This is a genomic window from Pseudomonas sp. COR18, assembly GCF_048568395.1.
GTDB lineage: Bacteria > Pseudomonadota > Gammaproteobacteria > Pseudomonadales > Pseudomonadaceae > Aquipseudomonas > Aquipseudomonas fuscovaginae_B.
Map to the genome: position 1 here is coordinate 1,928,470 of NZ_CP183808.1, position 461,373 is coordinate 2,389,842.

The 461,373-nt window shown below is 63.5% G+C and carries 390 protein-coding genes, 5 tRNA genes, 12 pseudogenes and 1 riboswitch (2 of these 408 cut by a window edge); of the genes and pseudogenes, 171 read left to right on the forward strand and 236 right to left on the reverse strand.

What is annotated here, in order from left to right; translation table 11 throughout:
• The 8 genes from ACM62G_RS08960 to ACM62G_RS08995 form a co-directional block, all read right to left on the reverse strand.
• Positions 1-450, reverse strand: partial view of an SDR family oxidoreductase gene (locus ACM62G_RS08960; RefSeq protein WP_054059818.1) — the 5' portion only. It extends 315 nt beyond the left edge of the window; only the first 450 of its 765 coding nucleotides appear in the window; its start codon is at positions 448-450; its stop codon lies beyond the left edge, outside the window.
• Positions 451-1,186: 736 nt separating this feature from the next.
• Entirely contained in the window at positions 1,187-1,903 is a 717-nt protein-coding gene (locus ACM62G_RS08965) for an ABC transporter ATP-binding protein (protein ID WP_273822133.1), read from the reverse strand.
• Entirely contained in the window at positions 1,900-2,775 is an 876-nt protein-coding gene (locus tag ACM62G_RS08970) for an ABC transporter ATP-binding protein (protein ID WP_273822132.1), read from the reverse strand. Before ACM62G_RS08970 ends, ACM62G_RS08965 begins: the two co-directional genes overlap by 4 nt.
• Positions 2,772-4,070, reverse strand: a complete 1,299-nt coding sequence (gene livM, locus ACM62G_RS08975) for a high-affinity branched-chain amino acid ABC transporter permease LivM (RefSeq protein WP_054059815.1) — start codon at positions 4,068-4,070, stop codon at positions 2,772-2,774. Before livM ends, ACM62G_RS08970 begins: the two co-directional genes overlap by 4 nt.
• Before the next feature lie 3 nt (positions 4,071-4,073).
• The gene (locus ACM62G_RS08980; RefSeq protein WP_054059814.1) at positions 4,074-4,988 is read right to left on the reverse strand and encodes an ABC transporter permease subunit; all 915 of its coding nucleotides are present in this window, start codon (positions 4,986-4,988) and stop codon (positions 4,074-4,076) included.
• 169 nt (positions 4,989-5,157) lie between these two features.
• The gene (locus tag ACM62G_RS08985; protein ID WP_054062150.1) at positions 5,158-6,291 is read right to left on the reverse strand and encodes a branched-chain amino acid ABC transporter substrate-binding protein; all 1,134 of its coding nucleotides are present in this window, start codon (positions 6,289-6,291) and stop codon (positions 5,158-5,160) included.
• 361 nt (positions 6,292-6,652) lie between these two features.
• Positions 6,653-7,936 carry an NAD(P)/FAD-dependent oxidoreductase gene (locus ACM62G_RS08990; protein ID WP_419737026.1) on the reverse strand — a complete coding sequence of 428 codons (1,284 nt, stop codon included), beginning with the start codon at positions 7,934-7,936 and terminating at the stop codon, positions 6,653-6,655.
• A 90-nt stretch (positions 7,937-8,026) separates the two neighbouring features.
• Positions 8,027-9,517: an aldehyde dehydrogenase family protein gene (locus tag ACM62G_RS08995; RefSeq protein WP_419737027.1), complete on the reverse strand. Its 1,491-nt coding sequence runs from the start codon at positions 9,515-9,517 to the stop codon at positions 8,027-8,029.
• 140 nt (positions 9,518-9,657) lie between these two features.
• Between ACM62G_RS08995 and ACM62G_RS09000 the strand changes: the two genes are divergently transcribed.
• The 4 genes from ACM62G_RS09000 (at position 9,658) to ACM62G_RS09015 (ending at position 13,775) form a co-directional block, all read left to right on the forward strand.
• The gene (locus tag ACM62G_RS09000; protein WP_419737028.1) at positions 9,658-10,563 is read left to right on the forward strand and encodes a LysR family transcriptional regulator; all 906 of its coding nucleotides are present in this window, start codon (positions 9,658-9,660) and stop codon (positions 10,561-10,563) included.
• Positions 10,564-10,808: 245 nt separating this feature from the next.
• On the forward strand, positions 10,809-12,008 hold the full coding sequence (gene pncB / locus ACM62G_RS09005; protein WP_054058670.1) for a nicotinate phosphoribosyltransferase: 1,200 nt from the start codon (positions 10,809-10,811) through the stop codon (positions 12,006-12,008).
• Between the two features lie 36 nt (positions 12,009-12,044).
• Positions 12,045-12,872 (forward strand): ammonia-dependent NAD(+) synthetase, encoded by an 828-nt coding sequence (gene nadE / locus ACM62G_RS09010; RefSeq protein WP_054058669.1) that lies wholly within the window; start codon positions 12,045-12,047, stop codon positions 12,870-12,872.
• 207 nt (positions 12,873-13,079) lie between these two features.
• The gene (locus ACM62G_RS09015; protein WP_054058668.1) at positions 13,080-13,775 is read left to right on the forward strand and encodes a hypothetical protein; all 696 of its coding nucleotides are present in this window, start codon (positions 13,080-13,082) and stop codon (positions 13,773-13,775) included.
• A gap of 31 nt (positions 13,776-13,806) precedes the next feature.
• On the opposite strand, the gene azu is transcribed toward ACM62G_RS09015, so the two are convergent.
• The 11 genes from azu to rnr all read right to left on the reverse strand — a co-directional run bounded on the left by azu (position 13,807) and on the right by rnr (position 25,670).
• Entirely contained in the window at positions 13,807-14,253 is a 447-nt protein-coding gene (azu, locus tag ACM62G_RS09020) for an azurin (RefSeq protein WP_054058667.1), read from the reverse strand.
• Positions 14,254-14,529: 276 nt separating this feature from the next.
• A complete protein-coding gene (locus tag ACM62G_RS09025) occupies positions 14,530-14,982 on the reverse strand; it encodes a hypothetical protein (RefSeq protein ID WP_273822120.1) in 453 nt (150 codons plus the stop codon).
• Positions 14,979-15,899 (reverse strand): NAD synthetase, encoded by a 921-nt coding sequence (locus ACM62G_RS09030; RefSeq protein ID WP_419737029.1) that lies wholly within the window; start codon positions 15,897-15,899, stop codon positions 14,979-14,981. The genes ACM62G_RS09025 and ACM62G_RS09030 overlap by 4 nt, the downstream gene beginning before the upstream one ends.
• Before the next feature lie 122 nt (positions 15,900-16,021).
• The gene (locus ACM62G_RS09035) at positions 16,022-18,322 is read right to left on the reverse strand and encodes a YgiQ family radical SAM protein (RefSeq protein ID WP_054062145.1); all 2,301 of its coding nucleotides are present in this window, start codon (positions 18,320-18,322) and stop codon (positions 16,022-16,024) included.
• Positions 18,323-18,465: 143 nt separating this feature from the next.
• Positions 18,466-19,863: a replicative DNA helicase gene (gene dnaB, locus ACM62G_RS09040; protein ID WP_017901624.1), complete on the reverse strand. Its 1,398-nt coding sequence runs from the start codon at positions 19,861-19,863 to the stop codon at positions 18,466-18,468.
• Positions 19,864-19,978: 115 nt separating this feature from the next.
• Positions 19,979-20,425, reverse strand: coding sequence for a 50S ribosomal protein L9 (gene rplI, locus ACM62G_RS09045; protein WP_017901623.1), 447 nt, complete (start codon positions 20,423-20,425; stop codon positions 19,979-19,981).
• 21 nt (positions 20,426-20,446) lie between these two features.
• Positions 20,447-21,343: a hypothetical protein gene (locus tag ACM62G_RS09050; RefSeq protein WP_273822113.1), complete on the reverse strand. Its 897-nt coding sequence runs from the start codon at positions 21,341-21,343 to the stop codon at positions 20,447-20,449.
• A 36-nt stretch (positions 21,344-21,379) separates the two neighbouring features.
• On the reverse strand, positions 21,380-21,610 hold the full coding sequence (rpsR, locus tag ACM62G_RS09055; RefSeq protein WP_002551829.1) for a 30S ribosomal protein S18: 231 nt from the start codon (positions 21,608-21,610) through the stop codon (positions 21,380-21,382).
• 28 nt (positions 21,611-21,638) lie between these two features.
• A complete protein-coding gene (rpsF, locus tag ACM62G_RS09060; protein WP_017901621.1) occupies positions 21,639-22,061 on the reverse strand; it encodes a 30S ribosomal protein S6 in 423 nt (140 codons plus the stop codon).
• A 259-nt stretch (positions 22,062-22,320) separates the two neighbouring features.
• Positions 22,321-23,082 (reverse strand): 23S rRNA (guanosine(2251)-2'-O)-methyltransferase RlmB, encoded by a 762-nt coding sequence (gene rlmB, locus ACM62G_RS09065; protein ID WP_017901620.1) that lies wholly within the window; start codon positions 23,080-23,082, stop codon positions 22,321-22,323.
• Entirely contained in the window at positions 23,079-25,670 is a 2,592-nt protein-coding gene (gene rnr, locus ACM62G_RS09070; RefSeq protein ID WP_054062143.1) for a ribonuclease R, read from the reverse strand. The genes rlmB and rnr overlap by 4 nt, the downstream gene beginning before the upstream one ends.
• Positions 25,671-25,895: 225 nt before the next feature.
• On the opposite strand from rnr, the gene ACM62G_RS09075 reads away from it, so the two are divergent.
• Together ACM62G_RS09075 and ACM62G_RS09080 are read left to right on the forward strand one after the other, a co-directional pair.
• Positions 25,896-25,982: transfer RNA gene (locus ACM62G_RS09075), tRNA-Leu, on the forward strand.
• 281 nt (positions 25,983-26,263) lie between these two features.
• Positions 26,264-26,350: transfer RNA gene (locus ACM62G_RS09080), tRNA-Leu, on the forward strand.
• Between the two features lie 186 nt (positions 26,351-26,536).
• Here ACM62G_RS09080 and ACM62G_RS09085 read toward each other — a convergent pair.
• From ACM62G_RS09085 to ACM62G_RS09140, 12 genes are all read right to left on the reverse strand, one after another.
• Positions 26,537-28,471 (reverse strand): methyl-accepting chemotaxis protein, encoded by a 1,935-nt coding sequence (locus ACM62G_RS09085; RefSeq protein ID WP_054062142.1) that lies wholly within the window; start codon positions 28,469-28,471, stop codon positions 26,537-26,539.
• 141 nt (positions 28,472-28,612) lie between these two features.
• Entirely contained in the window at positions 28,613-29,905 is a 1,293-nt protein-coding gene (locus tag ACM62G_RS09090) for an adenylosuccinate synthase (RefSeq protein WP_054059955.1), read from the reverse strand.
• A 54-nt stretch (positions 29,906-29,959) separates the two neighbouring features.
• On the reverse strand, positions 29,960-31,147 hold the full coding sequence (locus tag ACM62G_RS09095) for an ATP phosphoribosyltransferase regulatory subunit (RefSeq protein ID WP_419737030.1): 1,188 nt from the start codon (positions 31,145-31,147) through the stop codon (positions 29,960-29,962).
• 300 nt (positions 31,148-31,447) lie between these two features.
• On the reverse strand, positions 31,448-32,317 hold the full coding sequence (gene hflC / locus ACM62G_RS09100; RefSeq protein ID WP_017902074.1) for a protease modulator HflC: 870 nt from the start codon (positions 32,315-32,317) through the stop codon (positions 31,448-31,450).
• On the reverse strand, positions 32,317-33,486 hold the full coding sequence (gene hflK, locus ACM62G_RS09105) for an FtsH protease activity modulator HflK (RefSeq protein ID WP_054059425.1): 1,170 nt from the start codon (positions 33,484-33,486) through the stop codon (positions 32,317-32,319). Before hflK ends, hflC begins: the two co-directional genes overlap by 1 nt.
• 96 nt (positions 33,487-33,582) lie before the next feature.
• Entirely contained in the window at positions 33,583-34,884 is a 1,302-nt protein-coding gene (gene hflX / locus ACM62G_RS09110) for a ribosome rescue GTPase HflX (RefSeq protein ID WP_054059424.1), read from the reverse strand.
• A 12-nt stretch (positions 34,885-34,896) separates the two neighbouring features.
• Entirely contained in the window at positions 34,897-35,157 is a 261-nt protein-coding gene (gene hfq / locus ACM62G_RS09115) for an RNA chaperone Hfq (RefSeq protein ID WP_054059423.1), read from the reverse strand.
• 91 nt (positions 35,158-35,248) lie between these two features.
• A complete protein-coding gene (gene miaA / locus ACM62G_RS09120) occupies positions 35,249-36,229 on the reverse strand; it encodes a tRNA (adenosine(37)-N6)-dimethylallyltransferase MiaA (protein WP_054059422.1) in 981 nt (326 codons plus the stop codon).
• Positions 36,229-38,133: a DNA mismatch repair endonuclease MutL gene (gene mutL / locus ACM62G_RS09125; RefSeq protein WP_162491333.1), complete on the reverse strand. Its 1,905-nt coding sequence runs from the start codon at positions 38,131-38,133 to the stop codon at positions 36,229-36,231. Before mutL ends, miaA begins: the two co-directional genes overlap by 1 nt.
• Before the next feature lie 11 nt (positions 38,134-38,144).
• Positions 38,145-39,584 (reverse strand): N-acetylmuramoyl-L-alanine amidase, encoded by a 1,440-nt coding sequence (locus tag ACM62G_RS09130; protein WP_206542421.1) that lies wholly within the window; start codon positions 39,582-39,584, stop codon positions 38,145-38,147.
• Between the two features lie 3 nt (positions 39,585-39,587).
• The gene (tsaE, locus tag ACM62G_RS09135; protein WP_054059419.1) at positions 39,588-40,058 is read right to left on the reverse strand and encodes a tRNA (adenosine(37)-N6)-threonylcarbamoyltransferase complex ATPase subunit type 1 TsaE; all 471 of its coding nucleotides are present in this window, start codon (positions 40,056-40,058) and stop codon (positions 39,588-39,590) included.
• Positions 40,046-40,906: an NAD(P)H-hydrate dehydratase gene (locus ACM62G_RS09140; RefSeq protein ID WP_419737031.1), complete on the reverse strand. Its 861-nt coding sequence runs from the start codon at positions 40,904-40,906 to the stop codon at positions 40,046-40,048. The genes tsaE and ACM62G_RS09140 overlap by 13 nt, the downstream gene beginning before the upstream one ends.
• A 63-nt stretch (positions 40,907-40,969) precedes the next feature.
• Here ACM62G_RS09140 and queG point away from each other — a divergent pair, with 63 nt between their 5' ends.
• Positions 40,970-42,055 (forward strand): tRNA epoxyqueuosine(34) reductase QueG, encoded by a 1,086-nt coding sequence (queG, locus tag ACM62G_RS09145; protein WP_419737032.1) that lies wholly within the window; start codon positions 40,970-40,972, stop codon positions 42,053-42,055.
• Here the strand turns inward: queG and ACM62G_RS09150 are convergent.
• Together ACM62G_RS09150 and orn are read right to left on the reverse strand one after the other, a co-directional pair.
• Positions 42,037-42,651 (reverse strand): trimeric intracellular cation channel family protein, encoded by a 615-nt coding sequence (locus ACM62G_RS09150; protein ID WP_419737504.1) that lies wholly within the window; start codon positions 42,649-42,651, stop codon positions 42,037-42,039. The genes queG and ACM62G_RS09150 overlap by 19 nt on opposite strands.
• A 122-nt stretch (positions 42,652-42,773) precedes the next feature.
• A complete protein-coding gene (gene orn / locus ACM62G_RS09155; protein WP_054059415.1) occupies positions 42,774-43,316 on the reverse strand; it encodes an oligoribonuclease in 543 nt (180 codons plus the stop codon).
• Between the two features lie 110 nt (positions 43,317-43,426).
• On the opposite strand from orn, the gene rsgA reads away from it, so the two are divergent.
• On the forward strand, positions 43,427-44,458 hold the full coding sequence (gene rsgA, locus ACM62G_RS09160; protein WP_054059414.1) for a small ribosomal subunit biogenesis GTPase RsgA: 1,032 nt from the start codon (positions 43,427-43,429) through the stop codon (positions 44,456-44,458).
• Between the two features lie 48 nt (positions 44,459-44,506).
• Here the strand turns inward: rsgA and motB are convergent, their stop codons facing one another.
• The gene (motB, locus tag ACM62G_RS09165; protein WP_054059413.1) at positions 44,507-45,553 is read right to left on the reverse strand and encodes a flagellar motor protein MotB; all 1,047 of its coding nucleotides are present in this window, start codon (positions 45,551-45,553) and stop codon (positions 44,507-44,509) included.
• A gap of 3 nt (positions 45,554-45,556) precedes the next feature.
• The gene (gene motA / locus ACM62G_RS09170) at positions 45,557-46,408 is read right to left on the reverse strand and encodes a flagellar motor stator protein MotA (RefSeq protein ID WP_054059412.1); all 852 of its coding nucleotides are present in this window, start codon (positions 46,406-46,408) and stop codon (positions 45,557-45,559) included.
• A 207-nt stretch (positions 46,409-46,615) separates the two neighbouring features.
• Between motA and ACM62G_RS09175 the strand changes: the two genes are divergently transcribed.
• The 4 genes from ACM62G_RS09175 (at position 46,616) to ACM62G_RS09190 (ending at position 51,902) form a co-directional block, all read left to right on the forward strand.
• A complete protein-coding gene (locus ACM62G_RS09175; protein ID WP_419737033.1) occupies positions 46,616-48,157 on the forward strand; it encodes an HDOD domain-containing protein in 1,542 nt (513 codons plus the stop codon).
• 43 nt (positions 48,158-48,200) lie between these two features.
• A complete protein-coding gene (locus tag ACM62G_RS09180) occupies positions 48,201-49,016 on the forward strand; it encodes a rhodanese-like domain-containing protein (RefSeq protein ID WP_419737034.1) in 816 nt (271 codons plus the stop codon).
• A gap of 18 nt (positions 49,017-49,034) precedes the next feature.
• Complete coding sequence (gene asd, locus ACM62G_RS09185) at positions 49,035-49,898, forward strand: archaetidylserine decarboxylase (RefSeq protein WP_054059409.1); 864 nt, start codon at positions 49,035-49,037, stop codon at positions 49,896-49,898.
• 198 nt (positions 49,899-50,096) lie between these two features.
• Complete coding sequence (locus ACM62G_RS09190) at positions 50,097-51,902, forward strand: molecular chaperone (RefSeq protein WP_419737035.1); 1,806 nt, start codon at positions 50,097-50,099, stop codon at positions 51,900-51,902.
• Positions 51,903-52,071: 169 nt separating this feature from the next.
• Here the strand turns inward: ACM62G_RS09190 and serB are convergent, their stop codons facing one another.
• A complete protein-coding gene (gene serB, locus ACM62G_RS09195) occupies positions 52,072-53,283 on the reverse strand; it encodes a phosphoserine phosphatase SerB (RefSeq protein ID WP_419737036.1) in 1,212 nt (403 codons plus the stop codon).
• 132 nt (positions 53,284-53,415) lie between these two features.
• On the opposite strand from serB, the gene ACM62G_RS09200 reads away from it, so the two are divergent.
• Positions 53,416-54,942: an AhpA/YtjB family protein gene (locus ACM62G_RS09200; protein ID WP_054062131.1), complete on the forward strand. Its 1,527-nt coding sequence runs from the start codon at positions 53,416-53,418 to the stop codon at positions 54,940-54,942.
• 57 nt (positions 54,943-54,999) lie between these two features.
• Here the strand turns inward: ACM62G_RS09200 and ACM62G_RS09205 are convergent, their stop codons facing one another.
• The 9 genes and pseudogenes from ACM62G_RS09205 to ACM62G_RS09245 all read right to left on the reverse strand — a co-directional run bounded on the left by ACM62G_RS09205 (position 55,000) and on the right by ACM62G_RS09245 (position 63,878).
• Positions 55,000-55,713 (reverse strand): PqiC family protein, encoded by a 714-nt coding sequence (locus ACM62G_RS09205; protein WP_193394189.1) that lies wholly within the window; start codon positions 55,711-55,713, stop codon positions 55,000-55,002.
• 176 nt (positions 55,714-55,889) lie between these two features.
• A complete protein-coding gene (gene parC, locus ACM62G_RS09210; RefSeq protein WP_054059404.1) occupies positions 55,890-58,148 on the reverse strand; it encodes a DNA topoisomerase IV subunit A in 2,259 nt (752 codons plus the stop codon).
• Positions 58,149-58,158: 10 nt separating this feature from the next.
• Positions 58,159-58,230 (reverse strand): annotated as a pseudogene (locus tag ACM62G_RS09215) (TIGR02281 family clan AA aspartic protease); the annotation flags it as partial.
• Entirely contained in the window at positions 58,227-59,210 is a 984-nt protein-coding gene (locus ACM62G_RS09220; protein ID WP_419737037.1) for an esterase-like activity of phytase family protein, read from the reverse strand. The pseudogene ACM62G_RS09215 and the gene ACM62G_RS09220, both read right to left, overlap by 4 nt.
• Entirely contained in the window at positions 59,210-61,114 is a 1,905-nt protein-coding gene (gene parE / locus ACM62G_RS09225) for a DNA topoisomerase IV subunit B (RefSeq protein WP_273823139.1), read from the reverse strand. The genes ACM62G_RS09220 and parE overlap by 1 nt, the downstream gene beginning before the upstream one ends.
• A 39-nt stretch (positions 61,115-61,153) precedes the next feature.
• The gene (locus ACM62G_RS09230; protein ID WP_054059402.1) at positions 61,154-61,762 is read right to left on the reverse strand and encodes a YqiA/YcfP family alpha/beta fold hydrolase; all 609 of its coding nucleotides are present in this window, start codon (positions 61,760-61,762) and stop codon (positions 61,154-61,156) included.
• A gap of 93 nt (positions 61,763-61,855) precedes the next feature.
• Entirely contained in the window at positions 61,856-62,674 is an 819-nt protein-coding gene (cpdA, locus tag ACM62G_RS09235; protein ID WP_419737038.1) for a 3',5'-cyclic-AMP phosphodiesterase, read from the reverse strand.
• A 143-nt stretch (positions 62,675-62,817) separates the two neighbouring features.
• On the reverse strand, positions 62,818-63,270 hold the full coding sequence (locus tag ACM62G_RS09240) for a DUF1249 domain-containing protein (RefSeq protein ID WP_273823143.1): 453 nt from the start codon (positions 63,268-63,270) through the stop codon (positions 62,818-62,820).
• Positions 63,261-63,878 (reverse strand): NUDIX domain-containing protein, encoded by a 618-nt coding sequence (locus ACM62G_RS09245; protein WP_054059399.1) that lies wholly within the window; start codon positions 63,876-63,878, stop codon positions 63,261-63,263. The genes ACM62G_RS09240 and ACM62G_RS09245 overlap by 10 nt, the downstream gene beginning before the upstream one ends.
• Before the next feature lie 209 nt (positions 63,879-64,087).
• Here ACM62G_RS09245 and ACM62G_RS09250 point away from each other — a divergent pair, with 209 nt between their 5' ends.
• Positions 64,088-64,819 carry an RsiV family protein gene (locus ACM62G_RS09250; RefSeq protein WP_416771500.1) on the forward strand — a complete coding sequence of 244 codons (732 nt, stop codon included), beginning with the start codon at positions 64,088-64,090 and terminating at the stop codon, positions 64,817-64,819.
• Here the strand turns inward: ACM62G_RS09250 and cytX are convergent.
• A complete protein-coding gene (gene cytX, locus ACM62G_RS09255; protein WP_419737039.1) occupies positions 64,788-66,080 on the reverse strand; it encodes a putative hydroxymethylpyrimidine transporter CytX in 1,293 nt (430 codons plus the stop codon). The two genes, ACM62G_RS09250 and cytX, sit on opposite strands and share 32 nt — an antisense overlap.
• A 181-nt stretch (positions 66,081-66,261) precedes the next feature.
• Positions 66,262-68,151 (reverse strand): phosphomethylpyrimidine synthase ThiC, encoded by a 1,890-nt coding sequence (gene thiC / locus ACM62G_RS09260; protein WP_054062126.1) that lies wholly within the window; start codon positions 68,149-68,151, stop codon positions 66,262-66,264.
• 147 nt (positions 68,152-68,298) lie between these two features.
• Positions 68,299-68,404: riboswitch (TPP riboswitch) on the reverse strand.
• Positions 68,405-68,591: 187 nt separating this feature from the next.
• On the opposite strand from thiC, the gene ACM62G_RS09265 reads away from it, so the two are divergent.
• Complete coding sequence (locus tag ACM62G_RS09265) at positions 68,592-70,031, forward strand: TolC family outer membrane protein (RefSeq protein ID WP_054062125.1); 1,440 nt, start codon at positions 68,592-68,594, stop codon at positions 70,029-70,031.
• A gap of 44 nt (positions 70,032-70,075) precedes the next feature.
• Here the strand turns inward: ACM62G_RS09265 and waaA are convergent, their stop codons facing one another.
• Both waaA and ACM62G_RS09275 read right to left on the reverse strand, forming a co-directional pair.
• The gene (gene waaA, locus ACM62G_RS09270; RefSeq protein WP_419737040.1) at positions 70,076-71,371 is read right to left on the reverse strand and encodes a lipid IV(A) 3-deoxy-D-manno-octulosonic acid transferase; all 1,296 of its coding nucleotides are present in this window, start codon (positions 71,369-71,371) and stop codon (positions 70,076-70,078) included.
• A 22-nt stretch (positions 71,372-71,393) separates the two neighbouring features.
• Positions 71,394-72,278: a LysR family transcriptional regulator gene (locus ACM62G_RS09275; RefSeq protein WP_273823148.1), complete on the reverse strand. Its 885-nt coding sequence runs from the start codon at positions 72,276-72,278 to the stop codon at positions 71,394-71,396.
• A gap of 110 nt (positions 72,279-72,388) precedes the next feature.
• Here ACM62G_RS09275 and ACM62G_RS09280 point away from each other — a divergent pair, with 110 nt between their 5' ends.
• The 4 genes from ACM62G_RS09280 to ACM62G_RS09295 all read left to right on the forward strand — a co-directional run bounded on the left by ACM62G_RS09280 (position 72,389) and on the right by ACM62G_RS09295 (position 75,782).
• Positions 72,389-72,721 (forward strand): DMT family transporter, encoded by a 333-nt coding sequence (locus ACM62G_RS09280; RefSeq protein WP_054059392.1) that lies wholly within the window; start codon positions 72,389-72,391, stop codon positions 72,719-72,721.
• A gap of 69 nt (positions 72,722-72,790) precedes the next feature.
• Positions 72,791-73,966, forward strand: a complete 1,176-nt coding sequence (locus ACM62G_RS09285) for an NAD(P)/FAD-dependent oxidoreductase (RefSeq protein ID WP_273823149.1) — start codon at positions 72,791-72,793, stop codon at positions 73,964-73,966.
• Positions 73,963-74,775, forward strand: coding sequence for an aldo/keto reductase (locus ACM62G_RS09290; RefSeq protein ID WP_419737041.1), 813 nt, complete (start codon positions 73,963-73,965; stop codon positions 74,773-74,775). Before ACM62G_RS09285 ends, ACM62G_RS09290 begins: the two co-directional genes overlap by 4 nt.
• A gap of 41 nt (positions 74,776-74,816) precedes the next feature.
• Positions 74,817-75,782, forward strand: coding sequence for a hypothetical protein (locus tag ACM62G_RS09295; RefSeq protein ID WP_054056548.1), 966 nt, complete (start codon positions 74,817-74,819; stop codon positions 75,780-75,782).
• A 117-nt stretch (positions 75,783-75,899) separates the two neighbouring features.
• On the opposite strand, the gene hldE is transcribed toward ACM62G_RS09295, so the two are convergent.
• The 4 genes from hldE to msbA form a co-directional block, all read right to left on the reverse strand.
• Positions 75,900-77,321, reverse strand: a complete 1,422-nt coding sequence (gene hldE / locus ACM62G_RS09300; protein ID WP_419737042.1) for a bifunctional D-glycero-beta-D-manno-heptose-7-phosphate kinase/D-glycero-beta-D-manno-heptose 1-phosphate adenylyltransferase HldE — start codon at positions 77,319-77,321, stop codon at positions 75,900-75,902.
• A gap of 63 nt (positions 77,322-77,384) precedes the next feature.
• The gene (gene cysC, locus ACM62G_RS09305) at positions 77,385-78,035 is read right to left on the reverse strand and encodes an adenylyl-sulfate kinase (protein ID WP_419737043.1); all 651 of its coding nucleotides are present in this window, start codon (positions 78,033-78,035) and stop codon (positions 77,385-77,387) included.
• Positions 78,028-78,732, reverse strand: a complete 705-nt coding sequence (locus ACM62G_RS09310) for a sulfotransferase family 2 domain-containing protein (protein WP_273823151.1) — start codon at positions 78,730-78,732, stop codon at positions 78,028-78,030. The genes cysC and ACM62G_RS09310 overlap by 8 nt, the downstream gene beginning before the upstream one ends.
• Positions 78,733-78,918: 186 nt before the next feature.
• A complete protein-coding gene (msbA, locus tag ACM62G_RS09315; protein WP_054056544.1) occupies positions 78,919-80,724 on the reverse strand; it encodes a lipid A export permease/ATP-binding protein MsbA in 1,806 nt (601 codons plus the stop codon).
• Positions 80,725-80,880: 156 nt separating this feature from the next.
• Here msbA and ACM62G_RS09320 point away from each other — a divergent pair, with 156 nt between their 5' ends.
• Complete coding sequence (locus ACM62G_RS09320) at positions 80,881-82,740, forward strand: O-antigen ligase family protein (RefSeq protein ID WP_419737044.1); 1,860 nt, start codon at positions 80,881-80,883, stop codon at positions 82,738-82,740.
• 49 nt (positions 82,741-82,789) lie between these two features.
• On the opposite strand, the gene ACM62G_RS09325 is transcribed toward ACM62G_RS09320, so the two are convergent.
• The 16 genes from ACM62G_RS09325 to glnE form a co-directional block, all read right to left on the reverse strand.
• The gene (locus tag ACM62G_RS09325; protein WP_054056542.1) at positions 82,790-83,410 is read right to left on the reverse strand and encodes a CatB-related O-acetyltransferase; all 621 of its coding nucleotides are present in this window, start codon (positions 83,408-83,410) and stop codon (positions 82,790-82,792) included.
• A 14-nt stretch (positions 83,411-83,424) separates the two neighbouring features.
• Complete coding sequence (locus ACM62G_RS09330) at positions 83,425-84,309, reverse strand: glycosyltransferase (RefSeq protein WP_273823155.1); 885 nt, start codon at positions 84,307-84,309, stop codon at positions 83,425-83,427.
• On the reverse strand, positions 84,306-85,460 hold the full coding sequence (locus ACM62G_RS09335; RefSeq protein ID WP_054056540.1) for a glycosyltransferase family 4 protein: 1,155 nt from the start codon (positions 85,458-85,460) through the stop codon (positions 84,306-84,308). Before ACM62G_RS09335 ends, ACM62G_RS09330 begins: the two co-directional genes overlap by 4 nt.
• Positions 85,457-86,341: a DUF6625 family protein gene (locus ACM62G_RS09340; protein ID WP_054062117.1), complete on the reverse strand. Its 885-nt coding sequence runs from the start codon at positions 86,339-86,341 to the stop codon at positions 85,457-85,459. The genes ACM62G_RS09335 and ACM62G_RS09340 overlap by 4 nt, the downstream gene beginning before the upstream one ends.
• 55 nt (positions 86,342-86,396) lie before the next feature.
• Positions 86,397-87,809, reverse strand: a complete 1,413-nt coding sequence (locus ACM62G_RS09345) for a PIG-L deacetylase family protein (protein WP_273823157.1) — start codon at positions 87,807-87,809, stop codon at positions 86,397-86,399.
• Positions 87,806-88,702 carry a GNAT family N-acetyltransferase gene (locus tag ACM62G_RS09350; RefSeq protein ID WP_273823158.1) on the reverse strand — a complete coding sequence of 299 codons (897 nt, stop codon included), beginning with the start codon at positions 88,700-88,702 and terminating at the stop codon, positions 87,806-87,808. Before ACM62G_RS09350 ends, ACM62G_RS09345 begins: the two co-directional genes overlap by 4 nt.
• A complete protein-coding gene (locus ACM62G_RS09355; protein ID WP_273823159.1) occupies positions 88,702-89,832 on the reverse strand; it encodes a glycosyltransferase in 1,131 nt (376 codons plus the stop codon). Before ACM62G_RS09355 ends, ACM62G_RS09350 begins: the two co-directional genes overlap by 1 nt.
• Positions 89,816-91,573, reverse strand: coding sequence for a carbamoyltransferase (locus ACM62G_RS09360; protein ID WP_054062113.1), 1,758 nt, complete (start codon positions 91,571-91,573; stop codon positions 89,816-89,818). The genes ACM62G_RS09355 and ACM62G_RS09360 overlap by 17 nt, the downstream gene beginning before the upstream one ends.
• A gap of 180 nt (positions 91,574-91,753) precedes the next feature.
• Positions 91,754-93,205, reverse strand: a complete 1,452-nt coding sequence (locus ACM62G_RS09365) for a lipopolysaccharide kinase InaA family protein (protein WP_054056534.1) — start codon at positions 93,203-93,205, stop codon at positions 91,754-91,756.
• Entirely contained in the window at positions 93,205-93,957 is a 753-nt protein-coding gene (locus tag ACM62G_RS09370) for a lipopolysaccharide kinase InaA family protein (protein ID WP_273823161.1), read from the reverse strand. Before ACM62G_RS09370 ends, ACM62G_RS09365 begins: the two co-directional genes overlap by 1 nt.
• Positions 93,954-94,688 (reverse strand): lipopolysaccharide kinase InaA family protein, encoded by a 735-nt coding sequence (locus tag ACM62G_RS09375; protein WP_054056532.1) that lies wholly within the window; start codon positions 94,686-94,688, stop codon positions 93,954-93,956. The genes ACM62G_RS09370 and ACM62G_RS09375 overlap by 4 nt, the downstream gene beginning before the upstream one ends.
• A complete protein-coding gene (rfaP, locus tag ACM62G_RS09380) occupies positions 94,688-95,494 on the reverse strand; it encodes a lipopolysaccharide core heptose(I) kinase RfaP (RefSeq protein WP_419737045.1) in 807 nt (268 codons plus the stop codon). Before rfaP ends, ACM62G_RS09375 begins: the two co-directional genes overlap by 1 nt.
• Positions 95,491-96,615, reverse strand: coding sequence for a glycosyltransferase family 4 protein (locus ACM62G_RS09385; protein WP_419737046.1), 1,125 nt, complete (start codon positions 96,613-96,615; stop codon positions 95,491-95,493). The genes rfaP and ACM62G_RS09385 overlap by 4 nt, the downstream gene beginning before the upstream one ends.
• Complete coding sequence (waaC, locus tag ACM62G_RS09390) at positions 96,615-97,679, reverse strand: lipopolysaccharide heptosyltransferase I (RefSeq protein ID WP_054056529.1); 1,065 nt, start codon at positions 97,677-97,679, stop codon at positions 96,615-96,617. Before waaC ends, ACM62G_RS09385 begins: the two co-directional genes overlap by 1 nt.
• A 1-nt stretch (position 97,680) precedes the next feature.
• Positions 97,681-98,715 carry a lipopolysaccharide heptosyltransferase II gene (gene waaF, locus ACM62G_RS09395; RefSeq protein WP_054062110.1) on the reverse strand — a complete coding sequence of 345 codons (1,035 nt, stop codon included), beginning with the start codon at positions 98,713-98,715 and terminating at the stop codon, positions 97,681-97,683.
• 107 nt (positions 98,716-98,822) lie between these two features.
• Complete coding sequence (gene glnE, locus ACM62G_RS09400; protein ID WP_273823163.1) at positions 98,823-101,762, reverse strand: bifunctional [glutamate--ammonia ligase]-adenylyl-L-tyrosine phosphorylase/[glutamate--ammonia-ligase] adenylyltransferase; 2,940 nt, start codon at positions 101,760-101,762, stop codon at positions 98,823-98,825.
• 9 nt (positions 101,763-101,771) lie between these two features.
• Between glnE and ACM62G_RS09405 the strand changes: the two genes are divergently transcribed.
• The 5 genes from ACM62G_RS09405 (at position 101,772) to msrA (ending at position 110,506) form a co-directional block, all read left to right on the forward strand.
• Complete coding sequence (locus ACM62G_RS09405; protein ID WP_152972970.1) at positions 101,772-101,966, forward strand: hypothetical protein; 195 nt, start codon at positions 101,772-101,774, stop codon at positions 101,964-101,966.
• Between the two features lie 179 nt (positions 101,967-102,145).
• Positions 102,146-104,791 (forward strand): pyruvate dehydrogenase (acetyl-transferring), homodimeric type, encoded by a 2,646-nt coding sequence (gene aceE, locus ACM62G_RS09410; protein WP_054056526.1) that lies wholly within the window; start codon positions 102,146-102,148, stop codon positions 104,789-104,791.
• 11 nt (positions 104,792-104,802) lie between these two features.
• Positions 104,803-106,755 carry a dihydrolipoyllysine-residue acetyltransferase gene (aceF, locus tag ACM62G_RS09415; protein ID WP_419737047.1) on the forward strand — a complete coding sequence of 651 codons (1,953 nt, stop codon included), beginning with the start codon at positions 104,803-104,805 and terminating at the stop codon, positions 106,753-106,755.
• 329 nt (positions 106,756-107,084) lie between these two features.
• A complete protein-coding gene (locus ACM62G_RS09420) occupies positions 107,085-109,778 on the forward strand; it encodes a putative bifunctional diguanylate cyclase/phosphodiesterase (protein ID WP_054060248.1) in 2,694 nt (897 codons plus the stop codon).
• 80 nt (positions 109,779-109,858) lie between these two features.
• Entirely contained in the window at positions 109,859-110,506 is a 648-nt protein-coding gene (gene msrA, locus ACM62G_RS09425; RefSeq protein WP_054062107.1) for a peptide-methionine (S)-S-oxide reductase MsrA, read from the forward strand.
• 105 nt (positions 110,507-110,611) lie between these two features.
• Here msrA and ACM62G_RS09430 read toward each other — a convergent pair whose 3' ends face one another.
• A complete protein-coding gene (locus ACM62G_RS09430) occupies positions 110,612-111,448 on the reverse strand; it encodes a 23S rRNA (adenine(2030)-N(6))-methyltransferase RlmJ (RefSeq protein WP_054060246.1) in 837 nt (278 codons plus the stop codon).
• A 145-nt stretch (positions 111,449-111,593) separates the two neighbouring features.
• Between ACM62G_RS09430 and ACM62G_RS09435 the strand changes: the two genes are divergently transcribed.
• Both ACM62G_RS09435 and ACM62G_RS09440 read left to right on the forward strand, forming a co-directional pair.
• Positions 111,594-112,088 carry a DUF2165 family protein gene (locus ACM62G_RS09435; protein WP_273823170.1) on the forward strand — a complete coding sequence of 165 codons (495 nt, stop codon included), beginning with the start codon at positions 111,594-111,596 and terminating at the stop codon, positions 112,086-112,088.
• A 170-nt stretch (positions 112,089-112,258) separates the two neighbouring features.
• Positions 112,259-113,527 (forward strand): O-acetylhomoserine aminocarboxypropyltransferase/cysteine synthase family protein, encoded by a 1,269-nt coding sequence (locus tag ACM62G_RS09440; protein ID WP_419737048.1) that lies wholly within the window; start codon positions 112,259-112,261, stop codon positions 113,525-113,527.
• Positions 113,528-113,597: 70 nt separating this feature from the next.
• Here ACM62G_RS09440 and putP read toward each other — a convergent pair whose 3' ends face one another.
• A complete protein-coding gene (putP, locus tag ACM62G_RS09445; protein WP_419737049.1) occupies positions 113,598-115,082 on the reverse strand; it encodes a sodium/proline symporter PutP in 1,485 nt (494 codons plus the stop codon).
• 455 nt (positions 115,083-115,537) lie between these two features.
• On the opposite strand from putP, the gene putA reads away from it, so the two are divergent.
• From putA to selO, 5 genes and pseudogenes are all read left to right on the forward strand, one after another.
• Positions 115,538-119,491 carry a trifunctional transcriptional regulator/proline dehydrogenase/L-glutamate gamma-semialdehyde dehydrogenase gene (gene putA / locus ACM62G_RS09450; protein WP_419737050.1) on the forward strand — a complete coding sequence of 1,318 codons (3,954 nt, stop codon included), beginning with the start codon at positions 115,538-115,540 and terminating at the stop codon, positions 119,489-119,491.
• A gap of 188 nt (positions 119,492-119,679) precedes the next feature.
• On the forward strand, positions 119,680-121,482 hold the full coding sequence (locus ACM62G_RS09455) for an acyl-CoA dehydrogenase (RefSeq protein WP_419737051.1): 1,803 nt from the start codon (positions 119,680-119,682) through the stop codon (positions 121,480-121,482).
• A gap of 102 nt (positions 121,483-121,584) precedes the next feature.
• Positions 121,585-123,326, forward strand: a pseudogene (locus tag ACM62G_RS09460) (potassium/proton antiporter).
• A 39-nt stretch (positions 123,327-123,365) separates the two neighbouring features.
• Positions 123,366-126,707 (forward strand): mechanosensitive channel MscK, encoded by a 3,342-nt coding sequence (gene mscK / locus ACM62G_RS09465; protein WP_419737052.1) that lies wholly within the window; start codon positions 123,366-123,368, stop codon positions 126,705-126,707.
• A 53-nt stretch (positions 126,708-126,760) separates the two neighbouring features.
• Entirely contained in the window at positions 126,761-128,224 is a 1,464-nt protein-coding gene (gene selO, locus ACM62G_RS09470) for a protein adenylyltransferase SelO (protein WP_419737053.1), read from the forward strand.
• 22 nt (positions 128,225-128,246) lie between these two features.
• Here the strand turns inward: selO and ACM62G_RS09475 are convergent, their stop codons facing one another.
• Together ACM62G_RS09475 and ACM62G_RS09480 are read right to left on the reverse strand one after the other, a co-directional pair.
• Positions 128,247-128,648 (reverse strand): helix-turn-helix domain-containing protein, encoded by a 402-nt coding sequence (locus tag ACM62G_RS09475; RefSeq protein ID WP_273823181.1) that lies wholly within the window; start codon positions 128,646-128,648, stop codon positions 128,247-128,249.
• Positions 128,645-128,941 carry a type II toxin-antitoxin system HigB family toxin gene (locus tag ACM62G_RS09480; RefSeq protein WP_419737054.1) on the reverse strand — a complete coding sequence of 99 codons (297 nt, stop codon included), beginning with the start codon at positions 128,939-128,941 and terminating at the stop codon, positions 128,645-128,647. The genes ACM62G_RS09475 and ACM62G_RS09480 overlap by 4 nt, the downstream gene beginning before the upstream one ends.
• Positions 128,942-129,166: 225 nt before the next feature.
• Here ACM62G_RS09480 and trxC point away from each other — a divergent pair, with 225 nt between their 5' ends.
• Positions 129,167-129,607 carry a thioredoxin TrxC gene (gene trxC, locus ACM62G_RS09485; protein WP_419737055.1) on the forward strand — a complete coding sequence of 147 codons (441 nt, stop codon included), beginning with the start codon at positions 129,167-129,169 and terminating at the stop codon, positions 129,605-129,607.
• A 5-nt stretch (positions 129,608-129,612) separates the two neighbouring features.
• On the opposite strand, the gene ACM62G_RS09490 is transcribed toward trxC, so the two are convergent.
• Positions 129,613-130,389, reverse strand: coding sequence for a ParA family protein (locus ACM62G_RS09490; RefSeq protein ID WP_054060676.1), 777 nt, complete (start codon positions 130,387-130,389; stop codon positions 129,613-129,615).
• Positions 130,390-130,753: 364 nt separating this feature from the next.
• On the opposite strand from ACM62G_RS09490, the gene ACM62G_RS09495 reads away from it, so the two are divergent.
• From ACM62G_RS09495 to ACM62G_RS09600, 22 genes are read left to right on the forward strand one after another with little or no spacing between them, the layout of a single operon-like run.
• Entirely contained in the window at positions 130,754-131,473 is a 720-nt protein-coding gene (locus tag ACM62G_RS09495; RefSeq protein WP_419737056.1) for a beta-ketoacyl synthase chain length factor, read from the forward strand.
• A complete protein-coding gene (locus ACM62G_RS09500; protein WP_054060674.1) occupies positions 131,449-132,267 on the forward strand; it encodes a lysophospholipid acyltransferase family protein in 819 nt (272 codons plus the stop codon). The genes ACM62G_RS09495 and ACM62G_RS09500 overlap by 25 nt, the downstream gene beginning before the upstream one ends.
• Complete coding sequence (locus ACM62G_RS09505) at positions 132,236-132,508, forward strand: phosphopantetheine-binding protein (protein ID WP_017903727.1); 273 nt, start codon at positions 132,236-132,238, stop codon at positions 132,506-132,508. The genes ACM62G_RS09500 and ACM62G_RS09505 overlap by 32 nt, the downstream gene beginning before the upstream one ends.
• Before the next feature lie 9 nt (positions 132,509-132,517).
• Positions 132,518-132,772: an acyl carrier protein gene (locus ACM62G_RS09510; RefSeq protein WP_054060673.1), complete on the forward strand. Its 255-nt coding sequence runs from the start codon at positions 132,518-132,520 to the stop codon at positions 132,770-132,772.
• The gene (locus tag ACM62G_RS09515; RefSeq protein ID WP_054060672.1) at positions 132,769-133,314 is read left to right on the forward strand and encodes a hypothetical protein; all 546 of its coding nucleotides are present in this window, start codon (positions 132,769-132,771) and stop codon (positions 133,312-133,314) included. Before ACM62G_RS09510 ends, ACM62G_RS09515 begins: the two co-directional genes overlap by 4 nt.
• Positions 133,311-134,981, forward strand: coding sequence for an AMP-binding protein (locus ACM62G_RS09520; protein ID WP_419737057.1), 1,671 nt, complete (start codon positions 133,311-133,313; stop codon positions 134,979-134,981). Before ACM62G_RS09515 ends, ACM62G_RS09520 begins: the two co-directional genes overlap by 4 nt.
• Positions 134,974-135,708, forward strand: coding sequence for a glycosyltransferase family 2 protein (locus ACM62G_RS09525; RefSeq protein ID WP_273823187.1), 735 nt, complete (start codon positions 134,974-134,976; stop codon positions 135,706-135,708). Before ACM62G_RS09520 ends, ACM62G_RS09525 begins: the two co-directional genes overlap by 8 nt.
• Entirely contained in the window at positions 135,705-136,643 is a 939-nt protein-coding gene (locus tag ACM62G_RS09530; RefSeq protein ID WP_419737058.1) for a glycosyl transferase, read from the forward strand. The genes ACM62G_RS09525 and ACM62G_RS09530 overlap by 4 nt, the downstream gene beginning before the upstream one ends.
• A complete protein-coding gene (locus ACM62G_RS09535; protein WP_419737059.1) occupies positions 136,624-138,168 on the forward strand; it encodes an HAL/PAL/TAL family ammonia-lyase in 1,545 nt (514 codons plus the stop codon). Before ACM62G_RS09530 ends, ACM62G_RS09535 begins: the two co-directional genes overlap by 20 nt.
• Positions 138,161-138,586: an acyl-CoA thioesterase gene (locus ACM62G_RS09540; protein ID WP_054060931.1), complete on the forward strand. Its 426-nt coding sequence runs from the start codon at positions 138,161-138,163 to the stop codon at positions 138,584-138,586. Before ACM62G_RS09535 ends, ACM62G_RS09540 begins: the two co-directional genes overlap by 8 nt.
• A complete protein-coding gene (locus ACM62G_RS09545; RefSeq protein WP_054060930.1) occupies positions 138,583-139,206 on the forward strand; it encodes an outer membrane lipoprotein carrier protein LolA in 624 nt (207 codons plus the stop codon). Before ACM62G_RS09540 ends, ACM62G_RS09545 begins: the two co-directional genes overlap by 4 nt.
• Positions 139,190-141,532, forward strand: coding sequence for an MMPL family transporter (locus tag ACM62G_RS09550; RefSeq protein WP_419737060.1), 2,343 nt, complete (start codon positions 139,190-139,192; stop codon positions 141,530-141,532). The genes ACM62G_RS09545 and ACM62G_RS09550 overlap by 17 nt, the downstream gene beginning before the upstream one ends.
• On the forward strand, positions 141,526-142,683 hold the full coding sequence (locus tag ACM62G_RS09555; protein WP_419737061.1) for a sodium:proton antiporter: 1,158 nt from the start codon (positions 141,526-141,528) through the stop codon (positions 142,681-142,683). The genes ACM62G_RS09550 and ACM62G_RS09555 overlap by 7 nt, the downstream gene beginning before the upstream one ends.
• On the forward strand, positions 142,680-143,921 hold the full coding sequence (locus ACM62G_RS09560) for an NAD(P)/FAD-dependent oxidoreductase (RefSeq protein WP_054060927.1): 1,242 nt from the start codon (positions 142,680-142,682) through the stop codon (positions 143,919-143,921). Before ACM62G_RS09555 ends, ACM62G_RS09560 begins: the two co-directional genes overlap by 4 nt.
• Positions 143,918-144,652 (forward strand): class I SAM-dependent methyltransferase, encoded by a 735-nt coding sequence (locus ACM62G_RS09565; protein WP_054062092.1) that lies wholly within the window; start codon positions 143,918-143,920, stop codon positions 144,650-144,652. Before ACM62G_RS09560 ends, ACM62G_RS09565 begins: the two co-directional genes overlap by 4 nt.
• Positions 144,649-145,131 carry a hypothetical protein gene (locus ACM62G_RS09570; RefSeq protein ID WP_273823199.1) on the forward strand — a complete coding sequence of 161 codons (483 nt, stop codon included), beginning with the start codon at positions 144,649-144,651 and terminating at the stop codon, positions 145,129-145,131. The genes ACM62G_RS09565 and ACM62G_RS09570 overlap by 4 nt, the downstream gene beginning before the upstream one ends.
• Complete coding sequence (locus ACM62G_RS09575; protein WP_419737062.1) at positions 145,128-146,324, forward strand: beta-ketoacyl-[acyl-carrier-protein] synthase family protein; 1,197 nt, start codon at positions 145,128-145,130, stop codon at positions 146,322-146,324. Before ACM62G_RS09570 ends, ACM62G_RS09575 begins: the two co-directional genes overlap by 4 nt.
• On the forward strand, positions 146,321-146,785 hold the full coding sequence (locus ACM62G_RS09580) for a hotdog family protein (protein ID WP_273823202.1): 465 nt from the start codon (positions 146,321-146,323) through the stop codon (positions 146,783-146,785). The genes ACM62G_RS09575 and ACM62G_RS09580 overlap by 4 nt, the downstream gene beginning before the upstream one ends.
• Positions 146,778-147,506, forward strand: coding sequence for a 3-oxoacyl-ACP reductase FabG (gene fabG / locus ACM62G_RS09585; RefSeq protein ID WP_419737063.1), 729 nt, complete (start codon positions 146,778-146,780; stop codon positions 147,504-147,506). The genes ACM62G_RS09580 and fabG overlap by 8 nt, the downstream gene beginning before the upstream one ends.
• A complete protein-coding gene (locus ACM62G_RS09590; RefSeq protein ID WP_419737064.1) occupies positions 147,506-148,732 on the forward strand; it encodes a beta-ketoacyl-ACP synthase in 1,227 nt (408 codons plus the stop codon). Before fabG ends, ACM62G_RS09590 begins: the two co-directional genes overlap by 1 nt.
• A 24-nt stretch (positions 148,733-148,756) precedes the next feature.
• The gene (locus tag ACM62G_RS09595; protein ID WP_054060921.1) at positions 148,757-149,197 is read left to right on the forward strand and encodes a hypothetical protein; all 441 of its coding nucleotides are present in this window, start codon (positions 148,757-148,759) and stop codon (positions 149,195-149,197) included.
• 39 nt (positions 149,198-149,236) lie between these two features.
• Positions 149,237-149,683: a hypothetical protein gene (locus ACM62G_RS09600; protein WP_054060920.1), complete on the forward strand. Its 447-nt coding sequence runs from the start codon at positions 149,237-149,239 to the stop codon at positions 149,681-149,683.
• A gap of 108 nt (positions 149,684-149,791) precedes the next feature.
• Here ACM62G_RS09600 and ACM62G_RS09605 read toward each other — a convergent pair whose 3' ends face one another.
• The 3 genes from ACM62G_RS09605 to ACM62G_RS09615 form a co-directional block, all read right to left on the reverse strand.
• Complete coding sequence (locus ACM62G_RS09605) at positions 149,792-150,079, reverse strand: addiction module antidote protein (protein ID WP_419737065.1); 288 nt, start codon at positions 150,077-150,079, stop codon at positions 149,792-149,794.
• Positions 150,076-150,381 (reverse strand): type II toxin-antitoxin system RelE/ParE family toxin, encoded by a 306-nt coding sequence (locus ACM62G_RS09610; RefSeq protein WP_081006091.1) that lies wholly within the window; start codon positions 150,379-150,381, stop codon positions 150,076-150,078. Before ACM62G_RS09610 ends, ACM62G_RS09605 begins: the two co-directional genes overlap by 4 nt.
• An 84-nt stretch (positions 150,382-150,465) precedes the next feature.
• Positions 150,466-151,365 carry a LysR family transcriptional regulator gene (locus ACM62G_RS09615; RefSeq protein WP_054060918.1) on the reverse strand — a complete coding sequence of 300 codons (900 nt, stop codon included), beginning with the start codon at positions 151,363-151,365 and terminating at the stop codon, positions 150,466-150,468.
• A 118-nt stretch (positions 151,366-151,483) separates the two neighbouring features.
• On the opposite strand from ACM62G_RS09615, the gene ACM62G_RS09620 reads away from it, so the two are divergent.
• The 3 genes from ACM62G_RS09620 (at position 151,484) to ACM62G_RS09630 (ending at position 154,722) form a co-directional block, all read left to right on the forward strand.
• A complete protein-coding gene (locus ACM62G_RS09620) occupies positions 151,484-152,761 on the forward strand; it encodes an MFS transporter (RefSeq protein WP_273823205.1) in 1,278 nt (425 codons plus the stop codon).
• Positions 152,762-152,839: 78 nt separating this feature from the next.
• On the forward strand, positions 152,840-154,081 hold the full coding sequence (locus tag ACM62G_RS09625; protein ID WP_419737066.1) for an AAA family ATPase: 1,242 nt from the start codon (positions 152,840-152,842) through the stop codon (positions 154,079-154,081).
• Positions 154,078-154,722 (forward strand): retron system putative HNH endonuclease, encoded by a 645-nt coding sequence (locus ACM62G_RS09630; protein ID WP_273823207.1) that lies wholly within the window; start codon positions 154,078-154,080, stop codon positions 154,720-154,722. The genes ACM62G_RS09625 and ACM62G_RS09630 overlap by 4 nt, the downstream gene beginning before the upstream one ends.
• Here ACM62G_RS09630 and gspM read toward each other — a convergent pair.
• The 23 genes and pseudogenes from gspM to ACM62G_RS09745 form a co-directional block, all read right to left on the reverse strand.
• Positions 154,719-155,183 (reverse strand): type II secretion system protein GspM, encoded by a 465-nt coding sequence (gspM, locus tag ACM62G_RS09635; RefSeq protein WP_419737067.1) that lies wholly within the window; start codon positions 155,181-155,183, stop codon positions 154,719-154,721. The genes ACM62G_RS09630 and gspM overlap by 4 nt on opposite strands.
• Complete coding sequence (gspL, locus tag ACM62G_RS09640; protein ID WP_419737068.1) at positions 155,180-156,277, reverse strand: type II secretion system protein GspL; 1,098 nt, start codon at positions 156,275-156,277, stop codon at positions 155,180-155,182. The genes gspM and gspL overlap by 4 nt, the downstream gene beginning before the upstream one ends.
• Positions 156,274-157,134, reverse strand: a complete 861-nt coding sequence (locus ACM62G_RS09645; protein WP_273823210.1) for a type II secretion system protein GspK — start codon at positions 157,132-157,134, stop codon at positions 156,274-156,276. The genes gspL and ACM62G_RS09645 overlap by 4 nt, the downstream gene beginning before the upstream one ends.
• On the reverse strand, positions 157,131-157,676 hold the full coding sequence (gspJ, locus tag ACM62G_RS09650) for a type II secretion system minor pseudopilin GspJ (RefSeq protein WP_419737069.1): 546 nt from the start codon (positions 157,674-157,676) through the stop codon (positions 157,131-157,133). The genes ACM62G_RS09645 and gspJ overlap by 4 nt, the downstream gene beginning before the upstream one ends.
• Positions 157,673-158,050, reverse strand: a complete 378-nt coding sequence (gene gspI, locus ACM62G_RS09655; protein WP_419737505.1) for a type II secretion system minor pseudopilin GspI — start codon at positions 158,048-158,050, stop codon at positions 157,673-157,675. The genes gspJ and gspI overlap by 4 nt, the downstream gene beginning before the upstream one ends.
• Positions 158,040-158,510: a type II secretion system minor pseudopilin GspH gene (gspH, locus tag ACM62G_RS09660; RefSeq protein ID WP_054060911.1), complete on the reverse strand. Its 471-nt coding sequence runs from the start codon at positions 158,508-158,510 to the stop codon at positions 158,040-158,042. Before gspH ends, gspI begins: the two co-directional genes overlap by 11 nt.
• Before the next feature lie 3 nt (positions 158,511-158,513).
• Positions 158,514-158,954, reverse strand: a complete 441-nt coding sequence (gspG, locus tag ACM62G_RS09665; protein ID WP_054062085.1) for a type II secretion system major pseudopilin GspG — start codon at positions 158,952-158,954, stop codon at positions 158,514-158,516.
• 3 nt (positions 158,955-158,957) lie between these two features.
• Complete coding sequence (gspF, locus tag ACM62G_RS09670) at positions 158,958-160,169, reverse strand: type II secretion system inner membrane protein GspF (protein WP_419737070.1); 1,212 nt, start codon at positions 160,167-160,169, stop codon at positions 158,958-158,960.
• 2 nt (positions 160,170-160,171) lie between these two features.
• On the reverse strand, positions 160,172-161,635 hold the full coding sequence (gene gspE, locus ACM62G_RS09675; RefSeq protein WP_419737071.1) for a type II secretion system ATPase GspE: 1,464 nt from the start codon (positions 161,633-161,635) through the stop codon (positions 160,172-160,174).
• Positions 161,632-163,530, reverse strand: coding sequence for a type II secretion system secretin GspD (gspD, locus tag ACM62G_RS09680; protein WP_054059805.1), 1,899 nt, complete (start codon positions 163,528-163,530; stop codon positions 161,632-161,634). Before gspD ends, gspE begins: the two co-directional genes overlap by 4 nt.
• Positions 163,527-164,027, reverse strand: coding sequence for a type II secretion system protein N (locus ACM62G_RS09685; protein WP_419737072.1), 501 nt, complete (start codon positions 164,025-164,027; stop codon positions 163,527-163,529). The genes gspD and ACM62G_RS09685 overlap by 4 nt, the downstream gene beginning before the upstream one ends.
• Before the next feature lie 343 nt (positions 164,028-164,370).
• On the reverse strand, positions 164,371-165,819 hold the full coding sequence (locus ACM62G_RS09690; protein ID WP_419737073.1) for a lytic polysaccharide monooxygenase: 1,449 nt from the start codon (positions 165,817-165,819) through the stop codon (positions 164,371-164,373).
• A gap of 440 nt (positions 165,820-166,259) precedes the next feature.
• Positions 166,260-167,327: a uroporphyrinogen decarboxylase gene (gene hemE, locus ACM62G_RS09695; protein ID WP_054059808.1), complete on the reverse strand. Its 1,068-nt coding sequence runs from the start codon at positions 167,325-167,327 to the stop codon at positions 166,260-166,262.
• A 105-nt stretch (positions 167,328-167,432) separates the two neighbouring features.
• Entirely contained in the window at positions 167,433-168,851 is a 1,419-nt protein-coding gene (locus ACM62G_RS09700; protein ID WP_054059809.1) for an FAD-dependent oxidoreductase, read from the reverse strand.
• A gap of 31 nt (positions 168,852-168,882) precedes the next feature.
• Positions 168,883-173,331 carry a glutamate synthase large subunit gene (gene gltB, locus ACM62G_RS09705; RefSeq protein WP_419737074.1) on the reverse strand — a complete coding sequence of 1,483 codons (4,449 nt, stop codon included), beginning with the start codon at positions 173,329-173,331 and terminating at the stop codon, positions 168,883-168,885.
• 348 nt (positions 173,332-173,679) lie between these two features.
• Entirely contained in the window at positions 173,680-175,281 is a 1,602-nt protein-coding gene (locus tag ACM62G_RS09710) for an AAA family ATPase (protein ID WP_416771426.1), read from the reverse strand.
• 10 nt (positions 175,282-175,291) lie between these two features.
• Positions 175,292-176,392, reverse strand: coding sequence for a 3-dehydroquinate synthase (gene aroB / locus ACM62G_RS09715; RefSeq protein ID WP_419737075.1), 1,101 nt, complete (start codon positions 176,390-176,392; stop codon positions 175,292-175,294).
• A gap of 149 nt (positions 176,393-176,541) precedes the next feature.
• The gene (aroK, locus tag ACM62G_RS09720) at positions 176,542-177,060 is read right to left on the reverse strand and encodes a shikimate kinase AroK (protein WP_026145113.1); all 519 of its coding nucleotides are present in this window, start codon (positions 177,058-177,060) and stop codon (positions 176,542-176,544) included.
• A 4-nt stretch (positions 177,061-177,064) separates the two neighbouring features.
• Positions 177,065-179,139, reverse strand: a pseudogene (gene pilQ, locus ACM62G_RS09725) (type IV pilus secretin PilQ).
• An 11-nt stretch (positions 179,140-179,150) separates the two neighbouring features.
• Positions 179,151-179,678, reverse strand: coding sequence for a type 4a pilus biogenesis lipoprotein PilP (gene pilP, locus ACM62G_RS09730; RefSeq protein ID WP_054059114.1), 528 nt, complete (start codon positions 179,676-179,678; stop codon positions 179,151-179,153).
• Positions 179,675-180,298 carry a type 4a pilus biogenesis protein PilO gene (pilO, locus tag ACM62G_RS09735; RefSeq protein ID WP_054059113.1) on the reverse strand — a complete coding sequence of 208 codons (624 nt, stop codon included), beginning with the start codon at positions 180,296-180,298 and terminating at the stop codon, positions 179,675-179,677. Before pilO ends, pilP begins: the two co-directional genes overlap by 4 nt.
• Entirely contained in the window at positions 180,295-180,861 is a 567-nt protein-coding gene (locus ACM62G_RS09740; protein ID WP_419737076.1) for a PilN domain-containing protein, read from the reverse strand. The genes pilO and ACM62G_RS09740 overlap by 4 nt, the downstream gene beginning before the upstream one ends.
• A complete protein-coding gene (locus ACM62G_RS09745) occupies positions 180,861-181,925 on the reverse strand; it encodes a pilus assembly protein PilM (RefSeq protein WP_054059111.1) in 1,065 nt (354 codons plus the stop codon). Before ACM62G_RS09745 ends, ACM62G_RS09740 begins: the two co-directional genes overlap by 1 nt.
• 206 nt (positions 181,926-182,131) lie before the next feature.
• Here ACM62G_RS09745 and ACM62G_RS09750 point away from each other — a divergent pair, with 206 nt between their 5' ends.
• A complete protein-coding gene (locus ACM62G_RS09750) occupies positions 182,132-184,564 on the forward strand; it encodes a penicillin-binding protein 1A (protein ID WP_419737506.1) in 2,433 nt (810 codons plus the stop codon).
• 203 nt (positions 184,565-184,767) lie between these two features.
• On the opposite strand, the gene ACM62G_RS09755 is transcribed toward ACM62G_RS09750, so the two are convergent.
• Together ACM62G_RS09755 and rpmE are read right to left on the reverse strand one after the other, a co-directional pair.
• On the reverse strand, positions 184,768-186,036 hold the full coding sequence (locus ACM62G_RS09755; protein WP_186687223.1) for a malic enzyme-like NAD(P)-binding protein: 1,269 nt from the start codon (positions 186,034-186,036) through the stop codon (positions 184,768-184,770).
• Between the two features lie 342 nt (positions 186,037-186,378).
• Entirely contained in the window at positions 186,379-186,597 is a 219-nt protein-coding gene (rpmE, locus tag ACM62G_RS09760; RefSeq protein ID WP_054059108.1) for a 50S ribosomal protein L31, read from the reverse strand.
• Positions 186,598-186,761: 164 nt separating this feature from the next.
• On the opposite strand from rpmE, the gene ACM62G_RS09765 reads away from it, so the two are divergent.
• From ACM62G_RS09765 to ACM62G_RS09810, 10 genes are all read left to right on the forward strand, one after another.
• Positions 186,762-188,981 (forward strand): primosomal protein N', encoded by a 2,220-nt coding sequence (locus ACM62G_RS09765; protein WP_419737077.1) that lies wholly within the window; start codon positions 186,762-186,764, stop codon positions 188,979-188,981.
• A 224-nt stretch (positions 188,982-189,205) separates the two neighbouring features.
• Complete coding sequence (gene argS, locus ACM62G_RS09770) at positions 189,206-190,942, forward strand: arginine--tRNA ligase (protein WP_419737078.1); 1,737 nt, start codon at positions 189,206-189,208, stop codon at positions 190,940-190,942.
• A 1-nt stretch (position 190,943) separates the two neighbouring features.
• Positions 190,944-191,654 (forward strand): SPOR domain-containing protein, encoded by a 711-nt coding sequence (locus tag ACM62G_RS09775; protein WP_054062074.1) that lies wholly within the window; start codon positions 190,944-190,946, stop codon positions 191,652-191,654.
• A 329-nt stretch (positions 191,655-191,983) separates the two neighbouring features.
• Positions 191,984-192,514, forward strand: coding sequence for an ATP-dependent protease subunit HslV (gene hslV / locus ACM62G_RS09780; protein ID WP_017901757.1), 531 nt, complete (start codon positions 191,984-191,986; stop codon positions 192,512-192,514).
• A 53-nt stretch (positions 192,515-192,567) separates the two neighbouring features.
• Complete coding sequence (hslU, locus tag ACM62G_RS09785) at positions 192,568-193,905, forward strand: ATP-dependent protease ATPase subunit HslU (RefSeq protein ID WP_054060056.1); 1,338 nt, start codon at positions 192,568-192,570, stop codon at positions 193,903-193,905.
• Between the two features lie 140 nt (positions 193,906-194,045).
• Entirely contained in the window at positions 194,046-194,426 is a 381-nt protein-coding gene (locus ACM62G_RS09790; RefSeq protein WP_054060055.1) for a gamma-butyrobetaine hydroxylase-like domain-containing protein, read from the forward strand.
• Between the two features lie 244 nt (positions 194,427-194,670).
• Entirely contained in the window at positions 194,671-196,350 is a 1,680-nt protein-coding gene (phaC, locus tag ACM62G_RS09795; protein WP_054062073.1) for a class II poly(R)-hydroxyalkanoic acid synthase, read from the forward strand.
• 109 nt (positions 196,351-196,459) lie between these two features.
• Complete coding sequence (phaZ, locus tag ACM62G_RS09800; RefSeq protein WP_054060053.1) at positions 196,460-197,317, forward strand: poly(3-hydroxyalkanoate) depolymerase; 858 nt, start codon at positions 196,460-196,462, stop codon at positions 197,315-197,317.
• Positions 197,318-197,445: 128 nt separating this feature from the next.
• Positions 197,446-199,128: a class II poly(R)-hydroxyalkanoic acid synthase gene (gene phaC, locus ACM62G_RS09805; RefSeq protein ID WP_419737079.1), complete on the forward strand. Its 1,683-nt coding sequence runs from the start codon at positions 197,446-197,448 to the stop codon at positions 199,126-199,128.
• A gap of 54 nt (positions 199,129-199,182) precedes the next feature.
• On the forward strand, positions 199,183-199,800 hold the full coding sequence (locus ACM62G_RS09810; RefSeq protein ID WP_054060051.1) for a TetR/AcrR family transcriptional regulator: 618 nt from the start codon (positions 199,183-199,185) through the stop codon (positions 199,798-199,800).
• A gap of 98 nt (positions 199,801-199,898) precedes the next feature.
• On the opposite strand, the gene ACM62G_RS09815 is transcribed toward ACM62G_RS09810, so the two are convergent.
• From ACM62G_RS09815 to ACM62G_RS09825, 3 genes are all read right to left on the reverse strand, one after another.
• The gene (locus ACM62G_RS09815) at positions 199,899-200,786 is read right to left on the reverse strand and encodes a phasin family protein (RefSeq protein ID WP_054062071.1); all 888 of its coding nucleotides are present in this window, start codon (positions 200,784-200,786) and stop codon (positions 199,899-199,901) included.
• 10 nt (positions 200,787-200,796) lie between these two features.
• Positions 200,797-201,219: a phasin family protein gene (locus ACM62G_RS09820; RefSeq protein WP_054060524.1), complete on the reverse strand. Its 423-nt coding sequence runs from the start codon at positions 201,217-201,219 to the stop codon at positions 200,797-200,799.
• 186 nt (positions 201,220-201,405) lie between these two features.
• Positions 201,406-201,681 (reverse strand): polyhydroxyalkanoic acid system family protein, encoded by a 276-nt coding sequence (locus ACM62G_RS09825; protein ID WP_054060523.1) that lies wholly within the window; start codon positions 201,679-201,681, stop codon positions 201,406-201,408.
• A gap of 157 nt (positions 201,682-201,838) precedes the next feature.
• Here ACM62G_RS09825 and ubiE point away from each other — a divergent pair, with 157 nt between their 5' ends.
• The 11 genes and pseudogenes from ubiE to ACM62G_RS09880 all read left to right on the forward strand — a co-directional run bounded on the left by ubiE (position 201,839) and on the right by ACM62G_RS09880 (position 210,024).
• Positions 201,839-202,609, forward strand: coding sequence for a bifunctional demethylmenaquinone methyltransferase/2-methoxy-6-polyprenyl-1,4-benzoquinol methylase UbiE (gene ubiE / locus ACM62G_RS09830; RefSeq protein ID WP_054060522.1), 771 nt, complete (start codon positions 201,839-201,841; stop codon positions 202,607-202,609).
• Complete coding sequence (locus ACM62G_RS09835) at positions 202,609-203,226, forward strand: ubiquinone biosynthesis accessory factor UbiJ (protein ID WP_419737080.1); 618 nt, start codon at positions 202,609-202,611, stop codon at positions 203,224-203,226. Before ubiE ends, ACM62G_RS09835 begins: the two co-directional genes overlap by 1 nt.
• A complete protein-coding gene (ubiB, locus tag ACM62G_RS09840; protein ID WP_416771414.1) occupies positions 203,223-204,827 on the forward strand; it encodes a ubiquinone biosynthesis regulatory protein kinase UbiB in 1,605 nt (534 codons plus the stop codon). Before ACM62G_RS09835 ends, ubiB begins: the two co-directional genes overlap by 4 nt.
• Before the next feature lie 80 nt (positions 204,828-204,907).
• Positions 204,908-205,300, forward strand: a complete 393-nt coding sequence (gene hisI / locus ACM62G_RS09845; protein WP_054060519.1) for a phosphoribosyl-AMP cyclohydrolase — start codon at positions 204,908-204,910, stop codon at positions 205,298-205,300.
• 2 nt (positions 205,301-205,302) lie between these two features.
• Positions 205,303-205,635: a phosphoribosyl-ATP diphosphatase gene (locus tag ACM62G_RS09850; RefSeq protein ID WP_419737081.1), complete on the forward strand. Its 333-nt coding sequence runs from the start codon at positions 205,303-205,305 to the stop codon at positions 205,633-205,635.
• Positions 205,636-205,660: 25 nt separating this feature from the next.
• Entirely contained in the window at positions 205,661-205,930 is a 270-nt protein-coding gene (locus ACM62G_RS09855; protein ID WP_017903199.1) for a twin-arginine translocase TatA/TatE family subunit, read from the forward strand.
• Between the two features lie 10 nt (positions 205,931-205,940).
• Positions 205,941-206,429 carry a Sec-independent protein translocase protein TatB gene (gene tatB / locus ACM62G_RS09860; protein WP_054062068.1) on the forward strand — a complete coding sequence of 163 codons (489 nt, stop codon included), beginning with the start codon at positions 205,941-205,943 and terminating at the stop codon, positions 206,427-206,429.
• Positions 206,426-207,217 carry a twin-arginine translocase subunit TatC gene (tatC, locus tag ACM62G_RS09865; RefSeq protein ID WP_054060874.1) on the forward strand — a complete coding sequence of 264 codons (792 nt, stop codon included), beginning with the start codon at positions 206,426-206,428 and terminating at the stop codon, positions 207,215-207,217. Before tatB ends, tatC begins: the two co-directional genes overlap by 4 nt.
• Positions 207,214-207,921 carry a 16S rRNA (uracil(1498)-N(3))-methyltransferase gene (locus tag ACM62G_RS09870; RefSeq protein WP_273822609.1) on the forward strand — a complete coding sequence of 236 codons (708 nt, stop codon included), beginning with the start codon at positions 207,214-207,216 and terminating at the stop codon, positions 207,919-207,921. Before tatC ends, ACM62G_RS09870 begins: the two co-directional genes overlap by 4 nt.
• Before the next feature lie 273 nt (positions 207,922-208,194).
• Positions 208,195-209,118 (forward strand): annotated as a pseudogene (locus ACM62G_RS09875) (methyl-accepting chemotaxis protein); the annotation flags it as partial.
• Between the two features lie 201 nt (positions 209,119-209,319).
• Complete coding sequence (locus ACM62G_RS09880; protein WP_419737507.1) at positions 209,320-210,024, forward strand: methyl-accepting chemotaxis protein; 705 nt, start codon at positions 209,320-209,322, stop codon at positions 210,022-210,024.
• A 12-nt stretch (positions 210,025-210,036) separates the two neighbouring features.
• On the opposite strand, the gene ACM62G_RS09885 is transcribed toward ACM62G_RS09880, so the two are convergent.
• The 5 genes from ACM62G_RS09885 to pip all read right to left on the reverse strand — a co-directional run bounded on the left by ACM62G_RS09885 (position 210,037) and on the right by pip (position 217,109).
• The gene (locus tag ACM62G_RS09885; RefSeq protein ID WP_419737082.1) at positions 210,037-210,834 is read right to left on the reverse strand and encodes a transporter substrate-binding domain-containing protein; all 798 of its coding nucleotides are present in this window, start codon (positions 210,832-210,834) and stop codon (positions 210,037-210,039) included.
• 216 nt (positions 210,835-211,050) lie between these two features.
• On the reverse strand, positions 211,051-213,621 hold the full coding sequence (gene mdoH / locus ACM62G_RS09890; protein WP_054060878.1) for a glucans biosynthesis glucosyltransferase MdoH: 2,571 nt from the start codon (positions 213,619-213,621) through the stop codon (positions 211,051-211,053).
• Positions 213,614-215,437, reverse strand: a complete 1,824-nt coding sequence (locus ACM62G_RS09895; protein ID WP_054060885.1) for a glucan biosynthesis protein G — start codon at positions 215,435-215,437, stop codon at positions 213,614-213,616. The genes mdoH and ACM62G_RS09895 overlap by 8 nt, the downstream gene beginning before the upstream one ends.
• A gap of 266 nt (positions 215,438-215,703) precedes the next feature.
• Complete coding sequence (dtd, locus tag ACM62G_RS09900; protein ID WP_054060879.1) at positions 215,704-216,141, reverse strand: D-aminoacyl-tRNA deacylase; 438 nt, start codon at positions 216,139-216,141, stop codon at positions 215,704-215,706.
• Positions 216,138-217,109: a prolyl aminopeptidase gene (gene pip, locus ACM62G_RS09905; protein ID WP_054060880.1), complete on the reverse strand. Its 972-nt coding sequence runs from the start codon at positions 217,107-217,109 to the stop codon at positions 216,138-216,140. The genes dtd and pip overlap by 4 nt, the downstream gene beginning before the upstream one ends.
• Before the next feature lie 242 nt (positions 217,110-217,351).
• Between pip and ACM62G_RS09910 the strand changes: the two genes are divergently transcribed.
• A complete protein-coding gene (locus tag ACM62G_RS09910) occupies positions 217,352-218,272 on the forward strand; it encodes a hypothetical protein (protein ID WP_054060881.1) in 921 nt (306 codons plus the stop codon).
• Between the two features lie 56 nt (positions 218,273-218,328).
• On the opposite strand, the gene hutG is transcribed toward ACM62G_RS09910, so the two are convergent.
• The 12 genes from hutG to hutC all read right to left on the reverse strand — a co-directional run bounded on the left by hutG (position 218,329) and on the right by hutC (position 233,143).
• Positions 218,329-219,132, reverse strand: coding sequence for an N-formylglutamate deformylase (gene hutG / locus ACM62G_RS09915; protein ID WP_273822616.1), 804 nt, complete (start codon positions 219,130-219,132; stop codon positions 218,329-218,331).
• A 10-nt stretch (positions 219,133-219,142) separates the two neighbouring features.
• Complete coding sequence (hutI, locus tag ACM62G_RS09920; protein ID WP_054060883.1) at positions 219,143-220,348, reverse strand: imidazolonepropionase; 1,206 nt, start codon at positions 220,346-220,348, stop codon at positions 219,143-219,145.
• A 16-nt stretch (positions 220,349-220,364) separates the two neighbouring features.
• The gene (locus ACM62G_RS09925) at positions 220,365-221,774 is read right to left on the reverse strand and encodes an amino acid permease (RefSeq protein WP_273822617.1); all 1,410 of its coding nucleotides are present in this window, start codon (positions 221,772-221,774) and stop codon (positions 220,365-220,367) included.
• Positions 221,775-222,075: 301 nt separating this feature from the next.
• Positions 222,076-223,614 carry a histidine ammonia-lyase gene (gene hutH / locus ACM62G_RS09930; RefSeq protein ID WP_273822619.1) on the reverse strand — a complete coding sequence of 513 codons (1,539 nt, stop codon included), beginning with the start codon at positions 223,612-223,614 and terminating at the stop codon, positions 222,076-222,078.
• A gap of 112 nt (positions 223,615-223,726) precedes the next feature.
• The gene (locus ACM62G_RS09935) at positions 223,727-225,250 is read right to left on the reverse strand and encodes an HAL/PAL/TAL family ammonia-lyase (protein WP_273822620.1); all 1,524 of its coding nucleotides are present in this window, start codon (positions 225,248-225,250) and stop codon (positions 223,727-223,729) included.
• Positions 225,251-225,261: 11 nt separating this feature from the next.
• A complete protein-coding gene (locus tag ACM62G_RS09940; RefSeq protein WP_054057911.1) occupies positions 225,262-226,092 on the reverse strand; it encodes a quaternary amine ABC transporter ATP-binding protein in 831 nt (276 codons plus the stop codon).
• Entirely contained in the window at positions 226,089-226,940 is an 852-nt protein-coding gene (locus ACM62G_RS09945; protein WP_054057912.1) for an ABC transporter permease, read from the reverse strand. The genes ACM62G_RS09940 and ACM62G_RS09945 overlap by 4 nt, the downstream gene beginning before the upstream one ends.
• 66 nt (positions 226,941-227,006) lie before the next feature.
• Positions 227,007-227,975, reverse strand: coding sequence for an ABC transporter substrate-binding protein (locus ACM62G_RS09950; protein ID WP_054057913.1), 969 nt, complete (start codon positions 227,973-227,975; stop codon positions 227,007-227,009).
• A gap of 101 nt (positions 227,976-228,076) precedes the next feature.
• Positions 228,077-229,549 carry a purine-cytosine permease family protein gene (locus ACM62G_RS09955; RefSeq protein WP_419737083.1) on the reverse strand — a complete coding sequence of 491 codons (1,473 nt, stop codon included), beginning with the start codon at positions 229,547-229,549 and terminating at the stop codon, positions 228,077-228,079.
• 111 nt (positions 229,550-229,660) lie between these two features.
• Positions 229,661-231,361, reverse strand: coding sequence for a urocanate hydratase (hutU, locus tag ACM62G_RS09960; protein ID WP_419737084.1), 1,701 nt, complete (start codon positions 231,359-231,361; stop codon positions 229,661-229,663).
• A gap of 496 nt (positions 231,362-231,857) precedes the next feature.
• Complete coding sequence (locus tag ACM62G_RS09965; protein WP_273822626.1) at positions 231,858-232,436, reverse strand: HutD family protein; 579 nt, start codon at positions 232,434-232,436, stop codon at positions 231,858-231,860.
• Positions 232,433-233,143, reverse strand: coding sequence for a histidine utilization repressor (gene hutC, locus ACM62G_RS09970; protein ID WP_192842689.1), 711 nt, complete (start codon positions 233,141-233,143; stop codon positions 232,433-232,435). The genes ACM62G_RS09965 and hutC overlap by 4 nt, the downstream gene beginning before the upstream one ends.
• 182 nt (positions 233,144-233,325) lie before the next feature.
• Here hutC and ACM62G_RS09975 point away from each other — a divergent pair, with 182 nt between their 5' ends.
• Positions 233,326-234,690, forward strand: a complete 1,365-nt coding sequence (locus ACM62G_RS09975) for a formimidoylglutamate deiminase (RefSeq protein WP_054062064.1) — start codon at positions 233,326-233,328, stop codon at positions 234,688-234,690.
• 68 nt (positions 234,691-234,758) lie between these two features.
• On the opposite strand, the gene ACM62G_RS09980 is transcribed toward ACM62G_RS09975, so the two are convergent.
• Both ACM62G_RS09980 and ACM62G_RS09985 read right to left on the reverse strand, forming a co-directional pair.
• Complete coding sequence (locus ACM62G_RS09980; RefSeq protein WP_054057919.1) at positions 234,759-235,316, reverse strand: lipocalin family protein; 558 nt, start codon at positions 235,314-235,316, stop codon at positions 234,759-234,761.
• 31 nt (positions 235,317-235,347) lie between these two features.
• Positions 235,348-235,602, reverse strand: coding sequence for a hypothetical protein (locus tag ACM62G_RS09985; protein ID WP_273822632.1), 255 nt, complete (start codon positions 235,600-235,602; stop codon positions 235,348-235,350).
• 272 nt (positions 235,603-235,874) lie between these two features.
• On the opposite strand from ACM62G_RS09985, the pseudogene ACM62G_RS09990 reads away from it, so the two are divergent.
• Positions 235,875-236,909: pseudogene (locus ACM62G_RS09990) on the forward strand (cache and HAMP domain-containing protein); the annotation flags it as partial.
• A 93-nt stretch (positions 236,910-237,002) separates the two neighbouring features.
• Entirely contained in the window at positions 237,003-237,767 is a 765-nt protein-coding gene (locus tag ACM62G_RS09995; RefSeq protein WP_419737508.1) for a methyl-accepting chemotaxis protein, read from the forward strand.
• 185 nt (positions 237,768-237,952) lie between these two features.
• Here ACM62G_RS09995 and ACM62G_RS10000 read toward each other — a convergent pair whose 3' ends face one another.
• The 5 genes and pseudogenes from ACM62G_RS10000 to ACM62G_RS10020 all read right to left on the reverse strand — a co-directional run bounded on the left by ACM62G_RS10000 (position 237,953) and on the right by ACM62G_RS10020 (position 247,471).
• Complete coding sequence (locus ACM62G_RS10000) at positions 237,953-238,555, reverse strand: DUF924 family protein (RefSeq protein WP_273822636.1); 603 nt, start codon at positions 238,553-238,555, stop codon at positions 237,953-237,955.
• Positions 238,556-238,559: 4 nt separating this feature from the next.
• Positions 238,560-239,570: a class 1 fructose-bisphosphatase gene (locus tag ACM62G_RS10005; RefSeq protein ID WP_054057922.1), complete on the reverse strand. Its 1,011-nt coding sequence runs from the start codon at positions 239,568-239,570 to the stop codon at positions 238,560-238,562.
• Positions 239,571-239,794: 224 nt separating this feature from the next.
• Positions 239,795-241,155: pseudogene (locus ACM62G_RS10010) on the reverse strand (DUF3999 domain-containing protein).
• Positions 241,152-244,775 carry a DUF2339 domain-containing protein gene (locus tag ACM62G_RS10015; RefSeq protein ID WP_419737085.1) on the reverse strand — a complete coding sequence of 1,208 codons (3,624 nt, stop codon included), beginning with the start codon at positions 244,773-244,775 and terminating at the stop codon, positions 241,152-241,154. Before ACM62G_RS10015 ends, ACM62G_RS10010 begins: the two are co-directional and overlap by 4 nt.
• Before the next feature lie 245 nt (positions 244,776-245,020).
• Positions 245,021-247,471: a glycogen/starch/alpha-glucan phosphorylase gene (locus ACM62G_RS10020; RefSeq protein ID WP_054057990.1), complete on the reverse strand. Its 2,451-nt coding sequence runs from the start codon at positions 247,469-247,471 to the stop codon at positions 245,021-245,023.
• Positions 247,472-247,734: 263 nt separating this feature from the next.
• Here ACM62G_RS10020 and ACM62G_RS10025 point away from each other — a divergent pair, with 263 nt between their 5' ends.
• Entirely contained in the window at positions 247,735-248,169 is a 435-nt protein-coding gene (locus ACM62G_RS10025) for a YkgJ family cysteine cluster protein (protein WP_419737086.1), read from the forward strand.
• A gap of 141 nt (positions 248,170-248,310) precedes the next feature.
• Here ACM62G_RS10025 and typA read toward each other — a convergent pair whose 3' ends face one another.
• Both typA and thiI read right to left on the reverse strand, forming a co-directional pair.
• Positions 248,311-250,131: a translational GTPase TypA gene (gene typA / locus ACM62G_RS10030; protein ID WP_273822640.1), complete on the reverse strand. Its 1,821-nt coding sequence runs from the start codon at positions 250,129-250,131 to the stop codon at positions 248,311-248,313.
• A gap of 139 nt (positions 250,132-250,270) precedes the next feature.
• Positions 250,271-251,725: a tRNA uracil 4-sulfurtransferase ThiI gene (gene thiI, locus ACM62G_RS10035; RefSeq protein ID WP_419737087.1), complete on the reverse strand. Its 1,455-nt coding sequence runs from the start codon at positions 251,723-251,725 to the stop codon at positions 250,271-250,273.
• Between the two features lie 332 nt (positions 251,726-252,057).
• Between thiI and glnA the strand changes: the two genes are divergently transcribed.
• From glnA to ntrC, 6 genes are all read left to right on the forward strand, one after another.
• Positions 252,058-253,464, forward strand: coding sequence for a glutamate--ammonia ligase (glnA, locus tag ACM62G_RS10040; RefSeq protein WP_054057993.1), 1,407 nt, complete (start codon positions 252,058-252,060; stop codon positions 253,462-253,464).
• A 195-nt stretch (positions 253,465-253,659) separates the two neighbouring features.
• The gene (locus tag ACM62G_RS10045) at positions 253,660-254,220 is read left to right on the forward strand and encodes a chorismate mutase (protein ID WP_273822643.1); all 561 of its coding nucleotides are present in this window, start codon (positions 253,660-253,662) and stop codon (positions 254,218-254,220) included.
• A gap of 65 nt (positions 254,221-254,285) precedes the next feature.
• On the forward strand, positions 254,286-254,813 hold the full coding sequence (locus ACM62G_RS10050) for a DUF4124 domain-containing protein (RefSeq protein ID WP_054062059.1): 528 nt from the start codon (positions 254,286-254,288) through the stop codon (positions 254,811-254,813).
• Positions 254,814-254,820: 7 nt separating this feature from the next.
• The gene (locus tag ACM62G_RS10055; RefSeq protein ID WP_416771392.1) at positions 254,821-255,459 is read left to right on the forward strand and encodes a DUF4124 domain-containing protein; all 639 of its coding nucleotides are present in this window, start codon (positions 254,821-254,823) and stop codon (positions 255,457-255,459) included.
• A 247-nt stretch (positions 255,460-255,706) separates the two neighbouring features.
• Positions 255,707-256,792: a nitrogen regulation protein NR(II) gene (gene glnL, locus ACM62G_RS10060; RefSeq protein WP_054057997.1), complete on the forward strand. Its 1,086-nt coding sequence runs from the start codon at positions 255,707-255,709 to the stop codon at positions 256,790-256,792.
• Positions 256,789-258,225 (forward strand): nitrogen regulation protein NR(I), encoded by a 1,437-nt coding sequence (ntrC, locus tag ACM62G_RS10065; RefSeq protein ID WP_054057998.1) that lies wholly within the window; start codon positions 256,789-256,791, stop codon positions 258,223-258,225. Before glnL ends, ntrC begins: the two co-directional genes overlap by 4 nt.
• Positions 258,226-258,943: 718 nt before the next feature.
• On the opposite strand, the gene ACM62G_RS10070 is transcribed toward ntrC, so the two are convergent.
• Positions 258,944-259,384, reverse strand: coding sequence for a DUF2283 domain-containing protein (locus ACM62G_RS10070; protein ID WP_054062057.1), 441 nt, complete (start codon positions 259,382-259,384; stop codon positions 258,944-258,946).
• Here ACM62G_RS10070 and ACM62G_RS10075 point away from each other — a divergent pair.
• Positions 259,383-259,847 (forward strand): tRNA (cytidine(34)-2'-O)-methyltransferase, encoded by a 465-nt coding sequence (locus tag ACM62G_RS10075; RefSeq protein ID WP_054058000.1) that lies wholly within the window; start codon positions 259,383-259,385, stop codon positions 259,845-259,847. The two genes, ACM62G_RS10070 and ACM62G_RS10075, sit on opposite strands and share 2 nt — an antisense overlap.
• Positions 259,848-259,925: 78 nt before the next feature.
• On the opposite strand, the gene secB is transcribed toward ACM62G_RS10075, so the two are convergent.
• From secB to ACM62G_RS10090, 3 genes are read right to left on the reverse strand one after another with little or no spacing between them, the layout of a single operon-like run.
• Complete coding sequence (gene secB, locus ACM62G_RS10080) at positions 259,926-260,405, reverse strand: protein-export chaperone SecB (protein ID WP_419737088.1); 480 nt, start codon at positions 260,403-260,405, stop codon at positions 259,926-259,928.
• A gap of 42 nt (positions 260,406-260,447) precedes the next feature.
• Positions 260,448-260,702 (reverse strand): glutaredoxin 3, encoded by a 255-nt coding sequence (gene grxC / locus ACM62G_RS10085; protein ID WP_054058002.1) that lies wholly within the window; start codon positions 260,700-260,702, stop codon positions 260,448-260,450.
• 1 nt (position 260,703) lies between these two features.
• The gene (locus tag ACM62G_RS10090) at positions 260,704-261,117 is read right to left on the reverse strand and encodes a rhodanese-like domain-containing protein (protein ID WP_419737089.1); all 414 of its coding nucleotides are present in this window, start codon (positions 261,115-261,117) and stop codon (positions 260,704-260,706) included.
• Positions 261,118-261,265: 148 nt separating this feature from the next.
• Between ACM62G_RS10090 and gpmI the strand changes: the two genes are divergently transcribed.
• The 4 genes from gpmI (at position 261,266) to ACM62G_RS10110 (ending at position 266,371) form a co-directional block, all read left to right on the forward strand.
• Positions 261,266-262,801, forward strand: a complete 1,536-nt coding sequence (gpmI, locus tag ACM62G_RS10095) for a 2,3-bisphosphoglycerate-independent phosphoglycerate mutase (protein WP_054058004.1) — start codon at positions 261,266-261,268, stop codon at positions 262,799-262,801.
• Positions 262,802-262,940: 139 nt separating this feature from the next.
• Positions 262,941-264,236 (forward strand): murein hydrolase activator EnvC family protein, encoded by a 1,296-nt coding sequence (locus ACM62G_RS10100; RefSeq protein ID WP_054058005.1) that lies wholly within the window; start codon positions 262,941-262,943, stop codon positions 264,234-264,236.
• A 31-nt stretch (positions 264,237-264,267) separates the two neighbouring features.
• On the forward strand, positions 264,268-265,590 hold the full coding sequence (locus tag ACM62G_RS10105; protein WP_054058006.1) for a S41 family peptidase: 1,323 nt from the start codon (positions 264,268-264,270) through the stop codon (positions 265,588-265,590).
• A 1-nt stretch (position 265,591) separates the two neighbouring features.
• Entirely contained in the window at positions 265,592-266,371 is a 780-nt protein-coding gene (locus ACM62G_RS10110; protein ID WP_419737090.1) for a divergent polysaccharide deacetylase family protein, read from the forward strand.
• Positions 266,372-266,551: 180 nt separating this feature from the next.
• Here the strand turns inward: ACM62G_RS10110 and ACM62G_RS10115 are convergent, their stop codons facing one another.
• The 7 genes from ACM62G_RS10115 to ACM62G_RS10145 all read right to left on the reverse strand — a co-directional run bounded on the left by ACM62G_RS10115 (position 266,552) and on the right by ACM62G_RS10145 (position 272,227).
• Entirely contained in the window at positions 266,552-267,307 is a 756-nt protein-coding gene (locus ACM62G_RS10115; RefSeq protein WP_273822654.1) for a substrate-binding periplasmic protein, read from the reverse strand.
• 72 nt (positions 267,308-267,379) lie between these two features.
• The gene (hisF, locus tag ACM62G_RS10120; RefSeq protein WP_054058009.1) at positions 267,380-268,150 is read right to left on the reverse strand and encodes an imidazole glycerol phosphate synthase subunit HisF; all 771 of its coding nucleotides are present in this window, start codon (positions 268,148-268,150) and stop codon (positions 267,380-267,382) included.
• A gap of 9 nt (positions 268,151-268,159) precedes the next feature.
• A complete protein-coding gene (gene hisA / locus ACM62G_RS10125) occupies positions 268,160-268,897 on the reverse strand; it encodes a 1-(5-phosphoribosyl)-5-[(5-phosphoribosylamino)methylideneamino]imidazole-4-carboxamide isomerase (RefSeq protein ID WP_054058010.1) in 738 nt (245 codons plus the stop codon).
• Positions 268,898-268,938: 41 nt separating this feature from the next.
• On the reverse strand, positions 268,939-269,199 hold the full coding sequence (locus ACM62G_RS10130) for a DUF2164 domain-containing protein (RefSeq protein ID WP_054058011.1): 261 nt from the start codon (positions 269,197-269,199) through the stop codon (positions 268,939-268,941).
• Positions 269,199-269,837 (reverse strand): imidazole glycerol phosphate synthase subunit HisH, encoded by a 639-nt coding sequence (gene hisH / locus ACM62G_RS10135; protein ID WP_054058012.1) that lies wholly within the window; start codon positions 269,835-269,837, stop codon positions 269,199-269,201. The genes ACM62G_RS10130 and hisH overlap by 1 nt, the downstream gene beginning before the upstream one ends.
• Complete coding sequence (hisB, locus tag ACM62G_RS10140) at positions 269,837-270,430, reverse strand: imidazoleglycerol-phosphate dehydratase HisB (protein ID WP_017903926.1); 594 nt, start codon at positions 270,428-270,430, stop codon at positions 269,837-269,839. The genes hisH and hisB overlap by 1 nt, the downstream gene beginning before the upstream one ends.
• A gap of 135 nt (positions 270,431-270,565) precedes the next feature.
• Positions 270,566-272,227, reverse strand: a complete 1,662-nt coding sequence (locus tag ACM62G_RS10145; protein WP_054058013.1) for an OFA family MFS transporter — start codon at positions 272,225-272,227, stop codon at positions 270,566-270,568.
• 389 nt (positions 272,228-272,616) lie between these two features.
• Between ACM62G_RS10145 and ACM62G_RS10150 the strand changes: the two genes are divergently transcribed.
• From ACM62G_RS10150 to ACM62G_RS10175, 6 genes and pseudogenes are all read left to right on the forward strand, one after another.
• Entirely contained in the window at positions 272,617-274,839 is a 2,223-nt protein-coding gene (locus tag ACM62G_RS10150) for an AsmA family protein (RefSeq protein ID WP_419737091.1), read from the forward strand.
• On the forward strand, positions 274,836-275,903 hold the full coding sequence (gene mutY / locus ACM62G_RS10155; RefSeq protein ID WP_054058015.1) for an A/G-specific adenine glycosylase: 1,068 nt from the start codon (positions 274,836-274,838) through the stop codon (positions 275,901-275,903). The genes ACM62G_RS10150 and mutY overlap by 4 nt, the downstream gene beginning before the upstream one ends.
• Positions 275,900-276,172 (forward strand): oxidative damage protection protein, encoded by a 273-nt coding sequence (locus tag ACM62G_RS10160; RefSeq protein WP_054058016.1) that lies wholly within the window; start codon positions 275,900-275,902, stop codon positions 276,170-276,172. The genes mutY and ACM62G_RS10160 overlap by 4 nt, the downstream gene beginning before the upstream one ends.
• A 103-nt stretch (positions 276,173-276,275) precedes the next feature.
• Positions 276,276-276,351 (forward strand) — tRNA-Phe (locus tag ACM62G_RS10165).
• A gap of 284 nt (positions 276,352-276,635) precedes the next feature.
• Positions 276,636-276,827: pseudogene (locus tag ACM62G_RS10170) on the forward strand (DUF1016 domain-containing protein); the annotation flags it as partial.
• A 101-nt stretch (positions 276,828-276,928) separates the two neighbouring features.
• A complete protein-coding gene (locus ACM62G_RS10175; protein WP_054058017.1) occupies positions 276,929-277,324 on the forward strand; it encodes a hypothetical protein in 396 nt (131 codons plus the stop codon).
• A 106-nt stretch (positions 277,325-277,430) separates the two neighbouring features.
• Here ACM62G_RS10175 and gabP read toward each other — a convergent pair whose 3' ends face one another.
• On the reverse strand, positions 277,431-278,822 hold the full coding sequence (gene gabP / locus ACM62G_RS10180; protein ID WP_054062055.1) for a GABA permease: 1,392 nt from the start codon (positions 278,820-278,822) through the stop codon (positions 277,431-277,433).
• 532 nt (positions 278,823-279,354) lie between these two features.
• On the opposite strand from gabP, the gene ACM62G_RS10185 reads away from it, so the two are divergent.
• The 5 genes from ACM62G_RS10185 (at position 279,355) to ACM62G_RS10205 (ending at position 283,796) form a co-directional block, all read left to right on the forward strand.
• Positions 279,355-280,128 carry an ABC transporter ATP-binding protein gene (locus ACM62G_RS10185; RefSeq protein WP_017901599.1) on the forward strand — a complete coding sequence of 258 codons (774 nt, stop codon included), beginning with the start codon at positions 279,355-279,357 and terminating at the stop codon, positions 280,126-280,128.
• 13 nt (positions 280,129-280,141) lie between these two features.
• Entirely contained in the window at positions 280,142-280,897 is a 756-nt protein-coding gene (locus tag ACM62G_RS10190; protein WP_054058019.1) for an ABC transporter substrate-binding protein, read from the forward strand.
• An 80-nt stretch (positions 280,898-280,977) separates the two neighbouring features.
• The gene (locus ACM62G_RS10195; RefSeq protein WP_054058020.1) at positions 280,978-281,670 is read left to right on the forward strand and encodes an ABC transporter permease; all 693 of its coding nucleotides are present in this window, start codon (positions 280,978-280,980) and stop codon (positions 281,668-281,670) included.
• Positions 281,670-282,359, forward strand: coding sequence for an ABC transporter permease (locus ACM62G_RS10200; protein ID WP_054058021.1), 690 nt, complete (start codon positions 281,670-281,672; stop codon positions 282,357-282,359). Before ACM62G_RS10195 ends, ACM62G_RS10200 begins: the two co-directional genes overlap by 1 nt.
• Before the next feature lie 168 nt (positions 282,360-282,527).
• Positions 282,528-283,796 carry a methyltransferase gene (locus ACM62G_RS10205; protein ID WP_419737092.1) on the forward strand — a complete coding sequence of 423 codons (1,269 nt, stop codon included), beginning with the start codon at positions 282,528-282,530 and terminating at the stop codon, positions 283,794-283,796.
• 247 nt (positions 283,797-284,043) lie between these two features.
• Here ACM62G_RS10205 and ACM62G_RS10210 read toward each other — a convergent pair whose 3' ends face one another.
• From ACM62G_RS10210 to ACM62G_RS10220, 3 genes are read right to left on the reverse strand one after another with little or no spacing between them, the layout of a single operon-like run.
• Positions 284,044-284,646: an FMN-dependent NADH-azoreductase gene (locus ACM62G_RS10210; protein WP_054058023.1), complete on the reverse strand. Its 603-nt coding sequence runs from the start codon at positions 284,644-284,646 to the stop codon at positions 284,044-284,046.
• Positions 284,643-285,089, reverse strand: coding sequence for a GNAT family N-acetyltransferase (locus tag ACM62G_RS10215; RefSeq protein ID WP_419737093.1), 447 nt, complete (start codon positions 285,087-285,089; stop codon positions 284,643-284,645). The genes ACM62G_RS10210 and ACM62G_RS10215 overlap by 4 nt, the downstream gene beginning before the upstream one ends.
• Positions 285,079-285,555 carry a carboxymuconolactone decarboxylase family protein gene (locus ACM62G_RS10220; RefSeq protein ID WP_054058025.1) on the reverse strand — a complete coding sequence of 159 codons (477 nt, stop codon included), beginning with the start codon at positions 285,553-285,555 and terminating at the stop codon, positions 285,079-285,081. Before ACM62G_RS10220 ends, ACM62G_RS10215 begins: the two co-directional genes overlap by 11 nt.
• Before the next feature lie 156 nt (positions 285,556-285,711).
• Here ACM62G_RS10220 and ACM62G_RS10225 point away from each other — a divergent pair, with 156 nt between their 5' ends.
• The 5 genes and pseudogenes from ACM62G_RS10225 to ACM62G_RS10245 all read left to right on the forward strand — a co-directional run bounded on the left by ACM62G_RS10225 (position 285,712) and on the right by ACM62G_RS10245 (position 290,717).
• A complete protein-coding gene (locus ACM62G_RS10225; RefSeq protein WP_419737094.1) occupies positions 285,712-287,112 on the forward strand; it encodes a PLP-dependent aminotransferase family protein in 1,401 nt (466 codons plus the stop codon).
• Positions 287,113-287,206: 94 nt separating this feature from the next.
• Positions 287,207-287,282: transfer RNA gene (locus ACM62G_RS10230), tRNA-Thr, on the forward strand.
• A gap of 472 nt (positions 287,283-287,754) precedes the next feature.
• A pseudogene (locus ACM62G_RS10235) lies at positions 287,755-288,101 on the forward strand (SOS response-associated peptidase family protein); the annotation flags it as partial.
• Positions 288,102-288,282: 181 nt separating this feature from the next.
• Positions 288,283-288,681 carry a type II toxin-antitoxin system PemK/MazF family toxin gene (locus tag ACM62G_RS10240; protein ID WP_273822738.1) on the forward strand — a complete coding sequence of 133 codons (399 nt, stop codon included), beginning with the start codon at positions 288,283-288,285 and terminating at the stop codon, positions 288,679-288,681.
• 527 nt (positions 288,682-289,208) lie between these two features.
• Positions 289,209-290,717: a hypothetical protein gene (locus ACM62G_RS10245; RefSeq protein WP_419737095.1), complete on the forward strand. Its 1,509-nt coding sequence runs from the start codon at positions 289,209-289,211 to the stop codon at positions 290,715-290,717.
• A 194-nt stretch (positions 290,718-290,911) separates the two neighbouring features.
• Here ACM62G_RS10245 and ACM62G_RS10250 read toward each other — a convergent pair.
• From ACM62G_RS10250 to ACM62G_RS10270, 5 genes and pseudogenes are all read right to left on the reverse strand, one after another.
• Positions 290,912-291,791: pseudogene (locus tag ACM62G_RS10250) on the reverse strand (DUF3800 domain-containing protein).
• A 234-nt stretch (positions 291,792-292,025) separates the two neighbouring features.
• Positions 292,026-294,107, reverse strand: a complete 2,082-nt coding sequence (locus ACM62G_RS10255; protein ID WP_419737096.1) for a multicopper oxidase family protein — start codon at positions 294,105-294,107, stop codon at positions 292,026-292,028.
• Between the two features lie 141 nt (positions 294,108-294,248).
• Positions 294,249-295,184, reverse strand: coding sequence for an alpha/beta hydrolase (locus ACM62G_RS10260; RefSeq protein WP_419737097.1), 936 nt, complete (start codon positions 295,182-295,184; stop codon positions 294,249-294,251).
• 141 nt (positions 295,185-295,325) lie between these two features.
• A complete protein-coding gene (locus ACM62G_RS10265; protein WP_054060170.1) occupies positions 295,326-296,612 on the reverse strand; it encodes an OprD family porin in 1,287 nt (428 codons plus the stop codon).
• Positions 296,613-296,901: 289 nt separating this feature from the next.
• Positions 296,902-297,594 carry a DsbA family protein gene (locus ACM62G_RS10270; RefSeq protein ID WP_273822742.1) on the reverse strand — a complete coding sequence of 231 codons (693 nt, stop codon included), beginning with the start codon at positions 297,592-297,594 and terminating at the stop codon, positions 296,902-296,904.
• Between the two features lie 250 nt (positions 297,595-297,844).
• Here ACM62G_RS10270 and ACM62G_RS10275 point away from each other — a divergent pair, with 250 nt between their 5' ends.
• Positions 297,845-299,935, forward strand: coding sequence for a TonB-dependent receptor (locus tag ACM62G_RS10275; RefSeq protein WP_419737098.1), 2,091 nt, complete (start codon positions 297,845-297,847; stop codon positions 299,933-299,935).
• A 62-nt stretch (positions 299,936-299,997) separates the two neighbouring features.
• On the opposite strand, the gene ACM62G_RS10280 is transcribed toward ACM62G_RS10275, so the two are convergent.
• From ACM62G_RS10280 to ACM62G_RS10290, 3 genes are all read right to left on the reverse strand, one after another.
• Positions 299,998-300,198: a hypothetical protein gene (locus tag ACM62G_RS10280; RefSeq protein WP_054060176.1), complete on the reverse strand. Its 201-nt coding sequence runs from the start codon at positions 300,196-300,198 to the stop codon at positions 299,998-300,000.
• Between the two features lie 246 nt (positions 300,199-300,444).
• Positions 300,445-301,551, reverse strand: coding sequence for an agmatine deiminase (aguA, locus tag ACM62G_RS10285; protein ID WP_273822745.1), 1,107 nt, complete (start codon positions 301,549-301,551; stop codon positions 300,445-300,447).
• Between the two features lie 144 nt (positions 301,552-301,695).
• The gene (locus ACM62G_RS10290) at positions 301,696-304,608 is read right to left on the reverse strand and encodes an aminotransferase (protein WP_419737099.1); all 2,913 of its coding nucleotides are present in this window, start codon (positions 304,606-304,608) and stop codon (positions 301,696-301,698) included.
• Between the two features lie 185 nt (positions 304,609-304,793).
• On the opposite strand from ACM62G_RS10290, the gene rfbB reads away from it, so the two are divergent.
• From rfbB to ACM62G_RS10325, 7 genes are all read left to right on the forward strand, one after another.
• Positions 304,794-305,876, forward strand: coding sequence for a dTDP-glucose 4,6-dehydratase (gene rfbB / locus ACM62G_RS10295; RefSeq protein ID WP_054056349.1), 1,083 nt, complete (start codon positions 304,794-304,796; stop codon positions 305,874-305,876).
• On the forward strand, positions 305,873-306,751 hold the full coding sequence (gene rfbA / locus ACM62G_RS10300) for a glucose-1-phosphate thymidylyltransferase RfbA (RefSeq protein WP_273822747.1): 879 nt from the start codon (positions 305,873-305,875) through the stop codon (positions 306,749-306,751). Before rfbB ends, rfbA begins: the two co-directional genes overlap by 4 nt.
• Positions 306,748-307,293, forward strand: coding sequence for a dTDP-4-dehydrorhamnose 3,5-epimerase (gene rfbC, locus ACM62G_RS10305; protein WP_419737100.1), 546 nt, complete (start codon positions 306,748-306,750; stop codon positions 307,291-307,293). Before rfbA ends, rfbC begins: the two co-directional genes overlap by 4 nt.
• The gene (gene rfbD, locus ACM62G_RS10310; RefSeq protein ID WP_054056352.1) at positions 307,290-308,174 is read left to right on the forward strand and encodes a dTDP-4-dehydrorhamnose reductase; all 885 of its coding nucleotides are present in this window, start codon (positions 307,290-307,292) and stop codon (positions 308,172-308,174) included. Before rfbC ends, rfbD begins: the two co-directional genes overlap by 4 nt.
• 72 nt (positions 308,175-308,246) lie before the next feature.
• Positions 308,247-310,061 carry a sensor histidine kinase gene (locus ACM62G_RS10315; RefSeq protein WP_054062037.1) on the forward strand — a complete coding sequence of 605 codons (1,815 nt, stop codon included), beginning with the start codon at positions 308,247-308,249 and terminating at the stop codon, positions 310,059-310,061.
• Positions 310,058-311,452, forward strand: a complete 1,395-nt coding sequence (locus tag ACM62G_RS10320; RefSeq protein WP_273822752.1) for a sigma-54-dependent transcriptional regulator — start codon at positions 310,058-310,060, stop codon at positions 311,450-311,452. The genes ACM62G_RS10315 and ACM62G_RS10320 overlap by 4 nt, the downstream gene beginning before the upstream one ends.
• A 22-nt stretch (positions 311,453-311,474) precedes the next feature.
• The gene (locus ACM62G_RS10325; protein ID WP_054062035.1) at positions 311,475-311,930 is read left to right on the forward strand and encodes a YiiD C-terminal domain-containing protein; all 456 of its coding nucleotides are present in this window, start codon (positions 311,475-311,477) and stop codon (positions 311,928-311,930) included.
• Between the two features lie 158 nt (positions 311,931-312,088).
• Here the strand turns inward: ACM62G_RS10325 and cysQ are convergent.
• Both cysQ and nudE read right to left on the reverse strand, forming a co-directional pair.
• A pseudogene (gene cysQ / locus ACM62G_RS10330) lies at positions 312,089-312,930 on the reverse strand (3'(2'),5'-bisphosphate nucleotidase CysQ).
• Complete coding sequence (gene nudE / locus ACM62G_RS10335) at positions 312,927-313,493, reverse strand: ADP compounds hydrolase NudE (protein WP_054060339.1); 567 nt, start codon at positions 313,491-313,493, stop codon at positions 312,927-312,929. Before nudE ends, cysQ begins: the two are co-directional and overlap by 4 nt.
• An 89-nt stretch (positions 313,494-313,582) precedes the next feature.
• Here nudE and yrfG point away from each other — a divergent pair, with 89 nt between their 5' ends.
• A complete protein-coding gene (gene yrfG / locus ACM62G_RS10340) occupies positions 313,583-314,245 on the forward strand; it encodes a GMP/IMP nucleotidase (protein ID WP_054060340.1) in 663 nt (220 codons plus the stop codon).
• A gap of 235 nt (positions 314,246-314,480) precedes the next feature.
• Here yrfG and lysM read toward each other — a convergent pair whose 3' ends face one another.
• Positions 314,481-314,921 carry a peptidoglycan-binding protein LysM gene (gene lysM / locus ACM62G_RS10345; RefSeq protein ID WP_416771348.1) on the reverse strand — a complete coding sequence of 147 codons (441 nt, stop codon included), beginning with the start codon at positions 314,919-314,921 and terminating at the stop codon, positions 314,481-314,483.
• Positions 314,922-315,059: 138 nt separating this feature from the next.
• On the opposite strand from lysM, the gene ACM62G_RS10350 reads away from it, so the two are divergent.
• The 17 genes from ACM62G_RS10350 (at position 315,060) to ACM62G_RS10430 (ending at position 333,940) form a co-directional block, all read left to right on the forward strand.
• Complete coding sequence (locus ACM62G_RS10350) at positions 315,060-315,947, forward strand: LysR family transcriptional regulator (protein WP_054060342.1); 888 nt, start codon at positions 315,060-315,062, stop codon at positions 315,945-315,947.
• 94 nt (positions 315,948-316,041) lie between these two features.
• Positions 316,042-316,881 (forward strand): formate dehydrogenase accessory sulfurtransferase FdhD, encoded by an 840-nt coding sequence (gene fdhD / locus ACM62G_RS10355; protein WP_054062031.1) that lies wholly within the window; start codon positions 316,042-316,044, stop codon positions 316,879-316,881.
• Positions 316,878-319,226 (forward strand): FdhF/YdeP family oxidoreductase, encoded by a 2,349-nt coding sequence (locus ACM62G_RS10360; protein WP_419737101.1) that lies wholly within the window; start codon positions 316,878-316,880, stop codon positions 319,224-319,226. Before fdhD ends, ACM62G_RS10360 begins: the two co-directional genes overlap by 4 nt.
• Positions 319,227-319,435: 209 nt before the next feature.
• Positions 319,436-321,442 (forward strand): LodA/GoxA family CTQ-dependent oxidase, encoded by a 2,007-nt coding sequence (locus ACM62G_RS10365; protein ID WP_419737102.1) that lies wholly within the window; start codon positions 319,436-319,438, stop codon positions 321,440-321,442.
• Positions 321,443-322,558, forward strand: coding sequence for a tryptophan 7-halogenase (locus tag ACM62G_RS10370; protein ID WP_419737103.1), 1,116 nt, complete (start codon positions 321,443-321,445; stop codon positions 322,556-322,558). It abuts the gene before it with no gap.
• Between the two features lie 164 nt (positions 322,559-322,722).
• Positions 322,723-323,169: a glycine zipper domain-containing protein gene (locus tag ACM62G_RS10375; RefSeq protein WP_054062028.1), complete on the forward strand. Its 447-nt coding sequence runs from the start codon at positions 322,723-322,725 to the stop codon at positions 323,167-323,169.
• Between the two features lie 229 nt (positions 323,170-323,398).
• On the forward strand, positions 323,399-324,301 hold the full coding sequence (locus ACM62G_RS10380) for a hypothetical protein (RefSeq protein WP_419737104.1): 903 nt from the start codon (positions 323,399-323,401) through the stop codon (positions 324,299-324,301).
• Positions 324,302-324,782: 481 nt separating this feature from the next.
• Positions 324,783-325,871, forward strand: coding sequence for a methyl-accepting chemotaxis protein (locus ACM62G_RS10385; RefSeq protein WP_419737105.1), 1,089 nt, complete (start codon positions 324,783-324,785; stop codon positions 325,869-325,871).
• Between the two features lie 36 nt (positions 325,872-325,907).
• Positions 325,908-326,273: a response regulator gene (locus ACM62G_RS10390; RefSeq protein WP_054060801.1), complete on the forward strand. Its 366-nt coding sequence runs from the start codon at positions 325,908-325,910 to the stop codon at positions 326,271-326,273.
• Positions 326,274-326,279: 6 nt separating this feature from the next.
• Positions 326,280-326,588 (forward strand): STAS domain-containing protein, encoded by a 309-nt coding sequence (locus ACM62G_RS10395; protein WP_054060802.1) that lies wholly within the window; start codon positions 326,280-326,282, stop codon positions 326,586-326,588.
• A 4-nt stretch (positions 326,589-326,592) separates the two neighbouring features.
• On the forward strand, positions 326,593-328,623 hold the full coding sequence (locus ACM62G_RS10400) for a chemotaxis protein CheA (protein WP_419737106.1): 2,031 nt from the start codon (positions 326,593-326,595) through the stop codon (positions 328,621-328,623).
• A 2-nt stretch (positions 328,624-328,625) separates the two neighbouring features.
• Positions 328,626-330,263 (forward strand): methyl-accepting chemotaxis protein, encoded by a 1,638-nt coding sequence (locus tag ACM62G_RS10405; protein WP_054059127.1) that lies wholly within the window; start codon positions 328,626-328,628, stop codon positions 330,261-330,263.
• Between the two features lie 10 nt (positions 330,264-330,273).
• Positions 330,274-330,801, forward strand: coding sequence for a chemotaxis protein CheW (locus ACM62G_RS10410; protein ID WP_273826034.1), 528 nt, complete (start codon positions 330,274-330,276; stop codon positions 330,799-330,801).
• Between the two features lies 1 nt (position 330,802).
• The gene (locus ACM62G_RS10415; RefSeq protein WP_419737107.1) at positions 330,803-331,615 is read left to right on the forward strand and encodes a CheR family methyltransferase; all 813 of its coding nucleotides are present in this window, start codon (positions 330,803-330,805) and stop codon (positions 331,613-331,615) included.
• Complete coding sequence (locus tag ACM62G_RS10420) at positions 331,612-332,103, forward strand: chemotaxis protein CheD (RefSeq protein ID WP_054059130.1); 492 nt, start codon at positions 331,612-331,614, stop codon at positions 332,101-332,103. The genes ACM62G_RS10415 and ACM62G_RS10420 overlap by 4 nt, the downstream gene beginning before the upstream one ends.
• Positions 332,100-333,155: a protein-glutamate methylesterase/protein-glutamine glutaminase gene (locus tag ACM62G_RS10425; RefSeq protein WP_054059131.1), complete on the forward strand. Its 1,056-nt coding sequence runs from the start codon at positions 332,100-332,102 to the stop codon at positions 333,153-333,155. Before ACM62G_RS10420 ends, ACM62G_RS10425 begins: the two co-directional genes overlap by 4 nt.
• Before the next feature lie 128 nt (positions 333,156-333,283).
• Positions 333,284-333,940, forward strand: a complete 657-nt coding sequence (locus ACM62G_RS10430) for a response regulator transcription factor (RefSeq protein ID WP_054062023.1) — start codon at positions 333,284-333,286, stop codon at positions 333,938-333,940.
• Here the strand turns inward: ACM62G_RS10430 and ACM62G_RS10435 are convergent.
• A complete protein-coding gene (locus tag ACM62G_RS10435; protein ID WP_054062022.1) occupies positions 333,925-334,353 on the reverse strand; it encodes an acyl-CoA thioesterase in 429 nt (142 codons plus the stop codon). The two genes, ACM62G_RS10430 and ACM62G_RS10435, sit on opposite strands and share 16 nt — an antisense overlap.
• A gap of 11 nt (positions 334,354-334,364) precedes the next feature.
• On the reverse strand, positions 334,365-335,303 hold the full coding sequence (locus ACM62G_RS10440; RefSeq protein WP_419737108.1) for an alpha/beta hydrolase: 939 nt from the start codon (positions 335,301-335,303) through the stop codon (positions 334,365-334,367).
• Positions 335,304-335,378: 75 nt separating this feature from the next.
• Here ACM62G_RS10440 and ACM62G_RS10445 point away from each other — a divergent pair, with 75 nt between their 5' ends.
• On the forward strand, positions 335,379-335,993 hold the full coding sequence (locus tag ACM62G_RS10445) for a DUF6436 domain-containing protein (protein WP_273826036.1): 615 nt from the start codon (positions 335,379-335,381) through the stop codon (positions 335,991-335,993).
• 118 nt (positions 335,994-336,111) lie between these two features.
• On the forward strand, positions 336,112-338,478 hold the full coding sequence (locus ACM62G_RS10450) for a penicillin acylase family protein (RefSeq protein WP_419737109.1): 2,367 nt from the start codon (positions 336,112-336,114) through the stop codon (positions 338,476-338,478).
• A 12-nt stretch (positions 338,479-338,490) separates the two neighbouring features.
• Here ACM62G_RS10450 and ACM62G_RS10455 read toward each other — a convergent pair whose 3' ends face one another.
• Positions 338,491-339,399 (reverse strand): AraC family transcriptional regulator, encoded by a 909-nt coding sequence (locus ACM62G_RS10455; protein ID WP_419737110.1) that lies wholly within the window; start codon positions 339,397-339,399, stop codon positions 338,491-338,493.
• A 114-nt stretch (positions 339,400-339,513) separates the two neighbouring features.
• On the opposite strand from ACM62G_RS10455, the gene ACM62G_RS10460 reads away from it, so the two are divergent.
• Positions 339,514-339,855 (forward strand): carboxymuconolactone decarboxylase family protein, encoded by a 342-nt coding sequence (locus tag ACM62G_RS10460; RefSeq protein ID WP_017904402.1) that lies wholly within the window; start codon positions 339,514-339,516, stop codon positions 339,853-339,855.
• 209 nt (positions 339,856-340,064) lie between these two features.
• Here the strand turns inward: ACM62G_RS10460 and ACM62G_RS10465 are convergent, their stop codons facing one another.
• Positions 340,065-341,030, reverse strand: coding sequence for a GlxA family transcriptional regulator (locus ACM62G_RS10465; RefSeq protein WP_419737111.1), 966 nt, complete (start codon positions 341,028-341,030; stop codon positions 340,065-340,067).
• 224 nt (positions 341,031-341,254) lie between these two features.
• On the opposite strand from ACM62G_RS10465, the gene ACM62G_RS10470 reads away from it, so the two are divergent.
• Positions 341,255-341,896, forward strand: coding sequence for an HD domain-containing protein (locus ACM62G_RS10470; RefSeq protein WP_419737112.1), 642 nt, complete (start codon positions 341,255-341,257; stop codon positions 341,894-341,896).
• A gap of 100 nt (positions 341,897-341,996) precedes the next feature.
• Here the strand turns inward: ACM62G_RS10470 and ACM62G_RS10475 are convergent, their stop codons facing one another.
• The 8 genes from ACM62G_RS10475 to ACM62G_RS10510 all read right to left on the reverse strand — a co-directional run bounded on the left by ACM62G_RS10475 (position 341,997) and on the right by ACM62G_RS10510 (position 351,213).
• Complete coding sequence (locus ACM62G_RS10475; protein ID WP_054058706.1) at positions 341,997-342,893, reverse strand: ABC transporter permease subunit; 897 nt, start codon at positions 342,891-342,893, stop codon at positions 341,997-341,999.
• Entirely contained in the window at positions 342,890-343,810 is a 921-nt protein-coding gene (locus ACM62G_RS10480) for an ABC transporter permease subunit (protein WP_054058707.1), read from the reverse strand. The genes ACM62G_RS10475 and ACM62G_RS10480 overlap by 4 nt, the downstream gene beginning before the upstream one ends.
• Positions 343,807-344,949: an ABC transporter ATP-binding protein gene (locus ACM62G_RS10485; protein WP_054058708.1), complete on the reverse strand. Its 1,143-nt coding sequence runs from the start codon at positions 344,947-344,949 to the stop codon at positions 343,807-343,809. The genes ACM62G_RS10480 and ACM62G_RS10485 overlap by 4 nt, the downstream gene beginning before the upstream one ends.
• A gap of 78 nt (positions 344,950-345,027) precedes the next feature.
• Positions 345,028-346,122, reverse strand: coding sequence for a polyamine ABC transporter substrate-binding protein (locus ACM62G_RS10490; RefSeq protein WP_054058709.1), 1,095 nt, complete (start codon positions 346,120-346,122; stop codon positions 345,028-345,030).
• 198 nt (positions 346,123-346,320) lie between these two features.
• Entirely contained in the window at positions 346,321-347,415 is a 1,095-nt protein-coding gene (locus ACM62G_RS10495) for a polyamine ABC transporter substrate-binding protein (protein WP_054062016.1), read from the reverse strand.
• A 188-nt stretch (positions 347,416-347,603) separates the two neighbouring features.
• Entirely contained in the window at positions 347,604-348,968 is a 1,365-nt protein-coding gene (locus ACM62G_RS10500; RefSeq protein WP_054058711.1) for an aspartate aminotransferase family protein, read from the reverse strand.
• A gap of 56 nt (positions 348,969-349,024) precedes the next feature.
• Positions 349,025-350,383 carry a glutamine synthetase family protein gene (locus ACM62G_RS10505; RefSeq protein ID WP_054058712.1) on the reverse strand — a complete coding sequence of 453 codons (1,359 nt, stop codon included), beginning with the start codon at positions 350,381-350,383 and terminating at the stop codon, positions 349,025-349,027.
• Positions 350,384-350,424: 41 nt separating this feature from the next.
• Positions 350,425-351,213 carry a gamma-glutamyl-gamma-aminobutyrate hydrolase family protein gene (locus ACM62G_RS10510; protein ID WP_419737113.1) on the reverse strand — a complete coding sequence of 263 codons (789 nt, stop codon included), beginning with the start codon at positions 351,211-351,213 and terminating at the stop codon, positions 350,425-350,427.
• 278 nt (positions 351,214-351,491) lie between these two features.
• On the opposite strand from ACM62G_RS10510, the gene ACM62G_RS10515 reads away from it, so the two are divergent.
• Positions 351,492-352,868 carry a glutamine synthetase family protein gene (locus tag ACM62G_RS10515; protein WP_054058714.1) on the forward strand — a complete coding sequence of 459 codons (1,377 nt, stop codon included), beginning with the start codon at positions 351,492-351,494 and terminating at the stop codon, positions 352,866-352,868.
• 239 nt (positions 352,869-353,107) lie between these two features.
• A complete protein-coding gene (locus ACM62G_RS10520) occupies positions 353,108-353,746 on the forward strand; it encodes a TetR/AcrR family transcriptional regulator (protein WP_419737114.1) in 639 nt (212 codons plus the stop codon).
• A gap of 153 nt (positions 353,747-353,899) precedes the next feature.
• Here ACM62G_RS10520 and tauD read toward each other — a convergent pair whose 3' ends face one another.
• Genes tauD through tauA form a run of 4 tightly spaced genes read right to left on the reverse strand, consistent with a single transcriptional unit; the run spans position 353,900 to position 357,430 of the window.
• Positions 353,900-354,733 (reverse strand): taurine dioxygenase, encoded by an 834-nt coding sequence (gene tauD / locus ACM62G_RS10525; RefSeq protein ID WP_273826042.1) that lies wholly within the window; start codon positions 354,731-354,733, stop codon positions 353,900-353,902.
• Positions 354,734-354,783: 50 nt separating this feature from the next.
• On the reverse strand, positions 354,784-355,614 hold the full coding sequence (tauC, locus tag ACM62G_RS10530) for a taurine ABC transporter permease TauC (RefSeq protein ID WP_054062013.1): 831 nt from the start codon (positions 355,612-355,614) through the stop codon (positions 354,784-354,786).
• Positions 355,611-356,405 carry a taurine ABC transporter ATP-binding subunit gene (tauB, locus tag ACM62G_RS10535; RefSeq protein WP_273826043.1) on the reverse strand — a complete coding sequence of 265 codons (795 nt, stop codon included), beginning with the start codon at positions 356,403-356,405 and terminating at the stop codon, positions 355,611-355,613. The genes tauC and tauB overlap by 4 nt, the downstream gene beginning before the upstream one ends.
• Positions 356,406-356,452: 47 nt before the next feature.
• Entirely contained in the window at positions 356,453-357,430 is a 978-nt protein-coding gene (gene tauA, locus ACM62G_RS10540; protein ID WP_054058719.1) for a taurine ABC transporter substrate-binding protein, read from the reverse strand.
• Between the two features lie 684 nt (positions 357,431-358,114).
• Between tauA and ACM62G_RS10545 the strand changes: the two genes are divergently transcribed.
• From ACM62G_RS10545 to ACM62G_RS10580, 8 genes are all read left to right on the forward strand, one after another.
• Positions 358,115-359,479: an OprD family porin gene (locus tag ACM62G_RS10545; protein WP_054058720.1), complete on the forward strand. Its 1,365-nt coding sequence runs from the start codon at positions 358,115-358,117 to the stop codon at positions 359,477-359,479.
• A 323-nt stretch (positions 359,480-359,802) separates the two neighbouring features.
• Positions 359,803-360,441, forward strand: a complete 639-nt coding sequence (locus tag ACM62G_RS10550) for a peroxiredoxin (RefSeq protein WP_054058721.1) — start codon at positions 359,803-359,805, stop codon at positions 360,439-360,441.
• A gap of 402 nt (positions 360,442-360,843) precedes the next feature.
• A complete protein-coding gene (gene ssuE, locus ACM62G_RS10555) occupies positions 360,844-361,437 on the forward strand; it encodes an NADPH-dependent FMN reductase (protein ID WP_273826044.1) in 594 nt (197 codons plus the stop codon).
• A gap of 93 nt (positions 361,438-361,530) precedes the next feature.
• Entirely contained in the window at positions 361,531-362,496 is a 966-nt protein-coding gene (locus tag ACM62G_RS10560) for a sulfonate ABC transporter substrate-binding protein (RefSeq protein WP_054058724.1), read from the forward strand.
• Positions 362,497-362,521: 25 nt separating this feature from the next.
• The gene (ssuD, locus tag ACM62G_RS10565; RefSeq protein WP_054062009.1) at positions 362,522-363,670 is read left to right on the forward strand and encodes an FMNH2-dependent alkanesulfonate monooxygenase; all 1,149 of its coding nucleotides are present in this window, start codon (positions 362,522-362,524) and stop codon (positions 363,668-363,670) included.
• A 9-nt stretch (positions 363,671-363,679) separates the two neighbouring features.
• Positions 363,680-364,468: an aliphatic sulfonate ABC transporter permease SsuC gene (gene ssuC / locus ACM62G_RS10570; RefSeq protein WP_419737115.1), complete on the forward strand. Its 789-nt coding sequence runs from the start codon at positions 363,680-363,682 to the stop codon at positions 364,466-364,468.
• The gene (ssuB, locus tag ACM62G_RS10575; RefSeq protein WP_054062007.1) at positions 364,465-365,271 is read left to right on the forward strand and encodes an aliphatic sulfonates ABC transporter ATP-binding protein; all 807 of its coding nucleotides are present in this window, start codon (positions 364,465-364,467) and stop codon (positions 365,269-365,271) included. The genes ssuC and ssuB overlap by 4 nt, the downstream gene beginning before the upstream one ends.
• A 40-nt stretch (positions 365,272-365,311) precedes the next feature.
• Positions 365,312-365,527 (forward strand): TOBE domain-containing protein, encoded by a 216-nt coding sequence (locus ACM62G_RS10580; RefSeq protein WP_017901475.1) that lies wholly within the window; start codon positions 365,312-365,314, stop codon positions 365,525-365,527.
• Positions 365,528-365,589: 62 nt separating this feature from the next.
• Here ACM62G_RS10580 and ACM62G_RS10585 read toward each other — a convergent pair whose 3' ends face one another.
• A complete protein-coding gene (locus tag ACM62G_RS10585) occupies positions 365,590-366,279 on the reverse strand; it encodes an NYN domain-containing protein (RefSeq protein ID WP_419737509.1) in 690 nt (229 codons plus the stop codon).
• A 498-nt stretch (positions 366,280-366,777) separates the two neighbouring features.
• Here ACM62G_RS10585 and ACM62G_RS10590 point away from each other — a divergent pair, with 498 nt between their 5' ends.
• Positions 366,778-367,062 carry a DUF6124 family protein gene (locus ACM62G_RS10590; protein ID WP_416771310.1) on the forward strand — a complete coding sequence of 95 codons (285 nt, stop codon included), beginning with the start codon at positions 366,778-366,780 and terminating at the stop codon, positions 367,060-367,062.
• 157 nt (positions 367,063-367,219) lie between these two features.
• Here ACM62G_RS10590 and ycaC read toward each other — a convergent pair whose 3' ends face one another.
• The 13 genes and pseudogenes from ycaC to ACM62G_RS10655 all read right to left on the reverse strand — a co-directional run bounded on the left by ycaC (position 367,220) and on the right by ACM62G_RS10655 (position 380,330).
• Positions 367,220-367,846, reverse strand: a complete 627-nt coding sequence (gene ycaC / locus ACM62G_RS10595) for an isochorismate family cysteine hydrolase YcaC (RefSeq protein WP_054060163.1) — start codon at positions 367,844-367,846, stop codon at positions 367,220-367,222.
• 148 nt (positions 367,847-367,994) lie between these two features.
• A complete protein-coding gene (locus ACM62G_RS10600) occupies positions 367,995-368,624 on the reverse strand; it encodes a class I SAM-dependent methyltransferase (RefSeq protein ID WP_054060957.1) in 630 nt (209 codons plus the stop codon).
• A 129-nt stretch (positions 368,625-368,753) separates the two neighbouring features.
• Positions 368,754-369,398 carry a methionine ABC transporter permease gene (locus tag ACM62G_RS10605; RefSeq protein WP_054060956.1) on the reverse strand — a complete coding sequence of 215 codons (645 nt, stop codon included), beginning with the start codon at positions 369,396-369,398 and terminating at the stop codon, positions 368,754-368,756.
• Positions 369,388-370,509: a methionine ABC transporter ATP-binding protein gene (locus ACM62G_RS10610; protein WP_419737116.1), complete on the reverse strand. Its 1,122-nt coding sequence runs from the start codon at positions 370,507-370,509 to the stop codon at positions 369,388-369,390. The genes ACM62G_RS10605 and ACM62G_RS10610 overlap by 11 nt, the downstream gene beginning before the upstream one ends.
• Position 370,510: 1 nt before the next feature.
• Positions 370,511-371,320, reverse strand: a complete 810-nt coding sequence (locus ACM62G_RS10615) for a MetQ/NlpA family ABC transporter substrate-binding protein (RefSeq protein ID WP_419737117.1) — start codon at positions 371,318-371,320, stop codon at positions 370,511-370,513.
• 318 nt (positions 371,321-371,638) lie between these two features.
• Positions 371,639-373,003 (reverse strand): annotated as a pseudogene (locus ACM62G_RS10620) (LLM class flavin-dependent oxidoreductase); the annotation flags it as partial.
• Positions 373,003-374,199: an SfnB family sulfur acquisition oxidoreductase gene (locus tag ACM62G_RS10625; protein WP_419737118.1), complete on the reverse strand. Its 1,197-nt coding sequence runs from the start codon at positions 374,197-374,199 to the stop codon at positions 373,003-373,005. The pseudogene ACM62G_RS10620 and the gene ACM62G_RS10625, both read right to left, overlap by 1 nt.
• A gap of 20 nt (positions 374,200-374,219) precedes the next feature.
• A complete protein-coding gene (locus ACM62G_RS10630; RefSeq protein ID WP_273826359.1) occupies positions 374,220-375,461 on the reverse strand; it encodes an SfnB family sulfur acquisition oxidoreductase in 1,242 nt (413 codons plus the stop codon).
• A gap of 209 nt (positions 375,462-375,670) precedes the next feature.
• Positions 375,671-376,426 carry a hypothetical protein gene (locus ACM62G_RS10635; RefSeq protein ID WP_054062000.1) on the reverse strand — a complete coding sequence of 252 codons (756 nt, stop codon included), beginning with the start codon at positions 376,424-376,426 and terminating at the stop codon, positions 375,671-375,673.
• Between the two features lie 429 nt (positions 376,427-376,855).
• A complete protein-coding gene (gene tcyN / locus ACM62G_RS10640; RefSeq protein ID WP_419737119.1) occupies positions 376,856-377,605 on the reverse strand; it encodes an L-cystine ABC transporter ATP-binding protein TcyN in 750 nt (249 codons plus the stop codon).
• Positions 377,606-377,609: 4 nt separating this feature from the next.
• Complete coding sequence (gene tcyL / locus ACM62G_RS10645; protein WP_054061468.1) at positions 377,610-378,278, reverse strand: cystine ABC transporter permease; 669 nt, start codon at positions 378,276-378,278, stop codon at positions 377,610-377,612.
• Positions 378,275-379,072, reverse strand: coding sequence for a cystine ABC transporter substrate-binding protein (gene tcyJ, locus ACM62G_RS10650; RefSeq protein ID WP_054061999.1), 798 nt, complete (start codon positions 379,070-379,072; stop codon positions 378,275-378,277). Before tcyJ ends, tcyL begins: the two co-directional genes overlap by 4 nt.
• A gap of 262 nt (positions 379,073-379,334) precedes the next feature.
• Positions 379,335-380,330: a D-cysteine desulfhydrase gene (locus ACM62G_RS10655; RefSeq protein WP_273826357.1), complete on the reverse strand. Its 996-nt coding sequence runs from the start codon at positions 380,328-380,330 to the stop codon at positions 379,335-379,337.
• A gap of 190 nt (positions 380,331-380,520) precedes the next feature.
• Between ACM62G_RS10655 and epsC the strand changes: the two genes are divergently transcribed.
• Both epsC and betT read left to right on the forward strand, forming a co-directional pair.
• Positions 380,521-381,450 carry a serine O-acetyltransferase EpsC gene (epsC, locus tag ACM62G_RS10660; RefSeq protein WP_419737120.1) on the forward strand — a complete coding sequence of 310 codons (930 nt, stop codon included), beginning with the start codon at positions 380,521-380,523 and terminating at the stop codon, positions 381,448-381,450.
• A gap of 427 nt (positions 381,451-381,877) precedes the next feature.
• Positions 381,878-383,839 (forward strand): choline transporter BetT, encoded by a 1,962-nt coding sequence (gene betT / locus ACM62G_RS10665; protein WP_193394191.1) that lies wholly within the window; start codon positions 381,878-381,880, stop codon positions 383,837-383,839.
• A 133-nt stretch (positions 383,840-383,972) separates the two neighbouring features.
• Here betT and ACM62G_RS10670 read toward each other — a convergent pair whose 3' ends face one another.
• A complete protein-coding gene (locus ACM62G_RS10670) occupies positions 383,973-384,422 on the reverse strand; it encodes a DoxX family protein (RefSeq protein ID WP_419737121.1) in 450 nt (149 codons plus the stop codon).
• 98 nt (positions 384,423-384,520) lie between these two features.
• Positions 384,521-385,261 (reverse strand): SDR family oxidoreductase, encoded by a 741-nt coding sequence (locus ACM62G_RS10675; RefSeq protein WP_419737122.1) that lies wholly within the window; start codon positions 385,259-385,261, stop codon positions 384,521-384,523.
• Between the two features lie 124 nt (positions 385,262-385,385).
• Between ACM62G_RS10675 and ACM62G_RS10680 the strand changes: the two genes are divergently transcribed.
• Positions 385,386-386,276, forward strand: a complete 891-nt coding sequence (locus ACM62G_RS10680; RefSeq protein WP_419737123.1) for a LysR substrate-binding domain-containing protein — start codon at positions 385,386-385,388, stop codon at positions 386,274-386,276.
• A gap of 9 nt (positions 386,277-386,285) precedes the next feature.
• On the opposite strand, the gene ACM62G_RS10685 is transcribed toward ACM62G_RS10680, so the two are convergent.
• A complete protein-coding gene (locus tag ACM62G_RS10685; RefSeq protein WP_054060580.1) occupies positions 386,286-387,329 on the reverse strand; it encodes a LacI family DNA-binding transcriptional regulator in 1,044 nt (347 codons plus the stop codon).
• Between the two features lie 210 nt (positions 387,330-387,539).
• Between ACM62G_RS10685 and ACM62G_RS10690 the strand changes: the two genes are divergently transcribed.
• The 3 genes from ACM62G_RS10690 to mgrA all read left to right on the forward strand — a co-directional run bounded on the left by ACM62G_RS10690 (position 387,540) and on the right by mgrA (position 392,660).
• Positions 387,540-389,789 (forward strand): TonB-dependent receptor, encoded by a 2,250-nt coding sequence (locus ACM62G_RS10690; RefSeq protein WP_419737124.1) that lies wholly within the window; start codon positions 387,540-387,542, stop codon positions 389,787-389,789.
• Positions 389,790-389,833: 44 nt separating this feature from the next.
• On the forward strand, positions 389,834-391,171 hold the full coding sequence (locus tag ACM62G_RS10695) for an LLM class flavin-dependent oxidoreductase (RefSeq protein ID WP_419737125.1): 1,338 nt from the start codon (positions 389,834-389,836) through the stop codon (positions 391,169-391,171).
• Positions 391,172-391,622: 451 nt separating this feature from the next.
• Positions 391,623-392,660: an L-glyceraldehyde 3-phosphate reductase gene (gene mgrA, locus ACM62G_RS10700; RefSeq protein WP_419737126.1), complete on the forward strand. Its 1,038-nt coding sequence runs from the start codon at positions 391,623-391,625 to the stop codon at positions 392,658-392,660.
• Positions 392,661-392,848: 188 nt separating this feature from the next.
• On the opposite strand, the gene ACM62G_RS10705 is transcribed toward mgrA, so the two are convergent.
• Genes ACM62G_RS10705 through ACM62G_RS10715 form a run of 3 tightly spaced genes read right to left on the reverse strand, consistent with a single transcriptional unit; the run spans position 392,849 to position 398,066 of the window.
• Positions 392,849-395,902 carry an efflux RND transporter permease subunit gene (locus tag ACM62G_RS10705; protein ID WP_054060584.1) on the reverse strand — a complete coding sequence of 1,018 codons (3,054 nt, stop codon included), beginning with the start codon at positions 395,900-395,902 and terminating at the stop codon, positions 392,849-392,851.
• Positions 395,899-396,969: an efflux RND transporter periplasmic adaptor subunit gene (locus tag ACM62G_RS10710; protein ID WP_054060585.1), complete on the reverse strand. Its 1,071-nt coding sequence runs from the start codon at positions 396,967-396,969 to the stop codon at positions 395,899-395,901. The genes ACM62G_RS10705 and ACM62G_RS10710 overlap by 4 nt, the downstream gene beginning before the upstream one ends.
• Positions 396,966-398,066, reverse strand: coding sequence for an efflux RND transporter periplasmic adaptor subunit (locus tag ACM62G_RS10715; protein ID WP_419737127.1), 1,101 nt, complete (start codon positions 398,064-398,066; stop codon positions 396,966-396,968). The genes ACM62G_RS10710 and ACM62G_RS10715 overlap by 4 nt, the downstream gene beginning before the upstream one ends.
• 170 nt (positions 398,067-398,236) lie before the next feature.
• On the opposite strand from ACM62G_RS10715, the gene ACM62G_RS10720 reads away from it, so the two are divergent.
• Complete coding sequence (locus ACM62G_RS10720) at positions 398,237-399,397, forward strand: AAA family ATPase (RefSeq protein WP_419737128.1); 1,161 nt, start codon at positions 398,237-398,239, stop codon at positions 399,395-399,397.
• 290 nt (positions 399,398-399,687) lie between these two features.
• Here ACM62G_RS10720 and ACM62G_RS10725 read toward each other — a convergent pair whose 3' ends face one another.
• The 8 genes from ACM62G_RS10725 to ACM62G_RS10760 all read right to left on the reverse strand — a co-directional run bounded on the left by ACM62G_RS10725 (position 399,688) and on the right by ACM62G_RS10760 (position 408,068).
• Positions 399,688-400,470, reverse strand: a complete 783-nt coding sequence (locus ACM62G_RS10725; RefSeq protein WP_054058288.1) for a MetQ/NlpA family ABC transporter substrate-binding protein — start codon at positions 400,468-400,470, stop codon at positions 399,688-399,690.
• Positions 400,471-400,819: 349 nt separating this feature from the next.
• On the reverse strand, positions 400,820-401,716 hold the full coding sequence (locus ACM62G_RS10730) for a sigma 54-interacting transcriptional regulator (RefSeq protein WP_054058287.1): 897 nt from the start codon (positions 401,714-401,716) through the stop codon (positions 400,820-400,822).
• 56 nt (positions 401,717-401,772) lie between these two features.
• On the reverse strand, positions 401,773-402,354 hold the full coding sequence (locus tag ACM62G_RS10735) for an alpha/beta hydrolase (RefSeq protein WP_054061987.1): 582 nt from the start codon (positions 402,352-402,354) through the stop codon (positions 401,773-401,775).
• Between the two features lie 320 nt (positions 402,355-402,674).
• Positions 402,675-403,076, reverse strand: a complete 402-nt coding sequence (locus tag ACM62G_RS10740) for an ExbD/TolR family protein (protein ID WP_054061986.1) — start codon at positions 403,074-403,076, stop codon at positions 402,675-402,677.
• Position 403,077: 1 nt separating this feature from the next.
• Positions 403,078-403,803, reverse strand: a complete 726-nt coding sequence (locus tag ACM62G_RS10745; protein ID WP_054061567.1) for a MotA/TolQ/ExbB proton channel family protein — start codon at positions 403,801-403,803, stop codon at positions 403,078-403,080.
• Positions 403,804-403,844: 41 nt separating this feature from the next.
• On the reverse strand, positions 403,845-404,675 hold the full coding sequence (locus ACM62G_RS10750; RefSeq protein ID WP_419737129.1) for an energy transducer TonB: 831 nt from the start codon (positions 404,673-404,675) through the stop codon (positions 403,845-403,847).
• A gap of 487 nt (positions 404,676-405,162) precedes the next feature.
• Complete coding sequence (locus ACM62G_RS10755) at positions 405,163-405,486, reverse strand: hypothetical protein (RefSeq protein ID WP_419737130.1); 324 nt, start codon at positions 405,484-405,486, stop codon at positions 405,163-405,165.
• A 209-nt stretch (positions 405,487-405,695) separates the two neighbouring features.
• The gene (locus ACM62G_RS10760; RefSeq protein ID WP_416771280.1) at positions 405,696-408,068 is read right to left on the reverse strand and encodes a TonB-dependent receptor; all 2,373 of its coding nucleotides are present in this window, start codon (positions 408,066-408,068) and stop codon (positions 405,696-405,698) included.
• Between the two features lie 153 nt (positions 408,069-408,221).
• Between ACM62G_RS10760 and ACM62G_RS10765 the strand changes: the two genes are divergently transcribed.
• Entirely contained in the window at positions 408,222-409,169 is a 948-nt protein-coding gene (locus tag ACM62G_RS10765; RefSeq protein ID WP_273825396.1) for a LysR family transcriptional regulator, read from the forward strand.
• A gap of 195 nt (positions 409,170-409,364) precedes the next feature.
• Positions 409,365-410,969 (forward strand): alkaline phosphatase family protein, encoded by a 1,605-nt coding sequence (locus tag ACM62G_RS10770; RefSeq protein ID WP_419737131.1) that lies wholly within the window; start codon positions 409,365-409,367, stop codon positions 410,967-410,969.
• Between the two features lie 58 nt (positions 410,970-411,027).
• Here the strand turns inward: ACM62G_RS10770 and ACM62G_RS10775 are convergent, their stop codons facing one another.
• Positions 411,028-411,936 carry a TauD/TfdA dioxygenase family protein gene (locus ACM62G_RS10775; protein WP_273825395.1) on the reverse strand — a complete coding sequence of 303 codons (909 nt, stop codon included), beginning with the start codon at positions 411,934-411,936 and terminating at the stop codon, positions 411,028-411,030.
• A gap of 182 nt (positions 411,937-412,118) precedes the next feature.
• Between ACM62G_RS10775 and ACM62G_RS10780 the strand changes: the two genes are divergently transcribed.
• On the forward strand, positions 412,119-413,039 hold the full coding sequence (locus ACM62G_RS10780; protein ID WP_054060965.1) for a LysR family transcriptional regulator: 921 nt from the start codon (positions 412,119-412,121) through the stop codon (positions 413,037-413,039).
• A 54-nt stretch (positions 413,040-413,093) separates the two neighbouring features.
• Here the strand turns inward: ACM62G_RS10780 and ACM62G_RS10785 are convergent, their stop codons facing one another.
• Positions 413,094-414,119 carry an ABC transporter substrate-binding protein gene (locus ACM62G_RS10785; protein WP_419737132.1) on the reverse strand — a complete coding sequence of 342 codons (1,026 nt, stop codon included), beginning with the start codon at positions 414,117-414,119 and terminating at the stop codon, positions 413,094-413,096.
• Between the two features lie 306 nt (positions 414,120-414,425).
• Between ACM62G_RS10785 and ACM62G_RS10790 the strand changes: the two genes are divergently transcribed.
• From ACM62G_RS10790 to ACM62G_RS10800, 3 genes are read left to right on the forward strand one after another with little or no spacing between them, the layout of a single operon-like run.
• Positions 414,426-416,024 (forward strand): ABC transporter permease, encoded by a 1,599-nt coding sequence (locus ACM62G_RS10790; RefSeq protein WP_273825390.1) that lies wholly within the window; start codon positions 414,426-414,428, stop codon positions 416,022-416,024.
• Entirely contained in the window at positions 416,021-416,836 is an 816-nt protein-coding gene (locus ACM62G_RS10795) for an ABC transporter ATP-binding protein (protein ID WP_054061978.1), read from the forward strand. Before ACM62G_RS10790 ends, ACM62G_RS10795 begins: the two co-directional genes overlap by 4 nt.
• 13 nt (positions 416,837-416,849) lie before the next feature.
• Entirely contained in the window at positions 416,850-418,460 is a 1,611-nt protein-coding gene (locus ACM62G_RS10800; RefSeq protein WP_273825388.1) for an arylsulfatase, read from the forward strand.
• A gap of 122 nt (positions 418,461-418,582) precedes the next feature.
• Here ACM62G_RS10800 and ACM62G_RS10805 read toward each other — a convergent pair whose 3' ends face one another.
• Positions 418,583-419,671, reverse strand: coding sequence for a fatty acid desaturase (locus tag ACM62G_RS10805; RefSeq protein WP_419737133.1), 1,089 nt, complete (start codon positions 419,669-419,671; stop codon positions 418,583-418,585).
• 96 nt (positions 419,672-419,767) lie between these two features.
• Here ACM62G_RS10805 and ACM62G_RS10810 point away from each other — a divergent pair, with 96 nt between their 5' ends.
• Positions 419,768-420,772 carry an AraC family transcriptional regulator gene (locus ACM62G_RS10810; protein ID WP_273825384.1) on the forward strand — a complete coding sequence of 335 codons (1,005 nt, stop codon included), beginning with the start codon at positions 419,768-419,770 and terminating at the stop codon, positions 420,770-420,772.
• A 160-nt stretch (positions 420,773-420,932) separates the two neighbouring features.
• On the opposite strand, the gene ACM62G_RS10815 is transcribed toward ACM62G_RS10810, so the two are convergent.
• Positions 420,933-421,619, reverse strand: coding sequence for a Crp/Fnr family transcriptional regulator (locus ACM62G_RS10815; protein WP_419737134.1), 687 nt, complete (start codon positions 421,617-421,619; stop codon positions 420,933-420,935).
• 86 nt (positions 421,620-421,705) lie between these two features.
• On the opposite strand from ACM62G_RS10815, the gene ACM62G_RS10820 reads away from it, so the two are divergent.
• Complete coding sequence (locus tag ACM62G_RS10820; RefSeq protein WP_054058216.1) at positions 421,706-422,230, forward strand: DUF962 domain-containing protein; 525 nt, start codon at positions 421,706-421,708, stop codon at positions 422,228-422,230.
• Positions 422,231-422,376: 146 nt separating this feature from the next.
• Here ACM62G_RS10820 and ACM62G_RS10825 read toward each other — a convergent pair whose 3' ends face one another.
• The 6 genes from ACM62G_RS10825 to dibA form a co-directional block, all read right to left on the reverse strand.
• Positions 422,377-423,366 carry a sulfate/molybdate ABC transporter ATP-binding protein gene (locus tag ACM62G_RS10825; RefSeq protein WP_054058215.1) on the reverse strand — a complete coding sequence of 330 codons (990 nt, stop codon included), beginning with the start codon at positions 423,364-423,366 and terminating at the stop codon, positions 422,377-422,379.
• Between the two features lie 3 nt (positions 423,367-423,369).
• Complete coding sequence (gene cysW / locus ACM62G_RS10830) at positions 423,370-424,242, reverse strand: sulfate ABC transporter permease subunit CysW (RefSeq protein ID WP_054058214.1); 873 nt, start codon at positions 424,240-424,242, stop codon at positions 423,370-423,372.
• 12 nt (positions 424,243-424,254) lie between these two features.
• Positions 424,255-425,073 (reverse strand): sulfate ABC transporter permease subunit CysT, encoded by an 819-nt coding sequence (cysT, locus tag ACM62G_RS10835; RefSeq protein ID WP_054058213.1) that lies wholly within the window; start codon positions 425,071-425,073, stop codon positions 424,255-424,257.
• Between the two features lie 83 nt (positions 425,074-425,156).
• Complete coding sequence (locus ACM62G_RS10840; protein WP_419737135.1) at positions 425,157-426,167, reverse strand: sulfate ABC transporter substrate-binding protein; 1,011 nt, start codon at positions 426,165-426,167, stop codon at positions 425,157-425,159.
• Between the two features lie 163 nt (positions 426,168-426,330).
• Complete coding sequence (gene oscA, locus ACM62G_RS10845) at positions 426,331-426,513, reverse strand: sulfur starvation response protein OscA (RefSeq protein WP_007941032.1); 183 nt, start codon at positions 426,511-426,513, stop codon at positions 426,331-426,333.
• Positions 426,514-426,855: 342 nt separating this feature from the next.
• On the reverse strand, positions 426,856-428,790 hold the full coding sequence (gene dibA, locus ACM62G_RS10850) for a phosphodiesterase DibA (RefSeq protein ID WP_054058212.1): 1,935 nt from the start codon (positions 428,788-428,790) through the stop codon (positions 426,856-426,858).
• 167 nt (positions 428,791-428,957) lie between these two features.
• Here dibA and desA point away from each other — a divergent pair, with 167 nt between their 5' ends.
• Both desA and ACM62G_RS10860 read left to right on the forward strand, forming a co-directional pair.
• Positions 428,958-430,142 (forward strand): delta-9 fatty acid desaturase DesA, encoded by a 1,185-nt coding sequence (desA, locus tag ACM62G_RS10855; protein ID WP_054058211.1) that lies wholly within the window; start codon positions 428,958-428,960, stop codon positions 430,140-430,142.
• Positions 430,143-430,290: 148 nt separating this feature from the next.
• Positions 430,291-431,280 carry a GGDEF domain-containing protein gene (locus ACM62G_RS10860; RefSeq protein WP_419737136.1) on the forward strand — a complete coding sequence of 330 codons (990 nt, stop codon included), beginning with the start codon at positions 430,291-430,293 and terminating at the stop codon, positions 431,278-431,280.
• A gap of 40 nt (positions 431,281-431,320) precedes the next feature.
• Here ACM62G_RS10860 and ACM62G_RS10865 read toward each other — a convergent pair whose 3' ends face one another.
• From ACM62G_RS10865 to ACM62G_RS10890, 6 genes are all read right to left on the reverse strand, one after another.
• Positions 431,321-432,532 carry a response regulator gene (locus tag ACM62G_RS10865; RefSeq protein WP_273825334.1) on the reverse strand — a complete coding sequence of 404 codons (1,212 nt, stop codon included), beginning with the start codon at positions 432,530-432,532 and terminating at the stop codon, positions 431,321-431,323.
• A gap of 136 nt (positions 432,533-432,668) precedes the next feature.
• Positions 432,669-433,946: a 4-aminobutyrate--2-oxoglutarate transaminase gene (gabT, locus tag ACM62G_RS10870; protein ID WP_419737137.1), complete on the reverse strand. Its 1,278-nt coding sequence runs from the start codon at positions 433,944-433,946 to the stop codon at positions 432,669-432,671.
• Positions 433,947-434,121: 175 nt separating this feature from the next.
• Entirely contained in the window at positions 434,122-435,564 is a 1,443-nt protein-coding gene (gabD, locus tag ACM62G_RS10875; protein ID WP_054058207.1) for an NADP-dependent succinate-semialdehyde dehydrogenase, read from the reverse strand.
• Between the two features lie 310 nt (positions 435,565-435,874).
• Positions 435,875-436,192 carry a RebB family R body protein gene (locus tag ACM62G_RS10880; protein WP_273825327.1) on the reverse strand — a complete coding sequence of 106 codons (318 nt, stop codon included), beginning with the start codon at positions 436,190-436,192 and terminating at the stop codon, positions 435,875-435,877.
• A 46-nt stretch (positions 436,193-436,238) separates the two neighbouring features.
• Positions 436,239-436,775, reverse strand: coding sequence for a hypothetical protein (locus tag ACM62G_RS10885; RefSeq protein WP_419737138.1), 537 nt, complete (start codon positions 436,773-436,775; stop codon positions 436,239-436,241).
• Complete coding sequence (locus tag ACM62G_RS10890; RefSeq protein WP_054058204.1) at positions 436,772-436,999, reverse strand: RebB family R body protein; 228 nt, start codon at positions 436,997-436,999, stop codon at positions 436,772-436,774. Before ACM62G_RS10890 ends, ACM62G_RS10885 begins: the two co-directional genes overlap by 4 nt.
• Positions 437,000-437,216: 217 nt before the next feature.
• On the opposite strand from ACM62G_RS10890, the gene ACM62G_RS10895 reads away from it, so the two are divergent.
• Positions 437,217-437,293, forward strand: a tRNA-Arg gene (locus tag ACM62G_RS10895).
• Between the two features lie 70 nt (positions 437,294-437,363).
• Here the strand turns inward: ACM62G_RS10895 and ACM62G_RS10900 are convergent.
• The 19 genes and pseudogenes from ACM62G_RS10900 to pgaC all read right to left on the reverse strand — a co-directional run.
• Complete coding sequence (locus ACM62G_RS10900) at positions 437,364-442,571, reverse strand: dermonecrotic toxin domain-containing protein (protein ID WP_419737139.1); 5,208 nt, start codon at positions 442,569-442,571, stop codon at positions 437,364-437,366.
• Between the two features lie 137 nt (positions 442,572-442,708).
• Entirely contained in the window at positions 442,709-443,788 is a 1,080-nt protein-coding gene (locus ACM62G_RS10905; RefSeq protein ID WP_419737140.1) for a glycosyltransferase family 2 protein, read from the reverse strand.
• On the reverse strand, positions 443,778-444,734 hold the full coding sequence (locus ACM62G_RS10910) for an NAD-dependent epimerase/dehydratase family protein (protein ID WP_419737141.1): 957 nt from the start codon (positions 444,732-444,734) through the stop codon (positions 443,778-443,780). Before ACM62G_RS10910 ends, ACM62G_RS10905 begins: the two co-directional genes overlap by 11 nt.
• The gene (locus tag ACM62G_RS10915; RefSeq protein ID WP_419737142.1) at positions 444,731-445,597 is read right to left on the reverse strand and encodes an alpha-1,2-fucosyltransferase; all 867 of its coding nucleotides are present in this window, start codon (positions 445,595-445,597) and stop codon (positions 444,731-444,733) included. The genes ACM62G_RS10910 and ACM62G_RS10915 overlap by 4 nt, the downstream gene beginning before the upstream one ends.
• 243 nt (positions 445,598-445,840) lie before the next feature.
• Positions 445,841-446,527, reverse strand: a complete 687-nt coding sequence (locus ACM62G_RS10920) for an FkbM family methyltransferase (protein WP_419737143.1) — start codon at positions 446,525-446,527, stop codon at positions 445,841-445,843.
• Positions 446,528-446,537: 10 nt separating this feature from the next.
• Entirely contained in the window at positions 446,538-447,707 is a 1,170-nt protein-coding gene (locus tag ACM62G_RS10925; RefSeq protein ID WP_419737144.1) for a DegT/DnrJ/EryC1/StrS family aminotransferase, read from the reverse strand.
• Positions 447,704-448,633 (reverse strand): GDP-L-fucose synthase family protein, encoded by a 930-nt coding sequence (locus ACM62G_RS10930; RefSeq protein ID WP_419737145.1) that lies wholly within the window; start codon positions 448,631-448,633, stop codon positions 447,704-447,706. The genes ACM62G_RS10925 and ACM62G_RS10930 overlap by 4 nt, the downstream gene beginning before the upstream one ends.
• A gap of 17 nt (positions 448,634-448,650) precedes the next feature.
• Positions 448,651-449,736, reverse strand: coding sequence for a GDP-mannose 4,6-dehydratase (gmd, locus tag ACM62G_RS10935; protein ID WP_419737146.1), 1,086 nt, complete (start codon positions 449,734-449,736; stop codon positions 448,651-448,653).
• Positions 449,729-451,159, reverse strand: coding sequence for a mannose-1-phosphate guanylyltransferase/mannose-6-phosphate isomerase (locus ACM62G_RS10940; RefSeq protein WP_419737147.1), 1,431 nt, complete (start codon positions 451,157-451,159; stop codon positions 449,729-449,731). Before ACM62G_RS10940 ends, gmd begins: the two co-directional genes overlap by 8 nt.
• Positions 451,160-451,279: 120 nt before the next feature.
• Positions 451,280-452,239, reverse strand: a complete 960-nt coding sequence (locus tag ACM62G_RS10945; RefSeq protein WP_419737148.1) for a UDP-glucose 4-epimerase family protein — start codon at positions 452,237-452,239, stop codon at positions 451,280-451,282.
• Position 452,240: 1 nt separating this feature from the next.
• A complete protein-coding gene (gene wecB / locus ACM62G_RS10950) occupies positions 452,241-453,368 on the reverse strand; it encodes a non-hydrolyzing UDP-N-acetylglucosamine 2-epimerase (RefSeq protein WP_419737149.1) in 1,128 nt (375 codons plus the stop codon).
• On the reverse strand, positions 453,361-454,371 hold the full coding sequence (locus ACM62G_RS10955) for a polysaccharide biosynthesis protein (protein WP_419737150.1): 1,011 nt from the start codon (positions 454,369-454,371) through the stop codon (positions 453,361-453,363). The genes wecB and ACM62G_RS10955 overlap by 8 nt, the downstream gene beginning before the upstream one ends.
• 64 nt (positions 454,372-454,435) lie before the next feature.
• The gene (locus ACM62G_RS10960; protein WP_419737151.1) at positions 454,436-455,302 is read right to left on the reverse strand and encodes a dTDP-4-dehydrorhamnose reductase family protein; all 867 of its coding nucleotides are present in this window, start codon (positions 455,300-455,302) and stop codon (positions 454,436-454,438) included.
• A gap of 1 nt (position 455,303) precedes the next feature.
• Positions 455,304-456,533, reverse strand: coding sequence for a glycosyltransferase family 4 protein (locus ACM62G_RS10965; protein WP_419737152.1), 1,230 nt, complete (start codon positions 456,531-456,533; stop codon positions 455,304-455,306).
• Positions 456,534-456,535: 2 nt separating this feature from the next.
• Positions 456,536-457,639, reverse strand: a complete 1,104-nt coding sequence (locus tag ACM62G_RS10970; protein ID WP_419737153.1) for a glycosyltransferase family 4 protein — start codon at positions 457,637-457,639, stop codon at positions 456,536-456,538.
• 174 nt (positions 457,640-457,813) lie between these two features.
• Entirely contained in the window at positions 457,814-459,274 is a 1,461-nt protein-coding gene (locus ACM62G_RS10975; RefSeq protein WP_419737154.1) for an oligosaccharide flippase family protein, read from the reverse strand.
• A complete protein-coding gene (locus ACM62G_RS10980; RefSeq protein ID WP_419737155.1) occupies positions 459,264-460,274 on the reverse strand; it encodes a glycosyltransferase family 10 domain-containing protein in 1,011 nt (336 codons plus the stop codon). Before ACM62G_RS10980 ends, ACM62G_RS10975 begins: the two co-directional genes overlap by 11 nt.
• Before the next feature lie 463 nt (positions 460,275-460,737).
• Positions 460,738-461,253 (reverse strand): poly-beta-1,6-N-acetyl-D-glucosamine biosynthesis protein PgaD, encoded by a 516-nt coding sequence (gene pgaD, locus ACM62G_RS10985; protein ID WP_419737156.1) that lies wholly within the window; start codon positions 461,251-461,253, stop codon positions 460,738-460,740.
• Between the two features lie 2 nt (positions 461,254-461,255).
• Positions 461,256-461,373: pseudogene (pgaC, locus tag ACM62G_RS10990) on the reverse strand (poly-beta-1,6-N-acetyl-D-glucosamine synthase); it runs 1,231 nt beyond the window's last position.

A 461,373-nucleotide genomic window follows, 5' to 3' on the forward strand; every position in this document is an offset into this window, starting at 1 on the left:
GTGGCTGCCCGGGTACGGGTACTTGCCGGCGATCGAACCGAGGTTGACGATGCTGGCGCCACGGCCATGAGCGATCAGCCGCGGCAGCAGCAGGCGGGTGCTGTACATCAGGCCCTTGATGTTGGTGTCGACCATGGTGTCCCAGTCGTCCAGGTCGCACTTGGGCGCGGGGTCGACGCCCAGGGCCAGGCCGGCGTTGTTGATCAGCCCACGTAGTTTGGCGAAGCTCGGTGGCAGGTTGGCGATGGCCTCTTCCATGGCCTTGCGGTCACGCACGTCGAGCACCAGGCCATGCACTTCGGTCTGCTGGGAAAGCTCGGCGCACAGGGCATTCAGACGCTCTTCGCGACGCCCGGTCAGCACCAGTTTCCAGCCGGCCTCGGCAAAACGACGGGCACACGCCTCGCCAAAACCGGAAGTGGCGCCCGTGATAAACAGCGTGGATGTCATCGTGTTCTCCTAGCTAAACGCGGTTACAGCCTGAAATAAGGTCGTTCGCCGCCCAGCATGCCCGGCCCGGCGGAGGCCAGCAACTGTGCCGCGTGTTCAACGCAAGGCTGTACAAAAAACGCTCAAAGCTCTACAGCCCAAGCCAGCCGTGGCCTGGCGCCGGATGTACGCATCTTATCCACAGTCCCTTCCACAATCTCTGGGGGCAAGTCGAACAGCGCCAGGCCGCTATCCACAAGGCCTGCAGCACTGTTTTAAAAGTTTTTCGCTTGACCCCGGGCAAGCCCATGTGCAGCCATCGGCCATCGCGACCCACCGATGGGTTTCCGCAGACTGGCGCCAAGCCAGTAGCTACGCCGCCCACGGCGGTCTTTCCAGAGTTTGCCCACAGAGTTATCCACAGGCTTCCCCGAGCACTTGCCGGGCGAACGCGACACCCATAAACCTGTTGACAAATGTCTTTCGAGCTTACCGAAAAACGGCTGATCAAAAAACAGACAAACCTCTACAGGCCACGGCCCACAAGGCCTCCAGCCAGCTACTCCCACGTTACCCACAGCCGATTCCACAGCAAACGGGGACAAGTCAAAACGGTGACAAAACAACTGTTTGCAGCGGTTTCATGTCGCACCCCACGAAGTTTTGCCCGGCGTTTTCCACAATTCGCCCCTGGCGCTGTGGATATGAAAAAAGCCCCGGACCGGTCAAGGTCACGGGGCGTTCCTGTGGACCCGGATCAGTGCCCGCCCAGATACGCGTTGCGCACCTCCTCGTTGGCCAGCAGTTCCTTGCCGGTACCGCTGAGACGGATCTGCCCGTTGACCATCACGTAGGCCCGGTCCGAGAGCCTGAGCGCATGGTTGGCGTTCTGCTCGACCAGGAAGATGGTCATCCCCGAGGCAGCCAGTTCGCGCAGGGTGGCGAAGATCTGCTTCACCACGATCGGCGCCAGGCCCAGGCTCGGCTCATCGAGCAGCAGCAGCTTGGGTCGGCTCATCAGCGCCCGGGCGATGGCGAGCATCTGCTGCTCGCCGCCGGACATGGTCATGGCCCGCTGGTTACGCCGCTCCCTGAGCCGCGGAAACAGCTCGAACATGCGCTGCATGTCCTCGCTGGCGAACTGGTCGCCAATGGGGATGGTGCCCATCAGCAGGTTCTCTTCCACAGTCATGTCGGGGAACACCCGGCGCCCTTCCGGCGACTGGGCGATACCGTTGGAGGCGATGTAGTGGGAGGACTTGTGGGTGATGTCGACGCCCCGGTAGAGGATCTGCCCGGATGCCGCCCGCGGCTGGCCGAAGATCGACATCAGCAGCGTCGACTTGCCGGCCCCGTTGGAGCCGATCAGGCTGACGGTTTCGCCTTCGTCGATGTGCAACGAGACCTTCTTCAGGGCCTGGATCGGCCCGTAATAGACGTCCAGATTCTTCAGTTCGAGGATAGCCTGACTCATACCAGTTCCTCTTCATCCGCACCCAGGTAGGCGGCAATCACTTTCGGGTCGTTGCGGATCGCCTCGGGCCCGCCCTGGGCGATCACGTTGCCGTGGTCCAGTACCACGATGTGGTCGGAAATACTCATCACCATGCCCATGTCGTGTTCGATCAGCACCACGGTCAGATCGTGCTCGTCGCGCAGCAGCCGGATCATCGCGCTCAGCGCTTCGGTTTCCTGAGGGTTGAGGCCCGCCGCCGGCTCGTCGAGGCAGATCACCTGCGGCCGCGTGCACATGGCCCGGGCGATCTCCAGGCGGCGTTGCTGGCCGTAGGAGAGCTCGCCGGCCAGGCGGTTGGCGCAGTCCACCAGGTCGACTACCTCCAGCCAGTAGAACGCCGTGTCCAGCGCGTCGCTCTCGGCCTTGCGGTAGCCCCGGGTATTGAGGATGCCGGCCAGCAGGTTGCGGTTGACCCACATGTGCTGGGCCACCAGCAGGTTCTCCAGCACCGACATTTCCTTGAACAGGCGGATGTTCTGGAAGGTCCGTGCCAGCCCCGCACGGTTGACCAGGTGGGTACCGCCGAACATCTTGTAGTACAGCCGGCTGGCGAAGTTCTTCGGCGAGACGAAGTCGCTGACCCGGAAGGACTCGCCCAGCAGTTGGATAACGTTGGTCTCTCGGCCGCGGGTATTGAGCACGATGCTGCCGCCGGTGGCCTTGTAGAAACCGGTGAGGCAGTTGAACACGGTGGTCTTGCCGGCACCGTTGGGGCCGATCAGGGCGAAGATCGAGTTGCGCTTGACCTGCAGGCTGACGTCGCTGAGGGCCTTGATGCCCCCGAAGTGCATCATCAGTTTCTCGACCGAGAGAATGATTTCATCGTTCATTGCGCAGCTCCCTCGTGCAAGACACCCTTACGCGGGGCAACCCCGGTACGACTGATACGGATCAGGCCGCGAGGCCGCCAGATCATCATCAACACCATCAACACGCCGAACAGCAGCACCCGGTACTCGGCGAAGCTGCGCAGCAACTCCGGCGCAACGGTCAGCACGAAGGCGGCGATGACCACGCCGATGGTCGAGCCCATGCCACCGAGCACGACGATGGCGAGGATCAGCGCCGACTCGAAGAAGGTGAACGAGGTCGGGTTGACGAAGCCCTGGTAGGTGGCGAAGAACACCCCGGCCAGGCCTGCCGTCGAGGCCCCGAGGGTGAATGCCGAGAGCTTGACCAGCACATGGTTCAGGCCCATGGCGCGGCAGGCGATCTCGTCTTCACGCAGGGCCTCCCAGGCCCTGCCGACCGGCATCCGGGTCAACCGGTGCTTGATATAGAGCACCGCCAGCACCACCAGGAACAGCACGGTGTAGATGAAGTAGAACTTCACGTCCGGGTTGTAGGCGATACCGAAGAACTCGTGGAACGGCACCCCGCCATCCTTCGCCCGCTTGCCGAACTCCAGGCCGAAGAAGGTCGGCAGCGGCGCCGGCATGCCGTTCGGGCCGCCGGTCAGCGACAGCCAGTTGTTGAGCACCAGGCGGATGATCTCGCCAAAACCCAGGGTCACGATCGCCAGGTAGTCGCCATGCAGGCGCAATACCGGGAAACCCAGCACGCAGCCGGCCATGGCCGCACAGATGGCCGCCAGAGGCAGTACGGTCCAGAAGCCCAGGCCGAGATACTGGTAACCCAGGGCCAGGCCATAGGCACCGATGGCGTAGAACGCCACGTAGCCGAGGTCGAGCAGGCCCGCGAGGCCGACCACGATGTTCAGGCCGAGGCCGAGCAGCACGTAGATCAGGCCGAGGATCACCACGCCCAGCAGGTAGGAGTTGGAGAACACCGGGAAGACCACCGCGATGGCGATCATGATCGGGATGATCCAGCGCAGGCGCGACTTGTAGTCCGGCGCCAGTACGTGCACCCCCGAACCGCCGCCCTCGAAGCTGTCGAGCAGCCGCTTGCCCTTGGCGGTCTGCAGGTAGAGGCTCAGGGCCAGGCGGCCGAGCATGACGATCGCCACCAGCCAGGCGACACGGGTCGGTTCCAGGTTGAAACTGTAGCCCTCGAGGACGACCCCGACGATCGGGCCGAAGACAATGAGGGCGAGCAGGCCGGCAAGAATGGCATCCACCAGGCTTTTTTTGATATCGAGCTTTTTTTCAGTGGCAGTGGACATGGCTTACACCTTCGACACAAGAGGACGGCCGAGCAGGCCTTGCGGCCGAAAGACCAGGACCAGGACCAGCAGCGAGAAGCTGAACACGTCCTTGTAGTCCGAGTTGACCAACCCGGAGAACAGCGACTCGGAGATCCCGAGGATGATCCCGCCCAGCATCGCTCCCGGCAGTGAGCCGATGCCACCGAGCACCGCTGCGGTGAAGGCCTTGATGCCGATGACGAAGCCCGCGTAGAAGTCGAACGTGCCGTAGTTCATGGTGATCAGCACACCGGCCAGGGCCGCCATGGCCGCACCGATGACGAACACATAGGAAATGATCCGGTCGGTATTGATCCCGAGGATCGAGGCCATCTTGCGGTCCTGCTGGGTGGCCCGGCACATGCGCCCCAGCCTGGTGTACTTGATGATGTAGGTCAGCACGCCCATGCCGAGGAACGCGGCCACCAGGATGAAGACCTTGGTGTAGGTGAGCTGGACGAAGCCACTGCCGACCTCGATGCGCCAGGCACCGGTGAGCAGTGTGGGAACGCCCTGCTGCCTGGCGCCCTGGCTGATCTGCGCGTAGTTCTGCAGGATCAGCGAAATGCCGATGGCACTGATCAGCGGCGCCAGCCGGGTAGAGTTGCGCAGGGGTTTGTAGGCGATACGCTCGATGGTCCAGCCATACACCCCGGTCACGACGATGGTGAACAGCAGCGTGCCGAGCATCAGCAGCGGGAAGGATTCGATACCGAAGTAGGCCAGCAGGGCCAGACTGATTGCCGAGAGGTAGGCGGAAATCATGTAAACCTCGCCGTGGGCGAAGTTGATCATGCCGATGATGCCATAGACCATTGTGTAGCCGATGGCGATCAGGCCATAGACCGACCCGAGGGTCAGGCCATTGACCAGTTGCTGCAGGAAAATACCATCCATAACGCAATCTCACGCACGTTGAGAGACTGCACAGAAGCCCACCGCGACGGACCGGGGTTCAACCGCCGTCGCAGCACAGCCATGTGCAGTTCTACGAGAAAAGACAGGTAACTGCACGGACACGCGTGGCGACCGGCCGACCCGCGCGGGGCCGGCCGATCGGCTCATGTCACTTCTGTTTTTCCAGTTGGTGGTATTTGCCGCTCGCGTCCCACTGGTAGACCACGTAGTCGGAGACTTTCAGGTCGCCCTTGGTGTCCCAGGCCTTTTCGCCCATCACGGTCTTGACCGGATGCGACTTGAGCCATTTGGCGGCGTCTTCGCCCTTGTTGGACTTGGCGCCGTTGAAGCCGGCGGCCAGGGCCTGGATCGAGGCGTAGGCGTACAGGGTGTAGCCTTCAGGCTCGGTGCCGTTCTTGCGGAACTGCTCGACGACCGCCTTGCTGTCGGGCAGCAGGCGTGGGTCGGCGCCGAAGGTCATGTAGACGCCGTCGACGTATTGCGGGCCGCCGGCGGTGGTCACCAGCTCATCGGTCACCACACCGTCGTCGGACATGAACTTGACGTCCTTCAGGCCTTCGGTGCGCAGTTGCTTGACCAGGGGACCGGCTTCCGGATGCAGGCCACCGAAGTAGACCACGTCGGCGCCGGCGGCACGGATCTTGGTCACCAGGGCGCTGAAGTCCTTCTCGCCACGGGTCAGGCCCTCGTAGATCACCGGGGTCACGCCGCGCTTGATCAGTTGCGCCTTGGTGGCGTCGGCCAGGCCCTGGCCATAGGTGTCCTTGTCGTGGATCACCGCGACCTTCTTGCCCTTGAGCACGTCGACGATGTAGTCGCCAGCGACGATGCCCTGCTGGTCGTCACGACCGCACATGCGGAACATCGCGGACAGACCGCGCTCGGTCACCTGCGGGTTGGTGGAACCGGGCGTGATCGCGATGATGCCGGCTTCGTCATAGACTTCCGAGGCCGGGATGGTCGAGGAGGAGCAGAAGTGCCCGACGACACCGGCGACCTGCTTGTTGGTCAGGTCCTTGGCCACCGTTACCGCCTGCTTCGGCTCGCACGCGTCGTCGCCCTTGATCAGGACGATCTTCTCGCCGTTGACCCCGCCTTCCGCGTTGATCACGTCCGCCGCCGCCTGAGCCCCCTTCATGTACTGCTCGCCAAACGCCGCATTGGCACCGGTCATGGGACCGGCCACACCGATTTTCAGATCAGCCTGAGCAAACGCAGAAACACCCAGCGCAGCAGCCACTGCGAGGGCGACACAGCCTTTTTTGTAAAACTTCTGGGACATGAGGTGGTGCTCCAAGTTTTTTTAGTTTGGCACTGCGACTTCACTGAATGCTCAGAGCAAGGGGCGTGCCATCGGTTTTTTGTTCTGAAAAAAGTCACTGTCTTATGGTTTTCTGGACTGTTTCGGGCCCTTTTCAACTGGGCGTGCAACCGTCTAACTCGGCGAAGGTAGAACCTTTTTCAGAAAAAGGTGCAACCCTCAAGTGCCACTACTGCAACCTCGACACACATACGCGTGCAACCACCATGTAACAACATGCGTCACCGAAGTGCACACTCACAGTGCACGACTGCTACATCGCGCACCATATAGGCTAGCCGTAGCCGGTAAAAGCGCCGTCCGGATTGGCGCTTTTGTTGTATCAAATGACGATCCGCAGGCACTGGCCCGCGTGATACAGCGAGAACCCGACCTCGTACAGACAACTGCGCAGGCCCACCGCCGGTACCGGCCGCATCGGTGCAAAGGGAATCGGCAGGGCCTGAGGATTTCCGTTACACAGGTAGTCGGCGAAGGCCTTGCCGACCACGGTGCCGGTGGTGACGCCCCGTCCGTTGTAGCCGGTGACGGCCACCAGGCCGGGCGCCGGCTCGAACAGCCGCATCAGGTGATCGGGAGTGAAGGCGATGCAGCCGGTCCAGGTACATTCCCAGTCGACCTTTTTCAGGTAGGGGAAATAGTGCTGCTGGATCCGGTCGGCCCAGGCCCGCAGGAACCAGGCGGGTTTCTGGTTGCCATTGCCGAGGCTGCCCAGCAGCAGCCGGCCGTCGGCATCGCGGCGGATGCTGCTGAGCACCTGGCGGGTGTCCCAGGAGCCCTGCCCACCCGGCAGGATCCGTTTCGCCGCGTCATCGTCCAGCGGGACGGAAGCGACCTGATAGTAGTAACCGGGGAAGAAATTGCGCCGCAGCTCGGTCCACTCGCCTTCGGTGTAGGCATTGGAGGCCATCACCACCTGTTCGGCACTGACCGCGCCGTCGGCTGTCTGCACCGACCAGCGCTGGCCCTGGCGCTCCAGCCGGGTGACCGGCGACTGGTCGAACAATCGGGCACCCAGCCCGACGGCGGCCTTGGCCAGGCCCGAGGTGTAGGCCATCGGATTGAGGGTGCCGGCCCGCCGGTCGAGCAGGGCGGCGGCAATCTTGCGCGTACCGGTGGCGGCTTCGCAGGCGCTGCCGGTCAGCAGTTCCACCGGGGCGCCGCGACGCTTCCACTGTTGCTCGCGACTGCGCAGGTCAGCCTCGCCACGGGCATTGTGGGCCATATGCAAGGTGCCTTCGCGGCGCAGTTGGCAATCGATGCCGTACTTGTCGACCAGGCTGAACACCAGCGCCGGGGCGCCGCCGAGCATGCGATTGAGCTGGCTGCCGACGGCCTCGCCGAAACCGGCCTCGATATCGTCCGGAGGAATCCACAACCCGGCGTTGACCAGGCCGACATTGCGCCCGGAGCCACCATGCCCGGTGCGATGAGCCTCCAGCACGCAGACGCTCTTGCCCTGCTCACGCAGGTGAATCGCGGCCGACAGCCCGGTAATGCCGGCGCCGATGACACAGACGTCGACGCTCAACTCCCCCTTGAAGCGCGGCGCCTCGGGCCGCTGGGGCGTGAGCTTTTCCCATAGACATTCTTCACGTAACGCCATTGCCAGACTCCGAAAATGAAACCCAACAGCCACACCGCCGGCTCCTACAGGGACAAACCCGACCCAAGAGGGCCTGGGCGCTACACCGACTCAGTCAAAGACGATGCCCTGAGCCAACGGCAGTTCCAGCGAGTAGTTGACGGTGTTGGTCTGGCGCCGCATGTAGCCGCGCCAGGCATCGGAACCCGACTCACGACCACCGCCGGTCTCCTTCTCGCCACCGAACGCGCCGCCGATCTCCGCACCGCTGGGGCCGATGTTGACGTTGGCAATGCCACAGTCGCTGCCCACCGCCGACATGAATAGCTCGGCCTCGCGCACGTCGGTGGTGAAGATGCACGAGGACAGCCCCTGGGGCACCGCATTGTTCAGGCGCAGGGCCTCGGCGAAGTCGCTGTAGCCGATCACGTAGAGGATCGGGGCGAAGGTCTCGTGCCGGACCACATCGCTCTGCTCGGGCATCTCGACGATGGCCGGCGAGACGTAATAGGCATCGGGGAACTGCTCCTGCAGTTGGCGCTGGCCGCCGAACACCCGACCGCCCTCGCTCAGGGCCTGTTCGAGGGCGTCCTGCATGGCATCGAAACCGTGCCTGTCGATCAGTGGGCCGACCAGATTGCCCTCCAGCGGGTGGCCGATGCGCACCTTGGCATAGGCGGCCTTGAGCCGGCTGACGATCTCGTCCTTGACCGACTCGTGGGCGATCAGCCGGCGCAGGGTGGTGCAACGCTGGCCGGCGGTGCCGACGGCGCTGAACAGGATGGCCCGCACCGCCATGTCCAGGTCGGCGCTGGGGCCGAGGATCATCGCGTTGTTGCCGCCCAGCTCGAGGATGCTGCGGGCGAAACGGGCGGCCACCTTGGGCGCCACCTCGCGTCCCATGCGGGTGCTGCCGGTGGCGCTGACCAGGGCCACGCGCGGGTCGTCGACCAGGGCTTCGCCGGCGTCGCGGCCACCGATGACGACCTGGCTGAGGTACGGCGGCGCATCGCTGAAATTCTTCAGCACGCGCTCGAACAGGGACTGGCAGGCCAGTGCGGTCAGCGGCGTCTTTTCCGACGGTTTCCAGATCACCGGATTGCCGCAGACCAGCGCCAGCGCCGTGTTCCAGGCCCAGACCGCGACCGGGAAGTTGAAGGCGCTGATCACCCCGACCACGCCCAGCGGATGCCAGGTCTCACGCATATGATGGCCAGGACGCTCCGAAGCGATGGTCAAGCCGTACAACTGGCGCGACAGGCCGACCGCGAAGTCGCAGATATCGATCATTTCCTGCACTTCTCCCAGGCCTTCCTGGGTGATCTTGCCGGCTTCCCAGGACACCAGTTCGCCGAGGTCGGCCTTGTACTGGCGCAGCAATTCGCCGAACTGGCGCACCAGCTCGCCACGGCGCGGCGCCGGCACCTGGCGCCAAGCCTCGAAGGCCCGCTCGGCGCGCCCGACCTGCTGCTCGACCTCGGCCGGTCCCTGCCAGTTCACGGCGCCGATGCGGCTGCCATCGATCGGCGAATGCACGGGCTGCCTGCCCTGTTGAGACAGCGCCGGGTCAACACCAAGACGATCGAGCAATGCGGCAACCATGGGATCATTCCTCCAGACGAAAATCGGAAAACTTCAGGTTGTAGTTGTAGCGACCTTCGGACTTGCCAACAAACGACGATTAGGCGAGATATCATTCCGTTTATTCATGCTGCGCAAGAAACAGAAGAAAAGGCCCGTTCATGCTGAATAAAAGACACCTGCCCTCGATCACCGCCCTGCAGTGTTTCGAGGCCGTTACCCGGCACTTGAGCTTCACCCGCGCGGCAGAGGAGCTGAACCTGACCCAGAGCGCGGTCAGCAAGCAGGTCGCGCAGCTTGAAGAACTGCTCCAGCACCTGCTGTTCCGCCGGGTGCGCCGACGCCTGCAACTGACGCCGGCGGGAAACCTGTACCTGGTGGAAGTCCGAAAAATCCTGACCCAGATGGAGATGTCGACCCACTACCTGCGCTCCTACGGTGGCGAAACCGAAGTCCTGCGGGTTTCCACGCCGCCGACGTTCGGCGCCCGCTGGCTGGTACCACGCCTCAAGGGCTGGCGCCTGCGTCATCCGCATATCCACCTGGACCTGTGCAGCGAACAGGACGCCGACGACCTGCTGCAGGGACGCAGCGACCTGGCATTCTTTTTCGGCCAGGGTTCGCGGCCGGGCACCGAGTGCCTGAAGCTGTTCAGCGAAGAGCTGGTGCCGGTCTGTGCCGCCTCCAGCCTGCCCGGACAGCCATTCGAGGACCCGACGCAACTGAGCGAACTGGTCCTGCTGCAGAACGCCTCTCGGCCCCAGGCCTGGCATGACTGGTTCGAGCACCAGGGCTATCACACCGAACACAGCTACCACGGGCCACGCTTCGAGACCTTCTACATGTGCATTCGCGCGGCGCAGGTCGGCTGTGGGGTGGCCCTGCTGCCGCGCTTTCTGGTGGAGGAGGAACTGGCCGACGGCAAGCTGGTGATCCCCTGGCCGCATGCGATGCCCAGCCGTGACGCCTATTACCTGGCGTACCCGGAGCACTCGGCGGAAGTACCGAAGGTGAAGAATTTCGTGCAGTGGATGCAGGAGCAGATCGACGATCCTTCGCAGGCCTGAGGAGTCTGGAGGTCATCGAGATTGGCGGTGGTCTTGAGAACGCTTTCGCGGGCAAGCCCTGCTCCTACAGGAGAGATGTCGAGCACGACATTGATGTACGACATCGTTCTGTAGGAGCGTGGCTTGCCCGCGAATAGGCCCGCAATGCCAGCAAAAATCGCTGGTAAAACCACCCCCTGATATGCGCCACTAGCGCCATTCACCCAAAAGCTGCCGCAACGCCGACCGGCATGGAGACACCCGTTATGAGCGATAAGGCCTTTGGCGATCGCATCGTGCAGAACCTGCTCGACACCGACTTCTACAAACTGACCATGATGCAGGCGGTACTGCACAACTATCCCAACGTCGAAGTCGAATGGGATTTCCGCTGCCGCAACAGCGAGGACCTGCAACCCTACCTGGCGGAGATCCGCTATCAGATCGAGCGCCTCGCCGAACTGAGCCTGAGCATGGACCAGTTGGGCTTCCTCGAACGCATCAGCTTTCTCAAGCCGGACTTCCTGCGCTTCCTCGGCCTGTTCCGCTTCAACCTGCGCTACGTACACACCGGCATCGAGAACGGCGAACTGTTCATCCGCCTGCGCGGCCCCTGGCTGCATGTGATCCTGTTCGAGGTGCCGCTGCTGGCGATCGTCAGCGAGGTGCGCAACCGCTATCGCTACCAGGAGACCGAACTGAAACAGGCCCGCGAACAGCTGTACCGCAAGTTCGACTGGCTGACCGCCAACGCCAGTGCCGACGAGCTGGCGCACCTGCAAGTCGCCGACTTCGGCACCCGTCGGCGGTTTTCCTACCGCGTCCAGGAAGAAGTGGTGAGCGTGCTCAAGCATGACTTCCCCGGACGCTTCGTCGGCACCAGCAACGTGCACCTGGCCCGTGAATTCGACATGAAGCCGCTCGGCACCATGGCCCACGAGTGGATCATGGCCCACCAGCAACTCGGCCCGCGGCTGATCGACAGCCAGATCGCCGCACTCGATTGCTGGGTCCGCGAGTACCGCGGCCTGCTGGGGATCGCGCTGACCGACTGCATCACCACCGACGCCTTCCTGAAGGATTTCGACCTGTACTTCGCCAAGCTGTTCGACGGCTTGCGCCATGATTCGGGCGACCCGGTACAGTGGGGCGAAAAATGCATAGCCCGTTATCACCAGTTGGGCATCGACCCGATGAGCAAGACCCTGGTGTTCTCCGACAGCCTCAACCTGCCCAAGGCCCTGGAGATATTCCGGGCGCTGCGCGGTCGGATCAATGTCAGCTTCGGCATCGGCACCAACCTCACCTGCGACATTCCCGGGGTGGAACCGATGAGCATCGTGCTTAAAATGACCGCCTGCAACGGCCAGCCCGTGGCGAAGATCTCCGATGAACCGGGCAAGGCTCAGTGCAAGGACCCGAATTTCGTCTCCTACCTGCGCCATGTGTTCCAGGTGGCCGATTAATCCGTTTTCGATCGAATCCTACGCAAGGAGTGAATCATGCAAGCCGTACAGCGCCAGATTGCTGAACAGCTCAAGGTCCAGCCGCCGTTCGCCGACCAGGCCGCCCTCGAGGCCGAGGTCGCCCGGCGCATCACCTTCATCCAGAACTGCTTGCAGAACTCGGGCCTCAAGAGCCTGGTGCTGGGCATCAGCGGCGGCGTCGACTCGCTGACCGCCGGTTTGCTGGCGCAGCGCGCCGTGCGTGAACTGCGGGAGCGCACCGGTGATGAGCAGTATCGCTTCATCGCGGTGCGCCTGCCCTACGAAGTCCAGTTCGACGAACACGACGCCACGGCGTCGGTGGACTTCATCAACCCCGACGAGCGCCATACCGTGAACATCGGTCCGGCGGTCAAGGCGCTGGCCGCGGAAGTGGCGGCGTTCGAAGGCAAGGCCGCCGTCTCGCGGGACTTCGTGCTCGGCAACACCAAGGCGCGCATGCGCATGGTCGCCCAGTACACCATCGCCGGAGCCGCCAACGGCCTGGTGATCGGCACCGACCACGCGGCGGAAGCGGTGATGGGCTTCTTCACCAAGTTCGGTGACGGCGCCTGCGACCTGGCGCCGCTGAGCGGGCTGGTGAAGAACCAGGTCCGGGCCATTGCCCGCAGCTTCGGCGCCCCCGAGTCGCTGGTGGAGAAAGTCCCGACCGCCGACCTGGAAGACCTGGCACCCGGCAAGCCGGACGAGGCTTCCCATGGCGTGACCTATGCCGAGATCGACGCGTTCCTGCACGGCCAGCCCGTGCGCCAGGAAGCCTTCGACATCATCTGCCGGACCTACGAAAAGACCCGGCACAAGCGCGAGCTGCCGTTCGCACCGTGAGGAGACGCAACGTGGCGGGCTTGCCGACTCGCCACGACGCCTGGACCGCGGCAGCCGCAACGCCCGGGCCAGCCTCGGAATGACAGTTTCAAAGGCCTGATGCCGGCCAGTTTGCCGTAGGATTTTTCTGTTTTTTTCGGCAACTATTGAGGCAGTCCCCCCTGCGGAGCAGTCTTCGCCATCCTCTGTTGGCCAGGACTGCTGCGTATGTTGTTCAAGCAAAAGCCTCCCCATATCCGAGCCACTCCGCTCTTCCAGCGCCCGTGGATCATTCCGCTGTCCGGCCTGATCGGCGCCCTGTGCTGGATTTTCGTCGCCACCCAGCCGTCCGCTCGCCCGGCCAGCGGCCGCCCGAGCAAGGAACACTTCATCCTCAGCGGCAGCATGCCGATCCAGACGGCCCTGCGCGCCAGCGCCCGCTACACCCCCGGCAACCAGCAGAGCGGTTGCCCGTACCAGCATCCGACCCTGCACTTCGATACCGTCCCACTGGATAGCCCGCGCACGTTCGACTTCACGGTGCCCACCGGCTATGAACTGCCCGGCTGCAAACTCTATCTGAGCGAAGTCAGCTTCGAGACCGAGGCCTTCTATGGCCAGGACAACCATCAACGCAGCATCACCAGCAGCGGCGCGATCACCCTGCGCGACGACCTGCGTCCAGGCGTGTCGGGGTTCCCGTCATCGGGGGAAAAACACTATCGCGGCCTTTGCGACTGGCAGCCGCACAGCACGCCTGCGGGGCTGGAACCGCAGCAGAGCCTCAATTGCTACAGCGTCGACGAGCAGTGGCAGGCACTGGGCAACGACTACAAGCGCAAACAGTTGGGCGGGGTATTCAGCCGACAGGAAGTGGAGGGAAAAACGATTCGGCTGGAATTGCGGAAAAACGAACAGTCCTGATCCCGCACGGGGCGGGACCAGGTGAGGGCCATCACTTGAGGGTGACGGTGCCCTTCATCATCGAGATGTGGCCCGGGAACGAGCAGAAGAAGCCGTACTTCTCGGCCGGGTTCAGCTTCGACACGTCGAAGGTGACCGAGTCCTTCTCGCCGGCACCGATGATCTTGGTGTGGGCGATGACGCGAGTGTCGCCGTCTTTCAGGTAGTTCTTGTCGATGCCGGCGGAAATGCCGTCCGATGCGATCGGCTGCATGTCGGCTTCCTTGCTCAGCACCCAGTTGTGGCCCATGACGTTCTTCGGCAGGCTGCCGCCGTGAGTCAGTTCCACGGTGAAGGTCTTGCAGCTCTTGTCGATCTCGATGGCCTTGGTGTTGAAGGACATCTGATCGGTCGAATCGACAGTGGTCTTGCATTCGGCAGCGAACACCTGGCCGCTGGCGAGGGCCAGCAGGGATACCGCGACAACTTTGGCAAACATCGTGAATCTCCAAGGCAGGGTATGAAAAGCGGCGGATCAATGCAGGAAGACTACCTGAGGACAGACAGGGTTCCCATGATCTGAATCAAGAAATTGTATACAATCCTAAGCTATCGCCTCGATGGATACAATCAACCAGCCAGACGAATCCGCGCGACTTAACATTAGCCCATCGTCATCCATCGGAGTCTGCGCCATGTCCATCGACAGCCTGCTGTACAGTTTACTCGCCGCCTATGCCTGCGGTGCCAGCGGTACCTGCGAAGCCACCCGGCGCTAGCGCCGCCTCACCAGCGTACGGCGAAGACTCTCCCGCTGCTTGCGGATCTCCACCAGGCGCTCGCGCATTTCGCGGTGGCGCCGGCTGTTGAGCAACAGCAGGCCCAACAACGGGGCAAAGAGGGCCAGCGCGTAGACGATCCGATGCGGGTGCGAGGTGATGGTCGGCAGCACACCCAGGAAACACAGCACGAACACCAGCACCAGGCCGCGAACCCACTGCGGCCGGCCGCGCACGATCATGAAGTTGCAGTGGGCAACCACCAAGCCCAGCAACATCAATGCGACGAACGTACCAGTCGCCTGCTCCTCCAGTGAAGCCGCGGGGAAATAGTGGTCCCCCGCCAACGGCAGACCACAGGCGATAGCCACCAGCGCGGCGAAGATCGCCCCGATGAAGGTCGGGAAATAACGCGCCAGAAAGCGCCGCAGGCTCAGCGTCTCCATCATTCGTCGATTTCCTCGTAAAGCCCGACGGCAATGGTCTTCACGTTGCCGGACAGGGCGCTGCCGGTGAGCCCGATCGCCGCGCCCAGGGAATCCTTGATCTGGGTGATGGTGGCATGGCGGATCTCGGTCGGCGTGAAGCGTTTGGGCAACTCGCCGGCCAACTGTTTCAGCTTGAGCATTTTCGGGGTAAGGCGCGGGTCGTTGATGCTCAGCAATTCCTTGGTCAGCTTGGCACGCTCCTGGCGATTGAGCCCGCGCAACACGTCCCGGATGCTCTTGCCGGTGGTGGCCTTGGTGATGCGCACCAGCTTGATGGAGGTCAGCGCGGAGGCGCCGACACCCAGCAGCGAAGCCGCATCCAGGGCGATCGAGGTGTACTGGTACCAGGCCTCGCTGTCGAGGTAGTCGTTGCGCGCCGGGTTGGTCACTTCGTTGACCGTCCGATAACCGCCAACCAGACACTGCGCGGTACTGGCGGCCGCAGCGGTATAGCCGATGGCGACCAGCACCGAACTGGCCCCGGCCGAAAACGGCACCGCCACCGAGCCGCTGAGCACCACGACCCAGCCGATCACCGCGCCGGCACACGACAGGCTGGTATTGATGGCCTCGCTGACCAGCCGCGACTCCCGGGGATTGTCCTGTACCTGCTGGGCGAACTGCTTCGGCGCGATGTACTTCTGCGCCTCGCGCAGGATCACCCGCTTGGGCTTGATGCTGCAGATCGGCTGGAACTCGCGCAGGGTCACCACGTTGAATTCGGCGTCGATGTACACGACACCGGCACCGACGATACCGGGATCGGCATCGATCGCGGCGAACAACCGCGGCATGTCGACCTGGCTGGCGATGCGCTGACGGGCGAAAAACTGGGAGGGACTGGAGTCCATGCCGATGCCGGGTAGCGAAGAGCTCACGCGGGATTCATCCTTGAGTCGAACGGTGGAAAATTCGCCGCAACCTTAACAAACCCGCCCGTTCTTCGATAGAAAGCAAAACGCCAGCACTGGGCTGGCGTCTTGTCGGGTGCAACGCTGTATCAGCGCGGTACCACCGGCTTGCGGGCTGGCTTCTTGCCCTTGCCCTTGGCCGCATCGGCGCGTTCCTTGGCCGCCTGCCTGTTGCGTGCGGCGGCTGCGGCCTTGGCTTCCTCGCGTTTGTCCCAGGGCTTGCTGCCGTCGCTGCCACGCGGTGGCAGGCCGGTGTGCTGGGTGAGGATGCGCGTGCTGTCCTTGCCGACCTTGTGGCTGCCGGCCGGCGTCGAGTTCTTGCGCCGGGCGCTCTGGTAGCTGTCGGTCTGCGGCTGGTGCAGCGGGATCAACTGGTGCTTGCCCGGCCCAATCAGGTCGCCACGCCCCATGCGCAGCAGAGCCTCGCGCAGCATCGGCCAGCCCTTCGGATCGTGGTAGCGCAGGAACGCCTTGTGCAGCCGGCGCTGCTCCTCGCTCTTGACGATGGTCACCGCGTCGCTCTTGTAGGTGACCTTGCGCAGCGGGTTCTTGCCCGAATGGTACATCGCGGTGGCACTGGCCATCGGCGACGGGTAGAACGCCTGCACCTGGTCGGCACGGAAACCGTTGGCCTTGAGCCATAGCGCCAGGTTCATCATGTCTTCGTCGGTGGTGCCCGGGTGGGCGGCGATGAAGTACGGGATCAGGTACTGTTCCTTGCCAGCTTCTTTCGAGAACTTCTCGAACATCCGCTTGAAGCGGTCGTAGGTGCCGATGCCCGGTTTCATCATCTGGTTGAGCGGACCTTCCTCGGTATGCTCCGGGGCGATCTTCAGGTAGCCGCCGACGTGGTGGGTCACCAGTTCCTTGACGTATTCGGGTGACTCGACCGCCAGGTCGTAGCGCAGGCCGGAAGCGATCAGAATCTTCTTCACCCCGGGCAACGCACGGGCGCTGCGGTAGAGCTGAATCAGCGACGAGTGGTCGGTGTTCAGGTTCGGGCAGATACCGGGGAACACGCACGACGGCTTGCGGCACGCCGACTCGATCGCCGGGCTCTTGCAGGCGATGCGGTACATGTTCGCGGTCGGCCCGCCGAGGTCGGAGATGACACCGGTGAAGCCCGGTACCTTGTCGCGGATCTCCTCGATCTCGCGAATGATCGACTCTTCGGAACGGTTCTGGATGATCCGCCCTTCGTGCTCGGTGATCGAGCAGAAGGTGCAGCCACCGAAGCAGCCACGCATGATGTTCACCGAGAAGCGGATCATCTCGTAGGCCGGGATCTTTTCCTTGCCATAGGCCGGGTGCGGGATGCGCTGGTAGGGCATGCCGAACACATAGTCCATTTCCTCGGTGGTCATCGGAATGGGCGGCGGGTTGAACCACACATCCACCTCGCCATGCTTCTGCACCAGCGCACGGGCGTTGCCCGGGTTGGTTTCCAGGTGCAGCACGCGGTTGGCGTGGGCATAGAGCACCGGGTCGTTACGCACCTTCTCCATCGAAGGCAGGCGGATCACGGTCTTGTCGCGTGTCATTTTGGGACTGGCGAGGATCTGCACCACCTTGGCTTCCTGCGGATCCTCAACCGGCCCCTTTTCCTGCTCGATGGCGCACGCCGCGGTGTCCTGGGTGTTCACATAGGGGTTGATGATCTTGTCGATCTTGCCCGGCCGATCGATACGCGTGGAATCGACTTCATACCAGCCCTGTGGGGTATCGCGACGGATGAACGCGGTGCCGCGCACGTCGGTGATGTCTTCGATCTTCTGACCGTAGGACAGGCGCTGGGCGACCTCGACGATCGCCCGCTCGGCGTTGCCGTAGAGCAGGATGTCGGCGCTGGCGTCGATCAGGATCGAGTTGCGCACACGGTCCTGCCAGTAGTCGTAGTGGGCGATCCGGCGCAGCGAGGCCTCGATGCCGCCGAGTACGATCGGCACGTGCCTGTAGGCCTCCTTGCAGCGCTGGCTGTAGACCAGGCTGGCACGGTCCGGCCGCTTGCCGGCCACGCCGCCAGGGGTATAGGCGTCGTCCGAGCGGATTTTCTTGTCGGCGGTGTAGCGGTTGATCATCGAGTCCATGTTGCCGGCCGCGACGCCGAAGAACAGGTTCGGCTCGCCAAGCTTCATGAAGTCGTCTTTCGACTGCCAGTTCGGCTGGGCGATGATCCCGACGCGGAAGCCCTGGGCTTCCAGCAGCCGGCCGATGATCGCCATGCCGAAGGACGGATGGTCGACGTAGGCATCGCCGGTGACGATGATCACGTCGCAGGAGTCCCAGCCGAGCTGATCCATCTCTTCCCGGCTCATGGGCAGGAAGGGCGCTGGCCCGAAACATTCGGCCCAGTACTTGGGATAGTCAAATAACGGCTTGGCTGCTTGCATGGCGGTGACCGATGTCGAGATGAAAGGTGTCGAGATGAAAAATCGCGGGCGCGGAATATAGCACAAAAAATGATCAAACCCGACGATAATCGTCGGGTTTATCCGTATCGCGTCTGCCCTGTCGCACGCCTGGCGACTGGGCGTTACTCGTCGTCGTCGAAGTTGTAGCTGCCCGGCGCGAGATTCTCGAAGCGGGTGTACTTGCCGATGAAGGCCAGGCGGATGAAGCCGATCGGACCGTTCCGCTGCTTGCCGATGATGATTTCGGCAATGCCCTTGTGCTCGGTCTCCGGGTGATAGACCTCGTCGCGGTACACGAACATGATCACGTCGGCGTCCTGCTCGATCGCTCCGGATTCCCGCAAGTCGGAGTTCACCGGACGCTTGTTCGGCCGTTGTTCCAGGGAGCGGTTGAGCTGGGACAGGGCCACCACCGGGCAGTTGAATTCCTTGGCCAGGGCCTTGAGGGAACGGGAGATCTCGGAAATCTCGTTGGTCCGGTTGTCGCCGCTGGAGCCCGGGATCTGCATGAGCTGCAGGTAGTCGATCATGATCAGCGCGATATCGCCGTGCTCACGCACCAGGCGGCGGGTCCGCGCACGCATTTCCGACGGGCTGATGCCTGCGGTATCGTCGATGAACAGCTTGCGGTCGTTGAGCAGGTTGACCGCCGAGGTCAGGCGCGGCCAGTCGTCGTCTTCCAACTGGCCGGAACGCACCTTGGTCTGGTCGATGCGGCCGAGGGACGACAGCATACGCATGATCAGCGATTCGCCTGGCATCTCGAGGGAGTACACCAGCACCGCCTTGTCGCTGCGCAACACGGCGTTCTCCACCAGGTTCATGGCGAAGGTGGTCTTACCCATCGACGGACGGCCGGCGACGATGATCAGGTCGGCCGGCTGCAGGCCGCTGGTCTTCTCGTCGAGGTCGGTGTAGCCGGTGGACAGGCCGGTGATCGCGTCGGAGGTGTTGAACAGGGTGTCGATACGGTCGATGGCCTTGGTCAGCAGCTCATTGACGCCCACCGGTCCGCCGGTCTTGGGACGTGCCTCGGCGATCTGGAAGATCTGCCGCTCGGCCTCGTCGAGGATTTCCTCGGCGGTACGGCCTTCGGGGTTGAAGGCACTGTCGGCGATGTCGTTGGTGATGCCGATCAGTTGCCGCAGGGTGGCCCGCTCGCGGACGATCGAGGCATAGGCCTTGATGTTGGCCACCGATGGGGTGTTTTTTGCCAACTCGCCGAGGTAGCCGAGGCCGCCGACCTGGGCCGTCTGCCCTTCCTTGTCCAGCTGTTCGGCCAGGGTCACCACGTCGATCGGCAGGTTCTGGTCGGCCAGACGGGCGATCGCACGGAAAATCAGGCGGTGGTCATGTCGATAGAAGTCACCGTCCGAGACCAGGTCCAGCACGCGCTCCCAGGCGTTGTTGTCCAGCATCAGGCCACCGAGTACGGCCTGTTCGGCCTCGATGGAATGCGGCGGCACCTTCAGGGCAGCGGTTTGCAGATCGTATTGCTCGGGAGCGGAGATTTCGTTCATAGCCACTTGGAATCAGTTGGTTGGAGCCAAAAAACAAAGGGCACGACCTGAATGAACAGAGTCGTGCCCGATGTTAACCGGCTGGCGGGCAAGCCGCCAGACGATCGAGTGCTGCTTAGGCAGCCACCACAACAACGCGTACGGTTGCTTCAACTTCGGCGTGCAGGTGCACGGCGACGTCGAATTCACCCACGTTGCGGATGGTGCCGTTCGGCAGACGCACTTCGCTCTTGGCCACTTCGACGCCGGAGGCGGTCAGGGCATCAGCGATGTCGTGGGTGCCGATCGAACCGAACAGCTTGCCTTCGTCACCAGCGGTGGCAGTGATGGTCACTTCCAGCTCAGCCAGTTGGGCGGCGCGCGATTCAGCCGAAGCTTTCTTCTCGGCTGCTGCTTTTTCCAGCTCGGCACGACGCTCTTCGAAAGCGGCCAGGTTGGCAGCGGTCGCAGCGGTGGCTTTGCCGAAAGGCAGCAGGTAGTTACGACCGTAACCGGCCTTCACTTTTACTTTGTCGCCCAGGTTGCCCAGGTTGGCGATTTTTTCCAGCAGGATCAGTTCCATTTGGTAATAACCTCTTAACTTTTAACCTTCACCGTTCGCGGAACCGTTACCGGGGTCCTTCGACGCCAGGCGTCCGCGAAAATCAATCAGGCTGTCGACAATGGCCAATACCACGAGCAACGGACCGAGCAGGTGCATGAACGGCAAGAACGTCACGTATATCCCCACCAGCCAGAAAGAGGCCAGTCGTTTCTGCGCCACCAGCCCGTGAATCAGGGCCAGGCCGGCGAAGACCAGCGGTACGCTGCACAGCGGCAACAGGATCAGTGCATGCAACCCGAAAAACGGGGCGATACACATGACGGCCAGCAGTGACAGCGTCACGTTCTTCGGCAGTCGGATGGCGCGAAACTCGCGACCGAAACCACCAGGGTTATACAACGACGCTTGCCAATAGCGCCCAAGAATCAGGCACAGCACACTGAAGACCTGCAACGAAATCGCCGTCGAAATGATCATCAGCGGGACTGTCAGGGAGATGAGAAACGCCTTCTGGTCGGCCGAGAACTTCTCGTAGACCTCACCCATCGCCAGCGGCATGACGTGTTCGAACGTCTTCGCCAGCGACTCGATGAAGGAACCGAACACGGTTCCCAGGCTCATCGCACACAACAATCCCACGACCATGCTGCACAGCAGCACGCGGTTCCAGGTATGCCCGGCGCGCAAGACCAACGCCAGGCTGCAACTGCCGAGCAGCACCAGAAGGGCTGTCGGGTCGCCGAAAAAGTGCCAGCTCAACAACACCGACAACAATCCGATACCCAGGACGCTCGAAGCGTCCGAACCGCGCCGCAGGAGCACGAGGCTCCCGGCGGCGGCACTCAACCAGAACAACAGCGGCAATGCCGCAGCTCCGGCCACGACCAGCGTGGCCTGCACACGTCCCCGCATGATGAAGTCAGCTAAGGCACGCATGCACTCAATCCTTTACTACCTGTCGACGACCCGGTCTCAGCGGCCGTGGCTGTCGGTGTAGGCCAGCAGGGCCAGGAAGCGGGCGCGCTTGATAGCGGTAGCCAGCTGACGCTGATAACGAGCCTTGGTACCGGTGATACGGCTTGGAACGATTTTGCCGGTTTCGGATACGTAGGCTTTCAGAGTGTTGAGATCTTTGTAATCGATCTCTTTCACGTCTTCAGCGGTGAAGCGGCAGAATTTACGACGACGGAAGAAACGTGCCATGTAATAGGCTCCTCAAAAGATCCGTGGATTACTCGTCAGCGTTATCGCTGTTGTCGCTGTCATCACCCTCAACGCCTTCAGCGTCGGAGTGCTCAGGACGGTCGCGACGCTCACGGCGCTCACTGCGGTTTTCTTCAGCCTTGAGCATCTCGGACTGGCCAGTGATGGCTTCGTCACGACGGATGACCAGGTTACGGATCACAGCATCGTTGTAGCGGAAGTTGTCTTCCAGCTCGGCCAGGGCCTTGCCGGTGCACTCAACGTTCAGCATCACGTAGTGAGCCTTGTGAACATTGTTGATTGCGTAGGCCAGTTGACGACGGCCCCAGTCTTCCAGGCGGTGGATTTTGCCGCCGTCTTCTTCGATCAGCTTGGTGTAACGCTCAACCATGCCGCCGACTTGCTCGCTTTGATCCGGGTGGACCAAGAAGATAATTTCGTAATGACGCATGAATGCTCCTTACGGGTTGTAGCCTGCCACTCAAAAGCGGTCAGACAAGGAGTGAATGACACTGGTGTGTCTTGCCTTGGAGTAGGCACAAATGCGCCAGCCATCACGGCAAGGGGCGCAATTGTAGAGAAGGGGCGCGTGGGGCGCAAGGCAATTGGTGATTATTTGAACAGATTCAGCAGTGGGAGCCGGCTTGCTGGCGATGGTGTCGACGCGGTATTGGCCGATCGTTCATCGCCAGCCAGTCGGCTGCCCCGGGTCAGGCCTTCTTGGCGGCGGCCTTGACGCTACGCTGGCGCATCGCCTCGAACAGGCACACCCCGGTGGCCACGGAGACGTTGAGACTGCTGACGCTGCCCGCCATCGGCAACTTCACCAGGAAATCGCAATGTTCGCGGGTCAGGCGGCGCATGCCCTTGCCTTCGGCGCCCATGACCAGGATGGTCGGGCCGGTCAGGTCCTGCTGGTACAGTTCCTGCTCGGCTTCGCCCGCCGTACCGACAACCCACAGACCGCGCTGCTGAAGCTTTTCCAGGGTGCGCGCGAGGTTGGTCACGGCCACCAGCGGAATCACTTCCGCGGCGCCACAGGCCACCTTGCGCACCGCCGGCGTCAGGGTTGCCGACTTGTCCTTGGGCACCACCACCGCCAGCGCACCGGCCGCATCGGCGGTGCGCAGGCAGGCGCCGAGGTTGTGCGGGTCGGTCACGCCATCGAGCACCAGGATCAGCGGCGCGCCTTCGGTGCGATCGAGCAGCTCGTCGAGCATCGCCTCACCCCAGACCTGGCTCGGACTGACCTCCGCCACTACACCCTGGTGCACGCCCTCGACCCAGGCATCCATCTCGCGGCGCTCGGCCTGGCCGACCGCTACGCGGTTCTCGCCCGCCAACTGCAACAGGGGCTGAACCCGCGGATCGCTGCGGCCTTCCGCCAGCCAGATCTGCTTGACGCGCTTGGGGTGATGACGCAGCAGCGCCTCCACGGCATGCACGCCGTAGATCTTTTCCAGCTGACTCATGACTTGCCCTTGGATTTACGTGCCGGACCGTTCTTCGACGGCCCCTTGCGGTGTTTGCTCGGCTTTTCCGAAGAGCCACCCCGACCGGCCTTGCTCTCAACCTTGGGCTTGCCGCCAGTCTTCGCCTCGGCCAGCAACGCCTTCTTCATCTCGCGACTCTTGCGCACCTCGGCGTTCTTCGCCGCGGCATCGCTGGAGCGGTAGGCGTCGCCGGACTTCTTCTCGGCACTGCGACGGGAAGCCCGGGCCGGCTCGGCAGCCTGCTCGACCACCGGCGCCGGGGCGGCTTCGGCCCCACGCTTCTTGCCAGTGCTGCGCCCAACCGGAGCCGACAGGGTTTTCTCGGCCATCTCGAAGTCGATCTTGCGCTCGTCGAGGTCGACGCGCATGACCTTGACCTCGACCGTATCACCGAGGCGGAAGCTGCGACCGGTGCGCTCGCCCGACAGGCGATGGTGCACCGGATCGAAGTGGTAGTAGTCGCCCGGCAAGGCGGTGACGTGCACCAGCCCCTCGACGTAGATGTCGGTCAGCTCGACGAACAGGCCGAAACCGGTCACCGCGGTGACCACGCCCGGGAACGATTCGCCCACGCGGTCCTTCATGAACTCGCACTTGAGCCAGTTCACCACGTCGCGGGTGGCTTCGTCGGCACGGCGCTCGCTCATCGAGCACTGCTCGCCCAACTGCTCCAGCGCCGCTTCGTCGTACGGATAGATGCGCGCCTTCGGAATGCTCATCGCCCCGGCACGACGTACATGCGGGGTGTTCTGCTTCGAATGGATCACGCTGCGGATCGCCCGGTGCGTCAGCAGGTCCGGATAGCGACGGATCGGCGACGTGAAGTGGGTGTAGGCCTCGTAATTCAGGCCGAAGTGGCCATCGTTCTCGGCGCTGTACACCGCCTGGCTCAGGGAGCGCAGCATCACGGTCTGGATCAGGTGGAAATCCGGGCGGTTCTGGATACTGGCCAGCAGGGCCTGGTAGTCCTTCGGCGTCGGCCCTTCCTTGCCCTTGTGCAGCGACAGGCCCAGTTCGCCGAGGAATGCCCGCAACTTCTCCAGGCGCTCCGGCGGCGGACCATCGTGCACCCGGTACAGGGCCGGAATCTCGTGCTTCTGGAGGAACTCGGCGGTGGCGACGTTGGCCGCCAGCATGCATTCCTCGATCAGCTTGTGCGCATCATTGCGGGTGGTCGGACGGATCTCGGCAATCTTGCGCTCGGAGCCGAAGATGATCCGGGTCTCCTGGGTTTCGAAATCGATCGCGCCACGGGTATGACGGGCCGCCAGCAGGACCTTGTACAGCGCGTAGAGCTGCTTGAGGTCTGGCACCACTTCTCCGTACTGGGCACGCAGACGCTTGGCCTCGGCGGTCTTCGGCTGCTCCAGGATGGTGCTGACCTTGTTGTAGGTCAGGCGCGCATGGGAGTGGATCACCGCCTCGTAGAACACGTAGTCGGTCATCTCGCCCTTTTTCGAGATGGTCATTTCGCAGACCATCGCCAGGCGATCGACATGCGGGTTCAACGAGCACAGGCCGTTGGAGAGCTCTTCCGGCAGCATCGGCACCACGCGCTCGGGGAAGTACACCGAGTTGCCGCGCACCTGGGCCTCGGCGTCCAGCGCCGAGCCGACTTTCACGTAGCTGGAAACGTCGGCGATCGCCACGTACAGCTTCCAGCCACCGGAGAACAACCGCAGCTTGCCCGGAATCGCCTCGCAGTAGACCGCGTCATCGAAGTCGCGGGCGTCCTCGCCGTCGATGGTGACGAACGGCAGGTCGCGCAGGTCGACACGCTTCTCCTTGTCCTTCTCCTCGACTTCCGGCTTGAGCTTGCGCGCTTCCTTGACCACCGCCTCGGGCCAGACATGGGGAATATCGTAAGTGCGCAGGGCAACGTCGATTTCCATGCCGGGAGCCATGTAGTTACCGACCACTTCGACCACATCGCCCTGGGGCTGGAAGCGCGGCGTTGGCCAGTGGGTGATCTTCACCGCGACGAACTGCCCGATCTGCGCGTTGGCGTTACGGCCCGGGGTGACCAGCACTTCCTGCTGGATCTTCGGGTTGTCGGCCACCACGAAGCCGATGCCGCCCTCCTCGAAGTAGCGACCGACGATGGTCTCGTGGGCACGGGACACCACCTCGACGATCACGCCTTCTCGACGGCCACGCCGGTCCACGCCGGACACCCGCGCCAGGGCACGGTCGCCGTCGAATACCAGGCGCATCTGCGCGGGACTCATGAACAGGTCTTCGCTGCCGTCGTCGGGGATCAGGAAGCCGAAACCGTCCCGATGGCCGGCGATGCGGCCGAGGATCAGGTCCAGCTTGTCCACCGGGGCGTAGGTGCCACGACGGGTATAAATCAGTTGAGCATCGCGCTCCATGGCGCGCAGGCGGCGGCGCAGAGCCTCCACCTGGTCTTCGGTATTCAGACCGAACTCTTCCACCAGTTGCTCGCGACTGGCCGGCGACCCGCGCTCGGACAGATGCGCCAGGATCAACTCACGGCTGGGAATAGGGTTTTCGTATTTTTCCGCTTCACGAGCGGCCTCGGGATCGAGGGACTGCCAATCGGCCATTAGATAAATTTCACCTTGTCTATATGCCCGGTTAGTTTGGCATACGCGTATTGAAACGGGAAATTTCAGGCGCGGATGGCGCCAGAAAATCCCTTTGCCAGCAGCGCCAGACGTTATTGCAGAGCGCTTGAGAGATTTTTTGCATTTTTTTGCCTGCAGGGGTTTACAGCCCCTGAGAGGCTCCGTATAGTGCGCGCCATCGACAACGCAGACGTTGAAGATACTGCCCAGGTGGTGAAATTGGTAGACACGCCAGCTTCAGGTGCTGGTGACCGAAAGGTCGTGGAAGTTCGAGTCTTCTCCTGGGCACCAATTTCAAACTTCAGAAATTCTGAAGTTCTCCAGAAACCCGCGAAAGCGGGTTTTTGCGTTTCTGGTCCAGCAAAAATATCCTTCCCCGAAACACGCCTCCGTGGAAGCCGGCCTGCCGGTGGTAACTGCAGGACAGTCGATATTTCGCGACACCCCCAAGATAGAAAAGCCCCCACCCACCCCTGTCGAGAAAAAATGATTTATTAAAAGCAAAACAGGGGTTTACAGATCAAAACAGTGTCCGTATAGTGCGCGACATCAACAGCGACAACGCTGAAGATGCCCAGGTGGTGAAATTGGTAGACACGCCAGCTTCAGGTGCTGGTGACCGAAAGGTCGTGGAAGTTCGAGTCTTCTCCTGGGCACCAATTTCAAAGCTTCAGAACTTCTGAAGCTCTCCAGAAACCCGCGAAAGCGGGTTTTTGCGTTTCCGGCTTTCGGAAAATGACTGCCTCCCTCTGGAGTGGCGACGCCCGGGCCAGCCTCTTCGTGGATAAACCGGGGGAGCCGGCGCCCCGGTTTATCCACGAAGAGGCCAGCAGGGCCCCATCCCATCAGGCCCGGAACTGCCCCAGGCTCGCCTTCAGTTGCGCCGCCAGACCGTCGAGCACCTTGCCGCTGGCCGTGGTCTCCACCACCGCCTGCGCCGCGCGCTCGGCCTGGGCATGAATCACCTCGACCCGCCCACGCACGGCATGCGCTCCTTCAGCCTGCTGCGCCGCCGCCTGGGTCGCCAGGCCGATCGCCGCATGCACCTGCTCGACCGCGGTCTGCACCGTCTGCTGCAGCTTGACGCTGTTACGCAGCACCGCCAGGCCCTCGTTCGCCTGACGGCCGGCCTGGCCGATCGCAGCCACCGCCTCGCGCGCACCTTGCTGCAGGGCACCGATATGCGCCTGAATGTCCCCCGTGGAACTCTGGGTCTTGCTCGCCAGCGCCCGCACTTCATCGGCCACCACCGCGAAGCCGCGTCCGGTCTCGCCGGCCCGCGCGGCCTCGATCGCGGCATTCAGGGCCAGCAGATTGGTCTGCTCGGCAATGCCATGGATCACCGTGAGCACCACCTCGATCTGCTCACTCTGCTGGGCCAGGCGCTCGATCACCTTGGAGCCGGTGTCGACCTGCACCGCCAGGGCCTCGATCAGACCGCCAACCTGAGCCGAAGTCCGGGTGTTCTCGTCGGTAGCCTGACGAATATCGACCACCTGCTGGAGCGCCGCCTGCATCGCCTGGCTTTCCGATTGCGCCTCGTCCGCCATGCGCTCCAGGGCCCGCAGGCTCTGCTCCACCTCATCACGCTGCAATTCGGCCGCCTTGTCGGCACCGGCATTGCGCAAGCTCATCGCGCCGATCTCGACACCGGTGCGCTGGGCCACATCCCCCGCCTCGCGCACGATCGGCTGGAGTTTGTCGACGAAGCGGTTGACCGCCGAAGCCATGTGACCGATCTCGTCATTGCTGTCGAGCGGTACACGCTTGGTCAGATCGCCCTCGCCCGCCGCCAGGTCATTGAGCGCCGCGATCAGCAGATGCAGCTTGCTGACCACCCGGCGCCCCAGCACCACGGCCAACAGCAGCAACACGCCCAGGCCAACCAGCGCCAGCCCCAGACCAATCCGCCAGCGCAAGGCCTGTGCCGCATCCTGGACCGCACCGGCGGTATTGGCCTGCATCTGCGTAGCCGTCGCCTGCGCCGACTGCAGACGCGCCCGCATCGCCGTCGAGCTGTCGGCGGCGGCGCCCTTGAGGCTGTCGCCGACCAACTGGTCGCTGCTGGCGATCAGGGCAGAGAAACGCTGGTCCAGAGCCTTCAGGTCGGCATCCACCGATGCGGTCGACACCCCCATCAAGACCTTGCCGATTTCCACGCCATTGGGGCTGATCGAGGCCTCGAGGTAGTAGACCGAAGGGTCGTTCTTCGCCGCATTGAGCAGCTTGTCCATCGCCCGCTCACCCTGCCCCTTCTCCAGCAGCGCCTTGTTGATCGGATTCTCCCGATTCAGATAACGGGTCAGATGCTCGCCATTGGCGTCGTCGTACACCACGAACAGCACGTTCGGATTGCGCTGGGCGCGCCGGGCGAATTCGGAAAGCGTGGGCACATCGCTGTCCCACATGGCTCGCGGGGCGACCGAGGCGAGCAATTGCGCCATGTCGTTGGCCGAATCCTTCAGATCCTTCTCCAGAGTCGCCCGCAGTTGCCCCTGCTCATCCTTCAAGCGTGCAGAAAGGCCGGCCGTCAGCCGCTGACGCGTACTGGCAGAAAGACTATCGAGGCTCGATGTCACTTCCCTGCCGGCCTGCTCCAGCTCAGCGGAGAGTTTCTGACTGTCGACACCCAGACGACTGCCGAGATCGGCCTCGAGCGCCGTGACCGTGCTTCGGGTCAGGGCGACCGCCACCAGCACCTGCACCAAAAGGGCGATACCCAGGGTAATGAACACAGGCCGCAGCAAACGACTCTGTAACAGCGAGAGAATGGCCGACACCGAAGACTCCTCCACGTGGGCGCCATTAATCTGATGGCACACTTTTTTAGAAGATAATCCCAGCAAGGGTCGTGCCGCACAACCGACAGAAACGACAAAGGGCCCCAGAAGGGGCCCTTATTGATTTACATCAACGACTTATCAGGCGAATGGATGACGCAGGACGATGGTTTCGTTGCGGTCCGGACCTGTCGAAATAATGTCGATCGGCGCGCCGACCAGCTCTTCGATACGCTTGATGTAGGCACGGGCAGCCGCCGGCAACTCTTCCAGGGTCTTGGCGCCCAGGGTCGATTCGCTCCAACCTGGCATCTGCTCGTAGACCGGCTCCAGGCCGATGTAGCTGTCAGCATCGGTTGGCGCGTCGATGACCGCACCGTTTTCGTTCTTGTAGCCCACGCAGATATTGATGGTCTCCAGGCCGTCCAGAACGTCCAGCTTGGTCAGGCACAGGCCCGAAATGCTGTTGACGTCGATGGCACGACGCAGGATGACGGCGTCGAACCAGCCACAACGACGGGCACGACCGGTGGTAGCGCCAAATTCGTGACCACGCTTGGCCAGGAAGGCACCGACGTCATCGAACAGTTCGGTCGGGAACGGACCGGAACCGACGCGGGTGGTGTAGGCCTTGGTGATACCCAGGATGTAGTCGAGGTACATCGGGCCCACGCCGGAACCGGTGGCGATGCCGCCAGCAGTGGTGTTGGAGCTGGTGACGTACGGGTAGGTACCGTGGTCGATGTCCAGCAGCGAACCCTGGGCGCCTTCGAACATGATGTCCTTGCCCTCGCGACGCAGGCTGTGCAGCTCGGCGGTGACGTCGAGCATCATCGGCTTGAGCAGCTCGGCGTACTCCATGCACTCGTCCAGAGTCTTCTGGAAGTCGATGGCCGGTTCCTTGTAGTAATTGACCAGCACGAAGTTGTGGTAGTCCAGCAATTCGCCCAGTTTCGCGGCAAAACGCTCGCGATGGAACAGATCGCCGATACGCAGGCCACGACGGGCAACCTTGTCTTCGTAGGCCGGGCCGATACCACGACCGGTCGTACCGATCTTCTGTTCGCCACGGGCTTTCTCGCGAGCCTGGTCCAGGGCGACGTGGTAGGACAGGATCAGCGGGCAGGACGGGCTGATACGCAGGCGATCGCGCACCGGCACGCCTTTCTCTTCCAGCTTGGTGATTTCCCGCAGCAGGGCGTCCGGTGCAACCACCACGCCGTTGCCGATCAGGCACTGCACGCCTTCGCGCAGCACGCCAGACGGGATCAGGTGCAAGACGGTTTTCTCGCCGTCGATCACCAGGGTGTGACCCGCATTGTGGCCACCCTGATAGCGCACTACGGCGGCAGCATGTTCGGTCAGCAGATCGACGATCTTGCCTTTGCCCTCATCACCCCACTGGGTGCCCAGGACTACGACATTCTTACCCATAACACTTGTCCTCATTCGCGCAAACTTGGTGCCGGCAGCCGCCGGCGGGAAAACTCAAGAAACCAGCGGCAATACTTGCCAAAGCCCGTTCTGCAGCATCAATTGCCGGTCGCAGTCCGCTTCGCGGGCAGCGGCCAAAGGTTGTCCAGGCAATGCCTGAACGACACGCTGACCCTCGCCGCGCAATTGGCAGACCTTCTGCCAGAGAGCCGCATCCGCACTGTCAGGCATCCAGATACCGCCAGACGGTAGCTCGACATCAGCACGCCCCAGGGTCACCAGGGTTTTCAAATCGGTGGAGAAGCCGGTTGCCGGACGGGCCCGACCGAAGTCCGCGCCGATATCGTCGTAACGACCGCCCTGGGCAATGGCTTGCCCGACACCCGGAACGAACACGGCGAACACCACACCGGTGTGGTAGTGGTAGCCACGCAGCTCGCCCAGGTCGAAGTACAGCGGCAGGTCCGGGAAACGCACGGACAGGCGCTCGGCGATCGCCAGCAGGTCGTCCAGCGCCGCCATGACCGGAGCCGGAGCCCCTGCCAGGCGCACCCGCGCCGCCGCCAGCACTTCGCGACCGCCACACAGGTCGACCAGTGAACGCAGCATAGCCGCCAGGTCCGGCTGCAGGCCGTCGGTAAGGTCGATCACCTCGTCGATGGCCTTGCGCTGCAGGGCATCGAACAACTGCTGCTCGACCTCCCCGGACAGGCCGGCTGCACGGGCCAGGCCGCGGTAGATACCGACATGCCCGAGGTCCATGTGCACATCCGGCACATCGGCCAGTTGCAGCATCGCCAGCATCAGGCTGATGACCTCGACGTCGCTGCTCGGGCTGGCATCGCCGTAAAGCTCGGCGCCCAGCTGGATCGGGCTGCGCGAAGTCGACAGCGCCCGCGGCTGCGCATGCAGCACGCTGCCGGCGTAGCACAGCCGGCTCGGGCCGGCACGGCGCAGGGTGTGGGCGTCGATACGCGCCACCTGCGGCGTGATATCGGCACGGAAGCCCATCTGCCGCCCGGACTGCGGGTCGACGACCTTGAAGGTACGCAGGTCCAGATCCTGGCCGGCGCCGGTCAGCAAGGACTCCAGGTACTCGATATGTGGGGTGACAACGAACTCATAGCCCCAGCTCTGGAACAGATCCAACACCTGGCGACGCGCCACTTCGATGCGCGCCGCTTCAGGTGGCAGTACTTCTTCGATGCCATCTGGCAAGAGCCAGCGGTCTACCGTTGCCATTACGCCTTTCCCCCATGATCCGGGCGGCCAGCCCACAGGCAAGCCTTGAGTGAAGCAGAAAATGGTTAACGCACGCGCAAGCAAGGCGCGACGAAACAGCCGAAACCGGCTTCGCCTACCACTTTCCTCGAAAAACCTGTCGGGTCGATCAACCCGTTTTCCACCCATCTGCCGTTAATCAAACATGCAGACGCAAAAAAGCCGGGAATTTCCCGGCTGCCGCATCATACACCCGTTTTCCGAAAGGATCACCCCGCCAGGCGTTTTAGCCGCCCGGCGGGTGTGTAGATGCGCGACGGATCAGGGCTTGGCTTTTTCCAGATAATGGAAAAAGTCGCTGCTCGGATCCAGCACCATCACGTCACTCTTGTTCGCAAAGCTCTCACGGTAGGCGCGCAGGCTGCGATAGAACGCATAGAACTCCTGGTCCTGGCCGTAGGCCTTGGAATAGATGGCAGCGGCCTGGGCATCACCGTCACCGCGAGTCTCCTCGGACTGACGATAGGCCTCGGCCAGCAGCACGCGACGCTGACGATCGGCGTCGGCACGAATACCTTCAGCCAGCTCGTTACCCTTGGCACGGTGTTCACGAGCCTCGCGTTCACGCTCGGTGCTCATGCGCTCGAACACACTGCGGTTCACTTCCTTCGGCAGGTCGATGGCCTTGACCCGGACATCGATCACCTCGATACCCAGTTCCTTCTCGGCCATCTTGTTCAGCGAAGCGGTAATGTCCGCCATCAGCGCGTCGCGCTCGCCGGAGACCACCTCATGCAGGGTACGCTTACCGAACTGGTCACGCAGCCCGGACTCCAGGCGGCGCGACAGACGCTCGTCGGCGATCTGCTTGAGGCCGGAAGTCGCGGTGTAGAAGCGCTCGGCGTCCTTGACCCGCCACTTGGCGTAGGCATCGACCATCACGGCCTTCTTCTCCAGCGTCAGGAAACGCTGGGTCGGGGCATCCAGGGTCATCAGGCGGGCATCGAACTTGCGCACCTGGTTGACATAGGGAACCTTCACGTGAAGACCGGGCTGGACATCCGTCTGCACCACGCGACCGAACTGCAGCAGTACGGCACGTTCGGTCTGCAGCACGATGTAGAAGCAGTTCCAGCCAGCCAGCACCACAATGACGCCAACAATCAGGGCGATCAGCGATTTATTGCTCATCAGCGGCTCTCCCTAGTGCGCGTTTGCGGCAGCTCTGTGATATGCGGCACGGCGTCCGTATTGCTGCTGGCAGCGGCCGAACCGGTGACCGGCGAACTGCTGGCCGGGCTGTTCTGGATCATCTTGTCCAACGGCAGGTAAAGCAGGTTGTTCTGGCCATTCTTGTTGCCGGTCACGAGCACCTTGCTGGTGTTGCTGAAGACTTCCTGCATGGTGTCCAGGTACAGGCGCTGGCGAGTGACTTCCGGTGCCTTGCGGTACTCGGCGACCAGCTTGGTGAAGCGGTCGGCCTCACCCTTGGCGCGGGAGATCACCTCGTCGCGGTAACCATTGGCATCCTCGATGATGCGCTGGGCCTGACCACGGGCCTCTGGCACCACGCCATTGGCGTAGCCTTCGGCCTGGTTGCGCGAACGTTGCTCGTCCTCACGGGCACGGATCACGTCATCGAAGGCTTCCTGGACTTCACGCGGCGCCGCGGCGCTCTGCACGTTGACCTGAGTCACGGTGATACCGGTGCGATAGGTATCGAGGAAACGCTGCAGGCGCTCCTTGATCTCGCTGGCCATCTGCTCACGACCTTCGGTCAGCACCTGATCCATGGCGGTAGAACCCACCACATGGCGCAGGGCACTGTCGGTAGCCTGCTGCAGGCTGATTTCCGGCTGATCGACGTTCAGCACGAAATCCTGCAGGTTGGTGATCTTGTATTGCACGGTCAGCGGCACCTCGACGATGTTCTCGTCTTCGGTCAGCATCTGCCCCTGCTTGGTGTAGGCACGCTCACGCGTGACGTTCTCCATGTACTTCTTGTCGATCGGCGGGAAATAGATGTTCAGGCCCGGACCGACCGTCTCGTAGTACTTGCCGAAACGCAGCACCACGGCCTGCTCCTGCTCGTCGACGACATACACGGCGCTGTACAGCCAGACAGCCGCCAGCACGACGAGACCGAGGCCCAGCAGGCCGAAACCACCGCCATTGCCGCCCGATCCACCCCCGTCGTCACCGCGTTTCTTTCCGCCACCGAACAACCCATTCAGGCTTTCCTGCAGCTTGCGGAAGGCCTCGTCGAGATCCGGAGGCCCCTTGCGGTCGCCGTTGTTACGACGCTTGCCACCCCAGGGATCCTGATTGTTCGAGTTGCCACCCGGCTCATTCCAAGCCATAGCGCTCTCCATCTGATAAAGCAAAGACGCACCCACGGCGCGCCGACCAATGCTACAGAATGCCTGCGACAGCAGCACAACCGCTTTGTCAGGCTTTTATTGCAAAGTGTGTTGTTCGATAAACTCAGGCGGCTTCATGCCTTCGCGCGAGACCACCCGATTGAACTCGGCCATGGGCAGGCGAATCGACAGGAGACAGGCACCCTCTTCGTCGTGCTCTTCCTTCTGAACCGCCCCCAACTCGAAGAACTGTGCACGCAGTCGAGCAAAACGCTGTGGCAAGCGCAAGGTGCCGACGAACAAATCGTTGCCCAGCAACTCGGCAATCGCCTGCTCGAGCAGTTCCAGGCCCACGCCGTCGCGGGCCGAAAGCCAGACCCGCTGCGGCTTGCCATCCTCGCCACGCTGGATCTGCGGCTCGACCCCCTCGAGCAGATCGAGTTTGTTATAGACCTCGAGGATCGGCAAGTCCTGGGCACCGATCTCGCCCAGCACCACCATCACCTGCTCGATCTGCAGCATCCGGTCCGGCTCCGCGGCGTCGATCACGTGCAGCAGCAGATCGGAGTTGCTCGATTCCTCGAGCGTAGCGCGAAATGCCTCGACCAGGTTGTGTGGCAGGTGGCGGATGAAGCCCACGGTGTCGGCCAGCACGATCGGCCCCAGGTCATCCAGGTCGAGACGGCGCAAGGTCGGGTCGAGGGTGGCGAACAACTGGTCGGCGGCATACACCTCGGAAGCGGTGACCGCGTTGAACAGCGTGGATTTGCCGGCGTTGGTGTAGCCGACCAGCGAGACGGTCGGGATGTCGGCGCGCTTGCGCCCGCGACGGGACTGCTCGCGCTGGCTGCGCACCTTTTCCAGGCGACCCTTGATCTGCCGCAGACGGACGCGCAACAGGCGCCGGTCGGTTTCCAGCTGGGTTTCACCAGGACCGCGCAGGCCGATACCACCCTTCTGCCGCTCAAGGTGGGTCCAGCCGCGCACCAGCCGCGTGCTCATGTGCTCGAGCTGGGCCAGTTCGACCTGGAGCTTGCCTTCATGGGTACGTGCGCGCTGGGCGAAAATATCGAGAATCAGGCCCGTGCGATCAAGCACGCGACACTCGAAAGCTCGTTCGAGGTTACGTTCCTGACTGGGCGTGAGGACGTGATTGAATATCACGATATCGATCTGCTCGGCCTTGACCAGGTCGCGAAGTTCCTCGACCTTGCCAGTGCCAATCAGATACTTGGCGGTTGGCCGATGACGCGGCACGCTGAACAGCGCGACGGTCTCGGCGCCAGCCGATGATGCCAACTCCTGAAACTCCTGCGGATCTTCGCGCGCCTCAGGGTCCTGACCTTCCAAGTGAACGAGAATGGTCCGCTCACCACCACCGTGGCGCTCAAAGAACAAAGGAGACTCCTATCAGGCGTTACCTGGCTCAGCGCCGCCATTTTCGGAATCGCTGGCGTTAGGCAGGCGAATGGGACGACTCGGCACCACTGTCGAGATAGCGTGTTTGTAGACCATCTGGCTGACGGTGTTCTTCAACAGAATCACGAACTGGTCGAAGGACTCGACCGTACCCTGCAGCTTGATCCCGTTGACCAGATAGATGGAAACCGGGACTCTCTCTTTACGCAAGGTATTCAAGTAAGGGTCTTGTAGCGTATGCCCTTTTGACATGTGCCGCACTCCTTTAAGGATCAATAATAAAAAATGAGCAAACAGTGACTTTTACCGTCCTCCCCCAAGGATAGACGGCATTTACAGGGACTCAGCTCAATATGGAGATGGTCCCGAGGTATTTCAAGGCGCGCGCCAGATTGTCGCAGTCCAGGCTGTCCAGCCAGTGCAGATCAGCCCAACTGCGCAACCAGGTAAACTGGCGTTTGGCCAATTGGCGAGTGGCGATGATACCGCGCTCGCGCATGTCGGCCGCCGTCAGCTTGCCATCCAGGTAATCCCAGACTTGTCTGTAGCCTACAGCACGTATAGACGGCAACCCAACATGCAGGTCACTTCTATTACGCAGGGCTACGACCTCGTCAACGAATCCCTGTTCCAACATTTGTGTGAATCTTTGTGCAATCCGGTCGTGCAATACCTGGCGATTCGCTGGAGCGATGGCCAGATTGGCGACAGTATAGGGTAATTGCGGGCGTCCCGAAGCGGCTGCGTCAGTACTTTGCGCAGATTGTCGCTGTCGGTGGGCCGTCATGCTCAAACCGCTGACCCGATAAACCTCCAGCGCGCGACTCAGACGTTGCGGGTCATTGGGGTGAATCCGCGCCGCCGACTCCGGATCGATGCCTGCCAATTGATCGTGCAGGGCCTGCCAACCCAGGCGTGCAGCTTCTTGCTCGATCTCGGCGCGCACCTGCGGATCGGCCGCGGGCATGTCCGCCAACCCTTCGAGCAAAGCCTTGTAGTAGAGCATTGTACCACCGACCAGCAGGGGGATTTTGCCCCGTGCGGTGATGTCGGCCATGGCCGCCAGGGCATCCTGGCGGAATTCGGCGGCCGAATAGCTCTGGGCCGGGTCGAGAATGTCGATCAGGCGATGCGGGAACTGCGCCAGCAGCTCCTTCGAAGGCTTGGCGGTGCCGATGTCCATGTCCCGGTAAACCAGGGCAGAATCGACACTGATCAGCTCGCAGGGGAGCACCTTGGTCAGTTCGATGGCCAGGTCGGTCTTGCCGGCCGCCGTAGGGCCCATGAGGAAGATCGCCGGCGGAAGGGGTTTTGAAGCTGTCATCAACGTCCGCGCAGGAAAAGTTTGTCCAGGTCATCGAGACCCAGTTGAGTCCAGGTCGGACGACCATGGTTGCATTGGCCGCTCCGCTCGGTATTTTCCATGTCCCGCAGCAGCGCGTTCATTTCCGCCAGTGCGAGCCGCCGGTTGGCCCGCACGGCGCCGTGACAGGCCATGGTCCCGAGCAGTTCGTTCAGGTGCGCCTGGATCCGGTCGCTGGTGCCGTATTCCATCAGGTCCGCCAGCACGTCCTGCACCAACCGGTTCGCCTCGGCCTGCTTGAGCAGGGCCGGGATCTGCCGGATGGCCAGGCTTTCCGGCCCCAGGCGCTGCAGCTCAAAGCCCAGGCGCTGGAACCAGCCCGCGTGCTCTTCGGCACAGTCGGCCTCGCGCTGGCTGAGCGCCAGGGACTCGGGCACCAGCAACGGCTGGCCACTCAGGCCTTCACTGGCCATGGCGATCTTCAGCCGCTCGTACATGATCCGCTCGTGGGCCGCGTGCATATCCACCAGCACCAGGCCCTGGGCATTCTCCGACAGGATGTAGATCCCCTTGAGCTGCGCCAGCGCGTAGCCCAGCGGCGGAACGTCGCCCTGGCCTTCCGGCAGGGCCGGCGCGGCAGCCTCGGGCAAGGGCGCGTAGAACTCGCGATAGACGCTTTGCGCTTCCGCAACGGGCGGCATCTGCGTCGACTGCGGGCGATATTGATACGGATAGCCGGCCCCCGAACCCGCTCCGGCAGGGGCCGCGGAAGGCGAAAACGGCTGGGACTGTGGCTGCTCCAGCAGGTTGGCCGACAGGCGCATCTCGCCCTGGGGGCCGAATTCGCCGGCCTCAAGACCCGTAGGCCGGACGATGCCGGCGACCGCCGCCGGTGCCGCCAGTTGATCTTCCGGCCGCACATCGCCGAGGGCGCGGTGCAGGGTGCCATAGAGGAAGTCGTGAACCATGCGCCCATCACGGAAGCGCACCTCATGTTTGGTCGGGTGCACGTTGACGTCGACCGCCGCGGGGTCGACCTCGAGGAACAGCACGAAGGTCGGGTGCCGCCCATTGAACAGCACATCGCGATAGGCCTGGCGCACCGCGTGGGCCACCAGCTTGTCACGTACGGCCCGACCGTTGACATAGAAGTACTGCAGGTCAGCCTGGCTGCGGGAGAACGTCGGCAGGCCAACCCAACCCCAGAGATGCAGGCCGTTGCGCTCGACATCGATCGGCAGCGCCTGTTCGAGAAAGCCCGAACCGCAGACCGCCGCCACGCGCCGGGCGCGGGACGCATCGTCATTGGCCTCGTGCAGGGCCAGAATGCCCTTGCCGTTGTGGCGCAAGTGAAAGGCCACATCGAAGCGGGCCAGCGCCAGGCGCTTGATCACTTCCTGCAGGTGATCGAATTCGGTCTTCTCGGCCTTGAGAAACTTGCGGCGGGCCGGAGTATTGAAGAACAGGTCGCGCACTTCCACCGAGGTGCCGACCGGATGGGCCGCCGGCTGGACCCGGGCCTCCATCTCCCGCCCTTCGGTTTCGACCTGCCAGGCCTGATCAGCGTCACGGGTCCGCGAAGTCAGGGTCAGGCGGGCCACGGAACTGATGGACGCCAGGGCCTCGCCACGGAAGCCCAGGCTCATCACCTGTTCGAGGTCTTCCAGGTTGCGGATCTTGCTGGTCGCGTGACGCGCCAGGGCCAGCGGCAACTCATCGGCGGAAATGCCGCTGCCGTCATCACGTACCCGCAGCAGCTTGACCCCGGCCTGTTCGACATCCACGTCGATACGCCGGGCGCCGGAGTCGAGGCTGTTTTCCAGCAGCTCCTTGATTACCGAAGCCGGGCGCTCGACCACTTCACCCGCGGCAATCTGGTTGGCCAGGCGCGGGCTGAGCAGCTCGATACGGGCGCGTTCCTTCAAGGCCGACTCACTCATTGCTTGGCCGCCAGTTCGGTGCCGGGAATCGTCAGGGTCTGTCCGACCTTGAGCTCATCGCTGCTGAGGCTGTTGACGCTGCGCAGAGTCGCCACCGACACCTGATAGCGCACAGCGATCATTGCCAGCGTCTCGCCCGGCGCGACGCGATGATCACGCGGCCCCTGGGCGATCTTGCCGGAGTCACGCAACCAGGCGATGTAGGTGCCCGGCGGCGGATTCTGCTGGAAGAACTGACGGATACCGCTGCTGATGGACCGCGCCAGCGCCTGCTGGTGGCTGGTCGAAGCCAGCTTGGAGGCCTCGTTGGAGTTGGAGATGAAGCCGGTTTCCACCAGGATCGAGGGGATATCCGGCGACTTGAGCACCATGAAGCCCGCCTGCTCGACGCGCTGCTTGTGCAGCGGGGTGACCCGGCCGATGTTGTTCAGGACCTTCTGCCCGACGTTCAGGCTGGAGGTCATCGAGGCCGTCATCGACAGGTCGAGCAGCACTCCGGCGAGCATCTTGTCCTTGTCGTCGAGGCTGACATTGCCGGCACCGCCGATCAGGTCGGAACGGTTCTCGCTGTCGGCCAGCCAACGCGCGGTCTCGGAGGTCGCGCCACGATCGGACAGGGCGAACACCGAAGCACCGAACGCAGCCGCCGAAGGCGCGGCGTCGGCGTGGATCGAGACGAACAGGTCAGCGCCTTTCTTGCGGGCGATCTCGGTACGTCCGCGCAGCGGAATGAAGTAATCGCCGGTACGGGTCAGTTCGGCGCGGTAGCCCTTCTGGCCATTGACCTGGCGTTGCAGCTCCCGGGCGATCGACAACACCACGTCCTTCTCGTGCTGGCCGCGGGAACCCGAGGCCCCCGGGTCTTCCCCGCCGTGCCCGGCGTCGATCACCACGATGATGTCGCGCTTGCCGGCCGGTGCCGGCGGCAGCTTGATCGCAGGCTCCGCCGGCGTCACCGGAACGGCCGGCAGGGTCGCCACGCTCGGCGCCGGGTTGGAGCTCGGCGTCGGTGTCGGCGCCGCATCGGCCGGGTTGTCGAACAGGTCGACCACCAGGCGGTTGCCGTACTGCGCATTCGGCGCCAGGGTGAAGCTCTTGGGGGTGACCGGTTTCTTCAGGTCGACTACCACCCGCAGGTCGGTCGGGGTACGCTGGGCCGCTCGCACGCTGGTGATCGGCGTATTGGCCGTCGGCACGTTCAGCGGGCTGGCCAGGGTCGCACCATTGATGTCGATCACCAGGCGATCGGGCGCCGTCAGCGTGAAAACGCTGTGCTGGACCGCGCCAGACAGGTCGAATACCAGTCGCGTGTTATCCGGGGCTCGCCACAGTCGAACACTCTTGACCTGTGTCGCCGCCACGGCGTCGACGGTCAGTGCCGCAAGCAACAATCCTGCGACTGCAAGCAACGCGCGAATGCGCATACCAAACCCCATCCTCTATTTGAACTCCAATGCCAAGGCGGCACACCAGGCATCGCCTCGCGATCCCCGGGACAACAGATGCAGCGAACGCCCGCCGCCATGCGGGCTAATGGTAATGGTCAGGTCGGGCTTTGGCAAAAAGCCTGCACCCTTGTCGGGCCACTCGATCAGGCACAGGGCATCGCCTTCGAAATAGTCGCGAATCCCCAGGAACTCGAGCTCTTCCGGATCCACCAGGCGATACAGGTCAAAATGGTAGGCACGAACTTCAGCAAATTCGTACGGTTCGACAAGAGTAAACGTCGGGCTCTTGACCGCACCGGCATGCCCCAGACCGCGAATGATGCCTCGCGACAGCGTGGTCTTGCCGGCGCCCAGATCGCCTTCAAGGAAGATCACCCCGACACCGGCGGTGACTTCGGCAATCTTTCGGCCAAATGCCACCATGCTCTCTTCATCAGGCAATTGAAGGGTTAATTCAGACACGGCGATTGTTCCTCCAACAACTGACGAATAGCTGGAATCAGATCACTGGCCGCCAGCCCACGGCCCTTTTCACCTTGCAACTCGCCGGCGCGGGCATGCAGCCAGACCGCCAGGCAGGCGGCCTCGAAGCCTGCCATGGCCTGGGCACGCAGCGCACCGATCAGGCCGGCGAGCACGTCTCCCAACCCGGCCGTGGCCATTGCCGGATGCCCGCGCTCGCAGAGCGACACCCGTCCATCAGGCGCGGCGACCAGGCTGCCGGCCCCCTTGAGTACGCAGACCGCCTGGTATTTCATCGCCAACGCCCGCGCCGCGCCAGGCCGATCGGCCTGCACCTGGGCGGTCGTCAGCCCGAGCAACCGTGCCGCCTCCCCCGGATGCGGAGTGATCACACTGTCGGCAGGCAGGCGTGCCTCGCCATTGGCCAGCAGGTTCAGCGCATCGGCATCCCAGACCTGGGCCACCGCGGCATTCGCTGCGACCGACAACAGGCTGCGGCTCCAGGCGAACTGCCCCAGGCCCGGGCCGACCACCAGCACACTGGCCTGGCGAAGAACGTCCATCAACTGATTGGCCGACTCGATACCCAGCACCATCACCTCGGGCAGGCGCGCCAGCGAGGCGGCCACATGCTCCGCACGTGTGGCCAGGGAGACCAGCCCGGCACCGCTGCGCAGGGCCGTCTCGGCACTGAGCAGGATCGCGCCGCCAAAACGCCGGTCGCCGCCGATCAGCAGCACGTGCCCGAATTGCCCCTTGTGGGCGTCCGGTTGACGCGCGGGAAGTCTCGGCAAGGTCGCCGGTGTTAGCGACTGAATATCGGGAAAAGGCGGTTTGGTCTGCGGCATGCGTCGTTCGGCCCTGATGTCTGGCAGAATTATACGCACCAAAGCCTAGGTTTCTCCTGTCTCATGCCTGTAAATAGCGTCGACCTCACCGCCCTCGCCCAATCCATCAAACAATGGGCTCGCGAACTGGGCTTCCAGCAGGTGGGCATCGCAGGCCTGGAACTGGGCGAACACGAGCAGCATCTGCAACGCTGGCTCGATGCCGGCTATCACGGCGACATGGACTACATGGGTGCCCACGGCAGCAAACGCTCGCACCCGGACGAACTGGTGCCGGGCACGCTGCGGGTGGTCTCGCTGCGCATGGACTACCTGCCGGGCGACACCCGGATGGTCCAGCGCCTGGCCGAACCGGAAAAGGCCTACGTCTCGCGCTATGCCCTGGGACGCGATTACCACAAGCTGATCCGCAAACGCCTGCAACAGTTGGCCGAACGCATCCAGCAGGTGATCGGCCCCTTCGGCTACCGCGCCTTCGTCGACAGCGCCCCGGTGCTGGAAAAGGCCATCGCCGAGCAGGCCGGGCTGGGCTGGATCGGCAAGAACACCCTGGTGCTCAATCGCAAGGCGGGCAGCTACTTCTTTCTCGGCGAGCTGTTCGTCGACCTGCCGCTACCGGTGGACGAGCCCCATGCCACGGAACATTGCGGGCGCTGTTCGGCCTGCCTGGACATCTGCCCCACGGCAGCGTTCGTCGGACCTTACGTGCTGGACGCCCGGCGCTGCATTTCCTACCTGACCATCGAGCTGAAGACCGCCATTCCGGAGGACCTGCGCCCGATGATCGGCAACCGGGTGTTCGGTTGCGACGACTGCCAGGTCGTCTGCCCATGGAATCGCTTCGCCCGCCCTACCGTCGAGAGCGACTTCCAACCCCGGCACAACCTGGATAACGCCGGATTGGCGGAGCTGTTTCGCTGGGACGAGGAGACCTTCCTGAAAAACACCGAGGGTTCGCCACTGCGCCGCGCCGGCTACGAACGCTGGCTGCGCAACCTCGCCGTCGGCCTGGGCAATGCGCCGTCGACCATCACCGTGCTGGAAGCCCTCAACAGCCGACGTGACTACCCTTCCGAGCTGGTCCGGGAACACGTGCAGTGGGCCCTGCGCCAGCACGCCGAACGGGCTGATCAGGCGGCGTCGTTGTAGATGAACTTGGGCATTTCCCAGTGAAAGCGGATCGCCAGAAGACGCAGCAGGAAACCGCCGAACAACGTGATCAGAATCGCCTGCTCGCTGGATAGCTGCCAGTAGGTGCAGCCCAGGAAACACCAGGCTGCGGCGAAGGAGACGCTGGCATAGAGTTCACGACGGAACACCAGCGGGATGTCGTTGCAGAAGATATCCCGCAAGACACCGCCGAACACGCCGGTAATCACCCCGCTGACCGAGGCCACCATCATGCCCTGCCCCATATCCAGGGCTGTCATGCAGCCGATCAGGGTGAAGGCCACCAGCCCCAGGGCATCGAGCACCAGGAACAGCGAACGCAGATGGCGCATCAGCGGCGCGATGAACACCGTCACCAACGCCGCGACCGAAGTCAGCACCAGGTACTCCGGATGCTTGACCCACGTCAGCGGATAATGCCCCAGCAACACATCGCGCACCGAACCGCCGCCGAGGGCGGTGACGCAGGCGATCAGCACCACGCCGAACCAGTCCATGCCGCGCCGTCCGGCCGACAGCGCGCCCGTCATGGCTTCAGCGGTAATGGCGACGAGGTAGAGCATCAGCAGCATGATGGCGGTCCGGGCAGGAGAAGGCGCGCAGTCTACTCATTTGAGCGGCGCACCAAAAGAGCGCAACCACTGGAGTGCATGCGCCCATGGGGAACACAGCCTGCCATCCAGGCTACGGCAACCGGTCAGAACTTGATGAAGTGCTTGCGGTAGTGCTGCAGCTCGGCGATCGATTCGCGGATGTCGTCCAGCGCCAGGTGGGTACTGCCCTTCTGGAAGCTGTCACGCACTTGCGGCGCCCAACGCGCCGCCAGCTCCTTCAGGGTGGAGACATCCAGATTGCGGTAGTGGAAATAGCTTTCCAGGGACTTCATGTGACGGGCCAGGAAGCGGCGGTCCTGGCAGATGCTGTTGCCACAGATCGGCGACTTGCCCTTGGGCACCCACTGCTCCAGGAAAGCAATGGTCTGCGCCTCGGCCTCGGCCATGCTGATGCGGCTCTCGCGCACGCGCTGGGTCAGGCCCGAACCGCCATGCTGGCGAGTGTTCCACTCATCCATGCCGGCCAGGATCTCGTCGCTCTGGTGAATGGCGATCACCGGGCCTTCGGCCAGGGTATTGAGATCGCTGTCGGTAACGATGGTGGCCATTTCGATGATGACATCGGTGTCCGGGTTGAGACCGGTCATCTCCAGGTCGATCCAGATCAGGTTCTGTGGATTTTGCATAGCTTGACTCCTCGGCATAGCCGCACAGTTTAGCGCAGGCTGCGCTTGCCGGGCGTGCTAAACTCGCGACCGCTTGACCCTCCCCGACGATTCGACCACACGGAACACCCATGGCCAAACGCCAGCTCAACCGCCGCCAGAACTGGCGCATCGAAAAGATCCAGGGCGAACGCGCCGCACGCGCCGCCAAACGCGAGTCACAGGCCGTGGAAGCCCTGGAGGGCGGTGACCTGGGCCCTGAACAGACAGGCCTGGTGATCGCGCACTTCGGCGTGCAGGTCGAAGTCGAGGCCCTGGAAGGAGAGTTCAAGGGCCAGGTGTTCCGCTGCCACCTGCGGGCCAACCTGCCAGCTCTGGTGACCGGCGACCAGGTGGTCTGGCGCCCGGGCAACCAGGGCATCGGCGTGATCGTCGCGCAACTGCCACGCACCACCGAGCTCAAGCGCCCGGACAGCCGCGGCCAGCTCAAGCCGGTGGCCGCCAACGTCGACATGATCGTGATCGTCTTCGCCCCGTTGCCCGAACCCCACGCCAACCTGATCGACCGCTATCTGGTGGCCGCCGAGCACGCCGGCATCCGCCCGCTGCTGCTGCTGAACAAGTTCGACCTGATCGACGAGCACAACGCCCCGGCCCTGAATGCGCTGCTGGCGGTCTACCGGCAACTGGGTTATCCGCTGCTGGAAGTGTCGGCCCACCACGGCAACGGCATGGAGCAGTTGCAACGGCAACTGGACGGACGCATCAGCGTGTTCGTCGGCCAGTCCGGGGTCGGCAAGTCCTCGCTGGTCAACAGCCTGCTGCCCGAGGTGGAAACCCGCGTCGGCCCGCTGTCCGAGCTGTCCGGCCAGGGCACCCACACCACCACCACCGCGCGCCTGTTCCACTTCCCCGGCGGCGGCGAACTGATCGACTCCCCGGGTATTCGCGAATTCGGCCTGGGCCACGTCAGCCGCGCCGATGTCGAGGCCGGCTTCATCGAGTTCAACGACCTGCTCGGTACCTGCCGCTTCCGCGACTGCAAGCACGATCGCGAGCCCGGCTGCGCCCTGCTCAAGGCCCTGGAAGACGGGCGTATCCAGCAGCAGCGGATGAACAGCTACCGCTCGATCATCGCCAGCCTGCCGCAAGACAGCTATTGAAATGACAGAAACGACAAGGCCGCGATCATCGCGGCCTTGTCGTCTGGCTCAGGAGCCGGTTCTGGGCTTGCCCGTCTCGTCCATCTTCAATACACCATCCTCGAAGATGTTCAAGCGTTGCCGCACCTCGTGGGCGGGCAGCGGCTGCTTGTCCGCCGGCAGCGCATTCGGGTCGGCCGGGGCCGCATTCGAGGCGCCAGGCGCGCCGGGAACCGGTGCCGCGCCATCCGGCTTGGCCTCGTCCGCGCCCTGCTCGCCCTCAATGGCTTTCTGGGCCTTCTTGGTCAGCACCACGATGTCGATGCGGCGGTTGACCGGGTTGAACGGATCGGCCTTGTCGAACAGCGCCGACGAGGCATAACCCACCACCCGCGCCACTTGCGAGTCCGGATAACGGCCAGCCACCAGTGCACGGCGCGCGGCGTTGGCGCGGTTGGCCGACAGCTCCCAGTTGCCGAAGTCGCCAGTGCCGGCGTACGGCTTGGCATCGGTATGGCCGCTGATGCTGATCTTGTTCGGCACCGCCTTGATGGTGTCGGCCATCGCCAGCAGGATGTCCTCGAAGTAAGGCTTCAGGCGCGCACTGCCGGAGTCGAACATCGGCCGGTTTTCCGCGTCCATGATCTGGATGCGCAAGCCGTCCGGGGTGATTTCGAACAGGATCTGGTCCTTGAACTTCTGCAACTGCGGGCTTTCGTCGACCTTGTTCTGCAACTCCTGCAGCAGCAGCTCCAGGCGCTCCTTCTCGACCTGTTCGGCCATGCCCTCCACCTGCTCGGTGTCGACCGTGACCTTGTCCGGTTGCGGCTGGGACTTCACTTCCGGGTTGAGTGTCTTGTCCGGCGCCAGCGTCGGGGAACCGCCCAGGTCGATGATGTAGGGCGTACCGCTCTCGGAAAAACCGATCGGGTCCTTGAAGTAGCCGGCGATGGCGATCTTCTGCTCCGGGGTCGCGGTGGACAGCAGCCACAACACCAGGAAGAAGGCCATCATCGCCGTCGCGAAGTCGGCAAAGGCGATTTTCCAGGCACCGCCATGGTGCCCGCCGCCAAAGCGCTTGACGCGCTTGATGATGATCGGCTGATTGTTCTCCATGACTCAGCGACCGCGAACCGCTTGTTCCAGCTCGGCGAAGCTCGGCCGATGCTTCGGATAGAGCACCTTGCGCCCGAATTCCACTGCCAGCGAAGGCGGCATGCCGGAGGCCGAGGCCACCAGGGAGGCCTTGATCGCCTCGTAGACGTTCAGTTCTTCCTTGGCATCGTGGGCCAGGGATTGCGCCAGCGGACCGAAGAAGCCATAGGCGGCGAGAATACCGAAGAAGGTCCCCACCAGTGCCGCACCCACGTGCAGACCGATGGACTTCTGGTCGCCATCGCCCAGGGAGGCCATGGTCACCACGATGCCCAGTACCGCCGCGACGATACCGAAGCCGGGCATGCCGTCGGCCACGCCGGTAACGGCATGGGATGGATGCTCGAGTTCTTCCTTCATGCTCAGCAGTTCCATGTCGAACAGGCCTTCCAGCTCATGGGGAGCCATGTTGCCCGAGGACATGATGCGCAGGTAGTCGCAGATGAACGCGGTCATGCGCTCATCCTTCAGAACGGCGGGGTACTTGGCGAAGATCGGGCTGGCCGCGGCATCCTCGATGTCACCCTCGATCGCCATCATGCCTTCACGACGGCTCTTGTTGAGGATCTCGTAGATCAGGCCGAGCACTTCCATATAGAAGGTGTGGCTGAAGCGCGAGCCGAACATGCTCAGGGATTTCTTGACCACGTGCATGGTCATGTAGCCGGGGTTGGACTGCAGGAAAGCACCCAGCGCCGCACCACCGATGATCAAGACCTCGAAGGGCTGGATCAGCGCCGCAATCTTGCCGTGGGAGAGCACGTACCCGCCGAGCACGCTCGCGAATACGACAATGATGCCGATGATTTTAGCCATAGAATGAGAGTACTTGTTGAGTCGGGTTCAAGGTCATATTCGGAAGTTAGTAAATCTCTTCTTCTACTTATCGGCGAAACTGCGCCAGACTATAGCCAGTTCAGGCGAAAAGCCAGAAAACCGGCAGTGCATGGCCTCGGCGGCAGGACCAGCGCAGCGCCGTCAGGCCCGTTCCGGGCGCATTAATGGTGATGATCGCGCTTAATCATGACGAATCAAACGGCTGTGTCCAGTGCAAGACCGAACACCCTGCAAGGCTGGACCAGGCTGTTGCAGGGCGTTCGCCTGCCCGTCCCGCAGGACAGCCACGACCGCGTCTGCCGGGCCATCCGCGACAGCCGCAGCTCGCTGCGCGACATCGCCGAGCTGATGCAGGATAGCCCGGCCCTGGCGCTGAGCGTGATCTGCGAAGCCAACCATCACACCCACGGCAGCATGACCGAGCCGGCCGAAAACCTCGAGATCGCGATCAATCGCCTCGGTCTGAAACGTACCGAGGAGTTGCTTGAGCGCCTGCCCGCACGACTGCCCGAAGACATTCCGATCGCCCTGCGCCAGTTGCAACTGATCAGCCAGCATGCCAGCCAGCAGGCCAACGGCCTGTTTGCCGCCCGCCTGGCCCGGCTCTGGCAGGACATCCACTGGGGCAGCCTGCTGTTCCTGGCCCCCCTGTGGCCACTGGCACTGACCCACCCCAGGCTGCTCGAAACCTGGGAACTGCGGGTGCTGCACAAGCACGAGCCCGCCGCCAGGGTCGAACGGGAGCTGTTCGGCGTGCGCCTGCTGGAGCTATGCCAGGCCATGGCCGAGTTCTGGCGCCTGCCAGTGTGGGTGACCCAGGGTTATCAAACGCTGCTCAACGAACGCAAGACCCTCGCCCAGGCACTGCATATCGCCCGCGACAATGAGAGCCCCCTGCACCAGCAACAGCAACTGGATGCCGACCCCGAACTGCGCCGCTGGCTGAACCAGCCCGCCAACACCGTATTGCTGGCCAACGGCCTGGCCGTGGCGGCACAACAGGCCTGGGACAGCCCGCACTGCCTGCGCTGGCAGTACCTGTCGAGCCTGTACCTGCAGCAGCCGATGAACGAGTTGCAGCAACAGATCCACCAGCAGGCGGCCCAGAGCGCCAACCAGCATTCGATGCAGGACCTGTGGCACCCGGCCGAGGCTCTGATCTGGCCGTGGCATGTGCGCCGCGTGCATGCCGACCTGTTGCCGGCCGCTGCCCCTGACGCCGCGGCGATGGGGCTCTGGCGCAGGCACTGCGCACAACTGCTGGCCGAACCCAGCCGTTTCACCAACGCCATGCACCTGACCACCGTGGCCCGCGAAGCCCTGGCGGCCTGCGGCCTGCGCCGGGTGATGATCCTGATGACCGACCGCAGCCGCAGCGCACTGCGGGTGCACCAGACCGCCGGCCTTCCCGCCGAGGCGAGCAATCTGATCCTGCAGGTGGCCCAGAGCACGCTGCTGCAACGACTGATGAAGCAGCCCGCGCAGATTCGCCTGTCGCCAGAAAACGCTCGCCAGTTCCAGGCACTGCTGCCCAACAGCCTGCGGGCGCAATTCCTTCCCGGCGAACACCTGCTGTTGCGCTCGCTGAGCAACAACGGTCGGGTGGTGATGGTGATCCTGGCCGACCAGGCGGGCGTGCCGTTTTCGGAGATCACCGTGCAAGCCTTCGGCAAAACCATGCAATGTATCGAAAAGGCGCTGCACGCCTTTACCAACCGCAGCGCCTGAAGCTTGCGCTACAATCCTCCCCTTTGCGTCCAGGAGAACCCACATGCCTGACTTCTCTGGCTTGCCGCTGGTGATCGAGCCCAGCGACCTGCTGCCGCGTCTCGACACCCCCGGGCTGATCCTGGTGGACCTGACCAGCAGCGCCCGCTACGGCACGGGGCATATCCCCGGCGCACGTTTCGTCGACCCCAAGCGTACCCAGTTGGGCCAGCCACCGGCTCCGGGGCTGATGCCACCGCAAGAGGCGCTCGAAGCCCTGTTCGGCGAACTGGGCCACAACCCGGACGCGGTCTACTTGGTCTACGACGATGAAGGCGGCGGCTGGGCCGGCCGTTTCATCTGGCTGCTGGATGTCATCGGCCACACCCGCTACCACTACCTCGACGGCGGCCTGCTGGCGTGGCTGGACGAAGGCCTGCCGGTGTCCGAGGACATCCCGGCGGTTGCCGGCGGCCCGGTTGCCCTGACCCTGCACGACGAACCGACCGCCACCCGCGATTACCTGCAGTCGCGCCTGGGCGCGCCCGACCTGGCGATCTGGGACGCCCGTGGCCCATTGGAGTATTCCGGCGAGAAGGTGCTGGCCGCCAAGGGCGGACACATTCCAGGCGCAGTCAACTTCGAATGGACCGCCGGCATGGACAAGGCGCGCAGCCTGCGCATCCGCAAGGATATGCCGGCAATCCTCGACAGCCTGGGCATCACTCCCGACAAGGAAGTGATCACCCATTGCCAGACCCACCACCGCTCCGGCTTCACCTATCTGGTGGCCAAGGCGCTCGGTTATCCGCGCGTCAAGGGTTATGCCGGCTCCTGGGGCGAATGGGGCAACCACCCCGACACCCCTGTAGAGATTTGAGATTCCCAAGGATCCTTGATGAAAAAGAGTTTGTTCATCCTCAGCCAGTATCTGCTGCCTCACCACCTGCTGTCGCGCCTGGCCGGTTGCATCGCCGAATGCCGGGTGCGCTGGTTCAAGAACGCCTTCACCGCCTGGTTCGCCAAGCGCTACCAAGTGGACATGTCCCAGGCGCTGGTTGAAGACCTGACCGCCTACGAGCATTTCAATGCCTTCTTCACCCGCGCCCTGAAAGACGGCGCGCGACCGCTCGACCCGACCCCGGGGGCGATCCTCTGCCCGGCCGACGGCGCCGTCAGCCAGCTCGGCCCGATCGAACACGGCCGGATCTTCCAGGCCAAGGGCCACAGCTTCAGCGCCCTCGAATTGCTGGGCGGCGATGCCGCACTGGCCGCGCCGTTCATGGGCGGCGAGTTCGCCACGATCTACCTGTCGCCCAAGGACTATCATCGGGTCCACATGCCGCTGGCCGGCACCCTGCGCGAAATGGTCTACGTGCCAGGCCGTCTGTTCTCGGTCAACCAGACCACCGCCGAGAACGTACCGGAACTGTTCGCCCGCAACGAGCGCGTCGTCTGCCTGTTCGACACCGAGCGCGGGCCGATGGCCGTGGTGCTGGTCGGCGCGATGATCGTCGCCTCGGTCGAAACCGTCTGGGCCGGCCTGGTCACGCCCCCCAAGCGCGAACTCAAGACGTTCCGCTACGATGAAGCGGCCCGTGCGCCGATCCATCTGGAAAAGGGCGCCGAGCTCGGGCGCTTCAAGCTGGGTTCGACCGCCATCGTTCTGTTCGGTCCGGATCAGGTGAAATGGGCCGAAGGTCTGGCAGCCGGTTCGACGGTGGCCATGGGCCAGGGCCTGGGCTTGCCCAAGGACGCCTGATAGGCTGGTGGCCTCGCGGTCCGACGCCGCTCGAACCCGCGAGGTCATGCCACGGACAATCGGTCGCAATCTGAGCCGACCACCAACGATGCACCTGTACCGTATTGCTGTTAGAGTCGTGGCATTATATTGCCACCAATTTTTTGTCACCTTGCCGATGGATGATGCACGTTTTCCTTGCTGGAGCTGGCCCGTTAGATGAGCAATCCAAGCCCCCATCTGTTGTTGCGCGCGCCAACACCCACGCAGTCGAGCCTGTCATTCTGCGATGGCACACCGCGTGACCTGAGACGCTGGATCGCCGAACTGCCAAAAGCCAACCTCGGTGAAACCGCGCGCCTGCTGTATCAGGGGCTGGCCGAACTCAACCAGTTGCTCACCCCCAGCGAAAACCGCCTGCAGTTGCTCGAACTGATACGACCCGAGGTGTATTACGTCTGCAAGCACCTGGAGCGGCATTTCCTCAACCAGTCCGTCGTACTCGATGAGCGTCCACGCAAGGTCGCCAACCTCTGCCAGGCTTTGCAGAATCACCTGGCCATCGGCTACAAGCAGATCGCGATGCGTGTCGCGTCCAGGTTCAGCAAGGAACGCGCCGGGCTGCTGACCATGGCCTTGCAGCGTGCCCTGCACTGCCTCAATGGCCCGCTGGTCCGGGCCAGCCAGTTGTACTGCCCGGTGCCGGATGGCCTGTGGCTCGAAGTGCACCAGTTGTACCAGGTCGCCATTGCCCATCAACTGCAGCACAACCCGGTCCGTGACGAACTGGCCAGCCAGACCCCGTCACTGACCATTGAGCAGACCTACATTGTCGCGCTGCTGCTGGGTTGCTCACGCTGCAACCAGATGCGCCAGAACAATATCGCCCGGCTGGCGGAAGTCCTCGAACCCTGGAGCACGCTGGTCAAGCTGCAGGATGCCGGCCTGGCATCGAGCCTGTTCGCCGTTGCCCCACAGGCCGATGCACCGCCACGCTACACCTCGCTGTTCGCCGCCGAGCAACAGCCCGGTCTGATGGGCATCAACACCCTGAGCCTGGTCGAGGCCATGAAGGAATACCTCGACCTGCCCGTCGAGCAGCGCAGCCACTCGCGCCTGCTGGTGCCCAGTGGCCTGAGCCTGGACACCCTGCAGCACCTCTGCGCGGCCTGGGGCGAATCAGCCGAACGGAGTTTCCAGCGCACACCGGGACAGGGCTCCCTCACCCTGTGCATCGGCATGAGTGCCCTGCATTTCTACCTGGGCGGGCAACGTTCCTTCAGCGAGCTTCTCAAGAGCCCGACCGCCAGTCGCGCCGCGCATTTCACCGCGCAGCTGGCCAACAGCAGCCAGAAGGACAGCTGGACCCTGGCTTTCGATGCCGAACGCCAGGGCAGCGCCGACACATTGCTGCCCTACGAGGAAATCCAGTATCACCCGACGGAAGCCGAAATCAGCCAGGCGGCGGCCAACAGCGCCGAGGATTTCCCGACCTTCAGCCTGCAGATCATCAACCACAGCCCTGGCGGTTACTGCCTGGCCTGGCCGCGGGAAGTCCCCAGCCAACTGCAGGCGGGCGAGCTGGTGGGCATTCAGGATGCGACGTCCCAGGGCTGGAGCGTCGCAGTGGTACGCTGGATTCGCCAGGTGCGCAGCGGCGGTACGCAGATGGGCATCGAACTGATCGCCCCCCATGCCGAGCCATGCGGCCTGCAACTGGTACGCAACAGCGAGGAAAACAGCCAGTACCTGCGCGCCCTGCTGCTGCCGGAAATCAGCGCCATCGGCGTGCCCGCCACCTTGCTGGCACCGCGCCTGCCGTTCCAGGAAGGTCACAAGGTGATGATCAACACCCATGGCGAGGAGCGTCGCGCCGGGCTGAATAACCGAAAGGCCAGTACCGGCAGTTTCAACCAGTTCGAATATCGACTGTTCGAACAACCGGCAACGGTCAGGAACGAAACCTCGGGAGCCGGCGTAGCGGGCTCAGAGGAAGATTTCGGCTCACTGTGGAAAACGCTCTAGAAGAGCACCGCCTGCAGCAACGGCGGTTCGGCGATCCGACGTTCCGACGTTCCGACGTTCCCGCGAAGGCGCCCTCACGGGCGCTGAAAGCTTCGCGGGCAAGCCCTGCGCCTGCAAGCCCGGTATCAGGTGCCTGGGCACATGAACCCGCCCGGGCAAGGACAGGCCATCAGTTGCGGCCGTGACGGTCCTGCATGCCCAGCAGATACAGCACCCCATCCAGGCCAAGGGTCGAAATGGCCTGCCTGGCCGATTGCTTGACCAGCGGCTTGGCCCGGAACGCCACACCCAGGCCGGCGATCGCCAGCATCGGCAGGTCGTTGGCACCATCCCCCACCGCAATGGTCTGCTCCAGGCTCAGGCCTTCCTTGCCGGCCAGTTCACGCAGCAGGTCGGCCTTGCGCTGGGCATCGACGATCGGCTCGATCGCGACACCGGTGCACTGGCCGTCGACCACTTCCAGCTCGTTGGCGAAGACGTAGTCGATCCCCAGCCTGGCCTGCAACTGCCGGGCGAAGTAGGTGAAACCGCCGGACAGGATCGCGGTCTTGTAGCCCAGGCGCTTGAGTTCGGCAAACAGGACTTCGGCGCCTTCGGTCAGACGCAGCGAGGCGCCGATCGAGTCCAGCACGCTGACATCCAACCCCTTGAGCAGCGCCAGGCGCTCCTTGAAACTGGCGCGAAAATCCAGCTCGCCGGCCATCGCCCGCTCGGTGATCGCCGACACCTGCTCGCCCACGCCGGCGGCCTTGGCCAGTTCGTCGATGACTTCGGCCTCGATCAGCGTTGAGTCCATGTCGAATACCGCCAGGCGCCGGTTGCGACGGAACAGCGAATCCTCCTGGAAGGCCACGTCGATGTTCAGCTCCTGGGCCAGGCCCAGGAATTCGGCGCGCAAGGCCTGCGGGTCGGCCGCCGCACCCTGTACCGAGAACTCGATACAGGCCTTGCTCAATGCACTCGGAACGTCCAGCGGCAGACGCGCCGACAGGCGGTCGATACGTTCGATGTTCAGGCCGTGGCGCGCAGTGATCGCACTGACCCGCTGCACCTGCTCGGCAGTGACCTTGCGGCTCAGCAGGGTGACGATATGCCGATCCTGGCCCTCGCTGGCGACCCAGCGCCGGTAGTCGTCTTCCGAGACCGCCGTGAAGCGCACCTGCTGTTCCAGGCCATCGGCCGTGGACCGCACCTGCTGCAGCACCGGCGACTGCTCGCCGCCGGGTACCTCGACCAGGATGCCGAACGACAGGGTGTCGTGGATAACCGCCTGACCGATGTCGAGAATGTTCACACCACCTTGCGCCAGCACGCCGGTAATGGCTGCGGTGAGACCCGGACGGTCGCCACCGGTGATGTTAATCAGGACGATTTCGCGCAAAGCGCACCCCCGTTCGTTAAAAAAGTCGCATTCTACCCACTTTCAGTGACCATCGGCACCGCCAGCGCTTTGCCGGTCTAGGGCCTCTCGCTATACTGCGCGTCAACTTCACGGACAAAAGAGCCGCGCTCAGTGAACCGGCCCACGCCAGTCAAAACCGATAACTTCTTCCTGCTGATCTTCCGGGCATTGCGTCACCGCCGGGTACCGATTGCACTGCGTATTGCCAGCCACAACGTGATTCTCGTCGCGCTGGCGCTGGTGATCTACGCCTGCGTGATGGGGCTGCAGTTCAAGGAAGCCATGCACCAGCAGGCCGACGCCCTTGGCCAGAGCCTGACCACCCAGACCGCCACCTCGGCGACCGAGCTGCTGGTGTCCAACGACATCCTCAGCCTCAACGTGCTGCTCAACAACCTGACGAAGAACCCGCTGGTGGCCCATGCGGCGATCTACAGCGTCGACAACCGGATCCTCGCCGAAGCCGGCCAGCGCCCGAAAAGCGGCCTGCTGGGCGAGACCGAAGGCGTCTACCAGACCAAGATCACCTTCCAGGACGTGACTGCCGGCAACCTGCGGATCAGCCTGGACATGGCCCAGTTCCAGCAGCCGATGACCATCAGCCTGCAAAGCATGGGCATCCTCAGCGCCATCCTGCTGGCCCTGGCCCTGGCCCTGAGCCTGCGTCTGGGTCGGCATATCTCGACGCCGCTGCTGCAATTGCGGGTCTGGTTGCGGGACATGGACGAACACACCCCGGCCACCCGGCGTCAGGATGAGATCGGCGACCTCGCCCGCCAGTTGCATTCGCGCTTTGCCCCGGTGAAACCGGAGCCCGAGCCGGAGCCGGAAATCGACTACGACGACTACGAGGAAGAAGCGCCGGCCGGGCAGAGTTTCCAGGTGCGCAACCTGCGTGATCCGAGCTTCGACAGCGGCGCAGCCGCGCCCGCCAGACCGACGGCCCGCCCTGCGCCACGCAACAGCGTGGATGACGAACTGGACGACGAGGAAGACCCGTTCGCCGATCTGCGCGAGGGCCCGCAGGGCACCGCCGCGGCGAAACCGGTGGTTCCCGCACAGCCCCAGCACAGCGCGGTACTTGCCGTGCAACTGGGTGCCCAGGACCAATTGCGCCGCCTGCCAAAGGCTCGCCTGACCGAACTGCTGGAGCGCTATCGCGACTGCCTGGACCAGGCCGCCTCGCTGTACCAGAGCGAACTGCACACCCTCAACGATGGCAGCACGCTGATGCTGTTCCACACCGAGGACAGCGGCGATGACTACCTGACCAACGCCATCTGCTGCGGCGAACTGCTCAGGGCCCTGGGCCACCAGTTGCAGATCGAAGTCGCCGACAGCGGCATCACCCTGCAACTGCAGTTGGGCCTGACCCTTGGCGAAGAACTGTTCGGCGTCAGCCAGATCGACCTGCTGCTGACCGAAACCGCCCAGGACGCCCTGGCGCTGTCGCAACACAGCCGCAACCTGCTGCTGGTGGAGCGGCAGATCAGCGACGATCCGCTGATTCGCCAGCGTGCCCGTATCCGCCCGATCGCCAGCCCCGAAGGCGCCTGCTGCGTCGAGCGACTGATGGAGCCCTATCCATCGATGCTGGAACGCCAGCTGGCCCGGATGCACGAGAGCAGCGGCAAGTAATCGCCACCCACAAAAAAGCCCGCAACGAGTGCGGGCTTTTTGTTATCCGGCGTGGCCTCAGAAGCGGAACACTTCCATATCCGTGCGGATCGGCGTGGCCATCGGGATCTTCGGCTTCTGCGGTTCGGCCTGCTTGGTCGGGGCCGGTGCGGCTGGCGGCTTGCTCCGCACTTCGGCAACCGGCGGCTGGTTGGCCAGTGGCTTGAGGGCCACGCTCAACTGCTCGGCCAGACGCTGCAGCAACTCTCCCTGGGCCTGGACCTGGGCCGCCGAAGAACCGGCATGCTGCTGCTCCAGGTGCACGATACGGTTGTCCCGCACCTGGCCACGCCGATCCAGCAGGCGCCATTGGGCATCGAGGATCGCCGGCTGCTTGGTGCCGGAGTCCAGGCGGGTGATCGACAGCAACACCTGCACATCCGGTGTCGCGCCAGCCGTCGCCGGCGACAGCACGACCCGCTGGCTGTCCAGCCGCCAGGCCAGTTGCCGGACCAGCAACTGGTTGATGTCCGAAGACAGGCTGCCCGCCCAGCGGCCATCGGTTGCCGCCGTCAGGCTGCCGTCGGGCTGACGTTGCAGCAGGGTTTCGCGTTGCAGGTAGTCGGCCAGGGTGACAGGGCCCAGTACCACGAACATGCCCGCGCTTTGTTGAGGTTGGCCCGGCGTGCCACTGTCCAGCTGATATAAGGAAACCGGCTTGTTAACGCTGCAGCCGGCCAAACCGAGCACGCCGGTGAGCAGCAACATTAAAGGAAGGCGCAGAACAGTCATCATCCCATCCAGGTGGCCACCGTGAGGCACGCCACAGTCTGATCCAGAAAATTCGTCCGGGCGCTCCGCCATGCGGCCGCCCAAGAGGCGCATATCATCCGTGAATATGCGCCGTTACTCCAGTGTTGCGGCGTCTATCCTGCGCTAAAAAAACAGGACAGACGCGCTGGACCGGACTAATTGCCAGTCTCTACCAACAACGCATCGACGCGCTGGAAGCCACGCGGCAACTTGTTGCCCCGACGACCGCGCTCGCCCTTGTAATGCTCCAGGTCATCAGCCTTGAGCGACAAGGTGCGTTTGCCGGCCTGCAGCACCAGCGTCGCGCCTTCCGGCAGCACCGCCAGGTCACTGACGTACTCCTCGCGGCTGGCCACCCGCTCACCGGGAACGCCGATGATCTTGTTGCCCTTGCCCTTGCCCAGTTGCGGCAGGTCGCTGATCTTGAAGATCAGCAGGCGGCCTTCGGTGGTCACCGCCGCCAGCCAATTCTGCTCGCGATCGGTCACCGGCCGCGGCGCCATCACCTTCGAACCGTTGGGCAGGCTCAACAGCGTCTTGCCCGCCTTGTTCTTGGCCTGCAGGTCCTCACCCTTGACCACGAAGCCGTAGCCCGCGTCAGACGCAATGACATACAGCGCTTCGTCCTCCGGCAGCAGCACGCACTCGAAGCTCGCGCCCGGCGGTGGCGTCAGACGACCGGTCAGCGGTTCGCCCTGACCACGCGCCGATGGCAGCGTGTGAGCCGCCACCGAGTAGCTGCGGCCGGTGGAGTCGATGAACACCGCAAACTGGTTGGAACGTCCGGCCGCCGCAGTCTTGAAGCCATCGCCAGCCTTATAGGACAAGCCGGTGGCGTCAATATCATGACCTTTTGCACAGCGAACCCAACCTTTTTCCGACAGAACGACCGTTACCGGCTCAGTGGGCATCAGTTCGTTTTCCGACAGCGCCTTGGCTTCGGCACGCGCAACGATCGGCGAACGGCGGTCATCGCCATAGGTCTGCGCATCGGCAAGCAGCTCGCTGCGCACCAGTTTCTTCAGCTTGGCTTCGCTGGCCAGCAGCGCCAGCAGCTTGGCCTGTTCCTTGAGCAGTTCGTCCTGCTCGCCGCGCAACTTCATCTCTTCCAGGCGCGCCAACTGACGCAGACGGGTGTCGAGAATGTAGTCGGCCTGGATATCGTCGAGGGTGAACCGCTCGATCAGCTTGGCGCGGGGATGCTCCTCGGTACGGATGATGTGGATCACTTCATCCAGGTTGAGGTAGGCAATCAACAAGCCGTCCAACAGGTGCAGGCGTTTCTCGACCTTGTCCAGACGGAACTTCAGGCGACGACGAACGGTGTTGATCCGGAACTCCAGCCACTCCACCAGCAGCGAACGCAGGTTCTTCAACTGCGGCTTGCCGTCCAGGCCGATGATATTGACGTTGACCCGGTAGCTGGACTCCAGGTCAGTGGTGGCAAACAGATGCTGCATCAGCTCTTCGGGATCGACCCGATTGGAGCGCGGGATGATCACGATACGGCACGGATGCTCGTGATCGGACTCATCACGCAGGTCGGCGACCATCGGCAGCTTCTTGGCCTGCATCTGCGCGGCGATCTGCTCCAGCACCTTGGCCCCGGAGACCTGGTGCGGCAAGGCATGCACCACGATGTCGCCATCCTCGACGCGGTAGACCGCCCGCATGCGCACCGAGCCACGTCCGGTTTCGTAGATTTTCAGCAGATCGGCCTGGGGCGTGATGATTTCCGCTTCGGTCGGATAGTCAGGCCCGGGGACGAACTTGCACAGATCCTCCACCGTGGCCTTGGGCTCATCGAGCAGGTGCACGCAGGCATTGGCGACTTCCCGCAGGTTGTGCGGCGGTACGTCGGTGGCCATGCCCACGGCGATACCGGTGGTGCCATTGAGCAGGATGTTCGGCAAACGTGCCGGCAATACAGCAGGCTCTTCCAGGGTGCCATCGAAGTTCGGCACCCAGTCCGCGGTGCCCTGGCCCAATTCGCTGAGCAGCACTTCGGAGTAGCGCGACAGCCGCGACTCGGTGTAGCGCATGGCGGCGAAGGACTTCGGATCATCCGGCGCCCCCCAGTTGCCCTGGCCGTCCACCAGCGTGTAACGGTAGCTGAACGGCTGCGCCATCAGCACCATCGCTTCATAGCAGGCCGAGTCGCCGTGGGGGTGGAACTTGCCGAGCACGTCACCGACGGTCCTGGCGGACTTCTTGTGCTTGGCATCGGCGTCCAGCCCCAGCTCACTCATGGCGTAGACGATCCGCCGTTGCACCGGCTTGAGGCCGTCGCCGATATGCGGCAGTGCACGGTCCATGATCACGTACATGGAGTAGTTGAGGTAGGCCTGTTCGGTGAAGTCAGCCAATGACCGGCGTTCCACGCCATCCAGGCTGAGATCAAGGGATTCGCTCATGCGGGCCTCATCAGTTCGTAGTCTGGCGCAGCAGCAAGGTGCCACCACGCTGGGTGAATTCAAGTTGTTTCAAAGCACTCATGGCCGGGCACTCCAGCCGCCTGCCGGCGCGGCAAAGCGCCAGACGATCGGCCGGACCTCGCCATCGGCGCGGGCCCCGTCGTTGTTGTCCAGGCCGATCCAGGCCCCGTCAGCGTCGACCACCAGGGCTTCGGCCAGACCGTAGTTCTGTGGATAACGCCGTGCCTCGGTCAGCGCCTCGGCGGCAAACGACCAGCAACGCTCGACCTCGCCAGTTTGCGCATCACGGCGACAGATCCGATAGGCGTTGCGCTCCAGGGTAAACAGCTTGCCCTCGAACAGCGACAGGTCGGCGAAGTCGCGGGTCACCGCCCTGGCGTTCGGGAACTGCGCTGGCTGCATCTGGTTGCCATCTTCGCTCATCAGCACGCAGGAGCCCTTGCAGTCCCATTGTGTCGATTGCCGCTCGAGCAGCAACAGGCCACGCCGCTCGCGTTCGGCCGCCAGCCACAGGCGATCGCCCTGCGGGCTGACAGCCAGGCCTTCGAACAGGGCATTGAAGTGCAGCAACATCCCATTGTCCCGTGCCTCGCTGACGAGCTTCGGGGCAATCGCCAGCCACTGCGGTGCCCCACTCGGCGGCACCTTCAGCACCGCCGCATGAGCCTCGCTGACGATATAGCGGTTACCCGCGTCGTCGCAGCTCAGCCCTTCGAAATCCAGCTCGCCACCGCGAATGAACGACGCCGCCCAGGTCTTCAGCCGCAGCCCCCAGGGCAGACTGCTGTCGGGTACCGACGGTACCTCCAGGTGCGTGCCCTCGGCCTTCCAGACCCGGCTAGAGGTGTCCAGCCGATACAGCAGGTCGTCGTCGCGATCCGAAATCGTCCACAATTCCCTGCCACACAGCGCCAACCCGGAGAGGTTGCCACCACGCATGCCCTCGACCGGATGCTCGGACAACAGCTTGAGTTCCGGTACCGAGTCGGCGAGCGCCGGCCATGCGACCAGCAGCAACAGCGCCGCGAGGGCTCTGCGCATCAGACCAGCACCTCCGCCAGGTCGCCCTTGGACTCCAGCCAGGTCTTGCGATCGCCGGCGCGTTTTTTCGCCAGCAGCATGTCCATGATTTCCGCGGTCGCGGCGAAATCGTCCAGGGTCAGTTGCACCAGGCGCCGGGTGTTGGGGTCCATGGTGGTTTCGCGCAGTTGCGGCGGGTTCATTTCACCCAGCCCCTTGAATCGGGTGACCTGCGGCTTGCCACGTTTCTTCTCGGCCACCAGGCGGTCGAGAATGCCGTCGCGCTCGGCTTCATCCAGCGCGTAGAAGATCTCCTTGCCGAGGTCGATCCGGTACAGCGGCGGCATCGCCACGTAGACGTGACCGGCATCCACCAGCGGGCGGAAATGCTGGACGAACAGCGCGCACAGCAGCGTGGCGATGTGCAGGCCGTCGGAGTCGGCGTCGGCAAGGATGCAGATCTTGCCGTAGCGCAGTTGGCTCATGTCCTCGGCGCCCGGATCGACGCCGATGGCCACGGCGATGTTGTGCACTTCCTGGCTGGCGAGCACTTCACCGCCGTCGACTTCCCAGGTGTTGAGGATCTTCCCGCGCAGCGGCAGGATCGCCTGGAACTCCTTGTCCCGCGCCTGCTTGGCCGAACCGCCGGCGGAATCACCCTCGACCAGGAACAGTTCGGAACGCAGCGGGTCCTGACCGACGCAATCGGCCAGCTTGCCCGGCAGCGCCGGCCCCTGGGTGATGCGCTTGCGCTCGACCTTCTTGCTCGCCTTCAGGCGGCGCCCGGCGTTGCTGATCGCCAGTTCGGCCAGTTGCATGCCCAGCTCGGGGTTGGCGTTGAGCCACAGGCTGAAGGCATCCTTGACCACTCCGGAAACGAACGCGGCGGCCTCGCGGGACGACAGGCGTTCCTTGGTCTGCCCGGAGAACTGCGGTTCCTGCATCTTCATCGAAAGCACGAAGGCAATCCGCTCCCAGACGTCTTCCGGCGCCAGCTTGACGCCACGCGGCAGCAGGCTGCGGAACTCGCAGAACTCGCGCATGGCATCGAGCAGGCCCTGGCGCAGGCCGTTGACGTGGGTACCGCCCTGGGCGGTCGGAATGAGGTTGACGTAGCTTTCCTGGAGGCTGTCGCCGCCTTCGGGCAACCACAGCAGGGCCCAGTCGACCGCCTCCTTGTTACCGGCCAGGCTGCCGCAGAACGGCTCGTCCGGCAGGCGTTCGAAACCGCTGACCGAATCCACCAGGTAGGAGCGCAGGCCGTCCTCGTAATGCCATTCGACCTTCTCGCCGGTGCCCTTGTCCTCGAAGCTGACCAGCAGCCCCGGGCACAGCACCGCCTTGGCCTTGAGCACATGCTTGAGGCGGCTGACGGAGAACTTCGGCGAGTCGAAGTACTTGGGGTCCGGCGAGAAATACACGCTGGTGCCGGTATTGCGCTTGCCGACGCTGCCGACCACTTCCAGCTCGGTGGCCTTGAAGCCGTCGGCGAAGGTCATCTGGTACTCGTTGCCGTCGCGCTTGACCTTGACCCGGACCTGGGTCGACAGCGCGTTGACCACGGAGATCCCCACGCCGTGCAGGCCGCCGGAGAACTGGTAGTTCTTGTTGGAGAACTTGCCGCCGGCATGCAGCTTGGTGAGGATCAGTTCGACACCGGATACGCCCTCTTCCGGGTGGATGTCCACCGGCATGCCGCGACCGTCGTCGCAGACCTCCAGGGAGTGGTCGGCGTGCAGGATGACCTGCACCGACTTGGCATGCCCGGCCAGGGCCTCGTCGACACTGTTGTCGATGACTTCCTGGGCGAGGTGGTTCGGCCGACTGGTGTCGGTGTACATGCCCGGACGTTTACGCACCGGGTCGAGGCCCGAGAGGACTTCGATGGCGTCTGCGTTATAGGAGCTAGCGCTGGGAGTGGCCATGGGGTCTCTTCATCAGTCGTCTATGAATAGGGGTCATTCTCAAAGTGCAGAGAAATCGATCGCTTGGTACTTATCGGCAGCGATGCCGGCAAAACTGAGCAACGCCGGCAATTGTCGGGCAAAGCCCTGGAAACCGTGGTCGCCGCCGGCCTGGATACGCAAGGCGCACGCCCGGTAATACTGTTGCGCGGCGCGATAATCAAGGGTTTCGTCGGCCGTTTGCAACCATACCTGAAACCGTTGCGGGTCCTGCGGCGCTGGCACTTCCAGGGCGGCCAGGGCCGTCACGTGGTCAAGGGTCAGCTCCCAGGTTTCACCGCTGTAGAGGTTCTGCTGCGGGCCGAGAAAGCCGTCGAACAGCCGGTGCGGGCTGACCGCCGGGTTGACCAGCAGGGCCTTCAGGCCATGGCGCTCGGCCAGGTGAGTCGCATAGTAGCCGCCGAGCGAGCTGCCGACCAGCAGCGGACGTCCGAGTTCGGCGATCGCCGCCTCGAGCTGGGCCATCGCCTGGCGTGGATGATGGTGCAGGGCCGGGACCCGCAATTGTGCGCCAAGCCCCAGAATCGCCATCACGTCTGTCAGTTGGGTGGCCTTCTTCGACTCGGGCGAACTGTTGAAGCCGTGGATATACAGGATCGAACCGGACATGTCATCGCTCGCTGGCGGGCAAAGACGCGCAGTTTAGCCTGAGTCCGGGGCCATGACTCGCCCTGAGATACTTCCTACCTATATTGGGGAAGTTCAGTAACCCGTACCGCCGTGATCGACGGTGAACTCGAAGTCCTGAACACGCGATACCCCGGTCTCCAGTTGGCCATCCGGATGCAGGCGCAGCCAACGGTAGCCGGGAGCCTTGTCGTCGAGCTTGAAATCTTCGCTACCCGGCGCGAACTGGATACAGGTCGAGGGCGAGGCCAGCAGGCGCAGGCCCTGGTGCTCGCGGTCGAACTCCTGGTGGATATGCCCCCAGAGCAGGGCCCGCGCCTGGGGAAAGCGCTCCAGCACGGCGAACAGCGCCTGCGGATTGCGCAAGCCGATCGGCTCCATCCAGGCGCACTGGATCGATACCGGATGGTGGTGGAAACAGATCAGGTGATGACGCTCCGGCGCCTCACCGAGAGCGCGCTCCAGCAACTGCAACTGTTCATCCTGCAGAAACCCCGGCACCGAGCCCGGCACGGCGGAATCCAGCAGTGTCACGCGCCAGTTGCCGATATCCACCACCGGTTCCAGCAGGTCGCTGCCGGCGGCGGCCGCGGTCATTTCGCGCAGTTCGTCGTGGTTGCCGGGAAACCAGCGGGCCGGAGCCGGAATACGTCCGCTCATCCGGCGAAAGCACTGGTAGGACTCCAGCGTGCCGTCCTGGGACAGGTCGCCGCTGGCCAGCAGCAGGTCGATCCGCGACTGTTCGGCCAGGACGCAATCGATCACCCGCTGCAGGCTGTCGCGGGTATTCATGCCCAGCAGTGTACCGTCCGCCTCGGCAAACAGATGGCTGTCGGACAGCTGGACCAACAGCACCGAGTCCATGGTGGTCGATTGAGTGGCTACGCTCGACAAGGCGCTCTCCCCCGCAATTGCTGGCTGGACAGGTTTTAACCGATTCGTTCAAAACCGCATTGCGCGCAATTATGGTCAGGGAACCTGCAAAGAGGAAATGGCTGAAAACGGGCACAGTTCACATTTAGCCGGATACAACCCGATTAACGTACCGCTTCGAATTCATGACCACAGGCCAGGCAGTGGCTCAACCACTCGCCGAGGAAGATGTTGAGCTGGGCCTTCTCATCCGGCTGGTGCATGGCCGCATTCGGATAGGGGTAGATACTGCGAAAGCGTCGTGCATGCTCGGCGCTGATGACCTCGGCCATGCGCGCATCGTGGTAGACCTGTACCTGCAACTGCGGCACCGGCAACCATGGCAGGCTGTGTTCCTGACGCACCAGCAGGGTGGTGGTGTAGGGACAGTCCTGCAGCACCTCCAGGGCCAGTACGCCAAGCATCTGGTCGCCCTGGGTCACGGCAATCCGGCGGGCGCGTTGCTGGGCGCGCATCTCGGGCAGCAGGCGCATGAGGCGGGCATAGTTCGCCTCGCAGGCAGCCTGCAGCCCGATCAGATCGACCCGATAACGCTCGCGCAGCAGACTTACGACCATAAGCCCCTCACTTCGGCACGATTCAACGCCAGCCACTGCAAGGCAATGATCGACGCCGCATTGATGATCCGCCCATCGCGCACGGCCTGCAGGGCATCATCGAAGGCCCAGACCGTCGCCCGGATGTCCTCGCTCTCCTCCACCAGCCCATACAGGCCGCCGGCCCCCTCGGTCTGGCAACGCCCCAGGTACAGATGAACGAACTCATTGCTGCCGCCAGGCGACGGGAAGTAGCGGGTGATCGGCCACAGCGCCTGCAGCGCCAGATCAGCTTCCTCCTGCGCCTCGCGATGGGCAACCTCTTCCGGCTGCTCGTCCTTGTCAATCAGGCCGGCCACCAGCTCGACCATCCATGGGTTGTCGGTCTTGTCCATGGCGCCGACCCGGAACTGCTCCAGCAATACCACTTCATCGCGCCGGGCATCGTAGGGCAGCACACATACCGCATCATGGCGCACGAACACCTCGCGATTGATCTCCTTGCCCATGCCACCGGCGAACAGCTCATGGCGCAGGTGCAGGCGATCAAGCCGGTAGAAGCCCTTGAAGCAGTTCTCCCGGCGAATGATCTCGACTTTCGTCGGACTGGACTTGCTGATGTCGGTCATGCTGATCCTCTTTGCTGTAGCGGCGAGGCTCCCCCTCGACTTCGCGCCATCCTAACGCGCCGACACCTGCTGATGCAGCCACTTTCCCATTGTCGGGATAGACGGCTGCCACCGAAACCTACTCTAATTAGCGTAGTGGCGAACCGAGTCCGCCGCTGACAGTCAAAGCACGCTCTCCCTGACCTATCTTTCGCCGACGAAGGACGTACATGTCGTTTCTAAAAATCGCCTCGCTGACCTGCATCGCCCTGACCCTCGGGGCGTGCCAGAGTCTGTTCCAACCCGCCACGCAGAAGCCGCTGGAGTTCAAGCGCGACGCCTGGGAACAGGTCAAGCCGGGCTGCAACGATCCGGACTGCCCGCTGGTGAACATCGACACGGTGCACTTTCCGAGCGAACCGCAACTGGACAGCCTGATCGAGCGCCGCCTGCTGCAGATGACCCAAGCCACGCCGTTGCCGACGTCGCTCAAGGCCTACCAGGATCAGTTCCTCGCCACCTCCGCCAGCCGCCAGGGCAGCTATCTGCAAGCCAAGGTACTCGAACAGCATGACGGCCTGGTGATCATCGAGCTGATCAGCTACCTGGACAACGGTACCCCCCAGGGCACGCCGAGTCGCAGCTTCATCAACTGGTCACGCGAGGAACACAAGGCCCTGACCCTGCAGGACATACTGCTGCCGGGCCAGGAAGAAGCCTTCTGGAAGTTGGTCAAGGTCGCCCACAACAGTTGGCAGATCAACAATCGCGTAGACCAGGACTTCGTTCGTACCTGGCCCTTCCAGACCACCCCGAACGTCGCCCTGACCAGCGACGGGGTACTGCTCAAGTACAACGTGACGACCATCGCGCCCTACGCCATGGGCCTGATCGACCTGAAGGTCGACTACTCGCGCCTCAACGGCATCCTCAAGCCCGAGCGGTTTCCCGCCCGGCAGTGAAGACCTTGCCCAACAGCAGTTGCAGCAGCCCTGCCAGCAGCAGCGACGGCAGGGTCGCACCGAGTTCCGGATGGAAACTGGCCAGCAGGTGGTAGGTGCCGATACCACCCAACCAGGCCAGCAGCGCCGACCAGCGCAAGGCTGGCGACACCACGACGGAACCACGCCGGCGCAGGATGAAGTGATCGACCAGCACCACGCCGAACAGCGGCGCGAACACCGAGCCGATCAGCAGCAGGAAGTTCTGGTACTGCGCCAGGGGTGCCAGGCAGGCGATCAAGGTGCAGAGCACGCCGATGGCAAGGGCCAGTTGCTCGACCTTCAATGGCAGCAGGGTCCCGCTGGAGACCGCCGCCGAATGGATGTCGGCGAAAGCGTTTTCCGATTCATCGAGCAGGATCAGCAGCAGCGGAATTCCCATCCCGGCACCCGCCAGGGCCAGCAGCAGGGCATTGACCTCGCCGCTCGGAGCAAAGGCCAGGGTGTAGGCCACGCCCAGGCTCATCAGCCACAGGTTGCCGATGAAGAAACCCAGCGCGGTGCCGCCGAACACACCTTGCGCACGCTTGCCGAACCGGGAGTAGTCGGCGATCAGCGGCAGCCAGGACAGCGGCATGGCAATCGCGATGTCGAAACCCACGGCGAACGCCATCGAACCATCGCCGGCCTGGGCCCACAGCGCCAACAGGTCGGCCTTGGCGAACAGGTTCCAGGTCAGCCACAGGCACGCCGCCAGCAACAGCCAGATACCCCACTTGCGCAGGATCTTGCGCACGAACGTCAGCGGACCGCTGACCGCCAGCAAGGTGGCCAGCGCGCCGAACAGCAGGGTCCAGAGCAACGGATTGGCAAGCAGGCTGCCTTCGCCGAAGGCCCGGCCACCGAGCAGGCTGGCGGCATCACGCATGACAATGATCTCGAATGCGCCCCACCCCACCAGTTGCAGCAGGTTGAGGATCGCCGGCAGGCTCGCGCCATAATGGCCGAGGCTGAGTTTCAAAGCAGCCATGGAAGCCAGTCCGGTATCGCTGCCGATCACACCGACGGCCGCCAGCAGCAGTACGCCGACCGCCGTACCAACCAGGATCGCCAGCAACGAGCCGGCCAGCCCCAACCCCGGCGCCAGCAGGGCACCGGTCTGCAGCACCATCAGGCCAATGCCGAGGGAGAACCACAGGGAAAACAGGTCGCGCGCGCCGAACACGCGCTTGTCGAGCGGGACGGCGAGATCGGGGGAATAGGTGCTGGCGGGTGTATTCACGGCTGCTCTCGAAAATAGGTGTATGGATTGCAAGGGCGATGGCGCGCTTGAGGGTCTATTCGCGGGCAAGCCACGCTCCTACAGTGCAGCGTCGTACGTGGGGCCTGCATACGACATGACACTGTAGGAGCGTGGCTTGCCCGCGAAGGCGCCCTCACGGACGCCCCGATAACGGCCCGGATCAGACCTTCCGGTACAGCTGGCTACCCTCGCGCTTGAAGCGCTCGGCCTGCTCGGCCATACCCTGCACCGCATCCGCATCGACCGCCTCGATCCGCTGGTTGGCCGCATAGTCGCGGACCTCCTGGGTGATCTTCATCGAGCAGAACTTCGGCCCGCACATGGAACAGAAATGCGCGACCTTGGCCGAATCCTTGGGCAGCGTCTCGTCGTGGAACGCACGGGCGGTGTCCGGGTCCAGGCCGAGGTTGAACTGATCTTCCCAGCGGAATTCGAAGCGCGCCTTGCTCAGCGCATTGTCGCGGATCTGCGCCCCCGGATGCCCCTTGGCGAGGTCGGCGGCGTGGGCGGCGATCTTGTAGGTGATGATCCCGGTCTTCACGTCATCCTTGTTCGGCAGGCCCAGGTGCTCCTTGGGCGTGACGTAGCAGAGCATGGCGCAGCCGAACCAGCCGATCATCGCCGCACCGATGCCGGAGGTGATGTGGTCGTAGCCCGGCGCGATGTCGGTGGTCAGCGGGCCGAGGGTGTAGAACGGTGCCTCGTCGCAGCACTCCAGTTGCTTGTCCATGTTCTCCTTGATCAACTGCATCGGCACGTGGCCAGGGCCTTCGATCATGCACTGCACATCATGCTTCCAGGCGATCTTGGTCAGCTCGCCGAGGGTTTCCAGCTCGCCGAACTGCGCTTCGTCGTTGGCATCGGCAATCGAGCCCGGACGCAGGCCATCGCCCAGCGAGAAGCTGACGTCGTAGGCCTTCATGATTTCGCAAATTTCCTCGAAATGGGTGTAGAGGAAGTTTTCCTTGTGGTGCGCCAGGCACCACTTGGCCATGATCGAACCGCCACGGGAGACGATCCCGGTGACCCGCTTGGCGGTCAGCGGCACATAGCGCAGCAACACGCCGGCGTGAATGGTGAAATAATCGACGCCCTGCTCGGCCTGTTCGATCAGGGTGTCGCGGAACAGCTCCCAGGTCAGGTCTTCGGCAACGCCGTTGACCTTCTCCAGGGCCTGGTAGATCGGCACGGTGCCGATCGGTACCGGCGAGTTGCGAATGATCCACTCGCGGGTTTCATGGATGTGCTTGCCGGTGGACAGGTCCATGACCGTGTCCGAGCCCCAGCGGATACCCCAGGTCAGCTTGGCCACTTCTTCCTCAATGGAAGAGCCCAGGGCACTGTTGCCGATGTTGCCGTTGATCTTCACCAGGAAGTTGCGGCCGATGATCATCGGCTCCAGCTCCACGTGGTTGATGTTCGCCGGGATGATCGCCCGGCCGCGGGCGATTTCCTCGCGAACGAACTCGGGCGTGATCTCTTTCGGGATGCTCGCGCCAAAGCTGTGGCCGGCGTGCTGCTGGTCGAGCAGGCCGGCGGCGCGGGCTTCCTGCAGCTTGAGGTTCTCGCGGATGGCGACGTATTCCATCTCGGCGGTAATGATGCCCTGTCGGGCGTAGTGCATCTGGGTGACGTTGGCCCCGGCCTTGGCCCGGCGCGGGTTGTTGACGTGGGCGAAGCGCAGCTTGGTCAGTTCCGGATCGGCCAGGCGCTGCTGGCCGAAATTAGAACTCAGCCCCGCCAGGCGCTCGGTGTCGCCACGGCTGTCGATCCACGGCGAGCGGACATCGGCCAGGCCCTTGCGCACATCGATGGTCACGTTCGGGTCGGTGTACGGACCGGAAGTATCGTAGACCAGCACCGGCGCATTGATCTCGCCGCCGAAATCGGTCGGGGTCACATCGAGGCTGATTTCACGCATCGGCACGCGGATATCCGGGCGCGAACCCTGGACGTAGATTTTTTGCGAGCGGGGAAAGGGTTGAACCGACTGCTCGTCGACCTTGGCCGAATCGCTGAGGTTCGCGGCGTCTTTTAATCTTGTACTCATCACGGGCTCTCCAGACTGCATCCAGGTGGATTGTCGGGACGAACCTGAAATGCACGGACGCACCATGACTGGCGCTGTGCCTTGCCCGGACCTGCGCTGTTCGATTGTCGAACAACATCCCGGACGCGGCACAAGAGGACTCGCCGGGAGACGAGCAATCTTGTTCCCTACGCAGGCGCTAACCTGATCAGGTTCAACGGGATCCGGAATTATCCGATCTCAGCCTCACAGCAAGGCACCCCGACAAGAACGCGGCGAGTGTAGACCAAGACCGCGACATAACGCCACCACCCTCGTATCCGTCTGGATAAATGGCCGATATGCAGGATTGTTGCGAGCCCCGACGACAACTACACTCGCCTACGGCTTGACGCTACGCCCGGCGCACATTAGCCTCGGCCCCGAATTACAACCGTAATATTTACTCCAAGGATCGCCTCATGCTGCGCAAACTATCACTGGCCCTGGCCGTGTCTTGTGCGACCAACGGACTGGTCTGGGCAGCTGAAGCGCCCTTGTCGACCAAGACCGACCTGGTCAGCGTCTACCAGGAAGCCCTGGACAACAACGCCGACCTGGCCGCCGCCCGCGCCGATTACGACGCGCGCAAGGAAGTCGTGCCCCAGGCCCGGGCCGGGTTGCTGCCGAACCTGTCGGCCGGCGCCAGCAGCAATAACGTTCACACCTCGATCGACCGGCCCTCGGTCACCACCAACCGCAGCGCCAACGTCTACCAGGCCACCCTGAGCCAGCCGATCTTCCGCGCCGACCGCTGGTTCCAGCTCCAGGCGGCCAAGGACGTCAACGAACAGGCCGCGCTGCAGCTCTCGGCCACTGAACAGAACCTGATCCTGCAGAGCGCCGAACGCTATTTCGCGGTGCTGCGCGCCCAGGACACCCTGGCCTCGACCAAGGCCGAGGAAGCGGCGTTCAAGCGCCAGCTGGACCAGTCCAACGAACGCTTCGACGTCGGCCTGTCGGACAAGACCGACGTCCTGCAGTCCCAGGCCAGCTACGACACCTCGCGAGCCAACCGCATCGTCGCCCAGCGCCAGGTCGAGGATGCGTTCGAAGCCCTGATCACCCTGACCAACCGTCAGTACAACTCGATCCAGGGGATTGTCCATACCCTGCCGGTGCTGGCCCCGACGCCGAACGACGCCAAGGCCTGGGTCGATACCGCGGCCAAACAGAACCTGAACCTGCTGGCGAGCAACTACGCGGTCAGCGCAGCGGAGGAAACCCTCAAGCAGCGCAAGGCCGGCCACGCCCCGACCCTCGATGCCGTCGCCCAGTATCAGGCCGGCGACAACGACGGTTTCGGCCTGACCAACCCCAATACCCTGGGCCAGAACTATGGCGGGCCGGTGAAGCAGACCACCGTCGGCCTGCAACTGAACATCCCGCTGTACAGCGGCGGCCTGACCAGTTCCCAGGTGCGCGAGTCCTATTCGCGCCTGAGCCAGACCGAACAGCAGCGTGAAGCCCTGCGCCGCCAGGTGGTGGAGAACACCCGCAACCTGCATCGTGCGGTCAACACCGACGTGGAGCAGGTACAGGCCCGCAAGCAGTCGATCATCTCCAACCAGAGTGCACTGGAAGCGACCGAGATCGGCTACCAGGTGGGTACGCGCAATATCGTCGACGTGCTCGATGCCCAGCGCCAGCTGTACACCTCGGTGCGCGACTACAACAACACCCGCTACGACTACATTCTCGACAACCTGCGCCTGAAGCAGGCGGCGGGCACCTTGAGCCCGGACGACCTGAGTGCCCTGTCGCGCTACCTGAAGGCCGACTACAACCCGGACAAGGACTTCCTGCCGCCGGACCTGGCGAAAGCCGCATCGGCCAACCTCAAGGCGCCATCGCAGCGCTGACGCAGCCGGATTTATCCGCGAAGCCTTGGGCGGCCTTAAAAGGATTACTCGCGGATGGATCCTGCTCCCGCAAGCAGGCGCGCAAGCCCATCCAGCAGGCGCTGCAACGCGCCCTGGTTGGCCTGCATCACCTTCAGCCCCGCCTCGCCCATCCGGCGGGCGTCCTGTGGCAGCTCGAACAGACTCCGCACGGCCACTGCCAACCCCTCGGCATCATCGACTTCCTGCAGCGCACCCGCCTCGCGCATCAACGCGGCGATCTCGAGGAAGTTGAACAGGTGCGGCCCGCTCAGGACCGGCTTGCACAGGGCCGCCGGCTCCAGCAGGTTGTGGCCGCCATTGGGCACCAGGCTGCCGCCGACGAAGGCACTGTCGGCCAGGGCATAGAGAAACAGCAGTTCGCCCATGGTGTCACCGAGCAGCACCGAATCCTGCGCCCCCACCGGTTCCGCGGTTGAACGCCGGACCGTCGTGAAACCCTGCTGGCGACAGAGTTCAAAGACGCTGTGGAAACGCTCGGGGTGGCGCGGCACCAGAATCAGCAAGGCATCCGGGTAACTGCCCAGCAATTGCCGATGTGCCGCCAGGATCACCTCGTCCTCGCCTTCGTGGGTGCTCGCGGCAATCCACACCGGACGCTGTTGCGCCTGCCACTGCTCGCGCAACTCGGCGGCCCGCACCAGCAGTTGCGGATCGACGCTCAGGTCGAATTTGATCGAACCGGTGACCTCGACGGACTCGGCCCGCGCCCCCAACTGCCGGAAACGCTCGGCCTCGGCTTCGGTCTGCACCGCGATCAGACTCATTTCCTCGAGCATCGGCCGGGTCAACCGGGCAAAGCGGGCATAGCCCCTGGCCGAGCGCGCCGACAGCCGCGCATTGGCCAGGGCCACCGGAATCCCGCGCCGGGCGCATTGGTGGATGTGATTGGGCCACAGCTCGGTTTCCATGATCACCGCCAGCCGGGGGCGTACCATGTCGAGGAAACGCGCCGCCGCCCAGGGCAAGTCGTAGGGCAGGTAGCAATGCTGGATACGCGGCTCATTGGCGAACAGCGCCTGGATTCGCTCCGAGCCGGTAGGCGTCATGCAGGTCACGGTGATCGGCAAATCCGGGTAGCGTGCCAGCAGCGCCCGGATCATCGGTGCGGCGGCAATGCTCTCGCCCACCGAGACCGCATGCACCCAGATCCCGCCCGGGCGCATCGGCGGCAGGCCCCGGGCGAAACGTTCGCAGATCCGTCGGGCATAGGCCGGCGCCTTGCGCGCCCGCAGCCACAGACGCACGGCCACCAGCGGCAGCCCCAGATGAAACAGCAAGGTGTAGAGAGTTCTATTCATGGCCGCGGAGTTTACTGTGTTTTCAGCCGATCGCCTGCAAGTGTTCGGCAAAACGCTCGGCCAACCAGCGTCCTGCCGGCCCCAGGGGCTCGTCGCGACGCCAGACCAGTTCGACGACCAGCGCCGGCGGCGTCCACTCACTGGCCAGCTCGACCATCTGCCCCTGGTACGTCGGATACTGCACCACGTGACGCGGCAGCCAGGCCCAGCCCAGGCCGCGGATCAACCATTCAGCCATCACGTAGAAACTGTCGGCCCGCCAGACCTGTGGGCTGGCCGCCTCGCTGCCGGGGTAGACACTCGACTGCGTCGACATCAGCAACTGCCGGTGCTGGGCCAGTTGCTGACAATTGACCCGTGCCAACCCCGCCATCGGGTGGCCGACGCCGCATACCGTGACCATCTCGATACTGCCCAGCACCCGTCGCTCCAGGGCTTCGGGAATCTGGTCGTGGTAGAACAGCAGGCCCAGGTCGGCACGCCGCTCCACCAGCTTGCGCGCCACATCGCCCTGGGCCGCGCTGGTCAATTGCACCTCGAGATTGGGAAAGCGGTTGGCCAGGGCTTCCAGGCTGTCGACCACCGACTGGTAGGGCATCGCCTCATCCTGTGCCAGACGCAGACAGGCTTCCTGACCCCGCATCAGCGACAGGGCCCGCCCATTGAGACGCTCGCACTGACGCAGCACCTCGCGCGCTTCCTCCAGCAGCGACTCCCCCGCCGCCGTCAGCCGCGGCTGGCGGCCGCTGCTGCGCTCGAACAGCAGCACACCGAGGTCATCCTCAAGCAGGGCAATCGCCGAACTGACAGCCGATTGGGCCTTGCGCTGATGACGGGCCACTGCAGAAAAAGAACGCCGCTCGGCGACCTCGACGAACAGCCGCATCTGCTCCAGATTCCATTGCATGGGTGGACCAACCTATCTTCTATACAGATAGGTAATGACTTTACCCCATCTGGGCGACCGCTAAAATGCCGACCTCATCAGCAGGCCCAAAAGATAGGGGAGATCACTTCATGAATGCCTACTACTACCTCGCCATCGCCATTTGCGCCGAAGTCATCGCCACTGTCTCCATGAAAGCGGTCAAGGGCCTGAGCACACCACTGCCCCTGGCCCTGATCATCGTCGGCTATGCCACCGCCTTCTGGATGCTCACCCTGGTGGTGCGCACGGTGCCGGTAGGTGTGGCCTACGCGGTCTGGGCCGGCATGGGCATCGTGATGGTCAGCGTCGCCGCGCTGTTCCTCTACGGCCAGAAGCTGGATGTGCCGGCCATGCTCGGCATGGCGCTGATCGTGCTCGGCGTGGTGGTGATCCAGCTGTTCTCGAAAACCGCCGGGCATTGATGGCAGGCCGTCGACGCCTCTTGCGAACCTGTATACTGCGGCCTTAGTCAGAACAACCGAGGTCGCTGCATGCCATCCGCTATATCCACCGATGTCCTGATTGTCGGCGCCGGCGTCGCCGGCCTCTGGCTGAATGCGCGCCTGCGCCGCCAGGGCTTTTCGACGGTGCTGGTGGAAAGCGCCAGCCTAGGCGGTGGCCAGAGCGTGAAGTCCCAGGGCATCATCCATGGCGGCGCCAAGTACGCGCTGCATGGCGCACTGACCGGCGCTTCGGAAGCCATCGCCGACATGCCGCGCCGCTGGCGCGAGGCCCTGGCCGGCAGCGGTGAACTCGACCTCACCGGCGTACGCCTGCTGTCGGACGCCCATTACCTCTGGTCCCCCGGCACCCTGGCCGGCAACCTCACCAGCTTCTTCGCCAGCAAGGCCGTGCGCGGCCGGGTCGACCAGGTCAAGGGCGACCAGTTGCCACCGGCCCTGCAGAGCCCGCGCTTCAAGGGCAAGGTCTATCGCCTGGCCGAACTGGTGGTCGACGTCCCCAGCCTCATTGCACGCCTGGCCGAACTGGCGGGCGATGGCCTGCTCGCGGGGCAGAAAATCGAACCGCTGCGCGAAGACGGGCAACTGGTCGGCCTGCGCGTCGATGACCGCGAAATCCGCGCCCAGCGCATCGTACTCAGTGCCGGTGCCGGCAACGCCGAGCTGCTGGGCGCGCTGGGCCTGAGCCAGCCGGCGATGCAGAAACGCCCGCTGCACATGGTGCTGGTCAAGGGCCCGAGCCTCAAGCCGCTGTACGCCCATTGCCTGGGCGGCGGTCCCAAGCCAAGGATCACCGTGACCAGCCACCCGTCGGCCGATGGCCAGTGGGTCTGGTACCTGGGCGGCGATATCGCCGAGGCCGAGGGCGTGGCACGCGACAGCGCCGGACAGATTGCCGCCGCGCGCAAGGAGCTCGACAACCTGCTGCCCTGGATCGACCAGAGCCAGAGCCGCTGGGCCACCCTGCGGGTCGACCGCGCCGAACCCCAGCAATCGGGCCTGACCCGCCCGGACAATGCCTTTCTCGCCGAAGACGGGCGCCTGCTGGTCGGTTGGCCGACGAAGCTGGCGCTGGCGCCGGACTTCGCCGACCGGGTCATCGCCAGCCTGCAGCGCGACGCTATCCAGCCGAGCCATCCGCCGGCACTGCCGGAGCTGCCACGCCCGCCCCTCACGCAAACCGCCTGGGAGCAACTGCTGCCATGAGCCAGCCAACCCTGCACGACCTGCACCGGCCCCTGGGCAGCACCGGCCTGAGCGTCTCGCCACTGGGCCTGGGCACCGTGAAACTGGGCCGCGACCAGGGCGTCAAATACCCTAGCGGCTTCCAGATCCCCGACGACCAGGACGCTCGCCAACTGCTCAAGCTGACCCGCGACCTGGGCATCAACCTGATCGACACCGCCCCGGCCTACGGCCGTAGCGAGGAACGCCTCGGCCCGCTGCTGCGCGGGCAGCGCCATGAATGGGTGATCGTCAGCAAGGTCGGCGAGGAATTCGAGGCTGGCCAGTCGCGCCACGACTTCAGCGCCGGGCATACCCGTCTTTCCGTGGAACGCAGCCTGCAACGCCTGGAAAGCGACTTCATCGACCTGGTGCTGGTCCACTCCGACGGCAACGACCTGGCGATCCTCGAACAGAGCGATGTCTACCAGACCCTGGCCGACCTCAAGCGCGAAGGCAAGATCCGCGCCTTCGGCTTTTCCGGAAAAACCGTCGAGGGTGGCCTGAAGTCTCTTGAGCAGGGCGATTGCGCGATGGTCACCTACAATCTGAACGAACAGGCCGAAAGAGCGGTCATTGACTATGCAGCTGCCCACGGCAAGGCGATTCTGGTAAAAAAGGCCCTGGCCAGCGGTCATGCCTGCCTGAGCCCAGGTGTCGATCCGGTACGCGCCAGCTTCGAGTTGCTGTTCGGGCAGCCCGGCGTTGCCAGTGCTATCGTCGGTACCATCAATCCGCTGCACTTGGCCCATAATGTGGCAACCGTAGCCCGGGTCATTCGCCAGAACTGATGCCGCCCACGCGGCCGACCCCGACGCAAGAAGGAGCCGACATGCCGCGAACACTGATCAGAAAGAACCCCAGCAACTTCAAGACCCTGCCCCTGTTCGTCGAAGCGACTCCCGAAGGCCTGAGCTACCAGAGCGTCGGGATGCCGCTGAACTTTGCGCAGATCCTGCACAGGCGCAAGCCGGTGAACGTCGCCGATGCCGGACGTTTTGCCGTGGAACTGGCCAACCTCGGGGTTTCGGTGCGGCTCACCCTGCACTGGCAGAACCGCGACTACTGGGTACTGGTCCGCCAGCGCCGGCAGGACCGCGGCGACGTGGTACTCAAACTGATTTCCGGCTATGTTCCGGCCCAGGAACTGAACCTGCCGCTGCACACCGCCATCCAGGAGATCGCCGAGGAATGCCTGCTGGAAACACCGGAAGGCTGGCTCAGCGGGCGGTTCAATGACACCTGGCTGCCGACGCCCTATTCCGCCGCGCTGCACTACCGCGAGGCGCTGCCGTTTCGCCTGACGCCGCTGTCCGGCTCGGCCTTGCCGGTACGCTGTGGCGCCCAACAGCTGCTGGAGCGGCCGCGGGCCTATGTGCACCTGCCGACCGCATCGCTGCAGTTGATCTACGACCTGCGCCTGGACGTACCTCGGGAGGCCAAGCCCCTGAGCCTGTTCCATGTCGACGAGCGGTTGGAAAACGATGAACTGGTGGCGCGCCTGAACCGCTCCCGGCCCGACCTCTACCTGATGCCATTGAAGGACGGCCAGCCCTGTGCCGAGCTGTATACCCTGAAGAAGGATCAGTTGATTGCCGCCAGCACGCGCGGCCTGTATCTGGCGGAAAGCTTTGCCCGCCAGGATGGCTGGCTGGTGCGCGATGAGCGGGTGCGCTGGAAGGATTGGGTCCGCCAGCAGGGGCTGACGGAACCGGAAAAGGACTCGAGGTTCAGGCGCCTGACCGGCAAGGCCCGGCAGCTTCTGCGCAAGATGGTACCGGCCAAGGCCGGGCGCTGACAGCGGTGCAACCGCGCGGGTCGGGTAACGGACGGTGAATCCATTATGCCGCTGTTCGCGGATAAACCCGGCTCCTGCAGGGTAAGCCCCTGCAACCCCTGCAGGAGCCGGTCACCCTCAGTTGCTGCGGATCTTCTCGACGATCGCCGTGGTCGAGCTGTTTTCCACCAGCCCCAACACCTTCACCGTACCGCCGTAGGCCTTGACGATGTCGGCACCGACCACCTGATCGATACCGTAGTCCCCACCCTTGACCAGAACATCGGGCTTGATCTGGGTCAGCAGGTTTTCCGGAGTGCCTTCCGGGAAGCTGATCACCCAATCCACCGCACCCAGGCCGGCCAGGACCGCCATGCGCCGATCGACGCTGTTGATCGGCCGCCCCGGGCCTTTCAGACGACTGACCGAGGCATCGTCGTTGATCGCAACGATCAGCCGATCGCCCTGGGCCCGCGCCTGCTCCAGATAGGTCACATGGCCGGCGTGGAGGATGTCGAAACAACCGTTGGTGAACACGATCTTCTCGTTGTGCGCCCGCGCGTCATCCACTGCCAGCAGCAACTGTTCGAGCCCCAGCACACCGCGCTCGGAACCTTCCTCGCGCTGGATGGCACGACGCAGCTCCGGCGCACTGATGGCCGCCGTACCCAACTTGCCGACCACGATACCTGCCGCCAGGTTGGCCAGGGCCACGGCATGGGGCAGGTCCTCGCCAGCGGCGATCGCCGCTGCCAGGGTGGAAATCACCGTATCGCCGGCACCGGTCACATCGAACACCTCACGTGCCCGGGCCGGCAGGTGCAGGGCCGGATGATCGGGGCGCAACAGGGTCATGCCGTGCTCGCCACGGGTGACCAGCAGGGCTCCCAGATCGAGGTCCTGCATGAGCTGCGCGCCCTTGGAAACCAGGTCGTGCTCATCGGCACAACCGCCGACGATGGTTTCGAATTCGCTGAGATTCGGCGTGATCAGGCTGGCTCCGCGATAGATCGAGAAGTCCTTGCCCTTGGGATCGGCCAGCACGGGAATACCCCGCGACCGCGCAGCCTGGATCAGCGCCTGATGGTTTTTCAGCGCGCCCTTGCCGTAGTCGGACAGCACCAATACCTTGATGCCTTCGAGCAGGCCATCCACTTCTGCACCCAACGCCAGGGCATCGGTGGCGAACGGTTCTTCGAAATCGATCCGCAACAGCTGCTGGTGACGACTCATGACCCGCAGCTTGACAATGGTCGGCTGGTGCGCAATACGCTGGAAAAGCGCGCGTACGCCCGCGCCCTTGAGGCTGTTGCTCAGGCTGTCGGCGGCCTCGTCGTCACCGGTGACACCCACCAGGGACGCCGGCGCACCCAGCGCGGCAATGTTCAGGGCAACGTTGGCAGCACCGCCCGGACGGTCCTCGATCTGCTCGACCTTGACCACCGGTACCGGCGCCTCAGGGGAAATCCGTGAGGTACCACCATGCCAGTAACGGTCGAGCATGACATCGCCGACCACCAAGACAGGGGCTTGATCGAATCGCGGCATGGACAACTTCATGGAGCAACCCACATACAAAATGAACAGGGGCGCGATATTAACACAGGGTGGCCCCAGGCTAGCCTATGGCTTCAAGTGAGTGGCTTCGCCATTGGAAATTGCACCTTTATTGATCAGAAAATCCAGCAGGCGCCGGGTCGAGGCCTCCAGCGTCAGCGAGGTCGTGTCGATTTCGCAATCGGCATCGAGGGGCACCTCGTAAGGGCTGTCGAGCCCGGTGAAGTCCTTGATCCGCCCGGCCAGGGCCGCCTTGTAGAGCCCCTTGGGGTCGCGCCGGGAACAGACGTCGAAGGGTGTGCTGACATAGACGCAGGAGAACGCCTGCGGCGTGAACAGCGAGCGGGCCTGATCACGCTCGGCACAAAACGGTGAAATCGCCGAGACGATCACGATCAACCCGGCATCGACCATCAGCCGTGCCACCTCGGACACCCGCCGGATGTTTTCCTTGCGGGCCTTCGCAGACATGCCAAGGTCGCTGCACAGGCCGTTGCGCACGTTGTCGCCATCGAGCAGGAAGGTATGCAGGCCGCGCTGATTGAGTTGCACTTCGAGGGCATTGGCCAGGGTCGACTTGCCCGCTCCCGACAAGCCGGTCAGCCAGATGCAGCAGGGCCGCTGGTGCTTGATCGCCGCCCGCTGCGCCGTGGAAAGCGCCAGGGTGTAGGGGCGGATCTGCGGTTTTTCCAGGGGGATCGTTGCCAGTCTATTCATAGCCCAGTAACTCATAGTCTCGTTGGTAGACGCGACGAACCAGTCGGCGGGCTCTCACCGAACAGAACTCCTTCACCGGCTCCACGCGTCGTTGGCGTGAGTGATTGAGGTGAGGCAGGGTCGAGGCGATGCCAATCCGCTCGCAGACGGAGCGGAAATCCTGCTCCAGATGCTCCTGGCGACCGATGAAGTCCAGCTCCAGATGACCGAGCGAACCGACCAGAAAGTCCGTCTGGGGGGCGAAATGCAATTGCTTCCTGACATTCTCGGGATGCAGCCAGCGATAGACGAAATCGTCGAAGTCGCGGTATGAACTCACCAGGTTGTGCGCGGACATATCCCGCCGGCATGGCTCGTTGCCCCTGAGAAAGGCGAAAGCCGAATAGGCCCGCTCCAACGGCTCACGCACGAAAGCGAACTTGAAGCTCCTGGCGTATTGCTCGGGGAACTGATGCTCATACCAGTGCAAAGGCAGATGCCCGGGGTGCCAACCGCCGAACAAGGCACCACACACACTGCTGCCGGCGCACTTGGGAACATGGATGAACAGACAGGCACGCTCGGTGAACGGCTGGGGAAACTGCACATTGCCGGACATGACCTTGTTGATGACCTGCCGGTCGACAACCGGGAGACGCCCCAGCAGAAATTCTCGCTGAGCCTTGGGCATCAGCTTCCATAGGTAGCGCTGCAACATTCCAGTACCTGCGCGGAAGGGATAGCCCCTCCGTTGATATCGATGATTCGTTGCCGAACCATAACAATGTCAGGTAGCAGAAAATATTTAGCGATGGTCAAGCTGGGTAAGTATCCGGATACAAACTCGCGGCGCATTGCGCACCGCAACTGCCCGGAAGCGACACTGCGCTCCCGGGCTATTGACTCACGCGGTCCCGGCGGGGGCCGACTCATCCAGCCCCATGGCATGCAGCCGTGCGTAATAGCCATTTTTTTCCAGCAACTGGGCATGAGTACCACGCTCGACTATACGCCCCTGATCCATCACCAGGATCAGGTCGGCCTTCTCGATGGTCGACAGCCGGTGGGCGATCACCAGGGTGGTACGACCCTTCATGACCTTATCCAGAGCAGCCTGGATATGCCGCTCGGACTCGGTATCGAGTGCCGAGGTGGCCTCATCGAGAATCAGCAGTGGCGCGTTCTTGAGCAACGCCCGGGCAATCGCCAAACGCTGGCGCTGGCCGCCGGAGAGCAGGACGCCGTTCTCGCCGACCTGGGTATCGAGGCCCTTGGGCAACTGATCGATGAAGTCCTTGGCGTAGGCGTCGCGCACAGCCTGCTCGACGTCTTCGCGAGGGGCACCCGCCAGATCGCCATAGGCGATGTTGTTGGTGACCGTATCGCTGAACAGCGTGACATGCTGGGTCACCTGGGCTATATGCCGGCGCAGGTTCAGCAACCGATAGTCTTCGACCTCGATGCCGTCGAGCAGGATCTCGCCCTGTTCATGGTGATAGAACCGCGGAATCAGGCTGGCCAAGGTCGATTTGCCACTGCCGGAGCGCCCCACCAACGCCACCATCTGGCCCGGTTCGACACTGAACGAAATGTCGTCCAGCACCAGACGGTCGGTGCCCGGATAGGTAAAGCTCAGGTTACGCACATCCAGGCGGCCCTCGACCTTGTCCCGCTCGAGGGTGCCATGGTCCACTTCCGGTGCGACGTCCAGTTGCTCGAATATGCTCTCGGCACCCGCCACGCCTTTCTGGATGGTCGAACTGACCTCCGACAACTGACGAATCGGCTTTGGCAACAGACCCGCCAGGGTGATGTAGGCCACCATGTCGCCCGCCGACGCATCGCCGCGCAAGTAGAGCACCAGGAACATCAGCACCGCCATGGCAATGTAGATTACCAACTGCAGCATCGGCGTATAGATCGCACCGGTGCGAGTCATGCGCAGTTGCTTGTCGGTGTTGCTCTGGCTGGCCTTCAGGAAGCGTTTCTGCTCATAGGTTTCGCCACCGAAGCTGCGCACGACACGGTAGCCCTGGATGGTCTCGGACGCCACATGGGTCACATCGCCCATCGCCACCTGGATCTTCTTGCTCTGCTTGCGAAACTTCTTGCTCGCCGTGCGTACCATCAGCGCGATCAGCGGCAGGATGGCGACCATGACCAGAGTCAGACGCCAGTTCATGAAGAGCAGGGAAACGAACAGGAAAATCACCGTCATGCCTTCACGAACCACGACCTTGATCGCGTCGGTGGCGGCCCCGGTCACCATGGTGACGTTGAAGGTGATACGTGAAATCAGATGGCCGGAGTTGTGCTGGTCGAAGTAGCGGTTCGGCAGGGTCAGCAGGTTGTTGAACAGCTGGACCCGCAGGTCGTGAACCAGTCCGAGAGAGACCTTGGCCAGCAGGTAGTTCCCCAGGTACGAACCCAGCCCCTGCCAGGCGGCGATCAGGATGATCAGCAGCGGCACGGCCTGCAGCAACTGCAGGTCGCGCAGATAGGGCACGTTGGGAAACAGCGCGGCTTCGGGATTGGACAGGCCATCGACAAAATACTTGAGGATGTAACCCAGCATTGGCTGCGTCGAAGCGAAAATCAGGAAACCGACGATGCTGAGCATGAACAGTCCTATGTAGGGACGTACATAGCTCAGCAGACGGAAGTAGACTTTCAAGCTCGACGGGCTTGCGGAGAGACTGGAGTCGGTCATGTCACGCGGCGGTAATTGAAAAAGGAGGCTGACTTTAGCACAGCTTCTCTGTTGTACTGACTGCCACTTGGCTCAAGCCCACCGCCCACCTGGCGGACGACATTAAATAGCCAGTGCGTTAGTATGGCCTTTCATCTTTCGGAATGACTTTTCAGCATGCAATTCAGTGGCTTGAATAACGCCTCCAACCGAGTTTTCGATTTCATCTGTCTCTGGCTGCTGCCCCTGGGCTACCTGCTGCTGTTGAGCGACATGTTCTTTCTCCCGGGCCGTAGCGCGCATCACAAGATCTACTACGCCCTGTTCAGTGCACCCGCCCTGATCGCCCTGCTGCTGCGCCCACGGGAACTCAAGGAACTGGTCCGCGAGCCGCTGTTCATCGCCATCGTGACCTTCGCCCTGTGGACCATCCTCAGCCTGCTGTGGAGCCCACCCGTACCGGATGCCCTGAGCGACACAAAGCCGCCACTGCACACCCTGATGCTCTTCATCGGCTGCAGCCTGCTGGTGCGCTACCGCCCGGACAGTCTGCAACCGCTGATCTTCAGCGCCGCCATCATCGGCCTGTGCGCTACCCTGTACAACCTCTACATATTCTGGCGGACCCATACACCGGACCTGCGCATGGTGGGCGCCGGGGCCTTCGACAACCCACTGCTCAGCTCCCATGTCTTCGGCTTCTTCTGCGTCTACTGGATGAGCCTGAGCATGCTCTGCAAACGCCCGCAGACACTGCTGCTGAGCCTGCCGGCACTGCTGATCATGTTCTGCGCCGTGCTCGCCACCGGTTCGCGAACTCCCCTGGTCGCACTGACCCTGGCAGCCCTGTGGCTGAGCTTCATCTGCTGGAACCGGCGCTCGCTGATGGTGCTGGGAGCGATGCTGGCCAGTGCCATCGTGGTCTTCACCTTCTTCTCCGGGATGCTTTTCGAACGTGGCAACTCGTTCCGCTTCGAACTGTGGCGCATGACCCTGGAGCAGATCGCCTTCCATCCCTGGATCGGACATGGCTACAACGCCGAACTGAGTATCGATCCCGGGGTCGGTTACAATCTGAGCGAGCCTCACAACTTCGCCCTCGGCGTACTCTTCTATGCCGGGATCATCGGTTTCCTGCCCTGGATATTCATGCTTGGCTGGGGCCTGCTGAGCAGTTGGCGGCAACGTGTCCAACCACTGTTCATCCTGGCCTCCAGCTGGCTGGTATTCGGAATCGGCGCCGGACTCACCGAAGGTGGCGGCACACTGTCCCGCCCCAAGGAGCACTGGTACCTGCTCTGGGTCCCCCTGGCCCTGATCCTCGCCCTGACCGTCGCGCGGCGCACCCGACGCCTGCTGGACAGGCCAGTACGGTACCTGGATGCAAACTCCTTCGCCGGACTGACCCGGGATGCCCGGGTCATTGAGGAGGACGGACTGGGTCCCAAGGTGCTGTGCCTGCAGAATGGAGACTACCTGAAGCTCTTCCGCTCCCGCCGTTTCTACAGTTCCGGCGGTTTCAATCCACAGTCGGAACGTTTTGCGATAAACAGCGACCGTCTGCGTGCCATGGGTATCCAGACCCCGGAGATCATCGGTCTTTATCACCTCAAGAATGGCAGCACGGCGGTGCACTACCGGCCATTGCCAGGCCAGACGCTCCGCCAGGTTCTGCAGTCGATGGGCTCGGCGGCGGTGCGCGAAGCACTGGTCGAGCGCTTCGGCAGGTTCCTGGGGCAATTGCATGAGCGCGGTGTCTATTTCCGCTCACTGCACCTGGGCAACGTGCTGCTGCTGGAAGATGGCGAGTTCGGCCTGATCGACCTGGCGGACATGCGGGTCTACCCCTCGCCTCTCCGACAAGCCCTACGCCAGCGCAACCTGCGCCATATGCAGCGCTATCGGGAAGACCGTGGCTGGCTTTTCGAAGAGCAGTTGCCGGCACTGCTCAAGGGCTATGCCTCGACGGCTTCCGACAGGTCGGTCACCTCGCTGCGCAAGGAAGCACAACTGCTGAACCAGACCGCCAAGGCCTGAGAAGTGTCGGTCGCCGCCCCGTAAAGGTGCCGCGACCGATTGCAGGAGGTCAGCCCCGGCGCTGCCGGGCGTACTCCAGGAAGCTCTCGATGTCATCGCTGCACAGCTTGTCCGCCAGACCGTGCAGCTCCTCTTCCGGCCAATCCCACCAGGCACTGGCCAGCAGGGCATGACGTTGTTCCTCGGGAAAACGCCAGCGCAGGAAACGAGCCGGATTCCCGCCCACTACCGCGTAAGGCTCGACATCCCGGGTCACCAGGGCACCCGCCGCGACAATCGCCCCGGTTCCTACCGTAACCCCTGACAACAGCGTGCAGTTGGAGCACAACCATACATCGTTGCCAATCGTCACGTCGCCATGCGTCCCACTGTACCCGCTGATATGTGCGGCCTGCGAAACCATGGCGGGGAATGGAAAGGTGGTCACCCAGTCGGCCCGGTGATGACCACCCAGGAATATCTGTACCCCTTCTGCAATCGAGCAGTAGGCGCCGATGTTCAGGGTCGAGCCTTCCTGCCAGTCATGGACCTGTGGCAGACCATAACTTCCCCGGCCAAAACCATAATCGGGATAACGCTGCCTGAAACGCGCGGCGCCACGCTCTATCTTTGGGAGCTTGCGGATGGCCCGCTTAGCCCTTTTTTCGAGAAACCGCTGAATCCAGCCCATGCCTCAAGCTCCGTTCAACTCTTTTCCAGCGGCGAAAAGTACAACCGCGCCAGAGCCTTCCAGGTTTTACCCGTCCAGGCCTTGAACGGAATCTGCGCCAACAGTTCGCGAGCCAGCTTGCGATCACGATTGGAGGTTTTCAGGAACATCGAGTTGAGGAACTTGTAACGCACCTGATCGTACAAGGGGTGATCGCTGAACAGCGCATAGGTGCGCAGGATGCTGTCGATCATGAACCGGTGGTTCTTGTAGGAGTTGGTGGCGTGCTTGCGATAACGGGCCATCAGCACACCCAGGCCATCGATGAAGTAGCCGGCGCGGGTGATCTTCAACTCGATCAGCAGGTCCTCGAGACGGATCTGCGGATCGAACCCGCCAACCTTTTCCAGCGCCTCGCGACGGATGAGCAAGGTGGGAGCCGGCGGATAGGGCTTGCGCTCGAGGAACATGTCATCGAAATCCAGACGCCGGAACGGTACGTCACGGCGCTGGCGCTTCTCTGGAAACAGGTTGCCCTCGGAGTCGATCAGCTCGATATTGCCTGCGCAGATTCCCACCTCAGGCTTGCCGTCCATATGGGCGACCTGCACGGCAATACGCTCAGGCAGCATGATGTCATCGGAACCGAACGGCGCAATCAGGCTGCCACGGGAGCGTGCGATGGCACCGTTGAGCGTATTGGTCAGGCCCTGGTTCTGCTGGACCTGGAAATCGAAACCATGCTCTGCCTGCAGGCGGCGAATACGCTCGACACTGTCATCGGTGGAGCCGTCATCGACCACCAGCAACTCGATGTTCGGGTAGGTCTGGTTGAGCACGCTGAGAATGCTCTGCTCAATGTAGGGACCGTGGTTGTACGAAGCGATGATCACCGTCACCAGAGGCTGGGCGTCTGTCATGGATGTTCCTTACCAGCCTGAGCCAGGCCTGATTCAATCAACTCCAGGTATTGCCGACGGAATACCTCGATATCGTGTTGGTCCTGCAGATAGCGGTAGCTCTGCTCACCCTTGGCGCGCAACGCCTCGTCCGACAGACCAAGGTAGCTGTCCAGGGCCGCCGTCAGGGCCGGCACATTCGCCGGTTCCACCGCCAGGCCACCCGCACCCTGGATCAGCGGCAGCATGGCCGGTACGCTGGATGCGATGACCGGCAGGTGCCCGCTCATGCCCTCCAGCAGCGCCAGGCCCAGCCCTTCGGCGAGGGAAGGCATGGTCCAGATATCGAACGCTCGGACGTACTGCAAGGCGTTCTCGCGGAAACCGAGCAAGTGGGCACGACCATCCAGGCCGAGGCGCTCGATCTCCTGGCGCAGGCGAGCCTCCTCGCGTCCGGCACCGATAATCACCAGCTGGGCTTCGGCATACTTGTCCTTGAGCGCGGCAAAGGCCTGGAGCAGATAGGTATGCCCCTTGACCGGCACCAGCCGTCCCAGCGCACCGACCAGGCGTGCCGAGGGCGACAGTCCCAGCAGTTCCCGGGCCCGCTCACGGGAATGCTGCAGACCCTCGGCCTGCTGGATATCGATCGCATTGGTGATCGCGTAGGTATTGGCATCGGTGAAACCGCAACGGCAGTCCAGCAGATACTGCTTCACCGCAGGCGAGACGCCTACGAAGCGCCAGCTCCGGTCGATCAGGCCCTGGGTCTGCCGCCGCCGATAGAAACGGTCGTACTCGCCAAAACCGTGGGAAATGCCGATACACAAGGGAATCTTCAGCCAACGATTGAGTTGCAGCAGCATGTTCACCGGCTTGAAGCGGTTGCACACCACGACATCGAATTTCTCCCTGCGGCAGAACTTGTACAGCTGCCACATCGCCCTGAGACGCATGCCCTTGAGAGCGCTGTCGGAGAATTCGAAATACACCGAGCGATCAGCCCGGCTGACAGGCTCGCCCGGCCCGGGACGCCCACGCAGGAATGCCGCCGTGACCTCGAAACGCTCGACAGGCAGGGCCTTGACGATCTGCTCGGCCAGGTCGGCGAAATCGTGCGACTTGACGTTGTAGTCCGGCTGCAGTTGCAGGACCTTGAAACGTTGACTCATAAATCTCCCCGCTGAAACCCTGTCGCATCGATGGTCCACGCCGGTTCCCGGGCCAGCAGCCGGAGTTGCCCGGGGTCGGCTTCAGGTAGCCTGGACCACTCATTACGCTTCCAGCACACAAAGTGAAAATATGGAAAAGAGCGCTCGCCATCGCGATCATTGGTCAGGCGCCCGTTGCGCCAGTACCAGCGGCTCGGAAAGTTACAGGTTCCATCATGCCACTTGATCACGCCGCCCGGCGTGCTGAAACATTCGGTGAATTCACTACGCCGCCGCCAGGGGTTGAACTTGCCCACCAGATCGAACAACGGTTTCGGGAAGTTCTTGCGCCACAGGAAAATACGACTGAATGCCCCCTCATCCAGTGCATGATGCTCATGGTCGGTAAAGCGTTCGCGCCAGTTCCTGATCTGCATGAACACCTCGCGTTTGCGCGCGGTGTTGCGCATCAGGCACAAATGGCCGGCTACCCGGCGCTCATGAGTGGAGAACAGATCGTAACCGGCCAGGCGCTCGGCGGTGAAATACTCGCGCAGGTTGCCATACACCAGGTCGATATCACCGAATGCCCAGAAGTCATAGCCTTCCAGACGATCGGCATGGATATATCCCAGGGCCGGTTTGATATCACAGAGTTTGTAGGCGGCCTTCGGGGCAAAATCGATCTCCAGTCGGCGGGAGACCAACTGGCAGTAATTGTCGAAACTCATGCTCTCGATAGTGACATTGGGCGGCGTATCCTCCGGCACCCCACAATCGCTGAACAGCAGCCAGTCAATATCCGGGTTGTATCGGCAGCTTTCCAGAAAGAACGGCATCCAGAACGGCCAGCGCCCGAAATAGGGAATGATGAACAGAATACGCGGGTCTGGACGGGTCATTGGCAACTCACTGCAGGCTTCTGGAACTCAAGGGAACACTATGTCCCAAGGGGCATTACCGACGCTCGAGCAACCAGAGCAATTCATGCCTTCTGACCGCCTTTCGAAAGAACTCGTTCTCGCCGTAGGGGGATTGTACCCTACTAGCCAGAAGCCACTGTATCGAACGTCGCAGTCGCCGCTTGAACGGAGCACGTGGTTGCAGATCATGCATCATGCCCAATGCCATGGCCTTGTTGCGCTGCTGCTCCAGCGACAGCGACAGACTATAGGGTTGCAGCACCAGCGCCGGATCGAAGACCGGCGGCAAGGCGACTCCCGCGCCTGAATCGCCCATGGGCCAGCGATCATTGTCATGCAGGTGGTTGGCATAGCCCAGCAGCGTGGTCGGCTGCCACTCCAATCCCTGCAACGCTTGCATCACCGCCGCCTGGGCGCAGATGTGATCCGGATGCGGATCAAGTGAAAAATGCGGTAACACAATTACCTGCGGCCGGGCCCGGCTCAGCAGCTCGCGCAGGTCGGCCAGCAGGTTGTTCCAACTGGGCACACCATCGCGATCACCGGGGAGGGTGAACGGATTGAGCTGGCGGAACAGGCGGATATCGTCGAGCTCGGCTTCGCGGGACGCCACCGGCTGGTCCGGTGCGGCCTGCATGGCCGGCAGTTGCAGGCAGAAATAGCCGAGCTGCACGCAATGCTCCTGCGGTACACCGGCCCAACGCGGCACCGCGATACTGTCCCAGGCCCGCAGCCGCCCCTTCAGGCGAGCCGCCTCGGCACGGGGCAAGCCCATCGCCTGGTAATGCTCGGCTTCGATTTCGCCCGCGGTCAGGGTCACGATCCAGGTTTCATCAGCCTGGCTGTACAGACCGTAGGCCGCCAACTCGGCATCGTCGGCATGGGGAGCGATCACCATGACCCGCTGCCGCCGCAGGTCCGGCTGGCGGAAAACCCACAGCACCGGCTCACCGAGCAAACGACAGAAACGCCCGCGCAAACGCAACGAGCCCGTGGTCAGCGCCGGGGCAAAGCCACCCAGGTTGAGATAGCGCAAACCATTGACGCCGCGCTCGAATGCCTGGCGATCGGAGGATTGCGCGCTCTCGATTTCGACTGCCGGATCGAGGAAGCGCCCCAGCCAGCGGCTCTTGAGCCTGACCGCCAGGATCAGGGTTTCCTCGCCGTCCAGTGCAAGGGCATCGTCCAGTTTCAACAGCCCACCGTCGAGACGGCCGGCGACCTGCTCGCTGCCCTCGGGAAAGGCATATTGATAATCGTCGCCCGGGGAATAGAACAGGTGATCGGCAAACCAGGCTTCATGGGCAACCCAGGCCAGCAGTGCCAGGACCAGCGGCAGCCACCAGGCCACCAGCAGGCCGACCGCGACCAACAGCACCAGGCCGATCAACAGCGTCAGTCGCTTGTTACGGCGATGACGCTTGAGCAACTGCTGTTTACGGCTCATACCCTGAACACCGGCACGGGGTTGCACCAGCGATCCTTGTACTCACGGTCCGCACGCCCGAACGAAAAGCGCAGCGCCTTGCCCAGCGCGCGGGCATCTTCCCAGGCACTCTGGGTGTTGAGGAAGCTCAGCACGCTGCCCGGGCTGAATGCCCGGGTCTCGGGATCGACGCCGCCGTTGATGTACTCGACGCTGATCCACTCGGGCGCCTCGACGCGGTAGATCAGTTGCACCGCGATCGGCGCATCGTTGAGAAAGATCACCGAACCGATCAGCAGTTCGCGCAGCAACTCGATGACCTCGGCCATGCGTGCCGCGCCGGTCGCCGCGAAACCCCAGCGCCGCTGGAACAGGTCGCAATAGATCGCCGCCAGTTCGGCACTGGAAAACTCGCTGACCGGGCGCACCACGCCGCCCGCCTCTTCGAGCAGGCGCAGTTCACGACGCTGGTTGTAGCGAAACTTCTTCGACAGGTCCTCCGGCGTGCGGGCCATCGCCAACTGTTCGGTCTGCGCCTGCAGGCCGCTGAACCGGTCGGCATTCAACTCGGACAGATAACGGCCACGGTGCCGCAACGGCGCCAGCGCACCGGCAGCCGCCGGCAGGATCAGTTCGGCGTTGCCGAGATCGAACAGACCCTTCTTGCCCTGGCGCTTGAGCACGTCCTTGGACAACGCCAGGTCACGGCCCCAGGTCGCAATCGCCGCCTTCAGCTCGCCACCCTGCTCGAAAGCCAGGTAACGCACCGGAATCCCGGCCAGATGCGCCAGGCGGTCGACCACCAGCGGGTGCGTCGCGACGCTGCCACCAAAACGCTGCCAGGCTGCACTGTAGGTCGCGGCATCCACCACCGACCAGCCGCGCTCGCGCCAACCCTGGAATAGGTTGAGCATCAGGCCTCCGCCGTCAGGTCGGTGACTTGTGGCAGGTGCCAGAAAGCCTCACGGACCGCCTGGTCCGAGAACCTCTCGTGCAACCGCGCCAGCATCCGTTCGGCACAGGCCTGGCGCTGCTCGTCATCCAGCGCAGCCAGGTGCTGCAGCCCCTGGGCCAGGTGCTCGGCATCGCCGAGGGGGAAAAGAATCCCGACACCTTCGACCACTTCCCTGGCCCCCCCACAGGCAGTGGCCAGCAGCGGCACACCGGCAGCCATGGCTTCCAGCAGGACCATGCCGAACGGCTCGTGATCGGAACTCAGGGCGAAAACGTCAAACCCACGAAAGTAACGGCGAGCCTGCGGGACCTGGCCGAGAAACAGCACACGCTCGGCGACCCCGAGCTCGGCGGCCAACGCCTTCAGTTTCTGCTCCAGGCGTCCGGTACCGAGTATCGCCAGCCGACTGTTGACCGGCAGACGCTCCACAGCCTGGGCAAACCCGCGAATCAGCGTCGCCTGATCCTTGTCCGGATGCAGCCGGCCGACATTGCCGACGATCCAGGCATCAGCCGGCAGCCCCAGGGCGGCACGCGCCTCGGCGGCCGGAAGCTGCGAAGCCTGCAATGCCTCGATGTCGATGCGGTTGTAAAGCGTACGAATCCGCCCGGTCGGCCACTTCGGCAGGCACTGGCGCATATCGTCGCGTACGGCATCGGAAACGCCGAGCAGGCTCAGGCGCTTGCGAAACAGGTGGGCAAACAGCTTGCGGCTGCCCCGCACATAGTCGCCGAACGCATGGTGTACGCCGATAACCGGCAACGCCGTGCCAAGCAGGGCGATGTAGATCGGCTTGAAGCGATGGGCGATGCAGAAGCTGAAGTCGCGCGAGGCGGCGATCTTGCGCAGGTCGCCGATAGCGCTGAGCTTGAGTCCCCGGATGGCCTTGGAGCTGTACTCCATGAACAGCACTTCGTCCGACGCACAGTCCGCGGCCACCTCGGCATCGGCGACACCGGTGAGAAACACCGTGGTCACCCGATAGCCGGTCCCGCTGAACAGGCTGGCGTACTGACGGGCGCAATCGAGGAACGGCCCGTCATATCCGTGGCAGAACTGCAGCACATGGCGCTCAGCCGAGCGAGTCATAAGCATCCGCGCCGTCTTTGACCACCAGGATGTCTTCCATGATCAGGTACTGCAGGTCGGAACCGAAGAACATGTTCAGGGCATCGGTCGGCGAGCAGATCATCGGTTCGCCACGACGGTTCAGCGAGGTGTTCAGCGACACGCCGTTGCCGGTCAGCACTTCCAGGGCCTTCATCATGTCGTAGTAGCGCGGGTTGTACTCGCGCTTGAGCACCTGGGCCCGAGAAGTACCGTCCTCGTGGACCACTTCCGGCACGCGGGTCTTCCACTCCTCGGCCACTTCGAAGGTGAAGGTCATGAACGGCGCCGGGTGATCGATCTTGATCATCTGTGGCGCAACGGTGTCGAGCATCGACGGGCAGAAAGGCCTCCAGCGCTCGCGGAACTTGATCTGGTGGTTGATCCGGTCGGCCACGCCGGCGACGCTCGGGCAACCGATGATCGAGCGGCCGCCCAGGGCACGCGGACCGAATTCCATGCGGCCCTGGAACCAGGCCACCGGGTTGCCGTCGACCATGATTTTGGCGATCTGCTCCGGCATGTTGTCCAGCTTGCGCCACTTCGGCGCATTCGGGTGACGGGCGCAGGCCGCGATCACGTCTTCGTTGCTGTAGGACGGGCCGAGGTAGACGTGCTCCATCTTCTCCACCGGCACACCGCGGGCGTGAGAAACGTAAGCGGCCGCCCCGACGGCGGTACCGGCGTCGCCGGAAGCCGGCTGGACGAACAGTTCCTTGATGTCATCGCGGGCGATGATCCGCTGGTTCAGCTTGACGTTCAGCGCACAGCCGCCAGCGAAGGCCAGCTTGCCGGTTTCCTTGAGAACGTCGCCCAGGTAGTGGTCGATCATCTGCAGCGCCAGCTTCTCGAACAGTGCCTGCATGCTGGCCGCGTAATGGATGTAGGGCTCGTCGGCAATGTCGCCTTCGCGCTTGGGCCCCAGCCACTCGATCAGCTTCGGCGAGAAGTAGAAGCCCTTGCCCTTTTCCTTGTAACGACGCAGGCCGATGACGTTGGCGTACTCGGTGTTGATCACCAGCTCGCCATTCTCGAAAGAGGCCAAGCGCGAGAAGTCGTACTTGCTGGCATCGCCGTAAGGGGCCATGCCCATCACCTTGAATTCGCCATCGAGCATTTCGAAGCCGAGGAATTCGGTGATCGCGCCATACAGGCCGCCCAGGGAGTCCGGATCGAAGAACTCCTTGATCTTGTGGATCCTGCCGTTTTCACCGTAGCCGAAGAAGGTGGTGGCGTACTCGCCCTTGCCGTCGATCCCGAGGATCGCGGTCTTCTCCTTGAAGCCGGAGCAGTGATAGGCGCTGGAAGCGTGGGCCAGGTGGTGCTCGACCGGTTCGATCCTGATCTTCTTCGGATCGAAGCCCAACTGCTCCAGGCACCAGACGATCTTCTTGCGATAGCGCTTGTAGCGACGGTTACCCATCAGGATCGCATCGAGGGCGCGATCCGGGGCGTACCAGTAACGCTTGGCGTAATGCCAGCGCGCCTTGCCGAACAGGCTGATCGGGGCGAATGGAATCGCGACCACGTCTACGTCCGAGGGCTTGATGCCGGCCTGCTCCAGGCAGAATTTCGCCGATTCGTAGGGCATGCGGTTCTTTGCATGTTTGTCGCGTACGAAGCGTTCTTCCTCGGCGGCCGCGATCAGCTTGCCGTCGATGTACAAGGCTGCGGAAGGATCATGGCTAAGGGCGCCGGACAGGCCAAGAATCGTCAATGCCACAGGGGTCTAGCCTCTTTAAGTCTGCATGCAGGCGGCGATGCGCCTGGAGAAAATGTGTCCTCGCAAGGGGCGAGAAACAGCTAAAGGGCGGGATTATAGCGTAAAAGCGGCGACAAGCCTCTAGGGGCAAGCCGTGAGCGGCAGATCGCCGCGGCGCAAGGGGCCGCGGCGATCACCCGGTCAACTGACCGGCTCGATGGTTTTCGGCAGCCGGGCATCGATGATCTGATACAAGGCACTGCTCTCGGGCCAGTTGCGCATGAACCGCGCCCGGTCGCGGGCATAGGCCGGGGCAAAGCGGCTGGCCGAAGAATGCTGGTGCACCGCATCCAGGTCGATCAGGGTCCAGCGCCCCTCGTGCCAGAACAGATTGTGCCCCTTGAAGTCGCCATGGCTGATGCGCTCGCGGATCAGGTCGGCAAACAGCTGTTCCAACGCCTGCAACTCGGCCTCGGGCACCGCACCGCTTTCAACATGGGGTGCAAAGCGCTGGATGATATCCGGGCCCGGCAGATACTCGGTCACCAGATAGGCCTGGCGACGCAACCAGAGAAAGCGTTTTTCCAGTACGGCCAGCGGCCTGGGCGTGGCGATGCCGAGAAACGCCAGGCGATTGCCCTCGCGCCATGAATGCCAGGCGCGGCTGGGGCGCCAGAAACGCTTGAGCCAGTGGGCAAAACCCTTGATGTTGTAGCGCTTGAGCAACAACGTGCGGCCATCGGCTTCGATTCGGCCGACGCTGGCCGCTCCGCCGGTCTTGTACAGGTGCCCCTGGTCGAGCAGATGATCGGCCTGGGCCAGCACCGGCAGCATGGCCGATTCTTCCTCGCGCCGAAGGGCGCGCAAGGCGAACGGCCCGCGCTGCACGCTGAACAGCGTGCACTCACGCCCGACCTTGCCGATGAAGTCCTTCAGGCGCCAGCCGCGGATTCGGTCGACCTGCTTGAGCAGGGCCTCCAACGGCAAGGCGTGCTCGGCATTGCTCAGCAGATAATGCACCAGCAATTCTTCGATGAACGGCTCGAAATGCCTGGGCAACTGGGCGAAAAACACCCCGAGATTTTCCAGCACCTTCTGCCGCGACAGCGGCTTGCCCGCCTCTTCGGCACAAATCCCGGCACCATCGATCAGGTGCAACTTGCCGCCATGGCGCAACAGGTTGTCCAGGTGCAGGTCTTCCTGCCACAAGCCCTTGGCATGCATCTGCGCGATTGCCGCCAGGGCCTCGCCCAGCACCCGTTGCTGCTCGTCAGCCAGGACCGGCAGCCTCTCCACCTGTTTCCAGGCGTCGGCCAGGCTTTCGGCCCCCTCCAGGAACTCGAAAAGCAACCAGCCGCCCTCGCCTTCCTTCAGACCGTCGGCCAGCAACAGTGGCGTAGTCAGCCCCTGCTCGGCGAGCAGGCGCACACCCTGCAGTTCGCGCTGGAAGTGTCGAGCGGCCTTGCCGCCCACCAGCAACTTGGCCAGCACCGCACGACCGCGCCAGACCCCGGCACCGACATAACGCTGTCCAGGCAGCACCCGCAGCAGACTGAGCAGTTGCAACTGCCCCGGACCGGCAGCATCGGCCAGTTCGATGCTCAAGGGCAGAACCGGCGTACGCCCGGCGGATTTCAGTTCGGACAGGCGCATCAGCGAACCCCCTTCCTGCTGCGCCGTGCCCCCAGGCGCTGAAGCCAGGCATCCACCCGCGAAGCATCCACCGGCTGATCGAGGTAGGCCGCCAGCAACGTCCGCACATCGGCTTCGCTCCAGACCGGCGCCCGACGCAGCAAGGGTTCCAGATCCTTGACCCGGTCACGCCGGCCGAACAGCAGCGGTCGGGTTTTCTCCAGGTCGATCAACCGCGCCTGGTAACCACCCGCCGTCTCCTGCAGGAAAATATGCTTGGGATAGAAACAACCGTGGATCTGCCGCACCCCGTGCAGTTGCCGGGCCAGCAGCCCACAGCATCGCAGGATCGCCTGGCGCTGCGTCGGCGCCAGTTGCGACCATTGCTCCAGCAGCGAGTCCAGGTCGCTCCAGCCATCCAGCGCCCGGGTCAACAATACGGCCCGGCGCTCGCCCTTCACCGCACGCTCGCCAAAGAACGCCGCCTGCAGGGCCGGGATACCCAAGCGCTGATAACGGCTGATATTGCGGAACTCACGGGCAAAGGTCGGTTCGCCCAGTGGGCTGTGCAGGGTGCGCGTCAGGTAATTGCTCTGGCGCTTGAGGTAATAGCCCTGACCTTCCAGCTCCAGCCGATACACGCTGCTCCAGCCACCGCCACTGGTGTTGGGCTCATCCACCGCGTCCAGCGCCTTGTTCCACAGCGCATCGAAGTTGCCGAGTCCGTTGCGTTCCAGCAACGCGCGGTCGGCAGCCGCCAGGAAGTCGGTCATTCCCGTCCCTCGAAAAATCTCAACACATGCCGAATGCGCTTCTTGTCCGCCGCATTCAGCCGACTACGTTGGCGGTACTGCAGGTAGAACCGCAGCCGCTGGGTGGCCGACAAGTGATACTTGGCGACCTTGTCCAGGCAGGCCAGGTCCTTGGTGATCCGATAGCGCAGCCAGAAGCCGCGCCAGAACTCGCCGTTGGGACAATCGATCAGGAACAGCCGGTGCTGGTCATCGACCAGCAGGTTGCGCCACTTCAGATCGTTATGAGTGAAGCGCTGGTCATGCATGATCCGCGTGTAGCGGGCCAACTGCCGACTGATGCCATCGACCCAGGCGCGATCGCGCAACAGCGGATCGTTGCGATTGGCCAGCGCCGAAAGGTCCTCGGTCCTGGGCAGTTCGCGAGTGATCATGGCCCCCCGATGATAGGCCGCGCCACGGCGCTCCAGGCCCCAGGCGATGACTTCGGCGGTCGGAATGCCCCACTTGGCGAAACGCTTGAGATTCTGCCATTCGGAACGGACCCGGGGCCGGCCGAAATACTGCCGCAACCCCTTGCCCGCGCCGGAGTAACGCTTGACGTAATAGTTCACACCGTCGCGGTTGACCCGGATGACCTCGGACAACGGGTCACGGGTCAGGTGCTCGCCCTCGAGGGCGAATACCGCTTCCAGGCTGCCAAAGTCATCCGCCAGCGCCGCGTATTCAGGCTCCAGTTTCCAACCCGACATCAGAGCGCATCCCCGTAGCGCTGCTTGCGCTTGTAGAGCTTGTCGGCCTTGCGTTCCAACCACGCCAGCAGCGCAGCCTCGTCACGCAGGACCTCACGCAGCGGCCGGCGGAAATAGCCCTGCAGAAAACGCAACTTGTCGCGCCGGGTGAGGCCGATATCCAGCACCGAGAAATACAGGCCCGCCAGGTCCTTGTTGCGCCAGCGGCGCGGAATGCTCGGGCGAACCTGCGCACGATGCAGGTCGATGACCGAAAGCTTGAGGTCATCGGCCGTCACCGGCTTGTCGGTATGCAGCAGGAAATGGGCGATATAACAGTCGCGATGGTTGAGCCCGGCCCGATGCATGCCACCGGTCATGCGCGCCACTTCGGCAATCAGCGCACGCTTGAGCCCGGGCTGCGGCGGCTGCACGGGCCATTGCAGGGTGTAATCCTCGAGGCTGACGGTCGGCGCCAACTCCTCGGTGACGATAAACGAATCCTGGCCGGCCGGATTGCTGCCACGCTCGCCATAGGCCACGCCGGTCATGGTGGGCACACCGGCCTTGTGCAGGCACTCGATAGCACGCCACTCCTGACCGGCACCCAGCACCGGCATTTTCGCGGTCAACAGGTTCTTGAAGATTTCGCGCCAGCCAATGCCATGATGGATCTTCACGAAGTAGCCACGCCCGGCGACTTCCGTGCGCAACGTCCGACGAGCCTCCAGCTCGCGATAAACCTTGCCCTGCAAGCGCTCGACCTCGGCGAACGCATCGCGTCCGGCCCACAGGGTCTTGAAGGGTTCGGCAAGGATCAACTTCATCGATGCTGCTCCGCCAGAATCACATCCGCAGCGTGCTGCGGCATGCTGTAGAGGTCGGCCGTCTCGGCGAAGGCCAGACCGTTGCGGCTCCATGCCGTGCGTGCCGCCCCATCGGACAGCATCCGGTTCAGGTATTGATTGAGCTGGTTCTGCTCGAAGGGCTCGTCCAGCACCAGGCCGCCATCGGCCTCGGCAATGTAATGGGCATAACCGCAGACCGCACTGACCAGCACCGGCAAGCCGGACACCAGCGCCTCCAGCAGCACGGTACCGGTGTTCTCGTTGTAGGCCGGGTGAATCAGCAGGTCGGCGCCCAGCAGGAAACGCGGGATATCGCTGCGCCCCTTGAGAAACTGCACATGCTCGCCCAGCCCCAGTGCCGCGCTCTGCACCTGGAAGACCTTGGGATCGTCCTGACCAATTACAAACAACCGGGTGCGCTTCCTAAGCTCCGCCGGCAATGCCGCCAGGGCCTTGAGACTGCGATCGACGCCCTTGGTCTTGAAGCCGGAGCCGATCTGTACCAACAGGCAGTCGTCGTCCGCCAGCTTGAATTCACGGCGGAACTCGGCGCGGATTTCAGCGGCATTGGCCGGCGCCCGACGGTCCTGGGCAATCCCCGGCGGCAACAGGTGAAAGCGCTCCAGCGGCGTGTCGTAATGCTTGATGAACAGCGGCTGCTGGACTTCGGAGATCATCAGGATCTCGGTCTTCGCGTCGCGGGCGAACACCGCCCGCTCGTACTCGGCGAAGTGCTTGTAGCGCCCCCAGAAACGGTACAGCGAATGACGCAGGTTCTGCGCCTTGTCCTCGAAGCAGCCATCGGCGGCGTAGTACACATCCAGTCCCGGCATCTTGTTGAAACCGATCAGCCGGTCGACCGGACGCCTGGCCAGGTCGGCTTCCATCCAGGCACTGAGCTTCTCGTTACGCCGATGATTGGAAAACGCCTTGATCGGCACCACCAGCACCTCGAAGCCTGGCGGAATATCGCCTTCCCAGATCAGCGTGTAGACGCGGATCTGGTGCCCGCGCCGCTGGCACTCCAGGGCGATGCGCATGAAATCGCGCTGCAGGCCACCAAAGGGAAAGTACTTGTACAGGACAAAAGCCAGTTGCATCAGTGCCGCTCCTCGGCCAGTAACAACGCGGTCAGCCGGCTGGCAACACGTTCGGGATTGAGCCGCGTGAAGCACAGCGGCAACTCGCGCCTGAGATCGAAGCGCTTCTGGTCTTCGGGGGTGGGCACGTAGGTGCACTTCTTCTGCAGGCAGGGCGCACAGGGGAAGTCGCTCGCCAGGTGGACCTGCGACTTTCCATAGGCCCCGGTCAGCCCCGGATTGGTCGGGCCGAACAGCGACAGGGTCGGCACATCCAGCGCCGCGGCCAGGTGACCGAGGCCGGTATCCACGGCAACGCAGGCGCTGGCATCGGCCAGAACCTTGCCCACACCGGCCAGATTCAGCTTCGGCAACACCACCGCATGCCTCAGCCCCCGGGCGATACGCTCGGCACGCGCCTTCTCGACAGCGTTACCCCAAGGCAACTTCACCTCGACGCCCAGGTGCCCCATCCGCTCGGCCAGCTCACGCCAGTAGGCTTCGGGCCAATGCTTGGTGTCCCAGGTGGTGCCATGAAGGAACAGCACGAACGGCGTCTTGCTGCGTGGCAACACCACCAGCTTCTCGACATCCAGGCCGTAATCGCCCAGCCCACCGGGCAAGTCATAGCCCAGCGCCACGGCGAACAACTGCCGCACCCGCTCGACCGCATGCTGCCCCCGCGCCACAGCCAGGCGCCGGGAATAGAAACGGCTGGCCAGCGGCTCACGGGCCGACTGTTTGTCCAGCCCGGCAACCGGGGCCTTCACATAGCGGGTCAGGAACGCACTTTTCACCAGCCCCTGGGCATCGATCACCAGATCGTATTTCGTCGCCCGCACATTCTGCTTGAAGCGCTTCCACTCACCGCTTTTGAACGTCTGCCAGAGGTTCTTGCGCCAGCGGCGAATCGCCACCGGAATCACCTTGTCCACCGCCGGATGCCAACTCGGGATCTCGGCGAAACCTTCCTCGACCACCCAGTCGAAGCGGATGCCGGGAATGGCCCGGGCCGCATCGGTCAGCGCCGGCAGGGCATGAATCACGTCCCCCAGGGAAGAGGTCTTGACCAGCAATACGCGCAAGTTACCGCACCTCGACCGGGGAGCCCTGCAGACGCTGCAGGGCCTCATTCACCGGCGCAGGCAACAGCTGGCGCAGGCAATTGTAGTGCCCGAAGCGGCAGGTACGCTCGAAGCAGGGGCTGCACTCCAGGCCCAGGCGGACGATTTCCACCTGGTCCGCCAACGGCGGCGTGAAGCCTGGCGAGGTCGAGCCGTACACCGCCACCAGCGGACGATTCAGCGCAGCCGCCACGTGCATCAGGCCCGAGTCGTTGGAGACCACCGAGTCGGCACAGGACAGCAGGTCGATCGCCTCGGCCAGCGATGTGGCGCCACTGAGATTCACCGCCTCTTCGCGCAAACCGGGAATCAGCCGCTGGCGAATATCCTCGCCGACCGCATGGTCGTTCTTCGAACCGAACAGCCAGACCTGCCAGCCTTCACGGATCTTCGTCTCGGCGACTTTCGCATAGTGCTCCGAGGGCCAGCGCTTGGACTCGCCGAACTCGGCGCCCGGGCACAGGGCCAGTACCGGCCGGTCGAGCACCAGCTCGAACTTGCCCAGCGCCGCCGCGCGGCTGGCCGGATCGATCTGCAGCAAAGGGCGTGGATAAGGCGTCGGCAATTCGGCGCCCGGCTCGTAGGCCAGGGCCATGAACCGCTCGATCATCAGCGGATAGCGCTCCTTGTCCAGCTTGCGCACATCATTGAGCAGGCCATAGCGGAATTCGCCACGCCAGCCGGTGCGCTTCGGAATACCGGCAAAAAACGGCACCAGCGCCGACTTCAGCGAGTTGGGCAGGAGAATGGCCTGGTCGTACTGGCCCGCCAGGGACTTGCCGATCTTGCGCCGGGTGGCCAGGTCGAGCACACCGTGGCCGAGCGGAAAGCTCAAGGCCGCACGAACTTCGGGCATGCGTTCGAGGATCGGGCGACTCCACTCGGGAGCCAGCACATCGATCTCGCACTGCGGGTGGCGTTGCTTCAGGCACTGGAACAGTGTCTGAGCCATCACCATGTCACCGACCCAGCTGGGCCCAACGATGAGAATTTTCATAAATATTCCGGAAACGATCAGGGAGGCCTGTAGCCTCCCCGGTCTTTGCCCATGGCCGTCCCAGGCCCTGTACGAAACCGCCTGCGCGACGAGTTTCCATGCAGGCCCTAGCTTAGTCCCAGTTCAGCCCAGATCCGCATCACATCGCGCCGTTCGACCGTGAACTGGTCGCCGCCGATGACGCCGGCCTCCTTCTGCAGGGCCTGGCGGTGGGCGGCGGAACGGTAGGCCTTGTAGGCCTCGCGCAGCAGGGCGGCATCGGCGGCGGGGATCAACCCGGCCTGCTCCAGCCCTTCCAGAATGCGGATGTTATCCGTGTAACGCAGTAATGCCGGGTGCTCTTTCGACCAGGCCAAAGTCGCGTATTGCACCATAAATTCGATATCGACGATACCTCCGGCGTCCTGCTTGAGGTCGAACGGCGCCGTCGCCTCGAAGGCATTGGCCGCGGTGCCGGCCGCGGTCGCCTTGCTGCCGAGGTTGTCGCGCATCTTGGCGCGCATCTCGCTGACCTCCTGGCGCAGGGTCGGCAGGTCCCGCTCACGCCCCAGCACCGCCGCGCGGACTTTCTCGAAGGCCGCCCCGACGTCCGGGCAACCCACCAGCACCCGGGCACGGATCAACGCCTGGTGTTCCCAGGTCCAGGCCTCGTTCTGCTGATAGCGCTCGAACGCCCCGAGGGAACTGACCAGCAGCCCGGAAGCCCCCGACGGACGCAGGCGCATGTCCACCTCATAGAGCTGGCCGGAGTTGGTCTGGGTGGTCAACAGGTGAATGATCCGCTGCCCCAGGCGGGTGAAGAACTGTGCCGTATCGATCGGCTTGGCGCCGTCGGTCTCGGCATTCGGATCGCCATCATGGATGAACACCAGGTCCAGGTCGGAACCGTGCCCAAGCTCGATCCCGCCCACCTTGCCATAGCCGACAATGATGAAGCCGGGATCGCACAGGCTGCCATCGGCACGCCGCGGCGAACCGTACTTGCTCACGGTCTGCCGCCAGGCCAGGGCCAGCACCTGCTCCAGGATCGCCTCGGCCAGCCAGGTCAGGTAGTCGCTGACCTTCATCAGCGGCAGGCTGCCGGAGATTTCCGAAGCGGCGACACGCAGCCGATGCGCCAGCTTGAAGTGGCGCAGGGCCTCCATCTGCTGTTCGAGGTCATCCTCGGGAATCCGTGTCAGGCGCTCACGCAGCTCGGCCGCCAGCTCCGGTGCCAGCGGCGGCTTGAACAGCCGCCCCTCGTTGAGCAACTCGTCGAGCAGCATCGGGAAACGGGTGATCTGCTCGGCAATCCACGGGCTGGCGGCACATAGGGTCAGCAACTGGCGCAAGGCCCCGGGGTTTTCCGTGAGCAGCACAAGGTAGGCAGAACGCCGGGCGACCGCCTCGACCAGCGGCAACACCCGCTCCAGCACCAGGTCCGGGTCGGCATGTTCGACCGCCTGGGCCAGCAACCGCGGGATAAAGGCATCCAGGCGCTCGCGACCGAGACGCTGCATGGCCCGCAACTGCGCACTGGCACGCAATGATGCAAGCTGCCTCAACGCCTTGGGCGCATCCTTGAAACCGGCTTCCTGCAACTGACGGCTGGCAGCCTCTTCATCCTGGGCCTCTTCCCACAAGGGCAACCATTCGCCACCGACGGCCACCTGGCATTCTTCGCTCTCATCTTCGTCCGGGTCGGCGATGACCTGGCGAAAATGCCAGTCGATCCGGCCACGCCAGTGCATCAACTGCTCATGAAAGGCCGACCAACTGTCGAAACCGAGCATGAAGGCGATACGTGCCCGCTCCTTTTCGTCATCGGGCAGCATCTGGGTCTGACGATCGGCAATCGCCTGGATCGCATGCTCGGTATAACGCAGGAACTCATAGCCGGCGCGCAGTTCGGCGACCACCGCCGACGGCAGGTAGCCCTGGCCCTCGAGGGTGCCCAGGACCTTCAGCAAGGGCCGCTGCTGCAGGCTCAGGTCACGCCCGCCGTGAATCAGCTGGAACGCCTGGGCGATGAACTCGACCTCGCGAATGCCGCCTGAGCCCAGCTTGATGTTCTCGGCCATGCCCTTGCGGCGCACTTCCTGCTGAATCAGCTGTTTCATGGTGCGCAGCGCTTCGATCGCCGAGAAGTCCAAGTAGCGCCGATAGACGAACGGACGGAGCATTTCCAGCAGGTGCGCGCCCGCCGCCTGGTCGCCGGCCACCACCCGCGCCTTGATCATCGCGTAGCGTTCCCAGTCGCGCCCCTGGTCCTGGTAATACTGTTCCAGGGCGTTGAAGCTCAGCACCAGCGCCCCGGCCGAGCCATAGGGACGCAGGCGCATGTCGACGCGGAAGACGAAACCGTCGACGGTGATCGGGTCCAGCGCCTTGATCAGCCGCTGGCCCAGGCGGATGAAGAACTCCTGGTTGTCCAGCGGGCGTTTGACCCCGACGGTCTCGCCGCCTTCCGGGTAGGCGAAGATCAGGTCGATGTCGGAGGACAGGTTCAATTCCACGGCACCGAGCTTGCCCATGCCGAGGATGACCATCTGCTGCGGCTCGCCGCTGCGCCGACCGGTCGGCGTACCGAACTGCTGGCAATGGCGCAGGTACAGCCATTGATAGGCCTGATCGATACAGGCGTCGGCCATGTCCGAGAGGTCGCGACAGGTCTGCACCAGGTCGGCCTGGCGCGTCAGATCGCGCCAGATGATCCGCACCTGCTGGCGATTGCGCTGACGACGCAGGACCCGCCCCAGCTCATCCTCGGTTTCGGCCTGCTGGACGGCGGCGGCGATCTGACCGCACAGTTCGCCGGGAGCGAAGACCCGGTCCAGGTCGCCGAACTGCACCAGTTCCAGCAACATCAAAGGGTCACGAACCACCTGTTCAATAAAGAAGTCGCTGGCGGCACTGACCCGGGCGAAATCGGCCCAGCGCCCGGGCGGCCATCCGGCCAGGCCGTGATCGTCGCCCAGTGCGGAGACGGCGGCACGGAAGGACTGTTCGGCCCGGCTGACAAAAGGCTGGAGAACGGCCGGCAAAACGGCCAGTGCAGGTAGGCTCATGGTCTATCCTTGATCGGCGAACAAGCAGCCGCGAACGGTGAGGGCGAGAAGCATGCCCCGGAAAGTAGTGTCGAACAAAAGTTGGAAATAGCTGATAATCGGTTTTTTTTGGCAGCCAACATCAAGCAAACACCTGACAAGGTTTATTTTCAACCAACAATATCGATTATTCTCACAACGCAGCAGGAAGTTTTCGTACGTTGATCTGTAGTTTTACTACTCGTCTATACATTCGAAAGGCTGAAATGGTTGGCGATTTGTAGTAAAACTACAGAACCCCGGATCAACCTCCGGATAATCCAAGAATTTATGTCGTCTGCCCACAAGGCCAGTCGCAAACTCAGGCAACCGATTCTGGAAGCCTTTCCGCCCTGGAGCAAGCCATGCAAGACCTCGATCCCGTCGAAACCCAGGAATGGCTGGACGCCCTGGAATCGGTTCTCGACAAAGAAGGCGAAGACCGTGCTCACTATCTGATGACCCGTATGGGTGAACTCGCGACCCGCAGCGGTTCGCAACTGCCCTACGCCATCACTACGCCGTACCGCAACACGATTCCCGTCACCCACGAAGCACGCATGCCTGGCGACCTGTTCATGGAACGCCGCATTCGCTCGCTGGTACGCTGGAACGCGTTGGCCATGGTCATGCGCACGAACCTGAAAGATTCGGACCTGGGCGGTCACATCTCCAGCTTCGCCTCCAGCGCCACCCTGTACGACATCGGTTTCAACTATTTCTTCCAGGCCCCGACCGACGAGCACGGCGGCGACCTGATCTACTTCCAGGGCCACGCCTCGCCAGGCGTCTACGCGCGCGCCTTCATGGAAGGCCGCATCAGCGAAGACCAGATGAACAACTTCCGCCAGGAAGTCGATGGCAACGGTCTGTCGTCCTACCCGCACCCATGGCTGATGCCTGACTTCTGGCAGTTCCCGACCGTATCCATGGGTCTGGGGCCGATCCAGGCGATCTACCAGGCACGTTTCATGAAGTACCTGGAAGCCCGCGGCTTCATCCAGCCAGGCAAGCAGAAGGTCTGGTGCTTCATGGGCGACGGCGAGTGCGACGAGCCGGAATCCCTGGGCGCCATCGCCCTGGCCGGCCGCGAGAAGCTGGACAACCTGATCTTCGTCATCAACTGCAACCTGCAGCGCCTCGACGGCCCGGTTCGCGGCAACGGCAAGATCATCCAGGAACTCGAAGGCGTGTTCCGTGGTGCCCAGTGGAACGTCAACAAGGTCATCTGGGGCCGTTTCTGGGACCCACTGCTGGCCAAGGACACCGACGGTATCCTGCAGCGCCGCATGGACGAAGTCATCGACGGCGAATACCAGAACTACAAGGCCAAGGACGGTGCGTTCGTCCGTGAGCACTTCTTCAACTCGCCTGAACTCAAGGCGATGGTTGCCGACCTGTCCGACGACGAGATCTGGAAACTCAACCGTGGCGGCCACGACCCTTACAAGGTCTATGCAGCCTACCACCAGGCGGTCAACCACAAGGAACAGCCTACCGTCATCCTGGCCAAGACCATCAAGGGTTACGGCACCGGTGCGGGCGAAGCGAAAAACACCGCCCACAACACCAAGAAGGTCGACGTCGACAGCCTGCGTTCGTTCCGCGATCGTTTCGACATCCCGGTCAAGGACGAAGAGCTGGAAAACCTGCCGTTCTTCAAGCCGGAAGAAGGCAGCGCCGAAGCCCGCTACCTGAGCGAGCGTCGTGCCGCCCTGGGTGGTTTCGTACCCCAGCGTCGCGCCAAGAGCTTCAGCGTTCCGACTCCGCCACTGGATACCCTCAAGGCGATCCTGGACGGCTCGGGCGACCGTGAAATTTCCACCACCATGGCCTTCGTGCGGATCCTCGCGCAACTGGTCAAGGACAAGGAAATCGGTTCGCGCATCGTACCGATCATCCCGGACGAGGCCCGTACCTTCGGTATGGAAGGCATGTTCCGCCAACTGGGCATCTACTCGTCCGTCGGCCAGCTCTACGAGCCCGTCGACAAGGACCAGGTGATGTTCTACCGCGAGGACAAGAAGGGCCAGATCCTCGAGGAAGGCATCAACGAAGCGGGCGCCATGAGTTCCTTCATCGCGGCCGGTACTTCGTACTCCAGCCACAACCAGCCGATGCTGCCGTTCTACATCTTCTATTCGATGTTCGGCTTCCAGCGTATCGGCGACCTGGCCTGGGCGGCCGGCGACAGCCGTACCCGTGGCTTCCTGATCGGCGGTACCGCCGGCCGGACCACCCTGAACGGCGAAGGCCTGCAGCACGAAGATGGTCACAGCCACATGCTGGCCGGCACCATCCCGAACTGCCGCACCTATGATCCGACCTACGGCTACGAGCTGGCGGTGATCATCCAGGACGGCATGAAGAAGATGACCGAAGAGCAGCAGGACGTCTTCTACTACATCACCGTGATGAACGAGTCCTACCAGCAGCCTGCCATTCCGGCCGGTGTCGAGGAAGGCATCATCAAGGGCATGTACCTGCTCGAGGAAGATACCAAGGAAGCCGCCCACCACGTGCAACTGATGGGCTCCGGCACCATCCTGCGCGAAGTGCGTGAAGCCGCGAAGATCCTGCGCGAGCAGTTCAACATCGGTGCCGATGTGTGGAGCGTCACCAGCTTCAACGAACTGCGCCGCGACGGCCTGGCCGTGGAACGCAGCAACCGCCTGCACCCTGGCCAGAAGCCGAAGAAGAGCTATGTCGAGGAATGCCTCTCCGGTCGCAAGGGCCCGGTGATCGCGTCCACCGACTACATGAAGCTGTTTGCTGAACAGATCCGCCAGTGGGTCCCATCCAAGGAATTCAAAGTCCTGGGTACCGACGGCTTCGGCCGCAGTGACAGCCGCAAGAAGCTGCGTCACTTCTTCGAGGTCGACCGTCATTTCGTGGTGTTGGCAGCCCTGGAAGCCTTGGCTGACCGTGGCGACATCGAACCGAAAGTGGTGGCCGAGGCCATCGCCAAGTTCGGTATCGATCCGGAAAAACGCAACCCACTGGACTGCTGAGGAGACCCCCTGTGAGCGAACTCATTCGCGTACCTGACATCGGCAGCGGTGAAGGTGAAGTAATCGAACTGTTTGTGAAGGTCGGCGACCGTATCGAAGCCGACCAGAGCATCCTGACCCTGGAGTCGGACAAGGCGAGCATGGAAGTGCCCGCACCGAAAGCCGGTGTCATCAAGAGCCTGAAGGTGAAGCTGGGCGACCGCCTGAAAGAAGGCGACGAGCTGCTGGAACTGGAAGTCGAGGGCGCCGCTGCCGCAGCCCCAGCGGCTGCTCCGGCACCTGCCGCAGCCCCGGCCGCACCGGCTGCTGCATCTGCACCGGCGGCCGCGCCGAGCGCCGCCCCCGCTGCCGCTTCGGCGCAGCAGGTGCATGTGCCGGACATCGGCTCGTCGGGCAAGGCCCAGATCATCGAGATCTCGGTCAAGGTCGGCGACACCATCGAGGCCGATCAGTCGCTGATCACCCTCGAGTCCGACAAGGCCAGCATGGAAATCCCGTCGCCGGCTGCCGGCGTGGTGGAAAGCATCAACGTCAAGCTGAACGACGAAGTCGGTACCGGCGACCTGATCCTGGTCCTGAAGGTCGCAGGCGCTGCGCCTGCCGCTGCCCCGGCACCGGCTCAAGCCGCCGCGCCGGCTGCCGCTCCAGCGCCAGCAGCGGCCCCGGCCGCTCCGGTGGCCGACAGCGTGCAGGACATCCACGTGCCGGACATCGGCTCGTCGGGCAAGGCCAAGATCATCGAAGTCTCGGTCAAGGCCGGTGACACCGTCGAAGTCGACCAGTCGCTGATCACCCTGGAATCCGACAAGGCCAGCATGGAAATCCCATCGCCAGCCGCCGGCGTGGTGGAAAGCGTTTCCATCAAGCTGGACGACGAAGTCGGCACCGGCGACCTGATCCTGAAACTCAAGGTCAAGGGCGCTGCACCTGCCGCGGCTGCGGCACCCGCTGCCGCTCCTGCTGCACCGACCCAGGCCGCTGCTCCGGCTGCAGCCGCACCGGCACCGGTCGCTGCCCCGGCAGCCGCTCCAGCCGCCGCTGGCGCCAAGGTCCATGCCGGCCCGGCGGTACGCCAACTGGCCCGTGAATTCGGCGTCGACCTGAGCGCGGTCAGCCCGAGCGGTCCGCACGGTCGCATCCTCAAGGAAGACGTGCAGGTCTACGTCAAGGCCATGATGCAGAAGGCCAAGGAAGCTCCGGCCGCTGCCGCTGGTGCAACCAGTGGCGCTGGCATCCCGCCGATCCCGGCCGTGGACTTCAGCCGCTTCGGCGAAATCGAAGAAGTGCCGATGACCCGACTGATGCAGGCCGGCGCCGCCAACCTGCACCGCAGCTGGCTGAACGTGCCGCACGTGACCCAATTCGACTCGGCGGATATCACCGAGCTGGAAGCGTTCCGCGTCGCCCAGAAAGCCGTGGCCGAGAAGGCTGGCGTCAAGCTGACCATCCTGCCGCTGCTGCTCAAGAGCTGCGCGCACCTGCTCAAGGAACTGCCGGACTTCAACAGTTCGCTGGCCCCGAGCGGCAAGGCCGTCATCCGCAAGAAGTACGTGCACATCGGCTTCGCCGTCGACACCCCGGATGGCCTGCTGGTCCCGGTGATCAAGAACGTCGACCAGAAGAGCCTGCTGCAACTCGCCGCCGAAGCGGCTTCCCTGGCTGAAAAGGCCCGGACCAAGAAGCTCTCCGCCGACGACATGCAGGGCGCCTGCTTCACCATCTCCAGCCTCGGCCACATTGGCGGCACCGGCTTCACGCCGATCGTCAACGCACCGGAAGTGGCGATCCTCGGCGTTTCCAAGGCAACCATCCAGCCGGTCTGGGATGGCAAGGCCTTCCAGCCGAAGCTGATGCTGCCACTGTCGCTGTCCTACGATCACCGCGTGATCAACGGTGCCGCGGCAGCGCGCTTCACCAAGCGCCTGAGCGACCTGCTGGCGGATATCCGCACCATCCTGCTGTAACCGGCTATCCGGCCTCCTGCATCAAGGGGGCCGGATGCGCCGTAGCGTTTTCCGAGCGCCACGCTCGTACCTCAACCCCGCCAGATGGCGGGGCTTTTTTTGCGCCAGTGAAAACACCCGCCCGATACGCGCCAAACCGCGACACAGAGCGGTTAGCGTCGCCCGTCCAGCGTCCTCGATTGAAGATTTCCCAGCTTCGGCCGATACATTGAAGGCACAGAGCCACTGTTCTGCTTGTCAGCCCGACCCGCTTAATGCAACCTTGCCCAACTCGCCAGGAAAAGGCCTCCTCCCCTGTGCGTGATCAGTACTCTTGAAGCGAGCTCTCCATGAAAAGCCAACCCGATGCCGCCAATAGATTGGCGGCCGAGGTAGTGACTCAGTTACCGGTGCCGTCGCGGCTCGGTATGCTGCGTTTCGAACGGCTGAATGAAGCAAGCTGGGCCCTGCTGTTTCTCGACCCCAACTGCGAACGCCAGTTCGGCCTGCCGGCCATCGAGCTGTGCGCCCTGGTCGGCTCGCCCTACGCCAGCCTGATGGAGCCCGAAGCCCGTTATCGCCTGCATGACGCCATCCAGCTGCAACTGGCCGAGAACACGCATTATCTGGTGCGCTACACCCTGCATACCACCCAGGGCCCGTTGACTCTGCTGGAGATGGGGGAAGCCTACAGGCAGCACAACCGCCATCTGCTGCGCGGCTACCTGCTGGTGGTCGAAGGCCTGTTCGGGCTGGAGCCGCAACTGCCGCTCACCGACCTCGCCACCCAGAACAGCCGCCTGCAGATCGCCCTGGAACTCAACCAGCGCGCCCAGCAGGAGCAACTGCAGCACCTCGACCGGGTGCGCGCCCAGCAGGACCTGATCCTGCGCTTGGCCCGACAGCGCTACAGCGTCAACAATTCGCTGCAGGAAGCCGCCGAGTTGATCACCCGCTGCGCCTGCGACATCTACGAAATCGACTGCGCCAGTATCTGGAACCTCGAAGGCCAGCGCCTGATACCGATCTCCGCCTACCACCGCCACAACCAGGAATATCTCCTGCCGGACGAGATCGACGCGAGCCAGTTCCCCGATTACCTCGAAGCGCTGCACACCAGCCGCGCCATCGACGCCCATAACGCCACCCGCGACCCTCGTACCCGCGAGATGGCCGAAACCCTGCGCCCGCGTGACGTCAACGCCATGCTCGATGCCAGCATTCGCATCGATGGCCAGGTGGTGGGAGTGCTCTGCCTGGAACAGACCGGCCAGACCCGCGCCTGGCAATCGGATGAAATCGCCTTTGCCGGCGAGCTGGCGGACCAGTTCGCCCAGGTCATCAGCAACCACAACCGGCGCACCGCCACCAGTGCCCTGCACCTGTTCCAGCGGGCGGTCGAACAGAGCGCCAACGCCTTCCTGCTGGTCAACTGCGACGGTGTGGTGGAATACGTCAACCCGAGCTTCACCGCCATCACCCAGTACAGCGCCGAGGAAGTCCACGGCCAGAAGCTCTCCGAACTGCCAGCCCTGGAGAATATCAGCGAACTGCTGTTCGACGCGCAGTCGAGCCTGGCCCAGAGCAACAGCTGGCAGGGCGAATTCAAGAGCCGCCGCAAGAACCTCGAACCCTACTGGGGGCAGTTGTCGATCTCCAAGGTCTATGGCGACAACCGCGAACTGACCCACTACATCGGCATCTACGAAGACATCACCCAGACCAAGCTCGCGCAACAGCGCATCGAACGCCTGGCCTACACCGACAACCTGACCAACCTGGGCAACCGCCCGGCGTTCATCCGCAACCTCGACGAACGCTTCGCCCGCGACAGCGACTCGCCGATCAGCCTGCTGCTGGTGGACATCGACAACTTCAAGCGGATCAACGACAGCCTCGGCCACCAGACCGGCGACAAGCTGCTGATCAGCCTGGCCCGCCGCCTGCGCAACAGCCTGAGCCCGAGCGGCAGCCTGGCGCGCTTTGCCAGTAACGAATTCGCGGTCCTGCTCGACGATACCGACCTGGAAACCGGCCAGCAGATCGCCACCCAGTTGCTGACGACCCTCGACAAACCGATGTTCGTCGACAACCAACTGATCAGCGTCACCGGCTCCGTCGGCCTGGCCAGCGCGCCGCTGCACGGGCGCGACCCGCAAACCCTGATGCGCAACGCCGGCCTGGCCCTGCACAAGGCCAAGGCCAACGGCAAGCACCAGGTCCAGGTGTTCACCGAGGCGCTGAACGCCGAGGCCAGCTACAAGCTGTTCGTCGAGAACAACCTGCGCCGCGCCCTGACCCAGAACGAGCTGGACGTGTTCTACCAGCCCAAGCTGTGCCTGCGCAGCGGCCGCCTGCTGGGGATGGAGGCGCTGTTGCGCTGGAACCATCCGGAAAAGGGCATGATCCGCCCGGACCAGTTCATCAGCGTTGCCGAGGAAACCGGCCTGATCATCCCGATCGGCAAATGGATCGCGCGCCAGGCCTGCCGCATGAGCAAGGCCCTGACCGCTTGCGGCCTGGGCAACCTGCAGGTGGCGATCAACCTGTCGCCCAAGCAGTTCTCCGACCCGGACCTGGTCGCCTCCCTGGCCAGTATCCTCAAGGAGGAACAACTGCCGCCGTCGCTGCTGGAGCTGGAGTTGACCGAAGGCCTGCTGCTGGAAGCCACCGACGACACCCGCCAGCAGCTCGACCAGTTGAAGAAAATCGGCCTGACCCTGGCCATGGACGACTTCGGCACCGGCTATTCGTCGCTGAGCTACCTGAAGAAATTCCCGATCGACATCATCAAGATCGACCGCAGCTTCATCCATGAGATCCCGGACAACCAGGACGACATGGAAATCACCTCCGCGGTCATCGCCATGGCCCACAACCTGAAACTCAAGGTGGTGGCCGAAGGCATCGAAACGTCCGAGCAACTGACCTTCCTGCGCCGCCATCGCTGCGACGTCGGCCAGGGCTACCTGTTCGACCGGCCGATCCCGGGAGCCGAGCTGATCCAGCAGCTCAGGCGCTACCCGCGCGGACCTTTGGCCTGACAGCGCAGCAACACTCGGGCACACTGTCGGTCTACTTCAATAGCTACAGCTCATTTCAACCTGACTGAGAGGACTGCGACATGGTCTTGCGCTCGGAAATACTGGTGAACAAAAACGTGCTCCCAACCAAAGAACAAGCTCTGCCTGGCCGTGAAACCCCGATGGCCGTTCCGGACAAGCATTTCGTCAACGGCCACCCGCTGCTGGGGCCATTCCCCGGCAACGTCGAATTCGCGATCTTCGGCCTGGGCTGCTTCTGGGGCGCGGAGCGGCGTTTCTGGCAGCGTGAGGGCGTGTACAGCACGTCGGTCGGCTATGCCGGCGGCTTCACCCCCAACCCGACCTACGAGGAAGTCTGCTCCGGCCTGACCGGCCACAGCGAAGTGGTGCTGGTGGTCTACGAGCCGGAAATCGTCAGCTACGAACAGTTGCTGGCGCAGTTCTGGGAACTGCACGACCCGACCCAGGGTATGCGCCAGGGCAACGACATCGGCACCCAGTACCGCTCGGTGATCTATGCCACCAAGCCGGAGCAACTGGAGGCGGCCCGCAAAAGCGCCCAGGTGTTCCAGGCGGAACTGACCAAGGCCGGGCTGGGCACCATCACCACCGAAATTGCCGAGGCGCCGACCTACTACTACGCCGAGGCCTATCACCAGCAATACCTGGCGAAGAACCCGGAAGGCTACTGCGGCATTCGTGGCACCGGCGTCAGTTGCCCGATCTGAGCACCCCGGCCCTTGTAGGATGCAGGCTTGCCCGCGAAAGCGTTGGCAAGATCGCCAAACGCTTCGCGGGCAAGCCCGGCTCCTACAGCTATCACGGCCACCTACTCACTCGGCAATCAGCCAGTCCATCCGCCAGTCGCCCTGGGTCTGCGCCAGTTTCTGCGCCAGCCAGGGCAACAGCTCACGCAGCTCATCCTCCAGCCCCCACGGCGGGTTGGCAATCGCCAGTCCCGAGCCATTCAGGCTCGCCGGCGTATCCAGCGGATGCACCAGCAACTCCACCCGCAACAGCTTCGGCGCGCCGGTACCGGCCAGGTCCTGGTAGAAACGCTTCAGCGCTCGCTGATCCTTGATCGGATACCAGATCGCCGCCACCGTCTGGCGCATGCGCCCGATGGCTTCCTTGAGCGACGCGGCACAACGCTGCATCTCGTCCAGTTGCTCGAATGGCGGGTCGATCAGCATCACTGCACGCTTTTCCGCCACCGGCAGCAGGGCCCGCGCCAGGTGCCAGCCCTCCCCCAGGTGCACCGCCACACGCCGGTCGCCCTTCATGTTGTCCTTGAGCAGCTTGCCGTCTTCCGGGTGCTTCTCGTTGAGCAGCACCCGGTCCTGGCCACGGGTGAGGCGCCGCGCCAATTCCGGCGACCCCGGGTAGTAGCGCAACTCGCCATCGGGGTTCATCTCGTGCAGCACCCGCAGGTAATCGGCGGTCATGGCCGGCAGGTCCTGCTGACCCCACAGGCGGGCGATCCCCTCCAGGTATTCACCGGTACGGCTGGCCTGGTCGCCCTTGAGGTCATACAGGCCGATACCGGCGTGACTGTCGAGATAGGCGAACGGCTGTTCCTTGCGCGCCATCAGGGCGATCAGGCGGGTCAGGACCAGGTGTTTCAAGACGTCGGCATGGTTGCCGGCGTGGAAGGCGTGACGGTAATTCATGGCAACTCCTGCGCAAGAGGCGAAGTTTACCCTGTGCTCCAGCCGCCGTCAGGTCGCAACGTACAGGCGGCAGGGACCGCCGCCGACAGACTCGCCGGAGCGCCCATGGTAACGTCACGCCCTCTCATTCGAAGGATTCGACCCGATGACCACCCGCTACGCCAAAATCGTCCTGAGCCTGGCACTCGCCGCCTTCGCCTTCATGGTCACCTTCAACAACGTCAGCGACTACGCCTCCAACTTCGCTTTCGTCAGCCACGTACTGAGCATGGACACCACCTTTCCTGACAACGCCGTGATGTACCGAGCAATCACCACGCCGATGCTGTGGCACGTCGCCTATTGGCTGATCATCCTCGGCGAAGGCTTGACCTGCGCGCTGCTGGCCTTTGGCGCACTGTCGCTGTGGCGAGCCCGCAAGGCCGACGCCGCCAGCTTCGCCCGGGCGAAGAAAGGCGTCATCGCCGGCACGACCCTGGGTTTTCTGGTGTGGTTCTTCGGCTTCATGGTGGTGGGCGGCGAATGGTTCCTGATGTGGCAATCGAAAAGCTGGAACGGCCAGGAGGCAGCCTTCAGGTTCTACATGGCCTTGCTCGGTGTACTGATCTTCGTCAATCAGGCGGACAACGAGCCGGCTTAATCTGGATCACTTGCCGATCCGGCGCCAGTAGCGGACACTGGCGCACCGGTTTGCGGTCCGATTGCGGGCACCCACCCGAGATCCCTGGCGACTCAGACACACGAGACCATTAGGCCACCGCAACTGCCCGGCAGTGCTCAATTAATGGAATTTCACTGAGTCGAGACCTTATGAAAGACGCAACGATTGCGCTCCATCACGGATTCAAGTCGGACCCGACCACCAAGGCCGTGGCCGTACCCATCTACCAGAACGTCGCCTTCGAATTCGATAACGCCCAGCACGGCGCCGACCTGTTCAACCTCGATGTTCCGGGCAATATCTACACCCGGATCATGAATCCCACCAACGACGTGCTCGAACAGCGCCTTGCGGCACTGGAAGGGGGAGTCGCCGCCCTGGCCGTGTCCGCCGGCAGCGCGGCGATCCACTACGCGATCCAGACCCTGACCCGCGCCGGCGACAATATCGTTTCCACCCCGCAGCTCTATGGCGGCACCTACACCCTCTTCGCCCACCTGCTGCCCAGCTTCGGTGTCGAAGTGCGGTTTGCCCGCGACGACTCGCCCGAGGCGGTCGCCGAACTGATCGACGAGAACACCCGGCTGGTCTACTGCGAAAGCATCGGCAATCCGGCAGGCAACATCGTCGATATCGAGAGCTTTGCCCAGGTGGCCCACGCTCACGGCGTACCACTGATGGTCGACAACACGGTGGCGACACCGATCCTGTGCAAACCGATCCTGTTCGGTGCCGACATTGTCGTGCATTCGGTGACCAAGTATGTGGGCGGTCATGGCAACGCCCTGGGCGGGGTGATCGTCGATGCCGGTACCTTCCCCTGGGCCGACCATCCGCAGAAGTTTCCCGGCCTCAACACCCCGGAAGCCGCCTACCACGGCGTGGTCTACACGGAGAAATTCGGCCCGGCGGCCTTCATCGCCCGCGCCCGCACCGTGCCGCTGCGCAATACCGGTGCGGCACTGGCACCGATGAACGCCTTCCTCCTGCTGCAAGGCCTGGAGACCCTGGCCCTGCGCATGGAACGGCATACCGAGAATGCGCTCAAGGTGGCGAAGTTCCTCAAGGCCCAAGAACAGGTGGCCTGGGTCAGCTATGCCGGCCTGCCGGACCACCCACACCATGAATTGGCGCACAAGTATATGAAGGGCAAGCCGTCGGCGATTCTCTCGTTCGGCCTCAAGGGCGGCTACCAGGCCGGGGTGCGGTTCTACGATGCGCTGCAGATCTTCAAGCGCCTGGTGAACATCGGTGACGCCAAGTCCCTGGCCTGCCACCCGGCCTCCACCACCCACCGGCAAATGACCGAAGCCGAACAGGCCAAGGCCGGCGTGAAACCGGAGATGATCCGCCTGTCGGTCGGCATCGAGGCCATCGAGGACCTGCTCGAAGACCTGCAACAGGCACTGCAGGCCTGAAACGCAGCGGCCCGTCTCCGGGGAGACGGGCCGCCTTGTCGCTACAGGGCTTGCCGCCCCCTATCAAGGATCAGTGTTCCTCGCGGAACTGCTTCTCCGCTGCGGCGAAACGCTGGAGCATCTGCGCCGAGGGCTGGCCCATCCTGCTGACCACGTAGACCGCGATGCTGGCAAAGAGGAAGCCGGGGATGATTTCGTACAATCCCAGCAGGTTGAACTGCTTCCAGACGATCACCGTGATAGCACCGACCAGAATGCCGGCCAACGCGCCATTGCGGGTCATGTCCTTCCAGATCACCGAGATCAGCACCACCGGACCGAAGGCCGCGCCGAAACCGGCCCAGGCGTAGCTCACCAGGCCCAGCACGCGGTTTTCAGGGTTGGCGGCCAGGGCGATGGCGATCACCGCCACCAGCAGCACCATGGCCCGGCCGACCCACACCAGTTCCAGTTGCGAAGCGGACTTGCGCAGGAAAGCCTTGTAGAAATCCTCGGTCAGTGCACTGGAGCAGACCAGCAGTTGGCAGCTCAGGGTACTCATCACTGCGGCCAGGATCGCCGACAGCAACACACCGGCCAACCAGGGGTTGAACAGGATCTTCGCCAGCTCGATGAACACCCGTTCGTGGTTCTCGCTGACCGGGCCGGCAACCTCGGGATGCGCCGAGAAGTAGGCGATCCCGAAGAAACCCACTGCCACGGTGCCACCCAGGCACAGGATCATCCAGGTCATGGAAATGCGGCGGGCATTGGCGATCGACTTGACCGAATCCGCCGCCATGAAGCGCGCCAGGATATGCGGCTGGCCGAAGTAACCCAGGCCCCAGCCCATCAGCGAGATGATGCCGATGAAGGTGGTATTGCGCAGCATGTCGAAGTGCCCCGGATCCTGGGTCTCGATCGCCAGGAAGGTGGTGTCGACGCCACCGGTGGCCAGCAGCACGATGATCGGCGTGAGAATCAGCGCGAAGATCATCAGCGTGGCCTGCACGGTGTCGGTCCAGCTGACCGCCAGGAAACCACCGATGAAGGTGTAGGCAATGGTCGCTGCCGCACCGGCCCACAAGGCGGTGCTGTAGGACATGCCGAAGGTGCTTTCGAACAGGCGGGCACCGGCGACGATGCCGGAGGCGCAGTAGATGGTGAAGAACACCAGGATCACGATGGCGGCAATCACCCGCAGCAGACCGCTGCGATCCTCGAACCGGCTGGAGAAGTAGTCCGGCAGGGTCAGCGCGTCACCGTTGTGTTCGGTCTGGACCCGCAGGCGACCGGCGACGAACAGCCAGTTCAGGTAGGCCCCGACGATCAGGCCGATGGCGATCCAGCTCTCGGACAGGCCGGACATGTAGATCGCCCCCGGCAGCCCCATCAGCAGCCAGCCGCTCATGTCGGAAGCACCCGCCGAAAGCGCGGTCACGACACTGCCAAGACTGCGACCGCCGAGAATGTAGTCGGAGAGGTTGTTGGTGGAGCGATAGGCCATCAGTCCGATCAGGACCATCGCAGCGATGTAGATCACGAAGGTGATCAGGGTTGGGTTGCTTACGCTCATTAAAAAGCCCTGGCATTGTTTTTATTCAGCGGCGATCCGCGACCGACGAAACGACATTTCATGTCAGACGATTAAACGGACCGGGCATTCATGACTGAGTTTCCCCAGGAAAATCATCAAAGGGCGCCTCCCTTCGTAGGAGGTTGCACCTCGATCGAGCATGCTATTCAACAATACGAACAAGGCGCAACCTGTTTTACCCCCATCAGTTGCACCTCGGGACCTTTCCAATTTTTCCCACACGCCTTTACCCCCCGCGCAACGTAAGTCCCTGAAGGGCTGACGAAAACTGAAAACAGCCAATCATCTGCCAGAGCTTGGAAAAGCTGTCCCGGCTAACCGGTGCATATTTTCGAAGAAAAATAGGTTGCACCTGGTTGCACCTACCGCAAGCCAGAGCTAATCTCTCGGCCATCTGACGCCACGCGGTAGTGGCAACCATGAGGACAAGAAAAATGGCGACCACCACCCTTGGGGTCAAACTCGACGACCCGACCCGCGAACGCCTGAAAGCGGCGGCCCATTCGATCGACCGCACCCCGCACTGGCTGATCAAGCAGGCCATCTTCAACTACCTGGAAAAGCTCGAGAGCGGTGCAACCCTGAGCGAACTCAGCGGCCTGCCCCGTGGCGAAGCCGACGACGCCGGTGAAGTCCAGGCCGACCATGGTCACCAGTGCTTTCTCGAATTCGCCGAGAGCATCCTGCCGCAGTCGGTGCTGCGTGCCGCCATCACCGCCGCCTACCGTCGCCCCGAGCCGGAAGTGGTACCGATGCTGCTGGAACAGGCGCGCCTGCCAGCGGCCACCGCCGAAGCCACCAACAAGCTGGCCGCGACCATCGCCGAGAAACTGCGCAACCAGAAGAGCGCCGGCGGCCGTGCCGGCATCGTCCAGGGACTGTTGCAGGAATTCTCCCTGTCGTCCCAGGAAGGCGTGGCCCTGATGTGCCTGGCCGAAGCCCTGCTGCGGATCCCCGACAAGGGCACCCGCGACGCCCTGATCCGCGACAAGATCAGCACCGGCAACTGGCAGCCGCACCTGGGCAACAGCCCATCGCTGTTCGTCAACGCCGCCACCTGGGGCCTGCTGCTGACCGGCAAGCTGGTCGCCACCCATAACGAGGCCGGCCTGACCTCGTCCCTGAGCCGCATCATCGGCAAGAGCGGCGAGCCGATGATCCGCAAGGGCGTCGACATGGCCATGCGCCTGATGGGCGAGCAGTTCGTCACCGGTGAAACCATCGCCGAGGCCCTGGCCAATGCCAGCAAGTTCGAAAGCAAGGGCTTCCGCTATTCCTACGACATGCTCGGCGAAGCGGCACTGACCGAGCACGACGCGCAGAAGTACCTGGCGTCCTACGAGCAGGCCATCCATGCCATCGGCAAGGCCTCCCATGGCCGCGGCATCTATGAAGGCCCGGGCATCTCCATCAAGCTCTCGGCCCTGCACCCGCGCTACAGCCGCGCCCAGTACGAGCGTGTCATGGAGGAGCTGTACCCGCGCCTGCTGTCGCTGACTCTGCTGGCCAAGCAGTACGACATCGGCCTGAACATCGACGCCGAGGAAGCCGACCGCCTGGAGCTGTCCCTGGACCTGCTCGAACGCCTGTGCTTCGAGCCGCAACTGAGCGGCTGGAACGGCATCGGCTTCGTGATCCAGGCCTACCAGAAGCGTTGCCCTTACGTGATCGACTACGTGATCGACCTGGCCCGCCGCAGCCGCCATCGCCTGATGATCCGCCTGGTGAAGGGCGCCTATTGGGACAGCGAGATCAAGCGCGCCCAGGTCGAGGGCCTGGAAGGCTACCCGGTGTACACACGCAAGGTGTACACCGACGTGTCTTACATCGCCTGCGCCCGCAAGCTGCTCTCGGTACCGGAAGTCATCTACCCGCAGTTCGCCACCCACAACGCCCACACCCTGTCGGCGATCTACCATATCGCCGGGCAGAACTATTACCCCGGCCAGTACGAATTCCAGTGCCTGCACGGCATGGGCGAACCGCTCTACGAGCAGGTGGTGGGCAAGGTCGCCGAGGGCAAGCTGAACCGTCCGTGCCGCGTCTATGCGCCGGTCGGCACCCACGAGACGCTGCTGGCCTACCTGGTGCGCCGCCTGCTGGAAAACGGCGCCAACACCTCGTTCGTCAACCGCATCGCCGACCAGTCCGTGTCCATCCAGGAACTGGTGGCCGACCCGGTCGCCAGCATCGAGCAGATGGCCCTGCAGGAAGGCGGCTTCGGCCTGCCACATCCGCGCATCCCTCTGCCACGCGAGCTGTATGGCACCGAACGCGCCAACTCGGCGGGCATCGACATGGCCAACGAACACCGCCTCGCCTCGCTGTCCTGCGCCCTGCTGGCCAGCGCCAATACCCCGTGGAAAGCCGCGCCGATGCTCGGCTGCGTCTCCAGCAATGAAACCCCGGCGCCGGTGCTGAACCCATCGGATCACCGCGACGTGGTCGGCCACGTCCAGGAGGCCAACAGCGAAGACGTCGACAACGCCATCCAGTGCGCCCTCAACGCCGCACCGATCTGGCAGGCCACACCGCCTGCCGAACGCGCGGCGATCCTGGAACGCGCCGCCGACCTGATGGAAGGCGAGATCCAGCCACTGATGGGCCTGCTGGTTCGCGAAGCCGGCAAGACCTACGCCAACGCCATCGCCGAAGTCCGCGAAGCGGTGGACTTCCTGCGCTACTACGCGGTACAGGCGCGCAACGACTTCACCAACGACGCCCACCGTCCGCTGGGCCCGGTGGTCTGCATCAGCCCGTGGAACTTCCCGCTGGCGATCTTCAGCGGCCAGGTTGCTGCCGCACTGGCCGCCGGCAACCCGGTGCTGGCCAAGCCGGCCGAACAGACCCCACTGATCGCCGCCCAGGCCGTGCGCCTGCTGCTCGAAGCCGGCATTCCGGAAGGTGTGGTGCAACTGCTGCCGGGCTACGGTGAAACCGTCGGTGCGCGCCTGGTTGGCGACGAGCGGGTCAAGGGCGTGATGTTCACCGGCTCCACCGAAGTCGCGCGCCTGCTGCAACGCAATGTCGCCGGACGCCTGGACAACCAGGGCCGGCCGATCCCGCTGATCGCCGAAACCGGCGGGCAGAACGCGATGATCGTCGACTCCTCGGCGCTGACCGAACAGGTGGTGATCGACGTGGTCTCCTCGGCGTTCGACAGTGCCGGCCAGCGCTGCTCGGCCCTGCGCGTCCTGTGCCTGCAGGAAGACTCTGCCGACCGCGTGATCGAAATGCTCAAGGGCGCCATGGCCGAATCGCGCCTGGGCAACCCGGAGCGCCTGTCGGTGGACATCGGCCCGGTGATCGACGCCGAGGCCAAGGCCGGCATCGAGAAACACATCCAGGGCATGCGTGAAAAAGGTCGCAGCGTCTATCAGATGGCGATTGCCGATGGCGAGGAATGCAAGCGCGGCACCTTCGTGATGCCGACCCTGATCGAGCTGGAAAGCTTCGATGAGCTCAAGCGCGAGATCTTCGGCCCGGTACTGCACGTGGTGCGCTACAAGCGCAAGGACATCGACCAGCTGATCGCCCAGATCAACGCCAGCGGCTATGGCCTGACCCTGGGCGTACACACCCGGATCGACGAAACCATTGCCAAGGTGGTCGACAACGTCAACGCCGGCAACGTCTACGTCAACCGCAACATCGTCGGCGCGGTGGTCGGCGTGCAGCCGTTCGGCGGCGAGGGGCTGTCGGGCACCGGCCCGAAAGCCGGCGGCCCGCTGTACCTGTATCGCCTGCTGTCGACCCGTCCGGCCGATGCCATCGAGCAGTCCTTCGCCCGCGTAGACGCACATAATGCACCGGACGTGCGCCTGCGTGCAGCCATGGGCAAACCACTGAGCGCCCTGCAGGCCTGGGCTGCGGCCAACCAGCAGCAGGAACTGGCTGACCTCTGCGCACGCTTCGCCACCCAGTCGCAGAGCGGCATCACCCGCACCCTGGCCGGTCCGACCGGCGAGCGCAACAGCTACGCCATCCTGCCGCGGGAGCACGTGCTGTGCCTGGCCGAACTCGAGGCGGATCTGCTGACCCAGCTCGCCGCCGTGCTGGCGGTGGGCAGCTCGGCGCTGTGGCCGGAAGGCGAACCGGGCAAGGCCCTGCATGCGCGCCTGCCGAAGGAAGTGCAGGCGCGCATCCAGCGGGTCGCCGACTGGCACAAGGACGAGGTGGTGTTCGACGCGGTCCTGCATCACGGCCACTCCGACCAGTTGCGCGCCGTGTGCCAGCAGGTGGCGAAACGGGCCGGCGCGATCGTTGGCGTGCAGGGCCTGTCCCAGGGCGAGACCGGCATCGCGCTGGAACGTCTGGTGATCGAGCGGGCACTGAGCGTCAACACCGCGGCAGCCGGCGGTAACGCCAGCCTGATGACCATCGGCTGATCCACCCGCCAGCCTGGCGCCCGCAATGGGCGCCAGGCCTGTTTGCAACAGAACTCAAAAGGCACGGCAGACCTGGCAGAGGGGAGGGCCACGTCGTCGCTTTGACCCTCCATCACCCAGATCAATCTTGCTAGGCACTGTCCATTCAGCCACCTAGACTCGATTCATCCCATCAAAGGTAGGCCGCCATGTCCGAGACGCTGCTCAGTTCCCGCAATCTGGCTTTCGAGCTGTACGAAGTCCTCGATGCCGAAGGCCTGACCCGCCGCGAGCGGTTCGCCGAACATTCGCGGGAGACCTTCGACGCCGCCCTGGACACCGCCCGCACCATCGCCGAAAAGTTCTTCGCGCCGCACAACCGCAAGAACGATGAAAACGAACCGCGCTATGAAAATGGCGAAGCGATCCTGATCTCGGAAGTGAAGCCGGCGGTGGATGCGTTCCTCGAGGCCGGTTTCCTCAATGCCGCACGCAGCTTCGAGGCCGGCGGCATGCAACTGCCGACCCTGCTGTCCCAGGCCTGCTTCGCGCATTTCCAGTCGGCCAACGCCGCGTCAACCTCCTACCCGTTCCTGACCATGGGCGCGGCCAACCTGATCGAGAGCTTCGGCAGCGACGAACAGAAGCGCCGCTTCCTGCAGCCGATGATCGACGGCCGCTTCTTCGGCACCATGGCCCTGACCGAGCCCCACGCCGGCTCGTCGTTGGCCGATATCCGTACCCGCGCCGAACCTGCGACCGACGGTACCTACCGGCTCAAGGGCAACAAGATCTTCATTTCCGGCGGCGACCACCCCTTGTCGGAAAACATCGTGCACATGGTTCTGGCCAAGCTGCCGGATGCCCCACCCGGGGTGAAGGGTATCTCGCTGTTCATCGTGCCCAAGTTCCTGGTCAACGACGATGGCAGCCTCGGTGCGCGCAACGACGTGTTGCTGGCCGGGCTGTTCCACAAGATGGGCTGGCGCGGCACCACTTCCACGGCACTGAACTTCGGCGATAACGGCAATTGCGTGGGTTATCTGGTGGGCAAACCCCATCACGGCCTCAGCTACATGTTCCAGATGATGAACGAGGCGCGCATCGGCGTCGGCATGGGGGCGGTCATGCTCGGCTACGCCGGCTACCTGTACTCCCTGGAATATGCACGGGAGCGTCCGCAAGGCCGGCTGCCCGACAGCAAGGACCCGAACACCGCACCGGTGGCGATCATCCAGCACGCCGACGTCAAGCGCATGCTGCTGACCCAGAAGGCCTATGTCGAAGGCGCCTTCGACCTGGGCCTGTACGCCGCCCGGCTGTTCGACGACACCACCACCCTGGAATCGGAAGCCGATCGGCGACAGGCCCATGAACTGCTCGACCTGCTGACGCCGATCGTCAAATCCTGGCCGTCGGAGTTCTGCCTCAAAGCCAACGAACTGGCCATCCAGATCCTCGGCGGCCATGGCTACACCCGCGAGTACCCGGTGGAGCAGTACTACCGCGACAACCGCCTGAATCCGATCCACGAGGGCACCCATGGCATCCAGTCGCTGGACCTGCTCGGCCGCAAGCTGGCGCAGAACGGCGGCGCCGGCCTCAAGCAACTGATCCGCCTGATCGCCGACACCGGCCAGCGTGCCGCCGCGTACCCGGCGCTGGATGCGTTGCGCGAACCGCTGGAGCAACTGGTCGCCCGCCTGCAGGCAGTGACAATCGGCCTGCTCGGCGACCTGGCACAAGGCAAGGTCAACAGCGCCCTGGCCAACTCGGCGCTGTATCTCAAGGCTTTTGGCCACACGGTAATCGGCTGGCGCTGGCTGGAGCAGGCGGTGCGGGCCGAGGAAGGCCTGGCCAGCGGCAACGCCGCCGACCTCGCGTTCTACAAGGGCAAGCTGCAGGCGGCCCGCTACTTCCTGACCTGGGAGGTGCCAGGCTGCCATCATGAACTGGCGATTCTGCAGGCACGGGACGACACCTGCCTGTCGATGCACGAGGAGTGGTTCTAAAGCTTTTGACAGCGGTACATTTCAACAGGTTAGAATCGCTGGCACGCAGACTGCATGGTTCAGTCTGCGCACCCGCCTTTCCAGCTTTATGGAGTACTGCCTTTGAATGCGACGACCATCAACAGCCTGTTCTTGATCGGCGCGTTGCTGGTAGGCGCAAGTATCCTGGTCAGTTCCCTCTCCTCGCGCCTGGGCATCCCGATCCTGGTGATCATCCTCGCGGTGGGCATGACCGCCGGCGTTGACGGCGGCGGCATCATCTTCGACAACTACCCGACCGCCTACCTGGTGGGTAACCTGGCGCTCGCCGTGATCCTGCTCGATGGCGGCCTGCGCACGCGGGTGGCGAGCTTCCGCGTGGCGCTCTGGCCGGCGCTGTCGCTGGCGACGGTGGGCGTGCTGATCACCACCGGGCTGACCGGCATGGCCGCCGCCTGGCTGTTCGACCTGAACATCATCCAGGGCCTGCTGATCGGCGCCATCGTCGGCTCGACCGACGCCGCCGCGGTGTTCTCCCTGCTCGGCGGCAAGGGCCTCAACGAACGGGTGACCGCCAGCCTGGAAATCGAGTCGGGCAGTAACGACCCGATGGCGGTGTTCCTCACCGTGACCCTGATCGACATGCTCGCAAGCGGCCAGACCGGCCTGCACTGGAGCCTGCTCGGCCACCTGGTTCGTGAATTCGGCATCGGCGGCGTCATCGGCCTCGGCGGCGGCTGGCTGATGCTGCAACTGGTCAACCGCATCAACCTGGCCAACGGCCTGTACCCGATCCTGGTGATCGCTGGCGGCCTGGTGGTCTTCGCCCTGACCAACGCCCTGCACGGCAGTGGTTTCCTCGCCGTCTACCTGTGCGGCCTGGTGATCGGCAACCGCCCGGTGCGCAGCCGCCACGGCATCCTGCACATGCTCGACGGCATGGCCTGGCTGGCGCAGATCGGCATGTTCCTGGTGCTGGGCCTGCTGGTCACGCCGCACGACCTGCTGCCCATCGCCCTGCCGGCCCTGGGCTGGCGCTGTGGATGATCCTGTTCGCCCGGCCGCTGTCGGTGGTGGTCGGCCTGCTGCCGTTCCGCGCCTTCCATGGCCGGGAAAAGGCCTTTATCTCCTGGGTTGGCCTGCGCGGCGCGGTCCCGATCATTCTCGCGGTGTTCCCGCTGATGGCAGGCCTGCCCCATGCGCAGCTCTACTTCAACCTGGCGTTCTTCATCGTGCTGGTGTCGCTGCTGGTGCAGGGCACCAGCCTGCCGTGGGTGGCCAAGCTGCTCAAGGTCACCGTACCACCGGAGCCGGCCCCGATTTCCCGGGCCGCCCTGGAAGTGCACGTCACCAGCGAGTGGGAGCTGTTCGTCTATCGCCTCGGTGCGGAGAAATGGTGCATCGGTGCCGCCCTGCGCGAGCTGAAGATGCCCGAGGGCACACGCATCGCCGCCCTGTTCCGCGGCCAGCAACTGCTCCATCCGTCGGGTAGTACCACCCTGGAAGTCGGCGACCTGCTCTGCGTCATCGGCCACGAACACAACCTGCCGGCCCTCGGCAAGCTGTTCAGCCAGGCCCCGCAACGCGGCCTCGATCTGCGCTTCTTCGGCGACTTCGTCCTCGAGGGCGACGCCCAGTTGGGCGCGGTCGCGGCCCTGTATGGCCTGAAACTCGAAGGCGACGACCCGAATACCCCGCTGGGCAGCTTCATCGCCCACAAGGTCGGTGGCGCGCCCATCGTCGGCGACCAGGTGGAGTGGAACAACACCATCTGGACCGTGGCGGTCATGGACGGGAACAAGATCGGCAAAGTCGGCGTCAGATTCCCCGAAGGAAGTCGCCCAGGGCCGGGACTCTTCCTCTAAACTGCCCACTTCCCGACTTACCTGGCTCGATCGGTACCTATGTCCTTCTTGCGCTCTGTTTCTCTTGCCGCCCTGCTGGGCCTGAGTCTTTCCGTCGGCACGTTGCAGGCTGCCGAGCCGCCCACCAGCGAGTCGGTCCAGCAGAGCCTGGACAAGATCGCCGATCGCAAGCTGCCGGATGCCGATCAGAAAGCCCTGCAACAGGTGCTGCAACAGACCCTGAGCTGGCTGTCCAGTGCCGACGACTACACCAGGCGCCTGGCCGCAACCAAGCAGCAGGTGGCCGAAGCCCCGCGCCAGACCAGCGAGAACCAGCGCGAACTGGCTCGACTGAAAGCCACCCGGGTGATTCCGGTCGCCCAGCGCTATGCCGGCCAATCCGTACCGCAACTGGAGCAACTGCTGGCCGAGCGCACCACCCAGCAGGGTGAACTGCAAAAGGCCCTGGCCGACGCCAACAGCCTGATCATCACCGCCCAGACCCGCCCCGAACGGGCCCAGTCGGAAATCAGCAACAGCCAGACCCGCATCCAGCAGATCAACACCATCCTCAAGCTGGGCAAGGACAACGGCAAGACCCTCAGCACCGAACAACGCAACCAGTTGACCGCCGAGCTGGCGTCGATCAACGCGCTGATCCCGCTGCGCCGCCAGGAACTGGCGGGCAATAGCCAACTGCAGGACCTGGGCAACAGCCAGCACGACCTGCTGATGGAAAAGACCGCGCGCCTGGAACAGGAAATCCAGGACATGCAGACGCTGATCAACCAGAAGCGTCTGGCCCAGTCCCAGCAGACCGTCACCCAGCAGTCCATCGAAGCGCAGAAAGCCGGCGACAGCAGCCTGCTGGCGACCGAGAGCGCGACCAACCTGAGGCTCTCCGACTACCTGCTCAAGAGCACCGACCGTCTCAACGAACTGACCCAGCAGAACCTGCAGACCAAGCAGCAGCTCGACACCCTGACCCAGAGCGACCAGGCCCTGGACGAGCAGATCAACGTGCTCAAGGGCAGCCTGCTGCTGTCGAAGATTCTCTACAAGCAGAAACAGGCCCTGCCACGCCTGAAGGTCGACAAGAACCTGGCGGACGAGATTGCCGACATCCGCCTGTACCAGTTCGAGGTCAACCAGCAGCGTGAACTGCTCAGCAGTCCGTCCAGCTACGTGGAGAACCTGCTGGCGACCCAGCCGCCGGAGCAGGTCACCCCGCAGTTGCGCCGCACCCTGCTCGACCTGGCCGTGACCCGCAGCGACCTGCTGGAACGCCTGAACCGCGAACTGAGCGCGTTGCTCAACGAGTCCATCACCCTGCAACTGAACCAGAAACAGTTGCTCAGCACGGCCCAGAACCTGCGCGCGACCCTCGACGAGCAGATGTTCTGGATCCCGAGCAACAAACCGCTGGACCTGGAGTGGCTGGAAGGCGTGCCCAACCGCCTGCAGAAACAAGTCACCACGCTGCCCTGGCTGTCCAGCATCAGCGAACTGACTGACGGCCTGCTGCAACGCCCCCTGCTGTTCCTGCCGCTGCTGCTGGTGATCGGCGGGCTCCTGTGGAAGCGCAACTACCTCTACGGGCGGCTGAACAAGGTCCACAAGGACATCGGCCACTTCAAGCGCGACAGCCAGTGGCATACGCCGCTGGCAATCCTGGTCAACATCCTCTTGGCGATGCCGGTCACCCTGGCCCTGGCGCTGTGCGGCTACGCCCTGCAGATCGATGCCCGCGGCCAGAACGCCAACCTAGGCGCCGCGCTGCTGCAGATCTCCCAGGCCTGGCTGGTGTTCTACACCGCGTATCGGGTGCTGGCGCCCGGTGGTGTCGCCGAGCTGCATTTCCACTGGGAAAAACCCCAGGTCGAATTCCTCCAGGGCTGGGTACGGCGCCTGGGCTTCGTCGTGCTGGCCCTGGTGGCCGTGGTGGCCGTGGCCGAGCTGCAGCCGGCATCGCTGGCGGACGACGTGCTCGGCATCGGCGTGGTACTGACCTGCTATGCGCTGATGGCCTGGCTGCTCAGCCGCCTGCTGCTGGGCAGCCCGAACCACGGCAAGGCCTCGCTGTTCCGCAAACTGATCGGCGTACTCTTCACCGCCCTGCCCATCGCCCTGTTCGTCGCGGTCTGCTTCGGCTACTACTACACCGCGCTGAAACTCAGCGATCGACTGATCGACACCCTGTACCTGCTGATGTTCTGGCTGGTGATCGAGGCCACCTTCGTTCGCGGGCTGGCCGTGGCCGCCCGGCGCCTGGCCTACCAGCGAGCCCTGAGCAAACGCCAGGCGGCCAAGGAAGCGGGCGACGGCGAGGTGGTGGTCGAGGAACCGACCCTGGACATCGAACAGGTCAACCAGCAGTCCCTGCGCCTGATCCGCCTGGCCCTGCTCGGCGGCTTCGTCGCCGCGCTGTACTGGGTCTGGTCGGACCTGATCACGGTGTTCTCCTACCTGGACAACATCACCCTCTACGAATACACCAGCGGCACCGGCGCGGCCATGAGCATGGTGCCGATCACCCTCGGCAACCTGATCGGAGCACTGGCGATCGTCGGTATCACCCTGGCCCTGGCGCGCAACCTGCCCGGCCTGCTGGAAGTCCTGGTGCTGTCCAAGCTCGACCTGGCCCAAGGCAGCGCCTACGCCACCACCACGCTGCTGTCCTACATCATTGTCGGCATCGGTTTCGTCTCCACCCTGTCGACCCTCGGCGTGAGCTGGGACAAGTTGCAATGGCTGGTGGCGGCGCTCTCGGTGGGCCTGGGTTTCGGCATGCAGGAAATCTTCGCCAACTTCATCTCCGGCATCATGATCCTGTTCGAGCGTCCGGTCCGCATCGGCGACACCATCACCATCGGCACGCTGTCGGGTACGGTGAGCAAGATCCGCATCCGCGCCACCACCATCACCGACTTCGATCGCAAGGACATCATCGTCCCGAACAAGACCTTCATCACCGGGCAACTGATCAACTGGTCGCTGACCGACACTGTCACACGCGTGACCCTCAAGCTCGGCGTGGACTACGGCTCCGACCTGGACCGCGTGAAGGAACTGCTGCTCAAGGCCGCCCGCGACAACCCGCGGGTGCTCAAGGAACCCGAGCCTCACGTGTATTTCCTCAACTTCGGCGAAAGCACGCTGGATCATGAGCTACGCATGCACGTGCGCGACCTGGGCGACCGCAACCCGGTGATCGACGAGGTCAACCGCTTCATCAACCGCGAGTTCAAGAAGGAGCACATCAACATCTCCTTCCGGCAGATGGAGGTCTACCTCAAGAACCTGCATGGCCAGGAATACAAGTTGGTGCCAGTGGAAGACGAGGCCCCCACCCTGGTACCCGCCAAACCGGATCAAATCCCTCCCGCGGCCAAGCTCGACTAGCGCAAGCCGGCTAATCCCAGCAGAATGCCAGGACATTCTGCTGGAGATGGCCGTTGAAAGCCCTCGACGAACTGACCTTCGACAACCGCTTCGCCCGCCTGGGCGATGCCTTTTCCACCCATGTGCTGCCCGAGCCCATCGACAACCCGCGCCTGGTCGCGGCCAGCCCTGCGGCCATGGCGCTGCTCGACCTGGACCCGGCGAGCGCCGAAGAGGACGACTTCGCCCAGCTGTTCGGCGGCCACACGCTGTGGGCCGAGGCCGAGCCACGGGCGATGGTCTATTCGGGACACCAGTTCGGCTCCTACAACCCGCGCCTGGGCGATGGCCGCGGGCTGCTGCTCGGCGAGGTCAAAAACGCGGCCGGCGAACACTGGGACCTGCACCTCAAGGGTGCCGGACAGACCCCCTACTCACGCATGGGCGACGGCCGAGCGGTGCTGCGCTCGTCGATCCGCGAATTTCTCGCCTCCGAAGCCCTGCAGGCCCTGGGCATTCCCAGCAGCCGCGCACTGTGCGTGATCGGTTCGGATACCCCGGTCTGGCGCGAGCGGCAGGAGCGCGCGGCGATGGTCCTGCGCCTGGCGCCGAGCCATGTCCGCTTCGGCCACTTCGAGTACTTCTACTACACCCAGCAGACCGAGCAGCACAAACAGCTCGCCGAATACGTCTTGGCGCAGCACTTCCCCGAGTGCCTGACACAGCCGGAGCCATACCTGGCGATGTTCCGCGAAATCGTCGAGCGCAACGCTGAGCTGATCGCCAAATGGCAGGCCTATGGTTTCTGCCATGGCGTGATGAATACCGACAACATGTCGATCCTGGGCATCACCTTCGACTTCGGCCCCTTCGCCTTCCTCGATGATTTCGATGCCCACTTCATCTGCAACCACTCCGACGACCAGGGCCGCTACTCGTTCAGCAACCAGGTGCCGATCGGCCAGTGGAACCTCAGCGCGCTGGCGCAGGCACTGACGCCCTTCATCAGCGTCGAGGCCCTGCGCGAAGCCCTGGGGCTGTTCCTGCCACTGTACCAGGCGCATTACCTGGACCTGATGCGCCGCCGCCTCGGCCTGACCACCGCGGAGGATGGCGACCAGCAACTGGTGGAGGATTTGCTGCAGCGGATGCAGGTCGGCGGCGTCGACTACAGCCTGTTCTTCCGCCGCCTGGGCGACCAGCCGGCCCACCTGGCGGTGGCACGCCTGCGCGACGACTTCATCGACCTCAGGGGCTTCGATGCCTGGGCCGAACGCTACACCGCCCGTGTCGCCCGCGAGCCGGACCAGGATGAGGCTCGGCGCCAGGCACGCATGCACGCGGTCAACCCGCTGTACATCCTGCGCAACTACCTGGCGCAGCGGGCCATTGAGGCTGCGGAAAAAGGCGATTACACCGAAGTACGCCAGCTACACGCGGTACTGAGCCAACCGTTCGAGGAACAGCCAGGGATGGAGGTCTATGCCGAAAGGCCACCGGAATGGGGCAAGCATCTGGAAATCAGTTGCTCATCCTGAAGCACGAGGCCATACGGCTGGCTCAGATAAAGATCTGCTCCCGCACCCCAAAGCGCTCGGCCAGCCAGCGAATCTGGCGCAGGTTGAGCTGGCGCTTGCCGCTGAGGATCTCGGAGACCACCGATTGCGGTCCGACCCCGGGCAAATCGCTCTGCTTCAGGCCATGCTCGCGCATCATCTCCCGCAGCACATCGGCCCCGCTGGCCAGCGGCATGGGCCAGTGTTCCTTGTCATAAGCCTCGATGTAATCACTGATGATGTTCACCAGGCTCATGAGCGGATTCGATTCGTCTTCACCCACGATGCCCAGCAGCTCGTCGAGAGCCTCGACAAGAGCATCGTAATCGGCCTCGTTTTTTGGTTTGCGCAGCAGTGGTTCCACAAACGGCCAGTGCTCGGATGCCTGCTTGACGGCAGCGTTCATCGACACGTCTCCTTCCATTTACCCTTGTCATAGTCGCGGTGGTCCAGCACCTGCTTGATGTACGACTGCTGGGCACCGTAATGCACACCCGCCATCAGCCGCAGCTTGTTCCCACCGATATCAAACACATGCAGCCTGCCGACCTTGTCTGTCGCCGGAAATATCGCCTTGAGCGCTGAAAAATTTCCAGGACTGCTCCCTTTGATCCGCCTGTACCAGGCATCCAGCGCACTGGCAGCCTCAGGCCATTTCGCCCTGGCCTCGCGAATCCGCTTCTCGGTAATCACACGCATGCAACATCCTTATCGCACCTTGCTATAGAGACTAGCCGTCGCGTCAAACTATCGCAGTTTGCTATGAAAGAATCTGACCGATGGCGTACACCTTCAGGCTAGGTGCTCAACCAGAGACCCCGTGACTGAAAAGTGTGAGGGTATGCGACACCGGCGCAGCGCCTTGATAAAGCGCGCTCCAGCCTCCAGATAGGAACAGTGGCCAATCCTGCGGAGCCCATGCCCATGTCCGACCCCCTGATGATCCCCTGCCCCCACTGCAACGGCCTCAACCGCCTGCCTGCCGAACGCCTCGGCGACCAGCCGAAATGCGGGCGCTGCAAGGGCGAGGTGCTACTGAACAAGCCTTTCGACCTGAACCAGGGCGCCTACGCCAGCCAGGTCAAGGGCGACCTGCCGTTGCTGCTGGATGTCTGGGCGGATTGGTGCGGGCCGTGCAAGTCGTTTGCACCGGTGTTCGAACAGGCTGCCAGCCAGCTGGCCGGCAAGTGCCGGCTGGCCAAGCTCGACAGCGAGGCCAACCAGCACCTGTCGGCCCAACTGGGCATCCGCTCGATTCCCAGCCTGATCCTGTTCAGGAATGGCCGGGAAGTCGCGCGCCAGAGCGGGGCCTTTCCATTGCCGCAACTGCTGGCCTGGCTGCGCAGCCAGGGCATCGCGGCCTAGTGGCCTTACTGGGCCTTCTCTTCCAGCAGGTTGTGCAGTTCGACGAACTGCTGGGTCAGCTTGTGTCGCGGGTCGAAGTGAATCAGCGGTTTGCTGGCCTCATGGGACTCGCGCATCTTCACCGAACTGCCGAGGTACACCGGTAGCACCGGCAACCCGTCGGCGATCAGGCCGTCGAGCATCTGCTGCGGCAGGCTGGCCCTGGCCTGGAACTGGTTGACCACGATGCCCTCGACCTGCAGATCCTCGTTGTGGTCATCCTTCAACTCTTCGATCTCCGCCAGCAGGCCGTACAGCGCCTGGCGCGAGAAACTGTCGCAGTCGAAGGGAATCAATACGCGATCAGCGGCGATCAACGCTGAAACCGCGTAGAAATTCAGTGCCGGCGGAGTATCCAGGTAGATGCGATCGTAGTCCTCGGCCAATTCCTCCAGGAGTTTGCGCAGCTTGTTGATCTTGTGCTTGGCCTCGAGCTTGGGCTGCAGGTCGGCCAGTTCGGGGGTGGCGGTGATCACATGCAGGTTGTCGAACGGCGTCTCGTAGATATCCACCTGGTTCTTCTTCGAGAACGGCCCGGACGACAGGGTCTGCTTGAAGAAGTCGGCGATCCCCATGGGAATGTCCTCACCGGTCAGGCCGGTCAGGTACTGCGTGGAGTTGGCCTGGGCATCGAGGTCCACCAACAGGGTCCTATAACCTTCGCTGGCACTGACTGCCGCCAGGTTGCAGGCAATGCTCGACTTGCCGACCCCACCTTTCTGATTGAACACCACACGCCGCATGACAAGACCTCCGTGTATCAATGAATGACCGAGTGTAGAGGGCTTGGCTGTCGCTTCGCCACCTCGAGGAGACAAGAACCCCCTCGCGATAACCGATAACTCGGCGAACTCCGAAAGATTCCATTCAATCGAAGGAAACGGCCGACAGATGTCTCACCGAAAACATGAATAATAGCCATATGACATCTATTCGGTTGTCCGTCTGTAAATTTTATCGTGCAAAATGTAGCCAATTGTTTGCTACAAGCCCGCCACACCGGGATAATGCGCGCCACTCGGCCACAGCGCCACGCCAAGGTGGGTATCGCTCCAAGCATCCAGCCGCAGCGTTTCAAGGAAGCCCGCAGGGGCGGGAAGACACTCAGTGATCAACTTCAATATCGCTCAATGGCGCGCCTGGGCCCCGAGCCTCGAAAGCGTGTCCGACTGGCAGGCCTGGAGCCGCCAGCCCACGGTGCCAGCCGCGAGCGATGCGGCTCCCGATGTGTCGTTCCTGCCGGCCATGCAGCGCCGTCGTCTCAGCCGCCTGGCACGCATGGCGTTCAGCGTCGGCTGGCCACTGGCCGAGGGCCATGAGGCACTGCCCCTGGTATTCGTCTCCCGCCACGGCGAAACCCCGCGCACGCTGGAAATCCTCAGCGACCTGGCCGCCGACCAGCCGCTCTCGCCCACCCAGTTCAGCCTCTCGGTGCATAACGCCATTATCGGCCTGTGGTCGATCATGCGCGGTGAAACCAGCGAAATGACCGCCCTGGCCGCCAATGGCGACGGTCTCGAGCACGGCATGCTGGAAGCCGCGGCGCTGCTCGCCGAGGGCGCGCCGGCGGTGCTGCTGGTGATCACCGAGGAACAGCCGCCCGAGGCCTACAGCCGCTGGATCGACGACGTGCCGTTCCCCTATGCCGTCGGCCTGCTGCTGACACCGGGCGATGACTGGCAGTTGTCCCTCGGGCGCTGCGAGGACCAGGGCACTCGCGCCGAATGGCCCCATGCGCTGAACCTGGTACGAACCCTGCTCGGATCGCAAACCGCTTGCCAACACACATGGAAGACCCGTGCATGGAACTGGCAACGCCGAGCATGACTAGGCCACGCGACGCCTATTACTGGCGCCTGCTGGCCACCGCCATCAGCTTTGCCCTGTTCGGCCTGGGCGGCCTGTGCCTGCGCCTGGTGATCTTCCCCCTGCTCGCCTGCCTGCCCGGCGACGCGCAACGCCAGCGCGAGCGGGCCAGACGCACGGTGAGCCGGCTGTTCTGGCTGTTCATCCGCTTCATGGCCCGCAGCGGTGTGCTGACCTATGAGGTCGAAGGCGCGGATCGGCTCGGGCGTCCCGGCCAGATGATCATCGCCAACCACCCGTCGCTGATCGACGTGGTGTTCCTCATCGGCCTGGTGCGCAACGCCAACTGCGTGGTCAAGCAGAGCCTCTGGCAAAACCCGTTCACCCGCGGGCCGGTGCGCTCCACCGAATACATCAGCAACGACGGCAGCATGGAGATGCTCGATACCGCCGTCGGTGCCCTGCAGGGTGGCCAGACCCTGATCATCTTCCCCGAAGGCACCCGGACCTCGCCCGGCACGGCACCGGCCTTTCATCGCGGCGCCGCCGCAATCGCCCTGCGCGGTGCGAGAATCATCACCCCTGTGGTGATCGAGGTCAGCCCCACCACCCTGACCAAGGCCGAACCCTGGTATCGCATCCCGCACCGCCGGGTGCACTTCAGTTTTCGTGTCGGGGCCGATATAGACCCACAGACCTTCGCCAGCCAGGGCCCCGCGCCCCAGGCTTCGCGCAAGCTCAACGATTTTCTGCATCATTACTTCATTAAGGAGCTCGCCACAGATGAGCGATCCAACAAGCGCCCTGCACCTTGAAATCAAGGAGCTGATCATCGAAGCCCTCGGCCTCGAAGACATCAGCGCCCAGGACATCGGCAACGAGCAGACGCTGTTCGGCGAAGGCCTGGGCCTGGACTCGGTGGACGCCCTCGAACTCGGCCTGGCCATCCAGAAACGCTACGGCATCAAGATCGACGCCGACGCCAAGGACACCCGTGACCATTTTTCCAGCGTGGCCAGCCTTGCGGCTTTCGTCACGGCAAAACAGGCAGCGTGAGACACCACCATGCAAACCCGTGAAGACATCTTCAATACCCTGCGCGATGCCCTGGTCGAACTGTTCGAACTCGAACCCGAGCGCGTCACCCTGGACAGCAACCTGTACCAGGACCTGGAAATCGACAGCATCGACGCCGTGGACCTGATCGATCACATCAAGCGCCAGACCGGCAAGAAGATCGCCGCCGAGGAATTCAAGGCGGTGCGCACCGTCAACGACGTGGTCGAGGCGGTATTCCGGCTGGTCCAGCCGGCCGCATGAGCCGACTGATCGGCCTGGGCCTGCTGCTGGCGGGCCTGCTGTACCCCTTCGCGGTGTATTTCGGCATGGAACATTTTGCCCCCTGGCAGTTCGGGCTGTTGCTCGGCAGCCTGTGGCTGGCCCGTGCCCTGACCGGCGAACGCAAACCCGGCGGCTTGTGGATGGCCCTGTGCGCCATCGCCTTCTGCGGTTTGCTGGGACTGTTGAACAGCCCGTCGCTGCTGCGCTGGTACCCGGTGCTGATCAGCGGCTTCATGCTCGGCCTGTTCGGCCTGAGCCTGAAGTTCGGCCCACCGGTGGCCGAACGCCTGGCGCGCCTGAGCGAGCCGGAACTGCCGGAAGTGGCAATCCGCTATACCCGCCGGGTAACCCAGGTCTGGAGCCTGTTCTTTCTCTGTAACGGCCTGCTCGCCGCCGCCCTGACCCTCTGGGCGCCGCTGAGCTGGTGGACGTTGTACAACGGCCTGATCGCCTATGGCCTGATGGGTCTGCTGTTTGCCATTGAATGGCTGATACGACAACGCGTAAGAGGCCGCGCATGAATTGGATAAACCTTGAGCAGTTGCTGCTCGGGATGCACGCCGGGCGTGCCGTGACAATCGATCCGCCGCTGGGCCACGCCCAGTTCAGCCAACGTGCCCTGAGCCTGGCCGCCGGCTTGCGCGAACGGAACGTGCAACGCCTGGCGCTGCACCTTGAAGATGCCGGGGAACTGGCTGTCGCCCTGTTCGGTGCCTGGCGCGCCGGCGTGGCCGTGCTGCTGTTGCCCGACCTGCAGGACCAGACCCGCCAACGCTGGGCAACCCAGGTCGACCTGTGGCTGATCGATAGCACCGACCTCGCCTACCTGCAGGCCCAGCCACTGGAGTCGGCGGCGCTGGATCTCGACCTGTGCCGCCTAAGCCTGTGCACCTCCGGCTCCAGCGGCGAGCCCAAGCTCATCGAAAAGAGCCTGCGCCAGTTGGCCAACGAAGTGCTGGCCCTGGAGCAGTTGTGGGGTGCCGACCTCGGCCAGGCCTGCATCATCGGCAGCGTCGCGGCCCAGCACATTTACGGCCTGCTGTTCCGCGTGCTCTGGCCACTGTGCGCCGGCCGCACCTTCGTGCGCCGGCAACTGGCGTTCCCCGAGGACCTGCAACGCAGCAGCCGCGAGCACCCGCAGTTCGCCTGGGTTGCCAGCCCGGCGCTGCTCAAGCGCATGGGCGACAACCTCGACTGGCCGGCGCTGAGCGCGGTGCGCCGGGTGTTCTCTTCGGGCGGCGCACTGCCGCAAGAGGCGGCCGACAGCCTGCGGCAACGCCTGGGGCAATGGCCGACGGAAATCCTCGGCAGTTCGGAAACCGGCGGCATCGCCTGGCGCCAGGGCGACCGGCTGTGGCGCCCGTTCGCCGATGTCCGCCTCAGCCAGGATGCCGATGGCGCCTTGCAGGTCGCCTCGCCGTACCTGCCGGTTGGCCATGTCGAACAGACCGCGGACGCGGCACGCTTCGAGGCCGATGGCCGCTTCGAACTGCTCGGCCGGCTCGACCGCATCGTCAAGCTGGAAGAAAAACGCATCTCCCTGCCAATGCTCGAACAGGCCCTGCTCGAACACCCCTGGGTCGCCGAGGCGCGGCTGGGGGTGGTGCAGGAAAATCGCGCCTATCTCGGCGCCCTGCTGGTGCTCTCCGCCAAGGGCCTGCACACCCTGCGCAACCAGGGCCGGCGCGCCTTGACCGAGGCCCTGCGCCAACACCTGCTCAAGCACTGTGAAGCGCTGGCACTGCCACGGCGCTGGCGGTTGCTGCGGCAGATGCCGCTCAACGCCCAGGGCAAGCTGCCGCAGGCCGAGGTCCAGGCCCTGTTGCAGGCGCCACGGCCCAAATCGCCGGAAGTGCTCGGGCAAAGCCAAACCGACGGCGAATGGCTGCTGCAACTGGCCGTTCCGCCGGACCTGGCCTACTTCAGTGGGCACTTCCCGGTTACGCCGGTACTGCCCGGCGTGGTCCAGGTGGACTGGGCCCTGGAACTGAGTCGCGAACGGCTTGAGCTGCCAGCGAAATTCGCCGGCATGGAAGTGCTGAAGTTCCAGCAACTGGTACGCCCGGGCGACCAGATCGAGCTGAGCCTGCGCTTCGACCAGGCACGCGGCAAGCTCTACTTCGCCTTCCGCAACGGCGAGGCAGCCTGCTCCAGCGGGCGCATCGTGCTGGAGACGGCGCATGCATAAGCCGTGTGCGGTGATTCCGGTGTACAACCACGAGACGGCCGTGCCGGCGGTGGTCGCGGCCCTGCTGGCCGCCGGCCTGCCCTGCGTGCTGGTGGACGATGCCAGCAGCCCGGCCTGCGCCGCGGTGCTGGAGCGTCTGGCCGAGGGCGAGAACACCTTCCTGGTCAAGCTGCCGGTCAACCAGGGCAAGGGCGGCGCGGTGATGGCCGGCCTGCGCGAGGCTTCGCGGCGCGGCTTCAGCCATGCCCTGCAGGTGGACGCCGACGGTCAGCATGACCTGCAGGATGTCGCGACCTTTCTCGACACATCCCGCAGCCATCCCGAAGCGCTGATCTGCGGCTATCCGCAGTACGACGAAAGCGTACCCAAGGGCCGTCTCTATGCCCGCTACCTGACCCACGTCTGGGTGTGGATCAACAGCCTGTCGCTGCAGATTCCCGACTCCATGTGCGGCTTCCGGGTCTACCCGCTGCCACCGGTGCTGGCCCTGATCGACAGCGCGCGGATCGGCAAGCGCATGGACTTCGACCCGGAAATCCTCGTGCGCCTGGCCTGGCGCAACCAGCCGATGCGCTGGTTGCCGACCCGGGTCCACTACCCGCAGGACGGCCTGTCGCACTTCCGCCTGTTCCATGACAACGCGCTGATTTCCGGCATGCACACGCGGCTGTTCTTCGGCATGCTGCTGCGCCTGCCGAGCATCCTCTGGCGACGGTGGCGGGCATGAGCGATAGGCAGAAACACTGGGCCGACCACCAGGAGCGCGGCAGCTTCTGGCTGATGAAGCTCACCGCCTTCGGCGTCCGGGTGCTCGGCCGCCGGCTGCTCAGCCCGGTGCTGCATGGCATCGTCCTGTACTTCTTCCTGTTCGGCCGCAGTGCCCGGCACAGCGCCTGGCAATACCAGCAGCGCCTGGCGGCGTGGAGTGGCCGGAGCGCACTGCTGCCGACCCGGATGAAGGTCTTCCGCCAGTTCATGGCCTTCGCCGATGCGCTGCTGGACAAGCTCGACGTGTGGAACGGCAAGCTGAGCATCGAGCAGATCGAGATCATCGACCCGGCCCGGCTGCGCGACCAACTGCGCGGCGAGCGTGGGCAGATGCTGGTCGGCGCCCACCTGGGCAACCTGGAAGTCTGCCGTGCCCTGGCCGAACTGGGCGAAAAGGTCACCATGAACGTGCTGGTACACACCAAGCACGCCGAGCGTTTCAATCGCCTGCTGGGCGAGGCCGGCGCCACCAACCTGCGGCTGATCCAGGTCAGCGAGCTGGACCCGGCGATCATGCTGCAACTGAGCCAGCGCCTGGACCGTGGCGAGTGGCTGGCGATTGCCGGTGACCGCGTCCCCCTGCACGGCGGGCGCAATGTGCGGGTGGACTTCCTCGGTCACCCGGCGGCTTTCCCCCAGGGGCCCTGGCTGCTGGCCGGCCTGCTGAAATGCCCGGTCAACCTGCTGTTCTGCCTGAAGCTTGGGGGCCGCTACCACATCACCCTCGAACCCTTCGCCGAAGCCGTGCAATGGAAGCGTGGCGACCGCGAGCAGGTCATCGCCCAATGGACCGCCCGCTATGCCGAGCGCCTGGGCCAGTACTGCCTGCAAGCGCCCCAACAATGGTTCAATTTCTACCCCTTCTGGAAGACCGATGACAACGCATCCGCTTGAGCCGGTAACCTTCGGCGAACTCCCGCTGCGCATCGAAGACGTGCTGGCACTGGCCAACCGTCAGGTGCCGACGCAACTGCAAAACGACCCGGCCTACCGCCAGCGCATCGCCAAGGGCGCGCAGTTCCTTGACTCGCTGCTGGACAAGGAAGGCGTGATCTATGGCGTCACCACCGGCTACGGCGACTCCTGCGTGGTCGCGGTGCCGCTGCAGCACGTCGAGGCGCTGCCGCGTCATCTCTACACCTTCCACGGCTGTGGCCTGGGCAAGCTGCTTGATCCGCAGGCCACCCGCGCCGTGCTCGCCGCCCGCCTGCAGTCGCTGTGCCACGGGGTTTCCGGGGTACGGGTGGAACTGCTGGAGCGCCTGCAGGCGTTTCTCGACCAGGACATCCTGCCGCTGATTCCCGAAGAAGGTTCGGTGGGCGCCAGCGGTGACCTGACGCCACTGTCCTATGTGGCCGCGACCTTGTCCGGCGAGCGCGAAGTACTGTTGCGTGGCGAGCGCCGCCTGGCCAGCGACGTGCATCGCGAACTGGGCTGGGACCCGCTGGTCCTGCGGCCCAAGGAAGCCCTGGCACTGATGAACGGCACCGCGGTGATGACCGGTCTGGCCTGCCTGGCGTTCGCCCGCGCCGACTACCTGCTGCGCCTGGCGACCCGCATCACCGCGCTGAACGTCGTCGCGCTGCAGGGCAACCCGGAGCACTTCGACGAGCGCCTGTTCGCCGCCAAGCCGCATCCGGGGCAGATGCAGGTCGCCGCCTGGCTGCGCCAGGACCTGGCGATCGACGCGCCGACCGCGCCGCTGCATCGCCTGCAGGACCGCTACTCGCTGCGCTGCGCACCGCATGTGCTCGGCGTGCTGGCCGACAGCCTGGGCTGGCTGCGCGGCTTCATCGAGACCGAACTGAACAGCGCCAACGACAACCCGATCATCGACGCCGAGCAAGAGCGTGTCCTGCATGGTGGGCACTTCTACGGTGGGCACATCGCCTTCGCCATGGACAGCCTGAAGAACCTGGTGGCCAACGTCGCCGACCTGCTGGACCGCCAGCTCGCCCTGCTGGTGGACGTGCGCTACAACCACGGCCTGCCGAGCAACCTGTCCGGCTCCGGCAGCGAGCGCGCCATGCTCAACCACGGCTTCAAGGCCGTGCAGATCGGTGCCAGCGCCTGGACCGCCGAGGCGCTGAAAAATACCCTGCCGGCGAGCGTGTTTTCCCGTTCAACCGAATGCCACAACCAGGATAAGGTCAGCATGGGCACCATCGCCGCCCGCGACGCAATCCGCGTGCTGGAGCTGACCGAGCAGGTCGCCGCCGCCACCCTGCTGGCCGCCAACCAGGGTGTCTGGCTGCGCAGCCGGGAAGCCGAGGCCCGCCCACTGCCGCCGGCACTGGCCGCCATGCACGAAGAACTGGCCCGGGACTTCCCGCCACTGATCGAGGATCGCGCCCTGGAAAGCGAACTGCGCCTGTGCCTGCAACGCATCGGCGAACAACACTGGAGGCTGCATGCGTAGTCGTGGCGTGCTGCACGTCGATACGGAGATCCTCGTGCCGTTCTTCGACGTCGATACCATGCACGTGGTCTGGCACGGCCACTACGTGAAGTACCTGGAAGTCGCCCGCTGCGCGCTGCTGGACCATATCGGCCACAACTACGTGCAGATGCGCGAGTCCGGCTACGCCTGGCCGGTGATCGACCTGCAACTGCGCTACGTGCGCGGCGCGGTGTTCGGCCAGAAGATCAACGTGCGGGCCGACCTGGTGGAATGGGAGAACCGCCTGAAGGTGAACTACCTGATCACCGACCTCGCCAGCGGCGAGCGCCTGACCCGTGCCAGCACGGTGCAGGTCGCGGTACACATCGAGAGCCGCGAAATGCAGCTGGCTTCACCCAGGGTCTTCGTCGACGCGGTCGAAAAGGTGCTTGCATGAATATCCTGAAGTACCTGCCCTGCGGGAGCGTGCGAGGCTGGCTGCTGTTGTTGTGCCTGGTGCTTTGCGCAAAGGCCGCGGCCTTCGACCTGCAACAGTTGAGCGAGCAGTTGGCCAAGCCCTCGGTGATCCACGGCAGCTTCACTCAGGAAAAACACCTGCGCGCCCTGCCGCAGCCGCTGACCAGCAAGGGCACCTTCGTCCTCGCCAGGGACCATGGCCTGCTGTGGCTGCTCAAGACCCCGCTGCAACAGGACTACCGCATCACCGCCAAGGGCATCGCCCGACGCGACGCCAGCGGCTGGCAGATGGTCCCGAACAAGAGCGCCGGGGCCGAGCAGAACCGCCTGTTCATGGCCGTGCTGCAAGGTGACAGCAGCGGCCTGCAGCGCGACTTCGAACTGCAACTGCAAGGCCAGGCGAACGACTGGAAGCTGACCCTGACGCCACGCTCGGTGCTGCTCAAGCAGATCTTCACCCGCATCAATATCGATGGCGGCGCCCTGGTGCAACGTATCGAACTGCTGGAAACCCAGGGCGACAGCACCGTCCTGCGCATGCAGGACAGCACTGCGAGCCAACCCCTGAGCGAAGCGGAGCAGCATGACTTTGCCGAGTGAACGCCTGCTGCCGCGCCTGTTTCTGATCCTGCTGCTGGCCGTGCTCGCCCTCGCCGGCTGGCAGTGGCGGCACAGTGCACCGCTGTCGGCGAACCTGATGGAACTGGTGCCGGGCTCCTCGCCCGATGCGCTGGAGCTCAAGGCCGAACAGCGCATGCAGGAACCGCTGAACCGGGAAATGCTGGTGCTGGTCGGCCACGCCGACCGCCAGCAGGCCATCGCCATGGCCCGCCAGTTGGGTGAGCGCTGGCAAGCCAGCGGCCTGTTCGAAAAGGTTCAGTGGGATCTGCAGGCCGACCTGCCGGCCCTGCGCGAGCAACTGCTGCGGGGCCGCCTGGCGATGCTCTCGGCTAAAGACCGCCGGCAGTTGATCGATGACCCGGCGGCGTTCATCCAGCAGCGGGTGCAAACCCTGTTCGATCCGTTCGCCGGCTTCAGCCTGGTGCCAAGCGAGAACGACTGGCTCGGCTTGACCGGGCGCATCCAGAACAGCCAGCCACAGCGTGGCGCGGTGCAGCTGGACATCGGCAGCGGTGCCCTGGTCGCCGATGCCGATGGCAAGAGCTGGGTGCTGCTGCGTGCCCGGACCACCGGCAACGCCTTCGACATGAAGCTGCCGTTGCAAGTGGCCGAACTGCTCAAGCAGAGCCGCGAGCAGGCGAGCCAGAACGATGTGCAATTGCTGGCCGCCAGCGGCCTGCTGTACGCCGCCAGTGGCCAGCAGCAGGCGACCCGGGAAATCACCTGGGTCGGCGGCGGCGCCACGCTGGGCATCCTGCTGCTGTTGCTGCTGGCGTTCCGCCGCTGGCGCGTGCTGCTGGCGTTCGTGCCGGTGCTGGTGGGCATGCTGTTCGGTGCCGTGGCCTGCGTGGCCTTCTTCGGCCGCATGCACGTGATGACCCTGGTGCTGGGTTCCAGCCTGATCGGCGTCGCGGTGGATTATCCGCTGCACTACCTGTCCAAGAGCTGGAGCCTCAAGCCCTGGCACAGCTGGCCGGCCCTGCGCATGACCCTCTGTGGCCTGAGCCTGAGCCTGGTGACCAGTTGCATCGGCTACCTGGCCCTGGCCTGGACCCCCTTCCCGGCGCTGACCCAGATCGCGGTGTTCTCCGCCGCCGGCCTGCTCGGCGCCTACCTGACCGCGGTGTGCCTGCTGCCGGCATTGCTCAAGGGTGCCGACCTGCGCCCGGCCCAGTGGCCGCTCGAGGTCTGCGAGGCGCTGCTGGCGCTGCGCGAGAAGCTCTTGCAGAAACTCGGCAGCCCCGTGCTGCTGGGCCTGCTGATGCTGTTCTGCGCCGCCGGCCTGTGGCAACTGGGCACGAAAAACGACATCCGCCAGTGGGTCGGCGCACCACCCCAATTGCAGGCCGAGGCCCAGGCCATTGCACGGATCACCGGCTACCAGCCGACCAGCCAGTTCTTCCTCGTCCGCGCCGCCGACCAGCAGCAGTTGCTGGAGCGCCAGACGGCCCTGGCCAAGCGCCTCGGGCAACTGGTGAGCCTGGACAAGCTGCAGGGCTACCTGTCGCTGAACCAGCTGGTCAGCCTGCCCAGCGAGCAACAGCGCCTGCGTGATTCGCTCCAGCAACTGCCACGCTACTGGCAGCCGCTGCTCGACCTCGGCGTCCCGCTGGCGGCCCTTCAGAAGGAGCTGGCCGAACTCCAGGCCCTGCCGATCGAGGATATCGACAGTGCCCTCGCCGGTCCCCTTGGCGAACCCTGGCGGGTGCTCTGGCTCGGTCCCTACGCCGACGGCGTGGCCGGCATGGTCAGCCTGCAGGGCCTGAACAACGCCGAGCTGCTGCGCATCCAGGCGATGGACCTGCCAGGCGTGCAACTGGTGGATCGCCTCGGCGACCTGAACAAGGTGTTCGCCGCCACGCAGATCAGCGCGGCGGAACTGAAACTGGCTTCCTGCGTGCTGATCGTGCTGTTGCTGATCCTGCCGTTCGGCCTGGGCGGCGCGTTGCGTATCGTCGCCCTGCCGCTGCTGGCGGCGCTGTGCAGCCTGGCCAGCCTTGGCTGGCTGGGGCAACCGCTGACCCTGTTCAGCCTGTTCGGCCTGCTGCTGGTCACGGCCATCAGCGTCGATTACGCCATCCTCATGCGCGAACGGATCGGCGGTGCGGCGGTCAGCCTGCTGGGCACCCTGCTGGCGGCGCTGACCACCTGGCTGTCGTTCGGCCTGCTGGCGATTTCCAGTACGCCGGCGGTGAGCAACTTCGGCCTGTCGGTCAGCCTCGGCCTGGCCTTCAGCTTCCTGCTCGCCCCCTGGGCCGGGCAGCAGCAGCATGCGACCACGGACAAGGAAGGCGCATCATGTTGACCCTGCTGTTCTGGGGCCTGGCGCTGGCCGCATTCGCCGTGGCGACCCGCATCGGCCGCCGGTTCGGCCTGGTGCCGATCGTCAGCCAGTTGCTGCTGGCGACATTCGGCCTGCCGCTGCTGATGCTGTTCTGGATCGAGCCGCACTGGCAGTTGAGCGGCGCCGCGCTGGTCGCTCCCGACTGGCTCAGGATCCTCTACGGTTGCGCCTTCGCACTGGTTCTGGGGAGCATCCTCGGTGACGTGATCGAGCTGAAGCTGGACCGCGACAGCCTGAAGATCGCCCTGCCGAGCTTCGGTGTGCCATTCGCCTGCGGGCTGGCCTGCGCCGTCTGGCTGCTGCCGGAACAGCACTGGCTGAATACCCTGGCGATCGGCCTGGTGTTCGCCATCACCGCGATCCCGGTGCTGTACCTCTATCTCAAGCACATCGGCTACCCGCCCGGCGCCACCCGGCGCCTGGTGCAGGCCGCGATCCTGATCGACCTGGCCTGCTGGACCCTGTTCGGCCTGGCCCAGGGCAGCCTGCACCTGGGCAGCCTGTTGCTGCCGCTGGGCGGGGCCCTGTTGCCACTGCTCCTGTACGGCTGCCGGATTCGCCAGCCGCTGGTCCACAGCCTGGGCTTCTTCGCGCTGCTGGTGCTGGCCGAGCACTTCAAGCTCAACGCGTTGATCCTCGGCATCGGCTACCTGTTCTGCATGGCCTGGCTCAGGGTGCCGCTGGTACCGCCGCTGAAGGCCGCGTGGATGGAACGCCTGCAGACCGGCCTGGCGATTCCGCTGATCCTCACCTTCGGCATCGTGCAGATCAACGCGCACAGCGCCCTGGGCAGCCTGAGCCTGGTGCAGTTCGTCGCGCTGCTGGTGGTCCCGGTCGCCAGCAAGCTGCTGGGCAACTGGCTGGGCCTGGGTTGGGCCGGCAGTTCCTTTCCCGGTGCCAGCCGCTGGAAGGAAAGCCTGCTGCTCAACATTCGCGGCTTGAGCGAGATCGTTTTCCTCAACTTGCTCCTGCAACAACAACTGATCAGCCCGACGCTGTACTTCGCGCTGATGCTGATGGGCCTGCTCGCCACCCTGCTGCCGGCGTTGGCGGGCCTGAACCGAATTCCCTTGAATAGCGCCGAGACCGGCAAGGAGCCCGTGTGCCAATGACTGAAATGGAACGCCGTGAGGTGCTGGTGATCGGCGCCGGCCCCTCCGGTGCGATTGCCGCCGCCCTGCTCAAGCGCAATGGTCACGATGTACTGATCGTCGAGCGCCAGCACTTCCCGCGTTTTTCCATTGGCGAGAGCCTGCTGTCCCACTGCCTGGACTTCGTCGAGGAAGCCGGGATGCTCGACGCCGTCAATGCCGCCGGCTTCCAGCTGAAGAACGGCGCGGCCTTCGCCTGGGGCGAGCGCTACAGCGCCTTCGACTTCGGCAAGACCTTCAGCAACGGCAAGCCGACCACCTTCCAGGTGCAGCGGGCCGACTTCGATAAGCTGCTGGCGGATCAGGCCGCCCTGCAGGGCGTGGAAATCCGCTATGGCGAGGAAATCGTCGGGGCCGATTTCGAGCGGCCGCAGCCACAGTTGCAGGTCCGTCGCGAAGACGGCAGCGAATATCGGCTCGAAGCCCGTTTCGTTCTCGATGCCAGCGGCTACGGACGCGTGCTGCCGCGCCTGCTGGACCTGGAGGCACCCTCGGGCTTTCCGGTGCGCCAGGCAGTGTTCACCCACATCGAGGACCGCATCGACCATCCCGGCTTCGAGCGGGAGAAGATCCTCATCACCACCCACCCGGAAAAGCGCGACATCTGGTTCTGGACCATCCCGTTCAGCAACGGCCGCTGCTCCCTCGGCGTGGTGGCCGATGCCAGCCACTTCGCCGGCCGCGACGACGACCTGGATGCCTGCCTGAAAGGTTTCGTCGCCGAGACGCCGAGCCTGCAGCGCGTACTGCAGAACGCCGAGTGGGACACCCCGGCGCGGGCCATCGGCGGCTACTCGGCCAACGTCAAGAGCCTGCACGGCCCGGGCTACGCGCTGCTGGGCAACGCGGCGGAGTTCCTCGACCCGGTGTTCTCCTCCGGCGTGACCATCGCCATGCGCTCGGCCAGCATGGCCGCGGGCCTGCTGCATCGGCAGTTGCAGGGCGAAAGCGTCGACTGGCAGAGCCAGTTCGCCGAGCCGCTGAAACGCGGGGTCGACACGTTCCGTTGCTACGTCGAAGGCTGGTACGCCGGGACCTTCCAGGATGTCATCTACCATCCCGGCAGCTCGGAGGAGATCCGCGCCATGATCAGTTCGATCCTCGCCGGCTATGCCTGGGACGAGCGCAACCCCTTTGTCAGTGAGCCCAAGCGCCGGCTGCGGATGCTCTCGGAAATCTGTGCGAGCACCCCGGCATGAGCAATCAGTACCTGAGCGACACCTACGTCGAGGAAACCCGTTTCGGCTTCTGGTTCCTGCGCAGCCACACCTGGCAGCACCACGTGCTGCGCGTGGCGATCAACGACCTGCGACGGCTGTTCAGCGAGGAGTTGCCGAAAAACCCGGTGCTGCTCGATGCCGGCTGCGGCCAGGGCAAGTCCTTCCAGTACCTGCAGCAGGTGTTCGCCCCGCAACGGCTGATCGGCCTCGATGCCGACCCGCACAGCCTGCAACTGGCCGCCGAGGAAGCCCGGCGGCGCACTATCGATATCGAACTGATCGGCAGCGACTGTGCGACCCTGGACGTGGCCTCCGAGAGCGTCGATATCCTGTTCTGCCACCAGACCTTCCACCACCTGGTCCAGCAGGACCGGGCCCTGGCCGAGTTCCATCGGGTGCTCAAGCCGGGCGGCTACCTGCTGTTCGCCGAGTCCACCGAGGCCTACATCGACACCTGGGTGATCCGCTGGCTGTTCCGCCATCCGATGCATGTGCAGAAAAGCGCCGCGCAGTACCTGGACATGATTCGCGACCAGGGCTTCGAGTTCGCCGAGCAGAACGTCTCGTACCCCTACCTGTGGTGGAGCCGGGCCAAGGACTTCGGCCTGCTCGAACGCCTGCGCCTGAAGAGCCCGCCGCCCTTCGGCCAGCGCGAGGAAACCCTGGTCAACGTGGTTGCCCGCAAACCCCTGGCAGGTCGTGACGAATGATACGTGCACTGTTGCTGGGCTGCTTCCTGCTGCTGGGCGCCTGCGCCAGCCGCCTGCCGCTGCCCACACACACACCGACCCTGGCCCTGCCGTTGCAACTGCTGGTCGAGCGCCAGCAGGACGGCCTGCGCCAGGACTGGCTGCTGGTGATCCAGCGCGAGGCCGGTGGCCTGCGCTGGTCGCTGATGGACCCGCTGGGTATCCCCCTGGCGCGCCAGCTCCTGCAGGACGGTGACTGGCACGCCGACGGCCTGCTGCCACCCAACCCGCAGGCCCGCGAACTGTTCGCCGCACTGCTGTTCGCACTGACGCCGCAACCCGAGCTGGCGGACAATTATCCGACGGCCCGCCAGCAGGCCGGGCAGCGGGAACTGGGCGAGCAGTGGCGGGTCAGTTATCGCCAGCCGCTGTTCTTCCGTCTCGACCTGCCGCAAGGTCTGCACTACAGCATCAGCCCGTTGAACGAGAGCGCGCCATGACCGCCTACCTGAATGCCCTCGGCCTGATCTGCGCCCTGGGCCGCGACAAGCAGGAAGTCGCACGCAACCTGTTCGCCGGCGACTGCGCAGGGGTTCGCGCCGAAACCGGCTGGGTCCCGGAACGCGCCTTGCCGGTCGCGGCCGTGCGCGGCGAACTGGTGGCCTTGCCCAGTGAACTGAGCGACCAGCACAGCCGCAACAACCAGTTGCTGATGGAGGCCACCCTGCAGATCGCCGAGCCGATCCGGCAAGCCATCGCCACCTATGGCCGCGAGCGCATCGGCATCGTCCTGGGCACCAGCACCTCCGGCATCGACGAAGCCAGCCGCGGTATCGCCAGCTATCTGCGTGACCAGCAGTTCCCCGCCGACTACGACTACCGGCAACAGGAACTCGGTGCCCCGGCCAGTTTCCTCGCCGACTGGCTGCAACTGGACGGCCCGGCCTATGTGATCTCCACCGCCTGCACGTCCAGCGCCCGCGCCCTGATGAGTGCCCAGCGTCTGCTCGACCTGGGCCTGTGCGACGCCGTGCTGTGCGGCGGTGTCGACAGCCTGTGCAAACTGACCCTCAACGGTTTCAGTGCACTGGAGGCGGTGTCGGAGCAACGCTGCAACCCGTTCTCGGTGAACCGCAACGGCATCAATATCGGCGAAGCCGCCGTGCTGTTCCTGATGACCCGCCAGGCCAGCGAGACGCATTCGATCGCCCTGCTCGGTGCCGGCGCCAGTTGCGACGCCTACCACATTTCCGCACCGGAGCCGGCCGGCAAGGGTGCCCGGCAAGCCATGAGCAAGGCGCTGCGCCAGGCCGGCCTGCAACCGCAGGAGATCGCCTACCTGAACCTGCACGGCACCGCGACCCAGCACAACGATGCCATGGAAAGCCTGGCGGTGGCCGGCCTTTTCCCCGGCAAGCTGCCCTGCTCCTCGACCAAGCCCATGACCGGCCACACCCTCGGTGCCGCCGGGGCGCTGGAGGCGGCGTTCTGCTGGCTGAGCCTGAGCGCCGAGAACCCGCAGGGTGCCCTGCCGCCGCACATCTGGGACGGTCAGCCCGACCCGGCGTTGCCGGCGCTGCACTGGGCCGGCCCACAGGACCGGCTCGACCCCACGACCCCACGCCGGCTGATGAGCAACTCGTTTGCCTTCGGCGGCAACAACGTCAGCCTGATTATCGGAGACGCCCCATGATCGATTGGCCGCTCGCCGAATTGCTGCCCCACGCCGCAGACATGATCCTCATCGATCAGGTCCTGGCCTTCGATGAAGAGCAGATTCACACCCGTCTCACCGTGCGCCCCGGAGGCCTGTTCAGCCGGGAGGACGGCAGCCTGCCGGCCTGGGTCGGCATCGAACTGATGGCCCAGAGCGTGGCCGCCTATGCCGGCTGCCGTGCCCGCAGCGAGGGCCGTCCGGTGGAACTGGGGTTCCTGCTCGGTACCCGCAAGTTCGAATGCAACGTCGAACAGTTCCCCCAGGGCAGCGAACTGACCATCCATGCCCAGCGCTCCCTGGAGGACGACAACGGCATGGGAGTATTCGAATGCCACCTCAGTGGTGCGGCCATCCAGGCCTCGGCACGCCTGAACGTGTTCCGTCCGCCCCAGGCCGCCGACTATCTCAACGAATCACAGGAATCCAGCCATGACTGAATCCATTCTGGTTACCGGCTCCAGCCGTGGCATCGGCCGTGCTATCGCCCTGCGCCTGGCCCGGGCCGGTTATGACCTGGTGCTGCACTGCCGCAGCGGTCGCGCCGAGGCCGACGCCGTGCAGGCCGAAATCCAGGCCCTGGGCCGCAACGCCCGGGTGCTGCAGTTCGACGTTTCCGAGCGGGAAACCTGCCGGGCGATTCTCGAAGCCGACGTCGAGGCCCACGGTGCCTACTACGGCGTGGTGCTCAACGCCGGCCTGACCCGCGACGGCGCCTTCCCGGCCCTCTCGGACGATGACTGGGACCAGGTGCTGCGCACCAACCTCGACGGTTTCTACAATGTGCTGCACCCGCTGATGATGCCGATGATCCGCCGCCGCGCGCCGGGTCGGGTGGTCTGCATCACCTCGGTCTCCGGGCTGATCGGCAACCGTGGCCAGGTCAACTACAGCGCCTCGAAAGCCGGCCTGATCGGCGCGGCCAAAGCCCTGGCGATCGAGTTGGGCAAGCGCAGGATCACCGTCAACTGCGTGGCCCCGGGGCTGATCGACACCGCCATGCTCGATGAAAATGTCCCGGTCGAAGAACTGCTGAAGATGATCCCCGCGCAGCGCATGGGCACCCCGGAAGAAGTCGCCGGTGCGGTGAACTTCCTCATGTCCGCCGAAGCGGCCTATATCACCCGGCAGGTTCTGGCCGTCAACGGAGGCCTGTGCTGATGAAACGCGTCGTCGTCACCGGCATGGCCGGCATCACCTCGCTGGGCAGCGACTGGGCCAATATCGAGGCCAACTTCCGCGCCGGCCGCAGCGGTATCCGGCGCATGGACGAATGGAACCGCTTCAGCGAACTCAATACGCGCCTGGCCGGGCCGGTGGATGACTACGCGGTGCCGTCCCACTGGACCCGCAAGCAATTGCGCAGCATGGGCCGGGTCTCGCGCTTCGCCGTCGGTGCCGCCGAAATGGCCCTGGCCGACGCCGGCCTGCTCGGCAACGAAATCATTCGCGATGGGCGCATGGGCGTGGCCTGCGGTTCGTCCACCGGCAGCACCGACGAGATCAAGGCCTTCGGCATGATGCTGATCAACTCGGTGGCCGAGGGACTCAACGCCAACTCCTACGTGCGCATGATGCCCCACACCACCGCGGCCAACATCAGCATCTTCTTCGGCCTCACCGGCCGCCTGATCCCCACCTCCAGCGCCTGCACCAGCGGTAGCCAGGGCATCGGCTATGCCTATGAGGCGATCAAGTTCGGTCGCCTGCCGATGATGCTCGCCGGCGGCGCGGAAGAACTGTGCGCCACCGAAGCCATGGTGTTCGATGCGCTCTACGCCACCAGCCTGAAGAACGATGCCCCGCACACCAGCCCACGTCCCTACGACAGCGGCCGCGACGGCCTGGTGATCGGCGAGGGGGGCGGCATGCTGGTGCTCGAGGAGTTGGAACATGCCCTGGCGCGCGGCGCGCATATCCATGCGGAAATCGTCGGTTTCGGCAGCAATGCCGACGGCCAGCACGCGACCCGTCCGGAACAGGCCACCATGCGCCGGGCCATGGAACTGGCGCTGGAAGATGCCGGGCTCGCCCCGGAGGCCATCGGCTATGTGAACGGCCACGGCACCGCCACCGAACAGGGCGATATCGCCGAGACGCTGGCGACCCAGAGCCTGTTCGGCAGCCGCATGCCCATCAGTTCGCAAAAGAGCTTCCTCGGCCACACCCTCGGCGCCTGCGGTGCGCTGGAGTCCTGGTTCAGCATCGAGATGATGAACCGCGACAGCTACGTGCACACCCTCAACCTCGACCAGGTCGACCCGCAATGCGCCGAGCTGGACTACCTGCGCGGCGAGTTCCGGCAGATGAGCAACGAGTACGTGATGAACAACAACTTCGCCTTCGGCGGCGTGAACACCTCGCTGGTGTTCCGTCGCTGGTCCTGATTCTTACCCCACTGGAGAAATGGAATGTCCCTGTTTCGCGTTGTACTGATCGCCCTGGCCCTGCTGGTGACTGCCGGTTGCACCAGCAAGAAGATCATCACCCCGACCCGCACCGTCACGCCCGAGATCCAGACCAGCCAGGAGCAGATGAAACAGGCGATCCTCACCACCCTGGTCAAGCGCAAGTGGAGCGTGCAACGGGTCAACCCGTCGCAGATTCAGGCCGAGATCACCGTGCGCGAGAAATTCCACGTCGAGATCGACATCAACTACAGCGCCAGCGGCTACAACATCGCCTACCGCGACAGCAGCGGCATGGACTACAAGGACGGCAAGATCCACAAGAACTACATCCGCTGGGTGCGCCTGCTGGACAAGGGCATCCTGCGTGAGCTGCGCGACCACGATGCCCAGAGCACCGCTCGCGCCATCGGTGTCGGCGAGGCGCAGCCGATCAGCCAGTAACCACGTTTTTTCCGTGCATTGCAAAACAAGGAGTTGACCATGAAGACAAAAACCTGGGCCGCCGCTGCCGCGCTGCTGTTGTGCTGCCTGCCAGGCCTGAGCCAGGCGCGCGACACTACGCTGAACCTGCCATTCGACAAGGTGGTGGCCGAAGCGGTCAGCACCGGCAAGATCGATGGCAGCGTCAAGTTCTACCTGGCTGGCAACACGCCCAAGGGCAAGGTCACGGTAGTCAGCCCGGGCGCGGTCACCAACAAGAAGACCAACGCCTTCAACAAGAGCGACGAGGAAGCCTGCGCCTGGGCCCTGCAGTCGGCACTGATCACCCTGCACGACGCAGCGAAAAAAGCCGGGGCGAACGCGGTGACCAATATCGTCAGCTACTACAAGCGTAACGAAACCAGGAGCCCGACCACCTACGAGTGCCATGCAGGCGCATTCATCGGTGGCGTAGCGCTCAAGGGTGACCTGTCGAAGGTGCAGTAACCGGCAGTGAAGGCTGTCAGTTGGTAACAACCGGTGGGTGGTGTCGATCACGACACCACCGCCAGCAGGCCAATGCCAGCGCCAGGGCATTCACGCCACTCGACACACTCAGGTGGAAGCGTGAAGCTTGAGTCCCAAGGCCCTGACCACTTTCAGGATGGTGCCAAACTCCGGGTTACCCTCACCGGACAAGGCGCGATACAAGCTTTCACGAGAAAGCCCCGACTCACGCGCCACATGCGTCATGCCACGCGCCCTGGCGAGCGTCCCCAAGGCCTTGGCTATGAAAGCAGGATCGTCACCGGCCTCCTCCATACAGGCATCCAGGTAATTGGCCATGTCCTCTTCAGTCTTGAGGTACTCGGCTGAATCCCATTTTGCGAATTGCTCAGTCATGTTCTCGACTCTCTCCAGGCCTTGGCAATCAGCGAAGCTTGCTTGATGTCGCGGCGCTGGCTGCTTTTATCTCCGCCACAAAGAAGGATCACCAAATGATGACCCTGATAGGTGAAATACACCCGATAACCTGGCCCATAATCGACTCGGACCTCATTCAGTCCCTTACCCACTGACTTCACGTCACCAAAGTTGCCGTCGGCCATACGATCGATACGAACCTGTATGCGAACCCGCGCACGACTGTCAGGCAACATGCTGAGCCATTCGGAAAATGCCGCACTTCGAATAATTTCCATCATGGCCTAGTGTGGCCCAAAGGCTACACCAGAAAGATCAGCCAAGTAAGCGCTCCCCGTCTGAAATCTCTACTGAACCCAGCAGAATCAAACCCTCTCTGTTGCCCGCTGCGTCAGCAACTCGACAAACGCCTTGGCCATCGGCGACTTCTGGTCCTTGCGCTGCACCAGCCACACCGAGGAGATCGCGTCCGGGTCGAGCAGGCGCCGGTAGACCACGCCATCGATGCGGATGCGCTGGTAGGACGCTGGCAACACCGAAACCCCAAGGCCCGCCGCCACCAGCCCGATGATGGTCATCGCCTCGCCCGCCTCCTGGGCGAAGTGCGGGCTGAAGCCGGCCTGCCGCGCCAGGGTCATCAATTGCGCGTACAGACCACTGCCATAGCTGCGCGGGAAGAACACGAAAGGCTCCTGCGCCAGCTCCGACAGGTGCAGACCCGCCTCGCTGCCATTGGCCAGCGGGTGCTTGGCGCTGAGCACCGCCACCAGCGGCTCGCGCATCAACTCGACCACATGCAGGGCATCGGGCAACGCCAGTGGACGCATCAGGCCGACCTCGATCGACTCGTCCATCAGCGCGTCGGCGACCCTCTTGCTGCTCATTTCCTGCAGGTTCAGGTGTACCGCCGGGTAGGCTTGGCGAAACGAGAAGATCACCTGGGGAATCGTCGAGTTGAAGGGAGCCGACGAGGTGAAACCGATCTTCAGTTCACCCAACTCGCCCAGTTGGGCACGCCGGGCCACATCCGCCGCCTTGTCGACCTGCGCCAGCACCAATCGGGCCTCCTCCAGAAACAGCCGACCCGCCTCGCTGAGTTCGACCCGACGGTTGGTCCGCTCGAACAAACGCGCCCCCAGCTCCTGCTCCAGCGCCTGGATCTGCTGGCTCAGCGGCGGCTGGGAGATCCCCAGCAGCTCTGCGGCGCGACCGAAATGCAGCTCTTCGGCGACGGCGATGAAGTAGCGCAGATGACGCAATTCCATGGACACCTCATTAAGTCGTCAAACCTATCAAACAGGTCGAACAATATATTGGAAAGAATATTTAGCCAGCTATATGATTTTTTCACTGCCTGACCGAATGCACCTCCCGAGGTCCACCGTGAAAACTGCTGTCGCTCCCCTCGCTCACGAAGTTCCCCCCGACGTCCCCGACGCTATTGCCCCCCGCCCCAGCGACACCTACATCGAAAAAGGCACCCCGGCGTTCATGCGCACCGTGCTGGCGCTGTTCTGCGGCGGCTTCGCGACCTTCGCCCTGCTGTACTGCGTGCAACCGATGATGCCGGTGCTGTCGAAGGAGTACGGGATCAATGCCGCCCAGAGCAGCCTGATCCTGTCGGTCGCCACCGCGATGCTGGCCATCGGTCTGTTGATCACCGGGCCGATTTCCGACAGCCTCGGGCGCAAGCCGGTGATGGTGGTCGCGCTGTTCAGTGCCGCGCTGTTCACGATCCTCGGTGCCTTCATGCCCAACTGGCAGGGCGTGCTGCTCATGCGTGCGCTGGTGGGCCTGTCGCTGAGCGGCCTGGCCGCGGTCGGCATGACCTACCTGAGCGAAGAGATCCATCCCCAGCACATCGGCTTCGCCATGGGCCTGTACATCGGCGGCAACGCCATCGGCGGGATGAGCGGGCGGCTGATCATCGGCGTGCTGATCGACTTCGTCAGTTGGCACACCGCGCTGCTGGTGATCGGCGGCCTGGCGCTGATTGCCGCGACGGTGTTCTGGCGGATCCTGCCGGAGTCGCGCAACTTCCGCCCGAGCCGGCTCAATACCCGCAACCTGCTCAACGGCTTCACCATCCACTTCCGCGATGCCGGCCTGCCGTGGCTGTTCCTCGAAGCTTTCCTGCTGATGGGCGCCTTCGTGACCCTGTTCAACTACATCGGCTATCGTCTGCTGGCCGAGCCCTACGGCCTGAGCCAGGCGTTTGTCGGCCTGCTGTCGATCGTCTACCTGTCGGGCATCTACAGCTCGGCGCAGATCGGCGCACTGGCCGACAAGCTGGGTCGGCGCAAGGTGCTGTGGTCGATGATCGTGACCATGCTGCTGGGCATCGCCCTGACGCTGGTCACGCCGCTGCCGGTGGTGATCGGCGGGGTGCTGCTGTTCACCTTCGGTTTCTTCGGCGCGCACTCGGTCGCCAGCAGCTGGATCGGCCGCCGTGCCCTGAAAGCCAAGGGCCAGGCCTCATCGCTGTACCTGTTCTGCTACTACGCCGGCTCCAGCGTCGCCGGTACGCTGGGCGGCGTGGCCTGGCACTACGCGGGCTGGAATGGCATCGGGATGTTCATTGGCGGCCTGCTGGTGGTGGCCTTGCTGGTAGCACTGAAACTGGCGCGGTTGCCAGTGCTGGCGAGCAACGTAAAAGTCTAGAGACAACTGCACCGCTGGCGGTTGCGGTGCACCAAGGTACACTGAGCGCATCCGATCGTTTTGGTAAGGGAAGCCGGCATGCGCCTGGACCATCTGCATATTCAGAATTTTCGTTGCTACGAAGATGCTCACTTTGACTTCCAACCGGGATTCAATCTGGTGGTGGGGGTCAATGGGAGTGGGAAGACTTCGTTGCTGAATGCGGTGGCCAGGTGCTTCGCAGGTCTTGGAGAGGAGTTTTCCAGCCTTGCCCAATCAGTCCCTGAGCAAGACATTCGTTTCGTGATCAAGAACGTGAATGGCCGTATCACTTCCGAACATTGCTTCCCAACAAAAATCACCGCCGAGGGTGAAGCTTTCGGGTTGTCCGAATGGCATGTCCAGATCAACGGCTTGAATGACACCAGCTTACCCAACTCAAGTAACCTAACAGTGCTTGCTGCGAATGATGCTCCTGTACTTGCCTACTATCGTGCAAATCGTCGCTGGAAGGGGGTCGGAGTTACTGCAGAGTTTGCAGCGCAGTACAGAGTTTTCCGTCTGACCGGCTATCTGAACTGGGCGGATGCGGTCGTAGACCTGAAAGATTTCGAGGGTTGGCTAATCGGTAGAACTCTACTGCGCCTGCAATACCTTCTGGACGCAAAAACGGCAGTTAAATCTCTCGATGACGAACTCTCCATAATAAACGACGCCATTCGAGTAGCCCTCCCCCAAGCCGGAAACTTGCGTTATGACCTAAGACTGCAGCAGCTTTTGGTTGATGTTGACGAAGGAAAAACCATCCCTTTCAACGACCTCAGCGACGGCCAGCGCGGCCTCATCGCCCTGATCGCCGACATCGCCCGTCGCATGTGCATCCTCAACCCGCACATGGGTAAGGATGTGCTGAAAAACACCTCGGGTGTGGTCATCATCGACGAACTGGATATCCATCTTCACCCGGCCTGGCAACGCACCATCGTCCATGCTCTGAAGTCGGCGTTCCCCAAGGTCCAGTTCATCGCCGCCAGCCACTCGCCACAGATCATCGGCAGCCTGCGCCCGGAAGAAATCATCGTGCTGGACAACGGCGACAGCTCTCACCCGCGAGCCTCCTACGGTCTTGATTCAAGCCGGGTACTCGAAGAGGTGATGGGCGCTCCGCAGCGCGAGCCCAAGGTGGAGAGCCTGCTGAGCGAGCTGTTCTCGGCCCTGGAAAGCAACAATCTGGAAGAGGCCAAGGCCCGCCTTTCCAGCCTGAAGGCAGAGGCACCGGACCTTCCCGAATTCGCCAGAGCCGAAGCCCTGCTCAAGCGCAAGGAGGTGCTGGGCAAATGAAGCAAGTGATCAAGGGAACTGAGCCTGCATCATTCACCGCCTGGAAAGCCGACGCGAACCCGGATTGGCAGCCAGCCTACGACACCCTACAGAATCCGCAGAAACGCGACCTGCACAACAGCCTGCTGCAAGAACAACGCCATGCCTGTTGCTATTGTGGCCGCGACATCGACCTCCACAGCAGCCACATCGAACATTTCCGCCCACAGGAACATTTCGAGCACCTTGCACTCGACTATGGCAACCTGCACGCCTCCTGCCTACGGGAAACCAGACCAGGCAACCCGCTGCATTGTGGCCATCGCAAGGGCAACTGGTTCGATGAGGAACTCCATGTTTCCCCTCTCGACGAGGGCTGCGAGCAGCGTTTCCGCTATTTGCTCAACGGAAAAATAGAGGCATCCAGCAACAACGATCCGGCCGCGAGCAAAATGATCGAGGCACTGGCTCTGGATATCGCCTATCTCAACAACCGGCGTGAAGAACAGCTACTGGGTTTCTTCGATAACGACTTCCTGCTTGACGCATCCGAAGAAGACCTTCGCAAAACCGTTGCCCACTTCCGCTCGATTGAAGACGCCCGTCAGTTCCCGTTCAGCCACGTCGTCGCGCGATACGCTGAACAACTGCTTGCCGTCTAGTCCGCACTCCATACCACCCGCGCCTCCAGGAGCTGATCACGCGGTTCCAGGCTCAGATTCTGCAACCGCGCTCCGCCCTGCTCGATACGCTCCAGCCAGCCGAGCAGGGCCTGGGCTTCTCCCGAAATAGTCAGGCGCAGCGATTGGCCGTCCTGGTCCAGTTGCTGCAGTTCGAGCCCCGCCGCGCGCGCGGTCTCACCCAAGCGGGCCGACAACGGTTGTGTCGAATCCAGCCGGGCGGCGGCCGGTCGCGCATTCTGTACCTCGGCGAGCAGGGCCAGGCGTTGCTGGTACAGGCGCTGGGCCTTGTCCAGGCGTTGTTGCGCCGGTTGCCAGAAGCCGCTGAACAACAGCACCGCCAGCAGGAAGATTCCCAGCCAGGCCAGCCACTGGCGTTCCCGCCGGGCCAGGCGCTGCCAGCGCTCGATCAACAGGGCGACTATCCGCAGGCGACTGATCATCCGTTCTGTTCCTCCAGCGTCAACAAAGCGCGCACACGGTTGCGCTCCTTGCTCGCGCTGCCGAGCTGGATGGGCAACTGGTGCTGCCGCCCACGCTCACGCAGCCGTTCCAGCTCGCTGAAGTCACTGGCCGTCAACGCCAGCGTCCAGCCCGCGCCGGCGCGGTATTCGATACGCTGGACCTCGACGCCACTGCCACCGATCACCTGCTCGATCAATTGCACCAGCCGGGCCATCTGCCGGGGTTGCTGCGTCAGCACAGAGCCGAGCGCCCTGAGCTGGGCCGCCAGGTCGACCACCCGCGTCTGCTCCGGGTAAAGCGTCTGGAAATGCCGGACACTCTGTTCGTAAAGCCGGTCGGCCCGGGTTTCCAGATAATGGCTGCGCGCCAGGGAGAAGCCCCACGAGAGGACAGACAGCGCCAGCAGGGTCGCCAGCAGCGGCCGCCACGGCTTGCGCCCACTGTCCGGTCGAAACGGCCCCTGAAGCAACTCCGTCCCCTGCCCCGAACTCAACAGTGCGAAGGCCTGTGCCGATTGCGAGCGATCCAGCCGACAAAGCGTCGCCGGCAATCGTGCAGCCAGGTTCTGCAAGGCCGCTTCAGACACTGCCAGGCGGGCTGTCAGGCCACCACCCAGCAGCCAGCGGCCAGCCCACCAGACACAGTAGGCCTGGTCGGCAGGCAACAGGTCGGCATCGGCCTGCACGCTCGCCAACTGCAGCCCCCTCTGTTGCAGCAGGGTGACAATGGCGCCGAAGCGCACCTTGTCGACCACCAGCAATGGATAACGACGAGCCGGATCGGCACTGCCCACGGCCAGGTGCAAGTTGTCCGGATCATCCGTCAGTTGCTCCTCGAGCGCATAGGCCAGCGCCTGGGCGGCCGGTCGGCGGCGACCCGGCCAGGGCTCGCTGCGCAGCCAACTGCAGAGTTCCATCGGCACTACCACTCGCACGGGGTTCCCCGCCAGGAGCGCGGCGGCTTCGGCCAGGCTCATGTCGCGCCAATCATCAGACGCCTGCCAGCAGGCGACCGGCCACTGTTCGTCAGGCACATCGAGCCCTGACGGGTAAAGGTACAGCCACGGGATCATAGGGAGGGTTCACCTTGGGTCGGAGCGAGAAAACGACGCTGCACAACACGCACGCGCCCGGTTTTCGGGTCGAGTTCAAGATCGCTGACCAGCCGCAGTCGGCTGCGTCCGGCGGCGACCTCGACCGAGGCCCGAAACCAGCGGCTGCCTACGCCCAGGCCATGAACGGCGACGCCACGGCCCTTGAGTCCGGAAACCAGGGCGAAGGTAGCGGCATCCGGATAGCCTTCGGCCGGGCGTTGCTGGATGAGCATCTGCGCATCGCTGTCGGTCATGCCCTCCAGGGTCGACAGCAGCAATGCACGGGTCGTGTTGACGTTCAGCCTGGCCTCGCCCGGCAGCAGGGCGACCCAGGGCTCCAGGCGACGCAGGCTGGGCTCGTCCATGCCAGGCAGCAGGCGCAGTTGGCTCGGATCGACAACCTCGGTGCCCCGCAACGGCGCCAGGTCGATGGCGGCGATGTCCAGCCGCTCCAGCAGCCGGGCCCAGCGGGCCTGGACGATTTCATCGGCCTTGCCGGGGGCGAGCAGCGGCGTCAGGTTGAAGCGTCCCGCCAGGTCCTCGATGTCCAGACGCACCTCGACGCCAGGCAGCGTCAACGGTAGCGGCCGTTGCGCCCAGTCCTGGGCCAGGTTGACGTTGCGCATCACCGTCGGCGATGGCCCCGGCAGCAGTTGGCCGGCCCAGCCCTCCGCAGCGAGCGCCCACTGGCGCAACTGCACCTGGTGAATATGCTGGGTGCTGCCCTGCAAGGTCAGGCGATGGCTGCGCAGCAGACTGCCGGTCAGCAACAGCGCCAGGGCCATGATCAGCAGCACGGTGATCAGCGCCACACCTCGCTGCCGGGGCAGGCTCATGCTGGCTCCGGCAACAGGATGACCCGGCGAATCCCGTCGAAACGCCCGGTGGACAAGGTCACCTCCACCGCCCGCGGCAGCTTGGCGCCAGCCGGCCAGTCGCTGCGCCAGCCCGCCCGGGGATCGTGGAAACGCCAGCGCAACTCGCGTACATCGCCCAGCAGCACCTGCTTGTGGGGAATCGCCAGCTCGGGGCTGCGGCTGTGGCGCCAGAGGCGCTGCGCCTCGAGGCGATAGCTGACCGCCTGGCGCTCGCTGCGTGGCTGGTCCAGCGGGTTGCGCCAGTTGCCCCGCTGCAGGCTCAATTCGCCCTGATGCAGGCGCAAGGCCGGGGAGTTCCCCGAGGCGGCCACCTGCATGAGATCCCGCTCGAGCACAGCCACCGCCCGCTGCAGGCTGCGCAGTGCCTGTTCATGGTCCGCGACCTGCGCCTGTACCCGCAGCAGGCCCTCGTAGAGCCGCCAACTGCCCAGGCTCAGCAGGCTGAAGATCGCCAGGGCGATCACCAGTTCCAGCAGGGTGAAACCGGCCTGTCGGGTCATTGCGCCTCCTCGTTCACGGTCATCGGCAACCAGCCCGTGAGGCGATGCAGCGGTTGCGGGTCGTTGCCGAGGCGGACCTCCAGCTCGACCTGCATCAGACGCCGGTCGGGGGACGGACTCAGGGTCTGGCTCAACCGCCACTCACGACCGTCGAAGCGCTGCAGCCCTTGTTGCCGCCCGGGTACGGGAGAAGCCTGCAGGCGTAGTTCGGTCAACTGGTTGTCCGCCAGCCAGACGGCAAACAGCCGCTGCTGCAGACTGCCGCCCTGGCGCAGCACATAGTCACTGGCCGACAGTACCGCGGCGGCCAGCACGGTGAACACCGCCAGGGCCACCATGACCTCCAGCAGCGTGAAGCCGCCCTCAGCCTTCATCGATGGCCGGGTCGCCAAGACCGTCTCCCGAAACGCTCAGCCAACGTCGCTGGGCGGTTTCGTAATGCAGGGTGAAGGCACTCATTTCATCGCTGCTCAGCAGCAGCAACTGCGGCTGGTTCGGCCGGTTGCCGAGTTTCAGCGGCTGTCCTTCGAGCTCCAGGCGAAAGTACAGGCCGTCGGGCAGGCGATAGGGGGCGCCGGCCGCACGCCATTCCGGGCGCTCGTACAGCACCACCTGGTAGCCCTCGGCATCGATGCGCAGGCCGAATTCCTGACCTTCGAGCACGGCCTGCTCGCGCAGATGCTGCAGCAACTGCAGCAACGCGCCGGCTTCGTGATGGGCCTGACGCAACGGACTGGGCTTCATCGAAAAGCCGATCAGCCCGGCCACCACGCCCATGATCACCATGGCCACCAGCAGCTCCAACAGGGTGAAACCACGCGAGCGCGCCGGCATCGGTCAGTGATCCCAATTGCCGATATCGGCGGCGAGCTCCTCGCCACCGGCCATGCCATCGGCGCCGAAGGAGTAGAGATCGTAGCCCTTGGCCCGTGCTCCCGGGTTGAGGTACTGGTACGGCGTGCCCCACGGGTCGACCGGCAGGCGCTTGAGGTAGCCCTGGGGGTTCCAGTTCTTCGCCTGCGGCGCACCCAGCGGCTTGTTCACCAGGGCCTCGAGGCCCTGCTGGGTCGAGGGATAGTGGAAGTTGTCGAGGCGGTACATCTCCAATGCCGTACCGATGGCCTGGATATCGGTGCGCGCCGCCGTGACCTTGGCCTGGTCCGTGCGCCCCATGAACTGTGGCACCACCAGCGCGCCCAGCACGCCGATGATGACCACCACGACCATGATCTCGATCAGGGTAAAGCCATGTTGCCGAAAGGATGCGGAGGTTTTCATGAATCAATTCACCGTTTGGTTGAGACTGAGGATCGGCAGCAGGATGGCCATGACGATCAGCAGCACGATGCCGCCCATCGCCACCAGCATGGCCGGCTCGAAGAGGCTCACGACCAGCGCGATTCGGGCCGCCAGGGTTTTCTCCTGTTGCTCGGCGGCACGCGCCAGCATGCTGTCCAGTTCGCCGGCGCGTTCGCCACTGGCGATCATGTGCAGCATCAGCGGCGGGATGTCGCCGCTGTGCTCCAGGGCCCGGGTCAGGCTGCCGCCCTCGCGTACCGAGCGGGCGACCTCGCGCATGCGCGCGCGGATCGCCAGGTTGCCGATCACCGCGGCCGAGATCTCCAGGGCATCCACCAGGGGCACCGCGCTCCTGCCGAGAATCGCCAGGGTGCTGGCGAAACGCGCCGCTTCCACGGCCCGCAGCACGCCGCCGGCCAGTGGCGCGCGCAGCAGCCAGGCGTGCCAGCACAGGCGCAGGGCCGGCTGCCGCCAGGCACCGCGCAGCGGCAGGACCAGACCGAGCACTCCCGGCAACAGCAGCCAGAAATAGTCGCGCAGGCCCTCGCTCAGACTGATCAACCCACGGGTCAGCAGCGGCAGCTCGCGGCCGCTGTCGGTGAAGATCCGCACCACGTCCGGCACCACGAAACCCAGCAGGAAGCCGACGATGCCCAGCGATGCCAGCAGCAGGACCAGCGGATAGACCAGCGCCAGCTGGATCTTCTGCCGCGCCTGCTGACGCGCCTCGGTGTAATGCGCCAGTTGCTCCAGCACCTGGCCCAGGTGACCGGAACGCTCGCCCGCGGCGATGCTGGCGCGAAACAGTTCGGGAAAGGCTCCGGGGAAGCCGGCCAGTGCCGAGGACAGTGCGTAGCCCTCCAGGACCCGATCGCGCACCGCCGCCAGCAGGCTCGCGGTACGCCGCTTGCGGCTCTGCGCCGCCACCGCCCGCAGGGCCTCTTCCAGCGGCAGTCCGGCCTGGACCAGGGTCGACAGTTGCAGGGTCAGCAAGGCCAGTTCGGCAGCGCCCAGGCGGCGGCCGGCTCCCCGACCGCCGAGCACGCCGGAACGTTCCCGGACCGGCTTCAGTACGCTCGGCAGCAAACCACGCTCACGCAGCAACTGCCGGGCATGCCGCGCACTCTCGGCCTGCTGCTGGCCCTTGCAGGAGCGGCCATGGGCGTCCTGGGCCTGATAGTCGAAGGTCGGCATCCTCAGTCCTCCTGCGTGACGCGCAGCAGCTCATCGAGGCTGGTGTGCCCTTCCAGCACCAGGCGTTGCCCGTCCTGGAACAGGCTGGGGCCGAGGCAGCGGGCCTGGCGGGCCAGCTCCGGTTCACTGATGCCGTTGTGGATCATCTGCGCGAGGGCCTGGTTGATGCCGATCAGCTCATAGATACCGGTACGGCCACGATAGCCCTGCTGGCAGCGCGGACAGCCCACGGCGCGGAACAGCCTCGGCGCGGCCTGCGGCGCCAGCCCGAGACGCTGGCAGGCGGCCGCATCGGCATGTACCGGTGCCTTGCACTCGGGACACAGGGTGCGTACCAGCCGCTGGGCCAGCACGCCGACCAGCGATGAGGCGAGCAGGTAGGCGTCCACGCCCATGTCCAGCAGACGGGTCACCGCCCCCGCTGCGCTATTGGTGTGCAGGGTCGACAGCACCAGGTGTCCGGTCAGCGAGGCCTGCACGGCAATGGCTGCGGTTTCCCGGTCGCGGATCTCGCCGACCATCACTACGTCCGGGTCCTGGCGCAGGATCGCCCGCAGCCCCCGGGCGAAGGTCATCTCGACCTTGGGGTTGACCGGTGTCTGGCCGATGCCGGGCAGGTGGTATTCGATCGGGTCTTCGACCGTGAGGATATTGCGCGTGCGGTCGTTGAGATGATTCAGCGCCGCGTAGAGGCTGGTGGTCTTGCCCGAACCGGTCGGCCCCGTGACCAGGAAGATCCCGTGGGGTTTGCCGAGGATTCGCCGGAACCGCTCCAGGGTCTCGCCCGGCATGCCCAGCCGCGCCAGTTCGAGGCGTCCGGCCTGCTTGTCGAGCAGGCGCAGCACCACTCGTTCGCCATGGGCCGAAGGCAGGGTGGAGACCCGCACATCGACCTCATGCCCGGCCAGCCGCAGGGCGATCCGACCATCCTGGGGCACGCGTTTCTCGGCGATATCCAGCCGCGCCATGACCTTGATCCGCGACACCAGCAAGGTGGCCAGCTCACGCCGCGGCTGCAGCACTTCGCGCAGTTGACCATCCACCCGCAGGCGCACCGAGACACTGTGCTCGAAGGTTTCCAGATGCACATCCGAGGCCTTTTCCCGCACCGCTTCGCTGAGCAGGGCATTGATCAGGCGGATGATCGGCGCGTCGCCCTCCTGTTCCAGCAGGTCGGCGGTGGGCGGCAGGTTATCGGCCAGGCTGATCAGGTCGAGCTCGTCGTCCAGGCCCTGGGCGACCTGCTCGGCGGCACTCTGTCCATCGCTGTAGCAGGCGGCCAGACGGGCGGCGAAGTCCGCCTCGTCGAGTTCCTGCACGGGCCAATCCCGGCCGAGCTGGCGCCGTGCCTCGGCCAGCGCGGTCAACGGCGTGTCTGCCCGGATCAGCAGGGTCGCCCCTTCGCCCTGCAGCTCCAGCAGCACGCCAAAACGCCGGGCGAAGCCGAACGGCAGCCGGCCGATCATGGCACCGCCTGCTGTCGACGCAGGTCGACCGCGCTGTCATCGCCATCGAACAGGCGCTGCGGATCGCTCGGCAGCAGCAGCGAATTGCCCTGGCGCGCCGAAGGCCGGCTGAGTTCGCGCAAACGGTTGTAGCCGGTGGTGCTGGCCTCGACCAGGTCCTCCTTGCCACGCACGATGGTCGGCCGCAGGAACACCATCAGGTTGGTCTTCTCATGTTTTTCGCTGCTCCAGCGAAACAGCGCCCCCAGGTAGGGAATATTGCGCAACAGCGGCACGCCGCTTTCCTGGTTGCGGACGCTGTCCTTGATCAGGCCACCGATGACGATGATCTCGCCGTCATCGACCAGGATGGTGCTCTTGAGCGCCCGCTTGTTGGTGATCAGGTCATCCGTCACCTCGCTGCTCGGCGCCAGCTCGGAGTTCTCCTGCTCGACCCGCAGGCGCAGGGTCGAACCTTCGTTGATGTGCGGCCGGATCTTCAGCTTGATGCCGATATCCTCGCGCGTGACCGTGGTATAGGGCTTGTCGTTACCAGTGCCGGAGGTCTGGTAGGAACCGCTCTTGAAAGGCACGTTCTGCCCCACCAGGATTTCCGCCTCCTGGTTATCCAGGGTCAGCAGGCTGGGGGTGGACAGCACGTTGTTGCGCACATTGCTCGCCAGGGCGGAAACCAGCATGCCGAAACGGTCGTTGCCGACGCGCAGCACGGCTCCATCGGGCAGCTTGGCGTCAGCGCCACCAAAGCCCGGCAGGACGACACCGGCGCCGGCAAAGGTAATGCCTCCCTGGGCACTGCCGGCCTTGCCGCCCCATTGCACGCCAATGGCCTCGTTGATGTCCCCGGAAATCTCGACGATCGCCGCATGGATCAGCACCTGGGAACGCGGCTGGTCGAGCTGGCGCACGATGGCCTCCAGGGTCCTGACCTGGCTCGGCTCGGCGATCAGCACCAGGGCGTTCTGGTTTTCGTCGGCCTTGACCACCGCCTTGTTCACCGGGTTGTCCCGGCTGGAAACACCGGCCACGTCCTGACCGAGCCCCTGCCCCATGGCATCCAGCACATCGGCCAATTGCTTGGCGTCGCTGTAGCGCAGGCGGATCACCCGGGCATTGTCCGCGCCCGCCGGAACCGGCGTGTCGAGCGAACGCGCCAGCTCGACGAGGCGCTTGCGCACCGCCTGGGGACCGATCAGCAACAGCCGATTGCCGCGGGTGTCGGCAATCACCTGGCTGCCCGACTCGGCGCCCTGCTTGCCCAGGGACTGCTCCAGCACCCGCGCCAGGTCGGCAGCCAGGCCGTGCTGCAGAGACAGCACATCATGGGCGTGCCTGTGACCGGCATCCAGCTCGCGGACGATTCTGGCGATACGTCGGACGTTGCCGGCCCCGTCGGTGATCACCACGGCATTGGCCGAGGCCGAGGGACCGACATAACCGTTGACCGAGACCAGCGGCCGGACCAGCGCGGCGATGTCGCTGGCCGTACTGTTGCTCAGGGCCACCACCTGGGTGACGAACTGCCCGGCCTGGGCGCTGTGGCTGTCGGCATCGCTGGGCCGGGTACGGGCATCCGCCACCGGCGTGATGAGAATGCGGTCGCCTTCATCGATCACCGTGAAGTTGTGCGCATCGAGCACCGAGTAGAACAGCCGCCGTACCCCTTCGCGATCCAGCGCCTGTTCCGAAAGCACCGTGATACGCCCCTGGACGCGCGGGTCGAGCACGACCGTGGTGCCAAGGATCGATGACATCTCCCGGACCACGTCGCGCAGTTCGGCATCGTTCATCGCCAATTGCCAATGCGGCTCCTCGGCCAACGCCGTCGGCAGCATCAGCGACAACAGCAGGCCACCGGCGAGCAGGCGCCAGGAGGCCAATACTCTGGGGACTCTCATGGGGTTCCCCGAAGCACTGGCCGCAGATGCGAGGAGGTTGTCCCGGCAGCCGGGGTCGCATTGCCGAGTGGCGACAATGACCTTCGAGCCGGCGTCTCCAGCGCCAGCAGTTCCTCGCGACCGTTGCGCCAGAGCAGCACACGCCCGGCTTCGATCCGGCGCAATACGCTACCGCCGGGCAGGCTGTCCCCAACCCGATACACCTGCTGCCCCTGGGTGCCCGCCAGCAACGCGCGGGAAGCCCCCGAACTGGCGACAAAACTGGCCCGCAACTGCAACGGCTCGGCGCTGCGAGCCAACGCATCACGGGGCTGCAGGCCGAGTACCGTGGCCACCGCCGCATGGTTGAGCGGTGCTACCGGGGCAACGGCGGCACTGACCACGGCGGCAACCGGCGTGCTCGGCAGATCGCGACGAAACAGCCACTCATCCCAGGCCAACCAGGCACCATACGCCAATGGCAGCGCAAACGACAAAACCCACACAGGACGCTTCACCCGCGCATACGCCATGGGTAGTGGATGATTCCATGAACGTCACGGCAACCACTGCCAATAGCGGCAAGGATTCGAATAACGAAAAAAGTAAGGGACAAGTTCCCCAAAAAAACACTGAACAAGATAATGCAATCCCTATATAGATGGGAGCATCAAACATCCTTATATGAAGCCCGCTCAAGAACACCAATGAATTAACGACAACCAGAAACCCACATAAATAAAAAACAAAACAACGAGTGGATGATTCCTTGCCTACCCAACAACAGCTCATCCATTGACACCCAGCATCTCCCAGACGGGACCCTGGACAACTTGTTATCCAAGGTCCCGACGGAGACTGTTACTTGGCTATCCAGGCATCCTGCCAGTTTGTTCCGTGACCTGGTTTGTAGTGATGTTCGCTAGGGATCTTGCACCAATCTCCATCCGGGAACGGCTTGCACTCGTAGACGGTGTCATCCACCAGTACAGTGGTGCCCGGCCGATAGCTGGCAATTTCCCGCGGATACACCCAGTCGTAGTCCTGGCCGACACCTTCGCCACCCAGCTCGATGGCCACCAGATCCTGGCGAGTGGTACGGCCATCAGGCGTCACGCCCACCAGCTTGACCTGATGAGGGCCCGGGGCACTGCGCACATCCACGTTCAGGCTGACAGAGCCGGCCTCGATCTGTTGCGTGATGGAGCCCACAGCCTTGTTGTTGGCATTGAACACCGTGAGTTCGACATTCATCAGGCGGTTACCGAGCAACGGTACCGGCAAGGCGAGACGCCCCTTGTCCAGCACCAGGTCGTTGCCCAGCGTCGCGATACGCAGTTCGGCGGCAGCATCCTCCTGCAGCTCCATCTGCAATTCATAGCGTTTGACGCCACTCTCGGCCCTGGCAAAGATCTTGTTCGCCCCCTTGATCGGATTGATCTTGCCCTCGTCATCGCGCACACCGGCACGCACCAGCTCCTGGGTCCGGTTGATCTGCTCGGCCAGCTTGAACGACCAGTTCTCCGGACGCCCCTCTTCGGCCGTGGCGATGGCGATCTCGACACGCCGTTCGTTGATTTCACCCTCATTGCCGAAACCACGCGCCTTGACCTTGTCGCCCACCAGCAGGGCCGTGGCAGTCGGCGTGATGTTGCCGACCGTATGCCAGCCATCCGGGGTGACCGCTTCGGGGAGGATGTTCACATCCGCCACGTTGTAGAACGCCGCTGCGGTATCGCCCACGGTCCAGATGCCGAGGATCACGTGTTGGCCGGTCCTGTCCGACGGAATGGAACAGGCATGCCTGGCACCGGAAACCGGCAGCTCGTTGCGCCCGTCCACTTCGCAGAACGGCGCGCTGTCGAACGAGGCGCGGGTCAGCGGCTGGTTCGGGTTCCAGCCGGCCCGAGTGATGAAGTACTCGTGCTTGGTCGCCGGGTGTGCCGCCGTGTAGTCCCAGGTGAACTCGATATCGCGGTCCTTGATTTCGCTCAGGCTCCAACGCGTCGCGCTCTGGGCATCCAGCGCGGAGAAACTGGCCGAACCGCCGCTGGCGATCTTGCCGTCGATGGGACCCTGCAAGGGGCCACCTCCACTACCTGCCGGAAACCCCTTGAAGGTCTCACCGACACTTTGCGGCTCGTATTGCGCGTTTCCGCAGTCCTTGTTCAACCCCTGCTGGCAGGCATAGGCCCGCGACGGTGGGTTGCTCAGATAACCGTGAGCCGCAGCCTGTTGCGAAGCGACCAGAGCCGTGAGCATGGCCAGCGAGGACATACCTGCTGCGACCGAACCCGAACGTTTTCTCATCATAGTTTCCAATCCCGGAATGAATTACTGAAGTATTCGTATCCATGTAATTCGAGTAGAGAAATACCCTTGATGCGGACATACCTATCCCTGGGAAAGCCCCATCAATCGATAGTCATTTGAGTAGCAATAGAAAACTCCGAATCCCATACCGCTATAACTTCCGCAGTAAGAACTCGGATGTGGATTTTACGAACATTGATTTTTTTAGCTGTAAGAAAATTCCGAGCCAGAAGAGCGAATCATCAGCAATATTTATTTTTCCCGAGAAGTCTCATTTTCAAGGACAGAGAGCACAACAGCCTTCGAAATAACTTTCAGAAAACGACCGGAATAGACGGTAAAAATAGGAATACTCTTACACTACGAGGGGAAAAAAGCGGAACACAAAGAAAAAGACCAACGGCCCCGTCAAAGGGGCCGTGGCTGCCGCCGAAGACTCAGCGGTGATACTGCGCGGAAAACTCGTGCACGGCGTTGATGAAAGCGCCGGCATGCTCCGGATCGACTTCCGGGGTGATACCGTGGCCCAGGTTGAATACATGGCCGGAGCCCTCGCCGTAGCTGGCGAGGATCCGCGCCACTTCGGCACGGATGGCTTCGGGCTTGGCGTACAGCACGGTCGGGTCCATGTTGCCCTGCAGGGCGACCTTGCCACCGACCCGGCGCCGGGCGTCGCCCAGGTCGCAGGTCCAGTCCAGGCCCAGTGCGTCGGCACCGGCCTCGGCAATGCTTTCCAGCCACAGGCCACCGTTCTTGGTGAACAGGATGACCGGCACCTTGCGCCCTTCGTGCTCGCGGATCAGGCCGCTGACGATCTTGCGCATGTAGGCCAGGGAGAACGCCTGGTAGGCCGCCGCCGACAGGCTGCCGCCCCAGGTGTCGAAGATCTGCACCGCCTGGGCACCGGCCAGGATCTGCCCGTTGAGGTAGGCGGTGACCGCCTGCGCCAGCTTGTCCAGCAGCAGGTGCAGGGCCTGCGGGTTGTCGTAGAGCATGGCCTTGGTCTTGCGGAAGTCTTTCGACGAACCGCCTTCGACCATGTAGGTCGCCAGGGTCCAGGGGCTGCCCGAGAAGCCGATCAGTGGTACCCGGCCGTCGAGTTCACGGCGGATGGTGCTCACCGCGTCCATGACGTAGCCCAGGTCCTTCTGCGGATCGGGGATCGGCAGCGCCTCGATGTCGGCCAGGTTGTCGATGACCTTTCTGAAGCGCGGCCCCTCGCCGGTTTCGAAATACAGGCCCTGGCCCATGGCATCGGGGATGGTCAGGATATCGGAAAACAGGATCGCGGCATCCAGGCCCGGATAGCGGTCCAGGGGCTGCAGGGTGACTTCGCAGGCGAACGACGGGTTCATGCACAAGCTCATGAAATCGCCGGCCTTGGCGCGACTGGCGCGGTATTCCGGCAGGTAGCGACCGGCCTGACGCATCATCCATACGGGAGTGACGTCAACGGGTTGCTTGAGCAGGGCACGCAGGAAACGGTCGTTCTTCAGGGCAGTCATGTCGGCATCCGGAGAAAAAGTGCGGGCATTTTCTCAGAGCTCAACGCAAAAGGCACGGCGAGAGCCGTGCCTTTTGTCTATCGGGTCAATTTGTCGCGGTGTGGATCAAAGACCGAGGTAGTCGAGGATACCCTCGGCGGCGTTGCGGCCTTCGAAAATTGCCGTTACCACCAGGTCGGAACCCCGCACCATGTCGCCACCGGCGAAGATCTTCGGGTTGCTGGTCTGGTGCTTGAACTGGCCCTTTTCCGGAGCGACCACACGGCCCTGGCTGTCGGTCTGGATACCGAACTGCTCGAACCAGGGTGCCGGGCTCGGACGGAAACCGAAGGCGATGACCACGGCGTCGGCCGGAATGATCTCTTCGGAGCCCGGAATCGGCTCGGGGCTGCGACGGCCACGGGCATCCGGCTCGCCGAGACGGGTCTCGACCACCTTCACACCTTCGACCTTGTCTTCACCGACGATCGCGATCGGCTGGCGGTTGTAGAGGAACTTCACGCCTTCTTCCTTGGCGTTCTTCACCTCCTTGCGCGAGCCGGGCATGTTCGCCTCGTCACGCCGGTAGGCACAGGTCACGGCCTTGGCGCCCTGGCGGATCGAGGTGCGGTTGCAGTCCATCGCGGTGTCGCCACCACCGAGTACCACGACCTTCTTGCCCTTCATGTCGACGAAGTCTTCCGGCGACTTTTCGAAGCCCAGGTTGCGGTTGACGTTGGCGATCAGGAAGTCCAGGGCGTCATGCACGCCTGGCAGGTCCTCGCCGGCAAAGCCGCCCTTCATGTAGGTGTAGGTGCCCATGCCCATGAAGACCGCATCGTACTCGGCGAGCAGTTGCTCCATGGTCACGTCCTTGCCCACCTCGGTGTTGAGACGGAACTCGATGCCCATGCCGGTGAAGACTTCGCGACGATTGCTCAGCACGGTCTTTTCCAGCTTGAACTCGGGAATGCCGAAGGTCAGCAGACCACCGATTTCCGGGTTCTTGTCGAACACCACCGGGGTCACCCCGCCGCGCACCAGCACGTCGGCGCAGCCCAGGCCCGCCGGGCCCGCACCGATGATCGCGACGCGCTTGCCGGTCGGCTTGACCTTGGACATGTCCGGACGCCAGCCCATGGCGAAGGCGGTATCGGTGATGTACTTCTCCACCGAACCGATGGTCACCGCGCCGAAACCGTCGTTGAGGGTGCAGGCCCCCTCGCACAGGCGATCCTGCGGGCAGACCCGGCCGCAGACTTCCGGCAGGGTGTTGGTCTGGTGGGACAACTCGGCCGCGGCCAGGATATTGCCTTCGGCCACCAGCTTCAGCCAGTTGGGGATGAAGTTGTGGACCGGGCATTTCCATTCGCAGTACGGGTTGCCGCAACCCAGGCAGCGGTGGGCCTGGTCGGCCGACTGCTGGGGTTTGAAGGGCTCGTAGATTTCCACGAACTCTTTCTTGCGTTGACGCAACAGTTTCTTCTTCGGATCCTTGCGCCCGACATCGATGAACTGGAAGTCGTTACTCAGACGTTCAGCCATTACAAAAACCTCATCAAACTCTTCAGGCGCATCACTGCGGGTTGGCACGGGTGCTGGACAACAGCGACTTCAGGCTGGCTGCCTTCGGCTTGACCAGCCAGAAGCGCCGCAGGAAGTCATCCAGGTTCTCGGCGAGGTTACGACCCCATTCGCTGTCGGTCTCCTCGACGTACTCGTCCAGCACGTTCTGCAGGTGGCTGCGATAGGCTTCCATCGCTTCACCGCTGATCCGCTGGATTTCCACCAGCTCGTGGTTCACCTTGTCGACGAAGGTATTGTCCTGGTCCAGCACGTAGGCGAAACCGCCAGTCATGCCCGAACCGAAGTTGTAGCCGGTCTTGCCCAGTACACAGACGAAACCGCCGGTCATGTATTCGCAGCAGTGGTCGCCAGTGCCTTCCACCACGGCGTGGGCACCGGAGTTACGCACGGCGAAACGCTCGCCCGCGGTGCCGGCGGCGAACAGCTTGCCGCCCGTGGCGCCGTACAGGCAGGTGTTGCCGACGATGGCACTGTCCTGGGTGCGATAGGCGCTGCCCTTGGGCGGCACGATCACCAGCTTGCCGCCGGTCATGCCCTTGCCGACGTAGTCGTTGGCGTCGCCTTCGAGGTACAGGTTCAGGCCACCGGCGTTCCACACGCCGAAGCTCTGCCCGGCCGTGCCCTTGAAGCGGAAGGTGATCGGCGCCTTGGCCATGCCCTGGTTGCCGTGGACCCGGGCGATTTCGCCGGAGATCCGCGCACCGATGGAACGGTCGCAGTTGCAGATGTCCAGGTCGAACTCGGCACCGCTCAGGTCGTTGATCGCAGGCCGGGCCATTTCCACCATCTTCTCGGCCAGCAGGCCCTGGTCGAATGGCGGGTTGCGGTCGACCTGGCAGAACTGCGGCTTGTCCGCCGGCACATGATCGCTGCCCAGCAGCGGGGTCAGGTCCAGGTGGTGCTGCTTGGCGGTCTGGCCTTCGATGACGTCCAGCAGGTCGGTACGCCCGATCAGTTCCTCGAGGCTGCGCACGCCCAGCTTCGCCAGCCACTCACGGGTCTCCTCGGCGACGTAGGTGAAGAAATTCACCACCATGTCGACGGTACCGATGTAGTGGTCCTTGCGCAGCTTGTCGTTCTGGGTCGCCACGCCGGTGGCGCAGTTGTTCAGGTGGCAGATACGCAGGTACTTGCAACCCAGGGCGATCATCGGCGCGGTGCCGAAGCCGAAGCTCTCGGCCCCGAGGATGGCCGCCTTGATCACGTCGAGGCCGGTTTTCAGGCCGCCGTCGGTCTGCACCCGGACCTTGCCGCGCAGGTCGTTGCCGCGCAGGGTCTGGTGGGTTTCGGCCAGGCCGAGTTCCCATGGTGCGCCCGCGTACTTGATCGAGGTCAGTGGCGAAGCACCGGTACCGCCGTCATAGCCGGAGATGGTGATCAGGTCGGCATAGGCCTTCGCCACACCGGCGGCGATGGTGCCGACGCCGGCTTCCGCCACCAGTTTCACCGAGACCAGCGCCTGCGGGTTGACCTGCTTGAGGTCGAAAATCAGCTGCGACAGGTCTTCGATCGAGTAGATGTCATGGTGCGGCGGAGGCGAGATCAGGGTCACGCCCGGTACCGCATAACGCAGCTTGGCGATCAGGCCGTTGACCTTGCCGCCAGGCAGTTGGCCGCCCTCACCGGGCTTGGCGCCCTGGGCCACCTTGATCTGCAGCACTTCGGCGTTGACCAGGTATTCCGGGGTCACGCCGAAACGGCCGGTCGCCACCTGCTTGATCTTCGAGCTCTTGATGGTGCCGTAGCGCGATGGATCTTCGCCGCCCTCACCCGAGTTGGAGCGTGCGCCGAGGCGGTTCATCGCCTCGGCCAGAGCTTCGTGGGCCTCCGGCGACAGGGCACCGAGGGAGATACCCGCCGAGTCGAAGCGCTTGAGGATCGCCTCCAGCGGCTCGACCTCGTCGAGGCTCAGCGGCTGGTCGAGGGTCCTGACCTTGAGCAGGTCGCGGATCATCGACACCGGACGGTTGTCCACCAGCGCGGTGTATTCCTTGAACTTGGCGTAGTCGCCCTGCTGCACGGCAGCCTGCAGGGTATTGACCACATCCGGGTTGTAGGCGTGGTATTCGCCGCCGTAGACGAACTTCAGCAGGCCGCCCTGCTGGATCGGCTTGCGTGCGCTCCAGGCTTCGGCGGCCAGCAGCTTCTGCTCGGCTTCGAGGTCGACGAAACGGGCGCCCTTGATCCGGCTCGGCACGCCACGGAAGCTCAGGTTGACCACTTCCTCGGACAGGCCGATGGCTTCGAACAACTGCGCGCCACGGTACGAGGCGATGGTCGAAATGCCCATCTTCGAGAGGATCTTGAGCAGGCCCTTGGTGATGCCCTTGCGATAGTTCTTGAAGACTTCGTAGAGATCGCCCAGCACTTCGCCGGTGCGGATCAGGTCACCCAGCACTTCGTAGGCCAGGAACGGATAGACCGCCGAGGCACCGAAACCGATCAGCACCGCGAAGTGATGCGGGTCACGGGCGGTGGCGGTTTCGACCAGGATGTTGCTGTCGCAGCGCAGGCCCTTCTCGGTCAGGCGATGGTGCACCGCACCGGTGGCCAGGGACGCGTGCACCGGCAGCTTGCCCGGGGCGATATGACGGTCGCTGAGGACGATCTGGGTACGCCCGGCACGCACGGCTTCCTCGGCCTGGTCGGCGATGTTGCGCACGGCCGCTTCCAGGCCGACGCTCTCCTCGTAGTTCAGGTCGATGATCTGGCGCTCGAAGCCCGGACGTTCAAGGTTCATCAGCGAGCGCCACTTGGCCGGCGAAATCACCGGCGAGCTGAGGATCACCCGCGAGGCGTGTTCCGGCGACTCTTCGAAGATATTGCGCTCGGCACCGAGGCAGATCTCCAGCGACATGACGATCGCTTCGCGCAGCGGGTCGATCGGCGGGTTGGTCACCTGGGCGAACTGCTGGCGGAAGTAATCGTACGGCGTGCGCACACGCTGGGACAGCACGGCCATCGGCGTGTCGTCGCCCATCGAGCCGACCGCTTCGTAGCCCTGCTCGCCCAACGGGCGCAGCACCTGGTCACGCTCCTCGAAGGTGACCTGGTACATCTTCATGTACTGCTTGAGCTGCTCGACGTTGTAGAACGCCGAACCATGGTCGTTGTCCTCCATGGTCGCCTGGATCCGCAGGGCGTGCTTGCGCAGCCATTGCTTGTACGGGTGGCGCGACTTCAGGCGGTTGTCGATCGAATCGGTGTCGAGGATCTGCCCGGTCTCGGTGTCCACGGCAAAGATCTGCCCCGGGCCGACGCGGCCCTTGGCGATGACGTCTTCCGGCTGGTAGTTCCACACGCCGATTTCCGACGCCAGGGTGATGTAGCCGTTCTTGGTGGTGACCCAGCGCGCCGGGCGCAGGCCGTTACGGTCGAGCAGGCAGACCGCGTGGCGACCTTCGGTCATCACGACGCCCGCCGGGCCGTCCCAGGGCTCCATGTGCATGGAGTTGAATTCGTAGAACGCACGCAGGTCGGCGTCCATGGTCTCGACGTTCTGCCACGCTGGCGGAATCAGCATGCGCACGCCGCGGAACAGGTCGATACCGCCGGTCACCATCAGCTCCAGCATGTTGTCCATGCTCGAAGAGTCGGAGCCGACACGGTTGACCAGCGGGCCCAACTCGTCGAGATCGGGGATCAGGTCGTTGGCGAACTTGGTGCGACGGGCCAGGGCCCAGTTGCGGTTGCCGGTGATGGTGTTGATCTCGCCGTTGTGCGCCAGGAAGCGGAACGGTTGCGCCAGCGGCCATTTCGGCAGGGTGTTGGTCGAGAAACGCTGATGGAACACGCAGATCGCGGTCTTGAGCGTCGGGTCGCCGAGGTCCGGATAGAAGGCGGCGAGATCCGCCGGCATCATCAGGCCCTTGTAGATGATGGTCTTGTGGGAAAAGCTGCAGATGTAGTGATCGGTATCGGCGGCGTTGGCCACCGACGAACGACGACGGGCGCTGAACAGCTTGATGGCGAACGCCTGGTCGCTCAGGCCTTCACCGCCGATGAATACCTGCTCGATCTGCGGCAGGCGCTCAAGGGCCAGGCGGCCGAGGACACTGGTATCGATCGGCACCTTGCGCCAGCCCACCAGTTGCAGGCCGGCCGCGAGGATTTCGCGATTCATGTTTTCGCGCGCGGCTTCGGCTTTGACCGGGTCCTGGTTGAAGAACACCATGCCCACCGCATATTGCTTGGGCAGATCGCTACCGAATTGCGATTTTGCGACAGCACGCAGGAACTGGTCGGGCTTCTGGATCAGAAGGCCGCAACCGTCACCGGTCTTGCCATCGGCGTTGATCCCACCACGGTGGGTCATGCAGGTCAGGGCCTCGATGGCCGTCTGCAACAGGTGATGACTGGGTTCGCCTTGCATGTGGGCAATCAGGCCGAAACCGCAGTTATCCTTGAATTCATCTGGTTGGTACAGACCTGCTTTCATAGACACTTTCTCACCAGGCTGCCTCTCAACGAGGCAAATTTCTTTTCAATTCAACCGCTTACCATCCACGCCGAACGTACGCCGACTTTGTAGGGGCAAAAGGGAGGTCATTGTACACACCGACACAGACGCCCACAAATTTAGAGACGAAATGTCGAAAATTCGTGTCGCATTTATGAAAGGTTTAAAACGATCTTTCGTGCTAGTCAAAGATTTTTTGAATTTTGACCGCTACGACTCAAATCTACCGTGACGCAGACACCACAAGGCACGCAGCTTTGCGGGCTGCGCGCCGAGGTGGAAATTTTGAGGTGCTGGAAAGGCGACCTGGGTAAGGCCGCCGAATCATCAGCGAGTTGTGGCGAGGTCCTGTTGGACGCTGGCGACAGTGCGAGGCCAAGGTTTACCAGCCTGAACCTTCGCTGGCAAGGCCTTGATAGCGCTTACCGCTGCATCGCGGCTGGCGAAACTACCATAGGTGATCACATAAAGCGGCTTGCCGTTGAGCACTTTCTTGAAATAACGGTACTCGCCGCCCTGCTCCTTGATGAAGTTCTGGGCAGTGGCTTCGGAGCTGGTGCCCAGGATCTGCACCACGTAGTGGCCCGGAGCCTGGCCTGCATACCAGCTACTGCCGGCAGCCGGCTTGGCCGCTGCCGCAACGGGCTTCTCGACCGGTTTCTCGGCCTTGGCCACCGGCTTGGCGGCCGGTACCGGTACGGGCGTCTGCGCAGGCTTGGCGGCTGGAGCGGCCGGCTTGGCCGTGGCCACCTGGGTGGGCGCCGGCGTCGGACGAGCCGGGGTCGGCGCAGGACCTGCCGGCACGCCCAGCGGTGGCGCGGTCGTGGTCACCGTTGGAGGCTGCGCTACGCCACCCTCCACCGCCGGAGCACCGCCGTCGTCGCCTTCCGGCATGCCACCGGCCGCTTCGGCCAACGGGCCGCGCATCACCGGCTGCGACTGGCCGACCAACGGCAGCGGCATCGGTTGCGAATTGCCGGCGAATTCGACCGACGGACCACTGCCCGGCTTCGGCGCCTGTCCCAACGGCAGCTGGGCCTGCTCGCTCGGCGCGCCGGCGGTTACCGGCGCCTTGCTGCGACCAGAACTCATCCAGGCCGCAGCGATCGCGACCACCACCACGCCGGACAACGCCAACACGTATTTCTTTGACATCTTGAACCCCATACTTGGTCGCTTGACCGCGGAGCGGCTGGCAATCATGGCTTCGATCATTGCGTCGCGGGCCACCTGGTTGATGTTGCCAGGCCAGCCTTCGGCGCTTTCGTGAATCTCAGTGATCTGCTCAGCGGAAAAAAGTTCTATCCCCTGTCCCGCACCTTCCAGGCGCTGGGCCAGGTATTCGCGCGTTTCCTCTTCCGTGTAGGGTTGCAGCTCGATCACATGAAAACGCTCTTCCTGCGCACTGTGCGGCTCCAGGGCGGCAATCAGCGACGACTCGCCAAACAGGAAGACATGTGGCCGGCCTTCCGGCGCACCAGCGGCCAGGGCCAGCAACGCCTCGATCGCCGAATCGTCCAGTTGCTCGGCATCATCGACCAGCAGATAGACCTCCTGGCCGGTGAGCGCCAGCTGCACCACCTGCGCCAGGATCGAGGATACGTCGGCTTCGGCCACGTTCAGGGCCTGGGCGATCTGGTACAGCACACCAGCCGCATCGCCGGCTCCACGGGCGGAAACCACCACGCTCTGCACCGACTGCTTGTTGGTGCTGGCCACCAGCGCCTGGCGCAGCAGGGTCTTGCCGCTGCCCAGCGGGCCGGTCACCACCAGCAGCAACTGGCTGTAGCGCGCCAGGTGATGCAACTGCCCCAGCACCGGCTTGCGCTGGGCCGGGAAAAACTTGAAGCCAGGCACCCGTGGAGCGAAAGGATCGTGACTCAACTGATAATGGCCGAGGAAAGCCTCGTCGGCATGCAAACTAGTCATCGGAATCTAATCAACCTTTAAGCTGAGCCAAGGCGCGGTAGTCCGCCCCCAGCGTGGCCTGTAGAACCTCTTTCGGATAATCGTCGGTCACTACGGCTTCGCCCATGCGGCGCAACAGCACCAGGCGCATGCGACCGTCGATCACTTTCTTGTCAACTGCCATGTGTTCGAGAAAATCGGCTTCGGTCATTTCCTCCGGGGGAATGACCGGCAAGCCTGCGCGCTGGAACAGGCGAATAACGCGATCGCGCTCGGCCTCGGTGATCCAGCCCAGGCGCGCCGACATTTCCAGCGCCATGACCGTGCCCGCCGCCACCGCTTCACCGTGCAGCCAGACGCCATAGCCCATGTGGGTTTCGATGGCATGGCCAAAGGTGTGCCCGAGGTTGAGCGTGGCACGCACGCCGGACTCGCGCTCATCGGCACCGACCACGGCCGCCTTGGCCGCGCAGGAACGCTCGATGGCCACGGTCAGGGCCGCCTGGTCCAGGCTACGCAGGGCATCGACATGCTCCTCCAGCCAGGTCAGGAATGGCTCGTCGCAGATGAGCCCGTACTTGATGACCTCCGCCAGGCCCGCCGACAGTTCCCGGGCCGGCAACGTCCTGAGGCTCGCGGTATCGATCAGCACCGCATTCGGCTGATAGAACGCACCCACCATGTTCTTGCCCAGCGGATGGTTGATACCGGTCTTGCCGCCCACCGACGAATCGACCTGCGACAACAAGGTAGTCGGAACCTGGATAAAGTCCACCCCGCGCTGATAACAGGCCGCGGCGAAACCGGCCATGTCACCGATTACCCCGCCACCCAGGGCGATGAGGGTGGTGCGGCGATCGTGACGGGCTTTCAGCAGGCCGTCGAAGATCAGTTGCAGGGTTTCCCAGTTCTTGAAGGCTTCGCCGTCGGGCAGCACCACCGAGATCACCGAATAGGCCGCCAGGCTGCGAGTCAGGCGCTCGAGATAGAGCGGCGCGACGGTTTCGTTGGAGACGATTGCGACTTGCCGACCGGCAATGTACGGCGTCAGTAGCTCGGGCTGGTCCAGCAACCCCTCGCCAATATGAATCGGGTAGCTACGCTCGCCAAGATCGACCTTAAGTGTCTGCATGTGTCCCCACAGTGAAGATGGACGCGGGCGTCCAGTCCCAGGATTAACGATTGTTGGCGGCGTCCGTTTCCGGCGCGGCCCGATGGCCTTGAGCCATGACCGCGGGCGGGCATGGCGGGCGTCGAGAATAGCGCATTTCCTCGCCTGCTTTAACGGGGAGGTAGCTGCTGCAAGCGCTCCAGGATGTCCAGTACGACCATACGTGGTGGCCGCTCATCGGTTTCCACCACCAGATCGGCGATTTCCCGATACAGCGGGTCACGGATCGCCAGCAGGTCGCGCAGGGTCTTCGCCGGGTCGGCGGTACGCAGCAACGGCCGGTTGCGGTCGCGGGCGGTACGCCCGACCTGCTGCTCCACCGAGGCATGCAGGTAGACCACCCGGCCGCCGGCATGCAGTGCCTGGCGGTTTTCATCGCGCATCACCGCGCCACCGCCTGTCGCCAGCACCACGCCATCGCTGGCACACAACTCGGCGATCATGGCCTGTTCGCGATCACGGAAGCCTGGCTCGCCTTCCTTGTCGAAGATCCACGGGATATTCGCGCCGGTGCGCAATTCAATTTCCTTGTCGGAATCCTTGAACGGCAGACGCAACTCTTTGGCCAGCAAACGACCTATGGTGCTCTTTCCAGCACCCATAGGCCCAACAAGAATCAAATTTCGCACAGAATCAACGACTCACAGCAATCGCCTGGTTATTCATGATACGCGGAGTCAGGAATACCAGCAGCTCGGATTTTGCTTCCGAGACGATGTCCCGACGGAAAAGGCGCCCAACATACGGCACATCGCCCAGAAATGGCACCTTCTCTTCGGTTTTGCTCTGAGTATTGGAGAATACGCCGCCGATCACCACGGTCTCACCGTCGTTGACCAGCACCTTGGCGTTGACTTCGTTCTTCTTGATCGGCGGTACGTTGTTGAGCACGTTCTGGTAGTCCGGCTCATCCTTGGTGACCTTCACTTCCATGATGATCCGGTTGTCCGGAGTGATCTGCGGCGTGACCTCCAGCGACAGCGACGCCTCCTTGAAGGACACCGAGGTGGCACCGCTGGAACTCGATTCCTGGTACGGGATTTCCGTGCCCTTGAGGATCTTCGCGGTTTCCTTGTCGGACGTGACCACCTTGGGCTGCGACACGACTTCACCGTTGCCGGTCTTCTCCATCGCGCTCAGTTCCAGGTCGAGAATGGTGTTGTCGGTGACGAAGCCGATACCGATACCGGAGGTCGCCGAAGTCGCTCCCAGGTCGACGAACGGCGTGCTGGCGCTCTGGCCGGTCAGCCGGCTCAGGGTCGGCGAACCGCCATTGGTCTTCCAGTTGCCACCGGAAATGCTGCCGCCCCAGCGAGCACCCAGTTGCTTGTCGTAGCCGACGTTGGCTTCGACGATACGCGCCTCGATCATCACCTGGCGCACCGGGATGTCCAACTGCGCAACGATCCGCCGCAATTCGTCAAGGCGCTCCTGGGTCTGGTAGGCAATGATGTTGTTGGTACGCTCGTCCACGGTGATCGAGCCACGCTCGTCGCCCTTGCTCTCGGCGCTGGTCACCGACTGGAACAGCTTGGCGATATCCGCGGCCTTGGCATAGTTGACCTGCAGCAGCTCGCGGCGCAGCGGCGCCAGTTCGGCGATCTGCTTCTGCGACTCGAGTTCCTGGCGCTCACGCGCGGCGATCTCGTCCGCCGGCGCTACCAGCAGTACGTTGCCGATCTTGCGCTTGTCCAGGCCCTTGGTCTTGAGCACCAGGTCCAGCGCCTGGTCCCACGGCACGTTCTGCAGGCGCAGGGTGATCCCGCCCTGCACCGTGTCGCTGGCCACCAGGTTCAGGTTGGTGAAGTCGGCGATCAGTTGCAGCACCGAACGGACGTCGATGTCCTGGAAGTTCAGCGAAAGCTTTTCGCCGCTGTAGACAAAACGCTCGGCGTTGCGTCGCTGAATGTCATCGACGGTCAGCGGACGGACACTGATGGTCAGCTTGTTGTCGGTCTGGTAGGTCGAATAATCGAAGGCACCGCCCGGCTCGATGGAAATGCTCGCGCGGTCGGCGCCAGCCGTGGCATTGACGTACTGCACCGGCGTGGCGAAGTCCTTCACGTCCAGGCGCACGCGCAGGGACTCCGGCAATTGGGTGCGCGGGAAGTCCACGCTGATCTTGCCGCCCTTTTCCTGGATATCCGGGCTGATGGAAGGATCGGAAAGCTCGATGACCACATTGCCTTCGCCCTGCTCGCCACGCTGGAAGTCGACGCTGCGAATGGCCTTGCCCACCGGCGCATAGGCCTTGGGCGCCACCCGCGCCGGTTGCGCGGCGGCAGCCACCGGCCGGCTGCCGGCCGCCGGGCTGGCAACCGCGGGCGCCGTGCCCTGGCCGACCACCACGAACAGGTTGTTGCCATCGATCCGGGTGCTGTAGGGCGCCAGTTTGGTCAGGTTGATGATCAGCCGGGTGCGATCCTTGGCCTCGACCACGGTCACACTGCGCGCGTTGCCCACGCCCAGGTCGCGAGTCCGGGCGGTCAGCTGGCTGGCCACCCCGGTCAGGTCCAGGGCAATCCGCGCCGGCTGCTCGGTGGTATAGCCGTGCGGAGCCGGGGGGCGCTGTCGAAGGCCAGCTTGATCTCGACCCGATCCCCAGGCAGCGCCGCCACGTCGAGGGTCTTGAGATTGGCAGCGAACACCATCGGCGACACCAGCGCCATCCATAGCGAAAGGCCGAGGGCGCAAAGGATCCTGTTCATATCGAGTTCCACTATGAGTGCTCTTTCAAGGGGATGGTGCGAGGTCGTTCCAGCCAGCCGCCTTCGCCGTCCGGAACGATCTCGATCACTTCGACCTGGGAATCGGTGATGGCCACGATACGGCCCTCGTTGCGGCCCAGGTAATCGCCCACCTTCAATCGATGAACACCACCGGCCCCGCGCAACAGGGCGTAGGTACCGCTGGCGTTGGAAAGGGTGCCCACCATCTCGAACTGCTCGATGTTGAAGCCTTCGAGGAATTGTTTGGTCCGGTTCGGATCCGGCTTGACCTCGCGCGAGCCCTTCTGGCGATTCACCAGGTCGATCTTGACCGGCGGCTGGAACGGACTGCGCAGCGACGCCGCGCTGTAGGTGAACGTTTCGTAGGACTGGAACTTGGGCGTCGGCTCGATGTTGCCGGCCGGCCGCGCGCGCACCTCGCGCATGTAGGCATCCAGGTCGCTGAAGTCATTGCCACCGCCACAACCGGCCAGCAACAGGGTCAGCAACCCCACGCACAACCCGCGCAAGCCGATCATTTCTGCAGCCCCTTGTCGTTGTAGCGATAGGTCTTGGCTAGAATGTTCATGCGCAGCTTGTTGCCGTTGCCCTCGGTCACCGGCCTGATCTCGAAGTCATGCAGGGTGACGATGCGCGGCAGGCTGGCCACACCGCTGACGAAGGTGGCCAGGTCGTGATAGGCGCCGGTGACAGTGATCTGGATCGGCAGCTCGATATAGAACTGCTGCGCCACTTCCGGCAACAGCTTGATCTCCTCGAACTCCAGCCCGCTGCCGAGCCCGGTACGCGTGATGTCTTCCAGCAGCCCCGGCACTTCGGTGTCGCTGGGCAGTTGCTTGAGCAGTGCGCCGAAGGAGGCCTCCATGTCGAGCATCTGCTGGGTATAGGCCTCGAGGTTCGCCGCCAGGTGCGCCTTGGTCGCGAACTGCTCCTTGAGAGTGACCTCGCTGGCCCGCTGCTGGTCCAGTTGCCCGGTCAGGTCCTGGATATAAACCACGTAGCCCAACGCCAGCACCAACACCGCGACAATCACCCCACAGAACACCTTGACCGCAGCCGGCCAGGAGCCGATGTTCTGCATGTCGAGATCGGCGATGTCGATCTTGCGCAGGCTCTCCAGCCGTTCGGAAATATTCATTTGGCGACCCCCGAAACCGGAGGCTGGGTCTGGCGCACGCTCAGCTGGAAGACGTTGGCCTGATCCACCGTGCCACTGGTGGTCGCCTTGACCTCGGTCAGGCTGGGGGCCTCGAGCCAGTCGGAGGCATCGAGATTGCGCATCAGGTCCGAGACACGGTTGTTGGACTCCGCCGCACCGGTGATCGCGATGGTTTTACCGGTCATTTTCACGTCCGTGAAATACACGCCATCGGGCAGAGTCCGCGTCAGTTGATCGAAGATCCGCCCACTGATCGAGCGGTTGCCCTGCAGGTCCTGGATGATCTTCATGCGTTCGATCAACTGCTGGCGACGGGCTTTCAAGTCGCTGATCTGCTTGATCCGCGAGTCGAGCTGGGCGATTTCCTTGCTCACATAGGCATTGCGTGCAACCTGGTGATCGATGGAATGGCTGATGTACTGGTCGGCGATCAGGACGATACCGACCGAAATCACCAGCACTCCGACCAAGGCCGTCAGGAAGCGTTTGCGTCGCTCTTCACGCAGTTGTTCACGCCAGGGCAGAAGGTTGATCCGCGCCATCAGTCAAAACTCCTCAACGCCAGGCCACAGGCGATCATCAGGGCTGGCGCATCGCTGGCCAGTGCCCCGGCATTGACCTTGCTGCTCAACGCCATGTCGGCGAAAGGGTTGGCGACCATGGTCGGCGTGCCCAGCCGCTGCTGGATCAGGTGATCGAGCCCGGCAATGGAGGCGGTGCCGCCGGCCAGCAGGATGTAGTCGACATCGTTGTACTGGCCCGAGGCGAAGAAGAACTGCAGGGAGCGCGACACCTGCTGGACCAGAGCATCCTTGAACGGCTGCAGGACCTCGACGACATAATCGTCGGGCAGGCCGCCCTGCTTCTTCGCCAGCCCCGCCTCCTCGTTGGAAAGGCCATAGCGCCGCTGGATTTCCTCGGTAAGCTGGCGTCCGCCGAACAATTGCTCGCGGGTATAGATGATCCGCCCGTTATGCAGGACGCTGAGGGTGGTCATGGTCGCACCGATATCGACCACCGCGACCGTCAGCTTGTCGTGGTCGATGGCCAACTGGGACGCCAGCAGGCCAAAGGAGCGCTCCAGCGCATAAGCCTCGACATCGACCACCCGGGCATCGAGCCCGGCCAGGCCGAGGGCCGCCTCGCGCACCTCGACATTTTCTTTCCGACAGGCGGCCAACAGCACCTCGACCCGCTCGGGGTTGCGCGCCGAATACCCCTGGACCTCGAAGTCGATGGCGACTTCCTCCAGCGGATAGGGAATGTACTGGTCGGCTTCGATCTTGAGCTGGCTCTCCATGTCGTCATCGGAGAGCCCGGCATCCATTTCGATGGTCTTGGTGATGACCGCGGAACCGGCCACCGCCACCGCGGCTTCGCGTGCACTGGTCCGGGCCTTGAGCAGCACTCGCGTCAGGGCCTGGCCGACGCCTTCGAGTTCGGCAATGTTCTTCTCGACCACGGCATTGGGCGGCAGCGGTTCCACGGCATAGGACTCGACCCGATATCGATTGCCCGAGCGGCTCAATTCAAGGAGCTTGACCGAGGTGGAACTGATGTCTATGCCCAGGAGCGAATGCGCTTTTTTGCCGAAGAGTCCAAGCACTACCGATTCCCTATTACTATCCGCGACTTACGGACCCTTTATGATGAAGGGCATTTAATAGCAGTCTTGACATAAGCGCAAATGACGCTCAAGGCCAAAAATGCTTATAATGCCCCACGCTTTTCTCCGAGTCGTCGAACCAGCGCTTGCCGTGAATCTAGCCTGACGCCCAACTCATTCTTTTATCTGGAAATCCACAAGCCTTGATTCGTCTGCTGAAGTTTTTCGGGTGGTCTTTCGTCGCCATATTCTGCGGGCTGCTGCTCGTCCTGAGCGGCGCGTTTCTCTATCTTAGTCCGGGCCTGCCGTCCGTGGAGGCCCTGCGAAGCATCCAGTTGCAGATTCCACTGCGGGTCTACACCAGTGATGGCAAGCTGATAGCCGAATTTGGTGAAATGCGTCGCTCTCCCATTCGCTTCGCCGACATCCCCCCGAACTTCATCAACGCCCTGCTCAGTGCCGAAGACGACAACTTCGCCAACCACTATGGCGTCGACCCCAGCAGCCTGATGCGCGCCGCGACCCAACTGGTCAAGAGCGGCCATATCCAGTCCGGCGGCAGCACCATCACCATGCAGGTGGCGAAGAACTTCTTCCTGTCCAGTGAGCGTAGCTTCTCGCGCAAGACCAATGAAATTCTTCTGGCCCTGCAGATCGAGCGGCAACTGACCAAGGACGAAATCCTCGAGCTGTACGTGAACAAGATCTACCTCGGTAACCGTGCCTACGGTATCGAAGCCGCATCGCAGGTTTATTACGGCAAGTCGATCCGCGACATCAGCCTGGCCCAGATGGCCACGATCGCCGGCCTGCCCAAGGCACCGTCGCGCTTCAACCCGCTGGCCAACCCGGTACGGGCCAAGGAGCGCCGCGACTGGATCCTCGGCCGCATGTACAAGCTGGGCAAGATCGACGAGGCCGCCTACCAGGCCGCTCTCGCCGAGCCGATGAACGCCAGCTACCACGTGCCGACACCGGAAGTGAACGCGCCGTACATCGCCGAGATGGCCCGCGCCGAAATGGTCGGCCGCTACGGCAGCGACGCCTACACCGAAGGTTTCCGCGTCACCACCACGGTGCCGAGCAACCTGCAGGAACTGGCCAACCATGCGGTTCAGGAAGGTCTGATCACCTACGACCAGCGCCACGGCTACCGCAGCCCCGAGTCGCGCCTGCCGGGCAAGACCCGCGAGGCCTGGAACCTCGAGCTGAGCAAGCAGCGCACCATCAGCGGGCTTGAGCCGGCGATCGTTACCCAGGTGGACAAGAACGCCCTGCACGTATTGACCCGCAACGGCATCGAGAGCGTGGCCTGGGACACCATGAAGTGGGCCCGCCCCTACCTGAACACCAACAGCATCGGCGCGGCACCGAAACAACCTGCCGACGTCGCCCAGGTCGGCGACCTGATCCGCGTGCAGCGCCAGGCCGACAACAGCCTCAAGTTCAGCCAGATCCCGGCCGCCCAGAGCGCACTGGTCTCGCTCGACCCGCAGAACGGCGCCATTCGCGCCCTGGTCGGCGGCTTCGCCTTCGAGCAGAGCAACTACAACCGCGCCATGCAGGCCAAGCGCCAGCCGGGTTCGAGCTTCAAGCCGTTCATCTACAGCGCAGCCCTGGACAACGGCTACACCCCGGCCAGCCTGGTCAACGACGCGCCGATCGTGTTCGTCGACGAATACCTGGACAAGGTCTGGCGGCCGAAGAACGACACCAACACCTTCCTCGGCCCGATCCGCCTGCGCGAAGCGCTGTACAAGTCGCGCAACCTGGTCTCGATCCGCCTGCTGCAGAGCCTGGGCGTCGACAAGACCATCGACTACATCGCCCGGTTCGGCTTCAACAAGCAGGACCTGCCGCGCAACCTGTCCCTGGCCCTGGGTACCGCGACCCTGACGCCGATGGAAATCGCCACCGGCTGGAGCACCTTTGCCAACGGCGGCTACAAGATCACGCCATACCTGATCGACAAGATCGAAAGCCGCAACGGCGAGACCCTGTTCGTCGCCAACCCGCCGAGCGTACCCACCGGCATGGCGGCCAGCAGCGGTATCGCCGCACCGAGCCATTCGACCTTCACCATCAATGGCACCAGCGAAGGACCGGCGCCTGCCGCCCAGGCACCGGCGGTCGCCGAGCGTATCGTCGACGGGCGCACCACCTACATCCTCAACAGCATGCTCGAGGACGTGATCAAGCTCGGCACCGGCCGCCGCGCCCTGGCCCTGGGCCGCAGCGACCTGGCGGGCAAGACCGGTACCACCAACGAATCCAAGGATGCCTGGTTCAGCGGCTACAACGCCGACTACGTGACCACGGTCTGGACCGGCTTCGACCAGCCGGAAAGCCTTGGCCGCCGCGAGTTCGGCGGCACGGTGGCGCTGCCGATCTGGATGGACTACATGGGTGCCGCGCTCAAGGACAAGCCGCCACACACCCAGGCCGAGCCGGAAGGTATCCTCAGCCTGCGGGTCGACCCGGTCAGTGGCCGTGCAGCGGTACCGGGCACGCCAAACGCCTACTTCGAGCTGTTCAAGAGCGAGGACACGCCGCCATCGGTCAATGAGCTGGGCACGGGTGGCAGTGCCCCCGGCAGCCCGCTGCCGGCGGACGAGTCGGCGCCGATCGACCTGTTCTGATCTGGGACAAAACCGCGGCGCTGCCTTCGCGGGCAAGCCCGGCTCCTACAGTTTCGTGTCGTACACGCCCCCGTGTGCAGCACAGGCCTGTAGGAGCGCGGCTTGCCCGCGAATGGTCTGCGCAACTCTCACGCCTGTCCCGACACGAACAAAAAAGCCCCGGCTCATCCGAGCCGGGGCTTTTCATTCGACGCTACAGCGGCTTAGCCATTGAACACGTCATCCACGCTTTTCAGCGGGTAGTGCTTCGGATACGGCAGGGTCGCCACGCCGGTCTCGATCGCGGCCTTGGCCACGGCATCGGAGATCACGGTGATCAGACGGGCATCCAGCGGCTTCGGAATGATGTACTCACGACCGAACTCCAGCGAGTCAACGCCATAGGCCTCGCACACTTCCTTCGGCACCGGCAGCTTGGCCAGATCCTTCAGGGCGTTGGCTGCGGCGATTTTCATTTCCTCGTTGATGCGCTTGGCGCGAACGTCCAGGGCACCACGGAAGATGAACGGGAAGCCCAGCACGTTGTTGACCTGGTTCGGGAAGTCCGAACGACCGGTGGCCATGATCACGTCGCTACGGGTGGCATGGGCCAGCGCCGGGGCGATTTCCGGATCCGGGTTCGAGCAGGCGAACACGATCGGGTTGGCCGCCATGGACTTCAGGCCTTCAGCGCTCAGCAGGTTCGGGCCGGACAGACCGACGAACACGTCAGCGCCTTCCAGGGCATCGGCCAGGGTACGCTTGTCGGTCGCGTGGGCGAAGACCGCCTTGTACTGGTTCAGGTCGTCACGGCCGGAGTGGATCACGCCGCTACGGTCGATCATGTAGATGTTCTCGATCTTCGCACCCATGCTGACCAGCAGCTTCATGCAGGAGATCGCGGCAGCGCCGGCACCCAGGCAGACGATCTTCGCTTCCGGCAGGGTCTTGCCGGCGATTTCCAGGGCGTTGATCATGCCGGCCGCGGTAACGATTGCGGTACCGTGCTGGTCATCGTGGAACACCGGGATGTCGCACTGCTCGATCAGAGCGCGCTCGATCTCGAAGCACTCGGGTGCCTTGATGTCTTCCAGGTTGATGCCACCGAAGGTGATGGAGATGCGCTTGACGGTGTCGATGAAGGCTTGTGGGCTTTCCGAGTCGACTTCGATGTCGAACACGTCGATACCGGCGAAACGCTTGAACAGTACGCCCTTGCCTTCCATGACCGGCTTGGAGGCCAATGGGCCGAGGTTACCCAGGCCGAGGATCGCGGTGCCATCGGAAATGACCGCAACCAGGTTGCCCTTGCCAGTGTACTTGTAGGCCAGTTCGGGATCGCGGCCGATTTCACGTACGGGCTCGGCAACGCCAGGGCTGTAGGCCAGCGACAGGTCGCGGGCGGTGGCGGTGGCTTTGGTGAGCTCGACGCTCAGCTTCCCCGGACGAGGATTGGCATGATATTCGAGAGCGGCAGTTTTCAAATCTGACATGTGGGCATTCCGCTTTTTACTGTGGGACAGACGGACCGCCGAGGATACGCGTGTCGCAAAGTCCTCACAAGACTGACCGGTCACCCGTGTCAAGGGTCGCAACCTACGACTTTGGCCCAAGAGCCACGGAATACAAGGCGCAAACTGTTCACAATCGAGATGAAAAATGTCTACACTTTTTCTCGAAAGGCCCTTACGAAGACCTGGTATCACTTCAAGAATAGCAGTCGCCACGCCCCCGCCCTGACGCCGGCCAACCTTGCGCCCACAAAAAAGGCGCTCACAAGGAGCGCCTTCTTCATCAGCGTGGAACAGCCATTCAGGCTGCCCAGTAAAAAGGCCTCAGGCCTTTTTCGCGCCGAATGCACCGAAACGATCGGCGAACTTCTGAACGCGGCCGCCGGTGTCCAGAGTCTTCTGCTTACCGGTGTAGAACGGGTGGCACTCGTTGCACACGTCGATTGCCAGAGGCTTGGCGAAGGTCGAACGGGTTTCGAACTTGTTGCCGCAGCTGCAGGTAACGGCAACTGCTGGGTATTCTGGATGAACGTCTGGTTTCATGGTGACTTCCTCGGCTAGCGTGCCGCCGCCCAACACTATTGTTGAACACCGCACGTAATTTAGCCGGCGATAATACCACCCTTGCAGAATGAAGCAAGCTGTCACCGGCACCAGTCGTCTGCTAGGCTCCCGCCCTTCTCATCGCCATTACCCGGGATAACCGCGTGTCCGAAGCCATTCTGCGCCTCGCCCTGCCTTCGCCCCTGCGCCGCCTGTTCGACTACCGGGCGCCCAAGGGAGTGCCGCGTAACGCGCTGCACCCCGGCATGCGGCTGCGGGTGCCATTCGGGCGGCGGGAAATGATCGGCATTCTGGTGGAAGTGGCCGAGCACAGCGAAGTCCCGGCGGACAAGCTCAAGCCGGCACTGGCCCTGCTCGACACCACGCCACCGCTGCCGCCGGCGCTGTTCCGGCTGTGCCTGTGGACCGCCCAGTATTACCAGCACAGCCTCGGCGACACCCTGAGCTGGGCCCTGCCGGTGCTGCTGCGCCAGGGCGAGCCGGCCGAGGCGCGCCAGGAGCGTTTCTGGTCGATGGCACCGGGCGCGCGCCTCGACGACCCACGGATCGTCCGGGCACCCCGCCAGCGCGAGGCCCTGGCCACCCTGGCGCAGCACCCCCACGGCGTGGCACACCAACTGCTGGGCAAACTGCAACTGAGCAAGGACAGCCTCGACCTGCTGCTGGCCAAGGAACTGGTGCAGGTGGAAATCCGCAGGCACGCCCCCGGCGAGCGCCACGAGCACTGGCTGGCGCAACCGGAACTGCCGCTCAACGAGGAACAACGTGCCGCCTGCACGGCAATCCGTACCGGCTTCGACAGCTTTCACGCCTTCCTGCTGGCCGGCGTCACCGGCAGCGGCAAGACCGAAGTCTACCTGCAACTGATCCGCGAAACCCTGGAGGCCGGCAAGCAGGCCCTGGTGCTGATCCCGGAGATCAACCTCGGTCCACAGACCCTGGCGCGCTTCGAGCAGCGCTTCAACGCCCGGATCGCCTTGCTGCACTCCGCCGTCAACGATCGCGAACGTCTGGATGCCTGGCTCGCCGCCCGCGACGGCGAAGCCGACATCATCATCGGCACCCGCTCGGCGCTGTTCACACCGATGAAGAACCCCGGGCTGATCATCATCGATGAAGAGCACGACGGCTCCTATAAACAGCAGGAAGGCCTGCGCTACCACGCCCGCGATCTGGCCCTGGTCCGCGCCCGCCAGGAAAACATCCCGATCGTGCTGGGCTCGGCCACCCCGTCACTGGAAAGCCTGCACAACGCCCATATCGGCCGCTACGGCCTGCTGCGCCTGACCCAACGCGCCGGCGGCGCCAAGGAACCGCGTTTCCTGCGCCTGGACGTGAAAAGCCGCCCCCTGGACAGCGGCATCTCCGGGCCGATGCAGCAGGCCATCGGCCAGACGCTCGCGGCCGGCCAGCAGGTGCTGGTGTTCCTCAACCGCCGTGGCTTCGCGCCCACGCTGTTGTGTCACGACTGCGGCTGGATGTCCGAATGCTCGCGCTGCGATGCACGCATGACCGTACACCAGCGCTATGGCGAACTGCGTTGCCATCATTGCGGCAACGTCGAACGGGTACCGCGCAATTGCCCACAATGCGGCAAGGTCGACCTGCGCCCGGTCGGTGCCGGGACCGAGCGGGCCGAAGAGCGCCTGGCGATCCTGTTCCCCGACTACCCGGTGTTGCGGGTCGACCGCGACAGCACGTCGCGCAAGGACGCGATGAACCAGCTGTTCACCACCATCCAGAAAGGCCAGCCGTGCATCCTGGTCGGCACGCAGATGCTTGCCAAGGGCCATCACTTCCCACGGGTGACCCTGGTCTCGATCCTCGATGCCGATGGTGGCCTGTTTTCCGGTGACTTCCGCGCCAGCGAACGCATGGCCCAACTGATCGTCCAGGTCGCGGGCCGTGCCGGGCGGGCGGAAGAGCCGGGCAAGGTGATCATCCAGACCCACCTGGCGGATCATCCGTTGCTGGTGCAGTTGACCGAACAGGGTTACTTCGCCTTCGCCGAACAGGCCCTGAGCGAGCGCCGCGCCGCCGGCCTGCCGCCGTTCGCGCACCTGGCCCTGCTGCGTGCCGAAGCCCACAAGCCAGGCCAGGCGGAAGGTTTCCTCGATGAAGCCTGCAGCGAGGCGGAACGCCTGCTGGGTGAGATGGAGCTGGGTGGCATCGAGCTGCTGGGGCCGGTACCGGCACCGATGGAGCGCCGTGCCGGGCGTTTCCGCGCGCAATTGCTGCTGCAGGCCAACGCCCGCGCGCCGCTGCATCGCCTGTTGAGCCATTGGCTGCTGGTGCTGGAACAGATGCCGGGTGGGCGGCAGGTCAGGTGGTCGCTGGATGTCGATCCGGTGGACCTCTATTGATCGCGAGATCCTCTTCGCGGGCAAGCCACGCTCCTACAGGACGGAGTCGAACACAAATCTCGTGTACGACACGGACCTGTAGGAGCGTGGCTTGCCCGCGAAGTGTCCCTCAAGCACACCACAAGTCCGCAACCGGTTGGCAAGCTCGCCCCGGCAACGGATAATATCCAGTTTTTCCACCTGCGCCTTGGGCGCCGCCGCGCTCGCGGTCGAAAGAGAAGACCATGAAAGACACCATTCGCCAGCTGATCCAGCAAGCCCTCACCCAACTCGTCAACGAAGGTGTGTTGCCTGAAGGCCTGACGCCGGCGATCCAGGTCGAGAACACCCGCGACAAGACCCATGGCGATTTCGCCAGCAACATCGCGATGATGCTGGCCAAGCCTGCCGGCCTGAAGCCCCGCGACCTGGCGGAAAAGCTGATCGCTGCCCTGCCGGTCGATGAAAACGTCAGCAAGGCCGAGATCGCCGGCCCCGGCTTCATCAATTTCTTCCAGAACACCCAGGCCCTGGCCTCGCGCCTGGACGCCGCCCTGGCCGACGCCCGCCTCGGCGTGCGCAAGGCCGGCGCGGCCCAGCGCACCGTGGTCGACCTGTCGGCACCGAACCTGGCCAAGGAAATGCACGTCGGCCACCTGCGCTCGACCATCATCGGCGATGGCGTGGCGCGGGTCCTGGAGTTCCTCGGCGATACCGTGATCCGGCAGAACCACGTCGGCGACTGGGGCACCCAGTTCGGCATGCTGATGGCCTACCTACAGGAAAACCCCATCACCAGCGACGAGCTGTCGGACCTGGAGAACTTCTACCGCGCCGCCAAGCAGCGCTTCGACGAGTCGCCCGAGTTCGCCGACCGCGCCCGCGGCCTGGTGGTCAAGCTGCAGGCCGGCGATGCCGAGTGCCTGGCGCTGTGGACCCGCTTCAAGGACATCTCGCTGTCCCACTGCCAGAAGATCTACGAACTGCTCAACGTCAAGCTGACCATGGCCGACGTCATGGGTGAAAGCGCCTACAACGACGACCTGATCAACGTGGTCAATGACCTCAAGGCCGCCGGCATGCTGGTCGAGAGCAACGGCGCCCAGTGCGTGTTCCTCGACGAGTTCAAGAACGCCGAAGGCGAGCCGCTGCCGGTGATCATCGTCAAGGCCGATGGCGGCTACCTCTACGCCACCACCGACCTGGCCGCCGTGCGCTACCGCAGCCGCCAGCTCAAGGCCGACCGCGCGCTGTACTTCGTCGACCAGCGCCAGGCCCTGCACTTCCAGCAGGTGTTCGCCGTGGCCCGCAAGGCCGGCTTCGTGACCCATCCGATGGAAATGGAACACATGGGCTTCGGCACCATGAACGGCGCCGACGGTCGTCCGTTCAAGACCCGCGACGGCGGCACGGTCAAGCTGATCGACCTGCTGACCGAAGCCCGCGAACGTGCCTACAACCTAGTCAAGGAAAAGAACCCGGACCTGGCCGAAGCCGAACTGCGCGAGATCGCCCGGGTCGTGGGTATCGGCGCAGTGAAGTACGCCGACCTGTCCAAGCACCGCACCAGCGACTACAGCTTCAACTTCGACCTGATGCTGAATTTCGAAGGCAACACCGCACCGTACCTGCTGTACGCCTACACCCGCGTGTCCGGCGTATTCCGCAAGCTGGGCAAGGACTTCAGCGAAGTCGACGGGCAGATCGTCCTCGAAGCCGCCCACGAGCAGGAACTGGCGGCGAAGCTGGCGCAGTTCTCGGAAGTGCTCAATAACGTTGCCGAGAAGGGCACGCCGCACATCCTCTGCACCTACCTGTACGATGTCGCCGGCCTGTTCTCCAGCTTCTACGAGAACTGCCCGATCCTCGGCGCCGATACCCCGGCCCGCATGCAAAGCCGCCTGCGCCTGGCGGCGCTGAGCGGCCGTACCCTCAAGCAAGGCCTGGAGCTGCTGGGCCTGGAAACCCTGGAGCGCATGTAAGTTGGCAGCGAAGAAAAAACCCGCACCGAAACGCGGCGCCAGCCGCTACCAGGCTCCCGAAAAGAAGCCGATCCCGGGCTGGTTGTGGCTGGCCATCGGGCTGGGCGTTGGCGCCTTCATCGTCTTCCTGATGAAACTGGAACCGGGCAAGGGCGATGACGTCAAGCGCGTGCGCCAGGAACAGCAGAAAGCCGCCAAGGTCGCCGAAGCCAACAAGACGCCTCCGAGCCCGACCCAGCCGGTGAAGCCCAAGTACGACTTCTATACCCTGCTGCCGGAATCGGAAGTCATCGTGCCGCCGGAGGCCGTGCCGGAGAAAACCCTGCCGACCCCGCAGACCGTGCCAACCCCGCAAACACCGGTGACCCCGGCCGAAGCGGCGAAGATCGACACCGCCCGGGCCCAGGCGGCGCTGGCCGGGATCACCCCGCCACCGCCACCACCGGTGGCCAAGGCGGAACCGGCGGCGGTGACGAAGTTCTTCCTGCAGGCCGGTTCGTTCCGCAAGGAAGCCGACGCGGACAAGGTCCGGGCGCAGATCATCCTGCTCGGCCAGGCGGTTTCGGTGGAGTCCGGCACGGTGAAGGACGAGACCTGGTATCGGGTCCTGGTCGGTCCGTTCAGCAACCGCGAACAACTGACCACGGCCCAGAAACAACTGGCCGCCAGCGGTTTCAGCAATCTGTTGTTACAACAACGCCAGAGCCGCTGACCCTGCCGGCCTCTACGCAGGGTTGGGCCGGGCTTGAAGGCCCATGCGCTGGCCAGCCAGGCGCCCACGGGCCCGTGTCGCAAGCCGATTGCGTGCACGGCCCGCCCTCCCTGCGGAGCCGGCTTGCTGGCGATCCGCCGCAGGCGGCCATTCAATACCGTCCGCGGCGCTGGCAAGGCCGCTATCGCCAGCAAGCCTATTCCCACAGAATGGTGCGCACTCCTCCTACACCACTCGTCCCCCAACCTCACCCGAGGTTGAAAATCCCTGCACCACCCCCATATGAGTTTCCATCAGGCATTTTCGCCCCGCTGCGTGGAGACACTCCCTTGACCACCATCGTTTCAGTTCGCCGCCACGGCAAAGTCGTCATGGGTGGCGACGGCCAGGTTTCCCTCGGCAATACCGTCATGAAGGGCAACGCCAAGAAGGTTCGCCGCCTCTATCACGGCCAGGTCCTCGCCGGCTTCGCCGGTGCCACCGCCGATGCCTTCACCCTGTTCGAACGTTTCGAAGGCCAACTTGAAAAACACCAGGGCCACCTGGTCCGTGCCGCCGTCGAACTGGCCAAGGAATGGCGTACCGACCGCTCCCTGAGTCGCCTGGAAGCCATGCTGGCGGTTGCCAACAAGGACGCCTCGCTGATCATCACCGGCAACGGCGACGTGGTCGAACCGGAGCACGGCCTGATCGCCATGGGCTCCGGCGGCAACTATGCCCAGGCCGCGGCCAGCGCCCTGCTGAAGAAGACCGACCTGTCGGCCCGCGAGATCGTCGAGACCGCCCTCGGCATCGCCGGCGACATTTGCGTATTCACCAATCACCACTTCACTATTGAGGAGCAGGACCTCGCGGAATAGGCAGTGCCAGCCCTGTATCGACACTGACTCAACCGCTTGAGGCCCCACATACCATGTCCATGACTCCCCGCGAGATCGTCCACGAACTCAATCGCCATATCATCGGCCAGGACGATGCCAAGCGCGCTGTCGCCATTGCCCTGCGCAACCGCTGGCGCCGGATGCAGCTCCCTGAAGAGCTGCGCGTCGAAGTGACGCCCAAGAACATCCTGATGATCGGCCCGACCGGCGTCGGCAAGACCGAAATCGCCCGGCGCCTGGCCAAGCTGGCCAACGCCCCGTTCATCAAGGTCGAAGCGACCAAGTTCACCGAAGTCGGCTACGTCGGACGCGATGTCGAATCGATCATCCGCGACCTGGCGGACGCCGCGATCAAGCTGCTGCGCGAGCAGGAGATGGTCAAGGTCCGCCACCGCGCCGAAGACGCTGCCGAGGAACGCATCCTCGACGCCCTGCTGCCACCGGCGCGCTCCGGGTTCAACGAAGAGGCCCAGCCAAGCCAGGACTCCAACACCCGCCAGCTGTTCCGCAAGCGCCTGCGCGAAGGCCAGCTGGATGACAAGGAGATCGAGATCGAAGTCGCCGAGCACACCGGCGTCGATATCTCCGCGCCACCGGGCATGGAAGAGATGACCAACCAGTTGCAGAGCCTGTTCGCCAACATGGGCAAGGGCAAGCGCAAGAGCCGCAAGCTCAAGGTCAAGGAAGCGCTCAAGCTGGTCCGCGACGAGGAGGCCGGGCGCCTGGTCAATGACGAGGAACTCAAGGCCAAGGCCCTCGAGGCGGTCGAACAGCACGGCATTGTGTTCATCGACGAGATCGACAAGGTCGCCAAGCGCGGCAATGTCGGGGGTGCCGACGTGTCCCGCGAGGGTGTGCAGCGCGACCTGTTGCCGCTGATCGAAGGCTGCACCGTCAACACCAAGCTGGGCATGGTCAAGACCGACCACATCCTGTTCATCGCCTCCGGTGCGTTCCACCTGAGCAAGCCGAGCGACCTGGTTCCCGAGCTGCAGGGCCGCCTGCCGATCCGTGTCGAGCTCAAGGCGCTGAGCCCGGAAGACTTCGAGCGCATCCTCAGCGAGCCACATGCTTCGCTGACCGAACAGTATCGCGAACTGCTCAAGACCGAAGGCCTGAACATCGAGTTCCAGCCGGAAGGCATCAAGCGCCTGGCGGAGATCGCCTGGCAGGTCAACGAGAAGACCGAGAACATCGGCGCCCGTCGCCTGCACACGCTGCTGGAGCGGCTGCTCGAGGAAGTCTCGTTCAGTGCCGGCGACCTGGCCGGCGCCCAGGGTGCCGAGCCGATTCGCATCGACGCCGACTACGTCAACAGCCACCTCGGCGAATTGGCGCAGAACGAAGACCTGTCGCGGTATATCCTGTAAGAAACACCGCTCCCCCTCTTTTCTGTGGGAGCGGGCTTGCCCGCGAAGGAGCCCTGAAGGCCGCCAAAAAGCTTCGCGGGCAAGCCCGCTCCCACAAAAAAAGAGGGGAAGGCTCTTACATCGACAGGTCCGCGCACGTCATGACAACCCGCATCCCCACCGCCATCAATCTGCACAAGGCCTCGAAAACCCTGACCCTCAAATACGGTCCGGACGAGGAATACCATCTGCCCGCCGAGTTCCTGCGGGTGCACTCTCCCTCCGCCGAGGTCCAGGGACACGGCCAGCCGATCCTGCAGTTCGGCAAGCTCAACGTCGGCCTGAGCAAGCTCGAACCCGCCGGCCAGTACGCACTGAAACTGACCTTCGACGACGGCCATGACAGCGGCCTGTTCACCTGGGATTACCTCTATCAACTCGCCTGTCGTCAGGATGACTTGTGGGCCGAGTATCTTGCCGAACTCAAGGCAGCCGGAAAATCCCGCGACCCTTCCGAATCGATCGTCAAGCTGATGCTCTAGCTCGCGCGTCTTGCCATTTGGGGCGTATTTTCTAATCTGTTCTGATCCAATACCCGGAAGCAGCGGCTGACGTTCGGCGCGCTTGCGAAAAAAATTAAACTCGGGTAACCAATGGACTTGGCAAGTCCCGTGCATTTAACGATGCGCAATCAACCGGTCACCCGAGCAGCAGTACTTGGCATTCGTTGTGCCTGGTCGCACAGTGTTTACCCGGTACTCGTCTCAGGACAATGGAGCGTCGTAGATGAGTGACAAGAACAGCGATGACCTCAAGCGTCAGGCCTCGGAAAACACCCTGGGCCTGAACCCCGTCGTCGGCTTGCGTAGAAAGGATCTTCTGACTTCGGCACGAATGGTACTGGCCCAGACCCTCCGGCAGCCCATCCACAGTGCCAAACACGTCGCCCATTTCGGCGTCGAACTGAAGAACGTGCTGTTCGGCAAATCCGAGTTGCAGCCGGACAACGACGACCGTCGCTTCTCTGACCCGGCCTGGAGCCAGAACCCGCTCTACAGGCGCTACCTGCAAACCTACCTGGCCTGGCGCAAGGAACTCCACGACTGGATCGACGACAGCTCGCTCTCGGCCCAGGACATCAGCCGCGGACACTTCGTCATCAACCTGCTGACCGAAGCCATGGCCCCGACCAACACGGCGGCCAACCCGGCGGCGATCAAGCGGTTCTTCGAGACCGGCGGCAAGAGCCTGCTCGACGGCCTGTCGAACCTGGCCAAGGATCTGGTGCACAACGGCGGCATGCCCAGCCAGGTCAACATGAGCGCCTTCGAGGTCGGCAAGAACCTCGGCACCAGCGAAGGCGCCGTGGTGTTTCGCAACGACGTGCTGGAGCTGATCCAGTACGGGCCGATCACCGAGCAGGTGCATGAACGCCCGCTGCTGGTGGTGCCGCCACAGATCAACAAGTTCTACGTCTTCGACCTGAGCCCGGACAAGAGCCTGGCGCGCTTCTGCCTGCGCAGCCACCAGCAGACCTTCATCATCAGCTGGCGCAACCCGACCAAGGCGCAGCGCGAGTGGGGCCTGTCGACTTATATCGAGGCGCTCAAGGAGGCTGTCGACGTGGTCTGCGCGATCACCGGCAGCAAGGACCTCAACATGCTCGGCGCCTGCTCCGGCGGCATCACCTGCACCGCCCTGCTCGGCCACTACGCGGCCCTGGGCGAGAAGAAGGTCAACTCCCTGACCCTGCTGGTCAGCGTGCTCGACACCACCCTGGACACCCAGGTCGCGCTGTTCGTCGACGAACAGACCCTGGAAGCCGCCAAGCGCCACTCCTACCAGCAGGGCGTGCTGGAGGGCAGCGACATGGCCAAGGTGTTCGCCTGGATGCGGCCCAATGATTTGATCTGGAACTACTGGGTCAACAACTACCTGCTGGGCAACGAGCCGCCGGTGTTCGACATCCTGTTCTGGAACAACGACACCACCCGCCTGCCCGCCGCGTTCCACGGCGACCTGATCGAGATGTTCAAGAACAACCCACTGGTACGCGCCGATGCACTGGAAGTGTGCGGCACACCCATCGACCTGAAGAAAGTCGACGCCGACATCTTCGCCCTGGCCGGCACCAACGATCACATCACGCCGTGGAAGTCCTGCTACAAATCGGCGCAACTGTTCGGTGGCAAGGTCGAGTTCGTACTGTCGAGCAGCGGCCATATCCAGAGCATCCTCAACCCGCCGGGCAACCCCAAGTCGCGCTACATGACCAACGAGGAGATGCCGGCCAAGGCCGAGGACTGGCAGGAAAACTCCACCAAGCATACCGACTCCTGGTGGCTGCATTGGCAAGCCTGGCTGGCGGCGCGCTCGGGCAAGCTGAAGAAGTCGCCGACCAGCCTGGGCAGCAAGGCATACCCGTCGGCCGAGGCGGCACCGGGCACCTACGTGCACGAGCGATAGACCGCGCCGCCCCTTGTAGGAGCCGGCGGTACGGCGACTCCTGCAAGGATCGCGTGCACATGAGGGATCACGTGCACACAGAAGCAGGATTCAACACAGGGCTCGCAGCATGCCGCAACCGTTCATTTTCAGAACCATCGAGCTGGACGGCCAGACCATCCGTACCGCGGTTCGCCCCGGCAAGCCACACCTGACGCCACTGCTGATTTTCAACGGCATCGGCGCCAACCTGGAGCTGGTGTTTCCGTTCGTCCAGGCGTTGGACCCAGACCTCGAAGTGATCGCCTTCGACGTCCCCGGCGTCGGTGGTTCGTCCACACCCAGCCGCCCCTATCGCTTTCCCGGCCTGGCCAAGCTCAGCGCGCGGATGCTCGACTACCTGGACTATGGCCAGGTCAATGCGGTCGGGGTGTCCTGGGGTGGCGCACTGGCCCAGCAGTTCGCCCACGATTATCCGGAGCGCTGCAAGAAGCTGATCCTGGCGGCAACCGCCGCCGGCGCGGTCATGGTCCCGGGCAAGCCCAAGGTGCTGTGGAACATGGCCAGCCCGCGCCGCTACATTCAACCCTCCCACGTCATCCGTATCGCGCCGACCATCTACGGCGGCGCCTTCCGCCGCGATCCGCACCTGGCCGCCGAACACGCGGCCAAGGTGCGTTCGGCCGGCAAGCTGGGCTACTACTGGCAACTGTTCGCCGGCCTCGGCTGGACCAGCATCCACTGGCTGCACAAGATCCGCCAGCCGACCCTGGTACTGGCCGGCGACGATGATCCGCTCATTCCGCTGATCAATATGCGCCTGCTGGCCTGGCGTATTCCCAATGCCCAGCTACACATAATCGATGACGGCCACTTGTTCCTGATCACCCGGGCCGAAGCCGTGGCGCCCATCATCATGAAGTTCCTCGACGAAGAACGTCAGCGGGCCGTCATGCACCCGCAACCGGCGCCCTTCAAGAGCACCTGAGGGGCACCCATTCGCAGCGTACCCACCGGCAGGATATCGGCAGGGCACGTCAGGGACGGGGCAGTGGACAGCCCCGGTCCGATGCGATGTATCGGTTGATCAGCTTGATGACGAAGGAGTGTTGACTCATGCCAGACAGACCAGCGACGGGTTCGCTACCCGCAGCCGCGACGCCCATCAATGCACAGAGTGCGATTACCGGCCTGCGCGGCCAGGATCTGCTCTCCACCCTGCGCAGCGTCGCCACCCACGGCCTGCGCAACCCGCTGCACACGGCGCGGCATGTGCTGGCGCTGGGGAACCAGTTGGGCAAGGTGTTGCTCGGCGAGACACCGCACCAACCCTCTCCACGTGACTCGCGCTTCACGGACCCGGCCTGGAGCCTGAACCCGTTCTACCGACGTGGCCTGCAGGCCTACCTGGCGTGGCAGACCCAGGTCCGGCACTGGATCGACGAAAGCCGGATGAGCGATGACGAGCGCGCCCGGGCGCACTTCATCTTCACGCTGTTCAACGATGCGGTGGCGCCGTCCAACACCCTGCTCAACCCCCTGGCGGTCAAGGAGCTGTTCAATTCCGGTGGCAACAGCCTGGTGCGCGGCATCAGCCACCTGGTGAACGACATGCTGCACAACAACGGCCTGCCCAGCCAGGTCACCAAGCATGCCTTCGAAGTCGGCAAGACCGTGGCCACCACCCAGGGGGCGGTGGTTTTTCGCAACGAGCTGCTGGAGCTGATCCAGTATCGGCCGATGAGCGAAAAGCAATACGCCAGGCCGTTGCTGATCGTGCCGCCACAAATCAACAAGTACTACATCTTCGACCTCAGTCCGACCAACAGCTTCGTGCAGTACGCCCTGAAAAACAGCCTGCAGGTGTTCATCATCAGCTGGCGCAACCCCGACGTGCGCCACCGTGAGTGGGGCCTGTCGAGCTATGTCGAGGCGGTGGAGCAGGCGATGAACGTCTGCCGGAGCGTCACCGCGAGCCGCGAGGTCAACCTGGTGGGCGCCTGCGCCGGCGGCCTGACCATCGCCGCCCTGCAAGGCTACCTGCTGAGCAAGCGGCAGTTGCGCCGGGTCGCCAGTGCCACCTACCTGGTCAGCCTGCTCGACAGCCGGCTGGACAGTCCGGCCACCCTGTTCGTCGACGAGCAGACCCTGGAGGCAGCCAAGCGCCGCTCCTACCAGCAAGGCGTGCTGGACGGCCGGGACATGGCCAAGGTGTTCGCCTGGATGCGGCCCAACGACCTGATCTGGAACTACTGGATCAACAATTACCTGCTGGGCAAGGAGCCGCCGGCCTTCGACATCCTCTACTGGAACAACGACCACACCCGCCTGCCGGCCGCGCTGCATGGCGACCTGCTGGACTTCTTCAAGCACAACCCGCTCAGTCACCCTGGCGGGCTGGAAGTCTGCGGCACGCCCATCGATCTGCAGAAAGTCACGGTCGACAGTTTCCATGTCGCCGGTATCAACGACCACATCACGCCATGGGACGCGGTCTATCGCTCGACCCTGCTGCTGGGCGGCGACCGCCGCTTCGTGCTGTCCAACAGCGGCCACATCCAGAGCATTCTCAACCCGCCGGGCAACCCCAAGTCCACCTACATCGAAAACCTCAAGCTGAGCAGCGACCCGCGGGCCTGGTACTACGATGGTCGGCAGGTCCAGGGCAGCTGGTGGCCACAATGGCTGGAATGGCTCCAGTCGCACTCGGGAGCTCTCAAGGAAACCCGGCTGACCCTCGGCGACGCCAGGTATCCAACCATGGAAGCCGCACCCGGCACTTATGTGCGGGTGCGATGACTCTCACCGGACACGGCTGCCCGGCAGCCGTGACACCCAACCTAAGAAGACTGGATGAAGACCCGCGACCGGATTCTTGAATGCACGCTGCAACTGTTCAACCAGAAGGGCGAACCGAATGTCTCGACCATGGAAATCGCCAATGAACTGGGGATCAGCCCGGGCAATCTCTACTACCACTTCCATGGCAAGGAGCCTCTGGTACTCGGGCTTTTCGAGCGCTTCCAGGCGGAGCTGGCACCGCTGCTGAACCCTCCGGCGGATGCCGAACTGGCACCGGAGGACTACTGGTTCTTCCTGCACCTGATCGTCGAGCGCCTGTCCCAGTACCGCTTCCTGTTCCAGGACCTGTCCAACCTGGCCGGCCGCCTGCCCAAGCTCGCCAGGGGTATCCGCAACCTGCTCAACGCGCTCAAGCGTACCCTCGCCTCGTTGCTGGCGCAGTTGAAGACCCAGGGCTTCATCGTCAGCGACACCCAGGCGCTGGGGCAATTGGTGGAACAGATCACCCTGACTCTGCTGTTCTCGCTGGACTATCAGCGAATCCTGGGCCGCGAGGGCGAGGTCCGGCTGGTGGTGTACCAGATCATGATGCTGGTGGCGCCGCACCTGCTGCCGCCGGCACGGTTGGCGACTGAACGGATGGCCTTGCGTTATCTCGAAGAGCCTTGATAACCGGCCCAAGGTATGGAGCAGAACAGGGCTGCCAAGCCCGAAACAAAAACGCCCGGCCTTCACAGACCGGGCGTTTCCATTGCGCGAAGCGCCACTCAGGACTGAGAAGTCGGCGCCGACGGAGCCGGGGCCGCAGCCGGAGCGGCTGGAGCAGCCGGGGACACCGAATTGGTGGTGGTCGGTGCCACCGCCGGTTTCGCCGCGGCAGGAGTTGCCGGCTTGGCAACGGCCGGCTTGGCCGCCGCTGGCTTTTTCACCGCTGCAGGCTTCGCGGCAGGTTTGGCTGCCGGTTTTGCAGCGGCCGGCTTCGCAGCAGGCTTGGCCGCTGGTTTCGCGGCGGGTTTGGCCGCGGCTACCGGCTTGGCTGCTGGCTTCGCGGCTGGCTTGGCAGCCGCCGTCTTGGCCGCAGGCTTGGCGGCGGGTTTTGCAGCCGGCTTGGCTGCCGGTTTGGCCGCAGCGGTTTTAGCTGCCGGCTTGGCGGCGGGTTTGGCCGCAGCCTTGGCCAGCGGCTTGGCCGCCGTCTTCGCTGCCGGTTTGGCTGCCGCCGCTTTCGCCGCCACCGGGGTCACCTTCTGGCCAGTGAGTTGCTCGATCTGCCTGGTCAGGGTGTCGACCTTGCTGTGCAGGGCCTTGACCTCATTGCGGCTGGGAACGCCCAGGCGCGAGATGGCACTGTTCAGACGCTTGTCGAAAGCCTCCTCCAGTTCGTCCCACTTGCCCAGGGCGCGTTCCTTGACGCCGGTGATGCGCGACTTGGCCGAACCGGCGGAGTCCTTGGCCGCCTCGACAGTCTTGCCCACTGCACTCTTGGTCAGCTTCTCGGCTTTCTCACCGTCCTTCACCAGGCTCTCGAAGACCTTGCTGCCGTCACTGTCGATTTTCGAGTACACGCCTAAACCGGCCAGCCAGATCTTGCGGGAGTATTGCTCAACCTTCCCGATCCACGAGCTGCCTTCTTTCTCAGTATTCTTCTTGCCAGCCATCCCGTTCTCCTTAATGTTTACGCGCGACACGTTCGAGCAATGCCGTCAACTCATCGAGCTTAGCAGAGAGTGCCTCAACGTCATGTTTAGACGGAATCCCGATGCGATTCAAGGCACTGGCGACACGGCTGTCGAACGCTTTCTCGACCTTGTCTAGTTGCACTTCGACCCGACCCTTGAGGCCGCTGACATCGCTCTTCACGCTGTCGATCTGGCTGTTGGCGGCTTCAAGCTTTGCGTCGACAGCCTTTTTCCCTTCCTTTTCAATTGCTTGGCCGGCCTTGACGAGTTCCTGGAAGTACTCGCTGCCTTCCTTGCCGACCTTGGCGTAGGCGCCCAGACCCGCCAACCAGATCCTGCGGGCATAGAGTTTCACTTCAGCCAGGGCGGTGGGCTGAACGTCGGATTTTTTCTTCAGACTGACTTTGGCCATGGTGCACCTCACACGTGAACGGTTGGAGGAACTGCCCGCGCAAGCGGGGACTGCAGCACAAAGTAGTGGCAAAAATTAGAATGGGCACCCTAACCGATGTGGCCAGGGGTCACTTGTGGAAACCGGATTCACCCGTGGCAGCCGGCTCCCACAGGATTGACTGCCACAGGTTCGGATCCGACGGGTTCAGGCCAGCGCCTTGTCCAGCGCCTTCTCGATCTCGCTCTTGATGGTGCCGCTCATGGCCGACATCAGCATGCCCAGCTCGACATCCACCCTGATCCGGTCCTCGGCGATCGTCACCTCGCCGCTGACGCCGGAGCGCTTGAGGCTGACGGTATCACCCGACCAACGCGGCGCCAGGCCATACTGGTCAGCCAGTTTCTGCACCAGCGCCTCGGCCTTCTCACGCGCACCTGCCAGACCGAGATGATGGGCACGCTCGACACTAATCCGGGCCATCGATTGACTCCTGTTCCATGAATGTAGGCCGGGGCGGCCTTGAACTGCGCTGCGTCAATCCGCCCCGGTCGCCCACTATACTTACATTCCGCCTTTGCCAAGACAAAGCCGGCTACCGGGATTAGAATGGCCCGCATTCTCTTCTGGTGACAGCGATATGACTGATCAGCGCAAAGGCAGCGATGCCGAACCCACCACACACTTCGGCTACAAGAATGTGCCGGAAAGCGAAAAGGCCGGCAAAGTCGCCGAAGTCTTTCACTCGGTGGCCGCCAAGTACGACCTGATGAACGACGTCCTTTCCGGCGGCATGCACCGCCTGTGGAAGCGTTTCACCATCGAGCTGTCGGGCGTGCGCCCCGGTAACCGGGTGCTGGACATCGCCGGCGGCACCGGCGACCTGGCGGCGAAGTTCTCGCACCTGGTGGGTCCCACCGGCCAGGTGGTGCTGGCCGATATCAACGCCTCCATGCTCAAGGTCGGCCGTGATCGCCTGCTGGATCGCGGGGTGGCCGGCAATATCGAGTTCGTCCAGGCCGACGCCGAGAAGCTGCCGTTCCCGGACAACCACTTCGACTGCGTGACCATCGCCTTCGGCCTGCGCAACGTCACCCACAAGGAAGATGCCCTGCGCTCCATGCTGCGGGTGCTCAAGCCCGGTGGCCGCCTGCTGGTGCTGGAGTTCTCCAAGCCGACCAACGCGCTGATGTCCAAGGTCTACGACGCCTACTCGTTCGCCTTCATGCCACTGGCCGGCAAGCTGATCACCAACGACTCGGAAAGCTATCGCTACCTGGCCGAATCGATCCGCATGCACCCGGACCAGGAAACGCTCAAGTCGATGATGGTGGACGCCGGCTTCGACCGCGTGACCTACCACAACATGACTTCGGGCATCGTCGCCCTGCACCGCGGCATCAAGCCCTGATGCTGCTCAGCGGCCTTCTCGCCGGCGTCGAACACGGCCTCAACCGTGTGCTGCGCCTGGACAGCACTGCCCTGGGCCGTCTCGGGCACCTGACGGGCAAGGTCATCGAGGTCGACAGCCCGGCCTTGAAGCTGTTCATCCTGCCCAGCGACGAAGGCCTGCTGCTGGCCGCCCACTGGGCCGCCGAGGCCGACTGCATCCTCCGTGCGTCCACCACCAGCCTGCTCAACCTGGCCCTGAGCAAGGACAAGAGCGCCGTGCTGCATGGCCCGGACGTGCACCTGGAAGGCGACAGCGCGGTGCTGCTGGACCTGGCCGGGGTGCTGCAGGACCTGGAGCTGGACTGGGAGTACGAGTTGTCGCGCTGGCTCGGCCCGGTCGCCACGCAACTGGTCAGTGGCCACCTGCGCAGCCGTGCCGGCTGGTACCGGCAGGGTTTCGCCAGCCTGAACCAGAACCTGGCCGAGTACCTCAGCGAAGAGTCGCGGGCACTGGTCGGCAAACACGAGGCCGAAGCCCGTTTCGCCGAACTCGACCGGCTCAAGCTCGATCTAGAACGACTCGAGGCACGTTTCGAACGCCTCTCCCGATCCCTCAATTCCAGCGATAACGCATGAAGCTGCTCGCCGTCCGCCGTCTGTTACGCATTCTGAGCGTGGTCATCCGCTACCGTCTCGATGACCTGCTGTTCGACCTGCCCCTGCCCTGGTTCCTCCTGGCATTGCGTTTCGCCCTGCCGTGGCGCTGGTTGCCGCGCAAGCCGCTGGACCTGAGCCGCGGTGCACGGCTGCGCCTGGCCCTGCAGGACCTGGGACCGATCTTCATCAAGTTCGGGCAGATCCTCTCGACCCGTCGCGACCTGCTGCCCGAGGACATCGCCGACGAGCTGATGCTGCTGCAGGACCGTGTCCCACCGTTCGACCCGCAGAAAGCCGTGGAGCTGATCGAGTCGCAACTGGGCCGCAAGATCGGCGAAGTCTTCAGCCGCTTCGACATCGAACCGCTGGCCTCGGCCTCGGTGGCCCAGGTCCACGCCGCGCAGCTCAAGAGCGGCGAGGAAGTGGTGGTGAAAGTCATCCGTCCAGGTCTCAAGCCGGTGATTGCCCAGGACCTGGCCTGGCTGTTCCTGCTCGCCCGCACGGCCGAGCGGCTCTCCGCCGACGCCCGCCTGCTGCACCCGGTGGACGTGGTCAGCGACTACGAGAAGACCATCTACGACGAGCTCGACCTGCTGCGCGAGGCGGCCAATGCCAGCCAGTTGCGGCGCAACTTCGAAGGCTCGGACATGATGTACGTGCCCCAGGTCTACTGGGACTGGTGCCGGCCTAAGGTGCTGGTGATGGAGCGCATCTACGGCATCCAGGTCACCGACCTCGCGACCCTGGCCGACCAGCGTACCGACATGAAGCTGCTCGCCGAACGCGGCGTGGAGATATTCTTCACCCAGGTGTTCCGCGACAGCTTCTTCCACGCCGACATGCACCCCGGCAATATCTTCGTCAGCACCGTCAAGCCGTGGAGTCCGCAGTACATCGCCATCGACTGCGGCATCGTCGGCAGCCTGACCCCACAGGACCAGGACTACCTGGCCCGCAACCTGTTCGCCTTCTTCAAGCGTGACTACCGCCGCGTCGCCCAGTTGCATATCGACTCGGGCTGGGTTCCGGCGGACACCCGACTCAACGAGTTCGAGGCGGCGATCCGCACCGTCTGCGAACCGATCTTCGAAAAGCCGCTGAAGGACATCTCCTTCGGCCAGGTGCTGATGCGCCTGTTCCAGACCGCGCGGCGCTTCAACATGGAAGTCCAGCCACAGCTGGTGCTGCTGCAGAAGACCCTGCTCAACATCGAAGGCCTGGGCCGCCAGCTGTACCCGGAACTGGACCTGTGGAGCACCGCGCAGCCGTTCCTCGAACGCTGGATGCGCGAACGGGTCAGCCCGAAAACCCTGCTGGGCAACCTGCAGAGCCAGGTCGAGCAACTGCCGCACCTGGCCAACATGACCCGCGACCTGCTCGAACGCCTGTCGCAGCCCCATGCCGCCGACCCGCAGCCGCCGTACAAAAAGCGCAAGGACGACTGGCTGCTGCGTCTGCTCGGCTCGCTGCATCTTGGGGGAGGCGCGTTTCTCGCCGCCAACGGGCCGCTGCACGAATGGGGTCACTGGCCGGCGGCAGTCATGCTGGCCATTGGTTTGTATCTGGTCGTGCGCCGATAGCCAGCAAGGCTCGCGGCTGGCAAACTGTTCATTCGCCGAGGCCCAACCACGCAGGTTGCGCCCGGTTGTCGGAGTCGAAAATGAAAGACTGGCTGGACGAGATCAAGTGGGACAGCGACGGCCTGGTGCCGGCGATTGCCCAGGATCACAAGACCGGGCGCGTGCTGATGATGGCCTGGATGAACCGCGAGGCGCTGCAACTGACCGCTCGCGAGAACCGCGCCATCTACTGGTCACGTTCACGTGGCAAACTGTGGCGCAAGGGCGAGGAGTCCGGCCACGTGCAGCATCTGCATGAAATGCGCCTGGATTGCGACGCCGACGTGATCATCCTGATGGTCGAACAGGTCGGCGACATCGCCTGCCACACCGGCCGCCAAAGCTGCTTCTACCGCGTCTACGAAAACGACGGCTGGAAGACGGTCGATCCGGTCCTCAAGGACCCGCACAGCATCTACGCAGCAGGACACTGAACATGACTGATACCCTGACCCGCCTGGCCCAGGTACTGGAAGAGCGCAAGGGTGCGGCACCCGACAGTTCCTATGTCGCCAGCCTGTACCACAAGGGACTGAACAAGATTCTGGAAAAGGTCGGCGAGGAGTCCGTCGAAACCATCATCGCGGCCAAGGACGCAGCCCTCAGCGGCGACTGCAGCGACGTGATCTACGAAACCGCCGACCTGTGGTTCCACAGCCTGGTCATGCTCGCCCAGCTGGGCCAGCATCCGCAGGCCGTGCTGGATGAATTGGACCGTCGCTTCGGACTGTCCGGACACACCGAGAAAGCCTCGCGTCCGTCCGCCTGAACAACTTTTCGAGAGGAGAAACACCATGGGCATTTTTGACTGGAAACACTGGATCGTCATCCTGATCGTCGTCGTGCTGGTGTTTGGTACCAAGAAGCTGAAGAACCTCGGCACCGACGTCGGCGAGTCGATCAAGGGCTTTCGCAAGGCCATGAACGATGACGAGAAGCCGGCCGAGCCGGTAGTCCCGCCGACCGTGCAACCTGCCCAGCCGCAGCCGGGCGCCCAGCAGAACGCGCCACACACCATCGATGTACAGGCGCAGAAGGTCGAAGAGCCCCGCAATCATTCGTGAGCACTGAATAATGTTCGGTATCAGCTTCAGTGAACTGCTGCTCGTCGGCCTGGTGGCGCTGCTGGTCCTCGGCCCCGAGCGCCTGCCGGGTGCCGCGCGCACGGCTGGCCTGTGGGTCGGACGGCTGAAACGCAGCTTCAACGCGATCAAGCAGGAAGTGGAACGGGAAATCGGTGCCGACGAAATCCGTCGGCAACTGCACAACGAGCACATCCTGTCCCTGGAACAGGAGGCTCGCAAGATCCTGTCGCCGGTCCAGGAGCCGGCTCCCCAGGCTCAGCCCCAGAGCCAGCCGGCCGCCCAATCCGTGACCCAGCCGGCCGGTGAAACACCGCTGCCGAGCGACCTGCCACCGGCCACCGTCGCCCCGGGCGATGCCGTACCGGTGCTGGGCGCCGTCGAACCGGCCCCGCATGTTCCGGGCGAAACCGTCACTCCCGCGCCGACGCCAAGTGCGCCAGCTTCTCACGACCCAACTGTGCCGCCGCGAGCCCCATGAGCGATTTTCCGGAAAACGACCAGCAGATGCCGCTGGTCTCGCACCTTACCGAGTTGCGCACCCGCCTGCTGCGCTGTGTCGCGGCAACCTTCCTGATCTTTGCCGGGTTGTTCGCCTTCACCCAGCAGATCTACACCTTCGTCTCCACGCCATTGCGCCAGTACCTGCCGGCCGGCGCGACGATGATCGCCACCGACGTCTCCTCGCCGTTCCTGACGCCGCTCAAGCTGACCATGATGGTCTCGCTGTTCCTGGCGATCCCGGTGATCCTGCACCAGATCTGGGGTTTCATCGCCCCGGGTCTGTACAAGCATGAGAAACGCGTGGCCGTGCCGCTGCTGGTGTCCAGCATCATCCTGTTCTACACCGGCATGGCTTTCGCCTATTACCTGGTGTTCCCGCTGATCTTCAAGTTCTTCGCCGCCGCCACCCCGGCCGGCGTCGAGATGATGACCGACATCACCAGCTACCTCGACTTTGTCATGACGCTGTTCTTCGCCTTCGGCGTGGCGTTCGAGATCCCGGTGGCCGTGGTGCTGCTGGTGTGGATCGGCGTGGTCGACGTCAAGTACCTGAAGAAGATCCGCCCGTACGTGATCATCGGCTGCTTCGTGGTCGGCATGATCCTGACCCCGCCGGACGTGTTCTCGCAGACGTTGCTGGCGGTGCCGATGTGGCTGCTGTTCGAGATCGGCGTGCTGTTCGGCGGCCTGGTCAGCAAGCGTGGCGAGGCGTCGGAAGAGAAACCCACCGACACTGGCCCACAGCCGCCAGCCCCGCTCGCGTGAACCTGCTGCTTCTTGAAGAGGCCGACTTCATTGCGGCCGACCGGGTGGTGCTGCGTGACCGGCGCCTGACCCACATGCAGGAAGTCCATCGCGTCGCGGTGGGCGACAGCCTGCGGGTCGGCCGGCTCGGCGGGCTGATGGGCAATGCCCGGGTCCTGCACCTGGAGGCCGGTGAAGCCCAACTGCAGGTCAGCCTCGACCAGCCACCGCCGGCCAAGCTGCCGCTGACCCTGGTGCTCGCCCTGCCGCGTCCGAAGATGCTCCGCCGGGTCTTCCAGACCATCGCCACCATGGGCGTGCCCAGGCTGGTGCTGGTCAACAGTTACCGGGTGGAGAAGAGCTTCTGGCAGACACCGTTCCTGGAACCCGAGGCGATTCGCGAGCAACTGGTCCTGGGCCTGGAACAGACCCGCGACACCGTACTGCCGCAAGTCATCATCGAGAAGCGCTTCAAGCCTTTCGTCGAGGATCGCCTGCCGGCCATCAGCGCGGGCACCCTGGGCCTGGTCGGCCATCCGGGCCACTACCCGCCCTGCCCACGGGCGGTGGACGAACCGGTCACCCTCGCCATCGGCCCCGAAGGCGGCTGGATCCCCTACGAAATCGACCTGCTGGGCAAGGCCGGCCTGCAACCGGTGCAGCTCGGCGAACGGATCCTGCGGGTCGAAACCGCCGTCACCGCCCTGCTCGCCCGCCTGTTCTGAACGCTCCCGGGGCACCAGCAGACCTGTGGAAGCTGATGTTCCCCCCCAGAAGATCAGTTCCCACGGGTTCCGTGGGGTACATTGAAGGATCGCGGCGCTACAGAATCGCTCTACGCCGCCGATACAACGGCAATATTGGAAATCCGTCCGCCATCAGGCGTACGAGCGCCGTCAGGAGTCCGACCCATGTACCGTTGGCTAACCCAGAGCCTGGGCAATGTGAGCATCAACCTGAAACTCGGTATCGGCTTCGGCCTGGTACTGCTCCTGACCATGCTCATCACCTTCACCGGCTGGAGCGGCCTGGGTTCGGTGATCAACCGTGGCGACAAGCTGGGCTACATTTCCTCGCTGAACATGCTGACCAAGGACCTGCGTATCGCCCGCCTGGACTACGAGATGCGCAAGGGCGAACAGGGCCCGGGCACCGTCGCCGGCCTGCTGGACAAGCTGGAAAACGGCCTGCAAACAGCCCGCCAGCAGTTGCAGACCCCGGAAAGCATCACACTGATCGACCAGCAACTGGCCACCCTTGTCCAGTACAAGCGCGCGTTCGCCGACATGACCCAGGCCACGCAGAACCGCGAGGCCGCCCGCAGCAAACTCGGCGCCAGCGCCGACAATGCCGTCGCCAAGGTTGCAGAGGTCGAGAAATCGATGTTGCAGGGCGACAGCATCGCCCAGTTCAACAGCGTGATCGAGCTGAGCAAACTGATCCAGCAGGCCCGTTTCCAGGTTCGCGGCTACACCTACAGTGGCCGCAGTGATGCCGAGCAACCCGCACTGGATGCCATCGACAACGCTCTGAAGAACCTGGAGAGCCTGCCGGCCAGGCTGCCCGAGCAGCACCTGGCCAACCTGCAGCAGGCCAGCGACTCCCTCAAGGCCTATCGGGCTGCCGTCAGCGCCTTCCGCGACTCCCAGATCGCCAGCGCCCAGGCGCTCAAGAACATGGAGGAGCAAGGCAACCATCTGCTGGAACTGAGCAACCAACTGACCGACCTGCAGACCGCCCGCCGCGACAGCGATGCCGACCAGGCGAAGAGCCTGCTCGGCATTTCCGCCGGCCTGGCCCTGCTGTTCGGCATCATTGCCGCCTGGACCATCACCCGGCAGATCGTTACACCACTGCAGCAGACCCTCAAGGTGGTCGAGCGCGTTGCCTCCGGCGACCTCAGCGAGGACCTGCAAGTCAGCCGCCGCGACGAACTCGGCCAACTGCAGCGGGCCATGCAGAGCATGACCATCAGCCTGCGCAAGCTGATCGGCGGTATCAGCGATGGGGTCACCCAGATCGCCAGCGCCGCCGAGCAACTGTCGGCCGTGACCGAACAGACCAGCGCCGGGGTCAACAGCCAGAAGGCCGAGACCGACCAGGTCGCCACCGCCATGCACGAGATGACCGCCACCGTGCAGGAAGTGGCACGTAACGCCGAAGAGGCCTCGGAAGCCGCGGTCGCCGCCGACCAGCAGGCCCGCGAAGGCGACAAGGTGGTCGGCGAGGCCATCGCCCAGATCGAACGCCTGGCCGCCGAAGTCGGTCACTCCACCGAAGCCATGAGCCACCTCAAGGCCGAAAGCGACAAGATCGGCAGCGTGCTCGACGTGATCAAGTCGGTGGCCGAACAAACCAACCTGCTGGCCCTCAACGCCGCCATCGAGGCCGCCCGTGCCGGCGAGGCCGGGCGTGGTTTCGCCGTGGTCGCCGACGAAGTGCGCAGCCTGGCCCAACGCACCCAGAAATCCACCGAGGAAATCGAGGAACTGATCGTTGGCCTGCAAGGAGGCACCGACCAGGTGGCGACCATCATGGACAACAGCCGCAGCCTGACCGACAGCAGCGTCGAACTGACCCGCCGTGCCGGTGGCGCGCTGGGGAGCATCACCCGCACGGTGTCGGCGATCCAGACGATGAACCAGCAGATCGCTGCCGCCGCCGAGCAACAGAGCGCCGTGGCCGAGGAGATCAACCGCAGCGTGCTGAACGTGCGCGACGTGTCCGAACAGACCGCCTCGGCCAGCGAGGAAACCGCCGCCTCCAGCGTCGAACTGGCGCGCCTGGGCAATCACCTGCAAGTACTGGTCAGCCGCTTCCGTGTCTGACCCTGACCGAACTCAGTCGAGGTCGGCCAGCCAGGCGGTGTCCTTGAACCACTTGTCGTGGATCCGGTCGTAAGTGCCGTCCTCGGCGATCTGGTTCAGGAAGTGGTTGATCCAGTTCAGGCTGTCGTGGTCGCCTTTCTTCAGACCGAACGCCAGGCGCTCGTAGGTGAAGGGCTGGTCCAGACACAGCAGCTTGCCAGCCCCCAGCCGGTTCACCGCCACCAGGTTGTAGGGTGCATCATGGATGAAGGCGTCGGCCTTGCCGTCGAGCACATCGCGCACGCCCTCCTCCTCAGTGGCGTAACTGACCCGTTGGGCCTTGCCGATCAGCCTCTTCGCCACGATCTCACCGGTGGTGCCGGCCTTGACACGGATGCGGTAGGCGGCATCGTTCAGGTCCTCGAAACTCTGGACCTTGCCCCCCAGCTCCAGCGGAATCAGCATGGCCTGCCCCACCACCATGAAGGGATCGCTGAAGTTCAGGCGCAGGTTGCGCTCCGGGGTCAGGGTCATGCCGCTGGCGATCAGGTCGGTCTTGCCCGCCAGCAGGTCGGGGATCAGTTGCGGGTAGCTGCTGGGCAATATCTCCAGGCGCACCCCAAGGGCTTTGCTCATTTCATGCAGCAGATCGATCTCGAAACCCACCACCCGCCCCTGTCGGTCGGTCATCTGAAACGGCATGTAGGTCGGATTGGTCCCCACCTTGAGGCTGCCCCGCCTGACCGCTTCGTCGATGGCGCCCGCCTGGAGCCCGCAGGCCTGCAGGAATGCGGCAACGCCCAGCAGTATCGCCAGGTACCTTCTCGTCATGAAAACTCCTTGATCCATTTCCCGATGGGATCGCCCCGTCCGGTCTACGCGGAACTGGCGCAGGCCGGCGGGCACAATTTCGGGGCGCGATCCTAACGCACCCGAACAGGCCGTCGAGCGGATGTTTTGTTACCAAATGACAATGGGTACAGGCGGGAGAGAAACGGCTTGCAAGAGGTCGCATCCCCCCTGGAGCAGGCTCCAGGGGGGATGGAATCAGGCGGGTTGACCGATTGCCACAACAGGTTGCAGCGGCAGCAGCGGTGCATGCGGATCGGCCTTGACCGACGCACGCCAGGCATTGAGCCACTCGCCATGGCCTTCGCTCCAGACCTGCGCATGCAGGCGGCCCAGGGCAACCGGGTCACTGAGCAATTGCAGGCGGGCGTTGTTGTCGAGGCCCGCCGGGCCGACTTTCAAGGCATGCCGGACACGCTCGTTGCGCAGCCACTCGATCGGCTCGGCCTGCCGGTGACGGGAGGTCGCCAGGGCACAGGCCAGGGCGTTCTGCCGCGGGTCGACCACCGCCCGGACGAAACCGTCGTTCAGCGCGTGCCAGCGGTTCTCGTGGGTGTATTCGTCGGTCGCCAGCAGCGCCTGGGGCGGGTTGTATTCCTCGGGGATGAGGAACAGCTGCTCATCCTTCGAGCGCAGGCCCAGGTTGACCCGGCTGGAGATCACCGAAACCGGGATCGACAACATCAGCGAGCCGACGATCGGCACCAGCCACCACAGGAAGCTCGGGTTCAGCCAGATCACCAGCAGGGCCCAGAGGGCACCCAGCAGGGTCTGCGGACCGTGACGGCGCACCGCCTCGCTCCAGGGCGTGGAGTCGTCATCACGCTGCGGCGAGTTCCAGGTCGCCGCCCAGCCGAGGAACGCGGCCAGGACGAAACGGGTGTGGAAAATCATCCGCACTGGCGCCAGCAGCATGGAGAACAGCATCTCCAGCAGCATCGACACGGTCACCTTGAACTTGCCGCCGAACTCCTTCGCGCCCTTGGCCCAGATCAGGATGACGCTGAGCAGCTTGGGCAGGAACAGCAGCACGATGGTGGTGGAGAACAGCGCCACCGCCTTGTCCGGGTGCCATTGCGGCCACAGCGGATAGAGCTGGCGCGGCTCCATGAAGTACTGCGGCTCCATCAGCGTGTTGACCGCCAGCAGCGCCGTCGACAGCACCAGGAAGAAGAACCACAACGGTGCCGACAGGTAGGACATCACGCCGGTGAGGAACACCGCGCGATGCACCGGGTGCATGCCCTTGACCAGGAACAGGCGGAAGTTCATCAGGTTGCCGTGACACCAGCGGCGGTCGCGCTTGAGTTCGTCCAGCAGGTTCGGCGGCAATTCCTCGTAGCTGCCGGGCAGGTCGTAGGCGATCCACACGCCCCAGCCGGCACGACGCATCAGCGCGGCTTCGACGAAGTCGTGGGACAGGATCGCACCGGCGAACGCGCCCTTGCCGGGCAACGGCGCCAGGGCGCAGTGCTCGATGAACGGCTTCATGCGGATGATCGCGTTGTGACCCCAGTAGTGGGACTCGCCCAACTGCCAGAAGTGCAGGCCGGCGGTGAACAGCGGGCCGTAGACGCGGGTGGCGAACTGCTGCATGCGCGCATACAGGGTGTCCATGCCCGACGCCCTTGGCGCGGTCTGGATGATCCCGGCGTCCGGCGTGGCCTCCATCAGGCGCACCAGGCTGGTCAGGCATTCGCCGCTCATGACGCTGTCGGCGTCGAGCACCACCATGTACTTGTAGTCGCCCCCCCAGCGACGGCAGAAGTCGTCGAGGTTGCCGCTCTTGCGTTTCACGCGACGACGGCGGCGGCGGTAGAAGATCTTGCCGAAGCCCGAGGCCTCACGGCAGACATCCAGCCAGGCCTGCTGTTCGGCCACGCAGATATCGGTGTCGTTACTGTCGCTGAGGACGAAGAAGTCGAAACGGTCCAGGTCACCGGTGGCCGCGACCGACTCGAAGGTCGCCCGCAGGCCGGCGAACACCCGCGCCACGTCCTCGTTGCAGATCGGCATGACGATGGCCGTACGGGCATCCGCCGGGATCGGCTCGCTGCCGGCGCTGGCGCCGGAGATACGGTACTTGTCATGCCCGGTGAGCAGTTCGAGGAACCCCATCAGCGCGGTCCAGAAACCGGCCGAAACCCAGCAGAACAGAATCCCGAACATCACCAGGATGGTGGTCTGCAGGACATAGGGCAGCACCTGCCGGGCGGTCTGCAGGACCGGCTGGTGCAGGACCTCGTTGAGGTCGACGAACGACCAGCCCTGGTAAGGCATGATGCCTTTCATGTACCAGCCGGCGACGATGGTCTGGCCAAGCATCAGAATCAGCAGGATGTAGCGTCGGATCGAGCCCACGGTACGCCAGCGGGCATGAGGCAGCTCGCGCCTGTCGTCCTTGGGTGCCGGCGGGTTGCTGCGCCCGGTCAGGCGCCGCCAGGCACGGACCAGGATATTGGTCCGCCAGGGCTCGGGAACGACCCGGGTGCGCCGGATCGGCGGAGTGGCCTTGAGGCACACCCGGCCGCTGGCGTCCACCGAGAGCATCTCGGCATCTTCCAGGTCGGCGGCGCTGTCGAGGGTCAGGCGACGCCCCACCGAGGCTTGTGCAGCCTCGGCGGAGTCGGCGGACGGTTGCGCACCGAGCCGCTCATGCAACTCGGCGAACGACTTGCAGTTCGCCAACTCGGCGCGCTGCTCGGTACTAAGCGGCAGGTGCGCCAGATACTCGGAGAGAGCCTCTGGCTGGGCGATAGGATTACTCATCGGCAGGCAACTGGTAGCTCCAGGTCTCGGTCAGGACTTGTTCGGTTCTGGCCGGCTCCGGGGTGGTTGGGGCAGCCTCGGCAGCCGGCGCCGGGGCGTCGTGCTCTTTCTTGTCCTTGGCCTTGTCTTTCTCTTGAGTCTTGGCCGCGTCCTTTTCCGCAGACTTGGCAGCGTCCTTGTCCTGGGCCTTGGCCGCTTCCTTCTCGTGCTTCTCCTGGGACTTGGCGGCAACCTTGTCGGCCTTGACCACCTGGGACGAAGCCTTCACCGGCTCGGCGGCAGCGATGTCCTTGACCAGCGCGGCGCGCAGCTCGGTGGACTTGCCCGGATCCTTGATCTTCAGGCGCAGGGTCAGGCGCCAGCCCTGGGTTTCCGGGTTGTAGCGCAGGCTGTTCTCGACCACTTCGGCGTTATCGCCGACGCTGACCTGGCTGCGCACCGGCGCATCTTCCGGCAGGGCCTTGAGGGACGGGCCCTCGAAATCGATCAGGTAGGCCACGCTGCCATCCGGCTGGCGGATCAGGTTCGACTGTTTGACGTCACCGGTGGACTTCAGGGTCTGCTTGACCCAGGCGCTGTCCGGCGAATGCAGGGCAGCTTCGTCCTGAGTCCAGTGCAGACGGTAGGCGAAGTTCATCGCTTCACCCGGCTGGGCGAGCTTTTCCGGGTTCCAGAAAGCCACGATGTTGTCGTTGGTTTCATCGGCGGTCGGGATCTCCACCAGGTCGACGGTGCCCTTGCCCCAATCGCCCTTCGGCTCGATCCAGGCGCTTGGACGCTTGTCGTAGCGGTCGTCGAGGTCTTCGTAGTGGCTGAAGTCGCGACCGCGCTGCAGCAGGCCGAAACCACGCGGGTTCTCCACGGAGAAGTTGCTCACCGCCAGGTGTTTCGGGTTGTTCAGCGGACGCCACAGCCACTCGCCGTTACCGGCATGGATCGACAGGCCGGCGGAGTCGTGCAGCTCGCGACGGTAGTTGAGGACTTTCGACGGCTGGTTGGCACCGAACAGGAACATGCTGGTCAGCGGGGCCACGCCCAGCTTGCCGACCTTGTCGCGCAGGAACATCTGCGCCTTGACGTCGACGATGGTGTCGGCACCCGGACGCAGGGTCAGGCGATAGGCGCCGGTCGCCCGTGGCGAGTCAAGCAGGGCGAAGATCACCAGGTGCTTGTCGGTCGGCTTGGGCTGCTGGATCCAGAACTCGGTGAAGCGCGGGAATTCCTCGCCGGACGGCAGGGCGGTATCGATCGCCATGCCACGGGCGGACAAGCCATAGGTCTGGCCCTTGCCCACGACGCGGAAATAGCTCGCGCCGAGCATGGTCATGATCTCGTCCTGCTTGTCGGCCTTGTTGATCGGATAAAGCACGCGGAAGCCGGCATAACCCAGCTGTTCGGTGGTTTTCGGATCGAATTTCAGGTCGCCGAAGTCGAAACGGCTCGGATCGTACTTGATCTCCGAGACGTCGTTGGCGGTGATTTCGTTGATTTTCACCGGCGTGTCGAAGTGCATGCCCTGGTGATAGAACGACAGCTTGAACGGCGTCTTCTGGTCAGCCCATTCGGCCTTGTCGGTCAGGAAGCGGATTTTCTGGTAGTCCGCGAACTTCATCTCCCGGAATTCGTTCGGCAGATTACTGCGCGGAGCCTCGTACTTCTGCCCGGCCAGGGTCTTCGCCTTGGCCGCCACATCGTCCAGATTGAATGCAAAGATTTGCCCGGCACTGAGCAGGCAAAGCAGTGCGGAGCCCGTCACCAGTGCTTTTCTCAACCCTCTGGCAGTCAATTTTGGTGCATTACAGGGACTAACAATCACGAGCAACCCTCGCCGAAAACAGATCAAAAAACCAACGGCTAGCTATCTATGCGCCAGGTTGGCGAGCATTGTTCCGACTCCCCTGGGGCGAAATGATTCCCCAAACGATGTCGGACAAGTCTCTACCTAATTCAAAATGGACCAACGAACGCTGATCCCCGTAGCGCGCGATTATCTAGTAGGCGGCGTTACAACGCATCAGGCGAAACAAAGTATTTATCGACAAAATGCCCTGTTTTCAGCCCGATACGCGGTTTTTTTCATTTTCAGGTGTGTAACAGGAAGGTTACCGGGCCATCATTGACCAGATGAACCTTCATGTCCGCCCCGAAACGTCCCGTCGCCACCTGACCATGCAACTGCTGCGCCTGTGCCACCACGTAGTCGAAAAGTTCTTCGGCCAGCGCCGGCGGCGCTGCCGTGGAGAAGCTCGGGCGTAGCCCGCTACGGGTATCGGCGGCCAGGGTGAACTGCGACACCAGCAGCAAACCGCCGCCGGTATCCGCCAGGGACAGGTTCATCTTGCCCTGGGGATCGCTGAACACCCGATAGTTAAGCAGCTTATGCAAGAGTTTGTCGGCGCTGGCCCGGGTGTCCCCGGGCTCGACGGCCAGCAGCACCAGCAAACCCTGGTCGATGGCACCCACCACCTGCCCCTCGACCTCGACCCGCGCGCCACTGACGCGCTGCAACAGGCCCCTCATGCTTCTTCGGGGGGCAGGTCGAGCAGGCGTCGCGCCATCTGGTTCGCGGCGCGCACCAGCGCATCGGTGATGCCCGGTTCAGAGGCGGCATGGCCAGCATCGCGAATCACCTGCAGTTCGCTGTTCGGCCAGGCCTGGTGCAGCGCCCAGGCGTTGTCCAGCGGGCAGATGGCATCGTAGCGGCCGTGCACGATCACGCCGGGCAGATGGGCGATCCGGTCCATGTCGCGGATCAGTTGATCGGGCTCCAGGAACGAATTGTTGGTGAAGTAATGGCACTCGATCCGCGCGATGGACAAGGCCCGCTGCGGCTCGGAGAAACGATCGACCACCAGCGGGTTCGGCCGCAGGGTCGCGGTACGTCCTTCCCACAGCGACCAGGCCTTGGCCGCGTGCATCTGGGCGATCTGGTCGTTGCCGGTCAGGCGCTTGTGGAAGGCGCCAAGCAGGTCTTCGCGCTCATCCGCCGGGATCGGCGCCACATAATCCTGCCAGTAGTCGGGGAACAGGCGGCTGGCGCCGTTCTGGTAGAGCCATTCGACATCCTGCGGACGTGCCAGGAAGATCCCCCGCAGGATCAGGCCATGGACCCGCTCGGGGTGGGTCTGCGCATAGGCCAGCGCCAGGGTCGAACCCCAGGAGCCGCCGAACAGCACCCATTTGTCGATACCCAGGTGCTCGCGAATCCGCTCCAGGTCCGCCACCAGATCCCAGGTGGTGTTGTTTTCCAGGCTGGCGTGTGGCGTCGAGCGACCGCAGCCACGCTGGTCGAAGGTCACGATCCGGTACAGGGTGGGGTCGAAATAGCAGCGGCTCTGGGCATCACAGCCGGCACCCGGGCCACCGTGAATGAAAACCACCGGCAAGCCCTCGGGCGAGCCACTTTCGTCGACGTACAGCACATGCGGCTCATCCACGGCCAGATCGTGCCGGGCGTAGGGTTTGATCTGCGGGTACAAAGTCTGCATCACGCGCTCCGTAAGGGTCGGGGTCATCCCTGAGGGGACTTCTTTGATTGTGCCGTCCGGCATCATAAACCCGAATCACGCAAACGGCATGTCCTTGTCAAAAGCGCGGTTGTTTGCTGGCAACTAGCCGTTTGGTCAGTGTTCAAATCGGCTCGATGAGCGATTCAATAAGGAGCGTCAAACCGAGCGGCAGGAGCCGCTTTCCGTGGCTGCCCATAGCCAGAAAAGACAGGGAGTTCCCGATGAACCAGCACCGCTTGCCCGATCTGCTCGTCTACCCGGAAAAAGCCGTTATCGTCGCCGACAGCGAAATGTTTGTCCGCGGCCTACGTGAACTGGGGCTGGAAGCCAGTCTACTGGGCAGCCTGGAAAGGCTGCCGGCACAGAGCCTGGCATTTTCCTTTTCCCGCCAGGGCGCCCGGCAACTCTATCAGCGAGCGGCGCGCACCGCGCACAAACAGACCCTGCTGTGCCCACTGCATGCCTTCGATACCGGCCTGGAGAACGCGCTCTACAGCCTGATGCTGTTGCTGCGCTGCGATTTCGCCGACTGCCTCAGGCGCCAGCAGCACTACCTGACGCTGCTCAACGGCCTGCGCCGCCTGCACCTGACCAGCGCCAACAGCCGGGCCGAGGTCTGGCTCAACGGCAACTGCGCACCCTATGCCCTGACCCGCAACGAGATCGGCGAGAGCTTCGTGCTGTCGGTCACCGAGCTGTTCGAGGTGCACTATGCCCACATGCGGCCCGACTGCCCGGATATTTTCCAGGTCAGCGGCGTACTGCATGTCAGCGGCCTGCTGCTGTCGCGCAGCAGCCGGGCGCGGCCATTGCCCGACGGCCTCGTGGACGACATGCGCCGGCTGGCGGCACAGGTCGCCCATCACGATGCCTGGTTGCGCATCGAACACAACCAGGTGCGCTCGTTCGTGGTCGCGGGGGAGGAATACCTCCAATTGCTGAGCCAGGCCGCCGGACACCGCGGACTGTATCTGAGCGAGTTCGCCATCGGCGTGAACGACGCCATCGGGCCGAACATCAACTACCTGCGCAACTCACCAATAAACGAAGGCATCCTGGGCGTGCATGTCGCCCTGGGCGATGGGCTCAACGGCTATCACATCGACTTCCTCAGCCCCGGCATCGAGGTGCTTCCCGGCTGATGTCACGGTGACCGACCAGGCTGGCCGGCCTGTCGGAGACGGCAGGAAGACTCCACTCAACGCCCGTAGCGCTCACGCCCCCAGGCCAGCAGCCCCTGCAGCAGCTCCTTGAGCACCACCCGCGTCGGCTCGGCCAGATCGCTGCGATAGTTGAACGGCTCGAACTCTTCCATGTAGTTGCACTGGCCCAGCTCCAGTTGCACGGCATGGATGTGCTCGGCCGGATTGCCGTAGTGACGGGTGATGTGCCCGCCCTTGAAGCGTCCGTTCAGCACGTGGCTGTAGGCCAGATGCCCGGCACAGATCGCCTCCAGCCGTGCAGCCAGTCGGGCATCGCAACTGGCGCCATTGAAGGTGCCGAGGTTGAAATCCGGCAACTTGCCTTCGAACAGGTGCGGGATCACCGAACGGATCGAATGGGCGTCGAACAGCAGCGCATAGCCGAACTCGGCCTTGAGCCGCGCCAGCTCCTCCTGCAGGGTCCGGTGGTACGGCGTCCAGACCTGCTCCAGGTAACCCGCCCGCTCCTGCGCGGAGGGCTCGCGGCCGGCCTGGAACAGCGGCACGCCATCGAACAGCGTCGCCGGGTAAAGCCCGGTGGTGGCGCCGGCGTACAGCGGCTTGTCGTCGGACGGACGGTTGAGGTCGATGACAAAACGCGAGTACTCGGCGGCCAGGGTGCTGGCGCCCAGTTCTTCGGCAAAGTCATAGAGCCTGGGAATATGCCAGTCGGTGTCCGGCAGGCTGCGGGCCTCGGGAATCAGCCCGTCACGGACCGCCGGCGTCAGTTTCAGCCCGGCGTGGGGCATGCTGATCAGCAGCGGCACCCGGCCTTTCTTGAAGTTCAGGACGTTATCCACAAGCACTCTCCTAGATCACTACGTCAATACCGTGGCGAACCACGCGTTTGCCCAGGTCGCCGCCCAGCCAGTAGGCGAGGTCCGCCGGCCGCTCGATCTGCCAGGCGACGAAGTCAGCGACCTTGCCGACCTCGAGGGATCCATGGCTATCGCCCATGCCCAGGGCCGTGGCGGCGTGCAGGGTGACCCCGGCCAGAGCTTCCTCCGGGGTCATGCGGAACAGGGTGCAGGCCATGTTCAGCATCAGGCGCAGGGACAGGCCCGGCGAGGTCCCGGGGTTGAGGTCGGTGGCAATGGCGATCTTCACGCCGTGCCGACGCAGGGCCTCCATCGGCGGCAGCTGGGTTTCACGCAGGAAATAGAAGGCACCGGGCAGCAACACCGCCACCGTGCCCGCCGCCGCCATGGCGATGGCGTCCTCCTCGGTCATGAACTCCAGGTGATCGGCGGACAACGCCTGGTAGCGCGCCGCCAGGCTCGAACCGTGCAGCGAGGACAACTGCTCGGCGTGCAGTTTCACCGGCAGACCCAGGCGCTGCGCGACCTGGAACACCCGCTCGACCTGGGCCGGGGAGAACGCCAGGTATTCGCAGAACGCGTCGACCGCGTCCACCAGCCCCTCGGCGGCCAGCGCCGGGAGCATGTCGTTGCAGATATGCTCGATGTAGTCGTCGGCGCGATCCTTGTATTCCGGCGGCAGCGCATGGGCCGCCAGGCAGGTGGTGCGCACGCTGACCGGCAGTTCCTCGCCGAGACGACGGGCGACCTTGAGCATCTTGCGTTCGTTTTCCAGGTCCAGGCCATAGCCGGACTTGATCTCGACGCTGGTCACGCCATCGCGCAGCAGGCAGCTCAGGCGCTGCCGGGCACTGGCGAACAGTTGCTCCTCGCTGGCCGCGCGGGTCGCCCGCACGGTGCTGGCGATACCGCCGCCAGCGGCGGCGATCTCGGCGTAGCTGACACCCTGCAGGCGCTGCTCGAACTCGCCGCTGCGGTTGCCGCCGAACACCGTGTGGGTGTGGCAGTCGATCAGCCCCGGTGTGACCCAGGCCCCAGCCAGGTCATGGACCTGTGGATAATCCGCCGCCGGCAGCTCGGCGCGTGGGCCGATCCAGTCAATCTTCGAGGCCACGGTCACGATGGCGGCATCCTCGATGATCGAGTAGGTGCCTTGCGCCATGCTTGCAACGTGACAGTTGTGCCAGAGCGTTTTCATCCGGGGCCTCCGTGGGCTATCGATGAGACAGGGAAGGATCTTGGGCGACCCGTGCCGCCTGGGCCGCCGCCGGCTTGACCCAGATCAGGTACGCCAGCACCAGCAGGCCGAGCCACACCGCACCGACGATCAGCGCCGGCCGGCTGTCCGGGAACCAGCCCAGCACGCCGAAGATGAAGATCATGAAGGTGATGGCGGCAATCGGGGCATAGGGCCAGAACGGCACGGGGAACTTGAGCTGGGCGGCCTCTTCACGGCTCATCGAGCGGCGCATGGCAACCTGGGTGACCAGGATCATGAACCACACCCAGACGGTGGCGAAGGTGGCGATCGAGGCGATCAGCAGGAACACGTTTTCCGGGATCAGGTAGTTCAGCAGCACGCCACCGAGCAGCGCCGCGCCCATGACCACCACGGTCATCCACGGCACGCCGGCACGGGACAACGTGGCAAAGGCCTTGGGCGCCTGCCCCTGCTGGGCCAGGCCGTACATCATGCGGCCGGCACCGAAGATATCGCTGTTGATCGCCGACACCGCCGCCGAGATCACCACGATATTGAGAATGGTCGCCGCCGAGCCGATCCCCAGATTCTGGAAGATCTGCACGAAAGGGCTGCCCTGGCTGCCGATCTGCGGCCAGGGGTAAATGGACATCAGCACCAGCAGGGTCAGCACGTAAAACAGCAGGATCCGCACCGGCACCGCGTTGATCGCCTTGGGGATGACCCGCTGCGGGTCGCGGGCCTCGCCGGCGGTGACGCCGATGATCTCGATGCCGCCAAAGGCGAACATCACCACCGCGAAGGAAGCGATGATGCCGGCCACGCCGTTGGGCATGAAGCCGCCATGGGCCCAGAGATTGCCGATACCGACCTCGGCAGACGGCGTGGCGGTACTGATGCCGAAGAACATGATGCCGAAGCCGCCGAGGATCATCGCGACGATCGCGCCGACCTTGAGCAGCGACAGCCAGAATTCCATTTCACCGAAGACCTTCACCGCGCACAGGTTCAGCGCGCCGATGAAGAACACGATACCCAGGACCCAGATCCAGCGATCGACCTCCGGGAACCAGAAACCCATGTAGATACCGAAGGCGGTGACGTCAGCCAGGCCGACGATGACCATCTCGAAGGCATAGGTCCAGCCGAGGATGAAGCCCGACATCGGGCCGACATAGGTACTGGCGTACTGGCCGAAGGAACCGGACACCGGGTTGTGCACCGCCATCTCGCCGAGGGCGCGCATCACCATGAACACCGCGGCACCACCGATCAGGTAGGCCAGCAGCACGGCCGGGCCGGCCATCTGGATCGCCGAGGCGGAGCCATAGAACAGGCCCGTGCCGATGGCGGAACCCAGTGCCATGAAGCGAATGTGTCGGGCGGAAAGCCCGCGTTTCAAACCTTTTACTGGCTGTTGCATTACTCGTCCTTAATTATTCTTATCGGTACAGGTCGACAAGAATCAGACTTGGGGCGAAGGTCTTGCGGCCACCCGGCCGCAAAAAGGGGTCGCAGAGTACCCAACCCGACCCGCTCAGGCAAAAAGCATCTGCCCGGTGGTGCCGCGAATCTGTGGCAGCCGGCTCGCTTTTGTAGGAGCCGGCTTGCTGGCGATCCGCCAAAGGCGGTCATTCATCACCCTTCGCGGCCAAGCTCGCCCCACAGGGCCGCCGCTCAAACAGGCCGCGGCCCCCAGTCCATTCCTGTGTAACGCTCGGCGCTTACAGGCTCGGCAGCAACTTCGCAGGCACCAGCGCGGTCAGGCAGCGCGACGCCAACAGTTCGGTGGCGGCCTCGATGTCCGGGGCGAAGAAACGGTCCTTGTCGTAGTAGGCGACCTTTTCCCGCAGGGTCGCGCGCGCGGTTTCCAGGGTCGGCGAGGTTTTAAGGCCATTGCGCAGGTCCAGGCCCTGGCAGGCGGCCAGCCACTCGACAGCGAGAATTCCGCGGGTGTTTTCAGCCATTTCCCACAAACGCTTGCCGGCAGCCGGCGCCATGGACACGTGGTCCTCCTGGTTCGCCGAGGTCGGCAGGCTGTCGACGCTGTGCGGATGGGCCAAGGCCTTGTTGTCGCTGGCCAGCGCCGCGGCGGTCACCTGGGCGATCATGAAGCCGGAGTTGACGCCACCGTTGGCCACCAGGAACGGCGGCAACTGCGACATGTGCTTGTCCATCATCAGCGAGATGCGGCGCTCGCTCAGCGAACCGATCTCGGCAATCGCCAGGGCCATGTTGTCGGCGGCCATGGCCACCGGCTCGGCGTGGAAGTTGCCACCGGAGATCACATCCCCCTGGGCAGCGAACACCAGCGGGTTGTCGGAAACGGCGTTGGCCTCGACCACCAGCACCTCGGCCGCCTGGCGGAACTGGGTCAGGCAGGCGCCCATGACTTGCGGCTGACAGCGCAGGGAGTAAGGGTCCTGGACCTTCTCGCAGTTCTGGTGCGAATCGGACACTTCGCTGCGCTCGCCGAGCAGGTGGCGATAGCTCGCCGCGGCGTCGATCTGGCCGCGCTGGCCACGCGCTTCATGGATACGCGCATCGAACGGCGAACGCGAGCCCAGCACCGCCTCGACGGTCAGGCCACCGGCAACCAGCGCACCGGCGAACAGGTCCTCGCCTTCGAACAGGCCACGCAGGGCGAACGCGGTGGACACCTGGGTGCCGTTGAGCAGCGCCAGGCCCTCCTTCGCCGCCAGGGTCAGCGGTTGCAGGCCGGCCTGCTTCAGCGCGGCCGGCGCGTCCAGCCACTGGCCCTGGTAGCGGGCCTTGCCCTCGCCGAGCAGCACCAGCGACATGTGCGCCAGTGGCGCCAGGTCACCGGAGGCGCCGACGGAGCCCTTGAGCGGAATGTGCGGGTAGACCTCGGCATTGATCAAGGCGATCAGCGCATCGATCACCTGCCGGCGAATGCCGGAGAAACCGCGGCTCAGGCTGTTGACCTTGAGCACCATGATCAGCCGCACCAGGTCATCGCTGATCGGCTCGCCGACACCGGCGGCATGGGACAGCACCAGCGAACGCTGGAGGTTCTCCAGATCGGCGCTGGCGATGCGGGTCGACGCCAGCAGGCCAAAGCCGGTATTGATGCCGTAGGCGGTACGGTTCTCGGCCAGAATCTGCTCGACGCAGGCGACGCTGGCGTCGATCTGCGCGTCAGCGCTGGCGTCCAGGCTCAGTTGCACCGGCTGTTGGTACACGGCACGCAGTTGCGCCAGGGTCAGTTGGCCGGGAATAAGGTTCAACGCAGTCACATTCATGCTCCTTTTGAGAGTGTTATCAACTGCCAGTCGCTCCGGAAGCTTCCGTTATCCGTCGCTGTCCGCTTTTTGGGCGGATGGCGCCTTGGCACGCTGGCTATCTTTGTTTGAATCAGTTCAGGTTCGGCAATCTTTCGGGCAAGAGCCGCGGGTCGCGCAGCAGCGCCGCCACGGTGGCGATATCCGGTGCCAGCCAGCGGTCCTGGTCATAGGCCGGCACGTGCTCGCGCAGCAGCCTCCAGGCGACGTCGGTACCGGCGCCGAAGCGCTGTTCCTTGAGAAATTCGAAGGCCTGGGCCGCCAGCAGGTACTCGATGGCGAGGATCTGCGTGCAGTTCTCCAGCACCTGGTGCAACTTCAGCGCAGCGTTGGTGCCCAGGCTCAGGTGGTCTTCCTGCAGGCCCGAGGTCACGTAGTTGTCGAGCACCGCCGGTTGCGCCAACTGACGGTTCTGCGCGCAGAGGGACGCGGCGACGTACTGCACGATCATCATCCCCGAATTGACGCCCGGCTGGCTGACCAGGAATGCCGGCAGGCCGCTGACATGCGGGTTGATCAGGCGGTCGAGGCGCCGCTCGGCGATCGAGCCGATCTCCGCCATGGCGATCGCCAGCAGGTCCGCCGCCAGGGCGACCGACTGGCCATGGGGGTTGGCCTGGGAGATCACCCGGAAATCGTCCGGCGTGCCCAGCAGCAGCGGGTTGTCGGTGCAGCCGTTGAGTTCGTTCTCGACCTGCCGGGTAACGTGGGCCAGTTGGTCACGGGCCGCGCCGTGCACCTGCGGAATCGAGCGGATGCTCAGGGCGTCCTGGGTGCGGATGCCCTTGCTCGCGGCGATCACTTCGCTGCCGTCGAGCAGGCCACGCAAATTGCTGCCGACCTGTTGCATGCCCGGGTGCGGCTTGAGCGCGATGATCTCGGCGTCGAACGCGGCGATCTGACCGCGCTGGGCCTCGAAACTCATCGCCGCGGTGACGTCGGCCCATTGCGCCAGGCGGTTCGCGTCAGCCAGGGCCAGGCAGCTCAGGCCGGTCATGCACGGCGTGCCGTTGACCAGGCACAGCCCGTCCTTGGCACCCAGTTGCACCGGTTGCAGCCCCTCTTCGGCCAGGGCCTGCGCGGCAGGCACGATCCGGCCGCGATAGCTGACCTGGCCGACCCCGAGCAGGGCCACGCCGACATGGGCCATGTGGGTCAGGTAACCGACAGAACCCTGGGACGGCACCTGCGGGGTGATGCCGCGGTTGAGCAGCGCCAGCAGCGCCTCGACCACCTGGCGATGCAGGCCGGACCTGCCGTGGCTGTAGTTGATGATCGCCGCGCAAATGATCGCCCGGGTCTGTTCGTCGGCCAGTGCCGGGCCGACGCCGCATGCGTGGCTGAGCAGGGTATTGCGCGACAGCTGGCTCAGTTGCTCGCCGGACAGCGAAACGTTGGACAGCGCCCCCAGGCCGGTGTTGATGCCATAGGCGCGCTCGCCGCTGACGACGATGCGCTGGACGATCGCCTGGGCGTTGTCGATCCGCGCCCAGGTCTGCGGGGCCAGTTCCAGCAGCGCGCCGTGACGGGCGACCGCAACCACATCCTGCCAGCGCAATGGCGCATCGGCGATAACGATTTTCTCGACCTGGGACATATCCGACCTCATCACACTGTCGCCGCCCGCCGCTGAACGAACCGGTCCACATACTCGTCCGCCGGCGAATGCAGAATCTCCCGCGGCGTACCGACCTGGATCAGCCGGCCATCCTTGAGAATCGCGATCCGGTTACCGATGCGTACCGCCTCGTCGAGGTCATGGGTGATGAACACGATGGTCTTGTGCAGGGTCTTCTGCAGTTCGAGCAACTGGTCCTGCATCTCGGCGCGGATCAGCGGGTCGAGGGCACTGAAGGCCTCGTCCATCAGGATGATGTCGGTGTCCGCCGCCAGGGCCCGGGCCAGGCCGACGCGCTGGCGCATGCCGCCCGACAGCTGGTGCGGGTACTTGTTCTCGTAGCCCTTGAGGCCCACGGTATTGATCCAGTGCAGCGAACGCTCGACACACAGTTGCTTGCTCTCGCCGCGAACCTTGAGGCCATAGGCGACGTTATCCAGCACGGTCTTGTGCGGCAGCAGGCCGAAGCTCTGGAACACCATGCTGATCTTGTGCCGACGGAATTCGCGCAGAGCGTCCATGTCGTGCTGCAGGATGTCCACGCCATCGACCAGGATCGCCCCGCTGGTGGGATCGATCAGGCGGTTGAAGTGGCGCACCAGGGTCGACTTGCCGGAACCCGACAGGCCCATGATCACGAAGATCTCGCCGGTGCCGATGCTCAGCGACAGGTCGTTGACCCCGACCACGCAGCCGGTCTCGGCCAGCACCTGGTCCTTGGTCTTGCCCTGGCGGATCAGGTTCAGCGCATCACCGGCGCGCGAACCGAAGATCTTGAAGACGTTCTTGACTTCGATCTTGCTGACGATGGAATCAGTCATTTGCTCACCTCGTGGCGCGGACGACCGTAGGCCTGGGTAATGCGGTCGATGACCACGGCGAGAATCACGATGGCCAGGCCGGCTTCCAGGCCACGCCCGACGTTGAGGGTCTGGATGCCCACCAGCACGTCTTCGCCCAGGCCACGGGCACCGATCATCGAGGCGATCACCACCATCGACAGGGCCATCATGGTGGTCTGGTTGATCCCGGCCATGATGCTCGGCAGGGCCAGCGGCAGTTGCACGCCGAACAGTTGCTGCCAGCGGTTGGCACCGAAGGCGTTGATCGCCTCCATCACCTCGCCGTCCACCTGGCGGATACCCAGGTCGGTCAGGCGGATCAGCGGCGGCGCGGCGTAGATCACCGTGGCGAAGATCGCCGGAACCTTGCCCAGGCCGAACAGCATCAGCACCGGGATCAGGTACACGAAGCTGGGCATGGTCTGCATGATGTCCAGCAGTGGCATCAGCACCGAGCGCAGGCGGTCACTGCGCGCCGACAGGATGCCCAGCGGAATCCCGATCAGCACCGAGATCAGCGTCGCCACCAGCATCAGCGCCAGGGTCTGCATCAGCTTGTCCCACAGGCCGACCGCCCCCACCAGGAACAGCAGGCCGACGATCACCGCGGTGCTGACCAGCTTGCGGGTGGCATGCCAGGCGATACCGCCGACGATGGCCAGCATCAGCCACCATGGCACCAGGCGCAGCAGGCTCTCGAGGTTGACGATGGCCCACAGCAGGGTGTCGGAAATGTGGCGGAACACATCACCGTAGTTGGTCACCAGCGAATCGACCCAACCGTTGACCCAGTCGGCGATGGAAAACGTGAAATTCTCGGGAAACATTGGAAACTCTCGATCAAGTGGATGTAGCGTCCCGGTCAGCCTCTCGGTTGACCGGGAGGAATCGACCTACAGAGCCGCGTTGATTTTCTTGGCAGCGTCAGCGCTGACCCAAGCCTGCCAGACCTCAGGGTGTTCCTTGAGGAAGATTTTCGCCAGCTTCGGCGACTCGATCCGCTCCTTGCTCATGCGCCCCAGGTTCTGGTTCAGCAGGTCGATCGGCAGGTTGGCCTTCTCCAGCACGGCCACCAGTTCAGGCGCCTCGTCGTGGAAGGTCTTGGACAGACCGACCTTGATGCTCACACTCTTGTCGACGCCCGGCTTCTCGTCCAGCTTGATCAGATCGACCTGGCCCATCAGCGGCGTCGGCGACCAGTAGTAGAACAGGATCGGCTCGCCACGCTTGTAGCTCGACAGCACCGCGGCATCCAGAGCCGGCCCGGTCCCTGGACGGAAGTTGGTGTAGGCGTTTTCCAGGCCGTAGCTCTTGAGCATCTCGCTGTTGTCCAGCTCGCAGGTCCAGCCGGCCGGGCAGTTGTAGAAACGGCCCTTGCTCGGTTCTTCCGGGTCCTTGAACACCGAGGCGTATTGCGCCAGGTCGGCGATGTTCTTCAGGTTCGGCGCCTTGGCCTGGAGCTTGCGCTTGGCATCGCCCTCGACCACATAGCGCGGCACGTACCAACCTTCGATGGCCCCGACCACCGGCGCGCCGACGCCGACGACCTTGCCGGCCTTCTCGGCCTTGTTCCAGACCTCGCTGCGGCCCACCCACTCTTCGGCGAAGACCTGGATATCGTTGGTGCTCAGCGCGTTCTCCATGGTGATGGAGTTGCCCGGCAGGCTGTCGGTCTTGCAGTCGTAGCCTTTTTCCAGGACGAACTGCAGGACGTCGGTCAGCAACATGCCGCTTTCCCAGTTGAGGCCCGCGAATTTCACCGGCTTGCCGGACTCGCACCAGCCGGCGGCCTGGCTGGCGCCGGCAGCGGTCAACAGGCCGAGGGACAACGCCGTGGTCAGCAGGGTCTTTTTCATTTTCATTATGTGACGCTCCTAATCATGAATGGGTTAACGGCAGTCAAGAGGCATCCGGCCCGGGTTGGCCCAAGGGGCCCTGTCCACGTCTTGCTCAGGCTCGGGATTCAGGCCACCGACGACGGCTGGGCCCGGCCACTGGCCTGGGGTGCTGCGACCTCGCCCTGCTCTGGCGGCAGGATCAAGCGATCAGGAACCGCGCCGTGCCACTTCTTCGCGGCGAAGTAGTACAGCGCTGCCGGAACCACCAGGCCGATGATCCAGGAGATATCGGTATCGCCCAGACTCGCCACCAGGGGACCGGTGTAGAAATGCGTGGAGATGAACGGCATCTGGATCAGCACGCCGAACACATAGATGCTGATGCCCATGATGTTCCAGCGCCCGTAACGGCCGTTGGGATCGGACAGCGCGGGAATGTCGTAGCGTTCCTTGGTGATGCAGTAGAAGTCCACCAGGTTGATCGCGCTCCAGGGCGTGAAGAACGCCAGCAGGAACAGGATGAACGCGGAGAATTCCTTGAGGAACGAGTCCTTGCCGAGCAGCGCCAGGGCCGCCGCGAGGCTGACCATGACAAAGATGTACAGCAGGCGCACGCCGCTGCCGATGTGCCGGTTGCCACGGAAACCGCTGATGATGGTGGCGATCGACATGAAGCTGCCGTAGGCATTGAGCGTGGTCACGGTGACCTTGCCAAAGGCCACAGCGAAGTACAGCGCCGCGGCGATCACGCCGGTGCCGCCAAGGCTGACAATGAATGAGACCTCGTGGTGAGCGAACTGCGAACCGGCCAGGGCCGCCGCGAACACCCCGAAGACCATCGACGCCTGCGAGCCGATCACCGACCCCAGGCCCACGGCCCAGAAGGTTTTCGACGCTGAAGTGCTGCGCGGCAGGTAGCGCGAGTAGTCCGCCACGTAGGGCCCGAAGGCGATCTGCCAGGACGCCGACAGCGACACCGCCAGCAGGAAGCTCGCCAGGGAGAAATGCTTGTTGGTCAGCAACGCGGAAACATCGTTGCCCGCCAGCAGTCTGTAGAACAGGTAGATGAAGGCGATCACCCCCAGCACGCTGGCGACCCGGCCGATGCCGTGGATCACCCGGTAGCCGAAGATGGTGAAGACCAGGATCGAGGCGGCGAACAGCACGATGCCGACCCAGTCCTCGACGTGCAGCAGTTGCGCCACCGCCTGCCCGGCCAGCAGCGAGCCGCTGGCCGAGAAGCCGATGTACATCAGGCACACCAGCACCAGCGGGATCACCGCGCCGTAGACGCCGAACTGCACGCGGCTGGAAATCATCTGCGGCAGGCCCAGTTGCGGCCCTTGCGCGGCATGCAGCGCCATCACCCCGCCGCCGAGCAGTTGCCCCAGCAGCAGGCCGACCAGCGACCAGTAGACGTCGCCGCCGAGCACCACCGCCAGCGCGCCGGTGACGATCGCGGTGATCTGCAGGTTGGCCCCCAACCACAGGGTGAACTGACTGAGTAGACGACCGTGTCTTTCCGCTTCCGGGATGTAGTCGATCGAACGCCTTTCGATCAACGGTTTGTTGCTTGCACGATCATTCGATACAGCCATTTATCGTTCAACCTCTGTGGATTGTCTTCCGGTGCTCACGCAATGCCTGCAAAACACGGCCTCCTGTGGGAGCCGGCGCCCAAGGGCAACGCCGGCTCCCCTCCCGGCGCCTTATTTGCCGGTGATCATCGGCAGGTTCAGCCCCTGCTCCTTCGCGCAGTCGATGGCGATCTGGTAACCGGCATCGGCATGACGCATGACCCCGGTGGCCGGGTCGTTGTGCAGGACGCGGGCGATACGCGCGGCCGCCTCGTCGGTACCGTCGCAGACGATGACCATGCCCGAGTGCTGCGAGAAGCCCATGCCGACGCCGCCGCCGTGGTGCAGGGAGACCCAGGTCGCGCCGCTGGCGGTGTTGAGCAGGGCGTTGAGCAAAGGCCAGTCGGAGACGGCATGGGAACCGTCCTGCATCGACTCGGTTTCACGGTTGGGGCTGGACACCGAGCCGGAGTCCAGGTGGTCGCGACCGATGACGATCGGCGCCGACAGCTCGCCGCTGCGCACCATCTCGTTGAACGCCAGGCCGAGCTTGGCGCGCAGGCCCAGGCCGACCCAGCAGATCCGGGCCGGCAGGCCCTGGAAGCTGATGCGCTCGCGCGCCATGTCCAGCCAGTTGTGCAGATGGGCGTCGTCCGGGATCAGTTCCTTGACCTTGGCGTCGGTCTTGTAGATGTCCTGCGGGTCACCCGACAGCGCCGCCCAGCGGAACGGACCGATGCCGCGGCAGAACAGCGGACGGATGTAGGCCGGAACGAAACCAGGGAAGTCGAAGGCGTTCTCGACGCCTTCTTCCTGGGCCATCTGACGAATGTTGTTGCCGTAGTCGAAGGTCGGGATGCCCTGCTTCTGGAATGCCAGCATCGCCTTGACGTGCACCGCCATCGACTGCTTGGCGGCCTTCACCACGGCGGCCGGTTCGGTCAGCGCGCGGGCGCGGTACTCTTCCCAGGTCCAGCCGGCCGGCAGGTAGCCGTTGAGCGGGTCGTGGGCGCTGGTCTGGTCGGTGACCATGTCCGGGCGCACGCCGCGACGGACCAGTTCCGGCAGGATTTCGGCGGCGTTGCCGCACAGGGCGATGGAGATCGCCTTGCCTTCGGCGGTGTACTTGGCGATACGGGCCAGGGCGTCATCGAGGTCCTTGGCCTGCTCGTCGACGTAGCGGGTCTTGAGGCGGAAGTCGATGCTGGTCTGCTGGCATTCGATGTTCAGCGAGCAGGCACCGGCCAGGGTCGCGGCCAGCGGCTGCGCGCCGCCCATGCCGCCCAGGCCGGCGGTCAGCACCCAGCGGCCCTTGAGGTTGTTGTCGTAGTGCTGGCGACCGGCTTCGACGAAGGTTTCATAGGTGCCCTGGACGATGCCCTGGCTACCGATGTAGATCCAGCTGCCGGCGGTCATCTGGCCGTACATGGCCAGGCCCTTGGCGTCCAGTTCGTTGAAGTGTTCCCAGGTGGCCCAGTGCGGTACCAGGTTGGAGTTGGCGATCAGTACGCGCGGGGCGTTGCTGTGGGTCTTGAACACGCCGACCGGCTTGCCGGACTGCACCAGCAGGGTTTCGTCGTCATTGAGGTTGGTCAGGCTCTCGACGATCTTGTCGTAGCACTCCCAGTTGCGCGCGGCGCGCCCGATACCACCGTAAACCACCAGTTCCTTGGGGTTCTCGGCCACCTGCGGGTCGAGGTTGTTCATCAGCATCCGCAGCGGCGCTTCGGTCAGCCAGCTCTTGGCGGTCAGCTTGTTGCCACGGGCGGCACGGATTTCGACGTCACGGCGCTTGGTAAAGGTGGCGGTAGGTTTCTGGGTATTCTCAGTCACGAAAAAACTCCTCTGCGATCGTCCGAACCCGCCCAGGCAGTGGGCAAGCGAGCCTGTGCCGGATACCCCGTCACAAGCGAAAAATGAGTGGGTGCGTAATGCCTCCCTGACGACTCATACGCACACATATTTACTTGTACATACAAGCATATGCAATCAAGCGGCCAACTCGGAATGCGAGCCCTGAAGAATTTTTCAGAGTAGTCGCCAAGCGCCGTGGGACGTGGCCTGGAGCGAAAAATGAATTTGTAGGATTAGGCGAAGCTGTAGGTAGGAAGCTGTTACCGGAAGAGGCTTTTGCGCCACGTTGGGGCGTTCGGTAACAAAATGGTGCGAGAGGGAGTACCCGAAATCGACGGGGGCACGCACACCCTGTGGAGACCGGTTTTATCCGCGAAAAGACTCTCAAGCCCTGCGCCGCTTGTGCGGACGCTTTCGCGGATAAATCCCACGGGAATCGGGGGATGACCTCAAAATAGAGTGGGATTTAGCGGAATCAGGCAGGCATCAGCTCGATCACACAGCAACGGCCGGTCACCGCCACTTCCTGCAGCCCGACGCTGCCATCCAGCCGCAGGCAGTCATGCCGGCCGAGTACTTCATAACCCGTGTCGGCCAGGCCGACATGCAACTGGTCGCTGACGCTGAAAATCAGCAGCACCGCCGCCGAAGTGAAGAAACGCTTGGGCTGCACGGCATCGAGCCATTGCAGCCGGGCACTGTAGCGCTCCGGCGCGTAGATCAGGTTGAAATCGCGGATCGGGCCTTCGAGCAAGGTACAACTGACCTGGCTCGCGCCGCTGAAGGCGAACGGGTCCAGCGGCAGCAACGCGCGGGTGCGTTGGCCGTCGACCTGCAGAGTCATACCCGCGCCCTGCAGCACGGTGATGATCCGCTCATAGCCGGCAAAACTGGAAAAACCGCCCGACTCGCCGATATCGGCAATCGACAGGCGCCAGCCGAACCCTTCCAGGCCCTCGCCCTCGTCGCGGGTGATCTCTTCGGTGCTGCCACCGCCGTTTTTCCACGGCATGCGCGGGTAGTCCGCCGCACGCAAGACTTTCAGTGAACTCATTTGGTAAAGCGTCCTTCCAGACGATGACGGGAACCGGGGTGAATCAACCGGGCGGCCGTCACCGGCTGGCGACCGGACCAGGTCCGCCGGCGGATCATCAGGCACGGCTCGCCAGGCTCGATCTGCAACAGCTCGCACTCGGTGGCATCGGCGAGAATCGCCTCGACCACATGCTCGCCCTCGGTCAGCGGTGCGACCTGGGACAGGTAGGCGTAGGGCGTCTGCAGGGTGAAATCCTGCTTGAGGTAGTCCGGCGCCACCTGCGCGTTGACGAAACGGTCCTCGATCTGCACCGGGATGTCATTCTCGAAATGCACGATCAGCGAGTGGAAGACCTTCTGCCCCTCGCGCATGTCCAGGGCCACGGCACGCTCGGAGCCGGCGGTCTCCTCGCCGAGGGTGATGATCTTGCAGGTGTGGCGATGACCGCGCGAGGCGATCTCGTCGGCGATGTTATGCACCTCGAACAGCGCCGACTGGGTCTTGGGCTCGGCGACGAAGGTGCCGACCCCCTGCATGCGCACCAGCAAACCTTCGGCGGTCATTTCCCGCAGGGCGCGGTTGATGGTCATGCGGCTGTAGCCCAGTTGCTCCACCAGCTCGCTCTCGGACGGCACGCGGTAATGCGGCGGCCAGTTTCCGCTGTCGATCTGCTGGGTGATCATCTGTTTGACGCGGGCATATAACGGCGCCGGACTTTCGCCCATTTGGGCAGCCAGCGGGTTGTTGGCAGGCGGAGTCGGCACAGTAAATCCTTGTTCGGTTCCAGGGGTGGCTGTAGGTCATGTCACAGGCGTCTGCAGGACAGGATACCAGCTTGCCGGAGTTTACCGGGCAGGCAAACGTCTGTATATGTATATACAAATAACACACGATGGGGTGCTGAACCATGTCCGCCTTCTTTGCCGAACGCGCGCTGCTGCCTAGTGGATGGGCCAAAAACGTACGCCTCGAGGTCGACGCCCAGGGCGTGCTGGCCCGGGTCGAGGCCGATTCCGATGCACAGGGTGCCGAACGGCTGGGCGGCCCGCTGCTGCCGGGCATGCCGAACCTGCACTCCCACGCCTTCCAGCGGGCGATGGCCGGGCTGGCGGAAGTCGCCGGCAACCCGAACGACAGTTTCTGGACCTGGCGCGACCTGATGTACCGCCTGGTGGGCAGGATCAGTCCCGAGCAGATGGGCATCATCGCTCGCCAGCTCTACATCGAGATGCTCAAGGCCGGCTACACCTCGGTGGCCGAGTTCCACTACGTGCACCATGATACCCAGGGCCAGCCCTACGCCGACCCGGCCGAACTGGCCCTGCGCATCAGCCAGGCCGCCACCGACGCCGGCATCGGCCTGACCCTGCTGCCCGTGCTCTACAGCCACTCCGGTTTTGGCGGCCAGGCACCCAGCGACGGTCAGCGACGCTTTATCAACAGTACCGAGAATTACCTGAAGTTGCAGGCACGTTTGCAGCCGTTGCTGGCAAGACAGCCGGCCCAGGCCCTGGGCCTGTGCTTCCACTCGCTCAGGGCGGTGACCCCGCAACAGATCAGCGAAGTGCTGGCCGCCAGCGACCGGCACTGCCCGGTGCACATCCACATCGCCGAGCAGCAGAAGGAAGTCGACGACTGCCTGGCCTGGAGCGGCAAGCGCCCGTTGCAGTGGCTCTACGACCATCTCGAGGTGGACTCGCGCTGGTGCCTGGTGCATGCCACCCATGCCGATGCCGAGGAAGTCAGCCGCATGGCCCGCAGCCGGGCGATTGCCGGCCTGTGCCTGACCACAGAGGCCAACCTCGGCGACGGGATTTTCCCGGCCGTGGACTTCCTCGCCCAGGGCGGTCGCCTGGGCATTGGTTCCGACAGCCATGTGTCACTGAGCGTGGTCGAGGAACTGCGCTGGCTGGAATATGGCCAGCGCCTGCGCGACCAGCGGCGCAACCGCCTGTACCGGGCCGATCAGCCGATGGTCGGGCGCACATTGTTCGACGCGGCCCTGGAAGGCGGTGCCCAGGCGCTCGGGCAAGCCATTGGCGGCCTGGAAGTGGGCAAGCGCGCCGACTGGCTGGTGCTCGACGGCAACGACCCGTACCTGGCGACCGCCGAGGACGACGGCATTCTCAATCGCTGGCTGTTCGCCGGCGGCGATCGCCAGGTGCGTGACGTGATGGTCAACGGCCAGTGGGCGGTACGCGGTGGCCGGCATGCGGCAGAAGAGGAAAGCGCGCGAGCCTTCGCCCAGGTGTTGCGTGAACTGCTGAACTGAAAACGCGAAGCGTCACGGGTTGCGTTCCCACGCGGAGCGTGGGAACGAGCGAGCAGCGGCCCGTAAACTCAGTGGGACATCTTCGAGTCGGGCGTACGCCAGATCAGTCGGGTGGTGTCATACCCCTGCTGCCGCGCCCGGCTCAGCAGGTCCTCGCGGGTATCGGCGCTGATCTTGGTGCTGCGCGACAACAGCCACAGATAGCGCCGGCTCGGGTCGCCGACAATCGCGGTGTGGTAGTCGTCGCTGACATAGAGAATCCAGTAGTTACCCTTCGCCACGCCTGGCAGCAGCGTGGTGAACCAGTTGTCGAAACGCACCCAGAGCTTGTCGGTCTGCCCTTCGACCTGCGGTGTCGCGGTGCCCTTGGCCTCTTCCCAGGTCCACTGCTCGGTCAGGCAGCGGTTGAACACCGCCATCCTGCCGTCGGGCATCAGGCTGTAGCGGGCCTCGGACTGGGCACAGTTGCGCTGGAAGTACATCGGCATCCGCGCCAGCTCGTACCAGGTGCCCTGGTAGCGCTTGAGGTCGACGTGACCTGCGGTCTTGGGCGCCAGATCGTCACCGGACGTAGCGCAACCGGCCAGCAACAAGCCAGCCAAAAGAGTAACCACTAAACGCAACATTTCTTCTTCTCCCGAGGGCTTGTGCCCCGGTTTACTTCAGGCCTTGCCCGGAAAACATCAGGACTTTGTCACCGGCGTACTGCACGCTGATAAAGCTGTTCTTGTCACCCCAGGTGCAACTGGACATGCCCAGCGCGCCGGAACAATCGGACGGCGAACCGAGCAATGCCTCGACTTCGGCCTTGGGCATGCCCGTGGACAACTTCGAGTAGTTTGCCTGGTTGACCTTGCTGCAGGCGGTCAGCAGCACGCAGAACGACAACAGAGCGAGAGAGCGCAACGACATGGGGAGAAACTCCTGGGGACGGAAAGGTCGGCACGGGGGCCTACCGCAAGCTTAGAAGAGAAAACCGCCATCTGGTTCCCGAACCTACGACCTTTTCTTACAGGGCTTTCCTTTGCAGATCAGCAGTTTTGCGGGCGGAACTGGCGTTTCGTCGGCTTTACCGTCAAGAAACTAATCTTTAACGAGACAATGCCGAGAGATAGAGGCGCGACGCCATTAAACGTGGCAAATTGTCGCCCTTCGTTGACCCGCCTTTTGCAGACAGCCATTTCATGACCAGAAACCTCAAATTCAGCCACAAGATTCTCCTGGCTGCGGCCCTCGTGGTCGCCGTGGCGTTCGCCTGCTTCATCCTGTTCAACGATTATCGGCAGCGCCAGGCGCTGTACAACAGCACCCAGGCGTCGATGCAGGAACTGGGCAGTCTGACCACCAGCAACATCCAGACCTGGCTGGAAAGCCGTATCCAGCTGCTGCAGTCGCTGTCCCAGCAGATTGCCGTGGACGGCAGCTCCGCCGACAGCCTCAAGCGTGCGGTCGGCCTGCCCGCCTATACCGGCAACTTCCAGTTGAGCTACTTCGGCAGCCAGGAAGGCGTGATGTTCTCGGTGCCGGCCGGCAACCGCCCCGCCGACTACGACCCACGGGCCCGCGGCTGGTACAAGGCCGCCAACGCCGCCCAGCAGACCATCGTCACCGAGCCCTACATCGCCGCCTCGACCGGCAAGCTGGTGATCACCATCGCCACGCCGGTGCAGCATGAGGGCAAGTTCATCGGTGTGAGCGGTGCCGACATCGACCTGGGCAGTGTCAGTGCAATCATCAACTCGCTGAATTTCGGCGGCCACGGCCATGCCTTCATCGTCAGCGCCGACGGCAAGATCCTGATCCACCCGGACAGCAAGCTGATTCTCAAGAACCTCGCCGAAGCCTATCCGGACGACACACCGAAGATCAGCCCCGGCCTGAAGGAAGTGACGGTGGGTGGCAAGACCCAGTTCATCTCCTTCACCCACGTCAACGGCGTGCCCTCGGCCGACTGGTACGTGGCGCTGGTGCTGGACCAGGACACCGCGTTCTCGATGCTCAGCGAGTTCCGCACCTCGGCCATCGTCGCCATGGTGATTGCCGTGGTGATCATCATCGCCCTGCTGGGCATGCTGATCCGTGTGCTGATGCAGCCGCTGCACCTGATGGGCCGGGCGATGCACGACATCGCCGAGGGTGAAGGCGACCTGACCAAGCGCCTGACCATTCACGGCCACGATGAGTTCGGCACCCTGGGCATGTCGTTCAACCGTTTCGTGGAGCGCATCCACACCTCGATCCGTGAAGTGGCCTCGGCCACCGGTCAGGTCAACGAGGTCGCCCTGCGCGTGGTCAGCGCCTCCAACTCGTCGATGTTCAACTCCGACCAGCAGGCCAGCCGCACCAGCAGCGTGGCGGCAGCGATCAACCAGCTCGGCGCCGCGGCCCAGGAAATCGCCCAGAACGCCGCCCTCGCCTCGCAGCATTCGAGCGAGGCACGCAACCTCGCCGAAGACGGTCAGCAGGTGGTGGACAAGACCATCGGCGCGATGCAGCAGTTGTCGGCGCAGATCAGCGACTCCTGCGGCAACATCGAGACGTTGAACAGCAACACGGTGAACATCGGGCAGATCCTCGACGTGATCACCAGCATTTCCCAGCAGACCAACCTGCTCGCGCTCAACGCCGCCATCGAGGCGGCCCGGGCTGGCGAGGCCGGTCGCGGCTTTGCCGTGGTCGCCGACGAGGTGCGCAACCTCGCCCACCGCACCCAGGACTCGGCGCAGCAGGTGCAGAAGATGATCGAGGAGCTGCAGGTCGGCGCCCGCGCGGCGGTCACTCTCATGACCGACAGCCAACGTCAGAGCGAAAACAGCGTCGGTATCGCCAACCAGGCCGGCGAACGGCTGGGCAGCGTGACCCAGCGGATCGGCGAGATCGACGGCATGAACCAGTCGGTGGCGACCGCGACCGAGGAGCAGACTGCGGTGGTGGAGTCGATCAACGTCGATATCACCGAGATCAACACCCTGAACCAGGAAGGGGTGGAGAACCTGCAGGCGACCCTGCGGGCCTGTGCCGACCTGGAACAGCAGGCGGCACGCCTGAAGCACCTGGTGGGCAGTTTCCGGATCTGACGACCGCGCCGGCGCCTTCGCGGGCAAGCCCTGCTCCTACAAGCGCCGTACACATGGCTTGTGTACGGCACAAACCTGTAGGAGCGTGGCTTGCCCGCGAAAGCAATCCGGCAACCGAAACCTCGTCACCTGACACACCGCTATCGCCACCAAGCCGGCGCCCACAAGGGCAGCACGCGCAGATACTAGAAGCGTGAGCCGGGCTCACGCAGAAACGCCACTTCCTCGGCCGTGGATTCCCGCCCCAGCATGGCGTTGCGATGGGGAAAGCGCCCGAACCGGGCAATGATCCGCTGATGCCGCTCGGCATAATCCAGCTGACTGGCAAACACCGACCGCTGATCCTCCGGCTGCTCGCGCAGCAACGCCGCAAACCGCGACACCGCCTCGTTCTGCGCCGCCGGATGCTCGCAATGCTCGAACACCAGGTAGATGAAGGAACGCTGTATCGCCGGCAATTGCCGGTCGAAGTCGGCGGCAATCCCCTGCGCCACCAGCGCCTGGGCGCGGGCATCACCGGAAAAGGCCGCAGGGGAATCGCGGAAGATCATCCGCGGCAGTTGATCGAGCAGCAGTACCACGGCCAGCCAACCCTGCGGACATTGCGTCCACTCGGTCAAACCGCCGGCCAGGGCCTGCTCGACCCAGGGCCCGAAACGCTCGCGCGCCTCGCGGTCCTGGCTGTCACGCTTGCCGAACCACAACCGACCCTTGTCAGCCTCGATCTCACTGGGCAGCCCGGCTGAACCGAACCACCATTGGAGCAGAGGCTGCCAGGGCGCGGACATGGGTTTATTCCTTGTGGTAGCCGGTGATCCGTTCCACTTCTTCCTTCGAACCGAGGAACACCGCGACACGCTGGTGCAGGCCGTCAGGCTGGATGTCGAGGATGCGCTGGTGGCCGTCGGTGGACGCGCCGCCCGCCTGCTCGATCAGGAACGACATCGGGTTGGCTTCGTACATCAGACGCAGTTTGCCCGGCTTGGACGGCTCGCGGCTGTCGCGTGGGTACATGAACAGGCCGCCACGGGTCAGGATGCGGTGCACGTCGGCCACCATCGCGGCCACCCAGCGCATGTTGTAGTTCTTTTTCAGCGGACCGGTCTCGCCGGCCAGCAGCTCTTCGACGTAACGCTGCACCGGGGCTTCCCAGTGGCGCTGGTTGGACATGTTGATCGCGAATTCCTGGGTGGAAGCCGGGATGGTGATGTCCTCGTGGGTCAGCACGAAGCTGCCCATCTCACGGTCCAGGGTGAAGCCCTTGACGCCATTGCCCAGGGTCAGGATCAGCATGGTCTGCGGGCCATAGATCGCGTAGCCGGCGGCGACCTGCTGGGTACCCGGCTGCAGGAAGGCCTTTTCGTTCAGGGCTTCGTTCTGGCTCAGGTATTCGTTCGGGCAGCGCAGTACCGAGAAGATGGTGCCGACCGGGGCATTGATGTCGATGTTCGACGAGCCGTCCAGCGGGTCGAACACCAGCAGGTAGGCGCCTTTCGGGTACTTGCCGGGGATCTGGTAGGCATTGTCCATCTCCTCGGACGCCATGCCGGCCAGGTGGCCGCCCCACTCGTTGGCTTCGAGCAGGATTTCGTTGGACAGGACGTCGAGCTTCTTCTGCACCTCGCCCTGCACGTTCTCGGTGCCCATGCTGCCCAGGACGCCACCCAGCGCGCCCTTGGAGACGGCGTGGCTGATTTCCTTACAGGCGCGCGCAACCACCTCGATCAGGAAACGCAGATCGGCAGGCGTGTTGTTGCTGCGGGTCTGCTCAATCAAAAAGCGACTCAGGGTAACGCGGGACATGGATGACTCCGGAGAAAGGGGGGGCTTGAAAACCCGCGCAGTTTAACGCGAGTTGCGCTGCAAATCCTCCTGCTCAGACAGGGATGACGCATAGAGAGTTCACAGGTCGGCTTCAGCGTAGACCAAAAGCGCCGGCAGGCCCCTTCTGTAGCCCCCTAAAGCAGGGGGCCAGGCTGTGGAGAAGGCTCAGACCGGACTGCTCCCAGGACTCTGTGTGCCGGTCGTCAGCCCTGCGGCTTGCGCAGCAGGCTGAAGGCCATGCCCCCAGCGCCGCCACACCCAGCAGCAGCACAGCCCACAGGCCGATCTTTTTCCAGTCGGTCGTTGGCGCCGCCGCGACCGCCGGGGCTTGCGGCGCGGCCGCCTGCGCTGCGCCCGGAGTGGCCTTGCCGACCCCGGCCAGGCGCTGCGGGCTGTAGTCGGGAATCAGCGTCGACAAGGGCAGGTTTGCCGCCCCCACCGTCGCATTGCCCAGTGCCAGGGAGAACGGTGCGTTGCCACGGGCCAGAAACACCAGTTGCGTCGGCCGCACGGCATAACTCAGCGCCGGAGACTTTGCTCCGAGCCCACCGCCACGCTCGTCGACCACCAGTTTCAACTGCGCAACGCCGTAGCCGGACAGCTCCAGGGTGTCCTGCAACACATCCTGGCCGCCCTGCGTCAACCGATAGAGCAGGCCACTGCCCAGCGTCTGCCAGGCCTCGTTGCCACTGCGCCGTCCATACAGGCTCACCGGCGCCAGGCTGTTGGGCTGGGCCAGCTCGATCCGCACCTGTTCCAGGTTCATTGCCGTGGGCAGCGTCCAGGTGTATTCGCCCGACTTGGCCGTACTGCCAGCCAGCGGTTGCGACCAGGCCAGCGGCGACGCCGAAAGGCTGCTGGTGCTGCTCACCAGTTGTGCCGCATTCAACACCGGTGCCGACTGCGGCGACCGCCACAGCAGGCGCAGGTAACGCGCCGACTGCCCCGGCAGGCTCACCTCGCGCTGTTCGATGCGCTCGTCGGCAAAGGACAGTCGCGCCACCTGACCCTCGCCCCAGGGCTGCCAGTGCTGCAGGTCATCGCTGGCCTCGATGCTGAAACGCTGGAAGCCGTCGCGCTCGCTGGTCCAGTCGAGCACCAGTTGCTGCAACGGCGCCTTGATCGCACTGGCATCGAGCAACCAGCCACGCAGCACTTCTTCGCCGGCTTCCAACTGGCTGGACGGCGTCACCTCGACCAGCGTGCCGGACGTCGTCGATTGCACCCGCACGCTGGGCGCGGCCTGGGGCGCATCGACCGAGCTGTAGAGCGGAAACCACTTCACATCGGTCTGGCTGCGCTGCTGGCTCGACTGTGCCTGCTCCTGGAGCAGGGCGTAGGCCTGCGGCTCCCCCGCCGAGTTGAACACCCGGACGTCGTTCAGTTCGGCCTGGCGGGCCTGGGCCTGCAAGGTCAGCGGCAGTTCCAGCCGGTACCAGGGGCCCTCGCCGCTCAGGGCCAGGGGCACGATAGTGCTGAAGTCCGCCGGCTTTTCCTGGGCCGACAACGATGCACTCAGGCACAGCAGCACGCCCAGGCGACCCGGGCTCAACTTGCGAATCAAGACGACACTCCTTCCGTTTGCTTGTCGGTCGGCTCGGCCTCCGCGCGCTTGGGCGGCAGCGGCGCGAAATAGCCCACCACCAGCATCAGCACACCGACGCCGATGAACGAGACGATCCGCGCCAGGCCGCCACGGTTGCTCAGCTCGACGAAGAACAGCTTGGCCACCACCACGGCGATCAGCGCCGCACCCATCAGCCAGACCTCGCGACGATGGCGCAGGTGGCCACCGATCATCAGGCTCAGGGCGATCAGGCTCCAGGCGATCGACAGACCGGCCTGCACCAGCATCGACCCCAACAGCGCATCCAGCTCGAAATCCACCCCACCCCAATGGTGGGCGGCGCGCATCACCAGCGCCGTGACGAAGGCGAACAGCGACAGGCTGCAGACCGCCTGGGCGGCCAGCTCGGCGTGGGCGGCGCGTACACCCAGCTGGGGCACAGCGCTGCGCGACCAGATGTAGAGGCTGCCCAGGGCGAACAGCAAGCCCAGTTCCAGCGGGTTGAGCAGCGGCACGTACGGCAGCGGCTCGGCGTGACCGTCGCTGAAGCTGTTGGCCAGCCAGAACCAGCCGAGCATCAGCAAGGCCAGCGGTGCGGCAGCGTACAGGCGGTATTCGCGTGAGTAGGCGGCAATCGGCCACGGCCATTCGCGCGGCGCGGCCATCAGCACCAGGTACAGGCTCGGCAGGATCGCGTAACCCAGCCAGCGCCAGGCGTTGTAATGCTCCGACAGCAACAGCAGGCCGTAGCGCAACTCCAGCGCCAGCACGCCAAGGATCAGCCAGCAACCCAGCACGTGGGCGACACTCGACACCCGTGCCGGCAACTGCGGCGCCAACTTGCGCAACGACAGCAGGTGCACGGCGAACAGCGCCGGCCACACCAGCCAGCCGAACTGTGCCGCCGGGTTGTAGAAGCGGGTCCAGTCCAGCAGCAGGATGATCCCGGCCACCGGCACCAGCAGGCTGCACAACCGGGCCAGGTCCGGCCAGCGCAGGCGCACCGCCAGGAGTGCCCAAAGCGCCACACTGGCCGTGGCGATTGCCAGCATCCAGGACGCCCAACTGGACGGCGCGGCGAACAGCATGACTTCACCGGCCCAGGCCAGTGCCCACCAGCCGGTGCCCCAGACCAGCAGCACCTGGGACAGACGCTGCAGGCTCAGGACATCGAACACCGTCGGCAGGCTGTCCCGCTGCAGGCGCCAGGCGCCGACGAAGGCGGCCAGCCCGAGCACCAGCGGCGTCCAGAAACCGCTGTGGCCGAGCAGACGCAGGCCATCGCTGTCGAACGCGCCGAACTGCACCGCCCCTTCGAGCAGGAAGGCCCCGCCACCGATCAGTTGCAACAGCAGGCCGAAGAGGAAACTCAGACGCTGGCGCAGGTACAGGCTCAGCCAGATGATCAGCAGGCCGCTGGCGGCCCAGACACCACTGGCCGTGCCCCAGGGCAGTACGAACAGCACCGCCAGGTTGATCAACGCCAGGCCTGCCAGCAGGATTACCGACAATGCCCGCAGCAGCCGGGCATCGTTGCGCACCATCTCGTCGCGGGCCGCCAGCAACATCCCGCCGATCAGCGACAGGCCGATCAGCGAAGCACTCATCAGGCCGCTCCAGCCGGCACTGAACACCGCCGACGACTCGCCTTCGGCCCCCTGCAGCCGCGCCAGGAACAGCGCGCCGCCGAGCAGTTGCACGGCAAACGCGCTGAACAGGAACGCCCGCGATTGCAGACGCAGGCCGGCAAACAGCGTCGCCAGCCCGGCCAGCGCCCAACTGATGGCCGTGCCCTGGCTGAGGAAGAACAGCGGCGCCAGCAGATAGAGGAAGGCCAGGCCCAGGCAGGCCAGCACCGGAACGCCGCGCCGCTCCCACTCGGCCGCCTGTCCGGGCGCGGCCTGACGCAATTGCCAGAAGCTGAACAACAGGGCCAGCCCCAGCAGCAACGCGCCCAGCGGCGCGGCATCGAGCAGGCTGTGCTCGCCCACCTGCAGGGTGCCGGCGAACGACAGGGCCGAGCCCAATTGCAGCAACAACGCGAAGATCCGCGCGAACGGCCGCTGCTGGCGCAGGCCGAGCCAGAACACCCCCGCGCCCTCCACTGCCCAGGCCGCCGCCGTCCAGCGCGCATCGAGGCCCAGCGGAATCGCCAGGCTGGCGAAGATCACCCCCAGTGCCAGGCAGGTTTCCGCCAGCAGCAGCGCGCGGCCGCCCATCAGCAGGCGAGCCAGGCCCATGTAGATGATCCCCAACGCCAGGGCGCTGAACGCCGCCGCGAACTCCAGATGCTGGACCAGCGCGAACTGCAGCCCGAAGCCCACCAGCGGCGGGCCGAACAGCAGGGTGCCGTCGACGTAGTCGCCCTGGCGCGCCGACCAGTGCAGCAGTCCTTCGCGACTGTCGTCCTGCGGCCCGCCGGTCATTTCCCGCAGCTTGCGCCGGGCGAACAGCAGGCCGATAGCCAGGTACATCAGGAAGAACAGCACCAGGAACGGCTCGGTGCTCCACAGCAGCTCGGGCTGGTAGGAACGCACGCCCCAGGCGAAGCCGATACCGAAGGTGCCGACGAAGCCGATCAGGTTGAGCAGGCGCCAGGCCTTGAACCAGGCGATCGCCAGGATGCCGCCATTGAGCAGGATGAAGTAGCTGAACAGGGCGACATGGTTGCCGGAGCCGGTCGAAGTCAGGATCGGCGCGGCAAAGCCGCCCAGCGCCGCTGCAGCGGCCAGCCCGAGGGCATCCTGGGTCACCGCGAGAATCGCCGAGAACACCGTGACCGCCACCAGCAGGCCAAGGGCGGCGGAAGGGTCGAGCAACGGGTGCAGGCGCATCGCGGCGAACACCGTCAGGTACAGCACGGCGATCCCCGTGCCCTGCAGCATCAGGCCGTAGCTGCCATTGCGCAGGCGCAGCCACCAGCCCAGGCCGAGCAGCCCGAGCGCACAGCCGGCGACGCCGGCGTAACGCAGCTCGACCGGCACCACCATGCCCTCGGTGGCATAACGCAGCAGGAAGGCCAGGCCGAGGAACAGCAGCAGCACGCCGACCCGCAGCACGGTGTTGCCACCGAACAGCCAGTTGCGGGCGCCCGCCACGGCACGCTCGATCAGGTTCGGCTCGCGTGGGATTGGCGGAGCCGATGGCTCGACCGCCTGGCGGGCCACCACCGGCTCCGGTGACCAGGCATCGACTTCAGGGCGCTCGGCCTTGGGCTGGTTGCGCGGCTCGGGTTCCCGCAGCTCCTGCGGCAGCTCCCAGATCAGCTCCGGTACTGCACGCAGCGTCTGGGGAATGTCCTCTGTCGCCGGTTCGGCAGCCTGGGCCGGTGCGGCCTCGACGATGGTCGGGGCGGGCTCGGCGGCAGTGGCTGCGGGCGACTCGGCCCGGCTGACACCGGAAATCTCCAGCTCGCGCACCCTCTGCTCGACGGCAGCCAGGGCCTGTTGCGCCTGCTGCAGGCGGGCTTCCTGGCTGGAAGCCTGGCGGCCCAGGCTTCTGAGGCGCAACGCCTGGCCGATCGCCAGGCCGAACAGGGCGCCGATCAGGGCATCGAAGGTGAGTTCATCGATCATCCACCCCAGTACCAACCCGACCAGCATCAGAATCCATTGCATGCACGATATCCCTAAGCGGCGTCACGACACACCCACCCCTGTTGGAGCCGGCTTGTCGGCGATAGCGGTGTGTCAGGCAACGGAGATGTTGGCTGTCAGATCGCAATCGCCAGCAAGCCGGCTCCGACCAGGCAAGCGGTGTTTTTTCGATATATGGACGGGTCGGAGCCCCGGCCAATCTGCCGCGTAGTATATCGATCCGGCCCCACCAGAGTGGGGTCGGCCTCACAACTTATTGCAAAAGATTACTCCAATGCTTTCCAGATCTCGGTGGCGTACTCGCGAATGGTCCGGTCCGAGGAGAACCAGCCCATCCGGGCACTGTTCAGCACAGCCGAGCGCCACCATTCCTTGCTGTCGTGCCAGAGCGCCTCGACCTTGCCCTGGGCGGCCCAGTAGCTGTCGAAGTCGGCACAGACCAGGAAGCGGTCGTAGTCGATCAGCGAGTCGACCAGGCCGACATAGCGTGCCGGATCGTCCGGGGAAAACACCCCGCCACGAATCGCCTGCAGCACATCGTTGAGCCGATGGGAGGCGGCCACGTCCTGCGCGGCACTGAACTCGCCATTGCGCTTGCGCGATTCGACCTGCTGGGCACTGAGGCCAAAGATGAACATGTGCTCCTGGCCGACCCGCTCGCACATCTCCACGTTGGCGCCGTCCATCGTGCCGATGGTCAACGCGCCATTGAGACCGAACTTCATGTTGCTGGTGCCCGAGGCCTCGAAACCGGCAGTGGAGATCTGCTCCGACAGGTCGGCGGCCGGAATGATGCTTTCCGCCAGACTGACGTTGTAGTTGGGCAGGAACACCACCTTGAGCAGGCCGCGCACGGTCGGGTCGTTGTTGACGGTACGGGCGATGTCGTTGGTCAGCTTGATGATCAGCTTGGCCTGGTGATAACTCGCCGCGGCCTTGCCGGCGAAGATCTTCACCCGCGGCACCCAGTCGGTTTCCGGCTCGGCGCGGATCGCCTGGTACAGCGCCACGGTGTGCAACAGGTTGAGCAACTGGCGCTTGTATTCGTGGATCCGCTTGACCTGCACATCGAACATCGCCGCCGGGTTGACCGCAATGCCCAGCCGCTCCTGGATCAATGCCGCCAAGGCGCGCTTGTTGTGCAGGCGCTGCTCGGCGAACTGCTTGCGAAAGCCGGCCTTTTCGGCGAACGGCTCCAGGCCCACCAGCAGATCCTCGGGGCGATCGAGCACTTCGGCCCCCAGGGCATCGACCATCATCTCGGTCAACCGCGGGTTGGCCTGGTACAGCCAGCGGCGGAAGGTGATGCCGTTGGTCTTGTTGTTGATCCGCTCCGGGTAGAGCTTGTGCAGCTCGGAGAACACCGTGCTGCGCATCAGTTGCGTATGCAGGCCGGACACGCCGTTGACACTGTGGGAACCGAGAAACGCCAGGTTGCCCATGCGCACCCGGCGGCCGTTGTCTTCCTCGATCAGCGACACCGAGCGCAGCACGTCGAAGTCGTGGATACCCTTGGCCCGTAGCGCATCGATATGCTGGGCATTGATCAGGTAGATGATCTGCATGTGCCGCGGCAGCATGCGTTCCATCAGGCCCACCGGCCAGGTTTCCAGGGCCTCCGGCAGCAGGGTGTGGTTGGTGTAGGAAAGCGTTTCGACGGTCACCTGCCAGGCCGCGTCCCAGGTCACGCCGTGCAGGTCGACCAGTTGCCGCATCAGTTCGGCGACGGCAATCGAGGGGTGGGTGTCATTCAGCTGGATCGCCGCATGTTCACCGAGACTGAGCACCGAGTCGTGCATGTTCTTGTGCCGCCGCAGCAGGTCCTGCAGCGACGCCGAAACGAAGAAGTACTCCTGGCGCAGCCGCAGTTCCTGCCCCGCCTCGGTGCTGTCCGCCGGGTAGAGCACGCGGGAGATGCTTTCGGCCCTGGCGACCTCGGCCACCGCCCCCAGGTGGTCGCCGGCATTGAAACGCTCCAGGTGCAGTTCTTCCGTGGCCCGGGCCCGCCACAGGCGCAGGGTGTTCACACTGGCCCCGCGCCAACCGACCACCGGCGTGTCATAGGCGACCGCCCGCACGGTTTCCGCCGGCCACCAGACCTGCCGGGCCTGGCCGGTCTCGTCATGCACGGTCTCGACGCTGCCACCAAAGCCCACCGGGTAGATCACCTCGGCCCGCTCGAACTCCCAGGGGTTGCCGAAGTCCAGCCAGTTCTCGGTCTGCTCCTGCTGCCAGCCGTCGACGATCGCCTGACGGAACAGCCCGTGCTCGTAGCGGATGCCATAGCCATGACCGGCGATACCGAGGGTCGACATGCTCTCCATGAAACACGCCGCCAGGCGCCCCAGACCGCCGTTGCCCAGCGCCGCGTCGGGCTCCAGCAGGCGGATGCGTTCCAGGTCGACACCGAGGTCCACCAGCGCCTCGCGGGCGATATCCAGCAGGCCGAGGTTGCTCAGGCTGTCGTACAGCAGGCGACCGATGAGGAACTCCAGGGAAAGGTAATAGACCCGCTTCTGTCCCTTGCGGTAGATCTGTCGCGTGTGATCCATCCAGTGCTCGACCATATGGTCGCGGGCGGCCAGGGCAATCGCCTCGAACCAGTCGTGGTCGAAGGCATGGTCGGGGTCCTTACCCACTGCATAGGTAAGTTTGGCAAGGACGGCGGCACGAAAGGCAGCCACCTCAGTTTCACGGACAAGCGTTTCCTGAGACATCGATGCGACCTCTAGCGAGATGGACAATTTACGGGACGAGTTGTCTGAGCCTAGTCGGTTCGACACAGGGTGATGGCTCTGGTTCGGGGTTTTTTCCACTCGAAGTGGCGAAGGCCGGTAAATTCGAGGGGCCGCTCAAGACCCGGATTCGCGAAAAATTTCCCGGTAGATCCGCGATTGTGCGAAAAACCGTCAAAAGGTTGTTCACAAATCCACAGGCCCCGGTATGATCGCGCGCCCGATACACCCCTGGACGCCACCTGATGAAACCGACCCTGATCGCAGCCGCAGAGCTCGACCGCCTGGAAACCTGGCAGAAGTACTCCAGCAACATGTGTGGCGGCTGCATGTCCAGCTGCTGCACCCTGCCCGTGGAAGTGAAGATCAAGGACCTGATCCGCATCGGCATCGTCGATGAGTTCGAGCGTGGCGAGCCGGCGAAGAACATCGCCAAGCGCCTGCAGAAGGAAGGCATCGTCGAGCGCTACAACCAGAAATCGGAGATCTTCACCCTGCAGCGCATGAGCAACAACGATTGCCTGTACCTGGACCGCAAGACCCGACTGTGCACCATTTATGACAAGCGCCCGGACACCTGCCGCAACCACCCGAAGATCGGCCCGCGCCCGGGCTATTGCGCCTACAAGCCCAAGCCCCAGGAGCGCCAGGCGCCGAGCCGGAACCTGGAACGGTTCTGACTTCAAACCGGCGGTGCACCCTTCGCGGATGAATCGGCGAAGACGTCCGCCCAGCCATCGCCCCACCTGGCTTCTTGCGCACAAAAAAACGCCCCCGGCCTTTCGACCGGGGGCGTTTTTCATTCAGCCGGAGCTAGAAGATCAAGCCTTGGCTTTCTTGGCAGCGCGGGTACGCTCGCCTTCGTCCAGGATCTTCTTGCGCAGGCGGATCGACTTCGGCGTGACTTCGCACAGCTCGTCGTCCTGGATGAATTCCAGGGCCTGTTCCAGGGTGTGGCGAACTGGCGGAACCAGGGCGATCACCTCGTCCTTGCCCGAAGCACGCATGTTGTCGAGCTTCTTGCCCTTGGTCGGGTTGACGCCCAGGTCGTTGTCACGGCTGTTCAGACCGATGATCTGACCGTTGTAGATGTCCTGGCCGTGCTCGATGAACAGCTTGCCGCGAGCCTGCAGGGTTTCCAGGGAATAGGTCAGGGCCTTGCCGGTCTCGATCGAAACCAGAACACCGTTCAGACGGCCGGACATCTGGCCTGGCTTCATGGTGTCGTAGCGATCGAAGATCGAGGTCAGGATGCCTGCACCGTTGGTCAGGGTCAGGAACTGGTTACGGAAACCGATCAGACCACGGGCTGGAACGTTGTATTCCAGACGGACACGGCCCTTGCCATCCGGCGCCATGTTGGTCAGGTCGCCCTTGCGCAGACCCATTTCTTCCATGACCTTGCCCTGGGATTCCTCAGGGATGTCGATGGTGACGTTTTCGAACGGTTCCTGCTTCACGCCGTTCACTTCGCGGATGATCACTTCAGGACGGCCCACGGCCATTTCGAAGCCTTCGCGACGCATGGTTTCGATCAGAACCGACAGGTGCAGCTCACCACGGCCGGAAACCTTGAACTTGTCGGCCGAGTCGCCTTCTTCAACGCGCAGTGCCACGTTGTAGAGCAGCTCCTTGTCCAGACGCTCCTTGATGTTACGGGAGGTCACGAACTTGCCTTCCTTGCCGCAGAATGGCGAGTCGTTGACCTGGAAGGTCATGGAAACGGTCGGCTCGTCGACGGTCAGAGGCTTCATCGCTTCGACGTTGTTCATGTCGCACAGGGTGTCGGAGATGAACAGTTCGTCGAAACCGCTGATGCAGACGATGTCGCCGGCAGCGGCTTCTTCGACGTCCACACGGTGCAGACCGTGGTGGCCCATCAGCTTCAGGATACGGCCGTTGCGCTTCTTGCCGTCGACATCGATCGCCACCACCGGAGTGTTCGGCTTGATGCGACCGCGGGCGATACGACCCACGCCGATCACGCCCAGGAAGCTGTTGTAGTCCAGCGCGGAGATCTGCATCTGGAACGGACCGTCGCGGTCAACGGCCGGAGCCGGCACGTTGTCGACGATCGACTGGTACAGCGGGGTCATGTCTTCGGCCATGTCGGTGTGGTCCAGGCCGGCGATGCCGTTCAGGGCCGAGGCGTAGACGACCTTGAAGTCCAGCTGTTCGTCGGTGGCACCCAGGTTGTCGAACAGGTCGAAGATCTGGTCCAGAACCCAGTCAGGACGCGCGCCCGGACGGTCGACCTTATTGATCACGACGATCGGCTTCAGACCGGCTTCGAAGGCCTTCTTGGTCACGAAGCGGGTTTGCGGCATGGGGCCGTCCTGGGCGTCGACCAGCAGCAGCACGGAGTCGACCATCGACATCACGCGCTCAACCTCGCCACCGAAGTCGGCGTGGCCGGGGGTGTCGACGATGTTGATGTGGTAGCCGTTCCAGTTGATGGCGGTGTTTTTCGCCAGAATGGTAATGCCGCGCTCTTTTTCCTGGTCGTTGGAGTCCATCACGCGCTCGTCGTTGAGCTCGTTGCGTTCCAGGGTGCCGGATTGACGCAGCAGTTTGTCAACCAGGGTGGTCTTGCCATGGTCAACGTGGGCGATGATGGCGATGTTGCGTAGATTTTCGATCACTTGTGTATCTCGATCAGAGGATTCGGTTTGCTGACAAGTCTTGGCAGCGATTGACGGTAGTGTCCGGCGTGGCCGTTACAGCTTGACGGCGGCGTCGGGGGGCCGGTGACGCAGGCCACAGGCAAACAGCCCCGGGCACTTAGCTCGGTCGATAAACGCGCACATTGGCATGCCCCTCACTGAGCAGATGGTGGGCATGCAGGCGACTCATCACGCCTTTGTCGCAATACAGCAGGTACTGGCGAGTAGGGTCCAGTTCCTTGAAACGAGCATTCAGTGCATAGAACGGCATCGTTTGTACCTCGATGCCAGCCAGTTCCAGCGGATCGTCCTCCTGGGCATCCGGATGCCGGATGTCGAGGACGATATGACCCGCCAGCGCCTCGCTGACCTCTTCGATCTGCAGATCCTGGCCCAGTTCGTCGATCACGTGATCGATCGAGACCAGCCTGGCGCGTTCGAGCGCACGCTCGAGGATCGCCATGTCGAACGCTTTCTCTTCGTGCTCCACGCGGTAGCGCTTGGCGTGGGTCTTGGGGTTGACCGAAATCACCCCGCAGTATTCGGGCATGTGCCGGGCAAAATCGCCGGTGCCGATCTGGTCGGCCAGGTCGATGATGTCCTGCTTGTGGCTGGCGATCAGCGGCCGGATCACCAGCTTCTCGGTCACACAGTCGATCACCGACAGGTTCGGCAGCGTCTGGCTGGAAACCTGGGAAATCGCCTCGCCGGTGACCAGCGCATCGATGTGCAGCCGCTCGGCCATCGCCGACGCCGCACGCAACATCATACGCTTCAATACTACGCCCATATGACCGTTATCGACTTTGCCGAGAATTTCTCCCAGCACTTCCTCGAACGGCACGCTGATGAACAGCACGCGATGGGAGCTGCCGTACTTCTTCCACAGGTAGTGGGCGACTTCCATCACCCCCAGCTCGTGGGCGCGGCCACCCAGGTTGAAGAAGCAGAAGTGGGTCATCAGGCCGCGGCGCATCATCTGGTAGGCGGCGACGGTGGAGTCGAAGCCACCGGACATCAGGGTCACGGTCTGCTCCACCGAGCCCAGCGGGAAGCCGCCGAGGCCCTCGTGCTGGCCGTGGATGACGAACAGCCGCTGGTCGCGAATCTCGATCCGCACCTCGACTTCCGGGTCCTTCAGGGAGATCCCGGCGGCACCGCATTCACGCCGCAGGCGGCTGCCGACATGCTTCTCGACGTCCATGGAACTGAAGCTGTGCTTGCCACCGCGCTTGCAGCGCACGGAAAAGATCTTGCCCGGCAGCACGTCAGCGTAGTGCTGCAGGCACTTGGCGGTGATGTCGTCGAAGTCGCCCAGCGGGTATTCGTCGACCTGCAGCAGGTGCGCGATACCCGGCGTACAGCACAGGCGGGCCTTGAACTCCTGCAGGGCCTTCGGATCGGTCAGCGCGGTTTCCAGTTCGAGGTTGTCCCACACGCCATTCACCACCACGGCCGGATCCAGGTCCTTGAGCACGGCACGGATGTTCTTCGCCAATTGACGAATGAAGCGCGTCCGGACAGGGCGGCTCTTGATGGTGATTTCGGGGAAGACTTTTACGATTAGTTTCATGAAAACAGCGCGCGAACGGCCGGCCGAAAAAAGTGGGGCGCGGATTATAGCGGAAATTGCTCAAGGTTTGACCAGTTATTGTACGGACGGTTTTCTGCGCACCAAAAAAGGTCGAATCGATATTTTTCGGCACCACAAAGGTGCAGCGAATGCCCGAAAATTCTCCTACCCTGGCTGGAACGCTTGAGATTGGGGCAAAAAACCCATCACGGGGCACTGGCATGCAATTTGCTCCCTTGTGAGGCAGGTTGCCTTGGCCGAGTATTCGCGCCGGCATCACTACTATTTCAGGGCTACTCCACTATCCAGCCCGAAGCCACCCGGAGGACACCATGTCGAAGTCGGTTCAACTCATCAAAGATCATGACGTTAAATGGATTGATCTGCGCTTCACGGACACCAAAGGCAAACAGCACCACGTGACCATGCCAGCTCGCGATGCGCTGGATGACGATTTCTTCGAAATCGGCAAGATGTTCGACGGTTCCTCCATTTCCGGCTGGAAAGGCATCGAAGCCTCCGACATGATCCTGATGCCGGACGACAGCACCGCGGTGCTGGACCCGTTCACCGAAGAGCCGACCCTGATCCTGGTTTGCGACATCATCGAACCTTCGACCATGCAAGGCTACGACCGCGACCCACGCGCCATCGCCCGTCGCGCCGAGGAATACCTGAAGTCCACCGGTATCGGCGACACCGTTTTCGTCGGTCCGGAGCCTGAATTCTTCATCTTCGACTCGGTCAAGTTCAAGTCCGACATCTCCGGCTCCATGTTCAAGATCTTCTCCGAACAAGGCTCCTGGATGACCGACCAGGACGTGGAAGGCGGCAACAAGGGCCACCGTCCGGCCGTCAAGGGTGGCTACTTCCCGGTTCCTCCGTGCGACCACGACCACGAAATCCGTACTTCCATGTGTAACGCACTGGAAGAAATGGGCCTGGTGGTCGAAGTTCACCACCACGAAGTGGCAACCGCCGGCCAGAACGAAATCGGTGTGAAGTTCAACACCCTGGTGGCCAAGGCCGACGAAGTCCAGACCCTGAAGTACTGCGTACACAACGTGGCTGACGCCTACGGCCGTACCGCCACCTTCATGCCGAAGCCTCTGTACGGCGACAACGGCTCGGGCATGCACGTTCACCTGTCCATCGCCAAAGAAGGCAAGAACACCTTCTCCGGCGAAGGTTATGCCGGCCTGTCCGACACCGCCCTGTACTTCATCGGCGGTATCATCAAGCACGGTAAGGCCCTGAACGGCTTCACCAACCCGTCGACCAACTCCTACAAGCGTCTGGTACCAGGCTTCGAAGCTCCGGTAATGCTGGCCTACTCGGCTCGCAACCGTTCCGCCTCGATCCGTATCCCTTACGTTTCCAGCCCGAAAGCGCGCCGTATCGAAGCCCGCTTCCCGGACCCGGCTGCCAACCCATACCTGGCCTTCGCGGCCCTGCTGATGGCCGGCCTGGACGGTATCCAGAACAAGATCCACCCAGGCGATGCCGCCGACAAGAACCTGTACGACCTGCCGCCTGAAGAGGCCAAGGAAATCCCACAGGTTTGCGGCAGCCTGAAAGAAGCCCTGGAAGAGCTGGACAAGGGCCGTGCGTTCCTGACCAAGGGCGGCGTTTTCAGCGACGACTTCATCGACGCCTACATCGAGCTCAAGAGCGAAGAAGAAATCAAGGTCCGCACCTTCGTACACCCACTGGAATACGACCTGTACTACAGCGTCTGATATCCGGCCGTGCCTGCGCAAGCAGGCACAACCTGCAAAAATGCCCCGCCTCGAAAGAGACGGGGCATTTTTCATGGGTGATGGAAAACCCGGACGCCGGGGGTAGCATTTTCATGAAAATGCACTGGCGTGCGCAGCGTCTTGTGGCGTTAACTCTGGCCCCTGCCTCCACCACCGGAAAAGCCGGAGCCCACCATGTCACCGAACAACCGTATCGCCAGCCTGTTGCTGGCCGCCTGCCTGAGCACCAGCGCGCTGGCCGCCAGCCCACCCGCACCGGACAGCCTGGCACCGCTGCTGCAGACCATCAGCGAGCGCCTGACCATCGCCAACCAGGTAGCCCTGACCAAATGGGACAGCGGCAAACCGGTCGAGGACAGCACCCGCGAACAGCAGGTGATCGCCAACGCCCGGGAACAGGCACAGGCCTACCAGCTCAAGCCGGAAGAGGTCGGCCAGTTCATCGCGGCACAGATCGAGGCGAACAAGCTGGTGCAGTACGCCCTGTTGGCCAAATGGCGCAACGCCGGCAAGGCTCCGGTGATCGCCCGACCCGACCTGGTCACGCAGATCCGCCCGGTGATGGATCAGTTGCAGGTCAAGCTGCTCAAGCAATACGCCGCGTTCGCCCCCCATCGGCAGGACCCGCAATGCCCGGCCTGGCTGAGCCAGGCCCGCCGCGACCTGGCCTTCGACAACATCCACGACCTGGCCCTGGTGCGCGCCGTGGGCGAATTGTGCCTGCACCCACAGTGAAAGGACCGGCGGTTCTGCTCTATGCTGACAGCTTGTCACGACCAGGACCTTCACCGGGAGCCGCCATGGGTCGACCCCTGCTCTATCTGCTGCTGACCTTCGCCCTGCCGGTGTCGGCGCAGATCTACAAGTACACCGATGCCAACGGCAACACCGCCTACAGCAGCCAGCCGCCCGACGGCATGGCCGCCCAGACCGTGGAACTGCCGCCGCTCAACAGCGTCGAGACGCAAAAGCCGGGCACACCGGCGCCAGCCCGGCCAGTCGCCGCGCAACCGGCCGCCCCTCAGGAAAACGCTGCGCCGTACAACACCCTCGAACTGACGGATATCCCGACCGAAGAGGCCCTGCGCGCCAACAACGGGACGTTCACCGTCGGCGTGAAGATCGAGCCGCGCCTGCAACGCCAGCATCTGTTGCGACTGCTGCTCGATGGTGCACCCTACGGCCAGCCGAGCAACGTCCCGCGCCTGCAACTGGTGAATGTCGACCGTGGCGAACACACCCTCGGCGTACAGGCCCTGGAGGGCGAGAAGGTCGTACAGCAGAGCCCTGCCGTGACCTTCACCGTCCAGCGGGTGCACAAGCCTTGAGTCGTTCATGAGCGGATCATTCATTCGGGTGCTGGGCCTGGCATTATCGCTGGTCACCCTGCCAGCCGCGGCCGAGGTCTACACCTACATCGACAGCCAGGGTAACCGGGTCTTCACCGACCAGCCCCACAAGGGTGCGACACGGGTGCCGCTGGCGCCGAGCAACCGCATGTCGGCCCATCCCCGCAGCCAGGCGGCAACACCTGCCACCAGCAAGGCCAGCCCGAGCCCCGGGCCGATCTTTCACTACCAGATGGTCCGCGTCCTGGTGCCCGACCCGGATGCCACGGTGCGCAGCGCCGAGGGCAACCTGATCGTCAGCGTCACCAGCGAACCGGGACTGCAGCCCGGCCATGGCTACCGCCTGCTGCTCGACGGCAAGCCCACCGGAGCCGCCGGCACCAGCCCGGTTTTCGCCCTGGAAAACATCGATCGTGGCACCCACCAGCTCGCGGTGGAAATCCTCGACGAACAGGGCCGCATTGCCGAGCGCACCGCCAATCAGCCCTTCCATATGGTGCGCATGTCTCTCAGCCAGAAACGCCAGGCCCGCCCCTGCCAAACGGCCGACTACGGCCAGCGCCCGGAATGTCCGCTGGCAGACAAACCCGAGGAAGAAAAGAGCGGCATCCTGCCGTTTCTGTAACCTGGATCACAAAAGCACCAAATCGGTGCACTAAACTACCTCCTCACTCGGGCTCGATCCCATTTTGGTTCGAAATCACCTGTCGTAGCCGGCAGAACGCCACTCAATCGAGCCTGAAATGGGCACTTCAGACTGTTTGCGCTTCTTTTCGGAGCCTTGGTTTGGTTTTTGCATTTTCCCCATATCGGCGCCTTGTTCGCGCACAAACGGGACCACTCCCGTTTGACATGCTCCAAAAGAGGTCCCCATGACCATCAGCGATGCCCTGCACAGACTGTTACTCGACAACCTGACCACCGCGACCATCCTGCTCAACGCCGAACTGCGCCTTGAGTACATGAACCCCGCGGCCGAAATGTTGCTCGCCATCAGCGGCCAGCGCAGCCACGGTCAGTTCATCAGCGAGCTGTTCACCGAGTCGACCGAGGCCTTGAACTCCCTGCGCCAGGCGGTCGAGCAGGCGCATCCGTTCACCAAGCGCGAAGCCATGCTGACCGCCCTGACCGGCCAGACCCTGACCGTCGACTACGCCGTGACGCCGATCCTCAGCCAGGGCGAAACCCTGCTGCTGCTGGAGGTCCACCCCCGCGACCGGCTGCTGCGCATCACCAAGGAAGAGGCCCAGCTGTCCAAGCAGGAAACCACCAAGATGCTGGTGCGCGGCCTCGCCCACGAAATCAAGAACCCCCTCGGCGGGATCCGCGGCGCCGCCCAGTTGCTGGCCCGCGAACTGCCGGAGGAAAGCCTCAAGGACTACACCAACGTCATCATCGAGGAGGCCGATCGCCTGCGAAACCTGGTGGATCGCATGCTTGGCTCGAACAAGCTGCCCTCGCTGGCCATGACCAACGTCCACGAAGTGCTGGAGCGGGTCTCCAGCCTGGTGGAAGCCGAGAGCCAGGGCTGCATCACTCTGGTGCGCGACTACGACCCGAGCATCCCCGACCTGCTGATCGATCGCGAACAGATGATCCAGGCCGTGCTCAACATCGTCCGCAACGCCATGCAGGCCATCAGCAGCCAGAACGAGTTGCGCCTGGGCCGCATCAGTCTGCGTACCCGGGCCATTCGCCAGTTCACCATCGGCCACATTCGCCACCGCCTGGTGACCAAGATCGAGATCATCGACAACGGCCCGGGCATTCCTGCCGAACTTCAGGAAACCATCTTCTATCCAATGGTCAGCGGTCGCCCCGACGGTACCGGGCTGGGCCTGGCCATTACCCAGAACATCATCAGCCAGCATCAGGGCCTGATCGAGTGCGACAGCCATCCCGGCCATACCACGTTCTCGATCTTCCTGCCCCTGGAACAAGGAGCCACATCGACATGAGCCGTAGTGAAACCGTGTGGATCGTCGATGACGACCGTTCTATCCGTTGGGTCCTGGAAAAAGCCCTGCAACAGGAAGGCATGACCACCCAGAGCTTTGACAGTGCCGATGGCGTCATGAGCCGCCTGGCCCGTCAGCAGCCGGACGTGATCATCTCCGACATCCGCATGCCCGGCGCCAGCGGCCTGGACCTGCTCGCCCGGATCCGCGAGCAGCACCCACGCCTGCCGGTGATCATCATGACTGCCCACTCGGACCTGGACAGCGCAGTCGCCTCGTACCAGGGCGGGGCCTTCGAGTACCTGCCCAAGCCGTTCGACGTCGACGAGGCCGTCTCGCTGGTCAAGCGCGCCAACCAGCACGCCCAGGAACAACAGGGCCTGGATGCGCCGCCGACCCTGACCCGCACCCCGGAAATCATCGGTGAAGCACCGGCGATGCAAGAGGTATTCCGTGCGATCGGGCGCCTCAGCCACTCGAACATCACCGTGCTGATCAACGGCGAATCCGGTACCGGCAAGGAACTGGTCGCCCACGCCCTGCACCGCCACAGTCCACGGGCCGCCTCGCCGTTCATCGCGCTGAACATGGCGGCGATCCCCAAGGACCTGATGGAGTCGGAACTGTTCGGCCACGAGAAAGGCGCCTTCACCGGCGCGGCCAACCTGCGCCGCGGACGCTTCGAACAGGCCGATGGCGGCACGCTGTTCCTCGACGAGATCGGCGACATGCCGGCGGACACCCAGACCCGGCTGCTGCGGGTGCTGGCCGACGGCGAATTCTACCGGGTCGGTGGCCATACCCCGGTCAAGGTCGATGTGCGAATCATCGCCGCGACCCACCAGAACCTGGAAACCCTGGTGCACGCCGGCAAATTCCGCGAAGACCTGTTCCATCGCCTGAACGTGATTCGTATCCATATCCCGCGGCTCTCGGATCGTCGCGAGGATATTCCGACCCTGGCCAAGCACTTCCTCGGCCGGGCGGCGCAGGAACTGTCGGTGGAACCCAAGCTGCTGAAGCCGGAAACCGAGGAATACCTGAAGAACCTGCCCTGGCCCGGCAACGTGCGCCAACTGGAGAACACCTGCCGCTGGATCACCGTCATGGCGTCCGGGCGCGAGGTGCATATCAGCGACCTGCCGCCGGAGCTGCTGAACCTGCCGCAGGACTCGGCACCCGTCACCAACTGGGAGCAGGCCCTGCGCCAGTGGGCCGACCAGGCGCTCGCCCGGGGCCAGTCGAGCCTGCTCGACAGCGCCGTGCCGAGCTTCGAGCGGATCATGATCGAGACCGCACTCAAGCACACCGCCGGCCGCCGCCGCGACGCCGCCGTGCTGCTGGGCTGGGGCCGCAACACCTTGACCCGCAAGATCAAGGAGCTGGGCATGAAGGTCGATGGTGGGGATGACGAGGACAGCGAAGAAGCCTGATCCCCCTCGCGTCGAACAAAAGCCCCCTGCAGTCTCGCTGCTGGGGGCTTTTTACTGGCTGTGAAGAACAGGGCAAGGCTTGCGGGCCTATTCGCGGACAAGCCCGCTCCAACAGAGCCTGCTGGCGGCCATGCCCTCCCCGACGCACCATGAGAATGCACCCTGACCCGCCATCGGGCAGCTTTCAGAACCGCCCGCTCTCCAGCCCAGCGCACATTTTTTCGGAAGAAGTCCCGGATTTCGGGGCCTCCAGCCACTTCAGAAAAATTTCGCACACAACTTGAAGCATTTTTCCAAAGCTGGCACGCCCTCTGCAATAACCCCTGTACTACCCAGTTTTGGGGACCTTGGTACAGGCAGGCCGGGGAATCCCCTTCTTTACATCCGGGACTCATACCGCTCAGAGCGACGGGTCCCACAAGTTTTGGAGACCCCGGTACAGGCAGGCCGGGAATCTCCAGCTTTGACCCGGGATCCGCTCCTCCCAGAGTGGGCAAATCCCAGCTGTTTCGGGGACCTCGGTACAGGCAGGCCGAGACTCCCCTCTTTACATCCGGGGCTCATACCGCTGGTAGCGACGAGCCCCGCCCGTTTCGGGAGCCCTGGTACAGGCAGGCCAGGGATTCCCTCTTTAACCGCCGGGACTCGCCCCGCTCAAGGCGACGGGTCCCGAACCGTTCAGGGAGCTTTGGTACAGGCAGGCCGGAGATTCCCTCTTTTATTCCTCGCGGAGACTGATCGACAGTCTCCAGCGCCCATCGACCTTGGCCCCGGCCCACTCACCCTGCAAGGGCCGTGCGGCCACCAGGGTCAGCAACACCCCCTTGTCAGTCAGGCGCAAGCGCCAGTTGGCGTCCTTGCCGGCAACCTTGAGGCGACCACCCTGGGCCTTGCCCTCGGCATCGAACAGCAGCGCCACGGTGCCATCCACCTGCTCGCCATGCACCTTCGGTTCGCTGGAGAACCACACCACCAGCGCATCGTCCGCCGCGTCGACCTGCTGCAACTGCGCCGGTTCGGGATTGGTCAGGCGACCGATCATCAACCCCACCATCACCCCGAAAATCGCCAGGGCGCCCATCACCCGCAGCATTAGCTTCGGCCGCGGGTCCTCTTCGGGGGTAGAATGCTGCCCATCTTCATCTGCGGAGCCGTGCATGTTTCACGTCATCCTTTTCCAACCAGAAATTCCGCCGAATACCGGCAACGTTATCAGGCTGTGCGCCAACAGTGGCTGCCATCTGCATCTGATCGAGCCCATCGGCTTCGAACTGGATGACAAGCGCCTGCGGCGCGCCGGCCTGGACTACCACGAATACGCCACGCTCAAGGTCCACCCGGACCTGGCCAGTTGCCTGGAAAGCCTGGGCAATCCGCGACTGTTCGCCTTTACCACCAAAGGCTCGCGGCCGTTCCACGATACCCGCTTCGCCGAGGGCGACGCCTTTATTTTCGGCCCGGAAAGCCGTGGCCTGCCCGCCGAAGTGCTCGACAGCCTGCCAGGCGAACAACGCCTGCGCCTGCCGATGCGCGAAGGCTGCCGCAGCCTGAACCTGTCCAACACCGTGGCGGTGGCGGTCTACGAGGGCTGGCGCCAATTGGGTTTTGCCGGGTCCGTGTGAACCTTGGTCGCACAAAAAAAGCGCCGCAAAGGCGCTTTTTTTGTGGGAACCGGCAAAGGCCCCACAAGGGCCACGTCCTTACTGGACGGTCGGCGAACCTTCCTGCTGCAGGCGCTGCAGTTCCTGCGCGTACAGCGCATCGAAGTTCACCGGAGCCAGCATCAGCGCCGGGAACGAACCACGGGTCACCAGGCTGTCCAGCGCTTCACGCGCGTACGGGAACAGGATGTTCGGGCAGAACGCGCCCAGGGTGTGGCTCAGGGAAGCCGCGTCGAGGTTCTTGATCAGGAAGATACCTGCCTGCTGAACTTCGGCAATGAAGGCAACTTCTTCACCATTCTTGACGGTAACCGACAGGGTCAGCACCACTTCGTGGAAGTCGGCCTCCAGGGCTTTCTGGCGGGTGTTCAGATCCAGGCCGACGCTCGGCTCCCACTGCTGGCGGAAGATCGCCGGGCTTTTCGGAGCTTCGAAGGACAGGTCACGCACGTAGATGCGCTGCAGGGAGAATTGCGGTTGGCCTTCTTCGTCGGCAGCGGTGTTCTGTTGGTCAGTCATGGCAGATCCTTCTTGATCTTCAGGTCTTTAAGGGTTTCGGAATCAGGCGTTGAGCAATGCGTCGAGTTTACCGGCGCGCTCGAGGGCGTACAGGTCATCGCAGCCACCGATGTGCCGGCTGCCGATCCAGATCTGCGGCACGGACGTACGCCCGGCCTTGTCCGCCATCTCGGCACGCACCTGTGGCTTGCCATCGACCTTGATCTCTTCGAAGGCAACCTGCTTGCTCGCCAGCAGTTGCTTGGCGCGCGAGCAGTAAGGGCAATAATCGCTGGAGTAGACGACAACCTGGCTCATGTCACTTCACCAATGGCAGGTTGTCGACTTTCCAGCTGGAAATGCCGCCGGACAGCTTGGCCGCGGTGAAACCGGACTTGAGCAGTTCACGGGCGTGGGTCCCGGAATGCTGGCCCTGGGCGTCGACCAGAATCAGGGTCTTGGCCTTGTGTTTTTCCAGCTCGCCGATACGGGCCATCAGCTTGTCCTGGGGAATGTTCAGCGCGCCGACGATATGGCCGGCCGCAAACTCCTTGCTCGGGCGCAGGTCGATCACCACGGCCTGGTCCTTGTTGACCAGCGCAGTCAGTTGCGCCGTGCTCAGGCTGGCGCCACCGCGGCTCATCTCATGGGCGATCAGCAGGGCCAGCAGCAGGACGAAGGCACCGGTCAGCAGGTAGTGGTTAGTGGCAAATGCAATCAGATGATCGACCATCAGGAGGTTCCAGGGCGTTAAAATGTCGGCCAGTATACACAGCCGTCAAGGTGGGCCAAACCCCGCCTGGCGGTGACTGCGTTTGAACTTGCCTTTAAACTGCGACTCTTTTTTCCATGTTCTTTCAATCCAGCCGCGAGTGGGATCTATGACTGCCACGCCTAAACCTTTGGTCCTGATCATCCTGGATGGCTTCGGTCACAGCGAGCGCCAGGACTACAACGCCGTCTACTCGGCGAAGAAACCGGTGCTCGACCGCCTCACCGCCAGCATGCCCCATGGCCTGATCTCGGGCTCGGGCATGGATGTCGGCCTGCCGGACGGGCAGATGGGCAACTCGGAAGTCGGCCACATGAACCTCGGCGCCGGCCGGGTGGTGTACCAGGATTTCACCCGCGTCACCAAGGCGATCCGCGACGGCGAGTTCTTCGAGAACCCGACCATCTGCAAGGCCGTGGACCAGGCCGTGGCCGCCGACAAGGCGGTGCATATCCTCGGCCTGCTGTCCGACGGCGGCGTGCACAGCCACCAGGACCACCTGGTCGCCATGGCCGAGCTGGCCTTCAAGCGCGGCGCGCGGAAGATCTACCTGCACGCCTTCCTCGACGGCCGCGACACGCCGCCCAAGAGCGCCGAGTCGTCCATCGAGCTGCTGGATGAAACCTTCCGCACCCTGGGCAAGGGCCGCATCGCCAGCCTGATCGGCCGTTACTTCGCCATGGACCGCGACAACCGCTGGGACCGCGTGGCCCAGGCCTACAACCTGATCGTCGACGGCCAGGCCGAATTCCACGCCGCCACCGCCCAGGAAGGCCTGCAGGCCGCCTACGAGCGCGGTGAAAGCGACGAATTCGTCAAGGCCACCCGCATCGGCGAGCCGGTCAAGGTCGAGGACGGCGACGCCGTGGTGTTCATGAACTTCCGCGCCGACCGCGCCCGCGAGCTGACCCGGGTGTTCGTCGAGGACGACTTCAAGGACTTCGAGCGCGCCCGTCAGCCCAAGCTGGCCGGCTTCATCATGCTCACCCAGTACGCCGCCAGCATTCCCGCGCCATCGGCCTTCGCGCCGGGCAGCCTGGAAAACGTGCTGGGCGACTACCTGGCGAAAAACGGCAAGACCCAGTTGCGTATCGCCGAGACCGAAAAATACGCCCACGTGACCTTCTTCTTCTCCGGCGGCCGCGAAGAGCCGTTCCCGGGCGAGGAACGCATCCTGATCCCGTCGCCGAAAGTCGCCACCTACGACCTGCAACCGGAGATGAGCGCGCCGGAAGTCACCGACCGCATCGTCGAGGCCATCGAAAACCTGCGTTATGACGTGATCGTGGTCAACTACGCCAACGGCGACATGGTCGGCCACAGCGGCGTGTTCGAGGCAGCCGTCAAGGCTGTGGAATGCCTGGATTTGTGTGTAGGACGGATCGTCGACGCCCTGGAAAAGGTCGGCGGCGAAGCGCTGATCACCGCCGACCACGGCAACGTCGAGCAGATGGAAGACGAGTGCACCGGCCAGGCCCACACCGCCCACACCACCGAGCCGGTGCCGTTCATCTACTACGGCAAGCGCGACCTGAAGGTCCGTGAAGGCGGCGTGCTGGCGGACGTGGCGCCGACCATGCTCAAGCTGCTGGGCCTGAAACAGCCCGCGGAGATGACCGGTACTTCGATCCTGACGGACCGTTAAAAGCTGAAAATCCGGCCGACAGCGTGCTGTCGGCCTACCTCTTTATCGGAAACGCCTGAAAGCAACCGCTTTTGGACGTTTTTTTTACAACGTATGGCGGGCATACTAGGCCGTCCCGTTTCCAGGTGCTGCCCGCCCCATGCTTCGCGCCCTTATCGCCCTAGCCCTGATCTGCCTGTTCCAACCGGCCTTCGCCGACGAGCGCGCGCAAACCCAACAGCAGTTGGAGGCCACGCGCCAGGACATTGCCGAGCTGAAGAAGCTGCTGGGCAAGCTGCAGGAAGAAAAGTCCGGCGTACAGAAAGACCTGCGCGGCACCGAAACCGAGATGGGCAAGCTGGAAAAGCAGGTCGAAGCCCTGCAGAAAGAGCTGAAGAAGAGCGAGAGCGAACTGCAGCGGCTCGACGGGGAGAAAAAAAAACTCCAGAGCGCGCGCACTGAACAGCAACACCTGATCGCCATCCAGGCCCGCGCCGCCTACCAGAGCGGCCGCCAGGAATACATCAAGCTGCTGCTCAACCAGCAGAATCCGGAAAAATTCGCCCGCACCCTCACCTACTACGACTACCTGAGCCAGGCGCGCCTGGAGCAGTTGAAGAACTTCAACGAAACCCTGCGCCAGCTGGCCAATGTCGAAAAGGATATCAACCTGCAGCAGGCACAACTGCTGGTGCAGAAAGGCAACCTCGACAGCCAGCGTGAAGAGCTGGAGAAAGTCCGCCAGGAACGCCAGGCCGCCCTGGCCAAGCTCAACCAGGATGTGAAGGACCGCGACCAGAAGCTCGCCGCCCGCGAACAGGACCAGGCCGACCTGTCGAAAGTCCTGAAGACCATCGAGGAAACCCTGGCACGCCAGGCCCGTGAGGCGGAGGAAGCGCGCCAGAAAGCGCTGCTCGCCCAGCAGGAAGCGGAAAAAAAGCGCCAGCGTGAGGCCCAGGCCCTGGCCGATCGTGATGACGACAGCCCGCGAAAACCGCCGCGCTCGACGCCCGGCCCACTGGTTTCCAGCGCCGGAGAATCCTTTGGCGGCCCTTTTGCTGCAGCCCGCGGCAAACTTCCATGGCCAGTTGATGGTCGATTGTTGGCGCGCTTCGGAGAAACCCGCGGTGATGACGCCCGTAGCAAGTGGGACGGCGTGATGATCGGTGCCGCCGCCGGCAGCCAGGTGCATGCCGTGCATGGGGGGCGCGTGGTGTTCGCCGACTGGCTGCGCGGTGCCGGTTTGCTGGTGATCCTGGATCATGGCAACGGCTACCTGAGTTTGTATGGCCACAACCAGACCCTGCTTAAATCGGCCGGGGATGTGGTAAAAGCCGGTGAGTCGATCTCTACTGTAGGCAACAGTGGCGGTCAGGAGGCACCGGCGTTGTATTTCGCTATACGTCAGCAGGGTCACCCGAGTGATCCGGCCCAATGGTGTCGCGCGCAAGGATAGGCGCCGTACCTTATTTAGGAGTTCGTTCGACATGCTGCATTTGTCCCGCCTCACCTCGCTGGCCCTGACGATCGCCCTCGTGATCGGCGCGCCCCACGCGTTCGCTGCGCAACCTGCCCAGCCCGCTCCGGCGGCCGCTCCTGTCGTCACCGCCAAGGCCCCGCTGCCGCTCGACGAGCTGCGCACCTTCGCCGAGGTCATGGACCGGATCAAGGCCGCCTATGTCGAGCCGGTGGACGACAAGACCCTGCTGGAAAACGCCATCAAGGGCATGCTCAGCAACCTTGACCCGCACTCCGCCTACCTGGGCCCGGAAGACTTCGCCCAGTTGCAGGAAGACACCAGCGGCGAATTCGGCGGCCTGGGTATCGAGGTCGGCATGGAAGACAACTTCGTCAAGGTGGTCTCGCCGATCGACGATACCCCGGCGTCCAAGGCCGGTATCGAGGCCGGTGACCTGATCGTCAAGATCAACGGCCAACCGACCCGCGGCCAGACCATGACCGAAGCCGTCGACAAGATGCGCGGCAAGGTCGGCCAGAAGATCACCCTGACCCTGGTGCGCAACGGCGGCACGCCGTTCGACGTGACCCTGACCCGAGCCATCATCCGCACCAAGAGCGTGCGCAGCCAGATGCTGGAGAACGGCTACGGCTACATCCGCATCACCCAGTTCCAGGTCAAGACCGGTGAAGAGGTGTCCAAGGCCCTGGCTACGCTGCGCAAGGAGAACGGCAACAAGAAGCTCAACGGTATCGTCCTCGACCTGCGCAACAACCCCGGCGGCGTCCTGCAGGCGGCAGTGGAAGTGGTCGACCACTTCATCACCAAGGGCCTGATCGTCTACACCAAGGGCCGCATCGCCAACTCCGAGCTGCGTTTCTCGGCCACCGGCCACGACGAGAGCGACGCCTCGCCGATGGTGGTGCTGATCAACGGCGGCAGCGCCTCGGCTTCGGAAATCGTCGCCGGCGCCCTGCAGGACCAGAAGCGTGCGGTGCTGATGGGGACCACCAGCTTCGGCAAGGGCTCGGTACAGACCGTGCTGCCGCTGAGCAACGACCGCGCGCTGAAACTCACCACCGCGCTGTACTTCACCCCGAACGGCCGCTCGATCCAGGCCCAGGGCATCATCCCGGACATCGAGGTCCGCCAGGCCAAGGTCACCGGCGCCCAGGACGACGAAACCTTCAAGGAAGCCGACCTGCAGGGTCACCTGGGCAACGGCAACGGCGGTGCCGACCGGCCGAGCGTCAAATCGGCCAAGGGCAAGGCCCGCCTGCAGGACGACGACTACCAGCTGAGCCAGGCGCTGAGCCTGCTCAAGGGCCTGAGCGTCACGCGCGGCAACTGAGATGCGGCGCTGGACCCTGCTGGCGCTGTTCGGCTGCCTGATCGGCGTTGCCCAGGCAACGCCGACCGAAACGCCGACCCCGGCGAAAGCCTACCTGACCGTGATCATCGATGACCTGGGGCAGAACCTGCCCCGGGATCGTCGCGTGCTGGCCCTGCCCGGCCCGATCACCCCGTCGATCATGCCCGACACGCCCCACGCCGCCGAGCTGGCCCGTGAGGCGCACCAGGCCGGCAAGGTCGTCATGCTGCACATGCCCATGGACCCGGCCACCGGACCATTCGCCTGGCATCCCGAGCTGCCTCTGGAAGAACTGCAGAAACGCCTGGCAGCGGCGTTCCTGGCCGTGCCCTACACCAGCGGCGTCAACAACCACGAGGGCAGCCGCATGACTGCCGAACCGGTCGCCATGGCCTGGCTGATGGGCGAGCTGCAGCGGCGCAACAAATTCTTCGTCGACAGCCGCACCAGCGCCAGGACGGTTGCCGCTTCCGAAGCGCAGAAGATCGGCCTGGCGAGCGTGTCGCGGGATGTGTTCCTGGATAACGAACGCACCGAGCCGGCGATCACCGCGCAGTTGCAGACCGCGATCAGGCTGGCGCACAAGCAGGGTAGCGCGGTGGTGATCGGCCATCCGTATCCGCAGACGCTGGCGGTGCTGGAGCGTGAATTGCCCAGGCTCAAGGAGCAGGGCGTGGAGTGGATCGACATCCGCTCGATGATTGCCCTGCGGGGCAACCAGGCCACCTCGGGGCATGGCAGGAATGGGGTCTACCGCTAGTTATCCGGCGACCTCTCGCGGACAAACCCTATACAATGTGGTCGCCGCAGGACTGTAGGAGCCGGGCTTGCCCGCGAAGCTTTCAGTGGCCGCACTGGCCTCTTCGCAGGCAAGCCTTGCTCCTACAGTGCGTGTCATTGTCCACACTACCTCTGTATCCGCGAAGAACGATAACGCGCTCTACAGGTAGCGGGCCATGATCTCGTCGATCTTGCCTTCCTTGCGCAACTGATCCAGCGCCGCCTGCAGCCTGGCGACCACCTCGTCCGGCACCTCCCTGTTCAGCGCCAGGTACAGTTCGGCGCTGTTGAAACGCAACACGGTCTTGAGCCCCGTCACCCCTTCCTGACGCGCCAGGAAGCGTCCTGCCGGGTCGCCGGTGGCCCAGAGGTCGATCTGCCCGTCCACCAGTTTCCGGGCATTGTCCTGGTCGCGCAGTACCAGTACCGGCTCCAGCCCCTGGCGCGCCAGGGTTTGCGCAATGGCATCGCCCTTGTAGGCACCGACCTTGTACTTGCGCGCCTGCGCCAGCGCCGTCAGCGCCAGCTTGCTGTCGGCGCGGGCAAGCATCACCCAGTCATCCGGGCCGATCGGCCCGACCCATTTGAACAGGGTCTCGCGCTCCGGCAGGCGTGCCATCACGAACACCCCGTAGCCGGGCTGCTCCAGGGCGAGCTTGTAGATCCGTTCCCAGGGAAAGCGCAGGGTCAGGCTGTAGCGGATATCGGCGCGCCTGAAGGTCTCGCGGACGATATCCACGGCAATGCCTTCGATATTCTCGTCCTGGGCGAAGTTCTTGCCGTTCTTCGCCATGTTGTACGGCGGGAAGTTCTCGGTCAGCAGGACCAGCGAAGTATCGGTGCTTTCCTGCGCGAAGGCGGGCCCTGTCAGCAGCAGCGAGGTGCCGGCGACGGCCAGTAGAAGACGTTTGAGCATGCTGTACTACCGAAGTCCATGGCGTGCCCAAGAGTGGCCCGGGCCCGCCATGCTGTCCAGTGATCCCTGTATTCAGCGGACCACGATACCGCGTTGCGCCATATAGGCCTTGGCTTCAGGCACGGTGTACTCGCCGAAGTGGAAGATGCTCGCAGCCAGCACGGCGCTGGCATGGCCTTCGAGGATACCGTCGGCCAGGTGCTGGAGATTGCCGACGCCGCCGGAGGCAATCACCGGAATGCCCAGGGCATCGCTGATGGCACGGGTCACGCCGAGGTCGAAGCCGCTTTTCATGCCGTCCTGGTCCATGCTGGTGAGCAGGATCTCACCGGCCCCCAGGCCTTCCATCTTCTTCGCCCACTCCACCGCATCCAGCCCGGTCGGCTTGCGCCCGCCGTGGGTGAAGATCTCCCAGCGCGGGGTTTCGCCCGGCTGCGAAACCTTCTTGGCGTCGATGGCGACGACGATGCACTGCGAGCCGAAGCGATCGGCCGCCTCGCCGACGAACTCGGGGTTGAACACCGCCGCGGTGTTGATCGACACCTTGTCAGCACCGGCGTTGAGCAGGTTACGGATGTCCTGCACGGTACGCACGCCACCGCCCACGGTCAGCGGGATGAACACCTGGCTGGCCATGCGCTCGACGGTATGCAGCGTGGTATCACGGCCATCGACGCTGGCGGTGATATCGAGGAAGGTGATCTCGTCCGCGCCCTGCTCGTCGTAGCGACGGGCGATTTCCACCGGGTCACCGGCATCGCGGATGTTCTCGAACTTGACGCCCTTGACCACGCGACCGTTGTCGACGTCCAGGCAAGGGATGATGCGTTTGGCCAGCGCCATGGTCAGTCCTCAGCCAGTGTAGGAATCGCAGAAGGCTTGCGCCTCGGCGACATCCAGGGTGCCTTCGTAGATCGCCCGGCCGGTGATCGCACCGATGATGCCCGGGGCCTTGGCGTCCAGCAGGGTCTTGATGTCGCCCAGGTTGTGGATACCGCCGGAGGCGATCACCGGAATGCGGGTGGCGGCGGCCAGGGCGGCGGTGAAGGGCACGTTGCAGCCCTGCATCATGCCGTCCTTGGCGATGTCGGTGTAGACGATCGCGGACACGCCGTCAGCCTCGAAACGCCTGGCCAGGTCGATCACCTGCACCGAGCTGACTTCCGCCCAGCCGTCGGTGGCAACGAAGCCGTCCTTGGCATCCAGGCCGACGATCACCTTGCCGGGGAACGCACGGCAGGCCTCGGCGACGAACTCGGGCTGCTTGACCGCCTTGGTGCCGATGATCACGTAGCTCACACCGGCCTTCACGTAGTGCTCGATGGTCTCCAGCGAGCGAATGCCACCGCCGATCTGGATCGGCAGGTGCGGGTAGCGTCTGGCGATGGCGGTAACCACCTCGCCATTGACCGGCTGGCCTTCGAAGGCGCCGTTCAGGTCGACCAGATGCAGACGACGGCAGCCGCCCTCTACCCACTTGGCAGCCATGCTCACCGGGTCATCGGAGAACACCGTGGAATCTTCCATGCGGCCCTGACGCAGGCGGACGCAGGCACCGTCCTTGAGATCGATAGCGGGGATAATCAGCATCTGGCAAACCTTAAAGTCGTTTTTTCAGCTTCACTCGAAAATCAGTTTTTCTCGAGCGCCCACAGGTCGCTTTCGATGCTCTCGAACCTTTCCTTAAGGTGCGTCTGCACATCGAAAATCGCCCTGTTGTAATAGTGCGGAGCAATTTCGCGGGTAAACAGTTCGAGGACTTCAGCCGCCTCGAACGAACCCAGGTCCAGCTCGAAGCGATCCTCCATGAACCGCTTGATCTTGCGGCAAGCCTCGCTTTCCTGTTCGGGAGTCAGCGTCAACAACGGCGGCTTGCCCTTCTTCGCGGCCATTACCAACGGCCGTCCCAGGCGGCGAAGTTCTGCAGCAACTGCAGGCCATGGGTGTGGCTCTTCTCCGGGTGGAACTGCACGGCGAAACGCGAGCCATCGGCCAGCGCTGCGGCGAAATCGACACCGTAGTGACCGTTGCCCACCACCTGCCGCGGATTGCCGGCGGCGATGTAGTAGCTGTGCACGAAATAGAACCGTGCCAGGTCCGGAATGTTGTGCCACAGGGGGTGATCCACCGCCTGCTTCACTTCGTTCCAGCCCATGTGCGGGACCTTCAGGTGCGCGCCGTCTTCCTGCAGGTCCTTGCCGAAGAACTTCACCTGGCCGGGGAACAGGCCGATGCAGTCGACGCCCTCGTTCTCCTCGCTGCGATCGAGCAAGGCCTGCATGCCTACGCAGATGCCGAGGAACGGCCGGTCCTGGCTGACTTCATGCACCAGCGAGTCGAAGCCCAGGCGACGAATCTCCGCCATGCAGTCGCGAATTGCGCCGACGCCGGGGAAGACCACCCGATCCGCCTCGCGAATCACCGCCGCGTCGCTGGTGATCAGCACCTTGCCGGCACCGACGTGCTCGAGGGCCTTGCCCACCGAGTGCAGGTTGCCCATGCCGTAATCGATAACCGCCACTGTCTGCATCAGAGCACGCCCTTGGTGGAGGGCATCTGCCCGGCCATGCGGTCATCCAGCTCGACGGCCATGCGCAGGGCGCGGCCGAAGGCCTTGAAGACGGTTTCGATCTGGTGATGGGTGTTGTGCCCGCGCAGGTTGTCGATGTGCAGGGTGACGTTGGCGTGGTTGACGAAGCCCTGGAAGAACTCCTGGAACAGGTCGACGTCGAAACCGCCCACGGTGGCGCGGGTGAACGGCACGTGCATCTGAAGGCCGGGACGGCCGGAGAAATCGATGACCACGCGCGACAGCGCTTCGTCCAGCGGCACATAGGCATGGCCGTAGCGGCGGATGCCCTTCTTGTCGCCGATGGCCTTGGTGAAGGCCTGGCCGAGGGTGATACCGACGTCTTCCACGGTGTGGTGGTCGTCGATATGCAGGTCGCCCTTGCTTTCGATATCCAGGTCGATCAGCCCGTGACGGGCGATCTGGTCGAGCATGTGTTCAAGAAAAGGCACACCGATATCGAATCGGGCCTTTCCGGTGCCATCCAGGTTGATCGAGGCTTTGATCTGGGTTTCCAGGGTGTCGCGCTCGACGGACGCCTTACGTTCGGCCATCACCAGCTCCGCAAAATCATTGGGCGAAAAAGGCGATCATTATAGGCGTGCGGACGGCAAACAGAAACATGGAAGGTGAGTTCCCTGACGGGCTGAAACCAGCACCGTCAGGGCTATACCTGTCAGGACAACCGCTTAGTGGAACAGTACGGCAGTCTTTTGCAGGGTGATCCAGACACCCCAGGCCAGCGGAATGCCCACCACCAGCCAGGCGGCAATCGCCAGGGGCTTGCTGCCCGGTGCGGCTTTCCACTCCAGCACGGTGCTGCCATCGGCACCCTTGTCATGACCCAGCGCCTGTTCGGCGGCCAGTTCGGCGTCGGTCATGAAGTACTTGTCGGCCACCGGACGCACCAGCAGGTTGCAGATGAAACCCAGCACCAGCAGGCCGGCGAGAATGTACAGGGTGATGTCGTAGGCGGCAGCCCGTGGTACACCGATGCTCAACTGGTACTCGCGCAGGTAGTTCACCAGCACCGGACCGAGCACGCCGGCCGCGGCCCAGGCGGTCAGCAGGCGACCGTGGATCGCACCGACCATCTGCGTGCCGAACAGGTCCGCCAGGTAGGCCGGCACCGTGGCGAAACCGCCGCCGTACATCGACAGGACCACGCAGAATGCCGCCACGAACAGCGCGACGCTGCCCAGGTGACCGAGGCTCGGTACCGAGGCGTAGAGCGCGAAGCCCAGAGCGAAGAACACGAAGTAGGTCGCCTTGCGGCCGATGTAGTCGGAGAACGAGGCCCAGAAGAACCGGCCACCGATGTTGAACAGGCTCAGCAGGCCGGTGAAGCCGGCGGCGATCGCGGCGATCTGCGCCAGTTGCGTGGCGTCCAGCTGGCTGAAGCTCAGGTCGTTACCCAGCAGCTTGCCGGCGAACACTTCCTGCAGCAGCGGCGAAGCCATGCCAAGGATGCCGATACCGGCGGAAACGTTCAGGCACAGTACCAGCCACACCAGGCGGAACTGCGGGGTTTTCCAGGCCACGTTCACATGCACGTGGCGGTTGGTGATCATCGCGTTGCTGGTCTTCTTCGCCGGCGCGGTCCAGCCCTCGGGCTTCCAGCCGGTTGGCGGCACGCGGTAGGCCAGAGCACCGCCGATCATGAAGACGAAGTAGATCGCCGCCATGGCGACGAAGCTCTGCCACACGCCGACACTGGTCGGCGAAGCGAAGTGGCCCATCAGCGCGGTCGCCAGCGGCGCACCGACCATCGCACCACCACCGAAGCCCATGATCGCCATGCCGGTAGCCATGCCACGCTTGTCCGGGAACCACTTGATCAGGGTCGAGACCGGCGAGATGTAGCCCAGGCCCAGGCCGATACCGCCGATCACGCCCGAACCGAGCCACATCAGCCAGATCTGATGGGTATGGATGCCCAGCGCGGAAATCAGCAGGCCGCCGCACCAGCACAGCGCCGAAACCACACCGGCCTTGCGCGGCCCGGCGTGCTCCAGCCAGCCACCCCAGATCGCCGCCGAGCAGCCGAGGAAGATGAAGAACAGGGTGTAGATCCAGCCGAGCATCGAGATCGGCCAGTCGCATTGCGACGAGAACACCTGCTCGAAAAAGCCGATATCCGCGCCACAGGTGACCGGGGCGGTGATGCCCAGGGCCTTGGACAGTGGCAGCCAGAACACCGAGAAGCCATAGGCCATGCCGATGCACAGGTGAATGGCCAGGGCGGCCGGTGGAACCAGCCAGCGGTTGAAACCGGGCTTGGCGATGATGCGTTCCTTGGACAGGAACGCCGGCTCGGCGGCAAGGCTGCCCGCCGTAATGCTAGTGCTCATTGGTGTTTTCCCCCATTGGAATTGTGGTCCGCCGGACACACCTCATTCCCAACCTTCGTGCACGCAGGCGTGGTCGTTTTATTGAAATGAAGCTCCGAAACGCGACAATAGGCCGCAGAAAGACAGGCGAACTGCGAGAGATTACCACTTGCGCGTTACAGATAAAGCAAACTGATATCGTCTTTTGCAATCAAACTGCACCGCAGTGCCACTTCCGCTCCGCGGGAAATGATTTTGCTCTCCCCTTGCGCGAGCGGGCGGGCTGGCGATGACGCCCACAGATGCTCCGGGCGAGTCACAATCGTCAACAACCTAGCGCCAACCGAGCATGCTCGTAGCGTTATACTCGCCAGCTGACTTCAAATTCGACTCAACACAAGGATTCGCCCATGAAAGCGTTCGGCAAAATCCTGGGTCTGGTACTTCTCGGACTGTTGCTGATCATCGTGGCGCTGGGCTTCGCGCTCACCCACTGGTTCGATCCCAACGACTACAAGAACGAGATTCGCCAGATAGCCCGCGACAAGGCCCATATCGAGCTGACCCTCAATGGTGACATCGGCTGGAGCCTGTTCCCGTGGCTGGGCCTGGAACTGCATGACGCCAGCGTGGCGACCCTGAACAACCCGAGCAAACCGTTCGCCGATCTGCAGATGCTCGGCCTGTCGGTGCGTGTCCTGCCACTGCTGCGCCGCGAAGTGCAGATGAGCGACGTGCGCGTCGAGGGCCTGAACCTGATGCTCAACCGCGACAAGGACGGCCACGGCAATTGGGAAGATATCGGTCGGCCGTTGCCGAGCGCGACAGCGGCTGGCACGGCGGAACAGGCCACCGGCACGTCACAGGGTGGCGACAGTGCCGAGGCCGAAAAGCCCTCGCAGCCGGTCCGCATGGACATCGACAGCCTGACGGTGAACAACGCCCGGGTCGAATTCAACGATGAGAAGACCGGTCGCCAGATCACCTCGGAGAGCATCCAACTGAGCACCGGCCCGGTTCATGAAGGCAAGGAAATCGCGGTCAAGCTGACGGCGTTCTTTGGCACCAACCAGCCGGTACTGCGGGCCCGGACCGAACTGGGCGGCAACCTGCGCTTCGACCGCGCCCTCAAGCGCTACCAGTTCGAAGACATGCGCCTGAGCGGCGAAGCCTCGGGCGATCCGCTGCAGGGCAAGAGCCTGACCTTCTCGATGCAGGGGCAGTTGCTGGTGGACATGGCCGCCAATATCGCCGAGTGGACCAGCCTCAAGCTGTCGGCCAACCAGTTGCGCGCCATCGGCGAACTCAAGGCCCGTGACCTCGACAAGACCCCACAGGTCAGTGGCGGCCTGTCGATTGCCCAGTTCGACCTGATGAAGTTCCTCGACAGCATCGGCCAGCCACTGCCACCGGTGGCCGACGGCAGCCTGAGCAAGGTCGAGCTGGTGACCCGCCTGAGCGGCACGCCGAGCAGCCTGGAACTGAACAACATCAACCTGAAACTCGACGACAGCACCTTCAGCGGCCGCGTTGCCGTCGAAGACTTCGCCAAGCAGGCCTTGCGCGTACAGCTCAAGGGCGACAAGTTCGACGCCGACCGCTACCTGCCGGCGAAGTCGGCCGATGCCGACAGCGCCTCGAAGGCGCGCCAGGCCGAAGTCCAGAGCAGCGAAGCGAATGCCGTCGGCGGCACCACGCCGCTGCCCGACTCACCGACCAAGGGTGCCTGGAGCAACGACCGGCTGCTGCCGATCGAGCGCCTGCGCAGCCTCGACGTGGACGCCGACCTGAGCTTCGACCAACTGACCCTGAAGAAGCTGCCGATCGACAACGCCGCCCTCAAGGCCACCGGGCAGGGTGGCCTGCTGACCCTCGCCAGCCTGCGCGGCGAGCTCTACAACGGCAGTTTTGACAGCAAGGGCAGTCTCGATGTCCGCAATGACACACCGCGACTGAACCTGCAGACCCGGCTGAACCGGGTGCCGGTCGAACGCGTGTTGCAGGCCCAGGGACAGAAGCCGCCGATCAAGGGCGCGATCACCCTCGACAGCAACCTGAGCGGTACCGGCAACAGCGAAAAGGCGCTGGTCGACAGCCTCAACGGCACCGCCAGTTTCGTCCTCAACAACGGCGTGCTGCTCAACGCCAACCTGGAACAGCAGCTCTGCACCGGTATCGCCCTGCTCAACCGCAAGACCCTGAGCAGCGAACCGCGCGGCAAGGACACTCCATTCCAGGAACTCCAGGGCAGCCTGAGCATCCGCAATGGCGTCGCCAGCAACCCCGACCTGAAAGTCCGCATCCCCGGCCTGACCGTCAACGGCAACGGCGACATCGACCTGCGGGTGCTGGGCATGGACTACCGCATCGGCGTCATCGTCGAGGGCGACAAGAGCGACATGCCGGACCCGGCCTGCCAGGTCGGCGAGAATTTCGCCGACATCGAGTGGCCGTTGCGCTGCCGCGGTCCGCTGGAGCTGGGCGCCAAGGCCTGCCGCATCGACAAGGACGGCCTCGGCCAGGTGGCCGCACGTGCGGCCGGTAACAAGCTGAGCGAAAAGATCGACGAGAAACTCGGCGACAAGGTCAGCCCGGAACTGAAGAACGCGATCAAGGGGCTGTTCAAACGATGAGAGCCGAGCAGTTTTCCACGGCGGTGCTGGACTGGTACGACCGCCACGGCCGTCATGACCTGCCCTGGCAGCAGGACATCAACCCTTACCGGGTATGGGTGTCGGAAATCATGTTGCAGCAGACCCAGGTCAGCACCGTGCTGAACTACTTCGACCGGTTCATGGCTTCATTGCCGACCGTCGAAGCCCTGGCGGCCGCGCCGGAAGATGAAGTGCTGCACCTGTGGACCGGCCTGGGCTACTACACCCGGGCGCGCAACCTGCAGAAGACCGCGAAGATCGTCGTCGCCGAACATGGCGGCGAATTCCCGCGGGATGTCGAGAAGCTCACCGAGCTGCCAGGCATCGGCCGCTCCACCGCCGGGGCCATCGCCAGTATCAGCATGGGCATCCGCGCACCGATCCTCGACGGCAACGTCAAGCGCGTGCTGGCCCGCTACACCGCCCAGGAGGGCTATCCGGGCGAGCCCAAGGTGGCGAAACAGCTGTGGGCCAACGCCGAGCTGTTCACACCGCAGACCCGGGTCAACCACTACACCCAGGCGATGATGGACCTCGGTGCGACGCTGTGTACCCGCAGCAGGCCCAGTTGCCTGCTCTGCCCCCTGGAGAGTGGTTGCGAAGCCCACAAGTACGGCCTGGAGACCCGCTACCCGATCCCCAAGCCGCGCAAGAGCGTGCCACAGAAGCGCACGCTGATGCCGCTGCTGGCCAACCGCGAAGGCGCCATCCTGCTTTACCGCAGGCCGTCCAGCGGCCTCTGGGGCGGCTTGTGGAGCCTGCCGGAGCTGGACGACCTGGACGACCTGCCGCACCTGGCCCTGCAGCACTCGCTGGAGCTGGGGCCGCAGCAGGCACTGCCGGGCCTGACCCACACCTTCAGCCACTTCCAGCTGGATATCGAGCCCTGGCTGGTGCGGGTCGAGGAGTCCGCCCATCACGTGGCCGAGGCCGACTGGCTCTGGTATAACCTCGCCACCCCGCCGCGCCTGGGCCTTGCTGCCCCGGTGAAGAAGCTGCTCAAGCGCGCAGCCGACGTTTTGAATGCAGGAGAGTCGTCATGACCCGCACCGTAATGTGCCGCAAGTACCACGAAGAACTGCCAGGCCTGGATCGCCCACCGTATCCGGGTGCCAAGGGCCAGGACATTTTCGACCACGTCTCCCAGAAGGCCTGGAGCGACTGGCTGAAACACCAGACCCTGCTGATCAACGAGAAGCGCCTGAACATGATGAATGCGGACGACCGCAAATACATCCAGGGCGAGATGGACAAGTTCTTTTCCGGCGAGGATTACGCCAAGGCCGAAGGCTACGTTCCACCGGCTGAATGATCCCGTGTTTTCGAGGCTTGAGTCGTAAGCGACGGTAATAATTAAAAATTTTTTGAAATCTTGCTTGACGCATCCTCGAAAAACGCTTTTAATGCGCCCCGTTGCCCAGATAGCTCAGTCGGTAGAGCAGGGGATTGAAAATCCCCGTGTCGGCGGTTCGATTCCGTCTCTGGGCACCACTTATTACTTCAGGTGGTGTCAAAGCCAGCTGAAACAAAAAACCCGCCCAGTGCGGGTTTTTTATTGCCTGGAATTTGCTAGCGTCGGCTTCTGACATCAGCGTCGACGAAACCTGCCGAGGTTTCGCGACCAACGCCAGGAAAACGCCTGAGGACAGCTTCCGGCTGCTCCGCAACGCTGTGCGCTTCCGACAACATCGCCACGCCCTTCATCGCGACTCTTCTACAAAGCTTTCCCAACGCGTGACGCATTGCGCCACGAATTGAGCTGGACCCGCTACCGTCCGAACGACGGACCGACGGTCCGTATCATCCTGTGTTCGAAGAAAGACGAGTCGCTGGTCCGTTATTCGGCCCTCAACGGACATGAGCAACCATTCGCCAGCAAGTACGAGCTGATACTGCCAACGGAGGAAGAGCTGCGCACGGAGCTGGATCGTGAGCGAGCGGTGGCGACTCAAAAGCTGCTGCGCCAGAAACGCCAGCAACCTTGCCCCCTCGACAAAATGCACTTTGGCATTCCCCCGGTTCACTGGGATAATTCGCGCTTGTTCCCTTTTTCAAAGCACCGCAGCCCATGGCATCCCAGAACAAGCAACACAAACGCGCACAACGGGCGAAAGCCAAGGCCAAGCAGAACCGTGTCCGTCGCGCCAGCGAGCCGGCCGAGTCGCTGCCGGTGGACGACGATCGGATCGATCTCGAATCGGTCGACCTGACCGACCTGTTCAAGAGAATGCGCGACGCCGAAGCCACCAGCCAGCAGGCCATGTGCCGCGTCTTCCTGGAAGACCCGCTGCTGGAATTGGTGGTTGAACAGGAGGGTGACGAGGGTGCGACGGACTTCATCCTGTCGGCGCTGCTCGAGTACCGTCAGTGGTCCACAGAATGCACCGAAGAGGCCGCATTGGCCTGGATCGAGAGCCCGGCCTTCCAGGCCGACTATGTGGCAGCCTCGCAGGCCCTGCACTAGACCACAGAGCAGGAGAGGCGCCCTTCAGGGCTCCTGGGACATCGCCAGCAGGTCGGCCTGCTGGCGACAGAGCCCCCTGGCAAGGGGCCCAGGCAAGCCAGTGCGCTTAGTTCAGCACCACACGCCCGGCCTTCTCCAGCCGACGCCGACGCGACACCAACAGCCCCGCCGCCACCACCAGGATACTCAGCAGACCGGTAGCCAGCACTTCCACGCGATGGGCGTCCTGGAACAGCATCACCGTCAACACCGCAACGATGAACGCGATCACTGCCCAGGTCAGGCCCGGGAACAGCCACATCTTGAAGTCGATCGTCTCGCCCTTGGCGACCCGCTGACGACGCATGCGCAGTTGCGACACGGCGATCACCAGGTACACCAGCAGCGCGATCGCGCCCGAACTGGCCAGCAGGAACTCGAACACCGCCGCCGGCGCAACGTAGTTGGCGAACACCGCGAGGAACGCCGCCCCGGTCGACAGCATCACCGCCCAGTAGGGCGTGCCGCTGGCATTGGTGCGCTTGGACATCGCCGGTGCATCACCGCGCTTGCCCAGGGAGAACAGCATCCGCGAAGCGGTGTACAGGGCCGAGTTCAGGCAACTAGTCACGGCAACCAGCACCACCAGGTCGACGATCAGCTTGGCGTTCGGGATACCCATGCGATCCAGCACGGTCTGGTAGGAACCGACAGCCGCCAGGCTCGGGTCATTCCACGGCACCAGCGACACCACGATGAAGATCGACACCAGGTAGAACAGGCCGATCCGCCAGATCACCGAATTGGTGGCCTTGGAGATCTGCTTGCCCGGATCCTTCGATTCGGCAGCGGCAATGGTCACGATCTCGGTGCCCATGAACGAGAACATGGTGGTCAGCATGGCTGCCAGCACCGCCCCCAGGCCGTTCGGCAGGAAACCCACGGTGTCGACCAGATGCGACACGCCGCTGACCTGGCTGGTCGGCAGCAGGCCGAAGATCGCCAGCACGCCCAGCGCGATGAAGCCGATGATTGCCACCACCTTGACCAGAGCGAACCAGAACTCGAACTCACCGTAGTTCTTCACGCTGAACAGGTTGGTCGCGGTCAGCAACAGGGTGATGACCAGGGTAAAGGCCCAGATCGCCACATTGGGGAACCAGGCATGCAGGATCGTCGCGGCGGCGTTGGCCTCCAGCGGAATCACCAGCACCCAGAACCACCAGTACAGCCAGCCGATGGTGAAGCCGGCCCAGTGCCCGATGGCGCGGTCGGCGTAGGTCGAGAAGGAACCGGTATCGGGAGAGGCCACGGCCATCTCGGCCAGCATCCGCATCACCAGTACCACCAGCGCACCCGCTGCGGCATAGGCCATCAGCACGGCCGGCCCCGCTTCGGCAATCGCATGCCCGGAACCGACGAACAGCCCGGCGCCGATCACCCCGGCGATCGACAACATCGTCACATGCCGGGGTTTGAGCCCTTGCTCCAGATTGTTGGAATTATGCGTACCGCTCATTGGGAGATTACCTGTGCAATGAAGAGCTATTCATTCCACCCCGCGTTACCGACCACCTTGTAAAAGGAACTCAACGGGGCGTGTTTTATTTTTTACGCAAATTTTGCGCCAAAATATTACAAGCCCCCGGCTCCCGGGGCCCGGGCAGCCGACCGAAGGACAATCGCAAGTCCTTGAGATTAATGGCTATTAGCCAGAACGTTACCGAGCCACCCAGATTCAGACCCGCCGGTCGCACCGGAAACAGGCAAAATTTGTCCACGCGCCCCATTTGAGGGCGAAGCAATGTCCGTTGAGCCGGTTTACCCTTCCAACCCTCGGCCAAAGCTGGCAACATCGCGCCCTTTTTGACGCGACGGTCAAGGTAAAGACGGATCAAACGGGTGTTCGGTTGTTGATGGGGCGACAGTCTGCTGTGCCGATGCGACAACCTGCCACGGCACCGACCTACCCCGTTCGAACCCTATGCTAGCTTGGCGCTCGCCAGGAAGGCAGCCAACAGCAGGAGCGCAATGAACAATGAGGAACGCACATGGCTGAGGCCACGCCCGCGCTTGAAATCCGCAACTTGCACAAACGCTATGGTGAGCTGGAGGTACTCAAGGGTATCTCGCTGACCGCCCGTGACGGTGATGTGATCTCGATCCTCGGCTCCTCAGGGTCCGGCAAGTCCACGTTCCTGCGCTGCATCAACCTGCTGGAAAACCCGCACCAGGGCCAGATCCTGGTCAACGGCGAAGAACTCAAGCTCAAGGCCGCGAAGAACGGTGAGCTGGTGGCCGCCGACGGCAGGCAGATCAATCGCCTGCGCAGCGAAATCGGTTTCGTGTTCCAGAACTTCAACCTCTGGCCGCACATGACCATCCTCGACAACATCATCGAGGCCCCGCGCCGGGTGCTCGGCCAGAGCAAGGCCGAGGCCATCGAGATCGCCGAAGCGCTGCTGGCCAAGGTCGGCATCGCCGACAAGCGCCACGCCTACCCCGCCCAACTTTCCGGCGGCCAGCAACAGCGAGCGGCCATCGCCCGTACACTGGCCATGCAACCCAAGGTCATCCTGTTCGACGAGCCGACCTCGGCCCTCGACCCCGAGATGGTCCAGGAAGTGCTCAACGTGATTCGCGCCCTGGCCGAAGAAGGCCGTACCATGCTGCTGGTCACCCATGAGATGGGCTTCGCCCGCCAGGTATCCAGTGAAGTGGTGTTCCTCCACCAGGGCCTGGTGGAAGAACAGGGCACGCCGCAGCAGGTCTTCGAGAACCCGCAGTCGGCGCGCTGCAAACAATTCATGTCCAGCAACCGCTAACGGAGCAACACGCATGCAGACCTGCAAAAAAATCCTCCTGGCCGCTGCCGTCTCCATGGCCTTCAGTGCCAGCGCCCTGGCCGAGACCCTGAAAATGGGCATCGAGGCCGCCTACCCACCGTTCAACAACAAGGACGCCAGTGGCCAGGTCGTAGGTTTCGACAAGGATATCGGTGACGCCCTGTGCGCCAGGATGAAAGTCGAGTGCACCGTCGTCACCTCCGACTGGGACGGCATCATCCCGGCCCTGCAGACCAAAAAGTTCGACTTCCTGATCTCCTCCATGTCGATCACCGACGAGCGCAAGCAGGCGGTCAACTTCACCGACCCGTACTACTCCAACAAGCTGCAGTTCATCGCAGCCAAGAAAGACACCGACTTCAAGACCGACAAGGCCTCGCTCAAGGGCAAGATCATCGGCGCGCAGCGTTCGACCCTGGCCGGCAGCTGGCTGGAAGACCACCTGGGCAGCGATGTCACCATCAAGCTCTACGATACCCAGGAAAACGCCTACCTCGACCTGCAGGCCGGTCGCCTGGACGCCATCCTGGCGGACAAGTACGTCAACTACGAGTGGCTGAAGAGCGACGCCGGCAAGGCCTACGAATTCAAGGGCGACCCGGTGGAAGAAAGCGACAAGATCGGCATCGCCGTGCGCAAGAAGGACGACGCCCTGCGTGAGCGCCTGAACGCCGCACTGAAGGAAATCATCGCCGACGGTACCTACAAGAAGATCAACGACAAGTACTTCCCGTTCAGCATCCTCTGACCCGCCCCGATGGCCGGCACCCCGAAGGGCCATAGAGCCCGACGGGTGCCGCTCGTCCCCAAGCAAAGCCTGCCTTGCCCATGAATATTGATCTCTACGGATTCGGCCCGGCGCTTGCCGCCGGCGCGCTGATGACCGTCAAGCTCGCGCTCTGTGCCCTGTGCCTGGGGCTGGTGCTCGGGCTGCTCGGCGCATTGGCCAAGACTTCCCCGTACCAGCCGCTGCGTTGGCTGGGGGGCACCTATTCGACCTTGGTCCGTGGCGTGCCGGAACTGCTCTGGGTGCTGCTGATCTACTACGGCACCGTCAACCTGATGAGCGCCCTGGGCGACTGCTTCGGCAACCCCGACCTGGCCCTGAGCCCATTCGCCGCCGGGGTGATTGCCCTGGGGCTGTGCTTTGGCGCCTATGCCACGGAGGTGTTCCGCGGGGCGATCCTGGCGATTCCCAAGGGCCATCGTGAGGCCGGCGTCGCGCTGGGCATGTCCCGGCCACGGATCTTCACCCGGCTGATCCTGCCGCAGATGTGGCGCATCGCCCTGCCGGGGCTGGGCAACCTGTTCATGATCCTGATGAAGGACACCGCACTGGTGTCGGTCATCAGCCTGGAAGAAATCATGCGCCAGGCGCAGAACGCCGTGCAGTTCACCAAGCTGCCCTTCACCTTCTACCTGGTGGCGGCCTTCATGTACCTGGGCCTGACCATCCTCTCGATGATCGGCATGCACTGGCTGGAAAAACGTGCCGCTCGCGGTTTTGTGAGGACCACATAATGGAATGGGAAGTCATCCTCAAATGGCTGCCGAAGTTCTTCCAGGGCGCGGCACTGACCCTGGAACTGCTGGGCATCGCCGTGGTGCTGGGGCTGGTCCTCGCCGTGCCGCTGGGCATCGCCCGGGCCTCGAAGCTCTGGTACGTGCGCTCGCTGCCCTACGGCTACATCTTCTTCTTCCGCGGCACACCGCTGCTGGTGCAACTGTTCCTGGTGTACTACGGCCTGGCGCAGTTCGACGTGGTACGCGACAGTTTCATGTGGCCCTACCTGCGCGACCCGTTCTGGTGCGCGGCGGCAACCATGACCCTGCATACCACCGCCTACATCGCCGAGATCCTGCGTGGCGCGATCCAGGCCATCCCGCCGGGCGAGATCGAAGCGGCGCGGGCGCTGGGCATGTCGCGGCCCAAGGCACTGTTCTACATCATCCTGCCACGGGCGGCGCGCATCGGCCTGCCGGCCTACAGCAACGAAGTGATCCTGATGCTCAAGGCCAGCTCGCTGGCGAGCACCGTGACCCTGCTGGAACTGACCGGCATGACCCGGACCATCATCGCGCGCAACTACCTGACGGTGGACATGTTCTTCACCGCCGGGGTGTTCTACCTGGTGATCTCGTTCCTGCTGGTGCAGGCGTTCAAGCTGCTGGAGCGCTGGATGCGGGTCGACGCCTGCCAGGGGCGCTGATGCGATTGGAGAGCAGGGGACTTAAAATCCCCTGCATCAAAGAAAATTTCTGGCGATTCCGGGAGCCTTTTCGCCGATGAGTCCGGCTCTCTTGTGATCAGTGCGACACTGTGGGGGGGCCGGATTCATCCGCGAAAAGGCCAACCCCGACACCCCGGACTCTCCAGCATGCCCCCCATCCTCCAAGGCCCCGCCCTGCAAACCCGCTTCCAGGCCCTGGACACCTTCCTGTCGGCCCACCAGCAGCTCTGGCGCCCACGGCCCTTCACTCACCTGCAACTGCCCTGGGAAGCCGCACACCCGGAGCTTGCCAGTTGGCTACGCCAGCGCAGCCTCGAAGACGCCGAAAGCAGCCACAACCACCCGGAACGACTCGGCGCTCCGGCCCCCTTCCCGGAGCTGGCCGCCGAAGCCGCAGCTCTGGGCACGATCGGCAACCTCCCCGACAAACCGCTGCCAGCCGCCCGCCCACGCCTGAACGTCGACGTCCCCGGCCGTAAGTGGCAGCAGATCGAAGCCTTCGCCGCCTGCCTCGATTTCGCCCGCACACCTGGCCATTGGCTCGACTGGTGCTCAGGCAAGGGCCACCTCGGCCGTCGATTGCTGCAGCCCGGCCAGCAACTGACCTGCCTGGAGTACGACCCGGCCCTGGTCGCCAGCGGCGCCCAACTGAGCCAGCATCACCACCTGCCCGCCAACCATGTCCTGCAGGACGTCATGGCCGCCGAAGCCGGCTTGCGCCTGAACGCCGGACACACACCAGTCGCCCTGCACGCCTGCGGCGACCTGCATGTGCGCCTGATGCAACTGGCCAGCCACGCCGGCTGTGGACAACTGGCAATCGCTCCGTGCTGCTACAACCGCATCGGCACCGCGAACTACCAGCCCCTGTCCACCGCCGCCCAGGCGTCCAGCCTGCAACTGTCCCTGGATGACCTCGCCCTGCCCCTGAGCGAGACCGTGACCGCAGGCGCCCGGGTACGCCGCCAGCGCGACTGCTCCATGGCTCGTCGCCTGGCCTTCGACCTGCTGCAACGCCGATTGCGCCAGAGCGATGACTACCTGCCCACCCCGTCGCTGCCCAGCGCCTGGCTGGACAAGCCCTTCGCCGACTACTGCCGCGACCTGGCCGCGCTCAAGGAGTTATCCACAGTCGGCGAGCAGGATTGGGAGCAACTGGAGGCAGCAGGTTGGCAACGGCTGGCCGAGGTACGCAACCTGGAACTGCTGCGCGGCCTGTTCCGCCGCCCGCTGGAACTCTGGCTGGTGCTCGACCGTGCGTTGTACCTGGAAGCACAGGGCTACCGCGTGCGCCTCGGCCAGTTCTGCGAAAGCCCGTTGACGCCACGCAACCTGATGCTCCTGGCCGAACGCGACGAACTGTCACATTGCCAGTTACAGCCTGTGGATAACTCTGTTGATGCTTTTGCCCGATAACCCCTGAAGACAACACCTGCAACGCCGACAGGCGGCTGGTCATTTTTTGTTCACAGAATAAATCGACGAGAAAACAGTCAGTTGCAACATGCTGAGAACGCGTTCACAAATCCTTGCGTTCGTTGCGCCGCTGACCAACCACTTGTGCATAAGCCCCCAAGCCAACGGCAATAACTCCCCTTCCGCAGAGCCCCCAATCCCTGGGATAGCCGGCTCGCTGGCGATCCAACGAAGGCGGGCATTCAACTCAACCAACCACCGCCGTCAGCCCTTCAAGAAACCATTTCCTGGCCTCAACCATCTCCCGTCGCACCGCCTCATCTCCCCGCACCGAACCCTGCAGATAGATGAAGTTCACCTGCCGAATGCCCACGCAATCCAACTGTGCCGTCAGACAAGGCGTCAGAAAATCCGGCTGATTGGCCCTTTCCCCCTGAATGAAACCACCCGAGCTGACCAGCACGAAGGTCGGCCGATCCCTGAGCAGGCCCACCTTCAACCCCGCTTCATTGCGGCCAAAACTGCGCTGAATCCGCACCACATGATCGACCCACACTTTCAGCGCCGCAGGCTGCGTGAAGTTATGCAGCGGCGTACACAGCACCAACAGATCGCTGCTCTCCAATTCGACGATCTGCCGCTCGGACACCTCGACGGCCGGGGCCTGTCCGTCCAGCGCAGTCACGGCCGTCGCATAGTCGCGGGTCACCGCAGGCAAAGGCTCGCGCCCCAACTGCCGTTCGATCACCTCAGTGACACCGGGCCAGTCCCGCAACACCTCGGCGGCCAGCTGGTAGCCGCGAGCGGCCGTGCCATGGGGGCTGAAGTTCAACAACAACGCACGGCTCATACCGCCTGCTCCAGGTCCTGAAAGAAGTGCATGCCCTTGGCCAGCATCCCCTGGCGGAAATAGAAACGTTGCGCCAGTGGCATATGCAGACCGGTATCGAGCACCAGATACCGGCAACCCAGGGACCGGGTATGCCGCCGCACCGCTTCCAGCAAGGCAGCCCCCAGCTCACGCCGCTGCTGTGAGGCGGTCACCACCAGGTCGTCGACATAAACGAAGCGCCCGTAGAGAAAATTCTCCGTCACCCGAAAGCCGGCCAGGCCGATCACCTGCGCCTGCTCGCGTAGCGCCAGCAGGCGATAACCCTGTTCACCCTGGCGAAACACCTGCTCGACGAAGGACTGTTCGTCATCCAGTTGGGGGCGCAACTCACGCATCACCGCAAAACATTCGCGACAGCGGGCTTCGCTTTCGATCAGTTGATACTCCAGATCACCGTTCACGGGCCGCCTCCTCATGCTCCCGGACACCGGGCGGCACCAGCCGGAAACCCACACCCACGCGGTTGAGCGCATTCATCAGGCCGATCGCCAGCGTCAGGTCAGCCAGCTCCTTTTCACCGAACACTGCCGCAACGGCCTGATACTCCGCATCGGGTATCGCGGTCTGGTGCACCAGGGTCACCGTCTCGGCCCAGGCCAGGGCAGCACGCTCACGCGCATCGAACAGCGACTCGGCCTCGCGCCACACCGGCACCAGTTGCACCTTGTCGGCACTGACGCCCAGCTTGAGCAGATCGCGCGAATGCTGGTTGATGCAGTAGGCACAGCCGTTGATCTGCGAGACCCGCAGGTACACCAGATCGATCAGTTGCGCGGCCAGCCCGCAACCCTGTACATAACTCTTCACACCACCCAGCGCCTTGTAGCCCTGGGGTGCGGCGGCGAAATAATCGAGACGTTGCGTCATGGTCGGTTTCCTTGTGGGCTCATCGAAGATCTGGCCCCCAGTCTGCTGAGCACCGCCCGGTGCCGACAGGGCCAAGATCGAATAAACCACTTGGGACATGTTCCACCGCCGCAATGGGTTTAGACTGAACCGTTGTGCCTGACCACGGAAAACCCCATGCCCCCAGCCAGCCCCGCCGCCGAACCGGGCCTGCCGAAATACCTGATGGTCTATCGACGCATTCGCGGCGCCATCGGCGACGGTCAGTTGCGCCCCGGCGACCGGGTGCCGTCGGTGCGCGCCCTGGCTGCCGAACTCAACCTGGCCCGGGGTACCGTTGAGGCGGCCTATGCGCTGCTGGTCAGCGAAGGCTACCTGACGGCACGCGGCCAGGCCGGCACCATCATCGCCCAGGACCTGCCGGCGGCTCCGGCCCAGCCCCCCTCCGGCACCACCAAGGCCGAACAGGACCACCCGCGGCCCCTGCAACTGGGCATGCCGGCGCTGGACGCCTTCCCGCGCAAGCTCTGGGCCCGGCTGATCACCCAACGCGTCCGCCAGACCGACATCGCCAGCCTCGGCTTCAGCGACCCACGCGGCCATGCGCCCCTGCGTGCGGCCATCGCCCAATACCTGGGGTTGTACCGGGGCGTGCACTGCACGCCGGACCAGGTGTTCATCTGCCCTGGCTACAACGCCGTGCTCGAACTGATCTGCGAGAGCCTGGAAATGAGCGGCCAGGACTGCTGGTTCGAAGACCCCGGCTACCTGCATGCCCGGCAGCTCCTGCTCAATCGCGGCGTAAGGCTGGTTCCGGTAGCAGTCGATGGCGATGGCCTGCAAGTGCAGCAGGGCATCCAGCAGGCGCCGACGGCACGGCTGGCGGTCGTCACCCCGGCGCACCAGAGCCCATTGGGCGTGGCCCTGAGCCCGGCGCGCCGTCAGGCGCTGCTCGACTGGGCAGGGCAACAGTCGAGCTGGGTACTGGAGGACGATTACGATAGCGAATTCCGCTACCGCGGCCGCCCCCTGCCCGCCCTGAAGAGCCAGGACCGGCACGACCGCGTGCTGTACGCCGGCACCTTCAGCAAGATGCTGTTCCCCGGCCTGCGCCTGGCCTACCTGGTGGTGCCACGGGCGCAGATCGAACGCTTCGAGCAGCGTGCCCGGCTGCTGCGCAACCGCTGCCCGGAGCTGCTGCAGGCAACGGTCAGCGACTTTCTCGGCCAGGGCCACTTCACCCGTCACCTGAAGAAGATGCGCCAGCTGTACAGCACACGCAGGACGTTGCTGGTCAAGGCACTGGAAGACGTATGCGGCGGCCTGCTCAAGGTCGATCCGCAGGCCGGCGGCATCAACCTGCTGGTGCGACTCCTGATCACTGCCCCGGACACCCGCGTGGCAGAGCGGGCACGGGCGACGGGCTTGGCGATCGAACCGCTGTCGCGCTGGCAACTGACGACCGGAAAGGAAGGCGGCTTGCTGATGGGATTCACCAACGTAGCCTCGGCCGAACAGGCGAACGAGGTGGCCCGCAGGCTGCTGGCGGTGATCCAGCAAACGCGCCAGAACGGCTGATACCCGGCGATCGGCCGCTATCCGCTGCGCAAAAATAGTCAAATATCAGGGGTTTACAGAACCCCGCCAATCGCTATAATCGTCGCCCTGACACGCCGGTATAGCTCAGATGGTAGAGCAACTGACTTGTAATCAGTAGGTCCCGGGTTCGATTCCTGGTGCCGGCACCATGTTCAAAGCCCCGCAATGCGGGGCTTTGCCGTTTCTGGGGCTTTATTTTGGGGCTTTCAAAAAGCTGAAAGTGTCCACACTCCTAAATCCAAGGCACCGCCTACGGTGGCCGAGCCCAAGGCCATCATCGCGGGTGATGACCTTCCTCCTCACCGGACTCCCAACCTCGAAGAAAAGAGGGAAAACCCAGCAGTATCGGTTTATCTATCGACCCAGAAGACGTGCCTGTATGGGTTTCGCTATATTCGCGTCCCAATGACCGTATAGAGGCCGACAGGTCATGTAATACATAAACCAACAGGCACAAATGCTTTCACATCTATACGCATGTTCGCCTGTAAATTTACCATGGGCCATCTCATGCCTCAGCATTTGGCCTCCCTTAAGACTAAAGAGCAAGCGCATCACGTAGACTGCATCTTTTCCAAATACCATCCCAAGCTCTTTCTTTCTATTTGAATATATCTGACTCAGAAAAAACAACCGTACTTCATTCGGTTCGAGAGTCAGGCGCCGATGTTCTTCGCGGCATTGGCCCAGATGCATCCGGGACTGGAGCCCCACGAGGGTGACGGCTTTGTGATCATCACTTCCGCCAGCGACCAGGGCATGTTGGACATTCACGACCGGCGCCCGCTGGTGCTGTCGCCAGAGCACACCGGCGAATGGGGCGATCCCGACCTCTCCCCCGCCAGAGCCGAAGACATAGCCAGGAACCTATGTCTCCCCGTCGATGAGTTCGAATGATACCCGTCGGTACTGCTGTAGGTAATGTTAAAAATCAAGGAGCGGAATTGATACTCCCTCTCATTTCCTAGACGACGAAATGAAGGCACAACCAGAAAGACCGATTCCCCCTCGGTGGAAACATCAGCTCAGTTTCCTACGAGGCCGAGTCCTATTACTTCGTAGAACTGTCCAAAAGTCATCAGCAGGGACCCCAGATGGATCAACGTAAGATGGCACACCACCGTCCTCATCGAACCGAGAGCATACCGGATGCCATTGAAATATCAGCCCAAGGAAGGAAGTGTTCTCATCTGCGATTTCAGTGGTTTCGTCGCCCCGGAGATGGTGAAGCAGAGGCCCGTTGTAGTCCTGAGGAAGCATCCTCATAACAACCGTCTCGTGACAGTGGTACCGCTCAGCACCACGGAACCGGAAAAGTTGTGCGTTTACCATGTTGAACTGCCGTGCTACCTAACAGGTGAGGCAAAGAAAAGCTGGGCGAAATGCGACATGCTCTATACCGTGAGCTTGGACAGGCTGGACCGCATCAAGACAAAAGGCCGCGATGGCAAGCGGCAGTATGAGGTTCTGACGATGAGTGCTGAGCATTTCATCGCCGTCAAAACCGCCGTTCTCGCGGGCCTCAATTTTTCGCCGCTGTCCCCATAGGCATTATCAATTGGCCTCCGTCGCTCATTTTTGAGACATTTTTCGTGTACCCGAAAGGGGCTTGTGAGACTCTGAGGATCCTGGGAAACCCAGCAATCGCAGAGCCAAACAGGAAGAGAGCGATGACAAGCCATCCTGTTTGTGATTAGGGCGCCGAAAGGCGCCCTTTGTCTTTCTGGCTAGACCAATTCCCAAGTGACGCCAGTCACCCCCAGAGCGGCTACCTATCGTTTTAATGTGGCAAGGTCAGCCAGCCAGTCAACGTCGATCTTCTCACCTAGATTTTCGTGCGCTTGAACCTGGAAAACCAGGAATCTCCAGCAGGACGAACACGCCTGCGGGAGCGAGACGCCACAGTGACGCCCAAGAAAGCAGCCCATCAAACACGGCACTCTTCACCGCTGCCGTGAATACCTTTCCCACCTGACCCACTTCACATATCTGACTTGCCCCCCGCACCAGCAATTTACTCCCGCCCCCGAAAATGAGAAAAGCTACCCAGCCTTTCCCCTGGATACGGACCTTCCATGTCTCGCCTGAAGCTGCTCATCAAACTGCCCGTCATACTGATCCTCGCTGCCGCACTGTGGTACATGTGGATCATTCTCAGCGCCAAGCTCGAATGGGGCGGTGGCAGACCGGACCAACAGACACTGGGCGCGGTGCAGGACGTCCGCCAACGGGCGATGACCCAGTTCTGCACCGGTGTCGTCGCGACCCCGCAAGGCACCTGGCTGGTCGGTCGCGTCGAGACCGACGCCAAGGACCTGCAACCTGCCGCCAACGTGGTGGACCTGGACGCCGTGCTTTACGGCAAACCGGCGCAGACCGAGGATAAGGACGCGGAAGAATCCGGCACTTTCTCCAGCTTCCTCTCGCCACGCCAGAAGGAGACCACTTTCATCTCGCGCCTGAACGACCAGGGCCGGTTCGAGCTGGTGGCCCATATCACCGACCCCGCCTGTCTGGTGGCCAGTCCGGATGGCAGCCGGGTCTTCCTGCTGAGCGGCCTAGATCGCCCCGAAACCGATACGCCCCCCGACGATGGCAAGCCGCAGGTGCTGTTTGCCGGAACTCAAAGCGCGGTGTTTCGCACTGACGACCAGGGCAAGCACTGGAGCTGGCTGCCCAAGGGCTTTTTCTCCGAAGCCGATCACATTGCCTGGAACCTCAAGCCGTACTTCCACGGCCAGAACGAGATCTGGGCCTGGAGCTCGCCAAGTCAGGAATCGATGGGTTATGGCGACATCCCCGACGGCATCTCTACCGGAGTGTTCTACTCGGCCGACGGCGGTGCGACCAACACCGAGATCTTTGCCTCCCAGTCGCTGCTGGTGACGCAGGCATATGCCCAGGGCAAGCGACCGGAAATCACCGAGTGGTTCAAGGACTCCAGCGACACCGGAGACCTCCAGACCCATGTCACGCAACTGGATGCCCAGCACGCGATCATCTGGGTATCGCAACGTTTCTGGGGACGCAATCCGGCTGAAGGAGACCGCAACCTGTCGGTCAGCGTGACGACCCGCGCCCAACTCAAGCGGGACGCCAGCCAGTGGCAGGTGGAGTCCGTGCAGCGTGAAGACGCGCTGTTCATCGATGCCCTGGTGGATAACGGCAATGGTCGCGTCATGGGTCTGATCGATCAGGGTGATCGGGGTCAGAACAGGATCGGCGAACTGGACATCGCCAAGCTGGGCTGGAGTATCGTTGGCGAACTGCCCAGCGTGTTCGGTCCAATGGGGTCCCATACCCAACTGCGCGAGGGGCATTTCTGGATGGGGCAGAACAGCCTGCTGATCAACACCTCCAGCAACCACCATCCGCCACGCTGGATGTACTGGTGGTCGAAAGCCACGATCTCCGCAGACGGGGTGTTCTACTCGACGGACTGGGGACGCTCCTGGCAGCGCCTGGCGATCGACGGCTACCTGGGCATCCTCGGCTTCCAGCAAGCACAGGACCGGGTGTTCTGGGCCAAGGGGAACTGGTACAACAGTCGCGACCTGGGGGTTTACTCGTACGGCTTGCACTGACGGTCGAGCCTGTCGCCAGGTTAATTGATCTGCAGACGGAACCTGCCGGGCAAGGTGCCACGCTCTGAGAAACAAATGTATATAGAACGGCCCGCTGCTTCGCGCCAACATCATTGACGATGCCGAGCCCCCTACCTATACTTCGCGGCAAATGGACTGGGGGATCCCGGTCGGCGTCATGGCCTCGGTGAGTTTCACCGGGGCTTTTCGCTTTCTGGAGACGGGAAAATTTTCAGTCCCCCAGTTCTCGAACCCCTCTCCGACGCCTTCACGCCCACCGCTGCAGTAAAATTTTCGTTTCAGTACGTCAAAAGCACGATTTTCCTGACCGGCCCGTAACACGCTCATTCCCACAGGCCTGGCGACAAGGTCAGCCAGCTGAAGCCCTGTGGAATTAACCTGCTTGGTTGCAAAAATAATGTCGAACGGAAGCTGTATACCTAGACGATTAGCGCCATCACACATCCGTCGAAACTCCAGCTCCAACTCATTATCTTCTTTCTTTCCCCGCCGCTCGAAAATGACGTGCGTCAGCGCGCCGTCCTGATTTTTCTCCTGCAGGAACTCATAGAGTGTCTCCAGGCAGAACCCCAGGGCGATATGGTAAGGATTCTGAGACAGCCCTTGCTTTTCTCGAAGGCTGGCTTTGTTAATAACACAACTGACCAGGATGAAATTACTTTCTTCAATAATACCGGTCAGTTCGTTAAGAAAGTCGTCCTTATGCTGCCGAGATGAGAACATACCGGAAAATGCCCCTTTTTCCTTTCTGATCTCCAGCTCATGAAGGCCGACCAAGTCATGCCCCATGTGGTTGAATTTAAACTTCTGCAAGGCGGGTATGACCTTCTCGCAGTAGTGTCTCTTATGAAAAATGCAGAAAGCCAGTACAAACATCGGGTAGTTTTGATCAAGGTTCTGCATTCCATGATCACCACTTTCATCAACATAAACGACAAAATTACTGAACCTGCCCGTTGGTGCCGAAGGCTTAACAGCTTCAGCTTTAGAATCGGCGTCACTTTCATTCTCAAAAAGGAAAAACTGCTGGGAGGGCTCGGCAGGCTCCGGCATTTTTATATCTCCATATTTCAGAGAGACTATTGTATTTTTCTTACCCACTCGACAAATCGTTCATGACTTTGCGAGACGTTGTAAGCTGAACATATGGCGAATAAGCAAGACAGGTCTGACTCTAGTAAAAAATAATAATCTCCGGCTACAATTTACACAGATAGGAACAATAAAAAGGCGCCCTGATACAGGCGCCTCTCGATAACCCACCTCAGCAAGCAGTTGAAGAACCCCTCAATGGTGCGCGCCCTGCACCACTCCACCGTTACCATCCGGAAGTTCGATCTTCACGCTCTGCATCATGCCCTGGTCCTCATGGTCGAGGATGTGGCAATGCAGCACGAATTCGCCGATGTAGCGCTCGTAGCGGGTGCGCACGTACAACGTATAGACCCCTTCTCCCTTCGGAAATGTCTTGGGTTCAGAGCGGCTTTTCACGAACAGCGTGTCTTTCCACACACCTTTCAAGCCCGCGTATTCGTTGTCCGTGTCGGTTTTATCCACAGCCCCCGGCAGGCTCAGGTCGGTGCCATCCGGGCCGATGATCCTGTCGATCTGGAACGGGTTCACGTGGATATGGAACGGATGACTGGCGAAAGCCGATTGCAGCTTCCACTGCTCCGCCGTGCCCAGTTGCAGATGACGGTTGACCACACCCGGCTTGAACGGCTCGGCATCCGCCAGGGTATTACCCACGGCAAACCTGGTGTTGTCAGGATCGGAGGTATCGATCAGGAACACCAATGTCTGGCCTTCGCCCTTGAGTTCGCTGTCGGCGATGTCCGCATGCGGGATGAACTTGTCCAGGCGCAGGTCCTTCTTCAGGTCGGCGACCACCGTGTCACGCACCTCGGCCGGCATCTGCCGTTCGGCGGCCGCGACCAGTACCCTGGTCAGGTGCGCCGTGGTGTCCGGGACCTTCTCGCCGGGGCCGACGTCGACGAAACCCAGCACCTGCCGACCACTGGCAGCCTGGTCGACGTTGCTCGCCTTGCTCGCCGCCTCATCGATCACGCAGTAGCGTCCCGACTCGGGAAAGGTCAGCAGCAAATCGTTGCGATAGCCCGGCTGCAGGGTCACCAGGTTGCGCGCCTGGGCCTGCTTCATGGTCAGGCCATCGGAGGCGATGACGTGGTACTCGACCGGCTTGCCCGTGCATTGCTGGCTGATGAACTGTTCGGCCTTCTCGGCACCGACCCCCAGGTCGCTGGTGGCCTTGGCGCTGTCTTCCATGCGCCGGAACTGCAGCTTGATGGTGTCGCGAATCCCCCCATGGACCAGCCGCCAACGCTCGACCTGCCCCGGCTTGGCACCGTCGAAGATCGGCTGCACCAGACCGTTGACGCTGGTGTAGCGACCGGATGGCCCCCAGGTGCCGAACTCCATCTGGTCGAATGACTCGACGACGCCGACTTCGCCCTTGTTGCAGGTCCAGTCGATGACCATCACGGCCTTGCCATCCTTGTCCTTGACGATATTGCCGTCCTTGTCCTTCTTCGGCTGGTAGCGGAAGTTGCCATCGGGCCCCTTGCACGCATACGGAATCTGCTGGAACACCAGCAGCCGCTCGGGAAACGCCTGGCCCTGGGCATCCTTGAGCAAGGTGTCGATATCGCCGTTGACGTCCTTGCCCGGCAGACGGTCGCCGTGAATGATCAACGCGCCGGCCATGCCGCTGGCGACCTGGAGGGCGGTGGAACCGTGACGATGCGGGTGGTACCAGAAGGTGCCCGCCGGGTGGTCGGCAGGGATGTTGTACTCGTACTGGAACTTGACCCCGGGATTGATCGACAGCAGCACGTTGTCGCTGTTGCCAGCCGGGCTTACCCACAGGCCATGGGAATGCAGGTTGGTGCCGTTGAAGCAGTGTGGCTTGTCGGGGTTCTCCGGCGGCTGGGTGCAGCTCGGGTCCGGCTTCAACTGGTTGTCGAGGCTGATGCGCACCGTGTCGCCCGGCGTGACGTCGATGGTCGGCGCGATGAACGGCGCCGCCGGATCGACATCCGTACCGGTATAGCTGCGCAGCGACACCGGGACATTCTCGCCGGTCGCCGGGTTGAAGATGTGGTTGTCGGTGTACTGGATCGTCAGGTCCAGGCGCCGCTCGTGGCCGGCGTGCCCCTGGGCGGTGCTCGTTTCGAGGGATTGGCTGCTCTTGAGCAGCAAGGTGCCGCTCTTGGGCTTGGGCGCTTCCTGCTGCAGCGCCGGCGGGTTGTTGAACAGCCGGGAAGGCTCCGTCGCCAGAGCCTGACCCGCCACCGCCAGGGCCATCAGGCCCAGCGCGCAGCGCGCCTTGTCGTTACGCAATCCTGTCATGGGTACTGCTCCTGCAAAGCAACCGGGAAGGTCAGGGGTCGGCACAGGAGTGATGATGAAACGCAGACGTGCGAAGTCCGTTTTCGATGGCAGCAATCCGTGCTGGCATAAAGCTAGCGCGTTATCGGCGCAGTGCAATGTTTATTGGGCTTTGACAGCGTTTTGGCCGGCAAAGCCAGTGGCAATCGGCGCGGGAAAACCGGCGAAGGCCTGGCGCAAGGCCTTGGCATATTCGCGGCTGCCGAGGGTCATGCTGTTGATATGGTTGCCGCCCTTGATCAGCAGCAGATGCTTGGGCTGTGCGGCTGCTTCATACAGCGTCTTGCTGAAGCGCGACGGAACGTAGGGGTCGTCGGTACCGTGAACGATCAGCACGGGAATGCCGATCTGGCTGATCTTGTCGATGGAGGCGAATTTCTCCGAGAGGATCCAGCGCACCGGCAACGAAGTCGGGATCGCCGCCCGGGCCGCGTCGCCGAGGTCGGTAAAGGTCGATTCGATGATCAGTCCGGCCGCCTTGGGCGACTGTTTGTCAGCGGCCAGGCGTTCGGCCAGGTCCACCGCCACCGCACCGCCGAGGGAATGGCCGTAGATGTAGCGTTTGCGGGCATCGGGCTGCAGTTGCACCAGGCGCTTCCAGGCATTGCCGGCGTCCTGGTAGACACTGCGCTCGGACGGCAAGCCGCCAGGGCTGTCGCCAAAACCGCGATAATCGATGGCCAGCACCGAGAAGCCCAGCTCGCGCAGTTGGGTGATCCGCCCGACCTGCGCCGTCAGGTTCCAGCGGGTACCGTGCAGGTAGAGGATGGTCGGCGCATCGGCGCGACTCGACGGCCACCACCAGGCATGCAGGTAGTCGCTGCCGGCCAATCCGTCGCTGACCGGGATCTGCATTTCCCGCACACCACCGGGCAGGCCATTGAACCAACCCGCGGTGCCCGGCTGGATATTGAACAGCAGCTCGCGCTCCTTGTAGGCCAGCCGCGAACAGCCGTAGGGCAGGCCAACAGCAAGGAACAGCGCCAGCAATCCCAGGGACAACCAGCGACGACGGGCGATAAGGGTTCTGACGGTCATGGCGCCCGGCTCTCAATCCTGGAAAAGCATCAACTCACAAGCTCCACAGATTACCCGCAACCGGCACAAACAAAAACGCCCCGAACCGGTCGGGGCGTCTGTTCAACCTGGGATCAGGTCGCTACAACGTTGTCGCGTCGATCAGAACACGTTGATCGGGTAGTCGACGAACACACGCACTTCGTTGCCGCTCACGTTGTATTCGCTGGACTTCTGCGACACGCGCAGGATCGAGCTGCGCAGCTTCACGCTGAGGTCTTTTGCCGGGCCGCTCTGGACCACGTACTTGACCTGGTTGAAGATCTCGCGCTCGGTACCACCGGTGCTGGTGGAAGTGGTGATGTTGTCACCACGGACATAGGCCACGTTGTAGCTCAGGCCCGGTACGCCGAAGGCGCCGAAGTCCAGGCCGTAGCCCAGTTGCCAGGAACGCTCGTCCGCGGCGTTGAAGTCGGACCAGTAGGAGTTGGCCAGGTAGATGGAGTTGCCACCATCGCCCACACGACCCTGGCCACGCTGGTAGCCGCCGTACGGGTAGCCCAGCAGGCTGTCGCCGGTGCTGCGCTGGTGCGCCAGGGTAAAGGAGTGGGCACCCAGGGCGTAGGTGGCCGCCAGGCTCCAGATCTTGTTGTCGCGGCCATCGGCGTCGTGGTCGGCCGCGTAGTCCTTGTCCAGCTTGGTGCGGTAGCCGTTGAAGTCCAGGGTCAGGGACTGATCCTGGGCAACCGGGAACACGTAGTTCAGGTTCACGTACTGCTTCTTCAGCACGTCTTCGACATCGGAGGCGTACAGGGCCGCCTTGAAGTTGTCGGTGAACTGATAGCTGCCGCCCAGCACGTTGATGCTCTTCAGACCACCGCTGTCACGGCCTTCATCGCTCTTGCGCGACTCGGCGGTGAAACGACCGGCGTTCAGTTCCAGGCCCTTGATCTCCTTGGAGGTGATCAGGGTACCGGTGTAGCTTTCCGGCAGCAGGCGGCCGTTGTCATAGCTCAGCACCGGCAGGACCGGCATCTGGTCGCCGTAGGTCAGTACGGTGTTGGACAGACGGAATTTCACCGCGGCACCGGCCTTGGCGATATCACGCTCAGGCGAGCCGTTGTTGTCCTTGGCGAAGAAGTCGATGCCCTGCGCACCGGTGGTGCCCTTGCCACCGTCCAGACGCACGCCGTACAGGCCGAAGGCGTCAACGCCGACACCCACGGTGCCCTGAGTGAAACCGGACTTGAAGGTGCCGATGGCCGCCTGGCCCCACTCGGCCTTGTCCTTGTTGCCATCCTTGTAGTCGCGGTTGATGTAGGCGTTGCGCAGCAACACGTTCAGGTGGCTGTCTTCGACGAAACCCTTGGCGTCCGATTGATCGCTTGCCATGGCCTGAGTGGCGCTGAGGATGCCCAGTGCGAGCAGACCGATCCGTTTGTTCAACATGTTGTTTTCCTTATTGCTGGATGAAACGCCCTGCAGCTCCCGAGCTGAACCTGTGTGTTGGTATTTTCAGACAGAAAAAAGAAGGCCCGCATGCAGGTGAATGCAGCGGGCCTCTTATTATTTTGGGTATATGGCTTATAGCCACAGGCGTGTCGCGAATCCTATCTGCGACACGACTAAAGTGTCAATTTCGTGAATCCTCGGCAATTAGACAAGAATTTTTGGTCAACCTCGAAAAATGGCATATCAGCCAACGCCACGACAGTCTTGCGATAACGACAAGAGCGACTCAACCGGCGCAACCCTCCAGCCCGCAGGCCGGGCCTGATGGTGCACCTGCGGGCAGCCCGGTCGACTCACGCAACCACTGGGCGAACACCTCGGGCCGGCCCAGGTAGGGGCCGATGTCGACCAGGCTGAAGCGACCATCACGCTCCAGCACCAGGGTCGGAAAACCCTGCCCGCCGACACGGGACAACAGCGCCCGGCTGTTCTTGAAGTGCTCGGCCACCACAGCGCCGCCGTTGCGCTCGAATGCCGCCAGGAAAGCCTGCGGCTCCAGGCCCAGCTCGGTCGCCAGCTCCAGCAGCACGTCGGCGTCGGCGATGCGTCGTCCCTCCAGGTAATGCGCCGTCTGCAACCTGCCAAGCAACTCAAGCCCACGTCCGGCCAATTCTTCGGCGGCCAGCACGGCACTGGTCGGCGGTGCGGAATCGAATACCGCCGAGCGGTCCCGCAACAGCCCCTCGAAATAAGCCTCGCCGAACGGCTGGCCGGTGTACTCGGCAATGCGCCGGTCATGGGGCATGACGTAGTCACGCAGGCTGGGGCTGACGAACTGACGACTGTTGCCGGCCATCATGCCGCCGCCATGCAGGGTCACCGGCAGTACCTGGCTGGCGGCCTGCACCAGCGGCTTGGCGCCATAGCACCAGCCGCACAGGGGGTCATAGATGTAATGAAGGGTGACGGGAGCGGTCATGGCGGTCTCCAGGAAACTCATCAGCAGGCAATGTCCACAGGTTAGCGCCGGACAGCTGTTCGAAAAACGCCGATATGGCGGCTGGTTTGTTGCGTGAATCGGTCATATCCCTGGCCATGTAACAGCGAAGACATATTTGGATACACACCAGCCAAGGTACGCTATTGGTAATATTTATCAATTAGTAATAATACTCGATAACATTAACGCTCTTTCCCAACCCCTGCACCTTCACGGATACATCCCCGTCATGCCTGCCCCTTATCGCCTGGCGCCCGTTACCTTCGGGCTTTGCGTTCTGCTGTCCGCCGGATTCACCAACGCCACCACCACTCTGCCGGAACTGTCGATCAGCGCCGATGCCGACCCGGACGACCCACGCGTCAGGGATGTCAGCACTGCGACCCGCACGACCACGCCGGTGCGTTACGTTCCCCAGGCCATCGACTCGGTGAAGACCGCGAATGTGCTCGACTATGGCACCAACGACCTGGGCAAGGCGCTGAGCGGCATTCCCAACGTCAGCAGCGGCGCGGACACCCGTTTCGACAGCTTGCGGATCCGTGGTTTCGACGCCAGCAACGACTTCTACCTGGACGGCATCCGCGACGACAGCCAGTACGTACGCGACCTGCACAACATCGAGCGCATCGAGGTGCTCAAGGGGCCCGCCGCAGTCCTCTACGGCCGTGGCAGCCAGGGCGGGATCGTCAACCGGGTGAGCAAGCTGCCGCAGTTCGGCCGTCGCTCCACGGTCGAGGTGCAGGGTGGCAGCGACGACCTGCGCAGCCTCTACGCCGACCTCAGCGCCGACCCGACGCAGGACCTCAGCCTGCGCCTGAACCTGGGCAACCAGGACAGCAACAGCTTCCGTGACGGCGTCAGCGGCAACCGCCAATTGTTCGCCCCGTCGATGAGCTGGCAACTGACCCCGCAGTTGAACTGGCTGGTGCAGTACGAATACAGCCGCTACAACCGCACGCCGGATCGCGGCATCCCGGGGATCAATGGTCGCCCGGCCGATGTCGGCCGCGACATCAGCTATGGCGACCCACGAGACTACATCGACGACAAGGCGCAATCGCTGCGTTCGAAGCTCACCTACGCCCTGAACGACAACTGGCAACTGCGCCATACCCTCGGGCTGTTCAAGCTCGACAGCGACTTCGACAACACCTATCTGACGGGCTACACCCCCGCGACCCGCCGGGTCACCCGCCAGCGCTGGCAGCAGGACCTCAACACCCGCAACCTCTACAACAACCTGGAAGCCGAAGGCAGCTTCGACACCTTCGGTCTCGAACACCGCCTGCTGACCGGCCTGGAGCTGGGCAGCCAGCGCCGCGATCCGAAACTCTACACCTCGCTCGCGGCCAACCGTGGTGGCCAGGCGGTGCCGGCGCTCGACCTGTTCAACCCGAACCACAACCTGAGCCACACCGGCCCCATGGTGCCCTCCAGCAACAACCACACCGAAGTCCAAAGCCGTGCTCTCTACGTCCAGGACCAACTGCGCCTGAACGACCAATGGCAACTGCTCGCCGGTCTGCGCCACGACCGCTTCGAGGTCGAAACCACCAACAACCTAACCAACGTCAGAGACAGCCGCGACAGCCACAGCACCAGCCCGCGCCTGGGCGTGGTCTGGACGCCGGTGCAGGATCATTCGTTCTACGCGTCCTGGAGCAAGAGCTTCTCGCCGGTGGGCGGCGGCCTGATCGGCATCACCCCGAATGCCGCCGGCAACGGCAACGACCTGAGCCCCGAGTTGACCCGCCAGAAGGAAGTCGGGGTGAAAAGCGACTGGCTCGGCGAAAACCTGAGCACCACCCTGGCCGTGTATGAACTGGAACTCTACAACCGCCGCACCAGCGACCCGCTGAACCCCGGGATCACCCTGCTCAGCGGCCTGCAGCGCTCGCGCGGCGTCGAGCTGACCGGCACCGGCCGGATCGTCGGCAACTGGTACCTGCGCGGCGGCCTCGGCATCCAGGACGCCACCATCGTCAAGGACAACAACGGCTTCGAAGGCAAGCGCGTCGGCAACGTCGCCAAGCGCAACGGCAGCCTGTTCCTGACCTGGAAACCGGAAATGGGCTGGTACGCCGAAACCGGCCTGACCCTGGTCGGCGACCGTTACGCCGACAACGCCAACACCGTGATCCTGCCGGGCTACGGCACCTGGGATGCGCTGGCCGGGTTCCGCACCCGCGACTGGGACCTGCGCGCCACCTTGAGCAACATCAGCGACCGCACCTACTACACCTCGGCCACCAGCGCCTTCCAGATCCAGCCGGGAGCCCCGCGCAATCTGGTCGTCACCGGTACCTACAGTTTCTAAGGCCCATAAAAAACGCCGCTGTCCGGATCGCTCCGGGCAGCGGCGTTTTCATTCAAATCCATTTAACCCTGCAAAACCCCCAACAATGCCTCCAGTTCAGCTTCGCTGAACAGGCCCGCGGGGTAGCGGTCGATAATCATTCGACGAGGATCCTGAGCACGGGTTGCACGCGTTCCATTGCTTTTCAACCACTGAGCCAGAATTTGAAGCGACTCGCTCGTCACCGACAGGGGATGCGAAACTCGCTCGCTGGCTACGTTCATCTCGGCGCTCTCCTGGTTCATGAGCGGCTAAGTTACTCAAGGTTTATGACAAAACATCGCAGCCCGAAGACGGCTCCGTCTGTATGCCAGGCAGATACAAGAGCTATGCCAAAATGCCACTTCTGTGCGCCAGCGCCCATAAAAAAACCCGCGCCCCATAAAGGCCGCGGGTTTGATGAAGAAAAATTTACAATGATGCAAAAGTGCCACTATTTGGCGGGGTGACACCCGATGTTACAGCCTCACTCACCCCTGGTGCGGCGCAGGCTGCTGTTGGGTAAGGCAATGGATATTGCCACCGCCCAGTAACAACTCCCGTCCCGGCACCATCACCACCTCATGCTGCGGGAACAGCGTCTGCAGGATCTCCCGGGCGATGGCGTCCTTCGGATCGTCGAAGCTCGGCGCGATGATCCCGCCGTTGACGATCAGGAAGTTCACATAGGAACCGGCCAGACGCACCGAAGGGCTGCGTTCCTGGCTGCCGGCCACGGCATCGATACCGGCACATTCTTCCTCGGTGGCGTAGAGCGGGCCCGGAATCGGCATTTTGTGCACCACGAAGGCGCGGCCCTTGGCATCACGGGCACTTTCCAGCACCTTCATCGCTGCCTGGCAGCGCGGGTAGTTCGGATCCTGCGGATCGTCGGTCCAGGCCAGCAGCACCTCGCCAGGACGCACGTAGCAGCAGAAGTTATCCACATGGCCATCGGTTTCATCGTTGAACAGACCGTCCGGCAGCCAGATCACCTTTTCCACCGCCAGGTGCTCGCCAAGAACCTTCTCGATCTCCTCGCGGCTCAGGTGCGGGTTGCGGTTGCGATTGAGCAGACATTCCTCGGTGGTGATCACCGTGCCCTCGCCATCGACATGGATCGAACCGCCTTCGAGCACGAAGCCTTCGGTACGGTATTCCTGGCAGCGCTCGATTTCGAGAATCTTGCCGCCCACCTGTTCGTCGCGGTTCCACGGGAAGTACAGGCCACCGTCGAAACCACCCCAGGCGTTGAAGCCCCAGTGCACGCCACGGACTTCGCCCTGGTGGTTGATGACGAAGGTCGGCCCGCTGTCGCGAACCCAGGCGTCGTCGCTGGACATCTCCACCAGGCGAATGTTCGGCACATCCAGGCGCGCCCGGGCATTTTCATACTGGCCGGCGGATACCGCGACCGTCACCGGCTCGAACCGGGCGATGGCCTTGGCCACTGCCGCATGGGCCGCCTGCGCCGGCTTGCCGCCCAGGCGCCAGTTGTCCGGGCGCTCGGGCCAGATCATCCAGACCTGGGTCTGGGGGGCCCATTCGGCAGGCATGTGGAAGCCGTCGGCGCGAGGGGTGCTGTGCAGGATACTCATGGGGCAGGACTCCAGTGAACCGTCGAGGGTGTTCAACGTAGGTAATGCCGACTTTATAGCCGATAAAAATCGGCTTTTAAAGCTAATAAATTATTACTCGCTCTCATAGAGACATAATTCACCGATAACAATCGGCTTTATATTTCAAAGCCCCTCGTCCAGTACCTTCGACAGCATGTCGACGAAGAAGTCCACGCTACGGCGCGTGGTACACATCGGCGGCTTGATCTTGAGGATGTTCAGATGATCGCCGGTCGGCTGCATGAAGATCCCCAGCTCGCGCAAGCGGTCGCATAACAGCGCGGTTTCCTCGGTTGCAGGCTCCAGGGTCTCGCGATTGCGGATCAACTCCGCCCCCAGGTAGAAACCGGAACCATGCACCGCCCCCACCAATGGATGACGATCGATCAAGGCTTCCAGCCGCTCCTTGAAGTAGCTGCCGACGACCTGGGCATTCTCCCAGAGCTTTTCCTCGGCCATCACGTCCAGCACGGCCATGCCGATCCGGCAACTGACCGGGCTGCCGCCCGACGACGAGAAGAAGTAGCCCTCGGCCTCCAGCGCCTCGGCGATCTCCCGACGGGTGATCACCGCGCCCAGCGGCTGGCCGTTGCCCATGCCCTTGGCCATGGTGATGATATCCGGCACCACGCCCTGCTCCTCGAAGCCCCAGAAGAACTTGCCCATGCGCCCGTAGCCGACCTGCACCTCGTCGGCGATGCACACGCCGCCCCGGGCCCGTACCAGCGCATAAACCTGTTGCAGGTAGCCCGGCGGCAGCGCGATGCCGCCGGCATTGCCATACACCGGCTCGCAGATGAACCCCGCCAACTGGCGGTTCTGCCCGGCCAGCTTGGCCAGTTGCTGTTCGACGCTACGCACGTAGTCCGGCGTGCTGTCACTGCCGCGGAACGCCCCACGATAGGTATTGGGTGCCGTCACCGGGTGTACCCAGTCCGGGCGGCTCTCCAGTGCCTGGGGGTTGTCGGCAATGGAGGTCGAGACCGCGTCGGCCGCCACCGACCAGCCGTGATAGGCCTCCAGCACGCTGAGCATGTCGCGCCCACCGCTGTAGGCCCAGGCCAGGCGGATCGCCAGGTCGTTGGCCTCGGTCCCGCTGTTGACCAGGAACACCCGGTCCATGGAGTCCGGCGCCAGGGCCAGCAGCCGCTCGGAAAACTCGGTCACCGCGGCGTAGTGGAACCGCGAGTTGGTGTTGAGCAGCGACCACTGGCGCGCCGCCTCGGCGGCCATCCGCGGATGACCGTGGCCGAGCACCGCGACGTTATTGAGCATGTCCAGGTAGGAGCGGCCCTGCATGTCGATCAGGTGGTTGCGCCAGCCACGCTCGATACGTGGCGGATCGACGTAATAGTGTTTCTGCGTGCGGGCAAAGCTGGCGTCACGCCGGGCCAGCAGTTCAGCCGCGTCCAGTTCCGGCTCGGCATCGCAGGCAAGTCCCAGCAACGCCGACGGCGAGGGGCAGAGCGCCTGCCAGGCGGCAGCGCGCGATGGCGTGCAGAACAGCGGAGCGTCCAGCTCGGCATGCCGGCACAACTGAACGCGCAACGCCGCTCCCGCCTCTCCCAGCACCTGCCCCTTGACCACGGCCGCTCCCGGCCTGAGAGACGCCTCCAGCCCCCACAGCCGCAGGCTCAGTGGCTTGCCCACCAATTGCAGCACACCCTCCTCCAGGGTCTGCAGGGTACCGGCGAACGGCGCTTCCACCGTCGTTCCGGCCGGGACCCGCAAGTCGACATGCAGCGGGCAGGTGTCCGGTTCCACCGCACTGTCGGGACGCGTGCGCGACAGGCGGTACTGCCCGTAGCGGCTGGCCGCCAGGCCGTGCAACGCCGCGGCCTCGGCCAGCAGGCGCTGGTCGGCGCCTTCCTGCTCCCAGTTGCCGGCCTCGAAATGCGGGCTGAGCACGCCCAGGTCGATCAACGCGAACTCCCGCCCGACCAGCCCCGGCAACAGCGGCGCGAAGCCTTCGCTGGCGACCGGTTCCAGGGGCTGACCGACGGCGGTGAGAATTGCCGCTTCCATCAATTCGAACGGCACCGAGGTCGCCACCTCGAAAATCTCCCACTCATGAGCCAGGTTGTCGCGGCTGTAGCGGTTGTCCGAGTCGATACTGACCTGCTGCTCGCCACTGAGCACCAATACGGCGGCCCGGGCAACGATCAGCGGCCACAGTGCCAGCCACTCCTCCCGTTGCAGCGGGTTGACCGCGTGATAGGCCTGGATCGCCGGCAGGATCACAAAAGGGTCGTCCGCGGCATGATGCAGCAGCGCCGCGCAGGTCACCGACAGATCGGCGATCCGCCAGGTGCGGCTCAGGTCGCCGAAGTCGATCACGCCCTGCAATTGCCAATGGCGCTGCGCATCACGGCGCCAGACCACATTGTCATCGGTGATATCCAGGTGGACGGCCTGTACCGGCAGCTTGTCCACCAGCGGTTGCAGACGGCGCGCGGCCTGGGCCGCGGCCTCGCGGATGACCGCCTGCTGCTGCGGGTCGCGAATCACCGGCAGCAGGTGCCCGATCAGCGCCCCGGCGTGCCGTGGGTCCCACTGCAGGGTGCGCTCCAGGCCAGGGTGCTGGAAGTCCGCCAGCGCCCGGTCCATCTCGCCGCACAGGCGTCCCAGACCGACCACCAGTTCGCGGCCGAGGTGCTTGAGATGGGTCAGCGACTGGCCTTCGATGTACTCCAGCAGCCGGACATGCAGCGGCTGACCGGCCAGCTCGAGGGTCAGCAGGTCCTGGCCATTGTTCGCCGCGATCACCCGCGGTACCCGCAGGCCGTCGCGGCCGGCCAGGTGCCCGAGCCCGGCGTGCTGAGCCTGCAACTCAAGGCTGGCGTAGTCGCCATGGCAGATTTTCAGAACGAACCGACCCTTGTCACTGTCGACCCTGTAGTTGAGGTCCTGCTGGCTGCCCAGCGCCTGCAGGGTTCCAGAGAGTCCGTAATGCTCCTCGAGCAGTTGCAGCGCCGAAGACATCGAGACATTCGGGCTCGGCAGACTGGCACGGCGGATCAACGTGGCGAGCAACATGTAACGACTCCCTGAAGTTTTTATCGGGTGTCTATATCGCCATCGGCGCCGTCAATACGCAAGTACGAAGTAAAGTAGGAAGAGTCCGCACCGATACAGGAGCAATCGCACTTGCACCGCTGCCTCCCTACCCACAAGCTATGCTGCATCAACTGAATGTCCGTCTAAGGAAAAGGCACACCGACATGCGTATTCTAGTCACCGGCGGCGCCGGCTTTATCGGTTCCGCCCTGATTCGGCACCTGATCCGCAACACCGAGCATGAAGTGCTCAACCTCGACAAGCTGACCTACGCCGGCAACCTCGAGTCGCTGACCAGCATCGCGACCGATACCCGCTACGAGTTCGTCCAGGCCGATATCGTCGACCAGGCTACCGTCAGCGCGGTGCTGGCCCGCTTTGAGCCCCACGCGATCATGCACCTGGCCGCCGAGTCCCATGTCGACCGCTCCATCGACGGCCCGTCGGACTTCATCCAGACCAATATCGTCGGCACCTACAGCCTGCTGGAAGCCGCCCGCGGCTACTGGTCGAAGCTCGCCGAGCCGCAAAAAAGCGCCTTTCGCTTCCACCACATCTCCACCGACGAAGTGTACGGCGACCTGCATGGCGTCGATGACCTGTTCACCGAGACCACCCCGTACGCCCCCAGCTCGCCCTACTCGGCGAGCAAGGCGGCGTCCGACCACCTGGTCCGCGCCTGGCATCGCACCTACGGCCTGCCGGTGCTGCTGACCAACTGCTCGAACAACTACGGGCCGTTCCACTTCCCGGAAAAGCTGATTCCGCTGGTGATCCTCAATGCCCTGGCCGGAAAGCCGCTGCCGGTCTATGGCGACGGCCAGCAGGTCCGCGACTGGCTGTTCGTCGAGGACCACGCCCGCGCCCTGTTCAAGGTGGTGACCGACGGCGTTGTCGGCGAGACCTACAATATCGGTGGCCATAACGAGCAGAAGAATATCGACGTGGTGCGTGGTATCTGCGCCCTGCTGGAGGAACTGGCGCCAGCCCGCCCGGCCGGTGTGGCGCGGTACGCTGACCTGATCACCTTCGTCAAGGACCGCCCGGGCCACGACCTGCGCTACGCCATCGACGCCGGCAAGATCGAACGCGAACTGGGCTGGACCCCGGAAGAAACCTTCGAAAGCGGTCTGCGCAAGACCGTGCAGTGGTACCTGGAGAACCTGGAATGGTGCCGCCGGGTACAGGACGGCAGCTACCAGGGCGAACGCCTGGGCTCCCTCGACCACAAGGAATTGTTGGCATGATGAAAGGTATCGTACTGGCCGGTGGCTCCGGCACCCGCCTGCACCCGATCACCCTCGGGGTATCCAAGCAACTGCTGCCGATCTACGACAAGCCGATGATCTACTACCCGATCTCGGTGCTGATGCTGGCCGGCATTCGCGAAATCCTGATCATTTCCACCCCGCAGGACCTGCCGCAGTACCGCAACCTGCTGGGTGACGGCAGCCAGTTCGGCGTGCACTTCAGCTATGCCGAGCAGCCGTCGCCGGACGGCCTGGCCCAGGCGTTCCTGATCGGTGAGGCATTCATCGGCAAGGATCCGGTGTGCCTGATCCTCGGCGACAATATCTTCCACGGACAGTCCTTCAGCACGCAGTTGCAAAGGGCCTCACGTCAGCCGGCAGGCGCAACGGTGTTCGGCTACTGGGTCAAGGACCCGGAGCGTTTCGGTGTCATCGACTTCGACGACGAAGGTCGAGCCCTGTCCATCGAGGAAAAACCGGCCAGGCCGAAATCCAGCTACGCGGTCACCGGCCTGTACTTCTACGACAACGATGTCATCGAAATCGCCAAGGCGGTCAAGCCGTCGCCACGCGGCGAACTGGAAATCACCGACGTCAACAATGCCTACCTCAAGCGTGGCGATCTGCGGGTCGAGCGCTTTGGCCGCGGCTTTGCCTGGCTCGATACCGGCACCCACGACAGCCTGCTGGAGGCTTCGCAGTACGTGCAGACCATCGAGCATCGCCAGGGCCTGAAAGTCGCCTGCCTGGAAGAAATCGCCTACCAGAATGGCTGGATCGACCGCGAACACCTGCTCGAACGCGCCCGGTACTTTGGCAAAACCGGTTATGGACAGTACCTGTTCACCCTCGCCGGAGAGAAACAGCAATGAAGGCAACTCCGACACGCCTGCCCGGTGTGGTGATCCTTGAACCCAAGGTCTTCGGCGACGAGCGCGGCTACTTTTACGAGAGCTTCAACGCGCGGGCCTTTCAGGAAGCCACGGGGCTGAACCCGAATTTCGTCCAGGATAACCATTCGCGCTCCCAGAAAGGGGTGCTGCGCGGCCTGCACTATCAGATGCAGAACACCCAGGGCAAACTGGTACGGGTGATCGCCGGCGAAGTGCTCGACGTGGCCGTCGACATCCGCCGCAGCTCGGCGCATTTCGGTCAGTGGGTCGGCGTGCGCCTGTCCGGCGAAAACCATCGCCAGCTGTGGGTGCCCGAAGGCTTCGCCCACGGCTTCGTGGTCCTCAGCGACTACGCCGAATTCCTCTACAAGACCACCGACTACTACACCCCCAGCGCCGAACGCACCATCCGCTGGGACGACCCGACCCTGGCCATCGACTGGGAATTCGAAGGGGTTCCACAGCTCTCGGCCAAGGATCAGAACGGTAAACTCCTGCACGAGGCCGATCTGTTCGAATGAGCACATATCCCCTGAAAATCCTCATCAGCGGCCAGCATGGCCAGGTCTCCCGCGAGCTGCAGAAACGTCTGGGCGACCTCGGCCAACTGGTGGTGCTCGGACGCGACCAGCTCGACCTGGCCCACCCCGAGCAGATTCGCCAGCAGGTCCGCGCCCACCGCCCGGGCCTGATCATCAACGCCGCGGCCCATACCGCCGTCGACCAGGCCGAGTCCGAGCCGGACCTGGCCTTCGCGATCAACGCCACGGCACCGGGCGTGCTCGCCCAGGAAGCCGCCGACCTCGGCGTACCGCTGATTCACTACTCCACCGACTACGTGTTCGACGGCAGCAAGGCCGAGCCCTACACCGAGGACGATGAGACCAACCCGCTGAGCGTCTACGGCCGCAGCAAGCTGACCGGCGAGCGGGCCATCGCCGCAGCCCAGGGCCAGCACCTGATCCTGCGCACCAGTTGGGTCTACTCCAGCCACGGGCGCAACTTCCTGCTGACCATGCAGCGGCTGCTGCAGGAGAAACCGGAACTGCGCATCGTCGCCGACCAGGTTGGGGCACCGACCTGGGCCGGGACCATCGCCAACAGCACCCGCGCCCTGATCGAACGCTGGCAGGCCGGCCAGGCCGGCGCCTGGGGCACCTACCACCTGACCGCCAGCGGTGAAACCTCCTGGTTCGGTTTCGCCCAGGCAATCGGCGAACAGCTGCTGGCCCTGAACAAGCCGTGCGCGATCCTCGAGGCCATCCCGTCGAGCGCCTACCCGACGCCGGCCACCCGCCCGCTGAACTCGCGCCTGGACTGCAGCCGCCTGTTGCGCGAATGGCAGGTGAGCCAGCCGGATTGGCATACGGCATTGCGCGAGTGCCTTGCCGAACAGGGCTGAGGCCGGCGAAACGTCATTTATTGATTGCGCGCCCTCCCCCATAATGCGTCGGACTCCACCGGCGCATTCCCGATGATCACGACTCCACCCATTCCCCGCAGACCCCGCTGGCGCAGCCTGGCCCTGCTGTTCCTGTGCCTGGCGCCGCTGCTGTGGCCACTGGAACATCTCGCCGAGCGTTACTACCGCAGCGAACTGGTGAGCCAGAATCGCCAGACCCTCGACCTCTACGTCGCCAACCTGCTGGGTACCCTGCACCGCTACGAGGTCCTGCCGCAGATCCTCGGCGACCTGCCGGCCCTGCGCGCCGTACTCGCCGAGCCGGACCAGAGCCTGCGTCTGGAAAGCGCCAACAGCCTGCTGCGCGACATCTGCAACCAGACCGGTGCCGAAGTCATGTACCTGATGGACACCAGCGGCAAGACCCTGGCTGCCTCCAACTGGGACAAGCACGACAGCTTCGTCGGCCGCAATTTCGCTTTCCGGCCCTACTTCAGCGAAGCCATGGCCGGTCGGCTCGGGCGTTTCTTCGGCCTCGGCACCACCTCGGGCAAGCGTGGCTACTTCTTCGCCGCGGCGGTACGCGACGGCGACAAGGTGATCGGCGCGCTGGTGGTCAAGGTCGACCTGGACCACACCGAAAGCCTCTGGGGCAAGACCCCCGAACAACTGCTGGTGACCGACCACAATGGCGTGGTGATCCTGACCTCGCGGGCGGAGTGGCGCTTTCGTGCGACCCGCCCCCTGGACGGCAACGAACGCGATGCCATCACCGCCGTCCAGCCCTACCCGACGCGCAATCCGCAGCCGCTGAACCTCAACCCCACGGCCTGGCTGACCCAGACCCGGCAGATCGACGAAACCGGCTGGAGCGTCAGCATCCTCGCCCCGCGGACGCTGATCGATCGCCCCGTGCGCACCGTCGTCGCGGTCGGCGGCGCGACCCTGCTGGTGCTGATGCTGCTGCTCGGGCTGATGATGCAGCGCCGGCGGCATTACCTGGAGCGAATCGCCTTCGAGGCCAAGGCCCGCCGCGAACTGGAAATGCGCGTCGCCGAGCGGACCAGCGACCTGGAAGGCCTCAACCGCCGACTCAAGCAGGAAGTACTGGAGCGCGAGCACGCCCAGCAGGAACTGGTGCGCGCCCAGGACGATCTGGTCCAGGCCGGCAAGCTTTCGGCCCTGGGCACCATGTCGGCAAGCATCAGCCACGAACTCAACCAGCCACTGGCGGCGATCCGCAGCTACGCGGAAAACGCCGAAGTGCTGCTCGATCACCAACGCACCGACGACGCCCGCGGCAACCTCAAGCTGATCAGCGAGCTGACCGGACGCATGGCGTCGATCATCGCCCACCTGCGCGCGTTCGCCCGCCGCGACCGGCATGCCCCGGAAAGCGTGGCCCTGCAGCCGGCGCTCGACGACGCCCTGGCCCTGCTGGCCAAGCGCCGACGGGCGATGGAAGTCGAACTGATCCGTGACCTGCCGGCCGCCGCGCTGTGGGTCGAGGCCGGCGAAACCCGGTTGCGCCAGGTGCTCGGCAACCTGCTGGCAAACGCCCTCGACGCCCTGACCGAAAAGGCCCCGCCGCGCAAGCTGTGGCTCAGTGCCCAGGAATCGCCGGAAGGCGTGACCCTGACCATTCGCGACAACGGCCCGGGTTTCTGCCTGGAAGCCCTGGGTCGCGCCGGCGAGCCGTTCTACACCACCAAGACGCGCACCCAGGGGCTCGGCCTGGGCCTGGCGATCTGTGATTCCCTGATGCGCGCCTTCGGCGGCGAACTGCTGTTTGCCAACCACCGTGAAGGCGGCGCCCTGATAACCCTGCGGATGCGCGCCGGCGCCCCCGGCGTCAGCCTGCAACCGGCCGAGGACTCGAGTGTATGAATATCGACCACCAGACCCAGGTGGTACTGATCGACGACGATCCCCACCTGCGCCAAGCCCTGAGCCAGACCCTGGATCTGGCCGGCCTGAAGATCCTGCCGCTGGCCGAGGCCCGTGGCCTGGCCGCGCGCATCGAGCGCGACTGGCCGGGTGTGGTCGTCAGCGATATCCGCATGCCGGGCATGGACGGCATCGAACTGCTCAACGAGCTGCATGCCCAGGACCCGGAGCTGCCGGTGCTGCTGATCACCGGCCATGGCGACGTGCCGCTGGCGGTCCAGGCGATGCGCGCCGGGGCCTATGACTTTCTGGAAAAACCCTTCGCCAGCGATGCCCTGCTCGACAGCGTGCGCCGCGCCCTGGCCCTGCGCCGCCTGGTGCTGGACAACCGCAGCCTGCGCCTGGCCCTGAGCGATCGCCAGCAACTGGCGACCCGGTTGCTCGGCCACTCGCCGCAGATGCAGCGCCTGCGTGAACAGATCGGCGCCCTCGCGGCGACCAAGGCCGACGTGCTGATCCTCGGCGAAACCGGCGCCGGCAAGGAAGTCGTCGCCCGTGCCCTGCATGACCTGTCGAACCGGCGCAACGGCCCCTTCGTGGCGATCAACGCCGGCGCCCTGGCCGAGTCGGTGGTGGAAAGCGAGTTGTTCGGCCACGAACCGGGCGCCTTCACCGGCGCGCAGAAACGCCGGATCGGCAAGTTCGAATTCGCCAACGGCGGCACCCTGTTCCTCGATGAAATCGAAAGCATGAGCCTGGATGTCCAGGTCAAGCTGCTGCGCCTGTTGCAGGAGCGGGTGGTCGAACGCCTGGGCGGCAACCAGCAGATCCCGCTGGATATCCGCATCATCGCCGCGACCAAGGAGGACCTGCGCCAGTCCGCCGATCAGGGCCGCTTCCGCGCCGACCTGTACTACCGGCTGAACGTCGCGCCGCTGCGCATTCCGCCACTGCGCGAACGCGGTGAAGATGTGCTGGTCCTGTTCCAGCATTTCGCCGACGAAGCCAGCGGCCGCCATGGCCTGCCGGCCCATGGCCTGCAGCCGGCGCAACGGGCGCTGCTGCTGCGCCACGGCTGGCCGGGCAACGTGCGCGAACTGCAGAATGCCGCCGAGCGTTTCGCCCTTGGCCTGGAACTGGCGCTGGACAACAGTGCCCCGGAAAGCCTCGATGCGCAGATCGCCGTTGGCAATCGCGCTGGCGGCCTGAGCGAACAGGTCGAGCACTTCGAGAAATCGCTGATCGCCGCCGAACTGGCGCGCTCCCACAGCTCCCTGCGCAGCCTCGCCGAAGCCCTCGGCATCCCGCGCAAGACCCTGCACGACAAACTGCGCAAACACGGCCTGAGCTTCGACAGCGGCAGCCACAGCGGCGGCGAGGAGCTCGAATGAATCACACCACAGAGGTCACTGCATGAACCGCGACAGCCACTACCTGGAATCCATCCTGCACCACGACATTCCCCTGACACGCGAGATGGGGCTCAAGGTCGGCGGCTGGGAGGGCGGACAACTGCGCCTGTGGCTGCCGCTGGAACCCAACGTCAACCACAAGAGCACCATGTTCGGCGGCAGCCTGTACTGCGGCGCGGTGCTGGCCGGCTGGGGCTGGCTGCACCTGAGCCTGCACGAGGCGGGTATCGCGGACGGGCACATCGTGATCCAGGAGGGCCAGATCAGCTACCCGCTGCCGGTCACCGGCGATGCCGAGGCGATCTGTGCGGCACCGGACGAGAAGGTCTGGAAAAAATTCCTGGCCACCTACCAGCGTTACGGCCGGGCGCGGCTGACCCTGGAGACCCGGGTGATGAATGTCGGCAGCGAAGACGAGGCGGTGCGTTTCAGCGGCCAGTACGTGCTGCACCGCTGAAAGCCCCCTGTAATTGCAACCCTCAAAAAACGAACCTGCCACGCACTGTAGGAGCCGGGCTTGCCCGCGAACCGCCAAAGGCGGCCATTCAAAACCGTTCCGGATGGCCGCCGCTGGCGGTTCGCGGGCAAGCCCGGCTCCTACAATCAGTAAAACGTCTAGGCCTGCGGCATCTTCGGCAACTGCTCCCGCCACAACGCCTGCTCCGGCAAGGCCAGGAAAAACGGATTGAGCAACGACTCCCGCGCCGGATAACTGAAGCGCTCGCCGCTCAGTTCCAGCACTTCACCGCCGCCCCCTCCAGTACGCCCTGGGCCGCCGCCGTATCCCACTGGGAGGTTGGCGCCAGGCGCGGATAGAAGTCCGCGGCGCCTTCGGCCAGCAGACAGAACTTCAGCGAACTGCCGATATTCGCCAGCTCCAGCTCACCCAGGCTGGCACTCAGCCCGGACAACAACCGCTCCTGCTCGGGGCTGGAATGCCGACGGCTGGCCACCACCGTGAACGCGTTACCGGCCGGCGGCTGGGTCCGCACCCGGATCGGTTCGGGCGGCAGGCCGCGGTCCGCGCGCCAGGCGCCCAGACCGGCGCCGCCGAAATAGGCACGACCGCTGGTCGGCATCGAAACCACGCCAAACACCACCCGCCCCTGCTCGATCAGGGCGATGTTCACGGTGAACTCCTCACTGCCGGAAATGAACTCCTTGGTGCCGTCCAGCGGGTCCACCAGCCACCAGCGCTGCCAGCCGGCACGCACCTCGCGGGGAATATCGGCGTCTTCCTCGGACAACACCGGGATATCCGGCGCCAAGGCGCTCAGGCCGGCGACGATCAGGTGATGCGCCGCCAGGTCCGCGGCCGTCACCGGCGAGGCATCGGCCTTGTCCATCACTTCGACATCAGCCCGCCAGAACGGCAGGATCGCCTCGCCGGCCTGGCGGGCCAGTTCGATGACCGGGGCCAGGAACGGATGCGGCAGGCTCACAAACGAATCACTCATGGTTGAAACACTCCACGCTGGGTCAACAGGTCACGGGCCAGGTATAACGCCGCCAGCGCACGACCCTCGGTGAATTGCGGGTTCTGCGCCAGGCCGGCCAGCTCGCGCAGGTTCACCCGGTCGACCCGCATCGGCTCGGGCTCGTCACCCTCAAGACGCTCTTCATACAGGTCGCTGGCCAGGACCACCTGGATCTTCTGGCTCATGTAGCCCGGCGACAACGACAACTCGGTCAGGTGCTCCAGTTGCCGGGCGCCGAAACCGGCCTCTTCCTTCAGCTCCCGCTCGGCCGCCGCCAGCACATCCTCGCCCGGCTCGATCAGCCCCTTGGGCAGCGACAGTTCGTACTCATCGGTGCCACCGCAATATTCCTCGACCAACACCGCATGCTCGGCATCGAGCATCGCCACGATCATCACCGCACCGTAACCGGTGCCCTTGCCCACCAGTCGTTCATAGGTGCGCTCGACACCATTGGAAAAACGCAACTGGACCTGCTCGACACGGAACAGACGGCTGCTGGCGACGATTTCACGGGCAAGTACGGTGGGTTTCTGGCGCATGGCGGCTCCTGGGCGTTAACGGGTTACTATACCGTGGCTTTTCCGATTGTCTGTGTCGGATATCCTTTTTCCCGGTCGAGAAGTTTCCCATGCCCTCATTACCCTGGCGCGACATCGATACCGTTCTGCTGGACATGGACGGCACCCTGCTCGACCTGCATTACGACAACCACTTCTGGATGGAACACCTGCCGCGACGCTATGCCGAGCTGCACGGCGTCAGCCTGGCCATGGCGGAGGCGGAGCTGGGTTCACTGTTCCGGGACCACGCCGGCCAGTTGCAATGGTACTGCCTGGACTTCTGGAGCGAGGAGCTCAAGCTGCCGGTGCGCGAGCTAAAGCTGGAAACCGCGCACCTGATCGCCCTGCGTCCGGACGCCGACACCTTCCTGAAGGCGATCCGCCAGGCGGGCAAGCGGGTGATCCTGATCACCAACGCCCATCGCGATTCGTTGTCGCTGAAGCTGGAGCGGGTCGAACTGGCACCCTACTTCGAGCGCCTGATCAGTTCCCATGATTACGGCTTCGCCAAGGAATCCCCGTCATTCTGGGACGCGCTGCAGGCCGATATCGGCTTCGATCCGGCACGCAGCCTGTTCATCGACGATACCCTGCCGATCCTGCGCAGCGCCCGGCGCTTCGGCGTCGCGCACCTGCTGGCGGTGCGCGAGCCGGACAGTCGCAAGGGGCCCAAGGACACCGAGGAATTCGCCGCCGTGGGCGACTACCGCGAATTGATCGCGGACTTGTAGGAGCGGGCGGTACGGCGATCCGGCTTGCCCGCGAACGCGTCATGAGGGCGCTAATAGCTTCGCGGGCAAGCCCTGCTCCTGGGCTATGTACGAAATCGCTTGAAACTTGGTTATGCGGCGTTAAAAACCGGCTCGGAATGCTCATTGACAACCAGTCAACTCCGCTTCCTCGCCGGTTTTTGCCTTGCCTAACCTGCGTTTCAAACAATTTCGTACACAGCCTACAGGCCGTGCATTACTCGGGAATACGCAGCGTCTGACCCGGATAAATCTTGTCCGGATGTGACAGCAACGGTTTGTTGGCCTCGAAGATCCTGTTGTACTGGTTGGCGTCGCCATAGACCGCCTTGGAGATCGCGCTCAGTGTGTCGCCCGACTTCACCACGACAAACCGCGCGGCCGCCTGCACCGGCCCACTGACCGTGAGCTGGTCGTCGACGCTGCCGATACCGGCAATGTTGCCCAGCGCCAGCAGGATCTTTTCCTTCTCCTCCTGGCTGGCGACCTCGCCCGTAACCGTCACCTTGTCGCCCTCCACCGTGGTCTGGACATTCGGGTTGCCCAGGCCGACCCTGGCGATATGCGCCTTGAGTTGCTCGCCGGCATTGGCATTGCCCGGGGTCAGCAAGTCGAGCAGCTTCTCGCCCGCCTCTTTCACGAAGCTGAGGATACTCATGGTTTCTTCTCCTTGATGGGTGATATCCAGACGCGAACCACTGGACCGGGCACGTCTGCGACAGGTTCCGGACAGACCCATGACTCAGCGTAGCCCAACCGCGCTAGAATCCGGGCCTGGACCGCGCCTGGAGCGACGATGGACATCAAACAGCTGAAATTCCTGATTGCCCTGGACGAAACGCGACACTTCGGCCAGGCGGCGGCACGCTGCCACATCACCCAGCCGACCCTGTCCATGCGCCTGCGCAACCTGGAGGAAGAACTCGACCTGCAACTGGTCAACCGCGGCCAGCGCTTCGAGGGTTTCACCGCGCCCGGCGAACGAGTGCTGGCCTGGGCCCGCACCGTGCTGGCGGCCTACGATGGCCTGCAGGCCGAGGCCGCCGCCTGTCGCGGCAACCTGATCGGCACCCTGCGCCTGGGCGTGGTGCCGCTGTCGAACTTCGACCCGCTGCACCTGATGCAGCGCCTGCATGCCGAACACCCGGACCTGCGCTTCGAACTGTCGTCCCTCAGTTCCGAACAGATTCTCGAACAGTTGGCGAGCAACCGCCTCGACCTCGGCGTCTCCTACCTCGATCGCCTGGACACCGAGCGCTTCGACGCCCTGCCCCTGAGCGAAACCGCCATGGGCCTGCTCTACGACCAGCGCTTCTTCGACTTCGGCGACCAGCCGCTGAGCTGGGAGGCGCTGACCGAACTGCCGCTGGGCATGCTCACCAGCGGCATGCACTTTCGCCAGTCCATCGACCACAACTTCCACAGCCGTGGCCTGAGCCCACAACCGCTGCTGCAGACCGACGCCGTTCATCAATTGTTGCAAGCCGTGAATGGCGGCCTGTGCTGCGCGATCATGCCGCTCAACAGCGGCCTTGAGACCCTGACCGACCACCTGAGCCTGCAACCGATCGAAAATGCCCGGACCCTGGCCAACCTCGGCCTGATCATGCGTCGTGGCGCGCCGCGCTCGGCCCTGGCCGAAGCCTGCTTCAGGCTTTATCAGAAATCGCCAAGCGGACTTTGATCGACATCATCTATCGGAGGATCAGTACTAGCGATTAGACGTGACCTTTTGCCGCGCCTAGTCTTAGCACCGTACATTTCGCCGGTAATCCTCCATGCACGCCAAGCCAGACGGCTGCGCGATTCCTGTCACCACAGCAGCCGCGCCGGCCGCCAGCCAGAGCTACCAGTACAGCGACCTCGATCATCACGAAGCCGCTGAGACCTCACTCGCCGAAGAAGTCGCGCTGGCCATCGCCTACAACGGCATCAGCCAGGCCGTGATGCTGGTCACGCCCACCGACCTGGAAGACTTCATCGTCGGTTTCAGCCTCGGCAGCGGCATCATCCATGACGCCACCGAACTCTACGACCTGAAACTGACCAGCAATGGCGCTGCCCATTACGCCGAAGTGGAGATTTCCAGCCGCGCGTTCTGGAGTCTCAAGCAGCAGCGCCGACAACTGGCCGGCACCAGCGGCTGCGGCCTGTGCGGCGTCGAGGCGCTGGAGCAGGCCCTGCCGGAACTGAACGTACTGCCTGGCGCACCACTGCCGCCGGCCGCCTGGCTGGTCGACCTGCGCCAACGCATCAGCGCCTTCCAGCCGCTGGGCCAGCACTGCGGTGCCGTGCATGCCGCCGTGTTCATGAACGATCAGGGCGAACTGCTGCTGGGCCGCGAAGACATCGGCCGGCACAACGCCCTCGACAAGCTGATCGGCGCGCTGGTCCGCCAACAGATCCCGACCGCCGGTGGCGTGGCCATCGTCACCAGCCGCTGCAGTCTCGAATTGATCCAGAAAGTGCTGCGGGCCGGCATCCAGACCCTGGTCAGCCTGTCATCCCCCACTGGCCTGGCGCTGCAATGGGCGCGTCGGCACAACCTCAATCTTATTCACCTGCCGCAGAAAAGTGCGCCGCGGGTCTACAGCCCTGCGATGGAGAATCCCGCGTGAGCAATCATAATCAAGCCGACCAGATCCCGACCCCACGCTACAAGCCCTACAAGGGTCCGGCCGGCGGCTGGGGCGCACTGATCAGCGTGGCCCAGGCCTGGTTGACCAGCGACAACGCGCTGAAGAACATCCGCATGATGCTCAAGACCAACCAGAACGGCGGCTTCGACTGCCCCGGCTGCGCCTGGGGCGACTCGCCGGAAAGCGGCATGGTCAAGTTCTGCGAGAACGGCGCCAAGGCCGTCAACTGGGAAGCCACCAAGCGTCGGGTGGATGCCGCGTTCTTTGCCAAGCACAGCGTCAGCTCGCTGTTCGAGCAGTCCGATTACTGGCTCGAGTACCAGGGCCGCCTGACCGAGCCGATGAGCTACGACCCGGCCACCGACCGCTACAAGCCCATCAGTTGGGACGCGGCGTACGCGCTGATCGCCAAGCACCTGCTGAACCTCGACAGCCCCGACCAGGCCGAGTTCTACACCTCGGGTCGGGCCAGCAACGAGGCGGCGTACCTGTATCAACTGTTTGTCCGGGCCTTCGGCACCAACAACTTCCCCGATTGCTCGAACATGTGCCACGAGGCCAGCGGCGTGGCCCTGGCGCAGAGCGTCGGGGTCGGCAAGGGCACCGTGACCTTCGACGACTTCGAACACGCCGACGCGATTTTCGTCTGGGGCCAGAACCCCGGCACCAACCACCCGCGCATGCTCGAACCGCTGCGTGAAGCCGTGAAACGCGGTGCCCAGGTGGTCTGCATCAACCCGCTCAAGGAGCGCGGCCTGGAGCGCTTCCAGCATCCCCAGCACCCGCTGGAAATGCTCACCAACGGCAACAAGCCGACCAACACCGCCTACTTCCGCCCGGCCCTGGGCGGCGACATGGCCGTGCTGCGCGGCATGGCCAAGTTCCTGCTGCAATGGGAGCGCGAGGCCCAGGCGGCGAACGAGCCGTCGGTGTTCGACCATGACTTCCTCAACGAACACACCGCCAACGTGCTCGACTACCTGGCCGCCATCGACGACACCCCATGGGAACAGATCGTCTCGCAATCGGGCCTGCCCCTGGTCGAAATCGAGCAGGCGGCGCGGATGTACGCCAAGAGCAGGAGCGTCATCATGTGCTGGGCCATGGGCATCACCCAGCACCGCCATTCGGTGGCGACCATCCAGGAAATCGCCAACCTGATGTTGCTGCGCGGCAACATCGGCCGGCCGGGCGCAGGCCTGTGCCCGGTACGCGGCCACAGCAACGTGCAGGGCGACCGCACCATGGGCATCAACGAGCGCCCACCGGTGGCCCTGCTCGACGCCCTGGAACGCCGCTTCCAGTTCAAGGTACCGCGCAGCAACGGCCATAACGTGGTCGAAGCCATCCATGCCATGCTCGAGGGCCGCGCCAAGGTGTTCATCGGCCTCGGCGGCAACTTCGCCCAGGCCACCCCGGACAGCCCGCGGACCTTCGAAGCCCTGCGCAACTGTGACCTGACCGTGCAGATCAGCACCAAGCTCAACCGCAGCCACCTGACCCACGGCAAGGAAGCGCTGATCCTGCCGTGCCTGGGCCGCACCGACATCGACCTGCAGGCCGAAGGCACCCAGGCGGTGACCGTGGAAGACTCGTTCAGCATGGTCCACGCCTCCAACGGCCAGTTGCAGCCGCTGTCGAAACAGATGCGCTCGGAACCGGCGATCATCGCCGGCATCGCCGCCGCGACCCTCGGCTCGCACCCGGTGGACTGGAACTGGCTGGTGGGCGACTACAACCGCATCCGCGACCTGATCGCCGACACCATTCCCGGCTTCAAGGACTTCAACCAGCGTATCGGGCACCCGGGCGGTTTCTACCTGGGCAACGCCGCCGGCGCCCGGCGCTGGAACACGCCTTCGGGCCGGGCGAACTTCCGCTCCAACGGCCTGCCGAGCGACCTGATCCACGAGCTCACCCACGCCACGGGCAGGAAGCCGGACCTGATCCTGCAGTCGATGCGTTCCCACGACCAGTACAACACCACCATCTATGGTCTCGACGACCGCTACCGTGGGGTCAAGGGCCAGCGCGAGGTGCTGTTCGTCAACGAGGCGGACATCATCCGCCTGGGCTTCAAGCCGGGGCAGAAGGTCGACATCGTGTCGCTCTGGGAAGACGGCCGCGAGCGCCGGGTCAAGGGCTTCACCCTGCTGGCGTTCGACATCCCCGCCGGCCAGGCCGCTGCCTACTACCCGGAAGTGAACCCGCTGGTGCCGCTGGAAAGCGTCGGCGACGGCAGCCACACCCCGACCTCCAAGTTCGTCGCGATCCGCCTGGAAATGGCCAGCGAGAACGGCCTGATCCTCGCCCAGGCCAGTTGATCCGAGCCGCCCCGGACGCCTTGCCAGAGGTGCCCGGGGAATCTCCCGCCGTAATAGCAAAAAGCCATTCGACAAACCTCAAGCCCTTTACTAGAGTCTGCGGGCGGTGCTCCTCACGCCCTCATCCGACGGTGCTGACCGGCACCCGCCCAGGGATCCTGCCCGCAGGTCGGGCACATCCTCTTTAGCACGGAACGCGGAGAGCACTCATGTCGATCACCCCCGGCCATACCCCGCATCACCACGGCAGCCAAACCCCTCCCAAGGACAAGCGCATCGTCAGCGCCGCGATCCATCCCGCGATCGGCGTGGCGCGGGTCGGCAACAGTGAATCGGACTACTTCATCGGCCCCCAGGTGACCGAGCCGCGGCCCGAGCCACTGGGCTTCTACCGGGACGCCCAGGGTGCACTGAAGCGCCAGGCCGCCGAGTTCCGCATCTATGGCTACAACCTGGCTGGAGAGGTGGTCGCCGAACTGACCGCGCAAGACGCCGAGATCACCTGGTCGGCCCATGTCGCCAACCGCAAGGCGCAGTGGTACCAGTGGCAGTTGGCGATGGATATTCCCGAAGCCGCCAGCAAGGTGCTGCCCCTGCGCAATGCCGAGATCAAGGACCCCAAGGCCCGTGCAGCCCTGGCCATCGACGGCGGCCTGCAAAGCATCCGCGGCACGAACCAGGCCGGTGTCGAGTTCAACGGCCAGTACGAAGGCGTGCCAGTGTATCTGGGTGAGTTGCGCACCGATGCCCAGGGTCGCCTGCTGTTCCTCGGCGGCCGCGGTGTATCGGCCTCGCCCCGGAACACGCCGATCTTCAACCCCAAGGACGACAACAGCTTCATCAACGCCGATGGCTGGTACGACGACACCAGCGATGGACCGATCAACGCCCAGGTCAGCATCGGCGGCCGGTCGATCCCTGTGGAGCCGGCCTGGGTCGTGACCGCACCGCCCAACTACGCGCCCCAGGTCAAGTCGGTGCGCACGCTCTATGACCTGACCTACGACCTGTTCATCCAGGCCGCCTGGCTGCCGGCCCGCACCTGCGTATCCTTCCGCGACGATGTGTACCCGATCCTGCAGCGGCTGACAGGCTTGCAATGGGTCAACCAGGGCTTCGCCACCCAGTTCGGCCACAACGGCCGCTACAACTTCGAAGACCCGGTTTTCATCGCCCAGTTGGCGAGCAAACCGACTCCGGGCAACTATGACGTATACCAGGAAACCCGCCGGGAAATTCTCAATAGTTTCCGCCTGCCCACCCCCACCGACAGCAACCCGTTGCCTTGGCCGTGGATCTATGGCGACTACATGGACGCCCCGAGCCCACAGCAGTATTCGTCCATCACCCAGACCCAGTACCAGGTTCTGCAACACTGGGCCGCCGGCCAATTCGAGTCCGACTGGCCGGGCAAACCACCGGCAGATCGCCTGGACCTGGTCCCCCTGTGGGAACAACCGGCCATGCTCGACCGGGCGGCCCTGGATTTCTGCCTGGCCGACGCCTTCCACCCCGGCTGCGAGCTGACCTGGCCGATGCGCCATCTGTCGCTGTACACCAAGCCCTGGCGAATCCGCCAACGGCCAGCCGGCAGCCCCCAGCCCGACTACGGCCCGACCCTGAACCAGACCCAGGCCCTGGCCGTCGGCGGTCCGCTGTATGGGCAAGGACCCGGCGACCTGAACCGCTGGATGGGCTTGCCCTGGCAGGCCGATACCGCCTATTGCCGGGGCGGCTACGATCAGGCCTACAGCCCGTTCGTCGCGACCTTCTGGCCAGCGCGGGTCCCCAACCAGGTGCTCAGCGATGTGGACTACGAGCTGATCGTCGACCCCGCCACCCAACCCGCGCAGCGTCTGGACGCATTCGTCGAGCGCAGCAACTGGAACGCTCCGCTGCTGGTGGAGGGTCCGAAAACTCCAACGGCCAAGCAGATGACCACGATGGTGGATATCTTCGGCTCCATGGGCCTGCTGGAAGTGCGCAAGCACGTTTTCGACAGCCCGCTCTATCCGAACACCATGATGGTTGCCAGCTACGGGCCGCAGATCCCCACGAGCCAGACCTTCGCCAGCCCGGTGCTGGCTGCCGACTTCGTCGCGGCGGGCGCGCCGACGGACGACACCGCGGGGGCACCACGGCCACCACGGGGCGCCAACTTCAGCAGCCAGGAAGACGCCGAGCAGGCGCCACGCGGCGGGAGACGGTCGCGCTAAATGGAGCGCTACGACGTCGCCATCGTCGGCGGCGGCCCGGCCGGCTCCGCTACCGCCATCACCCTGGCGCGCCTGGGTCGGCGGGTGCTGCTGGCCGACTCCGCGCCCATCGGGCGCTTCCGGGTGGGCGAGGGCTTTCCGCCCGCCGCCCGCTCGCTGCTCGCCGACCTGGGCGTGCTCGACGGCTTTCTCGCCGCCGGGCACCGTCCCAGCTACGGCAACCTTTCCCTGTGGGGCTCGGACGAGCCGCACATGGACGATTTCATCTTTCAGACCCAGGGTCGCGGCTACCAGTTGGACCGCCTCGCCTTCGACACCCAGTTGCGGGCCACGGCACGCCAGCTCGGTGTAGCGGTCCACGAAGCCACCCGGCTGGTCGCCACACCGCGTGAGGCCGGTTTCAGCCTGCGCCTGGCCAGCGCCGACGGCGAGCGACAGGCCGAATGCCGCTGGCTGATCGACGCCGGCGGCCGCCCGGCAGTACTCGCCCGTCAGCAGGGCGCCCAGCGCCAGGTCGAAGACCGGCTGACCGCCTTCTACCTGCTGCTGCATAGCCGGCAAGACACCGATCGCGATGGCCGCACGCTGGTCGAGGCGGTGGCAAACGGCTGGTGGTACAGCGTGCTGCTGCCCTCGGGGGAACGGCTGGTGACCTTCCTCGGCGACCTGGACCTGCTCGACCGCCAAACGCTGCTGAGCGGCGATGGGCTGTGGCAGCAACTGGCTCATACCCGCCTGTTGTCGGCCTTGTGTCGTGAACACGGCTACCAGCCCGGCAGTTCCGTCCAGGGCATGGATGCCGCCAGCGGACGGCTTTCGCAATTTCACGGCGAACACTGGACGGCCGTAGGCGATGCGGCACTGGCCTTCGATCCGCTGTCGTCCCAAGGCATTGCCACCGCGCTCTATTGTGGCCAGTATTGCGCTCGCGCCGTGCACGCCACGCTCAATGGTGAGCGCGAAGCCCTTCCCGCCTATGCGGATCTGCTCAGGCGGATCTACAGCGCCTACCTGGGCAACCGGCAACAGTTCTACGGGATGGAAAAACGCTGGGGCGAATCGACGTTCTGGAAGCGGCGCCAGCCTCTTCCAGTGCGCACACAAGGCGCGAAATGATGGGGTTCAAGTAGCCTCAGACCTTCCGAAATCAACTAAGTTCCCTAGTAAAATCAGTAAGTTATCTTTTTGTATACAGGTCGTGCTATTCGTCGGATTTCCGTTGTAAGCCCACTGTCACAAGCCTCAGGATCGCGCCGTCATCCCTAGGAGGCTCCTCTCAAATGAAGTTCTCGTCGATTCTCTTGTTGTCCCTGAGCCTGGCCAGTGGCCTGGCTTGCGCCGGAGGTACCACTGAGGCCGGTATCGGCGGCGCATTGGGTGGTGTACTCGGTTCGGCGGTCGGTCAGTCGCTGGGCGGCAACACCGGCTCGACCATCGGCGCAGCCCTGGGCGGCGCAGGCGGCAGTGCGGTCGGCGCGGACAAACGCAGCCGTGGTGAAGCGGCGATCGGCGGCGCACTGGGCGCGGCCGGCGGCAACGTCATCGGCCGCAGCATGGGCGGCACCACCGGCAGCCTGATCGGCGCGGCGGCAGGCGGCGGCGCAGGCGGTGCGCTGGGCAACTACATGGGCAATTCCAGCGACCGCGAGGATCGCCATTATCGCGACGGCCATCGTGGCCGCGGCCATGCCTATGGCCACCGCAAACACCGCCACTGGCGCGACTGAGCCCCCTCACCCGGGAGTGCTGCAACAGCACTCCCTCGGCCGCTCCCATCGGCCAGTGCAGAAAGCCTGCCGTCAAACTGCCCGACCATGCAGATTGCATGGTCCCAAGATCCAACCCCCTTCCCAACCCCTTGAATTGATTGCTTATTCAGCAAAGCAGGATTTGGCACATCCGCTGCTTTCTCCACCGTGAAGGCTGTAGGTCTCTCACTGATGGAGCACAACAACAATGATCGGGAACGCTGAAATTCATCCTGCCGCATTACACGACCCCTCGAACCACTCGGGAGTCTCCTGGGCGGCGATCTTCGCCGGGGCCGCCGCCGCCGCCGCACTGTCCCTGCTGCTGCTGATGCTCGGCTCCGGGCTGGGTCTGGCCGCCATCTCGCCCTGGTCGGGCGAAGGTATCAGCGCCAAGGGCCTGGGTATCTGGGCGATCATCTGGCTGGCTCTCACGCAAATCCTCGCTGCGGGCATGGGCGGTTATCTCGCCGGCCGACTGCGCGTGAAGTGGGCCAACGTGCATGGCGACGAGGTCTACTTCCGTGACACCGCCCACGGTTTTCTCGCCTGGGCCGTCGCGACCCTGCTCATGGCGACACTGGCGGCCGGCTCCGTCAGTGGCGTCCTCGGCGGTGGTGCCAAGGCTGGGGCCACCGTCGCCGCCGGTGCCGCCAGCAGCCTCGGCAGCGATGCCCGCCAGAGCAGTGGTTCCGACTACTTCATCGACCTGCTGTTTCGCGACGACCGCCCCGCAGCGGTGAGCGAGGACGCCGCCCACGCCGTAGCCACCCGGATCTTCGTGCACAGCCTGGGCAGTGGGCAGTTGAGCGTCGAGGACCGTGCCTACCTGGCGCAATTGGTGGCCCAGCGCACCAACCTCAGCCGGGTCCAGGCCGAACAGCGTGTCGACCAGGTCTATGCCCAGGCCCGCCAGGCCGCGGACAGCGCCAGGCAGGTAGCCGACCAGGCAGCCAAGGCTGCGGCCTGGTCAACCCTGTGGATGTTCATCGCCCTGCTGATCGGCGCCTTCTTCGCCAGCCTGGCGGCGACCTTCGGCGGTCGCCAGCGCGATGGTGTGGTCTACCTGCAAGGCACCGAATACCAGACCCACACCGCGCCCCTGCACTAACCCGAGGAGAATGAAAATGCGCTCACTTCTACTGTTCTTTCTGGGTGTACCGATCCCGGTGATCATCCTCATCGCCCTGTTCGTGCATTGACCCTTGCCTCGCGGCCCCTCATCCAGGGGCCGCGTTGCTCAGGCGCTACGCTTAAGCCAGGGAGCGGCCATCCACCCGCCGCTGCCACTCTCGACCAGCCCGCCCCTGGAATGAACGGCCCGTAACATTCAATTACATCCGCATACGGCAAAATACCTTAGGGCTAATTCCTAGAAGGTCCCGGCTAGAGCCCTTTCGTCGTGACGCCAGGAAGCGGCGCCGTTATTGGATGATGAGTCAAATACCTGCCCGACCAGTCAGTTCCAGAACACCTTCCCGACCCGAAATACCGTGCCTGAAGTCCCGCAGGATTAAGGGTTATCCCGATACTGATATCAATATGCTACCGATATGATCCGCGCCACTTGAGCTATGCAATGGAAGCAGGGGATGCGGATTTATCTGGGAATCTGGTCAGGGATCGCACTAAGTGCCATCGGGTTTTCTCTGGCCCAGCCTCTGCTCAACGGCGCCGGCCTGGCGCTGATCGCCATCGCCACCGTCGCCCGGCAGATCGGCAAATCGCCGAACACCCCCGCCGCCCCCTCCCTTACGCCACATCCTGATACCGTCACTGCACCGGCCGAACTGCAAACCCTCCTGCCAGTGATCGCCCCGGCCTGGAACGATGGCATCGGCCAGAGCCGCCACCTGCTGCAATCGAATATCGGCGAGCTGTTCGAACGCTTCGCCAGCATCGCTGCCCGCCTGGAAGGTGGCCTGCACAATTGCGAAGGTGTCCTCGGCAGCGGCGGCGTCGGCGAAAGCCTGCGTGACGCCAACGAGCGCCTGCGCGAAGTGACCCGGTCGTTCGAAGCCAGCAGTCAGCGTCAGCACGAACTGCTCGACACCATCAGCCACCTGGGCGACTACGCCAGTCAGTTGCAGCAGATGGCCAAGCGTGTCCAGGAGATCGCCAACCAGACCAACCTGCTGGCCCTCAACGCCGCCATCGAGGCAGCCCGGGCCGGTGACTATGGCCGCGGCTTCTCGGTGGTCGCCGACGAGGTGCGCAAGCTCTCCACCCTGTCCGCCGAGACCGGCCAGGGCATGGACACCAAGGTCGGCGAGATCAACCATGCGATCCAGACCACCATCACCGCCGCCGCCGAGCTGGGCAGCAGCGAACAGGCCAACCTCGACTTCCTCAATCAGGCGGTGACCCAGGTCATGACGCGCCTGGGCGACAACCTCGGCGAACTGACCGACGCCTCCCGCCTGCTGCAACGGGACGCCCGGGAAACCCAGGCCGACATCCAGGCAATCATGGTCAACCTGCAGTTCCAGGACCGTACCGACCAGATGCTCGACCATGTCCAGACCGACCTCGCCCACCTGCTCGAGGCCATCGAGCAACAGGATGCCAGCCTCAACGATCCGTCCGCCTGGCTCGAACGCCAGCGCCAGCGTTTCACCACCGACGAGGAGCGACAGGGTCGCTCCCAGGTGACAGCCAGCGACGACGTGACCTTCTTCTAGTTTCTCTCCGCTTTTCCCTTTGCAAGAGTGATGAACATGGCCAAGACCATCCTGATCGTCGACGACTCCCTGTCCATGCGCCAACTGGTGAAGATGAGCCTGACCAGTGCCGGTCACCAGGTCATCGAGGCCTGCGACGGCCGCGATGCCCTGAACAAGCTGACCGGGCAGAAGATCAACCTGATCATCAGCGACGTGAACATGCCCAACCTCGATGGCATCGGCCTGGTGAAAGAGGTCAAGGCGCGCAACGAGTACCGCTTCACGCCGATCATCATGCTCACCACCGAAAGCGAGCAGTCGAAGAAGGCCGAAGGCCAGGCCGCCGGCGCCAAGGCCTGGATCGTCAAGCCATTCCAACCGCAGCAACTGCTGGCGGCCGTCGAAAAACTGCTGGGATAACCCGCCATGTTCTCGCTGACGCCCGCCACCGACGACATGCCCGCGCAACTGCGCCTGCAGGGCGACCTGACCCTCTACGAAGTCAGCATGGCGCGCGAGCAGTTGCTCGGCCTGCTGCCATTGCCCCCGGGGCCCTGGCAGTTGGACCTGGGCGGCCTGAACGAACTGGACAGCGCCGGCGCGCAACTGCTCCTGGCAATCCAGCGGGCGCTGTCGTCCATCGACCATCCGGCCACCGTCAGCCGGGTCTCGGACACCGCCCGGGAACTGCTGACGCTGCTGAACCTGGAATCGCTGTACCCGACCGAGGCCTGACCCCATGCTCAGTGGCGAACAATGGAACCAGTTGCTGCTGGGATTTCTCAGCGAAGGGCGCGACCTGCTCAAGGAGGCCGAAGACAGCCTGCTGCGCCTGGAAACCAGCCCGGGCGACACGGACGCGGTCAACGGCCTGTTCCGTGCCGTGCACACCCTCAAGGGCTCGGCCGGGATCTTCTCGCTGACGCCCCTGGTCAACCTCACCCATCACCTGGAAAGCCTGCTGATGTCGGTGCGCGACGGCCAGCGCGAGCTGACCCCGGCGCTGACCTCGCTGATGCTCAACTGCATGGACGAGCTGAACGCGATGATCGAGCGTGTCGACCCCGACAGCGGCCTGCTCGACGTCGACGAGGCACGCCAGGCACCGCTGCTGGCGGCATTGTTCGAGGCCCAGGGCGGCAACGCGGACGATCCGGCGCAAACCGGGCCGCAGCACGCTCCCGCCGTCGCGGCGGACCGGCTCACCTGGCAGGTCTCGATCAGCTTCTGCGAAGAGCTGTTTCGCAACGGCTTCGACCCTGCGGCCTTCCTGCGCTACCTCAACCGCCTGGGTGAGATCACCACGCTGCACACCCGCAGCGACGCCCTGCCGGCTCTCGATCGGCTGGACCCGGAAACCTGCCACCTGGGCTTCGACTTCGAGTTGTACACCGCGGCCAGCCGGGGCGAAATCGAAGACGTCTTCGAATTCATCCAGGACTTCTGCGAACTGCGCCTGAATCCTCTGCAACCACCGGCCGCGACGCCAGCCGAACCGCTCGCCACGCCTCGCCCGGGCGCCGAACCGGCCACCCCGAAAACCGCTGCCGTCCGCGACCGCCGCAGCCTCGACACGACGATGGTCAAGGTCGCCGCGCACAAGCTCGACGAACTGATCAACCTGGTCGGCGAACTGGTGATCAGCACCGCCAGCGCCCAGATGCAGGCCCGGCGCAGCAGCGACAGCGGCTGCATGGAGGCCACCCAGGCGGTGCACCAGCATGTCGAGCAGATCCGCGAGGCGGCGTTGAAACTGCGCATGGTGGAGGTCGGCGAGACCTTCAACCGCTTCCACCGGGTGGTGCGCGATGTCAGCCAGGAACTGGGCAAGAACATCCAGCTGAGCCTGGTTGGCGGCGAAACCGAACTGGACAAGTCGGTGATCGACAAGATCGCCGATCCCCTGACCCACCTGGTGCGCAATGCCATCGACCACGGCATCGAGTCGGCCGCCGAACGCCTCGCCGCCGGAAAGCCGGCCGCGGGCAACCTGCGCCTCAACGCCTACCACGACTCGGGCATGATCGTACTCGAAGTCAGCGACGACGGGCGCGGCCTGAATACCGAACGGATTCTCGCCAAGGCGATCGACAAGGGCCTGCTGGAAGCCGACGCCCCGCTCAGCGACCAGGACATTCACCTGCTGATCTTCGAAGCCGGCTTCTCCACCGCCGAACAGGTCTCCAACCTCTCCGGCCGCGGTGTCGGCATGGACGTGGTGCGCAGTGCCATCGACCAGTTGCGCGGGGTGATCGAAATCGATTCGGTGGCAGGCCAGGGCTGCACCTTCCGTATCCGCCTGCCGCTGACCCTGGCGATCATCGACGGCTTCCAGGTCGGCGTCGGCCAGGACAACTTCGTCATTCCGCTGGACATGGTCACCGAGTGCATGGAAGCCGACCCCGAGTGGCTGCAGCAGGGCCAGGGCTACCTCAGCCTGCGCGGCAAGCCGCTGCCGTGCATCGCCCTCGACCGGCACTTCGGCCTGGCACCCAGCCGGGCACGGCGGCGCAACATCGTCGTGGTCAGCCAGGGCCGCCAGCAGGCCGGCCTGATCGTCGACCAACTGTTCGGCGAACTGCAGACCGTGATCAAGCCCCTCGGCCAGATGTTCCAGCACCTGCACGGCATCAGCGGCTCGACCATCCTGGGCTCCGGCCAGGTCGCGCTGATCCTCGATATCGCCAGCCTGTTCCGACACCTGCAGACGTCGACCGAACCCACGACGAACTCGCTCAATCCACCCTTGCCTAGCCTTTCAGGAGAGTAATCATGCAGTTCATCCGCAACATGAAGATAGGCATCCGGCTGACAGCGGGCTTTCTGCTGGTGGTGGTGCTGACCGGTGTCATCGGTGTGATCGGTATCCGCAACCTGTCCCAGGTCAACGACTTGTCGGACCGCATGTACGAAGTCGATGTCACGGGTCTGCGCCAGATGCAGGATGCCAACATCCAACTGGTGACCGCCGGTCGTGCGATGCGCCATAGCCTGCTCGCCACCACCCACGCCGGCCGCGAACAGGCCGCCAACCTGGCACGCAGCTCGCTCGAACAGGCCCGCAAGCTGATCGCCGACGGGCGCAAGTCGTTCCTCAGCAAGGAAGGCCAGGCCCAGATCGACAGTATCGAGGGCCCGCTCAAGGAATACGAAAGCGTGATCAACCAACTGCTGACCAGTCACCAGCAGTCCGGCCAGTTGCAGGAGAACAGCGAGATCACCGACCTGCTGCCCAAGGCCGTGAGCAGCGGCGAAGTGGTGGACCGCCTGATGGGCGAGGCCACCCGTCGCAAACAGGAGCGTGCCGCCGAGGCCAACCAGCAGATCAGCGATATCGCCGCCAGCTCCCAGACCCAGATGATTGCCCTGATCATCGCCGCAACCCTGCTCGGCATACTGATCGGCGTACTGGTCACCCGCAGCATCACCCGTCCGCTCAATGGCGCCGTGGAAGCGGCCAACCGCATGGCCGCTGGCGACCTGAGCCAGGACCTGCCGGTGACCAGCCAGGACGAAACCGGCCAGTTGCTGGCCGCCATGCAGAACATGGCCGAACGCCTGCGCAGCATTCTCGGCGATGTCCGCAGCGCCGCCGACTCGCTGTCCTCGGCCTCGGAACAGGTCAGCTCGACCTCGCAATCGCTGAGCCAGGCCGCCAACGAGCAGGCCGCCAGCGTCGAGCAGACCAGCGCCTCGGTCGAGCAGATGTCCGCCTCCATCGCGCAGAACACCGAAAGCGCCAAGATCACCGACGGCATCGCCGGCAAGGCCGCCAACGACGCCGTGCAGGGCGGCGGCGCGGTCGGTGACACGGTGCTGGCGATGAAACAGATCGCCGACAAGATCAGCATCATCGACGACATCGCCTACCAGACCAACCTGCTCGCGCTCAACGCCGCCATCGAGGCCGCCCGTGCCGGCGACCACGGCAAGGGCTTCGCGGTGGTCGCCGCCGAAGTGCGCAAGCTGGCCGAACGCAGCCAGGTGGCGGCCCAGGAAATCGGCCAGGTCGCCTCCAGCAGCGTGCAACTGGCCGAACAGGCCGGACGCCTGCTCAACGAGATCGTGCCAAACATCCAGAAGACCTCCGACCTGGTCCAGGAAATCACCGCCGCGTCCCAGGAGCAGAGTGGCGCCGCCGGGCAGATCAACATCGCCATGGGCCAGATGAACCAGATCACCCAGCAGAACGCTTCGGCCTCCGAGGAACTGGCGGCCACTGCCGAGGAGATGAATGCCCAGGCCGGGCAGTTGCAGGAACTGATCGGTTTCTTCCGCTTCGAGGAAGAGTCCGCCCACAGCCACCGGCCACCGTCGCGCGGCCACGACGGCTACGCCTTCAACGGCTCGCGTGACGGTTTCAAGAGCCGGGCGGCGGTCGACGAAGGCCAATTCGTGAGTTTCAACTGAGGGCCGGATCATGACTGCAAGCCTGAGCCGCGACCTCGCAACGCTGCCCGACGCTCCGCCGGCGTCGAGCATCCAGCACCTGTCGTTCCGGGTGCGCCAGGCCGCCTACGCGGTGCCCATCGACCTGGTGCGCGAAATCATCGAATACGGCGACGTCACCGCCGTACCGATGATGCCGGCGTTCATCCACGGCGTGATCAACCTGCGGGGTAACGTGGTGCCGGTACTGGACCTGGCCACGCGCTTCGGTTTCGAGGCAACCGCGGTCGGCAGGCGCACCTGCATCGTCATCATCGAACTGAACCTGGAGGACTTCAGCCAGCGCATCGGCCTGGTGGTCGACGCGGTGGATGCGGTGCTCGACATCGACCCGCAACAGGTGGTCGCCGCGCCGACCTTCGGCGCCGGCATCCGTACCGACTTCATCGCCGGCATGGCCCGTGGCGAACAGGGTTTCACCATCATCCTGAACATCCCGCAAGTGTTGTCCCTGGAGGACATCCGCCAGCTCAGCCTGGCCGCGGCCCAGGGCCACTGAGATGTCCAGCCAGCTCAAGCTGCCGACCCTCGGCGACGGCGAGTTCCGCCGCCTGCAGACGCTGATGGCCGAAGCCTCGGGCATCATCCTGGCGCCGAACAAGCGGCCGCTGGTGGCCGGCCGGCTGATGAAACGCCTGCGTCACTATCGCCTGGACAACTATGCCAGCTACCTGCAACTGCTCGACCAGCCGGAATGCCTCAAGGAACGCCGGCTGGTGGTGGACCTGCTGACCACCAACGAAACCTATTTCTTCCGCGAGCCCCCGCACTTCGACTTTCTCGGCAACTGGCTCGGCGGGCGCAAGGGGCCGCTGCGGTTCTGGAGCGCCGCCTGCTCGTCCGGCGAAGAGCCCTACAGCATGGCCATGGTGATCCAGGAAAACCTGCGCAGCGGCGACTGGTCGATCCTGGCCAGCGACCTGAGCTTGAGCATGCTGGAGAAGGCCGCCGAAGGCATCTACGACATGGCCCAGGCCAAGTACTTTCCCCAGGGCTGGCTGCAACGCCACTGCCTGAGCGGCATCGGCGACATGCGCGGGCGCTTGCGGGTCCAGGCGGCCCTGCGCGAGCGGGTCAGCCTGCGGGAAATCAATATCGTCCAGCCGCTGCCGGAAGGGCTCGGGCCGTTCGACGTGATCTTCCTGCGCAACGTGCTGATCTATTTCAACAACGAGGAAAAGCAGCGCATCGTCCAGCGCCTGGTCCAGCCGTTGCGGCCCGGCGGCCTGCTGTTCATCGGCCATGCGGAAAGCATCCACGGTTTCGACCTGCCGCTGCGGCTGCTCAACCCGTCGGTCTACGAACGCCTATGACTGCGCCGCTCTTCCTGCGCCCCGGCGACTACTTCTTCGGCCGGCACGAGGGCAGGGTCACCACCCTGCTCGGCAGTTGCGTGTCGATCATTCTCTGGCACCCGCGCAGGCGTCTGCTGGCGGTCTCGCATTACCTGCTGCCCAGCGATCCGATGGCCCGCAACGGCCTCGACACCCGCTACGGCGAAGGCGTGTTCCGGCGCATCCAGGCCGACATGCAACGCCACGGCACCCACCCCGGCGAGTACCGCAAGGGCATATTCGGTGGCGGCAGCCTGGTGCGTTTCGAAGGCATACGCGGGCGCAGGATCGGCCACAGCAACAGCGCCTTCGCCCGTGAACAGTTCAGCCGACGCAACTGGGCGGTCGACCACTGCGACCTCGATGGCCAGCACTATCGCCGCCTGCACATCGACGGCAGCAGCGGCGCGATCGATTGCCAGCGCAACAGCGTGCGGCCATTGCTGCTGGGGATGCGGCCACGATGATCAGGGTGTTTATCGTCGACGACTCGGCCCTGGTGCGCCAGGTGCTGACCCAGTGCCTGGACAGCCATCCGAACATCAAGGTGATCGGCCAGGCGGCCGACCCGCTGTACGCCATCGACAAGATGCGCCGCGACTGGCCGGACGTGCTGATCCTCGACGTGGAGATGCCGCGCATGGACGGCCTGACCTTCCTGCGCCAGATCATGGCCGAACGGCCGACACCGACGCTGATCTGCTCGACCCTCACCGAGCAGGGCTCGGCGGTCGGCGTCGAAGCCCTCGCGGCCGGTGCCGTCGGGGTGTTCACCAAGGCCCGGCTGGGGCTGCGCCAGAGCCTGGAACAACTCTGCGTCGAACTGATCCGCAAGGTCGAGGAGAGCGCCCGGGCGCGGCCCATGGCCCTTCGCCACAACCCCCCTGCCGCAGAATCGGGCCCCATGGTGGGCGCGGCCCCGACGGTGCTCAGGACCACGGACCGGGTGGTTGCCCTGGGCTGTTCCACCGGCGGCACCCAGGCATTGGAATTCATCCTCAGGCAATTGCCACGTGACTGCCCGGGGATTGTCATCGTTCAACACATGCCGGAGAAGTTCACCGCCGATTTTGCCCGGCGCCTGGACAAGTTGTGCCAGATCGAAGTCCGCGAGGCCAGACACCTGGATCGCGTCCACAGCGGCCTGGCCCTGCTCGCTCCCGGAGGTTTGCACATGCAGCTCAAACGCAGTGGCGCGCACTATCAGGTGGAAGTGCTCGACGGCCCGCCGGTCAATCGGCACAAGCCTTCGGTGGACGTCCTGTTCCGCTCGGTGGCGCGCCAGGCCGGCGCCAATACGCTGGGCATCATCATGACCGGCATGGGCGACGACGGTGCGCGCGGGCTGCTGGCCATGCGTGACAGTGGCGCCGCCACCGTCGCCCAGGACGAAGCCAGTTGCGTGGTGTTCGGCATGCCCAGGGAGGCCATTCGGCTGGGGGCGGCCCAGGTAGTCGAACCCCTGGGGAAACTGCCGAAACTGATCCAGCTCTTCGGCGACAGCAGCCGCCACGGCTGACCGGGACCCGAGGCCGCCGTGGGTCGCCAGCATCGATGCGAACCCCTGGGTTGCAATCCAGATACGAATAACCGTGGCAGGCCGGTCCGGCTGCTGCGCCCTTCCCTTTGCGCCATGGGCTAGAGCTTATGCTTTGTCGAATACTGCTTGCCGACGATTACCCGCTGTTTCGCGCGGGCATTCGGGCTCTGCTGGAAAAACAACAAGAATACGAAGTCGTCGGCGAAGCGGGCGATGGCCAGGCGGCCATCGAACTGGCCTCCAGGCTCAAGCCGGACATCGTGCTGCTGGACATGTCGATGGAGCGCATGAACAGCGTCGCCGCGCTCAAGGAACTGTCCCTGCGCGCACCGCGCAGCAAGGTGCTGATGCTGTCGATGCACACCGACACGCACTTCGTGATGAAGTGTCTGCAACTGGGTGCCCACGGTTTCCTGCTCAAGACCGCGACGGTGCTGGAGCTGGAACTGGCCCTCAAGGCCCTGCGCCATGGCGGCCAGTACCTGTCATCGGCGGTGGTGCCGCTGGTGGTCAACCAGGCGGTGCGGCAAAGCCACGAACCGCCGGCCAAGACCAGCCGGGTCGCCCTGACCGCCCGCCAGCTGGAGATCCTGCGGCTGATCGCCCGGGGCGAAACGACCCGCTCCATCGCCGTCGGCCTCGGCCTGAGCATCAAGACCGTGGAGGCGCACCGCTCCCAGATCATGCACCGGCTGCGGATTCACGACATCGCCGGGCTGGTGCTGTTCGCGGTGCGCGAAGGGATCATTCAGATCAACGACTGAAAGGCTTCGCGCAAGCCGTCGGGGAGCGATACCGGCCGGTTGCTCGCACGGTCGACGAACACGTGGACGAAGCGCCCGGCGGCGCAGGCGTCCTCTTCACCGGCCTTGAACACCGCCAGCTCGTATTGCACCGAACTGTTGCCCAGCTTGCCGACCCGCAAGCCGACCTCCAGGCGCTCGGGGAAGGCCACCGAGGAGAAATAGTCGCAGGCGGAACTGACCACGAAGCCCACCACTGCGCCGTCGTGGATATCCAGCCCGCCCCGCTCGATCAGGAAGGTGTTCACCGCCGTGTCGAAAAAGCTGTAGTAGGTGACGTTGTTCACGTGGCCATAGACGTCATTGTCATGCCAGCGGGTGAGAATCGGCTGGAAGTGGCGATAGTCGCCACGCTGGGGCAGGCGGTCGGTCATGTAGGCCTCGATCAGAAGTGGGCGCCGAGAAAGCGGAAATAGCGTTCGCGGTATTCGGGAAGTTCATTGGCCAGGTGATGCCGGGCCTGCGCCAGCATGAACACCTCGGGCTGGTCGAATTTGCGGCGCAGCACCGCCAGGTTGTGTTGCCAGTCGACGGTCATGTCGCCATCGCCCTGCACGATCAGCGGCCGGCGCGGGCTCGCCGTGGCGCCTTCGATACCCGGAATCCAGCGGGCCAGGGCGCCGACCCAGGCGGTCGGCAGACGCTGCGGCTGCAACGGATCGGCCTGCAGGAACGGCATGAACGCCGGGTCGTGGGTGTTTTCGCTGAAGCGTCGGGCAATGCCTTTGACGAAGGGCCTGAGCAGGTGATAACTGAGCTTCGACCAGCCCCAGGCCCGCGGCCGCACCAGCGGCGAGAGCAGCACGACCTGGCCCTGGGCCGGGCTGTCCAGGCCATGCCGGAGCAGGTGATCGACCACGATGGCACCGCCCGTGCTCTGGCCGAACAGATGCCAGGGCTGCGGCAGATCGAGGGACCGGGCCTCGTCGAACAGCCCCTGCAAGGCCCGCTGGTATTCGGCGAAATCCTCGATGCTGGCCCGCTCGCCACTGGACAGGCCATGCCCCGGCAGGTCGCAGGAGATCACCGCGAGGCCGCGGTCCAGGGCCCAGTCGATGACGTTGCGATACAGCCCCATGTGGTCGTAGAAGCCGTGGAACAGGAACAGGGTGGCCACCGGCTGCGGCGGCAGCCAGAGCTGGCTGACCAGCTCGAAGGCGCCGCTGCGGAAGCCGCCGAGGTGGCGGGTGAACGGCGCCGGGCGATGGGGCAGGTCCAGGCCGTAGAAACGCTGGTAGGCCTGCGCCGCCGACGACAACGGCTGTGCCTCGGCCAGCGGGCGCAGGCTGGCGCGCAGGGCATCGGGGTCGAAGGTGGCGGGCATGCAAAGCCTCCAGGAAAAAGTACGGCAACGCCGAGGCGTTTTACTGATCTGCGATATTCTTCTGTCAGGACAGGCATGGCAAGCTACGCGACCTTCGAGGACCGAATCGCCATGCTCCAGACGCGTCACAAGACATTTTTCGCCGGCCTGCTGGCCGTGCTTTGCGCGGCGGGCCTGTGGCTGGCCTACGACTGGTTCCAGGGTCGCTATATCCGCGCCTTCAGCGATCAGACCGCACTGTTCGCCGGTGATCGGCTCAGCCTGCCGACCCAATTGGCCGGCCCGGGGCGTATTCGCCTGGTACATTTCTGGGACCCGGCCTGCCCGTGCAACGTCGGCAACCAGCAGCACCTGGGCGAACTGATCGAGCGCTTCGCGCCGCTGGGCGTGGACTTCTACGCCGTGCAGAAACCCGGCAGCCAGGGCCGGCTACCGGTCAACCTGCAAGCCATCCAGCCACTGCCGGGGCTGCCCGGAGCCGAACACCTGACCGTCAGCCCGGCGGTGGCGATCTGGGACCGCAACGGCCAATTGGCCTACTTCGGCCCCTACAGCCAGGGCGCCACCTGCAATTCCGGCAACAGTTTCATCGAGCCGATCCTGCTGGCCCTCAGCGAAGGCCGCCCGGTGCACGCCACCCACAACATGGCCGTAGGCTGCTACTGCCCCTGGCAGGAACCCGGCCATTGACCAAGGCGAACCGGACTTTTTAGCGTAATCGGCCCCTCGTGCGATGCATCCGCCTGGCGGGCTGTGCTACACCTTAGCGGCTGAACCACGGCAGCCCGCCCTCCACAAGGAACCCCGCATGAAACGCAGCCTGACCGTTCTCGCCGTCCTGATCGCCGCCGTCGCTGCCGGTGGCACCTGGTACGTCCAGAGCAAACTGCCGACACGCCAGGGCCAGGTCACGCTGGGCAACCTGCAGGGGCCGGTCACCGTGCGCTACGACGAGCGCGGTGTCCCGCATATCCGCGCCGAATCCGAGACCGACCTGTACCGTGCCCTGGGCTACGTGCATGCCCAGGACCGGCTGTTCCAGATGGAGATCGTCCGGCGCCTGGCCCGTGGCGAACTGTCCGAGGTCCTGGGGCCCAAGACCCTGGAAACCGACAAGCTGTTCCGCAGCCTGCGCATCCGCGAGCACGCCGACCAGTACGTCGCCCGGCTGGACCGGCAGTCCGCCGCCTGGAAGGCCCTGCAGGCCTACCTGGACGGCATCAACCAGTACCAGGCCAGCCACGCCAGGCCGATCGAGTTCGACCTGCTCGGCATTCAGCCGCGGCCCTTCACCGCCGAAGACACCATCAGCATCGCCGGCTACATGTCCTATAGCTTCGCCGCCGCCTTCCGTACCGAGCCGCTGCTGACCTACGTGCGCGACAAGCTCGGGGCCGACTACCTCAAGGTGTTCGACCTGGAGTGGCGCCCGCAGGGCATGCTCGGCTCGCCGACACCCCTGGCCGCGGCCGACTGGAAGGGGCTCGGCGCCCTGGCACGGGTCAGCGAGCAGGCCCTGCGCGAGGCCGGCGTGCCACAGTTCGAAGGCAGCAACGCCTGGGCCGTCTCCGGCAGCCGGACCAAAAGCGGCAAGCCGCTGCTGGCCGGCGATCCGCACATCGCCTTCTCGACCCCGGCGGTGTGGTACGAAGCGCAACTGTCGGCGCCGAACTTCGAGCTGTACGGCTATCACCAGGCACTGGTGCCGTTCGCCTTTCTGGGCAACAACCAGGCGTTCGGCTGGAGCCTGACCATGTTCCAGAACGATGACCTGGACCTGATCGCCGAAAAGACCAACCCCGACAACCCCAACCAGGTCTGGTACCACGGCCAGTGGGTCGAGATGACCCGCAGCGAGCAGCAGATCGCGGTCAAGGGTCAGGCTCCGGTGACCTTCACCCTGCTGCGCTCGCCCCATGGTCCGATCGTCAACGACGTGCTCGGCGCCAATGCCGGGACGAAGCCGATTGCCATGTGGTGGGCTTTTCTCGAAACCCCGAACCCGATCCTGCAGGGTTTCTACGAACTCAATCGCGCCGATACCCTGGACAAGGCCCGCGAAGCCGCGACACGAATCCAGGCGCCCGGCCTGAACCTGATGTGGGCCAACGCCAGGGGCGACATCGGCTGGTGGGCCGCCGCGCTGCTGCCCAGGCGGCCGGACGGGGTCAACCCGGCCTTCATCCTCGACGGCAGCACCGGCGAGGCGGACAAGGACGGCTACTACCCATTCAGCGCCAACCCGCAGGAAGAAAACCCGCCACGCGGCTACATCGTCTCGGCCAACACCCAGCCGGCCTCGCCCACCGGCATGGTCATTCCCGGCTACTACAACCTGGCCGACCGCGGCCAGCAGTTGAACCGGCAGTTGGCCGACAACAGCGTGCGCTGGAGCGTGGAAAACAGCCAGAAGCTGCAACTGGGCACCACCACCGACTACGGTCCGCGGCTGCTCAAGCCATTGCTGCCGGCGCTGCGCGAGGCGGCGCAGGACGCGGCCGAACTCAAGCTGGTGGAACAACTGGCGACATGGAAAGGCGACTACCCGATGAGTTCCACCAGCGCCACGCTGTTCAACCAGTTCCTCTACGAACTGGCCCGCGCGGCCATGCATGACAAGCTGGGCGACGACTACTTCAACACCCTGATCAGCACCCGCGTGGTGGACGCCGCGTTACCCCGCCTGGCGGCCGATGAAACCTCCCCCTGGTGGAACGGCAACCGCAATGCAGTGGTGAAACAGGCCTGGCAGGCGACCCTGGCCCACCTCAGGGCGAGCTATGGCGACAACAGCGGCGGCTGGGTCTGGGGCCGGGCCCACACCCTGACCCAGGGTCATCCGCTGGGGCGGCAGCCGCCGCTGGACAGGCTGTTCAACGTCGGTCCGTTCGACGCGCCGGGCACCCATGAGGTGCCGAACAACCTTTCGGCGAAGATCGGCCCGGCGCCGTGGCCGGTCACCTATGGCCCCTCGACCCGACGCCTGATCGACTTCGCCGACCCGGATCACAGCCTGACCATCAACCCGGTAGGCCAGAGCGGCGTGCTGTTCGACAAGCACTACAGCGACCAGGCCGAAACCTATGTGGAAGGTGGCTATGAGCAGGTGCACATGAACGACGTCGAGGTGTCGGCCAATACCCGCAGCGTGCTGAGGCTGGTGCCGGGCAAGTAGGCAGATTGCCACCTACCCCCCGGCCTTGCGCACCTGCCCCGGCGCCTGCCCATACACGTCCTTGAACTTCTTGCTGAACGCCGCCTGCGACTGATACCCCACCTGCAGCGCGATCTCGCTCAAGCCCAGGTGCGAACGGCTCAGCAGGCCATGAGCCAGTTCCATCCGCACCCGGGTGAGCAGTACCCACGGCGACTCCCCCGCGACCTTGACGAACGCGCGCATGAAGGTCGCCCGCGACATGTTCGCCAGCGCCGCCAGGCCGTCGATGCTCCACGCGTGGGCCGGGTCGTCGAGCATGCCCTGCCAGGCCCGGCTCAGGCGCTTGTCGGCCAGCAGGGCGAGGGTCCCGCTGGCCTGCACCTGCTGTTGCAGATAGACCCGCAGAATCAGCGTGAACAACGCCGACGACAGCGCATCCACCAGGAATCGCCCACCGGCCTGGTCGCCATCGGCCTCCACCCGCAATAACCCCACCAGCGCCGCCAGCTGATCGCTGGCCGGCAGGTCGCGGCTGGACACCACCAGGTAGGGCGGCAGGGCGGCGAACAGCATCGACTCGCGCTGGTAGTGAAAGCGTCCGCAGAGCAGATCGAGGGCCGGCCCCTCGCGGCCTATCCGGTGCAGCGGCAGCAGGCCGCCCTGGCTGACCCGCGTGGCCGTCGGCGCCACCCGCCGCCCTTCGCTGCGCAACAGGTGCGTACCGCCACCGGGCAACACCAGGATGTCCCCCGCCCCCAGGCGAACCGCCTGCCCGCCGGGCAGCTCGACCTGGCATTCCCCGGCCAGCACGATGTGATAGGGCGCGATACCGGCGTTTTCCTGCTCGTGGTCCAGCGCCCAATCGCCCTGCAACCGGCAGCGCAGATCCAGGCTGCCGCGTACGCCGGCCAGGCCGATGAGCCGATCGATCGAAGTCATTTGCGCCTATCGGACAAAGGGTTGAGTGGATCGAACAAAAATGCCGACCTCCAATGGATGACACTGGAGTCGTTGCTTAGCCAGTCTACCTTCAGCCTTTCAGGAGTTACCACCATGTTCCTCAATTGGTCCGAACTGTTGCCCACCATCAAGAATGCCTTCGGCGCACTGGGCAAATCCAACCCCAAGATGGTCCAGGCCTACATGAAGCTGGGTGAAGCCGCTGCCGAAAACAATGTGCTGGATGCCAAGACCCGTGAACTGATTTCCATCGCCGTGGCGATCTCCACCCGCTGCGACGGTTGCATCGGTGCCCATACCGACGCGGCGATCAAGGCCGGCGCGACCCGCGAGGAAGTCGCCGCGGCGCTGGCGACGGCGATTTCGCTGAATGCCGGGGCGGCCTATATCTACTCGCTGCATGCGCTGGAGGCGTACGACAGCCTGAAGCCTTGATCGACTCCCTTGGCCGCTCCGGCAGAGCCCGGACACCTGGTTGTCACGGGCTCTATCGGACACTTCCTGAGTTGCGTCGACTTCAAGGGCCTCTTCGCGGGCAAGCCCCGCTCCTACAGTTATTTGGCGATCACAGCATTTGTGCACGGCACAGGCTTTGTAGGAGCCGGGCTTGCCCGCGAAGGGGCCCGACAGCCAACCACAAGACCTCAGGCCAACCCGGCGAAATGCTGCCGAAACTGCTGCGCACTCACCCCCAGCCGCCGCTGGAACACGCTGCGCAGATGGTGCGCATCGCGAAACCCGCACTCATAGGCGATGGTCTTCAACGGCACACCGCCGCTTTCGAGCAGCACCCGCGCCGCATCCACCCGCGCGCTTTCGACGAACCGGGCCGGAGTCACCCCGCTCTCGCGGACAAATACCCGGGAAAAGTTGCGCGCACTCATGTTCGCCGCCTTCGCCAGCTCGGCAATGCTCAGGTCCGCCGTCAGGTGCGCCAGCACATACTGTTGCACCCGGGCCACCGGTGAGTCCGGTTCGGCATGGGGCGTCAGGTAGGGGCTGAACTGCGACTGGCCGCCCGAACGCTGGGTGAACACCAGCAACCGCCGGGCCACGCGCAACGCGATGTCGCTGCCCTGCTCGCGGGCCAGCAGGTACAGCGACAGGTCGATCCCCGCCGTCACCCCCGCGGACGTGAACAACTCGCCATCCTGCACGTAGAGCCGATCAGCCTCGACCTGGGCCGTCGGACACAGCTCGGCGAGTGCCTGGGCGTCATTCCAGTGGGTGGTCACCGTGCGCCCCTCCAGCAAACCGGCCCGCGCCAGCATGAACGCACCGTTGCAGATCGAGCCGAACAGCCCCGCGCGAGCGGCGGCGGCCCGTAGCCAGGCATGGAATTCGGCACCGAAGTCCTGCCCCGCCAGATCCGGCCCGCCGGCGCACAACAGCAGGTCGTAGCGTTCCAGGGCCTCGCTGAAATGCCGATGCGCCTGAATCGCCAGGCCATTGGAACACGCCACCCAGCCCTGCTCGACGCCCACCACCTCCAGGCGATAGCCGGCCTCGGGCGGCAGGAAGCGATTGGCCTCGGCGAATACATCCATCGGCCCGGTGACATCCAGGGACTGGACGCCGCGGAACACGACAACGGCAACGGTGCGGGTCATGGTAAAGCCTCTTGCGGATCGACATCCGGCGCTGGAGCACTCCTGGCCGAACCGGACCTACGGTAACCAAAGCCTCGCCGGGATACGAGGTGCAGAAGGCCGCTGGCACGAAACCCGCCGCGAATGGCCGGAATCGTCACCCTGTATCGATAGCAGCCAAATCCGCCCGGCGCCAGACTGATCCCATCGGCGCCACTGCGGCGCTCGCCACAGGAGTCATGACCATGAGCGACACCATTGCCGGCATCCGGATCCCCGACAGCGCACTGGCCCGGGCCGCCACCGAATACATCCGCGATGTGGAAAGCGATCTGCTCTATCACCACTCGCGCCGCGTGTTCCTGTTCGGCGCCCTGAGCGGCCAGCGCAAGCAACTGGCCTACAACCCGGAACTGCTCTATATCGGCGCGATGTTCCACGACCTCGGCCTGGTCGAAGGCCAGCGCAGTGACAACGACCGCTTCGAAGTCGACGGCGCCAACGCCGCCAAGGCCTTCATGCAGCCCTATGGGCTATCGGACGACGATATCGAGCAGGTCTGGCTGTCGATCGCCCTGCACACCACGCCGGGCATACCGCAATACCTGCGCCCGACCGTGGCCCTGGTGACCGCGGGCGTGGAGATGGATGTGCTGGGGATGGACTACGCCGCGTTTCCCGCCGTCCAGCGCGAGGCGGTGGTGCATGCGCATCCACGGGGGGAGAAGTTCAAGGAGTGCATCATCTGCGCCTTTGCCGACGGCTTGCGCCATCGTCCGCAGACCACCTTCGGCAACGTCAAGACCGACGTGCTGAAGGACAAGGACGTGAGCTTCACGCCGATGAATTTCGTCGAGGTGATCCGGCAATCGCCTTGGGCCGATTGAATCCTCGGAGGCCCATTCGCGGGCAAGCCCGCTCCCACAGTCCGTGTCGCTCGACACAAAACTGTGGGAGCGGGCTTGCCCGCGAAGCTTTTTCAGCAGGCTACGCGGCGGTTCCCGCCGCAGCCGGTGCACGCCGCACATCCGGCTGCTTCCAGGAGTCCGCCGCACTTTCCTCGATGGCCTGCTGGATCGCCTTGCGCCGACGCTCTTCGGCCTGACGGCTGAAGTACCAGACCAGGAAGGTCACCAGCGATACCGCCAGCAGGATCAGGCTCGCCACCGCGTTGATCTCCGGCTTGACGCCCAGGCGCACCGCCGAGAACACCTCCATCGGCAGGGTGGTCGAACCCGGCCCGGACACGAAGCTGGCCAGCACCAGGTCATCCAGCGACAGGGCGAACGACATCATGCCGCCCGCCGCCAGCGACGGCGCGATCATCGGGATGGTGATCAGGAAGAACACCTTCCACGGCCGCGCGCCCAGGTCCATGGCCGCCTCTTCGATGGACAGGTCCAACTCGCGCAGGCGCGCCGACACCACTACCGCCACATAGGCCGAGCAAAACGTGGTGTGGGCGATCCAGATGGTGGCGATACCACGCTCCTGGGGCCAACCGACCATTTGCGCCATGGCCACGAACAGCAGCAGCAGCGACAGGCCAGTGATCACTTCCGGCATCACCAGCGGCGCGGTGACCATGCCACCGAACAGCGTGCGGCCCTTGAAGCGGGTGATGCGGGTCAGCACGAACGCCGCCAGGGTGCCCAGCGCCACCGCCGCCAGGGCGGTGTAGCAGGCGATTTCCAGCGAGCGGCCGACCGAGCCCATCAGTTGGGTGTTGTCCAGCAGGCCGACGTACCACTTCACCGACCAGCCACCCCACACCGTCACCAGCTTGGAGGCGTTGAACGAGTAGATCACCAGGATCAGCATCGGCAGGTAGATGAACAGCAGGCCCACCACCAGCATCAGGTTCGAGAAACTGAAGCGCTTCATACCCGGCCCTCCATTTCCTTGGCCTGACTGCGGTTGAACAGGATGATCGGTACGATCAGGATCGCCAGCATCACCACGGCGAGCGCGGACGCCACCGGCCAGTCACGGTTGTTGAAGAACTCCTGCCACAGCACCTTGCCGATCATCAGGGTTTCCGGACCGCCGAGCAGCTCGGGGATCACGAACTCGCCCACCACCGGGATGAACACCAGCATGCAGCCGGCGATGATGCCGTTCTTCGACAGCGGCACGGTGATCTTCCAGAAGCTGTTGAAGGTGCTCGAGCCCAGGTCGGACGCGGCTTCCAGCAGGCTCGGGTCGTGCTTCACCAGGTTGGCGTAAAGCGGCAGGATCATGAACGGCAGGTACGAATAGACCACGCCGATGTACACCGCCAGGTTGGTATTGAGGATCTGCAGCGGCTCGCTGATCAGCCCGGTCCACATCAGGAAGCCGTTGAGCAGCCCGTTGTTGCTGAGGATGCCCATCCAGGCATAGACGCGGATCAGGATCGCGGTCCAGGTCGGCATCATGATCAGCAGCACCAGCACGGTCTGCACTTCCTTGCGGGCCTTGGAGATGGCATAGGCCATCGGATAGCCGATCAGCAGGCACAGCAGCGTGCTGAAGAAGGCCATCTTCAACGAACCGAGGTACGCCGCCAGGTACAGCTCGTCGTCACCCAGCATCGAGTAGTTGCCGAGGTTCAGCACCAGTTGCAGCTTCTGCTCGACGAAAGTGTAGATCTCGGTATACGGCGGAATCGCCACATCCGCTTCAGCGAAGCTGATCTTCAGAACGATGAAGAACGGCAGCATGAAGAACAGGAACAGCCAGATGAAAGGGATCCCGATGACCACATGACGGCCGGAGGGGGTTATTCGTTGCAACCGGCGCTTGAGTTTTCGCATGTTCATGAGCGCAGTACCACGCCGCTGTCGTCTTCCCACCAGACGAACACTTCGTCACCCCAGGTCGGCCGTGCGCCCTGGCGTTCGGCGTTGGCGACGAAGGACTGGACCAGCTTGCCGCTCGGCAGCTCGACGTAGAACACCGAGTGACCGCCCAGGTAGGCGATATCGTGGACCTTGCCGCGCGACCAGTTGTGCTCGCACTCCGGCTGGGTGGTGGTGACCAGCAGCTTCTCCGGGCGGATCGCGTAGGTCACGTGCTTGTCCTGCACCGAGGTGCTCACGCCGTGACCGACGTAGATGTTGCGCTCCAGCTCCGGGCTGGCGATGCGCGCGTAACCTTCGGCATCGTCGACCACTTCACCTTCGAACAGGTTGACGTTGCCGATGAACTCGCAGACCAGGCGACTGGTCGGGGTCTCGTAGACGTCGATCGGGCTGCCGATCTGGGCGATCCAGCCCAGGTGCATGATGGCGATCCGTTCGGCCATGGTCATGGCCTCTTCCTGGTCGTGGGTCACCATGACGCAGGTCACGCCGACGCGCTCGATGATCTCGACAAGCTCAAGCTGCATTTGCGAGCGCAGCTTCTTGTCCAGAGCACCCATGGGCTCGTCGAGCAGCAACAGTTTCGGCCGTTTGGCCAGGGAACGGGCCAGGGCCACCCGCTGGCGCTGGCCACCGGACAACTGGTGCGGCTTGCGCTTGGCGTACTGGCTCATCTGCACCAGCTTGAGCATTTCGGCCACGCGGGCATCGATCTCGGCTTTCGGAATGCGGTCCTGCTGCAGGCCGAAGGCGATGTTCTGCGCCACGGTCATGTGCGGGAACAGCGCGTAGGACTGGAACATCATGTTGATCGGCCGCTCGTAGGGCGGCATGTCGGTGATGTCCACGCCATCGAGGAAGATCCGGCCTTCGGTCGGCCGTTCAAAACCTGCGAGCATGCGCAGCAAGGTGGATTTACCCGAACCCGAGCCGCCGAGCAGGGCGAAGATCTCGCCCTTCCTGATTTCCAGGGACACATCGTCCACGGCGATCGTCTCGTCGAACTTCTTCGTGACCCGGTCGATCTTGACCAACACCTGCTTGGGTGATTGGTCGCCCTCGAGGGCTTTCTTATAGGCGCCGGAGGCAACAGCCATTTGCAAAACTCCCAACAAAATTTAACCGCGAGGCCCAGACGGCCTGGCATTGAATGGTTTGACCCGAGTCCTTGCGGACTATTTGCCCGACTTGATCCTGGTCCAGCTACGGGTCATCACACGTTGGATTTTCGGGGGTAGTTCCGAGTTGACGTACAGCTTGTCCACAACAGCTTGCGGTGGGTAAACCGCTTCGTCGGTGCGCACGGACTGATCCATCAGTTCGCCAGCCTTTGGGTTCGGGTTGGCATATCCGACATAATCGCTGACCTGGGCGATCGCTTCAGGTTGCAGCAGATAATTGATGAACGCATGGGCCTCCTTCACGTTGCCGGCGTCCTTGGGAATCGCCAGCATGTCGAACCAGAGGTTGCCGCCCTCCTTGGGAATCACGTAGGCGATATCCACGCCCTTCTTCGCTTCTTCGGCGCGCTTCTTCGCCTGGAACACATCGCCGGAGAAACCGGCCGCCACGCAGATCTCGCCGTTGGCCAGATCGGTGATGTACTTGGACGAGTTGAAATAGGTGACGTACGGACGAACCTTGAGCAGTTTCTCCTCGGCCGCCTTGTAGTCCTTCTCGTTGGTGCTGTTGGGGCTCAGGCCCATGTAGTTGAGCACCGCCGGCAGCATTTCATCGGCGGAGTCGAGGAACGCCACGCCGCAACTGGAAAGCTTCTTGATGTTTTCCGGCTCGAACAGCATCGCCCAGGAGTCGATCCTGTCGACGCCGAGCACGGCCTTGACCTTCTCGACGTTGTAGCCGATGCCGTTGGTGCCCCACAGGTACGGCACCGCGTACTGGTTGCCCGGATCGTTCTTCTCCAGCCGCTTCATCAGCACCGGGTCGAGATTGGCGTAGTTGGGCAGCAGCGACTTGTCGAGCTTCTGGAAGGCGCCGGCCTTGATCTGCTTGCCGAGGAAGTGGTTGGACGGAACCACCACGTCATACCCGGTATGTCCGGCCAGCAACTTGCCTTCCAGGGTTTCATTGGAATCGAAGACGTCATACACCGGTTTTATACCGGTGGCCTTCTCGAAATCGGCCAGGGTTTTCTCGCCGATATAATCGGACCAGTTATAAATATGCACGGTCGGCGCAGCGTACGCACCGGCAGCCAGCGTCAGGCCTGCGCCAACCAGCAAAGTCTTGCAAAACAAAGAAATAGACACTCGGAGGTCCTCTCAATAGTTGGGCCTGAGTTGCCCGGGCCATATGGCGATATACCGCCCGATGACAAAACCGGCGCGCAACTTACCCTCGATAAGCCGATCCAGCAAAAGTTTTCTTTGATTGATATTAGTCCTGCTGGAACCGGTACCCGGAAGAGCCCGGTTCCAGCAGGTGGAGCGGTGTTGCATCAGGCGGGATTATTTACCCGACTTGATCTTGGTCCAGCTACGGGTCAGCTCACGCTGGGTAGCGGCAGGCAGGTCGGCAATGGCGTAGAGCTTGGCCTGCACGTCTGCTGGCGGATAGATACCCGGGTCGCTGGTGATGCTCTTGTCGACCAGTGCGGTGGCCTTCTCGTTGCCGTTCGGGAAACGCACGCTGTCGGTGATCGCCGCCATGACTTCCGGCTTGAGCAGGTAGTTCATGAACTTGTAGGCGCCGTCGACGTTTTCCGCGTCTTTCGGAATGGCGACCATGTCATAGAAGCTGCCGGCACCTTCCTTCGGAATGGCGTAGCTGACTTTCACCTTGTCACCGGCTTCGGCAGCGCGGGACTTGGCCTGCTGGATATCGCCCGAGTAGCCGACGGCCACGCAGATGTTGCCGTTGGCCAGGTCCGAGATGTACTTGGACGAGTGGAAGTAGGTGATCGAAGGACGGATCTTCAGGAACAGATCCTCGGCCTTCTTGATGTCATCCTTCTTCTGGCTGTCGGTTGGCAGGCCCAGGTAGTGCAGCGCCACCGGGATCATCTCGGTCGGCGAGTCGAGGAAGCTCACGCCGCAGCTCTTGAGCTTGGCGATGTTCTCCGGCTTGAGCAGGGTGTCCCACGAATCGATCTTGTCCACGCCCAGCGCGGCCTTGACCTTCTCCGGGTTGTAGCCGATACCGATCGAGCCCCACATGTACGGGAAGGCGTGCTGGTTGCCCGGGTCACTGACCGAAACCGCCTTGAGCAGCGACTTGTTCAGGTTGTCGTAGTTGGACAGCTTGGACTTGTCCAGTTCCTGGTAGACGCCAGCCTTGATCTGCTTGGCCAGGAAGTTGTTGGACGGCACCACGATGTCGTAACCGGACTTGCCGGCCAGCAGCTTGGCTTCCAGGGTTTCGTTGCTGTCGAATACGTCGTAGACGACCTTGATCCCGGACTCTTTCTCAAAGTTCGCGATGGTGTCCGGTGCGATGTAGTCGGACCAGTTGTAAACGTGCAGCACTTTGTCGTCCGCGTGAGCGGCACCGGCCATCGCTCCGGCCATGGACAGGGCCAGGAGAGTCTTGCCAGCGTTCTTCAAACCTAATGCCTTCATGCGTCATGCTCCAATTTTTCTTTTTAACCAGCTGTTCGGCGGCCGATTTCCGGGCAACTCGGAACAGTGGGATAGTCTGGCAAGATCCAAGGCCGGCTTTCAAGGAAAGACCCGCCTTTGCGATCACTCCGAGCGAAAGCGCCTGCAACTCGCTCCCGCTCAGAGCCTAGCACCTAGCCCTGCAACGCACTCAGGGTCAGGTCCAGGCATTGACGGGCCTTGGCCACCAACTCATCGATCTCGGCCTTGCTGATCACCAGTGGCGGGGCAATGATCATGGTGTCGCCGACGGCACGCATGATCAGCCCGTTATCGAAGCAGAACTGCCGGCAGATCATGCCGACGCCCTTGCCTTCATAGCGCGCACGGGTGGCCTTGTCCTTGACCAGCTCGATGGCCCCCAGCAGACCCACACCGCGAACCTCACCCACCAGCGGGTGATCGTTCAGTTCCCGCAGACGCTTCTGCAAATAAGGTGCCGTTTCGGCCTTGGCCCGTTCGATAATTTTTTCATCGCGCAGGATGCGGATGTTTTCCAGCGCCACCGCCGCGGCCACCGGGTGCCCGGAGTAGGTGAAACCGTGGTTGAAATCGCCGCCCTCGTTGAGCACCGCGACCACGTCGTCACGCACGATCAGGCCACCCATCGGGATGTAGCCGGAGGTCAGGCCCTTGGCGATGGTCATCATGTGCGGCTTGAGGCCGTAGAAATCGCTGCCGAACCACTCGCCGGTACGGCCGAACCCGCAGATCACCTCGTCGGCGACGAACAGGATGTCGTACTTGGCGAGGATCTCCCTGATCCGCGGCCAGTAGCTTTCAGGCGGCACGATCACGCCACCGGCCCCCTGGATCGGCTCGGCGATGAACGCACCGACGTTGTCCACGCCCAGTTCGAGGATTTTCTCCTCCAGCTGGTTGGCCGCCCAGATACCGAACTCTTCCGGGCTCATGTCGCCGCCTTCGCCGAACCAATAGGGTTGCGGGATATGAACGATGCCCGGGATCGGCAGGTCGCCCTGCTCGTGCATGTAGGTCATGCCGCCCAGGCTGGCGCCGGCCACGGTCGAGCCGTGATAGCCATTCTTGCGGCTGATGATGGTCTTCTTCTGCGGCTGGCCCTTGATCGCCCAGTAGTGGCGGACCATGCGCAGCATGGTGTCGTTGCCTTCGGAGCCGGAACCGGTGAAGAAGACGTGGTTCATGCCCTCGGGCGCAATCTCGGAGATCACCTTGGCCAACTCCAGCGCCGGCGGGTGGGCGGTCTGGAAGAACAGGTTGTAATAAGGCAGTTCGCGCATCTGCTGGCTGGCGGCCTCGGCCAGCTCGTCGCGCCCATACCCGACCGCCACGCACCACAGGCCGGCCATGCCGTCGAGGATCTTGTTGCCCTCGCTGTCCCAGAGGTAGACGCCCTTGGCGTTGGTGATGATGCGCGGGCCCTTTTCCTTCAATTGCTTGAAGTCGCTGAAGGGAGCCAGGTGATGATCACTGCTGAGGGTCTGCCACTCACGGGTTTGCGGGTTGTTGCTGGTCATACGGATCTCCTAGATTCCAGTGAAGGCGCGGCCAGATACCCGCCGCGCCCGCTGCATCAGACGGCGAAGAGCAGGAATTCCCGCTCCCACGAACTGATGACACGCTTGAAGTTTTCATGCTCGGCCCGCTTTACCGCGACGTAGCCAGTGATGAATTTCTTGCCCAGGTACTTCTCGATGGTCTTGCTGTTTTCCATGCGCTCCAGGGCGTCCTCGATGGTCAGCGGCAGGCGCAGGTTGCGCCGCTCGTAACCACGACCGACCACCGGCGCGCTCGGTGTCATGCCTTCGACCATGCCGATATAGCCGCACAGCAGGCTGGCGGCGATCGCCAGGTAAGGGTTGGCGTCGGCGCCCGGCAGGCGGTTTTCCACCCGGCGGTTCTGCGGGCCGGCATCCGGCACCCGCAGGCCGACAGTGCGGTTCTCTTCGCCCCACTCCACGTTCACCGGCGCCGAGGTGTCCGGCAGGAAGCGGCGGAACGAGTTGACGTTCGGCGCGAACAGCGGCAACAGCTCGGGAATCAGCTTCTGCAGGCCGCCGATGTGGTTGAGGAACAGCTCGCTCTTGGTCCCATCCTCATTGGAGAAGATGTTCTTGCCGGTCTGGATGTCGATGATGCTCTGGTGCAGGTGCATGGCGCTGCCCGGCTCGCCGGTCATCGGCTTGGCCATGAAGGTCGCCGCCACGTCGTGCTTGAGCGCCGCCTCGCGCATGGTGCGCTTGAACACCAGGATCTGGTCGGCCAGGGACAGGGCATCGCCGTGACGGAAGTTGATTTCCATCTGCGCCGTGCCGTCCTCGTGGATCAGCGTGTCGAGGTCCAGCTCCTGCAGTTCGCACCAGTCGTAGACATCCTCGAACAGTGGATCGAATTCGTTGGCGGCCTCGATGGAGAACGACTGGCGACCGATCTCCGGGCGCCCGGAACGGCCCACCGGCGGTTGCAGCGGATAGTCCGGGTCGTCGCTGCGCTTGGTCAGGTAGAACTCCATCTCCGGCGCGACGATCGGCTGCCAGCCGCGGTCGGCGTAGAGCTTCAGGACCTTCTTGAGCACGTTGCGCGGCGACAGCTCGATCGGGTTGCCCTGCTTGTCGTAGGTGTCGTGGATCACCTGCGCGGTCGGCTCGATGGCCCAGGGCACCAGGTACACCGCGTTGCCGTCGGGGCGGCAGATCATGTCGATGTCGGCCGGGTCCAGCAGTTCGTAATAGATGTCGTCTTCAACGTAGTCGCCGGTCACGGTCTGCAACAGGACACTTTCAGGCAGACGCATGCCCTTTTCGGCGATGAACTTGTTGGTTGGCGAGATCTTGCCCCGGGTGATGCCGGTGAGGTCGCCAATCATGCATTCGACTTCTGTGATCTTGTGGTCTTTCAACCAATCGGTGAGCTGGTCGAGGTTGTTACTCATAAATGCCTCTGGGCTGGGTTTCCTGAGCTACATAATAGGAGTCAGGCGCTCGTTAAAGCATCAGTGTCGCGTTGTTTTGCCCGATTTCGGCAGGCTTCGCCGAAAGCCTGGAAAATGGCGAGGTAGACCGGATTGCTTTCGACCTGCCATTCCGGATGCCATTGCACACCTAATGCAAAGGCGTTAGCAAAAGCCTTGCCGCCAATCACCGAGACCGCCTCGATCAGGCCGTCCGGGGCCCGGGCCTCGATCCGCAGGCCAGCGGCCAGGCGGTCGATGCCCTGGCCGTGAATCGAGTTGACCGCGAACTCCGCCGGCAACCCGAGCCCCGCCAGGACCCCACCGGGCTCCACCCGCACCGGGTGCGCGGGGCCGTACTGGACCTCCAGCGGCTGGCTCTCGTCTTCACGATGATCGATAAAGGTTCCCACTTCATGAACCTTCTGGTGCAGGCTGCCGCCGAACGCCACATTCATCTCCTGGAAACCGCGGCAGATGCCGAGCACCGGCACGCCGGCCGCCACGGCGGCACGGATCAGCGGCAGGGTGGTGCGGTCGCGTGCAGAATCATGAGCAGTGCCTGGCTCGCTGGCCGGGCCACCGTACAAATGCGGTTCGACGTTGGAGGGAGAGCCGGTAAAAAGAAGGCCGTCGAGGCTGTCCAGAATATCGGACGGTTCAAGCAGTTCCGCCAGCGAGGGGATGATCAGCGGCAAGCCCTGGGCAGCGCTTGCGACTGCGCGGACATACTTGTCACCACTGATGTGATAACCATGCAAACCGACCTGTTTAGAGCAGGCGGTGACGCCGATCAACGGCAGGCGAGACATGAAACACCCCGGTATTATTGCTGTTATGGGTTTTAATCGAGCTTAGCCTTGTTCATTTTTTTACACAACACCCCCGTAAAAAATACAACACGGCCCGCTCAAGCCTGCGGTGCCCACGGGAGTCAGCGGGAAAAAAACGCCCCAAAATGCCCCAAAAAAGCCACTCGGGCGCTTTTTCAGGGCAGAAATTGCCTCGCTTGACTTCGGCATGCCGTTCGGGTTGACTGAAACCAGAAAAGATCAATGATTGATATTTTTAACAACAAAGGTGTTGCATCATGTCGGTACCCCCGCGTGCCGTTCAGCTTAACGAAGCGAACGTGTTCCTTAAGGAACATCCTGAGGTTCTGTACGTTGACCTTCTGATTGCGGATATGAATGGTGTGGTGCGAGGCAAGCGCATCGAACGCACCAGCCTCCACAAGGTTTACGAGAAAGGCATCAACCTGCCGGCCTCACTTTTTGCCCTGGACATCAACGGCTCGACGGTGGAAAGCACCGGCCTGGGCCTGGACATCGGCGACGCCGACCGGATCTGTTACCCGATCCCAGGCACCCTGAGCAACGAGCCCTGGCAAAAGCGACCCACCGCGCAACTGTTGATGACCATGCACGAACTCGAAGGCGAGCCTTTCTTCGCCGATCCTCGTGAAGTGCTCCGCCAAGTTGTAAGCAAGTTTGACGACCTCGGTCTGACCATCTGCGCCGCCTTCGAACTCGAGTTCTACCTGATCGACCAGGAGAACGTGAATGGCCGCCCACAACCTCCCCGCTCGCCGATCTCCGGCAAACGCCCGCACTCGACACAGGTCTACCTGATCGACGACCTCGATGAATACGTCGACTGCCTCCAGGACATCCTCGAAGGTGCCAAGGAGCAAGGGATCCCGGCCGACGCCATCGTCAAGGAAAGCGCCCCGGCGCAGTTCGAGGTGAACCTGCACCATGTGGCCGACCCGATCAAGGCCTGCGACTACGCGGTCCTGCTCAAGCGCCTGATCAAGAACATCGCCTACGACCATGAGATGGACACCACCTTCATGGCCAAGCCCTACCCGGGCCAGGCGGGCAACGGACTGCATGTCCATATCTCGGTACTCGACAAGGACGGCAAGAACATTTTTGCCAGCGAGGATCCCGAGCAGAACGCCGCGCTGCGTCACGCGATCGGCGGTGTGCTCGAGACCCTGCCCGCGCAGATGGCCTTCCTCTGCCCGAACGTCAACTCCTACCGCCGCTTCGGCGCGCAGTTCTACGTACCGAACTCGCCGAGCTGGGGCCTGGACAACCGCACCGTGGCCCTGCGCGTGCCGACCGGTTCGCCGGACGCCGTGCGCCTGGAACACCGCGTGGCCGGAGCCGACGCCAACCCGTACCTGCTGATGGCCTCGGTCCTGGCCGGCGTACACCATGGCCTGACCAACCAGGTCGAGCCACCGGCACCGACCGAAGGCAACAGCTACGAACAGAACGAGCAGAGCCTGCCGAACAACCTGCGCGATGCCCTGCGCGAGCTGGACGACAGTGAGATCATGGCCCGGTACATCGATCCGAAGTACATCGACATCTTCGTGGCCTGCAAGGAGAGCGAGCTGGAAGAGTTCGAACATTCCATCTCCGACCTCGAGTACAACTGGTACCTGCATACCGTTTAAGCGGGTGCGGTAATAGAAGGAAGAACGCCGCCGGCCCCTGGGCCCGCGGCGTTTTTTTTGACAGGGGCATCGAGGTGGCCTCTTCGCGGATACATCCGCCGCCCCAGCTTTGCGCCGTACACAGGGTTTGCGCTCAGCACGATCATTGTGCAGCCGGATTTATCCGCGAAGCTTTTGGCGATCTCACAGCCTGCACAGGACCTCGCGTACAATCCCCGCAGCCCTTGCCGGAGAACGCCATGCCCCGCCCCGCCACCGCTCGCAAACCCCGTGCCCGCAGCCAGGCGCGGATCGATTCGATTCTCGACGCCGCCCGCCACCTGCTGGCCGCCGAGGGCGTGGCCAACCTGTCGATCTACAGCGTCGCCGAGCGCGCGCAGATTCCGCCGTCGTCGGTCTACCACTTCTTCGCCAGCGTCCCGGCCCTGCTCGAAGCCCTCACCGCCGACGTCCACGCCTCCTTCCGCGCCTGCCTGCAGGCACCGATCGACCACGCCAGCCTCAACAGCTGGCGCGACCTGTCACGGCTGGTGGAGCAGCGGATGATGGTGATCTACAGCGAAGACGCGGCGGCCCGCCAACTGATCCTCGCCCAGCACGGCCTGACCGAGGTGACCCAGGCCGACCGCCAACACGATATCGAGCTGGGCGACCTGATGCACAAGCTGTTCATCCGCCACTTCGAACTGCCGGCGCTGCCGACGGATGTCGACGTGTTCGCCCTGGCGATGGAGTTGGGCGATCGGGTTTATGCGCGCTCGATGCAACTGCACGACCAGATCACCCCGCGCATGGCCGAGGAAGGCATGCGGGTGTTCGATGCGTACCTGGGGCTGTACCTGCCGCCGTACCTGCCCAAGCGCGAAGCCCCACTCTGAACAACTTGTGGGAGCCGGCGGTCCGGCGCCCCGGTTTATCCGCGAATAGGCCAGCACAGTCACCACCGCCCCCACAGGCAGTCTGACCGCTCATCGGCGGCGCACTAAAGACAGTTGGCTCCCACGGCAAGAATGCCTGCTCCCTGAGGAGTGCTAGAACGGCGCGTCACCGAGGATGGTCGCCCGGTGCATCACCCGTCGGTTCGGCCGGTAGTCATCCACTGCGTAGTGCTGGGTCACGCGGTTGTCCCAGAACGCCACGTCGTTCTCCTGCCAACGCCAGCGGATGGTGAACTCCGGCCGCGTCGCGTGGGCGAACAGCAGCTTGAGGATCGCTTCGCTCTCCGCCTCTTCCAGCTCATTGATCCGGGTGGTGAAGCCCTCGTTGACGAACAGCGCCTTGCGCCCGCTCACCGGATGCGTGCGAATCACCGGATGGGACAGCGGCGGATTGTTCCGGCGGGTTTCCTCCCAGCGCGCCAGATCTTCCGGCGTACTGCCGAAGCGCTCGACGGGGAACGACTTGATGAAATTGTGCGTAGCCGTGAGTCCGTCCAGCAGCCGCTGCAACGGTGCCGACAAGGCCTCGAACGCAGCGATCCCGCTGGCCCACAGGGTGTCGCCGCCAAAGGCCGGCAACTGCTTGGCCGCCAGCACCGCACCGAGCGCCGGGGTCGGCAGGAAGGTCACGTCGGTGTGCCAGATGGCGTTGTCACGCACATCGGTGACCGCCGTATCGAGGACCAGCACCTGCGGCTGTTCCGGCACGTTCGGGTAGATCGGATGAATATGCAGGTCGCCGAAATTCGCCGCGAACGTCGCCTGTTGCTGCGGGTTCAGCGGCTGGTTGCGGAAGAACAGCACCTGGTACTTGAGCAGCGCCTGCTCGATGGCGTCGCGCTGCTCGAGGTTGAGCGGCTCGCTCAGGGCAATGCCATCGATCTGCGCACCCAGGGCCGCGCTCAGGGGAGTAAGGGTCAGGCTCATGGTCGGTTCTCTTCAAAATACGCGCCGAGCGCTCGGCAAAATCAAGTCTGTCAGTGAGCCTGGCCGTGCCACGGCACCAGCTTGCGTTGCAGGGCGCGCAGGCCCATCTCCATGGCGAAGGCGATCAGGGCAATCACCAGGATCCCCAGCACCACCACATCGGTCACCAGGAACTGTGCCGCCGACTGGACCATGAAGCCCAGGCCGCTGGTGGCCGCGATCAGCTCGGCGGCGACCAGCGTCGACCAGCCGACGCCCAGCCCGATGCGGACACCGGTGAGGATGTCCGGCAGGGCGCTGGGCAGGATCACGTGACGGATCAGCTGTGCCCGGGTCGCGCCCAGCGACAGCGCCGCGCGCAGCTTGGCCGGGTCGACGGTGCGCACGCCGGTGGCGGTCGCGATGGCGATCGGGGCGAAGATCGCCAGGTAGATCAGCAGCACTTTCGACAGCTCGCCGATACCGCACCAAATCACGATCAGCGGCAGGTAGGCCAGCGGCGGGATCGGCCGGTAGAACTCGATCAGCGGGTCGAGGATACCGCGAGCGATCCGGTTGTGACCGATCGCGATGCCCACCGGGATGGCGGTCAGCACGGCAATCCCCAGCGCCAGGCCGATACGGCCGAGGCTGGCCCCCAGGTGCTGCCAGAGGGTCGCATCCATATAGCCCTTGGTCACCAGCAGCCAACCCTTCTCCAGCACCGCCGACGGCGGTGGCAGGAACAATGGCTCGATCACGCCGAAGGCGGTGACCGCCCACCACAGGGCAATCAGCCCCAGCAGGGTCAGCACGCTGATCCAGCGTGTACTCAAGCTGCGCCGTGCCGCAGGCACGGTCGGTTTGGTGGCGGCCGCCACCGGCAATTCATAGCTGCTCATACGAACTCCTGCCGCGAAGCGGCGCTGCGCTGGGAGAACACACGGGCCAGCACGTGCTCACGGGTTTCGATAAAACGCGGATCGGACTTGATCGCACGGGCGGACTCGCCGGCGCTGTAGCGCTGGCCGAAATCCAGCTTCAGGTGTTCCACCACCCGTCCCGGATCGGGTGCCAGCAGGATCAGGTCGGTGGCAAGGAACACCGCCTCTTCAATATCGTGGGTAATCAGGAACACCGGCTTGGCGGTACGCTTCCAGACTTGCAGCAACAGCTCCTGCATCTGTTCACGGGTGAAGGCATCGAGGGCGCCGAACGGCTCGTCCATCAGCAGCACCCGCGGGTCCGCCGCCAGGGCGCGGGCCAGGCCGACGCGTTGTTTCTGGCCGCCGGAGAGTTGCCAGATACGGCGCGAGTCGAAGTTCGCCAGGTCGACCAGCGCGAGCATTTCCCGGGCACGGGCTTCGCGCTGTTGGCGAGGAACACCGGCCAGTTCCAGGCCGAAGCCGACATTGGCCAGCACGTCCTGCCAGGGCAGCAGGGCATCGTCCTGGAACACCACCCCGCGCTCGGCGCCCGGGCCCTTGACCGGCACACCATCGAGAGTGATGCGCCCGGCGCTGGGTTCGACGAACCCGGCGATCAGGTTCAGCAGCGAAGTCTTGCCGCTGCCCGACGGCCCGAGGGCCACCAGCAACTGCTGGGGCCCCAGACTGAGGGAAATATCCGACAACACCGGCTCGGCCGCACCGGGGTACTGTGCGCTGATGCGCTCCAGTTGTAACAAGGCCATGGCGATGGGCTCCTCAGTCCTGGGCTCGGGCAATCAGGCCCGTTGAATCAGTTGGTGATGAATTTGGCGCTGACGTAGGGGGCGTAGTCCGGCAGGACCGCCTCGACCTTGCCCTGCTCTTTCAGGAACGTCGCGGTGTCGGTGATCGCCTGGGCGGTCGGCTTGCCGAGGACGGTGACCTGGTCAGCCGCCAGCGGGTAGACGTTGCCCTGCAGCAGCAGCGGAATGTCACTGGCCTTGGCGCCGGAGAGCTTGACCAGCTTGTCGACGTTCGCTTTGTCAGCCAGCCACGCCTGTGGGTCTTTTCGATATTGCGCGTAGGCATCCAGCGTCACTTTGGCGAATGCCTTGACAATCTCCGGGTGCTTCTCGGCAAAGTCCTTGCGCACGATCCAGGCATCGAACGTCGGTGCACCGAGCTTCGCCAGTTCGCCGGAAGTGATCAGCACCTTGCCGTTTTCCTTGGCCACGCCCAGGGCCGGGTCCCAGACGTAGGTGGCATCGATATCGCCGCGCTTCCAGGCGGAGATGATCGCCGGCGGCGCGAGGTTGAGGACCTGCACCTTCGCCGGATCGATGTTCCAGTGTTTCAGCGCGGCCAGCAGGCTGTAGTGGCCGGTGGAGACGAACGGCACGGCGACCTTCTTGCCGACCAGGTCCTGGGGCGAGTTGATCCCGGAGCCGTCGCGGGCAACCAGGGCCTCGGCGGCGCCGATCTGGGTGGCGATCAGGAAGGTTTCCACCGGTACCTTGCGGGTGATGGCCGCAGTCAGCGGGCTGGAGCCGAGGTAGCCGATCTGCACGTCGCCCGAGGCGATGGCCGAGATGACGTCGGCGCCATTGTCGAACTTGCGCCAGTCGATCCTGGCCTGGCTGACTTTTTCGTAGGTGCCGTCGGCCTGGGCGACCTTGGCCGGATCGACGGTGGTCTGGTAGGCCACGGTCAGGTCGGCAGCCTGGGCGAACAGGCTAGCCCCGGCCAGGGACAGTGCCGCCAGCAGGCGGAGTGGGGAATTGGGTTTCATCGGAGAAGCTCCTCAACGGATGACCGGGACTCGGCGTGTCGAGAAGACTAAATGATCTAAGAATCTTAAAATAAATAACTTATTTGCATTAGCTTATGAGAGGAAATATGTCTGTCATGTCCCCGGAAACCGGGGGTCATATCGCGCTGTGGAGACAAGCGGATTCGCGACACGGCATTTCGTGATCTATGGTTGAGGGCCAGTCCGACAAGTCACGCTCCGGACCGGACGTCGGAATGTGACAGGTACATGGCAATCTTGTTCTGACAAATGCTGTAATAAATTGACGAGAGTGGCAGCGTTTCGCCATGATTGCGTCGCCTTTTTGATCGCCCATGACGTACGGAGACGCCTCCGCAAGTCGCCGGGTTCTAAAAAGAGGCAGAAAAATACTTTTCAGGAATGAGCCCGGCGGTCGATAACACCCCTTGGCGCGGTGTTCGATCAAACATTATATTCCTGAATCGTCTGAAAAAGGACGAAATGATTCTTTTTGGGTTTATGACAAAGTCATTACTCTGCACGGACCAAACAACGGCGGTTAGACCAAAGTCGTAGGCAGGCGGGTCTCGATTGACTTACCGGTCACGATCCGGCGCTAATCGCGAAATCTGTGGCGCCAAAGGGGCGTAGATCCCGAGCCAATCAGAAATACAAAAATTAGAAATGAGAGGAGCAAGACCAATGAAGAAGTCCACTCTGGCCCTGGCTGTGGCCGTGGGGGTTCTGGCGCAGCAGGCAGGCGCCGCAGGTTTCATCGAAGACAGCAAGGCCACTCTGGGTCTGCGCAACTTCTACATCAATACCGATAACCGCGATGGCGCCAACACCGCTACCAGCCGGAACAAGAACGAAGAATGGGGCCAAGGCTTCGATCTGCGCTTCATCTCGGGTTACACCCAAGGCACCGTGCAGTTCGGTGTCGATGCGATCGGTCTGTACGGCATCCGTCTGGACTCCAGCCGTGACAAGAGCGGTAACGCCAACGGTGCTGCCAACGGCGGCACAGTCTTCCCGACCAATGGCCAGAATGGCGCAGTACCAGACTTCGCAAGCCTGGGCCTGACCGGCAAGGTCAAGGTTTCCCAGACCGAACTGAAGATCGGTACCCTGCAGCCGAACAACCCGGTCATCAAGACCAACGACGGTCGCCTGCTGCCACAAACCTTCACCGGCGGCGAGATCAAGTCGAACGAAATCAAGGATCTGACCCTGACCGGCGGTCTGATCAACTCGGCCAAAGGCCGTAACTCCACCAACGACCAGAGCCTGTCGATCGCTGGCGCCAACGGCACTACCGCCGCCGCGCGTGACAGCAACAAGTTCTACTATGGTGGTGCCGACTACAAGATCACCAAGGACCTGACCGCTTCGTACTACTACGGCGAGCTGAAGGACTTCTACTCGCAGAACTTCCTGGGCCTGGTGCACAACTGGGCAATCGGCCCTGGCGTACTGAAGAGCGACCTGCGCTACTACCGCAGCCGTGACAATGGTGCCAATGGCGACACCGCCAACTACTACACCACCGGCTGGTACTCGGATCACACCACCAACGCCACCAAGGTCAAGGGCAAGGTCGACAACGACCTGTACAGCTACCTGGCCCTGTACTCGGTTGAAGGCCACACCTTCGGCGCCGGCTACCAGTACACCAAGGGTGACAGCGACTTTCCTTGGCTGAACCAGGGTGACGGCTCGTCCAACAGCACCATCACCGACGTGCAGATCCAGAAGTTCGCCCGTGCCGGCGAGCGCACCTGGCAGGCTCGCTACGCCTACGACTTCGCCAAGGTTGGCGTACCTGGCCTGACCGCCGGTATCGTCTACCTGCGTGGCGACAACATCGATACCATCGTATCGGGCGTACGTGCCAACGGTAGCTCCGAGTGGGAACGCGACATCAGCCTGGCCTACGTCGTACCGGAAGGTACCTTCAAGAACCTGGGCTTCGCCTGGAAAAACGCCATGTGGCGTACCGACCTGCCGAACACCCGTTCGCAGGACGAGAACCGCCTGATCGTCAGCTACTCGATCCCGCTGCTGTAAGAAGCGCGTGATCGTCTAGTAGAAAGATCCACACTCGGCCCGGCGCAATGCCGGGCCGAGTGCTTCACGTCTTGCATACAGCACTACCATCAGCTTCGGCCTCCCGCCAAACCTCGACATCGCGGCGTTCGGCACTCCACTGAGTTACATCCCCTTAGCCCTCTCACAAGCTGTGGACAAGAGTGCGCCTGGTCGCCTTGCGCGTCCAATGAAGATGTTTTTAATATTTCTTTATCTTCTAAATAAATCGATATTTATTCTTTTTAAATAATCCGTACTACAGGCACATTAGGACTCATCCACCTTCACCCAAGGAGCAGCACATGAGCCTCAGACTGGGCGACATCGCCCCCGACTTCGAACAGGATTCCAGCGCCGGCAAGATTCGTTTCCACGAGTGGCTCGGCGACAGCTGGGGCGTGCTGTTTTCCCACCCGGCGGACTTCACCCCGGTGTGCACCACCGAACTTGGCTTCACCGCCAAACTCAAGGACGAATTCGCCCAGCGCGGCGTCAAGGCCATCGCCCTGTCCGTGGACCCGGTGGACTCGCACCACAAGTGGATCGAGGACATCAACGAAACCCAGCACACCCTTGTCAACTTCCCGATCCTGGCCGACGCCGACCGCAAGGTGTCCGACCTGTACGACCTGATCCACCCCAATGCCAGCGACACCCTGACCGTGCGCTCGCTGTTCGTGATCGACCCGAACAAGAAGATCCGGCTGACCATCACCTACCCGGCGAGCACCGGCCGCAACTTCAACGAGATCCTGCGGGTGATCGACTCGCTGCAACTGACCGACAACCACAAGGTCGCCACCCCGGCCAACTGGCAGGACGGTGACGACGTGGTGATCGTGCCGTCGCTCAAGGACGAGGAAGAGATCAAGCGTCGCTTCCCGAAAGGCTACCGCGCGGTGAAACCGTACCTGCGCCTGACGCCGCAGCCCAATCGCTGAGATCCATGTGAAGGGCAGCCAGCGCCCTCCCCCTGTGGGAGCGTGGCTTGCCCGCGATCGAGTGCGAAGCACTCGCAAATCCTGAGCACCCGTTTCATCAGGAACACCGCATCAGCCGATTTCACGACTGCTTCGCAGCCGATCGCGGGCAAGCCACGCTCCTACAGGGATCGAGAACATCGGCCGTTTTTTTCAGTTTCAAGGTATTCACAAAGCAGGGGTTTTCAGGCCGTTTCGACGGCCTATTTTTTTGCCCGGAACAAAACCCGCCTTATATGCACTTTAAGAATAAACAAATGAATAAATAAGATTTATGGATATAAAAAATCACTGGTAAGGTCTGTCAACCCAAGCGAGATCGCAACCCGCGAATCGCCGTCACATGTTTGAGGAAAGACCTACATGCTGGTCGTGACACTCGGAGGAAGCCCCAGCCAGCGATCGCGCTCCGGGGTACTGCTGGACCGCGCCAGACACTGGCTCAACCAGCAAGGCATCGAGGTAGTGAACTACCAGATCCGTGATTTCAATGCCGAAGACCTGCTCCATGCACGCTTCGGCAGCCCGCAGGTGGTCGATCTGCTGCAGCATATCGAACAGGCCGACGGCCTGGTGATCGCCACGCCGGTGTACAAGGCCTCGTTTTCCGGCGCCCTGAAGACCCTGCTCGACCTGCTGCCCGAGCGCGCCCTGAGCCACAAGGTGGTCCTGCCCATGGCCACCGGTGGCAGCATCGCCCACATGCTCGCCGTGGACTATGCGCTCAAGCCGGTCCTCGCCGCGCTGAAGGCCCAGGAGATGCTCCATGGCATCTTCGCCGAGGACAGCCAGATCGCCTACGGCGAAGGCAGCGCCCAGGCGCAACTGGCCCCAGCGCTGGAACAACGCCTGGACGAGGCCCTGGAGCAGTTCCACCGGGCCCTGGCCCGCCGGCCCAGGCCCCTGGACCCGGCCGTGCTGAATGATCGTCTGCTGAGTGCTCGCTGGAGCATCTAGCCCGTTTCACCCGCAATCGATGTACTGGCCTTACTCGCCCGCCAACGGGCAAGCAGGTGCAGCCAAAACCCCAACTGCAAAAAGGAGAGCGCCATGCGCACTGTCATTTTGCGTCGTGGTCTGGTCGCTCTGTTTGCAGCGGCTGTCACCTTCGGCGCCATTACCCAAGCCCAGGCCGAGTCCCTGCGCATCGGTTATCAGAAATACGGCACCCTGGTCCTGCTCAAGGCCAAGGGCAGCCTGGAAAAACGCCTCGCCGCCCAGGGCGTACAGGTGCAATGGACCGAGTTCCCCGGCGGCCCGCAACTGCTCGAAGGGCTGAACGTCGGCTCGATCGACTTCGGTGTCACCGGCGAGACGCCACCGGTATTCGCCCAGGCCGCCGGTGCCGACCTGCTCTACGTCGCCTCCGAGCCGCCCGCGCCGACCAGCGAAGCGATCCTGGTACCCAAGGACTCGCCGATCAAGTCGGTACAGGAACTCAAGGGCAAGAAGGTCGCCCTCAACAAGGGCTCCAACGTCCACTACCTGCTGGTCCGCGCCCTGGAAGACGCCGGCCTCAAGTACAGCGACATCCAGACCGTCTACCTGCCGCCCGCCGATGCCCGCGCCGCCTTCGAGCGCGGCAGCGTCGACGCCTGGGTGATCTGGGACCCCTACCAGGCTGCCGCCGAGCAACAGCTCAAGGCCCGCACCCTGCGTGACGGCAAGGGCCTGGTGGACAACAACCAGTTCTACCTGGCGACCCGCCCCTACGCGCAAAAACACCCCGAGGTGATCAAGGCCCTGGTCGAGGAAGTCCGCGCTGTCGGCGACTGGTCCAAGGCCAACCCCGAGGAAGTCACCGCCCAGGTCGCGCCGCTGCTCGGCCTGCCCGCCGACATCACCCTGACCTCGGTGAAGCGCCAAGGCTACGGCGCGCAGTTCCTCACCCCCGAGGTGGTCGCCGCGCAACAGAAAATCGCCGACAGCTTCTACCAGCTCAAGCTGATTCCCAAGCCGCTGAGCATCAAGGACGTGATCTGGACACCACCGGCCGCCGTTGCCACCGCACCTTGAACCGTATTCCTTAGGAGACAACTCCATGAGCCTCAACATCTTCTGGTTCCTGCCTACCCACGGCGACGGCCATTACCTTGGCACCGCCGAAGGCGCACGCGCCGTCGACCACGGTTATCTGCAGCAGGTGGCCCAGGCCGCCGATCGCCTCGGCTTCGGCGGCGTACTGATCCCCACCGGGCGTTCCTGCGAGGACTCCTGGCTGGTGGCCGCCTCGCTGATCCCGGTGACCCAACGGCTGAAATTCCTCGTCGCCCTGCGCCCCGGGATCATTTCCCCGACCGTGGCGGCGCGCCAGGCGGCGACCCTCGACCGGCTGTCCGGCGGACGGGCGCTGTTCAACCTGGTGACCGGCGGCGACCCGGACGAGCTGGCCGGCGACGGCCTGTTCCTCGACCATGAAGAGCGTTACCAGGCCTCGGTGGAGTTCACCCGCATCTGGCGGCGGGTACTGGAAGGCGAGACCGTCGATTACGACGGCCAGCACATCAGCGTGAAGGGCGCCAAGCTGCTCTATCCGCCGCTGCAGCAGCCGCGGCCACCGCTGTACTTCGGCGGCTCGTCGGAAGCCGCCCAGGACCTGGCCGCCGAACAGGTGGACATGGTCCTGACCTGGGGCGAGCCGCCGGCCGCCGTCGCCGAGAAGATCGAACAGGTCCGCGCCAAGGCCGCCAGACAGGGCCGTACCGTGCGCTTCGGCATCCGCCTGCACGTGATCGTTCGCGAAACCAATGCCGAGGCCTGGAAGGCTGCGGAAAAACTCATCTCGCACCTGGACGATGACACCATCGCCCGCGCGCAGAAATCCCTGGCGCGCTTCGACTCCGTCGGCCAGCAGCGCATGGCCGCCCTGCACGGTGGCAGCCGCGACAAGCTGGAAGTCAGCCCCAACCTGTGGGCCGGCGTCGGCCTGGTACGGGGTGGTGCCGGCACCGCACTGGTCGGCGATGGCCCGACCGTGGCGGCACGGGTCAAGGAATACGCGGACCTGGGCATCGACACCTTCATCTTCTCCGGCTACCCGCACCTGGAAGAGTCCTACCGGGTCGCCGAACTGCTGTTCCCGCACCTGGACATCGAGCGCCCGGAGCGGCCGAAAAGCGCCGGTTACGTCAGCCCCTTCGGTGAGATGGTCGCCAACGACATCCTGCCCAAAGCCGTGTCCCAGAGCTGAGGCCGCGCCATGACGACCCTGACCCGTATCATCCACCGGCTGGCGCCCTGGGCGCTGCCGATCCTGCTGCTGGCGGTGTGGCAACTGTCGGTCTCGGCCGGCTGGCTGTCGACCCGGATCCTGCCCGCGCCGAGCGCCGTGGTCGAGGCCGGCGTCGCCCTGGTGCAGAGCGGCGACCTCTGGACTCACCTGGCCATCAGCGGCTGGCGCGCCGGCCTCGGTTTCCTCATCGGTGGCAGCATCGGCCTGACCCTGGGCTTCATCACCGGCCTGTCGAAATGGGGCGAACGCCTGCTCGACAGCTCGGTGCAGATGATCCGCAACGTGCCGCACCTGGCGCTGATCCCACTGGTCATCCTGTGGTTCGGCATCGACGAGTCGGCGAAGATTTTCCTGGTCGCCCTCGGCACCCTGTTCCCGATCTACCTCAACACCTACCACGGCATCCGCAACGTCGATCCGGCCCTGGTGGAGATGTCGCGCAGCTACGGCCTGTCCGGCTTCAGCCTGTTCCGCCAGGTGATCCTGCCGGGCGCGTTGCCCTCGATCCTGGTCGGCGTGCGCTTCGCCCTCGGCTTCATGTGGCTGACCCTGATCGTCGCCGAGACCATCTCGGCCAGTTCCGGCATCGGCTACCTGGCGATGAACGCCCGGGAGTTCCTGCAAACCGACGTGGTGGTGTTGGCGATCGTCCTCTACGCGGTCCTGGGCAAACTCGCCGACCTCGCGGCCCGTGGCCTGGAGCGGGTCTGGCTGCGCTGGCATCCGGCCTATCAGAGCAAAGGCGGTGCCGCATGACAGCCCAACAACCTCCACGCCTGCTGCAAGGCATTCCGCTGGCGGCGCGCAAGCTGCAGAAAACCTTCGGCGAGCGCCAGGTCCTGCGTGAGATCGACCTGCATATCCCGGCCGGACAATTCGTCGCTGTGGTCGGCCGCAGCGGTTGCGGCAAGAGCACCCTGCTGCGCCTGCTGGCCGGTCTCGACAAACCCACCGGCGGTGACCTGCTGGCCGGCGCCGCGCCGCTGAGCGACGCCCGCGAAGACACCCGGCTGATGTTCCAGGAAGCGCGCCTGCTGCCGTGGAAAAAAGTCATCGACAACGTCGGCCTCGGCCTCAAGGGCAACTGGCGTCCCCAGGCCCTGCAGGCACTGGAAGCGGTCGGCCTGGCCGATCGTGCCAACGAGTGGCCGGCGGGCCTGTCCGGTGGCCAGAAACAGCGCGTGGCCCTGGCCCGCGCCCTGATTCACCAGCCTCGACTGCTGCTGCTCGACGAACCGCTGGGGGCGTTGGACGCCCTGACCCGGATCGAGATGCAGCAACTGATCGAGCGCCTTTGGCAGCAGCATGGTTTTACCGTACTGCTGGTGACCCACGACGTCAGCGAAGCCGTGGCCATCGCCGATCGGGTGATCCTGATCGAAGACGGCCAGATCGGTCTCGACCTGCACGTCGAACTGCCGCGCCCGCGGGTGCGGGGTTCCCATCGCCTGGCGGCGCTGGAGACCGAAGTGTTGAACCGGGTGCTGTCGCTGCCTGGCGCGCCACCCGAACCGGAACCTGTTTCACCCTTGCCCACGCAATTGCGCTGGGCGCTGTAACCAAGCCTTGCCTACTCAATCAAAGACAGGAATCAACGCCATGACCATCAAAGCCATCAACGTGCGCAACCAGTTCAAGGGCACCGTCAAGGAAATCGTCACCGGCGACGTACTGTCGGAAATCGACGTCCAGACCGCTTCCGGCATCGTCACCTCGGTGATCACCACCCGTTCGGTCAAGGAACTGGAACTGGAAATCGGCAGCGAAGTGATCGCCTTCGTGAAATCCACCGAGGTGTCGATCGCCAAGCTGTAAGCGGTGGTACCCAACGACCCCGGACGGCCAAGGCCCTCCGGGGTTTTCTTTTTCGGGGAAGCTCACCAGTAGCCCGGCTTTCTCGCCGGTTTTTTCCGGGTCGGCACTTGATGTGGAAACTGGCAGGCAGCCAGTTCCTCCTGTGTGACGACCTGACGCATCCAGTTGGAGTGATTCTTCAATGAACCAGGAGGTGTGCGCTTGATACCTTCACGGTTCGGCAGAACTACACCCACTTGAATCTCGGGATGATCCTCCCGGATAGCCCTGAGGGCAGGGGTCATATCCGTGTCGGCTGACACCAGCACGATTTGCCCGATACGTTCAGAAGCAGGCAACGCCGCTTGTTTGGCAGCAAGACGATACATGCTGATCGCGATATGAACATCGGTTTCCTTTTCTTCGAGCTTCCAGATAGCGACCTGGTCCTGCCTTGAGGCCGGTGTCTTTCGATCGACAAATCGAGGCGCAAGCCTCGGCTCCAATTGGTGCCGCCCATAATGGACATGCACACCTCTTTCAATGAGCGCACGCAAATAGGTGTCCTGGGCCTCCTTGGAGAGCCGGCCACGACTGGCAAGATCGGGTTTGACGCCGGAAGTGAAGAAAAATATTGAGACCAGTTCGCTCTCGGGTTGCTCGGCGCAAAGGATGAGGAGAAGCAGCGCCGGAAGGTCCAGCCATTTGTACTGGGTTCCTGCCAATAAGCCATAAAACAGGTTGTATCCGTCCACAAAGCAGGCTGTGCGCACAGGTTTCAGTCCCTTGAAACGAAAAAACCGGCACGAGGCCGGTTTTTTCACCCCAACGGCCAGCGAACTGAATCGCTGCGTACGGGGCTGAGTGGTTCTTCAAGAATGCCACAGATGACGTTGATGTCAACTCACTACGACCCTTGGATACATTCTTGTTGCAGACGCTAAGACCCACCAGCAAGACGATTCCCTTTCCCTCGCCTGAAGTTTCCTAGAAAATCCTTTTGGCTTGCGCCTGTCGATCTGCGGGACCTAGGCTGACACCTGTCACTGAAAAACAGTGACCGGGTTTGGTCACCCGTTCAATGTCAGGCGCACCAGCGCCACCAAGGTTTCAGGCACTTCCTGTGTCTGTCGTTTCATGGTGGGCTGTGCGCGGGGCGCCTTCGGGTGCGCCGGGTGCCTGACATCCCGGTTGACCAACCTGCGTACCGCCCGCCACCTCTCGTTTGGTCACGACGGTGACGGGTTCTCGACCATGTCAGGAGAATCGCCATGTTCAAAGTCACGCCCAACCCGCCCAAAAGCGAACCGGCACTCCAAGCCGCTACCGAGCGCGCTTTCGCCCACTACGAACTACCCGCAGATCCCATCAGCAGGACACCTCACCTCGAAGACACCCTGAACAACCTCGACTCGATCCTGCGCTCGGCCGCTGCGACCGCCTATGAGTCCGCCGAGCAGTTGAGCGGCCTGCCGCGCCATCTGGCGATGGCCTCGGTGCACCTGATCGAGTTGGCGCAGAGCCAGGTAGATGAGTTGCTGGGGCAGCAGCACTGAAGCATCTGGGAACACCGCAATTCCTGTGGGAACTGGCTTGCCAGCGAAGGCGTTCCTGAGGCCGCCAGAAGCTTCGCGGGCAAGCCCTCTCAAATGCCATCCGGTCTGCGCAAACCACAAGGCCCGCGCGAAGGCGGGCCTTGTGGTTCCGGGTGGATTAACGGGCCGTCAGCGCCGCGTAGCTGTTCATCAGGTTGCGATAGTTCGGGATCCGCTGCGACAGCAGGTTGCCCAAGCCTTCGATATCGTTGCGCCAGTCGCGGTGCAGCTCACAGGCCACCGAGAACCAGTTCATCATCTGTGCGCCGGCCTGGGTCATGCGGTTCCACGCGGCCTGCTGCACCGTTTCGTTGAAGGTACCGGAAGCATCGGTCACCACGAACACATCGAAACCTTCAGCCAGCGCCGACAGCGTCGGGAACGCCACGCAAACGTCGGTCACCACCCCGGCGATGATCAGTTGCTTGCGGCCGGTGGCCTTGATCGCCTTGACGAAATCCTCGTTGTCCCAGGCGTTGATCTGGCCGGGGCGGGCGATGTAAGGCGCGTCCGGGAACATCTCTTTCAGCTCTGGAACCAGCGGGCCGTTGGGGCCCTGCTCGAAGCTGGTGGTCAGGATCGTGGGCAGGTTGAAGAACTTGGCGAGGTCGGCCAACGCCAACACGTTGTTCTTGAACTCGTTCGGCGAGAAGTCCTGCACCAGGGAAATCAGACCGGTCTGGTGGTCGACCAGCAGGACTACGGCGTCGTCTTTGTTCAGGCGGTTGTAGGTTGGCTTGCTCATGGGGGATCCTTTTTCGTTTAAGTGGTGGGAAGCTGTGTCGTTCAATGTGTGACCAGATTAATGAGCCGCCGAAAAAGGAAAAAGCGGCTCAAATCGGTTTGACTGTCCTCTCAGGATGGACAATCCAGCGCCCTGCCTCATCGCACCGCTAACGCTTGCGCCAGACACTCGCCAACCACGGCTGCTGCTCGCGGGGCAGTCCGGCGGGACGGTAGTAGTGCTCCAGTTCGATGAAGCCCGCCGCCGTGAGCAACGCCCGCCAGGCCTCCAGGTCGTGGTAAGAGCCATAACGCTCACCATTCCAGCCCTCCTGGTTTTCCCCCCGCGGGTTGGAACTGAACAGTACCCCGCCCGGCTTGAGCGTGGCGTGCAGTTGCTCCAGGACGCGCGGCAGCTCCTGCAGCGGAACATGGAACAGCACGGCATTGGCAAAGATCCCGTCGAAACGTTGGGCCGGCAGGTCCAGCTCGAGGAAGTTCTGCTGCAGCACCTCGCAGCCGCTGTCCTCGCGGGCCATTTGCGCGAAGCGCTCGGAGCCGTCGAGGCCGACGGCGACATGACCCAGGCGGGTGAAGGCCTTGAGGTCGCGGCCGGGGCCGCAGCCGAAGTCCAGGAGGGTGAACGGCGCCGTGCCCTGGATGTGCCGCAGCAGGGCGTCGATGTTCTGGCTGACGTCGTGGTCGCGGGTGCCTTCGCGGAAGCCTTCGGCGGTGCGGTTGTAGTGGCCGAGGGTGGTGGAGGCGATCTGGTGGAGGTCGTCGGGGCCGAGGGTTTTCATCAGAGTCTGCGCGTTGGGGTGGATGACCTGAATATATCACCCTGCAGATTTCTGCTGCGCCCGGGAGGGCCCTTTCGCGGGCGGCGATCCGACTTGCCCGCGAAAGCGATGCTCCAGACGCCAGATATCTCAGCGCTTGTTGAGCACCCGCGCCAATCGGTCCCCACCGAACTGGATCGCCGCCACCAGGATCACCAGCAACACGATCACCGTCAGCATCACCTGGCTGTCGAAGCGCTGGTAGCCATAGCGATAGGCGATGTCCCCCAGGCCTCCGGCACCAATGGCCCCGGCCATTGCCGAGGAGTTGATCATGGTCACCAGGGTGATGGTGAAACCGCCGACGATCCCCGGCAACGCCTCGGGCAGCAGCACGTGCCAGACGATATGCCAGCGCCGGCAGCCCATGGCCTGGGCCGCCTCGATCAGGCCATGGTCGACCTCGCGCAGGCTGACCTCGGCGATCCGCGCAAAGAACGGCGTGGCGGCGATGGTCAGCGGCACCACGGCCGCCCACACCCCATAGGTGGTCCCCACGACCAGCCGGGTGAACGGGATCAGCGCCACCATCAGGATCAGGAACGGAATCGAGCGGAACAGGTTGACGAACGCCCCCAGCACCCGGTTCACCGTGGGCGCCTCGTAGATCCCGCCCTTGTGGCTGGTGACCAGGATCACCGCCAGCGGAATGCCCAGCAACAGCGCGATCAGCGACGACACGCCGACCATCAGAAAGGTGTCGATCACCCCCTGCCACAACCGATCAAGCCACATAACCCAGCACCTCCACCTGTTGCGCCCAACGGGCCGCGCGCTGGCGCAACGCCTCGGCGTCCAGCGACGAGCCACTCACCGACAGCAGCAACTGCCCCAGGGCATGCCCCTGGATCCGTTCGACACCGCCCTGCAACAGCCGCACCCGCCCGCCCAGAGCGCTGAACAGCGCGGCCAGGTCCGGTTCGTCGCTGGCACTGCCGGTGAACTGCAGGCGCAGCACCACAGCCGCCCCGGCCGACTCCGGCTGCGCGCGCAGGCGGCCCTGCAGTTCCTCCGGCAACGCGTGCTGCAAGGGCGCCAGCAAGGTCCGGCTGACCTCATGCTGCGGGTCGCCGAACACTTGCCACACCGGCCCCTGCTCGACCACCCGCCCGCGCTCCAGGACCACCACGCGATCGCAGATCTCACGAATCACCGCCATCTCGTGGGTAATCAGCACCACGGTCAGGCCCAGGCGCCGGTTGATCTCGCGCAGCAGGCCGAGGATCGACTGGGTGGTCTCCGGGTCGAGCGCCGAGGTCGCTTCATCACACAACAGAATCGCCGGGTCATGCACCAGCGCCCGGGCAATGCCCACCCGCTGTTTCTGCCCGCCGGACAGCTGCGCCGGATAGGCCTTGTGCTTGTCCCGCAGGCCCACCAGTTCCAGCAGCTCGCGCACCTTCCGCTCCCGCGCCAGCCGGGGTACCCCTGCCACCTTCAGCGGCAGCTCGACGTTCTGCCAGACGGTCTTGGCCGACATCAGGTTGAAGTGCTGGAAGATCATGCCGACCCGCCGCCGCAGTTCCACCAGGCGGTCTTCGTCGAACCCGCCGATGTCCACCTGGTCGATCAGCACCCGCCCCGCCGTGGGTTGCTCCAGGCGGTTGATGGTGCGGATCAGCGACGACTTGCCGGCACCACTGCGGCCGATGATGCCGAACACCTCGCCGCGCTGGATCGCCAGGTCGATGCCCTGCAGGGCGTGCACCGGGCCCTGATGGCCGTCGTAGGTCTTGCCCACGCCGATGAAGCGCACGTGGGCCCGGTTGAGTTCGGGATGCAGTTCGGTCTGTTCGGCTTCGCGTGGCGCTTCGGCCAGTGGGCGCTGGAGGCTGGCGACACTCATGTCAGCCTTCCCAACCGGCCTGGTACAGCTTGCCGTGGGCCTTGTCCAGGGCAGCGCGTACGGCCGGCGAATGCTGGTAGATATCGACGAACTTGATCAGCCGCGGGTCGTTCTTTTCCTTCGGCTGGATGACGAACTGGATCACGTACTCCTTGTGGTCGAGGCCGTCGAACAGCAACGCGGAGCCGGCATCGAAGCTTTTCGCCAGACGGATGTAGGCCGGGTAGCCCTGCACCAGGTCAGCGTCATCGTAGGCGCGCACCAGTTGCACGGCCTCGACCTGAAGGATCTTGAGCTTTTTCGGGTTGCTGACGATGTCGTCCTCGGTGGCCTTGTAGCCGACGCCGGGCTTGAGGGTGATCAGCCCGGCCTTGGCCAGCAGTTGCAGGCCGCGACCGCTGTTGATCGGGTCGTTGGCGATGGCCACGGTCGCGCCTTCGGGCAGCTCGTCGAAGCGCTTGTACTGCTTCGAGTAGAGGCCGACGTTGTTGATGATCCCCGGAGCGAAGGGCACCAGGTCGAAACCGGCGGCGGCCTTGGCGTTTTCCAGGAACGGGATGTGCTGGAAGTAGTTCACGTCGATATCGCCAGCGGCCAGGCTGACGTTGGGCGCGATCCAGTCGGTGAACTCCACCAGTTCGACTTTCAGGCCCTGCTTGCCGGCCTCTTCCACGGCGGCCTCCAGCGGGATGGCGAAGGCGGCGGTGGTGCCGACCTTGAGTGGGGCGTCGGCGGCGTGGGCGACGGTGCCGAACAGACCGAGGGCGAGGGCCAGTGCCTTGACTGGCGCAGTGAAGCGTAGGGTTTTCATGATGGGTTTCCAGTCGGTAATCGTCTGTAGGATTCGCACCAACCTTGTAGGAGCGTGGCTTGCCCGCGAAGCTTTTAGCGCCCTTGAGGACGCCTTCGCGGGCAAGCCCGGCTCCTACAGGGCCAGCGTTTGTTTTTCGATGGAGCCAGTCGATAGCGGGGCCTGCGGTGTTTTTTCGATGGCGCCAGTCGATAGCGGGGCCTGTGGTGTTTTTTCGATGGCGCCAGGCGATAGCGGGGCCTGCGGTGTTTTTTCGATGGCGCCAGGCGACAGCGGGGCCTGCGGTGTTTTTTCGATGGCGCCAGGCGATAGCGAGGCCCGGCGATAAGCTGATCCGGCATGCGCCGGCGGCAGATGCGCCTCCTCCCCGAACAGTTTTTCGCGCAAGGTCCCCTGCTCATACGCGGTCTTGTACGAGCCGCGTCGCTGCAACTCGGGAATCACCAGGTCGATGAAGTCCTCGTAGCTTTCCGGGGTGACGATGCGGGTCAGGTTGAAACCGTCCAGGCCGGTCTCGGTGATCCACGATTCCAGTTCGTCGGCCACCTGGGTCGGCGAACCGACCACCGTCACATAGCGCCCGCCCAGGGCGTGCTGCGCCAGCAACTTGCGCCGGGTCCAGTCGTTGTTCTGCAGGTTGCGGGTCGCCGACTGGATCGCGTTGCTCTTCACGTAGCGGATCGGCTCGTCCAGTTCGTACTCGGCAAAGTCGATGCCGGTGGACGCCGAGAAATGCGCCACTCCGGCTTCCGCACTGGCGTAGCCAAGGTACTCGGCATGCTTGGCCCAGGCCGCCTCCTCGGTTTCAGCGACGATCACATTGACCCCCATGAACACCTTGATCGCCTGCCCGTCACGCCCCGCCGCTTCGGCACTGGCACGGACCTTGTCCACCTGGGCCCTGGTCGCGGCCTTGTTCTGCCCGCTGATGAACACGCATTCGGCATGTCGCCCGGCGAACAGCAGGCCGCGCTCGGAGCTGCCGGCCTGGAACAGCACCGGCGTGCGCTGCGGCGACGGCTCGCAGAGGTGATAGCCCTCGACCTGGTAGAAGTCGCCCTTGTGCCGCACCTTGTGGACCTTGTCCGGCTCGGCATACACCCGCCGCACCGGGTCGTTGATCACCGCGTCGTTCTCCCAACTGCCTTCGAGCAGCTTGTAGAGCACCTCCAGGTATTCGTCGGCCTGGTCGTAGCGACGGTCGTGCTCGGCCTGGGCATCCAGGCCCATGGCCTTGGCGGCGCTGTCGAGGTAGCCGGTGACGATGTTCCAGCCGACCCGGCCGCGGCTCAGGTGGTCGAGGGTCGACAGTCGGCGGGCGAACAGGTACGGCGCCTCGTAGGTCAGGTTGGCGGTCAGGCCGAAGCCGAGGTTTTTCGTCACTGCGGCCATGGCCGATACCAGCAGCAGCGGGTCGTTGACCGGCAGTTGGATCGACTCGCGCAGCGGCACGTCCACCGACTGCTGGTAGACGTCGTAGACCCCGACGATATCGGCGATGAACAGCCCGTCGAACAGCCCGCGCTCGAGCAACTGCGCCAGCTCGGTCCAGTATTCGAGCGTCTTGTAGCGGGTCGACTGGTCCCGTGGATGCGTCCACAGGCCGTGGTTGATATGCCCGATGCAGTTCATGTTGAAGGCATTGAGCAGGATCTTCTTTTTCGTTTCCAAAGGCCGACTCATCAGATGGTCCCCCGCAGCGGCGGGTTTTCCTCGTTGAGGTAGTAGTTGCCCACCGCGTGGTACTTCCAGCGCACCGGGTCGTGCAGGGTGTGCACCCGGGCATTGCGCCAGTGGCGGTCGAGGCCGTGCTCGGCCAGGGTCGCCTGGCTGCCCGCCAGTTCGAACAGGGTGCTGCCGGCGGCCAGGGAGATTTCGGTACTGATCGCCCGGACCTCGGCAACGGCGATCGAGGCCGCCGCCACGCTGTCGGCATTCGGTTCGGCCTGGGCGCGGTCGAGCCATTCGCCGGCACGCTCCAGCAAGGCTTCGGTGGCACTCAGGCGGATGCTCAGGTGGCCGATGCTCTTGAGGGTCAGCGGGTCGTCGACAGCTTTTTCGATACCCGAATCGATCCATGGCCGGGTGCGGGTGCGGACGAAATGCAGGGTGTCCTCGTAGGCCGCCCGGGCAATCCCGGTGTCGATGGCCGCATGGAGGATCTGCGCCAGCGGCCCGACCGGCGTCGGCCGCTCGAACGCGCTCTGGAATGGGATCACGTCCTCGGCGGCGACGAACACGTCCTCGAACACCACCGAGCCGCTGCCGGTGGTGCGCTGGCCGAAACCGGTCCAGTCGTCGATCACCGTCAGCCCGGCGCTGTCCCGCGGGACGAAGGCCAATTGCTGCACGCCCTGCTCGTCGACCACCGAGGTGGGAATGCGCTGGGCATAGAGCGAACCGGTGGAATAGAACTTGCGGCCGTTGATGCGATAACCCTCGCCCTCGCGGCGCAGGTGGGTCACCCGGTCGTGGGCGGTCTTGGTCCCCAGCTCGGCCAGCGCATTGCCGAAGCGGCGACCGGCCAGGACTTCGGCGTACAGCCGACGCTTCTGCGCCTCGCTGCCGTTCACCCGAAGCACTTCCAGGGCATAGAAATGGTTCTGCGGAATCTGCCCGAGGGAGGCGTCGGCCTCGGCGATCAGTTGCGTGACCTTGGCCAGGGTGACGTTCGATACCCCGGCGCCCCCGTATTCCTTAGGCACACTGATGCCCCACAGGCCGGAGCGGGAAAACACCTCCAGCTCGGGCAGCGGCAGGCGCCGTTCACGGTCGCGCAGTTGGCTGTCGCGCTTGAAATCCTCGGCCAGGTCGCTGGCGACGATCAAAGCTTGCTCGTCGCTGGAAATGACCGCGACGCGTGGGGAAAACTGTGGCATGGGTGTCTCCAGAGGTCTGGTCAGATCCAGGAATGGCGGGCCGGCAAGGTGCCGTTGAGGCGGTAGGCACCGACCGCGTGATACTTCCAGCGCACCGGGTCGTGCAGGGTGTGCACCCGGGCGTTGCGCCAGTGCCGGTCGAGGTTGAACTCGGCCAGGGTGGCGCGGCTGCCGGCCAGTTCGAACAGCTTTTCGCTGGCCAGCAGGGAGATCTCGGTGGTCAGCACCTTGGCCTCGGCAACGGCAATCGAGGCCCGCGCCGCGGCGTCGGCGTCCACCGGCCCGGCACTGATCCGGTCCAGCACCTGCCCGGCCTTGCGCAACAGCGCCTCGGCGGCATGCAATTCGATTTTCAGCTTGCCGATATCGGCAATGACATACAGGTCGTCGCTGGCCCGCTCGACCTTGGCATCGACCCACGGCCGCGACCGCTCGCGGACGAAGGCGATGCTGTCGTCGATGGCCGCGCGGGCGATCCCGGCGTCGATGGCCGCCTGGATCAGTTGCGAGACGGCGCCCTGGATGTTGGGGGTGGCGCCCTGGCGCCAGTTCTCGACGACGTTCTCCGCTTCGACCCGCACGTTGTTCAGCAACACGGTGCCGCTGGCGGTGGTGCGCTGGCCGAACCCGGACCAGTCATCGACCACCCGCAGGCCCGGGGTGCCACGGCGGACGAAGGCCATGACCTGGCGGCCTTCATCGTCGAGGGCCTTGACCGCCACCCAGTGGGCGAACAGGGCGCCGGTGGAATAGAACTTCTGCCCGCTGATGACGAAGCCGTCACCGTCGGCACTGATGCGGGTCCTGATCTCCAGGGTGTTGCGGGTGCCGCGCTCGGGGCCGGCATTACCGATCCGCCAGCCGTCGAGCACGCTCTGGAACAGTTGCTTCTTCTGCCGCTCGGTGGCCGTGCCGAGCAGCGCCTGGAGAATACCGAACTGGTTCTGCGGGATCTGTCCCAGGGCCGGATCGGCGGCGGAAATGATCGCGAACACCTCGGCCACGGTGACGAAGGACACCTGCGGGCCACCGTATTCGCGGGGGATGGTGATACTGCCCAGGCCGCTGCGGGTGAACTGCTCGATTTCGGCCCAGGGCAGCTTGCGCTGCTGGTCGCGCCGGGCGGCGTGCAGCCGGGCGACCTCGGCCAGCTCATGGGCGGCCTGCAGGGCTTCGGCGTCGTTGCGCAGTACCCGCGCCGGCAGCAGCAGCGGCGCGATGTCCTGATCGCTGTGGACCTGTGCGTCGTTCAAGTTAGACATCAGCGCCACTCCGTGGCGTGCGCAATGCCCCGGCGATCCGCACAAGGGTGATTGTGTTCCTGACCATACCTACCTCATCTCTCTCAAGAGGCATCGCGAAAGCGATACCGACGAAATCAAACGGGTCCGGTGGTCCGGTTCATATACCCTAAACGCGTATAAAAATTAAATGAACTAACCTTTAGGAATATGCATAGAAGGTCCGTCGCTCACTCCCGGCGGCGTTGGGCGGCGCGGGAAAAGCCGGGGGCAACGGGCCGGACGAAATGCCGCGCGGCCCCCACGCGCAGGCGCCGTGGCGGCGCCCAGCGGGAATTATTGCCGACCCGGTCGATCACGCAGTAGGTGATGTCCAGCCCGCGGTCCTCGCCGGCTTCGAGGATCACCGCGGCCGGCACGAACACCGTGACCGGCTTGCCGATATCCGCGGGCGTCAGCTTGGGCAGGTCGAAGCGTACATCGCCCCAGAGCAGGGTGATTTCATCCTCGGCGGCCATGTTCGGATAAGGCTCCAGGGTCAGCGGCACGCCGCGCTTCATCTGGTTCGGGTTGACCCCGTAGCGGCGGATCGGCGAAGGAATGATCGGCGGCGCCAGGCCCTGGTTCTCCTCGCCGATCGGCAGGCCACCGGGGCAACTCAGCTTGACCGGCAACTTGAGTGGCGGGGAAGTCTGCGCCATACGGCCAATGCGCATGAGCCGGTAGTGAATCCGCGCCACACCGTCGAGTACGAAACTCTGCGGCACCCGCAGGCTGACCGGCTGGCCCTGCTCGCCCGCCTGGATCTGCCGGGACGTCACATAACAACCGTCCCAGAACAGCTCGAGCAGGTCGCCCTCGTCCATGCCCGGATAGGCCGGGATACACACCGACAGTTGCTCGGCGGCCAGGCGGCCGATGCCCCGCCGGTGCGCCTGGGGCACCACGGGCAGCGCGAGTCGGGAGTGCTCGAGAGAATCGTTCATGAAATCGTCCTTTTTATAAGTTGTCGATAAGTTCAACTTTAAAGAAGCGGCCGGGTCCGTTCGCAAAGCCGGGCCAGTGCTTCTTTCGCCGCATCCTTACAGCCGAAATGTTATGGCGCGGGCATCACGCAGACACCCCCGAACAGGCGGGCAATGCAGATAACGCCACACCAGCAGGAAGTCAGCTAAGAGTTTTGCCGGGCAGGTGTCAAGGCCTTGATCGACAATGATTCCGATCGCCCTGTTATTCGGACGAGTCCTACTTTGCGCCTCTATTCAGGGGCTCTCGGCAGTTTTATTTGGAGGAAAGGGGGATCATTTGAAACAGTCGCCAGGTAATAAAAGAAGATGACCCGCAACTATCGAGAGAGTTACTCATTGAATAGCGTACTCATTCCCTGAGTACGTTATTTAAACTAAAGAACCGTCCTACACATCACCCAGAAACTTACTGAGGAACTGCCGGGTACGTTCTTCTTTCGGATTGGCAAACAGCGCCTTGGCTTCACCCTGTTCGACAATCACGCCCTTGTCGAAAAAGATCACCCGGTTGGCCACGTCGCGCGCGAAACTCATCTCGTGAGTGACGATGACCATGGTGCGTTTTTCTTCCGCCAACCCGCGAATGGTCGCCAGCACTTCACCCACCAGTTCCGGGTCGAGGGCCGAAGTCGGTTCGTCGAAGAGGATCACCTCGGGTTCCATCGCCAGCGCCCGGGCAATCGCCACGCGCTGTTGCTGACCGCCGGACAGCCGCCGTGGATAGGACTCTTCCTTGCCCGCCAGGCCCACCTTGGCCAGCAGCTTGCGGCCCAGGGCCACGGCCTGGTCGCGCGGGGTCTTCTTGACCACGATCGGGCCTTCGATGACGTTCTCCAGCGCCGTGCGATGGGGGAACAGGTTGAAGTTCTGGAACACGAACCCCACCTGCTGGCGCAGCTTGCGGATCAGGTTCTGCTGCTGGCTCAACGGGCGGCTGCCGTCGATCTCGATCTCGCCCACCTGGATCCGGCCGCTGGAAGGTTCCTCGAGGAAATTCAGGCAACGCAGGAAGGTGGTCTTGCCGGAACCGCTGGGGCCGATGATCGCCACCACCTCGCCGGCCTTGACCGTCAGGTCGATGCCCTTGAGCACGCTCTGGCCATTGAATTGCTTGGTCAGTTTTTCAACCACGATCATGCTGTCAGGACTCCTGGTCATGCCGATTGACCCGCGCCTCCAGCTTGCCCTGCAGGTGCGCGAGCACGCTGGAAAGCAGCCAGTAGATCAGGGCGGCGGCAAGATACATGGTGAAGATTTCGAAGGTCCTGGCACTGATCAGCTGTGCCTGGCGGAACAGCTCGGGTACCTGGATGGTCGCCACCAGCGAGGTGTCCTTGACCAGCGAGATGAAGCTGTTGCCCAGCGGCGGCAGGGCCGTGCGCGCGGCCTGCGGCAGGATCGCCCGGCGCAGGGTCTGGGCGCGGGTCATGCCGATACTGGCGGCCGCCTCCCATTGCCCACGGTCGATCGCGCCGATCGCCGAACGCAGGATCTCGCAGGTGTAGGCCGCCAGGTTCAGCGACAGGCCCAGCAGGCCGGCCGGAATCGGGTCCAGTTCGACCCCCAGTTGCGGCATGCCGAAATAGATCCAGAACAACTGCACCAGCAAGGGCGTGCCGCGAAAGAACGACACGTAGATACGTGCCGTCCAGTTCACCACCCCGATGCGCGACATGCGCATCAGGACCAGCACGAACCCCAACAGGAACCCGAAGAACAGGCCGCCGACACTCAGGACAACGGTGTAGTACAGCCCCTTGAGCAGGTAAGGGGCCGAGTCCAGGACAAGTTGTGGGTTCAGCCCGATCATTTGGTCACGTCAGCATCGAAGTACTTCTGCGACAGCTTCTTCAGGGTACCGTCGGCGCGCAGTTCGTCGATCGCCTTGTTCACCGCGGCCAGCAGCTCGGGCTCACCTTTGCGCAGCGCGACGCCGGCTTCCTGGCGGGAGAACGGTTCGCCGGAAACGGCCAGGGTGTCGTTGGTTTTCTTGATCAGCTCGAAGGCGGCCAGGCGGTCCACCAGGATCGCGTCGATGCGGCCGATGCGCAGGTCCTGGTACTTGGTCGGATCGTCGTCGTAGGTCTTGATGATGGCCTTCGGTACGTTGTCCTTGAGCCACTGCTCGTAGTTGGTACCCAGGCCGACGCCGACCTTGTGGTCAGCCAGATCGGCGGCGGTCTTGAACTTGCTGGCGTCCTTCTTCTGCACCAGGGCCTGGATCCCGGAAACGGTGTACGGCTCGGAGAAGTCGTACTTCTTCTTGCGCTCCTCGGAGATGGTCACCTGGTTGATCACCGCGTCCAGGCGCTTGGACTCCAGGGCAGCGAGAATGCCGTCCCACTTGGTCGGCTGCAGGTCGACCTTCACGCCCAGCTTCTTCGCCAGGGCTTCGGAGAACTCGACCTCGAAACCGGCCAGCTTGCCGTTTTCGTCCTGGAAGCTGAAAGGCGGGTAGGTGCCTTCCAGGCCGACCTTGATCACCCCGGCTTTCTTGATGTTGTCCAGTTGCTCACCGGCAAAGGCTTGGCCCAGCAGGCCTGCGCCCAGCACCAAGCCCAGGCTGCCGACCAGCAGACGCTTGCGAAACGCGGAAATATTCATGAAGAGCCCCGTGTGTTTTTTTATGGGAAAAGGAAGGCAAACCTGACACTTTTATTACCAGCGGCCATCCTGCCTCAAAGCAGTATTGGCGTCTCGTGGCAAATTCGCCTGAGGCGAAACTATAAACGGCTCCTTTTATAATTTTAAATAATATAAAAGAATCCAATTATAACTAATTTGATGTTAAGCAGGGCGTACTGCGGTGCCTGGTTCGCGGATGAATCCGCGAACCAGGCAACACCGACTCCCTGTCCGGAACAGGTCAGGCAAACGACGCGTCGTAGGCAAACAACGCCGGCGCCCCGCCGGTGTGCAGGAAAATGATCGGCCCCTCGTCGAAACGCTGCAGACCGATGCCATCGAGCAACCCGGCCATCGCCTTGCCGGTGTACACCGGGTCGAGCAGGATGCCTTCCTGGCTCGCCATCAGCCTCACCGCCGCCAGGGTCCCGGCATTCGGCTCGCCATAGCGCGGGGCGAAATACTCGTCCCACAGTTGCACCTTGAAGCTGGCCGGCAACGGCACCTCCAGCAGTTCGGCGGTGCGTTCGGCCAGCCCCTGCACCTTCGGCCGCTGCGCCTCGTCGCTGCGCGAGACCGTCACGCCGATCACCGGCAGTTGCGGCAGGGTCTCGCTCAGGCCCAGGGCCAGGCCACTGTGGGTCCCGGCGCTGCCGGAAGCCAGCACCACCGCGGCGAACTCCAGCCCCGTGGCCTCGATCTGCGCCGCCAGCTCCAGGCCCGCACGCACGTAGCCCAGCGCACCCAGGGCGTTGGAGCCGCCAATCGGCACCAGGTATGGCTTCTTGCCGTTGCTGCGCAGGCGCTCGGCCAGGGCCTGCAACTGCTCGTCGGCGTTGTCCAGGTTGTCCACCAACTCGACCCGCGCGTCGAACAGGTCCAGCAGCAGGCGGTTGCCGTTGCCGAGGTAGTTGCCATCCCCGGTACCGATCGGGTTTTCCAGCAAGGCCACGCAGCCCAGCCCCAGGCGAGCTGCCAGGGCGGCGGTCTGGCGCACGTGGTTGGACTGGATCGCCCCGGCGGTGATCAGCGTGTCGGCCCCCGCCGCCAGTGCATCGGCGGCCAGGTATTCGAGTTTGCGCAGCTTGTTGCCACCCAGTGCCAGCGGGGTCAGGTCGTCGCGCTTGATGTAGATATCGCGGCCTGCCCATGCCGATAGACGTTCGAGTTTTTCCAGGGGCGTGGCCTGCTCGAGAAGCGGCAGGCGGTCGAAGCGGGCGAGCTGTTGTTTGATCATGAGTCCGAACTGACGGTAGGAAATGTTTCGACTATAGGCAGGCACTTTTCCCCAGGCAACCGTGGACGCCTTATTTCAAAACGTTCTTAGCAAAGCACTATTCGTTCTTAATTACCGTTCAGGGCCGTGCCGTAAAGTGAAAGCCATTCAGGTGGCCCGATTGTCCGGCCGCCAGGTCGGAGATTTGATCGTGAGCGAGCGTTCCAGCCATTGGCAACTACAGACCATCGTCAGCCAGTTGCGCAGCGCCAGGGATGAGTGGCGTACCCGCAACGGGCGGGTCAGCGATGAACAGGGCGGGCGCGAACTGCCGTCGCGCCAGGCCATGGCCGAGATTCTCGAGGCCCTGTGCGGGGCACTGTTCCCGATGCGCCTGGGGCCGGTGGACCTGCGCGAGGAAAGCGAGGACTTCTACGTCGGCCACACCCTGGACGCCGCCCTCAATGCGCTGCTGGCCCAGGCCCGGCTGGAACTGCGCTACGCCGCCCGGCATGACGGCCGGGACGATGCCGAGGTGCAGGCCAAGGCCCTGCGGCTGATCCAGGACTTCGCCATGGCCCTGCCGCAACTGCGCCGGCTGCTCGATACCGATGTCCTGGCGGCCTACCACGGCGACCCGGCGGCGCGCAGCGTCGACGAAGTGCTGCTGTGCTATCCGGGGATTCTCGCGGTGATCCACCACCGCCTGGGGCACCACCTGTACCGTGCCGGCCTGCCTCTGCTGGCGCGGATCAGTTCGGAGATCGCCCACTCGGCCACCGGTATCGACATCCACCCGGGCGCACAGATCGGCCCCAGCTTCTTCATCGACCACGGCACCGGCGTGGTGATCGGCGAGACGGCGATCATCGGCGAGCGGGTGCGCATCTACCAGGCGGTGACCCTGGGCGCCAAGCGCTTCCCGGCGGACGAGGACGGCCAGTTGCAGAAGGGTCATCCGCGACACCCGATCGTCGAGGACGACGTGGTGATCTATGCCGGCGCGACCATCCTGGGACGCATCACCATCGGCAAGGGCGCCACCATCGGCGGCAACGTCTGGCTGACCCGCAGCGTGCCGGCCGGATGCAACCTGACCCAGGCCAATCTGCAGCAGCATGAGAGCGAGATTCAGCGTTGAGGTGAAGTCGCCCTGGAAGGCCTCTTCGCGGGCAAGCCACACGCCTGCAGATTGGCGTCGTACGCGCGTTTTGCGTAGGGCACTGGGCCGTAGGAACGTGGCTTGCCCGCGAAGCGTTTGGCGATCTCAGGGACGCCTTCGCTGGCAAGCCGGCCTCCACAGAACAAGTCCCACCGCCCGCCCACCACCTCCTACAAACCTTTGCTGAACGACGCTGTCAGAACAATACCGTCCAGCCTTGCGATTGGTCCCAGACACCCGATTCATGTTTAACTTGAATGCTCGTTCAAGTTAAACCGGCAGCTCGCTGCCCGCTCACAACAGGAGGCCTGCCTTTGCTGAGTCCGAAGTATCCAGCCACGTGCCACCCCTTCGAGGTACCCGCCGCATGAGTACCTCCACGACCGCAACCAGCGGCCTGATCCGCATGAACCCGCCCGTTTTCTACTTCGCCGCGACCTTCATCCTGCTGTTCGGCCTGCTGGTCATCAGCCAGCCCGAAGCCGCCGGCCAGTGGCTGTTGGCCGCGCAGAACTGGGCGGCCAACACGGTCGGCTGGTACTACCTGCTGGCGATGACCCTGTACCTGGTCTTCGTGGTGGTCACCGCCTTGTCCGGCTACGGCCGGATCAAGCTCGGTGCCGACCACGACGAACCCGAGTTCAGCTACCTGTCCTGGGCCGGCATGCTGTTCGCCGCCGGGATCAGCATCACCCTGTTCTTCTTCTGCGTCTCCGAGCCGCTCACCCACATGCTCCAGCCGCCCCAGGGCGAAGCGGGCACGCCGGCCGCCGCGCGCCAGGCGATGCAGATCCTGTTCCTGCACTGGGGCCTGCACGGCTGGGGCGTGTTCGCCTTCGTCGGCATGGCCCTGGCCTACTTCGCCTACCGGCACAACCTGCCGCTGGCACTGCGGTCGGCGCTGTACCCGCTGATCGGCAAGCGCATCAACGGCCCCATCGGCTACGCGGTGGACGGCTTCGGCATCATCGCCACGGTGTTCGGCCTCGGCGCCGACATGGGCTTCGGCGTGCTGCACCTCAACTCGGGGCTGGACTACCTGTTCGGCATCTCGCATACCCAGTGGATCCAGGTCGGGCTGATCGTGCTGATGATGGGCGCGGCCATCGCCGTCGCGGTGGCCGGCGTCGACAAGGGTGTGCGGGTGATGTCCGACATCAACATGCTGCTGGCCTGTGCGCTGCTGCTGTTCGTGCTGTTCGCCGGGCCCACCCAGCACCTGCTCAACACCCTGATCCAGAACCTCGGCGACTACCTCGGGGCGCTGCCGACCAAGAGCTTCGACCTCTACGCCTACGACAAGCCCAGCGACTGGCTCGGCGGCTGGACCGTATTCTACTGGGCCTGGTGGATTGCCTGGGCGCCGTTCGTGGGCCTGTTCATCGCGCGGATTTCCCGCGGCCGGACCATCCGCGAATTCGTCTTCGGCGTGCTGCTGATCCCGCTGGGCTTCACCCTGGCGTGGATGTCGATCTTCGGCAACAGCGCCATCGAGCAAGTGCTCAACCACGGCATGAGCGCCCTCGGCCAGTCGGCCATCGACGATCCGTCGCGCACCCTGTACCTGCTGCTGGAAACCTACCCGTGGAGCCGCACGGTGATCGCGGTCACGGTGTTCATCAGCTTCGTGTTCTTCGTCACCTCGGCCGACTCCGGCACCGTGGTGCTGTCGACGCTGTCCGCCCGTGGCGGCCATGCCGACGAGGACGGACCGAAATGGCTGCGGGTGTTCTGGGGCGCGATGACCGCGCTGATCACCAGCGCGCTGCTGTTCTCCGGCAGCATCGATGCGCTGAAATCGGCGGTGGTGCTGACCTCGCTGCCGTTCTCGCTGATCCTGCTGTCGATGATGTGGGGGCTGCACAAGGCGTTCTACCTGGAGTCGCAGAAACGCATCGCCCAACTGCACTCGCTGGCGCCGGTCTCGCAGGCACGTCGCGGCCGGGGCGGCTGGCGCCAGCGCCTGAGCCAGGCGGTGCACTTCCCGTCGCGGGACGAGGTGTACCGTTTCCTCGATCAGACCGCACGGCCGGCGATCGAAGAGGTCACCGCGGTGTTCGTCGAGAAGGGCCTGAACGTGCTCACCCAGCCCGACCCGGCCAACGACAGCGTGAGCCTGGAGATCGGCCATGGCGACCTGCACCCGTTCGTCTACCAGGTGCAGATGCGCGGCTACTTCACGCCCTCCTTCGCCCTGGGTGGCCTGGGTTCGCGGGACCTGCGCAACCGCCGCTACTACCGCGCCGAGGTGCACCTCAGCGAAGGCAGCCAGGACTATGACCTGATGGGCTACAGCAAGGAGCAGATCATCAACGATATCCTCGACCAGTACGAACGGCACATGCAGTTCCTGCACCTGGTACGTTGACCCGCCAGGCGCCCAGGCCTTGTCCGGCAGCATGGACAGGGCCATGGCGATGGCCGGCACACCGACGATGAACGTGATCGCGGGGTGCATGACAATAGCCGCGCGGGGAAGGCCGTGATCGATCGTGGTCGTCTCAACGCCGGCAGTGCAACCTGTGATCCAGGGAATAGCGTCCTGCCCCCCGGAACACAATGTAGCCCGCCAGGAACAACATCAGCACCGGGTACTCGATGCCCCGGTCGATCCACGGCCAGGTCGGGCCCAGCAGGTAGCTGATCACCGCCATCTGCACAGCCATCATCGCCGCCAGCAGGCGGGTGCCCAGCCCCAACGCCAGCAAGGCGCCGCCCACCCCTTCGAGCAGCGCCACCAGCAACGCCAGGGTGTCCGCCGCCGGCAAATGCAGAACATTGCCGATCAGGTTGGCCGAGGCCGCCAGCGGATCAGCCATGGAGCCATGGGCCTCACCCAGCAGCTTCGGCACCCCATGGGTCACCATGATGATGCCGAAACACAGCCGCAGCAGGCTGTAGGCGATAGGTTCGAGACGGCCATTGAACAACGGGGGAAATACAGACGGCATGATCGCGCTCCAATCCTGGCAAACCTTCACTGAGGGGCCCACGCATCACCACGCAACGGCCGGCGAACCGGTCGGTCACCCGGGAGCTGCGCGGACGATCAGACCAACCCACCATTGGCCCGCAGCACCTGCCCGTTGACCCAGCCCGCCGCCGGGCCGACCAGGAACGACACCACCTCGGCGATATCCTCCGGCTGGCCCAGGCGCTCCAGCGGCGGCATCCGCGCGAAGGTCTGGACCTGCTCCTCGCTCTTGCCCTGCAGGAACAACTCGGTCGCCACCGGCCCCGGGGCCACGGCATTCACCGTGATGCGCCGGCCACGCAGTTCCTTGGCGAACACCTGGGTCAACGACTCCACCGCCGCCTTGCTGGCGATGTACACCGCGTACCCCGGCAGGTTCAGCCCCACGGTACTGCTGGAGAAGTTGACGATGCGCCCATCGTCATTCATCCGCTTCGCCGCCTCGCGCAGGGTGTTGAAGGTGCCGCGGGTATTGATGGCGAACGTCTGTTCGAACAGCTCGTCACTGTGCTCGGCCAGCGGCAGCACCTTGAGGATGCCGGCGTTGTTGACCAGCACATCGACCTTGCCCAACTGCAACTCGACCTCATCGAACAACCGCGCGACATCGGCAGAGTTGCCCACGTCGGCCTTGACCGCTATGGCCGAGTGGCCGGCCTGGCGCAGTTCCACTACCAGCGCCGAAGCCTCGCTGGCACTGCTCGCATAGTTGATGGCCACTGCAAAACCCTGCGCAGCCAGTTGGCGGGCGACCACCGCGCCGATACCCCGCGAGGCGCCGGTGACGATGGCCACTTTTCGGGAGTGCTGAGTCATGTCGAATCTCCTGGGATGTGCGTTGAAGTGAAGCCAATTTCACATGTTTATCCAGGGCGATAAATGCGCGATAGTTGACCTGACTATTCAACAATCACCAACAATCGAGTATCGCGGAGCCGCCATGGACCAGGTCAGGGCAATGAAGGTTTTTGTACGGATCTATGAGCGCAGCAGCTTCACCCTGGCCGCCGAAGACCTGAACCTGCCACGCGCCACCCTGACCCACACCCTCAACCAGTTCGAGGCCTGGCTCGGTACCCGGCTGCTGGAGCGCAGCACCCGCCGCGTGCGGCCGACCCTCGACGGCGAGGCCTACTACCCGCGTTGCGTGCAATTGCTGGCGCAGCTGGAAGAAGCCGAACTGGCCTTCCGCACGGTGGCGCCCAAGGGCCGCCTGCGGGTGGACCTGCAGGGCACCCTGGCGCGCTATTTCGTGATTCCGGCGCTGCCGGCGTTCCTCGAACGCTACCCGGAGATCGAGGTGTCGATCAGCGAAGCCAGCCACTTCATCGACCTGATCGCCGAAGGTGTCGACTGTGTGCTGCGCTCGGGCAACCTCGGCGACTCGTCACTGATCGGCAAGCGCGTGGCCAACCTGCGCCAGGTAACCTGCGCCAGCCCGGCCTATCTGCGCCGGCACGGCGAGCCGCGCAACCTGGCCGACCTCAGCCGGCACCAGGGGGTGAACTACGTGTCGCGGGCCACCGGCAAGCTGTTCCCCTTCGAGTTCATCGAAAACGGCGAGCCACGGGAAGTGCCGCTGGCCGGCCGGGTCTCGGTGTTCGGTGCGGAAATCTACGCGGCCTCGGCGGTGGCCGGGCTCGGCCTGATCCAGGTGCCTCACTATCGGGTGGCGGAACAGATCGAACAGGGCCTGCTGCGCGAAGTGCTGCCGGACCATCCGCCGCCGCCGATGCCGGTGTCGGTGCTCTACCCGCAGAACCGGCACATGTCGCCGCGGGTGCGGGTGTTCGTCGACTGGATCAGCGAACTCTTCGCCGACGCCGCCTGAGGCAGCGGCTCAGGCGCTCTCGCGCTCGATCACCTGGCAGGTGAGCAGGTTCAGGCGCTGTACTTCATCCACCGGCAACACGCCCAGGCTCTCCAGCACCCGGGTCGCCGCCAGCACGCCGATGTCCAGCGCCGGCGGCTTGATGGTGCTCAGGCTCGGCAGGAGCATTTCGGCGAACGGGTAGTCGCCAAAGCCCAGCACCGCGCAATCCTCGGGGATCTTCAGCCCGGCGCGCTGCCCGGCCAACTGGCCGCCGGCGGCCAGGTTGTCGTTGGCGAAGATGATCGCGTCGGGCCGGGTCGCCCCGCTCATCAGCGCCTGCATCGCCTGCTTGCCCGCCTCGAAGGGTGCCAGACCGGCCTGTGGCGCGAACACCCAGGGCTCCAGCCCCAGCTCGCGCACCGTCGCCGCATAACCGTCGCGGCGCTCCAGCGCACTGAAATCGCCGGGGGCGCTGTTCTGCACGAAGGCGATGCGCCGATAGCCCTTGCCATGCAGGTAGCGGGCGGCGCTGACCCCGACTTCATGGTGGGAAAAGCCGATCTGCAGCGGCCCGCGCTGCGGCTGGTAGTCCCAGGTCTCGACCACCGGGATATCCGCCTCGGCGATCATCTTTTCGGTGCCCGCACTGTGGAAGCGGCTGGTCAGCACCAGGGCCGCCGGTGACCAGCCGAGAAATGCCCGAACCGCGCTTTCCTCCTGCTCCGCCGAGAAGTAACTCGACGCCAGCAGCAACTGATAGCCATGCCGATTGAGGGTGTCGCTGAAGCCCTGGATGGTGTTGGCGAAGATCGGTCCGGAGATGTTCGGAATCACCATCGCGACGATCCGCCCGCGGGCCGAGGCCAACCCGCCGGCCACCAGGTTCGGCACATAGCCCAACTGCTCGACCACCGCCGCGATCCGCTCGCGACGCTCGGGCGAGACCTGCTCGGGGTTGTTGAAGTAGCGCGAGACGGTGATCGCCGACACCCCGGCCTCCTGGGCGACCGTGCTCAGGGTGACCCGCCCGGCCCCCCGGCGCTTGCGGTTTGGCGCTTTGTCAGCAGTCAAGGATGCGACCCTTATTGAAAACCAAAAGGAATATAAAAGTAATTTTTCAGTATTGGACGGTCTATATCGACCTTTCCGATACTGGTTATGTTAGCGCTAACAAAACGCTTTGTCTGCCTGCTACTCGCTCGAGCGAATGCCCCAAGGCAAATCAGGCGCTGTCGACGCAGAGCGACGGCGGTTCAGGGTCATTTTTCGAGCGGGCAACACATGCACAACAGATTCGGGGAGCAACATACACTGGCACGGGCGATCCAGGCCGCCACGCCGCGGCGCCCACACCTGGCCTGGCTGCTGGCCGGGTTGGCGGCACTGCCGTCGCCCGCGGTATTCGCCGCCGACACCGGCAGCGACCAGGAGCCGACACTCAAGGCGGTCACCGTCACCGCCACCCGCCGCGAGGAATCGCTGCAAAAGGTCCCGGTGGCGGTCTCGGTGGTCGATGGCGAGCAGTTGGAACGCGACAGTCGCAACGGCGTCTCCAGCATCGTCCAGCAGGTGCCGACGCTGAACTTCCGCACCGGCGCGTCGAACAAGGACACCTCGCTGTTCGTCCGCGGCGTGGGCACCATTTCCACCTCGCCCGGGGTCGAGCCGACCGTGGCCACGGTGATCGACGGCGTGGTCTACAGCCGCCCCGGCCAGGCCACCCTCGACCTGCTCGACCTCGACCGCATCGAAGTGCTGCGCGGCCCGCAGGGCACGCTGTTCGGCAAGAATGCTTCGGCCGGTGTGCTGAACATTGTCACCAAGGCACCGACCGCCGAAACCCACGGCTACATCGACCAGTCGTACTTCAGCGGCAACGAAAGCCGCACCCGCTTCGGCATCGGTGGCAGCCTGGTGCCCGACACCCTCAAGGGCTCGCTGACCACCCTGTTCGGCAGCTACGACGGCAACGTCGACAACAAGGCCAACGGCCAGGAAGTCAACGGCTACAACCACAAGGGCGTGCGCGGCAAGCTGGAGTTCACTCCCAACGAGGACGTGACACTCACCCTCGCCGCCGACTACATGCAGTCCCACGACGACGCGCCCAACGGCGTGGTCAGCAAGTCCCTGAGCCCGGCCTTCACCAACGCACTGAACCCGGTGCGGCCGTCCTCCGACAACCGCGACATCAACACCGATACCCGCAGCTACGTCGACGACATCAACAAGGGTCTGTCCGCCCAGCTCGACTGGAGCCTCGGTGACTACACCCTGACCTCGATCACCGCCTGGCGCGGCTGGAACAACCACCAGTACCAGGACGGCGATCGCCTCGGCAGCGTCACGGCGGCCTTCCCCGGCACCGCCGACCGCGGCGCGCTGGACTTCAACCAGTACTCCCAGGAAATTCGCCTGGCCTCGCCCAAGGGCCAGTTCCTGGAGTACGTCGGTGGCCTGTTCTACATGCACGGCAAGGACGAAGAGACCTACCAGCGCACCCTGACCACGACCACCAGCGTCAACCGCGGCGTGGCCGACTACAGCACCACCAGCGACAGCTACGCGGTGTTCGGCGAGAGCACGCTGAACTTCACCCCGACCTTCCGCGGGATCGCCGGCCTGCGCTACACCCACGACGACCTGTCCTACGATCACCGCCGCGTCTCGACTTCCGCGACCACGGTCAGCGGCATACAGCCGGCCACCAGCAGCCATGGCTCGGTGGACGAGGACGGCTGGTCCGGGCGCCTCGGCGTGCAGTACGACCTGAGCGACAGCGTGACCAGCTACGTGACCTACTCGCGTGGCTACAAGGGCCCGGCCTACAACGTCTTCTTCAACATGCAGCCGCGGGACACCAACGCACTGAAACCGGAAACCTCCAACACCTGGGAAGCCGGGATCAAGGCCACCAGCTGGAACAACCGCCTGACCACCAACCTGGCGGTGTTCCACAGCGACTACGACAACTACCAGGCGAACTTCTTCGACACCGTCGCCGGGCAAGTGGTGACCCGCCTGATCAACGCCGGCAGCGTCAGCACCGAAGGCGTGGAAGCCGACTACGCGCTGCAGGCCACCGGCAACCTCAAGCTCTCCGGCGCCCTGGCCTACACCAAGGCACGCATCGACGAGTTCTCCTGCCCGCCGGGTGCGGCGGCCAGTTGCAACGTCAACGGCAAGCCGCTGCCGTTCAGCCCGGACTGGAAGAGCTATGTGCGCGCCGACTATACCGTGCCGCTGAACAACGGCCTGGACCTGGAACTGGGCACCGACTTCAGCTGGCAGAGCGAAGTGCAGTACGACATCGCCCAGAACGTCGACACCAGACAGGGCGCCTACGGCATCTGGAACGCGAGCATCGCCCTGGCCGACTACAACCAGGGCTGGCGCGTGGCGCTGCTGGGGAAAAACCTCGCCGACAAGTCCTACTCGCCGTTGCTGGCCAGTGGCGGCAACTACATCTACCGGGCCGTTCCACGGGATGACGAACGCTACTTCGGTATCCAGGTACGTAAGGATTTTTGAGCCGTTGCGTGCACAGCCCTCAATCAACCGCCAAGGAACCTGCCATGACCCAAACTCCGCGCCAGTTGAAACTCGGTGCCTTCCTGATGGCCACCGGGCACCACGTCGCCGCCTGGCGTCACCCGGAGGTGCCGGCCACCGCCGGCCTGGACTTCGCCCACTACAAGCAGTTGGCGCGCATCGCCGAGGCGGCGAAGTTCGACGCCCTGTTCGTGGCCGACAGCGTCGCCGCCGCCGAAGGTGAAATCGCCAGCCGCATGGCCCGCTCGGATCACTTCGAGCCGCTGACCCTGCTCTCGGCACTCAGCGCGGTGACCGAACGCATCGGCCTGATCGCCACCGCCACCACCAGCTACAACGAGCCGTACCACGTGGCCCGCAAGTTCGCCTCGCTGGATCACCTGTCGGGCGGACGCGCCGGTTGGAACCTGGTGACCTCGGACGCCGCCGCCGAAGCGCTGAATTTCGGCCGCAGCGAACACATCAGTCACGCAGAGCGTTATGCGCGGGCCCGCGAGTTCCACCAGGTGGTCACCGGTCTGTGGGACAGCTGGGAGGACGACGCCTTCAGCCGCGACAAGTCCAGCGGCCAGTACTACGACCCGGCCAAGCTGCACGTGCTCGATCACCAGGGCGAACACTTCCGCGTCCGCGGCCCGCTGAACGTCGCCCGCTCCCCCCAGGGCCAACCGGTGATCGTCCAGGCCGGCTCGTCGCAGACCGGCCTGGAACTGGCCGCGCAAACCGCCGAAGTGGTGTTCACCGCGCAGTCCTCCCTGGCCCGGGCCCAGACGTTCTACGCTGACCTCAAGGGCCGTCTGGCGCGCTTCGGTCGCTCGGCCGAGGCTCTGAAGATCATGCCGGGCGTGTTCGTCGTGGTCGGCCAGAGCGAGAGCGAAGCCCGGGAGAAACACGAGGCGTTCCAGGCACTGGTCGAGCCGCAGGTCGGGGTCGCCCTGCTCGGGCGCATGCTGGGCAACTTCGACCTGTCGGGCTATCCACTGGACGGCCCGTTGCCCGAGCTGCCGCTGACCGACAGCGGCCAGCAGAGCCGACAGAAACTGCTGACCGAACTGGCCGGTACGGAAAACCTGACGCTGGCGCAACTGGGCCGACGCATCGCCGGTGGCCGTGGGCACTACAGCCTGGTCGGTACACCGACACGGATCGCCGACGAGTTGCAGGCCTGGTTCGAACAGGGCGCGGCGGACGGCTTCAATGTACTGGTTCCGCACCTGCCGGGCGGGCTGGAGGACTTCGCCACCCACGTGGTGCCGGAACTGCAGCGCCGCGGACTGTTCCGCCGCGAGTACCAGGGCACCACGTTGCGTGAACACCTGGGGTTGGAGCGGCCGGCAAACCGCTTTGCACAGCCTTTGTAGGGCTGGCCGCAGGCCAGAAAAACGCTGCCGGACGACGACCTGATCATTTTTTGAGCAAAATCAGTCACCAAATCGTACTATATCGTAATACGTAGTACCTGTACTGACTGTAACTTTTTGAATCTTCTATAGATTGCTGGGCAAAAACGAAGTTTCGCCGGAGGGTCAAAAGTAAGCAGGTATGTACTAACTTGTACTGACCAAAAATTACCAAACCATGGAAAATTGAAAGTCAAGCGCAAATTTTCGGAGCAGGCAGAAATTCGCCGGCCAGGAAATTTGCGCGAGCGACGACACGCCCGGACCGAAATCCGGAAAAACATGAAACGTTTCAGTCACGGATCGAATCCGAGATAGGTGTGGTCTGTCCAAGGCGTATGCTGGTTGATCCGGACCGCAATAGAAGTGGGCGCTGCCCTGTGAAATTTTCCGCGCAATGAGAGAGGATTCGATGACTTATCAAGCTGCCGAAAACCGCTACGACTCCATCCCCTACCGCCGCGTCGGGCGCAGCGGCCTGGTGCTGCCGGCACTGTCCCTGGGGCTTTGGCACAACTTCGGCGACAGCACGCCGATCGACACCCAGCGCGCCCTGCTGCGCACCGCCTTCGACCTGGGCATCAACCACTTCGACCTGGCGAACAACTACGGCCCGCCCTACGGCAGTGCCGAAATCAACTTCGGCCGCCTGCTGCGCGAGGATTTCAGGCAGTACCGCGACGAGTTGATCATCTCCAGCAAGGCCGGCTGGGACATGTGGCCCGGCCCCTACGGCCAGGGCGGCGGATCGCGCAAATACGTGCTCGCCAGCCTCGACCAGAGCCTGCAGCGCCTGGGCCTGGACTATGTGGATATCTTCTACTCGCACCGCTTCGACCCGGACACGCCACTGGAAGAAACCGCCAGCGCCCTGGCCAGCGCCGTGCAGCAGGGCAAGGCGCTGTACATCGGCATCTCGTCCTATTCCGGGGTGAAGACCCGCGAGATCGCGGCGCTGCTCAAGGAATGGAAAGTCCCGCTGCTGATCCACCAGCCGGCCTACAACCTGCTCAACCGCTGGGTGGAAAAGGACCTGCTGGACACCGTCGAGGAGCTGGGTACCGGCGTGATCGCCTTCACCCCGCTGGCCCAGGGGCTGCTGACCGACAAGTACCTCAACGGCATTCCGCGGGACGCGCGGATCAACCGTCCGGGCGGTGGCTCGCTGCGCGAGTCGCACCTGTCCGAGCAGAACATCGCCCATGTCCGCGCCCTCAGCGAAATCGCCAGGCGCCGCGGCCAGAGCGTGGCGCAACTGGCCCTGGCCTGGACTCTGCGTGATCCACGGGTGACCTCGGCGCTGATCGGCGCGAGCCGGCCGGAGCAGATCGTCGAGAACGTCGGGGCGCTGAAAAACCTGGCATTCAGCCAGGAGGAACTGGCGGAGATCGACCGGTTTGCCCGGGAAGGCGGGATCAACTTGTGGGAGAAGCCCTCGACGGCCGAATGATTGTCGCCCGCCCCCTCATCGCGGGCGCAGGCAACCTCCCCGTTTGGCACCACCCTGCAGGCGCAGGCGGTGCGGCCACCCGACTTGCCCGCGAAGGTTTTAGCGCCCTTGAGGCCCCTTCGCGGGCAAGCCGCGCTCCTACAATATCGCGGGCGCAGTCCAGCACCGGGTGGATGCCATACCAGGCCTCAGGCCGCGTCGCGTTTCGGCTCGCGAATCCGGTACCACGCCACATATAGCGCCGGCAGGAACATCAGCGTCAGCACCGTCGCCGCGACAATGCCGCCGATCATCGCGTAGGCCATCGGCCCCCAGAACACTTCCCGGGCAATCGGGATCATCCCCAGGCTCGCCGCCGCCGCCGTCAGCAGGATCGGCCGCCGTCGGTGTTCGGTCGCTTCCACCACCGCGTCCCACGGCTCGTAGCCGTTGCGCTCGTATTCGTCGATCTGGGTCACCAGTATCACCGAGTTGCGGATGATGATACCGATCAGCGCGAGAATCCCGAGGATCGCCACGAAGCCCATCGGCGTGCCGGTCGGCACCAGCGCCAATACCACGCCGATCAGCCCCAGCGGCGCAACGCTGGCCACCAGGAACATCTTCTGCACGCTGTGCAGCTGGATCATCAGGAAGGTCGCCATGAGGAACAGCATCAGCGGCACCACCTGGGCAATCGGCCCCTGGGCCTTGCCGCTCTCCTCCACCGTACCGCCGGTGACCACCTTGTAGCCCGCCGGCAGGCCGGCGGCGAACCGGTCGATATCCGGCTTCAGTTGCCGCACCAGGTCGGTCGGCTGGATGCCGCCGCGCACACCGGCCTTGAGGGTGATGGTCGGCAGCCGATCGCGCCGCCAGACCAGCGGCTGCTCCAGCTCGTAACGCACCGTGGCGAACGCCAGCAGCGGGATCGAGGTGCCGTTGGGCGTGACGATCTGCAGGTTCTGCAGGGTTTCCGGCGTACCGCGCTCGCTGTCTATCGCACGCCCGACCACGTTGATCAGGTAGATGTCGTCTTTCACCTGGGTCACCGGCGCGCCGCTGACGATGGTGTTCATCAGCTTGGCGACGTCCTCGGACGACAGGCCGAACTGTCGTGCCTTGTCCTGGGCGATGTCGATGCGCAGGACCTTGCCCGGCTCGTTCCAGTCGTAGATGGTCTCGCCGACATTGGGGTTGCGGTCGAGGATCGTCGCCAGCTCGATGGCGTGCTTGCGCACCTGGTCGATGTCCTTGCCGCTGACCCGGTACTGCAGCGGCCGCCCCACCGGCGGGCCCATCTCCAGGGTCTGGACGAAGCTGCCGATGCCGACGAAGTCGTCACGCAGGCGCTTATTCAGCCGATCCATCAACGCCGCGCGCTGCTCCAGGCCCTTGCTGACGATGATCAACTGCGCGTAGTAGGGGTTCTGCAACTGCTGGTCGAGCGGCAGGTAGAAGCGGATCGCGCCCTCGCCGATGTAGGTGCTCCAGCGCAGGATGTCCGGGTCGTCCTTGAGGCTGGCCTCCAGCCGGTCCACCGCCTTGCGGGTCTCGTTGATCGAGGCGTTCTGCGGCAGGTTGAGGTCCACCAGGATCTCCGGGCGGTCCGAGGACGGGAAGAACTGGTTCTGCACGAAGCGCATGCCGAACACCGACAGGGCGAAGATCAGCACCGTCAGGCCGATGGCCCACCAGCGATTGCGCAGCGACCATAGCAGCCCGGCGTTGAAGGCCCGGGCCACGCGCCCGTTGCCACTGTCGTGGGCCTTCACCTGCTCGCTGAGAATGTGCACGCCGATCACCGGGGCGAACAGCACCGCGACGATCCACGACACCAGCATCGCCACCGCGATCACCGCGAACAGGGTGAAGGTGTACTCGCCGGCCGAGCTGGCGTTGAGGCCGATGGGCACGAAGCCGGCGACGGTCACCAGGGTCCCGGTGAGCATCGGAAAGGCCGTGGAAGTGTAGGCGAAGGTTGCCGCCTGTTCCTTGCTGTCGCCCTTTTCCAGCCGGGTGACCATCATCTCCACGGTGATCATCGCATCGTCCACCAGCAGGCCAAGGGCGATGATCAACGCGCCGAGGGAGATGCGCTGCATGGTGATGCCGCTGTACTCCATGAACACGAAGACCATCGCCAGCACCAGCGGGATCGAGCAGGCCACCACCAGCCCGGCGCGCAGGCCGAGGGCGACGAAGCTCACCACCAGCACGATGATCACCGCTTCGAACAGCGCGCTGGTGAAGCCGCCGACGGCCTTCTCCACCACCTCGGCCTGATCGGAAACCTTGTGCACGCCGACCCCCACCGGCAGGTCGGCGGTGAGGCTGTCCATGCGCTCGTGCAGGGCCTTGCCGAACGCCTGGATATTGCCGCCCTTCTTCATGGCGATGCCGAGACCGATGGCGGTCTGGCCGTTGTAGCGGAACAGCGGCGTCGGCGGATCGACGTAACCGCGGCTGATCTCGGCGATGTCCGCCAGCCGGTAGAAGCGATCGTTGAGCTTGAGATTGACCGCCTGCAGGTCCTTCTCCGAGGCATACTGCCCGGACGCGCGCACCGAGATGCGCTCGGGCCCGGCCTCGATCACCCCGGCCGGCGTCACCGCGTTCTGCGATTGCAGGCTCTGCACCACCTGGCGCTGGTCGATGCCCAGGGCCGCCAGCTTGCGGGTGGAGAAGTTCAGGTAGAGCACCTCGTTCTGCTCGCCGATCATCTCGATCTTGCCCAGCCCAGGCACATCGCGGATCTGCGCGCGAACCTGCTCCACATAGTCGCGCAGCTGGCGCATGCTCAGACCGTCGCTGGTGAAGGCGTAGACCGAGCCGAACACATCGCCGAACTCGTCGTTGAAACCCGGGCCCTGGATGTCCTGGGGGAACTCGCCGCGGATGTCGTCGATCTTCTTGCGCACCTGGTACCAGATCTCCGGAATGTCCTTGCCGCTGGTGGTGTCGCGCAGGTACACGAACACCGTCGACTCACCGGGCCGGGTGTAGCTCTTCACATAGTCGAGGGAGTCGAGTTCCTCGAGCTTCTTCTCGATACGGTCGGTGACCTGCTCCAGGGTCTCGTCCACCGTGGCACCGGGCCACTTGGTCTGGATGATCATGGTCTTGATGGTGAAGGACGGGTCTTCCTCGCGCCCCAGGTTGATGTAGGAGAACACCCCCATCAACAGCGCAACGAACATCAGGTACCAGACGAACGACTGGTGTTTGAGTGCCCACTCGGACAGGTTGAAACTCCCTTTCATCGTGGGTTTTCCTCGTCGATTCTGACTTTCTGTCCGGGTTTGAGACTGTTCACCCCGGCGCTCACCACCTTCTCGCCGGCCTTGACCCCCGAGCCCAGCAGCATTGTCTCGCCCTCGCGGCTGACAACCTTGACCTCACGGGGCGAGACGGTCGAGGTCTGCGGGTCGACGATCCAGACCTGCGTCCTGCCCTGGCTCTCCCACAGCGCCGACAGCGGCAACTGGGTGCGCGGCTCGATGGCCGAGCTCAGGGTCACGCTGATCGACGTGCCCAGGCGAAACGCCGCCGGGGTTTCGGCCAGGGTCAGCCGGGCCCGTCGGGTACGGGTGGCGCTGTCGGCCTGGGGCTCGATTTCCCGCAGGCGGGCGGTGGTGTTGACGCTCGGGTCGAGCTGGCTGGCGACGCGGAACTCGACCCCTTCGCGCAACTGGTCGGCCAGGGCGGCCGGCAGGTCGATCACCGCTTCCTTCACGTCCGGCCGGGCCAGGGTGACCACCTCCTGGCCGGCGCTGACCACCTGGCCGGCCTCGACCTTCCAGTCGGTGACCACCGCGGCGTGGTCGCTGCGCAGTTCGGTGTAGCCCAACTGGTCCTGGGCCTGGCCGACCGAGGCACGGGCCTGTTCGCGGGAGGCGCTGGTGGTTTTCAGGTCGGTCTGGGCCACGTCCAGTTGCGCCTGGGCACCGACGCCCCGGTCGAACAATTCCTGCTGGCGGCGGGCATTGGCCTGGGCATTGATCCACTGCGCCTCGATCCGCGACAGGTCGCCCTGGGCCGCGCGCAACTGGTTCTGCTGATCGGTCGGGTCGAGGCTGGCCAGCAGCGCACCCTGGGCCACCTCGCTGCCGACATCGACATGGCGCCGGGCAATGCGCCCCGAGACCCGGAAGCCCAGGGTGCTCTCGTAACGGGCCTGGATGCTCCCGGCAAACCGCCCGAGGCTCTGCACCGACTCCGGCCTGACCTCGATGAACAACACCGGCCGCACCGGTTCCGGTGCCGGCTCCTGCTTCGAGCAGGCGGCGACCAGCAGGCCACCGAGCAACAGCAGCGACAGACGCTTCATGGCGGGTTCCCTCCGGCGACCTGGGCCGATGGCTGGGCGATCTCCACCAGCATCCCCGGATGCAGCAGTTGCCCACCGGCGACCACGACCTTTTCGCCGCCCTGCAGGCCCTCGCCGATCAAGACATGGCCGGTCAGGTAGCGCGCGACCTTGACCTGGCGCAGGCTGACCTTGCCGGCCTCGTCCACCAGCCACACGGCGGGCTCGCTGACGTCCTTGGTCAAGGCCGACCAGGGCAGTTCGATACTGGCCTTGGCCGGCGCCGTCACGGTGGCGCTGACCACCGAGCCGAGGTCCATGCCGGCCGGCAACGGCTCCAGGGCCACCTTGACCTGAACCGTGCCGCTCTGGGCGGAGACCGCCGGGGTCACCTCGCGGACCTTGCCCACCGCCTTGATCGCCGGGTTGTCGAGCAGGGTCACGGTGATCGGCTGGTCCTGCGGCGGCTCCACCAGCAGCGACTCGTAGACATTGAACACCGCATCACGCTCGCCATCGCGCGCCAGACTGAAGATCGGCATGGTCGCCTGCACCACCTGGCCGACCTCGGCCTGGCGCGCGGTGATCACCCCGGGCGCCTCGGCGATCAGCGCGGTGTAGCCCAGTTGCTCGCGGGCATTGGCCAGTTGCGCCTGGGCCGCGGTCAACGCACTCTTGGCGCTGAGCAGGCCGGCCTGGGCGGCATCGTATTCACTGCGGCTGGTGTAGCCCTTGGGCAGCAGCTTCTGCTGGCGGACGAACGCCGCGCTGGCCTGCTGTACCCGCGCCTGCTGGGCGTTGACCTCGGCCTGGGCGCTGTCGACGTTGGTCTGCAGATCCTTGGGATCGAGTTTGGCGAGCACCTGCCGGGCGGAGATTCGCGCGCCGACATCGACGTTACGCTGGATGATCTTGCCACCGACGCGGAACGACAGATCGGTCTGTACTCGCGCCTGGATATCGCCGGTGAGGGTGACGGCGGCACCGAAGTCCTGGCGCTGAACCTGTTCGACGAAGACACGCGGGCGTAACGGTTCCGGAGGTTTTTCATGGCCGCAACCACTCAGGAGCGCCAGCGACACCAAGGCGACTTTCCACTTCATTCGACGCCCATTCATACACACTCCTTCGCGTAATACCTACTCGCAGTGTCGTTACGACTGATAGCGTAGAACAGGGTTCCGTCTCTGCACGACGATGCCGTTGATCTGTGGCAGCGCGACTGCGAATCGGTGTTTCGCGGCGGCCAATCGGGCACACTGAAGGTTCAATCGCCAGGACCCGCCCCATGCTCAAGACCCTCGCCGTGGCCAACTATCGCTCGATCAACAAGCTGGTGGCGCCCCTGGACCGCCTGAACCTGATCATCGGCCCCAACGGCAGCGGCAAGTCCAATCTGTACCGCGCCCTGCGCCTGCTGGCGGAAACCGCACAGGGTGGGGTAGTCAACGCGCTGGCCCGCGAAGGCGGGCTGGACTCGACGTTCTGGGCCGGACCGGAGACGATCAGTCGACGCATGCGCAATGGCGAGGTCGACGTGCAAGGCGTGGTGCGTCAGGGGGCCAAGCGCCTGCGCCTGGGCTTTGCCGGTGAAGACTTCAGCTACGCCATCTCCCTGGGGCTGCCGGATCCGAGCAACTCCTGGTTTTCCCTCGACCCGCAGATCAAGCGCGAATGCATCTGGGCCAGCGCCCTGTATCGCCCGGCCAGCCTGCTGGTGGATCGCTCCGGGCCGCTGGTGAAAGCCCGCGGCGAACAGGGCTGGGAAGTGCTGGCGCAGCACACGCCGAGCTTCGACAGCCTGTTCGACCAGGTCGGCAACCTGCGCAGCTCGCCGGAGGTGCTGTTGCTGCGCGAGCACATCCGCGGCTGGCGCTTCTACGATCACTTTCGCAGCGATGCCGACGCACCGGTGCGCCAGCCACAACTGGGCACACGCACACCGGTGCTGCATCACGACGGCCGCGATCTGGCGGCGGCGCTGCGCACCATCATCGAGATCGGTGATCCACAGGCGCTGCAGGAAGCGATCAGTGACGCCTTCCCCGGCTCGCGACTGGGCATCGCGGTAGCGCCGGGCGCACGCTTCGCCATCGAGTTCCACCAGGACGGCCTGCTGCGTCCGCTGTCCGCCGCCGAACTGTCGGACGGCACCCTGCGCTACCTGCTGTTGGTGGCGGCCCTGCTGACACCGCGGCCACCGACGCTGATGGTGCTGAACGAACCGGAAACCAGCCTGCATCCCGACCTGCTGCCGGCGCTGGCACGGCTGATCATCCGCGCGTCGCAACACTGCCAGGTGTGGGTGGTGTCCCATGCCAGCCGGTTGATCGCGGCCTTGCAGCAGGACTCGGCGTGCAACGCCATCGTGCTGGAGAAGGTGCTCGGCCAGACCCAGATCGTCGGCCAGGGCATGCTCGACGAACCGGCCTGGAAATGGCCGGACTGAGCGGACGATCCTGAATTTGCCGGATAGTCTGCGGGCAGCTATTTTCCTTGCAGCGGGTACGGATCTTTTCCCGCGAAGAACGCTCCAAGCACGGACGAAAACGGTCCGGTCAGTGACCGTTCCATAACAAGGAAGACACTATGGCCCAGGTACAAGCGCCGCAAAAACTCGACCCAAAGGACATCGTCAAACTGCTGGTGGCGTTGCGCCGGGCGGTGAACGCCCAGGCATAAAAAACGCCGACGCTAATCGCTCGTCGGCGTTCAAACCTTGAAGGGGTTGTCGCTGGATCAGAACGCCGGCAGCACCGCGCCCTTGTACTTCGAATCGATGAAAGCCTTCACTTCAGGGCTGGTCAGTGCCTTGGCCAGCTTCTGGATGGCGTCGCTGTTCTGGTTGTCAGGACGGGCCACCAGGAAGTTCACGTAAGGCGAGTCCGAACCCTCGATCAGCAGGGCGTCCTTGGCCGGGTTCAGGCCGGCTTCCAGCGCGTAGTTGGTGTTGATCAGGTCCAGGTCGACCTGGTCCAGAACCCGTGGCAGCAGGGCCGATTCCAGTTCCTTGAACTTGAACTTGTGTGGGTTCTTGGCGATGTCCTTGGGCGTCGACAGGGCGTTTTTCGGGTCCTTCAACTCGATCAGGCCCTTGCTCTGCAACAGCAGCAGGGCGCGGCCGGCGTTGCTGCCTTCGTTCGGGATCGCGATGGTCGCGCCGTCCTTCAGTTCGGACAGGCTCTTGACCTTCTTCGAGTAGCCGCCGAACGGTTCGACGTGCACACCGATCACGGTGACCAGGTTGGTGCCCTTGCCCTTGTTGAAGCCATCCAGGTAAGGCTTGGTCTGGAAGTAGTTGGCGTCCAGGTGTTTCTCGGCGACCTGGGTGTTGGGCTGTACGTAGTCGGTGAAGACCTTCACTTCCAGATCCACGCCTTCTTTGGCGAGGGTCGGCTTGATCAGTTCGAGGATTTCCGCGTGCGGAATCGGCGTGGCCGCCACCACCAGTTTTTCCCCAGCCTGGGCCAGGCCAGCGGTCAGAGCAGCCGCCAATGCGGTAAACAGCAGAACCTTTTTCATGCAGTGTCCTTATCGAAAATCACGGTCGTCACCGACGACAGCCTGGAGAAGAGAGGTGCAAGCAATTTGATATCGCTTGCATGGAATGGAAGATACCGGGATTTTTTATTCCCGAACAATACCTTTTATTCATCTTCATATTCCATTTTGCTCATACAGCTTTCCCGCCTTGCACCACACCTGTAGGAGCGTGGCTTGCCCGCGAACCGCCGCAGGCGGCCATCCGAAACTATTTTGAATGGCCGCCTGCGGCGGTTCGCAGGCAAGCCACGCTCCTACAGGGATGAGCAAGTCACAGGGAACGCACACGCCGCAGGAGGAATGAGCGCTCCACAGCATAGACGTTCGATCAATCCAACAGACGCTTGAGCGCCGCCCGCTCCTCGGGCGAACTGCCCGCAAGCAGGTGCTCGATCACCGCCAGCGGCTGCGGCAGGTTCAGGTGCTCCGGCAGGATCTCGTCGCCACTGCTGACCAGCAGGGCGAAGTGAATGACGTTCTCCAACTCGCGGGTATTGCCCGGCCAGCTGTGGCGTTCCAGGGCGCGCTGGGCGCTTTCGCTGATCAGCGGCACCGGCAGGCTAAGCCGCTGGCTGTAGATGCCGAGGAAATATTCGGCCAACGACAGGATGTCGCCCACCCGCTCGCGCAGCGCCGGCAGCTCCAGGCGGCCTTCGCTGAGGTAACTGTAGAGCCGTTCGTGAAACTTGCCCACCGCGACCGCCTGGGCCAGGTCGATACTGGTCGCCGCGACCAGCCGCACGTCCACCGGGCTCGGCTGGTGTGCGCCGACGCGGGTGACTTCATGGTTCTCCAGGGCCGCCAGCAGCTTGATCTGGATCGGCAGCGGCAGGTCGCCGATCTCGTCCAGGTACAGGGTGCCACCATTGGCCGAGCCGAACCAGCCGGCGCGGCTGCTCGCCGAGCCACTGTGGGCCCCGGCCGCATGGCCGAACAGCTCGGCATCGGCATAGGTCGGGCTGATGGCGCCGCAGTTGACCGAAACGAACAGCCCGCCCCGATCGCTGGCCCGGTGTATATGCCGGGCCAGCAGCTCCTTGCCGCTGCCGGTTTCGCCGCGGATCAATACCGGCAGCGCCTTCGGCGCCAGTTGTTCAAGCTCCTCGCGCAGTTGGCGCGAGCGCGGATCGACGAACACCAGCGCCTTGGCGCGAATGCTCAGCGGACTTTTCTCCGCATCGGGAAAGGTCAGCAATGGCTGACCGAAGGTTTCATGCAGACTCATGACAGACTCCCGCCCGGATCCGCCGGGTGGCGGGGGCGTTGAACGAGGAAAGACATTCAGGCGCGGCGCAGGGAATGGTGTTCCATGCGGGTTTGCAGGCGATACAGGTAGGCGAATCCCTGCTCCCAGCGCTGGTGGCCGGACTTGACGTTGATGTGCCCGGCACCGCTGATGATGCCGGCCTCGGCGCCCCACTGGCGGGCCAGTTCCAGGGCGCGCGGGGCGCTGACCGCCGGATCGTTGTCGGAGGCGACGACCTGGCTCGGGAAGGGCAACGGATCGCCCGGGATCGGCGCGAAATGACGCAACGCTGGCGCGCAAGCGGGCCGCTCGACATCAGCCGGGGCCACCAGCAGCGCCCCCTGGACCTGATGCAGCAGGTGCGCCGGCGCGGTGCGGGCCCAGTGGGCCACGGTGATGCAACCCAGGCTGTGGGCGATCAGGATCACCGGCGTGCTGTCGGCGGCGATGGCTTCGGCCAGGGCCGCGACCCAGTCTTCGCGGCGGGGCGTCAGCCAGTCGGCCTGTTCCACCCGCGCGCTGTTGGGCAGGCTGTTCTGCCAATGGGTTTGCCAATGATCTTCTGGCGATCCTTGCCAGCCCGGCACGATCAGATAACGAATCGACTCGTTGCGCATGGGGTACACCTCCTCCAGCGTTTGCGTTCCTGATCGAGTATAGGGAGGCGAGATATATTCGTTAAGGAATAAGAAGCTATTTATTAATACCAATAAGAAATATCAGAGCATCCCCTTGTAGGAGCGAGGCTTGCCCGCGAACCGCCCATGGGCGGCCATCCAATCCGGTTTCTGATGGCGGCCTACGGCGGTTCACGCCGATTCGCCGCCCCGACAAGCCTCTCACCTACAGAAGCTCCGACGGCACACGCCTGGCGGAAATAAAAAAGGGCCGCACCCTGCCAAGGAAACGGCCCGAGAAACGCGAGGTTCGGTTGCGGTCAGCGTGCGGTGATCACCGACAACTTGGTGATGCCCGCCCGCTCGATGGAGGCCATGGCTCGCGCCACTTCGCCGTAGTTCACGCCATTGTCGGCCTGCAGTTGCACGCGCAGTTCCGGGTCCTTGGCCTTGGCTGCCTGGAGGTTGGTTTCCAGCAGGTCGGGCTGGATCTCGTCCTTGTTGATGAACAGCTTGCCGTTGCCGTCGATGCTCACCACCAGCGGGTCCTTCTGCTCCACCGGCGCCACCGCTTCGGTCTTGGGCAGGTTGATCGGGATCGCGTTGGTCAAAAGCGGCGCGGTGACGATGAACACCACCAGCAGTACCAGCATCACGTCCACCAGCGGCGTGACGTTGATCTCGCTCAGCACTTCATCGCTGTCTTGAGTGGAAAAGGCCATGTCAGGACGCCTCCTTCACTTTCTGCGTCGAACCCTGGGCAGCGCCCTTGTTCGCGGTCGGGTGCACCAGCACGCGGAACGCGCTCTTCTGCGCCAGGCTGTAGAAGTCGTGGGCGAAGTCGTCGAGGTCGGCGGCGGTGAGCTTCAGACGCCGCAGGAAGTAGTTGTAGACCAGCACCGCCGGCACGGCGACGGCGATGCCGACCCCCGTTGCCACCAGGGCGGCACCGATCGGCCCGGCCACGGTTTCCAGGCTGGCGGAACCGGCGGCGCTGATGCCTTTCAGGGCTTCCATGATCCCCCACACGGTCCCGAACAGACCGATGAACGGCGAGGTACTGCCGATACTGGCGACCACCGCCAGGCCGGTTTCCAGCGAACGTCGCTCACGCACGATCTGCTGACGCAGGGCGCGCTCCAGACGGTCCTGGTGGTTGATCGCCTGGCTCAGGTCGGCGGCATGGCTGCCGTCACCAACCTGGATCGCCGCATAACCGGCCTGGGCCACACGGGCTGCGGCACCGGGCTGGGTTTCGCTCAACTCGGCGGCCGAGTCGAGGCTGGAGGCGGCCCAGAACTGTTTGTGGAAGCGCCGATCCTGGCCTTTCAGGCGACCGAACTGCACCGCCTTGAGCAGCGCCAGGCCCCAAGTGACGACGGAGAAGACCACCAGCAGCCAGATCACCGCGCTTTCGATGGATTGAAGTGGAGATGCCAGTAAACTCATGATGTGTTCCCTCTAAAAACGTTCAGCGCATTGGCGGCCGGTCAGTGGATCTTGAAGTCGATGGGCACGCTGACCCAGCCGACCTGGGCGACATCGCCCTGTTTGGCAGGGACGAAGCTCCAACGCTTCACCGCTGCCAGGGCAGCGTCGTCGAGTTGCTGGCGACCACTGCTTTTCTGAATCTGTATCTCGCCCGGTTTACCGCTGGCCAGGACCTGCACCCGCAGCACCACCGTGCCTTCCCAACCGCGACGCTGAGCCAGCGATGGGTATTCCGGCGCCGGGTTCTTCAGGTACGCGGCGTTGGCCGACGCAGGCGTCACCGGGGCCGGAGCAGGCGGCGCCGGCGGTGCCGGTGGAGCGGGCGGCGCGGCGGGCTGCGGCGGTGCGGGTGGTTGCTCGACCGGCTTGGGCACAGGCTTCGGCTCAGGCTTGGGCACCGGTTTCGGCTTGGGCTTGGGCTTGGGGATCGGCTTGGGGGGTGCCGGCTTCGCCGCCAGTTCGTCGACCACCGGTGGCGGTGGCTCCACCACGGGAGGTGGCGGCGGAGGCTGCACCGGCGGTGGCGGTTCGACCACGGGCGGTGCCGGCTGGGAGAACTCTATGGTCATCGGCGGGATTTGCGGCGGTACCACTGGCAGTACCGGGGTCTGCTGCTGGCTCAGCCAGTAGATCACCGCGCCATGCAGCACCAGGGCGAACGCCCCGAGCAACACCGCCTCGCGCCGGCTGAGAATGCCCTTGGGGGCTTTCTGCAGGCGCAGTTGCCCCAGCGGCGCACGGTGCGGCCGGCCGAGATCGACCAACTCGCCACCCGGTGCCTGGCGCCAGAGCACCTCGTGTGCACTGGCAGCGGTCTGGACATTGCCCATTGAATCACTCCTGCGGTCTTCAGCTAAAAATCGTCGCGGCGCACGTGGGGGCCTTGAGGTGTCGATGATCCCCGCAGGCTGCTTAGTCCTTAAAGTAATCTTTGAAGTTATGGATATGCCTAAAGTGAATATGTGTTTTTACCGATCCGCGCAAGGCCGCGTGTTTCAAGGGCTGCAGCCTATCGGTGAAAAACCGATGCTTTTCAGGCATGAAAAATATTCCCGAAAGGCATCGAATCGAGACGCGCAAACCGCCTCGACGAGGGAAATTCCGTCCACGCGAGAACTGGCAGCATCTGGACTTGAATGCTGGGAAAATAGTCAGGAGTGGCAAAAACGAGGGACATCAAGAATTTCGAAAACAACTAGACAAGCAACTTTATCTTATTTCGAAAACAATAATACATACCGCCGAAGTCACGCCCCCGACAGATGGATAGTTCCACTCGCCCAGTTGCTTCTTCGGCAGTATGTCGCGGCACTTTTACTACTGTTTGACGAACTCGCCACCCAGGCCGACCACTTCGCCGTCAAAGGTGGTACGCGATCCGCTGGCTCTCAGTTTCGCGTAGTTGTGGTCTGGCGAGAAGGCCGCGAAGGTGACGTAGCCGTGACCATCGTTGTAGCCGGTGAAGGCAATGATCGTAGGCTGGCCGGTGCTGTTCTGGAAGTGGTAGTGCCCGGTGACGCTGTAGTTCACCCCCGCCTGGGTGATCTGCCCACTGAAGGAACCGTTGGCGTCGTTGCCGTCGGTGACGACCAGCTTGGCATTCGAGTTCGAATTTACATAAGTTCCATTGATGCTCGACATGATGCGTGCTCCTTATGTCATTAATACGTTCTTCCGATGAAAGTGAGCCTCTCCTGAAACTCACGAAATCCAGAATGGTCGGACTTGCGGTTTCTGTCCAATACACCACCACGTTATTTTCCAATCGATTGGCTATATGCACTACTTAAGTTACGAATAACTTATTGCCACGGATCGAACCATGACAACTGACATGCCATGACCAAGAATCAGAAGTCATAACGCCCGGTCACCCCCAGGGTCCGCGGCGTACCGAGCAAGCCTTCATAGCCGCCGTTGCTGGCGGTCCAGAGGGTGGTGTAGTAGGTCTTGTCGAAGGCGTTCTTCAGCCACAGCGAGACATCCCACTGGCCCTGGTTGAAATCGCCGCGCAGGCCGGTGGACAGGTTGACCACGGCGTAGCTGGGGATCTGCCCGTAGCTGGAGTCCTCGACCGTGCCCACTGCCTTGGAGCGGAACGCATAGCTGGCGGTGACGTAGGGTTCCAGGCCGTTCTCCAGGTTCCACTTGTACTCGCCGTTGGCATTGGCGATCCACTTCGAGGCCCCGACCACCTGGTGCCCGGTAAGGTCGCAGGACGCCGGTGCCCCCGGACGCAGGCTGACTTCCGGCGGGCATGGCGCATCCTTATAGGACAAGTACCGCACATCGTTGTAGGAACCGTTGAGGTTGAGCGTCAGGCCACGCACGGGAATCAGTGTGCTCTCGACCTCCACCCCGCGCGAGCGCACCGAGCCGGCGTTGGTCAGGTACTGCACGCGGTTGGCGTCGTCGTAGGCGTTGGTCTGGTAGCCGTTGACCTGGGTCCAGAACAGGTTGGCATTGAGTTGCAGGCGCTTGTCCCACAGTGTGCTCTTGAAGCCCAGCTCGGCGTTGTTCGCCCGCTCGGTGCCGATCAGCAGTGAGTCGGCACCGGCGGTGGGTGCCGAGCCGACCGCGAGGTTCACCCCGCCGGACTTCTCGCCATGGGACAGGGTCGCGTAGCCGAGCAGGTCGTCACTGAAGCGATAGCTCAGGTTGAGCAGGCCGGACGGGCTGGTGCTGTACTGGCTGAGGTTGCCGGAGTCGTAGGCGCCGGCGCGGGCACGCCGGGCGTTGGCGGCGGCACCGGTCACCGCGGCACCGCCGAGCGGGGCATCACGGGTCACCCAGGCGCTTTTTTCCTCGTAGCTGCCACGCAGACCGGCGGTGAAGTCCAGGCGCTCGGTCAGGTGCCAGGTGCCCTGGGCGAACAGCGCGAAGCTGTCGGTTTCGATATGGCCATTGCCAATGCTGGTGACGTTGTTCAGCGCACCGGTGGCGGTGCCGTTCCAGATGTCGGCCTGGGGCCCGTAGTAGTTGAAACTCTTGTTATCGAGCCTGGAGCCGAAGTAGTAGGCCCCCAGAACATAGTCGAAGAAGCCGCCGGTGGGCGAGGCCAGGCGAATTTCCTGGGACCACTGCTTGTCCTCCACCGAGACCCCGGCGTTGTAGTACGCGGTGGTGTTGAGCCCGTCGTCGTTGCGTGGGGTGAAATTCCACCAGCGGTAGGAACTGACCGAAGTCAGGGTGAAGTCGCTGGGCAGGGTCCAGTTGGCCTCCAGGGAACTGCCGCCCTGGAACACCGTGACCCGCTGCTGGCCATTGAGATTGACCTTGCGATCCGCGCCATTGACCAGGGTCGCCCCGGCGGCAGCGGCCCGCGACTGGTAGAGATTGACGCCGTTGATGGTCGGCCCGGTGCTGTACAGCACGCGGGTACCGGCGCTGGAGTCTTCCTCGTTGTAGTCGCCGATCCAGCGCAGGTTGAAGTTCTCGTTGGGCTTGAACAGCAATTGCGCGCGGAAACCGTCGCGCGAGCCGCCGTTGAGGTCGTGACCGTCGTACTCATTCCTGATGTCGCCATCGCTGCGGGTGCGATAGGCCGACAGGCGCCCGGCCAACTGGTCGTTGATCGGCCCGGAAAGGCTGCCCTTGGTCTGGAAGTAGCCGTCCTCGCCCACCGACGTCTCGATGCTGCGCTCCGGGGTGAAACTCGGCGCGCGGGTGTTGATGTTGATAACCCCGGCGGTGGTGTTCTTGCCGAACAGCGTACCCTGGGGGCCGCGCAGCACTTCCAGCTGTTCGATATCCATCAGGTCGAACACCGCCATGCCAGGCCGCCCCAGGTAGACGTTGTCGATGTACAGCCCGACGCTGCCTTCCAGGCCGTCGCTGGCCGGGTTGTTGCCCAGGCCGCGGATCGACACGCTGGACTGGCGCGCATGCATGTAGGCAACGTTCACGCTGGGCACCAGTTGCTGCAGGTCCTGGATGCGATAGACCCGCTGGCTTTCCAGGGCCTGGCCACTGACCACACTGATCGGCGTGGGCACGCTCTGCGAACTCTCCTCACGGCGCCGGGCGGTAACGGTCACGGTGTCCAGGCGCCCGCTGTCGGACTTGGCCTTGCTGGTAGTGGCGGCCGGCGCAGCCTCCTGCGGGGTCTCGCTCTCGGCGGCATGGCCCAGCGACCAGCTGGCGCTCCCCGCCAGCAACAGGGCCAGGGGCAAGCGCTTGAGCCGTCGGGAAGGGTGGTGCACTGCTGGATTGGGCGAAGTCATGGGCGGCTCCCGATCAAAAAATATACAACCTGTATATTCTTTAAAGTTATTTATTTATGTTTTTACAAAGATTTACTGCATAAAAGATTGCCTTTATAAGGAGTCGAGCGGATGCATAGCCAATGCATTTCCCCGATATTTTTTATGTGAAAAATGCATATCGATCTGCGCCAACTTCGCCACTTCATTGCCCTCGCCGAGCACCGCAGCTTCGTCGCCGCCGCGTTGGCGGTGAACCTCTCGCAATCGGCCTTCAGCCGCAGCATCCAGGCCCTGGAGCACAGTGCCGGCTGCCAGTTGGTGGACCGTGGCCGCAAGGACCTGGCGCCGACCAAACAGGGCCAGGTCCTGCTCGAACATGCCCGGCGGCTGGTCAGCGGCGCCCAGCAACTGGCCAACGAGATCAGCCAGTTCAACGGCCTGGAGGCCGGCGAACTGCGCTTCGGTTGCGGCCCGGCGCCGGCTTCGGGGCTGATCCCGCAGGCCATCGGCCATTTCATCGGCCGCTACCCCAGGGCCCGGGTACAGTTCCAGGTGGATGACTGGCAGAGCCTGGGCAAGCGTCTGCTCAATGACGAGTTCGAGTTTTTCGTCGCCGATACCCGTTATTTCGAGGCCAATCCGGACTACCAGACCCAGCGCCTGCGCCCACGCAAATGGTATTTCTGCTGTCGCGCCGGGCACCCGCTGGCGTCCCGCGAAAGCGTGACGGCCGAGCAGTTGCTGAGTTATCCACTGGCCTCGACGATCCGCCCGCCGAACCTGCGCAAGGTGATCGCCGACCTCAGCGGCCGACCGGATTTCACCCCGCAGGTGGAGTGCGAAAGTGCCTTCAGCCTGCTCGGTGTGGTGTTGCGCTCGGATGCCATCGGCATCTGCGGGGAAAACAGCGACGCCTGGGAATATGCCCGAGGCGAGTTGACCCGGTTGAAGGTCGAGGGGTTGGCCGATGACCTGGAGGAGCTGTACACCCGCTACGGTATCGTCAGCCGCGCCGGGTATCGGCTGTCGCCGCTGGCCGAGGCGATGATCGAGCAGATCAAGTGCGAGGATGCGGTGGAGGTGGGTGAGGTGTGCAATCTGGAGCAGGTGGCTGTCTGAGATGACCTATTCGCGGGCAAGCCCGGCTCCCACATACGGTACGTGAACCCTGTAGGAGCCGGGCTTGCCCGCGAATAGGCCCTCATGCCCCACCGCCATGCACCGGATGCATGAAAAACAGTCACCGAATGCACTTGCCGAAACCCGCCCCGGCCCGCGAAATCGCCTACCTGTCCTCCACCGCGGTGAACCCCCATGTCCCACGTGCGCAACGTGCTCTACATCATGTGCGACCAGCTGCGTCGCGATTACCTGTCCTGCTACGGCCACCCTCACCTGCACACGCCGAACATCGACCGCCTGGCCGCCGCCGGCGTGCGTTTCAGCCGCGCCTATACCCAGGGCACCATCTGCGGCCCGTCGCGGATGTCGGCCTATACCGGGCGTTATGTCAGCAGCCACCAGGTGGCCTGGAACGCCGTACCGCTGCCGCTGGAGGAACTGACCCTCGGCGATTACCTGCGGCCCCACGGCATCCGCACCGCACTGGTCGGCAAGACCCACGCCACGCCCAATCTCGACGCCCTGCAACGGTTGGCCATCGACCCCGACAGCCCGCAGGCCGAGCCGCTGAACGAGGTCGGCTTCGAACCCTGGATGCGCCACGACGGCATCTACCCCGACAGCCCGCTGTTCGCCGACAAGCGTGAATCGGCACCCTACACCCATTACCTGCGCGAACTCGGCTACAGCGGCGAGAATCCCTGGCACGACTGGGCCAACGCCGCCGAAGGCAGCGACGGTGAAATCCTCAGCGGCTGGAAGATGCGCAACGCCCACCGGCCGGCGCGGATTCCCCAACAGCACTCGGAAACCGTGTACACCACCGACCGTGCCATCGACTTCATCCGCGAACAGGGCGAGCGGCCCTGGTGCCTGCACCTGTCGTACATCAAGCCGCATTGGCCGTACATCGCCCCGGCGCCGTATCACGCGCTGTACGGGCGCGAGCAGGTGATCGCGCCGGTCCGCCCGGCGCCTGGCGCGGCCAGCGACCACCCGGTGTACAACGCCTTCCGCCAGCATGAGGAAAGCCTGAACTTCTCCCGCGACGAAGTGCGCCTGAACGTGGTGCCGACCTACATGGGCCTGATCAGACAGGTGGACGACCAGCTCGGACGACTGTTCGATGTGCTGCAGCAGAGCGGGCGCTGGGACGACACACTGATCGTCTTCACCAGCGACCACGGCGACTTCCTCGGCGATCACTTCCTCGGCGAGAAGGAGTTCCTGCTCGAACCTGCAGTCGGCGTGCCGCTGATCGTGCGCGACCCACGTGCGACAGCGGACAGTACCCGGGGCACGGTGGATGAGCGGCTGGTGGAAACCATCGACGCGCTGCCGACCTTTCTCGACGCGCTGGGGCTGCCGGGGGCGGAGCATCGGCTGGAGGGGCGTTCGCTGGTGCCGCTGCTGCATGGCGAACAGCCGGACTGGCGCCGCTATGCCATCGCCGAATACGACTATGCCTTCCAGGCGCCGGCGCGGGAGCGACTGGGCCAGCCGATCGACCGTTGCCGGATGACCATGGTGCGCAGCGAGCGCTGGAAATACCTGGCCTACGACGGCTTCCGCCCGCAATTGTTCGACCTGGAAAATGATCCACAGGAGTTGCACGACCTCGGCGCCGACCCGGCGTTCGCGGCGGTGCGCGAGGAACACCTGGGCCATCTGCTCGACTGGCTGCGCGGCCTCAAGCGCCGGACCACCATCAGCCATGAGGAGATCGACCTGCGTGGGCAGCGGTTCCGCTATGGCGAGCCGGAGACGGAGAAGGTGGTGCAGATCGGGGTCTGGTGACTGGCGGGATGAACTGATCGTTCCCACGCTCTGCGTGGGAACGATCGGGGTATGGTCTTCAGCTTGCCCCGCGAAGGGTCTGGCTGCGCTGCCCCTGCACCCCCACCGGCACCTCGCCCTTGAGCGTCACCCGGCGCACGATGCGCGCCTGGGTGCCGTAGTCGTCGACCGCGTAGTGCTGGGTCGCACGGTTGTCCCAGATCGCCACGTCACCGGTCTGCCAGCGCCAGCGCACAGTGTTTTCCAGGCGCGTCACGTGGCTCTGCAGCACGCTGAACAGATGCGCCGAATCCGCCGGCAGGTAGCCCTTGATACGCTTGACGAAGTGCCCCAGCAGCAGGCTGCGCTCGCCGCTGATCGGGTGCACGCGCACCACCGGATGTTCGGTTTCGTACACGGTGGAGGTGAACACCTGGCGATAGCGTTCCTGCGCCTGCGCCGAGACGTTCGGCCGCAGACCGGCGTAGTCGTACTCGTTGCTGTGCACCGCCCAGAGCTTGTCCGCCAGTTCGCGCAGTTCCGCCGGCAGTTCCTCGTAGGCCGCCGCCGCGTTCGCCCACACGGTGTCGCCACCGGCCGCCGGGGCCAGTACCGAGCGCAGGATCGAGGCTTTCGGATAGGCGTCGACGAAGGTCACGTCGGTGTGCCAGGAGTTGGCCCGCTGGCCCTGGGTGCCGTCCAGTTCCATCAGGTAGCGGGTGCCGTCGCGCACCGGCACCGTCGGGTGCGCCACCGGCTCGCCGAGCAGGTGGGCAAAGGCCTCCTGGCTCTGGTCGTCGAGGTGGGTCTGGCCACGGAAGAAGATCACCTTGTACTGCAACAGCGCCTGCTGGATCGCCTCGATGACACGGGCATCCAGGTCACCGGACAACGCGACGCCACGGATCTCGGCACCGATCCGACCGGCCACCGGGTGAATGTCCAGGGCGTGTACAGCGGGTTTTACAGCCAGTGCGGCATTGCTCATGGAAGGTCCCTCGTCGACTGCTTGCGGTTGGAGCCGCCGCGAAGCAATGCTCTATCTATATTCCATTTACATCTAATAGATATTGACATGCTTCGTTGACGGAATAAGAGCTTGCATTTAAAACCTCAAGCCCTGCTCGTCGCAAATACCTTCGAGCTATTTTTCGGATGCCGGGAAAGCATATGGATCTTCGCCAGTTGCGTTACTTCATCGCCCTCAACGAACACCGCAGTTTTGTCCGTGCGGCGGACGCCATGGGCATCACTCAGCCGGCCTTCAGCCGCAGTATCCAGGGGCTGGAGCAGGAGTTCGGCTGCGTGCTGGTGGACCGCGGCAACAAGGACCTGCGCCCCACCCCCGAAGGCCAGGTAGTGCTGCAGCACGCCCTGAGCCTGGTGCAGGGCGCGGCGCTGCTCAGTGCCGAAGTGACGCAGATGACCAAGCTCGATGCCGGCGAGTTGCGCTTCGGTTGTGGCCCGGCACCGGCGGTGAAGCTGGTGCCGGAAGCGGTGGCGCGGTTCCTCAACGCCCACCCGAAGGTGCACACGCGCTTCCGTGTGGATAACTGGGAACGGCTCAGCCGCAGCCTGAGCCGCGAGGAGATCGAGTTCTTCATCGCCGACATCCGTCATTTCGAGGCCGACCCGAATTTCCAGACCCAGGCGCTGCGGCCCCGTGGCGGGGTGTTCTTCTGCCGGCCGGGGCATCCGTTGCTGGCCAAGGAAAGCCTGTCGACCAACGACATGTTCGACTACCCGCTGGCGACCACGCTGATTCCGCCGGGCATTCGCAAGGTGCTGGCGAATCTGAGTGGGCGCACGGACTTTTCGCCGAACATCGAGACCGAGCATTTTCCGGCGCTGGTGAAGATCGTGCGCCGTTCCAACGCCATTGGGCTGGGCAGTCGGGAGGCGTTCGAGGAGGATGTGGAGAAGGATGCGCTGGTACAGCTGCATTGGCGCAACCTGCCGCAAAACATCGAGCACCTGAGCGCGCGCTGCGGCATCGTCAGCCGCACCGGGTTCCGGCTGTCGCCGGCGGCGCGGGCGATGATCGAGACGCTGGTGGCTGTGGATAGCCAGGAGGAACGGGTGGCGGTCTGACTGTCCTGTTCGCGGCGGTTCGCCGCCGCGACAAGCCCTAAAGAGCAACGCTGATCACAGCCCCGCCGCCGCCAGGTTCGGCGCCACCCAGTCCGTCACCTTGAACGGCCGGCGAATCAGCTTCTGCTGCGCCGCCAGGTCCACCGAATCCTGCAACTTGCCGAGGAAGACCGGGTCCAGCTGCGAAGGGAAAATTTCGCTCAGTTTCTCGTCCTTGAGGTCCTGTTGCAGAATCACCTGTGGATAACTCGCCAGTCCGGAAACCAGCTGCACATAGGCGTCCTTGTTGTCCTCCCGGGTCAGCCAGTCCACCGCCTGCTGTTGCGCCTTGAGCAGTTGGGCGACCAGTTCCGGGTGGGCATCGACGAACGCTCCCGAGCCCAGCAGCACACTCTGGATGCTGCCCGCACCGCCCAGTGTCCTGGTGGTCACCGGCAATTCGGCCAGGCCCTTGGCCTGCAACGCCGTCAGGTTCGAACCGCCCCAGGACGCATCGACCTGTTTTGCCGCCAGTGCCGCCACCGCCGCGCTGAAGTCCAGGTTGATGACCTTGAGGTCCTTCTCGCTCAGGCCCTGGCTGGCCAGCGCGGCATCGAAGGACAGTTGCGAGGCGGTGCCACGGAACACCGCCACGCGCTTGCCCTTGAGGTCCTGCAGGGAATTGATCCCGGAACCGGGCACCACGCCCAGGTACTGCTTGACCCCGCGTGCGGTCGCACTCAGCAGCCGCGTATCCAGCCCGTTGGACTTGCCGATGATCGACGCCAGGTCGCCCAGATAGGCAAAGTCCACCTGACCATTGGCGATCGCCTCGTTGATCACCGGGCCGGCGCCCTTGAAGAAATTCCACTGGATCCTGATGCCCTGGTCGGCAAAGGCCTTTTCCAGGATCTGCTGGCTGCGCAGCACATCCACCACGCCCCCGCCGCTGTGCTGCGTGCCGGCGCTCAGGTCGGGCACCGCGATGCGGATCTCCCTGACCTCGGCCGCTGCGCCAGACAGCGACACGCCGCTCAGCACGCCGGCCAGCAAAGGGGTGGCGAACAGCCGGGCAAGACGGCCATTGAACAGGGTTTTCATGGTGGGTGCTCCTTGGTGACAGGCTTCGAGGCGCTGAAGGTAGGCACAGTTCTCACCAACAATAAAATACTAATAATTCACATTTTAGTAACTTTAGGAAATATAAGCCGTCAAACCCCGTCGCTGCGCGGATATGCAGCAAACGCATGGAAAATATTCTCCGAATGCATTGGATGCCTGCTCCACACGAGCCTTAAATGGCCTTTCCTTATCTCTCAATAGAATCGATAAGATTATTTATAGATCGAAGAAGCATATTTACCTTCACGCCGTGCATCGCCCGGAAACCGACAACGGAGGTCCGCCATGGCCCGTGTTTCTCTGCTCAGCCTGCCGCTGACGCTACCGCCCGCCGGGACCTACCGGCGCTGGCCCAACCTGGGTCGGCACCTGTTGCCCTGGCTGCTGCCGCTGGCCCTCGCCGCCTTGTGGTGGACCGCCAGCCGTCAGCACTGGATGAGCCAGCAGATCCTGCCGTCGCCCGCGCTGGTGGCGCAAAGCGCACTGGAGCTGGGCAGCGGCGAGCTGTGGGGCCATTTGTGGATCAGCCTGCAACGGCTGCTGTACGGCCTGCTCGCGGGTGTCGGCCTCGGCGCCTTGCTCGGCGCCAGTCTCGGTTTCAGCCGTCGCGCCGAGCGCCTGGTATTCCCCACCTTCAGTGCCCTGGCGCAGATTCCGACCCTGGCCTGGATTCCGCTGTTCATGGTGTTTTTCGGCATCGGCGAACTGCTCAAGCTGGTGGTGCTGATCAAGGCCATCGTGGTCCCGGTGACCCTGCACACCCTGGTGGGCGTGCGTGATGCCCAACCGCGCCTGCGCGAGGCCGCCGCGGTACTGCGATTGTCGCCCTACCTGCTGGTGCGCCGATTGATCCTGCCCGCCGCGCTGCCGGCGTTCATGGCCGGTTTGCGCCTGGCCCTGGCCGCCGGCTGGACCTCGCTGCTGGCCGTGGAACTGCTGGCCTCCAGCGAGGGCATCGGCTATCTGATGGTCTACGCCCGGCAGTTGTTCATGCTCGATATCGTCTTCGTCTGCATCCTGGTCATCGGTGTGATCGGCGTGCTGATGGATCGCGGCATCGCCCTGCTCGACCGGCGCCTGGTGCACTGGCCGCATCCAGCCACCGCGCAGATTCCCCGGGGCCCGCGTTACCAGGGCTGGCAGCGCCTGCAACCGTGGCTGCTGCCGCTGACGCTGCTGGTGCTCTGGCAACTGGCGAGCGAGCTTGAGTGGATCGACGGCGGCATCCTCGCCAGCCCCCTGGCGGTGCTGCACAGCACCTGGAACGGCCTGCTCGACGGCAGCCTGCCGGGCGGCCTCGGCCTGAGCCTGAAGCGCACCTTCGCCGGCCTGCTGCTCGGCGGTTCGCTGGGCCTGGGCCTGGGCTTGCTGCTGGGCTTGTCGAGGACCTCCGAACGCCTGCTCGGCCCCAGCCTGTCGGCGCTGCGCCAGATCGCGATCTTCGCCTGGGTGCCGCTGATCACCGCCTGGTTCGGCCTGGGCGAAGGGGCCAAGGTGGTGTTCGTCGGCCTCGCCGCGTTCTTCCCACTGTTCATCGCCACCCAACGCAGCGTCGCCAACCTTTCGCCACAACTGACCGAAGCGGCCCGGGTGCTGCGTCTGAACCTCTGGCAGCGGCTGCGCAGGCTGGTGCTGCCCGGCGCCGCGCCGGGGATCTTCGCCGGCCTGCGCCTGAGCCTGGTCTACGCCTGGCTCGGCACCCTCGGCGCCGAATATTTCATGCCGTCCAACGGCGGCATCGGCTCGCTGATGATCGGCGCGCAGCAGTTGCTGCAGATGAACGTGATCATGGCCGGCATGCTCGTGGTCGGCCTCACCGGCGCGCTGATCAACCTGCTCGGCCAACGCCTCGAAACCCGCGCCACCCGCTGGAGACACGCATGAACACAGCACTGGTCAGTTTCAACCAGGTCGGCAAATCCTTCGACGTCGACGGCGCCGAACTGCAGGCTATCGACAATTTCAGCCTGGACATCGGCGAAGGCGAATTCGTCGCCATCGTCGGCTCCAGCGGCTGCGGCAAATCCACCCTGCTGCGCCTGCTGATCGGCCTGGACACCGCCTTTCGCGGCGAAATCCGCGTCGATGGCCGGGTGGTCGACGGCATCGGCAGCGAACGCGGCATCGTCTTCCAGGAGCACCGGCTGTTTCCCTGGCTGACGGTCGAGGAGAACATCGGCCTGGGCCTGGTCAACGAAGCGCTGGACAAGCGCGAACGCCAGCGGCGCATCGAGCAGTTCATCCAACTGGTCGGCCTGGCCGACTTCGCCCGCGCCTATCCGCACCAGCTCTCCGGCGGCATGGCCCAACGCGTGGCGATCGCCCGCGGGCTGGTGGCCAGCCCACGCATTCTGCTGCTGGACGAGCCGTTCGGCGCCCTCGACGCGCTGACCCGCCAGCAGATGCAGGACGAACTGCTGGCGATCCGCGAACGGGCGAAGATCACCACGCTGCTGGTCACCCACGATGTGGAAGAGGCGATTTTCCTCGCCGACCGAGTGGTGGTGATGGAGCCGCGCCCCGGGCGGATCAAACGCGTGGTCGAGATCGCCCTGCCCCATCCGCGCCAGCGCAGCGGCTTCGAGTTCCACCGCCTGCGCGAGGAGCTGCTGCATGAATTGACCAGCGACGACCACTACCAGCCGCCGCAACCCGAACAGATCCGCGACCTGCCCCTGACCTTCATCGCCTGCTGAGAGGAACCCCGACATGGCGCAACGTCCGAACTTCCTGGTGATCCTGGCCGACGACCTCGGCTTTTCCGACCTTGGCGCCTTCGGCGGCGAGATCGCCACGCCGAACCTCGATGCCCTGGCCCATGGCGGCCTGCGCCTGACCGACTTCCACACCGCGCCGACCTGCTCGCCGACCCGCTCGATGCTGCTGACCGGCACTGACCACCATATCGCCGGCATCGGCACCATGGCCGAGGCGCTGACCCCGGAGCTGATCGGCAAGCCGGGATACGAGGGCTACCTCAACGACCGGGTGGTGGCGCTACCCGAGCTGCTGCGCGAATCCGGCTACCAGACCTGGATCAGCGGCAAGTGGCACCTGGGCCTGACCGCCGAACAGGCGCCTCACGCGCGCGGTTTCCAGCGCTCGTTCTCGCTGCTGCCGGGCGCGGCCAACCACTACGGTTTCGAGCCGACCTACGACGAGACCACCCCGGGCCTGCTCAAATCGACCCCGGCGCTGTACATCGAAAACCAGGATTTCGTCGAACGGTTGCCGGCGGATTTCTATTCCTCCGATGCCTTCGCCGACAAGCTGCTGCAGTACCTCAAGGAACGCGACCAGAGCCAGCCGTTCTTCGCCTACCTGCCGTTTTCCGCGCCGCACTGGCCGTTGCAGGCGCCGGCCGAGGTGGTCGCCCGCTACAAGGGGCGCTATGACGCCGGCCCTGAAGTGCTGCGCCTGGAACGCCTGGAAAAGCTGCGGCAACTGGGTCTGGTCGACAGCGCGGTCGAGCCGCATCCGCTGCTCGGCCTGAGCGCCGAGTGGGACTCGCTGAGCGAGGAACAGCGCCAGCGCTCGGCGCGGGCCATGGAGGTGTATGCGGCGATGGTCGAGCGGATGGACTGGAACATCGGCAGGGTCGTGGCTTACCTGCGCAAGCAGGGCCTGCTGGACAACACCTTCATCCTGTTCATGTCCGACAACGGTGCCGAAGGTGCCCTGCTGGAAGCCTTCCCCAAGTTCGGCCCGGAACTGCTCGGCTACCTGGACCGGCATTACGACAACAGCCTGGAGAACATCGGCCGGGCCAACTCCTACGTCTGGTACGGCCCGGCCTGGGCCCAGGCGGCGACGGCGCCGTCGCGGCTGTTCAAGGCCTTCACCACCGAGGGCGGCATCCGTGTGCCGGCGTTGCTGCACTACCCGCCGCTGACCCGGCCAGGGCAGATCAGCCATGGCTTTGCCACGGTGATGGACATCACCCCGACCATTCTCGACCTGGCCGGCGTGCGCCATCCGGGCAAGCGCTGGCACGGCAGGGAAGTGGCGCCGCTGCGGGGCAAGTCGTGGCTGGGCTTCCTGTCCGGCGAGACCGCGCAAGTGCACGACGAACACACGGTGACGGGCTGGGAGCTGTTCGGCCGCCGGGCGATTCGCCAGGGCCACTGGAAGGCGGTGTATATCCCCGGCCCGGTGGGCCCGGCGACCTGGCAGCTATACGACCTGAGTGCCGATCCAGGAGAAATCCACGACCTGGCCGAGGCACAGCCGGAGCGGCTGGCGACGCTGATCGAACATTGGCAGCGCTATGTCGAGGAAACCGGGGTGATTCTCAGCGCGTCGCCGTTTCAGCCGGATTGAGCGTTCCTCGCCCCTGCAAGCTGCACTGATCGTTCACGCTCTGCGTGGCAATTCAGCCTGTAACGCAGAGCATCCAGGGAGGCGTTACCACGCAGCGCGCGGGAACGATCGAAAGCAGCCCGTCAGCCCTGTACGACCCTCGCCGCCTGTACACGGCCACGTTCCTGGCGGACAAACCGGTTCGCCCGGGCAAAGGTGCCGAAATCATTGAAGCGCACGCCCATCTCGGCCATCACCTTGTGGGCCACCGGCGCGGTCATCTGGCGAAGGTAGAAGGGTTCCTTGACCACAAAGTGATGAATGCCGTGGGTGCTGCCGAAGTTGAAGCAGAACGCCTGCAGCGGCCATAGCCACCATGGGTTGAGCACCTGGGTCTGCTGGATCACGTTGCCCGGCTCGACATCGCCGTAGTAGTGCATGTTCGAGCTGATGAAATGCAGGCAGAAGGTACGCAGCACGTTCGGCCCGATGATCACCACCGCCGCGATGTCGATCACCCGCATCGTCGCCAGGGTCCCGGCCGACCAGTCGATCGAGGTCCCCAGCAACGCGGCGACGCCGTTGGCGCCATGGAACCCGAGGAACACATACCAGGCGCCCCAGTGCAGCAGGGCCAGTGGTGCATAGACCAGCACCACGCGCTTGAGAATGGCGCGCCGGTGCGCCCAGCTCTTCGCCCGGCCTGCGCGGATCAGCGCCGACATCACGTTGTCGCCGACCATCAGCAGCCGCGCCAGCCCCCACGGCTCGCCGTTGGTGATCGCACGCTCCTCCATGTCGGCCTCGGTGCCGGAAACCTTGTGGTGGTTGAGGTGCAGGTGACGGCGCACCCAGGGGTTGATGGTGCTCGGCCGCGCCAGCCAGACCAGCGCCAGCATCAGGTTGTGCGGCACGCGCCGCCTGCGGAAATACATGCTGTGGATCAGGTCATGCTCCAGCTCGTGGGTCAGCGAGGCGAGGAAGGCGTTGACCAGCAGGCACGCCCACCAGGCCAGGTAGCCCTCGATATAGAGCGCCGCCGAGCCGATCATGCCGGCCAGGGCGAAGGCCAGGATGCCCGCGCCGATGGCGTCCTGGTGATTGAGCAGCGGGTAGCGCCGACGCAGTTCGACGCCCCGGGCCAGCACCACCTCACGAATGCGCGCGCAGCGCTGCTGATCGTCCAGCGCCTGAACATTCGTGGCCTGGGGACTTGCACAAACACCTTCCATGATTCCATCCTCTGGTCATTGATGTTCGCATCTTGCGCCGTAGCATCTCTGAAGGCCGTAGCCGCGAACGCCAACCCGTTGACCGGACGCGCCAACATGCCTGAACCGACTTCGCTTTCCAGCTGGACCCGCGCCCTGCGCAAGCAGCTCGACGCCCTCGGCCTCGACAGTGCCGCCCTGTGCCGCGAGGCCGGGGTCGACCCGCAACTGATGGACGATCCCAACGCCCGCTACCCGCTGTCGGCCACCACCCGTCTCTGGCAGTTGGCAGTGCAGGCCAGCGGCGATCCGGCGATCGGCCTGCGGGTGTCGCGGTTCGTCAGCCCGACCACCTTCCATGCCCTCGGCTATGCGCTGGTCGCCAGCGGCAGCCTGCGCGAGGTGTTCGAGCGCATCGTGCGCTACCACACGGTGGTCAGCGATGCCCTGGAGCTGGAACTGAGCCGTGAAGGCGAGCGCTACCGCTTCAGCCTGCGGGTGCCCAAGGGCAGCCCGGAGCCGGCCCCGGAAGCCATCGATGCGTTCGCCGCGATCTACGTGCGCACCTGCCGCAACCGCCTGGGCCGCGAATACGCGCCGTTGGCGGTGCACCTGCGGCGGGCCGAGCCGGCGGACCCCAAGCCCTGGCACACGGTGTTTCGCGCGCCGGTGTTCTTTGCGGCCGCGCAGGATTGCCTGGAGTTCGCCTGCAGCGATTTCGACAGCCATCTGGACGACGCCAACCCGGAGCTGGCCGAACACAACGAAGCGGTGCTGAACCGCACCCTGGCGCAACTCAAGCCGCTGACCTGGGAGCGCAAGGTGCGCCAGGCCATCGAGGCGCAGTTGCCGGAGGGCGAGCCTTCGGCCGAACGCATCGCCCAGGCCCTGCACCTGAGCCTGCGCAGCCTGCAACGGCACCTGGCCGACGAGGGCTGCCGCTATGACACGCTGCTCAACGAATGCCGGGAGAACCTGGCACTGCTGCACCTGCGCGATCCGCAGTGTTCACTGAGCGAGATCAGCTACCTGCTCGGGTTTGCCGATACCAGCAGCTTCAGCCGGGCGTTCAAGCGCTGGACCGGGATGACGCCGGGGCAGTTTCGTGACGGTTTGCGCTGAGGCCCTGGAGCCCTTGTCTGGTACGGGAGCCTATTAGCGGCGATGCGGCGTCCCGACAAGCCCGGCTCCTACAACTTCATGGCGTGCTTGATGCTTGTGTACACCGCGCCCCTGTAGGAGCTGGGCTTGCCCGCGAAGAGGCCGGCACAGGCGCCACAAGTCAATTGCTGGCGGCACTGCGCAGGCGGACCAGGTCGGTGATTTCGATCTCGCCGTAGTTCAGGCGCACGATGCCCTCGTCCTGCAACCCCTTGAGGATCTGGTTGGTGGTCTGGCGCGTCAGCGACAACATCGACGCCAACTGGTCCTGGGACAACGGAATCAGTTGCCGCGAATGATTGAGCTCGCCATAGCCTTCGGCAATCTGCAGCAACCGATGCGCCAGTCGCGCACGGGCCGGCAGCAGGCTCAATTGCTCGAGGCCGATGAAGGTCAGGCGCAGCTTCTGGCTCATCAGCAATGCGAAATGCCGCCAGTATTCGGGATGTTCATCCAGCAGTTTCAGCAGCGCGCCCTGGGGCACCTGCAACAGGATGGTGTGGCCCACCGCATAGGCATCGTGGGTCCGCGGCAGACCGTCGAACAGCGAGATCTCGCCGAACCAGTACGGCAGTTCGATCACGCTCAGCAGGGCCTCCTTGCCCTTTTCGCTGACGGAACCGACCCGCACCGAGCCTTCGAGCACCGCGTACAGGCCACAGGGCGGGTCGCCGCGCTTGAACAGCCGCTGGCCGGGCGTCAGGCGCCGGCCCTTGGCTGCCGCCAGCAGGCTATCCTGCAAGTGAGCCGGCAGATTGCTGAACCAGTGACCCGTCAGCAGGCGTGAACGCCAGGCAGATACTTCCATGGGAACTCCGAGACGATTGTCGGGTAGCCGACAGCGCAAAGTTTTCGAGCAGGGCATGATCCCATCACCCTACAGGAGGAATAACAATGAAAAACCTCGTCGAGCATCTCAGTCAATATGCGGCGTACCACCGTGATCCGCGGAACATCGCCAGCCATTTCATCGGAATTCCGCTGATCGTGATCGCCGTCGCGACCCTGCTTTCAAGGCCGGGATGGCCGGTGGCCGGGCTCTGGCTGACCCCCGCAGTGCTTCTGACGGTGGCTTCGGCCTGGTTCTATCTGCGCCTGGAAGTGGCCCTTGGGGTACTGATGACGGTGCTGCTCGGCCTATCCGTTTGGCTAGGCCAGATCATTGCCGCGCAGAGCACCCTGGTCTGGTTGAGCAGTGGGATCGGCCTGTTCGTGCTCGGCTGGGTGATCCAGTTCATCGGGCATTACTACGAAGGGCGCAAGCCGGCGTTCGTCGACGACCTCAGCGGGTTGATCGTCGGGCCGCTGTTTGTGGTGGCCGAGCTGGCGTTTCTGCTCGGGTTGCGCAAGGCGCTCAAGCAGGAGATCGAGGCGCGGGCGGGGGGCGTACGGTTGCGCGAGAAGCGCGCAGCGGCCTGATGGTTTTGTGGTATTTGGCAGGGCCTCTTCGCGGGCAAGCCCGGCGCCTGCGGATTTGAGATGTCCATCGCTCTTGTGTACGACGCGTACCTGGTAGGAGCCGGGCTTGCCCGCGAAGAGGCCAGCAAGCCCTGCAACCTTGAGGGTCAGACGTTCGCCAGCTTCTGCCAGACCTTGGGCTTGAAGAACAGCGTCTCGCCCCGCGCCAGACCGATCAGGCTGTCGTGGTCCTTGACCACCTCGGCCTCGATCAGTTCGCTCTGGCCTTCCACCTTCAGCGTCACCCGGGTCGTCGCGCCCAGCGGACGGATGTCGCGCACTTCAGCGACATGGTGATCCTCCAGCTCATGGCGCGACAGCGACACTTCATGCGGGCGGAACAGCACGTGGTGGTCCTCGCCCAGGTGCAACCGGTTCGAGTCCCCGAGGAAGTGGTAGACGAAGTCGCTGGCCGGGTTCTCGTAGACCTCGCCCGGTGAGCCGATCTGCTCGATCACGCCCTTGTTCATCACCACGATGCGGTCGGCGACTTCCATCGCCTCTTCCTGGTCGTGGGTCACGAACACCGACGTCAGGTTGATGTCTTCGTGCAGCCGCGCCAGCCAGCGGCGCAACTCCTTGCGGACCTTGGCATCCAGCGCGCCGAACGGTTCGTCCAGCAGCAGCACCTTGGGTTCCACCGCCAGGGCACGGGCCAGGGCGATCCGCTGGCGCTGACCACCGGACAATTGTTCCGGGTAGCGGTCGGCCAGCCAGTCCAGCTGCACCATGTTCAGCAGTTCGTGGACCTTGGTGGCAATCTGGCTTTCGTTCGGCCGCTGGCTCTTGGGCTTCATGCGCAGGCCGAAAGCGACGTTGTCGAACACCGTCATGTGGCGGAACAGCGCATAATGCTGGAACACGAAGCCGACGTTGCGATCGCGCACGTCATGGCCGGACACGTCTTCGCCGTGGAACACGATGTTGCCGGCATCCGGGGTTTCCAACCCGGCGATGATCCGCAGCAGGGTGGTCTTGCCGCAGCCGGACGGGCCGAGCAGGGCCACCAGTTCGCCGCTGCTGATATCCAGGTTGATGCTGTTCAGGGCCTTGAAGGCGTTGAAGTTCTTGCTGACGTTACGGACTTCGATCGACATGACTTATTCCTCCGCGGCGCTGGCGCGCAGGCGGTTGATACGGTTTTCGCTCCACTGCTTGAGCAGCAGGATGAAGAGCGCCAGGATCAGCAACAGGCTCGCCACGGCGAACGCGGCCACGTGGTTGTATTCGTTGTAGAGGATCTCGACGTGCAGCGGCAGGGTGTTGGTCACCCCGCGAATGTGCCCGGAAACCACCGACACCGCGCCGAACTCGCCCATCGCCCGCGCCGTGCAGAGCACCACGCCGTAGATCAGGCCCCACTTGATGTTCGGCACGGTCACATGCCAGAACATCTGCCAGCCGTTGGCGCCCAGCAGCCGGGCGGCCTCTTCTTCCTGGGTGCCCTGCTCCTGCATCAGCGGGATCAGTTCACGGGCGACGAAGGGCACGGTGACGAAGATGGTCGCCAGGACAATGCCCGGCAGGGCGAAGACGATCTGGATGTCATGGTCGGCCAGCCACGGACCGAACAGGCCCTGGGCGCCGAACATCAGCACGTAGACCAGGCCGGCGATCACCGGCGACACCGAGAACGGCAGGTCGATCAGGGTCACCAGGATGCTCTTGCCGCGGAAGCTGTACTTGCTCACGCACCAGGCGGCGCTGACGCCGAACACCAGGTTCAGCGGCACCGAGATCAGCACGGCGATTACCGTCAGCTTCAGCGCCGACAGGGCGTCGGGCTCGAAGATCGCGGTGAAGAAAGCCCCCAGGCCGTTCTTCAGGCCCTGGGACACCACGATGAACAGCGGCAACAGCAGGAACAGGGCGAAGATCAGCCAGCCGAGGCCGATCAGGATCCGCCGCGAGGTGGCACTGCCACGCCGGGCGGCATTGGCCGAAGACGCGGCGGCAATGGACGATTGGGACATGTTCGCGCCTCCTTATGGGGTTTCGATACGCCGCTGCAGCAGGTTGATCAGCAGCAACAGGACAAAGGAAACCACCAGCATCAGCACGCCGATGGAGGTCGCGCCGGTGTAGTCGTACTGGTCGAGCTTGACCATGATCAGCAGCGGCAGGATCTCGGTCTTCATCGGCATGTTGCCGGCGATGAAGATCACCGAACCGTACTCGCCGACGCCGCGGGCGAAGGCCAGGGCGAAGCCGGTCAGCCAGGCCGGCAGCAGCGCCGGCAGCAGAACATGGCGGAACACCTGCAGGGGCTTGGCGCCCAGGCAGGCGGCCGCCTCCTCGACTTCACGGGGAATGTCGGCCAGTACCGGCTGTACCGTGCGAACCACGAACGGCAGGGTCACGAAGGTCAGCGCCAGGGTGATGCCCAGCGGGGTGTAGGCGATCTTGAAGCCCAGGTCGGCGGCGAACTGCCCGACCAGCCCGGTGGGGGTGTACAGCGCGGTCAGCGCGATACCGGCGACGGCGGTGGGCAGGGCGAACGGCAGGTCGACCATCGCATCGATGATCTTGCGGCCGGGGAAGGTGTAACGCACCAGCACCCAGGCCAGCAGCGTGCCGATGACACCATTGATGACCGCCGCGTACAGCGCGGTGCCGAAACTCAGCTTCAACGCCGCGATCACCCGCGGTGCCGAGATGATGTTCCAGAACTGATCCCAGGTGAGTTGGGCGGCATGCACGAACATCGCCGCCAGCGGTATGAGCACAATCAGGCTGAGGTACACCAAGGTGTAGCCCAGCGTCAGCCCGAAGCCGGGTATGACGGGGGAGATACGACGCGACATAAAAGTCCTTGGTTTTGACGCACAAAAGCCCCGAACGGAATCCGGGGCCCTGGGCTTGGCTTATTTCAGTTTACCGACCCCGATCACTGGGCCTGGTAGATCTTGTCGAACACGCCACCGTCATTGAAGAATTTCGGTTGGGCAGTTTTCCAGCCGCCGAAGTCCTTGTCGATAGTCACCAGTTGCAGTTTGGGGAACTGCTTCTCGTACTTGGCGGCAACCTTCTCGTCACGCGGACGGTAGAAGTTCTTCGCGGCGATTTCCTGACCGGCCGGGCTGTACAGGTGCTTGAGGTACTCGGTGGCGATCTCGGTGTTGCCCTTCTTCTCGGCGTTCTTGTCGACCACCGCGACCGGTGGCTCGGCGAGGATCGACAGGGACGGCACGACGATGTCGAACTTGTCGGCGCCGCCGTCTTCCTTCAGCGCCAGGAAGGCTTCGTTTTCCCAGGCCAGCAGGACGTCGCCCTGGCCGTTGTTGACGAAGGTGATGGTCGAGCCGCGAGCCCCGGTGTCCAGCACCGGCACGTGCTTGAACAGTTCCTTCACGTATTCCTCGGCCTTGGCTTCGCTGCCACCGGATTTCAGGCCGTAGGCCCAGGCCGCGAGGAAGTTCCAGCGGGCGCCGCCGGAGGTTTTCGGGTTCGGGGTGATGACCGACACGTCTTTCTTGATCAGGTCGCCCCAGTCCTTGATGCCCTTGGGGTTGCCCTTGCGCACCAGGAACACGATGGTCGAGGTGTATGGGGTGCTGGCGTCCGGCAGGCGCTTCTGCCAGTCCTCGGGCAGGGTCTTGCCGAGCTTGGCGACTTCGTCGATGTCACCGGCCAGGGCCAGGGTCACCACGTCGGCGCGAAGACCGTCGATCACCGCACGGGCCTGTTTGCCGGAGCCACCATGGGACTGCTGGATCTTCACGTTGTCGCCGGGGTGGGCCTGCTTCCAGAAGCTGGTGAATTCGGCGTTGTAGTCCTGGTACAGCTCACGGGTCGGGTCATAGGACACATTGAGCAGTTCGTAGTCCTTGGCAACGGCGGAACCGGCAAACACGGCACTGGCGAGCGCGGCCAGGGCATAACGGCGAATCGACGACATGGTGAAGCTCCCGAAAAAATGTGAGGTATCGGCTTTTTTCTTATGGCGCATCAGGCCCGCATCCGGGCCTGAACGCTGCTGTCTTTACGTGGAGGGGGCATGAATGGATGCGCCCTCCGGTTGACCAGTCGGGCCTCTGATGGCTCAGAGGGTGTTGCGATGTTCAGCTTGGCTTGTTGCCGGGATTTTGCAGACGGAATTTTTCCTTGCGTTCGATCTGGACCACCTGGGCGTTGTGCACGGTGATCTCGACCGCGCCGAAACGCAGGTCGCGCAAGGCGCTCTGGATCTCACGCAGAATGGTTGCTTCGTCCTGGCCGTCAACGCTACGCAGAGATGCGCTCATGGTCGTGCTCCTGAAATGAGAGTTGCCGCGGCAGTGGCGGCACTGCTTTTGGGCGTTGAGGCCATCTTAGACAGGCGCATTTATTCTTAAAAATACTATTTAAGAATTTTGATATAACTAAATTTAGATAACGAAAGAGGATGGCCGTTGCATGCCGGCTCAAGGGTTGCGCGCCGTGCAGGAGCGTGGCTTTCCTGCCAATAGGCCTGCATCGGCACCGCCGATCCGGTTGAATGGCAGCCTTGCCTCGGTTCGCGGGCAAGCCCGGCGCCTACAGGGGCCTGCAGAGCTGGTGGGAGCCGGCGGGCTGGCGATGGCGCCCGAACAGGCGCCCCCCCTGCCTCAGACTGTCGCGCAGATCTGCGGGGCATGCTGCCAATCGAGCCGCGGCGCCGGCACCGGCCGGCCGAACCAGTAGCCCTGGCCCAGGTCGCAGCCCTGTTCGAGCAGAAACCGCGCCTGTTCCTGCTGCTCGATGCCCTCGGCATGTACCCGCATGCCCATGCTCTGCGCCAGGGCGATCACCACGCGAACGATCGCCGCGTCGTCCTCGTCCCACGGCAGGCCGGCGACGAAGCCCTGGTCGATCTTGAGCTTCTGCACCGGCAGGCGCTTGAGCCGCAGCAGCGAGGAATAACCGGTACCGAAGTCGTCTATCGCCAGGCTCACCCCCAGTTCACGCAGGCGGTGCAATTGCTCCAGCGCCACTTCGGGATCGTCCATCACCGCGCTTTCGGTCACTTCCAGCTCGAGCAGCGCCGGGTCCAGGCCGGTGTCGTCGAGCACCTTCGCCACCTGCTGGTACAGTTCGCGCCGGGCGAACAGGCGGCTGGAAACGTTCACCGCGATGAACGACAACGCCAGGCCCTCGCGCTGCCACTGGCACATCTGCTGGCAGGCCTGCTCCATGACCCAGGCATCGATTTCGGCGATCAGCCCGGTGCGCTCGGCGATCGGAATGAATTCGCCGGGCGAGACCAGCCCACGCTGCGGATGCTCCCAGCGCACCAGTGCCTCGACCCCGACCAGGCGGCTGCCCTGCAGCTCATGCACCGGCTGGTAGTACACCCGCAACTCGCCCTGCTCCAGCGCTCGGCGCAGCTCGCCGGCCATTTCCACCCGGTGCTGGGCATGGGCGGTCAGTTCCTCGGTGTACAGCGCGTAGCCCTCACGGCCGGCGCTCTTGGCCTTGAACAGCGCCGAATCGGCGTTGCGCAGCAATTGTTCGGCGTTCAGCGCATCGCTGGGGAACAGGCTGATGCCAATACTGGCATTGATGAACAACGAGTGGCCTTCGAGCTGGAACGGCTCCCTGAGGCCTTCGATCACCCGCTGGGCCAGGGCTGCGGCCTGGACCACCTGCGGGCAGTTTTCGGCCAGTACGGCGAATTCGTCGCCGCCCAGGCGCGCCAGGCTGATACCGGTGCCGAACAGGCCCTGCAGGCGCTCGCCCACCGCCTTGAGCAACTGGTCGCCGATGTTGTGGCCGAGGCTGTCGTTGATGATCTTGAAATGGTCCAGGTCGATCAGCAGCAGGGCGCAACCGCGCTTGTGCACCTGCGCCGAGGCCAGGGCCTGGGCGGCACGGTCGGAGAACAGCAGGCGGTTGGGCAGGCCGGTCAGCGGATCGTAGTGCGCCAGCTGGCTCAACTCGTGCTGCGAGTTCTTGATCGCGCTGATATCGGAAAACACCGCGACGTAGTGGCTGAGCTGGCCGTGATCATCGCGGATGGCCCGGATGGTCTGCCACTGTGGGTAGATTTCCCCGCTCTTGCGCCGGTTCCAGATCTCGCCGCTCCACTCGCCGCTGGCCTCCAGGGCCTGGTAGACCTTCTGGTAGAACTCCGCCGGATGGCGCCCGGACTTGAACAGGCTCGGCCGCTTGCCGAGCACCTCGGCCTCCTGATAACCGGTAATGGCGACGAACGCCCGGTTGACGTGGACGATCAACCCCTCGCGGTCGGAGACCAGCACCCCTTCGCGGGTACAGTCGAACACCGCCGCGGCCTGGCGCAGGCGCTCGCGGTCTTCGCCCGCATCCGCCGACTGCTGTTCCCGGGCGGCCTGGACAAACCGCTGGTAGCGCGCATGGATCAGGAAAATCAGCACCGCACTGACACTGACCCACAGGTAGCCGCGAACGATCTGCCACTGCACCAACTGCTCGGGCTCATCGAAAAAACTGCTCAACAGCTGCTGGCTGAGCTGGATCCAGAGGATCGACAGCAACAGGTACAACACCCCCGCCTTCAGAGCATTGCGGTATGAACTTGCCATAAGCGGTGCTAATTCCCTCTAGAAATGCCAAATTGCCCTACAAAACGGCCGGAATTATAGAGTAAGAAACATCCCGGCACTCTTATCTGAAACGGCGACTGGTTTTCTCTGGTGGCTCGGTGATAATGCGACTGCTGTTCTTTACTTTATCGAGGGCCATACAGCCTATGTGGTACAACGGTTTTCTTGACCTGTCAGCCTGGCAACTGGTGGCGGTCACCCTGTTGATGACCCACGTGACGATTGTCGGCGTCACGGTTTACCTGCACCGCTATTCGGCCCACCGCTCCCTGGAACTCAACGGCGGTCTCAAGCACTTCTTCCGTTTCTGGCTGTGGCTGACCACGGCACAGAATACCCGCGAGTGGACCGCGATCCACCGTAAACATCACGCAAAATGTGAAACCGTCGACGATCCCCACAGTCCGGTGATCCTCGGCCTCTCCACCGTGCTGCGCACCGGTGCCGAACTGTACCGGGCCGAGGCGGGCAACGCCGAGACCCTGCGCATCTACGGCAAGAACTGCCCGGACGACTGGATCGAACGCAACCTCTACAGCCGCTACAAGCTGCTGGGCGTAGCCCTGATGGGCCTCATCGACCTGCTGCTGTTCGGCGCCATCGGCATCACCATCTGGGCGATCCAGATGATCTGGATCCCGTTCTGGGCCGCCGGCGTGATCAACGGCCTGGGCCATGCCGTCGGCTATCGCAACTTCGAATGCCGCGACGCCGCCACCAACCTGGTGCCCTGGGGCATCCTGATCGGCGGCGAGGAACTGCACAACAACCACCACACCTACCCCAACTCGGCCAAGCTCTCGGTGAAAAAATGGGAGTTCGACCTGGGCTGGGCCTGGATCAAGGTCTTTTGCCTGCTGCGACTGGCCAAGGTACAGCGTGTCGCGCCGATCGCCCATCGGGTCGAGGGCAAGGGCCACCTGGACATGGACACCGCCATGGCGATCCTCAACAACCGCTTCCAGATCATGGCCCAGTACCGCAAGCTGGTGATCGGCCCGCTGGTGAAACAGGAACTGGCCAAGGTCGATCATTCGGTACGCCAGAAATTCCACCGGGCCAAGCGCCTGCTGTCGCGGGAAACCAGCCTGCTCAGCGACAAGCACCAGTTGCGCATCCAAGGCATGCTGGAGCACAGCCAAGCGCTCAAGGTAATTTACGAGAAACGCCTGGCCCTGCAACAGATCTGGGTCAAGACCAGCTCGAATGGCCACGACATGCTCGCGGCGATCAAGGACTGGGTGCACGAGGCCGAGGCCAGCGGCATCCAGTCGCTGCGCGAATTCGCCAACCAGCTGAAAACCTACTCGCTGCGCCCCAGCGCCGCCTGACACCGCTGATCGGCGCGCCTCGCTTCGAGGCGCGTCGTTCGGAACTTAGCGACCATTCCTCTATCTCAAATGCACTTCGCCAGACAGGCGGATTGTCAGTGTCGTCGTGCCTGAAAGCGGCGCGGCCCACCTTCTGAGATGTGTGCCGATGGTGATAAAAAAACCGCAACCGTCCTTGCTCCAACAGTGGCCGGAGGCCGCTGAAACCCTGCTTGCGCTGGTCCATGCGCAAGGCGAGGTCGCGCGCCTGAGCGAGCGCGAACAGTTGTTCAGCTCCCTGCTGGTCAGCGTCAACGCGGTGCTCTGGGCCTTCGACTGGGAGGCGCGGCAAATGCTCTATGTCAGCCCGGCCTACGAGCGCATCTTCGGCCGTTCGGCCGGGCTGTTGCTGGCCGACTACGACGAATGGCGCAACAGCATCTACCCTGACGACCTCGACCACGCCGAGCGCAGCCTGGCCGAGGTGCTGGAGAAAGGCGCGGTGGAAGACCGCGAATACCGCATCATCCGCGCCGACGGCGAAATCCGCTGGCTCAGCGACAAGTGCTTCATCAGCCGTCACGCCGAACCGGGCCAGCGGGTGATCGTGGTCGGGATCGCCGAGGACATCACCGAGAAGAAGGTCCTGGAAGACGAATTGCAGCGCCTGGCCACCACCGACGTGCTGACCGGCAGCAGCAACCGCCGACACTTCTTCGAATGTGCCCATCGCGAGTTCGAGCAAGCCCGGCTGCAGGGTTCGCCGCTGGCGTTCCTGCTGCTGGATATCGATGATTTCAAGCTGATCAACGACACCTACGGCCACCCGGCGGGCGACCAGGTGTTGCAGCGAATCGCCGAGACCGGCCGTGCGGCGTTGCGCAGCGGCGACCTGTTCGGGCGGATCGGCGGCGAGGAGTTCGCCGCCCTGCTGCCCGGCTGCGCCCCGGACATGGCCATGGCGATCGCCGAGCGCCTGCAGCGGGAGATTCAGCGCCTGGCGTTCAACCACGACGGGGAAAACTTCGGCACCACCGTCAGCCAGGGGCTGACCAACCTGACCGCAGAGGATCAATTGCTCGACAGCCTGTTCGCCCGGGCCGACGGGGCGATGTACCGGGCCAAGCGTCAGGGCAAGAACCAGATCGTGCTGGCCTAGACCCGGCGCCCACAGGTTCGGAGGGCTGCACGAGGGCCGGTCAGTTCTTGCGCAGTCGCGTCAGGTCCGCCAGGCCGATCTTGAGCAGCCTGGCGGCACGGCTCCTGGCCACGTCCTCGATACTCTGGCTGGGCGTCAGGTGCGCCAGCTGGGCCGCCAGGTTCATCGACAGCGCCTCGCGGGAATACACCCCGCCACCGAGCTGGTAGACCGCCGCAATCAGCTCGCGCAGCTCCAGCGGCAGGCGCCAGCGGGTGCGCAGCGCCGAACCGTAGCTGGCGCCCAGCGCGAACAGCGACTCGCCGATCTGCTCGTCATCCAGCTCGCCGCCCGCCTGCCGCCATTCCTGCAGGCAACGCAACAGGGCCAGGTCGCCCAGGCGATGCAGCAGCCCGGCGCAATAACAGCGTTCCTGGTCCAGATCGAACATCCGCGCCAGGGTCCGGCCGTACTCGGCGGTATGCAGCGACAATTGCCAGTAGCGCTCGGCGTAATCGGCCAGCGCGGCATCGCTGAGCTTGGCGCTGCGCTTGAGGCTCAGGCCGAGGATCAGGTTCATGCTTTGCGCCGAACCGAGGCGCTGCAGGGCCTGGGCCAGGGTCTGCACGGCGCTGCCGTGATGCTGCGCCGCGCTGTTGGCGGCGGCGATCAGCACCGCAGTGATCTGCGGGTCGGTGCCGATTTCCTGCTCCAGCTGCTTCAGGTCGAGGCCGTGGGGGTTGAGGCTGCGTTTCACCGCGACCTGCACGTCGGCCATCAGCGGTGCGCCGTCCGATTGCTCGCGGCGGCGTTCGAGGAAGGTCCTCAGGTCCATGCCCGGCGCCAGGGCCGGCACTTCGCAGAAGACGCTCTGCCCGGCATCGAGCAGCAGATCCTGCAGGCGCTGGGTCAGGCCATCGACATTCAGCGGCTTGGTCAGGTAGGCGGTGGGTTGCAGCGGCAGGGCCTCGCGGACGCTGGCAACGTCGCTGCGCGAACTGATCAGAATGAACGGCAACAGGGGAGAACGTTTTTTCTGGCGCATGCTGTACAGCAGGCTCAGGCCATCGACCCCCGGCAACTCGCGGTCGGCAATCACCAGGTCGAAGGCTTGCTCGGTGAGTTGCTGCAGGGCGTCCTGGCCGTTGGCGCAAAGGGCCAGTTGTGCGTCGCAGCGCACGGTCAGCAATACCTGTTTCAACAGATCCCGCGCCCAAGGGTCCGCCTCGGCAATCAACACACGGGGTACAGCGGGTAAATCCAAGGCACTCATCTTGCACTCTCCGAGGGCAGTCCTGACACATTAGTCAAAACTTACCGGCAGGTACAACCGCCAGCCCCCGCAACCGGCCGTCGTGACACAAAAAAACCCGCCGAAGCGGGTCTTTTTGTCCAGCCCATCACCCGGCTCAGAGTTCAGCGAAGCACTCTTCGATGATCGCCAGGCCCTTGTCCAGTTGCTCGTCCGGCGAGGTCAGCGGAACCAGCACGCGCAGGACGTTGCCGTAGGTGCCGCAGGACAGCAGGATCAGGCCCTTGTCACGGGCCTTGGCGACGATCTGCGCCACGGCTGCCGCGTTCGGCTTGTGGGTGTCGCCGTCGTCGAACAGCTCGACCGCGATCATCGCGCCCAGGGCACGCACATCACCGATCACCGGGTACTTGGCCTGGATTTTCTTCAGACCGGCCACCAGGCGCTCGCCGACCGACTTGCTGCGGTCCAGCAGCTGCTCCTCCTCGAACACTTCCATCACGGCCAGGGCAGCGGCGCAGGCGATCGGGCTACCGGCGTAGGTGCCGCCCAGGCCGCCTGGAGCGATGGCGTCCATGTACTCGGCCTTGCCGCACACGCCGGCCAACGGGAAGCCGCCGGCGATGGACTTGGCGAAGGTGGTCAGGTCAGGCGCGACGCCCATCTGCTCCATGGCGAAGAAGGTACCGGTACGACCGGCGCCGGTCTGCACTTCGTCGGCGATCAGCAGGATGCCGTGCTGGTCGCACAGGGCACGCAGGCGCTTCATGAACTCTTTGGGCGCAACGTAGAAACCGCCTTCGCCCTGTACCGGCTCGATGATGATCGCGGCGATGTCACGTGGCTCGGCGTCGTTCTTGAAGATGCGCTCGATGCTGGCGATGGAATCGTCAATGCTCACGCCGTGCAGTTCGTTCGGGTACAGCGCGCGGAAGATGCCGCCTGGCATCAGGCCCATGCCGGCCGAGTAGGGCACGACCTTGCCGGTCAGGCCCAGGGTCATCATGGTACGGCCGTGGTAGGCGCCGGTGAAGGCGATCACGCCAGCGCGGCCAGTGGCGGCACGGGCGATCTTCACGGCGTTCTCGACGGCTTCGGAACCGGTGGTGACCAGCAGGGTTTTCTTGGCGAAGTCGCCTGGAACGCGGGCGTTCACTTTCTCGCACAGTTCCACGTATGGCTCGTAGGCCAGGACCTGGAAGCAGGTGTGGGTCAGCTTGTTCAGTTGCTCGGTCACCGCGGCGATGATTTTCGGGTGCACGTGACCGGTGTTCAGTACGGCGATACCGCCAGCGAAGTCGATGAACTCGCGGCCTTCGACGTCAGTCACCGTGGCGTTCTTCGCCGAGTCGGCGAAGATCGGGTGGATCTGGCCGACGCCGCGTGGAACGGCGGCCTGGCGGCGTTGCATCAGGGATTCGTTGGTCTTGCTCATATTGTCCTCATTCACCGCTCATCGGGCGGCGTGGTTCAAGGATGACGCGGCAGGGAGAGCACTGCACCAGCATACGATGATCGACTGGCACAGGGTTCCGGCCACATTGAAGTGACGTTTGAAACGCGACAGGAGCAGCGCTCTCGTGCCCCTGTCGCCGAAGCATCCGACCGGGTTAGACGCCCAGGCAGAGGTATTTGATTTCCAGGTAGTCTTCGATGCCGTACTTGGAACCTTCGCGGCCCAGGCCAGAGGCCTTGATACCGCCGAACGGCGCGACTTCGTTGGAGATCAGCCCGGTGTTGACGCCGACCATGCCGTACTCCAGGGCCTCGGCCACGCGGAACACACGGCCCAGGTCACGAGCGTAGAAGTAGGAAGCCAGGCCGAACTCGGTGTCGTTGGACATCGCGATGACGTCGGCCTCGTCCTTGAAGCGGAACAGCGGTGCCAGCGGACCGAAGGTTTCTTCCTTGGCCACGGCGGCGTTGTTCGGCACGTTGACCAGCACGGTCGGCTCGAAGAAGTTGCCTTCCATCGCGTTGCCGCCGGTCAGCACGGTAGCACCTTTGCTCAAGGCGTCGGCGATGTGCTCCTTGACCTTGGCCACGGCCTTCTCGTCGATCAGCGGACCGGTGGTGGTGCCTTCTTCCAGGCCGTTGCCGATCTTCAGCTTGGCCACCGCCGCCTTCAGTTTCTCGGCGAAGGCATCGTAGACACCTTCCTGCACGTACAGGCGGTTGGCGCAGACGCAGGTCTGGCCGTTGTTGCGGTACTTGGAGATGATCGCGCCCTCGACCGCCTTGTCCAGGTCGGCGTCGTCGAACACGATGAAGGGGGCGTTGCCGCCCAGCTCCAGGGACACCTTCTTGATGTCCTGGGCACATTCGGCCATCAGTTGGCGACCGATTTCGGTCGAACCGGTGAAGGACAGCTTGCGCACGATCGGGTTGCCGGTCAGTTCGCCGCCGACTTCGCCGGCGCTGCCGGTGACCACGCTGAACACGCCTTGCGGAATGCCGGCGCGCTGGGCCAGCTCAGCCAGGGCCAGGGCCGAGAACGGGGTCTGCGATGCGGGCTTGAGCACCATGGTGCAACCGGCGGCCAGGGCCGGGCCGGCCTTGCGGGTGATCATCGCGGCCGGGAAGTTCCACGGGGTGATCGCGGCGGTGACGCCGATCGGCTGCTTGATCACGATCAGGCGCTTGTCCGGCTGGTGGCCGGGGATCACGTCGCCATAGACGCGCTTGGCTTCTTCGGCGAACCACTCGATGAAGGAGGCGGCGTAGGCGATTTCGCCCTTGGCTTCGGCCAGCGGCTTGCCCTGTTCGAGGGTCATCAGGCGGGCCAGGTCGTCCTGGTTCTCGATCATCAGTTCGAACCAGCGGCGCAGCTTGTTGGAACGCTCCTTGGCGGTCAGGGCACGCCAGGCCGGCAGGGCCTTGTCGGCAGCCTCGATGGCACGGCGGGTTTCGGCGGCGCCCATCTTCGGCACGGTACCCAGGATTTCGCCCGTGGCCGGGTTGTTGACCTTGATCGTCTGACCATTGTCCGCGTCGGCCCATGCCCCGTTGATGAAGGCTTGCTGGCGGAACAACTGGGTATCTTTGAGCTGCATGTAGGCTTTCCTTAACAGCACCGCGCACGCGCGGAGCGAATTATTGATTGTAGAAAGGCGCCTTGGGGGCTGCCGTCAGGAAATTCATTCACCGGGCCGAAGCACATAAATAGCGCACATGCGATCGATGTGCGGTTCAGCACCCAGACAGGAGCGTTTGAAATCTCAAACGAATCCTAGGAGCAATGGGGTCAAAGGACAATAGTCTGTTCGAAAAAAAGAACGAGAATAGACCACCGGCGGGGATTTTTCTGATCAACGTCACCTCGGGCCCGGCGCTGCGCCTGGCAGCACGGGGCCCGCCAGACAATCACTTGGACTGGAAGGACTTCAGCACGGTCAGCAGGCTGGTGAGGTTGTCGGAAACCCCGGCCTGCGCGATTTTCTCGGTGGCACCGGCGGCCGCGGTCGTGTCCAGGCTGTAGATCTGCATCACACCCTGGGTGGCGGCCGCCTGGGCCAGGGTGTTCTGCTGTTGCTGGGTACTCACCGCATTCTCGAACAGGATGCCGGTGGAATGGGCCATGGACTGGTAGAGGCTGCCCAGGGCCATGGCGGGTGCTTCGGCCACGGTCTGGACGTTCGACTGGGTGACGGCATCCGTGATCTGCGGGTTCACTTCGGTCATGATCTGACTCCTTGTGCTGGACGATAGGGCCTGTTGCGAATGTCGTTCACTCGGAAGACGTGCGTTCGGAAAGATGCGCGCTGAAGCGGGCAATGCTCTGATCGATGCGCTCGATCGCCCCGGTCACCGCCTCGGCGTCCAGTACCCCGGTGGCCGCGGCCACTGCGGCGGCGCCACTGACCAACAGGTGAGTGTTGAGCGCGCCCAGGGCGCTTTCGTTGGCCGCATCGAGATCATCCTTGAGAATGCTCTCGGTCATCTGCCTTAGCAATACCCCCTGGGAAGCCAGGGCCAGCTTGGTGACCCCGTCGAAGTAGCTGGCCGCCGACTGCGCGACCAGGCCGCTGGCCTGGCGGGTCAGCAACTCCGGACCCAGTGCCGACAGCGCCGGCACCTGGGCCATCAACTGGGCATTGATCAGGTTCACCGCCTCGACGATCTGCCGGTTCAGGGCCTCGTTGCCGATGCCGGCGGCGGCCTGCTTGAGCAACTGTTCGTTGAGTTCTCCCAACAGCGCCGATGCCGTTGCCGCCGGATCCTGCGCCGAGTGTTGCTGGTCGCCAGCCTGGGCCTCGCTGCTCATGAGCGCCCTCCTACCGCGAGAATCTGCTGCACGGCGGACGCCACCGTGGCATTGCCGATGATGTTCAGCGCCTGCTGCTGGCTGACCGCGTTCTGCAGGGCCAGGCTGACCGCGTGGCTGCTGACCTGGCAGAGCGAAGCGATCGCGGTGGCGGGCGCGCTGCCGACGACCTGGACGTTCGACTGGGTGACCGCGTCGGTGATTTGCGGGTTGACGGTGGACATGCCTCTCTCCTGGAAGTGACGACAACGAGGAAAACGCTCGGCGAACCCGTAGCAGGAGAACGATAGATCAGTTGCGCCAAAGCGCCAGAAAGCGCCCTGCCGGGGAATCCGTGCCACTGGCGTGCAGGAAAATGAGCCGCCGAGACAGGATAAGGTCGACGGCTGAAAACCACCGTGGACGCCCAAGGCCGAGATAGGTATGATGGCGCCCGCACAAGCACTCGTAGCTCAGCTGGATAGAGTACTGCCCTCCGAAGGCAGGGGTCGTGGGTTCGAATCCCGCCGAGTGCGCCATCTTCCGAAAATGCCCTGGATCGTCGATCCGGGGCATTTTTGTTTTCGGGTACCGTCAGCGATCAGCCGTCTAGGCGACCCGAATAAAGAACACCACGATCCGCTGCGAATCCGGCACCCGCTGCAAACCGGCGACCAGCTTCACCAGCCGTCCCTGCTCCAGCGCCGCCCTGGCCGGTTGCAGCCGGTCGCTGTGGCTGATCGAGCGGCTGTCGACCAACCGGCGCAACCAGTCATCCGTCAGTTGTACCGGCGCGCCCCGGGAACGGAACAATTCCAGGGCTTCGGTCCGGGTCCACTTGAGCAGGAGCAGGTAACGGTGCTCGGAACCGGGGTGGGTGCAGTCGAGGTTGACCGAGAGGAAGGAACGGCCCTTGGGTATCTCGTTGACCACGAAACCATGGCGCAGCAGGACGTCTTTCACGGCACGCTCGGTGTGCAGGGACAAGTCCATCACCCGGTGCCGCCCCCCAACCTCGAAAAAGTGCGGATTGATCACGTGGGCGGGCTCGAAATCCAGCCGGGAAAAGCCAGCCTCCCCATCCGGTAGACCGATACGGAAGAACCGCCGGGCAGATCGGCCTTCCAACTCCCGGAACAGCACATGCAGGTCCACCCCCCGCGTCCCCCAAGTCTCCAGCGTACGCTTGAGCGCGACCATGCGGCTGGCGGTGACCGTCGGGTTGCCGCCGGTCTCGGAACGCTCGATCAGCCGATTGAGCGTACGGGCCCGGCTTTCCGTGGTCATGCGCCCGGTAAGGGGGGCGAGCAACTCTCGCCCGGGGGCGTCGAACAAGGGCGCGCGTGGCGTCCAGACCCCGGTTCGTGGGTCGAAACTCACCGGGATCGGCTGCTGGTCCAGGTGGGACCACCAATGTTCGAAGTCGCTCAGCGCCAGGTCGGCCAATGGACCGGGGCGCCTTATGAAAACGATCTCGGGCTCGATATCCGAGCCATCGGCCAGCAGTTCGAAAAAACGATCGTCGAGTTTCAACAGGCGGGCATCGCTGCCCCGCCGTCGGTACAGGTGCTGGCCTGTCGGCAGTTCGACGACTTCGTCCTCGGCCAGTGTCAGGCCCCAGTGCTTCCAGGACGCGGCTGGCGCGGCCGGTCGACGGCTCATCCACTCCGGGCGCAATATCGGGGCAGGTGCGGGCGGCGGCGCGGGCCTCGCTTCCCAGGGCCGATGGAAAGGACCACGGCTGGGGCCCGGTTGCGGCTCGGGGGCGTCGGCACGCAGCAGGTGCTCGCCCGACTCGCGGATGTACAGGATCAACTCGTTCGGCTGGGCGGCCGTCTTCTTCAGGCGCAGGGCCTGCTCACCCTTGGGCCGGTAGACCTCATAGCGATGCACGCCGTCGCTGATGAACTGCACGCCGTTTTTCACCTGGCTGCCGGCGTTGGTCGGGCCGTGCAGGAGCACCCCATCCTCGCCGGGGATGCTCGCCGCATAGCCCGGGAGTACCGGTGCGGGATGGCGGCCCGCATCGAGTCTTTTCAGGGCCGCCGCGCCCTTTTCATACAGCGTGCGCCGACGGCTGATGCTTTTCAGCGCCGCCCGTGCCCAGCTCCCGAGGGCGGCCCGTGCCGGCCGGGCGCCCGCGGCCAGCGGAAAGACCATCGGGGCGACATCGATGAGGGTCATGTGCACCGCCTTGAACAGTTCGAACGCATCGCGCGGATCGCCACTGCGATGGAACTGACGCAAGGCCACCGCACTTTCCCGGATATTGACGGCGATACTGGCGACCGGCACCACCGACAACACCCTCAGCCAGTAGGCCCAACGCTGCTCACGCTCGTGCACCTCGCGCTGCTGCGCCAGTTGCCGGCTGGAGTTCGACACGACCCTGGCCCGCTGTTGCGCCCGTAGCACAATGGCGTGGCCGAGGATCAGCGCCAGGTCCGAGCGTGGGGTCCGCTCCAGGCGCAGCCAGTGCCCGGGGTTCTGTCCGATCTCGTGCCGGACCTCCTGCTTCAGCGCCTCGGGCCCCGGAAAGGGCTGCTCCACCTCGCTGTTCCACCAGCTCTTAATGACCTTGAACAGCCAGCCAGGCCTGACGGTCAACAGCGGCTCGGTCAGCGCAGCCGGCGCGGGCCCCGCTTGCGGGCAGGCCGCTGCCGGCATCGGTTCGGAGGGATACTCCGCGATGACTTGTTCCGCCCAGCCCACCGCCAGCCGCTGCGCGATATCGTCCACACGCTGCAGCGCCTGCCCGCTGTCGACCAACGCCCGCTGGGCCGCCTGCAGATCCGGGTACTCGGTCAGCACCTGGGCATGGGGCGCCCCTGGCAGGTAGACCAGGGTCAGGTTGGAAACCCGGTCGCGGATCGCCACGGCATTGCCGACATGCCGGGCCTTGGCGAAGGCCCGACCGGCGAAGGTGACAAAGTACAGCTCCGGTGTCGCAGTATCGTGGCGCGAGGCGCTGACAGGTCGGTCGCCCAGGGCTCGCTCGAACAGCTGCGCGGCCTGCTCGCCAAGCCCCTGTTGCCGGGCACTGAACAATTCCAACCGGGCCCGTTGGCGAACCAGTCGATCGAGCAGCGCCCGCTCGAAGACCGGCACGGCTTCGTTGCGGGGATCGTCGACACTGTAGAAAGCCCGCTGGATCAATGTGTCGTATTGTCCGCCCAGGTCCAGGGTGGAGATGGTCGAGATCAGGTAGTCAGGTGTCAGGCGCTGCTGCCAGGCAGGGTCCAGTATCCGTCCCTGCTGCAGCCGCAGGCGGGTAGCGGGAGCTTGCGGGTCGAGGTTCTCCAGGGCCAGTTGCAGGAAGCTGTAGCGGCGCCGCTGCTCGCTGACCTGCGTCTTCGGGCCGGCCCCACCGACCGGGTTCTCGGGATGCCCGACCCACACCCGTTCGACGCTGTCGGGCAGGTCGAACAGCGGCTTGTCGATCTCCAGTCCCGGATGAAAGCCGTCCCGCCTGAGCCGCTCGACGATCTTGCCGCGGGCGAAATCGTCCAGGTCCGGCAGACGCTGCTCCAGGCGCTGGGCCAGGGCCTGCGCGCTCAACTGATAGGACCTCAGCAGGCGGGCGTACTGCTGGCGCCTGCCGAACGCCGCCTGCGCCAGCCAGGCGGGCAGCTCACGAGCCTGCGCGGCCGTCAGTTGCAGGGCGGCGACGTTCTCCAGCGCCCGCTCACGGGCGTCGTGTTCCGGCACGCCCAGGCTCTGCTGCAGTTCATGGGCGAGCATCTGCAGGGAGCTGCGGGCATCGCCGATTTCCGAGAACGGCCGCAGGCCGCCTTCGATCGCCCGGCAGATCCGCAGGTGCTCCTGGATCTGCTGTCGCAACCCCTGCCACAAGGCATCCGCCGGGATGGCTCGGTAATGCACAGGCACCGGCTCCCCTGGCGCCAGTTGACGCAACCCGTCGCGCAGGGCGCCGCGCCGGTCCCGGGCAATCAGCGGCCAAAGGGTTTCGCATTCCGGGTCGAGCAGGGTCTGGCCCAGCTGTTGCGACAGGTTTTCGAGGCTGACGAAGACCGCCAGTCCGCCCAGCCGACCGGGCACGAACAGCAATGCCGCAGTGTTCAGTTGCGGATCCGCCAGGGCCTGCTGGGTGCTGATGACACAGGCCCCGGTCAGCGTCCAGGAAGAATCCTCAGCCCCCACGGCGATGCTCGCCACCCGGGTGTCGAGCGCCGCTCGCGACGTGCCCGGCAGCACATCGAGCAGACGCTCCAGCTCCGGCTGTTGGAGCAGCCCGAGTTGCCGCTGCATCCGCGCCTCGTGCAACAGGGCCTGGCAGCGGCCATCGAGCAGCCGGTCGCTCAGCTCGACGCCCTGCTCGTCCCTATCGCTCCAGAAGGACGCCCGGGCATAGCCGTCGCGGTCGCGCAGCAGTTCCCGGACACGGGCCACCTGCTGCTGCCACGGCTCATGATCGTCCAGCAGGACCTTGGGTACCGCCACGGCCGTTGGCTCAAGCAGCTTGAGCAGGCCGCGTTCCTGTTCGCGCACCTTGCCTTGCCGCAGGCGCTGGGGAATGCCGTCGGACAGACTGCCAAAGGTGATCGCCAGCATCCTGTGCCGCTCATCACTGCGCAGCAGGCGCGCGAGCAGCGGCCGAATCGCCGGCAGGCGGGCCAGGGCGCCCCGGCTCTGCTGCACGACCTCCACGGCCTGCAAGGGCGCCAGGCGTACGGCGTCTGTCGACAACTGCGGCAACAGGTAGGCTACATTGAGCGACAACGCGGCAGCCCATTCGCTGGCCAGTTGCGTATCCAGCCGAGCCAAAGCGCTGTGGGCCAGGGCATCGTCGGCCAGTGGCGGACATTCCAGGAAGCCATAAGGCAGGGCCGCACGATCCGTCTGGCCAAAAAGATGATGACGCTCCTGCAGGGGCAGCAACTGCCAGGCCGAATAATTGCCCGGCGCATTGAGGTGCCTGGGCAGTTCGCGCTGCAGTTCGGCCATGCTGGTGAACTCGAAGAACTCCTCGGCCACCCCCGGCACGTAAACCACCCGCCGACCAAGAGTGTCGCTGCCTGAACTCCACAGGTGCAGGGCACCACCGAGCAGTGGTGCGGCCTGACCGACACCCGGCCAGGCCAGCTCCGACACCGCCAGCTTTGCCCAGCGAGCGCCGGCCAGTGCCCGGGCCTGGGCAGACGGTGCATCCAGCAGCCCCATCAGCATCGCGGTTGCCGTGGCGGACAGCACGCCGAGGCCATGGGCCAGCAGCCCCTTGTCGTGAAACAGCCGCTTGTGCAGCTCGACCAGTCGCTCCCGACGGGAAACGCTGCTGCCCTGTGCCGGCTGCTGCCAGTAGTCGTGCAGGCTGGCGGCGATGCTGGAAGCCAGCCCCAAGGTCTTGAGACGTACCAGGGCCTGATCGGGGGTCAGTGCCAGTGGGCTGTCCGGCTCGCCGGCCAGCGTCAGCCGGGTCCCCGCTTCCAGGGACAGGAATGGATTGCGCAACATCGACAGGGCGACCTGCACCAGGCTGCGTTCCGGCTGCTCACTGCCCATGCCGGCAGGAACGCTGAACAGCAGGCGCCGCGGGTCGTGGCCGAAGGCCTCGCGCAGCCGTTGCCCAAGCACCGTGCCAATCTGCGGCGCCCGCTCCAGCAGTCGCCCGAGTTCGTGCTGACTCTCGAGAGCGCGAGTCAGCGCCGCCTGGAGTCGGTTGAGCGACAGGCTGGGATGCCGCGAAGCGGCAAGGTACTTGAATAGTCGCTCTTCGAAACGCTTGAGCAGCACGCTGTCGGGCGCCGGCAACACTGCCGTGCGCGCCGTGCTGGCCGGGTCCTGCTGGAGGCTCTCCATGGGCTGTCCCTCTTTCCATCGAAAAAGGGCAAAGCCTAAGGCGCTACCAACCGGGCCTAGGCACTAGATAATTAGCCCAGCCAGACGACTGAACATACGGATGCTGACTTGAGCCTCACGTCGCAGGTAATTGCCATTCAGCGATAAAACAAGGCTATCAGCCAATGCCTCAAGCTATTGAAAAGCTTCCCATCAGGTCGCACCCTGAACAGGCGCAGCAAGCGTAGGGTAAGCAACGTTCTGAATGATGCCTTGCCCACATGCCCTTCGCTCAGCCTTTTCCACCGAGAAGCGACGCCAGGACAATCGGCAGCGATCCTGAAGTAAATGCGCAATGCATGACTGAGCACGATCGACTTCGCTTCGCCCTCGCAGTTCTGCAGGACATATCTCAAGGCCGTATCCATTGTATCGACGTCGACCTTCAAACCAGGGCTGCGCACTGCGACCACCGACTGGATAGAGGATTTATCCTTACCCCAAGACTCGAACACATACTCCCAGTACCGTTGCTTTATCCCCTGCGACAGGAGCATCTGGCGGTTCGAAGCTGCCGTGGAGATTTGCGCAGGATGAACCCTGTAGAGCAGCAATACCTCCGGGACGTTAGCCATCCGCCATCCCGCAATGGCTGCCCTGACCCAAAGGTCATAATCTTCAGCCTTGTCACAGGTGGTGTCATAACGAAGCTGTCTTGCCAACTCTGCAGACATCATCACGGTCGGGTGGGCGAATGGAGAACCGAATAGCATTTCCATTCTTATCGCCGCCTCCGACTCTGGAAGCCTGACCGTACGTTGATCAGAGGAACCGAAGCGCTTCACCCAGCTACCAACGAGATCAGCCTTGGAATGCGCCAGGTAGTCGAGTTGCCTTTCGAACCTGAAGGGCAACGCAATATCGTCCTGATCCATTCTCGCAATCCATTTGCCTTCTGCGAGTTCCAGTGCTCTATTCAGAGTGCTGGTCAGCCCCTGGTTCTTCTGAGTAAAAACTCTGACCCTGGGGTCTTTCTGTTCATACTTCCTGAGTATTTCCAGAGAACCATCACTGGAGCCATCGTCCATCACAATGAGTTCAAAGTCCGTAACAGACTGAGCCAGAATGGAGTCGACAGCCTCGACAAGAAAAGACTCCCCATTGTAAACAGGAAGTACTACAGAGATCAGAGGCTTCTCCTTGCCACTCAGGGTATCTGCCTGAACGCTAGAATTCATTTCTACTACTCCACAACCAGTCACGTGTGGCAACGAGGCCATCAATAAGGCTTGTCTTTGCCTGCCAACCGGTGTCTTGTGTCAACTTCGAGCTATCAAGCACATTTTTTTTCACATCGAAGACCCGCTCGGCCTGGTGTTCGACATCAACCTCGCAGTTGATTTGCTGCATCAACGGCCGGATGTGATTGACGATATCCATGTTGGTCGAGCCGATGGAGGACCCCAGATTATAACACTCTGAGGCCTTGCCAAGCTCAAGGGCACTGACTATGCCCGAAGCAACATCGGAGATGTACAAGTAATCCCGAATAGAGCCGGTTTCACCAAACACCTTTATCGGCAACCCCTTGATCGCGGAAGCTATTGCAGTAGAAATAAAGCCTTGACCAATGAACGGCCGCTGTCCCACACCATAGGCATTGGCGGGGCGAACGCACACGAACTGCAAACCATGTGTCTTCGCATACAGATAGGCGTAATTCTCCAGTGTCAGCTTTGTCACACCATAGGGCGAAATCGGGTTGGCGGGATGCTCTTCCCCTATCGGCACGGACTGCGCCTCTCCGTATACCGTCCCCCCCGATGAAATCAGCACAAGCTTGATGGAACGCCTTGCAGCTTCGGTAAAAAGTTGCACGGTCGGTGGCAAGTTCTGCAGGAGATCGGCCAGAGGGTTTTCAAAGGAAGTGTTTGGAACCGTTGCGTATGCCAGGTGTATGACTTCCTGATGGGTATCGAGCAGGTCACATATCAGCGTCTGCTGACCAAAATCACCGCACACATAAGTAGCATCCTGCGCAAGCGCAAATCGTGGCTGAGCACGTCTCCCGAGGACAGTGACGCGCCTGCCCGTGGCCAGAAGCTGAGGTACGAGGTAGGCGCCGATATAGCCACCGCCGCCTATTACCAGTGTGCTTTTCCCGGAAGCATTTGAAGTGCTCATAGAACTGTCCACTCGGCGGGGATCAAGTCTGTGGTATTCGTACCGTCAGTAAACCACTGCCTGGGGGCTATCACTATTTTTTGACTGCTCGGGTTGAGCCATGCCCCCCACCAACTGAAAGAGCTATTGGCTATGACATGATGCTTGCAGTAACTCATGAGACGCATGTCATTATAGCTTTCGCCAGCCTTGTTGTGATCGATATAGTAATGCTCACTCTCAAATTCCAGATTGTTCCTCACCCACTCAATATCATCAGAGAAGACAAAAAATACCGGCCTATCCGAATTTTCCAAAACATGCGCAATCGCCGCCCTATAATACTCTAGGGAGCACGCAGCATAGACAGAATTATTTACATAGTCTCCACGCCTAACGTGAATGCTCACAGAATTTGACTGACGAATCTTTTCAGAAAAACATTCGTTTTCTTTTGACATCTTAAAATCAAAAGAAAAATCATCCCGAATGACTGCAGAGTATTTCTTGAAATACCGCTCACTTTGCCAGTAGCCAGACAAGTAGCAATTTTTCGGAAGAGAATCAACGCCCTCCCAATACTGGAAGAACGGTTCAATTGCCAAGCTTTTCTTTCGCAACCAGGATAGCTGTGAGCGTTTCAACGCTCGTTTGAACAAAGGAATTTGCTGCCAACCGAGCACGCTCTTGACATCCTCTATTCTTGCCAAGGAGTTTTTAACTTTGAAGACCCGGCCCAGCTCGAACCCCTGATGCAGAGAATAGGAGTCAAATGACGAAACATCGAGCAACAATTCAGCATCAAGTTCAAGAGACAGGGCTCGAGCCATTGCATATTGAAACATTTGGTTTCCAAGGCCGCCAATGATATTGGAAATAATCATGTTAGCTTTCCTTTGTTTCACATTGAGCATCCTTGAAACCGTCGGTGAAATTTTCAAGGCCGAATTGGGGTGAGCGTAGCATAATACAAGCCTGAACAAGTCAGCCTTGATTGGCCAGCAACAAATCAGGCTTAAACTCTGAGTTAATGACTACCGCCTTGACGGTAGTCTCCAGAAGCCAAAATTACATCGCCAGCACTCTCGATGCTCGATACACTTTCACCACTTCGCGAAGACATAAAATCAGGAAAAAGAATTATTCTTTTTCTTCCAGCTCTCCCAGACAAACTCATAACACCATGTTTCGTCATGGGTTTTTTCCAAATCCTTGCGCAGGGCATCTCTCTTGCTCTCGGCGCCCGCAACAAAATTATGGAATTGAACTTGAACGTTCTCAATTCGACCAATGTCACCAGAGGCAATGAGCGCTGGTAACACATCGTACTCGCCTCCTTCGATATTTATTTTGATGAGATCGATTTTGTCTACTTCCAACGCCTTGATGCACGGAGCGATAGAACGAACTTCAACACGCTCTGTATTACCTTTGGCCAATGGCGAGGAAAAGCTTGATGCATTTTCCGCAAGGGAAATATCAAGCCAACCATCGGACGAAGAAAGCCCATAATGAAAGCATTTCACTTTTGGCGTATCGGCAAAACGCACGACACACTTATCGTAAAATGCCTTGACAGGCTCAAAAATATAAACGCTGCAACCATATTTTTCATAAATTTCGGCCGCAAAATCTCCCTGGTACCCACCCAGATCGAAAACCACGCTATTTTCATCAAGCGGATAATTCAGCCTGAGAGTTTTATCCCCCTCGTCCCTGAACCATCTTTTTGCTTCTAGGAGAAAACCATCCTTCTTGACATGTAACTTATAAAGAAGAATGAGCCTTGCAACTATTTTTTTGAGAAAACTCATTTCTTCCTCGTTATAGATTTTTTGCCAGGATCTCAAAAGCTTCTGGGGTGGCGTAGTGATGGTTACCGACAAAAAGCCCGAACTGATCGATATGCTCAGCGTTCTTCAGAACCCCGTGAACTTCCGAGTCAAAATACTTAACCACTTCATTCTTGGCAAAATTCCCGGCAACGATAGGGCGACATTCGAAGCCAAGCTCTGTCAGTTTTGAAACAAGTACCTTGCGGGTCAGTTTGCTCCCAGGACGAATAACCAGGCTAAAACCAAACCAACTCGATGCACCAACCTCTCGCTGGATAATGATATCCGGATTATTCTGCAGAGAGCGTTGAAAAAGCGCGCCATTCTTACGGCGCTCTTCGACAATACTTGGTAAGCGTTTGACCTGTTCAATACCCAGCGCCCCTTCCAACTCTAGCGGGCGAACGTTATATCCCGGCAGAACGAAGCGGAACGACTCTTCAAAAGGATCATCGCTTTTCTCACTGCAGACCAGGTTTTCCTTAGGCAGATTACGGGTCCAGCCGTGTGCACGCAACGAGAGGAGAATCTGGTAGAGCTCTTCATCGTCAGTGACGATAAGCCCTCCTTCCATGGTGGAGATATGGTGACTGAAGAAGGAGCTGAAGCTGCCCATCACACCAAACGTGCCAGCCTGTTTGCCCTCGTAGGTCGCGCCCATGGACTCGCAGTTGTCCTCGATCAGGACAATGCTGCGCTCGCCAATGATCTGCTGGATACGCCCAAAGTCATTCGGGTTACCCAACAAGTTCACTGCCATGATGGCCCGGGTTTTGTCAGTAACCGCCGACTCCAACGCATCCAGGTCGTAGTTCAGCGTTTCCAGATCGATATCAACGAACTTGATCTTCAAGCCGTATTGATACAGCGGATAGTAGGTAGTGCTCCAGGATACAGCCGGCACGATGACCTCATCACCGCGCTTGAGCTTGAGAGAAGCGTTCTTGGTATAGAACAGCGCAGCGACCATCAGCAGGTTGGCTGAAGACCCGGAGTTCACCATGACACAATGCTTGCTCCCCACATACTGGGCAAAATCACGCTCAAAGGCTTTAACATGCTCGCCCATGGTGAACATGCCCGAGGCAATGACACGTTGCATTGCTTCAAGCTCTTCCTTTTCCCAAGAAGAAGTGGCCAGCGGAAACTTGATGCTCATTGAACGTGCTCCAGATAATAGCGATACGTCTTTTCAACGCCTTCTTGCAAGCTATGGGATGGTCGCCATCCCCACTGCTCCTGACGTTCGATACTCACCAGCTTGCGAGCCATCCCGACAGGTTTGCTGAGGTCGTGTTCAAATTGGCCGTGATAGTCCATGACTGCCGCTACAGCCTGATAGTACTCATTGATGGAGTAATCATGCCCCAGGCCGACGTTCATGTAGGCCGGCAACGATTCGAAGTGCTCGATGGCATGAACAATGGCATCAGCCAGGTCACCGCCATACATGAACTCACGCCGCGCGTTACCATCCCCCCAAATTTCTACCGACTTGTCCCCACTGGATTTTGCAGTGTGGATCTTGTGGATAATCGCCGGCAGAAGGTGTGAGTGCTGCGGATCGAACTTGTCGAAGCGACCGTAGATGTTACAAGGAATCAAGGTCTTGTATTGAAAGGTCGCGTCTTCCTTCATGATGTACTCGCACAAGCGTGCGGTGGCCACCTTGGCAAGCGCATATCCTTCGTTGGTAGGCTCCAGCTCACCCTTGAGCACCATTTCCTCGGCCAGCGGCTCCGAATGGTTGCGCGGATACATGCAGGAACTGCCGAGATTGATCAATCGCTTGATACCCGCCTTACGGGCTGCCCAAACGATGTTCCGTCCCATATCCAGGTTATCCAGAAGGAAGGAAACCGGCTCCCTGATGTTCGCCTGGATCCCACCTACCTTGCCAGCAGCGTGGATAACCATGTCTGGCTTGTGCTTCTCGAGGTACGCCTGTACGGCCTGGAAATCTCGAAGATCCAGCTCGGCACTACGCGGTGCCAGCACCTCAAAGGCAGGAGCCCGGGGGTGGTCGAGCACATTGCGCCCTACCATCCCGCCGCCGCCAGTCAACAATATTCGCATTTTGCTCATGGGTAGCAGGCCATGTCTTATTCGTTATAACTGAACGTGGTGTAACCGTGCTTCTTGATCAGCTCATCACGCTCAGCACTCTTCAGATCTTCGCGCACCATCTCGCTGACAAGCTCGTTGAAGCTGATTTTCGGAGTCCAGCCCAGCTTGTTCTTCGCTTTCGAAGCATCACCCAGCAGCGTTTCGACTTCTGTAGGGCGGAAGTACCGAGGATCGACGGCAACAATGCACTTGCCCTCGTCGTTATAGCCTTTCTCTTCTTCGCCTTTGCCTTTCCAGGTGATGTTGATACCCAGTTCCTGGGCAGCAGCATTCACAAAATCACGAACGCTGTACTGCACGCCAGTCGCGATCACGAAGTCTTCAGGATTCTCCTGCTGGAGCATCAGCCATTGCATCTCGACGTAGTCCTTGGCATGCCCCCAGTCACGCAGCGAGTCCATGTTGCCGAGGTAGAGGCAGTCCTGCAGCCCCAGCTTGATGCGAGCCAGGGCGCGGGTGATTTTCCGGGTCACGAACGTTTCGCCACGAATCGGGCTTTCGTGGTTGAACAGGATCCCGTTGCAAGCGTAGATACCATAGGCTTCACGGTAGTTGACCGTGATCCAGTAGGCATACAGCTTGGCAACCGCGTAAGGGCTGCGCGGATAGAAAGGCGTCGTTTCCTTTTGCGGGATTTCCTGGACCAGACCGTACAGCTCAGAGGTAGAAGCCTGATAGAAACGGGTCTTCTTCTCCAGTCCCAGAATCCTGATGGCCTCCAGGATACGCAATGCGCCCAGGGCATCGGAGTTGGCCGTGTATTCCGGCTCCTCAAACGAGACGGCAACATGGCTCTGTGCCGCCAGATTGTAGATCTCGTCAGGCTGCACCTTCTGGATGATCCGGGTCAGGCTGGAGGAGTCGGTCATGTCGCCATGATGCAGGAAAAACGGCAGGCCCTTTTCATGCACGTCGTGGAACAGGTGATCGATTCGAGCGGTATTGAAGAGCGAACTACGGCGTTTGATACCGTGAACTTCGTAACCTTTGCTCAACAGTAGCTCGGCCAGATAGGCTCCGTCCTGACCGGTGACGCCGGTTATGAGTGCTTTCTTAGTCATTTGCTCTTCCATAGTTGTCTTCAAATCGGACGATATCATCTTCCCCCAAGTAACTGCCTGACTGAACTTCGATAATCTCAAGCTCAACCATGCCGGGATTTTTCAGACGATGCATCTCCCCGATCGGGATGTAAGTAGATTGGTTTTCGCTCAGGAGGAATGTCTCATTCCCTCGACTGACTTCAGCGGTGCCCTTGACCACGATCCAGTGCTCTGCGCGATGATGGTGCTTTTGCAGCGATAACGATGCTCCCGGCTTCACACCAATACGCTTGACCTGGAAACGCTCTCCCCGGTCGATGCCGTCGTACCATCCCCAAGGTCGCAGAACCTTGCGATGGGAAACCGCCTCACTGCATTTTTCCTTCTCCAGCTTGGCAACAACGTCCTTGACCTGCTCCACGTTGTTCCTGTGCGTAATCAGCACCGCATCGGGCGTGTCGATGATCAAGAGGTTATCGGTCCCCAAGGCCACAACCGGGCGATAGGGCGCATGCACAAAGGTGTTGCTCGAATTGTGGACGGTTCCCTTTCCATGCACCCGGTTGCCGGCCTCATCGGCTTCTGTCAGTTCCGCCAGGGAGTTCCAGCTGCCAACGTCACTCCACTGGCTGTTGAATGGAATGACAGCGACATTGTCATGATGCTCCATCACCGCATAATCGATACTCTGTTCCCGACACGCGGAAAATGCATCGACTTGCGGACGAATGAACGTCGTGGAACTGGAGAGGGTTTCACTTGCAGCCGCCTCCAGGCTGGCTCGGCATTGCGCCAGAATATCCGGTGCGTGATCCTCGAGCGCACGAAGCAGCGTGCTGGTCTTGCAAAGAAAGATACCGGCGTTCCACAGCACATTACCGGTAAGCAGCAGATGCTGTGCGATGCTCAAATCCGGTTTTTCGATGAACTTCCCGACACTCCTGGCAGGACCGGACCTGCTGGCTCCCTGCTCGATATAGCCATAGGCGGTCGAGGGAAAACTCGGCACTATTCCAAATGTGACGATGGCGCCGGCCTCAGCCTCGCCGATACCACTGGATACCGTTTGCGCAAAATAGCGGGCGTCGGGAATATGGTGATCAGCAGGGCAGAACAGCAACAGGTTACGTCCCTCACGCTCACACTGAAGCGCCGCCAGGGCCATGGCGGGGGCGGTGTTGCGAGCGCATGGCTCCAGCAGAATGGAACCGCTGGCACTGCCGGACTGCAGTGACTCGGATACGAGGAAACGATGCTCCTCGGCAGTCACCAACATCACATGGTCCGCAAGTCCCGCCACTCGATCGAGCGTCAACTGCAGGAGGCTTTTGCCATCAATCAGTGGGACAAACTGCTTGGGAAAGCTCTTGCGCGACAGGGGCCATAGCCGAGATCCTGAGCCACCGCATAAAACAACGGGCGTAATTGAGTTGAAAGTCATGGGTGGTCTGCTTGAAAACCTTGATAATTCGCCAGGGGGCACACCCCGGGTCAGTTGTCGCAAGACAAAGGAATCATTTTAACAGAATGTCCTTTTATCCGGTCCTTTGAAGGCCGCAAATCACACCGTGTTTGCCAAAAAATGGTCGGCAGCCAAGCCCAGCGCCTCATCAACCGTCAACGGCGGAACCCATCCAAGTATCTGCCGGGTCTTTTGAATATCCACCTGTAGCGACCCACACAAACGCTGCGCCAAGGCGTCACGCCCCAGCATGTGTGCCATGCCGCTCAACCAGCGTTGCGGGACAGGCAGCAGGAGCGGCGATTTACCCAGGGCCCTGGCCATTCGTCGGAGTAGTTGGGTGGTCGACAGATCCTCTCCATCACTGGCCAGAAACACCTGCCCAGCAGCATCGGGATGCTCCAGGCAAGTCACGATCAGATCGACCAATGAGCCCAACGCCACCAGGCTGCGCCGGTTATGGATGGCACCGAGCGGCAGCGGAACGCCCTTGCTCAACCATTTCATCATGTTACGAAAATTGGCCTTCACGCCCGGCCCATAAACCAGTACAGGGCGAATGACCACGACCTCCATCCCGGTTTGAGTTGCTATCGACCACAGTCCCTGCTCGGCTTCCAACTTGGACACACCATAGGGATCAGATGGAGCCGGCAGATCGTCTGCCATATAGGGCTTCCCGGGTTCGGTACCCTCGCCGTTGACCTTGATGGAGCTGAGGAAGACAAAGCGCCTTACTCCAGCCTCAGCCGCCTGGCGGGCGAGATGCAGGGTGCCGTCAACGTTGGCGCGTCGAAACTCCGCCAACGGATCGGCAGCCCGGTCCTGCATGACATGCACGCGGGCAGCACAATGCACGACCGTATCGATGTCAAACAGTGCTTCGCGCCAATCGACCTCCGGCCCTAGATCACCCACCACGCAGGCTTCTGCATCGGGGGCGATCGCTTCAGGCAAACGTCGGTAGGCTCCCCTTGGCCGATGCTTGCCATCAGCCAGTAAACGGGCCAGCAAGGCCTGCCCGACAAAACCGCTGGCACCAGTCAGCAACAGGTTCATGTCAGGACTTACGCCATACGGTGCGATTGATATAGCCGGTGTAACTCAGCACCACGCGAACCACCTGCATCGACACCGGGCCACCCCTATAATCGGGGACCAACGGAATCATCCGCTGCTGACGATCATGCTGACTGGTGATGACCTTCACCGCAGCCAGCATTGATTCCTTGTCCAGCCCACTCATGATCAGAGTGCCTTCATCCATGCCCTCCGGACGCTCATGAGCATTACGCAATGTCACCGCCGGCAGGTTGAGCAACGAAGCCTCTTCGGTGATGGTCCCGCTGTCGGAGAGCACGCAGAACGCTTCCATCTGCAGCTTGATGTAGTCCAGCAGGCCAAAAGGCTTGACGAAGCGAATCAGCGGATGGTCCAGGGATTCCCCCAGGGCTTCCAGGCGCTTGCGCGTTCGCGGATGGGTCGAGACGATCAGTGGATAGCCGTATTCGTCCGCCAAGGCCCGCAAGCTGGCCAGCAGATCACGCAGGTTGTCAGGAGAGTCGACGTTCTCCTCACGATGGGCGCTGACGATAAAGAACTTGCCGGACTCCAGGCCACTACGCTCGAGCACGTCGGACTGGCGAATCTTGGGCATGTAGTAGTCCAGCACTTCCTGCATGTGCGAACCGGTCTTGATGATGGTTTCCGGGCGAATACCTTCGGCGATCAGGTAACGCCGGGCGTGCTCGGTCAACACCATGTTGACGTCCGACAGGTGGTCCAGCACCTTGCGATTGAGTTCCTCGGGCACACGCTGATCGAAGCAGCGGTTGCCTGCTTCCATGTGAAACACCGGAATCTTGCGCCGCTTGGCTGCAATGACCGCCAGACAGGTATTGGTGTCGCCATACAACAGCAGCGCATCCGGCTGCTCCTGCTCGAATACCTCGTCAGCCTTGGCAATCACTTCGGCAATGGTCTGCGCAGGTGTCTCGCCGGCAGCACCAAGGAAATGGTCGGGCTTGCGGATTTCCAGGTCATCAAAAAACACCTGGTTCAGCTCATAGTCGTAGTTCTGCCCCGAATGCACCAGGACGTGATTGACCTGTTTGTCCAGCTCGGCAATCACCCTGCTCATCTTGATCAGTTCGGGACGGGTCCCTACCAGGGTCATGACCTTAAGCATCGAGTTGCTCCTTGATGTAATCGAGCTTGAGCAATAGCTGCTTGATACCCGGAACATCCAAACGTTCGGTATTGTGCGAGGTGTAGTCGTCAAAGCTGGAGATTTTCTCTTCACCTTCGACGAAATACTTCTTGTAGTTCAGGTCACGGTTGTCGGCAGGAATACGATAGTAGCGCCCCATGTCCTCGGCCTTGGCCATCTCTTCACGCGATACCAGCGACTCATAGAGTTTTTCGCCATGACGGGTGCCGATCACCCGGACAGGGTTGTCCCGGCCGAACAACTCCTTGAGCGCCTGAGCCAGCTCGCCTACGGTAGAGGCCGGGGCTTTCTGGACAAAAAGATCGCCCTGCTGACCATGTTCAAAGGCATGCAGCACGAGGTCGACGGAGTCTTCAAGCGACATCAGGAAGCGGGTCATGCTCGGGTCGGTGACCGTCAGCGGCTCGTTGGTCCGGAGTTGGTCGACAAAGAGTGGAATCACGGAGCCGCGAGAGGCCATTACGTTGCCGTAACGAGTGGCGCAGATGACGGTCCCGCCTTCGGGAATCATGCGGGACTTGGCGACCATCAGCTTTTCCGCCATCGCCTTGGAAATACCCATGGCGTTGATCGGGTACACCGCCTTGTCGGTGCTGAGCACCACCACCCGCTTGACCCCGCGGTCGACGGCGGCATTCATGACGTTTTCGGTTCCCTGTACGTTGGTCCGTACTGCCTCCATGGGGTAGAACTCACAGGAAGGTACCTGTTTGAGCGCGGCGGCATGGAAAACATAATCCACACCCACCATGGCCTGCTTCAGGCTATCGTAGTCGCGTACGTCACCGATGTAGAACTTGACCTTGTCATTGGCCAAGGCGATGCGCATATCTTCCTGCTTCTTCTCGTCACGGGAGAAAATACGAATTTCACGCACATCGGTATCGAGAAACCGCCGCAACACCGTATGACCAAATGAGCCGGTGCCACCGGTGATCATCAATACCTTGTCGTTGAACATAGAACCTTCCAAATCGTATACAACCCCGAAGGGTCAGGAAAATATCGACCAAATCCCTTGGCGTTCAACCGCCCGGGCGGCTGGCATGCATGCGCTTGATCAACACAGGCCAGGAATCTGCACTATAACCCGTCGCCTCACGGAAACGCCGATCATCAAGGGAACGGTCGATCACCAGTACATCATCCGGCTGGATCTCGATGTTCCTGCCGTACTCGCTGGCGACCATACGCAACAATTCCAGCTTGTTGACCGGCTCGGCCGCCACATGATACAGCCCGTACAGTTCAGGACGAGGCAGGACGTAGTCCTTCATTACACGTGCCAGCTCCACGGTGGGCAACCCGGAGAAGATCGCTCGGGAGAAACCCTTGACGCTTCCTTCCTGAGAAAGGAACCAGTCGATCAATGCATAGTTGGAGCCCAGCTCATGACCGATGATCGATGTGCGCAAGGTAATCGCATGGGGCAGCTCATGAAGTTCGCCAATGTATTTGGACTTGCCGTACAGGTCCTCGGCATCAGACACATCTGCTTCAAGGTAAGCGCCTTTTCGCCCGGAGAACACACAGTCGGTGCTGACATGAATCAGCCGGGCGCCCATCAGCTCGCAAAAGCGCGCAAGGCGGTGCGGCAACATCGCGTTGATGGGCAGCGCGGTCAAAGGATCCTGCGCATCCGCCAACTGCTTGATCAAGCCGACACAGTTGATGATGACATCCGGACGAACCTTCGATAACGCAGCGAGCAGCGCATCCTGATCCAGTACGTCGACTCCCGTGAGCAGCCGGGCATGGTCGTTTTCGGGAAAGTGCCGAAGCGCGGACGCATTGCGCATCGTTCCCCAGACCTCATGCTGGGCATCACCACCGAACACACGAAACACGGCATGCCCCAGCATGCCTGTAACGCCAAGTACCAGCACTTTCATCTCAGATTGACCTGTCTTTTGATTCATGGCCGAGCAACTGCACCAGGACTTCAACCTGGCGGTTCATATCGAAATGCTCGTCGAAATAAGTACGCCCCGAGCGGCCCATGGCTTCACGCTCGGATGCCTGTAGAGTCTTCATGCGTCGAATATTGGCGACCAGTGGCGCCACCTGCTCGGCATCGGAAGCCAACCCAGCCCCCGCCTCCAGGATCACACGCGCCCCCTCGCCACTGACACTGGCGATGACGGGACGCCCGGCAGCCAGGTAAGCCTGGATTTTACTAGGAACGGTTTGGGCAAAAATAGCCTCATCGGTAAGCGAAACCAGCAGCGCCGACGCCCGCTCGAAAATCTGCGGCATCGAGCTCATGGGGTAACGTCCCGGTAATACCAGATTGTCCAACCCATGGGATGAGCGTTGCGATTCAAGCCACTGAAGCCGGCTCCCACTCCCGATGAGCACCAGACGAATGGACGGGTCGTCACGTAGTTCGATAGCGGCCTGAACCAGGGTATCCAGGCTCTGGGCCGTCCCCAGATTGCCCGCGAATACCACGCAGAAGTGATTATCCAGCAAATCGAGCAAGCCTTGCTCAACCGGAGTATTGCTTTCGATATTCGCGTTGTAGGAGTTGGGGTGATAGACAATCTTGCGCCTGTCGGCGTAGCGCGCTACCGGCTCGAAAAACGCACGGGACTGCACCAGCAGCACATCACAGCAGCGATAGATGGCCTTGACCATCCAGCCCACGGCACCGAGCGCGTATCGATTCTTGACGAACCCTGTTGCAGCAAGGCTTTCTGGCCACAGATCCTGCACCCACAAGGCCAGCTTGGCACCCTTGAGCCACTTGAGCATGATGGCCGGGATGGCCTGAGTGATGGGTGAGGGCGCAAACACCAGGATAGCGTCAAACTTTTGCTTGCGTAGCAGCCAGGGGAAATACAAAAGGCCAGCAAGAAGAAATGACAGGTAATTGAAAATAAGGTTTTTGGTCCCTCCCTGACCACGCGGCCACAGGGGCACACGCACAACCTCAACGACATCGCGATACTTCTCGCGCTGTACTCCCCTGGCGGTATAACCGTCCACAATTTTTCCGTCAGGGTAGTTGGGCTTCCCGGTAGCAACTGTTACCCTGTGCCCCTGCTCCACCAACTTTGAAACTATGTCATTAATAATAAAACTTTCCGGATAGAAGTACTGACTTAGCATTAGTATCCGCATCTTCAAAGCTCTTTACTTTTCAACACAGAAAAAAACAGCTCCTTGTTGGCATCGATTGCCACCTGATCGGTGAGTTTCTCTACTGCCTTCTCATAGACCAACCCGCAGAAATGATTCCGCTCATCACTTCCCATCAGAGCGAGCTGGTCAATCTTATCGGAAAAGGCCTGAGGTTTTTCCAACGGGAGATCCCACCCTAAACTTTCTTCTTCCAGGTTTCGCCAGGGGGTCTGGTCACTGATCAGCACAGGAGTACCTACACTGATGGACTCGGCGATAACATGACCATAGTTTTCACCCTGAGTCGGAAGAATAAATAGATCATACGCGGCAAAGGTACTCTTTACGTCACCAGGAAGGACATTGCCACAGTAGGAAAATTTTATATTCGAGGGTAATCGAGCAATGATGGCTTCACACTCGGCCCAATACTCAGGATCTTCCCTGGGACCATATACGTCAAACACTATATCTGCCTTCACATTCATCAGTGCAGTCAGTGCATAACTCAGGTTTTTTATACGCGCAATACGGGAAAGAAAGACCACCCTCAGAGATCCTGCCTCTGATTCCCTTCCGTCAGCCACGACCGAGGCGCGTGTGGGTTTTCCACCAATCGGGCTTGGTAGGTCTATTGCTATCGAGACATCACCCCGCTTGAGCCAAGATAATTTATTTAAAAAATCTTCTCGCTCATACTCACTTGAAGCTTGAAACTTAAGACCACGATACAGACGCGAAAAAATAAATTTATAAACTTTCTTTTTAAGCTTTTTTATATCCAATGCGCCTTTGGAGAACTCCCCCCTGGGCGCCAACACTACGGGCTTATCCGTCGACCGAAGCAGCAAACGCCCGAGCAGTGGTTTCAGGGTGAAGATCGGATCAAAGAAACTGTTCAAGTATACGAGATCATGTGGCGTAGACGAGACGACCTTGGCCATATCCTTGATAGTACACTTCTCGGGTGTCGTATAATAGACCTGAGCATTACCAACCCTCTGCCATGCATTGGCAAGGATAGACGGATAGCTTTCTGGCTCATCCTGATCACGGTCACGCGTCACGATCCAAAACTCAACCGACTCATGAAGACTGTCGGCCATATTCAGAAGCGTACGCAGTGGGCCCCCGGCCTTATAGCCAGGAAGGTAATATCCAACGAAGGTCAAGACCCGGATTTTCCGACCTGTTTCAGCCCTCACAACACCATCCTCATACGCCATGTCAGTGCAAATGGAAGCACCGCATAAATTTTCAATTTCGCTGAATCATGAGAGTCAATCTTGCCGACCGAGCATAAGAGCTTCACGATTCCCCTTCACGAGGAAAAATTTCAGCAATCCAACCAGAAACAAAATACCATAACCCAACAGAACCGCTATTGATAAAATCTTATTACTTGCAGCCTCAGAAAAAAACATGGCACTGGGGAAAAGTACACTACAGACACCGAGAAATAATAGTCCTTGCGGTTTTAAATAAATCCGCACAAGCTGATTCATCCGAAAGACCATCACCATGAAGGAAAGCCCCCCGACCATCAGCAACACCAAAGGAACAGCAATTCGATAGAACTCTGACTGAGCTGCGAAAAAGACACCGATAAAAACGCCTACCCCCCCTACAGCATAGGGGAAGAATAACGAGCGAGTATCCATTTTCGAATGTGCCGCCATCGATAGCAGATTTGCAGACATCCTAAAGAACTCGACCCATATACCAAAAACTACAAACATCGATGAGCGCGAGTACTCGGACCCAACAAGTATCTCTACCAGATAGACAGCTAAAAAAGAAACAAATACCGCAAGAAAGAAATATACCGGCAACAAAACACTGGCCATTTTTGACAAGACAGTTCCAAAATTCTTCTCATCGCTCATATTTCTATACAGTGCCGGGTACAGCCATTGCATAACAATGCTTTCAAAAGAACTCGATATCGATGTCGCTATAGACATCCCGACACCAAAGAAACCAAGAAACTCAAGACTTATGTAATTCTCAATCAAAAGTCGATAGGACTGTCCCTGCATCCACAAAAAAAGAACGCTCAAGGCAAGCGGAAGAGAAAATAGCGAAATCGTTTTTATGTTTTTTAACCTGAAATCTTCCACGACCGCCTTTAAATCAAATCTGCGCTCTATTTTCTTAAAAAAATAAACCATGCCAACAATAGCAAGCAGACCAATACCTAAAGTCTGGCCAAAAATCCAGAAAACCGCACTTACATGCCCTAGGAGGACCAGAATTGAGGAAAAAATCAGCGCAAAAAAAGATGAAAAAACAGTAAGCACAGAGAAAACCACATGCCTACCCAACAAGTTAATCATTGGTATGACTGTCTGATTCCATGTGTTGAAAAAAACAAACAACGGCACAGCCAAAGCCAAAAGAATATAATTCATTGAACGTGCCACCCCAACAAGCGGCAGCACAAGAACAAGGACAAGAGACAGCAAGGTCGCAAGCAATACATACATAAAATAAACAATTAGCTTATTCAGCACGACGCCTGACGCATACCATTCATGCGTTTTCCTGTTGACATATTGCCCTACCGGATTAATTAGGAAAAGCCCAAAAAAGCCGGTCAACGTCACTATAATATAAAGATTACCAACCTCTGAAGTACTGAGAAATGTTGTTGACATCTTGATGCTTGCAAGCATCACTACAACCTGAAGTACCCGCCCCAATGCGAGAGAAAAAAAATTCCTGTCCAGGCTACCTACCATTTGAAACAATCCTTGACACAGTCCTTGCAAAATTATCACTGCGAAACTGCTCAGCACGCTCAGAAATCAGGAATTTCTCGATATTACCAATATATTCAGAATATTGGTCATCCGGCATATTCACCATGAAATCATATAATTCTTCATAGGAAGAAAACTGAGTTCTATCGATAAAACAGCCTTCAGGAATATGTTCACGCACATTATTCGCCCCCCAATAAACGGGAACGCACCCGGCAAAAAAACAGTCAAATATCTTTTCAGTTATATAGCCAGGTATATCCCGCCCATTTTCATAGCAGATAGCAAATTTATATTTCTCCAAGACATCCTTTTTTCTAACCACCATACCTTTATAAGAACGCAGCCTTGGCGCAAGCCACCTCGTGAGTGGTTTGATTCTATTTAGCGCCCTGAACAATTTCATTCCAGAAAACCGATAGTGATCCCAACCGATTCCATACAAATCGAAATCATCTACATGATTTTTCTCGAACCAATTGATCGCACTCACTCGCTCGCTATACAACTCAAGCGGATGTGAAACCTTTTTATTCCCGGCAATTAACGCACAAAGCTTATTTTTCTCTACTCCCGAGCCACCAATACGCTCTGGAAACTTATGAGAAAAATTCATCTTGAAATACCTTAGCCCATCGACAAATTCATCGTTCCAGGTAAATACCTTACTAAAATATTTATGCCTGTCCAGATCCCAGTTATCCGGCCTGATAATCTCACTTTCAAAAATCAATAAGTAAGATTTACTACGCGCACCCGCACTAGGTAGAGCGGCTGGCATGTCTAGATATATTACAAACTCAGAGTCCTCGATACTATTTATATCCGAAGTTGCCAAATCGTAACCCAGCAGAAACAGCTCTGACTTCAGAGAAAAAAAAGCATGGAGAAAATCATCTCTATTTGCAACAGCGTCATCTAGATCGAAAATACGATTCTGCTGATAAAATCCATCAATAACAAATGACGCCTTTTTCATCCCTTACCCTTAATTCTATTTTCTCGACAAAAACTTAAAAAGCAAAAATAAAAAAACAAAAATGACGATTTCAATAACTCATCGCCAAACCTGAAACGCCTTGCCCCACACCATGGTTCCAGAAGCTATCGGCGAATTGAAACCTCAGGCTCACGGGTAAGAATGGGATGGGGGCTACATTCTATAAATACCGCTCAAAGACAATTCAGTTTCATCTCACCCGCGTTTCTTACAATTCTCTCACGCGGCAGTACTCTTTGAGGATGAAATTGTAACCTGTGGTGCCTTGACCTGCACCCTGCACCCTGCGCCAGGACCAAACGACCGGACAGGTAGCGACCAACTGATCCCGGGAGCAGTATCAAATTCTGGTGAACGAGGTCGAATCCGATTTTTCCGGGGCATGAAGGTATTGATTGATGCGCCTACGAGCTCTCTGCCTGCACATCCCCCACCGAGTAGCCTAGCTCTGCGATTTGTCATCCCCCTCCGACGGCAGGCGGATCACATGCGGATGCGCCGGCGGCGCCAGGGGCGAAGGCTGCTCGCCCGGCTCGACCCGATACAGATGGGTGATCACCTCGCGCACCCCGCCGTCCTCGTCGTTGTGCACGATCATCGAGCCGGACTCGCGCATTCGCGCGAACTTGTCCTCGCTCAACCGGAAGCTGCGGCTCAGCCCGTCGTCGCCGACCACCGGCGGGGCCAGGCGCCGTTGCGCAAAGCCACGGCTCTTGCGCTGCTGATAACGGGCCCAGGCGATCAGCACCAGCGCATTCAGCAAGGCCACCCACAGGTAGATCTGCAGGGTGTCGAGAGCCTTGAAGAACGAAATGTCGATGCGCGGGCCGGCGTGGCCGTCGAACATCGGCCACAGCCCCTCGACCAGCAGATACAGGAGGCCGGCCCAGGCCAACAGGGTGACCAGCGTATCGATGAGCACCATCAGGGGATGCTGGCGGGTCTTGATGATTTTCATGCTCACACCTTCTGCTTGTCGCCATCGAACGGCTTGATGCCCCGGTCCGGGCTGACCCAGCGGGCCCGCCTGCCGGCCTGGCCGAACAGCACCCGGGGAAAGCTGACCAGGGTGGTGAAC

Bases quoted from the DNA above. Each gene is read 5' to 3' on its own strand.
- ACM62G_RS08965 (WP_273822133.1), bottom strand. From the start codon at position 1,903: ATGAGTCAGGCTATCCTCGAACTGAAGAATCTGGACGTCTATTACGGG.
- ACM62G_RS08970 (WP_273822132.1), bottom strand. From the start codon at position 2,775: ATGAACGATGAAATCATTCTCTCGGTCGAGAAACTGATGATGCACTTC.
- livM (WP_054059815.1), bottom strand. From the start codon at position 4,070: ATGTCCACTGCCACTGAAAAAAAGCTCGATATCAAAAAAAGCCTGGTG.
- ACM62G_RS08980 (WP_054059814.1), bottom strand. From the start codon at position 4,988: ATGGATGGTATTTTCCTGCAGCAACTGGTCAATGGCCTGACCCTCGGG.
- ACM62G_RS08985 (WP_054062150.1), bottom strand. From the start codon at position 6,291: ATGTCCCAGAAGTTTTACAAAAAAGGCTGTGTCGCCCTCGCAGTGGCT.
- ACM62G_RS08990 (WP_419737026.1), bottom strand. From the start codon at position 7,936: ATGGCGTTACGTGAAGAATGTCTATGGGAAAAGCTCACGCCCCAGCGG.
- ACM62G_RS08995 (WP_419737027.1), bottom strand. From the start codon at position 9,517: ATGGTTGCCGCATTGCTCGATCGTCTTGGTGTTGACCCGGCGCTGTCT.
- ACM62G_RS09000 (WP_419737028.1), top strand. From the start codon at position 9,658: ATGCTGAATAAAAGACACCTGCCCTCGATCACCGCCCTGCAGTGTTTC.
- pncB (WP_054058670.1), top strand. From the start codon at position 10,809: ATGAGCGATAAGGCCTTTGGCGATCGCATCGTGCAGAACCTGCTCGAC.
- nadE (WP_054058669.1), top strand. From the start codon at position 12,045: ATGCAAGCCGTACAGCGCCAGATTGCTGAACAGCTCAAGGTCCAGCCG.
- ACM62G_RS09015 (WP_054058668.1), top strand. From the start codon at position 13,080: ATGTTGTTCAAGCAAAAGCCTCCCCATATCCGAGCCACTCCGCTCTTC.
- azu (WP_054058667.1), bottom strand. From the start codon at position 14,253: ATGTTTGCCAAAGTTGTCGCGGTATCCCTGCTGGCCCTCGCCAGCGGC.
- ACM62G_RS09025 (WP_273822120.1), bottom strand. From the start codon at position 14,982: ATGATGGAGACGCTGAGCCTGCGGCGCTTTCTGGCGCGTTATTTCCCG.
- ACM62G_RS09035 (WP_054062145.1), bottom strand. From the start codon at position 18,322: ATGCAAGCAGCCAAGCCGTTATTTGACTATCCCAAGTACTGGGCCGAA.
- dnaB (WP_017901624.1), bottom strand. From the start codon at position 19,863: ATGAACGAAATCTCCGCTCCCGAGCAATACGATCTGCAAACCGCTGCC.
- rplI (WP_017901623.1), bottom strand. From the start codon at position 20,425: ATGGAACTGATCCTGCTGGAAAAAATCGCCAACCTGGGCAACCTGGGC.
- ACM62G_RS09050 (WP_273822113.1), bottom strand. From the start codon at position 21,343: ATGCGTGCCTTAGCTGACTTCATCATGCGGGGACGTGTGCAGGCCACG.
- rpsR (WP_002551829.1), bottom strand. From the start codon at position 21,610: ATGGCACGTTTCTTCCGTCGTCGTAAATTCTGCCGCTTCACCGCTGAA.
- rpsF (WP_017901621.1), bottom strand. From the start codon at position 22,061: ATGCGTCATTACGAAATTATCTTCTTGGTCCACCCGGATCAAAGCGAG.
- rlmB (WP_017901620.1), bottom strand. From the start codon at position 23,082: ATGAGTCAGCTGGAAAAGATCTACGGCGTGCATGCCGTGGAGGCGCTG.
- rnr (WP_054062143.1), bottom strand. From the start codon at position 25,670: ATGGCCGATTGGCAGTCCCTCGATCCCGAGGCCGCTCGTGAAGCGGAA.
- ACM62G_RS09090 (WP_054059955.1), bottom strand. From the start codon at position 29,905: ATGGGTAAGAATGTCGTAGTCCTGGGCACCCAGTGGGGTGATGAGGGC.
- ACM62G_RS09095 (WP_419737030.1), bottom strand. From the start codon at position 31,147: ATGGCAACGGTAGACCGCTGGCTCTTGCCAGATGGCATCGAAGAAGTA.
- hflC (WP_017902074.1), bottom strand. From the start codon at position 32,317: ATGAGCAATAAATCGCTGATCGCCCTGATTGTTGGCGTCATTGTGGTG.
- hflK (WP_054059425.1), bottom strand. From the start codon at position 33,486: ATGGCTTGGAATGAGCCGGGTGGCAACTCGAACAATCAGGATCCCTGG.
- hfq (WP_054059423.1), bottom strand. From the start codon at position 35,157: ATGTCAAAAGGGCATACGCTACAAGACCCTTACTTGAATACCTTGCGT.
- miaA (WP_054059422.1), bottom strand. From the start codon at position 36,229: ATGACAGCTTCAAAACCCCTTCCGCCGGCGATCTTCCTCATGGGCCCT.
- ACM62G_RS09130 (WP_206542421.1), bottom strand. From the start codon at position 39,584: ATGGGGTTTGGTATGCGCATTCGCGCGTTGCTTGCAGTCGCAGGATTG.
- ACM62G_RS09140 (WP_419737031.1), bottom strand. From the start codon at position 40,906: ATGCCGCAGACCAAACCGCCTTTTCCCGATATTCAGTCGCTAACACCG.
- queG (WP_419737032.1), top strand. From the start codon at position 40,970: ATGCCTGTAAATAGCGTCGACCTCACCGCCCTCGCCCAATCCATCAAA.
- orn (WP_054059415.1), bottom strand. From the start codon at position 43,316: ATGCAAAATCCACAGAACCTGATCTGGATCGACCTGGAGATGACCGGT.
- rsgA (WP_054059414.1), top strand. From the start codon at position 43,427: ATGGCCAAACGCCAGCTCAACCGCCGCCAGAACTGGCGCATCGAAAAG.
- motB (WP_054059413.1), bottom strand. From the start codon at position 45,553: ATGGAGAACAATCAGCCGATCATCATCAAGCGCGTCAAGCGCTTTGGC.
- motA (WP_054059412.1), bottom strand. From the start codon at position 46,408: ATGGCTAAAATCATCGGCATCATTGTCGTATTCGCGAGCGTGCTCGGC.
- ACM62G_RS09175 (WP_419737033.1), top strand. From the start codon at position 46,616: ATGACGAATCAAACGGCTGTGTCCAGTGCAAGACCGAACACCCTGCAA.
- ACM62G_RS09180 (WP_419737034.1), top strand. From the start codon at position 48,201: ATGCCTGACTTCTCTGGCTTGCCGCTGGTGATCGAGCCCAGCGACCTG.
- asd (WP_054059409.1), top strand. From the start codon at position 49,035: ATGAAAAAGAGTTTGTTCATCCTCAGCCAGTATCTGCTGCCTCACCAC.
- ACM62G_RS09190 (WP_419737035.1), top strand. From the start codon at position 50,097: ATGAGCAATCCAAGCCCCCATCTGTTGTTGCGCGCGCCAACACCCACG.
- ACM62G_RS09205 (WP_193394189.1), bottom strand. From the start codon at position 55,713: ATGACTGTTCTGCGCCTTCCTTTAATGTTGCTGCTCACCGGCGTGCTC.
- parC (WP_054059404.1), bottom strand. From the start codon at position 58,148: ATGAGCGAATCCCTTGATCTCAGCCTGGATGGCGTGGAACGCCGGTCA.
- ACM62G_RS09220 (WP_419737037.1), bottom strand. From the start codon at position 59,210: ATGCGCAGAGCCCTCGCGGCGCTGTTGCTGCTGGTCGCATGGCCGGCG.
- parE (WP_273823139.1), bottom strand. From the start codon at position 61,114: ATGGCCACTCCCAGCGCTAGCTCCTATAACGCAGACGCCATCGAAGTC.
- ACM62G_RS09230 (WP_054059402.1), bottom strand. From the start codon at position 61,762: ATGTCCGGTTCGATCCTGTATATCCACGGCTTCAACAGTTCGCCCGAG.
- ACM62G_RS09240 (WP_273823143.1), bottom strand. From the start codon at position 63,270: ATGGTCGTAAGTCTGCTGCGCGAGCGTTATCGGGTCGATCTGATCGGG.
- ACM62G_RS09245 (WP_054059399.1), bottom strand. From the start codon at position 63,878: ATGACCGACATCAGCAAGTCCAGTCCGACGAAAGTCGAGATCATTCGC.
- ACM62G_RS09250 (WP_416771500.1), top strand. From the start codon at position 64,088: ATGTCGTTTCTAAAAATCGCCTCGCTGACCTGCATCGCCCTGACCCTC.
- thiC (WP_054062126.1), bottom strand. From the start codon at position 68,151: ATGAGTACAAGATTAAAAGACGCCGCGAACCTCAGCGATTCGGCCAAG.
- ACM62G_RS09265 (WP_054062125.1), top strand. From the start codon at position 68,592: ATGCTGCGCAAACTATCACTGGCCCTGGCCGTGTCTTGTGCGACCAAC.
- waaA (WP_419737040.1), bottom strand. From the start codon at position 71,371: ATGAATAGAACTCTCTACACCTTGCTGTTTCATCTGGGGCTGCCGCTG.
- ACM62G_RS09275 (WP_273823148.1), bottom strand. From the start codon at position 72,278: ATGCAATGGAATCTGGAGCAGATGCGGCTGTTCGTCGAGGTCGCCGAG.
- ACM62G_RS09280 (WP_054059392.1), top strand. From the start codon at position 72,389: ATGAATGCCTACTACTACCTCGCCATCGCCATTTGCGCCGAAGTCATC.
- ACM62G_RS09285 (WP_273823149.1), top strand. From the start codon at position 72,791: ATGCCATCCGCTATATCCACCGATGTCCTGATTGTCGGCGCCGGCGTC.
- ACM62G_RS09290 (WP_419737041.1), top strand. From the start codon at position 73,963: ATGAGCCAGCCAACCCTGCACGACCTGCACCGGCCCCTGGGCAGCACC.
- ACM62G_RS09295 (WP_054056548.1), top strand. From the start codon at position 74,817: ATGCCGCGAACACTGATCAGAAAGAACCCCAGCAACTTCAAGACCCTG.
- hldE (WP_419737042.1), bottom strand. From the start codon at position 77,321: ATGAAGTTGTCCATGCCGCGATTCGATCAAGCCCCTGTCTTGGTGGTC.
- cysC (WP_419737043.1), bottom strand. From the start codon at position 78,035: ATGAATAGACTGGCAACGATCCCCCTGGAAAAACCGCAGATCCGCCCC.
- ACM62G_RS09310 (WP_273823151.1), bottom strand. From the start codon at position 78,732: ATGTTGCAGCGCTACCTATGGAAGCTGATGCCCAAGGCTCAGCGAGAA.
- msbA (WP_054056544.1), bottom strand. From the start codon at position 80,724: ATGACCGACTCCAGTCTCTCCGCAAGCCCGTCGAGCTTGAAAGTCTAC.
- ACM62G_RS09320 (WP_419737044.1), top strand. From the start codon at position 80,881: ATGCAATTCAGTGGCTTGAATAACGCCTCCAACCGAGTTTTCGATTTC.
- ACM62G_RS09325 (WP_054056542.1), bottom strand. From the start codon at position 83,410: ATGGGCTGGATTCAGCGGTTTCTCGAAAAAAGGGCTAAGCGGGCCATC.
- ACM62G_RS09330 (WP_273823155.1), bottom strand. From the start codon at position 84,309: ATGACAGACGCCCAGCCTCTGGTGACGGTGATCATCGCTTCGTACAAC.
- ACM62G_RS09335 (WP_054056540.1), bottom strand. From the start codon at position 85,460: ATGAGTCAACGTTTCAAGGTCCTGCAACTGCAGCCGGACTACAACGTC.
- ACM62G_RS09340 (WP_054062117.1), bottom strand. From the start codon at position 86,341: ATGACCCGTCCAGACCCGCGTATTCTGTTCATCATTCCCTATTTCGGG.
- ACM62G_RS09345 (WP_273823157.1), bottom strand. From the start codon at position 87,809: ATGAGCCGTAAACAGCAGTTGCTCAAGCGTCATCGCCGTAACAAGCGA.
- ACM62G_RS09350 (WP_273823158.1), bottom strand. From the start codon at position 88,702: ATGCTCAACCTATTCCAGGGTTGGCGCGAGCGCGGCTGGTCGGTGGTG.
- ACM62G_RS09355 (WP_273823159.1), bottom strand. From the start codon at position 89,832: ATGACTCGCTCGGCTGAGCGCCATGTGCTGCAGTTCTGCCACGGATAT.
- ACM62G_RS09365 (WP_054056534.1), bottom strand. From the start codon at position 93,205: ATGCGCCTGTCCGAACTGAAATCCGCCGGGCGTACGCCGGTTCTGCCC.
- ACM62G_RS09370 (WP_273823161.1), bottom strand. From the start codon at position 93,957: ATGACCGACTTCCTGGCGGCTGCCGACCGCGCGTTGCTGGAACGCAAC.
- ACM62G_RS09375 (WP_054056532.1), bottom strand. From the start codon at position 94,688: ATGTCGGGTTGGAAACTGGAGCCTGAATACGCGGCGCTGGCGGATGAC.
- rfaP (WP_419737045.1), bottom strand. From the start codon at position 95,494: ATGAAGTTGATCCTTGCCGAACCCTTCAAGACCCTGTGGGCCGGACGC.
- ACM62G_RS09385 (WP_419737046.1), bottom strand. From the start codon at position 96,615: ATGCAACTGGCTTTTGTCCTGTACAAGTACTTTCCCTTTGGTGGCCTG.
- waaF (WP_054062110.1), bottom strand. From the start codon at position 98,715: ATGAAAATTCTCATCGTTGGGCCCAGCTGGGTCGGTGACATGGTGATG.
- glnE (WP_273823163.1), bottom strand. From the start codon at position 101,762: ATGAGCCTACCTGCACTGGCCGTTTTGCCGGCCGTTCTCCAGCCTTTT.
- aceE (WP_054056526.1), top strand. From the start codon at position 102,146: ATGCAAGACCTCGATCCCGTCGAAACCCAGGAATGGCTGGACGCCCTG.
- ACM62G_RS09420 (WP_054060248.1), top strand. From the start codon at position 107,085: ATGAAAAGCCAACCCGATGCCGCCAATAGATTGGCGGCCGAGGTAGTG.
- msrA (WP_054062107.1), top strand. From the start codon at position 109,859: ATGGTCTTGCGCTCGGAAATACTGGTGAACAAAAACGTGCTCCCAACC.
- ACM62G_RS09430 (WP_054060246.1), bottom strand. From the start codon at position 111,448: ATGAATTACCGTCACGCCTTCCACGCCGGCAACCATGCCGACGTCTTG.
- ACM62G_RS09435 (WP_273823170.1), top strand. From the start codon at position 111,594: ATGACCACCCGCTACGCCAAAATCGTCCTGAGCCTGGCACTCGCCGCC.
- ACM62G_RS09440 (WP_419737048.1), top strand. From the start codon at position 112,259: ATGAAAGACGCAACGATTGCGCTCCATCACGGATTCAAGTCGGACCCG.
- putP (WP_419737049.1), bottom strand. From the start codon at position 115,082: ATGAGCGTAAGCAACCCAACCCTGATCACCTTCGTGATCTACATCGCT.
- putA (WP_419737050.1), top strand. From the start codon at position 115,538: ATGGCGACCACCACCCTTGGGGTCAAACTCGACGACCCGACCCGCGAA.
- ACM62G_RS09455 (WP_419737051.1), top strand. From the start codon at position 119,680: ATGTCCGAGACGCTGCTCAGTTCCCGCAATCTGGCTTTCGAGCTGTAC.
- mscK (WP_419737052.1), top strand. From the start codon at position 123,366: ATGTCCTTCTTGCGCTCTGTTTCTCTTGCCGCCCTGCTGGGCCTGAGT.
- ACM62G_RS09475 (WP_273823181.1), bottom strand. From the start codon at position 128,648: ATGAACGCTGCCGTCAAGCAGGCATCCGAGCACTGGCCGTTTGTGGAA.
- ACM62G_RS09480 (WP_419737054.1), bottom strand. From the start codon at position 128,941: ATGCGTGTGATTACCGAGAAGCGGATTCGCGAGGCCAGGGCGAAATGG.
- trxC (WP_419737055.1), top strand. From the start codon at position 129,167: ATGTCCGACCCCCTGATGATCCCCTGCCCCCACTGCAACGGCCTCAAC.
- ACM62G_RS09490 (WP_054060676.1), bottom strand. From the start codon at position 130,389: ATGCGGCGTGTGGTGTTCAATCAGAAAGGTGGGGTCGGCAAGTCGAGC.
- ACM62G_RS09500 (WP_054060674.1), top strand. From the start codon at position 131,449: ATGGAACTGGCAACGCCGAGCATGACTAGGCCACGCGACGCCTATTAC.
- ACM62G_RS09505 (WP_017903727.1), top strand. From the start codon at position 132,236: ATGAGCGATCCAACAAGCGCCCTGCACCTTGAAATCAAGGAGCTGATC.
- ACM62G_RS09510 (WP_054060673.1), top strand. From the start codon at position 132,518: ATGCAAACCCGTGAAGACATCTTCAATACCCTGCGCGATGCCCTGGTC.
- ACM62G_RS09515 (WP_054060672.1), top strand. From the start codon at position 132,769: ATGAGCCGACTGATCGGCCTGGGCCTGCTGCTGGCGGGCCTGCTGTAC.
- ACM62G_RS09520 (WP_419737057.1), top strand. From the start codon at position 133,311: ATGAATTGGATAAACCTTGAGCAGTTGCTGCTCGGGATGCACGCCGGG.
- ACM62G_RS09525 (WP_273823187.1), top strand. From the start codon at position 134,974: ATGCATAAGCCGTGTGCGGTGATTCCGGTGTACAACCACGAGACGGCC.
- ACM62G_RS09530 (WP_419737058.1), top strand. From the start codon at position 135,705: ATGAGCGATAGGCAGAAACACTGGGCCGACCACCAGGAGCGCGGCAGC.
- ACM62G_RS09535 (WP_419737059.1), top strand. From the start codon at position 136,624: ATGACAACGCATCCGCTTGAGCCGGTAACCTTCGGCGAACTCCCGCTG.
- ACM62G_RS09540 (WP_054060931.1), top strand. From the start codon at position 138,161: ATGCGTAGTCGTGGCGTGCTGCACGTCGATACGGAGATCCTCGTGCCG.
- ACM62G_RS09545 (WP_054060930.1), top strand. From the start codon at position 138,583: ATGAATATCCTGAAGTACCTGCCCTGCGGGAGCGTGCGAGGCTGGCTG.
- ACM62G_RS09550 (WP_419737060.1), top strand. From the start codon at position 139,190: ATGACTTTGCCGAGTGAACGCCTGCTGCCGCGCCTGTTTCTGATCCTG.
- ACM62G_RS09555 (WP_419737061.1), top strand. From the start codon at position 141,526: ATGTTGACCCTGCTGTTCTGGGGCCTGGCGCTGGCCGCATTCGCCGTG.
- ACM62G_RS09560 (WP_054060927.1), top strand. From the start codon at position 142,680: ATGACTGAAATGGAACGCCGTGAGGTGCTGGTGATCGGCGCCGGCCCC.
- ACM62G_RS09565 (WP_054062092.1), top strand. From the start codon at position 143,918: ATGAGCAATCAGTACCTGAGCGACACCTACGTCGAGGAAACCCGTTTC.
- ACM62G_RS09570 (WP_273823199.1), top strand. From the start codon at position 144,649: ATGATACGTGCACTGTTGCTGGGCTGCTTCCTGCTGCTGGGCGCCTGC.
- ACM62G_RS09575 (WP_419737062.1), top strand. From the start codon at position 145,128: ATGACCGCCTACCTGAATGCCCTCGGCCTGATCTGCGCCCTGGGCCGC.
- ACM62G_RS09580 (WP_273823202.1), top strand. From the start codon at position 146,321: ATGATCGATTGGCCGCTCGCCGAATTGCTGCCCCACGCCGCAGACATG.
- fabG (WP_419737063.1), top strand. From the start codon at position 146,778: ATGACTGAATCCATTCTGGTTACCGGCTCCAGCCGTGGCATCGGCCGT.
- ACM62G_RS09590 (WP_419737064.1), top strand. From the start codon at position 147,506: ATGAAACGCGTCGTCGTCACCGGCATGGCCGGCATCACCTCGCTGGGC.
- ACM62G_RS09595 (WP_054060921.1), top strand. From the start codon at position 148,757: ATGTCCCTGTTTCGCGTTGTACTGATCGCCCTGGCCCTGCTGGTGACT.
- ACM62G_RS09600 (WP_054060920.1), top strand. From the start codon at position 149,237: ATGAAGACAAAAACCTGGGCCGCCGCTGCCGCGCTGCTGTTGTGCTGC.
- ACM62G_RS09605 (WP_419737065.1), bottom strand. From the start codon at position 150,079: ATGACTGAGCAATTCGCAAAATGGGATTCAGCCGAGTACCTCAAGACT.
- ACM62G_RS09610 (WP_081006091.1), bottom strand. From the start codon at position 150,381: ATGATGGAAATTATTCGAAGTGCGGCATTTTCCGAATGGCTCAGCATG.
- ACM62G_RS09615 (WP_054060918.1), bottom strand. From the start codon at position 151,365: ATGGAATTGCGTCATCTGCGCTACTTCATCGCCGTCGCCGAAGAGCTG.
- ACM62G_RS09625 (WP_419737066.1), top strand. From the start codon at position 152,840: ATGCGCCTGGACCATCTGCATATTCAGAATTTTCGTTGCTACGAAGAT.
- ACM62G_RS09630 (WP_273823207.1), top strand. From the start codon at position 154,078: ATGAAGCAAGTGATCAAGGGAACTGAGCCTGCATCATTCACCGCCTGG.
- gspM (WP_419737067.1), bottom strand. From the start codon at position 155,183: ATGATCAGTCGCCTGCGGATAGTCGCCCTGTTGATCGAGCGCTGGCAG.
- gspL (WP_419737068.1), bottom strand. From the start codon at position 156,277: ATGATCCCGTGGCTGTACCTTTACCCGTCAGGGCTCGATGTGCCTGAC.
- ACM62G_RS09645 (WP_273823210.1), bottom strand. From the start codon at position 157,134: ATGAGCCTGCCCCGGCAGCGAGGTGTGGCGCTGATCACCGTGCTGCTG.
- gspJ (WP_419737069.1), bottom strand. From the start codon at position 157,676: ATGACCCGACAGGCCGGTTTCACCCTGCTGGAACTGGTGATCGCCCTG.
- gspI (WP_419737505.1), bottom strand. From the start codon at position 158,050: ATGAAGGCTGAGGGCGGCTTCACGCTGCTGGAGGTCATGGTGGCCCTG.
- gspH (WP_054060911.1), bottom strand. From the start codon at position 158,510: ATGCCGGCGCGCTCGCGTGGTTTCACCCTGTTGGAGCTGCTGGTGGCC.
- gspG (WP_054062085.1), bottom strand. From the start codon at position 158,954: ATGAAAACCTCCGCATCCTTTCGGCAACATGGCTTTACCCTGATCGAG.
- gspF (WP_419737070.1), bottom strand. From the start codon at position 160,169: ATGCCGACCTTCGACTATCAGGCCCAGGACGCCCATGGCCGCTCCTGC.
- gspE (WP_419737071.1), bottom strand. From the start codon at position 161,635: ATGATCGGCCGGCTGCCGTTCGGCTTCGCCCGGCGTTTTGGCGTGCTG.
- gspD (WP_054059805.1), bottom strand. From the start codon at position 163,530: ATGAGAGTCCCCAGAGTATTGGCCTCCTGGCGCCTGCTCGCCGGTGGC.
- ACM62G_RS09690 (WP_419737073.1), bottom strand. From the start codon at position 165,819: ATGAGAAAACGTTCGGGTTCGGTCGCAGCAGGTATGTCCTCGCTGGCC.
- hemE (WP_054059808.1), bottom strand. From the start codon at position 167,327: ATGACTGCCCTGAAGAACGACCGTTTCCTGCGTGCCCTGCTCAAGCAA.
- ACM62G_RS09700 (WP_054059809.1), bottom strand. From the start codon at position 168,851: ATGGCTGAACGTCTGAGTAACGACTTCCAGTTCATCGATGTCGGGCGC.
- gltB (WP_419737074.1), bottom strand. From the start codon at position 173,331: ATGAAAGCAGGTCTGTACCAACCAGATGAATTCAAGGATAACTGCGGT.
- ACM62G_RS09710 (WP_416771426.1), bottom strand. From the start codon at position 175,281: ATGACTAGTTTGCATGCCGACGAGGCTTTCCTCGGCCATTATCAGTTG.
- aroB (WP_419737075.1), bottom strand. From the start codon at position 176,392: ATGCAGACACTTAAGGTCGATCTTGGCGAGCGTAGCTACCCGATTCAT.
- pilP (WP_054059114.1), bottom strand. From the start codon at position 179,678: ATGATCGGCTTGCGCGGGTTGTGCGTGGGGTTGCTGACCCTGTTGCTG.
- pilO (WP_054059113.1), bottom strand. From the start codon at position 180,298: ATGAATATTTCCGAACGGCTGGAGAGCCTGCGCAAGATCGACATCGCC.
- ACM62G_RS09740 (WP_419737076.1), bottom strand. From the start codon at position 180,861: ATGGCGCGGATCAACCTTCTGCCCTGGCGTGAACAACTGCGTGAAGAG.
- ACM62G_RS09755 (WP_186687223.1), bottom strand. From the start codon at position 186,036: ATGTCAGATTTGAAAACTGCCGCTCTCGAATATCATGCCAATCCTCGT.
- rpmE (WP_054059108.1), bottom strand. From the start codon at position 186,597: ATGAAACCAGACGTTCATCCAGAATACCCAGCAGTTGCCGTTACCTGC.
- argS (WP_419737078.1), top strand. From the start codon at position 189,206: ATGAAAGACACCATTCGCCAGCTGATCCAGCAAGCCCTCACCCAACTC.
- hslU (WP_054060056.1), top strand. From the start codon at position 192,568: ATGTCCATGACTCCCCGCGAGATCGTCCACGAACTCAATCGCCATATC.
- ACM62G_RS09790 (WP_054060055.1), top strand. From the start codon at position 194,046: ATGACAACCCGCATCCCCACCGCCATCAATCTGCACAAGGCCTCGAAA.
- phaC (WP_054062073.1), top strand. From the start codon at position 194,671: ATGAGTGACAAGAACAGCGATGACCTCAAGCGTCAGGCCTCGGAAAAC.
- phaZ (WP_054060053.1), top strand. From the start codon at position 196,460: ATGCCGCAACCGTTCATTTTCAGAACCATCGAGCTGGACGGCCAGACC.
- phaC (WP_419737079.1), top strand. From the start codon at position 197,446: ATGCCAGACAGACCAGCGACGGGTTCGCTACCCGCAGCCGCGACGCCC.
- ACM62G_RS09810 (WP_054060051.1), top strand. From the start codon at position 199,183: ATGAAGACCCGCGACCGGATTCTTGAATGCACGCTGCAACTGTTCAAC.
- ACM62G_RS09815 (WP_054062071.1), bottom strand. From the start codon at position 200,786: ATGGCTGGCAAGAAGAATACTGAGAAAGAAGGCAGCTCGTGGATCGGG.
- ACM62G_RS09820 (WP_054060524.1), bottom strand. From the start codon at position 201,219: ATGGCCAAAGTCAGTCTGAAGAAAAAATCCGACGTTCAGCCCACCGCC.
- ACM62G_RS09825 (WP_054060523.1), bottom strand. From the start codon at position 201,681: ATGGCCCGGATTAGTGTCGAGCGTGCCCATCATCTCGGTCTGGCAGGT.
- ubiE (WP_054060522.1), top strand. From the start codon at position 201,839: ATGACTGATCAGCGCAAAGGCAGCGATGCCGAACCCACCACACACTTC.
- ACM62G_RS09835 (WP_419737080.1), top strand. From the start codon at position 202,609: ATGCTGCTCAGCGGCCTTCTCGCCGGCGTCGAACACGGCCTCAACCGT.
- ubiB (WP_416771414.1), top strand. From the start codon at position 203,223: ATGAAGCTGCTCGCCGTCCGCCGTCTGTTACGCATTCTGAGCGTGGTC.
- hisI (WP_054060519.1), top strand. From the start codon at position 204,908: ATGAAAGACTGGCTGGACGAGATCAAGTGGGACAGCGACGGCCTGGTG.
- ACM62G_RS09850 (WP_419737081.1), top strand. From the start codon at position 205,303: ATGACTGATACCCTGACCCGCCTGGCCCAGGTACTGGAAGAGCGCAAG.
- ACM62G_RS09855 (WP_017903199.1), top strand. From the start codon at position 205,661: ATGGGCATTTTTGACTGGAAACACTGGATCGTCATCCTGATCGTCGTC.
- tatB (WP_054062068.1), top strand. From the start codon at position 205,941: ATGTTCGGTATCAGCTTCAGTGAACTGCTGCTCGTCGGCCTGGTGGCG.
- tatC (WP_054060874.1), top strand. From the start codon at position 206,426: ATGAGCGATTTTCCGGAAAACGACCAGCAGATGCCGCTGGTCTCGCAC.
- ACM62G_RS09880 (WP_419737507.1), top strand. From the start codon at position 209,320: ATGACCGCCACCGTGCAGGAAGTGGCACGTAACGCCGAAGAGGCCTCG.
- ACM62G_RS09885 (WP_419737082.1), bottom strand. From the start codon at position 210,834: ATGACGAGAAGGTACCTGGCGATACTGCTGGGCGTTGCCGCATTCCTG.
- mdoH (WP_054060878.1), bottom strand. From the start codon at position 213,621: ATGAGTAATCCTATCGCCCAGCCAGAGGCTCTCTCCGAGTATCTGGCG.
- dtd (WP_054060879.1), bottom strand. From the start codon at position 216,141: ATGAGGGGCCTGTTGCAGCGCGTCAGTGGCGCGCGGGTCGAGGTCGAG.
- pip (WP_054060880.1), bottom strand. From the start codon at position 217,109: ATGCAGACTTTGTACCCGCAGATCAAACCCTACGCCCGGCACGATCTG.
- ACM62G_RS09910 (WP_054060881.1), top strand. From the start codon at position 217,352: ATGAACCAGCACCGCTTGCCCGATCTGCTCGTCTACCCGGAAAAAGCC.
- hutI (WP_054060883.1), bottom strand. From the start codon at position 220,348: ATGAAAACGCTCTGGCACAACTGTCACGTTGCAAGCATGGCGCAAGGC.
- ACM62G_RS09925 (WP_273822617.1), bottom strand. From the start codon at position 221,774: ATGCAACAGCCAGTAAAAGGTTTGAAACGCGGGCTTTCCGCCCGACAC.
- hutH (WP_273822619.1), bottom strand. From the start codon at position 223,614: ATGAATGTGACTGCGTTGAACCTTATTCCCGGCCAACTGACCCTGGCG.
- ACM62G_RS09935 (WP_273822620.1), bottom strand. From the start codon at position 225,250: ATGTCCCAGGTCGAGAAAATCGTTATCGCCGATGCGCCATTGCGCTGG.
- ACM62G_RS09940 (WP_054057911.1), bottom strand. From the start codon at position 226,092: ATGACTGATTCCATCGTCAGCAAGATCGAAGTCAAGAACGTCTTCAAG.
- ACM62G_RS09945 (WP_054057912.1), bottom strand. From the start codon at position 226,940: ATGTTTCCCGAGAATTTCACGTTTTCCATCGCCGACTGGGTCAACGGT.
- ACM62G_RS09950 (WP_054057913.1), bottom strand. From the start codon at position 227,975: ATGAAAATGAAAAAGACCCTGCTGACCACGGCGTTGTCCCTCGGCCTG.
- ACM62G_RS09955 (WP_419737083.1), bottom strand. From the start codon at position 229,549: ATGGCTGTATCGAATGATCGTGCAAGCAACAAACCGTTGATCGAAAGG.
- ACM62G_RS09965 (WP_273822626.1), bottom strand. From the start codon at position 232,436: ATGAGTTCACTGAAAGTCTTGCGTGCGGCGGACTACCCGCGCATGCCG.
- hutC (WP_192842689.1), bottom strand. From the start codon at position 233,143: ATGGGCGAAAGTCCGGCGCCGTTATATGCCCGCGTCAAACAGATGATC.
- ACM62G_RS09975 (WP_054062064.1), top strand. From the start codon at position 233,326: ATGTCCGCCTTCTTTGCCGAACGCGCGCTGCTGCCTAGTGGATGGGCC.
- ACM62G_RS09980 (WP_054057919.1), bottom strand. From the start codon at position 235,316: ATGTTGCGTTTAGTGGTTACTCTTTTGGCTGGCTTGTTGCTGGCCGGT.
- ACM62G_RS09985 (WP_273822632.1), bottom strand. From the start codon at position 235,602: ATGTCGTTGCGCTCTCTCGCTCTGTTGTCGTTCTGCGTGCTGCTGACC.
- ACM62G_RS09995 (WP_419737508.1), top strand. From the start codon at position 237,003: ATGTTCAACTCCGACCAGCAGGCCAGCCGCACCAGCAGCGTGGCGGCA.
- ACM62G_RS10000 (WP_273822636.1), bottom strand. From the start codon at position 238,555: ATGTCCGCGCCCTGGCAGCCTCTGCTCCAATGGTGGTTCGGTTCAGCC.
- ACM62G_RS10005 (WP_054057922.1), bottom strand. From the start codon at position 239,570: ATGTCCCGCGTTACCCTGAGTCGCTTTTTGATTGAGCAGACCCGCAGC.
- ACM62G_RS10015 (WP_419737085.1), bottom strand. From the start codon at position 244,775: ATGCAATGGATTCTGATGCTGGTCGGGTTGGTACTGGGGTGGATGATC.
- ACM62G_RS10020 (WP_054057990.1), bottom strand. From the start codon at position 247,471: ATGTCTCAGGAAACGCTTGTCCGTGAAACTGAGGTGGCTGCCTTTCGT.
- ACM62G_RS10025 (WP_419737086.1), top strand. From the start codon at position 247,735: ATGAAACCGACCCTGATCGCAGCCGCAGAGCTCGACCGCCTGGAAACC.
- thiI (WP_419737087.1), bottom strand. From the start codon at position 251,725: ATGAAACTAATCGTAAAAGTCTTCCCCGAAATCACCATCAAGAGCCGC.
- glnA (WP_054057993.1), top strand. From the start codon at position 252,058: ATGTCGAAGTCGGTTCAACTCATCAAAGATCATGACGTTAAATGGATT.
- ACM62G_RS10045 (WP_273822643.1), top strand. From the start codon at position 253,660: ATGTCACCGAACAACCGTATCGCCAGCCTGTTGCTGGCCGCCTGCCTG.
- ACM62G_RS10050 (WP_054062059.1), top strand. From the start codon at position 254,286: ATGGGTCGACCCCTGCTCTATCTGCTGCTGACCTTCGCCCTGCCGGTG.
- ACM62G_RS10055 (WP_416771392.1), top strand. From the start codon at position 254,821: ATGAGCGGATCATTCATTCGGGTGCTGGGCCTGGCATTATCGCTGGTC.
- glnL (WP_054057997.1), top strand. From the start codon at position 255,707: ATGACCATCAGCGATGCCCTGCACAGACTGTTACTCGACAACCTGACC.
- ntrC (WP_054057998.1), top strand. From the start codon at position 256,789: ATGAGCCGTAGTGAAACCGTGTGGATCGTCGATGACGACCGTTCTATC.
- ACM62G_RS10075 (WP_054058000.1), top strand. From the start codon at position 259,383: ATGTTTCACGTCATCCTTTTCCAACCAGAAATTCCGCCGAATACCGGC.
- ACM62G_RS10070 (WP_054062057.1), bottom strand. From the start codon at position 259,384: ATGCACGGCTCCGCAGATGAAGATGGGCAGCATTCTACCCCCGAAGAG.
- secB (WP_419737088.1), bottom strand. From the start codon at position 260,405: ATGACTGACCAACAGAACACCGCTGCCGACGAAGAAGGCCAACCGCAA.
- grxC (WP_054058002.1), bottom strand. From the start codon at position 260,702: ATGAGCCAGGTTGTCGTCTACTCCAGCGATTATTGCCCTTACTGCTCG.
- ACM62G_RS10090 (WP_419737089.1), bottom strand. From the start codon at position 261,117: ATGGTCGATCATCTGATTGCATTTGCCACTAACCACTACCTGCTGACC.
- gpmI (WP_054058004.1), top strand. From the start codon at position 261,266: ATGACTGCCACGCCTAAACCTTTGGTCCTGATCATCCTGGATGGCTTC.
- ACM62G_RS10100 (WP_054058005.1), top strand. From the start codon at position 262,941: ATGCTTCGCGCCCTTATCGCCCTAGCCCTGATCTGCCTGTTCCAACCG.
- ACM62G_RS10105 (WP_054058006.1), top strand. From the start codon at position 264,268: ATGCTGCATTTGTCCCGCCTCACCTCGCTGGCCCTGACGATCGCCCTC.
- ACM62G_RS10110 (WP_419737090.1), top strand. From the start codon at position 265,592: ATGCGGCGCTGGACCCTGCTGGCGCTGTTCGGCTGCCTGATCGGCGTT.
- ACM62G_RS10115 (WP_273822654.1), bottom strand. From the start codon at position 267,307: ATGCTCAAACGTCTTCTACTGGCCGTCGCCGGCACCTCGCTGCTGCTG.
- hisF (WP_054058009.1), bottom strand. From the start codon at position 268,150: ATGGCGCTGGCCAAACGCATCATCCCTTGCCTGGACGTCGACAACGGT.
- hisA (WP_054058010.1), bottom strand. From the start codon at position 268,897: ATGCTGATTATCCCCGCTATCGATCTCAAGGACGGTGCCTGCGTCCGC.
- ACM62G_RS10130 (WP_054058011.1), bottom strand. From the start codon at position 269,199: ATGGCCGCGAAGAAGGGCAAGCCGCCGTTGTTGACGCTGACTCCCGAA.
- hisH (WP_054058012.1), bottom strand. From the start codon at position 269,837: ATGCAGACAGTGGCGGTTATCGATTACGGCATGGGCAACCTGCACTCG.
- hisB (WP_017903926.1), bottom strand. From the start codon at position 270,430: ATGGCCGAACGTAAGGCGTCCGTCGAGCGCGACACCCTGGAAACCCAG.
- ACM62G_RS10145 (WP_054058013.1), bottom strand. From the start codon at position 272,227: ATGAGCACTAGCATTACGGCGGGCAGCCTTGCCGCCGAGCCGGCGTTC.
- ACM62G_RS10150 (WP_419737091.1), top strand. From the start codon at position 272,617: ATGAAAGCGTTCGGCAAAATCCTGGGTCTGGTACTTCTCGGACTGTTG.
- mutY (WP_054058015.1), top strand. From the start codon at position 274,836: ATGAGAGCCGAGCAGTTTTCCACGGCGGTGCTGGACTGGTACGACCGC.
- ACM62G_RS10160 (WP_054058016.1), top strand. From the start codon at position 275,900: ATGACCCGCACCGTAATGTGCCGCAAGTACCACGAAGAACTGCCAGGC.
- ACM62G_RS10175 (WP_054058017.1), top strand. From the start codon at position 276,929: ATGGCATCCCAGAACAAGCAACACAAACGCGCACAACGGGCGAAAGCC.
- gabP (WP_054062055.1), bottom strand. From the start codon at position 278,822: ATGAGCGGTACGCATAATTCCAACAATCTGGAGCAAGGGCTCAAACCC.
- ACM62G_RS10185 (WP_017901599.1), top strand. From the start codon at position 279,355: ATGGCTGAGGCCACGCCCGCGCTTGAAATCCGCAACTTGCACAAACGC.
- ACM62G_RS10190 (WP_054058019.1), top strand. From the start codon at position 280,142: ATGCAGACCTGCAAAAAAATCCTCCTGGCCGCTGCCGTCTCCATGGCC.
- ACM62G_RS10195 (WP_054058020.1), top strand. From the start codon at position 280,978: ATGAATATTGATCTCTACGGATTCGGCCCGGCGCTTGCCGCCGGCGCG.
- ACM62G_RS10200 (WP_054058021.1), top strand. From the start codon at position 281,670: ATGGAATGGGAAGTCATCCTCAAATGGCTGCCGAAGTTCTTCCAGGGC.
- ACM62G_RS10205 (WP_419737092.1), top strand. From the start codon at position 282,528: ATGCCCCCCATCCTCCAAGGCCCCGCCCTGCAAACCCGCTTCCAGGCC.
- ACM62G_RS10210 (WP_054058023.1), bottom strand. From the start codon at position 284,646: ATGAGCCGTGCGTTGTTGTTGAACTTCAGCCCCCATGGCACGGCCGCT.
- ACM62G_RS10220 (WP_054058025.1), bottom strand. From the start codon at position 285,555: ATGACGCAACGTCTCGATTATTTCGCCGCCGCACCCCAGGGCTACAAG.
- ACM62G_RS10225 (WP_419737094.1), top strand. From the start codon at position 285,712: ATGCCCCCAGCCAGCCCCGCCGCCGAACCGGGCCTGCCGAAATACCTG.
- ACM62G_RS10240 (WP_273822738.1), top strand. From the start codon at position 288,283: ATGCCATTGAAATATCAGCCCAAGGAAGGAAGTGTTCTCATCTGCGAT.
- ACM62G_RS10245 (WP_419737095.1), top strand. From the start codon at position 289,209: ATGTCTCGCCTGAAGCTGCTCATCAAACTGCCCGTCATACTGATCCTC.
- ACM62G_RS10255 (WP_419737096.1), bottom strand. From the start codon at position 294,107: ATGACAGGATTGCGTAACGACAAGGCGCGCTGCGCGCTGGGCCTGATG.
- ACM62G_RS10260 (WP_419737097.1), bottom strand. From the start codon at position 295,184: ATGACCGTCAGAACCCTTATCGCCCGTCGTCGCTGGTTGTCCCTGGGA.
- ACM62G_RS10265 (WP_054060170.1), bottom strand. From the start codon at position 296,612: ATGTTGAACAAACGGATCGGTCTGCTCGCACTGGGCATCCTCAGCGCC.
- ACM62G_RS10270 (WP_273822742.1), bottom strand. From the start codon at position 297,594: ATGACCGCTCCCGTCACCCTTCATTACATCTATGACCCCCTGTGCGGC.
- ACM62G_RS10275 (WP_419737098.1), top strand. From the start codon at position 297,845: ATGCCTGCCCCTTATCGCCTGGCGCCCGTTACCTTCGGGCTTTGCGTT.
- ACM62G_RS10280 (WP_054060176.1), bottom strand. From the start codon at position 300,198: ATGAACGTAGCCAGCGAGCGAGTTTCGCATCCCCTGTCGGTGACGAGC.
- aguA (WP_273822745.1), bottom strand. From the start codon at position 301,551: ATGAGTATCCTGCACAGCACCCCTCGCGCCGACGGCTTCCACATGCCT.
- ACM62G_RS10290 (WP_419737099.1), bottom strand. From the start codon at position 304,608: ATGTTGCTCGCCACGTTGATCCGCCGTGCCAGTCTGCCGAGCCCGAAT.
- rfbB (WP_054056349.1), top strand. From the start codon at position 304,794: ATGCGTATTCTAGTCACCGGCGGCGCCGGCTTTATCGGTTCCGCCCTG.
- rfbA (WP_273822747.1), top strand. From the start codon at position 305,873: ATGATGAAAGGTATCGTACTGGCCGGTGGCTCCGGCACCCGCCTGCAC.
- rfbC (WP_419737100.1), top strand. From the start codon at position 306,748: ATGAAGGCAACTCCGACACGCCTGCCCGGTGTGGTGATCCTTGAACCC.
- rfbD (WP_054056352.1), top strand. From the start codon at position 307,290: ATGAGCACATATCCCCTGAAAATCCTCATCAGCGGCCAGCATGGCCAG.
- ACM62G_RS10315 (WP_054062037.1), top strand. From the start codon at position 308,247: ATGATCACGACTCCACCCATTCCCCGCAGACCCCGCTGGCGCAGCCTG.
- ACM62G_RS10320 (WP_273822752.1), top strand. From the start codon at position 310,058: ATGAATATCGACCACCAGACCCAGGTGGTACTGATCGACGACGATCCC.
- ACM62G_RS10325 (WP_054062035.1), top strand. From the start codon at position 311,475: ATGAACCGCGACAGCCACTACCTGGAATCCATCCTGCACCACGACATT.
- nudE (WP_054060339.1), bottom strand. From the start codon at position 313,493: ATGCGCCAGAAACCCACCGTACTTGCCCGTGAAATCGTCGCCAGCAGC.
- yrfG (WP_054060340.1), top strand. From the start codon at position 313,583: ATGCCCTCATTACCCTGGCGCGACATCGATACCGTTCTGCTGGACATG.
- lysM (WP_416771348.1), bottom strand. From the start codon at position 314,921: ATGAGTATCCTCAGCTTCGTGAAAGAGGCGGGCGAGAAGCTGCTCGAC.
- ACM62G_RS10350 (WP_054060342.1), top strand. From the start codon at position 315,060: ATGGACATCAAACAGCTGAAATTCCTGATTGCCCTGGACGAAACGCGA.
- fdhD (WP_054062031.1), top strand. From the start codon at position 316,042: ATGCACGCCAAGCCAGACGGCTGCGCGATTCCTGTCACCACAGCAGCC.
- ACM62G_RS10365 (WP_419737102.1), top strand. From the start codon at position 319,436: ATGTCGATCACCCCCGGCCATACCCCGCATCACCACGGCAGCCAAACC.
- ACM62G_RS10370 (WP_419737103.1), top strand. From the start codon at position 321,443: ATGGAGCGCTACGACGTCGCCATCGTCGGCGGCGGCCCGGCCGGCTCC.
- ACM62G_RS10375 (WP_054062028.1), top strand. From the start codon at position 322,723: ATGAAGTTCTCGTCGATTCTCTTGTTGTCCCTGAGCCTGGCCAGTGGC.
- ACM62G_RS10380 (WP_419737104.1), top strand. From the start codon at position 323,399: ATGATCGGGAACGCTGAAATTCATCCTGCCGCATTACACGACCCCTCG.
- ACM62G_RS10385 (WP_419737105.1), top strand. From the start codon at position 324,783: ATGCGGATTTATCTGGGAATCTGGTCAGGGATCGCACTAAGTGCCATC.
- ACM62G_RS10390 (WP_054060801.1), top strand. From the start codon at position 325,908: ATGGCCAAGACCATCCTGATCGTCGACGACTCCCTGTCCATGCGCCAA.
- ACM62G_RS10395 (WP_054060802.1), top strand. From the start codon at position 326,280: ATGTTCTCGCTGACGCCCGCCACCGACGACATGCCCGCGCAACTGCGC.
- ACM62G_RS10400 (WP_419737106.1), top strand. From the start codon at position 326,593: ATGCTCAGTGGCGAACAATGGAACCAGTTGCTGCTGGGATTTCTCAGC.
- ACM62G_RS10405 (WP_054059127.1), top strand. From the start codon at position 328,626: ATGCAGTTCATCCGCAACATGAAGATAGGCATCCGGCTGACAGCGGGC.
- ACM62G_RS10410 (WP_273826034.1), top strand. From the start codon at position 330,274: ATGACTGCAAGCCTGAGCCGCGACCTCGCAACGCTGCCCGACGCTCCG.
- ACM62G_RS10415 (WP_419737107.1), top strand. From the start codon at position 330,803: ATGTCCAGCCAGCTCAAGCTGCCGACCCTCGGCGACGGCGAGTTCCGC.
- ACM62G_RS10420 (WP_054059130.1), top strand. From the start codon at position 331,612: ATGACTGCGCCGCTCTTCCTGCGCCCCGGCGACTACTTCTTCGGCCGG.
- ACM62G_RS10425 (WP_054059131.1), top strand. From the start codon at position 332,100: ATGATCAGGGTGTTTATCGTCGACGACTCGGCCCTGGTGCGCCAGGTG.
- ACM62G_RS10430 (WP_054062023.1), top strand. From the start codon at position 333,284: ATGCTTTGTCGAATACTGCTTGCCGACGATTACCCGCTGTTTCGCGCG.
- ACM62G_RS10435 (WP_054062022.1), bottom strand. From the start codon at position 334,353: ATGACCGACCGCCTGCCCCAGCGTGGCGACTATCGCCACTTCCAGCCG.
- ACM62G_RS10440 (WP_419737108.1), bottom strand. From the start codon at position 335,303: ATGCCCGCCACCTTCGACCCCGATGCCCTGCGCGCCAGCCTGCGCCCG.
- ACM62G_RS10445 (WP_273826036.1), top strand. From the start codon at position 335,379: ATGGCAAGCTACGCGACCTTCGAGGACCGAATCGCCATGCTCCAGACG.
- ACM62G_RS10450 (WP_419737109.1), top strand. From the start codon at position 336,112: ATGAAACGCAGCCTGACCGTTCTCGCCGTCCTGATCGCCGCCGTCGCT.
- ACM62G_RS10455 (WP_419737110.1), bottom strand. From the start codon at position 339,399: ATGACTTCGATCGATCGGCTCATCGGCCTGGCCGGCGTACGCGGCAGC.
- ACM62G_RS10460 (WP_017904402.1), top strand. From the start codon at position 339,514: ATGTTCCTCAATTGGTCCGAACTGTTGCCCACCATCAAGAATGCCTTC.
- ACM62G_RS10465 (WP_419737111.1), bottom strand. From the start codon at position 341,030: ATGACCCGCACCGTTGCCGTTGTCGTGTTCCGCGGCGTCCAGTCCCTG.
- ACM62G_RS10470 (WP_419737112.1), top strand. From the start codon at position 341,255: ATGAGCGACACCATTGCCGGCATCCGGATCCCCGACAGCGCACTGGCC.
- ACM62G_RS10475 (WP_054058706.1), bottom strand. From the start codon at position 342,893: ATGAAGCGCTTCAGTTTCTCGAACCTGATGCTGGTGGTGGGCCTGCTG.
- ACM62G_RS10480 (WP_054058707.1), bottom strand. From the start codon at position 343,810: ATGAACATGCGAAAACTCAAGCGCCGGTTGCAACGAATAACCCCCTCC.
- ACM62G_RS10485 (WP_054058708.1), bottom strand. From the start codon at position 344,949: ATGGCTGTTGCCTCCGGCGCCTATAAGAAAGCCCTCGAGGGCGACCAA.
- ACM62G_RS10500 (WP_054058711.1), bottom strand. From the start codon at position 348,968: ATGACCAGCAACAACCCGCAAACCCGTGAGTGGCAGACCCTCAGCAGT.
- ACM62G_RS10505 (WP_054058712.1), bottom strand. From the start codon at position 350,383: ATGAGTAACAACCTCGACCAGCTCACCGATTGGTTGAAAGACCACAAG.
- ACM62G_RS10510 (WP_419737113.1), bottom strand. From the start codon at position 351,213: ATGTCTCGCCTGCCGTTGATCGGCGTCACCGCCTGCTCTAAACAGGTC.
- ACM62G_RS10515 (WP_054058714.1), top strand. From the start codon at position 351,492: ATGTCGGTACCCCCGCGTGCCGTTCAGCTTAACGAAGCGAACGTGTTC.
- ACM62G_RS10520 (WP_419737114.1), top strand. From the start codon at position 353,108: ATGCCCCGCCCCGCCACCGCTCGCAAACCCCGTGCCCGCAGCCAGGCG.
- tauD (WP_273826042.1), bottom strand. From the start codon at position 354,733: ATGAGCCTGACCCTTACTCCCCTGAGCGCGGCCCTGGGTGCGCAGATC.
- tauC (WP_054062013.1), bottom strand. From the start codon at position 355,614: ATGAGCAGCTATGAATTGCCGGTGGCGGCCGCCACCAAACCGACCGTG.
- tauB (WP_273826043.1), bottom strand. From the start codon at position 356,405: ATGGCCTTGTTACAACTGGAGCGCATCAGCGCACAGTACCCCGGTGCG.
- tauA (WP_054058719.1), bottom strand. From the start codon at position 357,430: ATGAAACCCAATTCCCCACTCCGCCTGCTGGCGGCACTGTCCCTGGCC.
- ACM62G_RS10545 (WP_054058720.1), top strand. From the start codon at position 358,115: ATGAAGAAGTCCACTCTGGCCCTGGCTGTGGCCGTGGGGGTTCTGGCG.
- ACM62G_RS10550 (WP_054058721.1), top strand. From the start codon at position 359,803: ATGAGCCTCAGACTGGGCGACATCGCCCCCGACTTCGAACAGGATTCC.
- ssuE (WP_273826044.1), top strand. From the start codon at position 360,844: ATGCTGGTCGTGACACTCGGAGGAAGCCCCAGCCAGCGATCGCGCTCC.
- ACM62G_RS10560 (WP_054058724.1), top strand. From the start codon at position 361,531: ATGCGCACTGTCATTTTGCGTCGTGGTCTGGTCGCTCTGTTTGCAGCG.
- ssuD (WP_054062009.1), top strand. From the start codon at position 362,522: ATGAGCCTCAACATCTTCTGGTTCCTGCCTACCCACGGCGACGGCCAT.
- ssuC (WP_419737115.1), top strand. From the start codon at position 363,680: ATGACGACCCTGACCCGTATCATCCACCGGCTGGCGCCCTGGGCGCTG.
- ssuB (WP_054062007.1), top strand. From the start codon at position 364,465: ATGACAGCCCAACAACCTCCACGCCTGCTGCAAGGCATTCCGCTGGCG.
- ACM62G_RS10580 (WP_017901475.1), top strand. From the start codon at position 365,312: ATGACCATCAAAGCCATCAACGTGCGCAACCAGTTCAAGGGCACCGTC.
- ACM62G_RS10590 (WP_416771310.1), top strand. From the start codon at position 366,778: ATGTTCAAAGTCACGCCCAACCCGCCCAAAAGCGAACCGGCACTCCAA.
- ycaC (WP_054060163.1), bottom strand. From the start codon at position 367,846: ATGAGCAAGCCAACCTACAACCGCCTGAACAAAGACGACGCCGTAGTC.
- ACM62G_RS10600 (WP_054060957.1), bottom strand. From the start codon at position 368,624: ATGAAAACCCTCGGCCCCGACGACCTCCACCAGATCGCCTCCACCACC.
- ACM62G_RS10605 (WP_054060956.1), bottom strand. From the start codon at position 369,398: ATGTGGCTTGATCGGTTGTGGCAGGGGGTGATCGACACCTTTCTGATG.
- ACM62G_RS10610 (WP_419737116.1), bottom strand. From the start codon at position 370,509: ATGAGTGTCGCCAGCCTCCAGCGCCCACTGGCCGAAGCGCCACGCGAA.
- ACM62G_RS10615 (WP_419737117.1), bottom strand. From the start codon at position 371,320: ATGAAAACCCTACGCTTCACTGCGCCAGTCAAGGCACTGGCCCTCGCC.
- ACM62G_RS10625 (WP_419737118.1), bottom strand. From the start codon at position 374,199: ATGCCACAGTTTTCCCCACGCGTCGCGGTCATTTCCAGCGACGAGCAA.
- ACM62G_RS10630 (WP_273826359.1), bottom strand. From the start codon at position 375,461: ATGTCTAACTTGAACGACGCACAGGTCCACAGCGATCAGGACATCGCG.
- ACM62G_RS10635 (WP_054062000.1), bottom strand. From the start codon at position 376,426: ATGAACGATTCTCTCGAGCACTCCCGACTCGCGCTGCCCGTGGTGCCC.
- tcyN (WP_419737119.1), bottom strand. From the start codon at position 377,605: ATGATCGTGGTTGAAAAACTGACCAAGCAATTCAATGGCCAGAGCGTG.
- tcyL (WP_054061468.1), bottom strand. From the start codon at position 378,278: ATGATCGGGCTGAACCCACAACTTGTCCTGGACTCGGCCCCTTACCTG.
- tcyJ (WP_054061999.1), bottom strand. From the start codon at position 379,072: ATGAATATTTCCGCGTTTCGCAAGCGTCTGCTGGTCGGCAGCCTGGGC.
- ACM62G_RS10655 (WP_273826357.1), bottom strand. From the start codon at position 380,330: ATGATCAAACAACAGCTCGCCCGCTTCGACCGCCTGCCGCTTCTCGAG.
- betT (WP_193394191.1), top strand. From the start codon at position 381,878: ATGAACCCGCCCGTTTTCTACTTCGCCGCGACCTTCATCCTGCTGTTC.
- ACM62G_RS10670 (WP_419737121.1), bottom strand. From the start codon at position 384,422: ATGCCGTCTGTATTTCCCCCGTTGTTCAATGGCCGTCTCGAACCTATC.
- ACM62G_RS10675 (WP_419737122.1), bottom strand. From the start codon at position 385,261: ATGACTCAGCACTCCCGAAAAGTGGCCATCGTCACCGGCGCCTCGCGG.
- ACM62G_RS10680 (WP_419737123.1), top strand. From the start codon at position 385,386: ATGGACCAGGTCAGGGCAATGAAGGTTTTTGTACGGATCTATGAGCGC.
- ACM62G_RS10690 (WP_419737124.1), top strand. From the start codon at position 387,540: ATGCACAACAGATTCGGGGAGCAACATACACTGGCACGGGCGATCCAG.
- ACM62G_RS10695 (WP_419737125.1), top strand. From the start codon at position 389,834: ATGACCCAAACTCCGCGCCAGTTGAAACTCGGTGCCTTCCTGATGGCC.
- mgrA (WP_419737126.1), top strand. From the start codon at position 391,623: ATGACTTATCAAGCTGCCGAAAACCGCTACGACTCCATCCCCTACCGC.
- ACM62G_RS10705 (WP_054060584.1), bottom strand. From the start codon at position 395,902: ATGAAAGGGAGTTTCAACCTGTCCGAGTGGGCACTCAAACACCAGTCG.
- ACM62G_RS10710 (WP_054060585.1), bottom strand. From the start codon at position 396,969: ATGAAGCGTCTGTCGCTGCTGTTGCTCGGTGGCCTGCTGGTCGCCGCC.
- ACM62G_RS10715 (WP_419737127.1), bottom strand. From the start codon at position 398,066: ATGAATGGGCGTCGAATGAAGTGGAAAGTCGCCTTGGTGTCGCTGGCG.
- ACM62G_RS10720 (WP_419737128.1), top strand. From the start codon at position 398,237: ATGCTCAAGACCCTCGCCGTGGCCAACTATCGCTCGATCAACAAGCTG.
- ACM62G_RS10725 (WP_054058288.1), bottom strand. From the start codon at position 400,470: ATGAAAAAGGTTCTGCTGTTTACCGCATTGGCGGCTGCTCTGACCGCT.
- ACM62G_RS10730 (WP_054058287.1), bottom strand. From the start codon at position 401,716: ATGAGTCTGCATGAAACCTTCGGTCAGCCATTGCTGACCTTTCCCGAT.
- ACM62G_RS10735 (WP_054061987.1), bottom strand. From the start codon at position 402,354: ATGCGCAACGAGTCGATTCGTTATCTGATCGTGCCGGGCTGGCAAGGA.
- ACM62G_RS10740 (WP_054061986.1), bottom strand. From the start codon at position 403,076: ATGGCCTTTTCCACTCAAGACAGCGATGAAGTGCTGAGCGAGATCAAC.
- ACM62G_RS10745 (WP_054061567.1), bottom strand. From the start codon at position 403,803: ATGAGTTTACTGGCATCTCCACTTCAATCCATCGAAAGCGCGGTGATC.
- ACM62G_RS10750 (WP_419737129.1), bottom strand. From the start codon at position 404,675: ATGGGCAATGTCCAGACCGCTGCCAGTGCACACGAGGTGCTCTGGCGC.
- ACM62G_RS10755 (WP_419737130.1), bottom strand. From the start codon at position 405,486: ATGTCGAGCATCAATGGAACTTATGTAAATTCGAACTCGAATGCCAAG.
- ACM62G_RS10760 (WP_416771280.1), bottom strand. From the start codon at position 408,068: ATGACTTCGCCCAATCCAGCAGTGCACCACCCTTCCCGACGGCTCAAG.
- ACM62G_RS10765 (WP_273825396.1), top strand. From the start codon at position 408,222: ATGCATATCGATCTGCGCCAACTTCGCCACTTCATTGCCCTCGCCGAG.
- ACM62G_RS10770 (WP_419737131.1), top strand. From the start codon at position 409,365: ATGTCCCACGTGCGCAACGTGCTCTACATCATGTGCGACCAGCTGCGT.
- ACM62G_RS10775 (WP_273825395.1), bottom strand. From the start codon at position 411,936: ATGAGCAATGCCGCACTGGCTGTAAAACCCGCTGTACACGCCCTGGAC.
- ACM62G_RS10780 (WP_054060965.1), top strand. From the start codon at position 412,119: ATGGATCTTCGCCAGTTGCGTTACTTCATCGCCCTCAACGAACACCGC.
- ACM62G_RS10785 (WP_419737132.1), bottom strand. From the start codon at position 414,119: ATGAAAACCCTGTTCAATGGCCGTCTTGCCCGGCTGTTCGCCACCCCT.
- ACM62G_RS10790 (WP_273825390.1), top strand. From the start codon at position 414,426: ATGGCCCGTGTTTCTCTGCTCAGCCTGCCGCTGACGCTACCGCCCGCC.
- ACM62G_RS10795 (WP_054061978.1), top strand. From the start codon at position 416,021: ATGAACACAGCACTGGTCAGTTTCAACCAGGTCGGCAAATCCTTCGAC.
- ACM62G_RS10800 (WP_273825388.1), top strand. From the start codon at position 416,850: ATGGCGCAACGTCCGAACTTCCTGGTGATCCTGGCCGACGACCTCGGC.
- ACM62G_RS10805 (WP_419737133.1), bottom strand. From the start codon at position 419,671: ATGGAAGGTGTTTGTGCAAGTCCCCAGGCCACGAATGTTCAGGCGCTG.
- ACM62G_RS10810 (WP_273825384.1), top strand. From the start codon at position 419,768: ATGCCTGAACCGACTTCGCTTTCCAGCTGGACCCGCGCCCTGCGCAAG.
- ACM62G_RS10815 (WP_419737134.1), bottom strand. From the start codon at position 421,619: ATGGAAGTATCTGCCTGGCGTTCACGCCTGCTGACGGGTCACTGGTTC.
- ACM62G_RS10820 (WP_054058216.1), top strand. From the start codon at position 421,706: ATGAAAAACCTCGTCGAGCATCTCAGTCAATATGCGGCGTACCACCGT.
- ACM62G_RS10825 (WP_054058215.1), bottom strand. From the start codon at position 423,366: ATGTCGATCGAAGTCCGTAACGTCAGCAAGAACTTCAACGCCTTCAAG.
- cysW (WP_054058214.1), bottom strand. From the start codon at position 424,242: ATGTCCCAATCGTCCATTGCCGCCGCGTCTTCGGCCAATGCCGCCCGG.
- cysT (WP_054058213.1), bottom strand. From the start codon at position 425,073: ATGTCGCGTCGTATCTCCCCCGTCATACCCGGCTTCGGGCTGACGCTG.
- ACM62G_RS10840 (WP_419737135.1), bottom strand. From the start codon at position 426,167: ATGTCGTCGATTCGCCGTTATGCCCTGGCCGCGCTCGCCAGTGCCGTG.
- oscA (WP_007941032.1), bottom strand. From the start codon at position 426,513: ATGAGCGCATCTCTGCGTAGCGTTGACGGCCAGGACGAAGCAACCATT.
- dibA (WP_054058212.1), bottom strand. From the start codon at position 428,790: ATGGCAAGTTCATACCGCAATGCTCTGAAGGCGGGGGTGTTGTACCTG.
- desA (WP_054058211.1), top strand. From the start codon at position 428,958: ATGTGGTACAACGGTTTTCTTGACCTGTCAGCCTGGCAACTGGTGGCG.
- ACM62G_RS10860 (WP_419737136.1), top strand. From the start codon at position 430,291: ATGGTGATAAAAAAACCGCAACCGTCCTTGCTCCAACAGTGGCCGGAG.
- ACM62G_RS10865 (WP_273825334.1), bottom strand. From the start codon at position 432,532: ATGAGTGCCTTGGATTTACCCGCTGTACCCCGTGTGTTGATTGCCGAG.
- gabT (WP_419737137.1), bottom strand. From the start codon at position 433,946: ATGAGCAAGACCAACGAATCCCTGATGCAACGCCGCCAGGCCGCCGTT.
- gabD (WP_054058207.1), bottom strand. From the start codon at position 435,564: ATGCAGCTCAAAGATACCCAGTTGTTCCGCCAGCAAGCCTTCATCAAC.
- ACM62G_RS10880 (WP_273825327.1), bottom strand. From the start codon at position 436,192: ATGACCGAAGTGAACCCGCAGATCACGGATGCCGTCACCCAGTCGAAC.
- ACM62G_RS10885 (WP_419737138.1), bottom strand. From the start codon at position 436,775: ATGAGCAGCGAGGCCCAGGCTGGCGACCAGCAACACTCGGCGCAGGAT.
- ACM62G_RS10890 (WP_054058204.1), bottom strand. From the start codon at position 436,999: ATGTCCACCGTCAACCCGCAAATCACCGACGCGGTCACCCAGTCGAAC.
- ACM62G_RS10900 (WP_419737139.1), bottom strand. From the start codon at position 442,571: ATGGAGAGCCTCCAGCAGGACCCGGCCAGCACGGCGCGCACGGCAGTG.
- ACM62G_RS10905 (WP_419737140.1), bottom strand. From the start codon at position 443,788: ATGAATTCTAGCGTTCAGGCAGATACCCTGAGTGGCAAGGAGAAGCCT.
- ACM62G_RS10910 (WP_419737141.1), bottom strand. From the start codon at position 444,734: ATGAGCACTTCAAATGCTTCCGGGAAAAGCACACTGGTAATAGGCGGC.
- ACM62G_RS10915 (WP_419737142.1), bottom strand. From the start codon at position 445,597: ATGATTATTTCCAATATCATTGGCGGCCTTGGAAACCAAATGTTTCAA.
- ACM62G_RS10920 (WP_419737143.1), bottom strand. From the start codon at position 446,527: ATGAGTTTTCTCAAAAAAATAGTTGCAAGGCTCATTCTTCTTTATAAG.
- ACM62G_RS10925 (WP_419737144.1), bottom strand. From the start codon at position 447,707: ATGAGCATCAAGTTTCCGCTGGCCACTTCTTCTTGGGAAAAGGAAGAG.
- ACM62G_RS10930 (WP_419737145.1), bottom strand. From the start codon at position 448,633: ATGAGCAAAATGCGAATATTGTTGACTGGCGGCGGCGGGATGGTAGGG.
- gmd (WP_419737146.1), bottom strand. From the start codon at position 449,736: ATGACTAAGAAAGCACTCATAACCGGCGTCACCGGTCAGGACGGAGCC.
- ACM62G_RS10940 (WP_419737147.1), bottom strand. From the start codon at position 451,159: ATGACTTTCAACTCAATTACGCCCGTTGTTTTATGCGGTGGCTCAGGA.
- ACM62G_RS10945 (WP_419737148.1), bottom strand. From the start codon at position 452,239: ATGAACCTGTTGCTGACTGGTGCCAGCGGTTTTGTCGGGCAGGCCTTG.
- wecB (WP_419737149.1), bottom strand. From the start codon at position 453,368: ATGCTTAAGGTCATGACCCTGGTAGGGACCCGTCCCGAACTGATCAAG.
- ACM62G_RS10955 (WP_419737150.1), bottom strand. From the start codon at position 454,371: ATGTTCAACGACAAGGTATTGATGATCACCGGTGGCACCGGCTCATTT.
- ACM62G_RS10960 (WP_419737151.1), bottom strand. From the start codon at position 455,302: ATGAAAGTGCTGGTACTTGGCGTTACAGGCATGCTGGGGCATGCCGTG.
- ACM62G_RS10965 (WP_419737152.1), bottom strand. From the start codon at position 456,533: ATGCGGATACTAATGCTAAGTCAGTACTTCTATCCGGAAAGTTTTATT.
- ACM62G_RS10970 (WP_419737153.1), bottom strand. From the start codon at position 457,639: ATGGCCGACAGTCTTCATGAGTCGGTTGAGTTTTGGATCGTGACGCGT.
- ACM62G_RS10975 (WP_419737154.1), bottom strand. From the start codon at position 459,274: ATGGTAGGTAGCCTGGACAGGAATTTTTTTTCTCTCGCATTGGGGCGG.
- ACM62G_RS10980 (WP_419737155.1), bottom strand. From the start codon at position 460,274: ATGAAAAAGGCGTCATTTGTTATTGATGGATTTTATCAGCAGAATCGT.
- pgaD (WP_419737156.1), bottom strand. From the start codon at position 461,253: ATGAAAATCATCAAGACCCGCCAGCATCCCCTGATGGTGCTCATCGAT.